Annotated in this window: 375 protein-coding genes, 21 pseudogenes and 1 riboswitch; of the genes and pseudogenes, 209 read left to right on the forward strand and 187 right to left on the reverse strand. The window is 61.4% G+C overall.

What is annotated here, in order from left to right; translation table 11 throughout:
* Positions 1-70 precede the first annotated feature (70 nt).
* The 6 genes from JHW44_RS14450 (at position 71) to JHW44_RS14475 (ending at position 7947) form a co-directional block, all read left to right on the forward strand.
* On the forward strand, positions 71-1324 hold the full coding sequence (locus JHW44_RS14450; protein WP_089345141.1) for a sarcosine oxidase subunit beta family protein: 1254 nt from the start codon (positions 71-73) through the stop codon (positions 1322-1324).
* Between the two features lie 13 nt (positions 1325-1337).
* Complete coding sequence (locus JHW44_RS14455; RefSeq protein WP_089345140.1) at positions 1338-1637, forward strand: sarcosine oxidase subunit delta; 300 nt, start codon at positions 1338-1340, stop codon at positions 1635-1637.
* Positions 1634-4636, forward strand: coding sequence for a sarcosine oxidase subunit alpha (locus tag JHW44_RS14460; RefSeq protein WP_089345139.1), 3003 nt, complete (start codon positions 1634-1636; stop codon positions 4634-4636). Before JHW44_RS14455 ends, JHW44_RS14460 begins: the two co-directional genes overlap by 4 nt.
* Positions 4637-4649: 13 nt before the next feature.
* Positions 4650-5180: a sarcosine oxidase subunit gamma gene (locus tag JHW44_RS14465; RefSeq protein WP_089345138.1), complete on the forward strand. Its 531-nt coding sequence runs from the start codon at positions 4650-4652 to the stop codon at positions 5178-5180.
* A 75-nt stretch (positions 5181-5255) separates the two neighbouring features.
* The gene (glyA, locus tag JHW44_RS14470) at positions 5256-6530 is read left to right on the forward strand and encodes a serine hydroxymethyltransferase (RefSeq protein WP_089345137.1); all 1275 of its coding nucleotides are present in this window, start codon (positions 5256-5258) and stop codon (positions 6528-6530) included.
* A 4-nt stretch (positions 6531-6534) separates the two neighbouring features.
* Positions 6535-7947 carry an L-serine ammonia-lyase gene (locus JHW44_RS14475; protein ID WP_089345206.1) on the forward strand — a complete coding sequence of 471 codons (1413 nt, stop codon included), beginning with the start codon at positions 6535-6537 and terminating at the stop codon, positions 7945-7947.
* Between the two features lie 129 nt (positions 7948-8076).
* On the opposite strand, the gene JHW44_RS14480 is transcribed toward JHW44_RS14475, so the two are convergent.
* A complete protein-coding gene (locus tag JHW44_RS14480) occupies positions 8077-9741 on the reverse strand; it encodes a GMC family oxidoreductase (RefSeq protein WP_089345205.1) in 1665 nt (554 codons plus the stop codon).
* 184 nt (positions 9742-9925) lie between these two features.
* On the opposite strand from JHW44_RS14480, the gene JHW44_RS14485 reads away from it, so the two are divergent.
* Entirely contained in the window at positions 9926-10831 is a 906-nt protein-coding gene (locus tag JHW44_RS14485; protein ID WP_089345136.1) for a LysR family transcriptional regulator, read from the forward strand.
* Between the two features lie 85 nt (positions 10832-10916).
* On the opposite strand, the gene JHW44_RS14490 is transcribed toward JHW44_RS14485, so the two are convergent.
* Complete coding sequence (locus tag JHW44_RS14490; RefSeq protein ID WP_089345135.1) at positions 10917-11507, reverse strand: exopolysaccharide biosynthesis protein; 591 nt, start codon at positions 11505-11507, stop codon at positions 10917-10919.
* Between the two features lie 284 nt (positions 11508-11791).
* On the opposite strand from JHW44_RS14490, the gene JHW44_RS14495 reads away from it, so the two are divergent.
* The 3 genes from JHW44_RS14495 (at position 11792) to JHW44_RS14505 (ending at position 13043) form a co-directional block, all read left to right on the forward strand.
* On the forward strand, positions 11792-12286 hold the full coding sequence (locus JHW44_RS14495) for a YciE/YciF ferroxidase family protein (protein ID WP_089345134.1): 495 nt from the start codon (positions 11792-11794) through the stop codon (positions 12284-12286).
* 200 nt (positions 12287-12486) lie between these two features.
* Positions 12487-12741 (forward strand): hypothetical protein, encoded by a 255-nt coding sequence (locus JHW44_RS14500; RefSeq protein ID WP_143811467.1) that lies wholly within the window; start codon positions 12487-12489, stop codon positions 12739-12741.
* Positions 12738-13043 carry a ChaN family lipoprotein gene (locus tag JHW44_RS14505; RefSeq protein ID WP_089345132.1) on the forward strand — a complete coding sequence of 102 codons (306 nt, stop codon included), beginning with the start codon at positions 12738-12740 and terminating at the stop codon, positions 13041-13043. The genes JHW44_RS14500 and JHW44_RS14505 overlap by 4 nt, the downstream gene beginning before the upstream one ends.
* A gap of 80 nt (positions 13044-13123) precedes the next feature.
* On the opposite strand, the gene JHW44_RS14510 is transcribed toward JHW44_RS14505, so the two are convergent.
* On the reverse strand, positions 13124-14167 hold the full coding sequence (locus JHW44_RS14510; protein WP_089345131.1) for a GlxA family transcriptional regulator: 1044 nt from the start codon (positions 14165-14167) through the stop codon (positions 13124-13126).
* Between the two features lie 161 nt (positions 14168-14328).
* On the opposite strand from JHW44_RS14510, the gene JHW44_RS14515 reads away from it, so the two are divergent.
* From JHW44_RS14515 to JHW44_RS14550, 8 genes are read left to right on the forward strand one after another with little or no spacing between them, the layout of a single operon-like run.
* The gene (locus tag JHW44_RS14515; protein WP_089345130.1) at positions 14329-15474 is read left to right on the forward strand and encodes a mandelate racemase/muconate lactonizing enzyme family protein; all 1146 of its coding nucleotides are present in this window, start codon (positions 14329-14331) and stop codon (positions 15472-15474) included.
* A complete protein-coding gene (locus JHW44_RS14520; protein ID WP_089345129.1) occupies positions 15475-16716 on the forward strand; it encodes a sarcosine oxidase subunit beta family protein in 1242 nt (413 codons plus the stop codon).
* An 11-nt stretch (positions 16717-16727) separates the two neighbouring features.
* Positions 16728-17003 carry a sarcosine oxidase subunit delta gene (locus JHW44_RS14525; RefSeq protein ID WP_089345128.1) on the forward strand — a complete coding sequence of 92 codons (276 nt, stop codon included), beginning with the start codon at positions 16728-16730 and terminating at the stop codon, positions 17001-17003.
* Positions 17000-19921, forward strand: coding sequence for a 2Fe-2S iron-sulfur cluster-binding protein (locus tag JHW44_RS14530; protein WP_179217753.1), 2922 nt, complete (start codon positions 17000-17002; stop codon positions 19919-19921). The genes JHW44_RS14525 and JHW44_RS14530 overlap by 4 nt, the downstream gene beginning before the upstream one ends.
* Positions 19918-20505, forward strand: coding sequence for a sarcosine oxidase subunit gamma (locus tag JHW44_RS14535; protein ID WP_089345126.1), 588 nt, complete (start codon positions 19918-19920; stop codon positions 20503-20505). Before JHW44_RS14530 ends, JHW44_RS14535 begins: the two co-directional genes overlap by 4 nt.
* Entirely contained in the window at positions 20502-21692 is a 1191-nt protein-coding gene (locus JHW44_RS14540) for a glycine C-acetyltransferase (protein WP_089345125.1), read from the forward strand. The genes JHW44_RS14535 and JHW44_RS14540 overlap by 4 nt, the downstream gene beginning before the upstream one ends.
* Entirely contained in the window at positions 21689-22726 is a 1038-nt protein-coding gene (gene tdh / locus JHW44_RS14545) for an L-threonine 3-dehydrogenase (RefSeq protein ID WP_089345124.1), read from the forward strand. Before JHW44_RS14540 ends, tdh begins: the two co-directional genes overlap by 4 nt.
* A gap of 27 nt (positions 22727-22753) precedes the next feature.
* On the forward strand, positions 22754-23842 hold the full coding sequence (locus JHW44_RS14550; protein ID WP_089345123.1) for a GlxA family transcriptional regulator: 1089 nt from the start codon (positions 22754-22756) through the stop codon (positions 23840-23842).
* Here JHW44_RS14550 and JHW44_RS14555 read toward each other — a convergent pair.
* Together JHW44_RS14555 and JHW44_RS14560 are read right to left on the reverse strand one after the other, a co-directional pair.
* The gene (locus JHW44_RS14555; protein WP_089345122.1) at positions 23794-24135 is read right to left on the reverse strand and encodes a hypothetical protein; all 342 of its coding nucleotides are present in this window, start codon (positions 24133-24135) and stop codon (positions 23794-23796) included. The genes JHW44_RS14550 and JHW44_RS14555 overlap by 49 nt on opposite strands.
* Before the next feature lie 96 nt (positions 24136-24231).
* A complete protein-coding gene (locus JHW44_RS14560; RefSeq protein ID WP_272850331.1) occupies positions 24232-24390 on the reverse strand; it encodes a hypothetical protein in 159 nt (52 codons plus the stop codon).
* Between the two features lie 139 nt (positions 24391-24529).
* On the opposite strand from JHW44_RS14560, the gene dctP reads away from it, so the two are divergent.
* From dctP to JHW44_RS14590, 6 genes are all read left to right on the forward strand, one after another.
* Positions 24530-25525, forward strand: coding sequence for a TRAP transporter substrate-binding protein DctP (gene dctP, locus JHW44_RS14565; RefSeq protein WP_089345120.1), 996 nt, complete (start codon positions 24530-24532; stop codon positions 25523-25525).
* 106 nt (positions 25526-25631) lie between these two features.
* Positions 25632-26111 (forward strand): TRAP transporter small permease, encoded by a 480-nt coding sequence (locus JHW44_RS14570; RefSeq protein ID WP_179217752.1) that lies wholly within the window; start codon positions 25632-25634, stop codon positions 26109-26111.
* A gap of 4 nt (positions 26112-26115) precedes the next feature.
* A complete protein-coding gene (locus JHW44_RS14575) occupies positions 26116-27417 on the forward strand; it encodes a TRAP transporter large permease (protein ID WP_089345118.1) in 1302 nt (433 codons plus the stop codon).
* A gap of 418 nt (positions 27418-27835) precedes the next feature.
* Positions 27836-28948: a Gfo/Idh/MocA family protein gene (locus JHW44_RS14580; protein WP_089345117.1), complete on the forward strand. Its 1113-nt coding sequence runs from the start codon at positions 27836-27838 to the stop codon at positions 28946-28948.
* A gap of 428 nt (positions 28949-29376) precedes the next feature.
* Positions 29377-29874, forward strand: a complete 498-nt coding sequence (locus JHW44_RS14585) for a VOC family protein (RefSeq protein ID WP_089345116.1) — start codon at positions 29377-29379, stop codon at positions 29872-29874.
* A 431-nt stretch (positions 29875-30305) separates the two neighbouring features.
* Positions 30306-31232, forward strand: a complete 927-nt coding sequence (locus tag JHW44_RS14590; RefSeq protein WP_089345115.1) for a substrate-binding domain-containing protein — start codon at positions 30306-30308, stop codon at positions 31230-31232.
* A 99-nt stretch (positions 31233-31331) separates the two neighbouring features.
* On the opposite strand, the gene JHW44_RS14595 is transcribed toward JHW44_RS14590, so the two are convergent.
* The 6 genes from JHW44_RS14595 to JHW44_RS14620 all read right to left on the reverse strand — a co-directional run bounded on the left by JHW44_RS14595 (position 31332) and on the right by JHW44_RS14620 (position 37608).
* Positions 31332-32063, reverse strand: a complete 732-nt coding sequence (locus JHW44_RS14595) for an SURF1 family protein (protein ID WP_089345114.1) — start codon at positions 32061-32063, stop codon at positions 31332-31334.
* Positions 32064-32120: 57 nt separating this feature from the next.
* Positions 32121-32522 (reverse strand): cytochrome o ubiquinol oxidase subunit IV, encoded by a 402-nt coding sequence (cyoD, locus tag JHW44_RS14600; protein WP_089345113.1) that lies wholly within the window; start codon positions 32520-32522, stop codon positions 32121-32123.
* The gene (gene cyoC / locus JHW44_RS14605; RefSeq protein WP_089345112.1) at positions 32522-33154 is read right to left on the reverse strand and encodes a cytochrome o ubiquinol oxidase subunit III; all 633 of its coding nucleotides are present in this window, start codon (positions 33152-33154) and stop codon (positions 32522-32524) included. The genes cyoD and cyoC overlap by 1 nt, the downstream gene beginning before the upstream one ends.
* Positions 33151-35145: a cytochrome o ubiquinol oxidase subunit I gene (gene cyoB, locus JHW44_RS14610; protein ID WP_089345111.1), complete on the reverse strand. Its 1995-nt coding sequence runs from the start codon at positions 35143-35145 to the stop codon at positions 33151-33153. Before cyoB ends, cyoC begins: the two co-directional genes overlap by 4 nt.
* Positions 35135-36220, reverse strand: a complete 1086-nt coding sequence (gene cyoA, locus JHW44_RS14615; protein ID WP_245847273.1) for a ubiquinol oxidase subunit II — start codon at positions 36218-36220, stop codon at positions 35135-35137. Before cyoA ends, cyoB begins: the two co-directional genes overlap by 11 nt.
* Before the next feature lie 506 nt (positions 36221-36726).
* Entirely contained in the window at positions 36727-37608 is an 882-nt protein-coding gene (locus JHW44_RS14620) for an NAD(P)-dependent oxidoreductase (RefSeq protein WP_089345110.1), read from the reverse strand.
* A 192-nt stretch (positions 37609-37800) separates the two neighbouring features.
* Here JHW44_RS14620 and JHW44_RS14625 point away from each other — a divergent pair, with 192 nt between their 5' ends.
* Positions 37801-37959 (forward strand): hypothetical protein, encoded by a 159-nt coding sequence (locus JHW44_RS14625; protein WP_272850339.1) that lies wholly within the window; start codon positions 37801-37803, stop codon positions 37957-37959.
* Positions 37960-38025: 66 nt separating this feature from the next.
* Positions 38026-38934 carry a LysR family transcriptional regulator gene (locus JHW44_RS14630; protein WP_272850332.1) on the forward strand — a complete coding sequence of 303 codons (909 nt, stop codon included), beginning with the start codon at positions 38026-38028 and terminating at the stop codon, positions 38932-38934.
* Positions 38935-38947: 13 nt separating this feature from the next.
* Here JHW44_RS14630 and JHW44_RS14635 read toward each other — a convergent pair whose 3' ends face one another.
* Positions 38948-40435, reverse strand: a complete 1488-nt coding sequence (locus JHW44_RS14635) for an aldehyde dehydrogenase family protein (RefSeq protein WP_272850333.1) — start codon at positions 40433-40435, stop codon at positions 38948-38950.
* Positions 40436-40859: 424 nt separating this feature from the next.
* Between JHW44_RS14635 and JHW44_RS14640 the strand changes: the two genes are divergently transcribed.
* A complete protein-coding gene (locus JHW44_RS14640; protein WP_089345546.1) occupies positions 40860-41948 on the forward strand; it encodes an isocitrate/isopropylmalate dehydrogenase family protein in 1089 nt (362 codons plus the stop codon).
* A 109-nt stretch (positions 41949-42057) separates the two neighbouring features.
* Here JHW44_RS14640 and JHW44_RS14645 read toward each other — a convergent pair whose 3' ends face one another.
* Positions 42058-42531 carry an Lrp/AsnC family transcriptional regulator gene (locus tag JHW44_RS14645; protein WP_089345538.1) on the reverse strand — a complete coding sequence of 158 codons (474 nt, stop codon included), beginning with the start codon at positions 42529-42531 and terminating at the stop codon, positions 42058-42060.
* A 127-nt stretch (positions 42532-42658) separates the two neighbouring features.
* Here JHW44_RS14645 and JHW44_RS14650 point away from each other — a divergent pair, with 127 nt between their 5' ends.
* From JHW44_RS14650 to lpdA, 5 genes are read left to right on the forward strand one after another with little or no spacing between them, the layout of a single operon-like run.
* Complete coding sequence (locus JHW44_RS14650) at positions 42659-42886, forward strand: hypothetical protein (protein ID WP_089345537.1); 228 nt, start codon at positions 42659-42661, stop codon at positions 42884-42886.
* Positions 42879-44111 carry a 3-methyl-2-oxobutanoate dehydrogenase (2-methylpropanoyl-transferring) subunit alpha gene (locus tag JHW44_RS14655; RefSeq protein ID WP_089345536.1) on the forward strand — a complete coding sequence of 411 codons (1233 nt, stop codon included), beginning with the start codon at positions 42879-42881 and terminating at the stop codon, positions 44109-44111. Before JHW44_RS14650 ends, JHW44_RS14655 begins: the two co-directional genes overlap by 8 nt.
* A gap of 1 nt (position 44112) precedes the next feature.
* Positions 44113-45126, forward strand: a complete 1014-nt coding sequence (locus JHW44_RS14660; RefSeq protein WP_089345535.1) for an alpha-ketoacid dehydrogenase subunit beta — start codon at positions 44113-44115, stop codon at positions 45124-45126.
* Positions 45127-45129: 3 nt separating this feature from the next.
* Positions 45130-46401: a dihydrolipoamide acetyltransferase family protein gene (locus JHW44_RS14665; protein WP_089345534.1), complete on the forward strand. Its 1272-nt coding sequence runs from the start codon at positions 45130-45132 to the stop codon at positions 46399-46401.
* Positions 46394-47782: a dihydrolipoyl dehydrogenase gene (gene lpdA, locus JHW44_RS14670; RefSeq protein WP_089345533.1), complete on the forward strand. Its 1389-nt coding sequence runs from the start codon at positions 46394-46396 to the stop codon at positions 47780-47782. The genes JHW44_RS14665 and lpdA overlap by 8 nt, the downstream gene beginning before the upstream one ends.
* A 127-nt stretch (positions 47783-47909) precedes the next feature.
* Here lpdA and JHW44_RS14675 read toward each other — a convergent pair.
* Positions 47910-48233, reverse strand: a pseudogene (locus tag JHW44_RS14675) (ATP-binding cassette domain-containing protein); the annotation flags it as partial.
* 115 nt (positions 48234-48348) lie between these two features.
* Between JHW44_RS14675 and JHW44_RS14680 the strand changes: the two are divergent.
* Positions 48349-48574 (forward strand): annotated as a pseudogene (locus tag JHW44_RS14680) (ABC transporter permease subunit); the annotation flags it as partial.
* A gap of 62 nt (positions 48575-48636) precedes the next feature.
* On the opposite strand, the gene JHW44_RS14685 reads toward JHW44_RS14680, so the two are convergent.
* Positions 48637-49371 carry a 16S rRNA pseudouridine(516) synthase gene (locus JHW44_RS14685; protein WP_089345532.1) on the reverse strand — a complete coding sequence of 245 codons (735 nt, stop codon included), beginning with the start codon at positions 49369-49371 and terminating at the stop codon, positions 48637-48639.
* Positions 49372-50104: 733 nt separating this feature from the next.
* Here JHW44_RS14685 and JHW44_RS14690 point away from each other — a divergent pair.
* Positions 50105-50245, forward strand: coding sequence for an AraC family transcriptional regulator (locus JHW44_RS14690; RefSeq protein WP_143811481.1), 141 nt, complete (start codon positions 50105-50107; stop codon positions 50243-50245).
* A gap of 7 nt (positions 50246-50252) precedes the next feature.
* Here JHW44_RS14690 and JHW44_RS14695 read toward each other — a convergent pair whose 3' ends face one another.
* The 3 genes from JHW44_RS14695 to JHW44_RS14705 form a co-directional block, all read right to left on the reverse strand.
* Complete coding sequence (locus JHW44_RS14695) at positions 50253-50402, reverse strand: hypothetical protein (protein ID WP_179217777.1); 150 nt, start codon at positions 50400-50402, stop codon at positions 50253-50255.
* Positions 50403-50514: 112 nt separating this feature from the next.
* Positions 50515-50679, reverse strand: coding sequence for a ferritin family protein (locus JHW44_RS14700; RefSeq protein WP_143811480.1), 165 nt, complete (start codon positions 50677-50679; stop codon positions 50515-50517).
* A 47-nt stretch (positions 50680-50726) separates the two neighbouring features.
* Positions 50727-51590, reverse strand: coding sequence for a universal stress protein (locus JHW44_RS14705; RefSeq protein ID WP_089345531.1), 864 nt, complete (start codon positions 51588-51590; stop codon positions 50727-50729).
* Positions 51591-51723: 133 nt separating this feature from the next.
* Between JHW44_RS14705 and JHW44_RS14710 the strand changes: the two genes are divergently transcribed.
* Together JHW44_RS14710 and JHW44_RS14715 are read left to right on the forward strand one after the other, a co-directional pair.
* Entirely contained in the window at positions 51724-51969 is a 246-nt protein-coding gene (locus JHW44_RS14710; protein WP_089345530.1) for a helix-turn-helix domain-containing protein, read from the forward strand.
* Between the two features lie 8 nt (positions 51970-51977).
* Complete coding sequence (locus JHW44_RS14715) at positions 51978-53708, forward strand: cation:proton antiporter (protein WP_218822606.1); 1731 nt, start codon at positions 51978-51980, stop codon at positions 53706-53708.
* Positions 53709-53781: 73 nt separating this feature from the next.
* Here the strand turns inward: JHW44_RS14715 and JHW44_RS14720 are convergent, their stop codons facing one another.
* The 3 genes from JHW44_RS14720 to gdhA form a co-directional block, all read right to left on the reverse strand.
* Positions 53782-54567 (reverse strand): SH3 domain-containing protein, encoded by a 786-nt coding sequence (locus JHW44_RS14720; protein WP_179217776.1) that lies wholly within the window; start codon positions 54565-54567, stop codon positions 53782-53784.
* A complete protein-coding gene (locus JHW44_RS14725) occupies positions 54564-56837 on the reverse strand; it encodes a VWA domain-containing protein (RefSeq protein ID WP_179217775.1) in 2274 nt (757 codons plus the stop codon). Before JHW44_RS14725 ends, JHW44_RS14720 begins: the two co-directional genes overlap by 4 nt.
* A 234-nt stretch (positions 56838-57071) precedes the next feature.
* Positions 57072-58421, reverse strand: coding sequence for an NADP-specific glutamate dehydrogenase (gene gdhA, locus JHW44_RS14730; RefSeq protein WP_089345527.1), 1350 nt, complete (start codon positions 58419-58421; stop codon positions 57072-57074).
* A gap of 292 nt (positions 58422-58713) precedes the next feature.
* Between gdhA and JHW44_RS14735 the strand changes: the two genes are divergently transcribed.
* A complete protein-coding gene (locus tag JHW44_RS14735; RefSeq protein ID WP_218822605.1) occupies positions 58714-58809 on the forward strand; it encodes a spore coat protein U domain-containing protein in 96 nt (31 codons plus the stop codon).
* A gap of 61 nt (positions 58810-58870) precedes the next feature.
* Here JHW44_RS14735 and JHW44_RS14740 read toward each other — a convergent pair whose 3' ends face one another.
* Complete coding sequence (locus JHW44_RS14740) at positions 58871-59845, reverse strand: TonB-dependent receptor domain-containing protein (RefSeq protein ID WP_089345526.1); 975 nt, start codon at positions 59843-59845, stop codon at positions 58871-58873.
* A 6-nt stretch (positions 59846-59851) separates the two neighbouring features.
* On the opposite strand from JHW44_RS14740, the gene JHW44_RS14745 reads away from it, so the two are divergent.
* The 6 genes and pseudogenes from JHW44_RS14745 (at position 59852) to JHW44_RS14770 (ending at position 63835) form a co-directional block, all read left to right on the forward strand.
* Positions 59852-60259, forward strand: a complete 408-nt coding sequence (locus JHW44_RS14745; protein WP_245847352.1) for a ChuX/HutX family heme-like substrate-binding protein — start codon at positions 59852-59854, stop codon at positions 60257-60259.
* Entirely contained in the window at positions 60256-60603 is a 348-nt protein-coding gene (locus JHW44_RS14750; protein WP_245847350.1) for a ChuX/HutX family heme-like substrate-binding protein, read from the forward strand. The genes JHW44_RS14745 and JHW44_RS14750 overlap by 4 nt, the downstream gene beginning before the upstream one ends.
* A complete protein-coding gene (locus JHW44_RS14755) occupies positions 60603-61463 on the forward strand; it encodes a heme/hemin ABC transporter substrate-binding protein (RefSeq protein ID WP_089345543.1) in 861 nt (286 codons plus the stop codon). The genes JHW44_RS14750 and JHW44_RS14755 overlap by 1 nt, the downstream gene beginning before the upstream one ends.
* On the forward strand, positions 61450-62520 hold the full coding sequence (locus JHW44_RS14760) for a FecCD family ABC transporter permease (RefSeq protein WP_089345542.1): 1071 nt from the start codon (positions 61450-61452) through the stop codon (positions 62518-62520). The genes JHW44_RS14755 and JHW44_RS14760 overlap by 14 nt, the downstream gene beginning before the upstream one ends.
* Positions 62517-63304, forward strand: a pseudogene (locus JHW44_RS14765) (heme ABC transporter ATP-binding protein). The gene JHW44_RS14760 and the pseudogene JHW44_RS14765 overlap by 4 nt, the downstream one beginning before the upstream one ends.
* A gap of 81 nt (positions 63305-63385) precedes the next feature.
* A complete protein-coding gene (locus tag JHW44_RS14770) occupies positions 63386-63835 on the forward strand; it encodes a hypothetical protein (protein WP_089345525.1) in 450 nt (149 codons plus the stop codon).
* A gap of 98 nt (positions 63836-63933) precedes the next feature.
* Here the strand turns inward: JHW44_RS14770 and JHW44_RS14775 are convergent, their stop codons facing one another.
* The 5 genes and pseudogenes from JHW44_RS14775 to JHW44_RS14795 form a co-directional block, all read right to left on the reverse strand.
* Positions 63934-64191 carry a DUF6525 family protein gene (locus JHW44_RS14775; protein ID WP_089345524.1) on the reverse strand — a complete coding sequence of 86 codons (258 nt, stop codon included), beginning with the start codon at positions 64189-64191 and terminating at the stop codon, positions 63934-63936.
* Positions 64188-65119, reverse strand: a pseudogene (locus JHW44_RS14780) (GTP-binding protein). The gene JHW44_RS14775 and the pseudogene JHW44_RS14780 overlap by 4 nt, the downstream one beginning before the upstream one ends.
* 58 nt (positions 65120-65177) lie before the next feature.
* Positions 65178-65849: a ZinT family metal-binding protein gene (locus JHW44_RS14785; protein WP_089345523.1), complete on the reverse strand. Its 672-nt coding sequence runs from the start codon at positions 65847-65849 to the stop codon at positions 65178-65180.
* A gap of 194 nt (positions 65850-66043) precedes the next feature.
* Positions 66044-67603 carry a serine hydrolase gene (locus tag JHW44_RS14790; RefSeq protein ID WP_089345522.1) on the reverse strand — a complete coding sequence of 520 codons (1560 nt, stop codon included), beginning with the start codon at positions 67601-67603 and terminating at the stop codon, positions 66044-66046.
* 94 nt (positions 67604-67697) lie between these two features.
* On the reverse strand, positions 67698-68042 hold the full coding sequence (locus tag JHW44_RS14795) for a hypothetical protein (protein ID WP_143811477.1): 345 nt from the start codon (positions 68040-68042) through the stop codon (positions 67698-67700).
* 743 nt (positions 68043-68785) lie between these two features.
* Between JHW44_RS14795 and JHW44_RS14800 the strand changes: the two genes are divergently transcribed.
* The gene (locus JHW44_RS14800) at positions 68786-71551 is read left to right on the forward strand and encodes an AAA family ATPase (protein WP_089345520.1); all 2766 of its coding nucleotides are present in this window, start codon (positions 68786-68788) and stop codon (positions 71549-71551) included.
* A gap of 60 nt (positions 71552-71611) precedes the next feature.
* On the opposite strand, the gene argE (JHW44_RS14805) is transcribed toward JHW44_RS14800, so the two are convergent.
* Both argE (JHW44_RS14805) and JHW44_RS14810 read right to left on the reverse strand, forming a co-directional pair.
* Entirely contained in the window at positions 71612-72781 is a 1170-nt protein-coding gene (gene argE, locus JHW44_RS14805) for an acetylornithine deacetylase (RefSeq protein WP_089345519.1), read from the reverse strand.
* Positions 72782-72789: 8 nt separating this feature from the next.
* Positions 72790-73428, reverse strand: a complete 639-nt coding sequence (locus JHW44_RS14810; RefSeq protein ID WP_089345518.1) for a LysR substrate-binding domain-containing protein — start codon at positions 73426-73428, stop codon at positions 72790-72792.
* Between JHW44_RS14810 and JHW44_RS14815 the strand changes: the two genes are divergently transcribed.
* A complete protein-coding gene (locus JHW44_RS14815; protein ID WP_143811476.1) occupies positions 73409-74392 on the forward strand; it encodes a peptidase dimerization domain-containing protein in 984 nt (327 codons plus the stop codon). The two genes, JHW44_RS14810 and JHW44_RS14815, sit on opposite strands and share 20 nt — an antisense overlap.
* A 119-nt stretch (positions 74393-74511) precedes the next feature.
* Here JHW44_RS14815 and JHW44_RS14820 read toward each other — a convergent pair whose 3' ends face one another.
* The 4 genes from JHW44_RS14820 to JHW44_RS14835 are packed head-to-tail and all read right to left on the reverse strand — an operon-like array spanning position 74512 to position 79239.
* A complete protein-coding gene (locus JHW44_RS14820; RefSeq protein ID WP_089345516.1) occupies positions 74512-76764 on the reverse strand; it encodes a hybrid sensor histidine kinase/response regulator in 2253 nt (750 codons plus the stop codon).
* Positions 76761-77918: an FIST N-terminal domain-containing protein gene (locus JHW44_RS14825; RefSeq protein ID WP_089345515.1), complete on the reverse strand. Its 1158-nt coding sequence runs from the start codon at positions 77916-77918 to the stop codon at positions 76761-76763. Before JHW44_RS14825 ends, JHW44_RS14820 begins: the two co-directional genes overlap by 4 nt.
* Entirely contained in the window at positions 77915-78622 is a 708-nt protein-coding gene (locus tag JHW44_RS14830) for a response regulator (RefSeq protein WP_245847348.1), read from the reverse strand. Before JHW44_RS14830 ends, JHW44_RS14825 begins: the two co-directional genes overlap by 4 nt.
* A gap of 53 nt (positions 78623-78675) precedes the next feature.
* Positions 78676-79239 carry a rhodanese-like domain-containing protein gene (locus tag JHW44_RS14835; RefSeq protein ID WP_179217774.1) on the reverse strand — a complete coding sequence of 188 codons (564 nt, stop codon included), beginning with the start codon at positions 79237-79239 and terminating at the stop codon, positions 78676-78678.
* Between the two features lie 143 nt (positions 79240-79382).
* Between JHW44_RS14835 and pedF the strand changes: the two genes are divergently transcribed.
* Genes pedF through JHW44_RS14865 form a run of 6 tightly spaced genes read left to right on the forward strand, consistent with a single transcriptional unit; the run spans position 79383 to position 84801 of the window.
* Complete coding sequence (gene pedF, locus JHW44_RS14840; RefSeq protein WP_089345512.1) at positions 79383-80054, forward strand: cytochrome c-550 PedF; 672 nt, start codon at positions 79383-79385, stop codon at positions 80052-80054.
* A 13-nt stretch (positions 80055-80067) separates the two neighbouring features.
* Positions 80068-80844 (forward strand): quinoprotein dehydrogenase-associated SoxYZ-like carrier, encoded by a 777-nt coding sequence (locus JHW44_RS14845; protein WP_089345511.1) that lies wholly within the window; start codon positions 80068-80070, stop codon positions 80842-80844.
* Positions 80841-81794: a quinoprotein relay system zinc metallohydrolase 1 gene (locus JHW44_RS14850; protein WP_089345510.1), complete on the forward strand. Its 954-nt coding sequence runs from the start codon at positions 80841-80843 to the stop codon at positions 81792-81794. The genes JHW44_RS14845 and JHW44_RS14850 overlap by 4 nt, the downstream gene beginning before the upstream one ends.
* A gap of 49 nt (positions 81795-81843) precedes the next feature.
* Positions 81844-83715: a PQQ-dependent methanol/ethanol family dehydrogenase gene (locus JHW44_RS14855; protein WP_089345509.1), complete on the forward strand. Its 1872-nt coding sequence runs from the start codon at positions 81844-81846 to the stop codon at positions 83713-83715.
* Positions 83716-83773: 58 nt separating this feature from the next.
* Positions 83774-84406: a pentapeptide repeat-containing protein gene (locus JHW44_RS14860; protein WP_245847347.1), complete on the forward strand. Its 633-nt coding sequence runs from the start codon at positions 83774-83776 to the stop codon at positions 84404-84406.
* Positions 84388-84801, forward strand: a complete 414-nt coding sequence (locus JHW44_RS14865) for a hypothetical protein (protein WP_089345507.1) — start codon at positions 84388-84390, stop codon at positions 84799-84801. The genes JHW44_RS14860 and JHW44_RS14865 overlap by 19 nt, the downstream gene beginning before the upstream one ends.
* A 60-nt stretch (positions 84802-84861) precedes the next feature.
* Here the strand turns inward: JHW44_RS14865 and JHW44_RS14870 are convergent, their stop codons facing one another.
* Positions 84862-85905: a helix-turn-helix transcriptional regulator gene (locus JHW44_RS14870; protein WP_179217773.1), complete on the reverse strand. Its 1044-nt coding sequence runs from the start codon at positions 85903-85905 to the stop codon at positions 84862-84864.
* A gap of 191 nt (positions 85906-86096) precedes the next feature.
* On the opposite strand from JHW44_RS14870, the gene JHW44_RS14875 reads away from it, so the two are divergent.
* From JHW44_RS14875 to speB, 8 genes are all read left to right on the forward strand, one after another.
* A complete protein-coding gene (locus tag JHW44_RS14875; RefSeq protein ID WP_179217772.1) occupies positions 86097-87497 on the forward strand; it encodes an amidase in 1401 nt (466 codons plus the stop codon).
* Between the two features lie 26 nt (positions 87498-87523).
* Positions 87524-88744 (forward strand): M24 family metallopeptidase, encoded by a 1221-nt coding sequence (locus tag JHW44_RS14880; RefSeq protein ID WP_089345504.1) that lies wholly within the window; start codon positions 87524-87526, stop codon positions 88742-88744.
* A gap of 116 nt (positions 88745-88860) precedes the next feature.
* Complete coding sequence (locus JHW44_RS14885; RefSeq protein WP_179217771.1) at positions 88861-90090, forward strand: ABC transporter substrate-binding protein; 1230 nt, start codon at positions 88861-88863, stop codon at positions 90088-90090.
* Between the two features lie 85 nt (positions 90091-90175).
* Positions 90176-90904, forward strand: a complete 729-nt coding sequence (locus JHW44_RS14890; protein WP_089345502.1) for an ABC transporter ATP-binding protein — start codon at positions 90176-90178, stop codon at positions 90902-90904.
* Entirely contained in the window at positions 90897-91571 is a 675-nt protein-coding gene (locus tag JHW44_RS14895; protein ID WP_089345501.1) for an ABC transporter ATP-binding protein, read from the forward strand. The genes JHW44_RS14890 and JHW44_RS14895 overlap by 8 nt, the downstream gene beginning before the upstream one ends.
* Positions 91568-92440 carry a branched-chain amino acid ABC transporter permease gene (locus JHW44_RS14900; protein ID WP_089345500.1) on the forward strand — a complete coding sequence of 291 codons (873 nt, stop codon included), beginning with the start codon at positions 91568-91570 and terminating at the stop codon, positions 92438-92440. Before JHW44_RS14895 ends, JHW44_RS14900 begins: the two co-directional genes overlap by 4 nt.
* Before the next feature lies 1 nt (position 92441).
* The gene (locus JHW44_RS14905; protein WP_089345499.1) at positions 92442-93455 is read left to right on the forward strand and encodes a branched-chain amino acid ABC transporter permease; all 1014 of its coding nucleotides are present in this window, start codon (positions 92442-92444) and stop codon (positions 93453-93455) included.
* 201 nt (positions 93456-93656) lie between these two features.
* Entirely contained in the window at positions 93657-94619 is a 963-nt protein-coding gene (speB, locus tag JHW44_RS14910; RefSeq protein ID WP_089345498.1) for an agmatinase, read from the forward strand.
* 46 nt (positions 94620-94665) lie between these two features.
* Here the strand turns inward: speB and JHW44_RS14915 are convergent, their stop codons facing one another.
* From JHW44_RS14915 to JHW44_RS14925, 3 genes are read right to left on the reverse strand one after another with little or no spacing between them, the layout of a single operon-like run.
* Positions 94666-95283: an HAD family hydrolase gene (locus tag JHW44_RS14915; RefSeq protein WP_179217770.1), complete on the reverse strand. Its 618-nt coding sequence runs from the start codon at positions 95281-95283 to the stop codon at positions 94666-94668.
* Positions 95283-97751 (reverse strand): ATP-binding protein, encoded by a 2469-nt coding sequence (locus JHW44_RS14920; protein WP_089345496.1) that lies wholly within the window; start codon positions 97749-97751, stop codon positions 95283-95285. Before JHW44_RS14920 ends, JHW44_RS14915 begins: the two co-directional genes overlap by 1 nt.
* Positions 97748-98476 (reverse strand): response regulator, encoded by a 729-nt coding sequence (locus tag JHW44_RS14925; protein ID WP_089345495.1) that lies wholly within the window; start codon positions 98474-98476, stop codon positions 97748-97750. The genes JHW44_RS14920 and JHW44_RS14925 overlap by 4 nt, the downstream gene beginning before the upstream one ends.
* Positions 98477-98729: 253 nt before the next feature.
* Between JHW44_RS14925 and JHW44_RS14930 the strand changes: the two genes are divergently transcribed.
* From JHW44_RS14930 to JHW44_RS14965, 8 genes are all read left to right on the forward strand, one after another.
* Positions 98730-99758 (forward strand): ABC transporter substrate-binding protein, encoded by a 1029-nt coding sequence (locus JHW44_RS14930; protein ID WP_089345494.1) that lies wholly within the window; start codon positions 98730-98732, stop codon positions 99756-99758.
* 69 nt (positions 99759-99827) lie between these two features.
* Positions 99828-101975, forward strand: coding sequence for an ABC transporter permease (locus JHW44_RS14935; RefSeq protein WP_089345493.1), 2148 nt, complete (start codon positions 99828-99830; stop codon positions 101973-101975).
* A gap of 17 nt (positions 101976-101992) precedes the next feature.
* Entirely contained in the window at positions 101993-103048 is a 1056-nt protein-coding gene (locus JHW44_RS14940; protein ID WP_089345492.1) for an ABC transporter ATP-binding protein, read from the forward strand.
* 521 nt (positions 103049-103569) lie between these two features.
* Positions 103570-104394 (forward strand): alpha/beta hydrolase fold domain-containing protein, encoded by an 825-nt coding sequence (locus JHW44_RS14945; protein ID WP_218822604.1) that lies wholly within the window; start codon positions 103570-103572, stop codon positions 104392-104394.
* Positions 104395-104463: 69 nt separating this feature from the next.
* Positions 104464-105837, forward strand: coding sequence for a BCCT family transporter (locus JHW44_RS14950; RefSeq protein ID WP_089345490.1), 1374 nt, complete (start codon positions 104464-104466; stop codon positions 105835-105837).
* 262 nt (positions 105838-106099) lie between these two features.
* Positions 106100-106471, forward strand: coding sequence for a DsrE family protein (locus JHW44_RS14955; protein WP_089345489.1), 372 nt, complete (start codon positions 106100-106102; stop codon positions 106469-106471).
* A gap of 369 nt (positions 106472-106840) precedes the next feature.
* Positions 106841-108583, forward strand: coding sequence for a calcium-binding protein (locus JHW44_RS14960; RefSeq protein WP_089345488.1), 1743 nt, complete (start codon positions 106841-106843; stop codon positions 108581-108583).
* A 559-nt stretch (positions 108584-109142) separates the two neighbouring features.
* Positions 109143-109973, forward strand: a complete 831-nt coding sequence (locus tag JHW44_RS14965; protein WP_089345487.1) for an aldo/keto reductase — start codon at positions 109143-109145, stop codon at positions 109971-109973.
* Between the two features lie 111 nt (positions 109974-110084).
* Here JHW44_RS14965 and JHW44_RS14970 read toward each other — a convergent pair whose 3' ends face one another.
* The 7 genes from JHW44_RS14970 to JHW44_RS15000 all read right to left on the reverse strand — a co-directional run bounded on the left by JHW44_RS14970 (position 110085) and on the right by JHW44_RS15000 (position 116639).
* Positions 110085-110855 (reverse strand): SDR family NAD(P)-dependent oxidoreductase, encoded by a 771-nt coding sequence (locus tag JHW44_RS14970; protein ID WP_089345486.1) that lies wholly within the window; start codon positions 110853-110855, stop codon positions 110085-110087.
* A gap of 3 nt (positions 110856-110858) precedes the next feature.
* Positions 110859-111425, reverse strand: a complete 567-nt coding sequence (locus JHW44_RS14975; RefSeq protein WP_089345485.1) for an SIS domain-containing protein — start codon at positions 111423-111425, stop codon at positions 110859-110861.
* A 3-nt stretch (positions 111426-111428) separates the two neighbouring features.
* Entirely contained in the window at positions 111429-112472 is a 1044-nt protein-coding gene (locus JHW44_RS14980; RefSeq protein WP_089345540.1) for an NAD(P)-dependent alcohol dehydrogenase, read from the reverse strand.
* A 39-nt stretch (positions 112473-112511) separates the two neighbouring features.
* Complete coding sequence (locus tag JHW44_RS14985; protein ID WP_089345484.1) at positions 112512-113483, reverse strand: sugar-binding transcriptional regulator; 972 nt, start codon at positions 113481-113483, stop codon at positions 112512-112514.
* A 58-nt stretch (positions 113484-113541) separates the two neighbouring features.
* Positions 113542-114360 (reverse strand): carbohydrate ABC transporter permease, encoded by an 819-nt coding sequence (locus JHW44_RS14990; protein WP_089345483.1) that lies wholly within the window; start codon positions 114358-114360, stop codon positions 113542-113544.
* Between the two features lie 3 nt (positions 114361-114363).
* Positions 114364-115230: a carbohydrate ABC transporter permease gene (locus JHW44_RS14995; protein ID WP_089345482.1), complete on the reverse strand. Its 867-nt coding sequence runs from the start codon at positions 115228-115230 to the stop codon at positions 114364-114366.
* Positions 115231-115298: 68 nt separating this feature from the next.
* A complete protein-coding gene (locus JHW44_RS15000; RefSeq protein ID WP_089345481.1) occupies positions 115299-116639 on the reverse strand; it encodes an ABC transporter substrate-binding protein in 1341 nt (446 codons plus the stop codon).
* A gap of 159 nt (positions 116640-116798) precedes the next feature.
* Between JHW44_RS15000 and JHW44_RS15005 the strand changes: the two genes are divergently transcribed.
* Positions 116799-117815 carry an ABC transporter ATP-binding protein gene (locus JHW44_RS15005; RefSeq protein ID WP_089345480.1) on the forward strand — a complete coding sequence of 339 codons (1017 nt, stop codon included), beginning with the start codon at positions 116799-116801 and terminating at the stop codon, positions 117813-117815.
* A gap of 36 nt (positions 117816-117851) precedes the next feature.
* Here the strand turns inward: JHW44_RS15005 and JHW44_RS15010 are convergent, their stop codons facing one another.
* Positions 117852-118787, reverse strand: coding sequence for a LysR family transcriptional regulator (locus JHW44_RS15010; RefSeq protein ID WP_089345479.1), 936 nt, complete (start codon positions 118785-118787; stop codon positions 117852-117854).
* Between JHW44_RS15010 and JHW44_RS15015 the strand changes: the two genes are divergently transcribed.
* The 4 genes from JHW44_RS15015 to nhaC all read left to right on the forward strand — a co-directional run bounded on the left by JHW44_RS15015 (position 118788) and on the right by nhaC (position 123469).
* Entirely contained in the window at positions 118788-119228 is a 441-nt protein-coding gene (locus JHW44_RS15015) for a hypothetical protein (RefSeq protein WP_143811472.1), read from the forward strand.
* Entirely contained in the window at positions 119218-120501 is a 1284-nt protein-coding gene (locus JHW44_RS15020; RefSeq protein ID WP_089345477.1) for an NAD(P)/FAD-dependent oxidoreductase, read from the forward strand. Before JHW44_RS15015 ends, JHW44_RS15020 begins: the two co-directional genes overlap by 11 nt.
* A gap of 107 nt (positions 120502-120608) precedes the next feature.
* Complete coding sequence (locus JHW44_RS15025) at positions 120609-121922, forward strand: FAD-dependent oxidoreductase (protein ID WP_089345476.1); 1314 nt, start codon at positions 120609-120611, stop codon at positions 121920-121922.
* A gap of 140 nt (positions 121923-122062) precedes the next feature.
* A complete protein-coding gene (nhaC, locus tag JHW44_RS15030) occupies positions 122063-123469 on the forward strand; it encodes a Na+/H+ antiporter NhaC (protein ID WP_089345475.1) in 1407 nt (468 codons plus the stop codon).
* Between the two features lie 95 nt (positions 123470-123564).
* On the opposite strand, the gene htpX is transcribed toward nhaC, so the two are convergent.
* Entirely contained in the window at positions 123565-124488 is a 924-nt protein-coding gene (htpX, locus tag JHW44_RS15035; RefSeq protein ID WP_089345474.1) for a zinc metalloprotease HtpX, read from the reverse strand.
* Between the two features lie 309 nt (positions 124489-124797).
* Between htpX and JHW44_RS15040 the strand changes: the two genes are divergently transcribed.
* From JHW44_RS15040 to JHW44_RS15055, 4 genes are read left to right on the forward strand one after another with little or no spacing between them, the layout of a single operon-like run.
* A complete protein-coding gene (locus tag JHW44_RS15040) occupies positions 124798-125277 on the forward strand; it encodes a Csu type fimbrial protein (RefSeq protein WP_089345473.1) in 480 nt (159 codons plus the stop codon).
* Between the two features lie 14 nt (positions 125278-125291).
* Entirely contained in the window at positions 125292-126005 is a 714-nt protein-coding gene (locus tag JHW44_RS15045) for a fimbrial biogenesis chaperone (RefSeq protein ID WP_089345472.1), read from the forward strand.
* Positions 125983-128373: a fimbria/pilus outer membrane usher protein gene (locus JHW44_RS15050; RefSeq protein WP_089345471.1), complete on the forward strand. Its 2391-nt coding sequence runs from the start codon at positions 125983-125985 to the stop codon at positions 128371-128373. Before JHW44_RS15045 ends, JHW44_RS15050 begins: the two co-directional genes overlap by 23 nt.
* Positions 128370-129353 carry a Csu type fimbrial protein gene (locus JHW44_RS15055; RefSeq protein WP_089345470.1) on the forward strand — a complete coding sequence of 328 codons (984 nt, stop codon included), beginning with the start codon at positions 128370-128372 and terminating at the stop codon, positions 129351-129353. The genes JHW44_RS15050 and JHW44_RS15055 overlap by 4 nt, the downstream gene beginning before the upstream one ends.
* 95 nt (positions 129354-129448) lie before the next feature.
* Here the strand turns inward: JHW44_RS15055 and JHW44_RS15060 are convergent, their stop codons facing one another.
* Positions 129449-130462 carry a LacI family DNA-binding transcriptional regulator gene (locus tag JHW44_RS15060; protein ID WP_272850314.1) on the reverse strand — a complete coding sequence of 338 codons (1014 nt, stop codon included), beginning with the start codon at positions 130460-130462 and terminating at the stop codon, positions 129449-129451.
* Positions 130463-130707: 245 nt separating this feature from the next.
* Between JHW44_RS15060 and JHW44_RS15065 the strand changes: the two genes are divergently transcribed.
* Genes JHW44_RS15065 through JHW44_RS15075 form a run of 3 tightly spaced genes read left to right on the forward strand, consistent with a single transcriptional unit; the run spans position 130708 to position 133575 of the window.
* Entirely contained in the window at positions 130708-131628 is a 921-nt protein-coding gene (locus JHW44_RS15065; RefSeq protein WP_089346205.1) for a sugar ABC transporter substrate-binding protein, read from the forward strand.
* 59 nt (positions 131629-131687) lie between these two features.
* Positions 131688-132794, forward strand: a complete 1107-nt coding sequence (locus JHW44_RS15070; RefSeq protein ID WP_089346204.1) for an ABC transporter permease — start codon at positions 131688-131690, stop codon at positions 132792-132794.
* Between the two features lies 1 nt (position 132795).
* Positions 132796-133575, forward strand: coding sequence for an ATP-binding cassette domain-containing protein (locus JHW44_RS15075; RefSeq protein ID WP_272850315.1), 780 nt, complete (start codon positions 132796-132798; stop codon positions 133573-133575).
* On the opposite strand, the pseudogene JHW44_RS15080 reads toward JHW44_RS15075, so the two are convergent.
* Positions 133530-133904 (reverse strand): annotated as a pseudogene (locus JHW44_RS15080) (integrase core domain-containing protein); the annotation flags it as partial. The gene JHW44_RS15075 and the pseudogene JHW44_RS15080 overlap by 46 nt on opposite strands.
* 537 nt (positions 133905-134441) lie before the next feature.
* On the opposite strand from JHW44_RS15080, the gene JHW44_RS15085 reads away from it, so the two are divergent.
* Entirely contained in the window at positions 134442-135446 is a 1005-nt protein-coding gene (locus tag JHW44_RS15085) for an IS30 family transposase (RefSeq protein ID WP_272850316.1), read from the forward strand.
* Between the two features lie 474 nt (positions 135447-135920).
* Here JHW44_RS15085 and JHW44_RS15090 read toward each other — a convergent pair.
* A pseudogene (locus JHW44_RS15090) lies at positions 135921-136249 on the reverse strand (transposase); the annotation flags it as partial.
* A 311-nt stretch (positions 136250-136560) separates the two neighbouring features.
* Between JHW44_RS15090 and JHW44_RS15095 the strand changes: the two are divergent.
* The 11 genes from JHW44_RS15095 (at position 136561) to JHW44_RS15145 (ending at position 150375) form a co-directional block, all read left to right on the forward strand.
* On the forward strand, positions 136561-136950 hold the full coding sequence (locus JHW44_RS15095) for a hypothetical protein (protein WP_143811520.1): 390 nt from the start codon (positions 136561-136563) through the stop codon (positions 136948-136950).
* A 101-nt stretch (positions 136951-137051) separates the two neighbouring features.
* A complete protein-coding gene (locus tag JHW44_RS15100; RefSeq protein ID WP_245847493.1) occupies positions 137052-137891 on the forward strand; it encodes an MbnP family copper-binding protein in 840 nt (279 codons plus the stop codon).
* A 2-nt stretch (positions 137892-137893) separates the two neighbouring features.
* Positions 137894-139063, forward strand: a complete 1170-nt coding sequence (locus tag JHW44_RS15105) for a methanobactin export MATE transporter MbnM (protein ID WP_089346182.1) — start codon at positions 137894-137896, stop codon at positions 139061-139063.
* Positions 139060-139902: a copper uptake system-associated protein gene (locus JHW44_RS15110; RefSeq protein WP_089346181.1), complete on the forward strand. Its 843-nt coding sequence runs from the start codon at positions 139060-139062 to the stop codon at positions 139900-139902. The genes JHW44_RS15105 and JHW44_RS15110 overlap by 4 nt, the downstream gene beginning before the upstream one ends.
* Positions 139903-139964: 62 nt before the next feature.
* On the forward strand, positions 139965-140498 hold the full coding sequence (locus tag JHW44_RS15115; RefSeq protein WP_245847491.1) for a copper chaperone PCu(A)C: 534 nt from the start codon (positions 139965-139967) through the stop codon (positions 140496-140498).
* A complete protein-coding gene (locus JHW44_RS15120) occupies positions 140495-141112 on the forward strand; it encodes an SCO family protein (protein ID WP_089346180.1) in 618 nt (205 codons plus the stop codon). Before JHW44_RS15115 ends, JHW44_RS15120 begins: the two co-directional genes overlap by 4 nt.
* On the forward strand, positions 141109-141696 hold the full coding sequence (locus tag JHW44_RS15125; protein WP_089346179.1) for an SCO family protein: 588 nt from the start codon (positions 141109-141111) through the stop codon (positions 141694-141696). Before JHW44_RS15120 ends, JHW44_RS15125 begins: the two co-directional genes overlap by 4 nt.
* Before the next feature lie 322 nt (positions 141697-142018).
* Entirely contained in the window at positions 142019-143149 is a 1131-nt protein-coding gene (wecB, locus tag JHW44_RS15130) for a non-hydrolyzing UDP-N-acetylglucosamine 2-epimerase (RefSeq protein WP_089346202.1), read from the forward strand.
* On the forward strand, positions 143149-144489 hold the full coding sequence (wecC, locus tag JHW44_RS15135) for a UDP-N-acetyl-D-mannosamine dehydrogenase (RefSeq protein ID WP_089346201.1): 1341 nt from the start codon (positions 143149-143151) through the stop codon (positions 144487-144489). Before wecB ends, wecC begins: the two co-directional genes overlap by 1 nt.
* 642 nt (positions 144490-145131) lie before the next feature.
* The gene (locus JHW44_RS15140; RefSeq protein WP_179217702.1) at positions 145132-148623 is read left to right on the forward strand and encodes a glycosyltransferase; all 3492 of its coding nucleotides are present in this window, start codon (positions 145132-145134) and stop codon (positions 148621-148623) included.
* Between the two features lie 570 nt (positions 148624-149193).
* Positions 149194-150375, forward strand: coding sequence for a Hint domain-containing protein (locus tag JHW44_RS15145; RefSeq protein ID WP_245847054.1), 1182 nt, complete (start codon positions 149194-149196; stop codon positions 150373-150375).
* Between the two features lie 108 nt (positions 150376-150483).
* On the opposite strand, the gene JHW44_RS15150 is transcribed toward JHW44_RS15145, so the two are convergent.
* Both JHW44_RS15150 and JHW44_RS15155 read right to left on the reverse strand, forming a co-directional pair.
* Positions 150484-151950 carry an acetyl-CoA hydrolase/transferase family protein gene (locus JHW44_RS15150; RefSeq protein ID WP_089344205.1) on the reverse strand — a complete coding sequence of 489 codons (1467 nt, stop codon included), beginning with the start codon at positions 151948-151950 and terminating at the stop codon, positions 150484-150486.
* A gap of 569 nt (positions 151951-152519) precedes the next feature.
* The gene (locus tag JHW44_RS15155) at positions 152520-153704 is read right to left on the reverse strand and encodes a cytochrome c3 family protein (RefSeq protein ID WP_218822567.1); all 1185 of its coding nucleotides are present in this window, start codon (positions 153702-153704) and stop codon (positions 152520-152522) included.
* Positions 153705-153828: 124 nt separating this feature from the next.
* Between JHW44_RS15155 and JHW44_RS15160 the strand changes: the two genes are divergently transcribed.
* The 8 genes from JHW44_RS15160 to JHW44_RS15195 all read left to right on the forward strand — a co-directional run bounded on the left by JHW44_RS15160 (position 153829) and on the right by JHW44_RS15195 (position 160712).
* Positions 153829-155091, forward strand: coding sequence for a Na(+)-translocating NADH-quinone reductase subunit A (locus JHW44_RS15160; RefSeq protein ID WP_089344206.1), 1263 nt, complete (start codon positions 153829-153831; stop codon positions 155089-155091).
* On the forward strand, positions 155088-155864 hold the full coding sequence (locus JHW44_RS15165; RefSeq protein WP_089344207.1) for an RnfABCDGE type electron transport complex subunit D: 777 nt from the start codon (positions 155088-155090) through the stop codon (positions 155862-155864). The genes JHW44_RS15160 and JHW44_RS15165 overlap by 4 nt, the downstream gene beginning before the upstream one ends.
* Positions 155857-156657 (forward strand): Na+-translocating NADH-quinone reductase subunit C, encoded by an 801-nt coding sequence (locus JHW44_RS15170; protein ID WP_089344208.1) that lies wholly within the window; start codon positions 155857-155859, stop codon positions 156655-156657. The genes JHW44_RS15165 and JHW44_RS15170 overlap by 8 nt, the downstream gene beginning before the upstream one ends.
* A gap of 3 nt (positions 156658-156660) precedes the next feature.
* On the forward strand, positions 156661-157326 hold the full coding sequence (locus JHW44_RS15175) for an NADH:ubiquinone reductase (Na(+)-transporting) subunit D (RefSeq protein WP_089344209.1): 666 nt from the start codon (positions 156661-156663) through the stop codon (positions 157324-157326).
* Entirely contained in the window at positions 157323-157934 is a 612-nt protein-coding gene (gene nqrE, locus JHW44_RS15180) for an NADH:ubiquinone reductase (Na(+)-transporting) subunit E (RefSeq protein ID WP_089344210.1), read from the forward strand. The genes JHW44_RS15175 and nqrE overlap by 4 nt, the downstream gene beginning before the upstream one ends.
* The gene (nqrF, locus tag JHW44_RS15185; protein ID WP_089344211.1) at positions 157931-159151 is read left to right on the forward strand and encodes an NADH:ubiquinone reductase (Na(+)-transporting) subunit F; all 1221 of its coding nucleotides are present in this window, start codon (positions 157931-157933) and stop codon (positions 159149-159151) included. The genes nqrE and nqrF overlap by 4 nt, the downstream gene beginning before the upstream one ends.
* 3 nt (positions 159152-159154) lie before the next feature.
* Positions 159155-160144: an FAD:protein FMN transferase gene (locus JHW44_RS15190; protein ID WP_089344212.1), complete on the forward strand. Its 990-nt coding sequence runs from the start codon at positions 159155-159157 to the stop codon at positions 160142-160144.
* A gap of 172 nt (positions 160145-160316) precedes the next feature.
* On the forward strand, positions 160317-160712 hold the full coding sequence (locus JHW44_RS15195; RefSeq protein WP_089344213.1) for a CBS domain-containing protein: 396 nt from the start codon (positions 160317-160319) through the stop codon (positions 160710-160712).
* A gap of 105 nt (positions 160713-160817) precedes the next feature.
* On the opposite strand, the gene JHW44_RS15200 is transcribed toward JHW44_RS15195, so the two are convergent.
* Positions 160818-163829: a hypothetical protein gene (locus tag JHW44_RS15200; protein WP_089344214.1), complete on the reverse strand. Its 3012-nt coding sequence runs from the start codon at positions 163827-163829 to the stop codon at positions 160818-160820.
* Positions 163830-164753: 924 nt separating this feature from the next.
* Between JHW44_RS15200 and JHW44_RS15205 the strand changes: the two genes are divergently transcribed.
* The 6 genes from JHW44_RS15205 (at position 164754) to JHW44_RS15230 (ending at position 170758) form a co-directional block, all read left to right on the forward strand.
* Positions 164754-165830: an ABC transporter ATP-binding protein gene (locus JHW44_RS15205; protein WP_089344217.1), complete on the forward strand. Its 1077-nt coding sequence runs from the start codon at positions 164754-164756 to the stop codon at positions 165828-165830.
* 1 nt (position 165831) lies between these two features.
* Positions 165832-166914 carry an ABC transporter ATP-binding protein gene (locus tag JHW44_RS15210; protein ID WP_089344412.1) on the forward strand — a complete coding sequence of 361 codons (1083 nt, stop codon included), beginning with the start codon at positions 165832-165834 and terminating at the stop codon, positions 166912-166914.
* Positions 166911-167783, forward strand: a complete 873-nt coding sequence (locus tag JHW44_RS15215; RefSeq protein WP_089344218.1) for a carbohydrate ABC transporter permease — start codon at positions 166911-166913, stop codon at positions 167781-167783. The genes JHW44_RS15210 and JHW44_RS15215 overlap by 4 nt, the downstream gene beginning before the upstream one ends.
* 36 nt (positions 167784-167819) lie before the next feature.
* Entirely contained in the window at positions 167820-168668 is an 849-nt protein-coding gene (locus JHW44_RS15220) for a carbohydrate ABC transporter permease (protein WP_089344413.1), read from the forward strand.
* Positions 168669-168692: 24 nt separating this feature from the next.
* Positions 168693-168968, forward strand: coding sequence for a DUF2160 domain-containing protein (locus tag JHW44_RS15225; protein WP_089344219.1), 276 nt, complete (start codon positions 168693-168695; stop codon positions 168966-168968).
* 71 nt (positions 168969-169039) lie between these two features.
* Positions 169040-170758, forward strand: a complete 1719-nt coding sequence (locus JHW44_RS15230; RefSeq protein ID WP_179217703.1) for an ABC transporter substrate-binding protein — start codon at positions 169040-169042, stop codon at positions 170756-170758.
* A gap of 190 nt (positions 170759-170948) precedes the next feature.
* On the opposite strand, the gene JHW44_RS15235 is transcribed toward JHW44_RS15230, so the two are convergent.
* From JHW44_RS15235 to bcoG, 3 genes are all read right to left on the reverse strand, one after another.
* Positions 170949-172916, reverse strand: coding sequence for a calcium-binding protein (locus JHW44_RS15235; RefSeq protein WP_089344220.1), 1968 nt, complete (start codon positions 172914-172916; stop codon positions 170949-170951).
* Between the two features lie 312 nt (positions 172917-173228).
* Entirely contained in the window at positions 173229-174671 is a 1443-nt protein-coding gene (locus JHW44_RS15240) for a carnitine 3-dehydrogenase (RefSeq protein WP_089344221.1), read from the reverse strand.
* Positions 174672-174750: 79 nt separating this feature from the next.
* Entirely contained in the window at positions 174751-175668 is a 918-nt protein-coding gene (gene bcoG, locus JHW44_RS15245; RefSeq protein ID WP_089344222.1) for a 3-dehydrocarnitine:acetyl-CoA trimethylamine transferase BcoG, read from the reverse strand.
* A gap of 205 nt (positions 175669-175873) precedes the next feature.
* On the opposite strand from bcoG, the gene JHW44_RS15250 reads away from it, so the two are divergent.
* On the forward strand, positions 175874-176824 hold the full coding sequence (locus tag JHW44_RS15250; RefSeq protein WP_089344223.1) for a GlxA family transcriptional regulator: 951 nt from the start codon (positions 175874-175876) through the stop codon (positions 176822-176824).
* Between the two features lie 52 nt (positions 176825-176876).
* On the opposite strand, the gene JHW44_RS15255 is transcribed toward JHW44_RS15250, so the two are convergent.
* On the reverse strand, positions 176877-177467 hold the full coding sequence (locus JHW44_RS15255; protein ID WP_089344224.1) for a TetR/AcrR family transcriptional regulator: 591 nt from the start codon (positions 177465-177467) through the stop codon (positions 176877-176879).
* 106 nt (positions 177468-177573) lie between these two features.
* Here JHW44_RS15255 and JHW44_RS15260 point away from each other — a divergent pair, with 106 nt between their 5' ends.
* Positions 177574-178794 (forward strand): multidrug effflux MFS transporter, encoded by a 1221-nt coding sequence (locus tag JHW44_RS15260; protein ID WP_089344225.1) that lies wholly within the window; start codon positions 177574-177576, stop codon positions 178792-178794.
* Between the two features lie 197 nt (positions 178795-178991).
* Here the strand turns inward: JHW44_RS15260 and acuI are convergent, their stop codons facing one another.
* From acuI to JHW44_RS15280, 4 genes are all read right to left on the reverse strand, one after another.
* Complete coding sequence (acuI, locus tag JHW44_RS15265; protein ID WP_089344226.1) at positions 178992-179984, reverse strand: acrylyl-CoA reductase (NADPH); 993 nt, start codon at positions 179982-179984, stop codon at positions 178992-178994.
* Complete coding sequence (locus JHW44_RS15270) at positions 179981-180643, reverse strand: TetR/AcrR family transcriptional regulator (RefSeq protein ID WP_089344227.1); 663 nt, start codon at positions 180641-180643, stop codon at positions 179981-179983. Before JHW44_RS15270 ends, acuI begins: the two co-directional genes overlap by 4 nt.
* A 77-nt stretch (positions 180644-180720) precedes the next feature.
* Positions 180721-182358 carry an FAD-binding oxidoreductase gene (locus JHW44_RS15275; RefSeq protein WP_089344228.1) on the reverse strand — a complete coding sequence of 546 codons (1638 nt, stop codon included), beginning with the start codon at positions 182356-182358 and terminating at the stop codon, positions 180721-180723.
* 61 nt (positions 182359-182419) lie between these two features.
* On the reverse strand, positions 182420-183061 hold the full coding sequence (locus tag JHW44_RS15280) for a glutathione S-transferase family protein (protein ID WP_089344229.1): 642 nt from the start codon (positions 183059-183061) through the stop codon (positions 182420-182422).
* 134 nt (positions 183062-183195) lie between these two features.
* On the opposite strand from JHW44_RS15280, the gene JHW44_RS15285 reads away from it, so the two are divergent.
* The gene (locus JHW44_RS15285) at positions 183196-184092 is read left to right on the forward strand and encodes a LysR substrate-binding domain-containing protein (protein ID WP_089344230.1); all 897 of its coding nucleotides are present in this window, start codon (positions 183196-183198) and stop codon (positions 184090-184092) included.
* 60 nt (positions 184093-184152) lie between these two features.
* Here the strand turns inward: JHW44_RS15285 and JHW44_RS15290 are convergent, their stop codons facing one another.
* The 3 genes from JHW44_RS15290 to JHW44_RS15300 are packed head-to-tail and all read right to left on the reverse strand — an operon-like array spanning position 184153 to position 187483.
* Positions 184153-185547 (reverse strand): FAD-binding oxidoreductase, encoded by a 1395-nt coding sequence (locus tag JHW44_RS15290; protein WP_272850317.1) that lies wholly within the window; start codon positions 185545-185547, stop codon positions 184153-184155.
* The gene (locus JHW44_RS15295; protein WP_089344231.1) at positions 185544-186986 is read right to left on the reverse strand and encodes a sulfatase family protein; all 1443 of its coding nucleotides are present in this window, start codon (positions 186984-186986) and stop codon (positions 185544-185546) included. Before JHW44_RS15295 ends, JHW44_RS15290 begins: the two co-directional genes overlap by 4 nt.
* Before the next feature lie 2 nt (positions 186987-186988).
* Entirely contained in the window at positions 186989-187483 is a 495-nt protein-coding gene (locus tag JHW44_RS15300; RefSeq protein WP_089344232.1) for a MarR family winged helix-turn-helix transcriptional regulator, read from the reverse strand.
* A 105-nt stretch (positions 187484-187588) separates the two neighbouring features.
* Between JHW44_RS15300 and JHW44_RS15305 the strand changes: the two genes are divergently transcribed.
* From JHW44_RS15305 to JHW44_RS15315, 3 genes are read left to right on the forward strand one after another with little or no spacing between them, the layout of a single operon-like run.
* Positions 187589-188539, forward strand: coding sequence for a tripartite tricarboxylate transporter substrate-binding protein (locus JHW44_RS15305; RefSeq protein ID WP_089344233.1), 951 nt, complete (start codon positions 187589-187591; stop codon positions 188537-188539).
* Between the two features lie 29 nt (positions 188540-188568).
* Positions 188569-189126 carry a hypothetical protein gene (locus JHW44_RS15310; protein WP_245847059.1) on the forward strand — a complete coding sequence of 186 codons (558 nt, stop codon included), beginning with the start codon at positions 188569-188571 and terminating at the stop codon, positions 189124-189126.
* Complete coding sequence (locus JHW44_RS15315; RefSeq protein ID WP_089344234.1) at positions 189123-190706, forward strand: tripartite tricarboxylate transporter permease; 1584 nt, start codon at positions 189123-189125, stop codon at positions 190704-190706. Before JHW44_RS15310 ends, JHW44_RS15315 begins: the two co-directional genes overlap by 4 nt.
* Before the next feature lie 155 nt (positions 190707-190861).
* Here the strand turns inward: JHW44_RS15315 and JHW44_RS15320 are convergent.
* The 12 genes and pseudogenes from JHW44_RS15320 to JHW44_RS15375 all read right to left on the reverse strand — a co-directional run bounded on the left by JHW44_RS15320 (position 190862) and on the right by JHW44_RS15375 (position 205302).
* Positions 190862-191701: pseudogene (locus tag JHW44_RS15320) on the reverse strand (NAD-dependent epimerase/dehydratase family protein).
* Positions 191698-192627 carry an aminotransferase class I/II-fold pyridoxal phosphate-dependent enzyme gene (locus tag JHW44_RS15325; protein ID WP_089344235.1) on the reverse strand — a complete coding sequence of 310 codons (930 nt, stop codon included), beginning with the start codon at positions 192625-192627 and terminating at the stop codon, positions 191698-191700. Before JHW44_RS15325 ends, JHW44_RS15320 begins: the two are co-directional and overlap by 4 nt.
* The gene (locus tag JHW44_RS15330) at positions 192624-193397 is read right to left on the reverse strand and encodes an HpcH/HpaI aldolase family protein (protein WP_089344236.1); all 774 of its coding nucleotides are present in this window, start codon (positions 193395-193397) and stop codon (positions 192624-192626) included. The genes JHW44_RS15325 and JHW44_RS15330 overlap by 4 nt, the downstream gene beginning before the upstream one ends.
* On the reverse strand, positions 193397-194614 hold the full coding sequence (locus JHW44_RS15335) for an NAD(P)/FAD-dependent oxidoreductase (RefSeq protein WP_089344237.1): 1218 nt from the start codon (positions 194612-194614) through the stop codon (positions 193397-193399). Before JHW44_RS15335 ends, JHW44_RS15330 begins: the two co-directional genes overlap by 1 nt.
* Complete coding sequence (locus tag JHW44_RS15340; protein ID WP_089344238.1) at positions 194614-196323, reverse strand: hydantoinase B/oxoprolinase family protein; 1710 nt, start codon at positions 196321-196323, stop codon at positions 194614-194616. Before JHW44_RS15340 ends, JHW44_RS15335 begins: the two co-directional genes overlap by 1 nt.
* 3 nt (positions 196324-196326) lie before the next feature.
* Positions 196327-198174, reverse strand: coding sequence for a hydantoinase/oxoprolinase family protein (locus tag JHW44_RS15345; protein WP_245847061.1), 1848 nt, complete (start codon positions 198172-198174; stop codon positions 196327-196329).
* A gap of 132 nt (positions 198175-198306) precedes the next feature.
* Positions 198307-199209, reverse strand: coding sequence for a LysR family transcriptional regulator (locus tag JHW44_RS15350; RefSeq protein ID WP_089344417.1), 903 nt, complete (start codon positions 199207-199209; stop codon positions 198307-198309).
* 203 nt (positions 199210-199412) lie between these two features.
* Positions 199413-200930, reverse strand: coding sequence for an ABC transporter permease (locus JHW44_RS15355; protein WP_089344239.1), 1518 nt, complete (start codon positions 200928-200930; stop codon positions 199413-199415).
* Between the two features lie 9 nt (positions 200931-200939).
* Positions 200940-201989 carry a quaternary amine ABC transporter ATP-binding protein gene (locus tag JHW44_RS15360; RefSeq protein WP_089344240.1) on the reverse strand — a complete coding sequence of 350 codons (1050 nt, stop codon included), beginning with the start codon at positions 201987-201989 and terminating at the stop codon, positions 200940-200942.
* Between the two features lie 69 nt (positions 201990-202058).
* Positions 202059-203021: an ABC transporter substrate-binding protein gene (locus JHW44_RS15365; protein ID WP_089344241.1), complete on the reverse strand. Its 963-nt coding sequence runs from the start codon at positions 203019-203021 to the stop codon at positions 202059-202061.
* 33 nt (positions 203022-203054) lie between these two features.
* Complete coding sequence (locus JHW44_RS15370; protein ID WP_218822568.1) at positions 203055-204980, reverse strand: DUF1989 domain-containing protein; 1926 nt, start codon at positions 204978-204980, stop codon at positions 203055-203057.
* A complete protein-coding gene (locus JHW44_RS15375; protein ID WP_218822569.1) occupies positions 204889-205302 on the reverse strand; it encodes a hypothetical protein in 414 nt (137 codons plus the stop codon). The genes JHW44_RS15370 and JHW44_RS15375 overlap by 92 nt, the downstream gene beginning before the upstream one ends.
* Positions 205303-205426: 124 nt before the next feature.
* Between JHW44_RS15375 and JHW44_RS15380 the strand changes: the two genes are divergently transcribed.
* The 4 genes from JHW44_RS15380 to JHW44_RS15395 all read left to right on the forward strand — a co-directional run bounded on the left by JHW44_RS15380 (position 205427) and on the right by JHW44_RS15395 (position 209536).
* Positions 205427-206449 (forward strand): LacI family DNA-binding transcriptional regulator, encoded by a 1023-nt coding sequence (locus JHW44_RS15380; protein WP_089344242.1) that lies wholly within the window; start codon positions 205427-205429, stop codon positions 206447-206449.
* A gap of 191 nt (positions 206450-206640) precedes the next feature.
* Entirely contained in the window at positions 206641-207612 is a 972-nt protein-coding gene (locus JHW44_RS15385; RefSeq protein WP_089344243.1) for an NAD(P)-dependent oxidoreductase, read from the forward strand.
* Between the two features lie 8 nt (positions 207613-207620).
* Positions 207621-208364, forward strand: coding sequence for a class II aldolase/adducin family protein (locus JHW44_RS15390; protein WP_245847065.1), 744 nt, complete (start codon positions 207621-207623; stop codon positions 208362-208364).
* 26 nt (positions 208365-208390) lie between these two features.
* Positions 208391-209536, forward strand: coding sequence for a TauD/TfdA family dioxygenase (locus JHW44_RS15395; protein ID WP_089344245.1), 1146 nt, complete (start codon positions 208391-208393; stop codon positions 209534-209536).
* A gap of 39 nt (positions 209537-209575) precedes the next feature.
* Here the strand turns inward: JHW44_RS15395 and JHW44_RS15400 are convergent, their stop codons facing one another.
* From JHW44_RS15400 to JHW44_RS15410, 3 genes are read right to left on the reverse strand one after another with little or no spacing between them, the layout of a single operon-like run.
* Complete coding sequence (locus tag JHW44_RS15400) at positions 209576-211018, reverse strand: aldehyde dehydrogenase family protein (protein WP_089344246.1); 1443 nt, start codon at positions 211016-211018, stop codon at positions 209576-209578.
* The gene (locus tag JHW44_RS15405; RefSeq protein ID WP_089344247.1) at positions 211015-212238 is read right to left on the reverse strand and encodes a mandelate racemase/muconate lactonizing enzyme family protein; all 1224 of its coding nucleotides are present in this window, start codon (positions 212236-212238) and stop codon (positions 211015-211017) included. The genes JHW44_RS15400 and JHW44_RS15405 overlap by 4 nt, the downstream gene beginning before the upstream one ends.
* Before the next feature lie 28 nt (positions 212239-212266).
* Complete coding sequence (locus JHW44_RS15410) at positions 212267-213883, reverse strand: GMC family oxidoreductase (protein ID WP_089344248.1); 1617 nt, start codon at positions 213881-213883, stop codon at positions 212267-212269.
* A gap of 166 nt (positions 213884-214049) precedes the next feature.
* On the opposite strand from JHW44_RS15410, the gene JHW44_RS15415 reads away from it, so the two are divergent.
* Positions 214050-214931, forward strand: coding sequence for a LysR substrate-binding domain-containing protein (locus JHW44_RS15415; protein WP_089344249.1), 882 nt, complete (start codon positions 214050-214052; stop codon positions 214929-214931).
* 36 nt (positions 214932-214967) lie between these two features.
* Here JHW44_RS15415 and JHW44_RS15420 read toward each other — a convergent pair whose 3' ends face one another.
* The 5 genes from JHW44_RS15420 to JHW44_RS15440 all read right to left on the reverse strand — a co-directional run bounded on the left by JHW44_RS15420 (position 214968) and on the right by JHW44_RS15440 (position 218409).
* Positions 214968-216185, reverse strand: a complete 1218-nt coding sequence (locus tag JHW44_RS15420; protein WP_143811453.1) for an MFS transporter — start codon at positions 216183-216185, stop codon at positions 214968-214970.
* A 174-nt stretch (positions 216186-216359) separates the two neighbouring features.
* Positions 216360-216764: an OsmC family protein gene (locus JHW44_RS15425; RefSeq protein ID WP_089344251.1), complete on the reverse strand. Its 405-nt coding sequence runs from the start codon at positions 216762-216764 to the stop codon at positions 216360-216362.
* 31 nt (positions 216765-216795) lie between these two features.
* A complete protein-coding gene (locus tag JHW44_RS15430) occupies positions 216796-217032 on the reverse strand; it encodes a thioredoxin family protein (RefSeq protein ID WP_089344252.1) in 237 nt (78 codons plus the stop codon).
* A 34-nt stretch (positions 217033-217066) separates the two neighbouring features.
* Complete coding sequence (locus JHW44_RS15435; RefSeq protein ID WP_089344253.1) at positions 217067-218125, reverse strand: permease; 1059 nt, start codon at positions 218123-218125, stop codon at positions 217067-217069.
* Complete coding sequence (locus JHW44_RS15440) at positions 218122-218409, reverse strand: ArsR/SmtB family transcription factor (protein WP_089344254.1); 288 nt, start codon at positions 218407-218409, stop codon at positions 218122-218124. The genes JHW44_RS15435 and JHW44_RS15440 overlap by 4 nt, the downstream gene beginning before the upstream one ends.
* Before the next feature lie 406 nt (positions 218410-218815).
* Here JHW44_RS15440 and JHW44_RS15445 point away from each other — a divergent pair, with 406 nt between their 5' ends.
* Entirely contained in the window at positions 218816-220300 is a 1485-nt protein-coding gene (locus JHW44_RS15445; protein WP_089344255.1) for an inorganic phosphate transporter, read from the forward strand.
* 46 nt (positions 220301-220346) lie between these two features.
* On the opposite strand, the gene JHW44_RS15450 is transcribed toward JHW44_RS15445, so the two are convergent.
* From JHW44_RS15450 to JHW44_RS15460, 3 genes and pseudogenes are all read right to left on the reverse strand, one after another.
* Positions 220347-220889 carry a TolC family protein gene (locus tag JHW44_RS15450; protein WP_089344256.1) on the reverse strand — a complete coding sequence of 181 codons (543 nt, stop codon included), beginning with the start codon at positions 220887-220889 and terminating at the stop codon, positions 220347-220349.
* Positions 220868-220987 (reverse strand): annotated as a pseudogene (locus tag JHW44_RS15455) (efflux RND transporter permease subunit); the annotation flags it as partial. The pseudogene JHW44_RS15455 and the gene JHW44_RS15450, both read right to left, overlap by 22 nt.
* A 6-nt stretch (positions 220988-220993) precedes the next feature.
* On the reverse strand, positions 220994-221635 hold the full coding sequence (locus JHW44_RS15460) for an efflux RND transporter periplasmic adaptor subunit (RefSeq protein ID WP_473093031.1): 642 nt from the start codon (positions 221633-221635) through the stop codon (positions 220994-220996).
* Positions 221636-221905: 270 nt separating this feature from the next.
* Between JHW44_RS15460 and JHW44_RS20485 the strand changes: the two genes are divergently transcribed.
* Together JHW44_RS20485 and JHW44_RS15470 are read left to right on the forward strand one after the other, a co-directional pair.
* Positions 221906-222490 carry a TetR/AcrR family transcriptional regulator gene (locus JHW44_RS20485; RefSeq protein ID WP_089344257.1) on the forward strand — a complete coding sequence of 195 codons (585 nt, stop codon included), beginning with the start codon at positions 221906-221908 and terminating at the stop codon, positions 222488-222490.
* A gap of 291 nt (positions 222491-222781) precedes the next feature.
* A complete protein-coding gene (locus JHW44_RS15470; protein WP_089344258.1) occupies positions 222782-223573 on the forward strand; it encodes a response regulator in 792 nt (263 codons plus the stop codon).
* Here the strand turns inward: JHW44_RS15470 and JHW44_RS15475 are convergent.
* Positions 223549-224661: a sensor histidine kinase gene (locus JHW44_RS15475; protein WP_272850318.1), complete on the reverse strand. Its 1113-nt coding sequence runs from the start codon at positions 224659-224661 to the stop codon at positions 223549-223551. The two genes, JHW44_RS15470 and JHW44_RS15475, sit on opposite strands and share 25 nt — an antisense overlap.
* Positions 224662-224663: 2 nt before the next feature.
* Positions 224664-227297, reverse strand: a complete 2634-nt coding sequence (locus JHW44_RS15480) for an ATP-binding protein (protein WP_089344260.1) — start codon at positions 227295-227297, stop codon at positions 224664-224666.
* 261 nt (positions 227298-227558) lie between these two features.
* Between JHW44_RS15480 and fmdA the strand changes: the two genes are divergently transcribed.
* The 3 genes from fmdA (at position 227559) to JHW44_RS15495 (ending at position 229719) form a co-directional block, all read left to right on the forward strand.
* Positions 227559-228785 (forward strand): formamidase, encoded by a 1227-nt coding sequence (fmdA, locus tag JHW44_RS15485; RefSeq protein ID WP_089344261.1) that lies wholly within the window; start codon positions 227559-227561, stop codon positions 228783-228785.
* A gap of 62 nt (positions 228786-228847) precedes the next feature.
* Positions 228848-229360: an AmiS/UreI family transporter gene (locus tag JHW44_RS15490; protein WP_089344262.1), complete on the forward strand. Its 513-nt coding sequence runs from the start codon at positions 228848-228850 to the stop codon at positions 229358-229360.
* 62 nt (positions 229361-229422) lie between these two features.
* A complete protein-coding gene (locus JHW44_RS15495) occupies positions 229423-229719 on the forward strand; it encodes a hypothetical protein (RefSeq protein ID WP_089344263.1) in 297 nt (98 codons plus the stop codon).
* A 9-nt stretch (positions 229720-229728) separates the two neighbouring features.
* Here the strand turns inward: JHW44_RS15495 and JHW44_RS15500 are convergent, their stop codons facing one another.
* Positions 229729-230001 (reverse strand): transposase, encoded by a 273-nt coding sequence (locus tag JHW44_RS15500; protein WP_218822570.1) that lies wholly within the window; start codon positions 229999-230001, stop codon positions 229729-229731.
* Between the two features lie 391 nt (positions 230002-230392).
* Between JHW44_RS15500 and JHW44_RS20490 the strand changes: the two are divergent.
* Positions 230393-230644 (forward strand): annotated as a pseudogene (locus tag JHW44_RS20490) (peptidase dimerization domain-containing protein); the annotation flags it as partial.
* A gap of 258 nt (positions 230645-230902) precedes the next feature.
* Here the strand turns inward: JHW44_RS20490 and argE (JHW44_RS15510) are convergent.
* Entirely contained in the window at positions 230903-232045 is a 1143-nt protein-coding gene (argE, locus tag JHW44_RS15510; RefSeq protein ID WP_089344264.1) for an acetylornithine deacetylase, read from the reverse strand.
* A 158-nt stretch (positions 232046-232203) separates the two neighbouring features.
* Between argE (JHW44_RS15510) and JHW44_RS15515 the strand changes: the two genes are divergently transcribed.
* Positions 232204-232866 (forward strand): GntR family transcriptional regulator, encoded by a 663-nt coding sequence (locus JHW44_RS15515; protein ID WP_089344265.1) that lies wholly within the window; start codon positions 232204-232206, stop codon positions 232864-232866.
* A gap of 179 nt (positions 232867-233045) precedes the next feature.
* A complete protein-coding gene (locus JHW44_RS15520; protein ID WP_089344266.1) occupies positions 233046-234203 on the forward strand; it encodes an aromatic ring-hydroxylating oxygenase subunit alpha in 1158 nt (385 codons plus the stop codon).
* A 51-nt stretch (positions 234204-234254) separates the two neighbouring features.
* Here the strand turns inward: JHW44_RS15520 and JHW44_RS15525 are convergent, their stop codons facing one another.
* Positions 234255-235463: an NAD(P)/FAD-dependent oxidoreductase gene (locus JHW44_RS15525; protein WP_089344267.1), complete on the reverse strand. Its 1209-nt coding sequence runs from the start codon at positions 235461-235463 to the stop codon at positions 234255-234257.
* Positions 235464-235497: 34 nt separating this feature from the next.
* Positions 235498-236628, reverse strand: coding sequence for an S-(hydroxymethyl)glutathione dehydrogenase/class III alcohol dehydrogenase (locus tag JHW44_RS15530; RefSeq protein WP_089344268.1), 1131 nt, complete (start codon positions 236626-236628; stop codon positions 235498-235500).
* Between the two features lie 112 nt (positions 236629-236740).
* On the opposite strand from JHW44_RS15530, the gene JHW44_RS15535 reads away from it, so the two are divergent.
* Positions 236741-237328 carry a HutD/Ves family protein gene (locus JHW44_RS15535; RefSeq protein WP_089344269.1) on the forward strand — a complete coding sequence of 196 codons (588 nt, stop codon included), beginning with the start codon at positions 236741-236743 and terminating at the stop codon, positions 237326-237328.
* On the opposite strand, the gene JHW44_RS15540 is transcribed toward JHW44_RS15535, so the two are convergent.
* On the reverse strand, positions 237289-238647 hold the full coding sequence (locus JHW44_RS15540; RefSeq protein WP_089344270.1) for a formimidoylglutamate deiminase: 1359 nt from the start codon (positions 238645-238647) through the stop codon (positions 237289-237291). The two genes, JHW44_RS15535 and JHW44_RS15540, sit on opposite strands and share 40 nt — an antisense overlap.
* Before the next feature lie 84 nt (positions 238648-238731).
* On the opposite strand from JHW44_RS15540, the gene hutI reads away from it, so the two are divergent.
* From hutI to hutU, 4 genes are read left to right on the forward strand one after another with little or no spacing between them, the layout of a single operon-like run.
* Positions 238732-239943 carry an imidazolonepropionase gene (gene hutI / locus JHW44_RS15545; RefSeq protein WP_089344271.1) on the forward strand — a complete coding sequence of 404 codons (1212 nt, stop codon included), beginning with the start codon at positions 238732-238734 and terminating at the stop codon, positions 239941-239943.
* Positions 239940-241478, forward strand: a complete 1539-nt coding sequence (gene hutH, locus JHW44_RS15550) for a histidine ammonia-lyase (RefSeq protein WP_089344272.1) — start codon at positions 239940-239942, stop codon at positions 241476-241478. The genes hutI and hutH overlap by 4 nt, the downstream gene beginning before the upstream one ends.
* The gene (gene hutG / locus JHW44_RS15555) at positions 241475-242275 is read left to right on the forward strand and encodes an N-formylglutamate deformylase (RefSeq protein WP_089344273.1); all 801 of its coding nucleotides are present in this window, start codon (positions 241475-241477) and stop codon (positions 242273-242275) included. The genes hutH and hutG overlap by 4 nt, the downstream gene beginning before the upstream one ends.
* Entirely contained in the window at positions 242272-243939 is a 1668-nt protein-coding gene (gene hutU / locus JHW44_RS15560) for a urocanate hydratase (RefSeq protein ID WP_089344274.1), read from the forward strand. Before hutG ends, hutU begins: the two co-directional genes overlap by 4 nt.
* 89 nt (positions 243940-244028) lie before the next feature.
* Here hutU and JHW44_RS15565 read toward each other — a convergent pair whose 3' ends face one another.
* A complete protein-coding gene (locus tag JHW44_RS15565; RefSeq protein ID WP_089344275.1) occupies positions 244029-244718 on the reverse strand; it encodes a UTRA domain-containing protein in 690 nt (229 codons plus the stop codon).
* 204 nt (positions 244719-244922) lie between these two features.
* Between JHW44_RS15565 and JHW44_RS15570 the strand changes: the two genes are divergently transcribed.
* The 7 genes and pseudogenes from JHW44_RS15570 (at position 244923) to JHW44_RS15600 (ending at position 251967) form a co-directional block, all read left to right on the forward strand.
* Positions 244923-245879, forward strand: coding sequence for an ABC transporter permease (locus JHW44_RS15570; protein ID WP_089344276.1), 957 nt, complete (start codon positions 244923-244925; stop codon positions 245877-245879).
* Positions 245880-245882: 3 nt separating this feature from the next.
* Positions 245883-246740 (forward strand): ABC transporter permease, encoded by an 858-nt coding sequence (locus JHW44_RS15575; protein WP_089344277.1) that lies wholly within the window; start codon positions 245883-245885, stop codon positions 246738-246740.
* A gap of 3 nt (positions 246741-246743) precedes the next feature.
* The gene (locus JHW44_RS15580; RefSeq protein ID WP_089344278.1) at positions 246744-248381 is read left to right on the forward strand and encodes an ABC transporter ATP-binding protein; all 1638 of its coding nucleotides are present in this window, start codon (positions 246744-246746) and stop codon (positions 248379-248381) included.
* Between the two features lie 183 nt (positions 248382-248564).
* Positions 248565-248741: pseudogene (locus JHW44_RS15585) on the forward strand (IS5/IS1182 family transposase); the annotation flags it as partial.
* Positions 248742-248859: 118 nt separating this feature from the next.
* A complete protein-coding gene (locus tag JHW44_RS15590; RefSeq protein WP_089344279.1) occupies positions 248860-249297 on the forward strand; it encodes a MarR family winged helix-turn-helix transcriptional regulator in 438 nt (145 codons plus the stop codon).
* Positions 249297-250913, forward strand: a complete 1617-nt coding sequence (locus tag JHW44_RS15595; protein ID WP_089344280.1) for an MFS transporter — start codon at positions 249297-249299, stop codon at positions 250911-250913. The genes JHW44_RS15590 and JHW44_RS15595 overlap by 1 nt, the downstream gene beginning before the upstream one ends.
* A 10-nt stretch (positions 250914-250923) precedes the next feature.
* A complete protein-coding gene (locus tag JHW44_RS15600) occupies positions 250924-251967 on the forward strand; it encodes an HlyD family secretion protein (protein ID WP_089344281.1) in 1044 nt (347 codons plus the stop codon).
* A 96-nt stretch (positions 251968-252063) separates the two neighbouring features.
* On the opposite strand, the gene JHW44_RS15605 is transcribed toward JHW44_RS15600, so the two are convergent.
* The 3 genes from JHW44_RS15605 to JHW44_RS15615 all read right to left on the reverse strand — a co-directional run bounded on the left by JHW44_RS15605 (position 252064) and on the right by JHW44_RS15615 (position 255276).
* Positions 252064-253215 carry a 2Fe-2S iron-sulfur cluster-binding protein gene (locus JHW44_RS15605; RefSeq protein ID WP_089344282.1) on the reverse strand — a complete coding sequence of 384 codons (1152 nt, stop codon included), beginning with the start codon at positions 253213-253215 and terminating at the stop codon, positions 252064-252066.
* 1 nt (position 253216) lies between these two features.
* Positions 253217-254257 carry an aromatic ring-hydroxylating dioxygenase subunit alpha gene (locus JHW44_RS15610; protein ID WP_089344283.1) on the reverse strand — a complete coding sequence of 347 codons (1041 nt, stop codon included), beginning with the start codon at positions 254255-254257 and terminating at the stop codon, positions 253217-253219.
* Between the two features lie 113 nt (positions 254258-254370).
* Positions 254371-255276: a LysR substrate-binding domain-containing protein gene (locus JHW44_RS15615; RefSeq protein ID WP_089344284.1), complete on the reverse strand. Its 906-nt coding sequence runs from the start codon at positions 255274-255276 to the stop codon at positions 254371-254373.
* Positions 255277-255478: 202 nt separating this feature from the next.
* Here JHW44_RS15615 and JHW44_RS15620 point away from each other — a divergent pair, with 202 nt between their 5' ends.
* The 3 genes from JHW44_RS15620 (at position 255479) to hisC (ending at position 259595) form a co-directional block, all read left to right on the forward strand.
* Positions 255479-257035 (forward strand): ABC transporter substrate-binding protein, encoded by a 1557-nt coding sequence (locus JHW44_RS15620; protein ID WP_179217706.1) that lies wholly within the window; start codon positions 255479-255481, stop codon positions 257033-257035.
* A 76-nt stretch (positions 257036-257111) separates the two neighbouring features.
* A complete protein-coding gene (locus tag JHW44_RS15625) occupies positions 257112-258482 on the forward strand; it encodes an FAD-binding oxidoreductase (protein ID WP_089344286.1) in 1371 nt (456 codons plus the stop codon).
* A gap of 15 nt (positions 258483-258497) precedes the next feature.
* Complete coding sequence (gene hisC / locus JHW44_RS15630) at positions 258498-259595, forward strand: histidinol-phosphate transaminase (protein ID WP_089344287.1); 1098 nt, start codon at positions 258498-258500, stop codon at positions 259593-259595.
* Positions 259596-259599: 4 nt separating this feature from the next.
* On the opposite strand, the gene JHW44_RS15635 is transcribed toward hisC, so the two are convergent.
* The 16 genes from JHW44_RS15635 to JHW44_RS15710 all read right to left on the reverse strand — a co-directional run bounded on the left by JHW44_RS15635 (position 259600) and on the right by JHW44_RS15710 (position 277628).
* A complete protein-coding gene (locus JHW44_RS15635; RefSeq protein ID WP_089344288.1) occupies positions 259600-260721 on the reverse strand; it encodes a Fic family protein in 1122 nt (373 codons plus the stop codon).
* Positions 260722-260830: 109 nt separating this feature from the next.
* Entirely contained in the window at positions 260831-261562 is a 732-nt protein-coding gene (locus JHW44_RS15640; RefSeq protein WP_089344289.1) for an aspartate/glutamate racemase family protein, read from the reverse strand.
* 80 nt (positions 261563-261642) lie between these two features.
* On the reverse strand, positions 261643-262467 hold the full coding sequence (locus JHW44_RS15645; protein WP_089344290.1) for a substrate-binding periplasmic protein: 825 nt from the start codon (positions 262465-262467) through the stop codon (positions 261643-261645).
* Between the two features lie 29 nt (positions 262468-262496).
* A complete protein-coding gene (locus JHW44_RS15650) occupies positions 262497-263147 on the reverse strand; it encodes an amino acid ABC transporter permease (RefSeq protein WP_179217720.1) in 651 nt (216 codons plus the stop codon).
* Positions 263147-263788 carry an amino acid ABC transporter permease gene (locus JHW44_RS15655; RefSeq protein ID WP_089344292.1) on the reverse strand — a complete coding sequence of 214 codons (642 nt, stop codon included), beginning with the start codon at positions 263786-263788 and terminating at the stop codon, positions 263147-263149. The genes JHW44_RS15650 and JHW44_RS15655 overlap by 1 nt, the downstream gene beginning before the upstream one ends.
* Positions 263788-264549, reverse strand: coding sequence for an amino acid ABC transporter ATP-binding protein (locus JHW44_RS15660; RefSeq protein WP_179217707.1), 762 nt, complete (start codon positions 264547-264549; stop codon positions 263788-263790). Before JHW44_RS15660 ends, JHW44_RS15655 begins: the two co-directional genes overlap by 1 nt.
* Positions 264550-264830: 281 nt before the next feature.
* Complete coding sequence (locus JHW44_RS15665; protein WP_089344294.1) at positions 264831-265580, reverse strand: SDR family NAD(P)-dependent oxidoreductase; 750 nt, start codon at positions 265578-265580, stop codon at positions 264831-264833.
* A gap of 12 nt (positions 265581-265592) precedes the next feature.
* Positions 265593-266306, reverse strand: coding sequence for an SDR family oxidoreductase (locus tag JHW44_RS15670; RefSeq protein WP_089344295.1), 714 nt, complete (start codon positions 266304-266306; stop codon positions 265593-265595).
* 108 nt (positions 266307-266414) lie between these two features.
* The gene (locus JHW44_RS15675) at positions 266415-267326 is read right to left on the reverse strand and encodes a LysR substrate-binding domain-containing protein (RefSeq protein WP_089344296.1); all 912 of its coding nucleotides are present in this window, start codon (positions 267324-267326) and stop codon (positions 266415-266417) included.
* A 63-nt stretch (positions 267327-267389) separates the two neighbouring features.
* Positions 267390-268598, reverse strand: coding sequence for an NAD(P)/FAD-dependent oxidoreductase (locus tag JHW44_RS15680; protein ID WP_089344297.1), 1209 nt, complete (start codon positions 268596-268598; stop codon positions 267390-267392).
* The gene (locus JHW44_RS15685; protein WP_089344298.1) at positions 268595-269416 is read right to left on the reverse strand and encodes an NAD-dependent epimerase/dehydratase family protein; all 822 of its coding nucleotides are present in this window, start codon (positions 269414-269416) and stop codon (positions 268595-268597) included. The genes JHW44_RS15680 and JHW44_RS15685 overlap by 4 nt, the downstream gene beginning before the upstream one ends.
* Positions 269413-270633, reverse strand: coding sequence for a pyridoxal phosphate-dependent aminotransferase (locus tag JHW44_RS15690; RefSeq protein WP_089344299.1), 1221 nt, complete (start codon positions 270631-270633; stop codon positions 269413-269415). The genes JHW44_RS15685 and JHW44_RS15690 overlap by 4 nt, the downstream gene beginning before the upstream one ends.
* A complete protein-coding gene (locus JHW44_RS15695) occupies positions 270630-272264 on the reverse strand; it encodes a hydantoinase B/oxoprolinase family protein (RefSeq protein WP_089344300.1) in 1635 nt (544 codons plus the stop codon). Before JHW44_RS15695 ends, JHW44_RS15690 begins: the two co-directional genes overlap by 4 nt.
* Positions 272261-274357: a hydantoinase/oxoprolinase family protein gene (locus JHW44_RS15700; RefSeq protein ID WP_089344301.1), complete on the reverse strand. Its 2097-nt coding sequence runs from the start codon at positions 274355-274357 to the stop codon at positions 272261-272263. The genes JHW44_RS15695 and JHW44_RS15700 overlap by 4 nt, the downstream gene beginning before the upstream one ends.
* Complete coding sequence (locus JHW44_RS15705) at positions 274354-276018, reverse strand: thiamine pyrophosphate-dependent enzyme (protein ID WP_089344302.1); 1665 nt, start codon at positions 276016-276018, stop codon at positions 274354-274356. The genes JHW44_RS15700 and JHW44_RS15705 overlap by 4 nt, the downstream gene beginning before the upstream one ends.
* Positions 276019-276194: 176 nt before the next feature.
* On the reverse strand, positions 276195-277628 hold the full coding sequence (locus tag JHW44_RS15710; RefSeq protein WP_089344303.1) for an aldehyde dehydrogenase family protein: 1434 nt from the start codon (positions 277626-277628) through the stop codon (positions 276195-276197).
* Positions 277629-277908: 280 nt separating this feature from the next.
* Here JHW44_RS15710 and JHW44_RS15715 point away from each other — a divergent pair, with 280 nt between their 5' ends.
* From JHW44_RS15715 to JHW44_RS15750, 8 genes and pseudogenes are all read left to right on the forward strand, one after another.
* The gene (locus JHW44_RS15715) at positions 277909-278487 is read left to right on the forward strand and encodes a VOC family protein (RefSeq protein ID WP_272850319.1); all 579 of its coding nucleotides are present in this window, start codon (positions 277909-277911) and stop codon (positions 278485-278487) included.
* Positions 278488-278607: 120 nt separating this feature from the next.
* Positions 278608-279564, forward strand: a complete 957-nt coding sequence (locus tag JHW44_RS15720) for a thiamine pyrophosphate-dependent dehydrogenase E1 component subunit alpha (RefSeq protein WP_089344305.1) — start codon at positions 278608-278610, stop codon at positions 279562-279564.
* Positions 279565-279580: 16 nt separating this feature from the next.
* On the forward strand, positions 279581-280600 hold the full coding sequence (locus JHW44_RS15725) for an alpha-ketoacid dehydrogenase subunit beta (RefSeq protein WP_089344306.1): 1020 nt from the start codon (positions 279581-279583) through the stop codon (positions 280598-280600).
* Between the two features lie 73 nt (positions 280601-280673).
* Positions 280674-280907: a biotin/lipoyl-containing protein gene (locus JHW44_RS15730; RefSeq protein ID WP_089344307.1), complete on the forward strand. Its 234-nt coding sequence runs from the start codon at positions 280674-280676 to the stop codon at positions 280905-280907.
* Positions 280904-281584 (forward strand): 2-oxo acid dehydrogenase subunit E2, encoded by a 681-nt coding sequence (locus tag JHW44_RS15735; protein WP_179217709.1) that lies wholly within the window; start codon positions 280904-280906, stop codon positions 281582-281584. Before JHW44_RS15730 ends, JHW44_RS15735 begins: the two co-directional genes overlap by 4 nt.
* Positions 281581-282285 carry a lipoate--protein ligase family protein gene (locus tag JHW44_RS15740; protein WP_089344308.1) on the forward strand — a complete coding sequence of 235 codons (705 nt, stop codon included), beginning with the start codon at positions 281581-281583 and terminating at the stop codon, positions 282283-282285. The genes JHW44_RS15735 and JHW44_RS15740 overlap by 4 nt, the downstream gene beginning before the upstream one ends.
* Before the next feature lie 81 nt (positions 282286-282366).
* Entirely contained in the window at positions 282367-282669 is a 303-nt protein-coding gene (locus JHW44_RS15745; protein WP_089344419.1) for a DUF1330 domain-containing protein, read from the forward strand.
* A gap of 120 nt (positions 282670-282789) precedes the next feature.
* Positions 282790-283312: pseudogene (locus tag JHW44_RS15750) on the forward strand (SDR family NAD(P)-dependent oxidoreductase); the annotation flags it as partial.
* 71 nt (positions 283313-283383) lie between these two features.
* Here JHW44_RS15750 and JHW44_RS15755 read toward each other — a convergent pair.
* Together JHW44_RS15755 and JHW44_RS15760 are read right to left on the reverse strand one after the other, a co-directional pair.
* Positions 283384-285033 (reverse strand): sigma-54-dependent Fis family transcriptional regulator, encoded by a 1650-nt coding sequence (locus JHW44_RS15755; RefSeq protein WP_089344309.1) that lies wholly within the window; start codon positions 285031-285033, stop codon positions 283384-283386.
* 157 nt (positions 285034-285190) lie between these two features.
* Positions 285191-286102, reverse strand: coding sequence for a LysR family transcriptional regulator (locus tag JHW44_RS15760; RefSeq protein WP_089344310.1), 912 nt, complete (start codon positions 286100-286102; stop codon positions 285191-285193).
* 140 nt (positions 286103-286242) lie between these two features.
* Here JHW44_RS15760 and JHW44_RS15765 point away from each other — a divergent pair, with 140 nt between their 5' ends.
* The 7 genes from JHW44_RS15765 (at position 286243) to JHW44_RS15795 (ending at position 294103) form a co-directional block, all read left to right on the forward strand.
* Positions 286243-287736, forward strand: a complete 1494-nt coding sequence (locus JHW44_RS15765) for an ABC transporter substrate-binding protein (RefSeq protein ID WP_218822571.1) — start codon at positions 286243-286245, stop codon at positions 287734-287736.
* A gap of 65 nt (positions 287737-287801) precedes the next feature.
* Positions 287802-288755 carry an ABC transporter permease gene (locus JHW44_RS15770; RefSeq protein WP_089344312.1) on the forward strand — a complete coding sequence of 318 codons (954 nt, stop codon included), beginning with the start codon at positions 287802-287804 and terminating at the stop codon, positions 288753-288755.
* Positions 288752-289570 carry an ABC transporter permease gene (locus JHW44_RS15775; RefSeq protein ID WP_089344313.1) on the forward strand — a complete coding sequence of 273 codons (819 nt, stop codon included), beginning with the start codon at positions 288752-288754 and terminating at the stop codon, positions 289568-289570. Before JHW44_RS15770 ends, JHW44_RS15775 begins: the two co-directional genes overlap by 4 nt.
* On the forward strand, positions 289567-290373 hold the full coding sequence (locus tag JHW44_RS15780) for an ATP-binding cassette domain-containing protein (RefSeq protein ID WP_089344314.1): 807 nt from the start codon (positions 289567-289569) through the stop codon (positions 290371-290373). Before JHW44_RS15775 ends, JHW44_RS15780 begins: the two co-directional genes overlap by 4 nt.
* Entirely contained in the window at positions 290370-291173 is an 804-nt protein-coding gene (locus JHW44_RS15785; RefSeq protein ID WP_089344315.1) for an ATP-binding cassette domain-containing protein, read from the forward strand. The genes JHW44_RS15780 and JHW44_RS15785 overlap by 4 nt, the downstream gene beginning before the upstream one ends.
* Positions 291174-291212: 39 nt before the next feature.
* Positions 291213-292634 (forward strand): amidase, encoded by a 1422-nt coding sequence (locus JHW44_RS15790; RefSeq protein ID WP_089344316.1) that lies wholly within the window; start codon positions 291213-291215, stop codon positions 292632-292634.
* Positions 292635-292687: 53 nt separating this feature from the next.
* Positions 292688-294103, forward strand: a complete 1416-nt coding sequence (locus tag JHW44_RS15795) for an amidase family protein (protein WP_089344317.1) — start codon at positions 292688-292690, stop codon at positions 294101-294103.
* A gap of 187 nt (positions 294104-294290) precedes the next feature.
* Here the strand turns inward: JHW44_RS15795 and JHW44_RS15800 are convergent, their stop codons facing one another.
* A complete protein-coding gene (locus tag JHW44_RS15800) occupies positions 294291-295796 on the reverse strand; it encodes an NCS1 family transporter (protein ID WP_089344318.1) in 1506 nt (501 codons plus the stop codon).
* Positions 295797-295969: 173 nt separating this feature from the next.
* On the opposite strand from JHW44_RS15800, the gene JHW44_RS15805 reads away from it, so the two are divergent.
* A complete protein-coding gene (locus tag JHW44_RS15805; RefSeq protein ID WP_089344319.1) occupies positions 295970-296368 on the forward strand; it encodes a DUF2177 family protein in 399 nt (132 codons plus the stop codon).
* Positions 296332-297027, forward strand: coding sequence for an SDR family NAD(P)-dependent oxidoreductase (locus JHW44_RS15810; RefSeq protein WP_245847081.1), 696 nt, complete (start codon positions 296332-296334; stop codon positions 297025-297027). Before JHW44_RS15805 ends, JHW44_RS15810 begins: the two co-directional genes overlap by 37 nt.
* A gap of 22 nt (positions 297028-297049) precedes the next feature.
* On the opposite strand, the gene JHW44_RS15815 is transcribed toward JHW44_RS15810, so the two are convergent.
* From JHW44_RS15815 to JHW44_RS15845, 7 genes are all read right to left on the reverse strand, one after another.
* Positions 297050-297778: an SDR family NAD(P)-dependent oxidoreductase gene (locus JHW44_RS15815; RefSeq protein WP_245847084.1), complete on the reverse strand. Its 729-nt coding sequence runs from the start codon at positions 297776-297778 to the stop codon at positions 297050-297052.
* Positions 297775-299019 carry an MFS transporter gene (locus JHW44_RS15820; protein WP_089344320.1) on the reverse strand — a complete coding sequence of 415 codons (1245 nt, stop codon included), beginning with the start codon at positions 299017-299019 and terminating at the stop codon, positions 297775-297777. Before JHW44_RS15820 ends, JHW44_RS15815 begins: the two co-directional genes overlap by 4 nt.
* A 95-nt stretch (positions 299020-299114) precedes the next feature.
* Entirely contained in the window at positions 299115-299906 is a 792-nt protein-coding gene (locus JHW44_RS15825; RefSeq protein WP_089344321.1) for a DUF1365 domain-containing protein, read from the reverse strand.
* Positions 299903-301189, reverse strand: coding sequence for an NAD(P)/FAD-dependent oxidoreductase (locus tag JHW44_RS15830; protein ID WP_089344322.1), 1287 nt, complete (start codon positions 301187-301189; stop codon positions 299903-299905). Before JHW44_RS15830 ends, JHW44_RS15825 begins: the two co-directional genes overlap by 4 nt.
* Positions 301190-301492: 303 nt before the next feature.
* The gene (locus tag JHW44_RS15835; protein ID WP_089344323.1) at positions 301493-303190 is read right to left on the reverse strand and encodes a BCCT family transporter; all 1698 of its coding nucleotides are present in this window, start codon (positions 303188-303190) and stop codon (positions 301493-301495) included.
* A gap of 118 nt (positions 303191-303308) precedes the next feature.
* Entirely contained in the window at positions 303309-304370 is a 1062-nt protein-coding gene (locus JHW44_RS15840; RefSeq protein ID WP_089344324.1) for an FAD-binding oxidoreductase, read from the reverse strand.
* Between the two features lie 69 nt (positions 304371-304439).
* Positions 304440-305315 carry a LysR family transcriptional regulator gene (locus JHW44_RS15845; protein ID WP_089344325.1) on the reverse strand — a complete coding sequence of 292 codons (876 nt, stop codon included), beginning with the start codon at positions 305313-305315 and terminating at the stop codon, positions 304440-304442.
* A 111-nt stretch (positions 305316-305426) separates the two neighbouring features.
* Here JHW44_RS15845 and JHW44_RS15850 point away from each other — a divergent pair, with 111 nt between their 5' ends.
* The 4 genes from JHW44_RS15850 to JHW44_RS15865 all read left to right on the forward strand — a co-directional run bounded on the left by JHW44_RS15850 (position 305427) and on the right by JHW44_RS15865 (position 307524).
* Positions 305427-306512, forward strand: coding sequence for an amidohydrolase family protein (locus JHW44_RS15850; protein WP_089344326.1), 1086 nt, complete (start codon positions 305427-305429; stop codon positions 306510-306512).
* Between the two features lie 18 nt (positions 306513-306530).
* Positions 306531-306884: a Rieske (2Fe-2S) protein gene (locus JHW44_RS15855; RefSeq protein WP_089344327.1), complete on the forward strand. Its 354-nt coding sequence runs from the start codon at positions 306531-306533 to the stop codon at positions 306882-306884.
* Between the two features lie 27 nt (positions 306885-306911).
* Complete coding sequence (locus JHW44_RS15860) at positions 306912-307103, forward strand: aldehyde dehydrogenase family protein (RefSeq protein ID WP_089344328.1); 192 nt, start codon at positions 306912-306914, stop codon at positions 307101-307103.
* 166 nt (positions 307104-307269) lie between these two features.
* Entirely contained in the window at positions 307270-307524 is a 255-nt protein-coding gene (locus JHW44_RS15865; protein WP_089344329.1) for a hypothetical protein, read from the forward strand.
* A gap of 85 nt (positions 307525-307609) precedes the next feature.
* Here JHW44_RS15865 and JHW44_RS15870 read toward each other — a convergent pair whose 3' ends face one another.
* Both JHW44_RS15870 and rocF read right to left on the reverse strand, forming a co-directional pair.
* Positions 307610-308656 (reverse strand): ornithine cyclodeaminase, encoded by a 1047-nt coding sequence (locus tag JHW44_RS15870; protein ID WP_179217710.1) that lies wholly within the window; start codon positions 308654-308656, stop codon positions 307610-307612.
* A 6-nt stretch (positions 308657-308662) separates the two neighbouring features.
* A complete protein-coding gene (gene rocF, locus JHW44_RS15875) occupies positions 308663-309589 on the reverse strand; it encodes an arginase (RefSeq protein WP_179217711.1) in 927 nt (308 codons plus the stop codon).
* Between the two features lie 129 nt (positions 309590-309718).
* Between rocF and JHW44_RS15880 the strand changes: the two genes are divergently transcribed.
* The 8 genes from JHW44_RS15880 (at position 309719) to JHW44_RS15915 (ending at position 316989) form a co-directional block, all read left to right on the forward strand.
* Positions 309719-310153: an Lrp/AsnC family transcriptional regulator gene (locus tag JHW44_RS15880; RefSeq protein WP_089344330.1), complete on the forward strand. Its 435-nt coding sequence runs from the start codon at positions 309719-309721 to the stop codon at positions 310151-310153.
* Positions 310154-310320: 167 nt separating this feature from the next.
* On the forward strand, positions 310321-311184 hold the full coding sequence (locus JHW44_RS15885; RefSeq protein WP_089344331.1) for an amino acid ABC transporter permease: 864 nt from the start codon (positions 310321-310323) through the stop codon (positions 311182-311184).
* Complete coding sequence (locus tag JHW44_RS15890) at positions 311181-311942, forward strand: amino acid ABC transporter ATP-binding protein (RefSeq protein WP_089344332.1); 762 nt, start codon at positions 311181-311183, stop codon at positions 311940-311942. The genes JHW44_RS15885 and JHW44_RS15890 overlap by 4 nt, the downstream gene beginning before the upstream one ends.
* Positions 311943-311978: 36 nt before the next feature.
* On the forward strand, positions 311979-312797 hold the full coding sequence (locus tag JHW44_RS15895) for an ABC transporter substrate-binding protein (RefSeq protein WP_218822572.1): 819 nt from the start codon (positions 311979-311981) through the stop codon (positions 312795-312797).
* Between the two features lie 56 nt (positions 312798-312853).
* On the forward strand, positions 312854-313741 hold the full coding sequence (locus tag JHW44_RS15900; protein WP_089344334.1) for a polysaccharide deacetylase family protein: 888 nt from the start codon (positions 312854-312856) through the stop codon (positions 313739-313741).
* Positions 313738-314613, forward strand: a complete 876-nt coding sequence (locus tag JHW44_RS15905) for a polysaccharide deacetylase family protein (protein ID WP_089344335.1) — start codon at positions 313738-313740, stop codon at positions 314611-314613. The genes JHW44_RS15900 and JHW44_RS15905 overlap by 4 nt, the downstream gene beginning before the upstream one ends.
* A gap of 4 nt (positions 314614-314617) precedes the next feature.
* Positions 314618-315973: an MmgE/PrpD family protein gene (locus JHW44_RS15910; protein ID WP_089344336.1), complete on the forward strand. Its 1356-nt coding sequence runs from the start codon at positions 314618-314620 to the stop codon at positions 315971-315973.
* A 71-nt stretch (positions 315974-316044) separates the two neighbouring features.
* Positions 316045-316989 (forward strand): LysR substrate-binding domain-containing protein, encoded by a 945-nt coding sequence (locus JHW44_RS15915; protein WP_089344337.1) that lies wholly within the window; start codon positions 316045-316047, stop codon positions 316987-316989.
* A 95-nt stretch (positions 316990-317084) separates the two neighbouring features.
* Here the strand turns inward: JHW44_RS15915 and JHW44_RS15920 are convergent, their stop codons facing one another.
* Both JHW44_RS15920 and JHW44_RS15925 read right to left on the reverse strand, forming a co-directional pair.
* The gene (locus tag JHW44_RS15920; protein WP_089344338.1) at positions 317085-317291 is read right to left on the reverse strand and encodes a cold-shock protein; all 207 of its coding nucleotides are present in this window, start codon (positions 317289-317291) and stop codon (positions 317085-317087) included.
* 243 nt (positions 317292-317534) lie between these two features.
* A complete protein-coding gene (locus JHW44_RS15925; protein ID WP_245847094.1) occupies positions 317535-318821 on the reverse strand; it encodes a Hint domain-containing protein in 1287 nt (428 codons plus the stop codon).
* 328 nt (positions 318822-319149) lie between these two features.
* Between JHW44_RS15925 and JHW44_RS15930 the strand changes: the two genes are divergently transcribed.
* The 3 genes from JHW44_RS15930 (at position 319150) to JHW44_RS15940 (ending at position 320916) form a co-directional block, all read left to right on the forward strand.
* Positions 319150-319728, forward strand: coding sequence for a hypothetical protein (locus JHW44_RS15930; RefSeq protein WP_089344339.1), 579 nt, complete (start codon positions 319150-319152; stop codon positions 319726-319728).
* Positions 319729-319949: 221 nt separating this feature from the next.
* Positions 319950-320306 (forward strand): hypothetical protein, encoded by a 357-nt coding sequence (locus JHW44_RS15935; RefSeq protein WP_089344340.1) that lies wholly within the window; start codon positions 319950-319952, stop codon positions 320304-320306.
* Positions 320299-320916 carry a DedA family protein gene (locus JHW44_RS15940; RefSeq protein WP_089344341.1) on the forward strand — a complete coding sequence of 206 codons (618 nt, stop codon included), beginning with the start codon at positions 320299-320301 and terminating at the stop codon, positions 320914-320916. The genes JHW44_RS15935 and JHW44_RS15940 overlap by 8 nt, the downstream gene beginning before the upstream one ends.
* Positions 320917-320993: 77 nt before the next feature.
* On the opposite strand, the gene JHW44_RS15945 is transcribed toward JHW44_RS15940, so the two are convergent.
* The 5 genes from JHW44_RS15945 to JHW44_RS15965 all read right to left on the reverse strand — a co-directional run bounded on the left by JHW44_RS15945 (position 320994) and on the right by JHW44_RS15965 (position 326286).
* Entirely contained in the window at positions 320994-322040 is a 1047-nt protein-coding gene (locus JHW44_RS15945; RefSeq protein ID WP_089344342.1) for a quaternary amine ABC transporter ATP-binding protein, read from the reverse strand.
* 7 nt (positions 322041-322047) lie between these two features.
* Positions 322048-323082: an ABC transporter permease gene (locus JHW44_RS15950; RefSeq protein WP_089344343.1), complete on the reverse strand. Its 1035-nt coding sequence runs from the start codon at positions 323080-323082 to the stop codon at positions 322048-322050.
* Positions 323083-323150: 68 nt separating this feature from the next.
* Positions 323151-324119, reverse strand: a complete 969-nt coding sequence (locus JHW44_RS15955; protein WP_089344423.1) for an ABC transporter substrate-binding protein — start codon at positions 324117-324119, stop codon at positions 323151-323153.
* A gap of 560 nt (positions 324120-324679) precedes the next feature.
* Complete coding sequence (locus JHW44_RS15960) at positions 324680-325546, reverse strand: MBL fold metallo-hydrolase (protein WP_089344344.1); 867 nt, start codon at positions 325544-325546, stop codon at positions 324680-324682.
* Complete coding sequence (locus JHW44_RS15965) at positions 325543-326286, reverse strand: oxygen-binding di-iron domain-containing protein (protein WP_089344345.1); 744 nt, start codon at positions 326284-326286, stop codon at positions 325543-325545. Before JHW44_RS15965 ends, JHW44_RS15960 begins: the two co-directional genes overlap by 4 nt.
* A 175-nt stretch (positions 326287-326461) precedes the next feature.
* On the opposite strand from JHW44_RS15965, the gene JHW44_RS15970 reads away from it, so the two are divergent.
* The 15 genes from JHW44_RS15970 to yghX all read left to right on the forward strand — a co-directional run bounded on the left by JHW44_RS15970 (position 326462) and on the right by yghX (position 342872).
* Positions 326462-327412, forward strand: coding sequence for a LysR family transcriptional regulator (locus JHW44_RS15970; RefSeq protein ID WP_089344346.1), 951 nt, complete (start codon positions 326462-326464; stop codon positions 327410-327412).
* Between the two features lie 419 nt (positions 327413-327831).
* Positions 327832-329568 carry a dihydroxyacetone kinase subunit DhaL gene (gene dhaL, locus JHW44_RS15975; RefSeq protein ID WP_089344347.1) on the forward strand — a complete coding sequence of 579 codons (1737 nt, stop codon included), beginning with the start codon at positions 327832-327834 and terminating at the stop codon, positions 329566-329568.
* Positions 329569-329581: 13 nt separating this feature from the next.
* Positions 329582-330244 carry a dihydroxyacetone kinase subunit DhaL gene (dhaL, locus tag JHW44_RS15980; protein WP_089344348.1) on the forward strand — a complete coding sequence of 221 codons (663 nt, stop codon included), beginning with the start codon at positions 329582-329584 and terminating at the stop codon, positions 330242-330244.
* Positions 330241-332310 (forward strand): bifunctional sugar-binding transcriptional regulator/dihydroxyacetone kinase subunit DhaK, encoded by a 2070-nt coding sequence (locus JHW44_RS15985; protein WP_089344349.1) that lies wholly within the window; start codon positions 330241-330243, stop codon positions 332308-332310. The genes dhaL (JHW44_RS15980) and JHW44_RS15985 overlap by 4 nt, the downstream gene beginning before the upstream one ends.
* 105 nt (positions 332311-332415) lie before the next feature.
* The gene (locus JHW44_RS15990; RefSeq protein WP_089344350.1) at positions 332416-333399 is read left to right on the forward strand and encodes an ABC transporter permease; all 984 of its coding nucleotides are present in this window, start codon (positions 332416-332418) and stop codon (positions 333397-333399) included.
* Between the two features lie 78 nt (positions 333400-333477).
* Positions 333478-334479, forward strand: a complete 1002-nt coding sequence (locus JHW44_RS15995; protein WP_089344351.1) for a substrate-binding domain-containing protein — start codon at positions 333478-333480, stop codon at positions 334477-334479.
* Positions 334480-334554: 75 nt separating this feature from the next.
* Positions 334555-336141: a sugar ABC transporter ATP-binding protein gene (locus JHW44_RS16000; RefSeq protein ID WP_089344352.1), complete on the forward strand. Its 1587-nt coding sequence runs from the start codon at positions 334555-334557 to the stop codon at positions 336139-336141.
* The gene (locus JHW44_RS16005; RefSeq protein ID WP_089344353.1) at positions 336138-337154 is read left to right on the forward strand and encodes an ABC transporter permease; all 1017 of its coding nucleotides are present in this window, start codon (positions 336138-336140) and stop codon (positions 337152-337154) included. The genes JHW44_RS16000 and JHW44_RS16005 overlap by 4 nt, the downstream gene beginning before the upstream one ends.
* Before the next feature lie 22 nt (positions 337155-337176).
* A complete protein-coding gene (locus JHW44_RS16010) occupies positions 337177-338130 on the forward strand; it encodes a carbohydrate kinase family protein (RefSeq protein WP_089344354.1) in 954 nt (317 codons plus the stop codon).
* 209 nt (positions 338131-338339) lie between these two features.
* A riboswitch (cobalamin riboswitch) is annotated at positions 338340-338516 on the forward strand.
* Positions 338517-338558: 42 nt separating this feature from the next.
* Entirely contained in the window at positions 338559-339251 is a 693-nt protein-coding gene (bluB, locus tag JHW44_RS16015; RefSeq protein ID WP_089344424.1) for a 5,6-dimethylbenzimidazole synthase, read from the forward strand.
* 126 nt (positions 339252-339377) lie between these two features.
* Complete coding sequence (gene queC / locus JHW44_RS16020; protein ID WP_089344355.1) at positions 339378-340079, forward strand: 7-cyano-7-deazaguanine synthase QueC; 702 nt, start codon at positions 339378-339380, stop codon at positions 340077-340079.
* The gene (gene queD / locus JHW44_RS16025) at positions 340079-340432 is read left to right on the forward strand and encodes a 6-carboxytetrahydropterin synthase QueD (protein WP_089344356.1); all 354 of its coding nucleotides are present in this window, start codon (positions 340079-340081) and stop codon (positions 340430-340432) included. Before queC ends, queD begins: the two co-directional genes overlap by 1 nt.
* Positions 340429-341136 (forward strand): 7-carboxy-7-deazaguanine synthase QueE, encoded by a 708-nt coding sequence (queE, locus tag JHW44_RS16030; RefSeq protein WP_089344357.1) that lies wholly within the window; start codon positions 340429-340431, stop codon positions 341134-341136. Before queD ends, queE begins: the two co-directional genes overlap by 4 nt.
* 15 nt (positions 341137-341151) lie before the next feature.
* Entirely contained in the window at positions 341152-341616 is a 465-nt protein-coding gene (gene queF, locus JHW44_RS16035) for a preQ(1) synthase (RefSeq protein ID WP_089344425.1), read from the forward strand.
* 380 nt (positions 341617-341996) lie between these two features.
* Complete coding sequence (gene yghX, locus JHW44_RS16040) at positions 341997-342872, forward strand: YghX family hydrolase (protein WP_272850320.1); 876 nt, start codon at positions 341997-341999, stop codon at positions 342870-342872.
* A 202-nt stretch (positions 342873-343074) separates the two neighbouring features.
* On the opposite strand, the gene JHW44_RS16045 is transcribed toward yghX, so the two are convergent.
* Positions 343075-343698 (reverse strand): SOS response-associated peptidase, encoded by a 624-nt coding sequence (locus tag JHW44_RS16045; protein WP_089344359.1) that lies wholly within the window; start codon positions 343696-343698, stop codon positions 343075-343077.
* A 161-nt stretch (positions 343699-343859) separates the two neighbouring features.
* Between JHW44_RS16045 and JHW44_RS16050 the strand changes: the two genes are divergently transcribed.
* From JHW44_RS16050 to arsJ, 3 genes are read left to right on the forward strand one after another with little or no spacing between them, the layout of a single operon-like run.
* On the forward strand, positions 343860-344693 hold the full coding sequence (locus tag JHW44_RS16050; RefSeq protein WP_089344360.1) for an arsenate reductase/protein-tyrosine-phosphatase family protein: 834 nt from the start codon (positions 343860-343862) through the stop codon (positions 344691-344693).
* Complete coding sequence (locus JHW44_RS16055) at positions 344690-345688, forward strand: ArsJ-associated glyceraldehyde-3-phosphate dehydrogenase (protein WP_089344361.1); 999 nt, start codon at positions 344690-344692, stop codon at positions 345686-345688. The genes JHW44_RS16050 and JHW44_RS16055 overlap by 4 nt, the downstream gene beginning before the upstream one ends.
* 8 nt (positions 345689-345696) lie before the next feature.
* Complete coding sequence (arsJ, locus tag JHW44_RS16060) at positions 345697-346962, forward strand: organoarsenical effux MFS transporter ArsJ (RefSeq protein ID WP_089344426.1); 1266 nt, start codon at positions 345697-345699, stop codon at positions 346960-346962.
* 101 nt (positions 346963-347063) lie between these two features.
* On the opposite strand, the gene JHW44_RS16065 is transcribed toward arsJ, so the two are convergent.
* The 12 genes from JHW44_RS16065 to JHW44_RS16120 all read right to left on the reverse strand — a co-directional run bounded on the left by JHW44_RS16065 (position 347064) and on the right by JHW44_RS16120 (position 361329).
* Positions 347064-349529, reverse strand: coding sequence for an arsenate reductase (azurin) large subunit (locus JHW44_RS16065; protein ID WP_089344362.1), 2466 nt, complete (start codon positions 349527-349529; stop codon positions 347064-347066).
* Between the two features lie 13 nt (positions 349530-349542).
* Positions 349543-350061, reverse strand: coding sequence for an arsenate reductase (azurin) small subunit (locus JHW44_RS16070; protein ID WP_089344363.1), 519 nt, complete (start codon positions 350059-350061; stop codon positions 349543-349545).
* Positions 350062-350227: 166 nt separating this feature from the next.
* Complete coding sequence (locus JHW44_RS16075; RefSeq protein WP_089344364.1) at positions 350228-351475, reverse strand: sigma-54-dependent transcriptional regulator; 1248 nt, start codon at positions 351473-351475, stop codon at positions 350228-350230.
* The gene (locus tag JHW44_RS16080) at positions 351462-352892 is read right to left on the reverse strand and encodes a sensor histidine kinase (RefSeq protein ID WP_089344365.1); all 1431 of its coding nucleotides are present in this window, start codon (positions 352890-352892) and stop codon (positions 351462-351464) included. The genes JHW44_RS16075 and JHW44_RS16080 overlap by 14 nt, the downstream gene beginning before the upstream one ends.
* Positions 352893-352895: 3 nt before the next feature.
* Positions 352896-353744, reverse strand: a complete 849-nt coding sequence (locus JHW44_RS16085; protein WP_143811456.1) for a substrate-binding domain-containing protein — start codon at positions 353742-353744, stop codon at positions 352896-352898.
* Positions 353745-353879: 135 nt separating this feature from the next.
* Entirely contained in the window at positions 353880-354005 is a 126-nt protein-coding gene (locus tag JHW44_RS16090) for a hypothetical protein (protein WP_272850322.1), read from the reverse strand.
* 178 nt (positions 354006-354183) lie between these two features.
* The gene (locus tag JHW44_RS16095) at positions 354184-355779 is read right to left on the reverse strand and encodes a GMC family oxidoreductase (RefSeq protein WP_089344366.1); all 1596 of its coding nucleotides are present in this window, start codon (positions 355777-355779) and stop codon (positions 354184-354186) included.
* Entirely contained in the window at positions 355776-357422 is a 1647-nt protein-coding gene (locus JHW44_RS16100; protein ID WP_089344367.1) for an amidohydrolase, read from the reverse strand. The genes JHW44_RS16095 and JHW44_RS16100 overlap by 4 nt, the downstream gene beginning before the upstream one ends.
* A gap of 48 nt (positions 357423-357470) precedes the next feature.
* Positions 357471-358487: an extracellular solute-binding protein gene (locus JHW44_RS16105; RefSeq protein ID WP_089344368.1), complete on the reverse strand. Its 1017-nt coding sequence runs from the start codon at positions 358485-358487 to the stop codon at positions 357471-357473.
* Between the two features lie 33 nt (positions 358488-358520).
* Positions 358521-359324, reverse strand: coding sequence for an ABC transporter permease (locus tag JHW44_RS16110; RefSeq protein ID WP_089344369.1), 804 nt, complete (start codon positions 359322-359324; stop codon positions 358521-358523).
* Positions 359321-360259, reverse strand: coding sequence for an ABC transporter permease (locus JHW44_RS16115; RefSeq protein ID WP_179217713.1), 939 nt, complete (start codon positions 360257-360259; stop codon positions 359321-359323). The genes JHW44_RS16110 and JHW44_RS16115 overlap by 4 nt, the downstream gene beginning before the upstream one ends.
* Entirely contained in the window at positions 360256-361329 is a 1074-nt protein-coding gene (locus tag JHW44_RS16120) for an ABC transporter ATP-binding protein (RefSeq protein ID WP_089344370.1), read from the reverse strand. Before JHW44_RS16120 ends, JHW44_RS16115 begins: the two co-directional genes overlap by 4 nt.
* Before the next feature lie 649 nt (positions 361330-361978).
* Here JHW44_RS16120 and JHW44_RS16125 point away from each other — a divergent pair.
* Positions 361979-362905: a LysR substrate-binding domain-containing protein gene (locus tag JHW44_RS16125; RefSeq protein ID WP_089344371.1), complete on the forward strand. Its 927-nt coding sequence runs from the start codon at positions 361979-361981 to the stop codon at positions 362903-362905.
* A 12-nt stretch (positions 362906-362917) separates the two neighbouring features.
* Here the strand turns inward: JHW44_RS16125 and argE (JHW44_RS16130) are convergent, their stop codons facing one another.
* Genes argE (JHW44_RS16130) through JHW44_RS16155 form a run of 6 tightly spaced genes read right to left on the reverse strand, consistent with a single transcriptional unit; the run spans position 362918 to position 370109 of the window.
* Entirely contained in the window at positions 362918-364075 is a 1158-nt protein-coding gene (gene argE, locus JHW44_RS16130; protein WP_089344372.1) for an acetylornithine deacetylase, read from the reverse strand.
* Between the two features lies 1 nt (position 364076).
* A complete protein-coding gene (locus tag JHW44_RS16135) occupies positions 364077-366146 on the reverse strand; it encodes an oxidoreductase (RefSeq protein ID WP_089344373.1) in 2070 nt (689 codons plus the stop codon).
* Between the two features lie 59 nt (positions 366147-366205).
* Positions 366206-367702, reverse strand: a complete 1497-nt coding sequence (locus tag JHW44_RS16140) for an aldehyde dehydrogenase (protein ID WP_089344374.1) — start codon at positions 367700-367702, stop codon at positions 366206-366208.
* 16 nt (positions 367703-367718) lie between these two features.
* Complete coding sequence (locus tag JHW44_RS16145) at positions 367719-368393, reverse strand: DUF1028 domain-containing protein (protein WP_089344375.1); 675 nt, start codon at positions 368391-368393, stop codon at positions 367719-367721.
* A gap of 4 nt (positions 368394-368397) precedes the next feature.
* Complete coding sequence (locus tag JHW44_RS16150) at positions 368398-368814, reverse strand: RidA family protein (RefSeq protein ID WP_089344376.1); 417 nt, start codon at positions 368812-368814, stop codon at positions 368398-368400.
* Between the two features lie 17 nt (positions 368815-368831).
* A complete protein-coding gene (locus JHW44_RS16155; RefSeq protein WP_089344377.1) occupies positions 368832-370109 on the reverse strand; it encodes a flavin-containing monooxygenase in 1278 nt (425 codons plus the stop codon).
* Between the two features lie 422 nt (positions 370110-370531).
* Here JHW44_RS16155 and JHW44_RS16160 point away from each other — a divergent pair.
* A pseudogene (locus JHW44_RS16160) lies at positions 370532-370860 on the forward strand (transposase); the annotation flags it as partial.
* Between the two features lie 309 nt (positions 370861-371169).
* On the opposite strand, the gene JHW44_RS16165 reads toward JHW44_RS16160, so the two are convergent.
* From JHW44_RS16165 to JHW44_RS16175, 3 genes are all read right to left on the reverse strand, one after another.
* Positions 371170-371580, reverse strand: a complete 411-nt coding sequence (locus JHW44_RS16165) for a VOC family protein (protein ID WP_245847097.1) — start codon at positions 371578-371580, stop codon at positions 371170-371172.
* Between the two features lie 39 nt (positions 371581-371619).
* On the reverse strand, positions 371620-372033 hold the full coding sequence (locus JHW44_RS16170; RefSeq protein WP_089344379.1) for a universal stress protein: 414 nt from the start codon (positions 372031-372033) through the stop codon (positions 371620-371622).
* Between the two features lie 161 nt (positions 372034-372194).
* The gene (locus JHW44_RS16175) at positions 372195-373808 is read right to left on the reverse strand and encodes a BCCT family transporter (RefSeq protein ID WP_089344380.1); all 1614 of its coding nucleotides are present in this window, start codon (positions 373806-373808) and stop codon (positions 372195-372197) included.
* Positions 373809-374115: 307 nt separating this feature from the next.
* Between JHW44_RS16175 and JHW44_RS16180 the strand changes: the two genes are divergently transcribed.
* Positions 374116-374397 (forward strand): hypothetical protein, encoded by a 282-nt coding sequence (locus tag JHW44_RS16180; RefSeq protein ID WP_089344381.1) that lies wholly within the window; start codon positions 374116-374118, stop codon positions 374395-374397.
* 42 nt (positions 374398-374439) lie between these two features.
* Here JHW44_RS16180 and JHW44_RS16185 read toward each other — a convergent pair whose 3' ends face one another.
* Both JHW44_RS16185 and JHW44_RS16190 read right to left on the reverse strand, forming a co-directional pair.
* Entirely contained in the window at positions 374440-375120 is a 681-nt protein-coding gene (locus tag JHW44_RS16185; protein WP_089344382.1) for a response regulator, read from the reverse strand.
* Positions 375117-376577 carry an ATP-binding protein gene (locus tag JHW44_RS16190; RefSeq protein ID WP_179217714.1) on the reverse strand — a complete coding sequence of 487 codons (1461 nt, stop codon included), beginning with the start codon at positions 376575-376577 and terminating at the stop codon, positions 375117-375119. Before JHW44_RS16190 ends, JHW44_RS16185 begins: the two co-directional genes overlap by 4 nt.
* 244 nt (positions 376578-376821) lie before the next feature.
* Between JHW44_RS16190 and JHW44_RS16195 the strand changes: the two genes are divergently transcribed.
* From JHW44_RS16195 to JHW44_RS16210, 4 genes are read left to right on the forward strand one after another with little or no spacing between them, the layout of a single operon-like run.
* Positions 376822-377031: an RNA polymerase alpha/RpoL/Rpb11 family protein gene (locus JHW44_RS16195; protein ID WP_089344384.1), complete on the forward strand. Its 210-nt coding sequence runs from the start codon at positions 376822-376824 to the stop codon at positions 377029-377031.
* A 4-nt stretch (positions 377032-377035) separates the two neighbouring features.
* Positions 377036-377713, forward strand: coding sequence for a ferric reductase-like transmembrane domain-containing protein (locus tag JHW44_RS16200; RefSeq protein WP_179217715.1), 678 nt, complete (start codon positions 377036-377038; stop codon positions 377711-377713).
* Positions 377710-379455, forward strand: a complete 1746-nt coding sequence (locus tag JHW44_RS16205) for an FAD-dependent oxidoreductase (protein WP_089344386.1) — start codon at positions 377710-377712, stop codon at positions 379453-379455. The genes JHW44_RS16200 and JHW44_RS16205 overlap by 4 nt, the downstream gene beginning before the upstream one ends.
* A 16-nt stretch (positions 379456-379471) precedes the next feature.
* Complete coding sequence (locus JHW44_RS16210) at positions 379472-380593, forward strand: patatin-like phospholipase family protein (RefSeq protein WP_179217716.1); 1122 nt, start codon at positions 379472-379474, stop codon at positions 380591-380593.
* A gap of 80 nt (positions 380594-380673) precedes the next feature.
* On the opposite strand, the gene JHW44_RS16215 is transcribed toward JHW44_RS16210, so the two are convergent.
* The 7 genes from JHW44_RS16215 to JHW44_RS16245 all read right to left on the reverse strand — a co-directional run bounded on the left by JHW44_RS16215 (position 380674) and on the right by JHW44_RS16245 (position 386736).
* The gene (locus tag JHW44_RS16215) at positions 380674-380880 is read right to left on the reverse strand and encodes a hypothetical protein (RefSeq protein WP_089344388.1); all 207 of its coding nucleotides are present in this window, start codon (positions 380878-380880) and stop codon (positions 380674-380676) included.
* Positions 380881-380947: 67 nt separating this feature from the next.
* Positions 380948-381154: a hypothetical protein gene (locus tag JHW44_RS16220; protein ID WP_143811457.1), complete on the reverse strand. Its 207-nt coding sequence runs from the start codon at positions 381152-381154 to the stop codon at positions 380948-380950.
* A 380-nt stretch (positions 381155-381534) separates the two neighbouring features.
* A complete protein-coding gene (locus tag JHW44_RS16225; protein WP_089344390.1) occupies positions 381535-382998 on the reverse strand; it encodes a sulfatase family protein in 1464 nt (487 codons plus the stop codon).
* Between the two features lie 12 nt (positions 382999-383010).
* A complete protein-coding gene (locus JHW44_RS16230; RefSeq protein WP_089344391.1) occupies positions 383011-383739 on the reverse strand; it encodes a FadR/GntR family transcriptional regulator in 729 nt (242 codons plus the stop codon).
* Positions 383736-385208 carry a tripartite tricarboxylate transporter permease gene (locus JHW44_RS16235; protein WP_089344392.1) on the reverse strand — a complete coding sequence of 491 codons (1473 nt, stop codon included), beginning with the start codon at positions 385206-385208 and terminating at the stop codon, positions 383736-383738. Before JHW44_RS16235 ends, JHW44_RS16230 begins: the two co-directional genes overlap by 4 nt.
* Before the next feature lie 2 nt (positions 385209-385210).
* Positions 385211-385696, reverse strand: coding sequence for a tripartite tricarboxylate transporter TctB family protein (locus JHW44_RS16240; RefSeq protein ID WP_089344393.1), 486 nt, complete (start codon positions 385694-385696; stop codon positions 385211-385213).
* A 62-nt stretch (positions 385697-385758) separates the two neighbouring features.
* Entirely contained in the window at positions 385759-386736 is a 978-nt protein-coding gene (locus JHW44_RS16245) for a Bug family tripartite tricarboxylate transporter substrate binding protein (protein WP_179217717.1), read from the reverse strand.
* A gap of 111 nt (positions 386737-386847) precedes the next feature.
* Here JHW44_RS16245 and JHW44_RS16250 point away from each other — a divergent pair, with 111 nt between their 5' ends.
* A complete protein-coding gene (locus tag JHW44_RS16250; RefSeq protein ID WP_089344395.1) occupies positions 386848-388287 on the forward strand; it encodes a sulfatase-like hydrolase/transferase in 1440 nt (479 codons plus the stop codon).
* A gap of 319 nt (positions 388288-388606) precedes the next feature.
* On the opposite strand, the gene JHW44_RS16255 is transcribed toward JHW44_RS16250, so the two are convergent.
* From JHW44_RS16255 to JHW44_RS16275, 5 genes are all read right to left on the reverse strand, one after another.
* Positions 388607-390052, reverse strand: a complete 1446-nt coding sequence (locus JHW44_RS16255; RefSeq protein WP_089344396.1) for a UdgX family uracil-DNA binding protein — start codon at positions 390050-390052, stop codon at positions 388607-388609.
* A complete protein-coding gene (locus tag JHW44_RS16260; RefSeq protein ID WP_089344397.1) occupies positions 390052-391287 on the reverse strand; it encodes a putative DNA modification/repair radical SAM protein in 1236 nt (411 codons plus the stop codon). Before JHW44_RS16260 ends, JHW44_RS16255 begins: the two co-directional genes overlap by 1 nt.
* A gap of 198 nt (positions 391288-391485) precedes the next feature.
* Positions 391486-392604 carry a C4-dicarboxylate TRAP transporter substrate-binding protein gene (locus JHW44_RS16265; RefSeq protein ID WP_089344398.1) on the reverse strand — a complete coding sequence of 373 codons (1119 nt, stop codon included), beginning with the start codon at positions 392602-392604 and terminating at the stop codon, positions 391486-391488.
* A gap of 44 nt (positions 392605-392648) precedes the next feature.
* Positions 392649-393959 carry a TRAP transporter large permease gene (locus JHW44_RS16270; protein WP_089344399.1) on the reverse strand — a complete coding sequence of 437 codons (1311 nt, stop codon included), beginning with the start codon at positions 393957-393959 and terminating at the stop codon, positions 392649-392651.
* Positions 393956-394468, reverse strand: a complete 513-nt coding sequence (locus JHW44_RS16275) for a TRAP transporter small permease subunit (RefSeq protein ID WP_089344400.1) — start codon at positions 394466-394468, stop codon at positions 393956-393958. The genes JHW44_RS16270 and JHW44_RS16275 overlap by 4 nt, the downstream gene beginning before the upstream one ends.
* A gap of 144 nt (positions 394469-394612) precedes the next feature.
* Here JHW44_RS16275 and JHW44_RS16280 point away from each other — a divergent pair, with 144 nt between their 5' ends.
* Both JHW44_RS16280 and JHW44_RS16285 read left to right on the forward strand, forming a co-directional pair.
* Positions 394613-395491 (forward strand): LysR family transcriptional regulator, encoded by an 879-nt coding sequence (locus JHW44_RS16280; RefSeq protein WP_089344401.1) that lies wholly within the window; start codon positions 394613-394615, stop codon positions 395489-395491.
* Between the two features lie 116 nt (positions 395492-395607).
* The gene (locus tag JHW44_RS16285) at positions 395608-396363 is read left to right on the forward strand and encodes an alpha/beta hydrolase (protein ID WP_089344402.1); all 756 of its coding nucleotides are present in this window, start codon (positions 395608-395610) and stop codon (positions 396361-396363) included.
* A 105-nt stretch (positions 396364-396468) separates the two neighbouring features.
* Here the strand turns inward: JHW44_RS16285 and JHW44_RS16290 are convergent, their stop codons facing one another.
* From JHW44_RS16290 to capB, 3 genes are all read right to left on the reverse strand, one after another.
* On the reverse strand, positions 396469-397815 hold the full coding sequence (locus tag JHW44_RS16290; protein ID WP_089344403.1) for a purine-cytosine permease family protein: 1347 nt from the start codon (positions 397813-397815) through the stop codon (positions 396469-396471).
* A gap of 87 nt (positions 397816-397902) precedes the next feature.
* A complete protein-coding gene (capA, locus tag JHW44_RS16295; protein WP_089344404.1) occupies positions 397903-400029 on the reverse strand; it encodes a caprolactamase subunit alpha in 2127 nt (708 codons plus the stop codon).
* A gap of 75 nt (positions 400030-400104) precedes the next feature.
* The gene (gene capB / locus JHW44_RS16300) at positions 400105-401853 is read right to left on the reverse strand and encodes a caprolactamase subunit beta (RefSeq protein ID WP_089344405.1); all 1749 of its coding nucleotides are present in this window, start codon (positions 401851-401853) and stop codon (positions 400105-400107) included.
* Positions 401854-402008: 155 nt separating this feature from the next.
* On the opposite strand from capB, the gene JHW44_RS16305 reads away from it, so the two are divergent.
* The gene (locus JHW44_RS16305; RefSeq protein ID WP_245847100.1) at positions 402009-403112 is read left to right on the forward strand and encodes an AraC-like ligand-binding domain-containing protein; all 1104 of its coding nucleotides are present in this window, start codon (positions 402009-402011) and stop codon (positions 403110-403112) included.
* Positions 403113-403211: 99 nt separating this feature from the next.
* Here the strand turns inward: JHW44_RS16305 and JHW44_RS16310 are convergent, their stop codons facing one another.
* Entirely contained in the window at positions 403212-403496 is a 285-nt protein-coding gene (locus tag JHW44_RS16310) for a hypothetical protein (RefSeq protein ID WP_179217718.1), read from the reverse strand.
* 1 nt (position 403497) lies between these two features.
* On the opposite strand from JHW44_RS16310, the gene JHW44_RS16315 reads away from it, so the two are divergent.
* On the forward strand, positions 403498-403881 hold the full coding sequence (locus tag JHW44_RS16315) for a hypothetical protein (protein WP_179217719.1): 384 nt from the start codon (positions 403498-403500) through the stop codon (positions 403879-403881).
* An 81-nt stretch (positions 403882-403962) separates the two neighbouring features.
* Here JHW44_RS16315 and hpbA read toward each other — a convergent pair whose 3' ends face one another.
* Positions 403963-405999: an N-methyl-L-proline N-demethylase HpbA gene (hpbA, locus tag JHW44_RS16320; protein ID WP_089344407.1), complete on the reverse strand. Its 2037-nt coding sequence runs from the start codon at positions 405997-405999 to the stop codon at positions 403963-403965.
* A 148-nt stretch (positions 406000-406147) separates the two neighbouring features.
* Between hpbA and JHW44_RS16325 the strand changes: the two genes are divergently transcribed.
* Positions 406148-406789, forward strand: coding sequence for a TetR/AcrR family transcriptional regulator (locus JHW44_RS16325; RefSeq protein WP_089344408.1), 642 nt, complete (start codon positions 406148-406150; stop codon positions 406787-406789).
* Between the two features lie 212 nt (positions 406790-407001).
* Complete coding sequence (locus tag JHW44_RS16330; protein WP_089344409.1) at positions 407002-407496, forward strand: hypothetical protein; 495 nt, start codon at positions 407002-407004, stop codon at positions 407494-407496.
* Between the two features lie 204 nt (positions 407497-407700).
* Here JHW44_RS16330 and JHW44_RS16335 read toward each other — a convergent pair.
* Positions 407701-407973: pseudogene (locus JHW44_RS16335) on the reverse strand (transposase); the annotation flags it as partial.
* A gap of 135 nt (positions 407974-408108) precedes the next feature.
* Between JHW44_RS16335 and JHW44_RS16340 the strand changes: the two are divergent.
* Entirely contained in the window at positions 408109-409365 is a 1257-nt protein-coding gene (locus JHW44_RS16340; RefSeq protein WP_089346217.1) for an IS110 family RNA-guided transposase, read from the forward strand.
* Positions 409366-409601: 236 nt separating this feature from the next.
* Here the strand turns inward: JHW44_RS16340 and JHW44_RS16345 are convergent.
* From JHW44_RS16345 to JHW44_RS16360, 6 genes and pseudogenes are all read right to left on the reverse strand, one after another.
* A pseudogene (locus JHW44_RS16345) lies at positions 409602-410410 on the reverse strand (IS3 family transposase); the annotation flags it as partial.
* A gap of 222 nt (positions 410411-410632) precedes the next feature.
* On the reverse strand, positions 410633-410848 hold the full coding sequence (locus JHW44_RS20495) for an IS4/Tn5 family transposase DNA-binding protein (RefSeq protein WP_143811519.1): 216 nt from the start codon (positions 410846-410848) through the stop codon (positions 410633-410635).
* A gap of 256 nt (positions 410849-411104) precedes the next feature.
* Positions 411105-411176: pseudogene (locus tag JHW44_RS20500) on the reverse strand (IS6 family transposase); the annotation flags it as partial.
* Positions 411177-411273: 97 nt separating this feature from the next.
* Positions 411274-411936 carry a hypothetical protein gene (locus tag JHW44_RS16350; protein ID WP_089346162.1) on the reverse strand — a complete coding sequence of 221 codons (663 nt, stop codon included), beginning with the start codon at positions 411934-411936 and terminating at the stop codon, positions 411274-411276.
* A gap of 338 nt (positions 411937-412274) precedes the next feature.
* The gene (locus JHW44_RS16355) at positions 412275-414458 is read right to left on the reverse strand and encodes a glycosyltransferase family protein (RefSeq protein ID WP_089346163.1); all 2184 of its coding nucleotides are present in this window, start codon (positions 414456-414458) and stop codon (positions 412275-412277) included.
* The gene (locus JHW44_RS16360; protein ID WP_089346164.1) at positions 414455-417256 is read right to left on the reverse strand and encodes a CgeB family protein; all 2802 of its coding nucleotides are present in this window, start codon (positions 417254-417256) and stop codon (positions 414455-414457) included. The genes JHW44_RS16355 and JHW44_RS16360 overlap by 4 nt, the downstream gene beginning before the upstream one ends.
* 367 nt (positions 417257-417623) lie before the next feature.
* Between JHW44_RS16360 and JHW44_RS16365 the strand changes: the two are divergent.
* Positions 417624-418339, forward strand: a pseudogene (locus JHW44_RS16365) (IS3 family transposase); the annotation flags it as partial.
* 122 nt (positions 418340-418461) lie between these two features.
* Here the strand turns inward: JHW44_RS16365 and istB are convergent.
* Entirely contained in the window at positions 418462-419190 is a 729-nt protein-coding gene (istB, locus tag JHW44_RS16370) for an IS21-like element ISPkr1 family helper ATPase IstB (protein WP_028031292.1), read from the reverse strand.
* Positions 419120-420688, reverse strand: coding sequence for an IS21 family transposase (gene istA, locus JHW44_RS16375; RefSeq protein ID WP_089346207.1), 1569 nt, complete (start codon positions 420686-420688; stop codon positions 419120-419122). The genes istB and istA overlap by 71 nt, the downstream gene beginning before the upstream one ends.
* 112 nt (positions 420689-420800) lie before the next feature.
* Between istA and JHW44_RS16380 the strand changes: the two are divergent.
* Positions 420801-421234: pseudogene (locus JHW44_RS16380) on the forward strand (IS3 family transposase); the annotation flags it as partial.
* Positions 421235-421242: 8 nt separating this feature from the next.
* On the opposite strand, the pseudogene JHW44_RS16385 reads toward JHW44_RS16380, so the two are convergent.
* From JHW44_RS16385 to JHW44_RS16400, 4 genes and pseudogenes are all read right to left on the reverse strand, one after another.
* Positions 421243-422046: pseudogene (locus JHW44_RS16385) on the reverse strand (ISL3 family transposase); the annotation flags it as partial.
* A 31-nt stretch (positions 422047-422077) separates the two neighbouring features.
* Positions 422078-423339: pseudogene (locus JHW44_RS16390) on the reverse strand (IS256 family transposase).
* Between the two features lie 412 nt (positions 423340-423751).
* Entirely contained in the window at positions 423752-424684 is a 933-nt protein-coding gene (locus JHW44_RS16395) for an IS5 family transposase (protein WP_272850323.1), read from the reverse strand.
* Between the two features lie 231 nt (positions 424685-424915).
* Positions 424916-425647 (reverse strand): sulfotransferase family 2 domain-containing protein, encoded by a 732-nt coding sequence (locus JHW44_RS16400; protein WP_179217822.1) that lies wholly within the window; start codon positions 425645-425647, stop codon positions 424916-424918.
* Between the two features lie 381 nt (positions 425648-426028).
* Between JHW44_RS16400 and JHW44_RS16405 the strand changes: the two are divergent.
* Positions 426029-426837, forward strand: a pseudogene (locus tag JHW44_RS16405) (IS3 family transposase); the annotation flags it as partial.
* A gap of 236 nt (positions 426838-427073) precedes the next feature.
* On the opposite strand, the gene JHW44_RS16410 reads toward JHW44_RS16405, so the two are convergent.
* Complete coding sequence (locus JHW44_RS16410; protein ID WP_089346217.1) at positions 427074-428330, reverse strand: IS110 family RNA-guided transposase; 1257 nt, start codon at positions 428328-428330, stop codon at positions 427074-427076.
* A 135-nt stretch (positions 428331-428465) separates the two neighbouring features.
* On the opposite strand from JHW44_RS16410, the pseudogene JHW44_RS16415 reads away from it, so the two are divergent.
* Positions 428466-428846, forward strand: a pseudogene (locus JHW44_RS16415) (integrase core domain-containing protein); the annotation flags it as partial.
* Positions 428847-429004: the final 158 nt, after the last annotated feature.

The following is a 429004-nucleotide window of genomic DNA, read 5'->3' on the forward strand; positions in this document are numbered from 1 at the left end:
TGCAATCCGTTTCAGGGCAGATACCGCAGCTTGGCTCCTGTTGCTTCCTTCCACATCCGAGGCCCGGCCCATGACGCATTTTTCCGCCTTTTCGCTGCTCAAGAACGCGTTGAGTGGTCACAAGAACTGGCCAGAGCAATGGCCTGACAAACAGCCCAGGGCCGAATATGACGTCATCATCGTCGGCGCAGGTGGTCACGGTCTGGGCGCGGCATATTACCTTGCCAAGGAACATGGCATCACCAATGTCGCGGTGATCGAGAAGGGCTGGCTTGGCGGCGGCAATACCGGGCGCAATACGACCATCATCCGGTCGAACTATCTTTACGATGAAAGCGCGCGTCTGTTCGACCACGCTCTGGATCTTTGGGAGGACCTGAGCACCGAACTGAACTACAACGTCATGTATTCCAAGCGCGGCGTGATGATGCTGGCCCATAACGTGCATGATGTTCAAAGCTTTCAGCGCCACATCCACGCCAATCGCCTGAACGGCGTCGACAACCGCTGGTTGACGGCGAAAGAGGCCAAGGCCTATTGCCCGCCGCTGAATATCTCGCCCGATGCGCGCTATCCGGTCCTGGGGGCGGCCCTTCAGCAGCGCGCCGGCACCGCTCGCCATGATGCCGTTGCCTGGGGCTATGCGCGGGCGGCGGCCAAACGCGGCGTGGACATCATCCAGAACTGTCCCGTCATCGCGATCCGGCGCGGGGTGGATGGCTCGGTCGAGGGCGTCGATACCGCCAAGGGCTTCATCAAGGCCAGAAAGGTCGCTGTTTCGGCCGCGGGTCACACCAGCGTCGTGATGGACAGCGCCGGCGTGCGGATGCCGCTGGAAAGCTATCCTCTTCAGGCGCTGGTCTCCGAGCCGGTCAAGCCGGTCTTTCCCTGTGTGGTGATGTCGAACACCGTGCATGCCTATATCAGCCAGTCCGACAAGGGAGAGTTGGTCATCGGGTCGGGCACCGACCAATATACCAGCTATTCCCAGCGGGGCGGCCTGCCCCTGATCGAACATACCGTCGCCGCGATCTGCGAAGTCTTTCCGATATTCAACCGCATGCGCATGCTGCGCAAATGGGGTGGCATCGTCGATGTGACGCCGGACCGCTCGGCCATTCTGGGCAAGACGCCGGTCAAAGGGCTCTACGTCAACTGTGGCTGGGGCACGGGCGGCTTCAAGGCGACGCCGGGTGCCGCCCATACGCTGGCCTGGACCGTGGCCAGGGATGAACCGCATCCGATCAATGCGCCCTTCACGCTGGAACGCTTTACCACTGGCCGCCTGATCGACGAAGCCGCCGCCGCCGCCGTGGCGCATTGAGGGAGAAACCGACATGCTATTGATCCATTGCCCCTATTGCGACGCCACGCTGCCCGAACTGGAGTTCGCCTATGCCGGCGAGGCGCATATCGCCCGCCCCGCCGATCCGTCGAAACTGAGCGACGAGGAATGGCGCGACTTCCTGTTCATCCGCAGCAACGTCAAGGGCGTTCACGCCGAACGCTGGCGCCATGTCCACGGCTGTGGACGCTTTTTCAACGCGCTGCGCGACACCGTGAGCGACCGTTTCCTGATCACCTACAGGGCAGGCGAGGCCCGCCCCGACATGACCGAACTGGAGGCCGCAGAGTGAACGATTTTCGCGTATCAGGCCGGGGCCGCGTCAATCGCGCCAAGCCGGTAAGCTTCAGCTTTGACGGCACGACCTATCAGGGCTTCGAAGGCGACACGGTTGCCTCGGCGCTGCTGGCCAACGGGGTGCATCTGATGGGCCGCAGCTTCAAATATCACCGTCCGCGCGGTGTGGTCACCGCAGGCTCCGAAGAGCCCAATGCGCTGCTGGGCACAACGCGGGGCAAGGGCCGGTTCGAACCCAACACCCGCGCCACCATGCAAGAGATCTATCCCGGGCTGATCACCGAGAGCCAGAACAAATGGCCCAGCCTGAAATTCGATCTGGGGGCGATCAACGACCGGCTCTACATGCTGTTTTCGGCAGGTTTCTACTACAAGACCTTCATGTGGCCGCGCAGCTTCTGGGACAGGGTCTATGAACCGATGATCCGCAAGGCCGCGGGATTGGGCAAGGCCCCGTCCGAGGCCGACCCGGACATCTATGCCAGCCGCTACATGCATTGCGACGTGCTGATTGTCGGCGCGGGTCCGTCGGGGATCGCCTCGGCGCTGACTGCGGGGCGCGCGGGGTCCAGGGTGGTCCTGGTGGACGAAAATCCCGAGATGGGCGGAACGCTTCTGTCAGAGCCTTCGGTTTCCATCGACGGTCAGACGGCCTGGGACTGGCTGGCCGGAGCCCTGGCCGAACTTGACGCCATGCCCAACGTGCGCCGCATGACGCGCACCACGGCAATGGGCTATTATCACCAGAACATGATCGGTCTGGTGCAGAAGCTGACCGACCATATGGCCGAGGTGACACCGGGTGCGCCGCGCGAAAGAATGTGGCGGTTGCGCGCCAGAGAGGTCGTGCTTGCCCAGGGGGCCATCGAAAGGCCCATGGTCTTTGACGGCAACGATTGTCCCGGCGTGATGATGGCCGGGGCCGCGCAGACCTTCCTCAACCGATTTGGCGTGCTGGTGGGCAAGAAGCCCGTCGTTCTGACCAGCCATGACAGCGCCTGGTACGCGGCATTCGACATGGCCGATGCCGGCGCGGATGTCGTGGCGATCGTGGACACCCGTTCCGAGGTCAGCGCAGAGCTGATGCAACAGGCGAGGTCCCGTGGAATCGAAACCCTGCCGGGACATAGCGCGACGGGCACGAAGGGGCGTCTGCGGGTCAAGGCCCTGCGGGTCAATCCGGTCAGGAACGGCAAGCCGGGCGCCGGTCGCCTGCTGTCCTGCGACGCGGTGCTGGTCTGCGGTGGCTGGACGCCTTCATTGCATCTGTTCTCGCATACCAAGGGCTCGCTTGATTGGGACGCCGAGGCCGGGGCCTATCTGCCCGGACGGAAAACCGAGGATGTGCATATCGCCGGTGCCGGACGCGGTCTGTGGGGCATTGCCGCCGCGCTTGAGGATGGCACCAGGGCCGGCGCCGAGGCGGTTCGATCTCTGGGCGGCAATATCGGCGCGGCGACCTATCAGGTCGGTGGCGACCGCATTGGCACCGGCATCACACAGAAAGAACTGCCCACCGACCGCAGCCCCGGAAAGGCCAAGGCCTTCGTCGATTTCCAGAACGACGTGACGGCCAAGGACATCCGGCTGGCCGTGCGCGAGGGCATGAAATCCATCGAACATGTCAAGCGCTATACCACCAACGGCATGGCGACCGACCAGGGCAAGCTGTCCAATATGAACGGGTTGACCATTGCCGCGGATGCGCTTGGCAAGGAGGCTCCGCAGGTCGGTCTGACGACATTTCGTCCGCCCTATACACCGACCACCTTTGGCGCCTTCGCGGGCTATCACAAGGGCGCGCATTTCGAGGTGACGCGCAAGACCCCGATCGACGCCTGGGCCGAGGAACATGGTGCCGAATTCGAGCCGGTCGCCCTGTGGCGACGGGCGTGGTATTTCCCCAAAGCTGGCGAGGACATGCATCAGGCCGTGGCGCGTGAATGCAGATCGACGCGCCAGAGCTTGGGCATTTTCGATGCCTCGACCCTGGGCAAGATCGAGGTTGCAGGTCCCGACGCGACCGAGTTCATGAACCGCATGTATACCAACCCCTGGACCAAGCTGGGCATCGGGCGGGCCCGCTATGGCCTGCTGCTGGGCGAGGATGGCTTCATCCGCGATGACGGCGTCATCGGCCGGATGCGCGACGACCTGTTCCATGTGACCACCACGACTGGCGGCGCGGCACGGGTGCTGAACATGATGGAGGACTATCTTCAGACCGAATGGCCCGATCTGAAGGTCTGGCTGACCTCGACCACCGAGGAATGGGCAACCATCGCGTTGAATGGTCCCAATGCGCGCAAGCTGCTGCAGCCCTTTGTCGAGGGCGCGGATATCTCGGCCGATGCCATGCCCCATATGTCGGTTGTGGAATGCAGGGTTGCGGGCTTTCCCTCGCGTCTCTTCAGGCTCAGCTTCACCGGCGAACTGGGGTTCGAGATCAACGTGCCTGCCCGTCACGGCAGGGAGCTTTGGGAAAAGCTGTGGCAGGCGGGGCAGCAATACGACATCTGCGCCTATGGCACCGAAACCATGCATGTTCTGCGGGCCGAAAAGGGCTTTATCATCGTCGGCCAGGATACTGACGGCACGGTCACGCCGCAGGATGCGGGAATGGACTGGGCCATTGGCAAGAAAAAGCCGGATTTCGTGGGCAAACGTTCGCTTGCCCGCCCCGATATCGTGGCACCGGGACGCAAGCAGCTTGTTGGTCTGCTGACCGAGGACCCGGGAACCGTGCTGACCGAGGGCGCGCAGATCGTGGATGATCCCCATCAGCCCAAGCCGATGAAGATGATCGGCCATGTCACCTCCTCTTATTGGTCTGAAACGCTGGGGCGTTCGATCGCCATGGCGGTGATCGAAGGCGGTTTCGACCGGATGGAGGAAACCCTGCATATTCCCACCGAGGACGGCGGCGTGGTGGCGGCAAAGGTCACCGGAACCCAGTTGTACGATCCCGCGGGCGAACGCCTGAAGGTCGAATGAAAAGGACGATCCCATGAATGCTCCTGTCACTTCCTTTGACACGGTGTCCGTTGCGGTCCTGCCACCGGTGGCGCGGTTCAATCTGCGCATTGCGCCGGCGGATATTGCGGAGGCCTCGCAGGCCTTCGGCGTCACGCTTCCCTCCCGGATCGGCGGGGGCGCCCGCCACGAGGATCGCGCGGCCTATTGCCTTGGGCCGGATGAATGGCTGCTGCATGCCGCCGAGACCGATCAGGCTCCGATCCAGTCGGCCTTCGACGGCTTGCGCGCCACGACAGCGCACAGCCTGACGGTCATTTCCGACCGCGAGATCACCATTGCCGTCGCCGGTCCAGCGGTGCTTGATCTGCTGGCCACCGGCTGTCCGCTCGATCTTTCCCTCATGCCGGTGGGTAGGGCCAAGCGGACGGTCTTCGACTATGCGCAGGTCGTGCTGATCCGCGATGGCGAAGACGCCTTCCGTCTGGAGGTCTGGCGGTCGTTCTTTCCCCATGTGCATGGCCTTCTGGAGATTGCCGCAAGGGAAATTGCCATCGGTCTCTGACCGCAGGTTCACCGCCTTGCCTGAACGCGCCTTCGCGGGCGCGACCCCACACTCATGTCTGAAAGGACGCTTTTCATGCTGAAGACCCTGAACTCCTCTCGCATTTCCGACACGGCGATTGCCGATGCCATCGAGCATGAGCTGACCCGCCAGCAGAGTCAGATCGAGCTGATCGCCTCTGAAAACATTGTCAGCGCAGATGTGATGCGGGCTCAGGGCTCGGTGCTGACCAACAAATATGCCGAAGGCTATCCGGGTCGTCGCTACTATGGCGGCTGCGAACATGTGGATACGGTCGAACAGATCGCCATTGATCGCGCGAAAGAGCTGTTCGGCGCCGAATTCGTCAACGTCCAGCCCCATTCCGGCGCCCAGGCCAATCAGGCGGTGTTCCTGGCGCTGCTGCAGCCCGGCGACCGGATCATGGGGCTTGATCTTGCGCATGGCGGGCATCTGACCCACGGTTCGCCCGTGACCATGTCGGGCAAGTGGTTCGATGTCGTCAGCTACGAGGTGTCGAGGGACGATCATCTGATCGACATGGAAAATGTGCGCAGGGTTGCGCTTGAGACCCGGCCCAAGCTGATCGTGGCCGGTGCCTCGGCCTATCCGCGGCATATTGATTTCGCGGCCTTCCGCGCGATTGCCGATGAGATCGGTGCATATCTGATGGTCGACATGGCGCATTACGCCGGCCTGATCGCGGCAGGGGAATATCCCGATCCGCTGCCCCATGCCCATGTGGTGACCACCACCACCCACAAGACCCTGCGCGGTCCGCGCGGCGGCATGATCCTGTGCAATGATCCGGCATTGGGCAAGAAGTTCAATTCCGCCGTCTTCCCGGGCAATCAGGGCGGCCCGCTGATGCATGTGATCGCGGCCAAGGCCGTGGCCTTTGGCGAGGCGCTTGATCCCTCTTTCACCCAATATGCCAAGGCTGTCATTGCCAATGCGCGCAAGCTGTCCGAGGTTCTGGTCGCTGGCGGATTGGGCGTCATCTCCGGCGGCACCGATTGCCACATGGTGCTGGTCGATCTGCGGCCCAAGGGGGTGACGGGCAAGGCTGCGGAAATTGCCCTCGAACGGGCGGGGCTGACCTGCAACAAGAATGCCATACCCTTCGATCCCGAGAAGCCCTTCGTCACCTCTGGCGTGCGTCTGGGCAGTTCGGCGGGGACGACGCGCGGTTTTGGCGAGGATGAATTCCGCCGTGTCGGCGAACTGATCCTGAAGGTGATCGACGCGCTGGCCGAGAATCCCGAAGGCAATCCCGAAGTCGAGGCGGCGGTGCTGAAAGAGGTTCAGGCCCTTTGCGCGGCGCATCCGATCTATGCCGACGGCGTATAGGCCCATGTTCCTGTCGGTCTTCGATATCTTCAAGGTCGGCGTCGGTCCGTCGTCCTCTCATACCATGGGGCCGATGACGGCCGCCGCGCGGTTTCTGGACGATCTGCGCGGCGCAGCCGAGATCATTCCCGGCGCGGGCAGGCTGACACGGCTGGGGGCTTCGCTGCATGGCTCTCTGGCCTTGACGGGAAAGGGCCATGCAACCGATCGCGCGGTGATCCTGGGGTTGCTTGGCTATCTGCCCGACACGCTGGACCCCGATGCGGCGGAACGGCTGGAGGCCGAGGTCCGCCAGACCCGGCGCATCAGCCCGCCCGGTCTTGGCACGCTGGATTTCGACCCCGAGGTTGATCTGCTGTTCGACTATGGCCCACCCCTGCCGGGGCACGCCAACGGATTGATCCTGCGTGCCTTCGACGAACGCGGCAATCCTTATATGACGCAGACCTATTATTCGATCGGTGGCGGTTTCGTCGTCACCAAGGCTGAACTTGAGCGCGGCCAGGCCGCCAGCGGCACCGGTCTGACCGCGGAAAAATCGGCGCGTGGGTATCCCTATCCCTTTGGATCCGCGGATGAGATGCTGAAGATGGGGCGCGCTTCGGGGCTGAGCATTGCCGCGATGAAGCGCGCCAATGAGAAAATCCACTTCGGGGCAACGCTTGACCAACGCCTTGATCGGATCTGCGAGGTGATGGATGCCTGCATCGATCGTGGCCTGCGGATGGATGGGGTTCTGCCCGGTGGATTGTCGGTGAAGCGCCGGGCGAAGGCGATCCATGAACAGCTGCTGGCCGAACGGGGCAGAAACCAGAGCCAACCGCATGTCGCCAATGACTGGTTGTCGGTCTATGCCATGGCCGTCAACGAGGAAAACGCCGCCGGCGGGCGGGTTGTCACCTCGCCTACCAATGGTGCGGCGGGCGTCGTTCCGGCGGTCATCCGCTATTACCGGGACCACTGCATCGGCGCGACGCATGAGGGGGTCAGGACGCTGTTGCTGACTGCGGCGGCCATCGGCGGGCTGATCAAACACAATGCGTCGATCTCGGGCGCCGAGGTCGGATGCCAGGGTGAGGTCGGCTCGGCCTCGGCAATGGCGGCGGCGGGGCTGTGTGCGGCGCTTGGCGGCAGCAATGAACAGGTCGAAAACGCGGCGGAAATCGCGCTGGAGCATCATCTGGGCATGACCTGCGATCCGGCCGCCGGCCTGGTGCAGGTGCCCTGCATCGAGCGAAACGGTCTTGGCGCGATCAAGGCGGTCTCGGCAGCCAGCATCGCCTTGCGCGGCGATGGCACGCATTTCATGCCGCTCGACAATTGTATCGAGACCATGCGCCAGACCGGCCATGACATGCTGACGAAATACAAGGAGACAAGCCTCGGAGGCCTTGCGGTCAACTTGCCCGAATGCTGAGCAACAGCCCCGTCACAACCGTCACGACAGGGCCTGCAAGTTTCGGTTCAAGATCGACCTTCCTGCCCCCGGGTCAGAGGCAGGTTCGAAGTCTGGATACGCATGATCCCTGCCGAAACGGACGCTGGGTTACTGTCCGGCAAGGATCCAGCGGGCTGCCTTTTCCGCGATCATCAGGGTCGGGGAATTGGTGTTGCCGCTGGTGATTTCGGGCATGATGCTGGCATCCACGACGCGCAGCCCGGCCACGCCCTTCAGGCGCAGATGCGGATCAAGAACGGCGGTCTGATCGTCTTCGCGCCCCATCTTCACGGTGCCGACGGGGTGAAAGATCGTATTGGCGATATCGCCGGCCAGACGGGCCAGTTCCGCGTCGCTTTGATATTGCGGGCCGGGCTTGAACTCCTCGGGCTGATAGGGCTGCATCGCGGGTTGGGCCATCAGCTTGCGCACCTGACGAAGGCTGTCGGCCGCGACCTTGCGGTCATCCTCGGTGTCCAGATAGTTGGGGGAAATCATCGGCGCATCGCGGAAATTGGCCGAGCGGATGCGCACGTTGCCCCGGCTTGTCGGGTTGAGGTTGCAGACGCTGACGGTCATCGCCGGGAAACGATGCAGGTCCTCGCCAAAGGCATCCAGGCTGAGCGGCTGGACGTGATATTCAAGATTGGCATAACGGCGCCCCGGGTCCGAGCGGGTAAAGGCACCCAACTGGCTGGGTGCCATGCTCATCGGACCGGAACGCCTCAGCAGATATTCCCCACCGATCATCGCCTTACCCCAAAGGCTTGCGGCCAGGGTGTTCAGTGTGCGCGTGCCCTTGACCTTGAACACCGCGCGGATCTGCAGATGGTCTTGCAGGTTTTCGCCCACAGGCGCATCGCGCAGAACCTCGATTCCATGCGCCTGCAACACCGCAGCCGGACCAATGCCCGACAGCTGCAATATCTGCGGAGAGTTGATCGCCCCCGCCGAGAGCACCGTCTCGCGCCGGGCCGAGACCGTCACGACCTGTCCCCTGCGGTTGACCCTTGCCCCCGCGCATCGCGGCTGGCCATCCGCGCCGATCGTGAAAACCAGCTTTTCGACCTGTGCTTCGGTCCAGACAGCCAGATTGGGCCGGGATCTGGCGGGTCTCAGAAAGGCTTTCGCGCTGCTCCATCGCCAACCCGAGCACTGGTTGACGTCGAAATAGCCGACGCCGGCATTGTCGCCACCGTTGAAATCCTCGGTTCTTTCGATCCCCGCCTGCTGGGCCGCTTTGGCGAAACTGTCCAGCACGTCCCAGCGCAGCCGCTGTTTCTCGACGCGCCATTCGCCGCCGTGACCGTGCATGTCGGAAAAGCGGCCATTGTCGCCGGTCGCCGGATCGGCCCCGCCATCCAGCGTGCAATGATCTTCATGCGCCATGAAATCGCGCAGTGAATGATCCCAGTCCCATTCCTGTTCGCCGCTGAGCCGCGCCCAGTTGTCGTAGTCACGCGATTGACCGCGCATGTAGATCATGCCGTTGATCGATGAACAGCCTCCCAGGGTCTTGCCGCGCGGATAGCGCAGGCGGCGCCCGTTCAGGCCCTTGTCGGCCTCGGTCTCATACATCCAGTCGGTGCGCGGATTGCCGATGCAATAGAGATATCCGACAGGAATATGAATCCAAGGATAGTTATCCTTCTTTCCGGCTTCCAGCAGCAGCACCCGGTTGGCCGGATCTGCGCTTAGCCGGTTGGCCATGAGGCAGCCTGCAGAACCGCCACCGATCACGATGAAGTCAAAATCCGTTTCGGTATTGCGCATCGTGATGCCCCCCCCCGGTCTGTCCCGCAGCACCACGAGAAGATCCAGCCCCAAAGACACCCCCATATCAGGGGCATCCTCGGCGGTGATAGCTCCTCCCGGCGCAGCTATTCTTACAGGCTTAGAAAGCCCGGACAGGTTTTGCCAATGACAAATTCCTCATTGCGATATTAAAGATCGTAATATGACAAGATTTTCGAACCTGAATGGTATCCTCGCCTTCGTGACGGTGGCGCGCGAGGGAAGCGTGTCGCGCGCGGCCGAGGTGCTGAACCTCACCCAACCCGCGATCAGCCACCAGATCAGGAAGTTGAGCGAAGAGACAGGGATCGTGCTGTTCAATCGCACGTCGCGCGGGTTGGTGCTGACCCCGGACGGTGTGACATTGCTGCCCCGGGCCCGGCAGGTGCTTGCCGCCATGACCGAGTTCCAGCGCAGCGCCAGCAAGCAATGTGGTCAGGTCTCGGGGATGCTGAAGATCGGCACCATCGTCGACCCCGAGTTCATCCGTCTTGGCCGCCTGCTCGGCCGACTGGGTGCGGCGCATCCCGGGATCACCACCGAATTGATCCATGGCGTCAGCGGCGAGATACTTGCAAAGCTCAAGCGGCAACAGATCGATGCCGGGTTCTACCTGACCGCCCCTGACGAGGTGGATCGTCTTGCCTCGGACCGGCCGCTTTACAGCAGGAAGCTGGCCGAGTTCACCTATCGCGTCATCGCTCCGGCGGGCTGGGAAAGGCATCTTTCCGGGGCCAACTGGGCGCAGGTGGCCGCACTGCCATGGATCGGCACATCTCCGCAATCGGTTCACAACCGCTTGCTGACCCGGATTTTTGCCGGTCATGGCTGCGTGCAGAATGCGGTGGCGCTTGTTGATCACGAGGCGTCGATGACGGAAATGGTGCTGTCCGGGGTGGGGCTGAGCCTGTGCCGAGAGTCCATCGCCCTGCATCACAGGCAGGCCTATGGGCTGGCCGTCAGCGAAGAGCTGCGCGTTCCGGCCTGCCTGGTCTTTCTGACCCTGCTGGAGCGGAAGGAGGACCCCGTCATCGCCGCGCTTCTCGACCAGATCGAAGACATATGGTGAGGCAAAGGTATCATCCTTGCACGCGCTTCGGGGAGTCATCGGTCCGAATGTGCGGCCGGCAGGCCCGGCGATGCCTTGCCCCGCTTCAAATCAGGAATGACAGCCCGCCCACCACGGCAATGGTCGCGCCGATGAACCCCAGCAGCATCAACAGACCATCGCTGAACAACATGCCCAGCCCGAAAATCGCGATCACGATCATCGGGGCGGAACTGGCCAGGGGAACGATTTCCAATGGGGGGACGGTCAGCAGCAGGCCCAGGATGACGCAACCGGCAGCGCGGCGACCGGCCGGGCCCGCAAAACGCGACAGACGCTCGTGCAGCTTGGCGTCGATGCGCTGCGACAACGGTCTGAGCCATTCGACGGATCTGATCACCCGATCTGACCTCAGTTCGCGCCTGCGCAACCAGTTCGGCGCCCAGAAACTTTTGTAACCCAGCAAGAGTCTGAGCGTCAGCACGGCCAGAACAACGGCCAGCATGGTCGGGAACCCGGGGATTCCTCCGATTGGAGACAATTCGATCAGGGGCAGGATTGCAAGCGCGGCTCCGTAACCGCGATGCCCCAATGTCGCCAGCAGATCGCCGGCACGAACCTTTGATCCCGGCGTGTCCCTGGCGCATTTCTGAAGGTCATTGACGACGCTTGTCAGGACGCTTTCGTGTTCAGGCAACTTTGATCTCCGAAGGGCTGTCGTGTCGGTCGGGGTGACAGAGTCGAAACGAATTCCGCGGACGGATGTTCCAGAGATTTGCTGGTTTCCCTGAAATGGGTCTTGTCAGGACGGGATCATCCGCCACCAGTGGCCTGACAATGTCCAATCCCGGCAAACCTGCTCCCCTCACGGCGGGTGCCCGGCGGTCATCGGCCGTAAGGGCTGATCCATCCGGGAAGGAACCAATCCTCCAGACCCGCCGTTGGTCACGAAATGGAACGCCGAACAGAAAGGCCGACATCATGACGATCAATACACTGGAAGATCTTTTCCACGACCAGTTGCAGGATCAATGGAGCGCCAACACTCAGGCGTTGAACGTTCTGACCCAACTCGGAGAGGCCGCGCAGGACTCCGATCTGTCCAGGGCGCTGATCGCCGGATCGAACGGCATTCAGCAGGGCATCCGGACCGTCGAGGAAATCTGCAACCGTCACGGCATTGCGCCCAATGGCGAAGATTGCAAGGGCATGGCTGGCCTGGTTGCCGAAGCCAGGGCGCATGCGCTGGAGGAAGATTTCGCAGATCCGGATGTTCGCGATGCCTGCATCATCACGCAATACCAGCGCATGGTGCATTATGCCTTGGCGGGCTATGGCAGTCTCGTGGCCTTTGCCAACCGGCTGGGGCACGATCAGGATGGCGCCAAGCTGCAGGATTGTCTGGACCATACCTATGACGGGGATCGCACCATGACCGCGATCGCTACCGGTGGCGTCAACGCCGCCGCCCTCTGATCCGATCTGCTCAGGCTGGAGCGTAACAGGCGGGACGGTCCCTGAACCGACCCCTCGGCCTGTTGCGCAGCCGAACCGGGGAATTTCACCGCAATTGGCATTGGCAAATCCCTCCTTTTCCTGGCGGGGATCCTGTCGGGTTGCGCGTGAAATGACCCATTTGTCCCCATCGGATCCGCATTTTGAACAGGGAGATCTTCATGTCTCACGATGACAACAATCTGGAACGCGCGGCCAGCCGGCACCGTCCCGCAATTTTCGCCATCGCGGCGGCCATAATCGTCGCGGTCCTGCTGTATTTCGTCTTTCCTTTCGGCATGGACGAACAGGATGAAGGAATCGCAACGACGGCCCCGCCCGAGGGAACGACGATCACCGATGCCGAGGGCCGCGACAACGAGTCCCCGATCCCGGTCGCCCCCGAGGGTTCGGCACCGGTTCAAGACACCGAATGACCGGGCCGACCATCACCGCTGACAGTTGCATATCGCGGCGGCTTTGGCTGGACCAGGACGGCGTCCCGGCCGGGCTGTATCTGCCGCTCTTCCGTTTCTGTCGCGACATGCGGTTCGCCATGGTCGGGCTGAACGTGTCGCGCGAGCTGGTGCGCGGTGTGCGTCAGTCTGGCTGGAACGGGGTGGCGACGGATCTGAAAGAGGATCTGACCCGCTCCTTGCCCTCTTCGGCCTCCTATCGACACTTCCTGTTCGATCTGACCGGCGGTGCAGGACCCGGGCGCGGCGCAATCACCCGATGATCCGGCCTTTGACGCCTTCATCGCAAGACTGACGGTTTCGCAGGCTCGGCAGGGCCGGTACACGCCTTGCCGCGCATCAATCACGTCGCCTTGGGGGAATCCTTGCGGACCATTCTGAAACGGGTCGGAGAGGTGCCGTATTTCTTCTGGAACCAGCGACTGAAATGCGCGCAATCCGAAAAGCCGCATTCATAGGCGATCTGGGTGATGGTGCGATTGGTGTTCAGCAACAGCCAGCGGCTGTGCGACAGACGCATGTTGCGCCAGACTTCCATCGGCCCGATCCCGGCGTGACGGTTGAAGGCGGCCAGCAGGCCACTGGGCGTGATGTTCACCTGCTCGGCAAGATCCTTGATGGTGAAAGGCGAGGACAGATGGCTTTCCATGATGCCAAGCGCGTTTTCGACCTTGGAGTTGCCGCAGGAAAACAGATGCGCATATTCGCGGTCGGGGGCCAGTTTCGCCGCCCGCTCTTTCCCCACCATCAGCGAGGTCAGGGCCTTGACCGCGCGGGCGCGCCCGCAACGTGACCGGATCAACGAGAATGCCAGATCCAGCGCCGTGCTGCCCCCCGGACAGGTGAAGATGCCGTTGTCCGAAACGATCAGCTGATCGGTCACCGGAATGGCGTCAGGGAACAGCGCGCGCAATTGCCGGCTGTGTTCGACATGGACGGCGCATCGGGTGTTTTCCATCACCCCGGCCTGCGCAAGGATGAAGCTGCCGGTGCAGATGCCCACCAGCGCGACATTGGCCGCCCGTGACCTGCGGATGTAATCCAATGTCTCTTCGGGCAGGGCAAGACATTCGGGAAGATGTCCACCGGCCACGACAAGATAGTCGAATTCGCATGGGTCGGGGAAGGCGCTGTCGACCCGCGAGGCAAGGCCACAGCTTGAAACCACATCCTCGCCTTCGGTTGGGCCGATGATCTTCCAGCTGCAATAGATCTGGCGACTGAAATCGGCCTCATCCGCCGCGTGGCGCAGGGCATCAAGAAAACTGGCGACGGGCAACAGCGAAAAGGTCGGGCTGAGGATGATGCCGACCCGCATTTCAGGCATAAGCTCGGGCGGTTCCGATGGCGCCGGAAACAGGCTTGAAGGAAACTCGAGGTCTGGCAAGGCATTGATCCTCTGGCTGGTCGTTTTGATCTGTACAACAGCATTGATGTTTCTTTCAAGAAAGCCAGAAATAATCGCTGTAGCTTACCAATCAGGACAAGCCTCGTCCCGGCGGTAAAGGACAAGTTCAATTTGATGACCGGGTAGGAGCCACGGAAACCATGAAAATCGCCAAGATCAAGATCACGCCGCTATTCGTGCCTTACAAGGCCCCGTTCTACTGGGCCCACGGGCAGATCGACGGAGCCGAGGTTCTGCTGGTCGAGATGCAAACCGACACGGGCATCACCGGCCATGGTGAATGTATTGCCGCGCCCAATGGGCGGGCCATCAAGGCGCTGGTCGAGGATGCCGCCGCCCTGATGATCGGGCGCGATCCCTATCAGGGACGGCTGCTGATGCGCGAGGCCTATACGGCGCTGTTCCGCGCCCAGGCAGTATGCAGTGCGCCACGGTTCGGCGGCCAGATACTGGCCGGGCTGGAAATGGCGCTTTGGGATGTGCTGGGGAAGGCCGTGAACAGGCCGGTTCATGCGCTGCTGGGCGGCGCCGCACATGAACATATCGGCTATTTCGGCTTTGCCATGGGCAAGACGCCTGAGGCGGTGGCACGTGAGGCCCGGGACTTCGTCGAACAGGGTTTTGAGGTCATCTATATCAAGGCCGGATTCGGCGCCGCGCGTGATCTGGCGACGGTCAAGGCCGTGCGCGAGGCCATCGGCCCCGCCGCTCGCCTGCGGATTGATCCGAATGAAAGCTGGTCGCCGCTGGAGGCCCGGCAGATGATCGCCCGTCTTGCGCCTTATGATCTGGAATTCGTCGAACAGCCGACCCCTGCGGAAAGCCTGTCGGGTCTGGCACAGGTGCGCGCGACCTCTCCGGTGGCGATTGCCGCCGACCAATCGGTGTTCACCCCGGACGAGGCCTATGAGGCCATCCGCCAGCAGGCCGCCGATCTGATCGTGATCGGCCCGCATGAATGTGGCGGTCTGGCGCGGATGACCGACATCGCCCGCGTCGCGCAGCTGGCCGGGGTGAATATCTGCATCCATGGACTCTATGAGACCGGCATTACCACCTGCGCGGCGCATATGGCCGCCGCCGCCTGCCCGAATATCGACGATGGCAACCAGCATATGCTGAAATTCCTTGAATGGGACATCGTGCAGACCCCCGATCTGATGCCTGTCGCCGGGCGGATGCCGGTTCTGACCGGTCCCGGACTGGGTTTCACCCTTGATGCCGAGAATGTCGCCCGCGCTGCCGAACTCTACAAGGCACGCTTGCCAGATGGAGCGAAGACCTGAATGAACTACAATGTTTTCAACTTGTTGTGGCAGGGGCTCTCCGGTCACAAGGGCTGGCAGCAGGCCTGGCGCTCGCCCGAACCCAAGCCGCGTTATGACGCCGTGATCATCGGCGGCGGCGGGCATGGGCTGGCAACGGCCTATTACCTCGCCCGTGAATACGGCATGACCAATATCGCCCTGCTGGAAAAGGGCTGGCTGGGCGGCGGCAATACGGGGCGCAACACCACCAATGTGCGTTCGGATTACATGTTTCCCGAAAGTGCCGCCATCTATGACATGGCGCTGCGCCTGTATGAGACTTTGGGCAAGGATCTGAACTACAACATCATGCTGTCCCAGCGCGGCTGGCTGACGCTGATCGAAGACCAGCACCAGATGGAAGGCGCGCGGCACAAGGCCAACTGGCTGCAGTGCAATGGTGTCGATGGCGAGATCATCGGCGCGGCGCAGGTGGCGCAGATGATGCCCGGACTGCAGATGAAGGGCCGCTATCCGGTGCGTGGCGCGTTCCTGCAAAAGCGCGGCGGCACGATCCGTCATGACGCGGTGGCCTGGGGCTATGCCCGTGCAGCCGACCGTCTTGGCGTCGATATCATTCAGAATTGCGAGGTGCAGGGGTTCGAGCAGGAGAATGGCCGGATCACCGCGATCAATACCTCGCGCGGGCGCATCGAGACCGACCGTGTGGGCGTGGCCGTGGCCGGGCATTCCGGCGTGATTGCCGAAAAGGCCGGATTCCGCCTGCCGATCACCAGCCATTGCCTGCAGGCGATGGTGTCGGAACCGGTCAGGCCGTTTCTGGACCATGTGGTGATCTCGCCGGGCACGGGTGTCTATATCAACCAGACCCAGAAGGGCGAAATGGTGATGGGCGGCGTGCTGGACCTGTATCATTCCTATGGGCAGCGCGGCAATTTCCCGACCATCGAAAAGGTCATCACCTCGGCGGTGGAAATGTTCCCCGCCTTCAGCCAGATGCGGCTGATGCGGCATTGGGCGGGGATCGTCGACATCTCACCCGACAGTTCGCCCATTCTCGGGCAGACGCCGGTCGAGAACATGTACATCAATTGCGGTTGGGGCACCGGCGGGTTCAAGGCCATTCCGGCGGGCGGCTATATGCTGGCGCATTCGATTGCCACGGGCCGCCCCCATGAACTGGCCGCGCCCTTTGGACTGAACCGTTTCCGGGACAACCGGCTGGTGGACGAAGGTGCCGCAGCAGGCATTGCACATTAAGAGGCCACAGAATGATCGTAATCAACTGCCCCTATTGTGGCCAGGATCGGCATGAAGAAGAGCTGACCTATGGCGGCGAGGCCGAAATCATCCGCCCCGTGGACCCGACCACGGTCAGTGACGAAACCTGGACGGACTATCTCTATTTCCGCAACAACCCCAAGGGCATTCACCATGAACAATGGTGCTGCTCGGCGGGCTGCGGGCAATGGTTCAAGGTGGCGCGGGATACGGTCAGCCACGCGGTTCTGGAAGTTGTGACCTTCGACAAGAGGCTGAGCGCATGAGCGGCTATCGTCTGACATCGGGCGGCCGGATCGACCGGTCCCGGCCCCTGAACTTCACCTTTGATGGCCGCGCGATGCAGGGCTTTGCGGGGGACACGCTGGCCTCGGCCATGCTGGCCAATGGCGTCGGCACGCTGGGGCGCAGCTTCAAATATCACCGCCCGCGCGGGATTTATGCCGCCGGGATCGAAGACCCCAACGCCATGCTGGAAGTCATCGACGGTCATGGGCGCGAACCGGCCTTGCGCGCCGGACAGGTGCAACTGGTCGAGGGGTTGCAGGCGCGCTCCGTCACCGGCTGGCCCTCGCCGCAATTCGATCTGGCGTCGCTGGCGACCCGTCTGGCTTCGCCCTTCATGACGGCGGGCTTCTATTACAAGACGCTGAAATGGCCCAACTGGAGCTGGTATGAAGAGGCTATCCGCAAGGCGGCAGGCTTCGGCGCGCCGGATGGTTCGGTCGATGCGCGTGGGCGCGAATACCGCCATGCAAGCTGCGACGTTCTGGTCATCGGGGCCGGTCCTGCCGGTCTGGCGGCCCTGCGCAGCCTGCAAGGCTCGGGTCGCGAGGTGGTTCTGGTCGATCATGCCCCCGTCGCGGGCGGCGCGCTGCGCTGGGAAGATGCCCGCATCGACGGTCAGGACGGCATGGCATGGGCCGACAAGGTCGTGGCGGATTGCAGGGCCGATGGCGGCAATGTGCTGCTGAATACCTTTGTCACCGGTGCCTATGAGGGCAATTTCTTCACCCTGATCGAGAGCTTCGTGGATGGCGCGGGCCTTCGGGCCGAGCGGATCTGGAAATTGCGGGCCCGTCAGGTGGTCATGGCCACGGGTTCCGTCGATCGGCCGCTGGTCTGTCAGAACAATGACCGGCCCGGCGTGCTGCTGTCTGCTTCGGTGCGCCAGTTCATCGGTGAATATGGCGTTGCGCCGGGCGAACGGCTTGCTGTCTTTACCAATAATGACAGCGGCTATCTGACCGCGCTCAGGGCCATCCAGGCCGGGATGGAGGCACCGGTGCTGATCGACACCCGCGCGCGCCCCTCGGCCGCGCATCTTGAGGCCGCACGGGCCGGGGGCGTGCAGATCCATCTTCAGGCGCAGATCGCCGATATTCAGGGCGGCAAGGCTGTCAGATCGCTGCGGGTCATCGATCACGCGGGCGCGGAACAGCGGATATCCTGCGATGCACTGGCGCTGGCCGGCGGGGCGACGCCGATGATCCATCTGGCCGCCCATCGCGGTGCCAGGCCGGTCTATGACGAAGAAAGCTCGTCCTTCATCTGCACCAGCCTGCCACAGGGCTGGCATGGGGCAGGGGCCGCGACCGGAGCGCGGGAGCTGTCGGATGTGCTGGTGCAGGGTCATGCTGCCGGGCAGGCGATTGCCGCGACCGGCCGCGATGCGCCGCTGGCCGATGTGCCTCTGGGCATGGGCGAGGTCGTGCCGATGTGGCAGGCCGCGACGGGCAGCACCAAGAAGATGTTCGTCGATCTGCAAAACGATGTGAAAGCCTCGGACGTGCAGCTTGCGGCGAGGGAAAACTATGTCTCGGTCGAACATCTCAAGCGCTATACCACGCTTGGCATGGGGACGGATCAGGGCCGCACCTCGAACATCAACGGTCTGGCGATCATGGCCGCTGCCACGGGACGCGAGGTCGCCAAGGTCGGCACGACCACCTTCCGCCCGCCCTATACGGCCACGAGGATGGGCGCGATTGCCCATCACCGGCAAGAGGATGGTTACGCGCCGCGCCGCCTGATGCCCGCCCATGGCGCCCATGTCGCACTGGCGGCGCAGTTCGAGGATTTCGGCTGGCAGCGCCCGGATTGGTATGAATGCAACGGCGCAGATCGCGAGGCAGCGGTCAGGACCGAGATGCTGGCCGTGCGCAATGCGGTCGGGGTCTTCGATGCCTCGCCCCTTGGCAAGGTCGAAGTGGTGGGACCGGATGCGCGGGAATTCATCAACAAGTTCTATGTCAGCAATCTGGCGACGCTGAAACCGGGCCGTATCCGCTATTCGGTGATGTGCCATGATGACGGGATCATCTTTGACGATGGCGTTGTCGCCTGCGTCGATGACAATTTCTTCCTGGCCGGTCCGACTTCGGGAAACGCCGAAACGGTGGCGGCCTGGTTCGAGCGCTGGCGTCAGACCGAATGGCCGGGCATGGCCGTGGCCATCGCACCGGTGACATCGAACTGGGCGGCGATTGCGCTGGCGGGCCCCAAGGCGCGCGACCTGCTGGCACGGCTTGGCCCCGATTTCGATATTTCGGGTGAAGCTTTTGCGCATATGCAGTTCCGCGAGGGCAGCATCGGCGGCGTGCCCGCCCGCGTGGCACGGGTCAGCTTTACAGGCGAATTGCAGTACGAGATCGCGGTTCCGGCCCGCTATGGACATGCGCTGATGCAGGCCGCTCTGCGCGAAGGCGCCGATATGGGCGCCACGGGCATCGGCATGGAGGCCTGGCTGCGTCTGCGTCTGGAAAAGGGCTATCTGCATCTGGGGGCCGATACCAATGGCCGCACCACGCCGCTGGATATCGGCATGGGCGGGGTGGTGAAAAAGAAAGCGGCCGATTTCATCGGCAAACGCGCTCTGTCGCTGCCTTTCAATGCCTTGGAGAACCGCGAAGAACTGGTCGGGCTGAAGCCGGTGGATGTGCCGATCAGGATCGGTGCACGTATTCTGGCCGAGGGGCATGACCAGATCCCCTGTCCGACGATCGGCAATGTCACCTCGGTATGCGACAGTCCGCTGGCGGGCAATATCGCCATGGCTTTGGTGGAGGGGGGCTCAAAACGCATGGGGCAGAGGGTGAAACTTTATGCCGAGGGCAGGGTGAGCGAGGCAGAAATCTGTTCGCCGGTCTTCGTCGATCCGAAAAACGAAAGGTTGCACGCATGATGCTGGACGCCATGTCGGCGCTGGGGAACAGCTTTGGCTCGCCCGCCGCGCTTGCCGATATCACCCATGCCAAGGCGCAGGAGCGCAGCGATATGGGCGCGGTCTTGATCACCGTCACCGGACCGGGCGCGGATTTCGCGGCTGATCTCGCGCAGGCGCTTGGTTGCGATCTGCCCCGGACCCATGGGGCGATGGCACACAGCGGGGATCTCTGCGCCATCTGGCTGACGCCGAGGTCATGGATTTTGCTGTGCCCGCCCGAGGCCGAAGCTGATCTGCTGGGCGCTGTCGCGACGGCCTTTCCCGATCGTACGGCCCATGCCAGCCGGTTCACGGATGCGCTTGGGTGGTTGACGCTGGAGGGGGCGGGGGTTGAAGATCTGTTGCATCAGGGTGGTTTCATCTCTTTGCAGGCCGAGGGGTTGCCGGTCGGACATGCCAAACGGACGTTGCTGGCAGGCATTCCGGCGGTGGTCCTGCACGAGGGGGAAACCCGCTGGACCATCGGCGTCGAACGCAGCCGCTGCCGGTATTTCACCGATTGGCTGGCCGGTTTGACCAATATTTTCGGAGAGCGCGAATGACCAAGCATTTCATCGACCACCTGAGGCGCGAACTGGACGATCTGCGTCAGGCCGGTCTGTACAAGACCGAACGGGTGATCACCTCGAAACAGGCGGGCACGGTGGCGCTGCAATCGGGCAAAGAGGTCGTCAACCTTTGCGCCAACAATTACCTTGGCCTGTCCGATCACCCCGATCTGATCGAAGCGGGGCGCGAGGCGCTGGCCCGCTATGGCTATGGCATGTCCTCGGTGCGTTTCATCTGCGGCACGCAGGAAGAACACAAGGAACTTGAGGCACGGATCTCGCGCTTTCTGGGGTTCGAGGACACGATCCTCTATTCCAGCTGTTTTGACGCCAATACGGGGCTGTTCGAAACCCTGCTGGGGCCGGAAGACGCGATCATCTCGGATGCGCTGAACCATGCCTCGATCATCGACGGGGTGCGGCTGTGCAAGGCAAAACGCTTTCGCTATGCCAATTCCGACATGGCCGATCTGGAGGCGCAGCTGCAGGCCGCCGCCGATTGCCGCTTCAAGCTGATCGCGACCGATGGCGTCTTTTCCATGGATGGCTATATCGCCCGCCTGTCCGAGATCTGCGATCTGGCGGAAAGATACGGCGCGATGGTGATGGTGGATGAAAGCCATGCGGTCGGTTTCGTCGGCAAGACCGGGCGCGGCTCGATCGAGCATTGCAATGTCATGGGCCGCGTCGACATCGTGACCGGCACTTTGGGCAAGGCGCTTGGCGGGGCCTCGGGCGGCTATACCTCGGGCAGGAAAGAGGTCATCGACTGGCTGCGCCAGCGTTCGCGCCCCTATCTGTTTTCCAACACGCTGGCACCGGTGATCGCCCAGACCTCGATCCGTGTGCTGGACATGCTGGAGGCCAGCACCGAACGGCGCGACCGGCTGATGCAGAATGCCGCGCATTTCCGTGCCCGCATGTCGGCCGCCGGATTCGACCTGTTGCCGGGCGAGCATCCGATCATTCCGGTGATGCTGCGCGATCCGAAACTGGCGCAGGACATGGCGCGGCGTCTGGATGAGAAGGGCGTCTATGTCGCCCCCTTCAGCTTTCCGGTGGTGCCGCGTGGTCAGGACCGGATCCGCACCCAGATGTCGGCGGCCCATAGCCTGGCGGAGCTGGATCGCGCCATAGACGCCTTTATCGAGGTGGGCCGCGAGATGGAGATCATCCAATGAGCAACGAAATGAAGGCGCTGGTCAAATCCAGACCCGAGGCGGGCTTGTGGATGGAGCATGTGCCGGTGCCCGAGCCAGGCCCGAATGACGTGCTGATCAAGGTGCGCAAATCCGCGATCTGCGGGACGGATGTGCATATCTGGAAATGGGACGAATGGTCGGCCAGAACCGTGCCCGTGCCGATGGTGGTCGGGCATGAGTTCTGTGGCGAAATCGTCGATTGCGGCTCGGCCGCGGTCAAGTTCTGCATCGGCCAGCGGGTGTCGGGCGAGGGGCATGTGGTTTGCGGAACCTGCCGCAACTGTCGCGCCGGGCGCGGGCATCTTTGCCGCAACACGCAGGGCGTCGGCGTCAATCGTCCCGGCAGCTTTGCCGAATATCTCTGCATCCCCGAGGATAATGTCGTGCCGATCCCGGATGACATTCCCGATGAAATCGCGGCAATCTTCGACCCGTTCGGCAATGCGGTTCACACCGCGCTGAGTTTTGATCTGGTGGGCGAAGACGTTCTGGTGACCGGCGCGGGGCCGATCGGCATCATGGGCGCGCTGGTGGCGCAAAAGGTCGGTGCGCGCAAGGTGGTGATCACCGATATCAGCCCCTATCGGATCGAACTGGCCAAACGCATGGGCGTTCAGCATGTCGTCAATGCCGGTGAAGAGTCGCTGAAGGATGTCATGGCCCGTCTTGGCATGACCGAGGGCTTTGATGTCGGACTGGAAATGTCTGGCGCAGCCCCGGCCATGCGCGACATGATCGACAAGATGAACAATGGCGGCAAGATTGCCCTGCTGGGCATCGCCCCGACGCAATTCGCCGTCGACTGGAACAAGATCATCTTCAAGATGCTGAACGTGAAAGGCATCTATGGGCGCGAGATCTTCGAGACCTGGTACAAGATGATCGCGCTGGTGCAATCGGGTCTGGATCTGACCGATCTGATCACCCACCGCATTTCCATTGATGATTTCGAAACCGGCTTTGCCGCCATGATCTCGGGCGAGGCGGGCAAGGTGGTGATGGACTGGACCTAGGCCGGTCGGGCGCGGAAAGGAAAGCGGATGAGCAATGTCAGCTCCGGGCCGGGCGAGGCAGGCGCGGATTCCTTGCAGGAGCGTGCCCGGCAATCCGGGCATGTGCATTTTCCGATTGTCCATGACGGTGCCGCGCGTGCCTTTGTCTTTGCGCTTGTTCCGAATTTCTCGATGCATTCCTTTTCGGCGGCGGTCGAGCCGCTGCGCATTGCCAACCAGTTGACGGGCAAGGCGCTGTATCACTGGCAGACGCGCTCGCTTGACGGGCAGCCGGTGATGGCCTCGAACGGGTTGAGCCTGTCCTCGGACGGAAGTTTCGGCGACCTGCCACGCGACGGGATCCTGCTTGCCTGTTCGGGAGACAATGCCGAGGCGCTGACGCCGCAGCCCCTGGCCGACTGGATGCGTGCGTCATGGCGGCGCGGCCATGTCGTGGGCGGGCTGTGCACCGGTGCCTATGCGCTGCAGAAGGCGGGCATTCTTCAGGGGCATGAGTTCACCCTGCACTGGGAATGTCAGGCGGTTTTCGAAGAGAAATATCCCGGCCTTGCCCTGCGCCCCTCGGCCTTTGTCGATGACGGGCGGATCATCACCAGCGCGGGGGGCGTGGCCTCGACCGATCTGATGCTGCATCTGATCGAACGCGATTTCGGTCGCGCATTGCGCGCAGCGGTGGCGGACATGTGCCTTCAACTGCATGTGCGCAGCCCGCAGGACATGCAGCGCAGCCTGACCTCGAAGGCATTCGGATTGCAGAACCCGAAACTGTCCCGCGCCATAGACTATCTGGAAGAAAATCTGGACGCCGAACTGGATATCGAGGAATGGGCGGACAGCCTGCAGATTTCCCGCCGACAGCTTGAGCGGATGTTCGTGCGCCATACCGGGCTGTCACCCAAGAAATTTGCCACCAATCTGCGACTTGAGCGCGCCTATTCCCTGTTGATCGGCACCGAGATGACGCTGGTTCAGGTCGCCGATGCGGCAGGGCTGGCACAGGGCAACTTCAATGCACTGTTCAAGCGCCGCTTCGGGGTCTCGCCCCGCGATCTGACCCGTCAGACGGGTCAGGCCGTGCCGCCCAGAACCGTGGTCCAGCGCGACACACAGACCTGAGAGCTGCTGTCAAACAGGTCTGCGAGTTCCTGCGGCGCAATGCTGCGATCATCCTGAAACTGCAGCAGGATGCGCCCCGGGTCGCGATAGACGATATTCCTGACCAACAGCCCCTTGCGGGTCAGTTGCGCGCAAAGTTCCAGCCCGTGCCAGGGCTCGTCGCTTTCCAGCAGGATATCAAAGGACAACTGCTGGCTGGGAAATGCCGCACGGCTGTCCAGAATTTGCGCGACGGGAACGCGGGATGCGTTTGCCCATTCATGGTTGTCCAGTTCAGCGACATTGTCTCGCATGACCTTCTCCTTTTGGCCCCGAGGGGCATGTATGGGGAGAAAGCCAGAGCCTTCTCCGCTTTAGCTGCATTTGTTCACGCGCCCGCAAGCTGAAGCTCAAATCGGCGCAACTGCTGCTGAAATATCCCATCGCAACAGCGATTTCCAGACGATATTTTTGATCGGATCCATAGTGAATTTGAACATGTCATGAATCGCCGGAAGCCCCGAGCCCTGACGCTGCATGACGATGCCAGCAGGACCCGCATCATCCATGATTGCGCCGGCAGATGGCATGGCCTAATCCGGGTGGCAGGACACGTTTTTTATTCAACGTCTGGCGTGATTCGTTCAATTCGAGGCGCTTGAAATCTGCGTAGTCTGTTCGATGACATGCATCTGAAGGACCCAACCCATGTTCCAGAAAACAGCCCGCAGCCTTGCGGCCGGGGCATTGCTGGCGGTTGCCGCCGCAACGCCCTCATTCGCGGATATCAAGCTCAAGATCTCCGGACAACATGCAACCGATCATCCCGCCACGCTGGCACTCAAAAAGGTCGAGAAGGCAATCGAGGAGGCGGATGTCGGGCTTGAGGCCAAGGTCTTTCCGTCGAACCAGTTGGGCGATTACACGTTGGTCTATGAAGATATCATCCGCGGCAATGTCGATATCGCCCATTTGTCGGTGCCCAGCCAGCTTGACCCCGATCTGGAAACCAATTTCTTCCCCTTCCTGGTGTCGGATTACGACGAGATGCGCCGGATCTATTCGCCCGGTTCCTGCTTTTACAAGGCCTATGGTGACATGCAGGAGAAACTGGGCGTGCGGCTGATGGGTATCGTGCCCGAAGGCTTCATCGGCGTAGCGCTGACGAAACCGGCGCAGCATCTGATGGAAGCTGGTGTGGACAAGGGCGTTCTGATCCGTGTTCCGCCGGTTGACACCTTCAGCGCCGGAGCCAGGGCCATGGGGTTTCGTGGCACCACGATTTCCTATGCCGATCTCTATCCCGCGTTGCAGACCGGCGTCGCTGATGGCTGGATCGGGGGCACTGCGGCGCTGAACTATACGGGGTTTCGTGACATCATCACCGATTTCATCCCCTATCGCGCCTATGTCGAAGCCACGGCCTATGTGATGAGCGAAAAGACATGGGAAAATCTGGACGAAGCGCAGCGCAAGACCGTAAGCGACGCGCTGGCTCAAGCCGCGCAAGAGGCCGTGAACCGCGCCGAAGCAGAGGACGAGGAATATCTGGCCAAGCTGACCGAAGCGGGGATCAATGTGCATGACTTCTCGGGCGAGGAGGCCAGCAAGTTCGTGGCCGATGTGCGCGCCACGGCCTGGCCGGCGCTGGAAGAGCGCTTTGGTGCCGAGCTGGTGAGCTGTCTGAAATCCGACATCGAATAGACATCACCCTCCGGTGACCCGTGCGGGCGTCTTTGTCCTGCGGCGGGTCACCAGCGGTATGTCCGATGCCCGGAGGCCTGCCCCGGAAGCTCTCAAGGTTTTACCCATGCTCTTGCGAAAACTCGAACTGGCGAAGCGCACGATCCTGATCCTGTGCAATCTTGCCATCATGCTGATTGTGGTCGCCTCGTTTCTGGCCAGATATCTGTTTGCCTATGACCTTTATGGCGCCGAGGAATTTCTGCTGATCGCCGCCTTCTGGCTGTATTTCATCGGCGCGGCCTTCGGGTCATACGAACAATCCCATATCGAAGCCGATTTCATCCAGTCGATGGTGGGCGACACGGTTGTGACGCGCGTGCTGGGCTATCTGCGTGATGTGATCGAACTGGGCGTGCTGATTGTCCTGACCTATTGGAGTTGGCTGTTGATCGCATTTTCTATCGAGCGATGGCCGGTCTCGCCGGGCTGGAAAATACCGCTGGTCGTGCCGCAATCCGGCATCCTGGTCGGCTTCATCCTGATGACGCTGCACGCATCCGTTCACTTCTGGCGTCGGATTACCGGCAGGCCAACCAAGGAATAATCCGATGGAAATTGTTGTAATCGCGGTCCTGATCCTGCTGTTCACGCTGGTGATCGGGGTGCCGGTGCCCTTCGCCTTTGGCGCAGCCACGATCTTTCTGGCCTATGTGGGCGGCTATAGTCCGGATTCGCTGATTCCGGTCGGATACAGCAAGATGAATACGGTGGTTCTGCTGGCGATCCCGCTATTCATCCTGTCGGGCGGGCTGATGGAAAAGGGCCGCATTGCCGACCCGCTGGTCAATATTGCCGAGATTGTCTTTGGTCGCCTGCGTGGTGGGCTTGGCGTCGCAGGTGTTCTGGCCAGCGCCATTTTCGGGGCAATCTCGGGCAGCGCGGCGGCAACGCTGTCCTGCATCGGAACCGTGTTGTTCCCCAAGCTTGAACAACGCGGCTATCCCAAGGGGCACAGTGCTGCCCTGCTGGCCTGTTCCGCGCCGCTGGGACTGCTGATCCCGCCAAGCGCGCTGATGATCCTTTATGCCTGGGTGGCGCAGCTTTCGGTGCTGAAATGCTTTCTGGCCACCGTCATCCCCGGCCTGATCGTGGTGGTCCTGTTGTCGATCACCAATCTGCTGATGCTGCGCCGCAATGACAGCATCATCATGAACCCTGCCGAACCGCCCGCCGAGGTGATCCGCAAGGCATCGGTGCAGACCGTCAAGGCGACGCCCGCGCTGCTGATGCCGATCATCATCCTGGGCGGCATCTATGGCGGGCTGATGACCCCGACCGAGGCCGCAGGTGTGGCTGCAATCTATGCCATTCCCGTCGGTTTCCTGATCTATCGCGGCCTGACCCTGAAGAATTTTGCCGATACGCTGGTAGAAACGGCGGTGACCACGGGCGTCGTCATGGTGATGCTCTTCGTGGTGATGATCCTCAGCCGGTTGTTCATCTTCGAAGAACTGCCAGAGGTCATCCTTGGAGGATTGCGCAGCATTTCTGACAACCCTCTGGTCATCATGCTGATGCTGAATGTCTTCATGATCATCGTCGGGATGCTGATGGATGATGTCAGCGGTGTCCTGCTGTCGACCCCGGTCCTGCTGCCCATCGCGGTCGAGATCGGCATCGACCCGATCCATTTCGCCGCCATTCTGGGCGTCAACCTGGGCATGGGGAACATCACGCCGCCGACCGCGCCCCTGCTGTATCTGTCCGCGCGCATCAATCGCTCGCAGATAAACGAGACGCTTGGCCCGACCATGATCCTGATCGCGGGGGCCTGGCTGCCCGCGCTGATGATTACCACCTATGTGCCGTCGGTGGCGCTGTGGCTGCCGAATTTCCTTCTGGGCAACTGAGGGTGCCGCGCGACAGGGAAAGGTCAACTCACGATACGATGACCGGCCGAGGGCCATGGCTCTGGTCGGTCATCTGTTCAGATCGTCGTGTTCGTGATGGTCGTGCTGCCGGTCGCGATTGCATGTTGTCGCGCAACCGCAATGACCGCCCATTTGATCGGAAAATCCGGTTTGGCTGTCAAAGGTCTGGTCGAATGAATTCCGCAGAAATTCGGCATGAACATGAGTGTCGAATTCCGAATGGAAATTCCCAGGTTTCCTGTTTCCCAATGCTGCCCGGAAGTCTGCCGGATGATGCAGTTTCGGTGACGGTTCATCTGAGGCTCACAGATGTCATCGGATTATCGCTTGTGCGGTGAGGCATTTGCCGCTACAAAATCTGCAACCGATTGCAAATGCTTTCTGAGGAGGGGCTGGCATGACCAAGGCAGAGATTGGGATTGGAATCGTTGGTGGCGGCTATATGGGCAAGGCGCATTCCGTCGCCATGGCCTCGGTGGCTGCTGTCTTTGATACGCCGCTGCGACCGCGTCTGGAAATGATTTGCGCGTCAAGCGATGAATCTGCCGAAGGCTATCGCCAGAGCTTTGGCTTTGCCCGTGCGACCTCGGACTGGCGTCAGCTTGTTGCGGATGAGCGTGTCGAGGCGATCATCATTGCAACCCCCCAGAAGTATCATCGCGAGATTGCCGAGGCCGCATTTGCCCTTGGCAAGCCGGTGATGTGCGAAAAGCCCATGGGTGTGTCGCTGGAAGACAGCGAGGCCATGGTCCGCGCCGCGCAGGGTCACACGAATATGGTCGGCTACAACTATGTGCGCACGCCGGCGACGCAGCATGTGCGCAACCTTGTCAAGGACGGTGTCATCGGCGATGTGACCTGGTTCCGTGCGGAAATGACCGAGGATTTCCTTTCGGACCCGAATTTGCCGATCCATTGGCGCACTGACGGCATGGCCAATGGCTGCATCGGCGATCTGGCCCCGCATATCTTCAACGCTGCACTGGCGCTGATGGGTCCGATTGATCGAGTCATTGCCGAAATGGAAACCGTCCACAAGGATCGTCCCGGTGGCGTCGTCACCAATGACGATCAGGTGCAGATGATGTGTCGCTTTGCCAGCGGTGCCATGGGGCATATCTTTGCATCGCGGGTCGCGACCGGGCGCAAGAACGGCTATGCCTATGAAATCTTCGGCACCAAGGGGTCGATCCGTTTCGATCAAGAGGATCAGAACGCGATCTGGCTGTATCGGATGGAAGGCCCCGAGGAAAATCGCGGGTTCACCAAGATCCTGACCGGACCGGCCCATCCCGACTACAAGCCGTTCTGCCTTGGGCCGGGTCACGGCACGGGATACCAGGATCAGATCATCATCGAGGCCAAGGATTTCCTGACCGCGATCCATACCAAGCAACCGGTTTGGCCGACCTTCGAGGACGGGCTGGCGGTCATGCAGGTGACCGATGCCGCGCTGCGTTCGGCGGAAAGTGGCACCTGGCAGGACGTCGTTCATTCCCAGGCCCGGTGACCCGGCATATCCTGATGGTGCGGCGTCCCGAGATCGGGATGCCGGCCACCGGGCAAAGGGTGTTCGGGCTTTGTCCGTCCATGGAGTCTTGCGTCAGTCAGATCCCGCACGCAGGCTGGGCGGCGGCAGGGTGATCCTTGCCGTGTTTCCGCCTGCGGCGGAATGCGCGGGCATATTGGCGGGGCTTTGGCGAAGTTCAAGTTTTTGACGCCTTGAGTGAAATAATTCTGGAAATAGTATGCAATCGGTTGCATCATATATCCGAGATATCAGCGTATCCTGTTTCAAACAGATCGGAATTGAATTTCGAAGCGGACCTGTTTTGGCATGGGGCAATATATCGTGATCCTTCGGTTCGATATTGGGAGGTATCGACCGATCGGAAAGGGTCATGAATATGGATATGCGACAAAAGGGAGAGAGAATATATGAGCCGTCCAGTAGCATTCAATCACGTGGGTATCGTGGTGCCCGATCTGGAAGCCGCAATCGCGTGGTATTCGGACGTCATGGGGTTTACTCTGGTTGCGGGCCCCTTTGATCTGCGTGACGACGGCCCCAATGGTGCCCAGGTCCTGAATGTTCTGGGAAAGAACCTCAAGCATCTGCGCCAGGCGCATATGAGCACCGCCAACAGCGTTGGTCTGGAACTGTTCCAGCCGGTCGATCCCGCCTATCAGAAGCCCGACCACGAAGTCGAATTCTGGCGCGGGGGGTTCTTTCACATCTGTGTCACGGATCCCGATGTGGCGAAACTGGTTGACAGGATCGTCGCGACTGGCGGGACGCAGATTTCCGATATCTGGCCCGAGCGCGGAGCCGGACAGCCCTATCTGATGTGTTACTGCACCGACCCCTTTGGCAATGTCATCGAGGTCTATTCGCATCAATATGAATATATGCAGGGGCATCGGGCAGCGATCTGACGGCTGTCGGCACGCATTGCTGACACCTCTGATCGGGCAACAGGATTGACTTCCGTAGCCCTGGCAGCGGAACGAAAAGCACTGAATATCCCGGCATGTCAATGTCGGTCGACTGCCGGCGCGGGCACGAGTGGCCGCGAATAATATTAATTTAAATCAACGGTATAAAAGGAATATTGCGGGAAAAATAGTTCGCAATATTCGTTGCGAAACCGGATTTCGCCCGCTACCGTGAACTGGAAGGTGCAGATTCGGACTGTGCCTTGGGGGGACGGACAGCCCGGACAGGGTGGTTCGCAGGACGCATCCGGACGGCAGGTGAGAAAGCTCACAGGGCAGACAGAACCAGAGGGAACCTGGCCGTTCCCTTGTTGGAACAGTCATGTCCGCAGCCGGAAGCGAGATGTATCAAGCCAACTGGAGGAAATCACATGAAGAAGATCCTGACCGCTTCGGCCATCTGTGCCTTGATGGCCGGTGCCGCGCATGCCGAAAGGATCGGCGTTGCAATGTCGCTGTTTGACGACAACTTTCTGACCGTGCTGCGTCACAATATCTCTGACCATGCAGAGGAATTGGGCGTCGAGGTCCAGATGGAGGATGCCCAGGGCGACATCGCGCGCCAGCAGTCGCAGATCCAGAGCTTCGCGGCCTCGGGGGTCGATGGCATCATCACCATGCTGGTGGATGCGGATTCGGGCCGGGCCATGTCCGAGATGGCCGCGCAATATGACGTGCCGCTGGTCTTCGTGAACATGTTGCCGGCCAATATGGAGGAATTTCCCGCCGATCAGGCATGGGTCGGATCGGACGAGGAACAGGCCGGGCGCCTTCAGACCCGCGAGGTCTGCAAGCTGATGGGGGGCAAGGGCGAAGCCGTCATCCTGATGGGGCAACTGGGCACCACCGGCCAGCGCGGCCGGACCAAGGCAACCGAAGAGGTGCTGGCGGGCGAGGATTGCAACGGGATCACGGTTCTTGATCAGCAGGCCGCGAACTGGATGCGGACTCCGGCGCTGGACCTGATGACAAACTGGATGACTTCGGGGCTGAAGCCGGATGCCATCATCGCGAATAACGATGAAATGGCGCTGGGGGCGATTCAGGCGCTGAAATCGGCCGGTATTCCCATGGACGAGGTGATCGTCGCCGGAGTCGATGCAACCCAGGATGCCCTGGTAGCCATGGATGCGGGCGAACTGGATGTGACCGTCTATCAGTCGGCCAAGGGACAGGCGCAGGGCGCATTGGACACGATCCTCAAGATCATTCGCGACGAAGACTATGATCAGCGCGTGACCGTGCCATTCGAGTTGGTCACCCCCGACAACCTGTCCGAATACAAGACCAGGAACTGATCGGCGCGGGCGGCCTGCATCTGGTTGTGCCGCCCGAAACCGATCCTGCCGGGAATATCGCATCCCGCCCGGCGGGGTCTTTGTCCAGCGGCTGTGGAATCACCGGCCCGGGTCGAGCGGGGTGACGCGATGGCTGGCAAGCACCAGACCATATCCCACCATGACCACGGCGGCGAGTGCGAACCACGTCAGCGCATAGCCGAGATGTGCATTGCGAAAACGGACCACGGTCTGACCGCCTCGGGGCCATGCCTGGGGGTCATTCAGCTTCTGGTCGACGAAATAGGGCGCCGCCATCTCATAGCCCCTGGCGGCGGTGATCGATCCGATGTCCCGGCGATACCATTTCTGCTGTTCGGGATTGTTTTCGCGCGAGAACAGCCAGCCGTGATCTTCCGACATCCGCAGCAGGCCGGTGACCGTGACGGGCCCCGTTTCACGGGCATAGTCACCTGCGCGGGCCAGTTCTTCAGGCACGAGGCCGCGATTGATCAACACGATGGTGCCGTCATCGCGTGCCAGCGGGGTCAGCACCCAATCGGCGGGACCATAGTCCGAAGGGGTGTAGATCAGCACGTCGTCGTCAACGAACCGCCCCGTCAGGCTGACGCGCCGGTATTCGTCCTTTTCCGCAGTGATCGCGGGCCATGCGCCCGGACCGGGCGCAGGCAGGGGATCGGCATGGATGCGGCTGTCGACCCGCGCGATGAGATCGCGTTTCCACTGCAGGCGCTGCAGCTGCCAGATGCCAAGCGCGCCGAATGCGCCGACCCCGATTGCCGCGATGAGGGTGATCAGCACAAGTCGCGGCCAGCGGATCGAAAGGGTCATTGGAATGCTCCATGAAGCCGGGGCCGCAGGACGGCCCCGGGGGATGGCTCTCGGTGATCAGCCCTGTTGGGACTGAAGGGACTTCATCTGTTCCATCTGCATGTGATGTTCCATGTCATGCATCGGCATCATGTTCTCGTTCATGTTCTTCATGACCCAAAGCGAGCCGGCCAGAACGATGACCAGGATCAGCACCGCGAAGATCGTGGCGGCAAGCGTCCAGCCCTCTTCTGCCGAGCGGTTGACATGAAGGAACCAGATCAGATGCACGAGGATCTGCAGCCCGCCCAGCCCCATGATGGTGGCGATCAATGCGGTGCGGTTGATCTCCACCTCGCCCATGACCAGGGCAAAGGGAACAATCGTCAACAACGCCGCCAGGGCAAAGCCGGCCATCAACTGGTTCAGGTTGCCGTGGCCACCCTGTGCCCCATGGGGCGTTTCGCCATGTGCGCTCATCAGACCAACCTCACCAGATAGACGAAGGAAAACACCCCGATCCAGATCAGATCCAGAAAGTGCCAGAACATCGACAGGGCCGTAAGGCGGCGCATGTTCGCGCCGATGAGGCCATGCATGCGGATCTGTGCCACAAGCGTCACCAGCCAGATGATCCCTGCGGTGACATGCAGCCCGTGGGTGCCGACCAGTGCAAAGAAGGACGACAGGAAGGCCGAACGGTCCGGCCCCGCGCCAAGGTGGATCAGGTGGCGGAACTCGTAAAGCTCCATGGCGATGAAACCGGCGCCGAAGAGTCCGGTCACCACCAGCCAGATGATCGTCTTGTCGCGTTGGGCCTTTTCCGCCTGCAGCATGGCCATGCCGAATGTCACCGATGAAAACAGCAGGAGCGCGGTCTCGATCGCGACGAAACCCGGCTCGAACAGATCCTTCGGCCCCGGCCCGCCGGCAAAGCTGCCGCCCAGCACGGCATAGGTCGCGAAGAGGGCCCCGAAGATGATGCAGTCGCTCATCAGGTAGATCCAGAAGCCGATGGGGGTCGGGCTGCTGTGATGTGCGACATGGGCGTGGTCTGACAGGCTGGCGCCCTCAAGCTCGCCCGCAAGCTGTGTTGAATCGAAAGGGCTCATGCTGCGGCTCCTTTTGCTTCGGTCGCGGCGACCACTTCGGCCGGGACGTAGTAATCACGGTTGTAGTTGAAGGTATGGCCGATCCCGATGGCGAGCATTGCCCCAAAGCTGACGATGGCAAGCCACCAGATGTACCAGACCATGGCAAAGCCGAAGACCAGCGCAAAGGCCGAGACCAGCACTCCTGTCGCCGTGCCCTTTGGCATATGGATCGGATGGTAGTTTTCCGACCACCGGAAGCCTTCCTGTTTCATCCGCCAGAACTCGTCGCGCCCGCGCACATGGATGTCTTGTGGAAAGTTGTAGGGCGCGGGCGGGGATTGCGTGGCCCATTCCAGCGTGCGGGCATCCCAGGGATCTCCGCCACAGGCCAGCCGCTTGCGATCGCGGATCGAGACATAGAAGCCGACAAAGGTCGAGACGATGCCCAGCAGGATCAGCACGGCCCCGAAGGCCGCGACGATGAAATAGGGCTGCCATGCCGGGTCGGGATATTGGTTGACGCGTCGCGTCGCCCCCATCAGCCCCAGCGCGTAAAGCGGCATGAAGGCGAAGTAAAAGCCCGAGAACCAGAACCAGAAGCTGCGCTTGCCCCATTTGTCGTCCAGCCTGAAGCCAAAGGCCTTGGGCCACCAATAGCTGACCGCCGCATAGACGCCAAAGACGACCCCGCCGATGATCACATTGTGGAAATGCGCGATCAGGAACAGCGTGTTGTGAAGCTGGAAGTCGACCGGCGGGACGGCCAGCATGACGCCGGTCATGCCGCCGATGGTGAAGGTGACCAGGAAACCCAGCGCCCAATACATCGGCAATTCCAGGCGCACCCGGCCCTTGTACATGGTGAACAGCCAGTTGAAGATCTTCACCCCGGTCGGGATCGAGATGATCATCGTCGAGATGCCGAAGAAGGTGTTGACGCTGGCACCCGAGCCCATCGTGAAGAAGTGGTGCAGCCAGACGATGAAGGACAGCACCATGATGCAGGCCGTGGCCCAGACCATGGTCTTGTAGCCAAACAGCGGCTTGCCCGAGAAGGTCGCGACGATCTCGGAGATCACGCCGAAGATCGGAATGATCAGGATATAGACCTCCGGGTGGCCCCAGATCCAGATCAGGTTGATATACATCATCGGGTTGCCACCAAAGTCATTGGTGAAGAAATGCATCCCGAAGTAGCGGTCCAGAGTCAGCAGCGCGAGCGTCGCGGTCAGAACCGGGAAGGACACCACGATCAGCACGTTGGTTGCCAGGGCGGTCCAGGTGAATACCGGCATGTCCATCATCTTCATGCCCGGCGCGCGCATCTTCAGGATGGTCGCGATCAGGTTGATGCCCGAAAGTGTCGTGCCGACCCCGGCGATCTGCAGCGACCAGAGATAGTAGTCCATCCCCGGCCCGGTGCTGAAGGCCGATCCCGACAGCGGCGGAAAGGCCAGCCAGCCGACACGTGCGAACTCACCGATGAACAGCGAGATGTTCACCAGCAGCGCGCCGGCCACCGTCATCCAGAAGGAAAAATTGTTCAGGAAGGGAAAGGCGACGTCGCGTGCACCGATCTGCGTCGGCATGACATAGTTCATGATGCCGGTGACAAAGGCCATCGCCACGAAGAAGATCATGATGACACCATGGGCGGTGAACACCTGGTCAAAGTGATGGGGCGGCAGATAGCCTTCGGCGCCGCCTGCGGCCATGGCCTGCTGCGCGCGCATCATCAGCGCATCGGCGAAGCCGCGCACCATCATGATGAACCCCAGCACCATATACATGATGCCGATCTTCTTGTGATCGACCGAGGTCACCCAGTCGCGCCACAGCGGCCCCCACAGCCGATAGCGGGTCATCAGCGCCAGCACCAGCAGACCACCCAGCGCCACCGCGATGAATGTGCCGACAAGAATGGGCTCGTGATAGGGAATCCAGTCAAGGGTGAGCCGACCGAAGATGGGCGACAGCACCTCTGGAGCGTTCAGCGGGTCAGTGGACATGGGTGACGGCCTCCATCTGCGTGGATCTGCGTGCGGAAGTGCTGAGGGGCTGGTCAGCCGCGCCGGGGGCGGCGGCGTGAATCGCCCTCGGTTCGGGGGCGGGCAGCGCGATCGGATTGCCCAACCCGTCAATGGCGCGTTCGCGGTCGTGGCTGTAGGCTGCCGCGTCAGGGATGCCGGCGATGCCGCCGCCGCCCATCTTGTCCTGCATCATCATGTGGCCCATGCAGACCTTGCCCTCTTCGACACACATCTCGACGATGCGATTGAACAACCCGTCCTCGACCGAGGCGTAATGGCTGACCGGGTCGGCGATGCTGGGCTTTTCCAGATCCAGATAGCTGATGCGGTCAAGGCTCTGGCCTTCGGCCCTGACCCCTTCGACCCATTTGCCGAAGTCCTGTTCGGACATGGCCAGCGTATCAAAGGTCATGCGCGAAAAGCCCGGACCGGAATAATGCGCGGCGCGGCCCGGGAATGTGCCGGTGGAATCCGCGATCAGGTGAAGCTGGGTTTCCATCCCGGCCATCGAATAGACCATGCCGCCAAGGGCCGGGATCGACAGGGTGTTCATCACCGTCGCCGAAGTAAGATGGAAATTCACCGGGTGACCGACGGGAATCGCCAGTTCGTTGACCGAGGCAATCCCCAGTTCGGGATAGATGAACAGCCATTTCCAGTCGAGCGAGACGGCCTGGACCTCGATGGGCGCACCTGCATCAAGGTGATCAAGCGGGCGATAGGGATCAAGGCGATGGGTATACACATAGGTGTAATAGCCAAGCGCGGCGATGATCAGGACCGGAACGCCCCAGATCACGACTTCGATCTTGTTGGAATGTTGAAAGGACGGGTCATAATCCGTCAGGTCCTGACGGTCGGCGCGGTATTTCAACGGGAAATACAGGATCATGACCAGAACGGGGATGATGATGATCAGCATGAGAAGGGTGGAAATGATCAGGAGATTGCGCTCCTGACCACCCACCCAGCCCTGCGGCGAGAGGATGTCATACTGACAGCCGGAAAGCACAAATGCGCCCGCCAATGCCAGCAGGAGTTTGGAATGTTTCAACAAATGCGTGCCTCTGTTTTTCTTTCCGTCACCTGCGGGACGGCGAGGTCACCGGCAGAGCGGAACACGGGTTACGAACCGGAACACGAGTTACAGGGGCGCCCTACGCCCATCGGCGGGGGAATTTCTCCGTGACGTTTTGACGCATAAGCCATTGATCTGCATCAATTCCCGGAAAGTTGAATCATCTTCACACTTCCGTGCGTCCTGATGCCCGGAATTTCGACAGCAGCGGATGGCCATGCCCGGCTGACCGGCAGAGGCCGTGTTGCATGGCGGTCGCGTGCCTTGTCGGGCCGTCGCGATCACGGGCGGTCATGGTTCGGGAAAGGTCGCTGGCCTGAAAGGGCATCTGCGGGCCGGAACGACGATGTGTGCCGGGCATTTCCTGGCCAGCCCCGGGTGTGGTGGTCGCAGGGCGCGGGCATCAGCGCATATCGCGGTTGTCATCCGCCCCGCAACGCCGGTGTCGACGCGGGGCGGGTGGTCAGCTTGGCAGGGGTGGTTCAGCCCCCGGGCCTTTGGCGAAAGATATGCGACAGTTCGGGCAGATAGGCCTGTCCGTATCCGCTCTGAACCGCCGAGGTGATCGCGTCATGCACGCCATCGGCAATGGTCTTTCGCGCCCCGGCCTGTTCGGACATCATGCGATAATAGTCGATGTCCTTCAGGGCGTTGCTGATGAAGAAGGGCAGTGCTTCGCTGTTGCCATCGGTGATGAAGGGGGCCATGCGGTCAAGCGCAACGCTGGCCCCGCCACCCTTGGCGAGAATCTCGACAAAGCGATTGGCATCGACGCCGGCATCAGCGGCCTGGGCGGCGGCCTCGGCCAGCAGGGTCATGAAGCCGACCGAGATATAATTGTGCAGCAGTTTCAGCCGGTGGCCGGTGCCAAGCGGGCCGACATGTTCGACAGTTTCGGTGAATGCGTCCAGAACCGGGCGCACCCTGTCCAGAACTGCGGGGTCGCCTCCGACCAACAGGTTCAGCGTGCCCTCATGGGCGTGTTGGGCCGTTCGTGTCATCGGTGCATCCAGGAACGCGCCCCCGACGGCCGTCACGGCGGCGCCCATGCGGATGGTCGATTCCGGCAGGGCGGTCGAACAGTCCACCACGACCGTTCCCGGCTGCAGCCCGGCAATGACCCCATCGGTGCCGGTCACGATCGCCTCGACCTGGGGCGATCCGGTCACGCAGAGGATGACAACCTCCGAGGCCGCGGCGACCTCGGCCGGGGTCGCGCGGGCCTTCCCGCCAAGAGACAGGATCTCGTCCACCGGCTGGTTCCCCGGATGGTCAAGGAAGGACAGCGCGAATCCTCCCCGTCCCAAGACGTTGCGCGCAATGCCATGGCCCATCAGCCCGACGCCGATCAATCCTACGTTCATGTCAGTCCTCCTCCAGAGCATATGGCCCGGCCATGCGCGGCCTGCATCGGTGACGCCGCGGCCGGAAGCTGCCGGTTCCTTGCAGAATTAGCCCAGCCCGGCAGGTCAGGAAAGCGCGGGCGGCGGTTGCGCCGGGGCATTTTCTGACACCCCGTTCGGATTTTCTGACCGGATCCGGCGGAAAGACGCTTCGTGCCCCAGAGCCTGGCGGTGGTGGTGATTTCGTCCTGGCTGCCTGAGATCATGGCGGTGTCGGATCGTATCCTTGTTGCGAAGCGTGGCAAGATCGTGGAAGAGATACTTGCCTCTCAGGCATCGGAAGAGAAGATCATGTTCGCGGCGGTGCATTGATGCCGTGACAGTCATGCAGCCCTGAAGGCGGTTCCGCGATTCATGCGGAAAGGAGAACCAAGGGCGATGAGTGCAAGCAATATCAATCTGAAACTTCTGCAGACCTTTCAGCTGGCGGCAGAACATGGCAGCTTTCGCCGCGCGGCCGAAGAGAGCAACCGCTCGCCCTCGGCCGTGTCGATGCAGATCAGGGATCTGGAGGAACAGATTGGTGTCAGCCTTTTCGTGCGCACGCCGCAATCGGCCAATCTGACCCCCTCGGGCGCGATCCTTTACGAGCAGGTGCGCATGGCGATGGCGGGCGTGCAGGCCGGGCTTGACCGGCTGTCGGATGTCGCGGCACAGCGGCGCAGCCATGTCAGCATCGGCTGCGCCCCGACCCTGGCCGCGACCCGCCTGGGCAATATCCTTGCCACCTTCAAGCTGCGCTATCCGCGCTCGGTCATCAATCTCAAGGAAACGCCGCCGATGGATGCGCTGACCTTCCTGCGCGAACAGCAGGTCGAGCTTTATGTCGGACCCGAAGTTCCCAACATGTCGGATTTCCATTTCGAACCGATCCTGAAAGACCGTTTCGCGGTATGCATTCCGGCGGAATTCGATGAAGGGGCCGCGTCGTTTTCCCTGGCCGATATCGCCTCTTTCCCGCTGATCGTGCTGGACCGGCAGACGGCGGCGCGGGGGCTGCTGGACCGGATCAGCGGCGATCTGGATCTGAATATCCAGTATGAGGTGCAATATGCCTATACGGCGATCACCCTGGCGGCGGCCGGGCTGGGGGTTGCTGTGGTCCCCTTTATCGCGGTGCCGATGCTGCCGACCAGCGCATTCCGGGTCCTGCCATTGACGGATGAGGGCGCCGAGCGCGCGGTGGGGATCATCACCGCGCGTGGCCATGTGCCTCACAATTACTCGCAACAGCTGATGGATCTGATCCGCACCGAGCTGGGCCGTAGCGGAGCTGTTGCCCCGTAAGGGCGGGCCGGGGCTAGTCGGTGTTGATCCAGATCGCCTTGGTGTCGAGATATTCTTCCATGTGCTCGGTCCCGCCTTCGCGGCCATAGCCCGACATCTTGACACCGCCGAAGGGCACGGCAGGGTCGATGGCGTGATACATGTTGACCCAGACCGATCCCGCCCTGAGCCGATGCGCCAGCTTGTGAGCGGTGCCAAGATGGGTCGTGAAGACCCCGGCGGCCAGACCATAGGGCGTGGCATTGGCGCGGGTCACCACCTCGTCAAGACTGTCAAAGGGAAGCGCAGAAATGACCGGGCCGAAAATCTCTTCCCGGGCGATCCGCATCTCGTCGGTGACGCCACCGAAGACGGTCGGCTGGATGTAATGGCCACCGCTCAGCTCGGGGCCGGTGGCGCGGCTGCCACCGGTCAGAAGCTTGGCGCCCTCGGATGCGCCGACCGAAAGATAGGTCTCGACGCGTTCGGCCTGACGGGCCGAGATGATCGGGCCGATATCGGTGTCGGTGTCGATCCCGTGACCGATCCTGAGATTGCTGGCATAATCAGCCACGCGGCGCAGGAACTCGTCATGGATCTCTCGCGCAACGAACAGCCGTGACCCGGCGATGCAGATCTGGCCGGAATTGGCAAAGACGGCCATGGCCGCGACCGGAACCGCCTTTTCGATATCGGCATCGCGACAGACGATGACCGGGGATTTCCCGCCCAGTTCCAGCGACACGCGTTTGAGATTTCCCGTGGCCGCCCGTGCGATGGCCTGACCCGTGGTGGTCGAGCCGGTGAACACGATCTTGTCCACGCCGGGATGTTCCGCCAGGGCCGCGCCGGCCTCGGCCCCCAGACCGGTCACGATGTTCAGGACGCCATCGGGCAGCCCGGCTTCTTGCATGATCCTTGCGATCATCAGCACTGTCAGCGAGGCCTCTTCCGAGGGTTTCAGAATGACGGTGCAGCCGGTCGCGATGGCGGGCGCGATTTTCCAGATCGATCCGGCGATTGGTGCATTCCAGGGGATGATCGCCCCGACCACGCCGATGGGCTCACGCACGGTCGAGGAATAGATTTCGCCCGGAAAGGAATTGGGAATGGTCTGGCCATGGATGCTGACAGCCTGCCCCGCATAAAACCGCAGCATGCCCAGCACACGGCGGCGATTGGCCAGGGTGCGCTGGATCGGCATGCCCATGTCCAGCGTGTCCGACAGGCACAGCCGGTCCCATTCGGCTTCGAACCGCTCGGCAATATCCAGCAGCAGGGCCTGGCGTTCAAAGGGAGTGAATTTCGACCAGGGGCCTTCGAATGCGGCGCGCGCGGCAGACACGGCGGCGTCGATATCGCGGGCATTGCCCCGTGGCACTGTCGCCAGCAAGGCGCCGTTGGCTGGATTGCGTGCCTCGATCACTGCGCCCGAGCCGGATTCACACCATTTCCCACCGATGAACATCGGGCGGAATTCGCCATTGTAAAGCGCGCTCGCGCGGTCTTGCCAGTCTTTCATAGGTTCCCCCTCATCGAGCCTCCGGTTCGGTGCCAGATCATGCGCCGGGCGCAGGGGGGGCACAAATCGGGAAAGCTGACACCCTGTTCAGATAATGCGACGTCCCGTGATCCGGGCGGTCGGCCTGCGCGCTGCCGATTCTGAATGACCGGCAATCGGTCGTCAACTGACCGGCCCCGGTGCAGCGGACATTCCGGTCTGCACGGGTCCCGACTGTTCCCCGTCACGGGCGACTGCGGCGTGGGGCATCGGCTTCCGCCCGGGTGGCGCAAGAAAACCTAATCCGGTGTTCAGATAATAGGACTGTGCAACGCCTTGGCCTTTTCCCATGGTCCGGGGCAGGAATCTTGCCATGTGTCGCAAGTCCGACAGACCGGCCCTGCGGCAGGGCCGCAACGGGCTGCGTCGGAAGGAAGGAGCAGGGATGAAAGACGGTTACGAGATTGCGGTTGTGCATGGTGATGGCATTGGCCCGGAAGTCTGTGGTGCGGCCATCGAGGTTCTGAACGCCGCGCTTGATCCCGGGGTTCTTCGCTTTGCCGAATATCCGGCGGGGGCCGGGCATTTCCTGGCCACCGGAGAGAGCCTGCCCGAGGCAACGGTGCAGGCCTGTGGCGCGGCGGATGCGATCCTGCATGGCGCGGCCGGGCTGCCCGGTGCGGTGCATCCTGACGGGACCGAGGCAGGGGTGGATTTTTCGCTGAAGCTGCGCTTTGGGCTGGATCTCTATGCCAATATCCGCCCCATCCGCCTTTATGAGGGTGTCGAGAGCGCGCTGGCCGGAATTGCCCCCGGCGGCATAGACTATGTCATTCTGCGCGAGAACAGCGAAGGTCTTTACGCCGCGCGGGGTGCCGGATCGTTGCTGCGGGGCGATGTGGCCGTCGATACGCTTGTGCAGACCCGCGAAGGGATCGAGCGTATCGTGCGCAAGGCGTTCGAACTGGCCCGGCTGTCGGATGGGGCCCCCGAAGATGGCGTGCGCCGCGTGACCTGTTGTGACAAGGCCAATGTCCTGCGCAGCTATGCCTTTTTCCGCGCGGTCTTTGACCGGATCGCCACGGAATTCCCCGATATCGAGGCCGAACATGCGATCGTCGATGCGATGAGCATGTATCTTGTCCAGCGCCCTGGCCATTACAATGTCATCGTGACCGAGAACATGTTTGGCGATATCCTGTCGGACCTGGCGGCGGCCACCATCGGCGGCCTTGGCATGGCGCCTTCGGCCGAAGTGGGCGAGAGCAACGGGCTGTTCCAGCCCTCGCATGGCTCGGCCCCCGATATCGCCGGGCAGGGGATCGCCAACCCCTATGGCATGGTGCTGTCCGCGGCCTCGATGCTGGACTGGTTGGGGCACAGGCATGACGATGCCCGCCTGCTGGATGCGGCTGCGCGTATACGCCGCGCGACCGAGGAAGCATTGGCCTCGGGCTGTCTAACGACCGATCTGAAGGGCAGCGCGACGACGCGCGCGGTGACGGATATCCTGTGTCGGGCGCTGGCTGCCTAGGAAATTCCCACCTTCGGCGCATCGTTAGCTGAACCGGGCCCGGGCATTGATGTGCGCCGGGCCTTTGCGTGCCGACCGATCCGCTGGGAAACCGCCCCCTGTGGCGGGATCAGTCTTCCGGAAGATAGGCCTGCACATCCTTCAGAGTCCGCAGCACGAAACTTGACCGGGAATGCCGGATGCCCGGCACGTGGTACAGTTTCCGGCGCAGGAATTCCTCGTATCCGCGGGTGCCGTCCACGGCCACCTTGATCAGATAATCATATTCACCCGTGGTCAGATGCACCTCAAGAACTTCGGGCATCTTCTGCATCCGATTGCCAAAGGTCTCCAGTGTTTCGTCATCATGGCGTTCGAGAACGATCTCGATCATCACGATTTCCGCCGCACCCAGTTTGACCTGGTCCAGAATGGCGCAGTAATTCGTGATCACGCCCTGTTGTTCAAGCCGCCGCACCCTTTGCCAGCACGGGCTGGGCGACAGGCCGATGCGTTGCGCAAGCTGGGCGTTGGATATCCGGCCATCCTTTCCAAGTTCGTGCAGAATCCGGCGATCGATCTGGTCAAGCCTGGGTTGCGACACCTGAATGATCCTTTTGTGATAAATAAATTTCAAAGAAGATTATTCTGAAAAAATTCTTCGAACAAGAATATACGAAAGAACTTTCCCGCGTAACCCGAGTAATCTGTATGTCGGGAGGAACAATAACATGCGTGGCAGTATCAGATGCTCGGACCCTTTGACGATGATGTGCCGCGTGGTGGATGTGGCCCGGCGCATGGATCTGGGGTTCACCCGGCTGGAGTTTCAGCAGCAGGGCAATCAGGGGTACGCCCTGGATTTCACACTCGATGACGACAACGCGCAGAGGGTGAACACCTTCGTGCAGCGCGTCGGATTGTATATCGACCTGGCAGAGGAGACTGTTGATGTCTGAGGAACGTGCCCCGCGTCTTCACGTGCCCGAACCCGAGCTGCGGCCCGGCGATGATCCCGATTTTTCTCATGTGGAGATCCCCCGCGCCGGTGCCGTGCGCCGTCCGGATCCCGGTGAAAACCCCGAGGAAATGCGCGATCTGGCCTTTTCGATCATCCGCGTGCTGAACCGGAATGGCGAGGCTGTCGGCCCCTGGGCGGGCAGCCTGAGCGACCAGGAAATGCTGGAGGGGCTGCGCCACATGATGACCCTGCGCGCCTATGATGCGCGGATGATGACGGCACAGCGTCAGGGCAAGACCTCATTCTACATGCAGCATCTGGGTGAAGAGGCGATTTCCTGTTCCTTCCAGAAAGCCCTGCGCAAGGGCGACATGAATTTCCCCACATATCGTCAGGCCGGATTGCTGATCGCCTCGGGCTATCCGCTGGTCAAGATGATGTGCCAGGTCTATTCGAATGAAGGCGACCCGGTGCGCGGCCGCCAGTTGCCGGTGTTCTACAGTTCCAGGGAACATGGCTTCTTTTCGATCTCGGGCAATCTGGCGACGCAATTCGTGCAGGCCGTCGGCTGGGCCATGGCCGCCGCCATCAAGGGCGAGCACAAGCTGTCGGCGGCGTGGATCGGTGACGGCTCGACTGCCGAAAGCGATTTCCACGGCGCATTGGTCTTTGCCTCGACCTACAAGCCGCCGGTGATCCTGAATATCGTCAACAACCAATGGGCGATTTCGACCTTTCAGGGCATCGCCCGTGGCGGGGCGGGCACCTTTGCCGCGAGGGGGCATGGTTTCGGCCTGCCGGCGCTGCGTGTTGACGGGAACGACTATCTGGCTGTGCATGCCGCCGCGCAATGGGCGGTCGAGCGGGCCCGCCGCGATCTGGGGCCGACCCTGATCGAATATGTCACCTATCGCGCCGCAGGGCATTCCACCTCGGACGATCCTGCCGCCTACCGCCCCAAGGAAGAGGGCAACGCATGGCCGCTGGGTGATCCGATCCTGAGGCTGAAAACGCATCTGATCGGCAAGGGGCTGTGGAGCGAAGAGCGTCATGTTCAGGCCGAGGCCGAGGTCATGGACATGGTGATCGCCGCCCAGAAAGAGGCCGAAGCCATCGGCACGCTGCATTCCGGCAAGCGCCCCAGTCCGCGCGACATGTTCGAGGATGTCTATGCCGAGATGCCGCCGCATCTGGTGCGTCAACGTCACGAAGTGGGATACTGACATGGCCCGGATGACAATGATCGAAGCGATCCGCGATGCCCATGCGGTCGCCATGGAAAGAGACCCGGATGTCGTGGTCATGGGCGAGGATGTCGGCTATTTCGGCGGGGTGTTCCGCTGCACCGCCGGATTGCAAAAGACCTTTGGCGTGGAACGCTGCTTTGACACCCCGATCAGCGAATTGGGCATTGTCGGCACCGCCGTGGGCATGGCCGCCTATGGGTTGAAGCCCTGTGTGGAAATCCAGTTTGCCGATTATATGTATCCCGCCTATGATCAGATCGTGTCCGAGGCGGCGCGGCTGCGCTATCGCTCGGCGGGAGAGTTTACCTGCCCGATGGTGGTGCGCATGCCGACTGGCGGGGGGATTTTCGGCGCCCAGACCCACAGCCAGAGCCCCGAGGCCCTGTTCACCCATGTGGCCGGTCTGAAAACCGTCGTGCCCTCGAACCCGCAGGATGCCAAGGGGCTGTTGCTGGCCGCGATCGCCGACCCGGACCCGGTGATCTTTCTTGAGCCGAAACGTCTGTATAACGGGCCGTTCGATGGCCATTTCGACCGACCATCGAAATCCTGGAGCAAGCATGAACTGGGCGAGGTCAATCCCGGCTATTACGAAGTGCCTCTTGGCAAGGCCAAGGTGTTGCGCGAAGGCGCGGCGGTCACTCTGATCACCTATGGCACCATGGTTCATGTTGCCCTGGCCGCGGTCGAGGAAAGCGGCGTCGATGTCGAAGTGATCGACCTGCGCACGCTGCTGCCGCTGGATCTGGAGACACTGGTGGCCTCGGTCAACAAGACCGGGCGCTGCATCATCCTGCATGAGGCGACGATGACCTCGGGTTACGGTGCCGAGATCACTTCGCTCATCCAGGCCGAGTGTTTCTATGCGCTCGAGGCGCCGCTGCTGCGTGTCGCAGGTTGGGATACGCCCTATCCGCATGCGCAGGAATGGGACTATTTCCCCGGTCCGGCCCGCGTCAAGCGTGCCATCGCAACCGTCATGGAGGCCTGAACCATGGTCGAGCATTCCTTCAAGCTTCCCGATATTGGCGAAGGCATCGCCGAGGCCGAACTGGCCTGCTGGATGGTCAAGCCGGGCGACATCATCCGCGAGGATGACGTCATCTGCGAGGTCACCACCGACAAGGCCTCGGTCGAAATTCCCGCAGCGGTCGGCGGCAGGGTCGTATGGCTGGGTGCGGAGCCGGGTGAGACGATCGCCATCGGCAGCGAATTGATCCGCATCGAGTCAGATGCAAATGCCCCCATCCCCGAGATCGTCGAAAATCCACCCGGGCCCGAACCCGCGCTGGTGAAGGAAGCTGCCAAAACAGCCACGATTGCGGACAAAGCCCCCCCGGCGCCGGCCCATCGCGACGGGCCGCATGTTCCGGCAAGAGGGGCGACAGGCCGGCCCTTGGCGGCGCCGTCGGTTCGCGGACGCGCGCGCGACATGGGTGTCGATCTGCGCCAGATCCGCGGCTCTGGCCCCGCTGGACGCATCCTGCATGAGGATCTTGACGCCTTTCTTGCCCGTGGCCCCGAAAGCCCCCCTCCCGGTGCCTTGCAGCCCCGCGACGCGACCGAGGAAATCCGCATTACCGGCGTTCGCCGCAAGATTTCCGAGCGCATGTCCTTGTCGAAATCGCGCATTCCGCATTTCTCGATCATCGAGGAGGTGGATGTCGAGGCATTGGAAGAACTTCGCGCCAAGCTCAATGCCCGTTTCGGGGAAACGCGCGGGCGGCTGACCGTGTTGCCCTTCCTGCTGCGCGCGCTGTCCGAAGCGGTGCTGGATCATCCCGAAGTCAATGCCCATTACGATGACGAGGCCGGGTTGGTCACCCGCTATCAGGCTCTGCATTGCGGTATCGCAACACAAACGGACAGCGGGTTGATGGTTCCGGTCCTGCGCCATGCCGAGCAACATAGCCTTTGGGACGTGGCTGCGGGCATCCGGCGCCTGTCCGACGCGGCCCGCACCCGTCGCTCTCTGCCCGAGGAACTGTCCGGCTCGACCCTGACCGTGACTTCGCTGGGTCCGCTTGGCGCGATTGCCACGACCCCGATCATCAACCACCCCGAGGTCGCCATTGTCGGTGTCAACAAGATCGCCATCCGCCCCATGTGGAACGGCACCGCCTTCGTGCCGCGCCGGATGATGAACCTGTCCTGCAGCTTTGACCATCGCGTCGTCGATGGCTGGGTCGCGGCGGAATTCGTCCAGAAACTGAAAAGCCTGCTGGAAACTCCGGCAATGATGTTCATGGAGTTGGGCAATGACTGATCTCAGATGCAAATTGCTGGTGATCGGCGGCGGGCCGGGTGGCTATGTCTGCGCCTCGCGCGCGGCGCGGATGGGTGTGGATACCATCCTGGTCGAGGGCAACCGCGTCGGGGGCACCTGCCTGAATGTCGGCTGCATTCCCTCCAAGGCGCTGATCCATACCGCGCAGTCTTATCATCATGCGCTGCAGCAGGCGGCAGGTGCGGCGCATGGCGTCCATGTTTCCGATCCCCGGCTGGACTGGAACGAAGCCGGCGAGTGGCGCAATGATGTCGTGTCCCGGCTATGCGCCGGCGTCACCGGCCTGCTGGAACGCAGCGGCGTCAAGAGCCTCAGCGGCTGGGCGACCTTCCGCGATGGCAAGACTGTCGAAGTTCGCGGCGAAACCGGGGTCACCGTGATCCGGGCCGAGCATGTGGTGATCGCCACCGGATCGCGACCGGTCGATCTGCCCGGATTGCCGATCGGGGGAAGGGTGCTGGATTCCACCGGCGCGCTGGCGCTGGATCACCTGCCCGAAAGCATCGCGGTCGTCGGTGCGGGCTATATCGGGCTGGAACTGGGCACGGCCTTTGCCAAGCTGGGCAGCAAGGTCACCATGATCGAGGTCGGTCCTCGTATTCTGCCGCTCTATGACGAAAAACTTACCCGGCCTGTCCGCCGCCGTCTGGATGATCTGGGGGTCGAACTGATGCTGGACACCAGGGTCACCGGTTGGGATGAGGGCAGTTCCACGCTGAATCTGCTTGGTGGCGACGCGGAATCTGCCCTGAATGTCCAGCATGTGCTGGTCACCATCGGCCGTGCGCCCAATACCGACGGGCTGGGGCTGGAAGAGCTGCACCTGCGACAGTCCGGCCCCTTCCTGGAGATCGATGATCGCTGTCAGACCTCGATGCGCGGTGTCTATGCCATTGGCGATGTCACGCCCGGCCCGATGCTGGCCCATCGCGCCATGGCCCAGGCAGAGGTCGTGGCGGATGTCGTGGCCGGCAAAGCCGCCGCATGGGATCGCATCTGCGTGCCCGCCGTCTGTTTCACCGACCCCGAGATCGTCAGTGTCGGGGCTTTGCCCGGTGAAGTGCCCGAGGATATCAAGGCGGTAGTCAAGGAATTTGCGTTCCGCGCCAATGGCCGGGCCTTGACGCTGGATGATGTCGAAGGCTTCGTGCGCATCGTTTATCGCGAAACCGATCACCTGATCCTTGGCGTGCAGGCCACCGGCCCCGGCGTCTCGGAACTGGTGTCAGGCTTTGCGCTTGTGATCGAGGCAGGTCTGCGTCTTGAAGATGTGGCTGCCACCATCCATGCGCATCCGACCATCAGCGAGGCCTTTCAGGAAGCCGCCCTGTTGGGGGCCAGCATGGCAAATCACGGCTGATGGGCTGAATGCCCAACAAGGCTGATCCGCCCGCCTGATGGCGGATCATGCCGTTTCAGTGCCCCAGAACCTGATCGAGAAACATCCTTGTGCGTTCATGCTGGGGGGCGCCAAAGAAGGCTTTGGGTGCAATTTTATCCGCCTCGCTGCGGGACAGGCCGCGCAAAGACATCGGGGCAAGGGTGCAGTTTTCCAAGATGGTCATATGCGGAAACAGGTTGAACTGCTGAAAGCACATGCCGACTTCAGCGCGGAGCTGACCGATATTCTTCATGCTCGAATTCAGTTCGATCCCGTCCACCTCGATCCGACCCTGCTGATGGGTTTCCAGCCGGTTGATGCAGCGGATCAGCGTGGATTTCCCCGAGCCGGAAGGTCCGGCGATGACGATGCGTTCGCCCCGTGCCACGGTAAGATCGATGCCGCGCAGTTCCTTGTTGCGCACCGCCATGATCCAGATGCGGTCGATGTCCTCGGCGGCCTGAAACAATGCGGCGCTGTCACCTGAACGCGGGGTCAGTGCCGAACGTGCCACCGCATGTGCCATGGCCTCAAGATCGTCATTGCTGAGCACCTGTCTTGTCCGGCTTTACGCGGTCAAGCCACTGCGGCTGCTGGCGATCCATTACATCGACATCATGCGGGCGATCCCGGTGCTGGTGGTTCTGATCCTGGTCAATTATGCGCTGCCCTTCGCCGGGATCGTCTTTTCCTCTTTTCACCGCGGCGACCATCGCGCTGTCGCTGGTGCTGGGCGCTTGCACGGCCGAGGTCGTGCGCGCGGGTGTCGAACGCATGCTTCAGGCTCTGGAAGACATATTGGGGCAGTGATGGCCCTGCATGGCTCCCGGTGATTATCGGAAGATCCGGGCGATCTCTCTTTCGCTCAGCAGCTTCCACTGACCGGGCGCCATGTCCTCGGGCAGGGACAGGCCGCCCACGCATTCGCGGTGCAGCTGTTCGACATGGTTGCCCGCGGCCGCGAACATGCGACGCACCTGATGATAGCGACCTTCGGTAATGCTCAGCCGCGCCTCCCGTTCCGAGATCATTTCCAGCTCGGCCGGGGCAAGCGGTCGATCCTCGCCCTTCAGCATCAGATCGCCAGAGGCAAATAACGAACCTTCCCGGCCCGTCAGCGGGCGGGCCAATCTGGCGCGATAGGTCTTTTTGACATTGCGCCGGGGGCTGGTGACACGGTGCAGCAACTCGCCATCATCGGTCAGCAGCAAAAGACCGGAGGTCTGCTTGTCCAGGCGACCGATGGTCGAGATTGGCGGTTCGCGCCGTTTCCAGCGTTCGGGCAGAAGATCATGGACCAATGCGCCATGTTCCTTGCGCGAACAGATCATGCCCGAAGGCTTGTTCAACAGGATGACCATGCCCGGAATCGGATCAAGCGGCGCGCCGTCGATCACCATGCGCCTGGACAGATCGGGGGTGACAGGGATGCGTTTGGTGGCGTCCGGCATGGCAGCACCATCCAGACTGATCCGGTGTGCCCGCGCCAAGCGAGCCATTTCCTTGCGCGTGCCATATCCCATCGAAGACAGCAGCTTGTCGATGCGCGAGGTGGGAGTTCTTGCCATTGCCTTTGGTTCCACAAATCATGCGAAGAGCCCGCAGGGCAGTCCGCCCACAGCCTGAATCGCAAGCGCAGGCAGGGCGCAGAATATGCTGAATGAACTGGGCAGAACCGTGATTGATTTCAAGGGCCTGCATCAGCCGATATTGGTTGCGCCATGATCGAGGGGTTTTCAATCCCTGGAAAGCGGCTGCGTGCAAGGTTTTCGACGCCGCACCCCATCAACAGCTCGACATCCGAGGAGGACAGCATGGGGGCAGGAACGCCGTCCTTGCTTGCATCGGCCTCAAAGCTCCAGGGTGGCTCGTCAGCCCAGCCAGCCGGATTTCCAGCCATCGGCAAGATAGGTCAGGGATGCATTCAACGGGATCGTGCTGCCGCCGCCGGACATGGCATCGAAGCTCAACAGCAGGCTGTCCTTGACATCATTGACTGTTTTGTCAGTCGACTGCCACGACAAGTGAAAACTTTATTCCGGCCTTGAAAGCGCGGCCAGCAAGACTTGGCGACAGATCTCCTGTTCATATCACCTCCAGCACGCGCCAACACAGGAAGTCCAGCGGGATCAGCACCAGCAAAGGGGCCCCGAGACCAATCCAGGCTGCGTTGATCCGATGCTGCTGATCGGTAGACCAAAACAGCAAGGTGCATAGCAGGATTGCCTTCAACATGGCCTGGTGCCGTGACGATCCCCGAGGCTTTGCGCTGGCGCTGACGATTGGCGCGGATGGTTCGTCATGGCGATCGAGGGGTTGCAGATCGGGCACAGCAGCTCCGAGCTGGCGATCTGGCTGGGCTATTCCGCTCCGTCGGCCTTTGTTGCGGCCTTTCGCCGTCGAAGCGGGATGGCGCCAGAAGAATGGCGCCACCGCTCGTGATCCGGCTTCAACGGCTCTGGAAATAGTTCATCGGCACCATCAGATAGGATCGTCCGTTGTCTTCGCTTTCTGGAATACGCCCGCCGCGAATATTCACCTCAAGCGCCGCCAACATGAGCTTGGGCAGTGGCAGGGTCGCATCCCGTGCATCGCGCAAGGCCCGATATGCGCTGCGCGATGGTGCGATTTTTCAGTGGATATTCTCTGCCCGGTGTCGGGCCACGGTGGACTCGCATTCTGCGGCCCGGTCCGGTGCCTGTTCGTCTGACTCAGATAATAGTGGCTTTCATCATCCAGAGTTCCTTTTCGTGCCATTCCAACCGGTCGGTCAGTATGCCGGCGCTGACCCCGTCACCGGCATACTCGGCGGTTTCGATGGCATTGTGCAACACCATAGTCAGGGCCTCTTGCCCGGCGATGAGCTTGGTCCGCATGTCATCGCCTGATTGCGCGGGTTTCGATCTGCTGCCGGTCCATTCTGCTATTTGCCGCGTCGGGGTGGGACTGCAAGGACATCAAGCTGCGATGTCCGCAGGATATGTTCGGTCACACTGCCGATCAACAGCTTTGCGAGACCGCTTCGCCCATGGGTCGACATCACGATGAGATCGGCCTTTTCCGTTTCTGCCACCTTCAGGATCTCATGATGCGCGGGGGCCGCATTCTGCCGGGCCAGAGGCACGATATTGCCCAGCTTTGCCTTGCTCATGAATTCGGTCAGATTTCGCAGCGCCGTCTTGTGTTCGCCGGCCAGATAATGTTGCCGGTCCTCCTTTGGCACCGTATGCGACATGACAAGGCGCAGCGCCGGGGCATCAAAGACATGAAGCAATGTGTTGCTTGCGTCGGTGACGATCCCAAGGCGTGCGACGCGTTGCAGCGCCTCGCCCGAACTGTCCGAAAGGTCGGTTGTCTGCAGGACATGGCGATAATTTCCGGCGGGATAGGCGTTCACCATCAGAACGGGGCAGCTGGCCAGCCGAATTGTCCGCTCGGCAGTGGTGCCGATGAAAACATCCTTCAGCATCTTGCGCCGATGCGGGCCGATCACCAGCAAATCGGGATCTGACTCTTCAATTGCCTGAAGTATCCCTGCGAAGGGCGAGGCCAGAATGACCCGCGTCTTACAGGTCACGCCATCGATTTTTCCCAGCGTGGCTGCCGTCTGCTGAAGCAATGCAACAGCCTCGCTGCTTCTGGCCTCGATAATCCGGCGCGGCTGGTCGTCATCGACGACATGGACAAGCGAGATTGCGGCCCCGAATTGCCGGGCAAGCAATGTTGCGCGCCTCAGCGCCCTGTCCGACCGTTCGGAGAAGTCCGTGGCAACCATGATTTCCTTCATTGCTTCCGATCCTTCAACGACGCGCGCAGCTGGGCAACAAAATCATCACCAGAACGCATCAAAACATGTCTGCGGCAGATAAATCGCATTATAATACGCTATAATATACCAAATGTGGTGAAAAGGCGTCAAAATGCCAAGCGATCAATATCACACCGTCAAGGAGGTCGCCGAGCTGCTGAAGGTCAGCGAGATGATGGTCCGGCGCTGGATCAAGGATGGCGAGCTGCGCGCGATCGATATCGGCAAGGGCTGGCGGATCGGCTCGGAGGATCTCGACATTTTTCTGGCACGTCACGCCACGCAGCCGGCTGACCAAACTCGTGCCACGACAGGCAAGCGGCCAGAGGCGTCCGACGGGCAGGAAAGTGGGGAATAGGAAGATCCATGGAAGTTTTCGTTCAATCCGCCTTTGGCGAAATCGCGGCTTTGCTGGTCATGGCTGCGGTGATCGGTTTCCTTGGGATCATCCTGCGCCAGCCACTGATCGTCAGTTTCATCGCGGTCGGTCTGATTGCGGGGCCGTCGGTGCTCAATGTGGTGCGCTCGACCGAAGAGATCAGCCTGCTGTCCGAGCTCGGCATCGCCGTGTTGCTTTTCCTTGTCGGGATCAAGCTGGATGTGAAGCTGATCCGCTCACTGGGGGCGGTGTCATTGCTGACCGGGTTGGGGCAGGTGGCCTTTACATCGATCTTTGGATATCTGATCGGCCTTGCGCTGGGTCTGGGCAGCACGACCAGCATTTATGTCGCAGTCGCGCTGACCTTTTCTTCGACGATCATTGTCGTGAAGCTTCTGTCCGACAAACGGGAAATCGACTCGTTGCATGGGCAGATCGCGCTGGGATTCCTGATCGTGCAGGATCTTGTCGTGGTTCTGGCGATGATCGTTCTGTCGGCCATTGGCATTGGCGCTGTCACCGAAAGCGGCGGGCATGGCAGTGGTTCCGTGCTGAGCGTTCTTGCCTCGGGCGTGGCCATGGTGGCGCTGGTGATCCTGTTCGTTCGCTATGTCGCCAATCCGTTGACCGAAAGACTGGCACGCGCGCCCGAGCTTCTGGTGATATTCGCCATCGCGCAGGCGGCGATATTCGCCGCGGTCGGGGATCTGGTCGGGCTTGGCAAAGAGGTGGGCGGCCTGCTTGCGGGCGTCTCGCTGGCCTCGACCCCCTATCGCGAAACGATCGCCGCGCGTCTTGCGCCGCTGCGCGATTTCCTGCTGCTGTTTTTCTTCATTGCGCTGGGTTCGGCGCTTGATCTGTCATTGCTGGGCGCGCATGTCACCGGGGCGATCATCTTTTCGCTCTTCGTGCTGATCGGAAACCCGTTGATCGTGCTGATGATCATGGGTTCGCTAGGCTATCGCAAACGCACCGGCTTTCTTGCCGGGCTGACCGTCGCGCAGATCAGCGAATTCTCTCTGATCTTCATTGCCATGGGCGTTTCACTTGGTCATGTGCAGGAGGACGCGCTTGGCCTTGTGACCATGGTCGGCCTGGTCACGATTGCCGCATCCACCTATATGATCACCTATTCACACCGGCTTTACGCCTTGTTCGAGCCGCTACTGTCCCTGTTCGAGCGAAAGGGCACCCCGCGCGAGCCTTCGGATGCGGGGGCGCATCATGATGACAGTTTCAAGGTGATCATCTTTGGTCTGGGCCGGTTCGGCACTGCCATTGGCATGCGGCTGAAAAAGCGGGGCGTCCGGGTGCTGGGGGTCGATTTCAACCCCCTGGCGATACGACGCTGGCGTGAACTGGGGCTTGAGACCGAATTCGGTGACGCCACCGACCCGGAATTTCTGGCAGAGCTGCCCATGGGGCGCGCGCAATGGATTGTCTCGACGGTGCCGATCCACCCCACCGGGCTGAGCTATGAAGACACACGCATGACATTGCTGCAACTGGCCCGCAATTCCACCGGCTTTTGCGGACGGATCGCCGTGGCATCGCATCATCCTCGGGACACCGAAGAATTGTTCGCGTCGGGCGCTGATCTGGTTCTGGAGCCGTTTCAGGACGCTGCCGATCGCGCCGTGGACATGCTTTGCGGTGGTGCCGAGGAAGAGCGCACCGAAATTCCGATAATCGGGACGGAAGAGCAGCAGGTTTCATAGCCGCGCATCGGGCAGGCGGCAGGGGCTGTTCGGTCCCGGCAATGCAGTGAAATGCCGGGACCGAGATCAATCATCACGGCAAGCCTTGACCGTTGATCTCGATGTCAAAGATGCGCAGCGGCGCGCCGGGCTGGGCGCTGTCGGCACGCAACCGAAAGATGGCGCGATTTGGCTGTCCGAAATTGGTGAAATCCGCATTGACGGTGATCATCCCCTGCAGCATGGGCTGATCAGGGTCGGGCGCGATACGGGTGATCTCGCCCTGAAAATCCTGTGCGCCGTAGAGGATATCCGCCCCGTGTCCTGCCAGTTCGGGAACCATCCCGGCAAAGAAATAATCCGGCGCAAGGGTCGGCCCGAACGGGTTTTCCTCCGCGCTGCGCTGTGTTTCAAACGCGGCATAAAGATCGCCCACCAGACGGGCCGCGTCATTGATCATGGCGTCGCCCGGCCCTGTCTCGACAGCCGCTCCATCCGCGTCGGGCTGAATCTCTTCAAGCCCGTCCTCCATCAGGAAACGTTGCGCGACCCAGCCTGCCTTGCTGAAATCAGAGCTGCGCATCAGGCACCATCGCGGCGGCAGGTTCTCGCGCTGCGGGTCGGTCAGGCGATGATAGATCGAGGGGATCAGCAGCGGCACGCAGGTGATCTGCTCCAGCCCGCGCGCATCGGGCGGCAGGCTGTCGATCACCAGATATTCGGTGCCCGGCCCCATGCGCATGTTCAGCACATCATCCCTGGCCACGCCGGTCACGCGCCATGCATCCGGCCCGTGACCATCGATCTCGGCCCTTGCCATCGGCGCGGCAAGAACAGCGGCGCCGGACAGCGCCAGACCGGTCATGAGACGGCGCATCATTTCACCTCGACCACAAAGCGGCCCAGAAGCTTGCGGCCCGAGATATCCAGAAAGCGGATCTCGTAGAGCCCGGCCTCATCAGGCATGTTCATCTCGATGCTCTTTGCCTCGCCGATCTTCTGTGTGGTGATCCAGCTGAAATCCGGCTGATCCTTGCGGGCAAGCGCGATCCGTTGGTCGGCACCGTCGCCTTTCCCGGTCCAGGTCACGGTGATCGTTTCTCCCGGAGCCGCAGTTTCAGGCGCCGACAACCCGGCACCCTCATCAAGCGGCGCATCCGCTTCCACAACCTCCAATGACGCGCTGGCCAAGGTTTTATTGCCCTCGTCCAGCACATAGCGGATCTCGTAAAGGCCTGTTTCCACAGGGGCGGTCAGCCGGCCCTCGGTCTTGTCGCGCACCCGCAGATGGGTGTGCCGCGTGCCTTCATCCGCCCCCGCCGGGACGATGGTTACAAAGTCGCTGGCGTTGATGATGGATGACCAGACGATATCGATCTGCGTTCCAGCCCGCGCCGTGCCTGGACCGGAAATGCCCATTTCGGGCTCGACGAGTTCGACCGATGCGGAGCCGATGGTCTTGTTGCCCTCATCCAGCACATAGCGGACTTCATAGAGGCCCGGCTCGGCCGGTGCGGTCAGTGCGCCTTCAAGGTCGTCGCGGGCGCGGATATGATTGTGTCGCGTGCCTTCATCGGCATCGGCGGGGACGATGGTGATGTAGTCCGCCGGGTTGACCGTGCGATCCCATGAGATGTCGAATTTGGCGCCGGTGGGGACCTCGGCGGGGGCGGTCACTGTCACGCCTGCCTCGACGAGTTCGACCGGTGCGGAGCCGATTGTCTTGTTGCCCTCATCCAGCACATAGCGGACTTCATAGAGGCCCGGCTCGGCCGGTGCGGTCAGTGCGCCTTCAAGGTCGTCGCGGGCGCGGATATGATTGTGTCGCGTGCCTTCATCGGCATCGGCGGGGACGATGGTGATGTAGTCCGCCGGGTTGACCGTGCGATCCCATGAGATGTCGAATTTGGCGCCGGTGGGGACCTCGGCGGGGGCGGTCACTGTCACGCCTGCCTCGACGAGTTCGACCGGTGCGGAGCCGATTGTCTTGTTGCCCTCATCCAGCACATAGCGGACTTCATAGAGGCCCGGCTCGGCCGGAGCAGTCAGTGCGCCTTCAAGGTCGTCGCGGGCGCGGATGTGATTGTGCCGGGTGCCTTCATCGGCACCGGCTGGGACGATGGTGATGTAATCCGCCGGGTTGACCGTGCGATCCCATGAGATGTCGAATTTGGAGCCGGTGGGGACCTCGGCGGGAGCGGTCACTGTCACGCCTGCCTCGACGAGTTCGACCGGTGCGGAGCCGATGGTCTTGTTGCCCTCATCCAGCACATAGCGGACTTCATAGAGGCCCGGCTCGGCCGGAGCAGTCAGTGCGCCTTCAAGGTCGTCGCGGGCGCGGATGTGATTGTGCCGGGTGCCTTCATCGGCATCGGCTGGGACGATGGTGATGTAATCCGCCGGGTTGACCGTGCGATCCCATGAGATGTCGAATCTGGCGCCGGTGGGGACCTCGGCGGGGGCGGTGACGATGACCTGCGGCATGGCTGGCTCGGGTTCGGGTGGGGCAGGGGGCGCGTCCATCGCAGTTTGGACCTGATCCAAAGCATCCTGGAGTTCATCCGCATTGCCTGCCGGAACAAACACCCCGCCGGTATTTTCGGCGATGCAGGCCAGGCTGGCTTGTGCGGCGTCGTCCAGATCAAAGCCGACAACATGCGCGGTAAATTTCACGCCCTGTTTGGCAAGCTGCGCCGACAATGCGCAGGGGTCGGCATTGCAGGTCTCGACCCCATCGGAAATCAGCACGACGGTCGCAGGATTGTCGCGATAGGACAGCAGATTGGCGGCATGTTCCACCGATGCGGAAATCGGCGTCTTGCCGACCGGTTTGATCGCGTTGACGGTGGCAATAAAGCTGTCCCGGTTTACCGGACCGGGCGGAATCAGGGTTTCGATATCGGTGCAATCGCCCTGGCTGCGGTGGCCATAGGCAACAAGGCCCAGATTGGTCCCGGCGTCCCAATCCTTGACCAGATCGGCCAGCACCTCGCGCGCAATTTCGACCTTGGACCTGCCATCGATCTGGCCCCACATGGAGCCCGAGCCATCATAGACTATCACCACGTCATCCGCAGCCTGCGCCGATGTCGCGCAAGCGATGGCGCCAAAAATTGCCATGGTTGCAAGTTTTGATGCGATCGGTTTCATGTTTCGTCCCTCCATGCGCCATCCTGTTGAAAGCGCTCCGATATGGTCCCGCAGGACAATATCTTATCATAGCAACAATGTGTGGCGCCCTGTCACCGGCAATCTGATCGTGGCACAGGTCGCATCCGCTGCTTTCGCGCGGTGCAAGGACAGATTCCACCGGCAGGACATGATCCCGCGCGCCGGCCGCCCTGCCACGCTGTGGCTTTGGCGGGCGCACGGGATATTCCCGGATCAGATCACTCCGAAGGAACGCATGGCCTCGGCAACCTTGACGAATCCGGCGATATTGGCACCCAGAACATAATTGCCGGGCGCACCGTATTCATCCGCGGTTTCTGCACAGGTGTCATGGATGCCCTGCATGATCGAGGCAAGCCGGGCCTCGGTCTGTGCAAATGTCCAGCTGTCACGCGACGCGTTCTGCTGCATTTCCAGCGCCGATGTTGCCACACCTCCCGCATTGGCCGCCTTGCCGGGCGCAAACATGACGCCTGCCTCCTGAAAGGCGCGGATGGCTTCGGGCGTGCATGGCATGTTTGCACCTTCGCCTACCGCAATGACTCCGTTCTTGATCAGTGTCGCGGCATCCTTGCCGGAAAGTTCGTTCTGGGTCGCCGAAGGCATGGCGATGTCACATGGCACATCCCAGACTGACCCCGTGGAAACGAAATGGACCCCGTTGCCTTTGGCGCGCGCATATTCGGAAACACGCAGCCGTTTGACTTCCTTGATCTCTCTCAGAAGGGCCCAGTCAATGCCATTGTCATCGACAATATATCCGCTGGAATCCGAACATGCGACGACCTTTGCACCGAACTCCTTGACCTTCTGGATGCTGTAAAGCGCCACATTCCCCGAACCCGAGACGACGACCCGCTTGTCTTCGAAATCCGTCGATTTGGTGGCCAGCATGGCCTGAATGAAATAGGCATTGCCATAGCCCGTGGCCTCGGTCCGGGCGCGGGATCCGCCATAGGTCAGGCCTTTCCCTGTCAGCACGCCAGCCTCATAGCGGTTGGTCAGGCGTTTGTACTGACCGAACATATAGCCGATTTCGCGCGCACCGACGCCGATATCTCCGGCGGGAACGTCGGTGTATTCACCGATATGGCGATGCAGTTCGGTCATAAGTGACTGGCAGAACCGCATGATCTCGGCGTCCGAGCGGCCCTTGGGGTCGAAATCCGATCCGCCTTTGCCGCCACCGATGGGCAGCCCGGTCAGGGCGTTCTTGAATATCTGTTCGAAACCCAGAAACTTGATGATCCCGATATTCACAGAGGGGTGAAAGCGGATACCGCCCTTGTACGGGCCTAGGGCCGAGTTGAACTGGACCCGAAATCCTCGGTTGATCTGGACCTGACCCCGGTCATCTACCCAGGGGATGCGAAAGATGATCTGGCGTTCCGGCTCACAAATCCTCTCGATCAGCGCATCGTCAAGATATTGCGGATGCTTGGCAACCACACGGCCAAGGCTCTCGAGAACCTCCTTGACCGCCTGATGGAACTCGGTTTCGCCGACATTACGTTGCAGAACCTGATCAAAAACGGGCTGCAACTTCTCATCTATGCTGCTCATACGGGCAATTTCCTTTCAAGACGGCCACGCTTTGTGCAAGGTGCGTAATTTATCAGCAAAATTGGCCGCCAGGCACAAGCCCTGCCTCGGGAAAAAGCATTATTAGTTGATAATTTGTGTCATGAATGGCGTTGCGGGTGCCGTCACATGACGGGAAGATTACCCGAGCTGCCCGAAAAAATTCGGGTTTGCCTTTCTGCTTGGCGGAGGCGGCGCTTTACCCGTCGCTGTCCCTGACCGGCACGGTTGGTCGCAGCGAGGGCGCGGCCTATACCTCGGCCGGGTGGGTTCTGTGCAGAGCTTTACTGTTCATGGTCACGTCCCCGCACAGACCACACCGCCGCCCGGCAACTATTTCGATACGGTGGTCGTTGCGATCACCTATTGAAGCGGCGCGATACCTGGTCTTGGTGACCGCCCGGCCACCATCGGGCCGCCGGGCGACAGATTCAGAAGTTGCGCCCCGGCGCGGGACCGCTGATATAAGTCGCCGGAACATAGTCGCGGTCGGTCACATTATCGATGCCCACCTGCAGCTCGACCCCTTCCAGCGCTCCTTGCTGCGGGCTGTAGGTCGCATGGATGTCGTGGACACCATAGCCTCCGCGATGTGTTCCATCGGGCTTGTCGCGGCCAGCGGCCAGAATGCTGGGCATGCCCAGTTTCCAGGCCGCGCTGGCCTGCCATGCCGCTGTCAGCACGACCCTGTCGTTTGGCCGGGTGTCCAGAATATCGCCATCCTGATCATCGCCATCAACCACCGATACGGCTGCCCCGAATTGCCAGTCGCCCGCCAGATAGCTGGCCTCCAGCTCGCCACCGCGCAGATAGGCCTTGTCGATATTGGTATAGCTGGGGCTGGGCGCGGGCAGGTTCGTGCGCACGATCATGTCGTTGATGTGGTTGCGAAACAGTGTCATCTTCACCGTCAGCTCGTCATCCGCGCGCAGCAAAGCTGTCGATTTATGGGACAGGCCGATCTCGACATTCTTGTCCTGTTCGTCCTTCAGGTCCAGCGATGCCGCGCCGCCCGCGAAACCGTCATACAACTCGTCCACAGCAGGCATGCGGTTGACGAATGCGACCGACCCAAAGGCCGACCAGCGCTCATTCAGTCGACAAAGAACCGAAATCTGCGGTTCGATGGACTCGGAATCGACGCGTTCATCGCTGATCGTGACGCTGTCCTTGGGCTCGGTCCGCTGGCGTTCGTAGCGCAGGCCCGAATTGATGGTCCAGCGGTTCCATTCAAGTTCGGACCACGGAAAGACAGCCGCCGAACGGGTATATCCCTCGGGGTGCGAGGTTGAAATGGCGGTGCTGCTGCGATCCTGCCTGAAGGTCTCGGCCCCCACGGACAGGAAAAGGCTATAGGCCGCACCCGACAGATCGGCCGCTACACCCGGTTTCAAGACGGTGAACATGCCGCGATGACCCTCGACCCCGAAATCGACATGCGGATGTTAACGCGCCATTGGGTCCATGCCTTTGCCGTCGATATCGACGGGCACCGCTCGATCCAGGTTTTCGACGCCGCGGGCGTGGCCGTTCACAAAGTTCATCTGCGCGAAAGCACTGACCTTGCCGCATTTGCCGCCGTGACCGCCGAGCTTGCGCTGCCCGACCAGCAGGGCCTGTCCGATTTCGCCCCTCGTCCCGCCCCCGAGGGCGCGCGCATCGTCGAAGACAACATTTCGACCCTGCGCCAGGAATGGGCGCGGATGACGGACACGCATCAATTCGACAGGCTGGTCCACCGGCTCAAGATGAACCGGCTGGGGCCAATCGTGCGGCGGGCGCGCCCCTGGTCCGCCTGCTGGCGGTGTCTTCGGTCATGATGATGTTCGAGGCCATCCGCGACCGCGACATGCAGGTGATGTTCTTCGTTGGCAACAGGAGCTGCATCGAGGTCCACTCAGGTCCGATGAAGGATCTGCGCCAGATGGGGCCGTGGCTCAATGTGCTGGATGAAGGTTTCAACCTCCATCTGTGCGGCGACCATCTGGCCGAGATCCGGGCGGTAGAGAAGCCCACCCGTCGCGGTCCGGCGCTGTCGGTCGAAGCGTTTGATTCCGATGGAGAACTGATTTTCCAATGCTTCGGGATGCGGCAGGAAAGGAACGGTGATCCCGAGGCATGGGCCTCACTTGTGGCGGAATTGCCCGGAGAAGAAGGCGCATGATGCTGCGTCTGATCTTTGGTCTGTCGGTGATCGCCGGGCCGGTGCTTGCCGATCAACATCCCGAGGCAGGGCGCGTTCTGTCCATCGGCGGCGCGGTCACAGAGATCGTTCATGTGCTTGGTCAGCAGGACCGCCTGGTTGCGCGCGACAGCACGTCAAGCTTTCCGCCCTCGGTCGAGGCGTTGCCCGATGTCGGCTATATCCGCGCGCTGTCTGCCGAAGGGGTGTTGTCTGTCGAGCCGGACCTGATCCTGGCCGAAGAAGGTGCCGGTCCCCCCGAGGTTGTCGCGTTGCTGCGTGACAGCGGGATTCCCTATGAGACCATTCCGGGCGGGACCGATGCCGATGGGCTGGCCGCCAAGATCGAGGCCGTGGCCGAGGCGCTTGGCGTCCCGGAAGCGGCTTCTGAGCCTGTGGCCAAGCTGCGCGCGGATCTGCAGGCCGCCGCCGAGGTCGCGCAGAGGCAGGATCCCGCACGCGTGATGTTCATTCTGTCGGTTCAGGGGGGCCGGATCATGGCCTCGGGCACCGGGACCGAGGCGGATGCAATGATCAACCTTGCCGGGGCGATCAATGCCATTGACGCATTCGAAGGTTATAAGCCCGTTACCGATGAGGCCATCCTCGCTGCGGCGCCCGATGTCATTCTGATGATGCTGCGTGGCGAGGCGAGCGCCAGCCATGGCGCACCCGATGACCAGCTGTTTTCCCTGCCGGCACTTGCCCCGACACCGGCGGCCCGGGACGGCCGCGTGATCCGGATGGATGGGCTTTATCTTCTGGGTTTCGGTCCGCGGACCGGCAAGGCTGCCCGCGATCTGCATGATGCCATCTATGGTGAAGCTCATGGTCGCGATTGACGTTCCGCACGCGCCAATTGCCGGAGACCGCAGTCGCAGGGGCAGGGGCGCAGCGATCGGACTGGCCGCGTTGCTGCTTGTCGTGGCTGCGCTGGCGCTGGACCATGGCGCTGCGGGAACCCCGGCATGGGAGGTCCTCGGCAAGATCATGACCGGGCATGAGGTCACGCAGGCCGACCGTATCGTGGTTCTGCAAATTCGCCTGCCGCGCCTGCTGACAGGTCTTCTGGTCGGCGCGTCCCTGGCCATGTCCGGCGCGATCATGCAGGGGCTGTTTCGCAATCCGCTGGCCGATCCCGGTCTGCTGGGCGTCAGCGCCGGAGCAGGGCTGGGTGCCATCGCGGCCATCGTGCTGGGCGGTATGCTGCCCGCAACCATGGCTGCGGCGATGGGCTGGCATATGGTTCCGATTGCCGCCTTTGCCGGGGGGTGGGTTTCGATGATCACGCTTTACGCCATCGCCACGCGCAGGGGGCGCACCTCGATTGCGACCATGCTGCTGGCCGGGATCGCTCTGGCGGCGATGATTGGCGCGCTCTCGGGGTTGATCGTGTTTCACGCCGATGACGACCAGTTGCGCGATCTGACCTTCTGGGGGCTGGGATCTCTGGCGGGCAGCAGCTGGCCGAAACTGGCTGCCGCCGCGCCGCTGATCATCGCCGGGCTGGCGGCCGCGCCCTTTCTTGCACGCGGTCTGAACGGGCTTGCCCTGGGCGAGGCTTCGGCGGCCCATGTCGGCATCAATGTCCAGCGCATCAAGGCTGTCGCCATTCTGTCCGCTGCGTGCGCGACCGGTGCTTCGGTCGCCATTTCCGGCGGGATAGGTTTTGTCGGTATCGTGGTGCCGCATCTGCTGCGGCTGATTTCCGGCCCTGATCACCGCTGGCTGCTGGTGAATGCGGCGCTGTTGGGCGCCACCGTTCTGATCGGGGCGGACATGATCAGCCGCAGCGTGGTTGCTCCGGCCGAATTGCCCATTGGCATCGTCACCGCAATGATCGGCGGGCCGTTCTTCATGTGGGTGCTGTTGTCAAATCGCAGGACGCTGGACGAATGAAGCTTGTAGCCGAGAATATCGACCTCTGGCTTGGACGCAGACAGATCCTGCATCAGGTCGGGCTGACCGCCGCGGCGGGGTGCTTCACCGTCATTATCGGCCCGAACGGGTCGGGCAAGACCACTCTGTTGCGCAGCCTGACCGGAGATGTCGCGCCGCGACGCGGGGGTGTCACGCTGAACCGCGTCGATATCGCATCCTGTCAGGCGCATGACTGGCCGCGATGCGTGCGGTCCTGCCACAGCACAGCACGCTGTCCTTCCCTTTCACGGCATCCGAGATCGTCAGCATCGGGTTCGCGACCCGTCCTGTGGGCAGGGCAGAGCGTGCCGCCCTGATCGCCGCCGCCCTTTCGAAGGTCGGTTTGCCGGGACGCGGAGGCGAGATGTATCAACAGATGTCGGGGGGCGAGCAGCAGCGCGTCCAGCTGGCGCGCGCTTTGGTGCAGGTCTGGCATCCAATGACGCAACAGGGGCCTTGCTGGCTGTTTCTGGACGAACCTGTCAGCAGCCTCGATATCGCGCATCAGATGACCGTCATGCGGATCGCCGCCAATTACGCGGCATCTGGTGGCGGGGTCGTCGCGGTCATGCATGATCTGAACCTGACGGCCATGTTTGCCGACCATGTCGTGCTGATGCATCAAGGCCGCGTGACCGCAGAAGGCAGGCCGGAACGGGTGATGACCAATGAACATCTGTCCCAGGCCTATGGCTGCAACCTGCGGATCAACCATGCCCCCGATGACGGGGTCTGGATGCTGCCTCAGGCTGTTGGCGCATAGGGATCGTCATTGCCAGGCTTTCACAAATTGAATTCCATGGCCAGCCGATGACAGCCCGCCGGATCTATCAAGAGGGCAACCATGTTGAACCGCATCATCCGCAATCGTCAAAGCCGGGGCCACAGGCTGGAAAACCTTGATCGGACCGAGGTCGAGATCTTGCGCATCGCGCGCCGCATCTTTCACGGCCTTGCGACCACCGCGCATGACCCGATGTCACTGGAACAGGCGCTGGAGGTCGATCCTGACAGATTGAATTCGGTGGTCCCGCTGCGCCTCATGCTGGTCATCAATGCCATGCGACGCGCTCGCAGCAGCTGTTTCATTTATGCCAACCCGTTCTGCCCGCGATGCCAGAGCCGGCTGACACCGGAAGAACGCCTGTTCGTCGCGGTGTTTCGGGCCGTGGTGCAGCAGCAGAAAACGATGGCTCATGCAAATGCGATGATCCTTTGCGAGGGCGGAGATACCCGCGCCTTCCTGAGCCAGATGCAAGAGCTGGCACGGCTTGTTCCCGCGCAGGCCGGTTGATCCATCTGCATCAGACCCGGCCCGTCGGCCAAGACGGGCCAGACTGCATGACAGTCGTCCGCGGGAAAGTCTGGTATTCGGGATTTCGCCATCCCCGTTCAGACATCCCGTTTCAGCGTCTCGCGCTCGACCCGTGTCAGGTGATGTCTGGCTTCCTCCAGATCTCCTCCGGTCATGCGCAGATATTTGCGCCACAGGCGCAGGGCGGATTGCGCAGACCACAGCAGGGCAGAATGCATCAGCCATGCGCGCAGATCCGGTGGCAGTCGGTCATAGGCTGTCATCGGGTCGACGGTTCTGCTGCGCCGCTTCAGGTTGCTGCGCGTGTTTCCTTGCTGATGGATACGCGCCATCATGCGGCCCGTGGATCGTCCTGCCATTCAGGGAAGGGATCAGCCATCCCGGCCCATTCCTCAGGCGCAAGTCGCTGCGTTGGCTTGATCAGTGCGCCATCCAGCGCAGAGATGATTGCCGATTTGTCCATCCCGGCGCCGATAAAGACCAGCTCTTGTCGGCGGTCGCCGAATGGTTCTTGCCAGTGGCGCGCCAGATAGGCCCTTGCCTCGGGATGATCGGGGCGCCTCTCTTCGGGCACGCTGGCCCACCAGCGCCCCAATGGGCGCACGCTGCTGATCGCACCGGCCAATGAGAATTCGGCCAGCCAGTCGGGGCGTGTCGCAATCCAGAAATGTCCCTTGGCGCGCAAAACGCCGGGCAGCGGGCCGTTCAGAATGACGACATCGGCAAATTCGATCTGATCCACCAGCAAATCCACCAAGGTCCGCTGGTCGTCGCTGCCGATTTCCTGACCGTGATCCTTCAGGAAATCATGGCTGGCGTAATCGCCCAGCAGGTTCACCGTATCCACGACCGTCACCATGGTGTCCAGCCGCGCGACATCTGACAGGCTGTCGCCATATTCATCGCGAAAATCGAAGGTTGCCGCGACCGGCAAGGGTTCCGATACGCCGGTTGATTCAATCAGCAGATAGTCAAACCGCTCCTCATTGGCCAGCCGCCGCACCTCTTGCAGCAGATCATCGCGCAGGGTGCAGCAGATACAGCCATTTGTCATTTCGACCAGCTTTTCTTCGCTGTGGCTCAGACCGGCACACCTTCCCGGATCAGGTCGGCATCGATATTCACTTCGGACATGTCATTCACGATGACCGCAACTCGACGGCCATCGCGATTGTTCAGGGTTTTGTTGAGAAGCGTGGTCTTGCCTGCACCGAGAAAACCCGAAAGGACGGTGACGCGCAGACGTGTATCTTTCTTATTCATTCCGGGTCTTTGCCTTGTGTTGTCGGAACGGATCATCTCGGACAGGCGCGCGACAGAGTCAATGCGCCATCATGTCCGCGGCGATTTCTTCACTGCCGAGGCTGGAGGGGAAATAGGTCGGCCAGTTGGTCACTTCCTCCAGCAGGGCTGCGCGGTCGTCGCCCCAATAGATGTGGTAGTGATCGGCCTTGGCTGGTGCGATCCGGTGGTCGCTGAACTGGATGAAGCCCGGCGCCGCCGCGTCGCCCTCGACCTTCTTGAAGATGAATCGCACGCCGCGATTGCCCGCCTTGTAGGTCAGCACTTCATGGCCGTCATCGGCATAGCTGGCCTGAACGGCACCACCATCGCGGAAGAAAGTGACCTTGTCGCCCTCGATAAGGATTCGGTCCACATCCGTGGCATAGCCGGTGGTGTAATAGGCGGTATATTCCTCGGCGGTCTTTTCGCCATGTTCCGCCTTGTGCTGCATCACGCCATCCAGACTGCCATCCAGCAAAAGCGGATAGACCGACTGCCAATCCCCTGCCCAGTCCGACAGCGGGCGGGCCTTGATCTGGTCGTCGTCGAAATAGCCTTTGTAGATCTCTTTCGCGCCATGATCATCTGTGTGGTCATGGGCCTTGTGCTGCCCGTCATGGGATGCGGTTTGGGCCAGGGCAGGGGCGGATAGGGCTAGCAATGCGCCAAAGGTGAGGGCGCTGATCTGCCTTGCGACGGGAAGTTGCATCTTGGGTCTCCATCTTTACCGGGTCGGCGGTTATCTAGGCGGTTATGATATAACATAACTGACAAGCCCGATAACGGATCGTCCCGGCCTCGACAACCGCCATTTTGCGCGGACAGCCTGATCGCGTCAGGCGACTTATGTTGATGGAGTTGCGTTCCGACAAGCTGACACTCTGTCGGAACGCTATCGACCGGTTATGCCCGCCGTTCGAAGCGGGCAGGTCCGTTCAGCGTGAACAGCTCGATTTCCAGTGCGTCGGCCCGATCTGAAGTCCCGGAGAATGTCGCGGTCGAGCGCGAGCCCTCGACCGCGTTTTCATTGGTGATATCAAAAACCATCGTGTTGCCGTCCCATGGCTGCAGCGGGAAAGCCAGAGCCTTGGGGCCGACATGCAGGACCAATCCGCCGTCCTCTTCGCGCAGTTCGATCGTGCCGAAATAGGGATGGCCATATTGGCCCAGGCAGTAACCGGGGGCCGGGGCAGGCGCGGCATCGGCAGGGGGCTGTTGCCCGACCGTGATGCCGACCGGCGTGTAGAAAGCCTGGAAACGGCTTTCATAGCCGGTGAACCAGTCGCGCGTGATGCGGCCATATTGCACCATGTCCGTGAACGAGGTGCCAATGGATTCGACCGCTCCGACGGGCGCGGCATTGGACAGCACCACGATCCCGATATCCAGCGAGGGGATCAGCGCAAAAGAGGTTCCGGCACCAAGAAGGAAGGCGCCCGAATGGCTGAGGATGACCCGGCCCGAAGGATCGGTGCCGACATTGAAACCATAGCCGTAGAAACCACCGCGCTCATCAGGGAGCTCGGGGCGTCTGGAGAAGCTTTGCGGGCTGATGGCCGGCTGCAATGCCTTGGGGGAAATGAGTTCGCCACCATCGGCCAGAACCATCTTCATCCAACGGGCCATGTCATTGACCGATGAACTGACTCCGCCGGCCGGAGACTGGGCGTCGGGCTGGCGCTGATAGCGTGGTTCGAAATGGTCTCCAAATCTGGCATGGGGCAGGGCGCGGTTGTCCCGTGCCATGTAATCATCGAAACGCGCGCTTGTGCTGGTCATGCCCAGAGGCTGGAACAGGGCTTCATCGGCCAGGCTTGCCCAATCGGTCCCCGAAGCGACGGAAACCGCTTCGGCGGCGGCTGTAAGGCCGAAATTCGTATAGGCATAGCTGCTGCGGAACGGGTTTAGTGGTTGCAGACGCAGGCGTTCGAGGATCGTCCGCCGGTCAAATCCCATATCCTCAAGATCGTCACCCGCGTGGCCCGGCAGCCCGGATCGGTGGCTGTAGAGGTCCCCCACTGTCAGCCGTTCGGTGATGGCCGGATCAGACAGGCTGAACCATGGCAGAAGGTCCTGCATTCGGCTGTCCCACGAGACGATGCCGCGCGAAACCTGCCTTGCCACGACAGTTGCGCCGACCGATTTGGACAGCGAGGCCAGCTGGAACACCGTATCGGTATCGACGGGCTGATTGCTCTTGTCACCGCGCGTGCCGAAGCCTTTTGCATAGACGGTCTCACCCCGATGAACGACGGCGACCGCAATGCCGGGAACGCCGCTGTGGGTCCTGATATCTTCCACGATCCCGTCAAGCGCCTGAATGGCATCGGTTATCTGATCAGGTGGAACCTCGATTCCCGGCGTTCTGGAGGGCGGCAATTCCTCGGCAAGGGCTGGCATGGCCAGCGCGGTCATCGAGGCGGAAGCCAGAAAGCGCCGACGGGTAAGATGGAAGAGAGACATGTGAAACCTTTCGATCATTCTCGGGACTTCGGGAGCGCCACACCAACAGCCGGACGCGGGCTATTCTGGTCAGGCACATCTTGATCCGCAGCCATCAGAAAGCCAGACCCGGCCTGAAAAACATCCGCGTGCCGGGATCTTCGGCATTCTCGGGTCGATGCCAGGGGGCGCCGCCCAGAGAAAGCTGGACCGAGCCCGGAAGCGGGGTCGAGGCATATTCGCCGGATGTGCGCCACAGATATCGCGCGGTGCCAATGGCAGCATGCGAAATGCCCGGACCGACACCGGCGCTGGAGCGGTCGAACTCGACCGATAACCGCAACCCGCCGCCACCTGTCGGCACCTCTGGTCGCAAAAGAGTGCCTTCGATCTGCAAACCGCCCAGATCGCTCATGAGCGGCAGGATTCGCTCAGCTTCCTTGATAGGGATCGGGCGCATGGCGGTCAGCCGGTTGATAGAGGGCGCAAGGCGTTGCCTGATCCGGGGGATGGAACTGGTGATCTCGACAGTGCCCGGTCTTGGTGACGGCCCGGATTTGCATCTGCATGCCCGGTCGCGCTTGGGTGCCGGTTGTGGGGATTGGCCAGGTCATCGCCGGGTTTTCCTTAACCGCCGCGCGGATGGACGCAAATTAAGACGTCCAGCGCGGCGGCCAGAGGGAGTGCGGCTTTGACCACTGAATCGAGCTTGGCGACGACAGCCGCAGAACGCGGCGCATCACGCAAGACACCCGATGCCGGCATGGCAAGGGTCCGATTCACATCTACGACAGAATTGACGGCAGATGCCGCGGGGGACGACAAGCGGGCCGACAGCGGCAGAAACCGAAATAACCTCAAGCTCCGCGCCATCAGCGGGCCACTCGTAAAAAACGCTGCCAATATAAGCCATTCCCCTTTTCGGTTGCAGATGCGGGAACAAACTCTCCCAAAACGGTCTTAGGGGGATCGAGGCACTAAACAAAGGCGGCAATGGTGCAAAAATGGTATAAGCCATCCCGAGGCCAGTGAAACACATGGATGGTATGATGATGAACATTTGTCCGAATATCGCAGCAGAAGGCGCTGTCGGGCCAAGTTTGCACGGGGTTGAGTTCCGCCATGGCCTCGAACAAATTGAAACCGCCGCCGGTCCACGCGCCACCAGTTCTGCGCATATAACATATTGGAACATGCGTTTTCGTGCCCAAGGTCGAACTTGATATTTCTCGCGGCGAATTGCTGCGCGATGGGGTGGCAATGCGTTTGCGCCCCAAGACCCTTGCGGTCCTTGTGGAACTGCACGCGCGCAGGAATGAAGTCGTCAGCCAGAACGACCTGAGAAACGCCGTCTGGGGACAGCAGCATGGGCGCGAAACCGGGCCAAAGCAGTGCATTCGCGAGCTGAGACGCCTTCTTGACGATACCCCCGGTTCCCCGCGGTTCATCGAGACCGTAGGCCGTCGGGGGTATCGACTGGTCGGCAGGATTGATCTGTTGAACTCCGGCAGGGATGACTCTGGCCCGGCTCCGCTCTGCGTCGGGCGAGCGGCCGAACTGGCCATGCTTGCCGATTCAGCCCTGATGGCCCGTTCCGGCAAGCGCGCCGTGACGCTTGTCTCGGGAGAGGCCGGATCAGGGAAATCAAGGCTGCTCGAGGCTTTCGCAGCCACATTGTCGCCGGGGGCGTCTTTCTGGACTGCCGGTGCGCATTGCATTCCCCATCCGGGCGCGCGCGAGCCATACGGTCCGTTGATCGCAATCCTGTCCCAGCTTGCCACCGGAGGATCCACCCGGAAACCGGTTCTGCGGCTGCTTGAAACTGTCGCGCCCTCATGGAAAGAATTGCTGCCGGAACTGCGTGCCGCGCCCGCCCTTGCAGCCCAACCCGTGACGCTGGTCGAGACAGCGCCGGATTCGATGCTGCGAGAGTTCACGGCATTTGCAGAGCGTCTTTCGCAACAGCAGCCCGGTGTGATCATTCTTGAGGATCTGCATTGGGCCGATCAGAGCACGCTGGCCTGGCTGTTGTTCTGGGCACAAAGCCGTGCGCCCGCCAGAATCCTTGTCATCGGAACCTACCGTTTTGATGAACTGGACAATGGCGGCGATCTGAAAACAACGATTCACCATCTCAAGCGCATGCCCGGCTTTTCCCTGCTGGCGCTGGACGGGCTTGACCATGGCGCCGTCACCGAACTTCTGAACCGGCGCTTTCCCGACAGCAATCTGCCACCGTCGCTTGCGCGCGAGCTGACACGCAGAACGGAAGGGCATGCAATTCTGGTGGATGCCGTCGTCGAACAATGGCATCGCGAGGGGGTGCTGAAGCCGGAGCGGGATCAATGGGCGCCGGAGGGCGATCTGGACAGATTGATGTCGTCAGTCACCCGCAGCGTTCAAAGCTTCATCGCCGACGAAATCGGCAGGCTGAATCCGGACGAAAGGCTGATACTCGAGATTGCAAGCGTCGCGAGCAACCGCTTTTCTGCGCCGATGCTGAATGATGGCCGGATCGGGGTCGAGGAAACCGAAAGGATGCTGGACCGGCTTGCAAGTTCCGGGCGCTTCCTTGAGCGGTCCGGAATCGTGGGATGGCCGGACGGTAGCGAGGCCACGGGTTACGTCTTTCGCCACGCGCTTTATCGCGAGGCCCTTTATGAGGGCATTCCTGCTGCCAATCGGCAGGGACTGCATGAACGGATCGGCAGCCGTCTGGAAACTGCGTTCAAGGCACAGGCAGCCGAAATGGCCCCTGTCCTTGCGAACCATTTCGAACGCGCCGCCGACCATCGCCGTGCGGCCATCTATCGCGGCCTTTCGGGGCTGACAGCCCTGAAACGCGGGGCGGCGAATGATGCGGCAGGGCAGTTCAGACGGGCCTTGAAGTCCTTTGCGGCCTGCGACCCCGACCCTGAAACGCGTGGGGCCGAGTGTCGGGCGCTTCTGGGGCTGGCTGCGGCACTGATCGTGGGCGACAGCTTTACCACGCTGGAGCTGAGAGAGGTGTGCGAGCGCGCCGCAACGCTGGCAGAACAGGCGAGTGAACCGGCGACCATCGTGCCCGCGCTGGCCGGGTTGTGGAATCACCACATCTCCAGGGCGGATCTGGCCGCGGCATGGAAACTGGCCAAGGTTCTTCATGAACTGACCGGAAATGCGCCTGCAAGCTATGCGATGGTGGCGCAAAATGCGGCGGGGCAGACAAGCTTCTTCGGCGGCGACCTCATGGCCTGTCTGCCCCATATTGCCGCAGTTTGCGATACATATGACGCCCGCAACCGCACAGATGCCGCAGTTCTTTTTGGCGAGGATCCGGGGATCGTGTGCCGTCAATATGCCGCCTGTGTCCTTCAACTGCTGGGGCAGGGTGAGGCTGCCGAACAGCATTTTGCAGAGGGCATGAAGCTGGCGCACAGGCTCGATCAGCCCTTCAGTCAGGCGCAGATGCTTTGGGCGGGTGCGCTGATCGCGCGGGAGCGTGGCGCGCCCGAGCTGGTGCTGGAACGGGCCAATTCCCTGATCTCGGTCTGTGAAACCGCCGAGATCCCGTATTGGCTTCCATATGGCCAAATGCTGGCAGGTTGGGCGAAGGTGGTCCTTGGGGACCATTCGGCTCTGCAGCAGATCTGCGAAGGTCTGGATGCCTATGAGGCGATGGATGTGCAACTGACGCGGCCTTATGGGCTGGCACTTTATGCGGAAGCTGCGGGACATTGCGGCCAGCCCGCCGAAGGGTTGAAGGCGCTATGGACGGCCTTGCAACTGGCCCGGCAAACCGGCGAGCGCTGGTACGAGCCGGAAATATACCTCCTCTGGGCCTCTCTTTCGATTCGGATCGGCCGAATGCGAAATATTTCCCTGCCCCTTGGACGCGCACTCGCGCTGGCCCGCCGCCAACGTGCGGGCCTTTGTGAGCGCCGCGCACGGGAGTTGCAGGACCGGATCAGGATGAACTCCGGGGGATAGGGTCGTGGGGTGCGCCATGATCCGCGGGGCATGGCAGTGATCCGAAACTGTCCCTGAATTTCACGATGCAGGCGGTGACGCGACCCATTCCGACCGCTGCGCCAGAAACTCATCGCAAAGATCCAGCTGAGACTGCGCGACAAACTCGTCGGGCTTATGTGCCTGAGAGATCGAGCCCGGCCCGCAGATCACCGTCGGCACGCCAAGCAATTCGCTGAAACGTCCGCCCTCGGTGCCGAAAGCCACCTTGGAATGGCCGTTATTGCCGGTCAGCCGCTTTGTCAGGGCCACCACATCAGCATCGGGCGCGGTATCCAGCCCCGGAAACTGGGCGAAAACCTCGATCTCGATGCCGGCTTCTGGTGCAATCCGCTGCATCTGCGGCACAAGTTCATCCGCGTAGTCGCGCAATTCCTGCACCAGCGTATCGGCGTCTTCGTTGGGCAAGACGCGGAACTCACAGTCAAATACACAGCTGTCCGGCACGATGTTCAGTGCCGTGCCACCTTTGACAACACCCGTATGCGCAGTGCTGTGGGGGATATCGTAATCAAGATCCTGCCCACCCGCCAAGGCCAGACGGCTGGCAATATCCTGCATCCGGACAATCAGCCGCGCGGCGTAATCGACAGCATTCACGCCCTGCGGAGCCAGCGAGGAATGGCATCCCCGTCCAGTGACCGTGACCCGCATCGAGCGTTTGGCCTTGTGCCCGGTCACGACCTTCATCAGCGTCGGCTCTCCGACAATGCACATCAACGGGTGGGTTTCCTCGGTCTGCAACATTTCAAGCAGGCCGATCACGCCGACACAGCCGACCTCTTCGTCATAGGAAAAGGCCAGATGCACCGGACGCGCCAGATCGCGCGAAACCAGCGCGGGAACAGCGGCAAGGCAGCAGGCAAGAAAGCCTTTCATGTCACAGGACCCGCGCCCGTAAAGACGGTCATCGCGGGCGGTCAGCGTGAAAGGATCCGTGCTCCAGTCCTGACCATCAACCGGCACCGTGTCGGTATGACCCGACAGGATCACACCCGGTTTGTCGGCAGGGCCGATTGTGGCCCACAGATTGGCCTTCTGCCCCATCGCATCCATCACCAGGCGGCTCTCCACGCCATATGAGGCCAGATAGGCACGAACATGTTCGACCAAACCCAGATTCGACTTGTAGCTGGTCGTATCAAAGGCGACCAACTGCGCTAAAATTTCTCGGCTCGACAGGTCCTGCATCGAATTTCCTATTTTGTATCGGGTGGCAGCGTGGAGGTCGGATAGGCGGTGCGGTCGAAACTGTTCCGCACGGCCTGCATGAAAGCCATCGTCGCAGCCGATGGGGCGCGACTGGAGGGCAGGACAAAATCGGTGCGATAGCCAAGCATGGGCAAAAAGGGCCGCATGACGATCTCGGGTCCGATCTGATGGATCAGCGGAAACGGGTTGAGCAATGCCAGACCCAGCCCCTCGCGCACGAATTCGATCACTGAAACATTGGTCGAGCTTTCCAGAACGCGATTGGGCAGGATACCCTCGCGGGCCAGCAAACGGTCAATTGCCGCGCGACTGGAATGGCGCCGCGACAGCGCGATGAAATCCTCGCCATGCAGGTCTTCAACCCGAATCTCATCGCGGGATGCAAGCCGATGTTGCCTGTGAAGGACGCAGATTGCCTGTGTTTCCAGCAATGCTTCGGTTCTTATGCCTTCATGGGAAACGCTGCTGTCGGTCATGCCCAGATCGAAACGACCTTCGGCAATTCCGGTCAGCAGACTGTCGCTGGCCAGCACGTCAAAGCTGATCCGCAGATCGGGATTCAGCTTTCTGAAGCTTGCGATCCGGCTTGGCAGAAAGCGATGCGCGATGGTCGGCGGCGCGGCCAAGACCTATATGGTGCGCGACGGTCAGTTCGATGACGTGGATATTGCGATCACCTGGCATCCGGCCAGCTTCAATGCCGTGGATGACATGCGCTCGCTGGCCAATACGCGGATCGATTTCACCTTTACCGGCAAGGCCTCTCATGCGGCGGGTGCGCCCGAACTGGGGCGGTCGGCACTGGATTCGGTCGAGCTGATGAATATCGGCGTCAACTATCTGCGCGAACATATGCCGGATGGGGCACGCGTGCATTACGCCTATCTGGATGCCGGTGGTATCGCGCCCAATGTGGTGCAGGCCAAGGCGACCGTGCGCCAGCTGATCCGCAGCCCAGACCTGCAAGGCCTGCAATCTCTGGTCGAACGCGTGCGCAAGATCGCTGATGGCGCGGCGCTGATGTCGGGAACCGCCGTGACCTCGAAGGTTTTTTCGGCTGTGTCGAATCTGATCGGGAACCGTCCGCTCTCGCTGGCCATGCAGGCCGAGTTCGATGCGCTTGGCCCGGTGCCCTTTGACGAGCAGGACGCGGAATTCGCCGATCAGATCCGTCAGACCCTGGCGCGTGAAGACATTGCCGACACGTTCCAGCGTCTGGCGATGAAGCCCGATTATGACCTGCCGCTGTGCAATTTTATTGCCCCGCTCGACCGGCCCTTCATGGGTGGGATGGGGTCAACCGATGTCGGAGACGTCAGCTGGGTGGTTCCTACTGTTCAAGCCCGTGTGGCAACCTGTGCCATCGGCACGGCGCTGCATACCTGGCAGCAAACGGCCCAGGGCATGGCACCCGCTGCGCATAAGGGTATGTTGCACGCAGCCAAGGTGATGGCGGCGACGGCGCGGGCTGCGCTGGTGGATCCCAATTTGATCGCCTCGGCCAAACAGGCCCTGGCCGAACATCTTGCCGACTATCCCTATAGCTGCCCGATCCCGCCAGAGACGACACCCCCAGTCGGCGATCTGTAACTGTCCGGACGGGCTGTTTCCATCGAAGCCACTTTCCGGCGGCCAAACCTCCGGGAAGTGCTCGCCTTCGACAGGACCAAGCTTGCAACCGGACGGATCGGGTCGCGCCCCCGTCCGGGTCAGTTTTGCGGCGAAATCGAGACGCAGGCCAGAAAATGGTGCAGCGTGCCGGTGTCGATCGGCTTGGACATGAGATGCAGACCCAGCCGCGCGCATCTTTCGCGCAGCTGTCGTGATCGGTCCGCCGATATGATCCGCGTGGGGCGCCAGCCAAAGCGACGGCGCAGAAGAACGACCAGATCCAGCCCGTCGGCACCGTCGTCAAGCTGATGGTCGATCAGCATCAGATCGGGCACGAAATCCAGATCATCAATCAAGGCCATGGCCTCCTCGGGGCCAGAGGCATCCAGAACCGTGACGCCCCAGCCTTCCAGCAGGGCGACCAAGGCGCGGCGCAATTGGGCGTCATTGTCGACCAGCAAGGCGACCAGTCCTTTTTGTTCCAGCGATTGCAAGCCGCGATGGCCGTCTTCGCTGGCGCTTTGGGGACCATGCTGCGAGTGCTGGCTTAGCGGCACCGTCACCGAGAAAACGCTGCCTTTGTCGGGGACCGAGCGCAGCTCAAGGGCATGTCCCAGACGCGCACAGGCGCGGTCGACGATGGCAAGGCCAAGTCCCATGCCTTCCGAAGCCGAGGCACGTCGATGCAGGCGGCGGAATTCCTCGAAGATCACCTTCTGATTTTCGGGGCGGATGCCGGGGCCGGTATCCCAGACTTCGATCCGCAGCTTGTCGCCGCGCGGCCGGACCCCGACAAGGACGCCGCCGGTCTGGCTATAGCGTATCGCGTTCGAGATCAGATTTTGCAGAATGCGCTGCAGATACAGCGCGTCGCTGCGAACATAGGCGAAACTGGGCCGTATGCGCAGTTTCAGGCCCTTGGACCGTGCGATCGGATGGAAGGATTGCGCCAGAGAGTTCAACAGATCGCCAAGCGGCAGATCCGCCAGCTCGACCCCTTGTTCCTCGGTATCCAGCCGCGAAATGTCCAGCAATGCCTCGATGATCTTCTCGACGCTGTTCAGTGCTTCGGAGGCTTTCTCGACATTGGAGACGCTGTATCTGTCAGCGTCGGGGGCCGACAGATACAGTTTGGCAGCCGAGAGGGGCTGCAACAGATCGTGACTGGCCGCGGCGACAAAGCGGATCTTCGATGCATTGGACCGTTCGGCGCGTTCAAGCGCGTCGCGCAATTCATCGGTGCGGGCGGCCACGCGGCTTTCCAGCTCTTCATTCGTGCGGGCCAGACGGCGCAGCGCGTCCCTTTCGGCAGTGACATCGGTCAGCGAGAGAACGAAACCGTCATCGGGCAGGCGTTGGGCAAACCCGTCCAGAATCAGCGCGTGGTCGCGATGGCTCAGCTCGAACCCGAAAGGGCGGGTTTCATGGGGCGATGGCCCGGTGCCGCCCAGCCAGTGGCGCAGGCGCATTTCGGCCTGCGCGTCACCTTTGGCGTCGCCACGTGACCCGGTGACACGAAAATTCAGAAGGATCTGATCCAGAAGCCGGTCGGCGCGACTGCCCAGATCGAATGTCGTTGCTGGCATATGGCTGAGATGGCGAAACCTGCGATTCCAGCCTGCCAGGGCACCTGCCGCGTCGAAAATCGCCACACCCTGCTGCAGATGGTCCAGCGTGGCGCGGATGATGCGACCCTGATTGTCCAGCAGACGCTCGCGCTGTTCGCGCTCAGAGCGCATCAGGTCGGTGACATCGGTCTGCACGATGGCGGTGCCCTGATTGGCTGTCCGGTGTTCCGATATCTGCAGCCAGCGGTCGCCTTTCAGCGACAGGTTGAAGATGACATGTTCGGCGCGGTGACGCTGTGTACGGGTCGTGGCCCAATCGCGGGGGGTGACCCCGGCAGGCAGTTCCAGCATGGCGCTGTGGCTGACAATGCGGATATATTCGTCGAAATGCAGGCCCGGCTTCAGAAGGTGCCGGACATCGGGCATCTGTGCGCAAAAGCGGGCATTGAACAGCAACAACACATCATCATCGCCGAAAATCGCAAAACCTTCCTGCACGGCCTCTATGGCGCTGGTCAGGTCGCGGCGGGCAGACTCGATCTGGCGATTGGCCTGCGACAGCGCGACATTGGATTCGCTGAGCATCTGCAGGGCGCGTTCCAGTTCCTGCGTGCGCAGCCGGACCTGATCCTCCAGCCGGACGGCGCGCTCGAACTGGGAATAGGCATCGGTCGAGACACCTGACTGGGTTTCGACCCGGCGCATCAGCACCTGGGTGATCTGCGTCAGGCGCGCGATCTGGACATCGGGGGGAAGGTCGGGATCAACCAGAGTTTCGCTCATGACGATTCACCATCGGGGGGCGGATAGATGGCGATGCCGGTCATCGTAAGATTGACATGCATTGCGCCAAACTGTTCCCCATAGGAAGAAAACCCCAGCACGCCATGTTGCTTCAAGACCTGCGAGACATCCCTTTCGCGTTGGCTTTGGCGGGCCTGAACGCGACGCAGGATACAATCGCAGGCCAGAATGGCCTGGGGCGGGACCGGATCGGCCAAGGCTGCCAGATCAGTGGCAAGCGCCGTCACCATGTCGCGCGGAATGGCGCGGGTCAGCACCACACCCTCGTCTATGGCGGAAAAGAAGATCAGATCGGTGCCGTTCTCGACCCTTTGGATCGAACGGACATGATGGCGCCCGCCAGCCTGCACCACCAGCGGATGGGCGGCAAAGATCATCGGATCGATCTGTTCCAGCGGCATGCCCAGAATCCGGGCATATTCCGTGGCGGCAGGGGCCGCGTTGATTTCAAAGACCTGTCGGCGGTCGGGATCGGCGCGGGTGACGACCATCTTTGTGTCTCCGACATCAAGATGATCCATGCTGAACACCCGCACGGGGCAATGGCTGCGCAGAAAGGTCAGCGCGGCAGCATTGCTGAGCACCTGACCGCCAAATGCCAGATAGGTCGTTCCAAAGTTCTGCCCATCCCCCGCACTGCCCCCGAACAGAGGTACAGGGCCAAGCCCATGGGCGACAATTTCCATCAGGGCATCTTCGCGAAAGGACCCGCCATCGATCATCAGATGCGCGAATTCATGCGCCATGTCAGGATGATCATCTGCCAGAGCATTGCGCGTGCCGATCATTGCGGTGACGATGTCGGGGGGCGAAAGATGGCTCAGATCCTTGATGGGGACCACCCGAGCGGCAAAGTCGCGTTCAGGAAAGCCGACAGCCAGAATATGTCCCTCGACATATTCGGCAAGAATCTCTCCGGCGGTTGTGCAGCCCAGCAGCGGTGTGTCGCCCAGTCGCGCGGCAAGCCGGGCCATCAGCGCGGGAAAATCCGCCTCGGGCGAAGCAAAGACCTGCACCAGCGCCAGATCCGGCCCCAGTTCGGCCACCAGATTTGCAGCGGCGTCCGAGGCATTTGCCAGACAATGTGCATGACGCAGAATCTGGCGACCCGCGCCAATCTGTGTTCCGATCATCGTGTTTCCAGATTGTCGAACCGCACCGATTGCGCCGCCAGGACCGCTTGGGTGCGGGACTGGACGCCCAGCTTGCGCATGATGACGGTGACATGGGCCTTTACCGTGGATTCCGTGATCTGGCATTCATGGGCAATCTGCTTGTTCATCATTCCTTCCGAGATCAGCGCCAGGATACGCGTCTGTTGCGGTGTCAGGGTGCCCAGCTTGTTGCAGGCCTGTGCATGGGTCTGGGCCGGGTTGTCGGGCATGACGAAGCCTTCCGGAAGATAGGGTTCACCCCGAGCGATGGCGGCCAGCGCGTCCTGGAATACCTGCCTTTTGCTGTGTTTGGGCACATAGCCCGCCGCGCCCATCGCCATCGCCGTCTGAATGGTCGAGGGTGAATGCAGCGAGCTGACGATCAGGATTGCCGCAGTCGGAACGGCCTTGCGGATCTGCATAAGCCCGTCCATGCCATCGGCATCGGGCAGGCTGAGATCCAGAAAAATCACATCCGGGGCCGGCTCGCGCGCCAGTATTGCCAGACAGTTTTCAATCGTATCGGTGGTGCGGACGCTGCTGATTCCGCCCACGATCTGCAGGATGATCGTCAGCGCGTCGCAGAACAGTGGATGATCCTCGACGATCAGAACAGACTCGACGCGGCGGGGAAGGGCCGACATCGGCAGGTCCTGCTTACCGTGGTTTGATGGCTGCGTCATGAAAGGTCCTTGAACTTCTCTTGGCTAGTCTAGGCAGTATTGGCCGCTGCCGTCTATCCCCGGCGCTCGTCGCAAAGGGTCCCGCTCAGGGGCAGGGGCTGAATGTCCTGCAAGGGCATCCCGAAATCGTGCCATTCATCGGTTCCGCCGGGATACCACGCGATATTGGTGAAACCCCGCCCGGCAATATGCTGCACGGCATTCCAGCTCATCCAGCAATCGCTGCGGCAGAAGACGACGATGGGCCGGTCGCGGTCACAATGCGCCAGCGCGTTTTCAAGATAGGCGGCGATACGGGCATCCAGTTTGCCGCGTCCGACCTCGGGCAGCCATACGGCGCCGGGAATGGTGTCATGTTTCGCGGCCAGCACCCATGTTCCGTCCTCGCGCAGCAAATGTTCGGGCGCGGCCATCACGTCAATCAACAGCGCATCGCCGGTCTGCCGGTCCTGTAACTCTGCCAGTCCGATTGTGCGCCCTCCCGGCACATCGCCGGGCACCGGTGCGCGATATGAGGCCAGCCGCAGGCCCGTATCGGGGTCGTGCAGTGGTTGGGGCTGGGCCGGTCCGGCCATCAACAGCGCCGTTGCCAGCGAAAGGGAAATGCAAGCGTTCATGACAGGCACGGTCCCACATCCTGTGCCCGGTCGGAATTCGACCTTTGGCCAATACCCTTGGACCGCCTTGTCGACCATTGGCGAATTGTCGGGGGCCAGTCCGACACGCAATCTTGCCGACAACCAAGACGAGAGGAGACGTCATGTTCCGTACGGCAACCACCCTGGCAGGTCTGGCATTGGTTCTGGGCACAGCCGCCGCATTGGGGCACGGCGACACCGCCCCGATGGCTGTCGATACCACCGGTCTGCCCGACCTGCCCGAAGAGATGGCCACCGAGAATCCCTGGCGCGAAGCCGATCCCGAAGTGATGTACAAAGCTGTCGAGATCGGCTCGAAGGGCTATAACAGCAACTGCGCACGCTGCCACGGGCTTGAGGCAATCTCGGGCGGGCTTGCACCGGATCTGCGCTTTCTGGAAGCGGATGATTTCGGCGACGAATGGTTTCTGGACCGCGTGCTGAACGGCTATCACCAGAATGGCGCGGTCAAGATGCCTCCGTTTGGCGACATCCTGTCACAAGAGGCGATCTGGGCAATCCGCACCTATATCGAGACCCGCCCCGATGATCAGGAACTGGCGGAAAAACAGCCCGATATCCAGTCCTATCACGCCCAGCTGAGCAATGCCGCCGATGACGCCGCCGTTGCGGCTCTGGCCGAGGCGCTGGCCAGCAGCGCGGCCGAGCTGGAAACCCTGTCCGGTGCCCCCAAGACCATCACCGCTTTGGATGCGGCGGCCTTTCTGCTGGCTCAGGACCCGCCGCAACGCAAAAAGGCGCTGGATGTTCTGACACAGGCGCTGCGGAACTAGGAGGGGCGCGGCGATGGGAAGCACGCTGACATATTTGCTGCCGGGGGGGCAGGTCGGGCTTGCCGAATTCAGGGGCAATGCAGCTGTTCCGGAATCGGCCCGGACCGATCCTTTTGACAGCGGCATGTGGCCGGACCATCGCCGCGATTTTCTGGATGATCCGCAGGACTGGCGTCATGATCCGGCGTTGCTGGTCCTGACCCCGCCCAATGCCGAGGACCCCGGCCATGTCCCGGTGCTGGTTGATGCCACCGCGCTGGATGGTCCTGTTGATCGCATTGTGGTCAGTATCGACTATAGCCCCTTGCCGAAGGTGCTGGTCTTTCATCCGCTGCGCGCGTTGCCGTTTCTGGGCTTTGGCGTCAAATATGAAATCGGCAGCCCCTTGCGTGCCAGCGTCCGCATGGCGGATGGCAGCTGGCGGATGGGAGCCTCGTTCGTGGATGCGGCGGGCGGAGGCTGCACCGCTCCGGCGGCGGCCCATTCCCGCCCGGATTGGCAACAGGACCTGGGTCAGATGCGCGGGCGGATCTGGCCCGCCTTTGGACGGTTGCGCCTGACGCTGCGCCACCCGATGGATACCGGACTGGCCGATGGCATCAGCGCCCATCACCTGACCGAGCTTACCCTGGCTGACGATGCTGGCCCGATCGCTCGGCTGGAGATTTTTGAACCCGTCGAAGAGGATCCCGGCCTGACCTTCCTGCTTCCCAAAGGCATGACCGGCCCGGTCCGAATCTCGGCGCGCGACAATCTGGGCTATCAGTTCAATGCCGAGGTGTCGGCATGATCCTGACCCGCCGACAGACCCTGCTGACCGGTGCCGCGGCCTTTGCGGCCGCCACCCTGCCAGCGCGCGCCGCCCGTCCCGAATACCGCCTGCATCCGCAGGAAATCGCCTCTGGCGTCTGGTTGTTCGAAGGCGCTACGGAAAGTTTCGACCCGAAAAATGGCGGCGCGATCTGCAATATCGTCATGCTGGCCTCGCATGAGGGCGCGATCGTCATTGATACCGGTGGCACGGCCCGGCAGGGTGCCGCGTTGCGTGCCTTTGCCGATCAGCGTCTGGGCGGGGTTGCGGCGTCGTTGAACACCCATCATCACCCTGACCACTGGTTCGGCAATCAGGCCTTTGCGGACCGGCCGATTCACGCCTTGCCCCGCACGCGCCGCGCCCAGAGCGAAGATGCGCAGGTGCTGGCAGATGGGCTGTATCGGATTCTGGGCTCATGGATGAATGGCACCACACCCAGGCCGGCATCGCAGGACGCGGTTGCGGGCGAGATGACCATTGGCGGACGTGAACTGGAGATTCTGGCGCTGTCGGGGCACAGTCAGGCCGATCTGGTGGTGCAGGATCGTCAGACCGGCACGCTGATTGCGGGCGATCTGCTGTTCCTGAACCGCGCGCCCAGTTTTCCCGATGCCGATATCCCGACCTGGGCCAGTGCGATCACCACGATCGCGCAGATCCCGGCCTCGGGCTATGTGCCGGGGCATGGTCCCTATCACCGCGACAGCCGAGCGATGGGCCAGACCCAGCATTACCTGTCCGCGATGGATGCCCGCCTGCGCGGCGCCGCCAATAACGGTCTGACCCGGATCGAGGCCATGGCCGCCGGACCGATGCCCGATTACGCGCATCTGGGAGCCAATCCACAGGAATACCAGCGCAGCGTGATCCAGCGCTGGCGCGAATACGAACTCCGCGCACTGCCCATCCTGGGGCAGGCCGGCTGAAAACGACCCGGCCGGAGGAGCCGGAAAAACATGCCAACAGGAGGATAGCATGTCGCTTAAGCAAATGATGATCCCGGCGGTCAGCGCTCTGGCGTTGATGGTGACCGGCACTCTGACCACCGCCATGGCCAAGGATGTCACTTGGGAGGACATTCTGAACGACCATGAAACCACCGATGACGTGCTGATGTATGGCATGGGAAACAACGCCCAACGCTATTCCTCGCTGGATCAGATCAACGTTGAAACGGTCAAGCATATGCGCCCCGCATGGGCCTTCAGCTTTGGCGATGAAAAGCAGCGCGGTCAGGAAGCACAGGCGCTGGTCCATGATGGCGTCATCTATATCACCGGAAGCTACAGCAGAATCTGGGCGCTGGATGCCAAGACCGGCAAACGCCTGTGGAAATTCGAGGCACGGCTGCCTGACGACATCCGCCCCTGCTGTGACGTCGTGAACCGCGGTGCCGCGATCTATGGCGACAAGATCTTTTTCGGTTCGCTGGATGCCAGCATCTATGCCCTGAACAAGGACACTGGCGAGGTCGTCTGGCGTAAGAAATTCGGCGATCACAAGGTCGGCTATACGATGACCGGCGCTCCGACGATCATCAAGGATGCCGAAACCGGCCGGATGATGCTGATCCACGGTTCGTCGGGGGATGAATTCGGCGTGGTGGGCCAGCTGTTCGCCCGTGATCCCGATACCGGCGAAGAAATCTGGATGCTGCCCTTTGTCGAGGGCCACACGGGCCGCTTCGAGGGTGAGGAAAGCCGCCCGACCGGCGATGCCAGTGCCCCGAGCTGGCCGATCAATGAAGACGGTAGCAAGGTCGAGGCCTGGTCTCATGGCGGCGGTGCGCCGTGGCAATCTGCCAGCTATGATCCCGAAACCAACACGTTGATCGTGGGTGCCGGCAACCCCGCGCCCTGGAATACATGGGAACGTTCGCAGGATGGCAATTACTGGGATTATGACAGTCTCTATACATCCGGTCAGGCCTATGTGAACCCGACCACGGGCGAGATGGTTGGCTTCTACCAGCATACCCCGAATGACGCATGGGACTTTTCCGGCAACAACGAGATCATTCTGTTCGACTATATCGACAAGGACGGCAAGACCCATCGCGCAGGTGCCCATGCCGACCGCAACGGGTTCTTCTATGTCACCGATATCGACGCATTGGCCGAACGTGGCACCGAAATCAACAAGCCCACGGCCCTGCTGAACGCATTTCCCTTTGTCGACAACATCACCTGGGCCAGCCATATCGATCTGGAGACCGGTCGTCCGGTCGAGAACGAGGGCCAGCGTCCGCCCTTGCCCGCCGAAGGGGAATCTCGCGGGGCGACGATTCAGGTTTCGCCGCCATTCCTGGGTGGCAAGAACTGGAACCCGATGTCCTATTCCAGGGATACCGGCCTGTTCTATGTGCCCGCCAATAACTGGACCGAGGATTACTGGACAGAGAATGTCACCTATCAGGCCGGTGCGGCCTATCTGGGTCAAGGTTTCCGCATCAAGCGGATGTATGACGATCATATCGGCACCCTGCGCGCATTCGATCCCGCAACGGGCGAGATGAAATGGGAGCACAAAGAGGAACTTCCTCTGTGGGCGGGCACGTTGGCGACGGCTGGCAACCTTGTGTTCACGGGAACCTCGGACGGTTTCGTCAAGGCGCTCAACTCGGAGACCGGGGAAGAGCTGTGGTCATTCCAGACCGGGTCGGGGATCATCTCGATGCCGATCACATGGGAAGATGACGGCAAGCAGTATCTGGGGATTGCCTCGGGCTATGGCGGCGCCGTGCCGCTGTGGGGGGGCGACATGGCGCAGCTGACCACGCAGGTCAGTCAGGGCGGATCCTTCTGGGTCTTTGAAATCCCCGACACCGTGCTGGCTGCATCGCAATAAGCCTGATCGGGCGGGGGCCAATGGTCCCCGTCCATTTTCATCAAACAGGATGACTCCCATGCCGAAATTTCTGCGTTGTCTGACCCTGGCCGCGATGCTTCTTGGTGGCCCGGCGCTTGCCGCGCCGGTCCAGCTGAGCGCCGGCCAAACCGATTATCCCGTGATCACCGATACCGATGATTCCCCGGCCGGTCCGCTGGTGATTGACGGCTGCACGCTGGCAGCAGGGGCCCAGTGTCCGGGCGTCGATCTGTCCCATGCCGATCTGTCGGGCATCAATCTGAACGGTGCCGATCTGAGCAACGCAACGATGACCCGCGTCAATCTGACCGGCGCGCAGTTGCGCGGTGCCGATCTGTCGGGTGCGGATCTGCGTGGTGCACGGTTCCCGATGGCGCAGATGCAGGGCCTGAAGGCTCTTGGTGCGGATCTGACCGGTGCCAATCTGGACGGCACAAGACTGGCCGGCGCGGATTTCACCGATGCCAACCTCACCGCGATCTCGATGGAGGCATCCTGGGCCCCCAAGGCACGTTTCGTACGCGCCCGTATCGTCGCCGCCAATCTGTCCGAGGCCAAGTTCTATAATGCCGATATGGCGCTGGCCCGGCTTGAGGCAAACAATATCCGCTTTACCATCTGGGAAGGTGTCCACATGGAGGATTGCAGCGGGTGTCCGGTCGACTGGTGATCCTTGCGCTGGCCGCAACAACAATCGGCGCGCAGGCCCAGACGCTGGCAAGCTGCCGCGATATCCCCGGCGACCGTCAGCGGCTTGCCTGTTATGACCGGCTGCCACTTGCCGCGCAGGGGTTCAGGGGGGCCGGCTCTGGCGCTGTCGGGCCTATCTCGGTCGCAGCCAATACATGGCTTTATTATGAAAGCGATGATGCGGTCATGGTGCTGTATCTGATGTCCGAGACCGGTGAGGTCGTCCAGAACCTGCACCGCGCGGGACCGGGGCGCAGCAGCCATCTGATCGCCGCGGCGGGCCGCTATCGGTTGCAGATCAATGCGACCGGTGGCTGGCGCGTCAGCTTGTCCGCCGCAGAGCCGACGCTCACCGGGCAGTCGGACCGGGAATGATGTGGTCCCGCTCGCGCGAGGAGCTGGACCGCGCCATATGTAAGGTTCGCCGCGAAGGGACTAGGCGACGAAAGAGTCAAACATCATGCTGAACAGTTCGCGTTCGGTGGTGATGTCCAGCTTGTAATACAGCCTGTGCTTGTGGTTGCGGATGGTGCCCACCCTGACCTCCAGAAAATCCGCGATCTTGCCCGGCGTATATCCCTGCAACGTATAGCTGACGATCTTTCGCTCTGTCGGCGTCAGCCCGTTCTGCGCAGCAAAACGGTTGATGAGTTCTTCCGATGTCAGATCCAGAAAGCCCGGCGAGACGGTTTCCAGCATCACCGCCTTGCCATTGGGGGCAATTGCATTGGTGGTGTCCAGTGTTTCCCAATGCAGAATGATCGTCTCACTGATCTTTTCCGATCCCGAGCGCAGCGATCCGACAATCTCGGGCAACGGCGTTTCCAGCAGGGCATCTGCTTTCTGTGTCCATTGGCGATTTCGAAACAGGATATTTCCTGACACATCCTGAACCATCGTCGCGATTTCGCCGTCATCCAGATCCAGACCGACCTGTCCGTAAAGGGTCTGATAGATATGCAGCGAGTGAATCCGGGCCAGCAGCGGATAGATCAGACGTGCGCGCAGCTGTTCGGCTTCGGAAAACAGGCGCCGGGCCCGGTCGATGCAAATCGCGATATAGACACCGCCGATCGAGGGCAGCATGAAAACCAGTTCGTCGCGGATCGCTGCGGATCGGTAGATCTCGTCATAGAACATCGTGTCCGAGCCGTTCCGCCGCTGTTCGTCAAAGGTCACGACAGGCCGGGTTGCCTCGTCCCGCACCATGCGCAGCAGCGGGTCGATCCGATAGTAGTTTTTCAGGTAGATCTGAACTGCCTCGGTGCTCATCGCGGCATTTACCAGAAATTCAGGCCGGGCATATTGCGCATAGCGGACAGTCAGATAACGGCCCGAATCCATATAGCAGGCCACTGCGGAAGCCAGTTTCACATAGAAATCATCCTTGCCCAGACTGTCGAGCACCGGCGCAAGATCTATGAGCAGTTCAAGGGCAGGATCGGGTGCGCCTCGTTTCATATTCTGTGTATCGGGCATATGTCCCTTTCCTTGGATGAACCTAAGCCTCTGCCTTGCACAAGGAAGGCCCGCCATGACATTGGGCGCGCGTCAATCCTGCACTGCCTGATTACAAGGCAGACTGCCTGCGCGCATGATGACAGTTGTCATTCTTGCCCGGAATGACCGTTTGCGATCTGCTGAAAGCCGACCCAAGCGAAAGAAACACAGTGGCCAGCCCCAGAGCAAAAGCACGCGAAATCGTCGAAGACCATATCTGCGGGCGCCGGACATGCGAGGAAACCGTGGCCGATGTCATGGCCCGCCTGCCGCATGTCCAAGAGCGCTGCAATGCCTTCACGGAATGGTTCCCGCAAGAAGCGCAGGAGGCGGCGCGCGACCTGGATCGCAAACTGGCACAGGGCGCGGTGCCGGGGCTTTTGCACGGGGTGCCGATCTGCATCAAGGACATGACCCCGAGCAAGGGTCATCACACCACGCTGGGGTCCTGGACAAGCGGCGAGGGCAAGACATCCCATGACGCGGTGATCGTGCAAAGGCTGAAGGCCGCCGGTGCAATCATTGTCGGCAAGACCACCACTGCCGAACTGGCCTTTTCAAGTTTCACCAATACCGCACGCTATGGCGTGACCCGCAACCCTTGGGACCTGTCACGGAGTTCGGGCGGCTCCTCGGGTGGCTCGGCAGCAGCGGTTGCCGCCGGTCTGGTGCCGCTTGCCGAAGGCACCGATATGGGCGGCTCGGTACGCATTCCTGCGGCGGCCTGCGGCGTGGTGGGGTTCAAGCCCAGCCTTGGGCGTATTCCCATGGACATCGTGCCAAGCGCGCTGGAAACCCTGTCGCATTTCGGGGCTCTGGCAGGATCGGTCGAAGACGCCGCCCGCTTTGTCGCGGTCAGTGCCGGGCATCACCCCTCGGATATGCTGTCGCGGCGCAGCAGCTTCGAGCATGCAGCGACTGGCCCCGGCAACCTGACAGGGCGGCGTTTCGCATTGTCGCGTGACCTTGGCTATTGCGCCGTCGATCCCGAAATAGACCGTGGCGTCATGGATATCGCGCAGCGTCTGCGCGATGCGGGCGCGATTGTCGAAGAGGTCGATCTGCCATGGACGCGGGACGTCTTCGATCAATGGGCGATCCGCTGGTTCTGCCTGCTGGCGACATTCCCCAATGCCCGGACAGCCGCGCAGCGGGCGCAGATGCATCCCGAATTGCAGGCAGGTCTGGAACAGGCACAACGCCATACCGCCATGGATCTGATGGGGGTCGAGGTTCTGCGCAGCAAGATGAACCACCAACTCAACACGATATTCGCGCGATATGAGTTTCTGCTGTGCCCGACAAACGCCGTTCCGGCACCGCTGGTGACACAGAGCGATGCGGATTTCGAAAGAACGCTGCCGAACGGCAAGCTTGCCGCCTTCGACATGACCCATCCCTTCAATATGGTTCCGACAAGCCCGGTTCTGTCGCTGCCTATCGGCCTGACCGGCGCGCGCCTTCCGATCGGAATGCAGATTGTCGGCCCTCCCTTGCAGGACGAGGCCACGCTGTCCGTCGCTGCCGCCATCGAAGCCCTGATCGGGCCATTGCCGGTCCCGGAAATCTGATCCCCCAGACACCACAGGAGAAATTCATGCCTGCCTTTCACATCCCCGATTCAGAATTCGCAGAACGCCGCGCGAAAGCGCAGGCCATGGCGAAGGATATGGGCCTGGATGCGCTGATCGTCTGGTCCCGCAGCGGGCATTCGGTCGAAGCCTATGGCGATCTTTACTATCTGACCAATTTCGTGTCGCTGTTTCCCTGCGTGCCCGACCGGCGCACCTGGTCCAGCCGCGGGCATGGCGCGTTGATCCTGCCCGTCGATGGCGATCCGATCCTTGTGACCGATTATCTCGACGACCCCGAGGATCGTATCAAGGTCAGTGATGTGCGCGCCGAGCCTGACCTTGCCGCAGGCGTGGTCGATGTCTTGAAGGAAACCGGATTGCTGGGCGGCAAGCTTGGCATGGTCGGGATGATGTCCTTTCTGGTCAGTGCGCTGCGTCGGATGGAGGACCACGCCGGCCAACGGCTGGACCTGACGGATGCCGACCACATCCTTGACCGCCTGCGCGTGATCAAGAGCCCCGCCGAGATCGCCCTGATGCGCCGCTCGGCTGCTGTCGGGGTCAAATGGATGGAGGCCACAATGGGCGCCGTCATCGAAGGCAATACCGAGGGTGACGCCGTCGGCGCGGGCCTTGCGGTTCTGGCCGCAAATGGCGGCACGCAACAGGATATCGCCATCTCAAGCGGTCCCAACGCGCAGCATTACATGGGCAGCTCGGGCGTGCCGCATTGGAATGTGACCCGACCGCTGCAGACAGGCGATCTGGTTCATATTGACCAATGGGGACCGGTCAACGGCTATTATACCGATTTCGCCCGCTCGACTGTCGTGGGCGGCAAGCCTTCGGACGGACAACGTGAATTGCTTGATGGGAATGTCGCGCTGATCCACCATATCATTGCCTCGATCACTCCGAACCGAACAACTTTCGGAGACCTTTACCGGACCGGGGCCAAATGGCTGGACGACAACGGTTTTGCCAACCATAAGAGCACCGGCGACGAAACCAATAATTTCAGCAGGCTTTTCCCTTGCTTTGGCCATGCGCTTGGCCTTGGGATCGACGGGCCGTGGATCGTCGACGACGAAGATACCGTGATTGCTCCGAATATGACGCTGGCCATCGAGGCTCTGGTCAGCAAACCCGGGGTCGGAGCCTCGAATTTCGAGGAAAACGTGCTTGTCACAGAAAAAGGCGCAGAGATCCTGACAGCCGACTGCAACAGCAGGTTCTGGGCATGAATGATTGCTGAAAAACCGTCTGCCCGACATTCGACATGTCAGGGCGGACGGACAAGAACAAGATGGCGCGACACGGAAAGCGCAGCCGTCTGGAATTCCAACAGGAGATAAACACGATGCGTTATCAATGCATAAATCTGTTCGGTCTGGCGCGCGGGAATACCGTTGTTGCCGCCGCGATCATGGCCGCGCTCAGCGCGCAGGCCGCCAGTTCCGACACCATTTCCCTTGGCGCGCCGATCCCGCTGACCGGCTATCTGGCAGCAGACGGGGCAACGATGGAACGGGCGATCCGTCTGGCCGTCGATGAACTGAACGCAAATGGCGGTGTTCTGGGTAACCAGGTCGATGTCGTGACCTTCGATATCGGCGATCTGACCCCTGACAAACTGTCAGCGGCGGCTGCCAATCTGATCGAGCGCGAAGGCGTCAGCGCCCTGATCAACGGCTATGGAGGAATGGGGCCGGATATCCCGGCCTTCTGTCCCTATGGCATTCCCTATATCCACAATGATGCGGTCTCCAGCGTCATTGATCTGGCCGAGCGGATGCATTGCGATGCTGTCTTCAATGCATCGGATGTCGATGTGAACTATGGCAAGGCCGTCTTCCAACAGATGCTGGCCACGGGATATGAATTCGAGTCCAAGCGGCTGGCCATCGTCCATGGTGACTATGAATGGGATGTCGAGGTCGCCAAGGGCATGACCGAGGCCGCGCAGGCTGCCGGTTGGGAAGTCGTGTTCTCCGAGGAAGTCCCCTATGACACCGTCGAATGGACCGGCATCCTGTCCAAGATCCGCGCAACAGAGCCTGCCCTTGTTCATCTGGAAGCGCTGGACCCGGCAGTTGCCACGACCTTCATCTCGCAATTCAACGACAACCCTGCGGGCAATGCTCTGGTCAGTGTCGGCTATATGGGGGCCACGCCCGGTCTTGATGATGTGATCGCGCAGGGCAATGCGCAGGGCGTTCTGGCCTTTACCCTGAATGCGCATCTTGAAGACGAGGAAGGCGGCGCGTTCGAAGCAAAATGGCAGGACGCCTATGGTGCCGAAGCCCCGATCAGTCTGGCGGCCGCAGTTTATGACATGGTCAATATGTGGGCAGCCGCCGTGGAACAGGCTGGCGATGCCTCGGATTACGCCGCCGTGGCCGATGCAATCCGTGGCATGGACTATGACGGAATTGCGGGAATCTATGCCTTCAACGACCGTAATTTCATCGACACCGGTTCCCAGACCCAACCCGCGCAGCTGATCCAGGTGCAGGACGGGAAACGCGTGCGCCTTGTCGTGGGTGACGAGAAGGTCGGCGAGATCGTTGCTCCAAGCTGGGGCAACTAATGCAGCAAGGCCACTCTGCGCCATCATCCCCGGATGATGGCGCGGCGGATCGCATCCGACTTGCCGGACCCAAGGGAGTCTTCGCATGAGCCACATGTCGCTGGAAAATGTCACCATGAAGTTCGGACCGTTCCGGGCCTTGACCGACCTTTCCTTCCACATTTCCCGAGGCGAGATCCTGGGCGTCGCCGGGCCAAATGGTGCCGGGAAAAGCACCCTGATGGATGTCTGCACCGGCGGGTTGAAAGCCTCGGCAGGCGAGGTCATCTTTGACGGCAGGACGATCACCTCCTGCCCGCGCCATGTCCGCTGCGGTCTGGGAATTGCACAGACATTCCAGATTCCGACCCTGCTGTCATCCTTGACCGTGGGCGAGAATCTTCTGGCCGGTCATCTGTTCGGGCATGAGGCCCGCGGCACGCCTTCGGGCATTGCGCTGGAGGAAATCCTGTCGCTGACCCGTCTGGGCGATCATCTGGATATGGACGCGGCGCGTGCCGATCTGCTGACGCGCAAACGGATCATGCTGGGGGCCGCATTGGCGACCGGGCCGGAAATCATCTTCATGGACGAGCCTCTTGGCGGTCTGAATAGCGAAGAAATCGCGGAATTCCTCGATGTGGTCCGCCATGTTCGCGACAGCCTTGGGGTCACGGTGGTCATGGTCGAACACAAGACGCGGGCGCTTGCCGAGATCGCCGATCGCATCCTGATCATCAATTTCGGGGAATTCGTCATGCTCGACACACCATCGATCGTCCTGAACGACGACCATGTGGTCGAGATCTATCTGGGCAAGAAACACGATGCTTGAAATCCGCAATATCAACGCCGGATATGGCGACTTCCATATCCTGCATGACGTGTCGCTGAACGTCACCAGAGGCGAGATGGTCGCCGTGGTGGGGGCAAACGGGCATGGGAAAAGCACGTTGCTCAAGGCCGTATGCGGCATCTTGCCGGTAAGCGATGGCTCGGTCCGGTTCAACGACGAAGAGATCGAGGGCCGCTCTGCACCGGATCTGGTCGGGCGCGGGCTGGTCTATGTGGCCGAGGACCGGCGCCTGTTTCCCGACATGACGGTTCTGGAAAATCTGGAACTGGGTGCGTTTCTTCCGCAGGCGCGCAAGATGGAAAAGCAAAATCTGGAACGGGTCTTCGATCTGTATCCCAGACTGGCCGAGCGGCGCGGCCAGCTGTGCCGGACGCTGAGCGGGGGCGAGGCGCAGATGGTTGCGCTGGGACGCGGGCTGATGTCCAACCCCACCTTGCTGGCCATTGACGAACCCTCCCTGGGCCTTGCCCCCAATCTGACGGAAACCATGCTGCAGACAGTGGCGACGCTCAACAAGGAAGGTCTGACCATCCTGATCGTCGAACAAAGCATGTCGCTGCTGCGCGGGATGATCGACCGCGTCTATTTCATCGAGGAGGGCGTCGTCTCGGCCGCCGTGCCGGAACAGGTTCAGGAATCGCTATGACCCAGATGATCGAAATTCTGCTGAGCGGCATCACACAGGGGGCGGTCTATTGTCTGATCGCCATCGGATTGTCGCTTGTCTACGGGGCGTCGCGCATCCTCAATTTCGCGCATGGCTCTCTCTATACACTGGGTGGATATATCGCCTGGTTTCTGGTGGTCGGTTATCTCGATCTGCCCCTCTGGCTGGGCATTCTGGTCGCGATTCCGGTTCTGGCGGCCAGCGGCCTTGTGATCGAGCGGGTGATCATCCGCCCGCTGCGCAGTTCGCCGAACTGGAAGGTCAACACCATCATGGTGACGCTTGGCCTTGCCTTCATCATCGAGAATGGGTTGCAGCTGGTCTTCGGGCCGGGCACCAAGACCATACCGGCCTTTGCCGAAGGTGTGGTGACCCTGGGCGGGATCACCCTGTCCTGGTACAAGATCTGGATCTTCGCAATTTCCCTGAGTCTTGTAGGCGCGCTCGAGTTCTTTCTGACCCATACACGCTATGGTCAGGCCGTGCGGGCCGTCTCGCAGGACATGCAGGGTGCCAGTCAGGTCGGCATCAATGTCAATCAGGTCTTTGCGCTGACCTTTGCCCTTTCGGTGGTTCTGACCGGGATTGCCGGGATATTGCTGGCGCCGGTCTTCCTGATCTCGCCGCTTGGTGGATGGGGGCCCTTCCTCAAGGCCTTTGTCATTGTGGTTCTGGGCGGATTGGGCAGCACCAAGGGGGCCTTTGTGGCAGCCTTCATCCTCGGCGTTCTGGAGGCCTATATCATCTTTTTTCTGGGGTCGAACTGGGCGATGCCCGCCTGGCTGGTCATGCTGATCGTCGTGCTGATGATCCGTCCGAAAGGCCTGTTCGGGGTTTGGGAGAGCTGAAATGAAAACATCAAGACAAGACGACCCCACACAGCTGATCTCTTCGGTTTTCACCGGACGGGGATTGCTGAGGGACAGCGTGATCTATTGGATTGTCGTGGCCGGTCTGGCCCTGTTGGGGGCGCTGATCGGCGACAACTATATCCGCCATGTGTTCATCCTGGTGTTCATCTGGTGCATCGTCATCGCATCATGGGATCTGATCCTGGGATATGCCGGAATCTTCAATTATGCCCAATTGGTGTTCTTTGCCGTCGGGGCCTATTCGTCGGCCATGTTGTCGATCTATGCGGGATTCACGCCCTTGCTGTCGATCGCCTGCGCCGCCATCTTCGGTGGCGCAGTCGGGGCGCTGATCGCCATTCCCAGCCTGCGCCTGAAGGGCGAATATGTGGCCCTGTTCACCTTTGCCGTTCATCTGGCACTGCCGCCGGTCATCCAGCAGGGCAAGGCCATCGGGATGGGGGGACATACCGGCCTTCTGGGCGTGCCCTGGCTGAACCTGTTCGGCTATCAGGTCTCGACAATCGACAAGCTGACATGGTTCTGGGTCTCGCTCGCTTTCGGCGCTGTCTGTGTCTATGTGATCTATTTCGTGGTGCTGCGCGGGCGTATGGGGCTGGCTTTCGTCGCGATGCGCGATGCCGGCACCTTTGCCCAGTCCATTGGCGTGAATGAGAACAAATACAAGTTTCTGGCCTTTGTCGTCTCGGCTGTCTTCACCGCCATCGCCGGTGGCATCTATGCCCATTATACCACCGTGGTCACACCCAAGATCCTGGGCACCGAGTTCTTTCTGATGGCCATGGTCATGATTGCGGTCGGCGGCATGGGCCGTTTTCCCGGTGCCATCCTTGGCGTCTTTGTCGTGGTGATCGGCAACGAGCTGCTGAGAAGCTTTGACGACTACCGGCTGCTGTTGCTGGGTGTCGCGGTCGTCGTGCTGGTGATCTTTTTCCCCAATGGCCTTGCCGGTCTGACCCGGCGGCGACGGGCTGACGGCGACAGGGCATGACCCTGTCCCGGTAAGAAATATGGCGATGGGGGCGCGCCGTTTCCATCGCCCGCGGCGGCAGGACAGACAAGACCGACGCTTTCAACGGTGACAGCTGTCACGATTGCCCATGCCCCGGAGTCCGGCAGAGACTGGGGGCAGGAACTCAACCAAATTGCCCGGCTGAATGCCTGCCGGCAGCATATCTGAAAGGCCATTGTCATGAGCAGCCCAATTCCGATGGATGAAACGATGTGGAATGGCCTGATCCATTCCGGCATCGCAGGAACCATGTTCGGTCTTCCCTACGTTCCGCCGAAGAAAGAGGCCATCAAGGCCTCGCAGGCAGATCTGGCCTTTATCGGCTTTCCCTTTGACTCGACGCAGATCAGCCGCACGGGCGCGAATTACGGGCCTCGTGGCATTCGCGAGCATTCCAGCCTGTTCCTGACCTATAACGCGACATCCGATATCGACCTGTCGCAGAAATTCAGGATGGTCGATTGCGGCGATATTCCGGTCATTCCCGGTGACGTCGAAAACACCATGAAGATCGCGACCGAGACGATCAGCAATATCATTGCCGGCGGCGCAAGGCCGGTGCTGATCGGCGGCGACCACTCGGTCACGATTGGTGGGGCGCGCGCCTTTGCACGGCATCACGAAAAACCGGGGCTGATCCTGTTCGACACCCATTACGACACCGCGGACGATATTGGCGGGGTCAAGGACAGTCATTGCTGCCCGATCAGCCGTGCTGTGGATGCCGGGTTCGATCCCAGACATATGGTCCTGATCGGCATAAGTGGCTGGCTCAATCCGCGCACCGAACTGGAGAATGCCAGAAAACATGGTCTGACGGTGATCACTCTGGATGAAATCATCCGCGACGGAGCGAAACCCGCGGGGCAGAAAGCCGCCAGGATCGCAGGCGGGGCCAGGGATGTCTATCTGACCATAGACATTGATGCGCTTGATGCGACGGTTGCGCCGGGCACTTGCGTGCCGACGGCGGGCGGGATGATGCTGCGCGAAATGTTCGAGATACTGGCCCAGTTCAAGGAATTGAATATCGGGGGCCTTGACATTGTCGAGGTCGCGCCATCGCTCGATCCGACCAAGGTGACACAGATTGCCGCGAACCGCATCATTCTGGAAACGCTGGCCATGCTGAAAGCCAGTTGAACCTATGCCGGGGGCGGCTTGGCCGTGTGGGCCGCCTCTTGTTGGTTCATTGAATGGCCGAGCATGCAAGCAGTGCCTCGATTCGGGACAGGGACTGTGGCGCGCGAATGTCGATCGCCGCCATGCCCGCCCGCTCTGCCGCTTCCAGCCCCTGAGCGCTGTCTTCCAGCACAAGGCAATCGACAGGACTGACCTCAAGTCGCGCCGCTGCCAGAAGAAACATGGCGGGGTCGGGCTTTGGCACCCCGACCTGATCAATCGTCACCACGGTATCGAAAAGACTGTCGATCCCGGCTGTTTTCAGCATGGCCAGCACCAGCCCGGCCTCACCATTGGATGCGACCGCCGAGGGGCGCGGCCCCCAGGCGCGAGCCAGATCGACGATATCGCTGTTGGTGCGGAACTGGCCCGCGAGAGCCAGGATTTTTGCCAACCGGACGCTGTCGTCGACAAGCTGATTGCTGTTTGGCGTTTTGCCGGTGAATTCGATCCATGATGCCAGCAAGGCGCGGCGCGACAATCCGGTGCGGGCGAAATAGAAATCGCGATCCAGTTGGTGGCCCTGGGCTGCAAAGGCGGCAGAAAATGCCTGATAGTGCAGTTCGGCGCTAAGGATCAGCGTCCCGTCGCAGTCGAAAATCAGGGCTTTGGGAGGATGGGGCATCAGTGCGGCGCTCCTTGCAAACATGCCGCAAGAGCTGCGGCCTTCATGGGTTTTGGCAAACCGAACACCCGGCCAGGGAAACGTGCATCCAGCGGGTTTCTGGCGGGCAGATGACCCGACACGACGATGGCGCGGGTATCGGGATCGGCCTGCAGAGCTGCTTCGGCCAGTCGCCATCCGGCCACGTCAGGCCCAAGATGCAGATCGGTGACCAGCAGGTCGAAAACTTGCGATTGCAAAAGCCGGAGCGCCTCGTCCGGATCGGCGGTTTCGGTGATATCCGAATGGGTCAGGACGGCGCGTGCATGGGCGGCATCGGCCGGGTCGTCCTCGACCAGCAGGACGCGCAGAGCGTCCGCGATATTCGTCGCGGCCTCGACGCAAAGCGGCAACATCAGGCGCACGCAGGTTCCCTTGCCCGGCTGCGACGTGATCTCGACGTCACCGCCGGACTGGCGAATGAAGCCCGAGACCATGGCCAGACCAAGCCCCGTTCCGGTGCCATCCGAACGCGCGGTGAAAAAGGGTTCCATCGCATGGGCCAGAACCTCGGGCGACATGCCCTGTCCGCTGTCACAGACTTCGACAAGCGCCATCTCCTGTTCGGTCAAATGGCGCAGCCTGATGTCGATGCGGCCTGAACCTTGAATGGCCTGCGCGGCGTTCAGGCACAGGTTGAGAAGCGCACTTTCCATCTGTCCGGGGTCGATACGGACCGTCAACGCGGTTTCTGCGGTCTCTATCGCAAGGGTGACCTGTTCATCCAGCGCAAGGGCGATCAGATCCTCGACACCGGCCACGAGGTCGTTCAGATCCATCACTTCGGGTTCAAGATTCAGCCGCCGGGCAAAGGCCAGCAGGCGCTGCGTCAGTGATGAACCGACATCCAGCGCGGCCCCCAGCGATTGACGCAGCGAGGCCATGCGTTCGGGGGGCGCATTCTCCATCAGGTGCAGGCTGGTGGAAATGGTGGACAGGATGTTGCCGAAATCATGCGCTACTTCGCCGGCGATCTTGCCAAGGGCTTCGGTGCGCTGCACCTGTCTCAGCCGCTCGGACAACTCGCGGCGTTCCGAGGCATCTGACAGCAGCATGACCGAGCCGCCGGTGGACAGGCGGCTTTCGCGCATTTCGATCACCCGGCCATCGGGGCGACGCAATTCGACAACGCCATCCGGCCCGGTGCATCGCTGCCAGCCACCAGAGTCCAGCAGTGCGGTCATTCGGGGACGGCGCTGCACCTCTTGCGGCGTGACCTGAAGCACCGAGGCAAGATGAGGGTTCCCCGCGATCACGGCTCCCTCTTCGGACAGGATCGCAAGGCCGTCGGACATGCTGTCATAGAGATTCTGGAACAGGGCATTGCGCTGCGCAAGTTGCCGGTTGGAGCGGTCCAGTTTCAGCGTATTGGCGCGAAATGCGCGAAACGCATAGAACAGCTTGCCGATCTCATCGCCGCCATGTTCGCCGCGCGGCAGGCGGCTGGAACGGTCGCCCACGGCAAGACGGGTCATCGCGTCCGAGATCGCACGCAGATTGGCCGTGACATGGCCCGAGACATACAGCGCCGTCCCCAACGCCACCACCGCGCTGAAAATGCCGATCAGAACGATCGTCTGACGCGCCACGAAGATGGCCGAGACCGTTTGCGCACGTTCCGCCGCGATCCGGGCTTCGGCAGCGGCCGTCACATTCGCCGCGTGCAGGCTGATGGCTTCGGCCCCCTTGCGGATGGTATTGAGCGCGGCCTGAGCGGCAATCTTCTGTCCGACCTCATGGCGGCGCAATTCGAACAGGCCATCGGGTCCTTCTGCAAGCTCGCGCAGTTGCGCCAGCCCCTGTTGCCAGAGCGGGTCGTCGCTTGCCGGCATGGCATGAACCAGATGGTGATAGGCGCGATGAAATTCGCCCACCGTGACAAGATTGTCGGCGTTGATCGCGCCCAGCAGGGCGCGGGCCAGGCCTTGCAGGTTCAGCCAGTTCCGTTCGTCTGCAGATGAGATATCCGGGCGCCTCGCAAGATCGGTGAACTGCTCCTCCAGCACGCTTGTCCTTGCATTGCGGCGCAGGATCCTGTCCGCCAGTTCCGACCGGACCGTAGCAGCCTGCACCAGGGTTTGAATCCCGCGATCCATGCGCTGCAGGGCGTCGGTTCCGGTTTCCGCCGGATGCAGATTCTCGGTGATCTCGATGATCAGGTCATGGGCGACATCGGCCTCTTGCCGAATGCGGAAGGGGCTTGCCAATGTCAGCAGATAGGGCGCCCGCGTCGCCAGATCCGAGGCCTGGCGCGATAGAAGCAGGGCCCGGTCAACCGAGGCGAGCGTCTCGTTATGCAGCCGGTCCAGCCGCGCGGTTGCCTTTTGCAGGGTGATCCAGCTGGTCGCCCCGACCGCCAATGTTGCGGCGGTCAGCACGACCAACGCCGCAAACAGCCGCGCGCGGACGCTGGGACGCCATGCCTTCATGGAGAGGTGACAAAGATATAGCCCTGGCCACGCCGGGTCTGCAGATGGATCGGCTTGGACGGCACGGGTTCGATCTTGCGCCGCAGCCGCAGGATCAGCACATCGACCGTGCGGTCGACATAGAGCGACAGGTCGCTGCCCAATTCGCGCAGCAGATCGGTGCGGGCGATGATGCGATCGGGATGGCGCAGGAAATACTCAAGCAGCCTGTATTCGGCATTCGTCAGGGGAATCTCATTGCCATCGGGGCCGATCAGCTCGCGCCGGGTCTGATCAAGACGCAGGCGGCCGAACCTGAGAAACTGGCTTTGGCTGCGGTCCGGCAGCGCGACTCCGCTGTGGCCGCTGCGGCGCAGGACCGCGCGAATGCGGGCCAGCAGTTCGCGCGGATTGAAGGGTTTCATCATGAAGTCATCGGCGCCAGTTTCCAGCCCGATGATCTTGTCTGTGTCATCGCCCCGTCCGGTCAGCATGACGATGGGCAGCCCCATGCGTTCGCGGATCTGGATGGCCAGCGCCAGTCCGCTTTCACCGTGAAGGCGCAGGTCGATCAGGGCCAGATCGATTGACTGGCTTGCGGCGGCGGCAAAGAAACCTGCGCTGTCAGCGACCGGGACCGGAGTGAAGCCGTTTTCAGCCAGAAGAGCGGCAACACTGCTGCGCAGATCGGGGTCGTCATCGACCACGGCAACCACCGGCCCGGCTGTGGGTTCATTCTCGGCCATTTCTCCTCCGTATTCCGACCTCCTCGCCCGGTCCCTGCATGATGCCTTGGCGTCAAGGACACGGGGAGGCCGTATAGTGTTTCATTTGTGACAGAATGCCGCCCCGCCTGTAACATTGTTCATCATTTTATGCCGGGATTGCAGTCCTGTTCATGAAAATAGGGTCGTTTGCGCGATCCGCTTCATGTCAGGCTTCTGCTAATCCGGATCGGGCCATGAGGGAAGGGGCCGGTCGGTTCAATGGGAGGACAGCATGAAGAGATTTGCGATCAGCGCCCTGGCGCTTGCTGCGGGATTGGCGGCCTCGGCTGCGGCGGCCGAAGAATTGAACGTTGTTTGCTCGAACGAGCAGACATGGTGCGATCTGATGGCGCAGAATTTCCAGATCGACACCGGCATCGATGTGGCGATGGTGCGCAAATCGACGGGCGAGGTGCTGGCCCAGCTGCGCGCCGAAAAGGGCAATCCCAAGGTCGATGTCTGGTGGGGTGGCACCGGCGATCCCCATATCATCGCGGCCAGCGAAGGGCTGACCACGGCATCTGATGTGGATGTCTCGGGCCTGCTGGGATGGGCGCAGAACATGACCGAAATGACCGAGGGCCGCGCCGTGGGTGTGCATGTCGGCCTGCTTGGCTTCATCTATAATACCGAGGTGCTGGCCGAGAAGGATCTGCCCGCCCCGGCCTGCTGGCGCGATCTGGCCAAGCCGGAATACAAGGGCGAGATTCAGGTGGCCAACCCGAATTCGTCCGGGACGGCCTATACCGAGCTGGCGACCCTGGTGCAGCTGTTCGGCGAGGATGAGGCCATCAAGTTGCTGGCCGATATCGGCGCCAATGTGAACCAATACACCAAATCCGGCTCGGCCCCCGTCAAGGCCACCGCGCGCGGCGAGACGACGATAGGCATCGGCTTCATGCATGACATGGTCAAGCTGAAGAAAGAGGGTTTCCCGGTCGAACTGGTCGCCCCCTGCGAAGGGACGGGCTACGAATTGGGCGCTGTTTCGATCGTTGCGGGCACGCCGCACTTCGAGTCGGCCAGGAAATGGGTCGAATATGTCACCTCGGCCAAGGGACAGTCGGCGGGGCTTGAAGTCGGGGTCTACAATATTCCGTCCAACCCCGGTGCCGAAACCGATCCCGATGCGCCCGACATGGCCTCGGTCAAGCTGATCGACTACGATTTCGCGACCTATGGTGCATCTGAAACCCGCGAACGCCTGCTGGAGCGCTGGGAGAAGGACGTCAAAGGCTCGGGCGGCGCGGTCGAGAACTGATCCCCGCGACCCTCGCCCACCAAGGTCCGCGCCACCGGCGCGGGCCGCCTCTTGATCCGGGACAGGTTTATGACGCGAACTGCAAGGCTGTGGAGCTTGCTGGGGCTGGCGGGATATGTCCTGCTGCCATGGTACATGATTTCGGGAGGGCTGCTGTCCTTCGAATGGTTCGGGCAGGCAGGCTCTGGTCCGGCCGTGGCGCAACTGGCGGCCGGGCGCTGGTGGCTGGCCGGTCCCGGCCTTGCGCTGCTGGTGGCCCTGCTGATTGCCTTTGTGCCGCTGCATCCCCTTGCCCGCGCCCGCGGCTGGGTCGTGACCGGTGCGGCGGGGTTGGCGCTTGTGGTCGCGCAGGGGCTGCTGATCCTGGGGAACGGGCCGCGCTTCGCGATCATGGGCGATGTCGCGCAACCCGGCATGGGGATCGGTGCCCTTGTCGTCTCGCTGTCGCTTCTGTTCGTCCTGACCACCGGGATTTCCGGCCTTGGACGCGGGCGCGGCGATGCCTTCGTGACCGGGCTGATCGGGTTGATCGTTGCCCTTGTCGGGGTCTTTGTCTTCTATCCGATGGCCTTCATCTTCGTGCAGGCCTTTGTCCTGAAGGATGGTGCGGGTCTTGGCATCACGCAGTTCCTTCCGCGTTTCTTCGCGCCCGAGACGTGGTCCCTGCAATGCTTGACCGGCGCAGGCTATTGCGGCCCGGCCTTCAATTCGCTGGCGCTGGGGGTCGCGACCGGACTGGGCACGACGCTGATGGGGCTGGCCTTCGCGCTGATCTTCACCCGGACCGAATTTCGGGCCAAGAAGCTGCTGCGGGTCCTGACGGTCCTGCCGATCATCACGCCGCCCTTCGTGATCGGCCTTGCCCTGATCCTGCTGTTCGGCCGTTCGGGAACCATTACCGAATTCCTGGACTGGGCATTCGGAATTGAAAAGAGCCGCTGGCTCTATGGCTTCTGGGGGGTGTGGCTGGCGCAGATGCTGTCATTCACGCCGATTGCCTTCCTGGTCCTGATCGGGGTGGTCGAGGGCATCTCTCCCTCGATGGAAGAGGCCAGCCAGACGCTGGATGCCGATCGCTGGCAGACCTTTCGCCATGTCTCGCTGCCGCTGATGCGACCGGGACTGGCCAATGCCTTTCTGCTGGGGTTCATTGAAAGCCTGGCCGATTTCGGCAATCCGCTGGTGCTGGGCGGAAACTTCAACGTCCTGTCGACCGAGATCTATTTCTCGATCGTCGGAACCGTGGCAGATCCGGCGAAAGCGGCGATCCTGTCGATGACGCTGCTGTCGATGACGCTTTGCGCTTTTATCGCGCAGCGCAAATGGCTGGGCAAAAAGAACTATGCCACCGTCACCGGCAAGGCCGACAATGGCCAGCACGCGCAGATGAATCCGGGGCTGAAATGGTCCTGCTATCTGACCGCGCTGCCATGGGCGGCCTTCACCCTGATGATCTATCTGCTGATCGTCTTTGGCAGTTTCGTCAAGCTGTGGGGCTATGATCACAGCTTCACGCTGGAACATTATCAAAGGGCCTTCAATGTCGTGGTCCGCAATGGCGTGCATTTCGTCGGCTCGGCCTGGGACAGCTATGTCACCACGCTGACGATCGCGGCGATTTCGGCGCCCCTGACCGCGGCGGTCGGGCTGACCACGGCCTATCTGCTGGTCCGCCAGCGTTTCGCGGCAAAGGATGTGTTCGAATTTTCGACCATGCTGTCCTTTGCCATCCCCGGCACGGTGATCGGGGTGGCCTATGTCATGGCCTTCAATTTTCCCCCCATCGAATTGACCGGGACGGCGATCATCCTGGTGCTGGTCTTCATCTTCCGCAACATGCCCGTCGGCGTGCGCGGGGGCATCGCTGCGATGAGCCAGCTGGACAGGTCGCTGGATGAGGCCTCGATCATGCTGGGTGCGAACAGCTTTGCAACGCTGCGTCGGGTGATCCTACCGCTGATGGGACCGGCGATCATGGCTGCCGTGACCTACAGTTTCGTGCGCGCTGTCACCTCGGTCTCGGCGGTCATCTTTCTGGTCTCGGCGCGGCACAATCTGGCCACCAATTTCATCGTTGGCCGGGTCGAGAACAACGAATATGGCATCGCCATTGCCTATTCCGTGGTGCTGATCGTCACGATGCTGGCGGCCATTCTTCTTTTGCAGGCTGTGATCGGCCGTCGTCGTCTGCGCCGGGCCGACCGGATTGCGGCGTAACAGGAAAGGTTCGCGATATGACCAAGGGCTCTGTTCGCTTTGAAAATGTGACCAAACGCTATGACGATGTGGTGGCGCTGAAGCCGCTGACACTGGACATCCAGCCCGGCACGCTGTGCACATTGCTGGGGCCGTCGGGATGCGGGAAAACCACCACGCTGCGGCTGATCGCCGGGCTGGAAGCGGCCAGCGCAGGCAAGATCTTCATCGGCGGCGAGGATGTGACACATCTCTCGGCCACCTATCGTCGGGTTTCGATGGTGTTTCAGTCCTATGCGCTGTTTCCCCATATGACCGTCGCCGAGAATGTCGCCTATGGTCTGAACGTCAAGCGCATGCCCAGGGCCGAGGCCGCGTCCCGCGCCGAGGCCGGGCTGGAACTGGTCGGCCTCAAGGGCTTTGGCGATCGTCTGCCGTCTGAACTGTCGGGCGGCCAGCAACAGCGCGTCGCCGTCGCGCGGGCCATCGTGCTGGAGCCGGAAGTCCTGTTGCTGGACGAGCCGCTGTCGAATCTGGACGCCAAGCTGCGTCGCCATGTGCGCGAGGAAATCCGCCAGATCCAGCAGCGTCTTGGCTTGACCGCCGTCTATGTGACCCATGATCAGGAAGAGGCCATGGCCGTGTCGGATCGTATCATCGTCATGAAGAACGCCGAGATCGCCCAGGCAGGGACGCCGCGCGATCTGTATGAACGGCCTGCATCGTCCTTCATCGCGGATTTCATCGGTGACGCCAACCTGCTGGATGTCGAGGTGACGCAGAGCGATGCCTCATCGGCCGCAATCCGCCTGCTGGGGCATGACTATGATCTGCCCCGCGCAACGGCCGCGCGTGGTGCCGCCAAGATGGTGCTGCGTCCCCATCACGTCAGGCTGAATGCCAGCCCCTTGTCCGGCAGCATCCCCGCCGAGGTCACCTATGCGGCCTATCTGGGCAATTCGATCCAGTTCACCCTCTCCAGCCCGGCTGGCGAGATCTTTGCCATCGCGGCACCCACCGACCGGCCATTTGCCGTCGGGGACACCGTGCATGTCACCTGGCAGCCCGAGGATATCCGGCTGGTCGCCAACTGAAGCCGGTTCCGCCGCGCAAATTGACGTGACGGCGGCTTTCAGGGCCGTTGCAGACTCGTGAAAAACAGGTCAGGACCGCCTTGGCGGATTGTTCCCCGGATCAGAGGGTCCGTCCCGCGGGGTCAAGCTTCCCTCGCGTGGAAGACGTCCCTCGAAGCGCGGCGACGAATGGCAGGATCTGTTCGTTCATTGGCAGAAATGGTCAATAAACTTCCGAAAATTTTTGGATAGATAGCGAGACCATGCCGCGTCTGGCTGTTCCGTCGTGACAGGCCGCAGATCCAGATGCTTGTCACCGCTGCAGGACTGGCTTGGCAGCCGGATTTTCTGCGCCCCGGATACCCATGGCCGGATCCCTGGCCGATGCTCTGCGAAAGCGGGTTTCCCACGCCGGTCGATTCTGCCGGCCTGTGAGGAACCCCTGAAATATCTGAACGCGAACAGCCTGACGGGCATGCAGGCTGTGATCATTGATCTGCCCTGCGCATCGGGCTGCGGGCGCAAGTGAAAGTGCGACAGGAATGATGACCATTGCTGAATTCGAACGGCGATTTCAAAGCGGGTTGACCGCCATGGCCGCCCTGTCGTTGCCCGAGGCGCGCCGCAGCTATGACAGGCTGTGCGCCGGTTTTGCGCCCGATCTGCCAAAGGGCATGGAACTGGGTGATACGCGTATCGCGGGGGTGGCGGTGCGTTGGCACCGTCCCGCACGATCTGCGCCTGGCAGGGTGGTCTATGTGCATGGCGGCAGCTTCAGCCTGGGGTCTCTGGACAGCCATCAGGGCATCGCGGCGGGTCTGGCCGAGGCGCTGGGGCACGAGGTTCTGAGCATCGACTATCGGTTGCTGCCCGAGGCGGGATATGCAGCGGCCCTTGATGATTGCCGTCGCGTGATTGCTGCCGTCGCGCCGCTGGCACTGGTCGGCGACAGCGCGGGCGCGCGGCTGCTGCTGGATGTGATCGACGATCCGGAGCATGCGCCCGTGCTTGGCCTGATCTATCCGCTGGTGGGCCAGCCGACGAGCGAGACGCTTGGCCCCGACGCGCCGCTGCTGAGCCGCGACGATGTGCTGGAGGCATGGGCCGCCATTGCACCCGATGCCCCCACCCGCGATGCGCTGTCCCCGCCTGCATCGCGGATCGAGGTTCTGGCGGTGTCGCGTGATCCGCTGACCGTGCCGCTGGAACGGGGGGTATCGGCATGGCGCAGCGGCGGTGCAGAGGTCGGCTATCACATTGCCGATGACATGCTGCATGGCTGCCTGCATGCGCGGGAATCCCTGCCAGAGATGGCCTCTGCCTGGATGACCTTCTGTCAGGCCCTGAAACGACGGCTTGACGGATGATCCCGCGCCACGATCCACAGTTCAAATACAGAAGAAACCCATAGAAAAACCCACGGAGGAGGTAACCGTTTGAAACAGAATCTTGGCACCAGCATTGCGACGGTCTTGACCGTTGCGGCGCTGATCGGCTTTGCCGCCATCGCGCCCGGCAGCTTTCAGGCATTGCTTGAGGTCATCAAGGTGTCCGTCATCGGCAATCTGGGCTTCATTTTCACCTATCCCGCCTTCATCGTTTCGGTCGTCTTTGTCGTCCTGATGTTCACCCCCTTGGGTGGCTTGCGCTTCGGGGAAGAACCCCCGGAATTCTCGACGCTGAGCTGGATCGGCATGCTGTTTGCCACCGGCATGGGCATCGGTCTGCTGACCTGGGGCGTGCTGGAGCCGCGCTATCACGTCGAGGCTGGCAACAGCACCGATCAGGCGCTGCTCTATGCCTTCAACCATTGGGGATTGCTGGCCTGGTCGGGCTATCTGACCATCGGGGTCATCTTTGCCCATGCGCTTTACAACATGAACATTCTGAAACCGGCCGAGAACCTGCTGGGAGGGGGCTTTCTCAGCAAGCTCAACCTGGTCAGCCTGGTGGTCTCGACCGTGATCGGCCTGTCGCTGACATTTTCCTATGCCGCCACACCGCTGCAGAAAAGCGTCAGCCAGTATCTCGGGCTGGATGTCAGCGTGACGCTGATCATCATCGTGCTGTCGGGGTTCGCCATTGCCTCCAGCACCTCGGGCCTGAACCGGGGCATCAAATGGCTGAGCAATTACAACACCGTTCTGGCCGTCATCCTGATGGCAAGTGTCTTCCTGCTGTCGAACCCGGGCGAGATTCTTTCGACCTTCGCCCGGTTGCTGCCCGAATATCTGGCGCGCTATCCTGCCATGGCCACCGAAGTCGGCCTGGGCGATCCCGAACGCAAGGCATGGCTGGCCGACTGGCTCTATGCCTTCGAGGCATCGTGGTATGGCTGGTTCGTCTTTACCGGGGTGTTCATCGCGCGGATTTCCAGGGGTCGGACGCTGCGGCAACTGGTGCTGGGCGTGATGCTGGTGCCCAGCCTGTTTTCCTGCCTGTGGTTCAGCGTCTTTGGCCTGGCCGGTCTGGAAACAGGATCCGAGGATGTCTTTACCCTGATGGCCACGCTGGACAGCAGCGGCATCCTCTCGGCCATTCTGGCCCTGAACATCCTGCTGTTCTTTGTCACCAGCGCGGATTCGGCCGGTCTGGTCTGTGAAATGCTGACGGTGCGGCGGTCCCGTGCCTTCTGGATTCTGGCAATGGCCGCGCTGGCTGTGGTGATCAACTGGTTGGACGGAGATGTCTTCAAGGTGATCCTGACGCTCATCTCGGTGGCTGCCATCCCGGTTGCGATCGGCATCTTTGCCCTTGGAACCGCCTTCTTGATGAAGGCGCGCCGCGGCAAGGCCGTGCCGCAGATGTAACCCTGTCGGTATCACATCACGGATTGAGGGCTGCCGGCTGATGCTGGCAGCCCTTTTGAATCCGCAGGATGCGCCATCCTGTCAGGCTGCGACACTTTGGCCGCAGGGACGCTCTGGAAATGACGATCCGCAAGCGTAAATATGGTGTACCCGGGCCGGAAACAGTGGTTCCCCGAAAGCGCCGTTGAATGCCAGGCTTTGCCAGGGACGCCCGGAAATCTGGCGCTGGCGGTCAGGCGCGGATCCACGACAGGAGAGCAAGATGCAAACCGCAGATTTCGTGACCACCCTTTTTGACGGAAAATCCAACCCGGCCAAGGTCACCGTGGCCTTCACCATGGCACTCAATGCCGTAAAGGCGGGGCACAGCGCCATGCTGCTCTTGATGGTCGAAGCGGTCGAGCTGGGTGTGCCCGGCGCCTGCGAAGGCATGGATATCGGCAAGCCCTTCGAACCGGTGGCAGATCTGCTTCGGGAATATCTTGCTGCAGGCGGTCGGGTCGGAATTTGCGGGGCCTGCATGATTCACAACGGCTTCACCGCAGAGCAGATGGCCCCGGAATACGAGATCATCACCGCGCCGGATGTGGTGACCTTGCTGATGGGATCGAAAGGCTCTCTGCAACTGACCTGATGACCGCCAAGGCAGGGATTGCGCCGCTTTCCACAGGATGAGGCTTGGCCGACCGGACATTGATCTGGCGGTCAGGCAGTCATTCTGGAAATCAGGCTTGAATCTGCGGCAGGCCGATATGCCGCGGACAGGTTTTCCTGATTGTTCTGGGTCGACAGAACCAACCAGGGGGCAGGCGGCGCCTTCACCGTTGCGGCCTCGGTCACAAAATAGCCGGAAGTATTCTCTGAAGTTGAAATAAATCTGTAAAAATCAACTTTTAGAAGAAGTCTGTCTTGACGAATTGCAAGTGTTCTTCATAGTTTTAACGGAATTGTGACCATCTTCGTCGAGTGATGGTCACGATCTAATTGTTGAAATGGCGGACATATGGCTACTTTTGATAATACCACACATTACAAGATTTCGGGCCTTTCCTTTGATTACAAGGATAACGAGGATTTCGATGATGTCGATCTTGTAGGGTTCCGCTCCAGCGCGACGCTGACCGTCTCGGGCAATCCGGACTCTGGCTTTTTCTATGATGTCGTCGGTTATGACGACGAACCCATTTTCGATGCGGACGTGTCCGAGGATACCTATATCATCGAACTTGGCGGAAGAGACGTGTTCGACATTGATGTCGATGTCTCGGTGCTCAGCATCGACTGGACCTGGGGAGGCAAGAGCTACAGCACCACGCTGGCTGACTTTGACTGGGACAAAGGCGACGACGATGAAGGCTATGACCACGGAACCAACTTCATCTTCGTGCTCGACGGCGACGACCTGCCCGAGTTCAAATCCTTGTCGGAATTCGACGACTTCGCCAATACCGAAAAATATATTACCCGCGATTACATCCCCTCTTCGGGTCCGTTCTCCGAGGGCAAGCTGATCAAATGGAGCAGTTTTGAAACCGCCACGGTGGTGGGTGTTGAGGATGATATTCTGGGAACACCCGACGATGATGTGCTGAATGGCCGCAATGGCGACAACTACTTCATCTCCAGCGAGGGCGATGACAGATATAACGGCGGCAATGAGAATTATGATCAGGTCAGCTATAAGGATGATCCAGCCGGCGTGACCGTCAATCTTGCCACCGGCAAGGCCACGGATGGCTGGGGTGATGCGGACAGGCTCAGCAGCATTGAAATGCTGCGCGGCAGCCTGTTCGATGACCAGCTCAAGGGCGACAGTGGTGCCAACCACATTCGCGGCCTTGCGGGTGATGACGTGCTGAACGGGGGCAGGGGAATCGATACCCTGCGCTATGACCGCGATGCCAATTATGGCGGCACGGATGGCGTCACGGTGAACCTCAAGAAAGGCTATGCCATCGACGGTTTCGGTGATCGCGATACCCTGTCGAACTTCGAAAACGTCCGGACCACCGAATTCAAGGATACGATCATCGGCACGAATGACGCCAATGACCTTCGGGGAAATGGCGGCAACGATCTGATCAAGAGCCTTGGTGGCAAGGACATCCTGGAAGGTGGTGCCGGGCATGATACGCTGATCAGCGGTCTGGGTCATGACAAGCTGTTCGGCGGCACCGGCAAGGACAGCCTTGACGGTGGAAAGGGTGAAGACACGCTCTATGGCGGCAATGGCGATGACCAGCTTGTCGGTGGCCGGGGGGCGGATGTTCTTTCGGGCGGCGACGGCGAGGATGAACTCGCCGGCGGCTATGGCGACGACAGGCTTGTTGGGGGCAAACATGCCGATCTGCTGCTGGGCAGCATCGGCAAGGACGAGCTTGAAGGCGGCAAGGGCAATGACACGCTGCTAGGCGGCAGTGGCAAGGACACACTCACGGGCGGCATGGGCAAGGACGCGCTTGACGGCGGCACGGGCGATGACCTGCTCATTGGCGGCGACAAGGGCGATGTCTTCATCTTCAGAAGCGGCTTCGGCGACGATGTGATCCAGGATTTTCAGACGTCGGGCACGGGGGAAAAGATCGACCTTTCGGAAATTTCGACGATCAAGCATTTCAAGGATCTGTCGAACAATCACCTGTCAGAGATCGACGGCAATGCGGTGATCGACGACCTCGATGGCAACACGATCACGCTTGTCGATGTGGCGGTCGCTGACCTTTCCGCCAATGATTTCCTGTTCTGAGCCGCTTCACCAGGCGGGACATGTTGCAGGAACTCTCTATCCGGCCCGCTGTCACAGCCCGGATAGAGAGCCGGTAAAGCACCCGTTCCTGAAGGGGTGAACAGGTCAAGCGTCGCAAATCACTCGCGACGCTTTGGGTCATGCGTCTGGGCGTGGCCCCGTCGCGGTGGATCTCCCTGCCGTGGTCGCGTTTCCCTTGGGTTTGCGCGGGAGGAAAATGCCGAAACCCGCGCCCGCCGATCACGCGGCCGATCGCCGGCGGTTGCGGACGCCCTGGGCAGGTATTTTGAAGTGATCCTGCCTTGTTTCTGTACCCGGCAAGACTGAAAAAGCGTGAGAGTTTTGCCATAACCCGTTGGATATTCGTGTCAAATTGCACGACCACAGGTCACGCAAAGCCGGTTGACACCCTGCAACCGATCCCCGAAGTTTCACTGGCAACCGGCCTCTGGTCATGTCCCCGACAGCAAGACTGGAAGGCGCAAGGCCCGCGATCCGGCAACAAGCCATTCAGCAAGTGCAGGGCAAGCCACGGGTTGCGAATAATTGGAGACGGCGAATGAACACTATTCCCAATCTGACGATGGCGGACGGGCGCAAACTGCCGCAGATCGGTTTTGGTCTGTGGCAGATCCAGGCCGGCGGCGAGGCAGATGTCGTGCGCCACGCCTTGCAGGCCGGATACCCCCTGCTGGACGGCGCCTACCGTTACATGAATGAAAAGGCCATGGGAGAGGGGCTGCGCGCATCCGGTGTGCCCCGCGAAGAGGTCTTCATCACCACGAAGATCTGGAACAACGAACAGGGCAGGGCTGCGGCCCGCCGCTCGGTAGAACGCAGCCTGCGCCATATCGGGGTCGAACAGCTTGACCTGTGCCTCATTCACTGGCCGGTCCCGACACAGGATCTCTATGTAGAAACCTGGGCCGAGTTGATCGCCATGCGCGACGAGGGTCTGACGGCGTCGATCGGGGTTTCCAATTTCAATGAGGACCATCTGGACCGGCTGATTGCCGAAACGGGAGAAGCGCCGGCGGTCAATCAGATCGAGATCCACCCCCAGCTGCAGCAGCCCGAGATGCGGGCGGTCAATGCGCAGCGCGGAATCGTGACGCAGGCCTGGACGCCGCTTGGCAACGGGATCTCGTTCAATGCGCCGCCGGTGGCGGATGTGGCGAAAAGAACCGGCAAGAGTCAGGCTCAGGTGATCCTGCGCTGGCATCTGCAGTTGGGACATGCCTTCCTGCCGCGCTCATCCAATCCCGAACGGCAGATGCAGAACCTCGATATCTTCGATTTTGAACTGACCGAGGCCGAAATGCAGGCAATGACGACCCTTGATGTCGGGCTGCGCACCGGGCCGGATCCCTCGGTGTTCAAGATGATGTAACCGGGCTGACAGGGCGGCGGTTGCGAAGCCTGAATCATCGGCGACCCCGTGCGAGGGAAAGCCCCCGGTTCTTCTGCTGTGGGCCATGGTCGTCGGACAGTGGCGATCCGGTCAGATGCTGGAATAGCCGCCCTCGATCATCATGATTGCCCCGTTCACCAGGTCCGAGGCGGGTGACGCCAGATAGAGCGCCATATCCGCGATCTCGACGGGTTCCCCGAAACGCCCGGCCGGGGTGCGCGCAAGGAAGGGGTCCTTCCTTTCCGGCGCAGACCAAAGCTGTTTGCCCATTTCGGTCAGGACAACCGTCGGGCAGATGGCGTTGACCTGGACGTTATGTTCCGCGACCTCGGCCATCAGCGATTTGGTCAGCGCGTTCAACCCGCCTTTCGAAGCCGCATAGGCGGCGTGATCCTTGAGTGCGATCACCCCTGTCTGCGACGAGATATTGATGATCTTGCCAGACCTGCGGGCGATCATGCCGGGCAACAGGGCGCGGGACAGGATGAAGGGTGCGGTCAGATTGACCGCCATGGTCTGCGACCAGTCCGACAGGTCATATTCGACCGTCGGACCGGTGATGGCGATTCCGGCAGAGTTCACCAGAATGTCGATCCCGCCCATGGCCTGTTGCGCCTGATCCGCGATTGCGGCGGTTTCTTCGGCACTGGCCAGATTGCCGGTGACGGCGGAAAATCTGCGCCCCCTGGCGCGCAGACTGTCACCCAGTCGCGCCAGACGTTCCTGCGAACGCCCCTGCGCCACGATATCGGCCCCCGCATCCGCGAAGACCTCGGCAATCGCTGTGCCGATGCCCGAGGAGGCACCGGTGATCAATGCCCTGCGGCCCTCAAGGGCGAAACGCTGCTGCCATGCTGTCATCGGTCATTCCAGATTGGTGTGATTGGCCCGCATCGCCTCGGCGGATACATCCAGCCGCTGTGCCAGATCCAGCACCAGAAGTTCGCAGAACAGGAACATCAGCGCCTCGTAGAGCGAGCCCATGGGCAGCACCGAGCTGGCCGCCTCGCCCTGATCCGAGGCCATGGTCTGAGCTGGCAGATGCACGGCAAGATCAGCGGCTCTGGGCACGCTGCCACCGGGTTCGGCGGTCAGGCAGGCGACTTTCGCGCCGGCGTCCTTGGCAATCCCGACCAGCGCGGCGATGGTGGCAAAATCGCCGGGACCGGCGCTGACCAGCAGCACATCGCCTTCGCCCAGGGGCGGGGTAGTCATGTCCCCGACGACATGGGCGTCACAACCCAGATGGAACAGGCGCATGGCCAGCGCGCGCATCATCAGCCCCTCGCGCCCGACGCCGTGACAGGCGATGCGCCCGGCCTGCGCCAGCATCTCCGACAGCGGCGGGATCTGTGCCAGCACCTTGGGGGACAGCCCCGGGCGCAGTTCGTTCAACAGCGTTTCGGCGATATCGGTCTGGAGGTCAGCCATGTTTCAGCCTTCCTTCAGCTTGATCTGGATCTTCACATCGCTCGGACGTGCCTCGACCGCGCGATCAAAGGCGGCGATGCTGTCCTCGAAGGCAAAGGTTTCCGAGATCAGCGGTTGCAGATTGACCTTGCCGGCCCCGATCAGGGCGATGGCGCGATCATACATGTTCGCATAGCGGAACACGGTTTCCATCCGCAATTCCTTGGACTGCGCCAGCACAAGATCGAAGGGCACAGGATCGACCGGCATGCCGACCCAGACGATGCAGCCCGCCGGGGCGGCGCTTTCCAGTGCCGTCTGGACGGATTTTGCGGCACCGGCACATTCAAAGACAACATCGGCACCCCAGCCACCGGTCGCGTCACGAAGCACCTTGGCCGGATCGTCGCGGGTGATGTTGATCGGCTCGATATTGTCATATTGCGCGGCCACGCCCAGCTTTTCATCCACCAGGTCGGAAATGAAGACCTTGGCACAGCCCCCGGCCAATGCGGCCAGCGCGACCATGATGCCGATCGGCCCGGCGCCGGTGACCAGTGCCACGTCGCCCGGCGTGATCCCGGCGCGGCTGGCCGCCTGCATGCCGATGGCAAAGGGTTCGACCATGGCACCTTCGGCAAAGCTGACGTGATCGGGCAGCTTGTAGGTGAAAGCGGCGGGGTGAATGACCGAGGGTGTCAGACAGCCATGCACCGGCGGCGTGGCCCAGAAGCGTACCGAGGGATCGACATTATAGACCCCCAGCTTGGCCGCCTTGGAACGCATGTCGGGAATGCCCGGCTCCATGCAGACCCGGTCGCCCACGGCCAGATTGGTGACATTCTCGCCGATGGCGCTGACGGTTCCGGCGGCCTCATGTCCCAGAACCATCGGTTCCTTCACCACGAAGGGGCCGATCTTGCCGTGGGTGTAATAGTGCACGTCGCTGCCGCAGACGCCCACGGTATCGATCTCGATGCGCACGTCATCGGGGCCAAGCGTATCGGGCAGAGCGATCTCACGCAGGGCGAGCCTGTTCTTTTCTTCAAGAACCAACGCTTTGGCCATCTTTTCCATCCTTGTCTGTCTTTTCATTCAAAAATTGCGTCAATCGCCCGCGGCCCCAAGCAGGGCCTGCGCGGTATTGGTGTCGGTGACCAGCGTGTCCACGATGCCACGTCGCAGGGCGGCCAGAATGATCGGCACCTTATGCGCCCCGCCCGCCGCCAGAATGACATTGGGAATCCGGGCCAGATCGTCCAGCGAAATGCCGATCACGCGCTGGTTGATGGGGTGGTCGATCATCTCGCCGTTCGCATCGAGCACATGCCCGGTGATGTCGCCGACGCCGCCAAGCGCGATCAGATCTTCGGGGTCGATGTCACGGGGCAGGGCATCGCGCACCAGCAACGAATGTCGCAGGTCACTGGTCGCCAGCGCGACCGCATCGCAAGAGCGGACCTTGTCCAGCATCTCGGCGATGACATCCTGTTCGACAAAGCGCCTCTGGCTTTCGGGGCTGCCCGCAAACAGCGGCGCGGTAAAGAAACTGTGCTCGGCATTGCACAGATCGGCCAGCCGGGTGGCGATTTCATAGCCGTTCACATCCGAGCCGCGCGACACGCCCCCCATGACCGATATGATCTCCAGATCGGGGCGGTTGATCGGCTGCATGTAGCGGGTGGCCAGATTCAGCGTGTTGCCCCAGGACATGCCGAAGGCCTTGATCTCGGGGGTTTCCAGCAATGTGCCAAGATGGGCACCCAACCCCGCACTGACCAGCCTGGACACGGAACCGGGGTCTTCGGGCGAGGGCACGACATTCACGGATGTCAGGCCAAAGCGGCGCTGCATCTGCCACTCCAGATCGGCGGCAGCGGTGTAGATGGAATCGACGCTGACGCGCAGGATGCCGCGCCGACGCGCCTCGCGCAGGCCCTTGTTGACGCGCAGCCGGGTGGTGCCAAATCGTTCGGCCGCTTCGGCCTGGGTCAGGCCTTCGATTTCACAGGCCCAGACCAGACGGACCAGCAGTTGTTCTTCCTTGTCGATCTGGTCGATCTTGATGGTTCGCGACATGGCTGTCTCCCTTCGGCGGGGCTTCCTGGGCCCGCGTGTTACGGCTGGGCCACAGGGATCACTTCACCGCACCCATGGTCAAGCCGCGCACCAGCTGTTTCGAGGCGATCAGCGCGAAGATCAGCACCGGAATGACGATCAGGGTCGAGGTGGCCATGATCTTGCCATAGGGCAGGTTGTAGCCCTCCATGAAGGACACGGCCATCGCCGGGGCGGTCTTGGCCTCGGAGCGGGTCAGGATCAGGCCGAACATCAGTTCGTTCCACGAGAAGATGAAGGAGAAGATCGCCGAGACAGCCACGCCGGGCATCGCCAGCGGCAGGCAGATCTTGCGCATGATGGTGAACTGCGAGGCACCCTCCAGCCGCGCGGCCTCATCCAGATCATAGGGGATGCCGCGAAACTGGTCGGTGACGATCCAGATCACGATGGGCAGGTTGAAGGTCAGATAGATCAGGATCAGGGTGATATGCTTGTCCAGCAGCCCCAGATTGCGCGCGATCAGAAAGAAGGGCAGCGCCAGCACGATGGGCGAGACCATGCGGTTGGTGATGAACCAGAACCACAGGTCCTTCTTGCCGCGAAATTCAAAGCGGGCCAGCGCGAAGGCGGCGGGCACCCCCAGAAGCAGCGCAAGCAGGGTCGTGCTGACCGCGATGACCAGCGAATTGATCAGGGTGCGCAGCACGCCGTCCTCGAACAGCGCCTCGCGATAGTTTTCCAGCGTCGGCTCGAAGATCCAGACCGGCGGTGCCTTCAGCGCGACGATCTGCGTCTTCAGCGAGGTGGTGACCATCCAGTAAAAGGGAAAGACGCAGAGCGTGATGACCAGCGCCAGAAGCAGGATCTGCCACAGGAGAGAGTTTCTCGTCTGCATGGCTCAGACTTCCTTGTAGAAGACGCGAATATAGATCCGCGCAAGAATGATGGTGATGATCAGCAGGATGACCGCCTGAGCCGAGGCCAGCCCCTGATCGAATCCGCGAAAGCCGACCCTCTGGATCATCAGAGAGATGAACTCGGTCGCCGCCCCCGGTCCGCCACGGGTCAGCGTGAAGACCATGTCGAACAGTTTCAGCGTATCGGCGGTGCGCAGGATCAGCACCGCAGTCAGTCCGGGCAGCAGGAAAGGCAGCTGGACATGGCGCAGAACGGTCCACCAGCTCTTGGTTTCCAGCCGCGCGGCCTCTTCGACCTCGCCGGGAACCATGGTCAGCCCGGCCAGCAGCACCAGCGTCACGAAGGGCGTCCATTGCCAGACATCCCAGAAGATGATCATGGCAAAGGCGTTTTGCGGATCGCCGATCCAGTTGATGTTGGCACCCCCCAGCAGGTGGTTCACCACGCCGAATTTCTGGTTGAACATGACCTGCCCCAGCAGGCCGACCACCGCATAGGTCGTGGCCATCGGCAGCACCAGGCTAAGCCGCGCCAGCGTTTTTAGCAGCGTCAGCCCCGGCTTGTGCAGGACCAGCGCGATCCCCAGCCCCAGAACCAGTTGCAGCGGCAGGGCCGTGGCCAGCAGGAAGAACGTGCGCCCCATCGCCTGCCAGAACACCCCGTCGGTCAGGACGTTCCAGTAATTCTCAAGCCCGATGAATTCGACCTGTTTCAGCTTGGTCAGGTTGAAAAAATGCAGTGAAGTCCAGATCGCGTAGATCAGAGGTGCGATCCCGACGATGGCAAGCCCGAAGACGGCTGGCCCGATAAAACCCAAAATGGTGCGCCGTGAGGTTTGGCCACGCATTCGACAACCTTCCTGTATCGAAAATCGGCAGGGCGGCGCCGGTCACGCCACCCTGCCTGTCCAGTAGTTTACTGTGCCAGAGGCTTGTCGCCCGAATAGTAGCCGGCCTTGTCCAGCACGGCTTCCATGCGATCGCCGATCTCCTTGGCACCTTCTTCGGTGCTGACTTCGCCCAGCATCATCTTGGTGCCCCATTCCTGCACGATCTCGGTGATCTCGGGCCATTCGGCAAAGCGCGGACGGTATTCCGGCACGCCGTTCTGCCAGCTTTCGACCAGCGCGGGCACGAATTTGAAGGTCTCGGCCAGTTCAGGATCCTCATAGACCGACTGACGGGCCGGGACGCCGCCGCGTTCCAGGTATTCGCGGGCATTCGCCTTGGAAGTGGCCCATTGGATGAACAGCCATGCAGCCGCCTTTTCCTTTTCGTCCGCCTGATCGGCGACGGCCAGCGAGAAACCACCCAGAGCAGGCTTGCGGCCCGCCGGGCCCTTGGGTTCGGGCGCGATCTCGACACATTCCGCAACGGTCGAGGTCTCGGGCGAAACCACCGTCGAATAGAAGGACGACCATTCGGTGATCATGGCCACATCGCCCTGTGCAAAGCCGTTGACCGTTTCCGCGTGGTCATAGGCGACGATGCCGTCGGGCATGTATTGCATCAGGTCCTGACGGAACTTCAGCCCGGCCTGGCTTTCCTCGGAGCTGAGGTTCGAGCGGAATTCCTCGTTCAGGAACGATCCTCCGAACGGCCAGAGCATCCGGGCGAAGCTGTCGGCCGATTGCGTCTCGTTGCGCTTGGATTGCAGCGCAAAGGCGTATTTCCCGTCCTTGGTCAGTGCCGGACCATAGGTGTCCTTCAACTCGGCCCAGGTTTCGGGCGGACCGTCAAAGCCGGCTTCCTCCAACATGCAGCGGTTGTAGAACAGCAGCCCCGAATAGTTGTCGAAGGGCAGCCCGTAGGTCACGCCGTTCCAGGTGCCGAACGCATTGAGCGGCAACGGGAAAAAGTCGTCCATGTCCAGATCCGGGTCGATGATCTCGGGGTATTGCGCCTTGATGTCATCGATGGGCACCATCCAGCCGTTCTCGGCAAAGCTGCCGATCCAGACCAGGTCGATCAGCGCAACGTCCAGATCGCCGCCGGCGACAAAATCCCGGACCTGCTCGCCAAGGGCGTTTTCATAGGGATGCTTGATCACATTGACCTTGATGCCGGTCTCTTCCTCGAAAGCCGGCAGCATCGCCTCGACGGCCTCATAGCCGGGGCGCAGCAGGAAGACGACATCGACCGTCGTTCCGCTGTAAGGCGCTGCAGCTTCCTTGAGGCTCCAGCCGTCATCGGCATAGGCGCCCGTCGCCAGCGCGACACTGACGGCAGCCGTACCAAGAAGTGTGTTCAGTCTCATTGGATGTCCTCCCCTCGAGCCCTTTGACCGGCTCGCCCACAGAATTGTGATGATTGCCTAACAAAACTATTGCTATTGCCCCGATGTCAATACAAAAGTGTAGCAACGGATACATTTGATCACATCACATTCAGATGTGACTGACGGGAGGACGCAGCGGTGGCGGCGATTGAGATCAAGGGCATCAACAAGTTTTACGCAGGCATGCAGGCCTTGTTTGATGTCAGCCTCGACATCAAGGACGGTGAGTTCGTGGTTTTCGTCGGCCCGTCCGGTTGCGGAAAATCCACCTTGCTGCGTTCGCTTGCGGGGCTGGAAGGAATCGATTCCGGCACGGTCAGCATTGACGGTCAGGATGTGACCCATGCGGAACCGGCGGACCGCGATATCGCGATGGTGTTCCAGTCCTACGCGCTTTACCCGCATATGAGCGTTCGCGAGAACATGGAATTCGGGATGAAGGTGAACGGCTTTGCGCCAAAGCTGCGCCAGGAACGGATTGCCGAGGCCGCGCGCATCCTGCAGCTTGAGGACTATCTGGATCGCAAGCCGGGTCAGCTGTCGGGGGGGCAGCGTCAGCGGGTCGCCATCGGTCGCGCCATTGTCAAGAATCCCAAGGTCTTCCTGTTCGATGAACCGCTGTCCAATCTGGACGCCAAGCTGCGCGTGCAGATGCGCGTCGAACTGGAAAGCCTGCACAAGCAGCTGAAGGCCACGATGATCTATGTGACCCATGACCAGGTCGAGGCCATGACCATGGCCGACAAGATCGTGGTGCTGAACGCCGGTCGGGTCGAGCAGGTCGGCTCTCCGATGGAGGTTTATCACAAGCCGGTATCGCGCTTTGTCGCCGAATTCATCGGATCTCCGGCCATGAATGTCTTTGATGCCTCGGCCCTGCGCGGGGTTGATCTTGACGGTCAGGCGAAATTCGCCGGTTGCCGCCCCGAGCATTTCGAGATGGCTGCGCCGGGTCGGGGGAATCTCGAGGCAACGGTGACGGTCAAGGAACGTCTTGGCGGTGAAACGCTGCTGTATCTGGCGGTCGCGGATGGTCCGAATCTGGTTGCCCGCGTTGACGGCGATGACGAAACCCGGATCGGGGCGACGATCAGCCTGAACATTCCGCCCCATCGCCTGCATCAATTCGATGTCAATGGTCGCGCCATTCGCTAGGAGATGTCGCGGCCCTGCCTGCTGCCGTGATCCGGGCTATGGCCCGGGCGCCGCTTCTGCGGTGTTCAGGCGGGGGCGGGCCGCAATTGCCTGGCGCTGATCGGTCAGAAAATCGGCCAGAAGGTCCAGTTGCGGATTTTCGGGCCGGTTCTCGGGCATGACCAGATAATAGGCCGTGTCCAGTTTCATGTAATCTGCTGCAGCCGGGACCAGTTTCCCGCTGGAAAAGCTGGCTTCGGCCAGGAATTCGGGCAGCAATGCGGTGCCAAATCCCTGCGCGGCGGCTTCGGCCATGGTCGTGAACTGATCGAACAGCATTCCGCGCAGCCCCTCGACCTGCAGGCCGTGATGGGCAAACCATTCCTCCCATGCGCCGGGACGGCTGTCGAGATGCAGCAGCGGCTTGTCCAGCAGATCGGCCGGGGGCAGTCGCTGTCCGGCAAATGTTTCGGGCGCGGTGGCGGGGATCACCCGGTCGCCGGCCAGATGCAGATGGGTCATGCCCGGCCAGTCCGGGGCGCCATAGTGGATCGCGGCGTCAAAGGATTCGGCAGCGAAATCGATACGCCCGGGCCGGGCGTGCAGATTGATCAGGATATCGGGATAGGCGCGGTTGAATGCCCGCAGGCGCGGCAGCAGCCAATAGGTCCCGAAGCTGGGCAGCATGGCCAGCGTCAGCGTATCGCGCGAGCCGCCGGCCCGGACCCGCAGGCTTGCCCGCGCCAGATCTCCCAGAACAACGCGCACGGATTGGGCATATGTGGTGCCAGCGGGGGTCAGGCTCAGCCCCTTGCCGTCGCGTTGCAGCAATCGCACGCCGATCTGTCCCTCAAGAACCTTCAACTGCCGACTGACCGCGGAATGGGTCAGCGAAAGCTCTTCGGCCACGGCGCTGGCCGTGCCAAGGCGCTCGACCGCCTCAAGCGCGAGCAGGGATGAAATCGAGGGCAGGAAGCGGCGTGGTGCTATCATGTGAGTTTTTCTCCAGTCATTGGGAGAAATTGTCAATTTTTTATTTCAAAATATCCGAATAGTCTTGCGGTTAACGACAGGGATGGAAAGAAGTCATTGGCCTATGATGGGGTGTTTCAAGATGCGCCGTGCATGACCGGGATCGCAAGATCCGGAATCATGCCGGGTGGCGGAAATTGCGCAAATCCGCCGGGGGCTACGGCCTTTGGCGTGGGATCTGCACCGGCAGAGACCGGGCTGCCGGCCTGCTCTGTCAGGGTGATGGCCCCGCTTTTCGGCCCCATTCCTGATGTCACGTCCCGTTTCTCCCGCAAGGCCGATTGCGGCGGCGGGCGCCTGATTGGCGCGCCCGCAGGGACCAATCATATGTGCCGTCCAGATGCGACGGTGAACAATCCGACCAAGATGCCGCTGGCACAGGGGGTGAAATTTGACAACTGATCCGGGGAACAGCCTTTGGCGCGCCAGTTCGGTCGAGCGCCTGGAAACACCGCCGCTCGCCTGCGACCGGCAGGTTGACCTTGCCATTGTCGGGGGCGGCTTCACCGGCTGTTCGGCAGCCTTGGAGGCGGCGCGCATGGGGGCCTCGGTCGCGTTGTTCGAGGCCAACAGCTTTGCCCATGGCGGCTCGGGGCGCAATGTCGGGCTGGTGAATGCGGGGTTGTGGCTTCCCCCCGATACCGTCCTGGCCCAATTGGGCGAAACGGCCGGGCGGCGGCTGATGGACGTTCTGGGACAAGGGCCGCAACGGGTCTTTGACCTGATCGCCCGCGAAGGCATCGAATGCGAGGCCACCCATGCCGGCACCCTGCATCTGGCCCATTCTGCTGCAGGGATGAAGGATCTGGCCCGCCGCCATCGGCAAGGCAATCGCGTCGGGGCGCCGGTGCAATTGCTGGATGCGGATGAAACCGCCCGCCGCACTGGCTCGCAGGCCTTTCACGGTGCGCTGCTGGACCCGCGCGCGGGCACGGTGCAGCCGCTGGCCTATTGCAATGGTCTGGCCCGAGCCGCCCAGAGAGCCGGGGCCGAACTGCATGAACACAGCCCGGTTCGCGCATTGCGCCGCGATGGCAGCGACTGGTTGCTTGAGGTGAATGGCCATCGCGTTCGTGCCGGGGCGCTGTTGCTGGCCACCAATGCCTATCACATGGGGCTGGATGCGCCCGCCCGCCCGATCAGTTCGATCGTGCATTACAGCCAGTTCGCGACCGCTCCCTTGCCGGATGACATGCGCGCGCGCATTCTTGCCGGCGGTGAAGGCTGTTGGGATACGGCGCTGGTCATGTCCTCGTTCCGCATGGATGCGGCGGGGCGGCTGATCGTTGGCGGCATGGGCAAGGCCAGTGGTCCGGGCAGCCGGATTCATGCCGGTTGGGCCCGCCGCAAGCTGCGCCAGATCTATCCGGAACTGGCGAAGATGCCCTTTGAATATCAATGGTATGGACGTATCGCCATGACCAGTGACCATGTCCCGAAGGTGCTGCGTTTCGGCCCGCGGGCCTGCACCATATTCGGATATTCCGGGCGCGGGATCGTGCCGGGCACGATCTTCGGAACCGCCGCCGCACAGGCGCTGTTGCAGGATGCGCCCGAGGCCTTTCCGCTGGCGGTTCAGGACAGCTATCACGAGCGTTTCACCGGGTTGCGAACGGCCTGGTTTGAACTGGGCGCGACGCTGTTTCACGCGGTTCGCCCGCTTCCCTTCACCTGAACAGGGATCTTGTCGATGATCAATTCCCGTCATCTGGATGAAATCCGTTTCCGCGATTTGCGAACCGCCTTTGGTTGCCGCATGGTGGCGCCGGTCAGGTGGCGTGAATGACCGCGCAATCGGATGGCAGCATCGCCAGGACTGAAATTCAGGGCGAGGGGCAAGAGATCGCCGTGGTGGGCGCCGGTATCATTGGCGTCACCACGGCCTATCATCTTGCCCGCGCCGGACATCGGGTCACCGTGATCGACCGCGCCGCCGGTCCCGCCGAAACCTGCAGCTTTGCCAATGCCGGAATCATCGCCGTGGGTCATGCTGAAAGCTGGGCTGGACCGGATGCGCCGCGCCAGATGCTGCGCGCGCTGGCCGGGCGAGATCCCAGCGTCCGCGTCAGCCGGTTGCTGGATCCGGCGCTGTGGCGCTGGGGGCTGGGATTTCTGCGCAACTGTTCAACAGCCGCCCACAAGCGCAATTCAGACGCCATGCTGCGTCTGGCGCGGCTGGGTCGCAGCACGTTGCAGCAGATGGAGGCCGAACTGGGCTTTCCCTTTGCCCAGGGTCACGATGGGGTCGTCTATCTTTATACATCGGCAAGGCAATTTGCCGCGCGGTTGCAAGGCCCGATCGGTGGCGAGACCGGCTTTGCCGCCTGCAGTGCCGATCAGCTGACCGAACTGGAACCGGCCCTGAGCGCCTTTGCGGGGCAATTGCAGGGCGGGCTGGTCTCGAATGTCGATTCCAAGGGTGATTGTCGATCCTTTGCCCGGCAACTGGCCGATTGGCTGGCGCGCGAGAAGGGCGTTCGTTTCCGCTTTGGCTGCGAGGTTGCGGGGATCGAGCGTGACGCAAACCGCGCCAATGCGCTGCTGACCGATCAGGGCCGCATCGACTGTGCGCAGATCGTGCTGGCCACAGGTGTGGCGACACCGCGGCTGCTGCGCCCGCTGGGGCTGCGCGCGTCGATCTATCCGGTCAAGGGCTACTCGGCCACATATCCGATCCTTGACCCCTCGCGCATCCCCGCACGGCCCTTTGTTGACGAGACCAGCCTGCTGGCCGTCACCCGGCTGGACGACAGGCTGCGCGTTACCGCCATTGCCGAATTTGCCGGCCATGACAACCGGGTGCGCCCCGACCGGCTGGCCTATCTGGACGACTATGTCCGCCGCCATTTCAAGGGTGCGGTCGATCTGGACGGTGCCAGCCATTGGGCGGGATTGCGCCCGACCACGCCCAGTGGGCGCCCCTATCTGGGACAGCTGAAGCCGGTCCCCAATATCTGGATCAATGCCGGTCACGGCCAGCTTGGCTGGACCATGTCGGCCGGGGCCGGGCTGGTGCTGGCCAATCAGATCGCGGGGCAGGCGTCCGGTCTTGGCGCGATCTCGGAGCAGGCCGGATGGCTGAATGCTCCGCAATGATTTCAACGCGAACAGGAAGGGCAGACATGTACCCCTGACCTGCGCCCCTGACTTCTTCCACTGCGGGGTGAAGTCACAACCCAGAAGAGCCCGGCAAACGGGCCGCGCCGATCTACACAGAACAACAGAGAGAATAACCCATGGAACTACAGACGACAGACGTGCGTCCTTCGGTCTGGATGGCCCTTGTGCCCATCGTCCTGACGCTTGCGCTTCTTGGCGTGCAGATCTTCTATTACGGGGATTTCACCCCGCATATCCCGCTGGCCATCGGTATTGCGCTGACCGCGCTGGTCGGGCTGGCCGAGGGGCTGAAATGGGATCAGGTCGAAAAGGGGGTCTTCCACGTCATCGCGGTGTCCTTTCCTGCTGTCTCGGTCTTGCTGCTGGTCGGCATGATCGTGGGCACCTGGATCGCCTCGGGCACCGTGCCGACGCTGATCTATTACGGGCTGTCGCTGTTGTCGCCGCAGATCTTTCTTGCCGCGGGCATGGTGCTGTGTTCGATCGTGTCGCTGTCGCTCGGCACCTCATGGGGAACCGTGGGCACCGTCGGTCTGGCACTGATGGGCATTGGGGAAGGGTTCGGCATCCCCGCCTATTGGACCGCCGGGGCGGTGGTTTCGGGTGCCTTCTTCGGGGACAAGATCTCGCCGCTGTCGGACACCACGAATCTGGCACCCGCAGTCACCGAGACGAATGTGTTTGACCATATCCGCAACATGATCCCGACCACGATCCCGGCCATGCTGATCGCGCTGGCGATCTATACCGTCGTCGGCTTCACCATGATCGGCGATGCGCCCTCCTTCGAGCGGATCGAAAGCTTCAAATCGGCCCTGTCAGGGGCATTTGTCATCTCTCCATGGCTGCTCTTGCCGGCGGTGCTGGTCATCACTCTGGCCGTGCTGAAGATGCCCGCAATTCCGACGCTGTTCATCGGGGTCGTGCTGGCCTCGATCATGGCGGCGGTCGTGCAGGGCGCACAGCTTCACGACATCTTCACCTATGCCAACTACGGCTACAAGGTCGAGACCGGCGTCGAGGCGATGGACAAGCTGATGAACCGTGGCGGCATTCAGTCGATGATGTGGACCATCTCGCTGATCCTGATTGCGCTGGGTTTCGGTGGCGCGCTGGAGCGCACGGGCTGTCTGGCGACACTGATCGAGGTGCTGACCACGCGGGTCAAGAGCTTTGCCGGAATCCAGACCTCGGCGATCATGGCTTCGGTCGCGACCAATACCGTCGCCGGGGATCCCTATCTGTCGATCGCGCTGCCGGGGCGCATGTTCTATCCGGTCTATGACCGCATCGGCTATTCGCGTCTGAACCTGGCACGGGCCACGGAAGAGGGTGGCACGCTGATCTCGCCGCTGATCCCGTGGAATGCGGGCGGAGCCTTCGTCATCACCGCGCTGGGGCTGGGCCTGTCCGAAGGCAACTTCGAGAACCTTCTCTACATCCCGCTGTCATTTGCCTGCTGGCTGTCGCCATTGATCGGCATCTTTTATGCCTGGACGGGCCTGTTCTCGCCCAAGGCGTGATCCTGCGGACAGCGCAACGACTTGCCCGCCCTGGTGACAGGGCGGGCCTTTTGTTGTCGGAATGGGATCGGGCCTGCGGGTATCGATCGGGGCGATCACGACCAGGGGCCGGACTTTCTGCGGTTTCGGATCCTGGGCACGCGGCTGGCTGCAACGGGACGGGCAGCATCAAGAGTGGTCTGAGCAGGCCGCGCCGTCATGGCGCGCAGGGCGGCGATGCGGTTTTCGGTCGCCGGATGCGTGGCGAAAAGGCTGTCGCGCTTGTTGGCGTGCAGCGGGTTGATGATGAACATATGCGCCGTTGCCGGATTGCGTTCGGCGGCGTCATTGTCGATCCGGGCCGCCCCCATGGCGATCTTTTCAAGGGCCGAGGCCAGCCAGATCGGCTGACCACAGATTTCGGCCCCGGCCTTGTCGGCGGCATATTCGCGCGTTCGGCTGATGGCCATTTGCACCAGCCCCGCCGCCATCGGCGCAAGGAACATCATCATCAACGTGCCGACCAGCCCCAGCCTCTCGCGCGAGCCACCGAAGAAAAGCGCGAAATTGGCCAGCATGGAAATCGCACCGGCAAAGGTCGCCGTGACGGTCATGATGGCGGTGTCGTGGTTGCGGATATGAGCCAGCTCATGGGCGATCACGCCGGCCAGTTCCTCGCGCGTCAGGCTGCGCAGCAGGCCCGAGGTCACGGCCACGGCGGCATTGGCTGGGTTGCGACCGGTCGCAAAGGCATTGGGCTGGGGCGTGTCGATCAGGTAGAGCCGGGGCATCGGCAGGCCCGCATTGCGCGCCAGTTCGCTCGTCAGGGCGTGCAGGCCCATCCGGTCGCCCTCTGGCACCGGCTGGGCGTTATGCATGCGCAGGACCATGCGGTCCGAATTCCACCAGGTGAATGCGTTCATGGCCGCCGCGACCAAAAGCGCGATCACCGCGCCGCCAGATCCGCCGATCAGATAGCCGACGCCCATGAAAAGCGCCGTCATCGCGGCCATCAACATCGCTGTCTTCACATAGCCCATCTTGGTCCTTCCGAACTGAAAACCGAGGGATCAGGCCCAATATGGGAAGCGCATCACCCTGTGCAAGCCTGCCACCCGGGAACTGCGGCGATGCGGGTGCTTGTCAAAATCGCCGGAAAAAGTGGCATGGGGACGATATCAGCGGGTTGGCCCGGGTGATGCAAGAAGTCTTTGCTTGATAAACATCAATCGCGCAAAGGTTGTGCCTTGATGCATTAACGCAATTGTGAGAACTGTCGCGCTCTTGTATTGGCCGACCGCCCCAGCCTTGACGACAGTCGGACCCAGCTAACCATGATTGGATCGAATATGCGCTTTGCACTGGCAGGATGCCTTGCCCTATTGCCCTTGGCTGCGTTGTCACAGACGGCCACCGACAGTTTCGATGTCCGCATCACCATCGCCGAAGAGTGCGAGATCACCTCGACCCAGACGCTGGATTTCGGCAACGCCGGCGTTCTCAGCACCAATGTGGATGCGACAGCGGTGCTGCAGGTGACCTGCACCAATTCGACCCCCTATGATATCGCGCTGGATGCGGGTGATGGCTCGGGGGCCACGGTCAGCGACCGGCTGATGACCTCGGCGGCATCGGATACGATCACTTACCGGCTGTATTCCGACAGTGGCCGGACGTCGATCTGGGGAGAGACCTCGGGCACCGACACCCAGGGGGCAACCGGCAACGGATCGGCGCAATCCTACACCATCTATGGCCGCGTGCCCGTGCAGACGACACCGGCCGCTGGTGATTTCACCGACACGGTTGGCGTTACCGTCACCTATTGAGGGACAGGCTGATCATGATGAACCTGCTGTGTCGCGGCCTTCTGGCCCTTATGCTTTGTCTGTCGTTCTCGACATTTGCGGGGGCCGATGGGCTGCGCGTGTCGCCCGTCATGCTGGATGTCCCCGCACCGGGGGCGACCACGACGCTGACCCTGCGCAATGAAGGCCGCCAGCCGATCACCGTGCAGGCGCGCAGCTTCCGCTGGGAGCAAGGCAAGGGACAGGAAAGACTGCGCCGCACCAAGGATGTCGTGGTCAGCCCCCCGGCAACCCGGCTGGCGCCCGGCGCCAGCCAGACCATTCGCGTGGTGCGCACCTCCAAGCGTCCGGTGCGCAGCGAGGAAGCCTATCGCGTCTTCATCAACGAAGTGCCCGATCAGGGCCGCAGCCGCAGCGGTGCCGTGGCCTTTGCGACCGAGTTGCGCATCCCGGTGTTCTTTACGCCCGCCGGGGCCCGCAACCCCGATGTGGTCTGGTCGCTGCGCAACAGCCGTGGGGCGACCTTTCTGGTGGGTCAGAACCGTGGCGACACGCGGCTGCGGCTGGCGGATCTGCGCATGACCGGTGCCAGCGGTGCCAGGGTCGCGCGGCGCGGTCTGGTCGGCTATGTTCTGGGCGGGGCAACCATGCAATGGCCGGTCGCCGCTGCCGGTCGGCTGGGTGCCGGTGCAAGGCTGAAGGCGGCCACCAATCTGGGAACGCTGGATGCCCAGGTCCCAGCAAGGTAGTCCCGGCCCAGGATATCTTCCGACCTGCTGGCTTCTTGCCTTCGCGCTCTTCACCGCTCTTGCCGGGCCGACTGCGGCCCAGGATGCCGGGGAAGGGCGCGATCTTTATCTGGAGGTCTTCGTCAACGGACAGCCCAAGAACCTTGTCGCCCGGATTACCGATCTTGGCGACGGGGTCTTGTCGGCGGATGCGGAAGAACTGCGCAACAGCGGGATTCTGCCCGACAGCGTGACGACGCGGGGCGAGTTGCGCCTGGGTGACATTCCCGGTCTTGGCTGGCGTCTGATCGAATCCGAACAGGTCATCCGCTTCATCGTTCCCGAGGGATTGCTGGCCCCCAAGGTGATCAGCGCCGGACCAGCCGAGCGCGACCCCTTCGCCGCCGAAGAAGACGCAGCCCCCGTGATTGATCATGGCTATGGGCTGGTCCTGAACTACGGGCTGAATCTGGACAGCTGGCGCACCGCAGCCGGTGAGACCGGGCAGAGCGCCTCGGGCAGTTTCGACAGCCGCCTGTTCATGCCGATGGGAACCTTCAGTCACGGTTTCGTGCTGGTCGATGACGACGCGGGCAAACTGAGCTATCGTCGGCTGGACAGCTATTGGCGCAGCGCCTTTCCGGGCCGCGCGGTGCAGGTGCAACTGGGTGATATTGCCACGCGCGGGCCGGGCTGGTCGCGGCCGGTGCGGCTGGGCGGCCTGATGGTCGAACGCAATTTCGGGCTGCGGCCCGATCTTCTGACCCTGCCTCTGCCCGGTTTCGAGGGCAATGCCGCGCTGCCTTCGACGGTCGAGGTCTTTACCAATTCCATTCGCAACTACAGCGGTGATGTGCCTGCCGGTCCGTTTCGCATCGACGATCTGCCGATTGCCAGCGGCTCGGGCATGGCGCGGGTGGTGGTGCGCGATGTGACCGGGCGCGAAACGCAGATCGACATGCCCTTTCTGGTGTCCGACGCCCTGTTGCGCCCCGGCATGGCCGATTTCGCATTGTCGGCGGGGCGGCCCCGGCTGAGCTTCGGGCTGGAAGGCGACGGCTATGGCGATGACATCTATGGCGTCGCGACGCTGCGCTATGGGCTGAGCCAGGGGTTGACCGTGACGGCCCATGCCGAGGGCGGCCCGGGGCTGACCATGGGCGGTCTGGGCGTCACCTCGCGCGTGGCGCATCTGGGCACGGCCAGCCTCAGCTTTGCCCATAGCCGCGCGGATCGCGGCGAGGGCTGGCTGCTGGACCTGTCGACCGAGCTTGAATTCGGGCGGACACGTATGTCCGGGCGGATCCTGCGCAGCGGCGGGCAGTTTTCCGATATTGCCGCGGTCACCGCCGATGCGGATCTGACCAGTTCGGAATTTCCCAACCGCATCGCGCAGCTGTCGATTTCCCGTTCACTGGGAAACGCGCGTGACGGTTCCGCCAGCCTGTTCCTGTCGGATCTGCGGCAGGCCGATATGACATCTGAAACCAGCCTTGGCATTACCTACACCCGGCAGGTTCTTGGCGATGCCAGCCTGGCCCTGACCGCTGTGGCGCAACGCGGGGCCGAGGATGATCAGCTTGTCGGCCTGCAACTGCATATGCCCCTTGGTGGGCGCCGCAGCGCGAGCGTATATGCCGAACATCGTCGCGAAGGCTGGCGGCAATCGATGAACATCAGCGGGCGCAGCAAGAGCGGCGTGCCGGGCTGGGATTGGCGTCTGCAGGCCACACGCAATGACTCGCTGTCGGTGTTGGGCCGGGCCGCCTATGAGAACCGACTGGGCCGGGCCGAGGTTGGGGCCAGCACCTCGAATGGGCATCGCAGCCTCGGGCTGCGTCTGGATGGCGCTGTCGTGGTGGCCGGCGGCGGTCTTTTCCTGTCGCGCAGCATCGACGATTCATTTGCCGTGGTGGATGCCGGGGCACCGGGCGTCGAGGTCAGCGCCGAGAACCGCCCCGTCGGACGCACCGGTCGATCGGGAAAGATCCTTGTCCCCGATCTGCGCGCCTATGAGCCCAACAACCTGTCCATCAACCCCGAGGGTCTGCCCCTCGATGCCGCCGTTGGCGCGACGCGGAAATCGGTCCGCCCCGCCCATCGCGCCGGCGCGCTGGTGAGTTTCGGTGTCGAGGCCAGCGCGCATGAGGCGCTGATCGCGCTGGTCGATGCCGATGGGCAGCCGCTGCAGGTCGGCGGCAAGGTGGTGCTGAACGGCCTTGATCAGGAATTGCTGGTCGGCTTTGACGGCGAGGTCTTCGCGCTGGGTCTGCAGGCGCGAAACGAGATCGTGGTGTCCTATGGTGGCGGGCGTGGCTGCAGCGCGCAGTTTCCCTATACCGATGAACCCGGCATCCTGACTGAAATCCGAGGAGTACCCTGCCTGTGACCGCAAGCCGTTCCCGGCCTCTGGCCGCCCTGTTGCTGTTCCTGCTGGCGGCATTTCCATCTGCTGTCCGGGCGCAAAGCTGCAGCTTCTCGGCCAGCGATATCGTTCTGGGTCAGATCGACGTGCTGGGCGGTGGCGCGACGGATGCCGTCGGCAATATCGACGTCGACTGTTCGACCTTTCTGGGACTGCTGTCCTCGATCGAGATGGAGATCCATCTGGGCGAGGGGCAGGGCGGGCTGAGCGGCGGCCTGAGGCGGATGACCAGCGCCACCACATCAACCGGACTGAGCTATGAACTGTATCAGGATGCGGCGCATAGCACCGTCTTTGGCGGCAGCTATGGCTCTCATGGTGGTCAGTCGGTCTATCTGAGCGGATCCAGCCTGCTGACCGTGCTGACCACATCGGGGGTGAATGTGCCGGTCTATGCCCGTGTGCCAGCCGGACAATCAGCCGTCACGCCGGGCAGCTATAGATCCAGCTTCAGCCGCAATCCGCTGGACGTGCGGGTTGAGTATCGCACCTGCGCGCTGCTTGGGTTGCTGGGGTGCAGCAACCGCACGGCAAGCTTCAGCTTTGACGTTCGCGGCGAGATATCGCCCGATTGCCGGGTCGAGGCCGATGATCTGGATTTCGGTTCGGTCGGCTTGTTGAATCAGGCCGTCGATGCCGCCAGCCAGATTCGTGTCACCTGCACCGCGGGGTCCAGCTTCGATGTCGGGCTGGGTTATGGTCTGCATGGCAGTGACATGAACGACCGCCACATGCAGGATCTGGCAGGAAATCAGGTCAGCTATCAGGTCTATCGCGACAATGGCCACAGCCTGGGTTGGGGGCTGCCTGCGGATGGAGCCGCATCGACCTCGGCGGGATCGGGGGCGGTGGAGAGCTTTACCGTCTATGGGCGGGTTCCGGTCCAGACCACTCCGCCGCCGGGAAATTATTCCGACACGCTGGTGGTGACGGTGACCTATTGAAGCCCTGCGCGCGCGGCCTGCCGCCAGGCCTGTCCTGCCGTGGGAAAGCCGGGACGGGATCGGGATGAGGCTGACTGTCGTTTCTGCAAGCCTGTTCAGGCGCTGTTGCGTATGATCAGCTGGCCCTGGAATTGTCGGTCAAGGCAGGTTCCATCCGCATTTTCCAGAACATCGACAAGATAGTTTGACATGTCGGTCAGCGGCTGGCGATAGGTGGTCAGGCAATAGTTGGGGCTGGCCGCCTGAGGAATGTCGTCGAAACCGATGACGGCGACATCCTCGGGGACGCGCAGCCCCAGGCAATGGCGCAGGGTGTCGATGACACCCAGAGCAAGCGCATCATTCTCGCAGACGATGATATCGGGAAGATCGTCGCGCCGACGCGCCTTCAATGTGTCCAGCGCGATATTCGCTGCAAGGGTGGCATCATAGCGGGGCACCGTGACGCTGTCGGGCGTCTGGGCGAAGCGGTCCTGCCAGATCGCTGCAAAGGTCTCTTTGCGCAGAAGATGCGCCGAAATCGTCGGGGGGCCGGCGATATACAGCGGATTGCGATAGCCCCTTTCGATCACATAGGCGGTGATTTCGCGCGTGGCGGCCTCGTCATCGACGGCAATCGAGATGGTATCGGGATTCTGCGATTGCCGGGCAAAGATGATAAGCTTCTTGAAGCGGCGCGCGCGATGTGCCGTGGCAAGAACCTCGTCATCGAACTGGATGCCGATCAGGATCGTCGCATCGACCCGGCGCTGGCTGGCATTCAGCAAGGCCGGCTGCGTGTCATCGCGATCAAGGGTGTTCACCAGCAGCGTGTCCCAGCCGCGCCGACGCAGGGCGCGGGTCAGGCGTTCAAGCATTACCAGCTTGTGTGGATTGGTGAAATCATCGACGAGCAATGCCACCAGGTTGGACCGCGTCGAGGCCAGCGCCGCCGCGCCCAGATCCGGGACATAGCCAAGCGATTGCGCCGCCGACATCACCTTGGCGCGGGTCCTGGGCGAAATCGAGGCATCCTTCTTGAAGGCCCGGTTGACGGTCCATCTGGAAACCCCGGCCGAGGCGGCGACATCATCGGCGGTGACGTTGGTAATTCTGTCGGTCTTGGGCACTTGCGCGCTTTCCATCTCTGTGGCGGGCCGATTGGCACGGCGATGTAAGGATAACGGTTGCAAAAGGGAAATCCACCCGAAATGCACGCGCGTGCAGGAATCTGTTGCACGCGCGTGCAAGAAATGTATTCCTGTTGTCTCGATGGCAGGCATCCACCTGCGATTCGAGTGTCGAACATGCCGAAGCCGGGCCCGGTTCGGGCCAGAAGGGGCGCGGCATGGGAAACGATAGGGGAGGAATACAGATGAAGAAATTTCTTGCTTCGGTCGCTGCGGCCGCGGCCTTGACCGCGATGCCGGTCGCCGCAGCCGATATCATTGTCGTCGCCCATGGTCAGGCCAATGATCCGTTCTGGTCGGTGGTCAAGAACGGCGTCCAGCAGGCGGGCGAGGATTCCGGCGCCAATGTCGAATTCCGGTCGCCCGAAACCTTCGACATGGTTCAGATGAGCCAGTTGATCGATGCCGCCGTGAATCAGGAGCCTGACGGGCTGGTCGTGTCGATCCCCGATGTCGATGCGCTTGGTCCGTCAATCCGGCGCGCGGTCGAGGCCGGGATTCCGGTGATCTCGATGAACTCCGGTTCGGATGTTGCGCGCGAACTGGGCGCATTGCTGCATGTCGGCCAGTCGGAATATGACGCAGGCAAGGCCGCAGGCGAGAAGCTGGCAGAAATGGGCGGCACCAAGGGCATCTGTGTCAACCACGAGGTGGGCAATGTCTCGCTGGACCTGCGTTGTGACGGCTTTGCCGAGGGGTTCGGCCAGGAAGTGAACGTCATTCCGACGCAGAACGACCCGACCGAGGTTCAGTCCAAGGTCCGCGCGGCGCTGGAGTCCGATCCTGATGTGGATACGGTTCTGGGGCTGGGTGCCTCTCTGGTCGGTGAACCCGCCGTTGCCGCCGTCAAGGCGCTGGGTCGCGACGATGTTCTGGTCGCCAGCTTCGATTTGTCGGCGGGCTTTCTGCAATCGGTCGCCGATGGCGATGCGGCCTTCGCCATCGACCAGCAGCAGTTCCTGCAAGGTTATCTGCCGGTCATGTTCCTTGCGCTGAATGCCGAATACGGCCTGGTGCCGGGCGGTGATGTCGCCTCGGGGCCCAACCTGGTGACCAAGGAGGCCGCGGAGCAGGTCATCGAGCTGTCGGCTCAGGGCATCCGCTGATGTGAAACCCGAGGGGGCGCGCCTTTCTGCGCGACCTCTCATCCGAACCGGAGGTGACCATGTCTGCAGAAAATCTTTCGCAACCGGATGAGCGTATGCGCGCGGAATCCCTGGCGACCAAACTGATGAAAAAGCCGGAACTGGGGGCAATCGGCGGCGTGGTGCTGGTGACGCTGTTCTTCCTGTTCACCGCTGACAGCACGATGTTCACGCTGTCGGGCATCATGAACTTCATGACCCCCGCCGCACAGCTGGGCATTCTGGGCATCGCGGCGGCCATGCTGATGATCGGCGGTGAATTCGATCTGTCGATCGGCTCGATGGTGGCATTTGCCGGGATGGTCTTTGGCGTGCTGACGGTCAACATGGGCTTGCCACTGATTTTCGCGATCCCGCTGACCATGGCATTTGCCGCCGGCATCGGCGCGGTGAATGGGACCATCGTGCTGCGCACGGGGCTGCCATCCTTCATCGTGACGCTGGCGGGGCTGTTCATTCTGCGTGGCGCGGCGCTGGTCGGGCTGAAGCTGTTCACCGGCGGATCGACCCAGCTGCGCGGCGTGCGTGATGCGGTCGAGGGCGACTGGCTGGCTCCGCTGTTTTCGGGCGATGCCTTTCCGGGGCTGTTTGCCTGGCTGTCCGGCCTTGGCCTGATTGACAGCTTCAAGTCCGGCATGCCGAAGGTGCCGGGCATTCCGGTCGAGATCATCTGGTGCCTGCTGATCGCCCTGGTGGCGACCTATGTTCTGGTGCGCACCCCGGTCGGGAACTGGATCTTTGCCACTGGCGGCGACAGCAATGCCGCCAAGAACTCGGGCGTGCCGGTGCGCGGCGTCAAGATCTCGTTGTTCATGCTGACGGCCTGCGCGGCCAGCCTGGTTGCCATCATCACCGTGATGGATGCCGGATCGACCGATGCGCGCCGTGGCTTCATGAAGGAATTCGAGGCCATCATCACGGCGGTGATCGGGGGCTGCCTGCTGACCGGGGGCTATGGTTCGGCCATCGGGGCGTTCTTCGGGGCCATCATCTTCGGCATGGTGACGATCGGCCTGACCTATACCAGTTTCGACCAGGACTGGTTCCAGATCTTCCTTGGCGGAATGCTGTTGCTGGCGGTGGTGTTCAACAATGTGATCCGCAAGCGCGTGACGGGAGAGCGGTAAGATGACCCAGCCGATCATCCATATGGAAAACATCAAGAAGCATTTCGGCAATGTGATTGCGCTGAACGGTGTGACCTTCGATGTCACCCCGGGTGAATGCCACTGCCTTCTGGGCGACAACGGCGCCGGAAAATCCACCTTCATCAAGACCATGTCAGGGGTGCACAAGCCGACCTCGGGAGAGATCTTCTTCGAGGGCAGGCCGATGTCCTTCGACAGCCCGCGCGAGGCGATGGAGGCCGGGATCGCCACGGTCTTTCAGGATCTGGCCATGATCCCGCTGATGTCGGTCACGCGCAATTTCTTCATGGGGCGCGAACCCACCAAGGGCCGCGGGTTGACCAAGCGGCTGGATATCGAACGTGCCAATGAGATCACCATGGAGGAGATGCGCAAGATGGGCATCAGCCTTCGCGCCCCCGATCAGGCGGTCGGCACGCTGTCGGGGGGCGAGCGCCAGACGGTGGCCATCGCCCGCGCGGTCTATTTCGGCGCCAAGGTGCTGATCCTTGACGAGCCGACCTCGGCCCTTGGCGTGCGCCAGACCTCGAATGTGCTGTCCACCATCGCACGGGTCCGCCAACAGGGGGTGGGCGTCGTGTTCATCAGCCACAATGTCCGTCACGCACTGGCCGTCGGCGACCGCTTCACGGTGCTGAACCGGGGCCAGACCCTCGGCACAGCCGTTCGGGGCGAGATCACGGCATCCGAGCTGCAGGACCTGATGGCCGGTGGTCAGGAAATGGCCGAGCTGGAAGGATCACTTGGCGGAACGATCTGAATGTTTAGTCCCGGCATTTGGTGGATTGGATTTAGGGTAAAACGATCAGGCTCTGAGGTCCAGATCTTACAGATGTATTCGTAGGGCGTAAGGCCGCTGAGGGTCTTGAGTCTGCGGCCAAGATTGTAGGCTGCCGGGAAGTCCGCAAGATGGGTGCGGAGTTGGTCGTGGTTGTCGTAATGGAACCGCTTGACGGTCGCCTCCTTGATCGTGCGGTTCATCCGCTCGACCTGGCCATTCGTCCACGGGTGCTTCACCGTGGTCAGTCTGTGCTCGTTCTCATGCTCCCGGCAGACGCGGTCAAAGATGTGTTCGAAAGCATTCGTATCGCGGCTTCGATTTGCGAGTTGCACGCCGTAACACCTTCGGAATGACGCTGTTTCAGAGGCTATGATTGCCTGCGCAGCCCTCACAAAGCGCAGCAGGTGATCATAGCCGTGTCTCAGGCCTCTACAGTGGTTTTTGCAACAAGCCACACCGCAAGGGAGACCGACTATGACCGATATGGCGTCCTTCCATTCTCGAGAAAGGATCGCACCATTAAATCGTGGAATCAAACAGCTGAGGATCAAGTTTATCAAGGTCTCGAAGCATCGTGATGCCATCCTGACCAGCACATCCTGGGAAATTGCCGCTCCGCTACGTTGGGTAACGAGATCCTTGCGGCGGCGATAGGCATTCCCCGCGGCTCTGTTCTGCCTTCCGTATGCGATAACCTGTCGGCTCGCCAAGAAAGAACATCTTGAAGGGCCATAACCCCATAAATTCCATAATCTTCATTATTCATCATACTGATGTAGCCGGGCCCATTCTAGATTGGGTTGCGACAATTCCCCTATCTTGCTGGAAAGCAAGGAGAATGGAAGATGGCCCACATAGAGCTGGATTTGCGAGAACGGCGCACAATTGAGGATATGCTGAACGCAAAGACGCCCGTGAGCAAGATCGCGGCTTCGCTCGGCAGGCATCGCTCTACTGTCTACCGGGAAATCAAGCGCAACCGCTTTGAAGACAATGAACTGCCATATCTGAACGGCTACTACGGTGTGAACGCGCAGCGAGCCGCGGCCGCCAGACGCATGCGCCGGCGCAAGCTCGTGCGATTGAAAGAACTGCGCAAAGCAGTGATCACCCAATTGAAGGAAGGCTGGTCACCAGAGCAGATTGCCGGCCGTCTTTGGTTTGAAGGCCAACCGGTGCGCGTGAGCCACGAGACCATTTACGCTTACGTCTATGGCCCCGATGGCCAATCCGAAGAACTGGCGCGCCACCTGCCGAGCCGGCGCAAGAAACGGCAGCCGCGCTATGCGCGCAGGCCGCGCGGCCTTGTTTTCCCGCCGGAGCGCTCCATTCATCAGCGCCCGGAGCACGTGAAGTCCCGCGAGACATTCGGTGAATGGGAAGGCGATCTGATGATTTTCGAACGCGCTCAGGGCAATGCCAACGTGGCCACGCTTGTAGAGCGAAAGACGCGGTTTGCCGTCTTGCTCAGAAACCAGGACCGGAGCACCACACACCTGATGAACCGGCTGATGGACGTCATGGAACCCCTGCCCCAGCCGGCGCGGAGCTCCATCACTTTCGACAGAGGGATCGAGTTCCGGAACTGGCGCAAGCCCAAGCCTGGGATCGGAACGGAAGCGTGGTTCTGCGATCCCCAAGCGCCCTGGCAGAAAGGCACGGTCGAGAACACCAACAACAGGCAGCGAAGGTACCTGCCCTGCTCGACCGAACCGACGGCGCTGACAAATCGATATTTGAGGTCGATTTGCCACCGCCTCAATTCAACGCCGCGCAAATGCCTGGGCTACAGAACCCCTGCGGAAGTCTTTGAAAGCGAGCTTATGGCCATTCGGAATGGGGTAGAATAAAAACGATATCAGACAGTTGCACTTCGCCGTGAGTTCACACCGCAAAGCTAAAATGTCATCCATGAGCAATTCAGAAGTGTCACTCTCGCCTGCGATGTTAGCAGGCAGAGAGATCGGGCATGGGATGGGTGATGATGAGCAAGCGCGAGCTGAATCGTGTGGAAGTTCTGGCGTAGTTCGCTGATGGCCGGGTGACGGTAAATGACGCGGCGCCTCTGTTGGATGTGACGCGGCGCCAGGTATTCAGGCTGCTGAAGCGATATCGATTATGGTGCGGCGGCGGTCCGGCACAACGCGCGTGGCAAGCCTGCGAACAACCGGATTCACAAGGCGAAGCGCGACTGTGCCGGGGGTGTCCTGAACTTTGTGTATCTGGCCCGGCCCATGCGGTTTCAGATGTTCAAGCGTCGAAGCGCTCGCCGAACATTATGGCGAACTGGTTGCGGGCTGAAAACCATTCCCGGCCCATTTCTCCTCGAAGGCATTGAGCTCGGCCGTGGCCAGATCGGCACTCGGGGCGCTGTAGATCCGGTCCAGATCGACGCCACGGTCTTGCGGTCATTCCATGCGCAGAAGTTCAGGGAATGACGGACCAGGTGAACGATGCAGCTTTGCACTGCGGCATCGGGAAAGTCTGCCGTGATCGCCTCCGGGAAGCCCTTCAGCCGGTCCAAGACGGCAATCAGAACATCCTGAACACCCCGGTTCTTCATCTCGTTCATCACCGAGAGCCGGAATTTGGCACCTTCGTTCTCGGCGATCCAGAGACCCAGAACCTCGCGCTGGCAATCGCGGGCGCAGCCGGACACATATCCCCGATGTACAAAGCCCGTCATAGAGGTCTGAATGTATTGCGGATCGGTCTGGGTTTGACCGCCGGGATCGCGATCTGACGTTCCTGCTCTTTGCGAACAGGAGGATCGCCTGCCGGTCACCACATGCTGCGACGATTTGTCCGGGCCGTGCGGCGCTGCCGAAAGACCCTGCAATCCGTCGCAATTAGCCGTTCTTGCCGGACATGGAGCTGTCGGGCTGGGCGGATCCGGTGAAGACCTCTGTCGTTGCGGATTGCCAGCCCGCCACGGCTTCACGTAAGATCGTCGGCGGAGGATTTATGGCACAACCGCGCGTCATCCGCATTGTTTTCCGAGAGACCGGCATGGCCCTGGCCATGCTGGCTGTCTGGATGCTGTGCCTGTTCGCGCCGCTGCACCAATCTGCCGGGGCCCTGCGCGACATGGCCAAGGCAGGGGTGGATATTTCCGGCGCCTGGTCGATCTGTGTCAGCATCGCCCAGGGCGAGACGGACCCGGACAAGGCGGTGCCCGATTGCCCCGCGCAAGGGATTGCAAAAACCGGCCTTTCGCTGCCCGTGCCAGCCGATGTCGTGGCAATCGACCGGGATGTGGTGGATGTCATTGACCGCGCCCTGCAATACCGCCTGCCGATACCTCCCCCCCGTCTTGGGCGTATCCAGCCCCGCGCACCTCCTTCCATGGTCTGAAACCACGGGTTCCGGCGCTTTTGCGCATCGGAACGTGATCCTCCGCAAGAACGCGGGGCGGATTTGCCGCCCTGTTTCAGACCATCAAGGAGTTCCATGCCATGAAGCATGTCTTGACCAGTTTCGCCCTTCTGGCGCTGGCGTCACCGGCCCATGCCGATCAGCCTGTCACCATCAATTTCGCAGCCGAGATCGGGGGCCAGCCTTTTGCCTGCGGCACCAGCTATGCGGGGCTGGGCGCGACCGATGCCGCAGTCGAGGTCACCGATTACCGGATGTTCGTCTCTGCCCCGGCGCTGCTGCGCACTGACGGTTCCTTGCAACCCATCGCGCTGGATCAGGATGGCAAATGGCAGATGGGGGATGTCGCGCTGCTGGATTTCGAGGATGGCTCGGCGAGCTGTAATGGCACCGGCAACGCGGATATGAATACCAGCCTGCGCGGCACGGTGCCCGATGGCGACTATCAGGGGCTGGCCTTCACCATCGCAGTGCCCTTTGACAAGAACCACGTTGACCCAACGACGGCGCCTGCGCCCTTTAATGCCACCTCGATGTTCTGGAACTGGCGCGGCGGCTATCGGTTCCTGCGTATCGACATGGTGCCGACCGACAAGGCCGAGGATGGGCCGAAGGGCTGGTTCCTGCATCTGGGTTCAACCATGTGCAAATCGGCCTCGAAAACCGAGTCGCCAAGCGAATGCGCCAATCCCAACCACATGCGGTTGATGTTCACCGGGTTTGATCCGGAAAGCAATCTGGTGGTGATCGACCCCGCGCCGGTCGTCGCCGAGGCCGATCTGCGCATCAATGCCCCCGAAACCTCGCCCGGCTGCATGTCATTTCCCGAGGACAGCGACTGCCTGACCGTGATGGGAAAGCTGGGCCTGCCCTATGGCGATGTCCCGGCAGGACCGCAACAGCTGGTATCGGTGCGCTAGGCATGCGACGGCAATTGACGGCGCTTCTGGCTCTGGCGGTTTCATCCGCCGGGGCCGCAGGGACGGAGGCAGCGGAAACCGCACCCTATGTCTGGCCGATGCCGGCCTGGATGGCCCCGCCCCCCGTGCCCGAAGACAATCCGATGAGCGCGGCCAAGGTCGAACTGGGCCGCCACCTGTTTTATGATTCACGCCTGTCCCGCGACGGCACGATTGCCTGTGCATCCTGTCACGATCAGGCACGTGGCTTTACCGATGGACGGGCGCTTGCCGTGGGGATCGATGACACAGCGGGCATTCGCAATGTGCCGGGGTTGGCCAATGTCGGCTATTTCCCGGTTCTGACCTGGGGCAATCCGCATATGACCAGCCTGGAGTTCCAGTCGCTGATCCCGTTGTTTGGCGACAATCCTGACGAGATGGGCAGCAATGGCCGCGAAGACGACATTTTCGCCCGGCTTGCCGGAGATCCCTATTACGCCAAGGCCTTCCCCGAAGTATTCCCCGAGCGCCCGGCCATCGATCTGTTCACCGTGACGCGCGCGTTGGGGGCCTTTGAGCGCAGCCTGATCTCTCTGGACAGCCCCTATGACCGGTTCAAGTATTGGGGCGAGGAGGATGCCCTTTCCGAGGCCGCCAAACGGGGCGAACAGCTGTTCTTCGATCACCGGTTCGAGTGCTATCATTGTCATGTCGGCGTGCTGTTTACCGACAACCTGCAGACCACGCGCAGCGCTCTGCGCGAGACCGGCAATCACAACACCGGCCTGTATAACATCGATGGCGATGGGGCCTATCCGCCCCGGGCGACAGGATTTTACGAGTTCACCGGCGATCCTTCGGACATGGGGCGCTTTCGCACGCCATCCCTGCGCAATGTCGGGGTGACAGCCCCCTATTTCCATGACGGATCGGCGGAAACGCTGGAGGAGGTGCTGGCCCATTACGCCCGCGCGGGGCGCGAGATCACCGATGGCCCCTATGCCGGTGACGGGGCCAGAAACCCTCACAAGGACGGAATGATCGTCGGATTTGCCGCCAGCGAGTCCGAAATCTCCGATATCATCGCCTTTCTGAAGAGCCTGACCGATGAGCGCTTTCTGACCAATCCGGCCTATGGGGATCCCTGGCCGCAGGGGCATCCGGCCACAGCCGACAGGGTGATGCCATGAGGGTGCTTGCCGTGTTGTTCACGCTGCTGACCGCCCTGCCCGCCCCGGCGCATGAATTCCTGCTGGGGGATATGCAGATCATCCATCCCTCACTGCCTGCCACGCCGGTCAATGCACGCTCGGCTGCGGTCTATATGGCGCTGTCCAATGACGGCCCCGAGGACGAACGGCTGCTGGGCATCGAAACGCCCTTCGGCATGGTGCGCTTTCTGGAGCCGGTCACCGATGCGCGGGGCAACACCCGGATGCGCGAACGCGCCTGGGTGGATATTCCGGCCGGAGAGATTGTCATGCTTGCCCGCGGAGAGATGCGTGGCAGCCTGGCCAATGTGAACCGCCCGCTGGTCGAAGGTGACGAATTGACGGGAACGATGATCTTTGAAAAGCGCGGGCGCTTTGACATGTTTTTTCTGATCGACCCGGTCGAAGCCGAGGCCGAATTCGATCCGGTCAGTCTTGCCTCCCCGGCCGTATCCGAAACGGATCGCGCCGCAGATATTGCCGCCATCGCCGGCGCGCTGCGCGATGTGCTGGCCGCGCCGCAGGCCATGATTGCTCCCGTGGTGCTGGCCGGCGATGTCGCGATTGCTGGCTGGACCGATGGTCGCGTAGGCGCAAGGGCCTTTTTGCGGCGCAAGGGCACGCAATGGCAGGTCGAACTGTGGTCCAATGACAGTCTGCTTTTGCTCGCGACATTGACCAGCCTGGGCGTGTCGCGCGTTCAGGCCGCCGCCCTGCGTGCCGAGATGCGCGCCGCCGAAGCTGCTCTTGGTCCCGGTTTCACGTCTCGTTTCGATGCCTTTCCCGGCACCGCCCATGCGCCACGGGACAAGCCATGACCCCCTTGCCGACAATTTGCCACGACCCGCGTCACGCGGAAACACTGCTGAAGGAGACTTCGATGAAACCCCTGCTTTGCGCCATTCTTCTGGGTACAACATTGCTCTCGTCGCCGGTTCGGGCGGAAATGCCGATGCCTGACACGACCGAGGTTCAGATTGAGGATCTGACGATTTCCGGGGCCTTCATGCGCGCCACCCTGCCCCGTGCGCCGGTGGGCGGTGGCTATCTGACCATCGCCAATCACGGCAGCACGGATGACCGTCTGCTGTCCGTGCAGGCCCCGATCGGAAGCGATGTCCAGATCCATGAAATGGCCCATGAGGATGGCGTGATGACGATGCGTCCCCTGCCCGAAGGTTTGCCGATACCCGCAGGTCAGACCGTGGTGCTGGAACCCAGCGGCACCCATCTGATGATCATGGGGTTGCAGGATCGGCTGCAGGAAGGCGAAAGCTATGAGCTGACGCTGCATTTCGAACATGCTGGCGATGTGACCCTGCCCTTTGACGTGCTGGCACTGAATGCGCGCAGTCATTCGGGCAAGATGGCCCCTCATATGCACGAACATATGACCGCCAAGGTGCAGGAATGACCGGAAAGTCCCTGCGCTATCTGCGCTTGCTGCTGTGGGGGGGCGTTCTGGCCGCCGGTCTGGGTGCAAGCTGGTTCTTTCTGCTGGGCGGTGGTGCCGGGCCTGATCGTAGCGAACTGGTCACCGACGAACTGGGGCGCGGAGACTATCGCCTGATCACCACCGAAGGCAGAGAGTTCACACAGGACAGCCTGGCTGGCCAACCCGCGCTGGTGTTCTTTGGTTTCACCCATTGTCCAGATGTCTGCCCGACCACGCTTGCCGACATCGCGGCCTGGAAAGAGGAACTGGGTGACAGGGGGGATGCGCTGCGCGTCTTCTTTGTCACGGTCGATCCCCAGCGCGATACGCTTGAGGTGCTGCACGCATATACCTCGTGGCTGCCGGGGGTGATCGGGGTCACCGGCTCGGCAAGGGAGATCGCGCGGGCGCTGGAGGCCTTTCATATCTATGCAAGGAAGGTTCCGCTGGAGGACGGGGAGTATTCCATGGATCACAGCGCTTACGTCATGTTGTTCGATCGGGATGGCCGGTTCGATCAGGTGATAGCCTATCAGGAAGACCCCGAGCGGGTTTTGTCCAAGCTGCGCCATGCGCTGGAGGCCGCGCGATGAGGCGCTGGGTTCTGGTTATATGGCTGGCGGCCGTCCTGGCGCTTGGTTCTGCAACCGCAACGCTTTGGCTGTCTCATCGAGGTCAGGTGTCACTGGCACCATCTGATCTTGGGCAGGGCAATTATCAACTGGTGCAGATGGGTGGCGCGCCCTTTACGCGCGATACGCTGCGCGGATCGCCGTCACTGGTGTTTTTCGGCTTCACCCATTGCCCCGATGTCTGCCCGACGACCCTGGGAGATCTGGCGATCTGGAAAGAGGAGCTGGGCGAGGAAGGCCGGAAACTGCGGGTGTTCTTTGTCTCGGTTGATCCCGAACGCGACAGCGCATCGATTCTCGAGGAGTATCTCGGTTGGCTGCCCGGCGCATTTGGCATCACCGGCTCGCGCGAGGAAACCGACAGGGCGCTGCGCTCATTTCGTGTCTTTGCCAGAAAGATTCCGCTGGAGGGTGGCAACTATACCATGGATCACAGTTCTTCGGTGCTGATGTTTGACGCGCAGGGACGATTCTCGGGCACCATCGCCTATCAGGCCCCGCCCGACGAGGCGCTTGGAAAAATCCGCGATCTGTTGAACGGATAGGCGGTTTGAAACAACTGCAAGATTATCAGGCAAGCATTTGACAATGATTAATTAATGAGCAAGTATGAATCGGTGTTTTCGCCGGATTCCTGAAGGCCGCAGACTGTGGCTTTTGGGGGATGACAACTGTGACTGATGTCGATAACAACGCAGCTCCTCGGACATTGATTTCGTCGCCTGTCCCGCGCCACAAGCCCTGCATTTACAGGTTTTGACGGTTCTGTGAAAAATTCGCTGTGATTGCATTATTGTCTGGTCATACCACCACAGGATGAATAGAAGCCTCCTCCATAAATCTAAGCTGAATAGTTAGGGACAGAATTTGCGCGTTCTTACAATCTTCGGGACCCGCCCCGAGGCCATCAAGATGGCACCTGTGGTCACGGGTCTTGCATCCGATGAGCGTTTTGAAAGCCAAGTCTGCATCACCGCCCAGCACCGCGAGATGCTGGATCAGGTGACCAGTCTTTTCGGCATTCGCCCCGAATATGATCTGGACGTGATGAAGCCGGGTCAGGACCTGACGGGCGTCACCTCGGACATCCTGCTGGGACTGCGCGATGTCCTGGCCGAGGCACGCCCGGACATGGTGCTCGTGCATGGCGATACGGCAACCACATTGTCGGCCACGCTTGCCGCCTATTATGCCCGCATTCCGATTGGTCATGTCGAGGCCGGGCTGCGGACCGGTGACCTGTATTCGCCCTGGCCTGAAGAGGGCAACCGGCGCGTGACGGGTGCACTGGCGGATCTGCATTTCGCCCCGACCGAGACTTCGCGGGCCAGTCTGCGCCGCGAGAATACGCCCGATGACCAGATCATCGTCACCGGAAACACCGTCATTGATGCCCTGCTGCAGGTTGTCGAGCGGATCCGCAACGATGCTGCGCTGAGCGCAGAACTGGCCGAGCGTTTCAGCTTTATCGAACCCGGCCGTCGCGTTGTGCTGGTCACCGGCCACCGCAGGGAAAGCTTTGGCGGCGGGTTCGAGCGGATCTGTCAGGCGTTGCGCCAGATCGCGGACCGTTTCCCCGATGTGGATCTGGTCTATCCGATGCATATGAACCCCAATGTGCGTGAACCCGTGCAGCGCATTCTGGGCGGGGCGGACAATATCCACCTGATCGAACCGCTGGACTATCTGCCCTTCGTCTGGCTGATGAGCCGGTCCGATATCATCGTCACCGACTCGGGCGGCATCCAGGAAGAGGCCCCCTCGCTTGGCAAGCCGGTTCTGGTCATGCGCGACACGACCGAACGTCCCGAAGCCGTCGATGCCGGCACGGTCAGGCTGGTGGGCACGGATACCGATCTGATCGTGCAGCAGGTCTCGCTGCTGCTGAGCGATCAGTCCGCCTATGACCAGATGAGCTTTGCACATAATCCCTATGGCGACGGCAAGGCCGTCGCCCGGATTCTTGATGCACTCGCGCAATTCAAGGACAAGAAATAATGAACGACTTCAAGAATATCTGCATGGTTGGCCTGGGCTATATCGGACTGCCGACGGCTGTTGTCTTTGCACTGCGCGGCGTCGATGTGATCGGCCTGGATGTCAACGCCAGGGCGGTCGAGACGATCAACCAGGGCAAGACCCATATCGTCGAGCCGGGACTGGATGACGCGCTGCGCCGCACCGTTCAGGCGGGGCGCCTGCGTGCCACCACCACGCCCGAGCCCGCCGACGCCTTTCTGATCGCGGTGCCGACACCCTTCCTGTCAGAGGGCGAGGGCCATGACCCGGACCTGTCCTATGTCAAATCGGCAGCGCTTGCGATTGCGCCGGTGCTGAAAAAGGGCGATCTGGTCATTCTGGAATCGACCAGCCCCGTCGGCGCGACCGAGCAAATGGCCGCCTGGTTGTCCGCAGCGCGCCCCGATCTGACCTTCCCGCAGGACGCTGGCGAAGACTCGGATATCCGCGTGGCCCATTGCCCCGAACGGATCCTGCCCGGCCATGCATTGACCGAGCTGGTCACCAATGACCGCATCATCGGCGGCATGACCGAGGCTTGCTCGACCCGCGCGCGCAAGCTTTACAAGCTGGCCGTTGAAGGCGATTGCATTGAAACCGATTGCCGCACCGCCGAAATGGCGAAGCTGACGGAAAACAGCTTCCGCGACGTGAATATCGCCTTTGCCAATGAGCTGTCGCTGATCTGTGACCGCCAGAACATCAATGTGTGGGAGCTGATCCGCCTGGCCAACCGCCATCCGCGCGTGAACATCCTGCAGCCCGGCCCCGGCGTCGGCGGACATTGCATCGCGGTCGATCCCTGGTTCATTGTCAGCCAATCCCCTGAAGAGGCCCGGATCATCCGCGCCGCGCGCGAGATCAATGACAACAAGCCCGAATGGGTTCTGGCCAAGGTTCATCAGGCCGTCGCCGAACATGCCGCCAAGGGCGGCGCGCCCGCGCGGATTGCCTGCTTCGGTCTGGCCTTCAAACCCAATATCGACGACCTGCGCGAAAGCCCTGCCCTGTCCATCGCGACGCGGTTGGTGCAGACCTATCCCGGGCAGGTCGACATTGTCGAACCCTATATCGAAAGCCTGCCGGCGCAGCTGGAAGGCAAGACGCAACTGCTGCGCCCGAGTGTGGCGGCCGAGACCTGCGACATCATCGTCCTGCTGGTCGACCACGATGATTTCAAATCCATGCCTGCGCCTCGCAACAGCACCGTCATCGACACTCGCGGTGTCTGGGTCGGTCATGATGCGGTGACCCCGGCTGCGGCCCCGGCCAAGGCAGAGCCCGTCGAAGCGGCTGTCAAAGAGCTGCAGCCCGCCTGACCACAGCGCGGCAGAATCGACCCGCGCTGCGCGCGGGTTGGTCAGCCCAACACCAACAGCAAGGGGCGTCCGGCAGAAACTGTCCGGGCGCCCTTTTTGTTCAGGCGAATGCCATGCGAAATCGCAGCATCGCCCGAAGCCCCCGAATTCCCGAAATCTTTGGTCACGGAAGTTCCGTTTGCGGGTTCCCGTGGTGCTTGCCATCGTGAAACCCACCCCGGAAATGCCGCCTGGCGCAAGCGGATTGCCGTGGTCGGAACCGCCTCGTTGCAGGTTGAGACATGTCGTCGCGGGGTCGGACTTCTCCAAACGCGCAACTACTCCTTTGACTCGAACAGTTGCAAATTCAGAATTATTTTTGTTAGTTTTCAAGGAATAGGTAGTATTGCCTATACTTATTGCAACCTCGTTCCGGCTGCGTTACCAGCGTTGGAACGGTCTCGCAGGGGTTTAGCTTAAATGTGGCAGGCAGCATCCCTTTTGGCGGCTGTAGACCGACTCAGAAGTATGGGCAGAAACAAACCAGCAAACGATTTGCTCGAACACGCTTTTCTCGTATCGCAAGATAATATTTTCCTTGAACAGAATCCGGCCGCAGAGCTTTTTGAAGACAGCGGTGCCAATCTGGATTCCGGTACTCATTTGGTAGCCAGATCCGATGCTTATGGTCGCGTCAGGATCGCGGGAATCCTCGATGAATTCTCGGAGGCCTGCTTCGCACCCGAGTGCGATTATCTTGCCTTGGACCCGATGCAGTTCGAAAGCCAGATCGCCGATTTCGCCCCCGATCTGCTGCTGGTCGAATCCGCCTGGAACGGCAGCGGCGGAGCATGGGCAAGGCTGACCGACAAGGCCAGGCCCGAACTTTCCGCATTGGTCGCGCTTTGTCAGGCGCAAAGGATACCGACGGTCTTCTGGAACAAGGAAGATCCGGTCCATTTTTCGCGCTTTCTCGGCATCGCGCAGATGTTCGATCATGTTTTTACCACGGATGCCGATTGCATCCCGGCCTACAAGGCAGCAATCGGCCATGACCGTGTGCATCTGCTGCCATTTGCGGCGCAGCCCAGGCTTCACAATCCTTTCATGCCTGGCCGCCGCAAGGACAAATTCGTTTTTGCCGGCTCATATTACCAGCGCTTCCCCCAGCGTCGCCGCGATTTCGGCCGCATGGTGGATGCGGTATCCTCATGGAAGGATGTCGAGATCTATGACCGGCATCAGGGCAAGAACCGGGCCATGAACCGTTTTCCCCGTCGATTTGAGGGGATGATTGTCGGTCAGGTGCCCTATGCCCAGATCCCGCAGGTCTACAAGGGCTACAAATTCGCCCTGAACATGAATTCAGCCAAACAGTCCCAGACCATGGTCGCGCGACGCGTGTTCGAGCTGTTGGCGTCAAATACCGTGGTTGTCAGCAACTACTCTCGCGCCACGCGAAACATTTTCGGCGATACCGTCATCTGCACCGACAACCGCGCCTATCTGCTGCAACGCCTGAAAAGCTGCTGTCAGGACGATCTGACCTATCGCAAGTTCCGCCTGCAGGGTCTGCGGCAGGTCATGTCCCGACATTGCTATGCGCATCGCGTCGCAACACTGCTGGCGCTGACGCTTGGGCGCGATGCGAGTCCGGCTGAGGCCCGTATCCTGCTGGTTGCCCATGCGCGCAATCAGGTCGAGGCTGATCGTGTCATCTGGTCCTTCTCGAGGCAGGTTCATGACAATCGCGAACTGTTGCTGCTGACCGCGTTCCCTTGCAGAGATGTCGAGGACCCGCGGATCCGGATCTGTTCCGATGAGGCGCGCATGATCGATCATGTGCTGCGTGAACGGCAGAACGTGGATTTCATCGGCATGCTGCATCCCGATGATCACTATGGACCCCATTACCTGACCGATCTGGCCCTGTCGCGCGCTTACACCAATGCCGATGCGGTCGGGAAATTCTGCCGGTTCGAGGCCGATGCTGACGGGCATCCGCGCTATCTTCACCCAGACCGGGCCTATCGGGGCGTGCGCGGTCTGCCACTGCGGGCCTCCTTGATTTCGGGACAGCATATCAGCCGCGATCTCATCCGCAGATTGCTGAATCTGTATGAGGACGATCAGCTTGTCGAGGCGGGCTGGAAAATGCTGGCGCTGGATGAGTTCAATTATTGCAAGAACGGTTTCGGCCTGCCGCAGGTGGCACAGCAGGTGGACGATCTGCAAATTTCCTTCACCGGCCTTGCCACCAAGGCCATGTCGTCATTTGTCGCAGATGCGCCCCCGGCACCGCGGATTCCCTGCTCCCATCGTCGCGAACTGGTTGGAACAGCCGAGATGGCGGCCGACATGGCCGACACCGCCCATCTGTCCGCGCGGCAATCCGATCAGCACCTTGTCATTCACTCGACCTTGTCCCAGGACCGCAAGGAGGTGATCTGGATGTCGCGGCATTATCGTCGCCGGGAGTTGAACCTCCTGAACCAGAATGGCGTGGAAATCCGGCTGCAGCATGACGTGCGGGCGGCCTCGGTCCTGTGTGAAATGACGACTTCGGCAGGAACGCCGATTTCCACTTTTGGCCTGCGCAGCTCGGGCAAGCATTTCCTTCCCATACCCGAGGAGTGCGAGAATATCCGTTTCGGCGTCAAGGTCGCCGGTCCAGGCCAGGTGACTCTGGGGGATATCGTGATGTCCGAGGACGAATATGAACCCGCCGAAATCCTGTTGCAGAGCGACAGGTTGGTCGTGGCCGAAAGCTTTTCCGCCTATGGCAATCGCAAAAGCGGAAGAAGCCTGAGCCTGATCGTCGAAGAGGCTCATCGGCAGGGGCAGAAATTCGATATATTCCTGCATGGTAACAAGGTTATTTTCAGTGAATTCGAGGGCATCGACATCATTCACGGGGATGATCGCCTGCTGGAATCGGCGCTGCGCAACATTGGTCCGCAGGGCCATGTCATCTCATATGCGCCGGACTGCCATGACGCGCTGAAAAACCTTGGGGATGATGATGTCAGCGTCATATTGGCCGAGGACGAAACCCGGCTTCTGGAGGCCTTGAAGATCGCAAGAACGCCTGCGGTTCCCACGCCTCGTGTCTCTGTCGTCATTCCGGTTTTCGGGGTCGAGAAATTCATCGCCGATGCAATCAACTCGGTCCGGACTCAGACACTTCACGAACTGGAGATCATTGCGGTGATCGATGGCCCAAGCGATGCTTCACCCGAAATCGTCGCGACATTGGCGCAAATCGATGCAAGGATCGTCAGCATCACCCTGCCCCAGAATGTCGGACAGGGATTTGCCAGGAATGCCGGGCTCGAGGCTGCGCGCGGCGATTACATCTGGTTCCTGGATGGCGATGATCTGATGCCGGATCCGGGTTTCCTTGCCGCAGCGGTGGAACACGCCGACGCCCATGAGCTTGACATGGTCAGGGGGCGCAAGGAGTTGTTCCGGGGCAAACATGTCGCTGAAGCGCCTGTCCTCGATCGGCTGGAAGACCTGTTCCCACCCGATCAGCATCAGTGCATCATGGGCCAAAAGCAGGCCCTGCAAAGCTGGAATTGCTGGCTGTGGCTGTACCGGCGGGACTATCTGAACCGTCGGCACATCCGCTTTGCCCTGCCGAAAATGGAAGAACGCCCCTTCGTCATCGAGGCGGTCTCGGGCACCATGGCCATCTCCGGGCTGGATCGCGTTGCCGTCGCCTATCGCCGCCATAACACCTCGACCATGCGCGGCGGCAAGAGCCTGGCGGATGTCGAGATGTTCCTGACCAATATCCGGCTTTGCCTTGCCACGCTTGAAAAGAACATCTCGGAAACAGGTTCGAAGAGCCTGACCGATCTGCTGATGACGCAGGTGCTGCATGCCTTTTTTCTTGGCTGGCCATGGCCTGTTCTGCTGGCGCTGCCTGCCGAGCGGCGCAGGGACATTCTTGGACGCTTTGCACGGATACTGGAAGCCACGGGATTCGATGAAGACGCTCTTTCCCCGTCCTGGCCGCTGATCAAAGCCGAGGACAGGGAAAACCGTATCCACCAAAGGATCGTCACCAGCCTGCGCAGCCGCCAATTCGATGAGGTCGAGGGCCTGTTGAAGATGCGGCAGACAGGCCAAGGATCGATGTCAGCTCAGTAACGCGGGCGATCTGGCTGCCCTTCAGTGGAAACAAGTCTGAATTTCCCTTACATGCCGCCGTTGCTATCGCTGCGTCAGGCGCGTGGCTGTCGGTCCGCGTCTGGGCCTGACTGGATTGGCGGCATCAGCGCGGATCGCCGGCTTGCCCGCTTCGGGATCCAACCGGGTCCCGGTCCCAGGCAGTGATGGATGGCCCGGCATTTGACCGGGCAGTCAGCGCAGCCCTGTCCGGACCAGCCGCGAGGAACCCATGGGCTTCCGGCACAAAATGCTTGTGACAGTCAGTTTACCGATCATGAAGGCTGGCCTTTCCTGAGAGGGTCGACTATCTCGCGTTAAGAAATGTTAACGGGACATACAACTATCGGTTGTATTCACACCCGGAAACCTGTAGCCCGACAGAGTGGATCGGGCGGCCTCTTATCTCAAGGCAGTGGTCTGGTTTCACGTCGATGGGAATTCGCCGTCTGGATAGCCTCGCAGATTCACTGCGCAACCACTCTCCATATGAGCGTTCCTGCCTTTTTGCGCGGCTGTGCGGCTGCGTTCTTGAAAATGGAGAGATGATACGTGCCATATATTGCTGAAATCCCCGGAGATTTCATCACGCTAGGTGTGGATGGCTATGTCCTTAACACTGGTGAAATGCATCTGCTGAGCGGCTTCTTTTCAAATGTTCAGGAAACCACCGACGACATTTCTGCGACCAATGAAGGCGGAACCGGAAGTATCGCCGAAGAGGGAGAAACGGTCACCGTTCCCACTGGGTCGGGGGACATCGAGGGCGAGTATCTCGGCCCGGTTACCTTGTCGAGCGCCGCTGTCGGAATAAGTGTCGGAACAGGCTTCAATCTCGCGTCTCTGAGCGTCACGCTGAATGACGTTCAGGGACATGTGATCTATGATCAAAGCAGCAATACAGCATATATTATCTCGGATCAGGATCTGGCCGACGATCGCTTGGGCGCAACGGTTACGGGTTCCGTGTTGGGTATCCCCCTTGTATCAGTGGATCTTCCGCTTTCCGAAGTTATTGATGGCTTGGGGTTGGCTCCTGCAGGTGACTTCGTCCAAGACGTCTTGGATACCGCTGTTTTTACCTTGTCCGAAGGCCCCGGCGATCTTGAACTTGGCGTCACCTGCTTCACGCGCGGCACCCTGATCCGCACCCAGCGTGGAGACGTTCCTGTCGAGGCCTTGCAGGTTGGCGATCTTGTCGTCACCCGCGACAATGGCCTGCAAGAGTTGCGCTGGATCGGTTCGGTCAAGCTGGGTCGGCGCAGGCTTGATGACAATCCGAACCTGCGGCCTGTCCGGATCAAGGCGGGCGCATTGGGTACGTCTGTCCCCAGTTCTGATCTGGTCGTCTCGCCCCAGCACCGTGTCCTCGTTCGCTCGAAAGTCGCGCAACGGATGTTCGGAACCGACGAGGTTCTGGCGGCGGCCAAGCAATTGCTGCATGCGGATGGCATCGACATCGCCACCGACATGGAGGAGGTCGAATATTTCCACATGCTCTTCGATCGGCATGAAGTCGTGGTTTCCAACGGTGCCGAGACCGAATCCCTCTACACCGGCTCCGAAGCCCTGAAGAGTGTCGGCAAAGCCGCCCGCGCCGAAATCTTTGCGCTCTTCCCCGAACTCAAGGAAGCCGATTACGCTCCGGCAGGCGCGCGTGAGCTTCTGTCCGGGCGGCAGGCGCGCAAGCTTGCCATGCGGCACGTCCAGAACAACAAGCCCTTCGTTCACTGAACGGTGGCAACAGGCCAGGAACAAGGTGACGCCGGGGGTGGTTCGTTCCGCCCCCGGCGTTTGCCTGAAGTCGTGGCCACCAGTTGATGACCGCGACATGACGGGTTTCTATTTCATCGAGCCGGTCTCGACAAAGCGCTGATGCCAGCTCAGCGCCTCGGACAGGACATTGGGCGCATGCTGTCCGAAAGAGCTGCGTCGCGCGCGGTCGTAATAGTCGCGCAGCGCGTCGCGATAGTCGGGATGGGCGCATTTCGCGATGATCAGTTCCGCCTTCTGCTTCGGCGCAAGACCCCGCAGATCGGCAAGCCCCTGTTCGGTCACGATCACCTGCACGTCCTGCGAGATGTGGTCGACATGGCTGGCCATGGGCACGATGGCCGAGATCTTGCCGCCCTTCGCCGTCGATGGCGTCATGAAGATCGAGATGAAGGCATTGCGCGCGAAATCTCCTGACCCGCCGATGCCGTTCTGGATGCGTGACCCCATGACATGGGTCGAGTTCACGTTGCCGTAGATATCGGCCTCGATCAGCCCGTTCATCGCCACACAGCCCAGCCGCCGCACCAACTCGGGGTGGTTCGAGATCTCCTGCGGTCGCAGGATCAGCTTGTCGCGATAGCGCGCCGCGTCATTGTTGAACCGTTCGGCGGCCTCGGGGCTGAGCGAGAAGGCCGTCGCCGAGGCCATGCGCAGCTTGCCCGCGTCCAGCAGGTCCAGCATCCCGTCCTGAATCACCTCGGTAAAGGCGGTCATGTTGTCGAAGGGGCTGTCCATCAGCCCCGACAACACCGCGTTGGTCACATTGCCCACCCCCGATTGCAGCGGCAGCAACGAGGCCGGCATGCGGCCCAGCTTTACCTCGTGGCGCAGGAACTCCAGCAGGTGCCCGGCGATGGCATTGGCCGTGGCGTCCGGGGCGGCAAAGGGCGCGTTGCGGTCGGGGGTGTCGGTCTCGACGATGGCGACGATCTTGTCCGGATCCACCCTGAAATGCGGCTGGCCGATGCGGTCGTCGGGATTGACCAACGGGATCGGCAGGCGGTTCGGCGGCAGGGCCGTGCCGTAATAGATGTCGTGCATCCCGTTCAAGGCGTCACTTTGCCAGCTGTTGACCTCGAGGATGACCTTCTGGGCCCGGTCCAGCCATGTCTTGTTGTTGCCGACCGAGGATGAAGGGATCAGATCGCCCTCTGCGGTGATGCCCGAAATCTCGATCACTGCCGTGTCCAGCTCGCCCAGGAAGCCCTGCCAGGCCATCGGGGCGACCTGGCTGAGGTGCATGTCGAAATAGTTCATCTCTCCCGCGTTGATCTTCTCGCGCGCGATGGGGTCCGAGTTGTAGGGCAGCCGGAAATCGATCCCGTCGGCCTTGGCCAGCGCCCCGTCCAGTTCCGGTCCGGTCGATGCCCCCGACCAGATCTTGACCCGGAAGGGATTGCCCGCGCCATGCTGCGCCTCGATCCGTGCGGCCAGCGCAAGGGGCACAGCCTTGGGATAGCCCGAGCCGGTGAATCCACTCATCCCGACGACCGCGCCGTCATGGATAAGCGAGGCAGCGTCATCCGCGCTCATGATCCTTGATCTGAGCGAGGTCGGGGAAATGCGGTTGGATCTGGTCACGAATAGCTCCCTCTGCAGTGCGACAGGAAATTCGTGCCGCCTGGCGGCACGATTGTTCCTGCCTGGAATTACATGTGGATTACAACTTCTCTGATCGGGCCAAAAGACCCCAAGATGCCGCAGCGCGGTGCCTGGCCCGTCCAACGCTCGACCATGCCTGACATTTTCGCGATCCGGTGCTTGCGCGTCCTGCATCCATTGGCGCAAGCACGCGCCCGGCTCCGGCTGCATGACAGGCCAGCGTTTCAAAAGTGATGACCTGTTCTTCGTGGAATCCGCGTTCTTTAGTTCGCTCTGTTCAGGCTATTGGCACTCGACCTTGCCTGTCCCGGTCGGGTCGAGGCGCATAATCATGTCGCCGATGTGCCGAGAGGACGAAGGAACAGCGCCATGGCAATCGCGCGGCTGCGCGCAGCCCTGACCACGGTACCGCGTCGGTCTCGCTGCGTGCTCCCGGGAGAGAATTTTCCCCATCTGTCGCGCCATACTCGCAGTTTCTGCTACAACCTGCGACGAACTGCCTAGCGCCGGATATTCCATGCCGCGATGTCATGTCCCAGCGGCTGTGCGATATCTTCAAGGGAATCATACAGCAATTCCAACGCATAATGCGGATTGTGAACAAAGGCCCCCGCGTCGGAGGTGACGAATTTCCAGTTGTAGGCGGCCTTCAGCAGCCGAGGGGTCCAGGCGTTATAGGGCACGGCGCTTCCATCGACCTCGTCAATGCGGCCGTCTCCATTCGCATCGGCGAAGAAATAGGGATGGCGGTGGCCGTCATAGACCATCGGGGTGCCCGCGATATCCTGCGCATATTCGATCAGCAGGGCATGCAGCCGCTTGGCATTGGCGGCGATATCCGCGCGGATGCCCTTGTCCAGATCGCCGCTGCCATCGAAACTGATCCGCGACAGGCGGATATTGTCGGGCGTGCCGTCCTGATGGCAGGTCATGCAGCTTTCCTGTGCCACCTCGAGACTATGCGGATCATGGCAGGACACGCAGGTCGCCAGCGGGCGCGCATGGAAGAACCGTCCCGAGTATTCCTTGCCCGGATATTGATAACCGCCGCCGCCATAGCCGCCCAGCCATGAGGCCGCAGCCACCGCGTAATGCGGGTTGATGAAGGAAAGGTCGGGATCAACCCTGTCTTCATCCTGCGTTCCGACCGCGCGCGTGATCATGCTCCCCGCGGCGCGGCCCTGATGGCAGGTCATGCAGGACACCTCGGCGGTTGAACTGACAGGATGCACCAGGCCACTGGGGAAGGTGATTTCGTTGATCTTGCCCAATCCGGGGTTGTGGCAGGTATCACAATCGACCACGCCGCCCGTCGGAACCGGGGCCTCGGGCAGGCCCGGGGCGCTGCCATCCAGCCCGTGGAAGGCCCGAAACCCCGCCCCCGCGTGGCAGGTCGCGCATGCCGGGGGGATTTCGCCCTCTTCGTTCCAATGCGCGAAGGCCTCGGAAGAGGCATCCGAATGGCCCGAACGCGCCCAATCCGCGATGGCGGCCTGATTGGCAATGGTGATCTGATCGGGCCGGAACGGTCCCGATTGCGGCATGACGTAGAACTCCATCTCCTTGGCGATGCTTTCTATTTCCGAAGAGGTCGTCTCTTGCGCGAATCCGGTCATCGGCGTGACGGAAAGCATCAGGCCCAAAATGACATATATCCCGGACAAACGTCTGTTTTTCAGCGACATATTGCGTGCTCCGACAAGGAAGTGGCTACATTCGCGCTGACAAACATGCTATCAACTTGCTGCTATTCTCACAATGATTTCCTGATACACTCGGCCCGTCAGGATCGTGATTGACGGAGAAACGATGCTCGCTTCGCTTCTTTCTTCTGGGCTTGCGTTGCCGGATTCCGCGCCGCCTCTTGCAGCGACCGGGACCGAAACCCGCCTGACCGTCAAGGCCGCCGTCACGCCAGCACATGGTGAAGAGCTGCGCGTCGATCTGTTGGTGGACGAGGACGCCGTGGTCGCGCAGGGCCAACCGCTGCTGCGTCTGCGCGCCGCCCCCGGGATTTCCCTTGTGGCCCCCATGGCGGCACGCGTGGCGCGGATCGAGCTGAACCCGGGTCACAAGCTGTCCCAGATCGTGCTGTTTCACGAATCCGGCGGCGACCGGCATGAGTTCCACCCTGCCGATGGCCGTGAAGGGCTGCGCACGCTGTTGCAGGGCTCGGGGCTGTGGCGGGCGTTTCGCAGCCGGCCATTCGGACGGATGCCTCGGGCCGAGGAGACCCCCGCAGCGATCTTCGTGATGCTGGCCGACAGCCGTCCCGGGGCCCCGGCACCACTTCAGGCCATCGCCGGGCGGGAAGAGGATTTCCTGCGCGGTCTCGATGCCCTGGCGCGTCTGACGGATGCGCCCTGTTTCCTGTGCGCGCCGAAGGACCGCCCCTGCCCGACCGGTATACCCGCGCATGTCAAGCGTCTCTATATTGCCAGAACCCATCCTCAGGGTCTTGCCGGTCTGGCCATTCACCGCCATTTCCCGGCCCGGATCGAGGCCCCGGTCTGGGACATCCATGCCGAGGATATCACCGATCTGGGGGGGCTGCTGGCGACCGGCCACCTGCCGGAAACCCGGCTTGTCGCCATCACCGGCAATGCGCTGCGCGAGCAGCGGCTGGTCAGATGCCAGCAAGGCGCCGATCTGCGCGGTCTCAGCCAGCCCTTGCTGCGGCCCGGCCCGCATGACCTGCTGTCGGGGTCCATGCTTGACGGGCGCGCTGCCCATTGGCTGGCCCCGCGTGACCGGCAGATGACCGTGCTGACACGCGAGGACACACCCAAAAGGCAGCATTGGTTTGGTGCCGCGCTGGAACGTGCGGCGCGCCATGCCCCGATCATTCCGACCATGGCCCTGGATCAGGCGCTTGGCGGCGCCCTGCCGCCGGCGGCATTGGTCCGCTGCCTGGCCTGTGCGGACAGCGAAAGCTTTGTCCGTCTGGGCGGTTTGTCCCTTGTCGAAGAGGATCTGGCACTGGCAGATTATGTCACCGGCGCGCGGCCACGTCTGGCCAATCAGCTGCGCGCCATGCTGAACCGGATAGCGGATGAGGAGGATGCCCGATGAGGCGCGGACTCTGGGATCGCGAAATGGTGGCGCTGCTCCTGCTGCTGGCAATCATGCCGATGGTGCTGGCATGGCTGGCATTTGGCGGCCTGGATGCGCTGTGGCGGCTGGTCTTTGCCTTGGTGGTTTCGGGCATCTGGCATCTGGTCTTCATGCTGGCGCGCGCGCAGCCGCCCTCTTTTGCGGGGGCGTTGAGCAGCGTGGCCATTGCCATGCTGGCCCCGCAGGATCTGGGCGTGGGGCAAATGGTCATGGGAATCAGCTTCGGCACGGTGATGGCCGAACTGGTCTTTGGCGGATGGGGGCGCAATGTGCTGCATCCGGCCACGGTCACGCTGGCTTTCCTGGGTTTCGGCTTTCCGGCGGCGCCATGGCATGATTTTGCCGCGCCGGTGTCATGGGCGGCCATCGCCGCGTTGCTGATGGGCACGCTGTTCGGCGTCATGTCACTGCGGATGATCCTTGGGGCGCTGGCGGTTGCCGGAGCGGGCCTGGCGGCAGGATTTCCCGTGACCGAAGTTCTGCCCCTGGCGGGCATCGTCTTTGCATTGCTGGTCACGGACCCGGTGGCCAGCGCCTCTACCCGCCTGGGTGGATGGCTGAACGGGGCGCTTTACGCCGCGCTTTGCCTGTTGTTTGCCAGTGGATGGCAAGGCGCGGCCCCGGCCCAGATCGCCATATCCGCAGCGCTTCTGACTTCGCTGTCGGCGCCGCTTCTGGACGAGATCGCGATTGCGCTGTGGCTGGCGCGCAGGAGAAGACGTCATGGCTGAGATGAATCCGATCACCGCGTGGCGCAGGCTGTTGGCGCTGCCCAATGAAAGCAGAACCAAGACATTGGTCATTGCCTTTCTGGTCTCGGCCGTCTGTGCGCTGTTCGTCAGCGGCGCCACCGTCATCCTGCGCCCGATCCAGACGGCCAACCGCGCCGCCGAGCAACAGGCACGGCTTGAAACGCTGATCGCGGGAATCCCCGGCATGTCCGATCTGCTGGCGCAACAGGGCGGGCAGTTGTCAACCGTGGTGATCGATCTGGACAGCGGCACCGTGGCGGGGGATGTGACGCCCGCGACCCTGTCCGCCGCGCTGCAGGACAGCAGCAACTGGACCGGACTGGCCGCGGCGCAGGATCTGGCCGGTCTGGGTCAGCGCCCGGATTATGCCCAGGTCTATTTCCTGCGCGACAGCGATGGCGCGCTGTCCCTTGCGCTACTGCCCATCAGCGGCAGCGGCTATAACGGACCGATCGACGCCATTCTGGCGCTGCGGGCCGATATGAACACCATCGCCGGGCTGGCAATCACCGGTCAGTCCGAAACACCGGGCCTTGGCGGGCGGATCGAGGAACCCGCATGGCTGGGCCAGTTCCGTGGAAAATCCATTGCCGATGCCTCGGGAGAGGTCCGCTTTGCCGTCGCCAAGGGTGTGGCGGGCAGCGAGTTCGAGGTGGACGGGATCACCGGTGCAACGCGCACCTCGAATGCCATGACCCGCATCATCCGCTTCTGGCTGGGCCCGGACGGCTATGGCCCGCTGCTGGATGCGATCAAGCGCGGGGAGTTCTAGGTCATGTCCGCGCGCCCCGAGCTTTGGCAGATCCTGACCCAGCCGCTTGTGCGGCAGAACCCGGTGACGCTGCAGATCCTGGGCATCTGCTCGGCGCTGGCGGTGACGACCTCGGTGGCCACGGCGCTGACCATGTCGGCCGCGCTGACGGTGGTGCTGGTCATTTCGGCAGGTGTGATCAGCCTGATCCGGCGCCATATTCCCGATTCCATCCGCCTGATCGTGCAGATCGTCATTGTCGCCTCGCTGGTCATTGTCATCGACCAGCTCTTGCAGGCCTATCTGTTCGAGATCAGCCAGAGCCTGTCGGTCTTTGTCAGCCTGATCACCACGAACTGTCTGGTCATGGGCCGCACCGAATCCTTTTCGCGCCACAATCCGCCGCTGCGCGCCATGGTGGATGCGCTCGGCAACGGGCTGGGCTATTCGCTGGTGCTGACGGTCATCGGATCGCTGCGCGAGCTGTTCGGGGCCGGATCGCTGCTTGGCTGGCAGGTCCTGCCGACCGTCGATCAGGGGGGCTGGTATACGCCGCTGAACCTGATGTTGCTGGCACCTTCTGCGTTTTTCCTGCTGGGCGGTCTGGTCTGGGCGATCCGCAGCATCCTGCCCGAACAAGCCGAAACGCCCGAGTTCCAGCCCCCCGATGATCCCGAGGAGGCCGCATGACCGATCTGTTCTCGCTGTTCCTGCGCGCGGCCTTCGTCGAGAACATGCCGCTGACCTTCTTTCTGGGGCTATGCACCTTTATCGCGCTGTCGCGCAAGACAGGCTCGGCTCTGGGGCTGGGTATCGCGATGATCGGGGTGATGGGGGTGACGGTGCCGCTGAACCACCTGATCTATAACAGCCTTCTGGCGCCCGGGGCATGGGCCTGGGCGGGGTTGCCCGAAACCGATCTGTCCTATCTGAAGCTGATCGCCTTCATCGGGGTGATTGCCGCCACGGTGCAATTGCTTGAAATGGTGCTGGACCGGTTCTTTCCGGCCATCCATGCTTCTTTCGGGGTCTTTCTGCCCCTGCTGACCGTGCAATGCGCGATCCTTGGCGGCAGCCTGTTCATGGTCGAACGCAGCTATGACCTTGCTCAATCGGCGGTCTTCGGGCTTGGCGCGGGCTTTGGCTTTGCGGTGGCGGTGGTGATGCTGGGGGCGATCCGCGCGCGGCTGGCCTATGCCGATCTGCCCAGAGGGCTTTCCGGGCTGGGCATCACCTTCATCCTGGCCGGCATGATGTCACTTGGCTTTTCCGCCTTTGCGCAAATGGTGGCACCATGACCGAGATCGTTCTGGGCGCCGGCATCGTCATCTTGTTGATCGTCTTGCTGACGCTGGCGCTGCTGGCGACACGACAACGCCTGATCCCGCCCGAGGCCGTTCGCGTCACCGTCAATGGCCGTCAACAGATCGCGGCCTCGCGTGGCGACCGGCTGCTGGGGGTGCTGCATGGGGCCGATATCGGCATCCCGGCGGCCTGCGGTGGCTCGGGCACCTGCGGCCTGTGCCGCGTCGAGGTTCGGGGCGAAGGTGCTGGCGTTGCCCAGGCCACTGAAAAGGGCATCCTCTCTGCGGCCGAACGCAAGGCGCATATCCGACTGGCCTGTCAGACGACGCTGCGCGGCTCCTGCGAGGTCACGGTGCCCGATGCCTTGCTGGGGGCGACGGGTTTCACCTGCCGGGTGATCTCGAACCGTCAGCTTGCGCCCCTGATCCGGGAACTGGTGCTGGAGCTTCCGGCGGAGCAGCCCTTTGACTTTCGCGCCGGCAGCTTTCTGCAACTGACCGCCCCGCCCTATGAACTGGATTTCAGCCATATCCGCGTCGAGGACCGTTTTCGCGACATCTGGGAACTGGCCGACTGGCCGCAGATGCGTTCGGTCTCGGCCGAGCCGGTCACCCGCGCCTATTCCATTGCCAACCGGCCCGAGGATGTCGGTCGCGTGGTCTTCAACATCCGCCTTGCCGTGCCCCCCGCCGGACAGGAGCATGACCTGCCGCCCGGGGTGGTGTCCTCATGGCTGTTTTCGCGTCAGCCCGGCGACAGGATCGAGGCCTCGGGGCCATTCGGGGATTTTCACGTCCAATCCACCGAGCGCGAGATGATCTTTATCGGCGGTGGTGTCGGCATGGCCCCGCTGCGGGCGATGATCCACGAACAGATCGGGGCGGGAACCAACCGCAGGATGCGCTTCTTTTACGGGGCCCGCGCGGCGGCTGATCTGTTCTATGTCGATGAATTCGACGCCATCATGAAGGCCCATCCCAATTTCACCTGGACGCCCGCCCTTTCTGATCCCGCGCCCGGGGATCGCTGGAAGGGGGCGACGGGCTTCATCCATGATACCGTCCGCGCGGCGCTGTCTTCGCATCCCGCGCCCGAGGATTGCGAATATTATCTGTGCGGGCCGCCGGTGATGATCTCCGCCGTGCTGCACACATTGGCGCAATTGGGCGTCGAGCCGCATTCCATCTATAATGACGATTTCGGAGGTTGAGCGATGCCGATCCACCCCACCCGCCGTCAGATGATCGCCCTGGGCTGTGCCACGCTGGGGGTTCACACCGTGCAGGCCGCCCCCGCCATCATCGTGCCTGACCGTGCCGCCACCCACAGCATCGGAGGGCGCGCCTTTGCCAGCCATTGGCGCATCACCGCCCCTGTCAGCGTCGACCTGGAGGCCAGGCGCAAAGCCATCACGGCATTGCTGGACAGGATCGACCGGCAGATGTCGCCATGGCGTCGCGACAGCGATCTGACCCGTTTCAACATCGGCTCCGGTGAACGCCCGGTCGCGCCCGAGGCCGCCTTCGTGGCCCGCGCGGCGCTGGAGATGGCGCGCGACAGCAACGGTTGGTTCGATCCGACCGTCGGGCCGCTGGTGGCGCAATGGGGCTTTGGCACCATCACCGGATCACAGGCGGGCCACTGGCAGGCCCTGTCGGTTGAGGGGAACAGTCTGCGCAAGGAGTTGCCGGGCCTGACCATGGATCTTTGCGGCATCGCCAAGGGCCACGCGCTGGACCTGATGCTGGCACATCTTCGGGATGCGGGTCTGGAAGATGTGCTGGTCGATCTTGGCGGAGAGTTGAAAAGCGCCGGGCAGCATCCTTCGGGGCGTGACTGGCAGGTGGCCATCGAGGATCCGCGCCGCGAGCGTCAGGGTTTCGCGGCTGGTCTGCATCTGCCCGCTGACATGGCGGTGGCGACATCCGGGCTGCGCGCGCAGGGCTATGACCTGGGGCAGCGCCACTATGGCCATATCATCGACCCGCGTCTCGCGCGTCCTGCCCAGGGCGATCTGGCCTCGGTTTCCGTGCTTGGTTCCAAGGCCATGCAGGCTGATGGCTGGGCCACCGCGCTGTTCGCCGCAGGTGCGCAGGGGCCGGAAATCGCGCGGGACAGAGGCATTGCGGCGCTGTTCCTGTTTCGGAACGGTTCGGACCTGCGGGCCGAGAGCACCGGCGGTTTCGACCGCCATATGATATAGGGCGGGGCATGGAAATTCTGTTGGGATTTGGAATCATTCTGCTGGCAGTCCTTGGGCTTGGGTTGGGTTCGCTGCTGGGACGCGGGGCTGTCAAGGGCTCTTGCGGCGGAATGAGCTGTCTGAAGGATGTCGCATGCGAGGGCTGCCCGCATCGCCACGGGAAGGATCACCCATGAGCCAGGATGACACCCTGCAGGCACTGGTGCGCCGGGACATGCCGAGGCTGACCCCTGACATGCCGATCCGGCGTGCGGTGGCCATCCTGCTGGAACAGCGCAGCGCGGCGGCCCCGGTCGTGGATGACAGCGGGGCCCTGCGGGGCATCCTCAGCCAGAAGGATTGCTTTCGCCCCTCGCTGAATGCCAGCTATTATCAGGAATGGAAGGGCACGGTGGCGGATTTCATGAGCGCAGATGTCGCCACCCTGCCTGCCAGCCTTGACGTCATTGCCGCCGCCGAGGCCTTTCTGTCCCAGCCCTATCGCAGCTTTCCGGTATTGGACGGAGAGCAGTTGATCGGCATGGTAAGACGTTCGGACGTTCTGAAACGTCTTGTCGAACTGGGGTAGCGCCCCGACAATATCAGCACGCCACATCTGAACGTCCGGCCCAGAGCAGATGCGCCTCAATGGAGGGGCCGTCGACATGATCCGGCAGACCGGCGAGGAATGCCGTCAGGGAAGTCGTGCGCTGTCACCCTGAAGCTTCAGCTTCCAGTCTTCGATCAGCGTGCCCTTGGTTCTGAGACGGCTTGCCAGATAATACAGCCGTTGCGTCGCCGGACCCGCGGGCGCGGTTTCAAAGCGTTGCTTCAGATAGTAGGGCGGGATCGCCTGAAAGTAGAGCGTCGTCGAAACCGTGACCTCCCTGGGGTCGATGCTTTCGGGCAGGGTTATCCTGTATGTCAGTTCATCCCGGCCCGCCTTGACGCCGGCGTCAGCTGCGGCGCGGCCTTCCGGCATGGTCGCCTTCATGAAGGCTGCCGTGACCTCGGATGTGCCGAACCGTTTCTCGAATGCCTCCGTGCCCGGCTCTGCCGCGCCCCATGGCAACAGGCGGTTGTCCTTGGGATGATAGACCCGATGAACGAAACTGGTGGTGAACTGCTTCTCGGCGTTCTGGGTCAATTCCTCATAGATCTGGACCTGTGCCTGATCCTCGATCAGGTCGTGATGGGGCTGATACAGCGCCTCGGTCGCACCGGGGGGCACGACATCCAGGAATTCCGTGGCCAGCGGCGTGCCATCCGGCCCCAGGATCACACCAGCCTCATTGGTGCATCCCGAACACCAGACCGTCCGGCCACTGGCATCGGTGACGCGCAGTTCCAGAAAGGCGCGGCGGAATCCGACACCCGAAGGCAGGCGATGCCCGGTCTTGTTGTCGACACTGACGACCGCCTCGACCACATTGTCAGTCGCGCTCAGGCTCTCGATGCTGACATCTGCCGTCTCGTCACGTGCCTGCAGCGCCATTGTGTCGATCGAAAGCTGCGCGCCATTGGTGGCATAGGTCATCGGGTCCCGCGATCCCAATCCCATCTCTTCATCGAATTGCGACAGCATCTCGATCAGAAAGGCGTTCTGGCCAACGAAATTGTGTCGCTTGTAGCCATCGCGGAAGGGCACCTCGATCTCGTCATGGGGCAAGGAATTGGGCACTTCGGGCAGATTGCTGTCCTGGATCGAGGCGATCTGAGTGGTCAGGCCGTCGATGCTGATCTTGCCATCCAGAGTTTCGAAATTGTCCTTCATATGACAGTCCTGACAGGACTGCAGCGTGTCCTTGTCGGCATATTCGCTGTTCTGCCATTCAAGATATGTGGCCTGCTCGACCGAATGCTGGAAGCCGACCAGCGGCTCGCGATAGCTGGCATCATATTCGGAGCCGAGGAACGCCACCGCGTTCCGTGCCGCATCGTTCAGGATCTTCTGTTCTGCCGCCGTGAAGCCGGGCAGAGGCTTGTCCGTTGCAGCATCGACATTGGGCAGATTGATCGTGTGGCAGGCGCCGCACATCTCGCTGTCCTTGATGTATTCGTCGTGAACCGGCTTGATGCCCATGGCATTCTGCATCGGGCGTTCGCGGATATCGGCATAGGGGCCGATCAACTCATCCGCAGATGTCATGCGGAACACCCCCGTCGTCCCGTTCATCAGATAGGTGTCCAGCTTGTTGTAAGCGGGTTGGTCCCCGGCCTGTTGCGGCGGCGCAATGTGGTGGCAGACCGTGCACGAGATGCCCTCTCGCGCAAGATTGCCATATTCATGGTAAGGATAGCTGCCATCCGCGATCTGCTGTTCCAGTTGCTGCGTGGTCAGCGGAGCATGAAGCAGGGCATATTCCGGTTTGAAGACATTGGCATTCAGACCCTTGTCGGGATCGTTTTTCGCGTCGATCAACAACTGGCGTTGCCCCATCGCGCCGTGACAGGACAGGCAGGTCGTTCCAAGATTGCCCGACAGATCGCCCGCACCAGCCTGTTCCAGCAAGGCATACTCGGATTCCAGCTGCGCGTAGAAGATCGGGTCACGCCCGGCAAGCCCCATCGGCGACCAGCGCCATTCCCCGTATTCCGAGATATTGTAGCCATCGCCATAGTCGGGACCGTCCTTGACGAACATGGTCACGCCCGAGGGCGCGCCGCCCAGCCCTCCATGGCAGCCAAGGCAATTGTCCGAAGTCAGGAAATGCTGGGTGTCATCCGGGCGCGCGGGCACATGGTCCAGCCATTCGCTCGGCAAGGTCTGAAGATCGGTATGGCTGACATCGATCCCCTTTGCGGGCGGGAACATCTGGAGGAAGGCGCTGTTCACCTTGTCCGGCGAGGTCTTGACCGCTGCAAGATGGGCGGCGCGCATGGCCGCCGGATCATGGGCATCGCTGAAGTAGAGGTCGATGAATTCGGTCAGATCGGCGCCAAAGCCCGGTTTCTGCGGCTTGGGCAGATCACGCCAGCTTTCGTCGACGCGGAAGATCACCGGCTCACCCGGATATCCTTCGATGTTTTCAAGGGCCGAGAAAATCAGCTCTTCGGCGGCCGAGGCATGACAACGCATGCACATCCCGTCCCCGCTGGCTGCCAGAGGCGGACTGAAGGGCGGCGCAAAAGCATCAATGACCGGCTTGCGCGCGGCCATGTCGTCTGGATTGGCAAAATAGACCGAGGCAAAGAACCAGCCACCATGGGACAGCTTGCTGTCCTTGACCATCACGGTCCAGTTCAGGCCACCCGTCTCATAGGCATAATCGGCCATCTCATCGACGACCTTTTCAGGATCATCCGGGTATTGCTGCTGCAACTGTGCAAGATGCTCGTTGTATTTCGCCGAAGGTGGCGTCACCATTTCCTTGATCACGATGGCACCATCGGGGATCGCGCCATCGCGGCCCGCTTCAAGCCATGAGATGATCTCGGGCGAATAATACATGCGAACAGCCGGGTGGATGCCAAAGCTCATGTTGAAGACAAAGGGACCGGTATCGCGCCAGCTCTTGTCCCGTTTCCAGCCCAGTTCGACATATTCGCGCCGGGCGACCCAGGGGAACAGGCGTTTCTCGTAATCGATCAGTGGCAATGTGCTGGGCAGGGGCAGATCAGCGGCCTGACCAGATCCGACCGGAGCCGTGCTTTCCAAGGCGGCCAGCGGTCCTGTCATGGACAACAGGAAAGAGAGAGCGACCATCGGAATCCTGCTGCGCACCATGATCTACCCCCGATTGCAAAATGAGAAATATAAACGCCTATTAATGGAATCTGATAACCCAACAGGTGATTCGGATAAACCTTTTGCTTTGAACAGATTGATCGATTGCGGATTGCGGCAAATCCGCATGTGACGCATGATGTACGACCGATAAGCGATGCGCTCATTCTCTCTGGTTGCGCGGCATTGTCATGCCCAGCCGGTTCCAAACGTCCTTTTTGCCCTGCATTTCCTGGGTAAAGCGCGTGGATTCCCGGTGGCCCTGAGGGCAAGCTTTGCCCTTGAATACGGACTCACCGGATCTGGAGGCCGGAAATCATGCGCCGCGGCCATATTTCGCTGCCATGTTCGAAAATGTGCGCGGCTTTCATGGCAGAAGATACTGTTTCGACAGGCGCAAGGGGCATGGTTCTGCGCACCAGGCAGACGCGGAAATCAACAGATTTTCCAAAAACGAATAAAAACGAAAATACAGCTTTTCTTTTTAAACCAACTTTGGAAAGGTAGGTAACAGGAGGATTTGGGAGGATCCAACGTGAGTGAACGCTCGGACGTCTCCAGCCTTTCGGTTTATGGCGGAGGCAGGAATGGCTTCGCTGTCGCATGGGATGCGGTCGGGCCCGGCCTGTCCGCCATCCAGGCCGCGATTGTCCGGCCCGTCATCGGATTCTTTTTTGCCGCAAGCCGGTTTTCCCGCCACAGGCAGCGCCGTGATCACCCCCGCAGTCACCACTGTCCTGGATCAACGCGTATGCCGGCAGACCGGCCATGGCATGACGAACCCGGCAAGGGGCCTGGCCCGAATGCGCGACCGGGTCCGGGGGATGCGGGGGCCGTTGTCGGTCCGGGCCGAAATCTTGACGCACGGCTGGCCGCAAGGTGCATTGGAAGAAAGGACATCGCATGACCCTTGAGCTCAGAGACGTCAGCCATGTCGTGGGGGCGCAGACATTCATCCACCCGACGACCTTGACCCTGAAGAAAGGCACGATGAACGTGCTGCTGGGGCCGACATCTTCGGGCAAGACCACGCTGATGCGCCTGATGGCGGGCCTTGATACGCCGACAAGGGGCCGCATCTTCTGGAACGGCGAGGATGTGACCGGCCAGCGGGTGCAGGACCGCAAGATCGCAATGGTCTACCAGCAGTTCATCAACTACCCGGCAATGACGGTTTACGAGAATATCGCATCCCCGATGAAGCTGATGGGGCTGGACAGGGCCGAGATCGATCGCCGCGTGCGCAAGACGGCCGAGCTCATGCAGTTGACGCCGATGCTGCAGCGCAAGCCGCTGGAGCTTTCCGGGGGCCAGCAGCAGCGCTGTGCCCTTGCCCGGGCGCTGGTCAAGAACGCGGGTCTTGTCCTGCTGGACGAGCCCTTGGCAAATCTTGACTACAAGCTGCGCGAAGAACTGCGCGCGGAAATCCCCCGTATCTTCGCGGAATCCGGGGCGATTTTCGTCTATGCCACGACAGAACCGGAAGAGGCCCTGCTTCTGGGCGGAAATTGCGCCACCCTTTGGGAAGGCCGCGTCACCCAGTTCGGCCCCACTGCCGAGGTCTATCGCAAGCCGGCAGATGCCACCACGGCGCGGGTCTTCTCGGATCCGCCGATGAACTTCCTCGTGGTGGAAAAGCGCGGAGACGTCATGCATTTCGGTCAGGGAGAGCGTATTCCTTCGGTGGTCCAGGCCCCCGACGGCCAATATACCCTTGGCTTTCGGCCCAATCACCTGACGCTGGAACCCAGCCCCGGCGCGATCGGCTTCGAGACCACGCTTGGCGTGGTCGAGATCACCGGATCGGAAACCTTTGTTCATCTGGGTCATGGCGATGCGCGCTGGGTCGGGCTGATCCCCGGCGTGCGCGACCTCAAGCCGGGACAGGCGCTCAGGGTCTATCTTGATCCGTCACGGGTTTACCTTTTTGCGCAGGATGGCAGCCTTGTGGCCACTGCCCCCTATGCGGAGGCTGCGTGACATGGCCAGTATCACCCTCGACAATCTGGCGCATTCCTATCTGCCCGATCCGCGGTCGGAATCCGATTTTGCCCTGAAAGAGCTGAACCATGAATGGGTTGACGGCGAAGCCTATGCCCTGCTTGGCGCCTCGGGTTGCGGCAAATCCACGCTGTTGAACATCATCTCGGGTCTGTTGATCCCGTCGCAGGGCCGGGTGCTATTCGACGGAAAGGATGTGACCACCGCCCCCACTGCCGATCGCAATATTGCGCAAGTCTTTCAGTTTCCCGTCGTCTACGACACCATGACGGTCTATGAAAACCTTGCCTTTCCGCTGAAAAATCGCCGCATGGAGCCCGCCGAGATCCAGCGCCGCGTCCAGAAGATCGCCGCCATGATCGGCATGGAGGCACAGCTGAGCCACAAGGCCCGGGGGCTGACCGCCGACGCCAAGCAAAAGATCTCCCTTGGGCGCGGCATGGTCCGCGAGGATGTGAACGCCCTGCTGTTTGACGAGCCGCTGACGGTGATCGATCCCCACATGAAGTGGGAGCTGCGCACCCAGCTGAAAAAGCTGCATCAGGATTTCGGCCACACGATGATCTATGTGACTCACGACCAGACCGAGGCGCTGACCTTTGCCGACAAGGTTGTCGTCATGCATGACGGCCGCGTGGTGCAGATCGGCACGCCGCAAGAACTGTTCGAGCGCCCCGCGCATACCTTTGTCGGCTATTTCATCGGCTCGCCCGGCATGAATCTCTTCGACGCAGAGATCGAGGGCAACACCGCCCGCGTATGCGATGCCATCGTGCCGCTGGACGGTTTCTACACGGCGGCGGGCAAGATGCAGATCGGGGTGCGCCCCGAATTCGTCCGCCTTTCCACTGGTGACGAGGGCATTCCCGCCCGGATCCGCCGGATCGAGGACGTGGGCCGCCACAAGATCCTGCGCCTTGACGTCGCCGGACGCGAGATCAACGCCCTCGCGGCCGAGGGCGAGAACATATCGGCTGACAGCAACCGGATCACCTTCGCGCCGGGACGGATCAACGTCTATGCCGATGACTGGCGCATCTCACCGCAGGAGGGCACAGCATGAACAAGACCGTCAATCAAAAGGCGTGGTTTCTGGTCCTGCCGGTGCTCTTGCTGGTCGCCTTCTCGGCCGTCATCCCGCTGATGACCGTGGTGAACTATTCGGTTCAGGATACCTTCGGAAACAACCAGTTCTTCTGGGCGGGCCTCGACTGGTTCGATGACATGCTGCATTCCGACCGCATGTGGAACGCGCTGGGACGGCAGCTGATGTTCTCGGCGATCATTCTGGCGATCGAGGTGCCACTGGGCATCTTCGTTGCCCTGAACATGCCGAAAAGAGGCTTCTGGGCCTCGTTCTGCCTGGTCGTCATGTCCCTGCCCCTGCTGATCCCGTGGAACGTCGTCGGCACGATCTGGCAGATCTTTGGCCGCGTCGACATCGGCCTGCTGGGCTATGCGCTGGATCGGCTGGGCATCGACTACAATTACACCCAGAACAGCCTTGACGCATGGATCACGGTCATCGTCATGGACGTCTGGCACTGGACCTCGTTGATCGCGCTGCTGGCCTATGCCGGTTTGCGGTCAATCCCTGACGCCTATTATCAGGCCGCCAAGATCGATCAGGCCAGCCGCTGGTCGGTGTTTCGCTACATCGAACTGCCCAAGATGGCCGGCGTGTTGATGATCGCGATCCTGTTGCGCTTCATGGACAGTTTCATGATCTACACCGAACCTTTCGTCGTGACCGGTGGAGGCCCCGGAAATGCGACGACCTTCCTGTCGATCGACCTTGTGAAGATGGCGCTGGGTCAGTTCGACCTTGGCCCGGCTGCAGCATTCAGCCTGATGTATTTCCTTGTGATCATGGCGATCAGCTGGGTGTTCTACACGGTCATGACGACCCTTGATAACCGGGATGGCAAGTAGATGACCGATACCGCAATGCCGAAAGCCGCCCGGAAGATGCAAGAGATCGCAGGCGAAACCCCACCCAGGCAGCAGCGCAGGCGGCGGCTCTCGGGACGGGCCGTGGTGATGGCGCTTTATCTGCTGTTTCTGATGCTGCCGATCTATTGGCTGTTGAACATGAGCCTGAAGACCAATTCCGAGATTCTCGGAACCTTCAGCCTCTGGCCGCGCAATCTGACCTTTGCGAATTACCAGACGATCCTGACCGACCCAAGCTGGTATATGGGATATGTCAATTCGCTGATCTACGTGGTGATGAACACGGTCATCAGCCTTGCCGTGGCCTTGCCGGCCGCCTATGCCTTCAGCCGCTACAGCTTCATGGGCGACAAGCATCTGTTCTTCTGGCTGCTGACCAATCGCATGGCCCCGCCCGCCGTCTTTGCCCTGCCCTTCTTCCAGCTGTATTCCTCGATCGGTCTCTTTGATACCCATGTCGCCGTCGCCCTGGCCCATTGCCTGTTCAACGTCCCCCTGGCCGTCTGGATTCTCGAAGGATTCATGCGCGGTGTGCCCAGGGAAATCGACGAGACAGCCTATATCGACGGCTATTCCTTTCCGGCCTTCTTCATCAAGATATTCACTCCGCTGATCGCCAGCGGCATCGGCGTCGCGGCGTTCTTCTGCTTCATGTTCTCATGGGTCGAACTGTTGCTCAGCCGAACGCTGACCTCGGTGGATGCCAAACCGATTGCCGCCACCATGACCCGCACAGTCGGAGCCGCCGGCGTCGACTGGGGCGTGCTGGCCGCGGCGGGTGTCCTGACGATCCTGCCGGGGGCCTTGGTCATCTATTTCGTGCGCAACTACATCGCCAAGGGCTTTGCCCTGGGACGGGTGTGATGGCGGGACTGAAAGGAGCTTGCAATGCTTGACTGGATGGCATGGACATGGCCGACAGCGGTGTTTTTCCTGATCATTGCGGTGCTTCTGATCACCTTTACCGCGCTGGCGATCAAGTTCCCCGAGGTGCCGCGCAAGGGGATCCTGAGGATCGAGACCACGCGTGGGGATCGCCTGTTCATCACGCTGCTGGGCTCTGCCTTCATCAATCTGCTGTGGCTGGCCGCGGGTCCTGGCCCGCAGCCCTATGCGCTGATCCTTTGCCTGGTCTATGCCGCTGCGGTCTTCCGCTGGGTCTAGATGATGGCAATCCCCGGCGCAGGTCACCGCGCCGGACCGCCAACGTTCAACCGAAAGGGAGGAAAACTATAATGAACGTTCTTCTGAAATCTTCCACCGCGCTGGGGCTGGCACTTGCCCTGACCCAGCCGGCCTGGGCCGATATGGAGGCCGCCAGATCATTCCTGGACGCCGAGATCGGAGATATTTCCACCCTGTCCCGCGAGGAACAGGAAGCCGAGATGCAGTGGTTCATTGACGCCGCCCAGCCATTCCAGGGCATGGAAATCAACGTCGTCTCGGAAACGATCACGACGCATGAATATGAAGCCCAGGTTCTGGCCCCGGCGTTCACCGCGATCACGGGCATCAAGGTCAACCATGACCTGATCGGTGAAGGCGATGTCGTCGAGAAGCTGCAGACGCAGATGCAGTCGGGCGAGAATATCTATGATGCCTATGTCAATGACTCGGACCTGATCGGCACCCATTGGCGCTATCAGCAGGTCCGCAACCTGACCGACTGGATGGCCAACGAGGGCGCGGATGTCACCTCTCCGACGCTGGACCTTGACGATTTCATCGGACTGGACTTCACGACGGCACCCGATGGCAAGCTGTATCAGCTGCCCGATCAGCAGTTCGCGAACCTTTACTGGTTCCGCTATGACTGGTTCAACGACGAGAAGAACAAGGCCGATTTCAAGGAAAAATACGGCTACGATCTGGGCGTTCCGGTGAACTGGTCCGCCTATGAGGATATCGCCGAGTTTTTCACCGGCCGCGATCTGTCGCATATGGGCATTGAAGATGATGTCTATGGCAACATGGACTATGGCAAGAAAGACCCCAGCCTGGGCTGGCGCTATACCGATGCCTGGATGTCCATGGCCGGCATGGGCGACAAGGGTGAGCCCAACGGCCTGCCGGTCGATGAATGGGGTATCCGCGTCAACGAGAATTCGCAGCCCGTCGGTGCCTGCGTCGAACGTGGCGGTGCGACCAACTCTCCTGCTGCGGTCTATGCCGTGGACAAGGCGATCAAATGGCTGCAGGAATACTCTCCGCCCGCTGCTGCCGGCATGACCTTCTCGGAAGCCGGTCCGGTTCCCGCGCAGGGCAATATCGCCCAGCAGATGTTCATGTATACGACCTTCGTGGCCCCGCTGGTCGCATCCGATGCCGTCATGAACGAAGACGGCACGCCCAAATGGCGTCTGGCACCCAGCCCGCACGGCGTTTACTGGGAGGATGGCATGAAGGTCGGCTATCAGGACGTCGGGTCCTGGACGCTGATGAAATCCACCCCGGTAGACCGCGCGCAGGCGGCATGGCTTTACGCGCAATTCGTCACCTCGAAGACGGTCGATGTGAAGAAATCCGATGTCGGGCTGACCTTTGTTCGCGAATCCACCATCAACTCGGATCATTTCACCCAGCGGGCCGACAAGCTGGGCGGTCTGGTGGAATTCTATCGCTCGCCCGACCGCGTGCGCTGGTCGCCCACCGGCACCAATGTGCCTGACTATCCCAAGCTGGCACAGCTGTGGTGGCAGAACATCGGCGATGCGATGTCCGGGGCAAAGTCCTCGCAGGAAGCGCTGGACCAGCTGTGTGCCGACATGGAAAGCGTGATGGAGCGGATCGAACGTTCCGGCATCCAGGGAGATCTGGGTCCGGTCATGAACGAGCCGCAGGAGGCATCCTATTGGCTGGACGAACAGCCGGGCGCTCCCAAGCCCAGGCTGGAAAACGAGGATGAAGAGCCGATGACCATCGGTTACGACGAACTCGTCGCGTCCTGGAACTGATCAGCATTCAAACACAGGCCGGGGCGCAGAAATCCGCCCCGGCCTTTTGCGTCTGGCGGGACGTTCAAGGCAAGAACCCCATTCCGGCGGCCAAACGGGACGGGATCGGCGGCCCTGCCCTGTCCGATCAAGGACAGCAACTCATCGGGGGCAGCGAACATGGCTGCGTGCCCATGATTTCATGACCGCGCTAGAAAAGAAAATCCGCATCCACAAGATCATGCTTCCCTTCCAGCATGATCCTGAAGTCCGCGACCCCGTCACCGTCGGTATCGCCGGCGATGTAGGTATTTCCCTTCTTGATCCAGCTGCGCAATTCCTGCGCGGTCTCCGAGAAGCCTGCCGAATCTATCAGATTGAAAGCCTGATCGCCGCCAAGCCCGGTGTTGGCGTCGATTTTCCTGAGATTGATCCGATCGCCATCGGCATGCTCGAAATCGATGATGACATCGCCATCGGCCTGCCCGGTCGTGGCAAAGGCGAATGTATCGGCCCCGGCGGCCCCTTTCAGCATGTCCTCGCCAATGCCGCCGTCCAGCGTGTCCTTGCCGGTTCCGCCAAACAGCTCGTCATCGCCACGGCCACCCTCCAGGCGGTCATGGCCCGAGGCGCCATACAGCCTGTCGCTGCCGCTGCCCCCCCGAAGCGCATCATTCCCGTCGTCGCCCTTGAGCAGGTCAGCGCCCGTGCCGCCTTCGAGCTTGTCCTTTCCATCGCCTCCATACAGCCTGTCGTTGCCGCTGCCGCCATGGATCGTGTCCTTGCCATCCTCACCCTCGAGCTGGTCCTTGCCCGCGCCGCCTTCGACGAAATCGTCATCCGCGCCGCCATACAGGCTGTCATTTCCAGCGCCACCGCTGACCCAGTCGCTGCCCTTGTTCCCTTCGACCCAGTCATCTCCGTCTTCGCCGAACAGCTTGTCGGCATCGCGGCGGCCGAACAGGAAATCGTCACCCTTTCCGCCGCGCACGAAATCCTGTTGCGCGCTGCCAATCACGGTGTCAGAGCCCTGGCCCGCATTGAAGTTGTTTGTCTCCCCCGAGGTCATCGAGAGCCCGTCCAGCCCCAGGTGATAGTCATCCGGCAGCCTGACATGATCCTTGCCGCCCCGCCCGTGGTCGACCGGGTAACCGATGCCGACGCGTTCCAGAAGTTCATCGAAATCAAGCTTGTTGAAATCGACCACATCTGCACCATTGGTGAACACAGGTGTCACATTGACACGGACCGAACCGGTGTTCGTCCCGGCCACGGCAAACTCCAGTTCCTCGACGCCGATGACCGTATCGGTCCAGCCGAGCCTGGTGTTGGTCACCGTGATCTTGTGATTGGCCGGGTCGCCCTTGACGGAAATCTCGAAATCGTCGCGAAGAAACTTCTGGGCATTGGAACGCGGCACTGAAAGGCCCGAGTTGTAATAGCCCCCGTCGTCATAGACGAGCCGGTCAAATCCCTTGCCGCCGTCAATGACGGAGCCACCCTTGTACATGCCGGTCGGAGAACGGTCGATCTCATCGGGGTGATAGCCGTTGTTGCTGCGATAGTGGCTTGGGTAGAAGGTGCGAATGGTGTCGTCCTGATCACCCAGCGTTACGGTCTTGTCGCCCGACAGAAGATAGACAGAGAAAGCCCAGTCCTCATCGCCAAGGCCCGACTCGAGAAGCGGCAACAGATCCATTTCCGTCGGCTCGAAGAATGCGCCATTCTCGGACGTCCATAGCCAATCCTGCGAGGTGGTATAGCTGTTGTAGGGACCGTATCTGCGAAGTCCCAGCGATCCGACACTGCTTTCGTCCTCCTGCAACTCCCATTTGAAATAGTTCAAACCGTTGCTTTCGGTTGCAACCAGTCTTGCCACATTGCTGAGGGTGCTGGTCTCGTTCACGGCACCTTCGGCTGATGTGCCAAGCCCGTAGAGTGTCAATTCATCATGTTCGATGTCTTCACCGGCTCTGAAGCTGCGAAACCGCTCAAGGGTCTCCCAGGCCTCTCGCCAAGCAAGCTTGGTGTCACCCTCTTCGGTGCGGTAGTTCCAGTCCGGATGGCTGGTAGAATAGAACCCCAGGGTGTCATAAGCACTGGACATGCGCGCCATGAGGTTGTCGATCGAATTGCTGGCGTCGAGCACCATCCCGACCACTGGAAGATTATTGGCCATACCGCGTGAATCCCTGAAGAATTTATTCCGGGTTCAACCTTGCAAGACAGGCGGCCACAGGACCAGTTTTCACGGTCCAGCACCCAATCTGCCGACAATCTGTTGCGCGAAGGCCACAGGCTCGTGCATCCCCGTGCCGGGGTGATCATCGAACCCGACGGCACGGGCAGCCAGTCGCGCAGCCGGGGGTTTTGATCCTGGAGGTCCAACGCGCTCATGCGCAGCCCGGCGACCGTCCAAGAGGACGGCCACCGGAAGAGGGTGAAACCAGCGCAGGGTCGCGCGGATCGTTGCCGGGCCTTGGCCCGCTGGTCAGACCTTCTGTCCGACGTGGCGTCCGGCACCTTCGGGCAAGGGCATGCCGGCATGCGCCGTGGCATAGGCCGTCAGCCTTGCGGCAACCTCATCAGAGGGAAGCGCGCTGACCCGGGCCTTCATGTCCATATGCAGCAGCAGCGTCTCGACCGTCGCGGCCAGCTTGCCATCGGAGCCAAGCAGCCGGTGGAAGAGATGCATTTTCTTGCCCTCTCCCTTCAGCACCTGGGTGGTGATGGTCAGCGCATCGCCCTCATGCATCTCGTTCAGGAAACGGACATGGCTTTCGACGGTGAAATAGCTGCCGCCCGATGCGATGTATTCCGCGTCGCAGCCGATCATCTCCATGAAGCGATCGGTCGCCTGAGCCGCGGCCTCGAGATATTTCGCCTCGTTCATGTGGCCATTGTAATCGGTCCAGCTTTGCGGGATCCGGCGGCTGACGGTGACGGGCAGATCCGCGGGTTCCGGGTCGGGCAGCATGGCCTCGTGGCTGTTGATGGTGCCACCTGCGCCGCTGCCGGATTTCTTCAGCGCCCGCATCATGCCGACCAGGTTGTCGTCGCGCAAACGTTCCAGATCGCGGATCGACATATGGCCCGACTGTGCGTCGGACTGGCTGGCGATCAGATCCACCAGTTCATCGGTGAATTCGGGCACATCCATCAGCTTGGTCCAGGGCCATTCCAGCGCCGGACCGAATTGCGCCATGAAGTGCTTCATTCCCGCTTCGCCGCCGGCAATGCGATAGGTTTCGAACAGGCCCATCTGCGCCCACCGCAGGCCAAATCCAAAGCGGATCGCATCATCCAGTTCCTCGGTCGTGCAGATCCCATCCTTGATCAGCCACAGCCCTTCGCGCCAGACCGCCTCCAGCAGCCGGTCCGCGATATGGGCGTCGATCTCCTTGCGCACGACCAGCGGCTTCATCCCGACCGAGGTCAGCAGGGCGCTGGCGCGTTGTGTCACCGCGTCGGGCGTCGCCGCCGAGGGAACCAATTCGACCAGTGGCAGCAGATAGACCGGGTTGAAGGGATGCGCGACAATGATCTGACCGGGATTCAGGGCACCTTCCTGCAATTCCGAGGGCTTGAACCCCGACGTCGAAGAGCCAAGTATCGCGTCCCTGGGCGCATGTTGCTGGATCAGCTTGTGGATCTTGTGCTTCAGATCCAGCCGCTCGGGCACGCTTTCCTGAATCCAGACCGCATCCGATACGGCCTCGGCCATGTCGGCGTGAAAGCTCAGCTTGCCTTCCGGTGGCAGCGCCTTGTCATAGAGCGAGGGCAACGCGCGGCGGGCATTGGCCAGAACCTCGCCGATCTTGCGTTCGGCCTGGGGGTCGGGATCGAACACCCGAACATCCCAGCCATTCAGCAGAAACCGCGCGGCCCAGCCACCCCCGATCACCCCGCCGCCAATGATTGCTGCTGTCGTCATCTCTGCATTTCCCTCTGAGATTGGTTCGCTTGCAGGCGAGAGGGCCGCCCGATTTCCGGGACCGCCCTTTGCCGGTCAGTTACTTTGCTACCGGCGCGCGCTTGGTCAGGCCCAGCTTTTCACGCACGGCTTCGGGGCCGATGATTTTTGCGCCCATGCCTTCGATGACACCGACGGCCTTTTCGACCAGTTGCGCATTGGTGGCCAGAACGCCCTTTTCAAGGAACAGGTTGTCTTCCAGACCGACCCGGACGTTGCCTCCTGCCAGAACGGCGGCCGCGGCATAGGGCATCTGGTCGCGTCCCAGCGAGAAGGCCGACCAGTTCCAGTCAGCAGGAATATTGTTGACCATCGCCATGAAGGTATTGAGGTCATTGGGCGCGCCCCATGGCACCCCCATGCACAGTTGCACCAGCGCCGGAGAGGTCAGGATGCCTTCCTTGACCAGCTGTGTGGCAAACCACAGATGGCCGGTGTCAAAGGCCTCGATCTCGGGCTTCACGCCCAGATCGGTCATCATCTGGCCCATGGCGCGCAGCATGCCGGGCGTGTTGGTCATCACGTAATCGGCTTCGGCAAAATTCATGGTGCCGCAGTCCAGCGTGCAGATTTCGGGCAGGCATTCGGCGATATGCGCCATCCGCTCGCTTGCCCCGATCATGTCGGTGGCGGCAGCGTTCACCGGAAAGGGTGCCTCGGTCGAGCCGAAGACGATGTCGCCGCCCATGCCCGCGGTCAGGTTCAGCACCACATCCACCTCGGCCGCGCGAATGCGGTCGGTCACTTCGCGATACAGGTCAAGGCGACGCGAGGGCGCACCGGTCTCGGGGTCGCGCACATGGCAATGCACGACGGCTGCCCCGGCTTTGGCCGCATCGATCGCGCTGTCGGCGATCTGCTGGGGCGAACGCGGGACATGCGGGCTCTTGTCCTGGGTGCCGCCCGATCCGGTGATGGCAGCGGTGATGAAGACCTCGCGGTTCATGGTAAGGGGCATGTCCTGACTCCTGTGGTTAGCCGTCAAATCCGGGATGGCCTGCGCGCCAACGCCAAGAGCTGCCATGGTGGGCCTCCAGCGGTCACAACCGTCTGGTTCCCTGGCAGGTTGCGTGGATGAGCGAGATCCGCACCAGTGAATACCATTTCCTTGTAGCCGGGATTCAGCAGTCGCATCTTAACTATTTCTGCCATATACTGAATGAATGTCGCCACACCCGCCCCATGATTTTGAATTCCTGCTGTTCGATGGCTTTTCGAACATGGTTCTGGCCAATGCCATGGAACCGCTGCGCGACGTCAAGCTGCGCGGAATTTCAGGCAGTGTCGACTGGAGGGTGTCCACGATGGACGGCAGGGCCGTCCGAAGTTCCAGCGGCTTGCAGATTTCGCCCGATGGCGTCTTTGATCCCGACCGACCGGGACGACGGCTGTTTCTGGTCGCGGGCTATCATGTCCGAAGTCTGGCCACCCCGGCCTTGATCACGGCTCTGCGCAGGGCCGCGCGCGGCGCACAGCAGATCATTGCTGTCGATACCGCCGCCTGGCTGTTGGCTGCGGCCGGGCTGCTGGACGGGCAAAGCGCGACCATTCACTGGCAAGAACTGGATGATTTCGAAGAGACGTTTTCGCGTGTCGATGTCTCGATCAGCCGCTATGTCCGCGCGGGGTCCTTCATCACATGTGGCGGTGCCAGCACCACGCTTGACCTCATGCTGGACCTGATCAAGGAGTTGTTCGGCGCTGCCGTCGCTTTCGAGGCTTCGACGATGTTCCTCTATGATGCGGAACGCCAGGCTTCGCTGCGTCGCGGGGCCAGCCGGCTGGAAGGCAATGCGCCGCGGGCGCTGCTGGCCGCGCTGGACGTGATGTCAGCCAATATCGAATCCCCCCTGTCGACGGGCGAGATTGCATCGCGCAGCCTGATTTCGGAACGGACCTTGCACCGCGTTTTCCAGCAGGAACTGATGATGAGCCCGGGCAAATACTACCAGATGCTGCGCTTGCAGCGTGCCCGGCATCTGGCCCTGGAAACACGACTGCCGCTGGAGCAGATCGCCCTGCGTTGCGGGTTTTCCTCGGCACCTTCCCTCTCGCGCGCCATACGCAAGGAATTCGGCGTGCCGATCAGGCATCTTTCTTCACGGAAAGCATAGGACGACACGGGAAACGGGAATCCGACATGGCCGGCAGAGGCGAATTTCCCCGTCATCTGACCGGCGCGCGACAATCCAGGATTTCCGACACGATGGCCCTTGCGTAATCGGCATCCAGCGGTTTCCGATTGAGCAGGCGATACCAGAAAGCGCCGTGTACCATGGCCGAAATCACCTCGGGGTCGCGGTTGGGGGAAAGCTCTCCGTGCTCTTGCGCATGATGCAGCAGGGCGGTCATCATCCTTTCGCGGGGCTGAACGAAATCGGCAAGAAAGGCGTCTTGAAATGCGCGGTCCTGCTGCGCGGCTGCGATGAGTGCGCGCAGGATATCCCCATCGACATTCAGATGCTGAAAGACCTTGATCAGAAAATTCTCAAGCAAGGCCCGGCAATCCCCTGCCGTTTCCAGCATGGGGTCGGCGGCATAGTTGTGCGTTTCCTCGAACACCGCCTCAAGGACAAGTTCGGCCTTGGTGTTCCAGCGGTTGTAAAGCGTCTGACGCGCCACACCGGCCTCTTTGGCAATGGCGGCAATGGTGACCTTGTCATAGCCGTTTTCACGGATGAGCCGCAGCGCGGCCGCCTTCAGCGCGGCGCTGGCTTTGGCGTTTACCGGGCGCCCGCTTGCAACCTCTCTAGTCATGCAGATCTCCTGTTCAGCAGCGCCGGGCATGACGCGCCTTGATTATTAGACATGCGTCCATTAATTGCAAATAGACTGAAGTCCATTAATCCTGACAGGAACCCAGATGTCCCGAATAACCCTTTCTCCGAAACGCGCGGCGGCCGTCACGGCGGTTCTTGGCCTGCTGTCCCTGTTCCCACCGCTGGCGACCGACATGTATCTTGCCTCGCTTGGTGATCTGGCCGATGCGATGGGCGCCAGCCACACAGCGGCTGAATTCTCTCTTTCGATCTTCTTTCTTGGACTGTGCGTCGGACAGTTGCTGGTTGGCCTGCTGTCTGACGGCCATGGGCGCAAGGTGCCGCTTCTGGTCGGAACCGCGCTTTTCGTCGTCACCTCGGTGGCCCTGCCATTGATGAACGACATTCGGTGGTTCAACGCGCTACGCTTCGTTCAGGCCATCGGTGCCAGCGCGGGCATGGTCGTGGGGCGCGCCATCGTCAAGGATCTGTATGACGGACGGCGCGCGGCGCAGGTCATGACGGTTCTGGTGATGTTGCTGACGATCGGGCCGATCATGTCGCCAACGCTGGGAAGCCTGCTTCTCGAGATGTTCGGATGGCGCTCGATCTTTGCCGTCATGGCCATGATCAGCGCCGTGGCCTTTGTCCTGTCGCTGATCGTTCTGCCTGAGACCCTGCATGTCACAAAACGCAAGGCGCGGCCCTTCCTGAACGGCACGCGCACGGCGATCGAGTTGCTGACTCAGCGCAGCTTTGTCACCATGGCCCTTGTGGCGGGCTGCGTGCAGGGGGGCATGTTTGCCTTCATCACCGGATCATCGGGTGTGTTTCAGGGAATCTTCGGCCTGAGCGCGCTTGGCTTTGGCCTCATCTTTGCTCTCGTTGCGGCTGCGCTGATCGTTTTCGGCAAGGTGAACGGTCTGCTGTTGCGTCACCATGGCCCCGAGCAGATCCTCCGCGTCGGATTGCCCTGTTTCGTTGTCTCGGCCATGCTTCTGACGCTGGTCTCGGGAACGCAGTCGCTGTGGATCTTCATCCTGCCGCTCTGGGTTTCCATTGGCATGGTCGGGCTGCTTTCGGCAAATGCCATGTCGATCACGATGGAACAGGCCCATGCGGGTGCAGGCATGGGCTCGGCACTGCTTGGCGCCATGCAATTTGCCATCGCCTTTCTGGTGTCATCCTGCGTCGCCATTGGCGCAACGGGTTCGGCACTGCCCATGTCCCTGGGCATTCTGCTGCCTGCCTGTCTGGCGACAGTTCTGTTCCTTGTCTCTGGGCAGCGCGCCGAACAGCCGCAATCGGGCAGCGCGGCCATCTAGAAGGCTGCCCCTGTCACATTTCCCCACGTCCGGCCGGGACTGGACAGGGGCGGTGACGGCATGAGACAGGCAAGCCGAAGGGGGCTTCGTGGCCCTCTTCGGCTTTACCGGTTCTGCAACTTGTCAGGCAGCCGCTCCTCGGATGGCTGCCCTGTCTGTCCGTGGCGGGTGATGTTGCACCCGATTGCCCAGAGGCGTCAGCCCAGTTCGGGGGCGACAGGCACGACGATCCTGCCGCGCACCTGCCCTTCAAGGAACTTCGGGGCCGTGGCGATCACGTCATCCAGTGCAAGTTCGACCACCATCGATTCCAGCTTGTCCATGTCCAGCTCGCGCGCCAGCCGCTGCCAGGCCTCGATCCGGTCGGGGCGCGGGCACATGACGCTGTCGACGCCGGCCAGGGTGACGCCCCGCAGGATGAAGGGGGCGACCGACGCCGGAAGATCCATGCCGCCCGCCAAGCCGCAGGCCGCGACCGTGCCGCGATATTTCATCATCGAAAGCAGATTGGCCAGAACCGTGCTGCCGACGACATCGACGGCACCCGCCCAACGTTCCTTGTTCAGCGCCCGCGGCTTTCCGGTCAGTTCCTCACGCGCCACGATCGAGGAGGCCCCAAGCGATTTCAGGTAATCCGTCTCGCTTTCGCGCCCGGTCACGGCGGCGACATCATAGCCCCTGGCCGCCAGCAGCGCGATGGCGACGCTGCCGACCCCGCCCGAGGCACCGGTGACGACCACTTCACCGCTGTCTGGGGTCACGCCATGGGCCTCGAGCGCCATGACGCAAAGCATGGCCGTATAGCCCGCCGTGCCGATCGCCATTGCCTGACGCAGCGAAATTCCTTCGGGCAGCGGCACCAGCCATTCACCCTTGAGATGCGCGCGACCGGCCAGACCGCCCCAGTATTTCTCGCCCACGCTCCAGCCATTCAGCACCACGCGGTCGCCCGGTGCGTAATCGGGATGCAGGCTTTCGCGCACGATGCCCGACAGATCGATCCCCGGCACCATCGGAAAGCTGCGCACGACCGGCGCCGCCCCGGTCAACGCCAGTGCGTCCTTGTAGTTCAGCGTCGAATAGGCAACGTCTACCGCCACCTCGCCCTCGGCCAGGGGCGGCAGATCGATATCGCGCAATGCGGCGGATTGGGTGTCGTCGGTCTTTTCGATGACAATCGCGTGGGTCATGAGGGACTCCGTTCTGAAGAAATAAGCCGCAGGAAGCTGTCAGCGAACTGCCGCAGCGGCGCGGGGTTGCGTTCAAGCTTGGCGCGCAGGACAGCGCCTTCCCAGCCGGTCCAGAAGAATGCGGCCAGGCTGTCGGGGTCATGCGTGGCGTCGATTTCACCGACGCTCTGGGCGTCACGCAGGCAATCGGCGGTCATCCTCTGCCAGCCCTCAAGCACCGCGATCAGCATGTCGCGATAGTCCTCGGGCAGCGAGGCCATCTCTTGCCCGAGATTGCCGATCAGGCAGCCACGGGAAAAACTGAAACGTGCCATTCCGGCCTCGGCGTTCCGGGCGAAATCGCGGATGCGGGCAAGGGGCGAAAGATCGGCCCGCCCAAGGCTTTGGGCAATGCGCGCGCGAAAAAATGCGTCATATTCCGCGATCACCACGGCCCCGTAATCGGCCTTGGAGCGAAAATGGTGATAGAATGCGCCCTTCGTCACACCCGCGGCGGAGACGATGTCCTCCAGACGCACGGCCACATAGCCACGTTCGGTCAGTTGGGCCAGTCCGGCACGCAACAACGCCCTGCGCGAGGCTTGTGCGTCCGGCGCAAGGCGCGGGCGACCACGTGGGCGGGGCGCGGCGGGCATGGGGGAAGAATCGCTCATGGATATTTAATATACCATCCGGTATGTAAAATAAAGCGCCATGACTCCTTCTGCCCTGCGGCCGGATCTGTTGCGTGCGGCCGTCAGCCCGCCGGGCCAAAGCTTTCGTGGTGGATCTGCCCGGCCGGCACGCCAAGTCGCGTCAGTCCCGCGATCAGATCGGCGGTGAAACGCACTGGCCCGCAGATCATGTAATGCGCCGATGCCCCCGCCCCCAGCGCGACCAGATCGCGGGCGGTCACGCGGCCCTCGCGGTCGTGATGCGCCAGCCGCCGATCTTCGGGATCGGGCCGGGAATAATGGGTGCATTTTTGCGCATGGGGCGCGCGGGCAATCAGATCGGCAATCTCTTCGCGGAAGGCATGTGTGCCCCTGTTTTGCGTGCCATGAACGAACCAGAGCGGTCGCATGTCCGCCCCTGCGACATGAGCGTGCAGCATGGCCAGAACGGGTGTCACGCCAACACCCGCGCTGACCAGCACCAGCGGCGTATCACCATCGGGCATGAGGAAATCACCCGAGGGATTGCTGGCCGTGATGACATCTCCGGGCTGCAGGTGATCGTGCAGATATCCCGAAACCATGCCCCTGCCCTTGTGCTTGACACTGATGCGATAGTGCTTGCCCTGCGCTGGCCCCGAAAGGGAATAGCTGCGGCGCAACGGCCCCGGATGACCGGGGATCTCCAGCGCGATCGGCAGATGCTGGCCGGGCCTGAAATCGGCAAGCGGACCAGCCGCCACGGGGGCCAGATGAAACGAGGTGACCTCGCGGCTTTCCTGCACCCTGTCCAGAACCCGCAACTTCATGCCGTCTGCCCCGGGCATGCGCCATCGCAGCGCCAGTGCCGCCGGGCGTTCCACAACGCGGTCGATGGTCACAATGATCATGCGGCGCGCATTGGGATCATGGCTCTGCCTGCCATTCCAGATGATTTCGGCCCGTCCCGTCAGCTGCAGCAATCCGCCACTGTCAAAATCGACGAACAGCAGCCCGACGCGGGGATCCCGCAGCAGATTGCCGATGGTGTTGAAGAAGTCGTTTCCCGCGTAATCGGGAATGCACAGCCTGCCCTCGGCGTCGATATGGACGAATCCCGGCTCTCCACCCCGATGAGAGGCGTCATGGCCATCGCTGCCCTCTTCGCGCCCCGAAGACTGCCCCGATCCGATGAAAAACGTGTCGGCAGAGCGGATCCATTGTTTCTGGGCGTCGCTCGGCCGATCCGAGACGCGCGCGGTCCTGGCCGGTTCCGCGAACTTCGCAACGCGATGCCAATGCCGTGGTCGAATATGCTGGGCGCAATTGCCAAAGCTCTGCCGGACATCCAGCACCAGCGCATTGCCGTCCTGACGCAGGCGACCGTTGACCCGGTTGCGCCGCCGCGTCGCCGGATCGATGCCCAGAACGCCAAGCGACGCCCCCGGCATGAATCCCGACAGCAGCGGATCATCTGCCGCCAAGTGGCCCGCCAGCGTCAAGCTGTGCGGATCATGCGCACCGACCACACTGTCCCGGCCTTCAAGGATCGACACCCAGGGCAAACCGCCGCTGTCCACGCCAGCCACGACAAGGAACGGCAGCGAGGCAAAGAAGTCCCTGTGCTGCCGTGGCATGAAATCGCGAATGAAGCGTCCGGTTTCCGCGGCGCGCTCGGCGCGTCCGGCACGGGATTGCGCCTCGATCTCGCCGGAATGAAACGGGCTGATCGGCTGGTTCATGGAAATCTCCGGCGGAATCTGCCCGGTGCCCGATCTGATCGTGCACCGGGACTGGTCATGGTCAGGCCAGCGCCGGAGAGCTGGCCATCGCGACAAAGCGGGGCGAGGCTTCGATTCGGGTCAGCCATGCCTGCACATTGGGATAAGGCGCCAGCGCGACACCGCCCTCGGGGGCATGGGCGATATAGCTATAGCCCGCGACATCGGCCAATGTGGGTCGCCCCGCCGCCAGCCAGTCATGCCTGCCCAGATGCGCCTCCATCATGGCAAGCAACTGGTCGGCCTTGGCCTTGGCGGCTTCATGGTCCAGCGGCGCGCCGAATACCGTGACCAGCCGCGCGCAGCAGGGGCCCTGAAATATCTCGCCGGCCGCAATCGACAGCCAGCGCTGCACCTCGGCCCGCTCGATGGGGGTGTAACCTGCCCAATCCCCCAGATCGCCATATCGGTCCGCAAGATAGGTCGCGATGGAATTGGAATCGCACAGCATGACCCCATTGTCGTCAATCGCGGGCACCTGCCCAAGGGGACTGATGCGCAGATACTCCGGCGCCTTGTGCGCGCCATTGGCCATGTCCAGATCGACGGTCTCATAGGGAACATCGAGCAGGGCAAGCATCAGCTCGACCCGATGGCAATGCCCCGATTTCGGATGTCGATACAGCTTCACCGGGGCGCCATCGCGCGCATTTGCCTCTGTCATCACATTCGTCCCTTCATTGTGCGGTTCCCACGACGCCTGACGTCATGGCATCAGGATAAAAGCTGTCAGATCAGATAATAATACTCTAGATGTGAACTTCATTATTACTGATATTGAACCAATCACAGGGCCAGATGGATCGATTGCAGGCACTCAAGGTCTTCATGGCCGTGGCAGAGGCCGAGAGTTTCACCGCCGGGGCACGTGCACTGGGGCTCAGCGCCCCTTCTGCCACCCGCGCCGTCAACGAGTTGGAAAGATCGCTTGGCTCGCGCCTGTTCACGCGGACGACGCGGCGCGTTCGACTGACCGATCTCGGGCGTGGCTTCGCGGAAGAGCTGCGCGATATCCTTGCCCAGCTTCAGGCCGCCGAGGACGCGGTATCCGGGGCGGCCGAAACCCCAAGGGGCCAGCTGCGCATTACCAGCCCGCAGGAGTTCGGTCGCATCTATATCGCACCGCTGGTTGCCGAGTTTCTGGACGCCTACCCCGATGTCAGCGCCGAATTGCTGCTGATCGACCGGACCGTGAATCTGGTCGAGGAAGGATATGATGTGGCGCTGCGGATCGGTGAATTGCCCTCTTCGGGGTTGTCGGCGATCCGTGTCGGGGCCGTGCGTCAGGTGGTCTGCGGCGCACCGGGTTATTTCGCCAGATTCGGGCGACCGCAGGTTCCCGCCGACCTTGCCCGCGACCATCGTCTTGTCGTGACCGGCACCGCCCAGCATGAATGGCGATTTCGGCCCGACCGGCAAACCGTGGTCCGCTTTCAGCCAAGGCTGACGGTGAACAGCGTCGCCGCCTCGATCGAGATTGCGCGGCAGGGATGGGGACTGTGCCGCGTGCTGTCATATCAGGTCGCCGAGGATCTGCGTGACGGCAGGCTTGAGCCGGTGCTTGAAGGCGATGAACCCGGTCCCCTTCCGGTTCATCTGGTCCACCCCCAGGGACGAAGGGCACCGGCCAAGCTGCGCGTCCTGCTTGATTTCGCGGTCGAGCGGCTCCGTCAGCTTCCGGCGCTGCGCCAATAGATCCATTCGCCTTCGCCACGCCCGGCTTTCGCAATGCGGCGCAAGCCGGGCACGGCATTGTCAAGCTTCGACGATCTTGCCGGGGTTCATGATGTTGGCGGGATCGATGGCGCGTTTGATCTGGGCCATCAGATCCCAGCCTTCGCCATGTTCGGCGCGCATATAGCGCATCTTTCCGGTTCCGACGCCATGTTCGCCGGTGACGGTTCCGCCCAGATCCAGCGCGGCGGCATTGATCCTTGTTGCAAGATCCTTGGCGCGGGCGAAATCATCGGGATTTTCAGGATCGATCAGGATCGACAGGTGAAAGTTTCCATCCCCGACATGGCCCACGATCGGCGCGATCAATCCTGAAGAGGCGATTTCGCTCTTGGCGCGGGCGATACATTCCGCCAGCGCCGAGATGGGCACGCAGCAATCCGTCAGCACGGCCGAGCAACCCGGCATCAGCGCCTTGGCAGCGAAATAGGCGTTGTGGCGCGCCTCCCACAGCCGGTTCCGATCCTCGGTCCGTGTCGCGGTTCGGAAATCGGACACGCCATGGGCTTCGGCAATATCCCTGAAGGTTTCGACCTGTTCGCCGACACCTGCCTCGGTTCCATGGAACTCCAGAAACAGATGCGGTTTTTCGGGCAGGTCCAACTCGGGGCTGAGAAGGTTCATGCCCTTCATCTGGAAATCGTCCAGCAGCTCGATCCGCGCCATCGGCAAACCGCTCTGGATTGCAAGGATCACCGTATCGACGGCGCTCTCGACGTCTTCAAAGGCGCAGGTCGCGGCATGAATCCGTTCCGGCACCCCGAACAGGCGCACCGTCAGTTCGGTGATGATGCCAAGCGTCCCTTCCGCGCCGACGAACAGATGCGTCAGGTCATAGCCCGCCGATGATTTGCGCGCCCGGCTGCCGGTCCGGATGATCCGCCCGTCGGGAAGCACGACGGTCAGGGCCAGGACATTCTCGCGCATCGTGCCATAGCGCACCGCGTTGGTTCCCGATGCGCGGGTCGAGGCCATGCCTCCCAATGTGGCATCAGCCCCCGGATCGACGGTGAACATCAGCCCGGTCGCGCGCAATTCCCGGTTCAACTGCGTTCGCGTCACACCGGGCTGCACCACGGCGTCCAGATCGCGCTCGTTCACCTTCAGAACCCTGTTCATCCGGCTCATGTCGAGGCTGATGCCACCCTGCACCGGGATGACATGCCCTTCCAGCGAAGAACCGATCCCGAATGGCACGACCGGACAGCCGTGACGGGCACAGATCCGCACGATTTCCGAGACTTCTTCGGTGCTGTCGGGAAAGGCCACCGCGTCGGGTGCCCTTGGCGTGGAATAGGCAGCATCGCGACCATGCAGGTCCAGAATGGAAGGGCCGGTGGAAAGCCGATCGCCCAACAGATCGCGCAACGCATCGACAGCCTGCTGATGAGACGTCATCTTGATTTCATCCTTCATGCTTCAATCATCTCGGGCGGAGGGGTGGCAGCAGGGGCACCGATATTCATGGCCGCTTCGCGCCCGCCATAGCTTGCAATCAGCCGGTCCTGATCGGCGAATGCCTGATCGCTGGTCCGGGCAGGGTCGCAGATGCTGTTGAGGTCTTCGTAGAGCGCTGCAAGAACCCCGGCACTGGCCGGATCCTGCGCCAGATTGACCGTTTCCTCGGGGTCGTCCTTCAGATTGAACAGTTCTGCCGGGAACCCTTCGTAATGGATCAGCTTCCATGGCCCCTTGCGCAGCATGAAGCAGCCCGACACCGCGCCAACGGCATGATATTCGCTGAACACAAGCCGTTCCTCGTCTTCTGGCTCTGCGGCGATGTCATAGAGCGAACGACCGGGGCGTTCGCCTTCCAGCGTGGCCCCGAAATGCTGGATGATGGTTTCCGACACATCCAGCAGGCTGACCGGCGTGGCACATGTCGAGGCGCTGGCTCCCGGTTCGGCCACGATCAGCGGAACCGCTGCCGATTCCTCGTACATATTGGATTTGCCCCACAGACCGCGGGCGCCCACATTGTCGCCATGATCCGAGGTGTAGATGATCGTCGTGTCCTCGGCCAGGCCGTTTGCCTCCAGCGCGGCGACGATCCTGCCGACATTGTGGTCCATCCAGCTGCACAGCGCGTAATAGCACGCCCGCGCCATCTGCCGTTCGTCTTCGTCCTTCATCGCGACATCGCCGGTCAGGGCCGCGGCCTGTCGGGCGACCCAGGGATGCTGGACATAGCCGTCGCGCGGATGAAGCTTCAGTGGCGGCAGGCAGCCCCTGGGGTAGAGGTCGAGGAATTCCTGCGCGACGACCAGCGGGAAATGCGGCGCGACAAGGCCGACATACAGACACCACGGCTGATCCGGGCGGGCCGCGGCATCGGCCAGCCAGCGTTCGGTCCGCTCGGTCACGGCCGCGTCATAGCGGGTATAATTGCTTTCGCCGGGGCCGATATATTCCCCCAGCATCCGGCTGTCCTTCTGGACGCGTTCGCCTTCGCGGCGCAATGAACCCCAGACCATGCCGTGACCGCCGACGACCTGCATCGGGATATGTTCGACATCAAAGCCGGCGGGATCGGCGGCATCGCGATAATGCAGCTTGCCGATGGATTCGACCCTTGTGCCCTGATCCTGCAGCGCATGGCCCCATCCCCGGGGATTGCCGATATAGGGCATCGCATTGTCCCACAAACGGATGTCATGCACATAGCGCCCGGTTGCAAAGGCCGCCCGCGCGGGAACACAGATGGGCGAAGGCGTATAGGCATTCGTAAAGCGCACCCCCCGCGCCGCAAGGCGATCGAGATTGGGTGTCTTGACGAAACTTTGCCCGGCGCATCCCATGGCGCGGGCCTGATGCTCGTCAGACATGATGACGAGAAGGTTTTTCGATTTGGCCATTTTCAATCCGTATCGTCAGGGTTGTCTAGAAATTCGATGCTCTGCGCGGCCTGTGCCAGCGCGTGGATGGTGGGGAATATCATCTTGCGCTGTTGTGGCGTCAGCGCCGCGAAGAGATGGCGTTGCCTCTGGTCAAGGTCCGGCGCGATCCGGGCGTGATGCTCCTTGCCCTTGTCGGTCAGTTCGATCCGGAACTGACGCTGATCATCGGGCCATTGCGAGATGCGGATGTAACCCTGAGAAACAAGCGCATTTACCGTCTTGCTGAACTGCCCCTTGTCGATGCCCGCGCTTTTGCGCACCGCAGTCGAGTTGCAGGCGATGCCCATCGCGACGATCCGCAGGATGCGCCACTGGGGAAGGGACAGATTGCCATGGCGCGCCATGATCATCCGTGCCTGCGCGTCCAGCTTGGAACTCAGTTGAGAAATCTGGAAAGGCAGGAAGAGTTCCAGGTCAATCCCGCCCGCCTCATCGTGATGCTGATCGTTTGTCATGCCTCCTCCTGGGGCTGACCTTTGCGCAGCTTGGTGGACAAGTCAACCTTTTTTGGTTGACAAGTCTACCTTTATCTTTCAAGCCTTCGAGTGAGGGAGGACCAAATGATGTTCGCATTCAAACTTCTTGCCGTTTCCGTGGCCTGTGTCGCGCCTGCCGCGCTGCATGCGCAGGACTGGACCCCGCCGGGACCGATCAAGCTGATGATCGGCTTTTCGGCTGGCGGCGGTGCCGACAGTCAGGCGCGACTGGTGGCCCAGGCCATCGAAGAAAAATACGGCTGGACGATCCTTCCCGAACAGGTGCTGGGCAACAGCGGAATGACGCTGACCAAGGAACTGGCATCCCAGCCCAATGACGGGACGGCGATCGGCATGATCGTCACCGAAACGCTGACCTACAGTCCGCTGGCCATGGGCGAGCCCTCGCTTGCGGCAGATCATTTCACGCCTCTGGCGACCACGGGCGCCTTTCAGACCGGTCTGGTCGCCATGAAGGACGGAAAGTTCGACTCATGGGAAAAGGTCACCGAGGCCGCCGCCGCCGGAGAGCCGATCCGCTTCGGCGTCGCGACGGAACGTTGGGCGGATGTCGCCTATCTGCTGGGCAAGAACAACGGCATTGACTTCAATCTGGTTCAGGTTGCAGGCGGTGCCGACATCATGAGCGGTCTGCGCGGACATGACATCGATATCGGATGGGTTGCGGGCAATCAGGTCAAACCCGTGATACAGGGTGAAATGGTCGATATCGCGAATGCCTCGGGTCATGTAATGGCGCAATCGCCCGATGCGCCTGAAATCACTGATCTGGGCAGCAAATACGACCTTGACGGATATTTCATGTTCGTCGCCCCGCCCGATCTGGACCCGGCGGCGCGCAAGGCGCTTGGTAATGCCATTGCCGATGTCATGACAGATCCTTCCACTCAGGCCCATGCGCTGGCGGTCAAGAGCTTTGGCGGCCCCGATGTCATCACCGGCAGCGAGTTGGAAGCCGTATTGGCCCGGCTTTACGAAGAGGCCGAGGCCCTGCTGACGGATGCTTCGAACTGATCACTTAGCTTTGCCGCAGGAGAGTTAAGTTGAAACCCATCAAAGCACATGTCGTCCTTGGGCTGGGCGCAGTGATACTGGCGGCGCTGGCGATTTCACTGTGGCTGCCCAATGACAGCGCCACCGGGCTGATGGTCCGGCTGCGCGGCCGCACGCAGATCGGGGATGCCCTGGCCCCGACGGCAGCCTTCGTCATCATGGCAGTATCGGGCCTCATGCTGCTGTTCGAACGTAGCGACCAGACCCTTGAGGGCATGGGCCGCAGCACAGGCTTTCTTGCGGTGCTGGTGATCCTCTTCGCGGTCTCGCTGCTGCTGATGCGCTGGACGGGACCACTGGCGGTGACGATTGCCGGCTTTCTCGGCGATGTCGGCCACAGCTATCGTGAATTGCGCGCAACCTTCCCATGGAAACACCTGGGGTTCGCAACGGGCGGGACGTTCATGGTAGCCTCGTTGATTTCGCTGGTCGAGGGACGGTTCACGGCAAAGGCTGTTCTGGTCGGCGCGCTGACCGTTCTGGGCCTGATCCTTGTCTTCGACCTGCCTTTCTCGGACCTGCTTCTTCCCCCGAATGGTGATGTATGACCGATATCCTCCAATATGTTTGGCTTGGCATACTGGCCGTTTTCACCGGAACACCGCTGTTTACCGTCATGGGCATGGGCATTCCTGCCGCGCCGGTGATGGTCGCCGCCGGGCTGTTCACGGGGATCGCGGTCGGCGCGACGCCGGGGCTGGCAGGACCGATGGCCATGGCGATTTCGCTGCCGATCCTTTTGTCCTTCTTTGGCTTCACCCCGGACGCCCTGCTGCCGGTCTTTGGCTTTCTGATCGGCATCATGAAGGGTTCGACCGTCGGCGGGGCGGTTCCGGCGATCCTGTTCAACATGCCCGGAACGCCGGATTCGCTGATGACCACCTTTGACGGCCATCCGATGGCGCGGGCAGGACAGCCACGCCGCGCCCTGCGTATCGCCCAGTTGTCCTCGGTGTCGGGCGATACGTTTTCGGACATCGTGCTGTTTGTCTGCGCGCCCTTTCTGGCCGTCGTGGTCGAGGCCTACCTGGACCTTCCCGAAAAGGCCGCGCTGCTGATCCTGTCGATCTCTTTCATTGCGGCGGTGATCGGCGGCTCGGTCGGCAAGGGGTTGCTGTCGGTCAGCCTTGGGCTGATCGCCGCCTTCGTCGGCACCGGACAGGCGCTGTCGCCCCGGATGACATTCGGCATTGACGAGCTGTCGCGGGGATTTTCCGTCGTGGGTGCAATTCTCGGCGTTCTCATCATCGGAGAGACCCTGACCTCGCTTGAGGATCTGTGGATCCACAGAAAGAAGGCCCGGATCGATGAGAGCCTGCCGGATTCTGTCGTGGACGGGCTGGAAAAGGGCGACGTGAGGCGCATCCTGCCCCATGTCCTGCGCTCTTCGGTCGTGGGTTCGGTCATTGGCGCCTTGCCGGGCGTGGGCTCCGCCCTTGCGGCAACCCTGGGCTATACGATCGGCAAGAATTACCATGCGAAACGCATGAAGCCGGGGGATGCCGTCTTCGGAGCGGGCGCCCCCGAGGGCATTGCCGCGACCGAGGCCGCCAATTCAGCCGTATCAGGTGCCAATCTGATCCCGGTGCTTTCCCTTGGCATTCCGGGCAATGCCGCCGCGGTCTTTCTGATCCTTGCCGCAGACAGCATTGGCGGTTTCAATCCGGGACCGCAGGTCTTCCGCTTTGACACGGCCCAGATCAACCCCGAGCTGGTGATCGCTTTCGGCATCTTCACCCTGATGTCCATCGGCAATATCCTGAACTGGGTCATTGGCGGCAGGTTCATGCGCGCTATGGGAATACTGGCCAGAATACCCTTGCAGTATCTCTTGCCGGTCGTGCTGCTTGTCACCATGACGGCGATCTATGTGCAGGATACCAGTCTGTTCGCGCTCTGGGTCGCCTTTGCCTTCGGGATCGTCGGCTATGTGTTCCGACGCTGCAATATTCCCGTCCTGCCCTTCGTCATCGCGCTTGTTCTGGCCAGCCCTCTTGAACAAACCGCGCGCGAGGCCTTTGCCGCCACCGGTGGAGATCCGTTCTTCCTGTTCAACAGCCCGACCTCGACGATATTCATCCTGGCCGCCGTGGCCTCGGTCATCTTCTTCGCGCGGGCGGCGAAATGATCAGGGAACCGCAATCCGTCGGTATCCGGTGACGGCGTCACCCTGCGGGCGCAAATGCCCACCGCGTCAAGCGTTGCCGGAACATGCCCGGTTGTCTGGTGGTCGACAGTGTTTTCAGGGCGGGCCATTCTGCTCCGCCCTGCTTATGTCCGGCGCTACTTCTTTCCGGTATCGTCGGCTTTCAGGTTCAGCTTTGCCAGGCCGCTGTTGCCAAGGGGAACCGCCGCGAAAGGCCCGCCATGGTGCAGATTGCCGGGATCATTCAGGTCAAGCGGTCCTGCCTCGGCAAAGATTTCCTTGGCGAATTCTTCGGCGTTATCCTTGGGGCGATAGCCCAGATGGCTTGCCTTGGCGTTGTCGACCGGCGCCCGATCGTTGTTCGAAACGCCATAGACCACGGAAAACCCGGTAACCGGCGTATCGATCGCGCGGGTCACAAGCTGGATCAGGTCATCATAGCTGAGCCATGTACCCACTGCCCGCGGGTTCGACACCTGCGCACAGGACAGGATCCGCATGCAGACCGATTCCAGCCCGCGCTTGTCCCAATAGAGGCTGGCCAGATCTTCGGCAAAGCATTTGGCCAGCCCATAGAAGGTGTCCGGCCTGTGGGGCGCATCGATGCCGATGAAGTCGGTCTTCTTGTGCATGCCGACCGCATGGATCGACGAGGCATAGACGACCCGGCGCAGCCCGTTGCGATAAGCCGCCTCCCAGATGTTGTAGGCACCGATGAAATTCGGACCCAAAAGCGTTTCAAAAGGTGCCTCATCTCCGATGGCGCCGAAATGAACCACCATATCCGCGCCGGCGAGCAGATCCACCATGGCATCCAGATCCTGAAGATCCGCCTACACATAGCGTTCGCCGGGATAGGTCTTGCCGATGTCCCCGGCCAAATCCGTCGACACAAGCTCGTCACACAGCTTGGTCAATGGCTCGCGCAGGTAGGATCCAAGGCGGCCCGCGGCGCCCGTCAAAACAAGTTTCTTCATTCCTGGTCTCCTGTTTCTTCGGTCCGCACAAGCTGGGCAACCGCCGCCTCGATCCGGTCCATTGCCGTGGCCAGAACCGCTTCGGATGCGGCTGTGGAAATGCGGAAAAACGGTGACAGCTCATAGGCGCTGCCGGGTACGGCGGCGATGCCCCCGGCCTTCAGCAGCCATGCCGTCACATCTGCGTCACTCTCGATGCGCCTGCCATCCGGCGTGCTTGCACCGATCAACCCGGCGCAGCCGATAAAGGCATAAAAGGCGCCGCCGGGCGGATCCAGCGTCAGGCCGGGAATATCCGCGACCCTGGCCACGACCAGATCACGACGCGCCTCGAACGCCTTGCAGAATCGGCGCACCTCATCCTGAGGACCTTCCAGCGCAGCCGCAGCAGCCGCCTGAGCAATCGCGCAGGCCCCCGAGCTGATCTGGCTTTGCACCTTGGTCATCGCGGCCTCGAGCCGCGCGGCTGTCAGGCGAAAGCCATCCGCCGCCGGACAGGGCACCGCCACCGGCACGCCACCAAGGATCAGGACGATATCCTTGTACTGCCCGAAATAAGGCGCAGGCAGGATTACCTCGTCCCCCGGCTCCAGAGTGGCCATAATCGCATTGAAAATGACCTGCTTGGCACCGTTGGAGACAATGACCTGATCGGGCGTATAGGTCAGCGCGTTCTCATGCGCGAATTTGGCGATGATCGCGGCCTTCAGGCGCGCGGTCCCATCCGTCGGAGGGTATCGCGTCTCTCCTGCCCTGGCAGCGGCATGGGCGGCCTCGATGATATGCTCCGGCGTGTCGAAATCAGGTTCGCCCAGACCCAGATCGATCACGTCCTCGCCGCGCGCTCTGGCTGCCCTGGCCGCCTGACTGATCCATGCCGAGGCCGAAGGCTTGACCGCGGCCAGCCGTGTTGCTGCATGGGTCATGCCAGCGCCTCTTGCACCTGCGACAGCAACTGGTCAGAGCCCCTGGACAGGATCGCCGTATCGGTGCCGCAGGCGACGAAGGTGAAACCCTCGTTCAAAAGCCGGGCGGCAAATGCCGGGTCCAGAACCAATGTTCCGACCGGAACGCCCCTTTCGATCAAGCGCTTGGCCACGGGCATGATCAGGTCCCAGACCTCGGGTGCCATGGCCTGACCCAATCTGCCCATGTCCGCGGCAATATCGGCGGGGCCGAAGAAAATCCCCGAAACACCTTCGACATCGGCAATCGCCTCGGCCTGTTCGACCGCGTCGCGGGTTTCGACCTGCAGCAGGACGGCCGTTTCCTCGTGTATCCGGGCAGCATAGTCCGTGACGCGGCCGAATTTTGTCGCACGGGTCGACCCCGACACCCCGCGCAGGCCATGGGGCGGATAGCGGGTGGCGGCCACGGCGCGCCGTGCCTCTTCGACCGACTGGATCATTGGAAACAACAGGCCGGGTGCGCCAAGATCCAGCAGACGTTTGACCGCCACCGCATCATTCCATTCGACCCGCACGATCGGCACCGTCGAATAGCTCGAGAACGCCTGCAACTGGCCCAGAACGCTGAAATAGTCGTTCGGGCTGTGCTCCATGTCGATCAGCGCCCAGTCATATCCGGCCGGCGCGACCACCTCGGCGGCAAAGTTGTTGGCAAGGCTGATCCACAGGCCAATCTGCTTGTCGCCTTTGCGCAACGCCCTGACGAAACCGTTTTCTGCCAGCAGCATCAGATCACGGCCTTCTCGATGATGGGCCGGTTTGCCGGAATGCGGTCATAGGCAAAGGGCGACAGGTCAAGCGAGCGATATTCGCCATAGGTCAACCATTCCGCCACACCGCGCCCCATGGCCGGGGATTGCTGCAGCCCGTGTCCCGAAAAACCGTTCAGGAAAACAAAGTTCGGCAGTTCGGGATGCGGGCCAAGGATCGCGTTGTGATCAAAGGTGTTATAGGCGTAATGCCCTGCCCATTCCGATTGCACCTTGACCGCTTCGAACTGGGGAATGCGCGTGGCCAGAATGGGCCAGACGTGGTTTTCCCAAAGCGAAAAGTCCATGGCATAGTCATCGTAATCCACCGCCGGATCGATGTCGGAATGCCCCCCGCATTGATATGTGCCACCACCGTTTTCGCGCACATGCACGCCCGAAGGATCAATGGTCAGCGGCAGATCACGATCCAGCGGCTTGTCGGCCTTGAAGATCCAAGGATAGCGTTTGCGCGGTTCGACCGGAACATCGATTCCCGCCATGCGCGCCGTAGCCGCGGCACGCGGCCCCGAGGCATTGACCAACTGCCCGCAGGTGATGACCTCGCCAGATTTCAGCGTCACGCTTTCGACACGGTCGCCTGCGGCATTGCGGTTGATGCCGACGACCTCGTTCTGGACGTATTCAACCCCGCGCTCGCGCGACTGGCGACGCCACCAGTCAAAGACCGCGCCACCGTCCCAATAACCCTCGTCCACAAGATTGATCGAGCCAAGCACGATGTCATCGACATTGTAGAAGGGATAGGCGGCCGCGATCTCGGCTGCGGTCATCAGTTGGGTCGCCGCACCGGCGGCCAGCTGAACCTTCTGGCTGGCGCGCAGGACATCGGCAAAGCCTTCATTGTCGGCAAGATACATATAGCCGAAGGAACGGATCGACAGTTCGGGCACCCGTTCATCGCCCCCCATGTAGCTGCGGATATTCTTGACGAAATCCGCGGCAAACTGGCTGATCCTGACGTTCAGTTCGGTCGAGAATTGCTGCCGCATGCAGCTGTTGGTATGCGCCGTCGAGCAGTTTTCATATGAAGGATCGCGTTCGACCACCAGCACGCGGCCATCGAAATCCTTGTTGTCGCTGAGGAACCATGCCGCCGAAGCGCCCATGATCGCTCCGCCGACGATGATGACATCATAGGATGTCCGCTCGGGCGCCATTGTCTTCAGGTCCATTATACGTCCTCCCCGTTCTGGATCGCCGCTTCGACGGCGTTGATGTCGTCTGCCGACAACCCATAGATCTGTCGTGCGGTTTCAGCGGAAATATATCCGCGGGCAAGGTCGCGACGCACCGCAGCCTTGTCGCGCAGGGCCGGATCGCCGTAGCCGGCCCCGCCCGGGAAAGCCATGACCACGCGGCGACCATGCGGGACGAACTGCTTGCCCTTGACGCGCATCGGCGTGCCGTCGTCCTGGGCGATTGTCGTCGGGGCGCCATCCATTCCGCCACGGCTGCCCCGCGCCGGATGTTCACTGCGATCGAACATGGCCTGAATGTCGAATTCATGCCCTTCCATGGCGCCGACCTCCATGAACTGTCCCAGACCGCCGCGTGTCTTGCCGGCACCGCCTGAATCGGGGCGCAATTCCTTGCGCCAGATGATCACCGGACCGGCATGTTCGGTGGCCTCGATGGGCATGGTCATCACGCCCGAGGGGAATGCCGTCGCGTTCAACCCGTCAAACTGGGGCCGCGCACCTGAACCACCCGAATTGAAGGTCAGCACCTCGGAACGGCGCGCATGGGCCGGGGCCGGCGCATCGGTCCGGGGCCGCAGCGAGACCTGGAAATTGCACAGGCAGCCTGCCCCCTCGGCCGGCACAAGTCCGGGAACGATCTTGTCAAAGGCATTGTAAACCGTGTCCGGTACGAAATGCCCGACGATATGACGCAATGCGACGGGTGCCGGATGCAATGCATTCACGATGGTATTTTCGGGCGCCTCTATCTCGAAGGGCAGCAGCGAGGCGTGGTTGTTCGGAATTTCCGGCGCAATGGCGACCTTGAGCGCATAGCAGGCATAGGCCTTGGCATAGACCAGCGGGCAGTTGATGCCTTTCTTGTCCAGCCCGGATGACCCCGTGAAGTCCGAGACGATGCGGTCTTCGTGCACCGTGACCTTGACCTTCAGCGTGATCGGCACATCGAACCCGTCCACGGTCATTTCGCCGGTGGCCGATTCTTGCGGCAGCGCCGCGATACGTTCCAGGGTCGCCCGGCGGGAATTGTCCAGAATGAACCGCGCAATCCCGTCCAGATCGTCCAGCTGGAATTCCTGCATCATCTCGATCAGGCGACGGTGGCCGATCTCGTTGCAGGTGGCCAGGGCATACATGTCCCCGATCAGCTGGTCGGGTTCGCGCACATTGCCCCGCACGATACGCACCAGGGTTTCATCCACCTCGCCGCGTTCTGCGAATTTCATGATCGGCAGATACAGACCCTCTTCATAGACGCTTGCGGCATCGGCACCAAAGCCGCGACCGCCGATATCGACGATATGCGCGGTACAGGCAAAGAATCCGACCAGCGCGCCGTTATGGAACGAGGGGCTGACCATGGTGATGTCGTGCAGATGGCCGGTCCCTTCCCAGGGATCATTGGTGATATAGACATCACCCTCGAACATGTTGTCGCGGCCGATCCGGCGGATGAAATGGGCCACCGCATCAGCCATGGCGTTCACATGTCCGGGCGTGCCGGTGACGGCCTGCGCCAGCATCCGGCCATGCATGTCATAGACACCCGCGGAAAGATCGCCCGCCTCGCGGACCGAGGTCGAAAATGCCGTGCGGACCAGCGCCTGCGCCTGTTCCTCGACAACCGAGATCAGCCGATTCCACATCACCTGATAAGAGACTTTCGAATGTTCCTTGGCCATGGTTCAGGCTCCCTTCGTGATGATGTCGATGCAGCCATCAGGCTGGCGGATTGCATCACGGCTTGCTGGAATGATGATGGTGGTTTCGTCCTCGGTCATGGCCGCAGGTCCGGGCACGCGCTGCCCCTCGCCCACGCCGGCGCGCGCCACCACATTTGCATCGACAAAGCCCCCCGAGGCCGGATCGAACAGCTGACGCGTTTGGTCCAGACGGGCGGATGCCGCGCCATCCGTGGTGACCGAGCGGGCGACCTCTTCGGGCGGAGTGGTTGCATTCACCGACCAGACGGTGATTTCGACATCCATGCCGGCGACGGTGCGGCCGAACAGCTTTGCATAGTCCTCCTCGAAACGGGCCAGGAAGGTCGCGGCATCAGGTGCCATGGCCTGTTCTTCGGTCAGGGAAATGGGAATTTCCCAGCCCTGTCCCGAATAGCGCATGTAGACCTTGAACTCGGCAAGGATCGGGCTGACCTCGTCGCAGGTGCGCACAAAGCCGGTGGCCTCGTCTTTCAGCTCGCGCAGCAGTTTGCTGATGCGATCGACATCAAAGTCGCTGAGTTTCATGTAGACAGAACGGTTTGCCTCGAAGCTGAAGGGCGCGCGCAGGAAGCCGATGGCCGAACCGACCCCGGCACCGGGCGGCACGATCAGCCGTTCGACACCCAGCTTTTCGCACAGGCGTCCGGCATGCAGCGGTGCGGCGCCGCCGAATGCGATCATCGTGTATTCCGACAGATCCTCGCCGTTTTCGACGGCATGGACACGCGCGGCATTGGCCATGTTCTCATCGACGACCTCGGCCACGCCAAAGGCTGCCTCGACGGGTTCCATCTCCAGCGTGCCTCCGACATGGGCGGTCAGGGCAGTTCTGGATTTCTCGGGCGACAGCGGGATGGAACCGCCGGCGAAATTGCCGGGATCCAGCTTGCCCAGAACCAGGTCGGCATCGGTCACCGCGGGACGTTCACCGCCGCGTCCGTAACAGGCCGGGCCGGGTTCCGAACCCGCGCTTTCGGGGCCAACCCGGATCTGTCGCATGGCGTCCACATGGGCCAGACTGCCGCCACCCGCGCCGATTTCGACCATGTCGATCACCGGGATCGAGATGGGCATCCCCGAACCTTTCTTGAAGCGATAGGTCCGCGCGACCTCGAACACGCGAGAGGTCTTGGGCGTCTGGTTCTTGATCAGACAGATCTTGGCCGTCGTCCCCCCCATGTCGAAGGACAGCACCTTGTCCAATCCGTAGCGTGCGGCGATATGGGCCGCAAAGACCGCGCCGCCCGCCGGGCCGCTTTCCACCAGCCGCACCGGGAAATCGGCGGCATTGGCAATAGAGATGATGCCGCCGCCGGAATGCATCAGGAAGATGCGACAACCCACCCCTTCGCCACGCAGTCGCTCTTCCAGCCTGCCCAGGTATGAGGCCATGAGGGGTTTGATATAGGCATTGGCCACGACGGTGTTGAACCGCTCGTATTCGCGCATCTGGGGGCTGACTTCCGAGGAAATCGAGACCGAAACATCAGGCAGCCTTTCCGCCAGAACATCGCGGATCATCTGTTCATGCACAGGGTTCAGATACGAATGGATCAGCCCCACGGCCACGCTTTCAAAGCCGGCCTTGCCGATGCGGTCAACCACGGCTTCGACCTCTGCGCGGTCCAGTTCGACCATCACCTCACCGCGCGCGTTGATCCGCTCGGACACGGTAAAACGCATTTGCCGTGCCAGCAGCGGTTCGGGCAATGTCAGGTTCAGGTCATATTGTTCGAACCGGCTTTCAGTGCGCATCTCGATCACGTCACGGAAACCCTCGGTCGTGACCCCGCTTCCCCTGCCGCGCATTTTTGCATGATCGCACTGCCAGGGGCGCAAACGCGCAAGAAGGTAGGATCAAATTACATCACCGGTAATCTGACTGTGAAAATCCATCACTACAAATTTTAATATTTTCTATAGGTGATAGATTTTTGTGATCTATCTGCGAGCCTTCGCCACGTCGACGGCAAGTTCGGCGGCCATCGCGACAAAGCGGGGGGCCTTGGCCTTGTCGAACCGGGCAAAGAACTTCAGAGGTTCGGGATACCAATCGCTTCCAATCTCGACCAGCGATCCTGCGTCAAGCTGATCCCTGACAAGCACGGCCGGCAACAGTGCCGCCCCCATGCCGTCAACCGCCATCTGGACGCAGGATGCCAGGCTGCTTGAGTAGACGATCTGGTCCAGGGGCAGTTTTCGGCTTGCCGCCCGCTTGACCAGGCCATCCGACGCCAGCGTATGCCTGGCATGGGTAAGAACGGGCGAGCGCAAGATCTCGGCCAAACCGTTCTGTTCACCCCATTCGCGGACGTGATCCGGTGCCGCCACCCATACATAGCGACAGGTTTCAAGGGGAATCGAACCGCTTGACGCAATTGCAAAAGGTTCGGGCTGCAGGGCCAGATCGATCTCTCCTGACGCCAGTTTCTTCGAAATTTCCGTCGACAGCCCGACTTCCAGTTCAACGGAGACCGAAGGATAGGCTTCGCGGAACCGCCGCAGGAAGGGATGCAGCCAAGAGCAGGCAATCAGTTCCGTCACGCCCAGCCGCATCCTGTCCGCGATCAGATCCTGCCGTGCCGCGACCTCCAGAAAGGCCTCTGCGCTCCACAGAACCTGCCGTGCTGCGGCCACCAGCGTCTTGCCCCGCTCTGTCAGCCGGACCGCACCCGCGTCACGATGCATCAGGATGCCGCCAAGATCAGCTTCCAGCTTTGATATCCGGTTCGATATGTTGGGCTGGGTTGTCCCAAGGACGGCGGCCGCCTTGCGAAACGACCCCATATCGACGACGCAAACAAGCGCCTCCAGCTGCTTCAGGGTAAGATGACTGCTTATCATGATCCGGCATTGAATAACCTTTCTTGATAGGCTGTCAATCGCCACCCCCGGTTCCGAGCCAAAGCGCGTGGCGGGGCGGAACGGATTCTCCGACAGGGCATGGCGCGATCTGATGGTCGCGCAGCGGATGCAGGTTTCGCGACCTGCCAACCGCCCTGGATTGGAAACAGGCAACCATCACGCCGGCGCCTGTTTCCGAGTTGTCACTTTCGTCCGGCGACAATCCGATCAAGGATCAGCGCACAGAATAGGATGGCCAGTCCGGCAAGGATGCCCTGCCCCGCGGCGGCATATTGCAGCGCCTCTAGAACGTCCTCGCCCAGCCCCTTGGCGCCGATCAGCGAGGCCACCACGACCATGGCCAGCGAAAGCAGGATCGTCTGGTTCACCCCCGCCATGATGGTCTTGCGCGCCAGCGGAAGATCGACCTTCCACAGCAGGTATCGTGGCGATGCGCCAAAGGCCAGGGCGGCCTCTCGCACCGCCGAGGGCACCTGCTGCAACCCCAGAACCGTGAAGCGGATGACCGGAGGGCTGCCGAAGATCATCGTGGCAACGACGCCCGCAGGCTTGCCCGAGCCGATAAAGGCAACCACCGGGATCAGATAGACGAAAGAGGGCATCGACTGCATGAAATCCAGAACCGGCCGCACGATCGCAAAGGCGGTCGGACGACGGGCGCAAAAGATTCCCAGCGGAATCCCGACCGTGATCGAGATCAGCGCCGCCGCCCCCAGCAGGGCGATGGTGGTCATCGCCTTTTCCCAGAAGTCCAGCAGGCCGAGATAGGCCAGAGCAGCCCCCGTGAAGATCGCCACCCGTGCCCCGCCCGACAGATAGGCCAGCATCACGAAGACCAGCGCGACGACAGGCCATGGCGTGCCCACAAGCACGACCTCGATCCAGTCCAGCAGGCTGCGCATGCCCAGGGTCAGCCCGTCAAAGAAGCCGCGTCCGGCAGTCTTGGTCCAGTCAAAGCCGTTCTGCACCGCGTCACCGACATTCAGTCGCCAGTCGCGATTGGTCGGAAAGGAGTTGAGCAAGGAGAAGGCATCGGGTCGCGCGAATTTCATCACCGACAGGATGATGACCGCCGCAGCCAGCCCCAGCGACACCAGCAGGCGTGTGCCAGACCAGCCGCTTGCAACGCGGCGATCTGACCGCCAGCGCACGAATTGCGCCTCGAGCGTCCAATTCGCCAGGGAAGCAGCCCCGAAACGGATGACCAGCAGCAGCGCAAGACCCACTGCCAGATAGAACATGCCGTCCGCCGTGGCTGCGGCGGCCGCCTCATTGGCAGAGGCAAGGGCATCCTGCAGCGAACCCGCTGCGCGTTGCAGCGATTCCAGCGATGCCGCGCCCGAGGCCTTGGCGGCCTCGATCTGCTGCATGCGAAGGTCCAGCGTCTGGGCGATCTGCTCCGCGCGGATACGGGCATCGCGGCCAAGATCTCCGAACAGCCCCAACCCGATCTGGATGAAGGCGAATGTGTCCAGCAGCAGGAAGACAAGGAACCATGACCACAGGCCCCGCGCGCCGAACCAGACCGGCCCCAGCAAACCCGCGGCCCGGTTCAGCATGAAACGATAGCCCGGTGCCTGAAGCATGTAGCGGAAGGCCCGTTGATAATAGGGCACCGAGCGGCCGGTGAAAGTCGCCACGAGTTCATCAAGGCCTGCGGCGGTTTCCGGACGGATTTGCGTCGGATCGTTCTGTGTCATGACCTCACCTCATGCCTGGCTGCTTTGGATGGCGCGAAGCAGGCTCGCGCGGTTGATGACGCCGACGGTCGCGTGATCATCCCTGACCGCGACGATCCCATGTCCCTCGATGGCAAGATTCATCAGATCGCCAAGGTCCATGTCCGGACGGGCGGCATTCGCATCTGCCGGGACCGCGCCATGAAGGGCCTCGAACTCGGCGACGGGCTGCATGACCGAATGCGCCAGGATCAGGTTCAGCTTGGAAATTCCGGCCACGAAATCGGCAACATAGTCATCTGCCGGATTCAGGATGATCTCTTCGGGCGTGCCGATCTGGACGATCCGGCCATCCTTCATGATCGCGATGCGATGCCCGATGCGAATGGCCTCGTCCAGATCATGGGTGATGAACATGGTCGTCTTGCCCAGCTTGCGCGACAGATCCATGAACTGATCCTGCAACTGCTTGCGGATCAGGGGATCCAGCGCCGAGAAGGGTTCATCCATCAACAGGATCTCGGGGTCCGAAGCGATCGCGCGGGCAAGGCCGACGCGCTGCTGCATGCCGCCCGACAATTCGTGGGCGTATTTGTCCTCCCAGCCGCAAAGATCCACCATCTCCAGAACGCGATCGGCCTCTTCCCAACGTCGGGCCTTGCCGGTGCCGCGTATCTCCAGCGGCATGGCCACATTGTCGCGCACCGTGCGATGCGGCATCAGGCCGAAATTCTGAAAGACCATCGCGACGCGACGATTGCGCAGGTCGCGCAGTTCGGCATCGTTCAACCCCATCACATCGTCGCCATCGATGAAGATATGGCCGTCGGTGGGCTCCAGTAGGCGGTTCACATGACGCACCAGCGTCGATTTTCCCGACCCCGACAGACCCATGACGCAGAACAGCTCGCCCTGACGGATCTGGAAATTCGCATCCGCCACGCCCACCACGCAGTCAAACCTGTCCCGTACCTCGGCCTTGCTCAGACCTTCGTTCCGGATCGCCTGCAGGGCCTCCTTGGCGCGGGCGCCGAATACCTTCCAGACGCCGCGCGCATCAATTGCGATTTCGCCAGCCATGGCAGCTCCTTTTTCTGGATAGTTGGCCATCCGCAGCCCCAGGGGGCCGCGGCACCAGGGCAGCGGTGGTCAGTTCAAACCCAGCCAGCCGTCGACGACATCGCTGTTTTCTTCCAGCCAGACCGCGACGGCTTCATCGACTTCCTGCCCCTTGATCACGGTCTGATAGGTCAGCTGTGACAGGTCGTCGGCATCCATGTCGATCTTGCCCAGAAAGGCCGCGGCCGCCGGATTGCGCTGTTCCAGGGACTTCGAATAGGCCACGGTCACCGTCTTGACCTGATCGCCGGTGCTGATCGAGGATTTCGCGAACCAGTCGGCATCCTCGTCGGGCTGAACCATGTGATAGGCCGCCGGATCGTATTCCGGTTCTTCGATGAAGGTCACGTCGTAAAGCGCATGCACGAAATGGGGCGCATAGCAGTAGAAGACCACACCTTCCCTGTTGTCGATGGCATCCTTCAGCCGCGCGTAGAAGACAGCCTCATCCTCGGTCGAAGGTTCCAGGAAGGTCTCGATCCCATAGTCGCGCACCTTCACGCGGTTCAGATTGGTCGAGGCCCAGCCCGAAGCACCGACCCAGATCTCTCCCTTGCCATCGCCATCGCCGTCAAACAGTTCCTGTGCCATGGGTGTCGCAAGGTCATAGACGGATTTCATGCCATGCTCTTCGGCCATATAGGTCGGCACGCAAAAGCCCGAGCGCCCCTGGTAACTGCCTTCTGACAGGGCCACTGTGTCCTTCTGATCGACATATTCTTCGGTGAAGGAGGCCTGATTTGGCAACCAGACATCCGGATGCACGTCGATATCGCCGCGCCCGCCATCCATTGCGGCAAATATCACCGCATTGGCACCGGGGGCATATTCGGTCACGCCGCCCAGGCGGGTCTGGATGACCTGCGCGATGACGCGGCTCATGATCTTGGCACCGGGCCAACTTGGCTCGCCGACCTTGACGGTGTCCTGCGCGGATGCGGCCGTGGCCAGCGACAGTGCCGCCAGTGCCGTGAAAGCCTTGAGATATGTCATTCCAAGTCCTCTCTCTGTTGGGTGAATACGCCTTCAGGCGCGTGCCCGCTTGCGCTGCGGGTCTATGAAGGGAATATCGGTGACGGTTGCGCCAAGCCGCTTCATGCGACCATCAAGCTGGCCGATTTCCAGCCGTGCCCCGTTCTGGGCGTGTTCGACGCCAATCCGGGCAATGGCGATCGCATGACCCAGCATGGGTGAGCGCGTGGCCGAAGTCACGACCCCGACCTGACGTTCTCCGTCATGGACAGGGCTGGCGTGATGCGGGACATCATTGCAGTCCAGCAACAGACCTTTCAGCAGGCGACGCGGTGCAGCGGCATTGCGCTGCAGCGCCGCCTTGCCGGTGAAATCGGGCTTGGACATGTCCACGGCAAAGCCGAGCCCTGCCTCGAAGGCGTCAATGCCGGGTGCAAATTCCGCACCGGCGGCGGCCAGCCCCGCCTCGATCCTGATGATCGACAGCGCGTCGCTGCCCATCGGGGCTATGTCGAATTCCTCTCCGGCCTCGATCACCGCATCCCAGATCTTCAGCGCGTCCGCCCTGGCACAAAAGATTTCATAACCCAGTTCCCCCGTATAGCCCGAACGCGACAGCATGAAGGGGGCGCCATCGCGATCATGCAGGCGTGCGACCGTCACGCCAAACCATTTCAGGTGGTCCAACGCCGGGACGGTGGGCTGGGTAAAGACGATCTTGCGCAGCAAATCGCGCGAATGTGGGCCTTGCACGGCCAGATTGGGCATCGCGCCGCCCAGATGATGAATGCGGACCTGCAGACCCATCTGCTGCGCCAAGGCTTCCAGCAACCGTCCGCTTTCCTCCGATCCGCAGCACCAGCGGAACAGATCGGGACCAAGCCGGAACAGCGTGCCATCATCGACGACGGTGCCCGCGGCATCGCACATCAAGGTATAAGAACCGCGCCAGACGGCCAGCTTCGCGACATTGCGCGTCGTCGCCTGCTGCAACAGCGTTTCGGCATCGGGGCCGATGATGTCATATTTGCGCAGTCCGCTCATGTCCTGAACGGTCACGGCATTGCGGCAGGCCCAATATTCGCCGATCGTTCCCTGCGCGGCAAAGCTGACCGGAACCCAGAGATCGCGCGCCGGCGCAAAATGCTGTGTCAGCGGCGCCAGCCGGTCGTGAAAGGCCGAATTCTGGCTGATGGACATGGGGGCGTCTTCCTTTTCGCGATAGGCCACGGCACGGCGGATCGGAGTTTCGGGCCGATAGATGCGCACATGCACGTCGGTGGGGTTCCAGCCATTGATCGGATCGATGTCATCCGGGCAGGCAGTCGAAACACAGACCAGATCTTCCATCGCCTGCATGGCAACGTAATCGCCGGGGCGGGAATGGGATTCCTCGGTCATGATGTGATGCGTGCCGGGATCGATCCAGGTGTTCCAGAAGAAGTTGATCGCCGGCCAGGCCGCGCGACGGGCAACGCCATAGGGTGCCAGAACTTCGGATATGTTGTCCGAGCAGTTGACGTGCCCCGGGAAGCCGCGCTCCTCATAGCCGCGCGCCGTGCAGGCCAGCCCGAAGGTGTCATGACGTCCGCAGGTGTCCTGAACGACCTTCAGCAGCGGGGTCATGTCGCGGTCATAGAACTTGTCCAGCAATCCCGGCCCCGGATAGGCTCGCCGCACCATCGAGCGCGTCACGGTGCCGTCGATCATCAGTTCCTCGCCGCGATGCAGGCCATCGGCGCGAAATGCCGTGAAATCCGAACATTGCTGCCCCTCGACATCGATGATCTGCAGGAATTCGCCCTTTTTCAGCTCATAGGCCATGGCGGTGGCGCGCGGCAAGGTGAACTCATCACGGGTATCGCCCAGCAGGGGGGGCAGAAGCGGATCATTTCCGGATGCGGGTTGCAATGTCAGGTGGACCTGTCCCGTCAGATCGCCCGTGACCAGCGCAGCAGGCGTGACAGGCCGGAAGATCACCGGGGGTGCCGCCCTGCCCCGCGATCCAGCCGATCAGCGCATCGGCATCGCAATCGGCAATCTGCAGCGTGCCATGGGCGGCAAGGCCAAGGCTGTCCAACGCGGGCTGCCCGCCGGGACCAAAGGCGACGATCTGGGCCGTCACTCCGGCCGTCAAGGACAGGGAAAGCAGATCGCCGGGGCGCATGTCATGCATCAGGCCCTGCCGTGGAGCGATCCGGTGCAAGAGGGCTTCGCCGCGCTTGGCAAAGCCCGGAAAGGCCCGGCCAGCGGATCTGAAACCCATGTTGTCGAATTCGCGCAGCACTTCGTAACGAGACATCAACCGATCCGATCTTGCCAATGTAACTAGTTACATGATTGTTGAAACCAGTTACATCTGTCAATATATTTAGAGCGGACTGGCGCAACAAGACTGGCATCAGGCGATTGACAGGCAGGAAACAATGGGAAAATCGGGGCATCGGAAACGCGCGAACCTACGTGATGTCGCGACCGCTGCCGGTGTTTCGGTTGCCACGGTATCACGCGTTCTGAACAGCCCCCATACCGTCGCCGAGCAAACCCGCGAGCGTGTTGACGAGGCGATTCGCAGCCTGCAATGGGTGCCCAGTGCCGCAGCCCGGGCGATCAATTCCGGGCGGACACGCTTCGTCGGGGCCCTGGTCCCGACGTTGGATCACGACATCTTCGCCCGCGTCCTTGCCGGTCTGGAGCGGCAACTGGCCTGCCGCAGGCTTTCGCTGGTCGTCGCGACGACCGATGGCGACCCGCAGATCGAAACCAGCAAGGCCAAGGGGCTGATCGACATTGGTGCAGAAGGGTTGATCATCTCGGGCAAATCCCATGCTGCCGACCTTTACAGCCTGATCGAGAGAACGCGCCTGCCGACGGTGGCGACCTCTTGCTATGATCCGGATTATGCCCTGCCGACCATCGGCTATGACAACGCCAGGGCCGCCTGCGCGGCATTGGCCCATCTGGCGGAACTCGGGCATCGGCGCATCGCGGTTCTGCATGGACCCAAGGCCAACAATGACCGCACGCGCGCGCGGATCGCGGGGCTGACCGCGCAGCGTGGCGAATGCGATTTGACGTTTCTCGAGGTGCCGCTGTCAACGGCCGGCGGCTGCGAGGCGGTTCGCCATGTCCTGAAATCCGCGCGGCAGGCCACTGCCCTTCTTTGCCTGTCCGATGTTCTGGCCGCAGGGGCGATGTTCGAACTGCAGCGTCAGGGCATCACCATGCCAGAGCGAATGTCCGTCATGGGCATTGACGACCTGCCCGATTCAGCCTGCCTCTATCCCGCCCTGACGACCATTCACCTGCCCGTGTCCCGCATGGGTCGACATGCTGCGGATGCAATTGCATCCTGGGTGGAAACCGAGGAAGAGCCCGCCAGCCTGCTGCTGGATTTCAACCTTGTCGTCAGGGGATCGACGACAAGGCCCCGTGAACCTGAAACCTGAGCCGTCGCGGCATCTTTCCCGTGGCTCGGCAACGACAACTGGCACGGCAAGGCGGGTCTGTCGCAAAGATGCTGCAACCGCCTGTCAGCAAAACCGCCCCATTGGGTAAAATGCCGTTGTTTTACTGATCTCATGATCAGCCCCATTCTGTTGCGAATATCGAATTCGCGAAGAAAAGGGCGGCGTGGCAGATGAAGATCGGATTTATCGGACTTGGCAATGTCGGCGGCAAGCTTGCCGGCAGTTTGCTGCGCAATGGCTTCGACCTGACGGTCCATGATCTGGACGCGGATCTCGTGGCGACATTCGTGCAGCGCGGGGCGAAATCGACGACCGGCCCCCTTGCGATGATGCAGGATTGCGATGCGGTCATCACCTGCCTGCCCTCGCCCGCGGCCTCGGCCGAGGTGGTCGAGGGCATGCTGCCTGCCGTTGATGGTTCGAAGATCTGGATGGAAATGTCCACCACGGATGAGTCCGAGGTCAAGCGGCTGGCCGAGCTGATCAAGGCGCGGGGCGGCGCTGCGATGGAATGTCCCGTCTCGGGCGGCTGTCATCGTGCGGATACAGGCAATATCTCGATCTTCGCCGGCTGTGACCGGGCCACCTTCGAACGGATGCTGCCGACATTGACGACGCTTGGCCGCCGGGTGCTGCATACCGGCGAGATCGGCACGGCCTCGGTCCTGAAGGTGATGACCAATTACCTGGCAACGGCCAATCTGCTGACCTGCTGCGAAGCACTGGTGACCATGAAGGCCGCGGGCGTCGACATGAACACCACCTATGAAGCGATGAAGATTTCCTCGGGCACGTCATTCGTGCATGAAACCGAAAGCCAGCTGATCCTGAACGGTTCGCGTGATGTCTCATTCACCATGGATCTGGTGAAGAAGGACATAGGATTGTTTCAGAAGATCGCCGATCAGACAGGCGTCCCGCTGGAGATCAGCCCGCTGATGGTGCAGATCCTTGACGACGGCATCGCCCGTTTCGGGGAACGCGAGCTTTCCCCCAACATCATCCGGCGGCTGGAGGAAGCAACCGGGCTGGACATCCGGGCCCCCGGATTCCCCGCAGAACTGACCGATGATGAGCCCGAGGAACCGGGATATGAGGTCATCCCGACCGGGCTTTCCGCACCCATGATGGCAGCAGGATGAGCGGGGCAATGACAAGCGGGAACCTGACCCATTGGGCCGAACGCGCCGATCTGGCGGCGACCTTTCGTTGGGCCGCGCGCCTTGGCATGCATGAGGCGGTGGCCAACCATTTCAGCCTGGCGGTGAATGACCGTGGTACCGAATTCCTGATCAACCCGAACCAGATGCATTTTTCGCGCATCAAGGCTTCGGACCTGCTGCTGCTGGACGCCGATGACCCGGCGGCGCTGCAGGCGCCCAACGCCCCCGATCCCACCGCATGGGGCCTGCATGCCGCCGTGCATCGCAACTGTCCCCATGCGCGTTGTGTCATGCATACCCATTCGATCTGGTCCACGGTCCTGGCCTGCCTGGCCGACAGCAGGCTGCCACCGATCGACCAGAACACGGCAACCTTCTATGACCGCTATGTCATCGACGATGCCTTCGGCGGCCTGGCATTCGAAGAAGAAGGGTTGCGATGCGCCGACTTGCTGTCCGACCCCGCGAAGAAGGTGATGATCATGGGCAACCATGGCGTGCTGGTCATCGGCGATAGCGTCGCGGACAGCTGGAACCGTCTGTTCTATTTCGAACGCGCCGCCGAGACCTATATCCGTGCGCTGCAGACCGGACAGAAACTGCGGATCATTCCTCACGACATTGCCGAGAAGACCGCGCAGGAACTGGAAGAATACCCCGGTCAGGCCGAGGCCCATCTGGCCGAACTGCGCGCAATTCTGGACGAGGAAAACGACAATTACGCCTGCTAGGCCCCTTTGCACGGGATGATATCGCCATGAGCAACATAACCTTTGACCTTCGCGACAACGGCATGATCGTCGGCCTGCCCGAGGGAGAGACCTATTTCAACTATTACTGGCTGCGCGATGCTTGCCAGAGCAGCATCGACCCCCAGACCCGCGAAAGGGTGTTCGATGTCACCCAGATGAAATCTCCGCCGCGCGCCATTTCGGCGATGGTCCGGGATGATGTTCTGGTGATCGACTGGCGTGACGAGGCGCAACCCTCGCATGTGCCCATGTCCCTGCTGACCGAAGTGGCCGCCAATGGTCGCGCCGCCGATCCGGCCGCCCTGCCGCGCAAACTGTGGTACAGCGACCATCTGCCCCGCATCACCCGCGTCGAACAGAACGCCGTCCTGAACAGCGACGAAGGTCGCGCCCGGTTGACGCGCGCCCTGATCGAGGATGGCATCGCCATCGTGACCGGCATGGACAAGACGACCGAGGCCCTGCCGCGTCTGGTCAATTCCATCGGCCCGGTTACCCCATCGGCCGAAGGCCTGTTTTTCGACGTCCGGGTCGAGATCGCGCCCACGAATCTGGCCTTCACCGCTGGCCCGCTGGAGATGCATACCGACCTGCCGGGCGAGGAAAACGCGCCCGGCGTGCAGTTCCTGCACTGCCTGGAGAATACGGTCGAAGGCGGACTGTCGCTGTTCCTTGACGGTGCCGCCGTGGCCGAGGCCCTGCGCGCCGAGGATCCCGAGGCGTTTGCCCTGCTGGCCAGTCACGAGATCCCCTTCTTCTATCGTCATGACAATTGGGACTATCGCGCCCATCAGCGCGTGATCGAGACCGATCCGGATGGCGAGGTGACCGGCGTCACCATTTCCCAGCATCTGCAGGACAATATGGACCTGCCCCAGGATTTGCTGGACGTCTATTACCCGGCTTTCGTCAAGTTCATCCGCATGATGCAGGAAGACCGTTTCACCCTGCGCTTCCGGTCTCAGGCGGGCAACTGCGTGGTGTTTGACAACCATCGCATCGTTCATGGCCGCGAAGGCTATGTCGCCGACAGCGGCAGCCGCCATCTGCGCGGATGTTATACGGATCGTGGCGCGCTGCGATCCACCTATCGCGTCCTGATGCAGAAGGGTGTGGCCGATATCAGCCCACCCGCCAGTGCTCTGGCGTGATCAGGTGGCGCGGGGCCGCCCCGCGCCTTTCCTGCAGGGTCAGTTCGCGAATGGCGGGCAGACTTTCATCTCCAGATAGTCTTCCAGCCCGGCACGTCCTCCCTCGCGGCCATTGCCCGACTGTTTGAACCCGCCAAAGGGCGAACCATAGCCCGCATCGCGGCCGTTGACATGAATGCCCCCGGCGCGCAGGCGCCGCGCAACGCGGCGGGCACGGATTTCATCGCCGGTTTGCACATAGGCGGCCAGCCCATAGTCGGTGTCATTGGCCAGGGCGATGGCCTCCTCCTCGGTATCAAAAGGGGTGATGACAAGGACCGGGCCAAAGATCTCCTCGCGCCAGATCGCCATTTCCGGGGTGACATCGCAAAAGATCGTCGGACGTACGAACCAGCCGCTTTGCAGATGTGGCGGCAGATCGCCGGGCCGCCCCGGCCCGCCTGCCAACAGGCGCGCGCCGCCGTCGATTCCCTTGCGGATCATCTTCTGCACGCGCTCATACTGGATTCCATCGAACAGCGGCCCGATATGGTCGCCCTCTTCGGCCGGATCTCCCACCTCTTGCGCCTCGGCTGCCTGACGGGCGATCTGCAGCGCCCGGTCATAGACGCTGCGTTCGACCAGCATTCGCGTGGGGGCATCGCAGCTTTGCCCGGTGTTGTAGAAGCAGCCCGCCACGCCTTCGCGAATGCGGGTCTCGAGATCACAATCGGCAAAGATCAGATTGGGCGATTTCCCCCCAAGTTCCAGCGTGACGCGCTTGACGGTATCAGCGGCGTCCCGCGACACGGCGCTGCCCGCCCTGGTCGAGCCGGTAAAGGACATCATCGCCACATCCGGATGGCGCGACAGGGCGGCACCCACGGTCGGCCCGTCGCCATGGACAAGGTTGAACACTCCTGCGGGAAAACCGGCCTGATCGATCATCTCGGCATAGATCTGCGCCGACAGCGGCGTATGCTCCGAAGGTTTCAGCACGCAGGTCGCCCCCGTCGCAAGGGCCGGAATGACCTTCAGCGCGATCTGGTTGACGGGCCAGTTCCACGGCGTGATCAGCCCGCAGACGCCAATCGGCTCGCGCGACAGCAGGTCGCCATTGGACAGGGTTTCCTCTTCCTCCAGTTCCTCCAGCGCCTCGATGAATGCCAGCAGATGGCCAAGCCCCGCATCGGCCTGAACATCGCGCGACATCGTGGCGGGCGCGCCCATTTCCATGGTGATTGCCCGCGCCAGGTCATCCAGACGCTCGCGCGTCACCTCGGCCAGACGGCGCAGCAACGCCAGACGTTCGGCCTTGGATGTCATGCCATAGCTGTCAAAGGCGACCCTGGCCGCCGCCACCGCGCGATCGACATCGGCGCCATTGCCTAGCGTCAGCACCCCGATCTGCGCATTGGTTGCAGGCGTCAGGATCGGCATGGTCGTGGCGGACCGGGGCGTGACCCATTGTCCGTCGATATAGAATTTGTCGATGGTGATCATCTCGATATCCTTCCGGGGGTCACATGGGTCTGGGCCATGTCCAGATGCAATTCGTCGCTGTCATAGGTCATCGAGGCAATGGCCTCATCGTCCAGTTCCAGCCCCAGACCGGGCTGGGTCGAGGGAATGATATAGCCATCCTCCCACTCGATCCCGCCCTTGACGCCCTGCATGCAGGGGCCGTCGAATGTGCCGATGCTTTCAAGGATCAGGAAATTCGGCGAGCAGGCCGCAATCTGGATATTCGCCGCCGCCACGATGGGCCCGCAATACAGATGCGGCGCAATCTGGGCCTGACGGGTTTCGGCCATTCCGGCGATCTTCTTGGCCTCCAGCAGGCCACCGACCCGGCCGAGGTTCATCTGCAGGATCGAGGCCGCGCCATATTCCAGAAGCCGTGCGAATTCATGTTTCGTGCAAAGCCGCTCGCCCGCCGCCACGGGGACCGAGGTGAAAGCCGCGACCTGCGCCATATCTGCAGGGTTTTCCGGCGGCACGGGTTCCTCGAACCACAGCGGGTCATAGGGTTCGATCGCGCGGGCCAGCCGCTTGGCACCCGAGACGGTGAACTGGCCATGGGTGCCGAACAGCAGATCGGCGCGATCCCCGACGGCATCGCGGATCTGGCGGCAGAATTCGACGCTGCGGGTGATATCCTCGCGCCGGGGCTGATGGCCGTCAAAGATGGTGAAGGGCCCGGCCGGATCGAATTTCAGCGCCGTGAACCCCTGATCAACCATGCTGACGGCGATTTCGGCAGCGATGGAGGCATCATTATAGGCATTCGGCCGGTCGGGGTCGGGATAGACGTCGCCCTGCGCCGGATAAATATAGGAATAGCTGCGCAGCCGGTCATGGACGCGCCCGCCCAGAAGCTCATGCACCGGCCGGTCGGCGGCCTTGCCGATGATGTCCCAGCAGGCCATCTCCAGTCCGCTGAAGGTTCCCATCACGCTGACATCGGGGCGCTGGGTAAAGCCCGCGCCATAGACCTTGCGGAACAGCAGTTCGATGCGGGCGGGGTCAGCCCCCTCGAAATGCCGGGCAAACATGTCGCGGGCCATGGCGCAGCAGGTCTGGGGACCGAAGGTGGCATTATAGATCTCGCCCACGCCGGTGATGCCGCAGGCGGTGGTCAGGCGGACAAAGATGAAATAGCGCCCCCCGTGACGCGGCGGTGGATTGGCAACGATGAAGGTTTCAAGTTTTTCAAGGCGCATGAATGTTCTTTCCTGGCTTGGAATGTGATCAGCCTGCGTCCTGCAGGATCATCTCGGCGGCCCGCATCGCCAACATCATGGTCGGGGCATTGGTATTGCCCGAGGTGATATTGGGAAAGGCCGAGGCATCAACCACCCGCAACCCCGGCACGCCATGCACCTGCAGCCGCGCGTTCACGACGGAATCTCCGGCATCATTTCCCATGCGGCAGGTGCAGCTTGGATGATAGACGGTGGCGGCGCGATCGCGAAAGTCCTGCAACAGTGCCGCGTCATCCATGGCCGCGAATGAGGCTCGTTTCGGGGCGCGCGTCACGGATTTCATCTCGGGCGTTTGCGCCAGCGCGCGGATGACGCGACCGGCCCGGATGGCGGCCTTGCGATCCTGTTCGGTCGCCAGCGAATTGGGCCTGATTGCCGGAGCATCGCGATGATCGGGCGAGCGAATGCAGACCGATCCGCGACTGCTGGGGCGACAGACCTGTGCCGAGATCAGATAGCCGCCGTTCCGGTCCATCTCGATTCCGCCTTCGGATGTGATCCGGTAGGAGGCCGGGTTGCAGAACAGCTGCAAATCCGGCGCCGCCACATCCGGCCCCGAGCGGACAAAGCCGCCAACCTGATTGACCGGCACCGACAGCGGGCCGCGCCGGGTCAGGACATAGCGCAGCCCGGCCCGCAACCGTCCCAGCCGATTGCCCAGGATGTTGTTCAGGGTTTCCCTGTTCGCGGTGAACTGATGGGTGATCGCCAGATGGTCCTGCAGCCCCTGCCCGACCTGGGGCAAATCATGACGCAGCGGAATGCCCCGCGATTTCAGCAAGCGTGCCGGACCTATGCCCGACAGTTGCAGGATCTGCGGCGAATTGATCGCACCCGCGCTGAGGATGACCTCCCTGCGGGCGGTGACCCGCCGGCTTCTGCCGTGTTGTTCAAAGCTCAGCCCGACGACCTTCGGGCCATTGAACTCCAGCCGGGAGACATGGGCATGGGTGATTACCCGCAGGGTCGACCGCTTCATTGCGGGGCGCAGAAAGGCATCCGCTGCCGACCAGCGCCGCCCGCGGCGCACATTGCTGCGGTAATAGCCCAGGCCCTCGCCGCCCTCGCGGTTCATGTCATCCATCACGTCAAATCCGGCCTGCCGGGCTGCCGTCAGGAAGCGGGCACTGAAAGGGTGCATCTGGTCTGACAGATCCTGCACCCAGACAGGGCCTCCCGCTGTCGCGCGACCCGCTGCCTCATGACCCGAGGGCGTCTCCATCGCGTCATAGATCCGCTGCACGGCGGGCCAGCCCCAGCCATCTGCGCCGGCCGCCACCCAATCCTCGAAATCGCGGGCCTGTCCGCGCACATAGGCCATGGCATTGATCGAACTGGACCCGCCGATCACCCGCCCGCGCGGCCAATAGCTGCTGCGCCCCGACAGGCCCTCATCGGCCTCGGTGTGATAGCCCCAGTTCAGAGCAGGATTGGCATAGTTGATCGCATAGCCGATGGGAATCTTGATCCAGAAACGGGCATCGCTGCCCCCGGCCTCCAGCAGCAGAACGCTGAAACGGCCATTGCGCGTCAGCCGGTCGGCCAGAACACAGCCTGCGGAACCCGCCCCGACGAGGATAAAGTCATAGTCATCTTCCGGCATCTTTGCGGCCCGCCCGGCTGTTGTCCTGTGCTGAACAATCAGTCAGCCCGCGTTCCGAATGACAAGCAATGGCTTTGACCGCTTTGACCCCATCTGAATTTGTGCAAAGCGATTTGCCTTGGCGGCCGATAGCCGTCACCATGGGACGAAAGACAGATGGATCCTCATGCGTCGTTTGCCCCATGTCACCTGGCTGCGTTCATTCGAAGCCGCCGCCCGCCACAGCTCTTTCAGCGCGGCTGCGGATGAGTTGAACCTGACCCCCGCTGCAGTCAGCCAGCAAATCCGCCTGCTGGAACAACATCTGGACATGCAGTTGTTCAAACGGCTGGCCAAGGGCGTCGAACTGACCGACATGGGGCAGGCCTATGCCCTGCCGATCCGCAAATCCTTCCTGACCATGCAGACCGCCACCGACGGGCTGTTTGGCAAGAAGCGCAAATCGATCATCCGGGTGCGGGCCTCGATCTCTTTTGCCGCGCTGCTGCTGGCCCCGCGCCTGAATGCCTTTCGCCAGCAGCATCCCGACATCGAGATCGAACTTTCGACCACCGTCTGGGCAGACCGAATGAGCGACGCCAGCATCGATCTGGACATTCGTTATGGGGATGGCGACTGGCCGGAGCACAATATCCATCGCCTGCAGGTCGCTGCGGCCACGATCATCTGCCATCCTGACTATGCCGCGACACTGGGCGACATGCCCTCGGCCGCGATCCTGACGGCGGCCGACATCGTGCAGGTCGTCGGCTCGGAAACGGACTGGGACCGCCTGTTCGAACATTGTGGCTTTGACCAGCCGCGTCCCGATCACTGGATGAAGGCGGATTCATCGCTGATCGCCCTGCAGATCCTGCGGGCCGGCCATGGCTGTTCCATCATCAGCCGCAGCTTCGCCCGACAGGATCTGCAGAGCGGCACATTGGTCGCACCCTATCCGGTCGAGATCCCGATGGGTGAAAGCTTTTTTCTGGTCGAACGCAACGATATGGGCCCGCGCGGCGATATCGAGGTCTTCATCGAATGGCTTTGTGGTCAACATCTGTAGATGTCGTTTTCGGATCGCAACGCCGGTGCGGGCCCATCAATGGCTGCCCTGGCCCCAGGCCGCGTGGCGCGCCCGGCGCAGCAATCCTGCCAGCAGCGCCAATCCGGCCAGATCGACCAGCAGCACCAGTCCCAGCAGACCCGGAAGCCCCAGGCCCGATGTGACCCAGGCCGCCACGGTCGGGGCCGCGCCCATCATCAGCAGCCCGATCATCGCGATCATGCCAAGGCGCCGGGCAAAGCCTGCGCCGGGCAGCCAATGTGCCGCAAGCAGCGGGCGCAGAATCGTATGCATCCCGTAACAGCCGCCCTGAACGATCAGCGCCAGAAGCGCGATCTTCAGCCCGCCTCCCGCAAACAGCAGCAGGGGCGGCACAAGCATGACCGAAAACAGCCATAGCGCGGCCCGTTCCGGGGACAGCCAGCCCTGCACCCTTTCCCACAACAACCGTCCGGCGATCTGCGCCGGGCCCAGCACCATCGGCAGCAACAGCGCCCCCGACAAACCGCGCGCATCTGCCAGTTGCGCGGGCAGTTGGAACAGCAGTGCCGCATGGCCCAGCATCAACAGCGCAAATGCCGTCCCAAGGGCGAATGTCCGCGCAGCCGGCACCCTGACGGGAACCGCGGCGGGCGCACTGTGCTGCGCGCCCTCGCCTCGTGGATCAGAGGGCAGGATCGCCGTTGCGAACAGCGCCATGACGGCAAGAACCATCATGATCCAACGCCACCCCAACCCGGTCGAGGCCAGAACACCGACCAGCGGAAAGGTCAGCAATGTGGCAAATCCGGCAATCAGCGTGATCAGCGTGATCGGGCGGCGTGCTTCGGCTCCGAAACGACGGATCATCAGGCTGAAGCAGGGATCATAGAGCGTCATCGCCATGGGTGCGCCCAGCAGGACCAGCGCCATGGTGAACAGCCAGACATTTGCCGCCCAGGCCGCAAGCATCAACAGCCCGGCCCCGCAAAATCCGGCAAGGCGCATGGCCGGTCCCGCAGCGCCCCGGTCCACGACCATTCCGGCAAGCGGAGACAGCAGCGCCCAAGCCAGGACACCTGCACTCATTGCCCCCGAGACGGCGACGGACGACCATCCGCTTTGGGCCAGAAGATGCGGCAAGAGCGCCGGCATCAGGTAGTAGAAGGCCGACCAGAACAGCAGTTGCGCCACCGCGTGACGCAGCACGAAGACACGATCCGCGCGCAAGTGATCCATGCAGTCCCCGGAAACGGGGTCGTCGCCAACAGCCACCAGATTCCTCCCTCTGCGTGTTAGCTGTCACGATCTGTCGTTGCCTGTCAAAGCATCTTTTGCCGGGTCCGGATGACTTGCGGCTTCCCTGCCCGCCTGCCACAGGCATTTGTGCGCGGCCTCCGGCAGGCAGACCGGAATCCTGCCTCTGCGTCCCATCGGGTGGCAGCGCGATCACTCCTTGCGCCGGATGGTTCCGACCAGTTCGGTCGCGGCTGTCAGCGTGTTGTAGATGGTCCCGTATTTCTGCAGGTTCCGGTGCAACAGATCCAGCCTCTGATCGCTTTCATCCGTATCGACGGTGATTTCATAGTCGATACGGATGATCTTGGGCGGGCTGTCCTGACGCCGCGCATGCAGGCTGATATCCATGCCGCGCAGATTGAAATCCAGCATCGGCAGGACCCGCTCGGTGCCCTTCAACATGCAGGCAGCAAGGCTTGCCAGCAACAGTTCCGCCGGGTTGAACGCGTCATCGCGCCCCTGCATGTCCGTATCCAGCACGATCCGCGCGCCCTTGGTGCCGGCCTCGGAGCCGTGATGGTCGATCCGCCGTGCGGTGACATTGTATTCCAGCATCTCGCCGCCTTTCCGTTATGATTCCGGCAGCCTAGGCGCCCAGCCATTGTTCCAGCCTGGCCGCATCGGGCAGACCGCCCGCGTGGACAAGCTTGCCATCGACGGCAATGCCGGGGGTCGACATGACACCCGCCATGGCGATGGACTTGGCGTCCGCGACCTTTTCGATCGCGACCTCGACGCCCAGTTTCGCGGCCGCCTCCTGCACCATCCTTTCGGTCGCCTCGCAGCGCTTGCAGCCGGGGCCATAGATCTTGACCGTTTTCATGGTCTTTCCTTTCATGTGGCAGAATGCTTGGAAATCAGAGCAGGAAGTTGAACAGATAGCCCGTCGCCAGGATCCCGACCGACACAACGGCGATGAAGATCGCGATCAGCCGCAGCGTCAGGACCTGCTTGAGGATGATCATCTCGGGCAGGGACAAGGCGATCACCGACATCATGAAGGCAAGCGTCGTTCCAAGGGCCGCACCCTTGCCCAGCAATGCCTCGACGATGGGAATGACCCCGGCGGCATTGGTATACATCGGCACGCCCACGACCACCGCCGCCGGAACCGACCACCAGGCCTCGCCGCCCATGATCTTCAGCATCATTGCCTCGGGGACATAGCCATGGATCGCCGCGCCGATGCCGATGCCCACCAGAACCCAGATCCAGACCTTGCCGACGATCTCGCGCACCTGCTCGGCACCGGTTTTCAGCCGGTCGACGAAGGTGATCTGTTCTTCCGGCAGGTCACCGACGGGGGCGGCGGTCATCTCGCGCACCCAGTCCTGCAAGAAGCGCTCCAGCCCCATCTTGCCCAGCACAAAACCCGAGACGGTGGCGATGGTAAAGCCGAAGACAAGGTAGATCGTGGCGATCTTCCAGCCGACAAGGCCATAAAGCAGCCCCAACCCCACCGGCCCCACCATCGGCCCCGCGATCAGGAACGAGAATGTCACACCCAGCGGAATCCCCGCCGAGACAAAGCCGATGAAAAGCGGCACTGACGAGCAGGAACAGAAGGGCGTAAAGACGCCCAGCAGCGCGGCCAGCGGATAGCCCCAGATCTCGCGCTTGCCGGCAAGAATGCTGCGGGTCTTTTCGGGGCTGAACCAGCTGCGCAGCACGCCGGTGACAAAGACGATACCCGTCAGCAGCAAAAGCACCTTGGGCACGTCATAAGCAAAGAAGGCAATCGCCTCGCCGGTATGGCTGTGGCGTTCGACGGGAAATTGCGCCGTGATCCATTCGGAAAAGGGGACAAGCTGGCCATAGGCCAGCCAACCCAGAACGGCAAGGCCGGCAATTCCGGCATACCATGTCCGGTCCGACAAGGGCTGTTTCAGATGACCTTCATGGGGTTCCGAACTCATGTCATTTCCCTTTCAAGGATTTTCTCTGCCGTCAGGACGGCAGAGATGACGGCCATGATTTCCCGAGGCAGATCGGGATTGCGCCGATAGCGAACCCATTGCGCATCCCGCCGGTCGACGACCAGTCCGGCCTCGCGCAGCACTTTCATGTGGCGTGACATGCGGCTCTGGCTGGCATTCAGCCGGTCCATCAGTTCGCAGACGCAATGCTCTCCACCGTCCCAGAGGATGGCCAGCGCGGCGCGGCGGGTCGAATCACATAGGGCGTTCAATATCTCTTGCATGTGTTCATTCATATGCGCCCACCCGCATATGCGCTTTGATCCATGTCAAACCTTTTGACAGAATCTCTCTTGCCTGGCCGGGAATCGCAGGCCCGGGAAACCCGAACCCCAGCTTGCGTGACCTTGCCACACACCTCGGCGCTTCCCGACCGTTCGGGGTGCCAGAGCCAAGGGCAATACTGCCGTTTGAGACGGGTAGAAACTTTCGATGAAATCTTCGTATGACAATGTCTTGACAGCAAAGATCAGATACATGACGTAGCGCGCGACGGCGGCGGCAGAAGATTGACTGCCGCGGCCTCTGTCGGCGGAACACCGACCGGGGCTCAGCTCGTCGTCATAAATCTGTTTCACACAACGCGCGGTGCCTGTATGGAGGCCCCCGAAATCAAGCCGGAGGGGGCTCGTGCCCGACAAGAACTTCGAACCGAGGCATCTCGAGACCCTCGATCGCGACCTGGATCGCCTGTCCCGTCTTGAGACGGCCAGTTCCTTTATCACCCGCCCCCTGGCCGCCCCGGCCGTGGCAGCGGTGTTCATCCTGCTGACCGGGCTTCTGGCGGCGGTGCTGGTCGAAGGCACCAGCAGCACGCTGGTCATCGTTCTGGCGGCCACGATCGGCGCCTATATGGCCGTGAACATCGGGGCCAATGACGTGGCCAACAACATGGGACCGGCAGTCGGTGCGAATGTGCTGACCATGGGCGGGGCCATCACCATTGCCATCATCTTCGAAAGCGCCGGGGCTTTGATCGCCGGCGGTGACGTGGTGTCAACCGTGGCCAAGGGGATCGTGTCCCCGGCCTCGGCGGAATCGCCGGAAGTCTTCGTAAAGGTGATGATGGCCGCGCTGTTCTCGGCCGCGCTCTGGGTCAATATCGCCACATGGATCGGAGCGCCCGTCTCGACGACCCATTCCGTCGTGGGCGGCGTCATGGGGGCGGGGATCGCTGCAGCCGGGTTCGGCGCTGTCAATTGGCCGACCATTTCGGCGATTGCGGCAAGCTGGGTCATCTCGCCCGTGCTGGGAGGACTGATCGCGGCGGCCTTCCTGTGGCTGATCAAGGCGCGCATCATCTATCAGGCTGACAAGATCGCCGCGGCGCGGGTCTGGGTGCCCGTGCTGGTGGGGATCATGGCCGGGGCCTTCACCGCCTATCTGGCCCTCAAGGGGCTGAAAAAGCTGATCCGGATCGATTTTCTCTCGGCGCTTGGTGTCGGTCTGGTGGTCGGCATTGCCGTCTGGCTGATCCTGATCCCGGTGATCCGCAGGCGCGCGCGGGGGCTGGAAAACCGCAATAAATCGCTGAAAACCCTGTTCGCGATTCCGCTGATCGTCTCGGCGGCCTTTCTCAGCTTTGCCCATGGTGCCAATGACGTGGCAAATGCGGTCGGCCCGCTGGCAGCCATCGTCAGCGCCAGCACGACCGGAGAATTCACCTCGAGCATCGCTATCCCGCTGTGGGTCATGCTGATCGGGGCCTTCGGGATTTCCTTCGGGCTGTTCCTCTTCGGGCCGAAACTGATCCGCATGGTCGGCAATGAGATCACCAAGCTGAACCCGATGCGGGCCTTCTGCGTGGCCCTTTCGGCGGCCGTCACCGTCATCGTGGCCAGTGGCCTTGGCCTGCCGGTCAGTTCGACCCATATCGCGGTGGGCGGTATCTTTGGTGTCGGCTTCTTCCGCGAATGGTATGCCGAACGGCGGCTGCGCCTTGCCCGTCAGGACATCCCTGACCTGCCCGCGTACAGCCCGAACGAACGTCGCCAGCGCAAGCTGGTCCGCAGGGCCCATGCCATGACCATCGCCGCGGCATGGGTCGTGACCGTGCCTGCCGCGGCCATCCTGTCGGGCTTGCTGTTCTTGGCTATTCGGCTGGCAACCGGCTGAGCCCGCTCCTGCGTTCCGCGCCGGCTGCCGGCCAAAGCTGCCGGCCTCAACCGGCCTCTTGCGCGGTTTCCTCTGCGGCTTTCTCTACGGTGGCCGCAGCACCGGCCCCGGTTGCCAGCTTCAGCTGTGCCCAGGCCTGCGCCGCATCATTGGCCGCCGAGGCTGCCGCGATCCGGGCCGAAGCCGTGTTGCGGTCGGTTTCCAGCAGGTCGAGCAGCGTGATCGCTCCATTGCGATAGTTTTCCTGCGCAAGGGACAGCGCATGGCCGTAATCGGCAGCAGCCTTGTTCAACAATGACGCACGCTGGCGATAGCGGGTCAGGTTGGACTGTGCGACCTCGACCTCTTCTACGGCATCCATGACGGCGGCCCGCCAGGCGATCTCGGCCTGTTTCGCGGCCGAGATCTTCGCATCGCGACTGGCGCGCAGGCGCCCTTGGCTGAGGACCGGCAGCGACAATTGCGGCCCGAAATCCCAGGCATCCGCCCCGTCGCTTTCCGCGCTGCCACCCAGAAAGCGGGTCTCCAGCGAGATGTCAGGGCGCTGATAGTCCGGACCGACAGCATCACCGCGAAAGGCACCGTCCAGCTTTCATAGAGAACCGCAAGACAAAGGACCACCACCAGCGCCGACAGCGTATAGAGCATGACCTCCTGACTGCCCGCCAGCCTTTCCTGATAGCTCAGCCCCGTTCAGGCCGGTGCATAGGATCCGTCCAGCCCCGCGGTCAGTTCCTCCATCACGGCCATCGCCTCGCCCGAGCTCAGCCCGGCAGATGCCTCGCCGGAAATCTTTAACGCGCGGGTGCCGCCATATCGCGCCAGTTTCGGCGTGATCGTTTCCCATTCACGCGTCATGAAGGCCGAAAGCGAAACGCCAAGGGCCTCGGCCATATCGACATAGATCAGATCGGCGCGCACGATGGTCGTCAGCTCATCGCTTTGCCCCGCTGTGACCAGATCCCCGACCGAAACTGTCGACACATCCGCGCGACCGGCAATCGGACTGGTGATGGTTGTCCAGGACAGCTCGGTCTGCGCCAGTTTCAGCGCCGCCTTGGCAGCCTCAAGCGTCGCCTTGGCCTCGGCCAGACTGGCGCGGGCGGCCTCGACTTCCGCCTCGGTATAGCCGCGCCCCGACAGTTGCTGGGCACGATCATAGGCCGATTGCGCCACCGGCAGATTGGCCTCCGCCGTTGCCAGATCGGCCCGGGCCGGGGTCTCGGCGGCGATATAGATTGAATCATCGCCCCGGAACAGCGGCCCCCCCACCTCCAGCATCTCGGCGGGAATATAGAGAATTTCCTCGATCCCCCCTCCGACGCGGGGGCGCAGTTCGACCTCCTGCTAGGCGACTGCACGACCCGGCAAGGTGGTGACACGCGGCACGTCCTGCAGGCTGAGTTCGACAACCCCCACTTCAAGCGGTCCCGACGCCCCCATGGGGGCACCCTACGCCAGCGCAGAACATGCGCAGGCGACCAGCGCAGCAGCGGCAGCTGCAATTTTCCAGATTGCGGGTTTCATCGAATTTGGAATCCTTGACTATGCCATCCGTTTGGTTCCTGCTATGCAAACCCTGCGCAGTTGGCACGAATTTATCGCATGACGCTTTCGTTACGACAGAAACGCCGGCAGGAAACCGCCCGGGACATTCAACGAGCTACGCTGGAACTGGCACTGGCCCGCGGGCTGGAACATGTCACGACCGAGGAAATCGCTCAGGTCGCGGGTGTCAGCACGCGAACTTTCTTCAATTATTTCAACAATAAAGAAGCAGCTGCAATCGGGATCCCCCCAGGCTTTCGCGATGAAGACACGACCGCCCTGCGAAACGGTAAAGGCTCTCTGGCGGCGGATCTGAAACGTTTTCTTGACCGGCATATTCAGTTGCTGGCAGCGGATATGGACGTCTTGCGCATGGTGCGGCAGGTCGTTCATGCGAATCTGAAGGCCCGACTGGCCCTCGATAGGATTCTGGAGACGGAATATGACGAGTTGGCCGATTGCCTGCACGCCCGTCTGGGCGACCGGGATATTGCCCTTGCGCTTGCCGATCATGCCGTGTCCTGCACCAAACGGGCGATAACGCTGTGGGAAGGCCAGCAGGATATGACTCTTGCGGCCGCGCTGGACAGGGCATGGGCCAGCCATATTGCGGCCGCAGGGATCTTGCATTCCTCCGGCTGACCCATTCATTGCTGTCCCCCGACATCTCACGGGGCGGTCATCGCATTGACACCTGATTGATTTACATTTCATATCAAGACGTTATCCACATAAATCAGCGCAGCCCGCCTGCGTCACCCTTTTCGAACGCAATCAAGACTTCGGAATTCACAAGTGTGAACTCAACCTCTGATTGTATAGTCGGACACCCTCAGCCTTCCTGCATGACCATCAATCCAAAGTCGTTTTTCTCGTGGCCATGGAATGATACAATCCAGGCGAATGTCCCGAAGTTCAGCACGCGGCAGGCCAATGCAGACATACCCCCAGTCCACTGCGACCACGCGCGCCCACGACAGGGAAGAATGCCCTTACCGGATTCTTTTCGTCGAGGATGACCGGAAACTGGCTTCTTTTCTGGCTCGCTATTTCGGTGAAGAGGGGTTTCAGGTCCAGATAGCCGGTGACGGGCCAACGATGCGCGAGGCATTGGCGGCAGAAGATTTCGAAATCGTCGTTCTCGATATCGGCCTGCCGGGCCGGGACGATGGCTACGCCCTGGCCCGTGAACTCAAGAAGGAGCATGACCTGGGCGTGATGTTCCTGTCTGCGCGCCATGAAGCCTTGGACCGGATCGTCGGACTGGAAATTGGGGCCGATGACTATCTTGTCAAACCGTTCGAACCCCGCGAATTGCTGGCACGCGTGCGGGCGATCCTGCGCCGCATGCCCGGTGACCGCTCTGGCCCTGCCGGGACCGCGACGCAGGCACCGGCGGGGCCGAATGGCAAAGGCACCACTTTGACATTCGACGGCTGGCGGCTCGATCTGGAGGCCCGCTCTCTATATGATTCAGAGGGTCGCGAACAGGTTCTGACCACGCAGGAATTCAACCTGCTCAGCGTGCTGGCGCAAAGGCCGGGGCGGGTTCTGAGCCGGGACCAGCTGCTGGACCTGACCGCCAGCCGCCACTGGGCACCCAATGATCGTTCGATAGATGTGATGATCGGCAAGATCCGACGAAAGATCGGTGATTCCGGTCCGGATTATCGCCGTATCCGCACCATCAGGGGGGTCGGTTACATGTTTTCTTCCTGCCCCTGAACCTCGCAGCGACATGGCAGATCAAGCACCGCGCGCGCACCGCCCGAAGCGGCATTCTCGATGCGAAAGCTGCCACTATAGACCAGCGCCAGTTGCCGGATCATCGGCAGACCCAACCCCATTCCGTCAGGCTTGGTGGTGAAACGTGGCTCAAGCGCATGTCCCAGTTCCTCGGGCGAAAGCCCGGGCCCATCATCTTCGACGGTCAGGCGCGCATAAAGTCCGCCTTGCCAGACAGATTGCAACCGGATCCAGACCGTGCCGCGTCCGGATGTGGCATCACGCGCATTGATCAGAAGATTGGCGATTGCCGATTCCAGTTGCCCGGAATCGATCGGCGAAATCAAAGCCTGTTCGGGCAGATGCAGCGTCAACTGCATGTCCCGACACAGGCTGCGTGACAACATCGCAACCGAGGCGGCAATCGTCTGGCCCAGGTCGGTGCGTGTGTCGCGCCTCAGGCCGCTGCGGGCAAAATCCATGAGTTGTGCGACCAGGTCGGTGGCCGTGGCCGTGGCCTCCAATGCATCGCTGGCATAGGGCTTCAGCCGGTCGTCTTGCTGCAAGCGGTCATTTATCACCGCAAGATTGGCCCTGATTACGGCCAGCATGTTCTTGAAGTCATGGGACAGCCCGGTGGCCAGTTGCGATACGGCTTCCAGCTTGCGGTGCAAGGCCAGTTCCTGTTCGATGCGCAGCTTGTCCTGTCTTATCTGTGCCAGTTCAAAACAGCGCTTCAGAACCTGCATCAACTCATCCAGAAAGAAGGGTTTGCGCAGATAATCATAGGCCCCGGCTTGCAAGGCAGCCACCGCGCTGTCGACCGAGGCGTAGGCAGTCATGATCACAAGGATCAGATCAGGCTGCGACTGCTTCAGCTGCAGAGCCAGTTCGGTGCCGTCTTCCTGTCCAAGCCGCACATCCAGAAGCACGACGTCGATGGAGTTGGTGGCCAACGCCGCCCTTGCCGCCGCGCCGTCACCCGCCAGAAGGCAATCCACCCCTTCCAGTGCCAGCGCACGCGAGGTCGCAATGGCGAAATCCTGATCGTCATCGACCAGCAAGAGACGGCGGCTGGGGGCGGACATGGTCATCCCTCGGCCTCGGGAATGCTGACGCGCATGATCGTGCCACCGGGGCCGGTGCGCTGAATCCAGGCGTCACCGCCATGCATCTGCGCAACCCGCCGCACCAGGGGCAGCCCCAGTCCGACGCCCGAGGGTTTGGTAGTGACCAACGGATCGAAGGCACGCGCGCGGATCTCGGCAGGCAGACCAGGGCCGTTGTCCTCGACCTCGATGATGCAGTGGTCCCCTTGACGCATGGCCCGCAATTGAAGCCGGGGAACATGATCCGCCACCACGACGGATTCGGCTGCCTGCCAGCCGTTTTCAAGCAGGTTGCAGATGGCAAACTGTAGTCTTGCCGGATCGCAGCGCAGATGCATGCCTTCCGGCACCGTCAGGGAAATCGAGCCATGAGCCGGATGTTCCGAGATCAACGCGCGCAGCCATGCCTTCAGGTCAACCGGCATGGTTTCATGGGCCCCCTCGCGCGCGAAGTCCAGCAACATGTCGATGATCCGGCTGCACCGGGTGATATTGCGGCGGATGCGCTGCACATCCTCATCCGCCTCGGGCCCCAAACCGGGATGTCGCGACAGAACCTCGACCGAACTGCTAATCGTTCCAAGGGGATTGCGCAACTCGTGACTGACAATGGCCGAGACCTCGCCAATGGCGGCCAGTCGCTGGCGAATGGCCAGTTCATGCTGGGTGGCGCCCAACCGTTGCAACGCGCCCAGCAGGTTTTCTTCGGTCAGGCGACGGCGTTCATGTGCCATGACGATCCAGAAGGCGACCAACCCTATCAAGGGGGCCGCGCCAAGAAGGAAATTGGTCGCAAGTTGAGGTTCATGCAAGCGATCAGACAGCAGACGCGCGGCCAAGAACAGGCAGCCCAGCATGGCCATGAGAGTGATGAAGACCGCGACGATCTGCCAGATGCGCTGGCCCATCCGGGGCGGCACACGGTGCAACCGCACGGAAGGGGCCTGCGCGTCAACGACCTCTGGCCGAGGAATGGGAGGTCTCTTGCAAAAGTCACGACAGTGAGGTTCCAGACTGCAACACAACGAGCAGATCGGTCGTTCATAGAACGTGCAATAGACCATGTCGCGCGGTTCATAACCATGGCTGCAAATGGCGCAATCACAGGACTTGGCATGACCAAAGTCATGTGGTGTGCGGGCCGAATATCCGTGTCCCTTCCGGAACATGCCCAACAGGGTGGCGACCAGCAGCGACACTGCAAAGGCAATCGGCGCGGACCATGCCTGTGCCAACGGTCCCGTGACCCCGAGAAACAGAGCAAGCCCTACAAGACCGCCGATCGCCATGCCGCAACAGCCCACTGGGTTGAAATCGGGTAGATAGGCCCGTCTGAATTCGATCCGGCGCGGACTGAGGTGCAGGGGTTTCAGGATTGCCAGGTCGGCAAAAATCGCCCCAAGCGACGCCAGCGCCAGATTGGCATAGATCGCAAGGACCGCCTCCAGCGTGGAAAACACGCCCATCATCATCAGCGCACAACTGACCGAGACATGGAACAACAACCAGACCAGCCGTCCGGGGTGATAGCGGGCAAGGCGCAGAAACAGGTTCGACTGGGCCAGAGACCCCGCATAGGCATTGGTCACGTTAATCTTGATCTGGGCAATCAGCACATAGACCGTGGCAAGGATCAGCGCTGTCACCGGCTGGAACATATATTCATAGGCATGGCGGAACATACCGATCGGTTCGGCGGCGATGGCCGGGGTGACGCCGTCATTGATTGCCAGCCAGGCCAGAAAGCTGCCCATGATGATCTTGGTGCCACCAATCAGAATCCAGCCGGGGCCGGCAAGGATCAGCGCGCCCCACCAGCGCAGCTTCGTGGTTGCCTGCGGCGGGGGGAGAAAGCGCAGGTAGTCGACCTGTTCACCGATCTGCAGGGTCAACGCACAGAGCACACCAATCGCCGCGCCAAGGGACAGCATGCTCATTTCCGGTCCCGGCGATGCCAGCCATTGTCCCACGACGGCGGGTTCCGTCGCCCATGCGATGGCCAGAAACGGCAGGATGGCCAGCCCGATCCACGCCGCCTGCGTAATCAGTTGAAATCTTGAAATAGCCGTCATTCCCCTCGATGCCACAGGCAGGATGACAAGGGCCGACAACAGGTATCCCAGCGGCAGTGGCAGTCCAAATGCCATATTCAGGGCCTGCCCGATGATCACGCCTTCAAGCGCGAAGAAAATGATCGTGTAGCTGGCATAGATCAGCGAGGTGATGGCCGAGCCGATATAACCAAATCCCGCGCCACGAGTCAGAAGGTCCATATCCACATTCGCCCGCGCGGCGTGATAGGCGATGGGCAGGCTGACAATGAAGATGAAAACTGACGCCAGAAGCACCGCGATCACGGTGGTCTGCACCCCCCATGACAGCGTCAACGCCGCGCCAATCGCTTCCAGTGCCAGAAAGGAAATACCCCCCAGTGCCGTATGCGTGATGGTTGCCGGGCTCCAGCGACGGTGGCTGGCAGGTGCATAGCGTAGCGCGTAATCCTCGATTGTCTCATCTGCGACCCAGGACTGATAGCTGCGCGGTGCGGGGTCCAGCCCCGGAAAGCTGTGTGCTGTTGCCTGCGCGGCCTCGGTCCCTTCTGCCAATGTCGTCATTCATTCCCCCGCCCATTGGCGGTACGGCCCGCAATCACATGCGCGAACGGGCCATTCCCCCCTCTTGTCGGCAAAGCCTAGCTGGCTTGAGGGCATCTGTGAATTGCTACGTTTCGGGCCGCGGCGCACGATGCGCAGGCGATTACAAAAAATTACAATAATTGCATCTTCACCGGTATTTGCGATTACGTGGCGCGGTCAATCTGATCCAGGATCCGCCTGCCTAAAGAGGCAGCGCGCGACGACGATGGGAGGAATGACATGCCGAGAACAGTCTTTGAAGTCGATCTGAACAAGGCCCCTGAAGACGCAGCGATGAAACCGCACAACCGCTGGCATCCCGATATCCCGATGGTGGAAACCTTCAAGCCCGGCGAAGTGATGCGCGTGGAATGCTATGACTGGACGGGGGGGCAGGTCGGAAATAATGACAGCGCCAATGACATCCGCGATGTCGATCTGACCCGCGTCCACTATCTGTCGGGACCTTTCGGCTTTGAAGGGGCCGAGCCGGGTGACCTGCTGGTTGTCGATATTTTGGATATTGGTGCAAAAGATGAGTCCCGCTGGGGGTTCAACGGTCTGTTTGCCAAGGAAAATGGCGGCGGCTTCCTGACCGAACATTACCCCAAGGCCACCAAGTCCATCTGGGATTTCGAAGGCATCTATACCACGTCCCGCCATATCCCCGGGGTGCGCTATCCCGGCCTGATCCATCCCGGCCTGATCGGCTGTCTGCCCGATCACAAGCTGCTGGCCGAGGCAAACCGCCGCGAGGCCGAACTGATTGCCACCGATCCCGACCGGGTTCCGCCGCTGGCCTGCCCGCCCGATCCTTCGACAGCTCTGATGGGGCAGATGTCGGGTTCGGCCGCCCAGAACGCCGCCAAGGAGGCATGGCGCACCGTGCCGCCGCGAGAACATGGCGGAAATTGCGACATCAAGAACCTGTCGCGCGGCTCGAAGGTCTATTTCCCCGTCTATGTGAAGGGCGGCGGTCTCTCGATGGGCGATATCCATTTCAGCCAGGGTGACGGCGAAATCACCTTCTGCGGAGCCATCGAGATGGCAGGATGGATCGACATCAAGGTCGACATCATCAAGGACGGCATGTCGAAATACGGCGTGATCAACCCGATCTTCAAACCCTCGCCTATTGATCCGCATTTCGACGACTATCTGATCTTCGAAGGCATCTCGGTCGACGAACATACCGGCGAACAATATTATCTGGACGCTCATGTCGCCTATCGACGGGCCTGTCTGAACGCGATCGAATATCTGAAGAAATTCGGCTATTCGGGCGAACAGGCCTACATGATCCTGGGCACTGCACCGGTCGAGGGACGTATCGCCGGGATCGTGGACATCCCCAATGTCTGCGCGACATTGGCCATTCCCACGGCCATCTTCGATTTCGACATCAGACCCAATGGCGATGGCCCGAAACGCGCGGTCCCCGAGGTCAAGGTCGCCGAGTCGACCTGATTTCAAGGATCAGGCCCTTTCCGCCCCGTCTTCGCGGGGCGGGTCAACCGGAGGCAAGCTTCATGTTACTTGGATTTTTGCTGTTCTACGTCGGTGCGGTGCTGTTCCTCAACGGCCTTTGGCTGCTGGGCAAGATCGAGGATCGCGAGATCGTCGCGGTCAATGTGCTCTCTGGCCTTGCTGCCGCCGGCGTGGTCATTGACGGTGCCTTTGGCTCCGAGGCCGATGCAGACAGTATTCGAGGGGCGGCGCTGACCCTGATGTTCAGCGGCACCTACCTTTGGGTTGCCTATAACCGTCTGGCCAATGTCGATGGGCGCGGCCTCGGATGGTTCAGCCTCTTCGTATCGCTGACCACGGTGCCCGTCTTCTTGCGCGCCATCGCATCTGCGGGATCGGCAAGCGAGGTCTGGCTGGCGACGAACTGGCTGATCTGGGGAATCCTGTGGTTCATGTATTTCCTGCTGTTGGCCCTGCAGCGCCCGATCCTGCGCCAGACGGCATGGGTGACCCTGCTGGCCGGGATCGTGACCGGCTGGTTGCCGGGCTTTCTGCTACTTGACGGCCTGATGTGAACATCCGCGCGGCCGGATCCATGGCGCCGGGCTGCCCCGAACAGGAGAAGAGGAGGAACAACGTGCCAGTCTATGATTTCACCTGCCCCGAACACGGCATTTTCACCGGGATCACAAGCTATCAAGACAGCCTGGCGGGGCTGTCTTGCCCGCATTGCGGCGCACGCAGCAAGGCTCTGCCCGCGTTGCCACAAATCAGCACGGTCTCAAGCGCGTTGCGCAACGCCTCGGCACGGGCCGAAGCAAGCTCATCGGAACCGCGGGTGATGAAACGCAAGCATCTGCCCAGTTGCGGCTGTGTCATGTGCAAGCAGAAACGCCCGCCCACCTCGCGGCGCTGGATGCTGGGCCAGTGCTAGCAACTGTGTCTATTCTTGGATCTTAACCTGCCAAGGGATGCCGGTTTTGATGATCGCGTTGGCGATTGTGACCAGCCTTCGTGCGATTGCGATGATGATGAGTTTGTGTGGCTTTCCGCGCTCTTTGAGACGCTTGGCGACTGGCTTGAGAACTCGATTGTGGCAGGCGGCGACGAGTGCAGCCTGAAACAGAACATGTAGCAGAGACCGTCGTCCGCCCGCAGTCGTTCTTCTGCCTTGCATCGCCCCGCTGTCGTGCGGGACTGGCGTCAAGCCCGCCATGGTAGCTCACGCCCGCTCTCAGGTCAGAATGCCATGAACCGTGCGATGAGTTCCGCATCGATCCGGTCGCTCTTCGCCCGCGTGCCCCGAGACAACGCGAAGGCCTTGGTCTGCACCGGAGGCAACTGAACGGCGGCGATTTCTACGGTAACCGCGCCATTGGCACCGCAGCTTATGCGGCTTGACTGTCGGGGACGGAGGTCATCGGCACCCAGTTCCAGGGCTGCAACTCATCGATCCTGCTAATCCTGTGATCGTGGATGCGGCCGAGAATGTCGGCGTGATCGGTCTGTTGGAAATGCTGCAGGACGAAAGCCTTCGCCCACTGATGTGCATCGTCGGCGAGCCGACGCTGATGAATGTCGTCATAGGCCACAAGGCCAAACGCTCGATGCGAGTCACCATCACCGGGCGGGGATGCCATTCCTCGCCGGCTCCGCAGGGCGTGAATGCTGTGGAATACGCCGCGCGGCTGATTGTCCGGATGCAGGATATTGCCAGCCGTCTGGCCTCGGCGGGTGGGCAGGATCTTGATTACGATATCCCCCACAGCACTGCGCATACGGGTGTTGTCAAAGGTGGCACGGCACTGAACATCGTGCCGGACAGCTGTGTATTTGACTGTGAGTTCCGCGTCTTGCCCAACGAAAATGCCGATGCGCTGGTGCAGGAACTGCGCGACGGCGCAGATGAGCTTGTGCCACAGATGCAGCGGATTGCACCGAAAGCCGGCATCGAAATCGAAGTCTTTGCCCAGTTCCCGGGGCTGGACACCCCGCTCGATGCTGATGTGGCGGCCCTGACAGAGCGGCTGACCGGATTGGGTTGCGCAACCGGGCTGCCCCGCCAGCGCAGCATGTTCGGAGCGCGCGGTTCGGGGCGTGCGGATCGGGATTTGCCGTCAGACCATCCGCCCCAGCAGGTCCAGACATTGCTTCAACTGGGCCATCTCGACGAATTCATCGGCAATATGGGCGCAATTTGCATTGCCCGGTCCGCAGACGATCACCTCGAAACCGGCCTGCTGGATAATGCCTGCCTCTGTGCCATAAGGGACGGTCGAGGGGGCATTCGCGCCGCAGGCCGACAGGATCTCGGCCAGAAATGCGCTGTCCGCAACCGGCAGCAAGGCGGGGAAGAACGCCTCGCGCGTCAGTTTGACGATGATTTCATCCGCGACATTGCGCCCGCAACAGGTCAGACTGGCAAGGCGCGCATCGAATGCGGCAACCAGATCGTCAGCCTCATCGCCGGGCATCAGCCGCGCATCCCATTGAAAGCGGCAGCTTTCAGCCACCGTGTTGTTGGAAGTGCCGCCCGAAATCGTGCCGACAGTATGGGTGCTGAAATTCGGCACATAGGGACCGGTCGCATCTGCTGCGGCGGCATTGGCCTGCATCACTTCGTCCAGCCAGTTGACCAGCTGCGCGGCAACCGTGATCGCGCTGATGCCCTGATCGGCCATGCTGGCATGGATGGGGCGACCCGTCACCTCGACCAGAAAGGTCACTGCACCCTTGTGCTGATTGGCCACCTGCATCTGCGTCGGTTCGCCCACGATCACCCTGCGCACCGGTGGAAGATGAGCGGTCGCATGCTGCACAAGACTTTCAACCGATCGGCAGGTGCTTTCCTCATCCGCTGACAGGAACAGATGAATGGGTCGGTCCAGCCGCGCGCCTGCCCGCGCGGTCATCAATGTCAGGGCGCAGGCGACAAAGCCCTTCATATCGGTTGTGCCGCGACCAAACAGCCGCTCGCCCTCACGCCGCAGCGTGAAGGGATCGCCAGTCCAGATCTGGCCCTCGGTGCTGACCACATCCAGATGACCCGAAAGCACCAGCCCCCCCGCGACATCCGGCCCAACCGAGGCGACGATTCCATTTTCCCCATTGATCGGCGAGGGCACGATCTGCACCCGCGCACCATGTTTCTTCAGCAGTTCACTGACATGGGCGACGATCTGGGCATTGCGCTGTCCCGGCACACTGGGGATGGCGACCAGATTCGCTAGCTTGGCGATCGCTTGCGTCAACATGTCCATGGCGGTTCTTTCGTGTCTCTGTCGAATGCGCAACTGCGATCACAGATTTTCACGCCGTGCAAGAGGATTTTCGACACCCGGCGCGCTTGATCTTCGCCGTCCTTCTGGCACAAGCTTTCGCGCAGACCTACGGTTGCTGCGGATGAGAAGGAGGCCCCATGACTGCCACGGCACCCAAAGCCGAAACGGATCCCGAAAGCCTGAGCGCCTCCATCTATGCCGAACTACGTGTCAGGTTGATCACCGGCGCATTGAAACCCGCCGAGGCCGTGTCGATCCGCAAGCTTGCCGACAGTTTCGGCGTCTCGGCCATGCCGGTGCGAGAGGCGCTGCGGCAACTGGCCTCGGAAGGGGCACTGAACTCCGCAGCGCGCAAGGCCTATCGCGTGCCGGACCTGACCGCGCAACAGGCGTCGGACCTGTTTTTCGTTCGCGGCGTTCTGGAAGGCGCTGCTGCCGAGATCGCCGCCACGCGGATCACAGCCAATACACTGACAAGGCTGGAAAAATATGTCGTCAAAATGGAAAATCTGTGGAAGGCGCGCGATGCCACGGGATTTTTGCTGGCCAACTACAAATTCCACAGCACCATCTATCAATGCAGCGGCAACAGCGCACTGGCACTGAGCATTGACCGTCTTTACGTGCAAACCGGCCCCTGGCTGGCACATGGCATAATCAATCTGGTGAATCCCGACAATTGGCTGGGAGAGCATACACCGATCATCGAAGCCCTGCGCAAGGGTGACGCCAAAACGGCCCGCCAACTGATGGAAGAGGACGCTTTCTGGGGCGTCGAACTGTATCGCCACACGGCCTGACGCAACCCGCGCCAACTCGGCCAGGCCATGCGCAAAATCCGGGCAGGGAAACCCTGTCCGGCAGCAAGGCTGTTTTCGCGCAGCAAAAATCATCGCCTTCATCCAAAAATCCTTTTGCCCCCAGCGAAATCACATGCTAGCAAAACTGTGATCACAGTTATACGAACCCGGAGCAAGCAATGAACGCCTTTTCCAGACAGGACGCCCAGGGGCTGCGCCAGCATCTGACCGAGTTGACATCCCGCGAGACGGACGAAGCCTTTGGCATGCCGCCGAATTTCTACACCTCAGAAGAATTTCATGAGCTTGAGAAGGAACAGATCTTCCGCAAGGAATGGGTCTGCATCGGCCATGTCGGGGAAATCCCCAATCCCGGCGATTTCATCACCACCGAACTGATCGGCGAACAGCTTCTGGTCGCGCGTGACGACGAGGGCGAGATCAATGTTCTGTCCAATGTCTGCCGCCATCGCGGCAATCTGGTCGCCAATGAAGCCAGTGGCAACCGCCGCAGCTTTGTCTGCCCCTATCACGCCTGGACCTACAAGCGCGACGGCACACTGAAGACCGCACCGCTGATGAAAAAGGCCAAGGCATTCGATGCCGCCAAATGCAGCCTGCCCAAGCTGAAAACCGAAATCTGGAACAATTTCATCTTCGTCAATCTGGACGGATCGGCCGAACCTCTGGCCCCGCAACTGGCGACGCTGGATGGCATCCTGCACAATTATCACCATGAATTGCGCAATCTGCTGTTCAAGGATGAGGCCGTCTGGGGAACGAACTGGAAGAACCTCACCGAGAACTTCATGGAAGGCTATCACCTGTTCGCCACCCATCCCAAGACCCTGCAGCCGATGACCCCGACCCAGCTGTGCCGCAAGGTTCCGGGCGAAGGGCGCTGGACGGCCTATCGCTCCTATTATGACCCCGAGTTCCCGCCGCGCGGCCCCTTCCATGAGGACATGACCGAGGATGAACAACGCAACAGTGTGCTGTTCAATATCTTCCCCAGCTTCGTGGTTGCCGTTGCGGCCAATTACACGCTGTTCCTGTGCCTGCGCCCCAATGGAGCCGGTCAGGTCGCGATCCGCTGGGGTGTCTGCGGGCTGAAGACGGATCCGCTTGATCCCGAGGTCGTCGCCTATGTCGATCTTTGCAAGGCTTTCAACGCCGAGGACCGCGAAAAGCTGGAAACCCTGCAAGCGGCACAGAATACCCGCTATTTCTCGGGCGGCCCGCTGGCACCGGACGATCTGGAAGGCACGATCTGGGATTTCCTGAAATATATGGAGAGCCGTCTGGGCGTTAAGCGCGAAGCCATCGCCGCCGAATAGGAACCGAACAGCACGGCATCCCGCGCGCCCGATCTCCCGGGCGCGCGGCTTTTATTTCAATAGCGATTTCAGAACCGTTTCGGGCGCAGCAATGACCTCGGGCGCCGGAGATTTCCCCGCCTCGATCAGCCGTTTTCCGATCATGTAGTCGCGCGGGGCATTCATTGCATCCACCGCCAGCAGATGTGCGCCATTGTAATACCAATGCGAGACCGATCCCGGCCTGTCACCGGCCCGGACGATGACATTGTCATAGCCTGAATTCAGACCGGCGATCTGCAATTTGACATCATATTGATCCGACCAGAACCATGGCTTCGCGACATAGGGCGCATCAGCCCCCATGATATTCGCCGCCACCGCTTCGGCCTGATCGATCGCATTGGGCACGCTTTCCAGTCGCACCCGCGTCTTACCCATCGGGAATGACGCGCAATCGCCAGCCGCCCAGACATGGGGCGCCGAACACCGCCCGAAGGCATCGGTGCTGATGCCATTCTCCAGCGCCACACCGGCCTGATCAGCCAGCGCGGTATTGGGGCGGATGCCGATACCGGTAATGACGAAATCGACATCAAGGGTCTGACCATCACTCAGTTCGGCCTGCCTCACATGGCCTTCTCCGGTCAGCCTGGACAGGCCGATGCCTTCAAGGATGCGCACACCATGGCCTTCATGCAGCGCCCGGAAGAAGTCCGAGGTCTGCGGGGCCGCAACCCGCTGCAGGATCCGATCCGCCATCTCGACGACAGTGACATCCAATCCCAGCTTCGCAGCAACCGCTGCCGCCTCCAGCCCGATATAGCCGCCCCCGACGATCAGCACGCGCTGCCCCTGACGGAAATTCGGGGCCATGGAGTCAATATCGGCAAGCGTGCGCACGCAGAAAACCCCGGCCAGATCGCCGCCAATGGCCGCCGGCAGGCGGATGGGGGACGAGCCGGTGGTCAAAACCAGCTCGTCAAAAGACATGTCTTCACCGCCGATCGACAGACGGCGCGCCGCGGGGTCGATCGCTGTCACCTTCTCGCCAAGGCGCAAAGTGACATTGGCCTCGTCATAGCTGGCCTGCGGCTTCAGAAACAGGCGTTCGCGCTCCATCTCGCCCAGCAGATAGGCCTTGGACAGCGGCGGTCGTTGATAAGGCAAGGCGGGCTCGTCGCCGATCACTGTGATCGGCCCTGAATGCCCAAGCGCGCGCAGCTTGAAGACCAGCGCGCTTGCGGCCTGCCCCGCCCCGACAACAGCGATATGCGTCATGCCGGTTCTCCTTCGTACAGAAATACCCAGGCGATCAATATTCGATCACGGCGCGGATCGACTTGCCTTCATGCATCAACTCGAAGCCGTGGTTGATCTCTTCCAGCTTCAGCTTGTGCGTGATCATCGGGTCGATCTCGATCTTGCCGTTCATGTACCAATCAACGAATTTCGGAACATCCGTGCGCCCTTTCGCGCCACCGAATGCCGTGCCTTTCCAGACGCGACCGGTGACAAGCTGGAACGGACGGGTCGAAATCTCGGCGCCCGCAGCGGCCACGCCGATGATGACCGACACGCCCCAGCCACGGTGCGAACATTCCAGCGCATCGCGCATCACATTGACGTTGCCGGTCGCGTCAAAGGAATAATCCACGCCGCCGATCTGGTCCGCACCCTTCCTGGTGAGGTTGACGATCTCTTCGACCACCGTGCCGTCGATCTTCGACGGATTCACGAAATGGGTCATGCCGAACTTGCGGGCCATCTCGGCCTTGTCGTCATTCAGGTCCACACCGATGATCATATCGGCACCGGCCATGCGCAGACCCTGAATGACATTGAGACCAATGCCGCCCAGACCGAACACCGCCGCAGTCGAACCGATCTCGACGCCCGCCGTGTTGATCACCGCACCAATGCCCGTGGTCACACCGCAGCCGATGTAGCAGATCTTGTCAAAGGGCGCATCCTCGCGCACCTTCGCCAGCGCGATCTCCGGCATCACCGTGTGGTTCGCAAAGGTGGAACAGCCCATGTAGTGATAGATCGGCGTGCCATCGAGCATCTTGAACCGCGTGGTGCCATCGGGCATCAGGCCCTGACCCTGCGTGTTGCGAATGGCGGTGCACAGGTTGGTCTTGCCCGACAGGCAAGAGGGACATTCGCGACATTCCGGCGTATACAGCGGAATGACATGATCTCCGGGTTTCAGCGTGGTGACGCCTTCGCCCACTTCCAGCACGACACCCGCGCCCTCATGGCCGAGGATACAGGGGAAAATCCCTTCGGGATCGGCGCCCGAGCGGGTGAATTCATCCGTGTGGCACAGGCCGGTGGCCTTCACTTCAATCAGAACTTCACCCTTTTTCGGGGCTTCCAGTTCCACTTCCATGATTTCAAGCGGCTTTCCTGCCTCTAGGGCGACGGCGGCGCGGGTTCTCATTCCGGATCTCCTTGGGATTTTTTGTATAGACTTATTTGGTATTTGTGTGGAAAATAATCGCCGGGGCAACCGTGGTCAAGCGCGCCGCAACAAAAACCGGGGGAATTGAGCCATGCAAATTCTGAAACACAGCGAACTTGTCGAAACGCCATGGAAGAACGGCGGCGGCATCACCCGTCATATCGCCAGGGGCATGGGCGCGACCAAGGCGGCCTGGACGATCAGCCGCGCCGATGTGGCGGGTGACGGACCATTTTCCGATTTCAGCGGCATGATGCGGGTGCTGACCGTGGTGTCGGACGGAGTGATGGCCCTGGAAAGTCCGGTCGGAACGCTGCGCGCCGAGCCATGGAAGCCCCTGCATTTCGATGGTGGCTGGCAGATCCACTCTCGTCTGCTCGATGGACCGCTGACCGATCTCAACCTGATGTTTGATCCCCAGTTCTGCGAGGGTGAGGTTCTGACCCGGCAAGGCCCGCTGGCGCGGCAGATCAGCCGCCCCGCCCCTGGCATCCTTGCCTTTCACATCCTTTCGGGCGCGCCGCGGATCAATGGCAAGGAACTGATCAGGGGCGACAGCGCAATCTTCGGCGATGCCGACGCAGAGATCCGGCTGGACCGGGACGACGCCCTGCTGGAACTCCGCGTCAGCTATCTGGATCACAGCGAAGCCATCAGGCTCTGCATCGCGGAGCGATAGGCGGCCACGATCTCGTCGCGACGGATGTGGCGGCCCGATTGCACGGCGTGCCGCCCGGCTGACCACAGGTCGGTGACCACGTCATCCTTGGCGGCAAAGACCAGCCCGTCCAGAATCTGATCCTGACGCAGGGCGCAAAGGGCAGGCGCATTGCTGTCTATGGCGACCAGATCGGCCAGTTCGCCAACCGCGATTTCACCCGCGCCACGTCCCAGCGCCTGCGCGCCACCGCGCGCCGCGCCGCTATACAGCGTGTCCCCGACCGAGCCTTCCTCGACCACCATCACGTTGCGGGCGATGTCGCGCAAACGCTGCGAATATTCCAGGGTGCGCAATTCTTCGGTCATCGAGATCAGCACATTTGAATCCGAACCGACACCAAAGGCCCCGCCGGCAGCCAGATAGGCGGGACCATTGAACGGCCCGTCGCCCAGATTGGCCTCGGTCACCGGGCACAGACCAGCCACTGCGCCCGATTGTGCCATGGCCCGCGTTTCCTCGGGCGTCATATGGGTCGCATGGATCAGGCACCAGTCGCGCGTCACATCGACATTCTCCAGCAGCCATTCAACCGGCCGCGCCCCCAGCCATGCCGAGATATCGGCGACTTCCCTGGGCTGTTCGGCAATATGGATATGCACCGGACCACCCTGATGCGCAGCCAGCACCGCAGCCAGATCCTCGGGCGATGTGGCGCGCAGCGAATGCGGTGCGATGCCGACGCGGCAATCTTCGGGCAGTTCGCCAACGACCTGCCTTGCCCGTGCCACCAGTTCATTGAAGCGCCCGACCGAATTGCCGAACCGCGCCTGACCGGCCTGCAGATCCTGCCGACCCGCGCCGCCATAGCTGTAAAGCACCGGCAGATGCGTCAGCCCGATCCCGGTCTGACCCGCAGCCGAGGCGATCCGGGCCGAGAGTTCGCCCAGATCATCATAGGGCGCGCCGCCGGGCTGATGGTGCAGATAGTGGAACTCTCCGACGCTGGCATAGCCCGCCTCCTGCATCTCCAGAAAGACCAATGCGGCAATCGCCTCGACATGTTCGGGCGTCAGATTGGCGGTAAAGCGATACATCAGATCGCGCCACGTCCAGAAGCTGTCCTTGCCCGCCATGCGGTATTCGGTCATCCCGGCCATCGCCCGCTGAAAGCTGTGGCTGTGCAGATTGGACAGCGCCGGCAACAGGGTATCCACGACAGTGTCCGATGGCTGATGCGGCTGGTCCGTTTCGATCTTTCGGACCCGGCCATCGGCAAGCTCCAGGCGGACATTTCTGGCCCAGCCGGTCGAAAGTCTGGCTTGTTTTGCAAAAATCATTTGGCACCCTCGCAATTTTATGTGTAGACATAAATCACATTATCACATACTAGAAAAGTGAAATCTGGCGACTGGTGAGCAGAAATGACCGAAAACAGCACGCTTCTTTTGGATTTGACCGCCGCGACCATGGTCGAATCACCCAATCCCTACGGCCTGATCGAAGATGCGGCGATTGCGGTCGTGGATGGCATGATTGCCTGGGTCGGCCCGCGCGTCGATCTGCCGGCAAGCTTCGAATCACTGCCGCGCAACAGCCTGGGCGGACGGCTTGTGACCCCCGGCCTGATCGACTGCCACACCCATATCGTTCATGGCGGCGACCGCGCCGTCGAATTCGAGATGCGGCTGAACGGAGCCAGCTATGAAGAGGTCGCGCGCGCCGGAGGCGGAATCGTCTCGACCGTCAAGGCCACCCGCGCCGCCACCGAGGACGAACTGCTGACACAGGCCCTGCGCCGGGTCGATGTGCTGATCGCCGAGGGCGTGACCAGCATCGAGGTCAAATCCGGCTATGGGCTGGATATCGAGACCGAGTTGCGCATGCTGCGTGTCGCCCGCGCCATCATGGCCAACCGCCCGATCCGCGTCATGACCACCTTCCTTGGCGCCCATGCCACCCCGGCGGAATACGCCGGGCGCAACGACGCCTATATCGACGAGGTCTGCATTCCGGCCCTGCGCGCCGCCCATGCCGAGGGTCTGGTCGATGCCGTGGACGGTTTCTGCGAGGGCATCGCCTTCCAACCCGACCAGATCGCCCGTGTCTTCGACGTGGCGCGGGAACTGGGACTGCCGGTCAAGCTGCATGCCGAACAGCTGTCCAATCTTGGCGGAGCCAGACTGGCGGCCAGCTATGGTGCACTGTCGGCGGACCACATCGAATATCTGGACGAAGATGGCGTCAAGGCGATGGCCGAGTCTGGCACCGTGGCCGTCATTCTGCCCGGCGCCTTCTATACGCTGCGCGAGACGCAGGCCCCGCCGATCGATCTGCTGCGCAAGCATGGCGTGCCGATGGCGCTGGCGACGGACCTCAACCCCGGCACATCGCCGCTGAACTCGCTGCTGCTGACGCTGAACATGGGCTGCACCCTGTTCCGCATGACGCCCGAAGAGGCCCTGCGCGGCGCCACCCAGCATGCTGCCCGCGCCCTTGGCCTGACGGATACCGGCACCATCGCCGCAGGCCAGCGGGCCGAACTGGCGGTCTGGGACATCCGGCACCCTGCCGAACTGGCCTATCGCATCGGCTTCAACCCCCTTCATTCCCGTATTTTCGGAGGCAAATCGTGACCACTCTTACCCTGACCCCCGGCGCAGTCACCCTGGATGCTCTGGCCGAAATTTACTGGAATGAGGCCTCGGTGCGGCTTGATCCCGCCTGCCATGCCGATATCGAGCTGGCCCATTCGCGCATTGCCAAGGCTGTTGCCGGAACCGATGCCGTCTATGGCGTCAATACCGGCTTTGGCAAGCTGGCCTCGGTCAAGATCGAATCCGGGGATACGGCCACGCTGCAGCGCAACCTGATCCTGTCGCATTGCTGCGGCGTCGGACCGGCGATCTCGCGCCGCCATGCGCGGCTGGTCATGGCGCTGAAACTGCTCAGCCTGGGGCGCGGCGCATCAGGCGTGCGTCTTGAGGTCGTGCAGTTGATCGAAGCCATGCTGGACAAGGGCGTGACCCCGGTCATCCCGGCGCAGGGCTCGGTCGGGGCCTCGGGCGACCTCGCGCCGCTGGCGCATATGGCTGCAGTGATGATGGGCCATGGCGAGGCAGAATTCGGCGGCAAGGTCATGCCCGGAGGCAAGGCCCTGGCCGCTGCCGGCCTGACCCCCGTCGAACTGGGGCCCAAAGAGGGTCTGGCGCTGATCAATGGCACCCAGTTCTCGACTGCCTTCGCGCTGGCCGGGCTGTTCGGTGCATGGCGCGCGGCGCATTCCTCGCTGGTCACATCGGCCCTGTCCACGGATGCCATCATGGGCTCGACCGCACCCCTGCAGCCCGAGATCCACAGCCTGCGCGGGCACGCCGGGCAGATCGAGGCAGGCGCAACGATGCGCGCGCTGCTGTCGGGATCGCAGATTCGCGAAAGCCATATCGTCGACGACGCCCGCGTTCAGGACCCCTATTGCATCCGTTGCCAGCCGCAGGTGACCGGGGCGGCCATGGATGTGCTGCGCATGGCCGCACGCACGCTGGAGACAGAGGCCAATGCCGCCACAGACAACCCGCTGGTGCTGATCGATGCCGATGTCATCGTTTCGGGCGGGAATTTCCACGCCGAACCGGTCGGATTTGCCGCCGACATGATCGCGCTGGCCATCGCCGAGATCGGCGCCATCGCGCAGCGCCGTGTGGCCCTGATCGTCGATCCCGTGCTCAGCTTCAACCTGCCGCCCTTCCTGACGCCCAATCCGGGTCTGAACAGCGGCTATATGATCGCCGAGGTCACGACCGCCGCACTGATGAGCGAGAACAAGCATCTGGCCAATCCCTGCGTCACCGACAGCACGCCGACCTCGGCCAATCAGGAAGATCATGTGTCCATGGCCGCCCATGGCGCGCGTCGTCTGGGGCAGATGGTCGGCAATCTCAACCGCATCCTGGGCGTCGAATTGCTCTGCGCGGCGCAGGGGATCGATTTCCGCGCGCCGCTGGCGACCAGCGAGACCCTGCAACGCGTCGTGACGCGGGTGCGTCAGGATGTGGCGACCATGGGCGAGGACCGTTATCTGGCACCCGATCTGGAGTGTGCCGCCAGCATGATTGCCTCGGGCGATATCGTCACCGCAGCGGGCATCGACATGCCGGAGTTGGCGGCATGAACCCGGTCGAGATCAATCGGGGCGACAGCCCCATCGTGCTGGGCCTGCCCCATACCGGAACCCATGTCCCCGACGATGTCATGGCCAATCTGAACCCGCGCGGGCGTGGGCTGGATGACACAGACTGGCATATCCATCAGCTGTATGACGGTCTGTTGCCCGGCGTCACCACGGTGCGGGCGACCTTTCACCGCTATGTGGTGGATGCCAATCGCGATCCCTCGGGTGCTTCGCTCTATCCGGGGCAGAACACCACGGGGCTGGTGCCACTGACCGATTTCGACGGTCAGGACATCTGGACCACCCCGCCCACCGAGGCCGAGATCGAGGCACGCCGTCAGGCGTTCCACGCGCCCTATCACGCCGCCCTTCAGGCGGAACTGGAACGCGTGCGCGACCTGCATGGCATTGCGATCCTGTATGACTGCCACTCGATCCGCTCGAAGATTCCCTTCCTCTTCGAGGGCACCCTGCCCGATTTCAACATCGGCACCAATCTGGGCACCACCTGCGCGCCCGAAATCGAGGCCGCCACGCAAGAGATCTGCGCCGCCGCCAGCGGCTACAGCACGATCACCAACGGGCGCTTCAAGGGTGGCTGGACCACCCGCCATTACGGCCGCCCCGCCGAGGGCCTGCATGCCATCCAGATGGAACTGGCCCAAAGCACCTATCTGACCGATGAAGCCGCGCCCTGGGACTATGATCAGGCCAAGGCCGCGCGTCTTCGCCCCCATCTGACAACCATCCTGACGAAACTGGCCGAACTGGCCCCGACATTGAAAGGCAAATCATGAGCGATCCGCGCAAGAACACCCGTGACGTTTTTCCCGCAACCGGCACCGAACTGACGGCAAAAAGCTGGCTGACCGAAGCGCCGCTGCGGATGCTGATGAACAACCTGCATCCCGATGTGGCCGAGAACCCGCATGAGTTGGTGGTCTATGGCGGCATCGGACGCGCCGCGCGCACCTGGAAGGATTTCGATACCATCGTCGACTCGCTGCGGGCGCTGGAAGAGGATCAGACCCTGCTGGTGCAATCGGGCAAACCGGTCGGTGTCTTCCAGACCCACAAGGACGCCCCGCGCGTGCTGATCGCCAATTCGAACCTCGTGCCGCATTGGGCCACCTGGGACCATTTCAACGAACTCGACAAGAAAGGTCTGGCGATGTACGGCCAGATGACGGCGGGTTCGTGGATCTATATCGGCAGCCAGGGCATCGTTCAGGGCACCTATGAAACCTTTGTCGAGGCTGGCCGCCAGCATTACAATGGCGACCTGAAGGGCAAATGGATCCTGACCGGCGGCCTTGGCGGCATGGGCGGCGCCCAGCCTCTGGCGGCGGTGATGGCCGGGGCCTGCTGCCTGGCCGTGGAATGCAATCCCGACAGCATCGATTTCCGTCTGCGCACCAAATATGTGGACGAAAAGGCCGAAACGCTTGATGAAGCGCTGGAGATGATCAACCGCTGGACCGCCGCCGGAGAGGCAAAATCGGTCGCCCTGCTGGGCAATGCGGCAGATGTCTTTCCCGAGCTGGTGAAACGCGGCATCCACCCCGATATCGTCACCGACCAGACCTCTGCCCATGACCCGATCAACGGCTATCTGCCGCAGGGCTGGACCATGGCGCAGTGGAAGGAAAAACGCGAAACCGCGCCGAAAGAGGTCGAAAAGGCCGCCCGCGCCAGCATGAAGGTGCAGGTCAAGGCGATGGTCGATTTCCATGCCGCTGGTATCCCCACGGTCGATTACGGCAACAATATCCGCCAGATGGCGCTGGAAGAAGGGCTGGAGAACGCCTTTGACTTCCCCGGTTTCGTGCCCGCCTATATCCGCCCGCTGTTCTGCCGCGGCATCGGCCCCTTCCGTTGGGCGGCGCTGTCGGGCGACCCCGAGGATATCTACAAGACCGATGCCAAGGTGAAAGAGATCCTGTCCGAGGACAAGCATCTGCACAACTGGCTGGACATGGCGCGCGAGCGGATTTCCTTCCAGGGCCTGCCGGCGCGGATCTGCTGGGTCGGACTGGGCGTGCGCCACAAGCTGGGCCTTGCCTTCAACGAAATGGTCCGCAATGGCGAGCTGAGCGCCCCCATCGTGATCGGCCGCGACCATCTGGACTCCGGTTCGGTGGCCTCGCCCAACCGCGAGACTGAATCCATGAAGGACGGGTCCGATGCCGTGTCCGACTGGCCGCTGCTGAACGCGCTGCTGAACACCGCTTCGGGTGCGACCTGGGTATCGCTGCATCATGGCGGCGGTGTCGGCATGGGCTTTTCTCAGCATTCCGGCATGGTCATCTGCTGCGATGGCTCCGAGGACGCCGACCGGCGCATCGCGCGGGTGCTGTGGAACGATCCGGCCACCGGCGTCATGCGTCATGCGGATGCAGGCTATGAAATCGCGCAGGACTGCGCGCGCGAAAACGGGCTGAACCTGCCCGGCATCCTGTAAGAGACAGAGCCGGCCGCCGGAATTGCCGGCGGCCCGCTTTCATCCATCAACGCCGCATCAAGACCTGACCGCATCAAGGCCGGGCCGGATCAATACTGGGTCGTCAGCCGATGCCCGGGGCGATAGGTCAGCCGCACATAGGTGACGGCCTTGCCTTCCCACCAGGTCGAGCGCTCGATGGTAAAGACCGGATCCCCGATCGCGCAGGCCAGATAATCAGTCAACCGCTGATCCGCCAGCTCGGCAGACAGGCTGATCTCGACCTTGGAAAAGGGCACCGTCGCCAGCAGCCATTCGCTAGGCCGGTCCTGAGTGAAGTCGATCTCTTCCGCCTGTGGCAGCGCGTCCAGATTGATCCAGCGATCTTCATGTTCATAGGGCACGCTGTCAGCGTAATGCATGCAGACCAGATGCAGTGCCATGCCCTCGGGCCGCAGGTTCAGACGCGCGCGCAGCCAGTCTGGCGCAGGTTCGACCGAACGCTTGACCAGCGAATAGCGATAGGCCGCGCCCCTTTCCTCGATTTCGTCCCGAACGACCGGAATGTCGAAACGCGCCTGGCGGATCGGGGTCATGCGCACGCGCGTCCCCGCCTTGCGGCGACGTTCGATAATGCCGTCGTCGGCAAGCTCTCGCATGGCGCGGTTCACCGTCGCGCGCGCACAGCCATAGGTCGCCGCCAGATCCACCTCATTGGGGACAAGATCACCCGGCCCCCATTCGCCCTTGGTGATCTTTGACAGCAGATCGGCCTTCACGTCTTTATAGGTGGCTTTCATAAACTGACCCGTCATTAGGCGTTAAGACTATTTTATCGTCATATACAGCAGATGTAATCGCGCCCCAAGCCGACGAAGCCCGTCTTTGCAAAAGCCAGACTAAACAATCGCACAGCGGGGCTGCACTTGACCTGATGCGCTTCTTCCACGCATCCTTGTATAAATCTAGACATAATGCAATCTGCGAAGACAAAAGTGGCGACCATGAATCCCATACTGACTATCGTGCTCAAACGTTTGCTGATTGGCCTGCTGACTTTGTGGCTTGTCACGATCATCATCTTCGGTGCAATCGAACTGTTACCCGGAGATATCGCCACGGAAAAACTGGGTCAGGCGGCGACCGAGGAAAGCCTTGCCGCCTTTCGCGAACAGTTCAATCTGAACGGCCCCGTCTATCAGCGCTATCTGTCATGGCTGGCGGGCGCGGTAACCGGCGATTTCGGCGTGTCACTGGCCAACCAGCGCCCGATTTCCGAGGTCATCGGCCAACGCACCGCCAATACCTTCTTCCTTGCGGGCTATGCGGCGGCCATCTCGGTTCCGATCTCGATCATCGCCGGGATGATGGCGGCACTTTACAACGGATCCTGGTTTGATCGCCTGCTGTCCAGCACGACGCTGGCGGCAATTTCCTTCCCGGAGTTCTTCGTCGCCTATATCCTGATCCTGATCTTCGCGGTCGGCCTCGGCTGGTTTCCCAGCCTTGCCAATATAGATGCCAACGCCAGCCTGGGCGAGCGATTGTACAGCACCTTCCTGCCGGCAATGACGCTGACGCTGATTGTTCTGGCCTACATGATGCGCATGACGCGGGCCGCGATCCTGAACCTGCTGGCCCTGCCCTATATCGAGATGGCCCACCTCAAGGGCATCAAACGCTGGCGCGTCATCGCCGTTCACGCCCTGCCCAACGCGCTGGCCCCGATCATCAATGTGATCGCATTGAATCTGGCCTATCTGATCGTCGGGGTGGTGCTGGTCGAGGTGGTCTTCGTCTATCCCGGCCTGGGTCAGGTGCTGGTCGATGCGGTCTCCAACCGCGATGTGACGGTCGTGCAGGCTGCCTGCCTGATCTTTGCCGCGACCTATATCCTGCTGAACCTGCTGGCGGATATCCTGTCCATCGTTGTCAATCCCCGCCTTCTGCACCCGAGATAACCCATGCACAAACTGTCTCTTCAACTTCGCGACGCCCCCGTCTCTGCATGGATCGGCATGTTCATCGTCGCCTTCTACGCGGTGCTGGCCATTGGCGCGCCCCTCTTTGCGCCCTTTCCCGAAAGCGCTTCGGTGGGCGCACAGTATCAGCCCTGGGTCGCGCCCCATTACCTGGGCACCGATGCCCTGGGTCGTGATGTGCTGTCCCGCCTGATCTATGGCGCGCGCAACACGGTCGGCATCGCGCTGGTCACGACCGCGCTGGCCTTTGCGCTTGGCGCCAGTTTCGGGCTGCTGGCCGCCACGATCGGCGGCTGGTTCGACGCCATCAGTTCGCGCGTCGTGGATATCCTGATGGCAATCCCGCCGCTGATCTTTGCGCTGCTGATCCTGACCATCACGGGAACCTCGGTCACGGCGCTGATCCTTGTGATCGCCGTGCTGGACAGCACGCGGGTCTTCCGCCTGGCGCGGGCCGTGGCGCAGGGCGTGCTGACAATGGATTACATCGAGGTCGCCCGGATGCGTGGCGAAGGCCTGTTCTGGCTGATCCGCAAGGAGGTGCTGCCCAATACCGCCGCGCCGCTGATCGCGGAATTCGGCCTGCGCTTCTGCTTTGTCTTCCTGTTCATCTCGGCGCTGTCTTTCCTCGGGCTGGGTATCCAGCCCCCGACCGCGGATTGGGGCGGCATGGTGCGCGAAAGCGCCAAGCTGATCGCCTTCGCGAATTTCTCGACGTGGCAAACCGCGACCTTCGGCCTTGCGCCGCTGTTGCCCGCCGGTGCCATCGCATTGCTGACAATCGGTGTGAACCTTGTGGTTGACTGGGTTCTGCACATGTCCTCTGGCCTGAAGGAATAGCCCATGTCCGATCTTTTGCTGGATATGAAGAACATCGCGATCGAGGGTCGCTCGGACAGGCAATGGAAACCCATCATCAAAGGCGTCGACCTGGGCCTGAAACGGGGCGAGATCCTGGGCCTGATCGGCGAAAGCGGCGCGGGCAAATCCACGCTGGGACTGGCCGCCATGGGCTATACCAAGGGCGGATGCCGGATCAGCGGCGGCAGCATTTCCTTTGACGGGCAAGAGCTTGTCGGCGCCTCTGAAGAAGCCCTGCGCCAGCTGCGCGGCAAGCGCATCGCCTATGTCGCGCAATCGGCGGCAGCGGCCTTCAACCCGGCCTTCAAGCTGATCAATCAATATTGCGAAGGGCCTGTCCAGCACGGCGTCATGTCACGCGCCGAGGCCCAGTCCGACGCGATCGAGCTGTATCGCAAGATCCGCCTGCCCAATCCCGACAGCATCGGCTTCCGCTATCCCCATCAGGTTTCTGGCGGACAGTTGCAGCGGGCGATGACGGCGATGGCCATGGCCTGCCGTCCCGATCTGATCATCTTTGACGAACCCACCACCGCGCTGGACGTGACCACCCAGATCGAGGTTCTTGCCGCGATCCGCGACATCGTGCGCGAATACAACACCGCCGCCATCTATATCACCCACGATCTGGCGGTTGTCGCGCAGATGGCCGATCGCATCAAGGTGCTGCTGTGCGGCCAAGAGGTCGAGGATGCCCCGGCGCGCGAAATGCTGGCCAATCCGCAGCAGGAATACACCAAATCGCTTTGGGCCGTGCGCGATTTCCGTCGCGAACCCCGCCCCCCGCGCGAGGGCGGCGAGTGCACGCTGCTGTCAGTGCGCAATGTTCACGCCTCTTATGGCATCGTGAAAGTGCTCAACAATATCAACCTGGATATCAAGCGCGGCAGCACCGTGGCCGTGGTCGGCGAAAGCGGGTCGGGAAAATCGACGCTGGCGCGGGCGATCATGGGGCTGCTGCCGCCCACCGATGGCGAAATCCTCTATGACGGGACGCCCCTGAACAAAGTCGGGCGAAAACGCTCGCGCGGGTTGCAGCGTCATTTGCAAATGATCCACCAGATGGCCGATACGGCCCTGAACCCCAAGCAGCGCATCCGCGAAATCATCGGCCGTCCACTGACCTTTTTCCTTGGCCTGAAAGGCGCAGAGAAAGAGGCCCGCATCCGCGAATTGCTGACGCTGATTGAATTGGATCCTGATGAATTCATGGACCGTTTGCCCTCGGAACTGTCAGGGGGGCAGAAACAGCGCATCTGCATTGCCCGAGCCCTTGCGGCCGAGCCCGATTTCATCATCTGTGATGAGGTCACATCGGCGCTGGACCAACTGGTGGCCGAGGGCATCCTGCGGCTGCTGGACCGGCTGCAAAAGGAACTGGATCTGACCTATCTGTTCATCACCCATGACATCGCCACCGTGCGCTCGATCGCCGATGATGTGGTGGTCATGCAGAATGGCGTCATCGTCGAACAGGGCACGAAGGACGCGATCTTCACGCCGCCGCATGCGCCCTACACCGAGTTGCTGCTGTCCTCGGTCCCGGAAATGGACCCGGACTGGCTGACGCAGCTCTTGCAGGAACGCGCAAATCCGGCGGCGAAGCAGCAGACCGCCTGAGACGCCGCCGGCCCGACATGGCAAGGCCCGCCCGTTTCAGGGGCGGACCTTCATGGCCCTTTCATGGCGACAGCAGGAAATCATCTTCGACAAACGACATGTTGTCCGCAACCTTGATGGAGAAATCCACCCCTCCATCCGCCGCAACGGGCGCGCCGCCCAACGGCCGGGGCAGCTCTTTGAAAGAAATGGACAAGATCGCACGTCCGATGCAGGGTCGAGGTCAGGATGAATTGCCCGAAGCTTTTCGGCGAAAGTCTCATCTCCCGAGACCCTGCCCACCAGACCGCCGAAATCCACGCCAGCATCGCCATCATGAACCGCTGCACGGCCTTCGGAAGGGCCGGGGCCGTCGCCTGAACTCGGGTGGAAGCGGTCGCAGCCGGGTCAAGGCCTGATTTGCGCACCATCGTCACTTGCAGAGCAGCGCCCATCTCATTACCTAGCGAATAGTTACCTAGGTAATGAAAGTATCATCATGTCCCTTTCTTTGCGCAAACAGTTCCTGCCAGCCGTCATCGGACTGCATCGCGAAATCCGCAAACGGTTCAACCTGCGCGCAGCCGCGCTGGACATGACCTATGCGCGGGCCGAAGCGCTGGTCGCGATCTCGGCAAATGAGGGGATCACGCAGGCCGAGTTGGCCGAGCGCCTTGATATCCGCACGCCCTCCATGACCAGAACGCTGGATCACCTGGAGAAACAGGGGCTGATCGAGCGGCGCGCCGTTTCCGGCGACAAGCGCATGCGATCCCTGTTCCTGACCGACAAGGCCCATTCGCAGGCCAGCCGTGTCGTGGGCTTCATCGAGGAACTGCGGCGCGAACTCTATCGCGATATCGACCCCGAGGATCTTCAGAAGGCCCTGAATGTCATCAGGCACCTGCAGCGAAATCTGGACCGGATGAACGGCTGATGTCCGCCAATGGCACGCAGACGGCCGGGGCCATGCCACCGGCAGACAACCGGGTGCAGACCACCGCGGTCTATATGTTCGCCGCCGCCTTCATTGCCCTGTCGCAATCGCTGGGACAGGGGTTCCTGTCCGCGAATATCTCGACCCTGGCCGGAGAACTTGGCGCCTCGGTCAGCGACACCACATGGTTGATGGTGGCCTTCATGGCACCTCGGGCCGCGCTTCCGCTGATGCTGACCAAGGTGCGCATGCAATATGGTCTGCGCCGCTTTGCCGAGGTCTCTATCGTGGTCTATGCGGCGGTGGCAGGCATAAGCCTGTTCGCCACCGATCTGCGCTCGGCCCTGTTGGTGGAACTGTTGTCGGGAATCTCCGCTGCGCCGCTGTCCACTCTGGCCTTCATGTATATGCTGGAGCCCCTGTCGCAGCAGAACAAGCTGCGCGTCGGCCTGCCGCTTGCGATGACCTTTATTTCGCTGGGGACGCCGCTCGGGCGGGCGCTATCACCCTATCTGCTGGAAAATGGCAGCTGGAACAACCTGCTGGTCATCAAGCTGGGCATGTCGATGACCTGCCTGGCACTTGTCTTCCGCCTGCCCCTGGCCTCGGCCGAAAGGATGAAGGTGATCGGTGGGCTGGATCTGATCAGCTTTTCGCTGATTGCCGCGTCATTTTTCGGATTTGTCGCCTGTTTCACCACGGGGGCGATCTATTGGTGGACCGATGCGCCATGGATGGGCGTCGTCCTGGCGGCAGCGATCGCCGCACTGGTGACGGCCTTCGTGATCGAATTGCAGCGCAAGGCCCCGCTGGTCGATGTGCGCTGGCTGATGACCCCGGCCATGCTGCAGTTCACCGCCGCGCTTTTCGTGTTCAGGATCATTCTCAGCGAACAGGCCAGTGGTGCGCCGGGGCTGTTTCAGGCCCTGGGCTATTCCCCGATCCAGATGGCCCCGCTGTTCTGGATCATCTCGGCCGCGACGCTGGCGGGGGGACTTGTCTGCTGCCTTGTGCTGAGCCCGCCGCATGTGCCCCTGGTCCATCTGCTTGCCCTGGGTCTGATTGCTTTTGGCGCCAATCTGGATGCCGGCGCAAACCCGCAGATTGCCCCATCGAGCATGTATCTGAGCCAGGCAATCATCGGCTTTGCGGGCATGCTGTATCTGCCCTCGGCCATGGCGGTCGGACTGATGTCTGCGCTGCAGCGCGGCCCGCAATACATCCTCAGCTTCATCATCATCTTCCTGTCCAGCCAGATCCTTGGCGCGACGATCGGCAGCGGATTGTTCCGAACGCTGATTTCGATGCGCACCACGGCCCATGCCCAATGGCTGAAGGAACAACTGGCCACCGGTGACGCAATGGTTACACAACAGCTGCAACAGATCGCCGCGACCCTGTCGCACAGCATGACGGATGCCACGCTGCTGCAAAGCCGGGCTGCCGCGCAGCTTGGAAGCACCGTGGCACAACAGGCAACCATTGCCGCTTACAACGATGTGTTTCACCTGATCTCGCTGCTGGCGCTTGGCGCGGCGGCGGTTCTGATGGGGCATATCCTGCTTGTCACAATGCGCAAACGGATGGCCCGGGCGCCATCGGTTCCCGCGCAATGAGAGGTCCGAGATGACGTCGTTCAAACACCATTTCCCGACAGCCGCCATCCTTCTGACCGGCATCGCAGGGGTTCTGGCCGTTCTCTTTGCATGGCAATTGCCGCCATTCGGCAGCACGGAAATCCGCACCGACAATGCCTATTTGCGCGGCAATGTCACCACATTGTCGCCGCAGGTGTCGGGCTATGTGACCAGGGTGCGGGTGCAGGATTTCCAGCAGGTCGAGGAAGGTGACATCCTCGTAGAACTGGATGACAGGACCGCACGGCAGTCGCTCGCCCAGGCGCAGTCTTCCCTTGCAGCGGCCAAGGCCAGGCTGGCCTCGAACGCGCAAAGCATACGCTCGGCCGAGGCTGTCCTGCAGTCACGCAAGGCAGCGCTGGGATCGGCAGAGGCCACGCTGGACAAGGCCCGTGCCAATGCACAACGTCAGGCGAAGCTGAAGGAAAAGGGGTTCATCTCGACCTCGGAAAGCGAGGACAGCACATTGTCGCTGCGCCAGGCAGAAACTGCATTGATCGCAGCCCAGAGCAATGTCGCCGTCGCCCGAGAGGATGTCGAAGCCCTGAAGATCAATATCGACTTGCTGAACGCGCAACTGGCCAGCGCCAAGGCCTCGGTAGAGCTTGCCCGGATCAATCTTGAACATTGCATTGTCCGTGCCCCCCACAAGGGCAGGTTGGGCCAGATCGGAGTGAAACCGGGTCAATATGTGTCGGCGGGAACCTCTCTGATGTCCCTTGTCGCGCCCGAAACCTGGGTCATCGCCAATATCAACGAGGGCGAACTGGCGGATCTGAGGGTGGATCAACCGGTCAGCTTCACGGTCGACGCCCTGCACCACCAGCGCTTTCACGGCCATGTCGCGCAGATCTCTCCGGCCACGGCTTCGGAATACAGCGTTCTGGGCAATTCGACCGCGACGGGGAATTTCACCAAGATTGCGCAACGCCTGCCGGTGAAGATCGAAATCGACCCCGATCAGCCCGACCGCGACCGCCTGGCGCCGGGAATGTCGGTGGTTCTGCATGCGCCGCGCCTTGCATCGCGCTGATGGACGCCCCCCGGTCGTGTTGACCGGGAGCCGTCAGGGCTGTTCTGCCGCACCGGGCAAGAGGCCCTCTGGCAGCAGGCAGATCGGTTGGTCCGGTCAGAGGTCCAGCACGACCGGTCCCTTGGGGCGCGAGCAGCAGATCAGCACCTGACCGGCCTCGGGCTCCATCAACGGGTCTTCGAAATATTCGACCTCCCCCGAGATCAACCCGCATTTGCAAGAATTGCAGATGCCGGCACGACAGACGAATTCCGGCTCCAACCCGGCATTTTCAGCCAGTTCCAGCAGCGATTCCGCCGAGTCATCCCAGGCCGCAGTGACATTTGACCTGCGAAAGGTCACCTCGCCCGCCGCGGTAGCAGCGACCGCCGCGGGCGGTTCCGAGGGCTCATCGGCCGAGGCCCAGGCGTCCGGATTGGTCAGGAAGGTCAGCGCCTGAATGGTCGGTGCCGCACGTGAGGCCGCACGAGAGGTCACCGGCTGCGCGGCCAATGTCTCCAGTGAAGCCGATTTCCCGAAGAACTCATAGGAAATCCGTGCCTTGGGCACCCCCAGTTCCTGCAAGAGCTGATACATCGCGACCATGAAGGGCGTCGGGCCGCAGATATAGGCCTCGTAATCGCCAATGGGCAGATGCTTGCGCAGGAATTCCCTGTCGATCACCCCCTCGGCGTCAAACGACCCCTTCTTGCGGTCCGCCTCGCTGGGGTTGTGATAGACGAAAAGCGGCGTGATCCGCGCGTTCGCACAGGCCATCACCTCGTCGCGCAGGGCATGGACATTGCCGTTCTCGCAGGCATGCAGGAAATGGACCTCGCGATCCGTTTCCCGCAGACGGTGCAGCATCGAGACCATGGGCGTCAGCCCTACCCCGCCCGACAACAGCAGAACCGGCCGCGTGCTGTTCTCGTCCAGAACAAAGCTGCCGCGTGGCGCGGCAAGCTGGATCGTATCGCCCTTGTTCACCTGGTCATGCAACCAGCACGACCCGACCCCATCCGGCGCGCCATTCACACCTGCCTCGCGCTTGACGGTGATGCGGTAGTGGCGCGTTTCCGATGGATCGGAAGAGACCGAATAGGTCTTGAGAACCGGCCCGTCACGGCCCGGCACCTGCAGGGTGACATATTGACCCGGCTTTACCGGCCAGAGCGGCGCATCATCGGTGGGCTCCAGGCAGAACGAGGTGATGATCTCGCTCTCGGTGACCTTCTCGGCGACGCGAAATTCACGAAACCCCTGCGCCATGTCACTGACTCATCTTGGCATCGACCATCGCCTCTTCGGCGATCATGGCCTCCAGTTGCCGCCGGAAACGCAACTGGCCCGCATCAATCGCCAGATCGATATGGGGCGACGTCTTCTCGGTCATGCCGATCTGCACCTCGTTCAGCACCGCCCGGTCTTCCTCGAAGGCATGACGAACGTCTTCGCTCATCATCCTGGACAGTTCTTCGTCATCGGGCCGGATGTTGCGCAGCTGGAACCAGTAGTAGCGCGTCTCGTTCTCGGTCGTCGGAGTCATGAAGTTATAGCTGTCCATGACAAAGGTCTTTTCATGCAGCGTGCCATCGACGCCGCCGGTCCCTGCCGGGGTGAACACGGCGCGGATCAGCGCATGGCTGGGATAGCGGACCTCGTAATGCTGAAGACGGTCGCAGTTGCCTTCGAATTCGACAATCTTCTTGTAGAAGGGTGCAGGCTCGTGATCCATCATCCAGCGATGCACGATCACCCCGGTATCTGTCTTGGTCACGCGCAGCGGCGTGTCCTTGGTGGCATCGGCAGCGAAAGAGCTTTCATGCACCCATGCGACATGAGTGGGATCCAGAAGGTTGTCACACATCAACAGATAGTTGCATTTCAACTCCATCGCGGCACCGCGATTGATGCCCCATTCCGGGCTGTCGAAATTCGGAATATCGATGATGTCCTCGGGGTCGGCGATGGCGGCATTGCCCATCCAGATCCAGACCAGACCATATTTCTCGTGCACCGGATAGGGGCGCACGCGGGCCGCCGAAGGAATCCGGCCGCCGCCGGGTGCCCAGACGCATTGCCCCGCACAATCGAAGGTCAGCCCGTGATAGCCGCATTCGACATTGTTGTCCTTGATCCGACCCTTGGACAGGGGCAGCTTGCGATGCGGACAGGCATCCTCCATCGCGATCACTTCGCCTTCATCATTGCGGAACATGCAGATCTTTTCGCCCAGCACCTTGACCTGCTGCAGCGTGTTGACGATCTCGTCGCTCCAGGCGGCGACATACCATGCATTTTTCAGAAACATATGACTTCCTAGCTGACGTGATATCTTGGGCTGAGATGACCCAAGGTTACGTCAGCAGGATTGCCAAAAAAAACCGACCTTCTGGCCGCTTATCGTTTAGCCATGCTATACGGTCAGACTGATGTCTCGGCCAGAATCCAGTTCAGGAAATGGCGCGATTTTTCGTTTTCCAGCATCATCGGCCCCCAACAGATATAGTAGTGCTCGGGCATACTGACGGATTCTTGCGAAATGCGGATCAGCCTGCCCAGACCCAGATCAACCGAGGCAAAGGACAGTTGTGCCAAGGCGATTCCCTGCCCGCTGGCAGCGGCTTCCAGCGCCGAACTGGACAGGGAATGGACCGAAACCGGCTTGTTTTTCGGCCCTGGCAGCCCCTGCGCCTCAAGCCATGTTCCCAGCCGCGGCACGGTGGTGGAATAGGCCGGACCCCAGTCGATATCCACCCAGGGCAGATCAGGCAGGCTGGCGGGGTCCAGCGCCTCGGGGTGCGCCTTGAGGAATTCGGGCGAACAGACCGGAAAGCAGACATCCTGAAACAGCGCGCGCGCATGGGGAAACATATCTGAAACAGTGCCATAGGTCAGACGGAACATATGGTCCAGAAATTCCGGCTCGGGTTCGCCATGGGTGGCATCAAGGCGAATCGACGTCTCTCCATAACGTGCCTCGAAACTGTGCAGACGGGGCTGCAGCCATTTGGACAGCAGGGTCGGCAGGCCGGACACGTGAATGTCCAGCTCGGACGCTTGCTGGGCCAGCAGCACCTGCGCCTGTTTCAGCTTGTCAAAGCCCGCCGTCAGAACGGCATGATAGGATTTCGCCTTGGGCGCCAACGCCGCGCGGCGACCGTCCTTCATGATCAGCGGCATCTGCAGCTGGTCTTCCAGCAGCTTGATCTGCTGACTGATGGCGCCGGGGGTCACGCCCAGCTCGCGCGCGGCGGCATTGACCGAGCCAAGTCTGCCAAAGCTTTCGAATGCCTGCATGGCGCGTAGCGGAGGAAGGATGGATCGCATAGTTTGCCTAAAGTATCTGGGTTGCGAACATCACATCTCAGGAATGCTGAACGGTACCGCTGCAAAACTGGTTTGTCACGTCCCAGTCAGTCACTTAGCGTAATTTCAGCGCATTTTAGCGCAATAAGAACAGACATAAACCCAGCCGACAACGCGACTTCCTTGTCGCATGCCAACAGGGCAGATCCGCCAGGAGAGATTCATGACATTTTCGACCAACCGCCGCAGTCTTATGTTGGGGGCCACCGCGCTGGGGGCCGCCACCGTTCTGGGTCTTTCCGGCAAACCCCTGCGTGCCCAGACACCGTCTTCGGGCGGAACGCTGCGCCTCGGCATCGGCGGCTTTGATTCCGGCGAGACGTTGAACCCGCAGGCGACGGAAACGAAATACATGCAGCACCTGCAATGGCAGCTGCGCAACAACCTGGTCGAGGTCGGCGCCGGTGGCGTTCTGGTCCCCGAACTGGCCACCAGTTGGGAGGCCAATGACGATCTGACCATCTGGACCTTCAAGCTGCGTCAGGGGATCGAATTTCACAATGGCAAGACCATGGATGCCGATGACGTCGTCTTCTCGGTCAATCTGCACCGCGGCGAGGACAGCTTCTCGCAGGTCAAGGCCCTGGCGGCCGTCATCGCAGATGTTCAGGCCAGCGCGCCAGACGAGGTGACCTTTACGCTGAATGCGCCCAACGCGGGCTTTCCCGCGGTTCTGTCGCTGACCTGCATGTATATTGTCCCGGCCGATGACATGAATTTCGACGCGGGCATCGGTACCGGTCCCTATATCCTGGAATCCTACGAGCCCGGCGTGAAATCCGTCGTGCGCAAGAACCCCAACTACTGGAAGGAAGGGCGCGGGCATTTCGACTCGGTCGAAATGCTGGCCATCCGCGACGTGAATGCCCGGACCACGGCGCTGCAAACCGGCCAGATCGATGCCATGAATGCCGTGGACACCACCACCGCCCCGTTGCTGGCGGCCATGCCGGGGATCGACCTGATCCAGACGCAGGGCAAGGTGCATTATGCCTTCAGCATGCTGACCACCGATCCGCTGTTTTCCGATCCGCGCGTGCGCAAGGCGATGAAACTGTCGATCAATCGCCAGGATATCGTCGACAAGGTTCTGAACGGCTTTGGTTCGATCGCCAATGACCAGCCGATTTCCAGCGCCTATCAGTATTACGATCCCTCGCTGGCGCAGCATGAATATGACCCCGAACAGGCCAGATCGCTGCTGAAGGCCGCAGGGGCCGAGGGGCTGACCACCACGCTTCACGCCTCGGACACGCCCTTCACGGGGGCCGTCGACGCCGCGCAATTGTTCAGCGGCCATGCCGCCGCCGCCGGCGTCAATATCACCGTCGCACGCGAGCCCGAGGATGGCTATTGGACCAATATCTGGGGCAAGAAACCGTTCTTCGCCACCCGCTGGTCCGGTCGCGCGAATGAAGACCTGATGCTGTCGCTGGCCTATTCCCGCGAATCTCTTGGCGATTACAATGAAACCAACTGGGACAATGAGGCCTTCAATCTGGCGCTGAATGCCGCGCGCTCGGAAAAGGATGATGCGAAACGTCGCGCCCTTTACGCCGAATGTCAGGCCATCATCGCCGAAGAAGGCGGCATGATCGCGCCGGTCTGGGCCGATCTTCTGGATGCCAAATCCAGCAAGCTGTCCACCGGAGAGAAAATCTCGGGCGACTGGGATCTGGATGGCAACCGCTGCGCGGAACGCTGGTGGTTCAACGCCTGATCCGTCACGAACGGCCGCCGCGCCCCCTGTCCGGCAGGGCGCGCGGCGGCTTCTGCAACACTGAAAAGTCACAAGAATGAATGAAAAACTGAATGCGCTTCTGGCGCAGTTGCAGCCGCAATTTGCCGAGCGGCTGGTGACCTCTGAGGCCATGCGCGAACATCACGGCAGCGGCGAAAGCCATCTTCCCCCCGCATGGCCTGACGCGGTGATCATGGTGCGCTCGACGCAAGAGGTCTCGGATGTGCTGGCCGCCTGCAACGAACACGAGGTGCCGGTGATCCCCTTTGGCGCGGGCTCATCCATCGAAGGGCAGATCCATGCGCCTCATGGCGGCATCAGCCTGGACATGTCGGCCATGGATGCAATCCTGTCGGTTGAAGAGGCCGATATGGATTGCACCGTGCAATGCGGTGTCACCCGCCAGGCCCTGAACGAGCATCTTCGCGCAACGGGGTTGTTCTTTCCGGTCGATCTGGGTGCCCATGCGACCCTGGGCGGCATGGCGGCCACGCGGGCCTCGGGCACGACAACGGTGCGCTATGGCTCGATGCGCGATCTGGTGCTTGGACTGACGGTCGTCATGCCCGATGGAGAGATCATCAGGACCGGGGGGCGGGCCCGCAAATCATCCGCAGGCTATGACCTGACCCGCCTGATGGTCGGCTCGGAAGGGACGCTTGGCGTCATTACCGAACTGACCCTGCGCCTGTTCGGCATCCCCGAGGCCTCGCAAACCGCCATGTGCAGCTTTGACAGCATTCAAGAGGCCACGGAAACCGTGGTCATGGCCTTGCAATGCGGGCTGGCGCTGAACCGGATCGAGCTGGCCGACACCCTGCAGATGCAGGCGATCAACCGCTACTCCAGGGCCGATCTGCCGGAATCTCCGACGTTGTGGGTCGAAATGACCGGCGCGGCCCCCACGGTCGAAAACGACATGGATACATTCGAAGGGCTGGCCGAAAGCGCCCGCAAGTTCGAACGCGCCACATCTGCCGAAGACGCCAGCCGCATCTGGCGTATCCGTCATGACGCGCTTTATGCCTCGCGCGCACTGCGTCCCGGCATCAAGGGGATTTCCACCGATGTCTGTGTGCCGATCTCGGCCCTGCCCTCATGTATCGGCGCGATACAGGAGGTGATCGCAACGACCTCTATCCAGGCACCTTTGGTCGGTCATGTCGGAGACGGGAATTTCCATCTGGTCCTGCTGTACGATCCCGCAGATGAGGATGAAATCCGCGAAGCCCGCCATATCAACGGCAGCCTGATCAAGATGGCGATCGAAATGGGTGGCACCTGCACCGGCGAACATGGCGTCGGGCTGGGCAAGAAAGCCTATCTGCCCGCCGAACATGGCCCCGCCCTTGGTGTCATGCGCCGCATAAAGCGCGCGCTGGACCCCCAGAACATCATGAACCCCGGCAAGATCTTCGATCTTTAGTGCACAGGACATCGCATGACCGCATCCTTTCCCCGTGACCTGATCCGTCAGGAAGTCGCCAATCTGCCCACCTACAATGCCGGGCTTGCCATGGACCGCTTCAAGGCCACCTATGGCATCGACTGCCTTGCCAAGCTGGACAGCAACGAAAGCCCGCTTGGCCCCTCGCCCCGTGCCATCGAGGCCATGCAACAGGCGGCTGCCGGAGTGGCGCGCTATCCCGATGCCGCGAATATGTCCCTGCGCGCGCTGGTTGGGGAACTGACCGGCACACAGCCGGAAAACGTCATCTTCGGCAATGGTTCGGAAGACCTGATCGGCGCGCTGTTTCGTGCCGTGATCCGTCCACAGGATCACGTGGTGACGATCTGCCCCAGCTTTGGCCTGCATGAATTCGGCGCGCTGACATTCGGCGCAAGGGTCACCAAGGTGCCCTTCAACGACGATTGGTCCTTCCCGGTCGAGGCCCTTTGTCAGCAGCTGCAGCGGAAACCGCGTGTGCTGATCTTTTCCTCTCCCAGCAATCCCGCCGGACCTGCCATCTCGGAACAGCAGTTCCGCCGGATCCTGACCGCAGCCGACCCCGAGACATTGATCTGTTTCGACGAAGCCTATGTCGAGTTCGTCGCGCCCGGCCAACGCTTTGACGCCTTGGCCGTGCTGGCGGAAAGCCGCAATCCCGCCATCGTCCTGCGCACGTTTTCCAAGGCCTATGGTCTTGCAGGGGCGCGGGTCGGCTATGGCATCGCCAGCGATCCGCAGTTGATTCAGGCGATGATGAAGACCCGCAATCCCTTTGGCGTGAACGCGCTGGCCGCCAGTGCCGCTGCCGAGGCATTGAAGGACAGCGCCCATCTGGCCCGCGTGGTCGCGCAGGCAACGCAGGAACGCGAACGCATCGCCGCCGCACTTTCTGCCAAGGGCTTTGCCTGCGCGCCATCGCAGGCGAATTTCCTGTTTTTCGATACGGGTGCCCCGGCCCATATCCTTGCCGAAAAGCTGCGCGGCAAGGGCGTGCTGATCAAGGCATGGCAGGAAGCGCCCTATGAAAACTGGGCCCGCGTCACCATGGGATCACCTGCCGAGAACGATATCTTCCTCGGCGCGCTATGACCGATCACCGGGCGTCGGCACCCTCGTCCAGCTTCAGCCAATACCGCGTGTGCCGACGCTCACCCGTTCTGCGAAGCGCCCCTTTCTGAACAAGATCATGCAGATCGCGCGTCGCCGTGGCGCGCGAGGTGCCGGTGATCTTCAGATAGTTCTCGGCACTCAGCCCTCCCGTGAATCCGGCAGGCCCCTCGCGAAAGATCCGCGCGATGGCCTTGGCCTGCCGGTCATTCAGATGATCGCGATGGCGGTCGTAAAAGCGCGCCTTGGCGATGAAGAAGCCAACCCGATCCAGCGTGACCTGCTGCGCGGTCAGGACCGTCCGGGCAAACCAGACAAGCCAGCCGGTCACATCCAGAGATTTCTGGTGCTGTTCCAGCTGCGCGTAATAGCTCTTGCGTTCCTGCTCGATGGTAAAGGCCAGCGAGATCAGGCTGGGCTGGCCGATGTTCTGGGCCAGGGACTTCTCGGCCAGGGCCCGTCCCAGACGCCCGTTGCCGTCCTCGAAAGGGTGGATGCTTTCAAAATAGAGATGCCCCAGCCCGGCCCGTGTCAATGCGGGCAAGGGCTGCGCGGCACCGGGGGCCGAGGCATTGAACCAGGCCAGATAGCGGTCCATTTCACCCGGAACCTGCGCCGATGGCGGTGCCTCGAAATGCACGGTCGGCCGATCCAGCCGCCCCGAGACAATCTGCATTGCATCGGCATGCTGGCGGTATTCGCCGATGGTTTCCAGCCTGCGATCATGGGACAGCAGCATCCGGTGCCAGCGAAACAATGTCTGATGGGTCAGCTTGGCGGCAAAGCCCGAATAGACATCGACCATCATTTCCGCCACGCCCTGTTCGCGCGGCTTGGCCGGATAGCTGTCGGGGTCCAGGCCCAGTTGTCGCCGCAATGAGGACTGTACGCTCAGCCGGTCAAGGAATTCGCCCTCGATGGCGCTGGTCTGCATTGCCTCGTCGCTCAACAGTTCGATGCGCAGTTGCTCGCGCTCGGACGGGGTGACATGATGCACCGCGCCAAGGATTTCGCCCGATGACAGCAGGAATTTCTGCTCATGAACGTCCAGCGCCGCCGGGTCATAGCGAAAATTCGGCCAATCGGGATCGGTCCAATTCCAGGGCATGAGCGATAGAAGTCCTTTCTATAACTCATGCATCGGATAATATTGAGCGATAGAAGTCAATCCTATCGCTCATTCCCCTTTGGTGCGCGGCGGCATCCCTGTTCCGGCGTCACAGATACCCGCGATAGGGCCGGCGCGTGAAACCCTGATGGACGTTGTTGATCATGGTCACGAAATCGAAGACCGGCAGATCGGTCGCGGCCTGAATGTCATGGGCATAGGGCGGCAGGTCCGAACATTCCAGCAGGATGGCCCCCAGGTCGGGATTGTCCTCTTGCAGCCTCAGCGCCCGCGCGACCGCCCCTGCCCGGATCGCATCATCGTCCAGCGTGCCGTCAGGATAGAAGATCGCCTGACGGAAGGGGGCGCAATCTTCCATGCCACCAATCGCCAGCGGAATATCGGCGGTGATGCCGGACCGTTCCAGATGCTCGCTCGACAGTTGCGACTGATCGGCGGTGATGATCCCCACGCGCCGTCCGGTGATCCTGTGCATGAAGGGCACCTGCAGCAGGCTGGACATGAAGACCGGGATATCCACCGACGCCGCGATTTCCTGCTGGAACAGCGCCATGAAGCCACAGGCCCCGGTAATGGCGCGAACGCCTTCGGCTTCCAGCTTGCGGGCGGCCTCTTTGAAAGGCTCCAGCAGGGACAGGTCGCGGTCAAAGATCAGCCGGTGATTGTCGGCGCCCTCGGCCACCGCATATCGCACCGGGAAATCATAGGTCGTCGCATTGGCGACATTGCCCGGAACATAGGGATATTCGCAATCAAGGACGATGATCCCGATTGTCTCGCCTGCCCAGTTCTGGCTCTTCTTCCGCGTCTTGTAGATCATGGGATGTTCTTTGCCCTGCCTTGCTTTGGGGGGTGTTCCGGGGCGGAAACGGGGGCCCGGTCGGGGCCCCCGCATCTGGATTACTGGACCAGCCGTGGTTCGCCGACATCCGTGGCGGTGCCCGGCATGCCGAATTCGACCATGATTTCCGTCAAACGGCCCGAGTCATGCAGATCGGTGACAATCTCGTTGATCGCACCCAGCAGATCGTCATTGCCCTTGGCCATCGGCAGCCCTGCCTGCGGCGGCGCGACCGAGGCCGCCACGCGTTCGTCGGGTTCGGTGACCACAAGCTTGATGTCCGTCAGCGCACCGCCCTGCTGGGCCGCCGTGCCGATGGCCATGCCGTCGATGGCGACCTCGATGCGGCTGGATTCAAGATCCTGATACAGCGCGACATAGTTGTTATACAGGCGCAGATCATCGCCAAGGATCTTCTTGAGCTCATTCACCCAGAGATAACCCTGAACGGTGCCGACCGGACGGCCCTCGAGCCCGGAAACCGTCGCCACGCCATCACGTGAAAACAGCCCCATCTGGTCGATATACAGCGGCAGGGACATGTCGACGACCTTGCCCCTTTCCGCCGTGCGGTAGAAATTGCCGATGGCAAGATCGGCGCGCCCGGATACGACATAGGGAATGGCGGTGGCATATTCGACCTGTTCGACCTTGATCTTCAGGCATTCGCGCGCGGCGATTTCCTTGACGATCTCGCCGTCGATCCCGGTCACGTCATCTTCGCTCAGCGGCGTCGAAAAGGGCGGGAACGTCGGCGCGGCGATGGTCAGAAAGCCCTCATCGACGGTCGTGACCTGATGCTGCGGCGTGCAATCCTGGGCGACGGCCTGCGTTGCCGCCAGAAGCGAGATCGCGGCAAGACCGGTTGAAACGACATTTTTCATATCGGCACCTTCCTGTTGAGTGATTGGTTTTAGTATTTCCTGCGGTTTTCAATCCAATGAACGATCATCGTCATCGGAATGCAGACCATCAGATACAGCAGCCCGGCAAGAACCAGGGCCGGCAGGTATTGGAACGTATTGGCCCCAATTTCATAGGCCTTGCTGGTCAGTTCCGGCAAAGCAATGGCAAAGCACAGCGAGGTGGTCTGAAAGATCAGGATGGCAAAGCCCAGCAGCGCGGGAATGGCAATCTTCAGCCCCTGCGGCATGATCACGAAACGCATCATGTCCATGCGGTTAAGTCCCACGGCCATCGCGGCCTCGCGCTGGCCCGCCGGCACCGATTGCAGCCCGGCACGGATGATCTCGCTGGTATAGGCCGCCGTTGTCCAGCTGAGCGCGACAACGCTGGCCCCAAAGGAACTGAGCGTCAGCCCGGCCGAGGGCAGGCCGAAATAGGCGAATTGCAACAGCACCAGCGAGGGTGCCCCGCGACCGATTTCAACCACCACCAGCGCCAGCGCATTGGACATGCGTGATTTCGACATCACGCCCAGGGACAGCAGAAAGCCGAAGGGCAGGCCGATCAGCAGGCTGACCATGGTGACCATCACGCTCACCTTCAGACCGGAAACCAGGTCGGGCAGCCAGTCTCCGCCTTGTGACAGAATCGTCGAGATCATCTGGACACCTTTTTCTGCATGCGGCTGCTGAGTTCGCGGGTGGCCCAGGCGACCGGCAGGCTGATCACGATATAGGCCAGCGCAACCATGCTGAAGACTTCCAGACCGCGATAGGTGGCCATGGCCTGCTGGTTGGCGACAAAGGTCATCTCTTTCACTCCGATGGTCGATGCGATGGCTGAATCCTTCAGCAGGCCGATCGCAAAGGTCGCAATGGCAGGCAGCGCCACGCGGAACAGCTGCGGCAGGATGATCTGGGTCCAGATGCGCGTGCGGCTGACCCCCAGCGCGGCAGCGCCTTCCCATTGCCCTGCATGGATCGACAGCAGGGCACCGCGATATATCTCGGCCATATAGGCGGATGAAATCAGCCCCATCCCGATGACCGCGGCCGGAAAGGGATCGATGCGCAGATAGCCGCTGCCCACCCCGAAGAAGATGACGAACAGCCAGACGATGGGCGGGATCGAGCGGATGAAGGTGATCACCGATGCGCTGAGAAAGCGCAGCCAGGCCATGCGCGATACCCGCGCCATCATCATCGGCACGCCCAGCAACATGCCCGCCAGCAGCGACAGCAGCGTCAGGGCAATGGTCCAGGGCAGCCCGCTGAGGATTTTTCCAAGAATCTCTGCCATCACCGGTCCCTGACCGCATGAAGGAAGCGCTGCGCACGTTCGGTCTGCGGGTTGCGCATGATTTCGGCACTGGGGCCATATTCGATGATCTTGCCATCCGCCATGATCATCACATGATCCGATACGCTTTCGGCGAAATGCATCTCGTGGGTCACGACGATCATGGTCATGCCCTCATCGGCCAGTTCGCGCATCACCGACAGCACCTCCAGCCCCAGTTCGGGGTCCAGCGCCGAGGTCGGCTCGTCAAACAGCATGACCTTGGGGTTCAGCGCCAGGGCGCGGGCAATGGCGATGCGCTGTTGCTGACCGCCCGAGCAGCGATGGGGATATTCTGCGGCCTTCGCCTCCAGCCCGACGCGGCGCAGCAATTCGATCGAGCGCGCATCCGCCTCGGCCTGCGATTTCCCCGCCACGCGCTTTTGCGCAAAGCTGACGTTTTCAAGAACCGTCATATGTGGAAACAGGTTGAAGGACTGAAACACCATGCCCGCCATGCGCCGCAACTGCAGGATCTCGCGCTGGCTGGGGTGGTTCTGGGCGTCGATGCGGACATCGGCCACTTCGATGGCGCCGCTGTCCGGGGTTTCAAGAAAGTTCAGGCAGCGCAGCAACGTGCTCTTGCCCGAGCCACTGGGTCCGATGATGGCCAGGACCTCGCCGGATTTCACGTCCAGATCGATTCCGCTAAGAACCTCAAGGGTGCCAAAGCTCTTGCTTAGCGAATCCACCCGAACAAGCGATTTTTCGTTTTTCGACAACAGTTTCTTCGCCCTTTCAATAATGCTCCGGGCGCGGCAATGCGCGACCGCCAGATTGACAATTCGACGGTGAGGGTTTCGGACGGATTCCCGGCCCGGGCCATCAGACCTGTCGATTGCGCCGATGTTTCGGTTCGCCAGGCTTCAGGAAAAATGTGCCGCGACATGTCCCTTTCAGAAATCAAGAAAAACTGGAGATCGGAAAGATTTTCTGTCGCGGAGCGGTTTTCCCTGCGGTGACGGCATGTGGCCGGCCAGATGAACCCGACCCGAAACCCGCCTCAGGCGTAGATATAGCCGCCAGAGACGATGATGTTTTCGCCGGTCATATAGGTGTTCTTGGGGCCACCAGCCATCAGAACCCATTCGGCCATTTCCTGAGGCTCTCCGCCCCGGCCAAGCGGGCTGGCCTTGGCCAGTTCGCCCAGAAAGCCCAGTTCGCGGGCCTTTTGCGTGGCCATGCCGGCGGGGGCCACGGAATTCACCAGAATGCCATCGGGGGCGACCTCTTGCGCCATGCTGCGCGTCAGGCTGACCACGGCGGCCTTGGTGGCGGCGTAATGGGCGTTTTGCGGATGCGCCTTGAAGGCATCGACCGAGGTGATGTTGACGATCCGCCCGCGGACATGCCCCTTGGGGTCCTGGCCCTGCATGCGCCGGATCGCGGCCACCATCATGTGATAGCTGCCCTTGACGTTGATCGCGTTCGAGGCATCCCAATCCGCATCGGTGATTTCAAGGATCGGCTTGCGCGGATAGATCGCCGCCGAATTGACCAGCGTGTCGATCCCACCCAGTTCATCCGCGACCTTGTTCAGCGCGGCATGGGCCGCATCCGCCGTGCGGATGTCGCAGGCCGCGAAGGCCGCCGGAATGCCTGCCTCGCGCGCGGGGGCCAGCGCCTCTTGCGCGGCCTCGGCGTTGATGTCGATGATGCCAAGCGCCGCTGCGCCATTTTCGACCGCCATGCGCGCGATCAGGGCACCCAAACCGGCGCCGCCGCCAACGATTACGACTGAAAGTCCCTGCATCTCTGTCCGTCCTTACTTCTTGTCCTGAGCGCCCGTCGAGGTCGCCTGATACGTGGGAAGAATATCGAACCGCGCGACATCCACGGCGCGCGGCAAATTCCAGATCGACAACACCATCTCGGCCACATCCTGCGGCTGCACGGCGGTATTGCCCGCATACATCTTTGCGCGGGCTTCCTCGGACAGCAGATCGCGATACAGGCCGCTTTCGACGCGCCCGGCAACAATCTCGGTCACGCGGACATCATGCGGGGCCAGATCCAGCCGCAGGGCCTGGGCAAAGCCGCCAATGGCCGCCTTGGTGGCGCAATAGACCGCCAGATTGGCAAAGGGCGCATGACCTGCGGTCGATCCGGTAAAGAAGATATGCCCCCTGCCCCGCTGGCGCATGCCCGGCGCAATGGCCCGCGTCACCTGCATGGCCGAGGTCAGATTGACGGTGATGGCGCGGGTGATCTCTTCCTCCGGAAGATCGCAGAAATTCACCATCGGCGGCATCATGCCCGCGTTGTTGATCAGGATGTCGGGGGTCAGCCCGGCCAGCGCGTCCATGGCCGCCGGATCGGCCAGGTCAAGCTGCAAGCCCTTGATGCCCTGTGCCTCCAGTTCGGCCAGTGCTTCGGCGCGCCGTCCCACGGCAATCACCTCATGCCCCGCCTGATGCAGCGTCAATGCAATCGCCCGACCAATTCCGCTGGTGGCGCCTGTTACCAATGCCTGAGTCATGTGAGGTTCCTTTCACTGGGCAACCTGCCGCAATCGGCGCCGCATCCAAATCAAGAAAAGCGCCAGATCGACAAGTTTTGGTTGTTGATCGAGGTTCGGGATCCGCCGTCAGCCCTTTGCCCAGTCTTCCGCAGCGATCCATTTGCAGAAGGCGGCAATCGAGCTGACCCGGCGATGTGCCCGTGGCAGGACCAGATAGAAACCCGGCACATGTTCGCGTGCCATGTCCCGCATGATCCCGCGACCGAATGGGGCGACCAGCTTGCCCAGCTTCAAATCCTCATCGGCATCTATGGTCGAGATCAGCCCGACGCCCAGCCCGGCCACCGTGGCCCGGCGCATGGTTGCGGCATCCTGAAAGCGGATCGCCGCCTGCGAGACCTCGGCCGACAGTCCCAGATGGGACAGCACATCCGGCCAGAGCCGATCCGACAGGACCGGATGCAACAGCGCCTGGCTTGCCAGGTCTTCGGGAGAGGCCATCTTGCGGGCAATGTCGGGCGTGCAGCAGATTTCCTTGTAGTCATACATCAGCAGCGTGGATTCATAGGGCTTCCAGCTGCCATAGCCCCATTGAATCGCGACATCGACATCATCGGCCACGAAATCCGGCAGTTCGACCATGGTCGTCAGCCGCAGGTCGGAATCGGTCAGGGTTTCGCGAAATTTCGCAATCCGATCAAGCAGGTATCGCGTCGCGAAATAGGGGCTGGCATTCACATTGATGCGGTTGCGCCGCCCGACCTTGGTGACCCGGCGCACGCCTTCTTCCATTTCCTCGAAGGCAGACTGGACATAATGTGCCAGCAGGATCGCCTGCTCATTCGGTTCGATGACGCGGCCCTTGCGTTCGAACAGCTCCAGCCCGAGGGTTTCCTCCAGCAGCTTGATCTGCTGGCTGACGGCCTGCGGTGTCACCAGCAGATCGTCGGCCGCACTGCGAAAGCTGCGATGACGCACGGCGGTGTGAAACACCCGCAACGCATTCAGCGGCGGCAGGCGAAAGGGGCGGTCGCTCATGCCCGCCCCTTTGCGATGTCTCTCCTGCGTATCACAGGCATCTTTTCCGTCCTTGTCTGTCGATCAGATGACCGCCTTTTCCAGGAAAGGCCGATTTTCGACAATACGTTCATAGCCGACCTCGGACAGATCCAGCGTCCGGAAGCCACCATAGATGATCAGTTCGGACACGGCGCGACCTGCCGCCGGTCCCTGCTGAAGGCCATGCCCCGAATATCCATTGGCGTAAATAAAATTTTTCACTTCGGGATGCGGACCGACGATCAGATTGTGATCCAGGGTGTTGAAGTCATAGTGGCCTGCCCATTGATTGACCACCTTGATGGCTTCGAAGGCCGTTGCCCGTTCGGCCAGCGCCGGCCAGATGATTTCCTCGAATTCATCGTAGCGCGGCTCGAAGTCATCCCAATCCACGGCCGGATCCTCGACCGGGGGACAGCCCGACAGGAAATAGCGTCCTTCGGGGCGGCAGAAGACGCCAGAGGGATCGATCATCAGCGGAAGGCGGCCTTCATTGACCGTGGCCGAGCCTTCTGGCGTCTGCGCGCAGTCAAAGACGAACAGGCTGCGCTTGCGCGGCTCGACCGGAACATCCAGCCCGGCCATCCGCGCCGCCAGCGCCGCACGGGGACCGGCGGCATTCACGATGTTGCCCGCCTTGATCACCGCACCCGACTTCAGCGTCACCGTGGTCACGCTGTCCCCGTCGCGCCCGATGGCCACGACCTCATCGGTGACATATTCTGCGCCCTGTTCGCGCGCCTTGGCCTTGAAGCCATACATCAGCCCGGTGTTGTTGAACCAGCCTTCGCCGGAATTCCCGTATGAGGCCAGCAGGATGTCATCGACATTCAGATGGGGAAAGGCGCGCGCCAGTTCCTCCTGGTTCCACAGCACCACATCCGCCCCGCAAGCACGCTGAACCTCGTGGTTCTCGCGCAGGGTGCGGGCCTGTTCCTCGGTATTGGCCAGGAACAGATAGCCGCCGGGATGGAAATTCAGGTCCGGCTCGGGTTCCGAGGCCACCTGCATGGTCTGGGCAAAATTGCGGATGAACTCGCTGCCATATTGGCTGATGCGGACATTGATCGGATTCGAGAACTGCACCCGGATCGACGAGGAGGACAGCGATGTCGCCGCCTTCTGATAGCTGGGGTCGCGTTCCACGACCAGGACCGAGCCGTTGAAATCGGGATTGGCGGTCAGGAAATAGGCCACCGCCGAACCGATCACCGCCCCGCCAATGATCACCACGTCATAGCTGTCGTTCATTTCGATGCCTCGTCATCAGGATGGCCCAGTTTCACGAACCAGCCGCCCAGGCATTGCACGGTCGGATCATGGGGATCGGGCGGCGCGGTGCTGGCCTCGACGGCCGCGCGATAGCCCTCGGTGTTGTCCTCGGGATGGAAACCCAGATGCGCCGCCAGCCGGTTGTCCACGGGTTTCACCGTGTTGTCCGACAGGCCGAAGGAGATGGTGCAGCCCACGCTTGGCGCGGTCAGCGCGGCAATGACCAGCCGGACACAATCGTCAAAGCTGAGCCATGACCACAGCATCCGCCGGTCGGCCGGTTGCGGGAAAGAGGAAAAGATGCGCAGCGCCACGCTTTCGATGCCGAACTTGTCCCAGTAAAGCTGGCCGAGGTTTTCGACAAAGCATTTGGACAGCCCGTAAAAGCTGTCCGGGCGCTGGCGGGCATTGGCGTCGATATGATCCTGCAGCTTGTGATAGCCGATGGCATGGACCGAAGAGGCATAGATCACCCGCGTGACGCCATGTTTGCGCGCGCCTTCATAGATGTGATAGCTGCCCCGGATATTCGAGTTCAGGATATCTTCCCAGGGCCGTTCCAGCGGTGCGCCACCGAAATGGACGATCACATCGACGCCCTCGATGGCAGCGTGGACGGCCGCTTCATCGGACAGATCAAAGGTCAGCGCCTCTTCATTGGGCTGGATATCCTGAATTTCGGCCATATCGGCAAGGCGCAGCCTGCGCGCCAGCGGGGCAAGACCACGGCGCAACTCGGTGCCCAGCCGCCCTGCGGCACCGGTGATCAGGATGGTATCGAAACGCGGCGCGGTCATGCGGTCACCTCTGCGGTTTCAAGCGCGCCCACGGCGCGGGCAATGCGGTCAAGGGCCTCGGTCAGAACCTCGTCCGACGTGGCAGTGGAAATGCGGAAGAAGGGCGACAGCCCATATGCCGCGCCGGGCACCGAGCCGACATGACCTTCCTTCAGCAGATAATTCGAAACAGCGGTGTCATCGGCCAGAATCTCGCCCGCAGGCGTGCGCCGTCCGATCAGATCAGCGCAACCGATATAGGCATAGAAGGCACCCTCCGGGGCCGACAGGGTCAGCCCGTCGATCTGCCCGACGCGATCCACGACCAGATCGCGGCGGCGCTGAAAGGCCTCGCGGAACCGGGCGATGCAATCCTGCGGCCCACTGAGGGCGGCCAGCGCGGCGGCCTGCATCGGCGCAGCGACCGAGGTCACGCTTTGGCTTTGCACGGTATTCATCGCCTTGATCAGCGGTGCCGGACCCATGGCATAGCCCACCCGCCAGCCGGTCATGGCATAGGCCTTGGCCACGCCGTTCACGATCAGGCTGCGCTCTTTCAGTTCCGGGCAGGCCCGACCCCAGCTGATGAACTCGCGTCCGTCAAAGATGATATGTTCGTAGATCTCGTCCGACAGCACCAGAACCTGCGGATGCCTGGCCAGAACCGCACCCAATGCGCGCAGCTCCTCTTGCGAATAGACCGCGCCCGAGGGGTTGCCCGGCATGTTCAGGAACAGCCATTTCGTGCGCGGCGTGATCGCGGCATCCAGCACCTCGGGCGTCAGGCGAAAGCCGTTTTCCGCCCGACAAGGCGCGACAACCGGAACGCCGCCCAGCAGCTTGACCATCTCGGGGTAGCTGACGAAATAGGGCGCGGGCAGGATCGCCTCGTCACCCTCGTCCAGCGTCGCCATCAGCGCATTGAAGATGATCTGCTTGGCCCCATTGGCCACCACGACATCCTCGGGGGCACAGTCCAGCCCGTTCTCGCGCTGGAATTTCAGCGCGATCTGCTGGCGCAGCGCAGGGGTGCCCGCGGCGGCTGTATAAAGCGTCTCGCCCGCCAGCGCGGCCTCATGCGCGGCCTGCGCGATATGGGCAGGGGTCGGGAAATCCGGCTCTCCCAGCCCCAGGTCGATCACATCGACACCGGTTGCCCGCAGCGCCTTGGCGGCCTGCGAGGCGGCCATTGAAGCCGAGGGTTTCACCACCGCAAGGCGTTTTGCCACATAGCTCATTCGGACTTCTCCGTCACATAGCCCTTGGAAATGTCTTCGGCCCGCGCGCTTTCGCTGCGCCGCGCCGGATCGCCCAGACCGCCGCCACCGGGCAGATGCAGGATCAGCTTGCGCCCGGCGGGGACATGCTGCCAGCCCTTGGGCTTGAGCTGCGTGCCATCGTCCAGCTCGACACGGCCCGCAGCGCCATCCTGCCCGCCATCGCGGCCACGGGCGGCATGGCCCACACGGTCAAACATCGCCGAGAAATCGAACTCATGCCCCGGCGCGGCCTCGATCTCGATGATCTGGCCAAGGCCGCCACGATATTCGCCCGCGCCGCCGGAATCGGGACGCAGTTCCTTGCGCCAGACGGTGATCGGGCCGGTCTGCTCGGTCGCCTCGATGGGCATTGTATGCACGCCCGAGGGGAATGCCGTCGCCGACAGACCGTCCAGCGTGGGACGTGCGCCCATCCCGCCCGAGTTGAACATCAGCATCTCGGCGCGCCGCCCATCCTGACCGGCCACGGGGCGGGCCGAGATATGGATGTTCCACAGCGCTGCCGCGCCTTCGGCCAGGATCTGCCCCGGCATTGCCTTGGCCACGGCCCCCAGCACGAGGTCGGGCACCATATGGCCCAGCACATGGCGCAGGCTGACCGGTGCCGGACGCTGCGCATTCAGGATATTGGGCGGAGAGGCGACCGTGAACAGTTCCAGCGAGGCCCAGTTGTTGGGAATATCGGGTGCCACCACGCATTTCAGCGCATAGCAGGCATAGGCCTTGGTATAGATCAGCGGCACATTGATGCCCCAGCGGCTTTGGCCGTCAGTGCCGGTGAAATCGACATGCACAAGATCATCGCCAAAGCTGACCGTCGCCGCCAGATTGACCGGCTGGTCATAGCCATCGGTGGCCAGCTCGTTCGACCAGCTTCCCTGCGGCAGCGCGCGGATGCGCTCAAGCATGGCGGTGCGGGTGCGCGAAAAGATGAATTCGCCCAGATCGTCCAGATTGCTCAGGCCGATCTCTTCCATCATGGCGATCAGCCGGCGATGGCCCACGTCATTGCAGGCCGCCAGCGAGAAGAAATCGCCCACCACCTGATTGGGTTCGCGCACATTGCTGCGCAGCAGGCGGATCAGATCCTCGTTCACCGCGCCCCGCTCGGCAAATTTCATGATCGGGATCTGGATGCCCTCTTCATAGACGGATTTCCCGTCGGCACCGAAACCGCGCCCGCCGACATCGACGACATGGGCGGTGCAGGCAAAGAAACCGACCAGCTCATCGCCCTTGAACGAGGGCGAAACCATGGTGATGTCATGCAGATGGCCCGTGCCCTTCCAGGGATCATTGGTGACATAGGTATCGCCCGGATACATGCGGTCGCGTCCGATTTCCGCGATGAAATGCAGCACCGCCTCGGCCATGGTGTTCACATGGCCCGGCGTTCCGGTGACCGCCTGCGCCAGCATCCGCCCCTGCGGGTCAAAGACGCCGGCCGACAGGTCCCCGGCCTCGCGGACCGAGGTCGAAAAGGCCGTGCGCAACAGCGTCATGGCCTGTTCCTCGACGACCGAGATCAGCCGGTTCCACATCACCTGCATGTGGATTTCACGGGTCGCATCCTGAGTTCTGGCGTTCATGCCGCGATCTCCTTGCGGGTCAGAAGAAGGGTGCCGTCCGCCTGCATCACCACATCGAAGGGCGAGGTCACGACGGTCGAGGTTTCGCGCTCGACGATCACTGCCGGGCCGCTGACACGGGTGCCGGGGGTCAGGCTGTCGCGCGCAACAATCGAGGTTTCCAGCATCTTGCTGGCGCTGGGATCAAAGACCGCCCGCGTCGAGGGCTGATCGGATCTGTCCGAGCCGCGGGTGATCCGCATCCGCTCGGGCACGGGTTGCTGGTCCTGGGCCTTGACCGAGAAGGTGACGATCTCGATTTCCAGCCCCTCCAGCCCGTCAATCGCGCGGCCGAAGAACTGCGCATATCTTTCACGAAAGCTTTCGCGCAGCGCGGCCACATCGCTGGCGTCAAACTCACGATCCGGCAAGGGAACGGGAATTTCCCAGCCCTGCCCGACATAGCGCATGAAAGCGGTGATCTCGCGCTGGATCGCCCCATCCGTGCCCGCGCGGACGAAGCCCTCGGCGGTGGCCTTCAGATCGGCCAGCAGGGCGTTGACCAGGGCCGGGTCGAATTCCGACAGGCGCACGATCTGCGAAGCCAGCGCCTCGTAGCCGAAGGGAGCCTTGAGAAAGCCGATGGCCGAACCGACCCCCGCGCCCGGCGGGATCAGGCATTCATCGATTCCCAGCTTCTCGCACAGCCGCGCGGCGTGCAGCGGCGCGGCCCCGCCAAAGGCGATCATGATATTGTCCGAGATGTTCTTGCCGTTCTCGACCGCATGGACGCGGGCGGCATTGGCCATGTTCTCGTCCACGACCTCGACAATGCCGAAGGCGGCCGCCTCGGCTGGCAGATTCAGCCTGTCGCCCACATCGCGGCTGATGGCCGCCTGCGCATCCTCGGTGGACAGGCGAATGGCACCGCCGGCGAAATTGTCGGGGTCCAGCTTGCCCAGAACCAGATCGGCGTCGGTGATGGCGGGGCGTTGACCGCCGCGCTGGTAACAGGCCGGACCGGGTTCCGAAGCGGCCGATTCCGGGCCAGTCTGGATGCGCCCCATGGCATCGACCCAGGCGATTGAACCACCCCCGGCGCCGATCTCGATCATCTCGATCACCGGAATGGAAATCGGCATGCCCGATCCCTTGCAGAACCGATAGGTGCGGGCGACCTCGAAGGTGCGGGCGGTCTTGGGCTGGGAATCCTCGATCAGGCAGATCTTGGCGGTGGTGCCGCCCATGTCGTAGCTGACCACATTGTCCAGACCAAAGCGCTGCGCCACATCGGCGGCAAAGATCGCGCCGCCCGCCGGGCCGGATTCGACCAGCCGCACGGGAAATTCCGCGGCGGTTTCCACCGAGATCAGCCCGCCGCCGGAATGGATCATGAAGACCGGACAGGTCGCGCCCATCTCGGCCAGGCGAACCTGAAGCCGGGCAAGATAGTCGGCCATCTGCGGGCGCACATAGGCATTGGCGCAGACCGTGTTGAACCGCTCGAACTCGCGCATCTGCGGCGAGACTTCGGCCGAAATCGAGATCGGCACATCCACGCGGGCGGCGATGATCTCGCGCGCACGGCGTTCATGTTCGGGGTTCATGTAGGAATGGATGAAACCGATGGCGACGGCCCCGAAACCCTCGGCGGCGATCCGGTCGGCAATCTGTTCCAGCGCGGCCTCGTCCAGCGGCGCCAGCTCCTGCCCCTGCGCGCCGATCCGCCCCCTGACCACGAAACGGTCTTCGCGCGGGATCAGCGGCGTCGGCAGTTTCAGGTTGAGGTCATACTGCTCGAACCGGTTTTCGGTGCGCATCTCGATGACATCCCGAAACCCTTCGGTGGTGATCAGCGCGGTGCGCGCGCCACGGCGTTCGATCAGCGCATTGGTGGCCAGGGTGGTGCCATGGATCACGATATCCAGATCGGACATCGAAATGCCGGCATCCCGCGTCACGATCTCGATCCCGTCCAGAATGGCCTGTTCGGGGGCGCTGTAATTGGTCAGCACCTTGGTCGAGAACATCTCTCCCCGGCATTCAAGGGCGATATCGGTGAATGTGCCGCCGATATCCGCACCCAAACGTATCTGTTGTCGGGTGGCGCTCATGACGTTTCCTTCGATTTCTGTGCGGCTTGCCGCATCTGTGTCAGGGTCTGGCGAGGGGTCAGGGCCTCGGGTGAAATCTGCAGTTCCAGCAACGCACCGGTGCGCGAGGCGCGGGCACGGGCAAAGGCGGCGGGGAAATCCTCGGTCGCCTCGACCCGTTCGGCGTGATAGCCATAGGACTGCGCCAGCATCACGAAATCGGGGTTTTCCAGTTCGGTTCCCGAAACGCGCGCGGGATAGTTGCGTTCCTGATGGGCGCGGATCGTGCCATAGATGCCATTGTTCAGCACCAGAATGATGGGCTGCGCGCCTGCCTGCATGGCCGTGCCAAGCTCTTGACAATTCATCTGGAAATCGCCGTCACCAGCAAAGCAGACCACCATGCGTTCGGGACAGGCCACCTTGGCGGCCACAGCAGCGGGCACGCCATAGCCCATCGCCCCCGATTGCGGGGCCAGCAGCCGCGCTTGCGGTCCGAACTTGTAGAATTTGTTGGGCCAGACGGTGAAATTCCCCGCGCCATTGGTCAGGATGGCATCCTCGGGCAGCACTTCGCGCAGATGGGCCGTGACCAGACCCATATCGACGGGCGAGGGCTGGGCGGGCAGTTCGAAACCCTCCAGATAGGCCTTGCGTCCCTGCGCGCACCAGTCCTGCCAATCGCCGCTGACCGGGCGCAGCGCCCCGGAAAAGGCATTCGGTCCGGCCTGAATTCCCAGGGTCGGCTGATAGATCTTGCCGATCTCGCGGTCCGAGGCATGGACATGGATCAATGTCTGACTGGGGACCGGCACGTTCAGCAGGCTGTAGCCATCGGTGGTCATCTCGCCAAAGCGGACATTGATGGCCAGGATGACATCGGCATCGCGGATCAGCGCCTTGACATGGCCGGGCATGCCGACACCGGCCTCGCCTGCGTAAACCGGCGAGAAATTGTCGAACTGATCCTGATAGCGAAAGGCCGCCACGACCGGAATATGGCTGGCCTCGGCAAATTCCTGCAGCGCCGCCTGCCCCGCGCCGGTCCAGTTGCAGCCACCCATCAGCACCAGCGGCCGCTGCGCGGTTTGCAGCAGCTTCAGCGTCTCGGAAACAGCTTCGACCGTGGGGGCCGGTTCGGCGACACGGGCCGGGCCGCGCAGCGGCGCGACATCGGTCAGGCTGGTCAGCATGTCCTCGGGCAGCGCGATGACCACCGGTCCGGGACGGCCCGTGGTGGCTGTCGTCCAGGCGCGGGCAAGGATTTCGGGAATCCGCGCGACATCATCGATCTCGACCGCCCATTTCGCCATGGTGCCATAAACGGCGCGATAGTCGATTTCCTGAAACGCCTCGCGGCCCTTCATGTCGGTGCCGACCTGTCCGACGAAAAGGATCATCGGCGCCGAATCCTGCATCGCGGTATGCACCCCGATCGAGGCATTGGTGACGCCCGGCCCACGGGTGACAAAGCACAATCCCGGCTGCGCCATCAGCTTGCCCCAGGCTGCCGCCATGAAGGCCGCGCCGCCTTCGTTGCGGCACAGGACGAAATCAAGCTCTCCCTTGCTGTCATGCAGCGCATCCAGCACCGCAAGATAGCTTTCGCCGGGCACACCGAACCCCTTTGTCGCGCCCAGGGCGACAAGGCTCTCCACCAGAAGCTGGCCTCCGTTGCGCATTTCAATATCCTTTCTGCCCCCGCGTCCTGACGTTGCCCGGGGCGTAAATGAACCTGCGTGTCGAGATGATCTTGCCCCGAAGCCGGGTCCGGCAAAATCAAGATCTGCGGCCGATCGACAAGTTTTACTTGTCAGTGACCGGCCGCAATTGCCTGCCTGACAGGGCAGTTCCCGGCCTATCCGGCCTGAACATAGGCCGTCTTGACCGCAGTATAGAAATCCATCGCCATGCGGCCCTGTTCGCGCCCGCCAAGGCTGGAGGCGCCACGCCCGCCAAAGGGAACATGGTAATCGACACCGGCAGTCGGCAGGTTGACCATCACCATCCCCGACTTCGAAGCCCGCCGGAATGCCGTCGCATGTTTCAGCGATGTCGTGCAGATCCCCGAGGACAGCCCGTAGGCGGTGTCATTGGCAACGGCCAGCGCCTCGTCGAAATCGGCGACCCGAATGACCGAGGCACAGGGCCCGAAAATCTCTTCGCGCGAAGAACGCATCTGGTTGTTCGCATTCAGGAACAACGCCGGAGCCTGGAAATGGCCGGGGCGGTCCAGAGCCTCTCCGCCGATCACCTCGCATCCCTCCTCTCCTGCCAGCCGGACATAGTCCAGATTGCCCGCAAGCTGTGCCTCGGACACGACCGGCCCGATCTGCACACCGTCCAGCAGCGGATCGCCGATCTTCAGCGTCGCCATGGCCTGCTGCATCCGCGCGACAAAGGCATCATGGATACCCGCGGTGACGATCAGGCGCGAAGAGGCCGTGCAGCGCTGACCCGTCGAAAAGAACGCGCCGTTCAGGCAGGCATCCACCGCGACATCCAGATCGGCGTCATCCAGCACCACCATCGGGTTCTTGCCGCCCATCTCAAGCTGGACTTTCTTCAGCCCCTGCGCGCAGCCGACAGCAATGCCGCGCCCCACACGCTCGGACCCGGTGAAAGAGATTGCCGCGACATCGGGATGATCGACCAGCGCCTGCCCGATGACCGAGCCGCTGCCCATGACCAGATTGAACACGCCGGCAGGGCAACCTGCCTCGACAAGAATTTCTGCCAGAAGATGTGCACATCCGGGTGTCAGATCGGCCGGTTTCAGGATGACCGCATTCCCCGCCGCAAGGGCCGGGGCGGCCTTCCATGCCGGAATGGCAATCGGAAAATTCCACGGCGTGATCAGCCCGACCACGCCCAGAGGCTCGCGCGTGACCTCGACTTCGACACCGTCGCGGATCGAGTTCAGCTTTTCGCCGGGATTGCGCAGGGCCTCTCCCGAGAAGAAATGGAACAGTTGCGCGGCGCGCAGCGCCTCTCCCCTGGCCTCGGGCAGCGTCTTGCCCTCTTCACGCGCCAGCAACCTCCCGATTTCGTCATTGCGTGCCAGCAGCAGATCGCCCGCGCGGCGCAGCACATCCGATCGCAGCTGCGGCGAGGCTGCCGCCCAGCCCGGTTGGGCGGCACGGGCTGCGGCGACGGCTCGGGAAAGGTCATCGGCCCCGGCACGGGCATACAGCCCGATCACCTCGTCGGGATTGGCGGGATTGCGGTTTTCGCTGAAAGCCCCCGTCTCGACCCATTCTCCGCCTATCAAGTTGCGCTTGCAATCGGGCATGGCTGCCTCCTGTCATCCAGAATCTGGCGCAACTATTCACGATCTGCGACGGGTCGACCGCCAAGAAGAACTGAAGTTCGACAAGTTTCCCTTGAAGACATGCCGGCAAGCTTCCCGACAGCCGCAGGATCGGAAGATCCCCGGATACGAAAAACTGTCTCACCGAGACACCCGCGCCACACCATCGGCGCAAATCCCCGCCGGGCTGATATTCCGGATGCATGAAAACGGCCCGCCCAAGGCTGGATTCACACAAGAAACAGGCATCCCAGAGGAGGAGATGGATATGCCCGGACAATGGACATCGAACTGGCAGGAAGTCGAAAACTGGCACGAGTTCCGTCCCGAAATGATCTGCGATGACTTCGATCCGATCATGAAGGACTGGAAACTGGTCCACCTCGGAATCGTCGTGAAGAAGATGGATCCCGTGGTCAACTTCTGGAAGAAGACCGGCATTGCCCAATTCGACAACAAGAGCTTTATCTTCGACGCCTCCGGCCCGGTTCCCGGATTGAAATACTATGGCGAACCCTGCGACCCCGAATTCAAGGCGCGCTGGCGCGTCGGGCAGATCGGCGCGATCCCGGTGGAAATCGGGGAAATGCTGGGCGGACGCTCTCCTTACAAGGATCATCTCGACAAATTTGGCGAAGGCATCCACCATGTCGCCTTCTCGACGCCGAACTGGCAGGAATCCTATGACTATCTGGTCTCGAAAGGGATGCCCTGCATGATGGAAGGCTCGCTTGGCGGCTGGGCCTATTTCGACGCCCATGCCCTGGGCGGTGGCGTCAATATCGAGCTGATCGACTTCAACACCAAGGGCTACGACTGGTTCGCGCGGCTGGTGGACTGATCGCTGCGGCCAATGGTGTCGGCCTTCGAAGGGCCGCCACCTGCGGCGCGGACAATCGTTTCACGGACAGCCCATGAAGAGGAGGTTTTGATGTCACCGTCACATGAGACACAGCATTGGATGTATCGGAACATGGTGCTCAGTCGCCGGTTCGAGGAGAGGATTGCGAAGATTTATTTCGAGGGGAAGACACCGGTTTTCAACATGGCGAACGGCCCGATTCCCGGTGAGATGCACCTGTCGGACGGGCAGGAGCCGGTCGCGGTCGGGGTCTGCGCGCATCTGACACCCGAGGATATCGTGACGGCGACGCATCGCCCGCATCATCAGGCCATCGCCAAGGGGGTGGACCTGGATCGGATGGCGGCCGAGATTTTCGGCAAGGCCACGGGTCTGTCGGGCGGTCGCGGCGGGCATATGCACATTTTTGACCCGGAGGTGAACTTTGCCTGCTCCGGCATCATCGCCCAGGGGATGGGGCCGGCCGTGGGGGCCGCGCTCAGCCGCAAGATGCAGGGCAAGCCCGGCGTCGCGGTGGCCTTTGTCGGCGAAGGGGCCGTGAACCAGGGCGGCTGGCACGAGGCGATGAATCTTGCCGCAGTGTGGAAGCTGCCCTTCGTCTGCGTCATCGAGGACAACGGCTGGGGCATTTCGGTCGCCAAACAGACCGCCAGCGCCGTGGCCAGCAACGCCGATCGCGCCGCGGCCTATGGCATCCCGGGCAAGCGCGTCGAGGGCAATGACCCCTATGCGATCCATGAGGTCGCCGGCGAGGCCATTGCCCGGGCGCGTGCGGGTGACGGCCCGACGCTGATCGAGGTCGAGACCTATCGTCTTGCCGGGCATTTCATGGGCGATGCCGAAGGCTATCGGCCCAAGGGCGAGAAGGAGGCCCTGTTCGAAAAGGACCCCATTCCCAGAATGCGCGCAAGGCTGATCGCGGATGGCATCGCCAGCGCGGCCGAGCTGGATGACATCGAAGCCGCGGCCGCCGCGCGTGTCGAAACGGCGATCACCTTTGCCCGCGACAGCGCGGACCCCGCCCCCGAAGACGCGCTGACGGCCGTTTTCGCATGATCTCTGGGAGGAAGACATGACCAAACCGAATGAAAGAAAGCTGACCATTGCCCGCGCCATGGCCGAAGCCGTGGCCCAGGAAATGCGCGTCGATCCTTCAGTCTTCGTCATGGGCGAGGACATCGGCACGCTGGGGGGCGTTTACGGCAACACGCGCGGGCTGCTCGACGAATTCGGCAGCGAACGCATCCGCGACACGCCGATCTCGGAAACCGCCTTCATCGGGGCGGCCGTCGGTGCCGCCCAGGACGGGATGCGACCCGTGGTCGAACTGATGTTTGTGGACTTCTTCGGCGTCTGCTTTGACGCGATCTACAATCTGATGGCCAAGAACATCTATTTCTCGGGCGGGAACCTGAAGGTGCCGATGGTGCTGATGACCTCGACCGGCGGGGGCTATTCCGACGGCGGACAGCATTCGCAATGCGTCTATGGCACATTCGCGCATCTGCCGGGAATGAAGGTGGTGGCGCCGTCGAACGCCTATGACGCCAAGGGTCTGATGACCGCCGCCATGCGCGACGACAGCCCGGTCGTCTACATGTATCACAAGGGCCTGCAGGGCATGGGCTGGCTGGGCACCGAAGCCGGTGCGACGGTACATGTCCCCGAGGAAAGCTACACGGTCGAGATCGGCAAGGCCAGGGTGGCCCGCGCGGGCAAGGATGTGACCATCGTCAGCCTTGGCATGGGCGTGCATCATGCGCTCAGGGCCGCCGACAAACTGGAAGCCCAGGGCGTCAGCGCCGAGGTGGTGGATCTGGTCAGCCTTGTCCCGCTGGATCGTGACACGATCCGCGCCAGCGTGGCCAGGACCGGGCGGCTGATCGTGGTGGACGAGGATTACATGTCCTATGGCGTCTCGGGCGAGATCATCGCCAGCGTGACCGAACATGACATCTCGGTCCTGAAAGCCGCGCCCAGGCGCGTGGCCTTCCCCGATGTGCCGATCCCCTTTGCCCGGGTGATGGAACAATATTGCCTGCCCGATGCCGACAAGATCGTCGCCGCATGGGCCGGAATGCAGGCCGCCTGAACAGGCCCGATCACACAGCAACAGGAATTGCCGGGGTCGCGCATGGCGTCCCCGAAAGAAGAAGGACAATGACATGGCCACAGATATCGTTATCCCCTCGGATCTCTGGGAAGAGGATGAGGAATGCGTCATCACCTCCTGGCTGGTGGATGATGGCGCCAGCGTCGCGGAAGGCGCGCTGATCGCCGAAATCATGACCGCCAAGGTCCAATACGAGATCCTGGCTCCGGCCTCGGGAACGGTGACGATCACCGAAGGGGTCGATGCCGTCGTCGCCAAGGGCGCGGTCATCGGGTCGGTCGCATGACATTGGTGGACAGGACCCTGCGACTTGGCGGTGTCCGCGGGATGATCGCCGACAAGATGGTTGAAAGCCTGCACACCGCCGCACAGCTGACCCATCACGCCAGCGCCGAGGCCAGCGCCCTGCTGGCCGAAAAGGCAAGGCTGGCCGAAGCCGGAGAAAAGGTTTCTGTCGAGGATCTGCTGATGCTGGCCGTCATCCGGGCGCTGAAGCGCAACCCGGATGCCAATGGCCGGGTCGAAGGACGCGAGATCCGACTGTCTGCGGCCATCGACCTCTGCGTCGCCATCGCCCTGCCGGGGAACCTGCTGGTCGCGCCCGCGATCTTTGGCGCGCAGGACATGGAACTCGCACAGCTGCGTGCCGCGCGCCAGGATCTTGCCGCACGGGCAAAGACCAACAAGCTGTCCGTCGCCGAGATGACGCGCGGCACCTTTACCATCTCCAACCTGGGCCTGACCCGCGTCGAGCAGTTCACCCCGATCATCAATGCCCCGCAGATCGCCATTCTCGGCGTCGGGCGCAGCATCGACCGCGCGGTCCGCGCCGAGGACGGCTCCATCGAGATGCGACCCTTCATCGGCCTGTCCCTGACTTTCGACCACCGCGCCATCGACGGCGCACCAGCCGCCGACACCCTCACCGCGATCTGCAACGAGATCGAGGGGATGGGAAAGTGAACGAGGCCCTGACCCATGTCACCGATGTGCGGCAGGGACTGGCGCTGGAGGCCGCGCTGTTTGACAGGCCGGACAACTGCCGTGGGCTTTGGCAGAGCGCAACGCCGGCGCTGGTCTGCCCGGCGGCCTACCAGCGGCAGGCCGGGTTCGGGCGGGCGGCAGAGCGCTCGGCAGCCCGTGGCTGGCCGGTCAGTTGCCGCCCATCAGGCGGCGGCGCGGTCCCCCAGGGTATCGGCGTGGTCAATCTGGCCATGGCGGTGACGGTTCGGCGTGGCTTTCTGATCGAGGACGGCTATCGTCTGATCACCGATCCGATCCGGGCCGTGCTGCGCGACCTTGGGCTTGCGGCCACCACCGGCGCCACGCCCTGCAGCTTCTGCGACGGCAGTTGGAACCTGTCGATCGACGGGCGCAAGCTGGTCGGCACGGCGCAACGCTGGCGTCCCCTGCCACGGGGACAGATGCGCATTCTGACTCATGCGCTGGTGCTGTATGATCTGGCGATACCGGCCCGGGCCGTTGATGCCTTTCATCGCGACCTTGGCCTTGGGCCCATCCGTGCCGAGGCCCATATCACTCTTGGCGACATATTTGGTGATCGCCTGTCGGGCGCCGATGATTTCGCCGCCGCCCTGCAAACCGCCGCCGACGACGCGCTTGCCCGGATCGACAGGCCACCAAACGCCGCTCGGGCAAGCTGAACGACAAGATACCCGACAATCCCGTTGCCTGCGGAACATCATCCGCCGGTTTCTTTCCGATCATCCCAGAGGAGCATGACCATGACTGCCTATTCCGTTCTGTTCGTTACCCCGACCGAAGATTCATGGGTTCCCGCCTATCTTGCCGAAACCGGCGCCGTCATGAAGAAACATGGCGGCAGATATCTGGCCCGCACCGGCAACCACCAGCAGATCGAAGGAGCCGATATCCCCGCCGGACTGCGGATTCTGATCGAATGGCCTTCGCAGCAGGATGCGCTGAACTTCGAGAATGATCCCGAATACAAACCTCATCTCGAAGCACGCCTGAAGGGATCGACCAGTTATCACTTCGTCTTCGAGGGGCAGGACGACCTCGCCTGAAGCCGCCCTTGGTTCGCGGCTGATCGACATCCGCCCCGGCAGGCAGCCTTTCCGGCAGACGGGCTGCCTGCAACTGACTGCCCAAACAGCAAAAATCACAACAGGAAGAAAGAGACGAGCTTGTCTCTTGATGGAAAGATCGCCCTGATCACCGGTGCCGCTCAGCGCATCGGACTCCAGATCGCCAAACGCCTCATCTCCCAAGACGCGGCGGTCGCGCTGGTCGATCTGAACGGCGAGGCTCTTGACCGCATTGCCAGTGAACTGATGGGTGCGGGTGCGAAGGTTTCCACCTTTGTTGCCGATGTCAGCAAACGCGATCAGGTTCTTTGCCGCCGTATCCGACACCGTGGCAAAGCTTGGTGCGCTGGACATCATGATCAACAATGCCGGTATCGCGACGGTCAATGCCATCACCGCCATCACCTAAGAAGAGATCGACAAGCTTCATGCCGCAAATACCAAGGGCGTGCTTTGGAGAATCCAGGCTGCGGCCGAGAAGGGCGAGACCTTCGACGCATTTGTCGGCACCATGGCCCTTGGTCGGGCGCAGACAGCCGGGGATGTCGCTGGATTGCTGGCCTTCCTGTCCGCTCCCGACAGCGACTACATGACCGGTCAGTCGATCATCATGGATGGCGGCTGGTCTATCGCTGATCCGACCAGCACCGTTTCGCGGCTCCTGCGATGCAGGTCGCGGGGGCCGCAGCACGATCAATCCACAAGATCCTCGGGCCGAACCAGGCCCGCGGCCTTGATCCGACGGTTGATGGTCGCCCGGCTCAGCCCCAGCAGCCTCGCGGCGCGCGAGACATTCCAATGCGTCTCGGCCAGGGCGGATTCCAGCGTATGAACAAATCCCGCGCCCGAGGTTTCAGGGCAGGAAATATGACCCGGCAGATGCGCCACGCCCAGGGCCCCGCGCCCGAAAACCGTCACCATCTCGGTCAGCACATCCTCTAGCTCGCGCAGGTTTCCCGGCCATCCATAGGCCGTCAGACGCTGCATCGCCTCGGCCGAAATGCTGGAGCCGAACCCCGCAAGCCTGCGATGTGCGCGCTGGATCAGCGAGGCAAGATCGCGCCGTTCGGCGAGGGCCGGCAGGCGCACGACATGCGAGGGGAAGAACACGTCAAACCCTTCGGGCGGCCTGTTCCCCGCCGCCGTTGCAACCAGCGTGAAATCCCTGCCGTCGCGCTCATGCCTGGCCAGCCATGCCGCCAACCGCCTTGCCGCGCGTGAAGGCAGCGCTTCCAACTGGCTGAGCAGAACCGACAGCTCGGCTCCCTTGGCAAGAAAACGGTCGGTTTCGACCAGCCATGCACTGACGGCCCTTGCGGGATCCTCTCCTGCCGCCAGCACCAGACCGTCAAGATATCGCACCGAGGTTTCACAGCCGCGCAGCAGCGCCTCGGCCAGACGCTTCTTGCCTGTTCCCTGCTGTCCCAGAAGCAGCAGCGGCTGTTTCAAGGCCAGCAGGCGCTCGGCCTTTTCAACCGCCCGACCGACGGCAGGATCCTTGATCGCAATCTCCTCAAGTTCTGCGTTGGCCCGGAACATCGGGCGCGCCGCGCTGGTCGCAGCGCATGATGACGCCCCCTGCGGCAGCCGGGTTTCAAAGGCGTCCTCATAGCTTTGACCGACGACGGGGCGACCGTCAGGCAGGCCCGAAAGCGAGGCGCTATGCGTCGCCGCGACGATCATGGCCTTGTCATCCAGCGCCAGCAAGGCGCCGCGCCTTGCACCGGGCAAGGGCAGCATCAGATGATCCGCCGAATAGGTCCGCGCAAAAAGCCGTGCCTCGATCCGGTCAGCGGTCTGGGACAACAGGGACTGGGCCAGAATGTAATCGACCGGCGTTTCCCGGTCCACGCAGATGATCGCCAGGGCGCCCATGATCCTGCCATCCGCCGCGCGCAGCGGCACCGCCGAGCAGGCCACGTCGCGCAGGTTGCGAAAGTAATGATCCTTTCCACAGACAGTAAAGATGGTCTGCTCCTTGAGCGCCAGGGAAACGCCATTCGTTCCCGCCAGCTTCTCGCTCCAGCAGCTTCCGGGAACGATCCCGGCCTTCCTCAGCAGATCGTTTTCGGCCCGGCCGGTATGGGTTTCGATGGCAATGCCCTCCGGATCGGTGATCACAAGGCAATGACCGGCCTTCAACGTGATCTCGGCCAGCCGGTCAGTGTCGGCGCGGATATCCCCCAACGCCTCCAGCAAGGCCTGCCGACGCGACCGAACCTCGGTCTGCTGCAGCCGCAGGATGGGGTTCCGTGCATCCGATGGCAAATGCCATTCGAGACAGCGCCGCCAGGACCGCTCGACGGCGATTCGATATTCCTCCCTTGGCAACAATCCGACCATGCGCTTCCTCCCAAGCGATGTGGAGCCACAGTATCCGCCCTCGCATGGCCGGGGATCAAGCAGGAAATGCAGGACACTTCCGGCAACATTTTTCCCGACCTGCTCCGCAAGACAACCCCAGCCCCGCGCCGGGGCATGATCGCCCGCTGCCCGGCTGCTACTCGGCGACCGACAGGCGCCGCCCCAGAAAGCCCATCAGGAAATCCCTGAACCTGCGCGCGGCAATGCTTTGCGTCCTGCTGTTTGCGTGGCTCAACTCCAGCCAGGATATGATCTTTTCCGATTTCACGAAGGGACGGCAGACGAACTGCCCCATGTCCAGCCACCGCGCCACCGTCATCCGTGGCAGGATCAGGATGGCGCTGCATCTGAGGGCAAGCTCGATCTGCATTTCAAGGGATGGCGTGGTGAAGGTGTAATCCTCGGTCGGCAAGCCGAGATCGTGCAATCGCGCGTCGAAGGCGCGTCTCATGCCGAAAGAGCGATTGGGCAAGGCAAGCCTGTGCCGGATCAGGTCGGCCATGGACAGTTCGACCCTGGCCGCAAGCGGGTGATCGGGGGACATGATCGGCTCATGATAGACGGGCGCGCGGAACAGGACCTCGACGCGGGGGTCTTTTGGCGCGAACATCGTCACGGAAAACTGCGATCGCCCTTCGGCCACCGCATCAAGCGCCCCCTGCGCCGAACTGACGTTCACCTCCATCGAGATCTCGGGGTGACTGCGGGAAAATTCGGACAAGGCCGGGGCAAGGATGGCACTCGCAGCAGCCCCATTGGTATGGATGGCCACGCGACCGCGCCGCAAGCCCTTGTAATCATCGATCAACTGATGCGCCGTCTTCAGTTCCTGCGCGACCCTGGATGTGCTTGCCGCGAGCACTTCGCCCGCGGCGGTCAGACGAATTCCGCGCGGCGTGCGTTCGACAAGCGGCGTGCCGAAGCTGTGCTCCAGCTTGTCCAGCTGGCGCACCACAGCCGTCGGCGAGGTGTTCAGACCTTCGGCAGCCTGGCGGATCGAGCCGGATCGGACCAGCTCGTTAAAGATGTCGATCGCTTCAATTTTCATGGATTCATTCTCCCGGTGTCACGGAATCCGTAGCACTCTGAACTCAAATTATCCACTTCCGCTGCAGGTTGTCCCCGTGATTAGCTCGATCCCAGATGGACAGAGATCCACTTTCAACAAAGATCATGACAGGGCACCCGATGACCAAATCCCTCGCCGTTCTCAAAGGCACATGTCTTGCCATTCTTCTTGCCGGCACGGCGCCGGTCTGGGCACAGGACACTCATGCAGTGACATTTGTTCAGCCCGTCGAACCGCAGGGCCTTGATCCGACCGTGTCCTCGCCCGTCGCGGCAGGTCAGGTGACATGGCAGAACGTCTTCGAAGGGCTTGTGGCCATTGATCGCGATGGCCGCGTGGTGCCGCAACTGGCGAGGGATTGGACAATCTCGGAAGATGGTCTGACCTACAGCTTCCACCTGCGCGATGACGTCACATTCCAGAATGGCGTGCCTTTTGACGCCACGACGGCCAAATTCACGCTCGAACGTATTCTGGGCGAGAATTCGACCAACGGACAAAAGGCGAATTACACGGCGATTTCCGGGGTCGAAGCCGTTGATGCGACCACCCTGGTGCTGACACTGTCCAGACGCGACGCCGACCTGCTGTATTGGCTGGGCTATCCCGCCGCCGTCATGGTCGAACCCGGATCTGCCGACAGCAATGGCACCACCCCTGTCGGCACCGGCCCGTTCAAGGTGGACGAATGGCGCAAGGGCGATCGTGTCCTCATGAGCGCATGGGACGGATATTGGGGCGAGGCCCCCGCACTGGAAACCGTCACCGCGCGCTTCATCAATGATCCGCAGGCGCAGGCGGCGGCCCTGCAGGCCGGACAGGTGGACATCGTCGGCAATCTCAACGCGCCAGAGCTGTTCGCCCAGTTCACCGATGATCCGGATTTCCATGCCGTCGCCGGAGCGGGCGAGATGGAAATCGTGGCCGGGATGAACAACGCCAAGCCACCCTTCGATGACCTGCGGGTGCGCCAGGCGCTGATGATGGCGGTGGATCGTCCCAGCCTTGTCGCGGCAGTCAGCTCGGGCCATGGCACCGAAATCGGATCGCATTTCTCGCCCGCGAACCCGTTTTACGAAGATCTCACCGGCGAATTTCCCTATGATCCCCAGCGCGCCAAGGCGCTTTTGACCGAGGCCGGCTATCCCGACGGCTTCTCGTTCGAGTTCAAGGTGCCGACCCGCCCCTATGCGCAACGCTCGGCGGAAATCCTGCAGGCATTCTTTTCGCAGATCGGCGTGAACGCGAATATTCAGAGTTCCGATTTCCCGGCCACATGGATTCAGGATGTCTTCAAGGACACCAATTACGACATGACCATCGTCGGTCATGCCGAGCCCTTGGATATCGGCATCTATGCCCGCGACAACTACTACTTCAACTACGACAATGCCGAGTTCCGCCAGCAGATGGATCAGATCGCGGCGGCAACGGATGAAACAGCGCGCGAGACCGGCTATCGCAAGGCCCAGGAAATCCTGGCTCATGATCTGCCCGCGCTGTTCCTGTTCTCTTATCCGAAACTGGGCGTGTGGAAGGCCGGTCTGGATGGCGTGTGGGAAAACGGTCCGGTTCCGGCCAATGACATGACCGACGTGCATTGGGTCGACTGACCCTCTTTTGAATTCCTGTCCCGTCCGGCCGCATCTGCGCCGCCAGGCCCATTCGAAAGCCTTTCATGACACGACCTCTGACATTTCTGCGCAGCCTGCTGGGGACTGCGGCGGTCTTGCTGATTGCCTCGCTGGTGATCTTCCTGCTGATCGACGCCGCCCCCGGCGATCCCGCCGAGATCATGCTGGGCACCTCGGCGCAGCCTGACACCCTGGCCGCCCTGCGCGCCGAGCTTGGCCTTGATCGCCCGTTGATGGTGCGCTATCTCGGCTGGCTCGCCGGCGTGTTCACCGGCGATCTCGGTCAATCCTACACCTATGGCGTGGCGGTGCGGGAACTCATCGCGGAACGCCTGACAGTGACCCTGCCGCTGACCCTGATGGCAACGGTTCTGGCAGTGGTCATCTCCCTGCCTCTGGGTGTCATCGCCGCCGCACGGCCCGGAAAGCCAGAGGACGGTCTGGCCTCGCTGTTTTCCCAGATCGGCATTGCCGTGCCGAATTTCTGGATCGGGCTTTTGCTCATTCTGGCCTTTGCCCTGAAGTTCAAATGGTTTCCACCGGGCGGTTTCCCCGGATGGGATGCGGGGTTCGGCCCGGCCTTCAGTGCGCTTGTCCTGCCATCGATCGCCCTGGCCATTCCGCAGGCGGCGGTTCTGACCCGCGTCACCCGTGCTGCGGTCATCGAGGTCGCAAACGAGGATTTCGTGCGCACCGCCCGCGCCAAAGGGCTGTCGCGCAACCGTGCCCTGTGGCGCCATACCGTGCCCAACTCGCTGCTGCCGGTCGTCACCATGCTGGGCCTGCAAATACCGTTTCTCATCTCGGGGGCGGTGCTGGTCGAAAATGTCTTCAGCCTGCCCGGCATCGGAACGCTGGCATATCAGGCGCTGTCACAACGCGATCTGATCGTCGTGCAGAATGTCGTCCTGCTGTTCGCGGTGATCGTTCTGGTCGTCAATGCGGGAACGGACGCGCTTTACGCCCGTCTTGACCCCCGGCTGAGGGCGCGCAAATGACCCGGCTGCCGAAATCCCTGATCCTGGGTGGCCTGATCACCGCCATCATGGTCGGCGCGGCCGTCCTGAGCCGGTTCTGGACCCCGGCGGACCCCGTCGGGATGAACATCATCGCCCGCCTCAAGGCACCGGGAGAGATGGGGCTTCTGGGCACGGATCAGATCGGCCGCGACGTGCTGTCCATCATCATGGCTGGCGCATGGACGTCACTGGGAATTGCCAGCGTCGCCACTTTCATCGGTGGCGGTCTCGGGACCCTGATCGGCGTGATCGCGGCCGCGCGGGGCGGCTGGGTCGAGCGGCTGGTGATGGCCTTCAACGGTGTGCTCTTCGCCTTTCCCCCGATCCTCTCGGCAATCCTGCTTGGCGCGCTGCTGGGGCCGGGCGCGATCACCTCGATGGTGGCCATCGGCATCTTCATGGTGCCGGTTTTCGCCCGCGTGACCCGTGCCGCCGCAATCCAGATCTGGGCGCGCGACTATGTCAAGGCCGCGCGCATGGCCGGCAAGAATGACGCCCTGATCACCCTGGAGCATGTGCTGCCCAACATCTCGGCGCAGATCATCGTGCAGCTTGCCATCCAGACGGGCCTGGGCATCCTGTCCGAGGCCGGGCTGTCCTTTCTGGGCATGGGTGTCTCGCCGCCCACGCCAAGCTGGGGCCGGATGCTCTCGGAAAGCCAGACCTATCTTTCCAGCGCGCCGCATCTGGTGCTGGCGCCCGGCCTTGCCATCGCCGTCGCCGTGCTGGGGCTGAATCTCCTGGGGGACGGGTTGCGTGATCTGACCGACCCCAGACGGAGGCAAAACGCATGATACTGGATGTGCGCGACCTGCGCGTCTCTTTCACCCGTGAAAAGCTGCCGCCGGTCGAGGTCGTGCATGGGGTCAGCTTTTCCCTCGAACGCGGCAAGACCCTTGGAATCGTGGGCGAAAGCGGTTCCGGGAAATCGGTCATCTCCCTGACCACGATCGGCCTGTTGCCGGGCACGGCCCGTGCCTCGGGGCAGGTCCTGTTCGACGGGCGCGATATCCTGACCCTGCCCGAGCGCGAACTTTGCAAGCTGCGCGGCAACCGGATCGGAATGATTTTCCAGGAACCGATGACGGCCCTCAATCCCGCCATGCGCGTGGGCGCACAGATTGCGGAAGGTCTGGTGCTGAACAACGGAATGTCCAAGAGAGCCGCCCGCGCCGAGGCCCTGCGCCTTCTGGACATGGTGCAGATCCCGCGCGCGGCCGAAAGGATAGACAGCTTTCCCCATGAAATGTCGGGCGGACAACGCCAGAGGGTCGGCATCGCCATCGCCCTTGCCCTGAAACCGGACCTGCTGATCGCCGATGAGCCGACCACGGCGCTGGATGTGACCGTGCAGGCCGAGATCCTTGATATTCTTGACGATCTGGTCAGCGATCTGGGGATATCCCTTATCCTGATCTCGCATGATCTCGGGGTGATCGCGCGGATCGCGGACCGCACTCTGGTGATGTATCGCGGTGATGAAATGGAACAGGGCCCGACCGAGGATATCCTGCGCCGCCCCGGCCACGCCTATACGCGCAAACTTCTGGATGCGATGCCCGGACGGGTGCGGGCATCGATGAAGGAGAACGGATGACTCCTCTGTTGGAAATCAGGAATCTGACCCGCCATTTCGATCTGGGCTCGGGCATTGTCAAAGCCCTGGATGACATATCCCTGACCCTGAACACGGGCGAGATCATGGGAATCGTCGGGGAATCCGGCTCGGGCAAATCGACGCTTGCCCGGATTGTCATGGGGCTTGACCATCCTACAGCGGGCACTGTGGTGCTGGATCAGCGCGACATTTTCAGTCTTGTCCCGCGTGAGCTGCGCAGGGCGCGGCGCGATTTCCAGATGGTGTTTCAGGATCCCTATGGCTCGCTCAACCCGCGCCATCGCGTGGGCCGGATCATCGCCGAGCCCCTTCATCTTATCCCTTCGGCGCCCAGGGGCGCGGCGCGGCGCCAGATGGTCGGCGAGCTGCTGGAAGAAGTCGGATTGGATGCCGGCGATCAGGACCGCTTTCCCCATGAGTTTTCCGGCGGCCAGCGCCAAAGGATCGCCATTGCCCGGGCGCTGATCACGAAACCGCGCCTGCTTGTGGCGGATGAGGCCACCTCGGCCCTTGATCTGACCGTCCAGAAGCAGATCCTGGACCTGATCCTGAAACTGCGCAGCAAGCATGCGGTCTCGGTCCTGTTCATCACCCATAATATCGGCGTGGTCGAAGAGATCTGCGATACGGTGGCGGTGATGCAGAATGGCAAGCTGGTCGAGTTTGGCCGGGCGAAGGCCGTGCTCGACGCACCGCAGCAGGCCTATACCCGGCGACTTCTGGCCGCCGAGCCGCGCCTTGACGTGATCGGTCGCAAATCCCGAACTGCCGTCCGCTAGCGCCAGTTCCCAATCTATCTGCCAAAGAGGGTCATTCACATGTCCGAACTTTCCAAGACGACAGATGCCGGACGCGAAATTCTGGATCTTCCTGCACGCGAAATCCTGACAGCGTTTCGCAATCGCAACCTGTCCCCGGTCGAATACATGACGGCGCTGATCGCGCGTGTCGAAGCCAGTGAACCCAAGGTGAAGGCGCTCTACCTGTTCCGCCCCGAAGAAGCGCTGGAAGAGGCCCGCGCCGCCGAGGCCCGCTATGCCAAGGGCGCACCGGCGGGCTGCCTTGACGGCATGCCCGTCACCATCAAGGAACTTATCGCGACCAAGGGCGATCCGGTGCCCGTGGGAACGGCCGCAACCGAACTGGTGCCCGCGCCCGCCGATGCCCCCACCGCGGCACGGTTGCGGGAAGAGGGTGCCATCCTCTATGCCAAGACGACCTGCCCCGATTACGGAATGCTGACATCGGGCCTGTCCAGCTTTCACCCCCTGTCGCGCAACCCCTGGGATCTGACGCAGAACCCCGGAGGATCCAGCGCGGGCGCAGCGGCGGCGGCGGCGGCAGGCTATGGTCCGCTGCATATCGGCACGGATATCGGTGGCTCGATCCGCCTGCCTGCCGGCTGGACGGGGCTGTTCGGTCTGAAGCCGTCATTGGGCCGGGTGCCGATTGACCCCTATTATACCGGCCGCGTTGCGGGCCCGATGACCCCCACCGTGGATGATTCCGCCCTGTTGATGGACGTCATCACCCGCCCGGACTGGCGCGATGCGACATCTCTTCCCTATGAAAAGCTGAACTGGGACGCCCCTGCCGCGGATGTCAGGGGGCTGAAGATCGGCCTGATGCTTGATGCCGGTTGCGGCAATGAGACCGCCCCCGAAATCCTTGACGCGGTCAGCCAGGCGGCGGACCTCTTTGCATCCCATGGCGCCGAGGTCGTTCCGATCGCCCCGGTCCTGACCCGCGAGATGCTGGACGGGCTGGACTATGCATGGCGCGCACGGTTCTGGGGCATCATGAATGACCTCAGCGAAGCGCAGCGGGCCAAGATCCTTCCCTATATCCATGACTGGGCCGAGGCGGGCGCACATGTTTCGCCGCAAGACGTTGCCACAGGGTTTGACCAGACCTTCGCCATGAGACGTTCTACCTCCGAGGCCTTCCAGAAGGTGGACGTGATCCTCTCGCCGGTGAACCCCAATGTGTCCTATCCGGCGGACTGGGCTTCACCCACCAATGATCCCGCGCGGCCCTTTGAACATATCTGTTTCACGGTGCCCTGGAACATGGGTGAACAGCCCGCCTGCTCGATCAATTGCGGCTTTACGCAATCGGGCATGCCCATCGGGTTGCAGATCATCGCCCCCCGCTTTCAGGACCAGATGGTGTTCTCGCTTGCCCGCGCTTATGAAAACTGGCGCGGCCCCATCACGAACTGGCCCCGCATCGACGCATGAGGCGCCTGCCCGGCCCGGGCTGGCTGGCTGGCGAAAGAAATGGAGTGGCGTGAATGACAGATACAGCGACGGGACCGATCTGGGCGCTGACCGCAGCGCAGATCGCGCAGGCAATTCGCAGCAGCGAGCTTTCGGCTGTCGAGGTGGCCCAGGCGACTCTGGATCGGCTCGACGCGGTGAATCCGTCCCTCAACGCCATCGTCGATCATCGCCCCGAAGAGGTTCTGGAACAGGCCCGGGCGGTGGACGCCAGCCGCACGGCGGGCGAAACCCTCGGGCCGCTTGCCGGGGTGCCGGTCACCATCAAGATCAATATCGACCAGAAGGGCTTTGCCACCAGCAACGGGCTGCGCTCGCGCGCGGATCTGATCGCGACAGAGAACAACCCGGTCGTCGACGGCTTGCTGCGCGCGGGGGCCGTGCTTCTGGGCCGGACGAATACGCCAGCCTTTTCGGCCCGGTATTTCACCGACAATCAGCTGTTTGGCGCGACGCATAATCCGCGCCACCCCAGCCTTGGCCCCGGCGGGTCCTCGGGCGGGGCCGCCGCGGCGATTGCCTCGGGCATGGGGGCCATCGCCCATGGCAACGATATTGGCGGTTCGATCCGTTATCCGGCCTATGCCTGCGGTGTGCACGGGTTGCGGCCGGGACTTGGCCGTGTCGCCACCCATAACGCCACCAGCCCGCATCGCCCCATCGGTGCACAGCTGATGGCGGTTCAGGGGCCTCTGGCGCGCACAGTGGGTGACCTGCGCATGGGCTTTGCCGCGATGAGCGGGCGCGACATCCGTGACCCGTGGTGGTTCGGCGGTGAGGACATGACGCGGGACATTCCCAAACGCGCCGCCTTCTGCGCACATCCCGAGGGGATCGAAACGGCGAGCGAGGTCGAGGCCGCCCTGCGTGATGCGGCCGGGCGATTGCGCGATGCGGGCTGGCAGGTCACCGAGCTTGAGCGCATTCCGCCGCTGAAGGAATCCAGCCGCATCATGCATATGCTTTGGGTTGCCGACAATCAGAAGCAGACCCTGCAAGCCGCCCTTGATGAAGGCGATCCCGGGGCCATCTTCACGCTGAAGGGAGCGATAGACTGGATCGGTGAACTGGGCGATGACGAACTGGGCGCGGCACTGACCCGGCGTGCGGCGCTGGTTCGCGACTGGCTGGCCTTTCTGGACCAATGGCCGGTCCTGCTGCTGCCGCCCTCGTCGCGACTTCCCTTCGGTCCGGACGAGGATCTGAAGAAGGGTTTCGAATATGTCACCGAAAACCAGTATTTCATGACCGGCCTTCCGGCGATCGGCATGCCGGCGCTGATGGTCTCGACCGGGCTGACCGGTGACCATGTCCCGGTGGGCGTTCAGGTTCTTGCCGGTCGCGGCAGGGAGGAACTGTGCCTGCAGGCAGGAGAGGCGATCGAGGCCGCAGGCACTGCGCCGTCACCGATCGACCCGGTATCGGTCTGAACCCGGCAGCGCGTTTCTTCCCGGTCTCGCCAGGAATGACATCTCTGCCCGGCTGGCAAATGTCAGACCGGGTATTTTCACGAAGGAGAAACCCGCAAGACGTCGGAACAAACGGTCAGGCGGCCCGCCCTTGTCCGGCATGACCGCCTGTTTCCGTGTTTTGCTGTCGGCTCCGCCGCTATGGCGGTCAGATGTCCTCGCGCCCCTTGCGGGCCTGATCGAGATGCCCCGCATCGACGCGCGTGAAACCGCCGTCATGGCGATAGGCCCAGCTGACCCCGACCGAGGTCGCCAGATAGGCGTCATCCCCGGGGGTATCGATTTCCGGCTGCGGGTGGCGCGGCAGAACCCAGATCTTCATCAACAGGACATAGAGCATCAACCCCAGCGGAAAGCCGATCAGGATGGCATATTGCGCATACCATGCCGCCAGTGCCCCGGCGACGAGCCATGCGATCACCCCTGCCGGATTGAACCCGTTGGCATAGCTGAACTGACCGTCCACCTGATAGAGCGCGGGCACATTCAGGCATCGGCGGCGCAACAGGTAGTAATCGCCGATCATGATCCCGCCGATGGCCGAGAGGAACGCACCGCAATAGCCCAGGAACACGAAGAGATTGTCCAGCAGCATCCAGGGCATGCACAGGGTGCCGACGATCCCGGCGATCACCACCGCCATCTTGTAGTTGATGACCCGGGGCGCGAAGTTGATGAAGGTCAGCGCCGAGGGGATCAGGTTCGCCGAATTGTTGGTTGACCATTGGGCCAGAACGACCAGGGCCAGCAGCAAGACCAGAGAGACGCCCTGCCCCTGGCCCTGAATGACCTCGACCGGGTTCCAGTTGCCGGTGGCGATGAAGCTGACGGCGCCGATCCCGGCGATCAACCCCTGCGTGACAGGCAGTGCCACCAGCTGCGCCAGAAAGACATTGCGGTTGCGGCGCATGAAGCTGCGGGTTCCGGGTTCGACCTGAAGAAAACGGGTCAGGTTGGGAATGTCGATGGCCAGCGTGGACCAGAAGGCCATGTTCGACACGAACAATACGGCGATGCTCATCTGATCGACGCCCTGCCATGTCCAGATGTTGATGCCCTCGGTCTGCGCGACGCCTTCAAGGGTGAAATACATCCAGACCGAGATGGCGATGATTGCCGGTGCGGCCAAGGTCGCAAGCCGTTCGACGGATTTGATTCCCATGGCGGTATTGGCAACCTGAAGGGCTGCGAAAACCACATACCAGAGGATCCACGACTCGAAGCCAAGAAAATACTGGCCGATCCCGTTCAGGGCCAGCGCGCCCAGATAGGTCTGGATTCCGAACCACATCGCCGCCACAACCCCGCGCGACAATGCGGGCAGATGGGTGCCACGCACGCCGAAAGGGGCGCGCAGGTAGACGGCGAAGGACAGCCCATGCTCGGTCCCGATATCGGCAGTCAGCAGCATGAATGCGCCGATCACCAGATTGGCCATGGCGATGACGGCAATGACCTTGGCAAGGGGGATGCCACCCGCGACGCCGCCCGCGCCAAGAGAATAGGTCGCGATGATGACGGCAATGCCGACCCAGATCCAGGCATAGCCCAGCATGCCGATCGGTCTCTGGTTCAGGCTGGTCGGCAGGATCGATTCCTCGATCAGTGCCTCTGACCGCCCCATGTCCGGTGTTATCGGCTCGGATGGATTCATGATGCATGTCCCTGTTCTGTTTCGAAGGTTTTCATGAACATGTCGTGATTTCCCGTGCAAGCACTGATCATGCCCCGGCGGCTGTCCCCGCCTTTGCACGGCATATATTTCAGCCATGATTGCAACCATTGCCCGGGTCGCGCGTAGAGCTGTGGTCACCGGACGAGGAAAACATGCAAATCGCGATTCTTTATGCCAGCACTCTGGTGATATTTCTGCTGATCGACATCATCGGCATTTCCCAGATCATCCGCCCGGTCTTTGAACGCCATGTCGGCGATCTGCTGGCCGAGCCCTTTCGTCTGCTGCCCGCAGCGGGTTTCTATGCCGCCTACATCGGCGGGGTGCTGTATTTCGTTTCTGTGCCGGCCCTTGCCGAAGCACGCCCCGCGAAGGCGCTGATCGAGGGTGCGCTGATCGGCCTGATGTGTTACGGCACCTATGAATTCACCAATTACGCCACGTTGCGCGACTGGTCGTTGCAGCAGGTGGTGACCGACGGCCTGTGGGGCGGGTTCCTGACCGGATTTTCGGCATGGGCTGGCGTTTCGGTCACGCGCTGGCTGACATGAAGACGCTGATCCTTGGGCATACAGGCGGGATCGGCGCGGCCCTGTTGCGCCATCTGCAGGATGCAGGGCATGAGGTGACGGGATTGTCGCGTGCCGACGGCCTGGAGCTTGGTGACCAGAACAGTATCGCGGATGCAGCGGAGGCGCTGCGGGGGCAGCGCTTTGACCTGATTTTCAATGCAACCGGCGGTCTGGTGATTGACGGGCATCCGCCCGAGAAATCCATTGCCCAGATCGACGCCAAGGCCATGGCGGCGCAATTCGCATTGAACGCGATCGGGGTTGCGCTGCTCCTGCGTCATTTCAGCCCCTTGATGCGGCCCGACAGCCGCGCGGTCTTTGCCTCGCTTTCGGCGCGGATCGGTTCGATCACCGACAACCGGCTGGGGGGCTGGATCAGCTATCGCGCGGCCAAGGCGGCGCAGAACCAGATCGTGAAGACTGCGGCCATCGAGATCGCCAGGAAACAGAAGCAACATATCGTCGTGGCGCTGCATCCGGGGACCGTGCAGACCGCATTGACCCGCGACTATGCCGACCGCTACCCGACCATCACGCCCGAACGCGCGGCCGGGGCATTGCTGGGCGTGATCGAGGGGCTGAGCCCGCAAGACAGCGGCAGCTTCCGCGACTGGAAGGGCAAGGAAATTCCGTGGTAGCCTGGTGCGACAGGCTGGCGCGCTAGGTCACGAGGCGTTTCGTCAGCCGCAGTGACAGCGCATAGGGCAGCGCGGCAAGCAGCTTCAGCGGCAGCGTCAGGCGGCGGGGGAAATGCACCTCGAACCCGTTGCGATCGAGCCCACGAATGATGGCCGCGGCGGCGTCTTCCGGCTGCATCAGGGCCGGCATGTCGAAATCATTGCGCTTGGTCAGGCGCGTATCGACAAAGCCGGGGCTGATCAGCCGGACATCGACCTGCGGTGACAGTTCGGCGCGCATGGATTGTGCAAGATTGGTCACGCCCGCCTTGGTCGCCGAATAGATCTGTCCCTGTGGCAGCCCGATATAGCCGGCAACAGATCCGGTCAGCGCCAGTTGCCCGCCCGGACGCAACAGCGGGCAGGCGGCACGCGCGAAATTGAAACTGCCCGTCAGGTTCACCGTCACGATCCGGGCGGCGCGAACGGGATCGATACCCATCACCTTGCCGGGATCATAGAGCGCCGCCAGCGTCACCGCGCGGTCAAGCACGCCTCTTGCGCCGATACGTTTGGCCGCCCGTCCAAGGCTGTCGGCGTCCGCGACATCACAGACCTCGACCTCGGCCCCGTCGATCTGCCGCGCCAGTTCGGTCAGCCTGTCCCCCGAGCGCGCCGACAGGATCAGTCTTGCACCGCGCTGCGCCCATGCCCGGGCCAGGGCAGCGCCGATCCCTTCGGATGCGCCCATGATCCAGATTCTCTCATTCATATCGTGCCCCTTCGATGGCAATGGATCAGCAGGCCCAGAGCACCGCTCCGCAGAACAAGCGGCAGACCCGCATAGAGGTAAAGCAGCGCCTGCAGCGCGGCGGGACCATTCTGCCCGCCCGGTGCAAACCCCGCCATTTGCAGCAAGGGCAGCGCCACCACGCCCGCCAGCGCCAGCGCCGCCTTGGTCAGAAATCCAAGTGCCGCATAGGCGCGCGTGGCGGCCTCGGCCGTCCGGGTCTTGTCGATCCGGTCCGACAGAATGACCGGGGGCAGCACCAGATCCGCCCCGAAACAAAAGCCGGTGGTCATGCAGATCGCAAGAAAGGCCCGAGAGTCACCCGGTTGCAGCCGCAATGCAAAGGCGAAACAGACCAGCGACAGAAGCAAGGCTGCAGACCAGACATGCACCGGGGCAAAGCGCCCCGCCAAGCGTCCGGCAACAAAGGCTCCGGGCAGGGCCGCGGCAAAATAGGCCAGAAGGAATGCCCCCGTCAGGCCTTCGACCCCCAGCATGTCGCGCACCAGCATCAGGATCAGCACCGCCGGAAAACCCGCCGACAGCAGCACCAACAGCGCGATCAGGTAGAATGGCAACAGCCCGCGCCATCGCGGGCTGACCTCCGGCGCGCCCACCATTTGCAACCTTGTCACGGCCAGCCAGCGGCGGAAGACCGGCAATGCCAGCAGCAGCACGACGGCCAGGACAAGCGCCAGCAGCAAAAGCGCCGCCCCCCGCCCCATCACCGGCGCAAGTGCCGAGGGCAAGACAACCGCAAGGATCAAGCCGATCAGGCCGAACAGCTCGCGCGCGGCGCTGATGCGGGACTTCTGGTGCTTGTCCTGTCGCCACAGCCCGCCAATCGTCAACAGATTGACCGAGATCAGGCTGTGCCCGAGGCTTGCGATCACCATGCTCAGCACGAACCACTGCAATACAGGAACCGCAACGGGCGCGAAGATGGCCAGGACTCCCAGCGCCAGAAGAACCGCGCCGAGGGTGATGAATTGTGCCCGTGCATGGGGCCATCTGTCCCCTGCCCAACCCGCAAGCGGATCAAGCGCCGCGTCAAGCAGGCGCAGCCAGAACAGCGCCAGCCCAAGCGCAGCCAGAGGAACGCCCCGTTCGGTTGCCATGAAATCCGGAGCGTGGATGTAAAGCGGCAACCCGCCAAAGGCCAATGGCAGGGCCAACAGGCCATAGGCGCCCAGATCGCCCAGGCCGGGATCGCGATCAGCCATCCGACAACCTGCATCGCCGCCGAACCGTCGCGGATATGGCCCAGATATGACCGCATGGGCGCGGAGGGGCGCAGGCAGCGGGGCTGAAACGCCGATCAGGCATCACGCTCGCCTTCATCCCGGGTTTGGGACCGGGTCCTGTCCAGTTGTTCCGGCTTGCTGCGATAGCGGGCACCACGCAGGGCCAGCTTCAGGGCCTGCCAATGGATCAGGCCGCTGGCGACCAGCGACTGAACGGGTCTGCGCAATGCGGCCCGCCACAGCGCCGGCCCCGTCAACGCCCTTGCCCGACCCGTCATCGAGGTTTGCAGCCCGGTTTCGCCATTCTCCCCGATCCAGTCGATCCAGGCCCCGAACCGCCCCGGTCCGGCATCGAAGCGAAACAGATAGTGTCCATCTCGCGGCAGAAAGGGAGACACATGGAACAGTTTTTGCGCCACCATGCGGTCCGTCGGCACGATGATCCGACCGTCGGCATGATGGCACAGATAGCAATGACGCTCGCCAAACGTATTGGAGACCTCGGCCAGCACCGCGCGCAGCCCGGCATCGTCGCGGGCCAGCCAGAAACTGACCGGATTGAATCCATGCAACAGGCCGCGCGGCATGGTGACCAGCGTGATTGCGCAATGCTCCAGCCCGGCCGATCTCAGCTGGTCCGCGATGAAATTGCTGGGCAACCTGCCGTCGCGCCAACCGTAATCGGAGCGTCGCAGCCGCCAAAGCCCCGGCCGATCAAGACGCAGCGGCAGCTTTCCCGCCTCCAGCGCCGCAAGCGGCAGGGCGACATGGACGGCACGATAGCGAAACTCTCGCGCGATGTCGCCGCTGCGGGCATGCCAGATCGCCGTATCGATCAGTGCCCCGCTCCAGAGATCCACCTTCATGAGGCCTCCTGACGGGGCGCAACGGTCGGATCCGGCCCCAGGGGCCATTGCACGCCCATGGCCTGCGCCACGCGCAGGGCCGACAACAGGCCGTCTTCGTGAAACCCATGGCGCGTCCATGCACCGGCGTAAAAGACCCCGCCCCTGCCCTGGATTTCGTGAAGCCGCCCCTGAGCGCTGATGGCGGCGGCATCGAATTGCGGATGGGCAAAGCTGGCCTCGTCGTGAATGTGGCGGGGTTCAGTTTCCGGGTTCAGGGTCACGATCAGCGGGCGCGGCGTGGTCAGATTTTGCAGGCGGTTCATCCAGTAGGACAGGCTGATCGGGCGGTCCGTCGAGGGAATCCCGCCTTTTGTCACATAGTTCCACGACGCCCAGGCCGAGCGCCGCCGGGGCATCAGCTGCGGATCGGAATGCAGCACCACGCGATTGGCCTGTGTCCGCATGGCGCCAAGGATCGCCACCTCATCGGGATCGGCCTGTTCCAGCGCCGCCAGAGCCTGCGGGGCATGGGTCGCGAAGACGACCCTGTCGAAACGCTCTTCTCCCTGCGCGGTGGACAGGATGACCCCATCGGCCTGACGACGCACGGAACGCACCGGACTGGACAGGCGCAGCCCGCCGCGCAACCCGGCAAGGATCGCATCGACATATCGCCGTGATCCGCCTTTCACGGTCAGCCATTGCGGCTGCCCGCCCACTGACAGCAGGCCGTGATTGTGAAAGAAGCGCACAAAGGTTCCCGCCGGAAACTGCATCATGTCCGCCGTCGGCGAAGACCAGATCGCCCCCGAGATCGGCAGCAGGAAACGGTCGCGGAATTCATCGCCCAGACCAAGGGTCCCGATCAGTTCTCCGATGCTGCCTTCATGGCCCGCGTGGTTGTTTGCATGGCGAAAGAACCTGAGAATATCGCGGATCAACCGCCAATGCCCGGCATCCATCAGGCACAGGGGCTGGGCGAACATCGCGCGGGCGGAAAACGTCCCGTATTCATAGCGTCCGCCGTCAAAGCTGGCGGAAAAGGACATGTCGCTGGCTTCCAGGGCAATCCCCAGCCTTTCCAGCATGGGAATGAACAGGGGATAGGTGCGCCGGTTGCAGACAATGAACCCCGTATCGACATCGACGCCCTCGGCGTGAACGGTCCGGGCATGGCCGCCCGCGCGCGCTTCTGCCTCGAACAAGGTGATGTCGTGATGCGGGTCCAGTAGCCAGGCCGTGCCCAGCCCTGAAATCCCGCTGCCAATTACCGCTATTCGCGTCCTGCCTGCCTCGCCCAACCCTTACCTCTTTACGCCATGCATGCCGCCACCTCGAAGCATGCATGATTGCCCGCCCTGTCAGGTTCCGCATGTCACCCATTGCGACATCAACGCCGCAAGGCGCGATTTGGATCCCCCCTTGTCACCAGTTTGCACCCCGGGGTCGGAAGGAGGTGTCGAAACGGCCCCAGTCAAACCGGAGCCGCCTGGTGACGCGGTAAGGAATCTGGGGCAGGCCGCAGCCTGCCCGCGCTCCGGGGCGTCAACTGTCCAGCAGGCTTGTCGCCCCCAGAGGATTCCGCCGGAATCCGCGCGCCGCCGTCACTCTGGCAACGTGGCGGACAAGGCGGCACCGTCGTTGTCGGCATAGGTCGTGGGCAACCCGCGCGAGGCGCGAAGGCTGTCGCGCAGGATCGCCTTGACCAAAGCCGCGCAGATCAGGACCATGACCACCGAGAACGGCAGCGCGCCAATGACGATGGCGGTCTGGATCGCCTGCAAGCCGCCGACAAGCAGCAGCGCGCCGACCACCAGCCCCAGTGCCACGCCCCAGAACAGGATATGCCTGCGCGCCTTGGGGCCTTCGTTCCCGGCGGCATTGATGGTGTTCACGATCAGCACGGCCGAATCCGCCGTGGTCACAAGAAAGGTCATCAGCAGCACGACGATCAGCACCGCCATCAGCCAGCCCATGACATCGCCCAGCAGGAAATTCGTGATGGCAAAGATCTTGTCACCATCCGAGGCCCCGAAGATCAGCCCCGCCGCGCCGCCATTCAATTCCAGGTCGATGGCTGTGCCACCGGCGAAGGCAAACCAGACAAAGCACATCAGCGCCGGCACCAGCACCGCGCCCAGCATGAACTCGCGGATCGTGCGCCCGCGCGAGATGCGCGCCAGAAACAGGCCCACAAAAGGCGCAAATGAGATCCACCATGCCCAGTAGAATACCGGCCATGCATCCTGCCATTTGGTCAGTTGATCCGCCACGCCGCCCGCCCCATCGGCCCGATAGACCGTGAACAGCATCTCGGGCAGTGCGCGAACGTAGTCCCACATGCCAAGAAACAGCGCATGCAGCCCCATGGCGGTCGAGCCGAAGACCAGAAAGAAGCTCAGCAAGACGATGGACAATGCCATGTTCAGGTTGGACAGCCATTTGATCCCGCGCCCCACGCCCGACAGCGCCGACATGGTCGAGGCCGTCATGATGATGACCAGACCCAGAACCACACCCGCGACCGAGGCCGTGCCCCCGCTGTTCAGCAACCAGTCACCCATGCCGATCCGCGACATGCCCGCCACGAATTGTTCAACGCCAAGCCCGATGGTCTGCGCCACGCCAAGAACGGTGGCGATCACCGCGAAGACATTGATCGCATGTCCCGGCCATCCCGACAGGCGACTGCCGAACAAGGGGGTCAGCGCGGATCTGACCGTCAGCGGCAGCCCGCGGCGATAGGCAAAGAATCCGATGCCCAGCCCCGCAACGGCATAGGTTGCCCATGCCGAAAACCCCCAGTCCACATAGGACCACTTGAAGGCATTGAGCAGGTTGTCTCGCCCGCCCGAGTTGGCCAGATTCTGAATGACTTCGGGATTGTTGTTGAAATGATAGACCGGCTCGGCCACGGCCCAGGTCAACATGCCCACGCCGATTCCGGCGCCAAACATCATCGAGAACCATGAAAAGCGCGAGAATTCCGGCTCGTCCTCGTCGCGCCCGATCTTCAGCCTGCCCGATGCCGGCAGGATCGCCAGTCCGATGCAGAAGATCACGAAGAAGGTCATGATATAGATATACCAGGCCGCGAAATTGGTCAGGATCACCTCCTTGATCGCATTCAGCATGGTTCCGGCATGTTCCGGGAATGCGATGGCCCAGATGATCAGCGCGCCGACAAGTATCTTGGCGGTGACGGTCACATCGGGGCTGAAACCGTCATAAAAGCCGCGATCGGCCGTCCTGATGGGCAACTCGGTCAATGGCGGGCTGATATCCCGTCTGGCTGATGACATCCCTGTTCTCCCTGTTGGCTGGTTCCATTGGTGTATTCCGGTTCGTCATGGCCCCGCTTTCGGCAGGCGGGCCCTGTTTCGTTCCAATGTCGGCAAAGGGCCGCGCGGGGCCATCGGGTCAGGCGTCCAGCGCCACCGCACCCTTGGGCCAGCTGCAGCAGGTCAGGACATAGCCCTGTTCGACCTCGTCAGGTTGCAGCCCGCCCATGTTGCGGGTTTCGACCTCTCCCTGAGTCATCAGCACCTTGCAACTGCCGCAGACTCCTTGCTGGCACGAGGATTCGATCCAGATCCCGGAGTTCAGCGCCGCCTGCAGCAGGGTCTCGCCCTCGCCGCAATGACCATTGACGCCGCTGAGCGAAAAGAACACCTCGCCACCGGTGCTGCCGGATTCCTCCAGCGTGATCCTTTCGCCAAAGCTTTCCTCATGCAGGGCGGCAAATGTGACATCGGCGGCAACGGCGCGGGCCGCGGCCATGAAACCTTCGGGACCACAGACGAAAAGCTCTCGCGAGGCATGATCCGGCACCAGGCGGCGGATCAGATCGGCCGAGATGCGCCCGGTCTCGCCGTCAAAACCGTCATCATTGCCGGTCTCGACGATCAGATGCACCGTCACATTGGCAAAACGCTTGGCCAGGAATTCAAGCTGATCGCGGAAGATGATATCCTTGGGTGAGCGCGCGAAATGCAGGAAGACGGCCTCGGTCGGCAGCGTCATGTCGGTGATATATTGCAGCATGGACATGACCGGCGTGATCCCGGACCCGCCAGACAGGAACAGCGGTCGGTCGCAGGGAATGTCCAGCCAGTTGAAACCGCCCGAAATATCCGCGACCTCGACCCGGTCGCCGGGCTTCAGATTGTCATTGAGATGGTTCGACACCAGCCCGTCGGGACAGCGTTTGATCGTGACCTGAATGTTATGTGGCCGGGTCGGCGTCGAGGAAATGGAATAGGCCCTGACATGGGTCTGGTCACCGATCTGAAAGCGGAAGGTCACATATTGACCGGGCTTGAAATCGAAGCTGCGGTTCTTTTCGTCCTCGAAGACAAAGGTCTTGCTGTCATGGGTTTCGTCTATCACCGCCTTGCAGATCAAGGTCGTCGGCCCGCCGGAATAGCAGGGCTGCGTGTTCGCTTTCGACAGCGAGAAGGGGGATTGGCTGGCCAGATACATGTCGCGATTTCCATTTTTCGTCAGGCTATGACGAAGAACGGACGGGAATAACGGCGCAGCTCTGCGTGTTTAATCGAATTTGTCGATTGAAGCATCGGCCAACAGGTCGCGGAACACCGTCACTGCGCTGGTGATCAGCGGATCGGATTTCTTGCGGACATGGCAGATCGAATAGACCGGCAGCGCGATCACCGGCGCATCCGGCACCACATGCAGCGCCGGCATTTCCTGTGTCAGGGCGTTCACAGCCAGACGCGGCAGATAGGCGCTGCCGCCCTGCGCCTTCAGCACCTGGATCGCCAGGTTGTCACTGCCGACGGCGGTGATGACACCGCTTGACGCGGGCAGCAGATCATCGTGCTGACGCTCGAAATAAGAGGTATAGGCAACCCGGACATAACGGTTCCAGTCCATCTGTGCCAATGTATCCGCATCGGTCGAGGCCAGAACGAAATCCGTTCTGCCCAACTCGCGGACCTGGACATCGGGGAACAGCTGCGGCGCAAAGACAATGCCGGCATCCGTTTCCCCCGACAGGACATCACGCTGGATCTGTTGCGAGAAATTCGCCTCGAGATAAAGGTCCAGCTTCGGATACATCTCGCGCATCCGCAGCATCCACGGCAGCAGGATGCTGCGCGACAACGTGAACTGGACCGAAACGCGCAGCTTGCGGCTGTTGGGCGTGCCGCCGGCCGACATCTCGCGCCGGGCCAGGCTCCATGCGGCCAGCAGCGACCTGCAATGGGTCTCGAAATGGCGGCCGGCGGCGGTCGGTTCGGCCCCGCCACGGCCCCGTTCGAACAGCCGCGCGCCCAGATTGTTCTCCAGCTGACGGATACGGGCGCTGACCGTGGATTGCGTGACATTCATCCGGTCCGCGCTGCGGTTGAAGTTCCGGGTCTCCAGAACATCCAGATAGGTCAGCAGCAGGTCCCGGTCCATTCAATCGCCATTCCCGATTAAAGAGTGCGTTTCAACAGCGTTTAATCGCATGATCCATAGCCCTAGTCTTGCCCCGATATCACGCATCAAGACCCGGAGAAGGAACCGATCATGTTCATTGTCGACTGTGACTGCCACAACTACTGGTGCAGCGCAACTGTGCTGGAACCATATATGCCCGAGGGGCTGTTCAAGGACATGTTCATGCGCGGGGAACGAACCGGCCCGCGCGGCGCCTTTCCCCATGGCCACCGTCCCTGGTTCCACCCCGAGGGATTTGCGCGCCACGACATCAATCCGGTCGAGGAAGACGACAACTACCTGATCATGAAGGCCAAGCATCTGGACAAATACAAGATCGGCGCGGCGATCCTGACCGGGGATGAGCCGATCGAGGCCTCGACCCTGGCTAATGGCTATTACGCAGACGCGCTGTGCCGGGCCTATAATGACTACATGATTGACTATTGGCTGCCCAAGGATTACCGGTTCTGGGGATCGATCGTCGTGGCGCCGCAGGATCCGCAACTGGCCGCTGCCGAAATCCGCCGCCTGGGCAGCCATCCCCGTGTCGTGCAGGTTCTGGTCAGCCACGGGGCCTCGCGCCCCTATGGCGATCCCTTCTATTTCCCCATCTACGAGGCCTGCGCGGAAATGGGCCTGCCCTTTGCCATGCATCTGGGCGGTCAGGGCGGCGTCAATTCAAATCCCATCGGCGCGGGCCCGACGACCTTTTTCTGGGAAACCCATGCGCTGCTGCCGCAATCGGCGATGACCCATATGGCCAGCCTGATTGCCAATGGCGTCTTCGAGAAATGGCCCTCGCTGAAGGTCGTGATCATCGAATGCGGCATTGCCTGGGTGCCTTCGGTGCTGTGGCGGCTGGACGCGAACTACAAGGCGCTGCGCAAGGAGACCCCCTGGCTGAAACGCCTGCCTTCGGAATATTTCAAGGACCATATCCGCCTGTCCACGCAACCGCTGGAGCAGCCCGCAAACATCCAGCATCTCTGGGCGACACTTGAGGCCATGGATGGCGAGCACACGCTGATGTTTGCCTCGGACTATCCGCATTGGGACTATGACGATGTGAACAAGCTGCATGTCCCGCCCGCATGGCGCGAACGCATCTTCGGTCTGAACGCATTGGAAACCTATACCCGCCTGCCGCGCCCCGCCGTTCAGGCCGCAGAATAGTCGAAAGGAAGATCAGCCATGGCAAGCAAGCATTTTCTCTGCAAGGCGACCGAGGTCGAGGATGGCAAGGCCAAGATCCTGACGGTCTCGAACATGCCCATCGGGGTGTTCCGGCTGGATGACGGCTTTTATGCGTTGCTCAACATCTGTCCGCACAAGGGTGCCGCATTATGCGAGGGCCCGGTCTGCGGAACCACGAAACAGACCGACCAGACAGAGTTCGTCTATGACCGTGCCGGGGAAATCGTCCGCTGCGCATGGCATGGATGGGAATTCGACATCCGCACCGGCGAATTCCTGGTCGATCCCAAGGTCAAGACCCGCGCTTTCGATGTCAGCGTCGAGGGCGAGGACCTGTTCATCAGCATCTGACAGCCGATCAATCGAAGGACCGCATGGATGACCCCCGAATCCTGCCAGCCCGCCGCGACCGGACGCGCGGTGGCCGCCATCACCATCGGCGATCCGCTGGACCCGGCGACCGAGATGGGGCCGTTGGTCAGTGCGGCGCAATGCAGCCATGTCATGGCCCATATCGCCCGTGCCGAGGCCGAGGGTGCGCGGCACGGGACTTTCATTCCGCGGCCTTGACCACCCGCAGCGGATCGGAATCACTCCCCAAAGAAAACGGATATATCGGGGCAAAAAGAAAACTTGTCTTCGGGCTGTAACAAAGGATGGGCGCGCGCCGTATCGCCTTGCAGAGACGCAATAACGGGCAAGACGCCCACAACCTGAACATACCGGAGAGCCTATCATGAAAACCCTGATCATCACCGCACTGACCGCCCTGACCCTGACCGCTGGCATTGCCGGCGCCGCCACCAACGCCAAGAACGAGCGCCCCGACGGCATCATGACCGTCGTTGCCGACAAGACGGTTCAGCTTCGCGCCAAGGCCGTTCTGACCTCGGTCGAGTTGAGCCGCGCTGATCTGGATGCCGATGCCATCGTCACCATCTCCGCATTCCCGACCATCTCCGAAGTTGCCCGCGCCAACGAGATCCGCTGATCCGCAGCCTTCAGACATGGCGCATCGCGTCACATTCACGGGCAGCCCCTGACCGGGCTGCCCGATTTCGTTTCTGATGCGCTTTCTACTTGCTGCGCATCAGCATGCCGAACAGATCGCGCGGATTGTCGGGATCGGCGATCATGTCCAGATTCTGGCAGAATTTGCCATCCTGCACATAGTCATGGATCTTGCGCAAAGCCGAGAAATCCTCGATGGCAAAGCCGACCCCGTCGAAAAGGGTGATCTGGCGCGCGTCCCTGCGGCCCTGTGCCTTGCCCGCGATCACCTGACACAGTTCGGTCACCGGATGGTCCGGCGCGACCTGCTGGATTTCGCCCTCGATCCGGGTCTGGGGCGTATATTCGACAAAGATTTCCGCGCGGTGCAGAATGTCGCGATGCAGTTCGGTCTTGCCGGGGCAGTCGCCGCCGATGGCGTTGATATGGACACCTGCGCCGACCATGTTGTCGGTCAGGATCGTCGCATATTGCTTGTCCGCCGTGCAGGTGGTGATGACCTGCGCGCCCTCGATGGCCTCTTGCGGGCTGGAACAGGGCACGACCTTCAGCCCGCTGCCGGCCAGATTGGCCGCACATTTGCGCGTGGCCTCGGGGTCGATATCGTAAAGCCGGACCTCGCGGATGCCATTGACGGCCTTCAGCGCCAGTGCCTGGAATTCGGATTGCGCGCCATTGCCGATCATCGCCATGACCGTGGCATCGCCGGGGGCAAGATGGCGCGTCGCCATCGCCGATGTTGCCGCCGTGCGCAGCGCGGTCAGCAGGGTCATTTCCGACAACAGCAGCGGATAGCCGGTCGCGACCTCGGCCAGCATGCCAAAGGCGGTGACGGTCTGAAGCCCTTCGCGCGTGTTCTTGGGGTGGCCATTCACATATTTGAAGCCATAGCGCAGCCCGTCCGATGTCGGCATCAGTTCGATGACGCCGATATCGGAATGGCTGGCGACGCGGGGCGTCTTGTCAAAACAGTCCCAGCGCAGGAAATCCTCTTCAATGGCATCGGTCAGGTCGATCAAAATCCGTTCAAGTCCGATCTGATGGACCAGCCGCATCATGTTTTCGACAGAGACGAAAGGCACTAGGGCCTGTGCAGAAGGTTGTTGAGTCATCTTGGCTTATCCTGCGCTGCGTGTGGGACGGTCAAAGACCTTGCGGCCGAAAAGGCTGGCAACCAGATCGACCATCAGATTTGTCGTGCGCCCGCGCTCGTCCAGAAACGGGTTCAGCTCGACAAGATCCAGCGAGCTTACCAGCCCGGATTCATGCAAGAGTTCCATCACCAGATGGGCCTCGCGGAAGGTTGCGCCGCCGGGAACCGTGGTTCCCACCGCAGGCGCAATCGCCGGATCAAGAAAATCGACATCCAGCGAGACATGCAGCAGGCCATTGGCCTGTTTCACGCGCTTGAGAAAGGCCGACAGCGGCGCGGCAATACCCTTTTCGTCAAGCACGCGCATGTCGTTGATCTGAATGTCATGTTCCAGCAGGGCGGCATGTTCCGCCGGATCGATCGAACGGATTCCGTAAAGACAGATCTGTTCGGCCGGGACAGGTGCGGGAAAGGGCGGCAGGGGATCAAAGCCCGGCTTTCCGGCCAGATAGGCCACGGGCGTTCCGTGCAGATTGCCCGATTGCGTGGTTTCGAGCGTGTGGAAATCGGTATGCGCGTCCAGCCACAGAACAAACAGTGGGCGCCCCTGTTCCTGCGCATATCGCGCCACACCGGCAACCGAGCCGAGCGCCAGCGAATGATCGCCGCCCATCACGATGGGAAAACCATCAGCCATGGCCCGTTCCGTAGCCCTGCCAAGCGCCTCGGTCCAGGCGATGGTCTCGGGCAGGGAATGAACGGCGGTATTGGCTATCTGCGCAGGTCGTGCCGGGGCCGGGATCACATCGCCGCGGTCCTCGACCTCACGGCCCAGAGAGATCAGGGTTTCCGGCAGTTTTCCGGCGCGATAGGCCGCCGGCCCCATCAGGCATCCGGCATAGCGCTGTCCGCTTTCGACGGGGGCGCCGATCAATATGCAACGATCATTCATGTTTCGCTCTATTTTATGTCAGTGCCCCATGATTGCGCGAAACGACGGCAGATTAAGCAGGTTTTATGATCAAATTTCATATGCTATTTGCCATTTTGATAATTATTTCTGCCGAATCGGTAATTTCCCATGGATGACATCGACCAACAAATCCTTGCCGCATTGCGACGCGATGGCCGGGCAACGCATTCGGATATCGCCGATCATCTGAAACTGTCGCGGGCGACGGTGCGCACCCGGATCGAACGCATGATCGCGCGTGGTGACATCGCCGGGTTCACGGTGCTGAGCCGCGCGGATGTCACGCGCGCACCAGTGCGCGGTCTGATGATGATCGGGATCGAGGGCCGCGGCGCAGACCGGATTACCGCTAGACTTCTGGGTCTGCCCGCCGTGCAGGCGGTGCATTCGACCAATGGAAAATGGGATCTGATGGCCGAGATCGGCACCCAGACGCTGGAGGAACTGGACGAGGTGATCGCCCATATCCGCCGCTTTGACGGTGTGCTGATCAGCGAGACGAACCTGCTGCTTTCGACCCGCAAACCAGCAAAGCGGCTGTAGACCCGCCCAGGCAGGGCGAGCCCTTCATCACGCCGCGCGAAGGCGGCGAAACCGGCTGTCCGGGCAATTTATGCAAAACACGCATGAATACCATGCGAAATTGCCATTTTTGTGCCGGGCCCGCCCTCTGTACCCATGTCAATTCAAGCTCACTGAAAGGAGGCTCCATGTCCCAAGCTTCTTCCTCTGCAATGCGACTGGAGGTCGTTCCACCCAAGAAGATCGGCTCGAACATCCTGGCCGCTGTCTGCGTGCTTCTGGTGCTGCTCATCGTGCGATCCTTCTGGCTTGGACAGATCGAATGGTCGGTCGTTGGGGAAAACCTGTTCGCACGCCCCATTCTGGTCGGACTGGTCAGCACCATCGTCATGACCTTTGCCGCCATGGGACTGGGCATCTTTCTGGGCGTCTGCGCCGCGATCATGCGGATGTCGAACAATTGGGTCATCCGCTCGATCGCCATCGGATACATCTGGCTGTTCCGGGGGGTTCCCGCCCTGCTGCAGCTGTTGCTGTGGTTCAACCTTGCGCTGATCTTTCCGACCATCGGCTTTGGCGACACCTTTTCGGTCCGCACCGTGGACGTGATGACACCCTTTGCGGCGGCACTTCTGGGGCTCGGCATCCAGCAGGGCGCCTATACGGCCGAGGTGGTGCGCGCGGGCATCCTGTCGATCGACAAGGGACAGATGGAAGCCGCCGCCGCCATCGGCATGACCCGGCTGCGCGCCTTGTGGCGTATTGTCCTGCCACAGGCGATGCGTGTCATCGTGCCGCCAATCGGCAATGAAACCATCGGCATGATCAAGCTGACCTCGCTGGCCAGTGTGATCCAGTATTCCGAGGTCCTGCGCAAGGTGCAGGAGGTCTATTACGTCAATTCCCGCGTGATCGAACTGCTGATCGTGGCGGCCTTCTGGTACATGGTGCTGGTGACGATCTTCTCGGTCGTGCAGATCTATATCGAACGCTATTTCTCTCAGGGCTGGGGCTCGGCAAGCCGGACCGAGCAGGTGGAGGCGATCGCATGAACCCGATCATCCAGGCCCATCAGCTGCAAAAGCATTTCGGCAACAATCACGTCCTGAAGGACATCGACTTCTCGATCCAGAAGGGCGAGGTCGTCTCGGTCATCGGCCCGTCGGGTTCGGGCAAAAGCACCTTCCTGCGCTGCATCAATCAGCTGGAAACGATCGATGGCGGCTATATCACCGTCAATGGCGAGATCGTGGGCTATCGCCGTCAGGGCAACAAGCTGTATCACCTGTCGGACCGTGAAATCGCCGTGCAGCGGCAAGCGGTCGGCATGGTCTTTCAGCGCTTCAACCTGTTTCCACACAAGACCGTGCTGGCCAATGTGATCGAAGGTCCGGTCGTCGTGCAGCGCCGCCCCGTGGCGGAATGCAAGGCCGAGGCCATGGCGCTGCTGGAAACGGTCGGGCTGGCGGAAAAGGCATCCGCCTATCCTGCGCAGCTTTCGGGCGGTCAGCAACAACGTGTCGCCATCGCCCGAAGTCTGGCCATGAAACCCGACGCGATGCTGTTTGACGAACCGACCTCGGCCCTTGATCCCGAACTGGTGGGCGAGGTTCTGGGTGTCATGAAGACCCTTGCCAGCATGGGCACGACCATGATCGTGGTCACCCATGAAATCGGCTTCTGCCGCGAGGTCGCCAATCGCGTGGTCTTCATGGATCAGGGCCGTATCGTCGAAGAGGGCAGCCCCGACGACATCCTGAAATTCCCGAAGAATCCAAGGGTCAAGGCCTTTGTATCCGCCGTTCTGTAAAGAACAGACCAAATCCCGAAAAGGACTGAAATGGACATGAAGAAACTTCTCACTTCGGCAGCGGTGCTGACCACGCTGGCAAACGCTGCCTTGGCAGATCCGACCCTTCTGAACGAAGGTGAACTGCGCATCCTGACCAATCCGATCTATCCGCCCATCGAATTCGTCAACCCCAGCGAAGGCACGCTGGACGGGCTGGATATCGATCTGGCCAATGCGATTGCCGGAAAGCTTGGGCTGGAAACCGTCTTTGTCACCTCCAGCTTCGAAAGCCTGCTCAGCGGGTTGGCTACGGGCCGCGGCGACATGATCATGTCCGGAATGAGCGACAACCCGAAACGTCAGGAAAGCGTTGATTTCGTGGATTACCTGACCACGGGTCCGATGCTGTTCACGGTCAAGGAAAATGCCGACAGCTTCAAGAGCACCAAGGATTTCTGCGGCAAGACCATTGCCGGCAGCCGTTCGACAACCTTTGGCGACAATGTCACCTCTTGGTCGGAAGCCAACTGCGTCACTGCCGGTTTGCCCGCGATCACCTTTGAAGGCACCGAAGATTCCAACGCCGCGCGGCTGGGCTTGCGCCAGGGGCGCTATGACGGAGTTGTTCAGGGCATCGAAACCATCGCATGGCAGATGCGCGTGGAACCGGACACCTATGTCATGGTCGGCGAACCGCTGCTGAGCAATGACGTCTTTGGCATGGCCTTCAGCAAGGACAACCCCGAGCTGCGCGACGATGTCGCCAGGGCGCTGGATGAACTGATCGGCTCGGGCGAATATGCCGAGATCCTGGCCAAATGGGGCCTTGACCATAACGCGGTTGAAAAGGCCGTCGTGAACGGCGTCAACTGAGCCCGCCCTGCGCCGGGCTGGTCCCGGCGCATCTTTTCCCTGCGATTGGTGCCCTGATGCAGTCCTCTACAACACACCCGCATTCGCGGGACGGCCTGTCATGGCCAAACGGATACCGGTCCGCTGTCGGTCTGGCCTTTGATCTGGACGGGCCTACAGGGGATGCCATGCTTGACGGCGCACTGCGCCACAACCCGCGCTATTTCACCGAGGGGGCCTATGGCCCGTTTCGCGCCCTGCCCCGGTTGCTTGACCTGCTTGCCCGTCATGAAATGCCCGCGACCTTCTTCATCCCGACCTGGGTTGTGGAACAATGGACCGAAAGCTGCGCGGCCATCCTGCGCGCCGGTCACGAGGTTGCCTATCACGGGCATCATCACGAATTCTTCCGCGACCTGACGCCCGAGCGGCAACTGGAGGTGATGCAACGCTCGCGCGAGGTGTTCAGATCGCGCCTTGGCGTTGTGCCAAGCGGTTTTCGCACGCCCTCGGGGGACTGGACCGCCCAGACACCGTCCCTGCTGCGCGAATTCGGTATCCGCTATTCCAGCTCGATGCGGGGCGAGGACCGCCCCTATTTCCATCCCGCACCAGAGGGTGCCGTCCCGCTGGTCGAACTGGCCGGGCGCTGGGACATGGACGACTATACATCGCTGGCCTATTTCGAGGATCCCGCATTCCCGACCGGCCATGACCGCATCAGCGACTATCGCGCGGTGCTGGCCAATTGGTGTGCCGAATTCGAGGGCTATCACGCCGAGGGTCTGTTCTGGACGACCATCCTGCATCCCAAGGTCAGCGCAAAACCGGCACGGCTGGCGATTCTGGACGGGCTTTTCTCGACGATCCGAAAACATGACGATGTCTGGCTGACGACGCTGGACCAGATCGCGCGCTGGTCATTGCAACAGGCCGGTTATCCCGCCGGACAGGAGCCATCATGACGCAGAGATTTTGCTGGCCCGAGGGCAAGAGCTGTGCCGTGATGCTGGGCATCGGTTTTGATGACGGGATCGACGCCACCGCCCGCGCGCCCGAACTGCCCGCGCGGGAAAAAAGCCATTCGGTCTGGCAATATGGGGCTGCGCGGGGCGTCGATAGAATGATCGCATGTCTGCAGGACGCGGCGCTGCCGGCGACCTGGTTCCTGCCGGGCACCCTGGGCGTGACCAGAGGAGAGCAGGTCACCCGGATCGCGCAATCAGGACATGAAATCGCCTGCCATGGCTGGGGAACGGAACGTCTGGACCAGATGTCGATCGCTGAAAGAGCCGCGCTTCTGGCGCGCGCCCGCGCGACACTGCAGGATGCTTCCGGGCAAGAGGTTCAGGGCTTTCGGCTGTCCCATGGCCATTGGCCGCCGGGATTCGCGACGCAGCTGCGCGAGACAGGTTTCCAATGGTCGCATACGCTGCAAGGGGACGACTGGCCCTATATCCATCCCGAAGGGCTGGTGGAAATTCCCTTTCACAGCGAAACCGAAGACCGGCCCTATTTCCAGTTCAATTTCGCACCGGCATTTCCCGCCGGGCTGGCCCGCATCCCCTCGTATGACGGAGTCCTGGCGAACTGGATGGCGGAATTTGACGCCTGCCGGAAATACGGGCTTTGTCTGTCCCTGCTGTTGCGGCCTGAATGGACCGGCACCCCCGGCCGGATCGGACTGATGCGCAAGCTGATTGCACATATGCAGGCCCATGATGACGTGTGGTTCGCGACCGGCTCGGAAATCGCCGCATGGACGCGACAGCAGGGATTGCCACTCGAAACGGACCATCCGCTGAATGTCTATGCGCGCTATCTGCGGGAAGGCTGAATCAATGTCACAATCCACCCTTCCAAAGCTGGCCAATCTGGTCAGCGGGACCCGATTTTCCGATTTCGACGCGGCGACGCGTCACAAGGCCAAGCTGCATGTGCTCGACACGCTTGGCGTCGCGCTGGCCGGGGCCGCATCCGTGGAAACGACCACGGCCATGGCAGCCTTCGCCCCCATCTCGGGGGGACCAAGCAAGATATGGGCATTGGGCATGTCCAGCGATCCGCGCTCGGCAGCATTGCTGAACGGAATTTCCGCCCATGCCTTCGAACTGGATGATTCAGGCGGCTGTGACCACTCGGGCGCGGTTGTCCTGCCTGCCGTTCTGGCCAGCGCACCCACCGTCCGGCATCCTGTCAGCGGGGCGGACCTGTTGCATTCGGTCCTGATCGGCTATGAGGTCGCGCGCCGGGTTCTGGAGGCCAGCGGAGGCTATGAAACCCATAACGGGCTGGGCTGGCATTCCACCGGCACCTGCGGACCATTCGGCGCGGCAGCGGCGGTGGCTGTCCTGAAAGGGCTGGACGAGCCCGCACTGGCGATGGCTCTGGCGATTGCGGGGTCCACGGCCGGGGGCACCTGGGCCTTTATCCATGACGGCAGCCAGAACAAGAAGCTGCATTCCGGTCGCGCCGCAGAGGGCGGCCTCATGGCGGCACAACTGGCAGCGGCGGGATTTACCGGCCCGGTTTCCCTGTTCGAGGATGTCTGGGGAGGATTCTTCCCGACCTTCACGCGCGATGCGGGCCAACCCGATAAACTTGTGTCGGATTGGGGCGGATTCTGGCGGCTGAACCGTTGCTCGATCAAGCCACATGCCACCTGTCGGGGAACACATTCCGCAATCGACGCGCTGGATCTGATTCTGTCGCGCGAAAAGCTGCGCCCCGAAGATGTGGCCCGGATCGAGGTGCGGATCAGCGGTTTCCAGCATGGGATGTGCGGGGGCACGCGCCTTGGCAGCCGGGCAGAGGCGCAGATGAGCCTGCCCTATGCGATGGCCGCGCGGCTGGAATATGGCACGGTGGGGCTGGATCAGTTGGAAACACCGGCATGGTCCTCACCCCGGATTGCGCAATGGCTCGCCCGTTTCGACATGCAGATCGACGCCGAGATGGCCGATGAGGACGAACCGGCCATCACGGTCGTCACCACCGGCAATGTGCGACATCATGCAACCGTGCCCTTTCCGCTGGGTGCGCCGCAGAATCCGCTTGGCGATGATCGGATCATCGCGAAATTCGAGGCCCTGTGTCAGCGGGTCATGTCGCGCGACCGAACCGAAGCGCTGCGGGATTTCGTTCTTGAACTCGATGACGCAGCGGACATTGCACCTCTGCTGGAACTGTTGGGCTGATCCGCCCGAAATCGGCTTGTATCTCTTGCACCCGTGACGATTATGGCGACATTCCCGGGTAACGGTTGGATATGTCTGCTGTGAAGAGTCCTGAGCCTCGATTCGACCTCACCCGCCTGCCCTCGCTGCAGACGCTGCACAGTTTCTATGTCGTGTCACAGACCAACAGCTTCACGCAGGCGGCCAGCGAATTGCACCTGAGCCAAAGCGCCATCAGCCGTCAGATCCGGCAACTTGAGGATCATCTCAGTTGCACGCTGTTCGAAAGACATACCCGCAAGGTCATCCTGTCCGAACAGGGCATGGCGCTTGTTCCCGTGGTCGAGGGGCTGCTCAGTTCCCTTCGATCGACCTTCGACGCCACCCGGCGCGGGGTTCAATCCATCACCGTCCGGATGCCGCCGACCTTCGCCCGGCGCTGGTTCCTTCCGCGCCTTGCGAATTTCAAGAAATCGCTGCCCGATCTTGACGTGGTCATCGACACGGCTTGGTTTGCGCGCCCGTCATTTTCGACCGGGGATATCGATGTGCTGATCACCTATGGCACGGAACCATGGCCGGGAATGGAGACCGTGCACCTGCTGACCGAGCGACTGACCCCCATGTGCGCGCCCAGCCATCTGCCCCTGCTGGGTGAGCCGCCGCTTCTGGAAAATCTGGTGAATTCCGTGTTGCTGCATTCCAACATCCGTCACAGCGACTGGACCCTGTGGTTGAACGCGGAAGGCGAATATGACCTGCGCCGTTTTTCCAATCAGGTCTTTGACACGCAGGATTTCGCCTTCACCGCCGCCGCAAATGGCTATGGCGTGACCATGGGCGACCTCAGTCTTGTCGCCGATGATCTGTCACGCGGCGTGCTGATGGCGCCGTTTTCGCGGGTGGTCGAAACCGGGCACGGCTATTTTGCGCTTTATCCTGCCCGGCGGTCCGTGCCGGAAAAGGTTCAGGCATTCGCGTCCTGGCTGCAATCCGAATCCGCTGCCGAAGATCAATCCCGGCATCCCGGAGCATAGCGTTTCATGAACCACCATGCCCAAACGGTCATGGCCCTGTCCCATGACGAAAAAGGGCGCCCGAAGGCGCCCCGTTCCAAGTCAGTATCAATCGTTCAGGCGAGCTGAAGATTGGAAGCCGACTCGCGGCCATCGCGGCCGGATTCGATATCGAAGGTGACGGCCTGGTTATCGCTCAGACCGGTCAGACCAGCGCGTTCGACGGCAGAAATATGGACGAACACGTCTTTTCCGCCCGAAGCGGGTGCGATGAAGCCGAAGCCTTTAGTAGAATTGAACCATTTCACGGTGCCATTGGCCATCGTGAGATCTCCTGTAATTTTCAACCTGTTCGCGGAAGTGCAACAGCGTGGCGCAGTCGGCCAGTATCGAGTTCGCTGAGGTCCGGAAGGGAAAGCAGGGATCGACTTAGGTAACGTAGCAAGGACCTTGTGTCACAGCGCTTTGCATATGACCAGAGGAAATCGAAACTGACGCTACGTCACCATACCTGCGCGATCCCGGCTGGCCATATTCGGCCAGGACCGGGGTCGCGCCCGGTTCAATCACATGACAAGCGGTTTTCCATTCTGCCGGTGCCGCGCGACAAGCTTGCGCGCCAGGCGGCCCGAGGGAAAATTGCGGGCGGATTCCGGAGCCTGCTCGCGGTCGCGCAGTTCGGGAAACAGCGACAGGATTTCGGCGCGCGCCGCCGGCCCGACGGATTTCATCGCCTGCGCTCCGGTATAAAGCGATTCCGTCTCTGCCCCGTTCGAGAACACCACTTCATGGCGGTCAAAGAGGAAATGGACATATTCGACCTCGGCCAGATCCTCTGCAACACCGACACCATCCAGCTTCAGCAACTGCCTGGCTGCGACAAGAACCTCGTCGGTGCCGAACATTCTTTGTGCGATCCTTGACCGCACCAGCACACGATGCTGGGGCGAGACCAGCAGATCGTTCGCGGGTGTGCCATTGCCCAGGGCACCCGCGTCGATCCGGATCGGGCGCAGGTTCGGGTTGTCCTGCAGGGTCGCGGCGTCCAGCATGACCGAGCCGATCCAGCGGATCGGTTGCGCACCACGGTCGCGGGTCATGACCAGATCACCGGGCTGCAATGTCTCGACCGCTTGCTGCGCATTGTCGGTCAGGATCATCGTGCCAGAGGCAAAGCAGACCACCGAGGCCTCCAGATCAATGCCGTCGATATAGGCTTCGCCGCCATTGCCGCCCGAACGGCCGGCAATGATGAAATCCCAGTTGCTCTGATCCGCCGTCGCCCATTCATCGTCGGGTATGCTGGCGCTGACAGCAAGATCGTCACCCCAGCTGACAGTCACATTGCCTGCGCTGTCAACGCCGATGGAAAATGTCTCGGGGCCCTGTGCCTCACCCTCGGTCCCCAGCGAGGTCGAGGCCAGAACCTCTCCATCCCACAGGATCTGCATCTCGTTGCCGGAGAGTCCGTCCCATGTATAGGGCAGGATGACAACCGACAGACCTTCGGTCGCACCACTTTCATAGTTCCCGGTGCTCGATACCGGCAGGGCCGACTGATCTGTCAGGTTGAATGACAGCCCGTCGGGCTGGCCATTGCCGAAAGCCCCGCTGGTTCCGTTGATGTCCAGTTCCATCGTGACATTGAAGGAGGTGACGCGTTCATCAGCAGCAAGATTCGCATTCAGGTCCAGCCGTGCGCGTTCACCGCCACCCGAGTAGAACACATATTCATTGTCGGCATCGGTGCCCGGCATATCCGTCGCTCCGACAGAAGTTCCGGACGTGTCGCTTGTTGCGCCAGACAGGCTGGTTTCGAAATCATTCGCATAGTCAAAAATACGTGGCGCCATGGGAGCCTTCCATACTGAAGAAGTTCAGGTGGGATTTCACCGATCGTCGTGACGCCGATGAAAGCGACCGAATGCCTTTGACAAATACGGCCGCAAGACACAACTCATGATTGTATTTATCCCAACTTTCCCGTGCCTGCTACCATTTTGGGCCGATCATCAATGTCTTGCCCCTCAGCGCGTCAGGATCTGGATTACAGCCGTGACCCCTGGTGCGTGGGATCAGCCCCAGTCGGGCGCGGAATCATCCTTGATGCAGGTCAACACCGAAACAACGCATTGGGGATAAGATGGCCGTCAGGCGACATTTGCAAAGGCGGACCATATCATGACCGGCACCGAGGACACGCAACACAGGACGACTGTCATCAACCTTCCCGAGGCCGTCGGGGTCTTCGACAGTTTCGAGGCGCTTCAGCAGGCCTTTTACGACCTGCGGATGGTCGGCTTCAGCCGCTATGACATCAGTCTTCTTGGGTCAGAGCAGGCACTGAAGGAAAAGCTGGGCGACAGGTTCTGGCAGGCCTCGGAACTGGAAGATGATCCTGAAGCCCCCCGCGCCGCCTTCGTTTCGGAAGAAGCCATCGGCGAGCTGGAGGGCAGCATCGCGGGCGGATTCTTCTTCGTGGGATCATATGTCGCCATGGCCGCGATGATGACCGCGGCAAGCACGGTTGCGGCCTCCATCGCGGCCATCGCCATCGGTGGCCTTCCGGCGCTGGTGATCGGAACGCTGCTGGCGCGTCGCGCTGGCCAGCACCACAAGGACTATTACGCCAACCAGATCGAACATGGCGGTATCCTTCTGTGGGTGCGGGTCAGCGACAAGGAAAAGGAAGACCTGGCCGTGAAGATCATGAAGGAGCACTCGGGCCGCGACGTGCATGTCCATTCCTGGAGCGAATGAGCCGCGCAAGACCTTCGGTGCTGGACGCAGGAAGGACCGAGACGCGGGACATTTCGCGCCTCTACTGCTGCTGCGTCAACCGCAGCATTGCCGAAATTCTGACGGCTGATGGAGAGAGCCATTCTTCAACCCGGACGCATTTGTCGGCATTCGGCTGATGCTTCATCAGTTCAGAAGCGGTATAGCATCATTGAAACATCGGCTCAGAAGGCCTGCAGGAAATGCTACTCCGTCTCAAATCGCTCTGGGCACATCACCGCATGGCGCTTCTGGCGTTTCTCGCCCTGTTCTGCGTCGCGGGATATTTCGGGTTCAATGCGATTGCCGCTGCGATCTACTGGAATGACCCTCGCCATCAGGATCAATCGCTCGCCCCATGGATGACGCCGCGCTATGTTGCGCAATCCTATGACATTCCGCCCGATGTCCTTGGTCCGGCGCTCTTCTTTGAGCCGGGCGATCCGCCACGCCGCCGCAGGCTTGAGGATATCGCCGCCGCACATGGTGTAACACTCGAGGAACTGCAGCAGCGTGTCACCCAGGCCACGGCAGCATATCGGGCCAGTCGCGATGACTGAGACAATCCTTGATCTTTTGGCGAACTATGGCGAGGTGATCCTCTTTACGGTCACCTTCCTCTCGTGCCTTTGCGTCCCGATTCCATCTTCGCTGATGATGCTGGCCGGCGGCAGCTTTGCCTCGACAGGCGATCTTGACACGACCATGACCGTGGCCGCCGCCTATCTGGGCGCGATAACGGGCGACAACCTGGGCTACCTTCTGGCCCGCGCTTTTGGCGACCGCATCTCGGGCTGGCTTGATGCTCATCCCAAGCGCGCGAAAATGCGTGACAGCGCCAAATCCTACATGGATCGAAAAGGTCCGATCAGCGTATTCCTCTCTTGCTGGCTCGTCGCGCCGCTCGGCCCTTATGTAAATCTGGTCAGCGGCATCACCCGCTACAACTGGCTCAAGTTCGCCCTGTGGGGTGCGATGGGAGAAGTCTTCTGGGTCGGCATCTACATCGGTCTGGGCTACAGCTTTTCGGATCAGATCACCACGCTCGGCACCATGCTTGGCAACGCCAGCGGCTTCATGGTGGCCTTGCTGGCCGTCGTCCTCCTGGGACGCTGGCTGTGGAAAGTCAGCAAGGCCGATGCCTCGAACTCACATGCTGACATGCCTTGACCGCGTCGCTGCCAAATCTGTCCGTGATTTGCCGCTGATGAACAGGCATGGAGCCGCATCATCTCCTTGCCTGGGCCTCACGCGGCGACCAGCGAGGAAGCCCTTGGCACCAATGCCTTGACCAGATCCCGCATATCCAGCTCGCCGACCGGGGCACCATGGTGCAGCACCCGATACAGCCTTGTCGTGTCGCCTTCGGACAGGGCAATGAGCTTTTCCAGAGTGTCCTCGGCATCCACATCGGCCTGAAAGTTTCCAGCCGCATTGATCGGTTTCATCACCGATCTCACCTTCAGAACCCGTGCGCGATTGATGTCGCTGACGAAATCCTCGACATAGGGGTCGGCGGGGTTCAGCAGGATTTCCTGCGGTTCGCCCTGCTGCACGACGGCACCGTCTTTCAGGATCACAAGGTGATCTGCCAGTTTCACGGCCTCATCAAGGTCATGGGTGATGAAGACGATGGTCTTGTGCAGTTCGTCCTGCAATTCCAGCAACAGATTCTGCATGTCGGTCCGGATCAGCGGATCCAGCGCCGAGAAGGCCTCGTCCATCAGCATGATATCGGAATTCGAGGTCAGGGCGCGCGCGATTCCCACCCGCTGCTGCATCCCGCCCGAAAGCTGCGCCGGATAGCGCGCCTCGTATCCTGCAAGGCCGACACGGGCCAGCCATTTGCGGGCAGCCTCTTCGGATTCGGCCTTGCCCACTCCCTGAACCTGCAGGGCCATTGCCGCATTCTGCAAGACCGTTCGATGCGGCAACAGGGCAAAGTTCTGGAACACCATCGACATGCAGTGCTGACGCAGCTGGCGCAACCCCGCCCGCGACAGCTTGGTCACATCCTGCCCGTCGATCAGTATCTCGCCCGCAGTGGGCTCGATCAACAGGTTCAGATGCCGGATGAGAGTCGACTTGCCCGAGCCGGACAAGCCCATGACCACAGTCGTCTCGCTCTTCTGCATGTCGATATTGATATTCTCCAGGCCCAGCACATGCTTGTAGCGTTTCAACAATTCCGCCTTGCCGACCCCATCGTGGACATGACGCATCATCTCGCGCGGATGCGCGCCAAAGATCTTGTAGAGCCCGCGCAGGCGGATTTTAGGAGGTATGTCGCTCATCCTGACCTCATTTTCCTTCATGGGTGACGTTGATACGCTGCAAGGCCGCCTTGGAACTGCGGTCCAGAACCACCGCCAGCAAGACGATGCCCAGACCGGCAACCATGCCCACCCCGATTTCCAGATTGCGAATGCCGCGCAGAACCAGCACCCCCAGCCCCGGAGCCGAGACCAGCGAGGCGATCACCACCATGGCCAGGCTCATCATGATCGTCTGGTTGATCCCTGCCATGATGTTGGGCAGCGCAAGGGGCAGTTCCACGCCCAGCAGCTTTTGCGTCCTGCTCATGCCAAAGGCATCCGCGGCCTCGATCACGTCCTTGTCCACAAGCCGGATGCCCAGATCGGTCAGACGGATCACCGGCACGATCGCGTAGAGGATGATGGCGATGCCGTAAAGTTTTGATTCCGTCACCGAAAACAGGAATATCAACGGGATCAGATAGACAAAGCTGGGCAGGGTCTGCAGCAGGTCCAGAATGGGAATGGCGACGCGCTGCATCAGATTTGACTTGGACATCAGAATGCCGATAGGCACCCCCAGCAGCACGCACAGCCCGGTGCAGACGAAGATGATCGACAGGGTCTGCAGCGCCAGGTCGAGGTGATCGATGACGCCCAGGAACAGGAAGGATGTGGCGACAGTCAGCGTGACGGCAATCGAACGCGTGACCAGCCAGGCCAGCGCGATCAGCAGCGGCACCAGCACCCACCATGGTGTGTTCGTGAACAGATTCAGCATGTTGTCCAGCGCCCAGCTGAGCGGCTGGGTCAGCGGATCAAGAACGGACTTGAGTTCATCCCGGACGGAAAGAAACAGGTTTTCGACCGCCGAGGTCATATCGCGGGTCTGGATGATCCGGGAACAGCTGTCGTGGAGCGCGTCCAGCGACGGAAAGGGAAACCCCTCGGTCGGCGCGCCCCCACCGTCGGTGCCAAGCTTGCCCAACAGCTGGTCCATCGACATCGGGCCGTCACCTGCGTTCTTGTCACACCACCCACGCAAGCCAAGCGAGTCAAAAATACCGTCATAGAAACCCATGCCGCTCTCCATCATTCTGAAAGCGCCCCGCCGGAATCCGCGACGGGGCAGGAGTGAACCGATTTTTCCTATTGCAGCAAGGCGCCCAGCTTCTTGCGGGCGTCATCGCTCAGCCAGGCTGACCAGGTCTCGGGGTAAGTGGTCAGGAAATGGACGGCGGCATCCTCATATGAAGCTTTATTGTCGTCCTGCCATGCCAGAATCGCGCCCATCTGCTCATTGGTAAAGGACATATGTCTGAGGAACTCGGCCACCTCGGGCTCGCGGTCCGGCAGGTCCGGTGCGACAGCCGTGACCACCTTGGCCACGGGAAAGGCGGACAGCTTGGGATCCGGGCAGTCGGGATCGGCATTGCAATGATGCGCCTCGGGATCAAAGGGCGCGGTTTCGACCTGCACCATCGGGTATTTTCCAAGGACCGAGGACGGGGCCCAGTAATAGCCGAACCATGGTTCCTTGGCGGCATAGGCCGCGGCGATGGCGGTGGCGAGGGTTTCCCCCGAACCATGCTGGAACCGTTCTATGCCATGACCGGCCATATCCACCGCACGGGCATTGTTCAGATCCACCACATCACAGGCCCAGCCCGCCGGACAATCGTGAAAGCGTCCGCCTACCAGTTCCGGATTGGCAAGAATGCCGTCCAGCGTCTTCAGCTCGGGATGGGCTTCGGCAAGATAGGCCGGAATCCACCAGGCCTCGATCCCGCCATCGGAAAGAACATGGCCCAGCTCGACCAGTTTTCCTTCGGCGCGCAGTTCCTCGTAGATCGGTGAGGAATTCGTCCAGAGTTCGGTCAGGATGTCCGGCTCACCGGTTTCCGCGATTGATGCCATGGCCGGCGTGGTCGAAGAAGGCACGGTCTTCACCGTGCAACCATAGCCATTTTCCAGCAGGAACTTCGCGACCGATGTCACCACAGCGGATGAGGCCCAGTCCATTTCGGTAATGGATACCTCGCCGCAATCCGCCATCGCCCCCGATGCCCCCAATCCGGTCATGATAGCTGCGGCAGATAGCATTCTTTTGAAGGTCATCTTGGTCTCCCTGTCAGGTTCTGTCATTTTCAGCGCCGGGATTCTTGCCCTTCATGCGCCAGAGTGGCCTTGAGAATTGCATCAATTCGGACAGGGAACTGCTCGATCTAGACATTCATTGAACTTTATTGGCCATTTTTTTCCAAAAAAATTCGGGGCAACCCGACACATGAAAACCCCCGCAGCAGAGTCACGCTGCGGGGGTATGGACCAGATTGTTTGCTGTTGCTGCGCCAGCTCATGAGCCGGAGGGCCATCTGGAGCAAGGTCGCCCCGGGCCGCGTCATCAAACCGCCTGCCCGCTTCTGACGCATCTCGCGACGGCAAAGCCTTGATGCCTTCATGTGCCTTCGCCGCCCCGCCAAAAGGAAATTCTGGCGGACGATCCCAGCTTACCTGCAGCCTATCCCGAAGCCTTTGGCAAGGATGCAACCGTGCCAGGGATCAATCCGATATCGCATGGTCAAGCTCATCTCTCTGCATCGGCGCAATCACCGCAGCAGATGAACAAAGGGGGATTTCGCGCCGTTCAGGACGAAATCCCCCTTTGTCGACGGCGGCTAGAACACCAGTTCATAGTTCCCGATGATCGCCATGCGCATGGCCTCGCGAAGTGCGCTCATATATTTGGGGATGTCCTTGCGGATGACATTGGTATGGCTTGGGGCGAAAATGCGGATGTCATAATCTGTCAGGAATTTGTCGATGGCCGCCTCTGTCTTGTCGGGGTCAGCCCATCGCAGCCATGAGAATACGACACGATTGGTTGTTGCCACCTCATGCATGAAGCGTTCGGCGGAATATCCGACCTCTTCCATTTCATCCATGAACCGGAAACATTGGTGGTGATTGTGGACGTTCAAGGCCCAATCGACGGGGCACATGAAGCCGGTCTTGTGTTCGTAAACCCATTGCGTCAGGGCATGATCGACGAACAAGGGTTTGATGATTTCCAGCGTATGCTCGCCAAGCTCGAACTTGTCGCCATAGTTCAGCTGCTTGGCATCGGCCAGGCCATGCACCTCGTAGTGATCATGGCCGCCGACCGTCAGAACCTGCAGCTCCGGATGCGCGCGCCGGATTGCCTCGATATTGCCGGCGTGGGGCAGTTCGGTATGGCTGATCCAGACGTAATCCAGCTTTCGCCCTGCAAGAATATCGTCGATGGCCTGAATCACGGTATCATGCTGGGCCGGTGACAATGTGTCGATCAGAAAGGTCTTCTCGTCCAGAAAGAGGAACGAGTTATAGATGATATCGTTCGCATCCGGGTCCAGCATCGGGTTCACCCGCGCGAATTCTGCCGCAAAGCCACCATTATGCTGCGCGGCATGTTCCCCGATGCAGTGACAGATCCAGTAGATCTTCGGTGTGATCTGGCGAACGCCGACGCGGCTTGTGCCATGGCCATAGATTTTCACATTCATTGGCGAATACCCAAAATTGCCTCGTTGAATCGCGTGACGCATTGCGGCACGTTTCCACGGATTGCGTTTCCATGCGTGGGGGCGACGACCTGAACGTCCCTTTTGGCAAAGACCCTTGCGATGTCCGAAACGACCTTGGCACCATCGACCAGGGGCAAAAAGCGGAAGGCATTCAGGTGATAGCGCTGCAGCCAGTCCGCAGGAACGCCGTCCTCAAGTTCGTCATCGAAACTGGTCGCGGCCGACTGCGGGAAGAAATATCCAAAGGCATCCGCCGTGAACAATGCGCCGGTCTGGGCATCGAACATCCAATGGGTGCCCGGCTGGTCCTTCAGGATACCGTCCGAGAAGGAAATCCGGCGTCCGGCATAGACACTCTCGGTTCCGGCCTGGCTATATTGCACCTGTTCCTCCTTGACCCACCAGGGCAGTTCGCAATGGGGCAGGATCGCGCTGGAAACCACCAGTTTCGCCTCGGGCCATTCCTGCAGGATCGCGCTGATATTTCCGGTGTGAGGCAATTCGGTATGTGTCAGGAACACGTAACCCACTGGCGCATCCCCCAGCAGTTCCTTCAGTTCGGCCATGATCTGGCCGCGATGAACATGTGACCCCGAATCGAAGACCAGAGGACAGCCGTCGTTCAGCAGGACATAGACCCGCACGGCCTCGTACCAGCCGTCCTCGCCCTGAACGCTTTCGCCAATCTGATATAAGTCACCAACAACCTGTCGCAGCACCGCAGCCTCCTTGTCCTGATCGTGTCCGATTGTGCATTGCGCGGAAAGCAGCAGGAGTCCCCTGTCATTTCTCGCGTCTGCCAAGCGTCACATATGTCGTTCAACGGTTTGATCTTCAGCCTGGGATGCCACGGGGTCCATTGCTTTTTGTGATTATATTGATATCAATTCTGATATGAGTTCAGCCCCTGGAAGACTGCCATCAATTCGGTCCCTGATCGCCTTCGACAACATCGCCAGATTGGGAAGCGTGACCCGGGCCGCGGATGCGATGAACACCTCGCAAGCCGCCGTCAGCCGCCATCTTCATCAGCTTGAAGAGGAACTGGGCGCGGCACTGACCGCGCGCAGCGGGCGCGGCATCATTCTGACCGCGACTGGCGAGGCCTATGCCCGCGAAGTCTCCGAGGCGCTGTCACGGCTGCGCCATGCCGGTGAACGCGTTCGCGCCAGCAAAACCGAACTGACGATCGCCTGCACGCATGAGGTTTCCCATCTTCTGCTCTTGCCGCGCTACGGCGCGATGAAGGCAGCGCTGGGGCGCGATACGCATATTCGCATCCTGACCTGCGAATATACCGCCATCCCGGCCATGATCGATGCGGGCGCAGATATCGTGTTCGAATACCGGAAATCCCGTCCAAGGCAGCCAGCAGCGGCGATCATCACCGAAGAGATCATGCCGGTTGCAGCCCCGTCCTTCCTTCATGCACAGCAACATGTCCTGCGCCAGTCGCCTGACCAATGGCGGGACATCCCCCGCCTGTCTCTTACCAAGGCGAATTCGGGGTGGGCTGCCTGGAACGATTGGTTTGCTGCCGAAGGCATTGCCATGCCCGACAGTCCGGAAGTGACCTTTGACAACTATATCTACGCGTTGGAGGCGGCGACACATGGCGAGGGGATCCTGCTGGCCTGGCGCGGTTTCGCCGACCGCTACATTGAGAGCGGGCTGCTGGTTCCCCTGCGCACTGAATGGCGCAAGAGCGACGCCAGACTCTATGCCGTCCTGACACCGAATGGCATTTCCAAACAGGCCGCCAAGAAGTGCATTCGTGTCTTCTCGGGCCGGCCCCATGAGCGACGGCTGAACAAGCCGGACCAGGGAAGCCCTGCCCCCGCCTGACGGCCGGGAAACACAGCCCCTTGCTTCCCTTGGGCGCGCTCGGTCGGACGCTGCAACCCCGAAGCCCCTGCTGCCGGTCCGGACACGACACGCCATGTCCAGGGTCATTGCCCAGTTTCATGTCGCGGCATCGCGCATCTTTGACAACCGGCGCATGACGACCTGAATTCAAGGCCCGAAGCCAGGCCTTATCGCGACAGCTTTCGTGGAAAATGTCCTGTTTTTGACATAATTCATTTCATGATTGACAATCGTCGAAATACTGGCAGTCTCTGGTTCAAGGCAGGCGGCCCCGATCGGGTCGCCTTGCGGGAGGAGACAGGTCATGAGGGACAACCGGCGCCAGATCGCTCGGCTGTTCCGGCGCGCATTACGCCATGGGTCGCTCTGCCTTTCGCATGGACAACGGAGCGACTGGAATGCAGCGATTCTTCAATGACGCCGACGACATCGTGGATGAAACGGTCGCCGGTTTCGCACGGGCCCACAGCGATCTGGTTCGGATCGATCCCGGCAATCCGCGCGTCATTGTCTCGAAAGCAGCAGGACAGGCGGGCCGGGTCGGCATCGTCACCGGGGGCGGCTCGGGCCATGAACCGGCCTTTATCGGCTATGCCGGTCGCAATCTGGTCGATGCGGTGGCCGTGGGAGAGTTGTTCTCATCCCCGACAGCGGCCAGCTTTGCCGATGCCATCCGGGCGGCCGATGGCGGCGCGGGCGTGGCGGTGCTTTATGGCAACTATGCCGGGGACAACATGAATGTCCTGCTGGCGCGGGGAACGGTGGAGGCCGAAGGCATCGAGGTCGCCACGGTGGTCGCCAATGACGATGTCTGCTCCGCCGGACCCGACGAACGCGCCAAGCGACGCGGCGTTGCTGGCGAGATCTTCATGTGGAAAATCGGCGGCGCGCGTGCGGCCAAAGGTGGAACGCTGGAGGAGGTCAGGGCCTCGGCCCAGAAGGCGATCGACGCCTGTCGCTCGGTCGGGGTCGGCCTTGGCCCCTGCACCCTGCCTGCCGTCGGTCACCCGAATTTCCTGATCGGGCCGGGCGACATGGAGATCGGCATCGGACATCACGGTGAACCGGGGACCCGCGTCGAGCCGCTGAAACCCGCCAATGCCGTGGCGCTGGACATGCTGGATATCGTACTGGGGGATCAAGACCTGCAACAGGGAAGCGAGGTCGCGGTTCTGGTGTCGGGACTGGGGGCCACACCGCTCAACGAACTGTATGTCCTTTATGCGAAGATCGAATCCACTCTTACGGAAAGGGGCATCAAGGTCCACAAGGCACTGGTCGGCAATTACTTCACCTCGCTGGAAATGGTCGGCGCGACGCTGACGATCATGGCGCTGGACGAAGAGCTGAAAGAGCTGCTGGATCTGGAAGCCCAGGCTCCGGGCCTGACCTGCGGACAGACCCCGAGCCCCGCCATGGAGGCCACGACCCGCTTTGTGCGCAAGCCCGCGAAACAGACTGCGACGACCAGCGTCACTGCCAAGACCGGCCCCATCCATGGGCCTTCGGTGCCCGTGGCCGGCAATGCTGTCATCGTGGAACAGCTGGCGCAGGCCATTGTCGCCAACAAGGCCTATCTGTCCGAAATCGACGGGCTGATCGGCGATGGCGATCACGGTGTCAACATGGCCAAGGGCTTTGGCCGCGCCGCGGAACGTCTGGCCGGGCAGGATCTGCCGCTGGATGAGGCGCTTTCGGTTCTGTCGAATGTCCTGATGACCGAGATCGGCGGCTCGATGGGTCCGCTCTACGGGTTCATGTTCCAGGGAATGGCCGAAGCCACCGCCGGCCGAAAGGCGATTGATGCCGAAGGTTTTTCGGAACTGCTGAATGCCGCCCTGGCAGGCGTGCGCCGCACAAGCTCGGCCCAGCCGGGTGACAAGACATTGATGGATACCTTGCTGCCGGCGGTCGAGGCATATGATTCCGCCAAGTCCATGGGGTTCCGCCCTGCCCTTGTCGCCATGCGACAGGCCGCGGAAACGGGCCGCGACAGCACGATGGATCTGGTCGCAAGGATCGGCCGCGCAAGCCGTCTGGGAGAACGCTCGCGCGGTGTGCTGGATGCGGGGGCGACCTCTTGCTGCCTGATCCTGACGACATTCGCTACAGCACTGGAAACCCAAATTGCCTGACAAGGTTCCCCCCATGCGTCCGCTTGCGGCCGCAGATCTGACCGATCTGTTCCGCCTGATGGCGGCACGCATTGACGCCGAACGTCTGGCGCTGGGGGCGCTGGATGGCGCCATCGGGGATGCCGATCATGGCAACTCGATGGCCGAGGGGTTCAGTGCCCTTGCACATGCCTGCGCCGAGGCCGAAAGCCGGGGCGTCGCGACGGGCGATCTGTTTGCAATTGCCGCACATGCCTTTCTGGGCGCGGTCGGCGCGACCACAGGGCCGCTTTACGCAAGTGCCTTTCTTCAGGCCGGGCAACGATTTGCCGGACAGGTGACCATCGATCCGGTGGATCTGACCGAGATCCTGGGTGATTTCTCGGAGGCAATCGCACAGCGCGGCAAGGCCAGCCCGGGCGACAAGACCATGCTGGATGTCTGGACCCCCGCGGCCCGTGCCGTCGCCGAGGCGCGCAGCAAGGGCTCGGGCGCGATTGCCCGTCTGGACGCTGCGGTTGCCGCCGCCATCGAAGGGCGCGAGGCCACGCGCGCCATGGTCGCCGCCGCTGGCCGCGCCGCAAGGCTTGGACCGCGCACATTGGGCCATGTCGATCCCGGCGCGGCCTCGGCCGCGATCATCATCGTTGCCCTGCGCGATGGCATGACCGCCTTTTTTGCAAGAGGGTCAAAATGACGCCCCGCCGCGAGACAGCCAAGGCCCAGGACGGCGTTCTGACCGAAATGCCGATGCGCTTCGGGGAAGACCCGCTGCTCTGGGCGGCATGGCTTTACTATGAAGACGGCATGACCCAGGGCGATATCGCCAAGAAGATGGGCCTGTCGCGCGCTTCGGTGAACGCCTATCTGGCCGACGCCCGCACCCGTGGCCTGGTGAATATCGAGATCGAGCCCGACAGGTTCCGCGCCGTCTCTATCGCGGTCGCGCTGAAAGAGCGTTTTGATCTGCAGGACTGTCTTGTCATTCCCAGCGAGGGCGGCGAGCGCAGCCTGACCGAACGACTGGGGGCAGCCGGGGCTCAGGCCCTGCGTCGCGTCATGCGGCCCGGCGACACGCTGGCGGTGACATGGGGGCGCACGGTGCTTGCGGTCGCGGATGCGCTGAGCCATCCGGGGCTGGACGATCTGCGCGTCGTTCAGGCGACCGGTTCCACCACCGCGCGGATTCCCTGGACGCCCGAAACCTGCGCCTCGCGCATTGCCCAGGCACTTCATGCAAGCTGGGTGCCCATTTCGGCCCCGGCCATCGTCTCGGATCCGGCGTTGCGCCGGGATCTGTTGAATCAGCCGCTGCTTGCGGAACAGGTCGCGGTTCTGGCCGAGGCCAACCGCATCCTGATGGGCGTGTCCTCGATGCGGCCCGAAAGCACCATCCACACCAGCGGCTTCCTGGACAGCGCCGACCACCATCGCGACTATCCCGATGCCGTGGCAAGCATCGTCGGGCGCCTTGTCTCGGCACGCGGCGCCGCCGTCACCGGGCCGGTGAACGACCGCACCATCGGCATCGACCTTGAAGCCCTGCGACGCATCCCCCAGCGCATCGCCGTCGCGGGGGGCATCGACAAGATCGCGGCCATTCTTGCCGTTCTGCGCGGGCGCTTTGCCAATGTTCTGGTCACCGACGCCGCCACGGCACGCGGCATCCTCAAGGCCGATGGCTGGCAGGAAAGCCCGCGCCGTCCGGCCCTGGCCAGCGCAACGCCGGGCAGCGCACAGATCCGCAGCCATGCCAAGAAACTGTTCAATGCGCCCCAGGATGCGGTCGACGAAAGCCTGGCCGGGGCGCTGACTGCGCATGGCGCGATCATTGGCCCGGTGCCGGAAACCTCACGCGCTGTCATGGCGCTGGACGGCCCGCGCGAGGGCAAGGTCGGCATCGTCATCGGCGGCGGTTCCGGGCATGAGCCGGGCTTCTGGGGCTATGTCGGCAAGGGCTGCGCGGATGCGGCAGTCATCGGCAATATCTTTGCCGCCCCGCCCCCCGGCCCGATCCTTGCCGCCAGCCGCGCCGTGAATCGCGGCGCGGGCCTGCTGTATATCTACGGCAATTTCTCGGGCGATGTGATGAATTTCGACATGGCGGCCGAGATGGCCGGCGCCGAGGGGGTCGAGGTGCGCTCGGTCGTCACCACGGATGACATCGCCTCGTCCCCGCCCGATGCACGCGGGTCGCGGCGCGGCGTTGCGGGCAATGTCTTTGTCTTCAAGATCGCCGGAGCCGCCGCCGATATGGGTGCCTCGCTGTCCGAATGCGAGGCGATTACCCGTCGCGCGGCGGCGCGCGTCTATACCATGGGGCTGGCGCTTGAACCCGCGCGCCTGCCCGATACCCGCCAGCCCAGTTTCGAACTGGGGCCGGAAGATATGGAACTGGGCGTGGGCGTGCATGGCGAGCCGGGCATGGTGCGTCACAAACTGGTGCCCGCCGATGACGCAGCAGACATGCTGTTGGATCGCATCCTGCAAGAGATGAATCCCGCGCGCGGCGACAAGGTGGCGGTGCTGGTCAATTCCCTGGGCGGAACACCGGCGATGGAGCTCTACATCCTGACCCGCCGTATTGGCCAGCGGCTGCGCGCCAAGGGCATCATCCTGCACCGCACCTTGGTCGGACCCTATTACACCTCGCTGGACATGGAGGGCGTGTCCCTGACGCTGCTGCATCTGGACGACGAACTGGTGACCTATCTGGATCATCCCTGCCAAAGCGCGGCGCTGACAATCACGGCCCGGCCATGACCCCGAACCGCGTGAAGGCAACACTCTTCCAGAAAGGCGAATGTGCCTCTTTGGGCATCGTCACAGGCCACCGAGCCGCCAGAAGGACCGCAAGAAAGGCGCGACATGCGTAACGGAACGGAAAGACAGGCAGTTTTCCTTGCCCTGATCAATGTCGTCGTGCTGGCAACCGGCGCGGTGCTGGCCGGTGCGAATTTTGTCGACAGCTATAACCTGCAGATCATGGCCGCGCAGGTGCCGGAACTGGGCCTTCTGGCCCTGGGCGTGGCGCTGGCGATGATATCGGGCAATGGCGGGATCGACCTGTCGGGGATCGCCCTGGCCAATCTGGCCAGTATCCTGGCCTATCTGGCGATCAGCCGAATGATCGACCCCGCCGCGGCACCGCTGGCATTCACCTGGGTCTTTGCCGTCACCGCCATCGCCGTGGGCGTGGCAGGCGGATTGCTGAACGGGCTGGTGATCGCCTATGCCGGGCTGACGCCGCTGATCGCCACTCTGGGCAGCCAGCTGGTATTCACCGGCATTGCGGTCTGGCTGACCGGCGGCTCGGCCGTTGGCCTGGGTTATATCCCGCCGCTGGACAATCTGGGCAACCTGCCGGTTCTGGGCGTGCCACTGTGCTTTGCGCTGTTCATTCTTGTCGCGGCACTGCTTGGCTTTGTGCTGCGCGTGACACCCTTCGGGATCAAGCTGACGCTGATGGGCTCGAATGACAAGGCGGCGCGCTATGGCGGCATTCCGACCCGGAAAATGATCGTGCTGACCTATACGATCGCCGGGGTTCTGGCCTCGATTGCCGGAGTCATCATCGCAGCGCGCAACTCTTCAGTGAAATGGGATTATGGCAGCTCTTACGTGCTGATCGCCATCCTGATCGCGGTTCTGGCTGGTGTGCGCCCCGAGGGCGGCCATGGGCGCGTGCTGTCCGTCGTGCTGGCGGCAACCGCCCTGCAAATGCTGTCCAGCCTGTTCAATTTCATGGGCATCTCGAATTTCTTTCGCGACCTCGCATGGGGCGTGTTGCTGCTGGCGCTGCTGGCATCGGCACGCATCCAGATCTCGCCCTGGTTGCGAATGCGACGGTAACGGCCGGTGCGGGCAGGCCCTGGGCAGGGGCAGCCGGCGCAAGACATCTCTGCCCGGATTTCTGGAGGAGGAAGACACATGAAGAAAATTACTCAACTGGCTGGAAGTGCAGCATTCTGTGCATCATTGGTCGCAGGTGCCGCCATGGCACAGGACGCGCAAAGCATCAGCACCGTGGTGAAGGTCACCGGCGAAAACTGGTTCATCCGCATGAATGAAGGCGTGGACCAGTTCAACGCCGACAATGAGGCCATCGAGGCCGCTCAGGTCGGGCCCGCCCAGGCCGACGCCGCCCAGCAGGCGCGCATCATCGAGGATCTGGTTGCCCGTGGCGTCTCGGCGATTGCCGTGGTGCCGATGGACCCCTCGGCGCTGGAAGGTGTGCTGCGGCGCGCCAAGCAACGCGGGATCAAGGTCATCGCCCATGAAGGCGACAGCATCGTCAATGCCGATGCCGATATCGAAGCCTTCGACAATGCCGCCTTCGGCACGAAGATCAACGAAGGGCTGGCCGATTGCATGGGCGGCGAAGGCAAATGGACCAGCTTCGTCGGATCTCTGGGCAGCCTGACCCATAACCAATGGGTCGAAGCGGGCGCGGAAAATGCCGGCAGCAAATATCCCGGCATGGAACTGGTCGCTGAAAAGAACGAATCCTTCAACGACGCCAACCGGGCCTATGAGCGCGCCAAGGAAATCCTGCGCGCCCATCCCGACATCAAGGGCTTTCAGGGCTCGTCGGCGATCGACGTGATCGGCATCGGCCGCGCAGTCGAGGAAGCCGGACTGGAAGACAAGACATGCGTCTTCGGACTGGGTCTGCCGAAGGACACCGGACCCTATCTGGAAACCGGCGCCGTGGACCGGATCTATTTCTGGGATCCCAAGGATGCGGGCTATGTCATGAATGTCGTGTCGAAGATGATCCTTGACGGCACCGAGATCACCAATGGCATGGATCTGGGCGTGCCCGGCTATAACGAAGTCACAGTCAGCGACGGGCCGGGCAAGGGCATTATCATTCAGGGTCAGGCCTGGGTGGATGTCGGCAAGGACGATTACGCCGAATATCCGTTCTGATCCGCGTCTTGACTGATGGAAGGCGCGGGCAGACCCCGCGCCTTTCAGGAACCACCCGGTTCAAGGAACCCTGCCATGACCACCCCATCGACTCCCCCCGCCCACGGGCAGGACACAGCGCCCTTTCTCGAGGTTCTGAACATCCGCAAGTCCTTTGGCGGGGTGCAGGCGCTCAGGGATGTCAGCCTGCAACTGCGGGCGGGCCAGATTTCCCATCTGATGGGCGAAAACGGCTGCGGCAAGTCAACGCTGATCAAGATCATTTCCGGGGCACAACCCGCGACCGAGGGCAAGATGCTGATCGACGGACAGCCTGTGGGCAGCCTTGCGGGTGATCTGGGGCCGATTGGCGCATTGAGGGCGGGGATCGAGACCGTCTATCAGGATCTGTCGCTGCTGCCCAATCTGACCGTTGCCGAAAATGTCGCGCTGACGGGCCAGCTTGTGGCGGCAAACGGTCGCCTTGCGCGGCCCCTGCGACTGGCCGCGCTGCATGCCAAGGCGGCGCAGGCGCTGGCCCATGTGCATCTGCCGACAGATCGCGGCTTTCTTGACCAGCGCACCGACACGCTTCCCCTTGCCAGCCGTCAGCTTGTGGCCATCGCCCGCGCCATCGCCGCCGAGGCGCGTCTGGTGATCATGGACGAGCCGACAACCTCGCTGACACGGCATGAGGTGGAAAACCTGCTGGGCGTGGTGCGCGGCCTGCTGGATCGCAATGTCAGCATCCTGTTCGTCACCCACAAGCTGGACGAGATCAAATCCCTGGGCGGGCGGGCGATCATCATGCGCGATGGCGCCATCGTGGCCGAGCGTGACGTGCGCAGCACCAGCAAATCCGAGATCGGCGAATTGATGACCGGGCGCAAGATATCGGAAGAACGCTATCGCAATCACCCCAGGATCGGTGATGTCCGGCTGGAGGTGTCCGACCTGTCGGCGGCGGCGTTCCATGATGTTTCGCTTCAGCTTCGCAAGGGCGAGATCCTTGGCATTACCGGCCTGCTGGACTCGGGGCGAAACGAACTGGCGCTGGCGCTGTCCGGCGTGCAGCCTGCCGCCTCGGGCCGCATCTCTCTGGACGGAGATCCCGTCGCCCTGCCGACGCCTGCCGCCGCCATCGCCGAGGGCATCGGCTATGTGCCCGAAGACCGTTTGACGGAAGGGCTGTTTCTGGAGAAATCCATTCAGGACAATGTCACCCTGCCGGTGCTGGACAGGCTGCGCAACGCATTGGGCATGATCAGCCGCGGCAGCGCAAAGCAGCTTGCCGAAGAGCAGATCGCCGATCTTCAGGTGGTTGCGCCCGATGTCTCGGTTCCGGTGCAATCACTGTCGGGGGGCAACCAGCAACGCGTTCTGATCGGGCGCTGGTTGACGATCAACCCCCGGCTTCTGATCCTGCATGGCCCGACCGTCGGGGTCGATGTCGGCTCGAAGGACACCATCTTTCGCATCATCCAGCGGCTGGCGGACAACGGCATGGCCGTCATCATCATCTCGGACGATCACCCGGAATTGCTGCAGAATTGCGACCGGATTCTGGTCATGCGGCAGGGCCGGGTCGTGGCTGAATGCAGCGCCGGGGAAGTCAGCGAAGACGATCTTTACCGCATCATGTCCAGCGATCAGGACGCCACCCTGCAGGAGAACGCGAAATGAGCGATGTCGCCACTTTGAACAAGCGCGGTCTGGCGGCGCGTTTCTGGGACTTGCTTGGCAAACGCCCCGAGCTGTTCACCCTGACGCTGGTTCTGCTGACCATCATGGTTGTCGCAATCGCCAATCCGGCCTTCCTGTCGATGAACAACCTGTTCGACATCCTGCGGGCCTCGGTCGTGCCGGGGATATTCGCCATGGGCGTGCTGGTGGTTCTGGCCGCAGGTGGCATTGATGTCAGCTTCACGGCCATTGCCGCCCTTGTCATGTATTCGCTGACCATGCTGGCCACGAACAGCTTTCCCGGCATGCCTCTTTGGGTGATGCTGCCCGCAGCTGCCATCGGTGGCGCGGTGCTGGGGCTGGGCAATGGCCTGCTGGTGCATGTCCTGCGCGCGCCCTCGCTGATCGTGACCATCGGCACGCAATATATCATCCGTAGCTTTCTGCTGACCTTCGTGGGCACGGCGCTGTTCATGAATATCCCTGCCGCCCTGGACGGGTTCGGCAGGGCATCGCTGATCACGCATCACGGCGCGACCGGCATGACCTCCAGCCTGCCTGCTACGGTTCTGGTCCTGCTGGCCGTGGCGCTTGCGACCTGGCTCATCCTGCAGCGGACCCTGATGGGGCGCGCCGTGTTTGCAGCAGGCGGCAATCCCGACATCGCGGCAAGGCTGGGCTTCAACCTGTTTCATGTCCGGCTGTTCGTCTTTGCCTGGGCCGGGATGCTGGCCGGGATCGCGGGCATCGTGCATGTCTCATCGAACCGGCTGGCAAACCCCTTCGACCTTGCGGGGATGGAGCTTGAAATCATCGCAGCCGTCGTATTGGGGGGCGCACGGATCACCGGTGGCTCGGGCACCGTGATCGGAACCCTGCTTGGCGTGCTGCTGATCACGCTGGTCAGCAATGTGCTGGTCTTCGTGGGTATTCCCAGCACCCTTCAGCGCACCATCATCGGAGCATTCATCCTGTTGGCGGGCACGGCCTTCGCCCTGCGCAACCGCAGCTGACACCATATCCCCGGAGGAACCCATGCAACACGACGTCTCTGTCATCGGCCTGTATATTCTTGATATCCTTGGGCATCCGGTCGATCATATTCCGCCCGGAGGCGAGGTGGATTTCATCGATCAGATCCGTCTGACCGTCGCGGGCACCGCAGGCGGCACCGTGGTCGACCTGGCGAAACTGGGCCTGCATTGCATGGCCGTCGGCGCGGTGGGGGACGACGAAAAGGCCGATTTCGTTCTGGATTCACTGAACCGCCATGGCGTCGATACCCAGCAGATGCAAAGACTGACGGGCGTGCCGACATCAGCGTCGATCCTGAACATCCGCCGCAATGGCGACCGCCCCGCCCTGCATCAGCGCGGCGCATCCGATCATTTCGATCTGGCCGACGACGCGCTGGAAGCGGTTCTGGCAGCGCCGATCATCCATCTTGGCGGCACCGGGTTGCTGGCGAAACTTGACGGAGCGCCAAGCGCGCGGCTGCTGGCCGAGGCCAAAAGACGCGGTCGGACCGTGACCTTCGATCTGTTGGGGGCCAATGACGGAACAATCGACCTGCTGACCGACCTTTTTCCTCATATCGATTATTTCATGCCCTCCATCGAGGAAGCGCGGTTGATCTCGGGCGCCAGCAGCATCGATGCCACAGCGGCCTTCTTTATCGACAAGGGCGTGCGCCAATGTGTTTTCACGCTTGGCGGCGAGGGTGCCTGCTTCATCGACCACAAGGGGGAAAAGCTGCTCCAACCCGCCTTTGACATTCAGGTCGTCGACACGACCGGTTGCGGCGACGCATTCGACGCGGGCTTCATCACGGCACTTCATCACAAGATGGACCTGACCACGGCGCTCGGTTTCGCGCAGGCCTCGGCGGCACTGGTGGCTACCGGCCTGGGATCGGATGCGGGCATCACCTCGTTCAAGGATACACTGGCCTTCATGAACACGACCAACCGGCTGCCGGCTGCTGGCTGAATGAATGCCGAAAGGCGGGCGCCGGAATTCGAACCATTGATCCTGAGCATGACTTCGCCGACATCCTCTTGAAACAGTCAAGGCATGGCATTGACTTCGATTGGGAGGATCGCTGGCCAGCATGGGCCCGCCGCAGGGGCTTTCCATCTGTTCAGGTGCCGAGACCGCCCGGTGCATGGAAACTCTGTTTGCGTGGCGCAGCCGGTCGCGGGATAAGGGCATGGTCAGGTGCCCCTTCGGGGGAGAATCGGGAAGCCGGTGAGAATCCGGCGCGGGCCCGCCGCTGTATCGGGGATCGTCTGGCAGATGCCACTGGGCCATGCCCGGGAAGGCGCCAGGACGAGATGATCCGAAGCCAGAAGACCGGCCTGATGTTCATCGCGCTTCGGGGTGGAACCCGCGGCGCATTGAAATATGCGAGGTTTCAGATGCCCCCAGAGATTTCTGCAGAACAGGTCGTTCCCCAGCCCGCCCGTTCCTTTGACGAACGGGAACGCCAGGCCCTTTACGATATCATCAACGCCCGCCGCGACGTTCGCAACGAGTTCCGGCCCGATCCGATCGATCCCGCCGCCCTTCGGCGCATTCTTGCGGCCGCGCATGCCGCGCCATCTGTCGGTTTCATGCAGCCATGGGATTTCCTGCTGATTCGCGACCCGAAACGGCGCGCCGATATCCATGCAGCCTTCCTTCGCGCCAATGCCGAAGCCGAAGACATGTTCGAAGGAGACCGCAAGGCGCTTTACCGGTCCCTGAAGCTCGAAGGAATCCTGACTTCGCCGTTGAACATCTGTGTGACCTGCGACCGGACCCGTGGCGGAAAGGTGGTTCTGGGGCGCACCCATAACAGCAACATGGATCTCTATTCGACGGTCTGCGCTGTCCAGAACCTCTGGCTGGCCGCCCGCGCGGAAGGAATCGGAATTGGCTGGGTTTCGATCTTTCGACCCCAGGACCTTCGCGACCTGCTTGGCATTCCCGACCATGTGGAAATCGTGGCCTATCTTTGCGCGGGCCATGTCGACGAACTCTACCCCAGGCCCGAGTTGGAAGCCCGGGGCTGGCGCCAGAGGCTGGATCTTGACAGCGTGATCCACGAGGATTGCTGGCCGGGGCAATAGGCCCGAACCGCCCCGTGATCCGCCCCCATGCGCGGGGGCGATGCCACTTGCAATCCGCGCGGTTTCTGAAATAAGGCCCGCCATCCGGTCGCAGCCTACCCGGACATCAAAACAAGGGCCTCAAAAATGAAAACACTTGTCATCTGCTCGGGCGGACTCGATTCCGTGTCGCTTGCGCATATTACCGCCAATGAGCATCAACTCACACGGCTTGTCTCGTTCGATTATGGTCAGCGCCACCGCAAGGAGCTTGGCTTCGCCCAGGCGGCGGCCGCGCGGTTGGGCGTGCCCTTTCACCTGATCGACATGCGCGGCATCGGTGCGGCGCTGTCGGGTTCGGCCCTGACCGACGAAATCGACGTTCCTGATGGGCATTATGCCGAGGAAACGATGCGCATTACCGTCGTGCCCAACCGCAATGCCATCATGCTGTCGATCGGCTTTGGCATCGCGGCGGCGCAGGGTGACGAGGCCGTGGCGACGGCGGTGCATGGCGGCGATCACTTCATCTATCCCGATTGCCGCCCCGGCTTCACCCGCGCCTTCGAGGCGATGCAGCAGGCCGCCCTGCAAGGCTATGCCGATGTGCGGCTGCACACGCCTTTCGTCAGGGAAAGCAAGGCCGAAATCGTCCGCCAGGGCGCGGCGCATGGCACGCCATTTGCCGAGACATGGTCCTGCTACAAGGGCGGCGAAATCCACTGCGGCCGCTGCGGCACCTGTGTCGAGCGACGCGAGGCCTTCCATCTGGCCGGGGTCAGCGACCCGACGCCCTATGCCGATCCCGACTACTGGATCACGGCGCTTACCACGCGGGAGAACGGCTGATGTTCCGTATTCGCAAGGAGTTCCATTTCTCGGCCAGCCATCGCCTGAGCCATCTGCCCGACGACCATCAATGCGCGCGGCTGCATGGACACAATTACATCGTCGTGGTCGAACTGGCCGCAAAGGCGCTGAACCCGGATGGCTTCGTGCGCGATTATCACGACCTCAAGCCGCTCAAGACCCATATCGATGATCATTTCGATCACCGGCATCTGAACGATGTGCTTGAAGGCCCCTCGACCGCCGAGAACCTGGCGAGACACTTCTTTGACTGGTGCGCCGCGCGCTGGCCTGAGACCAGCGCCGTATTGGTCAGCGAGACCCCCAAGACATGGGCGGAATACCGGCCATGACCCTGCGCATCGCCGAGATTTTCGGCCCCACCATCCAAGGCGAAGGCGCGCTGATCGGGGAACCCACCGTCTTTGTCCGCGCGGGGGGCTGTGACTATCGCTGCAGTTGGTGCGACAGCCTTCATGCGGTAGAAAGCAAATACCGCCATGACTGGGCGAAGATGACGACCGAGACCGTCTGGAAGAAGGTGCGCGAACTTTCGCGCGACCGGCCGCTGACGGTTTCGCTGTCCGGGGGCAACCCGGCCATACAGGACTTTGGCCCGTTGATCAGCATGGGCAAGGCGGCAAACTATCGTTTCGCCTGCGAGACTCAGGGTTCTATCGCGCGCCAATGGTTTGCCCAGCTTGATACGCTGGTGCTGTCTCCGAAACCGCCATCGAGCGGTGAGCGGGTGGATTGGGACGCCTTTGACGCCTGCCGTGACATTGGCCGCAAGGCGCGTCAGCAGGTGTTGAAGATCGTGATCTTTGACGAGGTCGATTACCAATGGGCGCGAGAGGTTCACGCCAGGCACAGCGATCTTGCCCTGTTTCTGCAGCCCGGCAACCCCGTGGTCGACCCCGATATCGCTGTCGACCCGCAATCGCTGGCCGATCGCCTTGGCTGGCTGACCGAAATGGCGATGACCGATGGATGGTTCGCCCCGCGTATTCTGCCGCAACTGCATGTCCTGATCTGGGGCAACAAGCGCGGCGTCTGACCGATGGAGAAACCCATGACCAAAGACATCTATCGCAATCTCAGGCAACTTGGCGGCGAAACCCGCATCCCCGCCAGCCCCGCCGAGGCGGAACTGGAGCGCGTTCCCAACCCGCAGGCGGATGTGGCCTATAACGTGCGCTTCACCGCGCCCGAGTTCACCTCGCTCTGCCCGATGACCGGCCAGCCGGATTTTGCCCATCTGGTGATCGACTATGTGCCCGGTCCGTGGCTGGTCGAATCGAAATCGCTCAAGCTTTTCCTGACATCCTTTCGCAATCACGGTGCCTTTCACGAGGATTGCACGATATCGATTGCGCGGCGGCTGGCCGATTTCCTTGAGCCACAATGGTTGCGCATCGGCGGCTATTGGTATCCGCGCGGCGGCATTCCCATCGACGTCTTCTGGCAGACCGGCCCCATGCCCGAAGCCGTCTGGATACCCGACCAGGGCGTTCCGCCATATCGGGGGCGCGGCTGAAGGCGGCCATGCGACCAACCGAGAGCGGGATCACTTGCAAGAGAGTAGCTCGTTGAAGGGTTCTGCTTTCGACCGGTTCCATCGCCTCGGCGGATCTGGCCGACAAGGGAAATGGTCGATCCGACCTGTCAAGATTGCAGGCCGGGTCGCGGCCCGCGCTTCCTTTCCTTCAAGGGGCATTGTCACCATTCGTGCAACTTTTTGCGAGTGTCCCGCCGCACCCCGAGTTTCCAGCACCCTTTGCAAAGCGATCTGCTAAGCTGATTGAACCGCCCGGGCATGTAGCCCGGGGCACCAATGCGCAATGTGCGAAACATCTCGCCCAATGCTTTCGCCTGCAACAGTGGAGATTCCTGATGAAAGACGACTCGCAAGATCGGATGACAGCGAAGGATTTCGCACCGGAACTGCTGGAACTTTACGATTTCTACGCCCATGGCATGATCACCAAGCGGGAATTTCTTGACCGCGCGGGGAAATTCGCGATCGGCGGGCTGACGGCGGCGACGATCCTGTCGATGATGAGCCCCAATTACGCCATGGCCGAGCAGGTCAGTTTCAACGATCCCGACATCAAGGCCGAATGGATCAGCTATCCCTCGCCCAATGGTCACGGCGAGATGCGCGCCTATCTGGTGCGCCCGACGAATGCGCCACAGGCCCCTGCGGTGGTTGTCGTGCACGAAAACCGCGGTCTCAACCCCTATATCCAGGATGTGGCGCGGCGGGTGGCGAAGGCCGGTTTCATCGCCATGGCGCCCGACGGGCTGACGCCGATGGGGGGCTATCCCGGCAATGACGAAGAGGGCCGCGCGCTGCAGCAGCAGGTCGATCCCACCAAGCTGATGAATGATTTCTTTGCCGCCGTCGAGTTCATGATGGCCCATCCCGACCTGTCGGGCAAAGTCGGAATTACCGGCTTCTGCTATGGTGGTGGCGTCGCCAATGCCGCAGCCGTGGCCTATCCCGAACTGGGTGCGGCCGTGCCCTTCTATGGTCGCCAACCCGATGCCAAGGACGTGGCCCGCATACAGGCCCCGTTGCTGATACATTATGCCGGGCTGGACGAGCGTGTGAATGCGGGCTGGCCCGCCTATCAGGAAGCCCTGGATGCAAACGGCAAAACCTACGAGGCCTATATCTATGAAGGCGTCAATCACGGTTTCCACAATGATTCCACGCCGCGCTATGACGAGGCGGCCGCCGAACTTGCCTGGTCGCGCACCATCGACTGGTTCAAGCGCCATCTTGCCTAGGCACGCTTGATCATATCGCCTTTGGTGGCCTGCGGGCCGGGGCCCGGATCGGCGTCACGCGGCTATCCTGCGTGGCGTCTGCAATCCGCCTGTTCCCCCGCATCTGCAACAGCGCATCGGGATGGCTGGGCCGGAACCCCACATCCGCCTGCTGCGCCCTCCTGAACGGCCGCGCCACATCCCTGCGCAGAAGACCGGTCTTTCAGGCCTCGTCGGTCTCGATCAACTCGGGGCCGTCATCCTTGATGCCGAAACGGGCAACCGGATGATAGGTCAACCGCGCCCCTGCTCCAATATCCGGATCGGGGATTCCGGCCAGCCATGCCTCGCGCTCGGAGGCATTCAGGACAACTGGCATCCGGCCGTGCAGCTCGGCCACGCAGTCATTTGCCGCGCGGGTGACAATCGTGCAGGTCAGCAGATCGTGCCAGAGAGATTTCAACCCGGCAAACCACAGGTTCTCCTCGTTGCCCGCTGACCGGATGAAATGAGGCTGCTTGTTGCCCTTGCCGCCGGTCCATTCGTAATAGCCCGCCGCCGGGATCAGGCATCGGCCGTATTTCCAGGCGCCGCGAAAGCTGGGCTTGCTGGCGGCATCCTCGATCCGGGCGTTGAAGGTTGTCGCCTTCCATTCCCTGGGATCGTTTCCCTTGAACCAGGACGGTATCAACCACCAGCGGGCATACTCGGCGATCCCATCTGCGCCCATGGTCAGGACGGGCTGCGTCGGCTTGACGTTGAAGCGTCGCGCAATGGGGTCGATCTTCAGCTCGGAGTGCTCAAGCTCGGTGCCGCGAAGGTTTGGGTCTACGAATCGTCCACACATGCCAGCAGGTTAACAGCGACAATCGGCTTGACCCAGACGAGAATGTGCCGCCCGACAGGGCCATGTGCTGCCGCAATGCTCTGCGCAATGCAGCGGCGCATCACGGGCATTCATGAAATATTCACTTGGCGGCATCGGGTTATTTTAATATTTCATGAAATATGGAAAACAAGATTCCCGACCAGCTGTCCTCCCTTGGCCATCCGCAGCGATTGGCTGTCTTTCGCCTGCTGATGCGCCGTTACCCCGACCGCGTTCCCGCGGGGGAAATCGCCATCGCGCTTGGTGTCAAGGCAAGCACCATGTCCAGCTATCTGTCCGTGCTGATGCGGGACAACCTGGTGCAACAACAACGGTCAGGCACGTCGATCCTGTATTGGATCAACATGACCACGGTTCAACGATTGTTCGGCTATCTGTTCAACGATTGCTGTCGTGGCCGGCCCGACCTCTGCATGCCCTCCGGCACGTCAGCCGCTCACATGCCTGGTCGCAGGTATGACGTTCTCTTCATCTGCGTCGGCAATTCCGCGCGGTCGATCTTTGCCGAGTCGATCCTGCGCAAGACTGCGGGCGAGCGATTCAACGCCTATTCCGCCGGAACCCGACCCGCGTCGCGGCTCAACCCCTTTGCCATGCAGATCCTGCAAGACAAGGGCCACGACATTTCGGTCCTGCGTTCCAAGAACATCTCTGAGTTCTCTGGCCCTGATGCCCCGCATTTCGATTTCGTCTTCACGGTGTGCGATCAGGCCGCCAATGAAGAATGCCCTGCCTGGGAAGGCCAGCCCGTCTCGGGTCATTGGGGAATCCCCGATCCGGCCAGGGCAACCGGGAATGATGCCCAGAAGGCGCTGGCCTTTCACCGGGCCTACCGTGCGCTTGAACATCGCATCGGTCTTTTCACCGCACTCAACCTGGAAAGGTTGAACCGCATCGCCATACAGAATTCGGTCGACGATATCGGCCGCACCAACCCCGAGGGACAAATATGACCACATACGCATTGAACGGCCTTGGCCGTATGGGAAAGCTGGCCCTGAAGCCACTTCTGGAACGCGGGGCCAGGATCGCCTGGATCAACGATGCGGTCGGTGATCCGGAAATGCATGCCCATTTGCTGGAGTTCGACACGGTGCACGGGCGCTGGAACGCCGCCTTTTCGCATGATGACGAAAGCGTCACCATCGACGGCACGCGCCTGCCCTTCATCGGCTCCAGGGCGATTGCCGATCTGCCACTTGATGGTGTCGATGTGGTCATCGACTGCACCGGCGTCTTCAAGACCGAAGCCCGGATCGCGCCCTATTTCGAAGCGGGCGTGAAGAAGGTCGTGGTGTCCGCCCCGGTCAAGGACGGCAACGCGGTCAACATTGTCTACGGCGTCAACAACGAAACCTATGATCCCGCCAGTCATCGTATCGTGACCGCGGCCTCATGCACCACCAACTGCCTTGCCCCTGTGGTAAAGGTCATCCACGAGACTTTCGGCATCAAGCACGGCTCGATCACCACGATTCATGACGTTACCAACACCCAGACCATCGTCGACCGTCCCGCCAAGGACCTGCGGCGTGCCCGCTCGGCCCTGAATTCACTGATCCCGACGACGACCGGATCGGCCAGCGCGATCACGCTGATCTATCCCGAACTGAAGGGGCGATTGAACGGCCATGCCGTCCGGGTTCCGCTGTTGAACGCTTCGCTGACCGACTGCGTCTTCGAACTGCGGCGTGAAACCACGGCAGAGGAGGTCAATGCCGCTTTCGAGGCGGCTGCCAACGGGGCGCTGAAAGGCATCCTTGGCTATGAGACACGCCCGCTGGTCTCGACCGATTATACCAATGATCCGCGCTCTTCGATCATCGACGCGCCTTCGACGATGGTGGTCAATGGCACGCAACTGAAGGTCTATGCCTGGTACGACAATGAATGGGGCTATGCCAACCGGCTGGTCGATGTGGCGCTGATGGTCGGGGCCTCGCTGTGAGCAAGACCGTGCGGGAACGACCCGAGGGAACCTCGGCCTATATCGCGGTGACCGCGGCCTATTGGGCCTTCATGCTGACCGATGGCGCGCTGCGGATGCTGGTGCTGCTGCATTTCCACACATTGGGCTTCAGCCCCGTGCAACTGGCCTATCTTTTCATTCTCTACGAATTGGCGGGGATGATCACAAATCTGGCCGCCGGCTGGATCGCGGTTCGCTTCGGTCTGACCTCGACGCTTTACGCCGGGCTGGGATTGCAGGTATTGGCCTTGCTGGCCCTGAGCCAGCTTGATCCCGGCTGGAGCATCGCGGCCTCGGTCGCCTTCGTCATGTCTGTGCAGGGCCTCTCGGGCGTCGCCAAGGATCTTGCCAAGATGTCCGCGAAATCTGCGGTAAAGCTGCTTGCGCCGTCAGGCGACGGGGGGCTGTTTCGCTGGGTGGCCGTCCTGACCGGATCAAAGAACGCGGTGAAGGGCATCGGCTTCCTGCTGGGCGCGGTCCTGCTGGGGGCGCTTGGCTTCGATTGGGCCGTTCTGGCAATGGCCCTTGTTCTGGGGGTGATCCTTGTCGCCGTGGTGCTGTTCATGCCCGCGGGCCTGCCCAGGGGCCGGAAAGGCACCAAGTTTTCCGAAGTGTTCTCGAAATCGGCCAATGTCAACTGGCTGTCCGCGGCGCGGGTTTTCCTGTTCGGCGCGCGCGACGTCTGGTTCGTGGTCGGCATCCCGATCTACTTCTACGCAGTGCTTTCGGACGGCACTGACCAAGGCAACCGCACGGCCTTCTTCATGATCGGCACCTTCATGGCGGTCTGGATCATGCTTTACGGCGTGGTGCAGGCCAGCGCCCCAAGGATCCTGCGCGCCGCTGTCCGGCCCGAGGCAGAGTTGATCCGCGCAGCGCGCAACTGGGCCTTTGCACTGTTCGCCGTGCCTGCCGCGCTGACGTTGGCCGTTTCCCTGTCGTCAACACCCCAGACCTGGCTGACCGTGACGCTGGTTCTGGGCCTGTTGGTTTTCGGCGCGCTCTTTGCGGTGAATTCCTCGCTCCATTCCTATCTGATCCTCGCTTTCTCGCAGACTGAACGGGTCACGATGGATGTGGGCTTTTACTACATGGCCAACGCCGGGGGTCGCCTGATCGGCACGCTTCTGTCCGGTCTGACCTATCAGATCGGCGGTTTGACCCTTGTCATGGGCACGGCCGCGATCATGGTCTTGCTGGCGGCCATGACCTCGGGTCGTCTGAGCGATCCGGCGAAAGAAGCGACGGCATGATCATCCCCGGACGCCGGCCGACCGTCAGGGCCGGGTCTGGATTTCCGCCCGGAGAAGAATGCCCGCCCCCTCTTTCGGGGACGGGCATCCGATGTCCGAGGTCAGAGCGAGACTTCCTTGGCCTTGAAGGAGATCGATGCCGTCTCGGATGTCGCATGCGAGACCTTGCGGATATCGCCCCAGCAGTGCTTGTAATCGGGCAGCACCAACTCGTTCACACCCGGGTTGACCACATTGCCCTGGCTGCCGGCGGGTGACCCGAAGACCATCGCGACCTGACCGCGCCTTGCGGTGGCGATGGGATAGGCCATGCCCTGCGTCACGCCGTTGTCATTGATGATCTCGACCAGATCGCCGGGGTTCAGGCCTTCCGCGACCATGTCATCGGGGTTCATCTCGATGAACGGGTATGGGAAACGGTCCTGAACAAACTCGTTCTTCTGGTCAAGGAACTGGTTCTGCCAGAAGATATTGGCCCGGACGTTGTTGATCCAGTATTTGTGCGCGGCCTTTTCCCGGGCCTTGCCCGCTGCCTGCCAGCCCCGCCAGCCTGCCGCACAGAACAGCGCCTTCCTGTCGTCGCGGCCATGGCGGTCGAAGGTGCCGTCGGCATACAGCCGCTTGGTCCCGACAAGTTCGCCATTCTCGTAGCCGACGACCGGCTCCTGCACTCCGTTGTTGCCCATGGCGCGCAGACGATCATAGGTCACCTCGGGATTGCCGGCATGATAGCCGTCCATGAAGGCATCCTCCTCGGTCTGCCAGTCATAACCCTTGAACTGGTCGGCATAGGCGTCCTTGCCCATCTCGCGCAGCACCCGCTCCATGTTCCGGGCCATTTCCGCCGCGATCAGGCAGTCAGGCTTGGAATTGCCATAGGGGTCCATGTATCTTTCCGACAGGCGAAGGCGCCGCTCGCCGTTCATCGAGGTGAGGTTCATCTCGTTGGATTCGCAGGCCGGCAGGATCACATGCGCGTTCTGGCCGATCTGGCTGTGGATGATGTCCACATCCACCACGAACAGGCCCCCGGCATTGATCGCCGAGACGATCGCATCGACCAGCTGTTCGCGGGTTCCGCCGGCCACGGCGTCGATCGCGTCCTTGACCATGTCCGACCGGCGCTTGTGAACGCGTTTGAACTCGGCGGCATTCAGCGTGGTCTTGTAATGGTCGCAGGCCCAGATGTGATGCACGCCGCCCAGGCCCCGGATCAGGAACTGGTCGATATATTCTGCCGGACGACCGACATGGGCGTCGGAGGGACGATAATAGCCCTCTTGATGGCCACCCAGACGACAGCACCCGCCGCCCTCGCGCCCGATATTGCCGGTGGCCAGCGCGATATTCACCAATGCGCCGATGGTGCGATAGTTGTCATTGCCCCAGATGATGCCCTTTTCGTAGCAGGTCACGCATTTGCGGCGGCTGCCATCCTCATGCGGCATGGCGATCCATTCCGCGGCCTTGCGGATGTCGTCCGCCGAGACGCCACAGATCTCTGCCGCCTCGTCAAGCGACGTCCGGCAGGTCTGCATGGCATAGTCCAGACTGCCAAGACCCGCGGGATGCGCGCTATCCTCGGCAACGGCCTCCCCACCCTGGAAGGTCGAATTCGCAATGAACTCGGAATCCGTCCAGCCCTGATCGACGATATGCGTCAGGATGGCGTTGAACAGCGCCATATCCGTGCCTTCGTTGATCGCCAGATGCAGGACGTTCTCGGGCCCGGCATATTGCTCGGAGGAATGAACGGTCAGGGTGCGGCGCGGATCGACGACCACCATTCGCGCCCCGCCCTGCAGACCCGGCACCATGTGGTTGAGGTAGAGGTTCGTCTGGGTCTCCATGGAATTTGCGCCAACCATGAAGATCGTGTCGGTCAGCTCATAGTCCTCATAGGCATAGTTCAACTCTCCAATGCCCATGTCGCGGGTCGCATGGACCTCGGAGTTATAGGCCGGACGGTTGTGAATGCGGCAGTTCTTGATCTTCATGCTCTCGAAATAGAGCTTGCCGGTGCCCCAGGTGTTCTCATAGCCACCGGCGGACCCGCCGTGGTCGAACATGGACACGACCAGGTCATCCTCGGAACCGTCGGTAATGACGCGCGCCGTGACACGGGCCACAAGGTCCATCGCATCGTCCCATGACGTGGGCTGCCAGACGCCGTTGCGCCAGACCAGCGGGTCCGACAGACGTTGCTGCTGCGTGCCCGTCACCTTCGAGGGGCGGTTCTCGGCCATGCGCGCCCCACGGATCGAGCCGAGCCCCGAGTTCACGACGCAATCCACATCCGGCTTGACGACAAGGTGAACATCCTTCCCGTCTTGCCGGACGATGTTGTACATCGAAGGCGCATACCAGGCTTCGGTGTCCTGATATTGCTGTTCGCTCAGGTCAACGCCGAACTTGTTCTGCTCCGGTGCCGTTCCACCCTGCCTGTTCAGCGGCCAAGTATAGGCCTTGTAGCCGCAACCGACGATACAATAGTGGCAGGTGACATTATGCTCTCTGGCGTCTGCGGGAATGATGGGCAGACGGTCGATCTGTCTCTTGTAGGCCATGTGTCTCTCTCCCTTACAGCACGTTCGACAGGCGGCCATAGATCAACTCGTCGACCCCGTTCGCGTAGATGTCGCCCTTGTCATCCACGCTCAGCAGGAACTGGGCAAGGTTGTTGGTGGCATGGCCCCAGATCTGCTGGCCGCCGGCCTCGCAGTCAAAGCGGGAATGGTGGCCGGGGCAGTTCAGGCTCTTGTCCTCGGCCGAGTAGCTCAACATCCAACCCTTGTGCGGGCAGAGCACCGAGAAGGCGACAATATCACCATCCGGGCCGACACCGCCCTCGACAGGCTCGCCCAGCTTGAGCAGAACCCCCGGACTTTCATCGTCGGGATAGGAAATATCCATCGGCTCGTTGACCGTCAGATCGGCCAGATTGGCCAAGCGGTTCACCGGCATGTCCACGCGGGCCAGCGCGCGCGCCTTGGCCTGTTCCGGTGTCATGACCGTTGTCGCGACGGCCCCCGCCGTGGCCATCATGCTGCCCCTCAGAAACTGTCGACGTCCCGTGTCGACCAATTTTTTGCACTTCATTGGCTGGACTCCTCCCTCGCTCACAAAGTGATCTATGTCTGCGCTCAGCCTAGCCTGTGCATTCAACGCCCGCGACGGCATGAAAGCGCATGCCGCATTGCGGCTATCATTTGTTTTGAAACGAAAAAAATAAATGTTCGGATTTCCGAACATGCAAAGATATCCGTCAGGGACCCGAAAGGCCGAGTCTCTGCATCTTTTCCCAAAGCGTCGTGCGCGCAATACGCAGCAATCGGGCCGCCTCGCCGATCTGCCCGTTCGTCCTGTCGAGCGCCGCGATGATCTGCGCCCGTTCCGCGGCCTCCCGGGCTTCGGCCAGCGACAACATGTCATCAGGCCCTGCAAGTCGTTCGGGAAACATATCGGAGGGCTGCAGCAACGGCCCTGTTGCCAACCCCAGGCCACGCAGCAATCTTGACCGCAACTCCCGACCGCCACCGGGCCAGTCATGGTTGCGCACGGCTTCCTCGCACAAAGCACTGATCCCTTCGACCTCCGGCGCATGGCGCACTGCCAGCTTGTGGAAAAGCTGCTGCAGCAGCCAGACGGCATCCTCGGGCCGGGTGTTCAACGGAGGAATCGGGATTTCGATCCGCGCCAGCCTGTAGAAAACTTCGGGGTTGAAGCTGCCTTGCGCGATCAAAGCCTCGAGATCATTGCCACAGGCCGCGATCAGCCGCCCGTCGAAGCCCTGACCAAGTCGATCCAGAAGTTGCCGTTGCGCCGGCTCTGTCATCTTCCCAAGCGTGTTGATGAAAAGGGTTCCTTCGCCCACCACGTCAAAGCCGCTGCCGGGGCCGAACAGGGCAGCCTCCATGTCGGATTCACCTGCAAGATTGACCGAAACGAAAGGCGCGGCCGAGCGGTCCGACAGGTCGTGGATACGCCGGGCGACAAGGTCCTTGCCAGTGCCCGGACCGCCCCGGATGAGCGCGTGATGACTGTCCCGAGCGGCCTTGGCGATCAGCGTTTCCAGGCGTCGCGCGGCCGCCGAAACCCCCATCAGGGGCGGAAAGTCATCATCCTGCAACGGCTTGTCGTGATTTCCGACCAGAAGACTGAGACGTTCGAGGAAGACAGACATTTCGAACGGCTTGGTGACGTAATCCGCAGCCCCTGACTTGATCAGCCGGACCGCCTGACCGATGCCACCCTTGCCGGTGATGAAGAGGAAGGGCGGCGGGGTTCCGCTGCCAAGAAGCTTCGAGAACAGTTCCTCACCCGATCCGTCCGGCAAGCCGATATCGCAGATCACCGCGTCAATCGGCTTCGTGGGGGTGCGGATCGCGCCAAGGGCTCGCACCATTTGCTTCAGCCAGAGAACCCGGGCACCTTCCAGTTCAAGCCTCTGCAGCAGCGAACTGCCCATGATCTCGTCATCTTCCACAAGAACGATGTATCTATTCCTGAGCATCCCTTGCCTCCGATGGAATCGGCAAGCTGACAGTGATGCGCGTCACCTCGGTTTCACGCTCATGACGGATGGTGCCCCCAAGGTTCCGTGCAAGTTCGCGCACCAGGCGTAGCCCGACACCACCGCCGGGCATAAGCGGACCATCACCAAGCAGACGAACCAATGCAGCCTCGGGCATGGCCGGGCCGGAGTTCGTGATCCGAATGTCAAGACATCCCCTGCCTGAACCGACAGTCAGACCGACATGCCCCTTGGGGCCGGCCGCCGCGCAGGCATTCAGCAACAGGTTCAGCGCGATCTGCCGCACCGGTCCGGCCGGGATGATGTGATTGGCAAGCGCCACGCAATCGACGCACCACTCCAGATCCAGATCAAGTCGAGAGATTTCGGGTTGGATCAAGAGCTTGACGTCCTCGAGATCCTCGGCGGTCAGCAGGCGGGTCTCGGGATCGATGCGGTTCTGGTCAAGGGTGGCCCGTGTCACGTCACGCATGTGGCGCAGCCCCCGGTCCAGAAGCTCGGCCGATTGCCGCACGACTTCGGGACGATCGGCGAAACTGCGGATCGTGTCCGTCGCGTTCAGCAGGCCACCAAGCGGATTGTTGATCTCATGCGCCAACGACGACGACAGACGGCCAAGAGCCACGAAGCGTTCCCTTTCCGCCAGTCGTCTCTCGGCTTCGGCCTTGGCCGTCACGGCACCCACCATCGAGTTGTAGATGCGTGCCAGGCGCGCAAGTTCCCCGTCGCCCCGCGGGATCTCGGAGGCCGGAATGGGATGAGGTTCACCCTGCGTTTCGGTCATATGGCGCGTCAGCGTCGTGACCGGCTGCAGCATCCTTCGTATCGCGAGAAATCCGACCGACGACAGAAGCCCTATGGCAATCGCATTGCCCATGATCAGCATGAACAGGGCTCGCCTGCGCTCGGATAGCAGGTCGGCGACGTCCAGCACGGTCGCGATCTGCCCGACGGTGCGCCCCTGATAGATCAGGGGCGCAAGCAGGCTAAGGGATGGCGATGCCTCATTCACCCGCAGGTCATCCAGCGCCACCACATCATCGGCCAGTGCAGCGATATCGCTGTCCATGGGAACCCGCTTGGGGTCGGTCGCGGCAAGCACCCTTCCGCGCTCATCCGCCACGGCGGTCAGAACCATCCTGCGCCCCTCACCACCTTGGGTCGCCCGGTCCAGCGTGTCATAGACCTCCCAATGATCATGGCGCAGGACAAGAGGTCCAAGAGCCACCGACAATCCCTCGACATGCATCCGCGCCAATTCCTGGATTCTTGCGTCCTGAACCTGCGCGAGGGATCGCAACACCTGCTGGGATGCCACCATGCCGACAAGAACCATCATCGCGGCGGCAAGAAGCGGCAGCTTGACAGACAGAGGTATGGGGGAAAACCACCTCATGTGTCAGGGATCCAGATCGCGCATCCGCGCCGCGATGCCGTCGAACAGGGCTGAGCTGGCCAGCTGGAACCCGTCAAGCTGGAGCGACATGAGCGCCCCCTGGCCCTCGTCTGTCTCCGCAAGACCCAACAAGGCGGTTTGCAGGGCCTGAACCGGCTCGGAGTCAAGGTTGTCACGTCGTGCGCAGACCGGCGGAAACCCCAGCCATTCCGACCGGGCGATGACCTTTGTGCGCGAGGTCAGTTCCGGCTCGATCATGGCGAGGGCTTCCCAGACATAGCCATCGACGCTGCCCGACCGCACCAGGCCATCCGCCACGGCGCGCACCACATTGCGATGTCCAAAGGTGAAAATGGACCTGCTGAAGAAGTGCTCGGCCTGCTCGCCCATGCGACGCAGATCGGTCGCGGTCACAAGATAGCCCGAGTTCGAATCGGGGTCGGAAAATGCGTGGGTTGCACCACGCAGGTCGCTCAGCCTTGCCGCGCTGTCGCCAGCCCCGACGATCAGATAGGACTGATATCGCGGACCACCGCGCCAGACGGGCACCGCGACAAGATCAAGCAAATCGGCGTGCTGCAGATAGGGATATCCGCAAAGCCAAGCGGCATCGACGCTGCGCTCCAGCAGCAGACCGGTGATTTCCTGGTAGGTGCGGCGTTGCACCAATTCGATCTCGCGCCCCATGCCGCGCGACAGCGCGCGGCGCAGACCGTCAATGATGCTTGCGTCATTGTCGAGAAACACCGGCGTCAACCCAAGACGAAAGACAGCTTGCGCCGGTGCCCGGCCTGCCATCAATGTCGATAACGCCGCGCCCAAAAGCATGCGTCGGCTGATCGATTGCTCCATGATCTCAGGCCCCTCCCCTGGCCGACTTCAGACCTGTGCCCCCAATCACACGGCGGATCGCGCACCTCCGCCAACAGCTATGCCACGCTTTCACCCCGTTCGAAATAGCGCCAGCAAGAGAGGCCGCAGGATTTCCTACTGGACGCGAGCGATCCTTGGACCGGAATGCCCTGTGGCCTGACCGCCGGGCTGCGCCGCAAGATCGGGAACGGTGCGGTCGTCCTGCAGGCTGGCGAAGGAGGCGTCATTCATGGCGATCATGATCGCGCCACCTCAGTGTGGCACGCGCATCCGTGTCGTCACATCGGGCCGCGATTTTCGCCAGAGCCTGATCGGAGGTGGCGCAGGGGAACTCAATGGAAATCGCATGAAATCCTGTTCCTGCCCTCTGCCGCACTCATATGCATATTGCACGACAAAGCCGATGGTCGCACCGTTGTCAGCGCAATATGGCGCGGGCGCAGCGCTCGCCAATCATCATGCTGGGGGCATTGGTATTTCCCCCGATCAGCGTTGGCATGACAGAGGCATCGGCAACCCGCAGGTTCGCCAGCCCATGCAGCTTCATGCTGACCGGGTCAACGACCGCCATCGGGTCGCGGCCCATCCGGGCCGTGCCCACCGGATGATAAACCGTCAGGGCTTCGGCGCGCAGATAGTCAAGAATTTCCGCATCGGTCCGAACCTGCGGTCCAGGCAGGATTTCGCGCCCGTGAAGGCCGGACATGGCATCCGAGCCGAAGATACGCCGCGCCAGCTTGATCCCTTCGACCAGCACCTCTGCATCGAAAGGATCAGAAAAGAACTGATGGTCGATCCGTGGCAGGATGTGCGCGCCCTCGCGGTCGATGCCTATATATCCGACCGAGCGTGGCCGCAGCACACAGGTATGGATGGCAAAGCCATGACCCCATTCCACCAACCGCCCGCGATGGCTGCGATAGCCGGGCACGAAATGGAACTGCACGTCCGGCAGATCACCGGCCAATGGCGTTCGGGCAAATCCTCCGGCAACGACATAATTGGTCGACAGCTCTCCCTTGCGACCCATCGCAAAGCTGAAGGGCGATGCCAGCAGGCGCCGCCAGTTGCGAAGCGACAGCCCCAAAGTACGCGAGGAATTGCTGCGAACGGTAATCATCCCGTCGACGTGATCGCGCAGATTGCGGCCCACACCCGGCAGATCGATTACAGGTTCGACCCCGCTGGCGCGCAGTTCCGCCCCCGGACCGACCCCCGAGGCCATAAGCGCCACAGGGGTCCCGATCGCGCCCGCCGACAACACCACTTCACCATTGCAAATGATGTGCTGCGACTGACCCTGTCGGGTGATCTCGATACCCGAAACGCGGCCTTCTTCGATCAGCAGCCGGTTCAGTTGGGCATCCGTCCAGATCGTCAGGTTGGCACGGTCACGAACGGGTTCCAGATAGGCGTTATAGGCCGACCAGCGAATGCCATTGCGTTGCGTGACATCATAGACACCCAGCCCCAACTGAGAGGGGCCGTTGAAATCATCATTGACAGGCAGTTGCAGCTCTGCCCCGCCGGCAATGAAGTCCTTGCAGACAGCATTGGGATCCGTCGGCCGGCTGACATAGAGCTCTCCGTCCTTGCCGTGATAGGCTGGGTCCTGATCGTTCACATTGCACTCAAGGTCCTTGAACACGGGCAGAACGTCGTCCCAACCCCAGCCTTCGCAGCCCAGATCGCGCCATTCGTCATAATCCTGCGCCGCGCCGCGAATATAGAGCATCGAATTCATCGACGACGATCCGCCCAGCATCCGCCCCCGGTTGACCGGAATGCGCCGCCCGTTCAGCCCCGGCTGGGGCACGCCGACATAACCATAGTCAAAGCGCGGGCGACCATACATGGCCAGGATCCCTGCCGGAACCTTGACACGCGGGTCACGCTCGTGTCCGCCGGCCTCGATGACCAGCACGCGGCGTTCAGGGTTTGCCGACAAACGGTTGGCAACCACGCAGCCCGCCGACCCTGCCCCGATGACGATATAGTCGAAACTGTCGCTCATTTTGCCTCGTAGGTAACTTGGCCGGCACAAATCGTCAGCACCACGCGCGCGGCCGTTGCGTCGTCGGCAAGGTTTTCAAGCGATCCATCGATCAGAACCAGATCCGCGTCGTAGCCCGGCTTCAGGGCACCGCGCCGGTCGTCGCAAAAATCGGCCACGGCCCCACCAAGGGTATAGGCCAGCAGGCATTCCTCCAGCGTCAGCCGCTGATCGGGCATATCCTCGGCCCAGGGCTGACGGCTGAGCGCGCAATGGATTACATGAAGCGGCGACAGCGGTGACACCGGCCAATCTGTTCCGAATGCCAGCGGCACATCACGGTCCCGGATCATCCGCCAGGGAAAGGCCGTCGCCCAACGATCGCGCCCCATGATGGTCGTCGTCGGTTCCAATGGCAGACCTGCCGAACCCGGCGGATGCACCGGCTGCATGGATGCGACGATCCCCAGAGGTTTCAGCCGGTCCAGATCCTGCCGAGTGATCGTGTCGATATGCTCGATGCGATGACGTGAATCGCGCGGACCATTGGCCTGCCGTGCAGCCTCGTAGCCGTCAATCGTGGCGCGCACCGCCCCATCGCCCACCGCATGGGTGGCGATCTGCAGACCGCGGCGGTCGGCCTCGATACACATCTGTGCAAAGACCGGCGCAGCAATCAGCGGCTCGGATCGAAAGCCCGGACGGTCGGGATAGTCGCTGACGGTCAAGGCCGTCCAGGTGTCATACACACCATCCATGAAGAATTTGACACGCCCGAATTGCAGCCTTCCCGGCACCTCGGGTCCGAAATCCTCGATCCGGGCAATGCCTTCGGGGCCATCAGATTCCTCCAGCCGCAATGGCAGGCTGACCCGCACCGGCATGGCGTCCGACAGCGCCAGTTCACGCAACAGCCCAGCCTGATATGCGTTGCCATCCATATTGACCGCGGTGGTAATGCCATGTTGCGCGCAATATTCACCGGCCTGACGGATAATGCCGCGATCATAGGCACGGTCCTCTTCCGGCACGAGCTTGTCGCCGACATAATCCAGCCCATCTCGCCCCTGAAGCCGAGAAATCATCTTCACCCGCTGCATGGCGGCGAATTCGCGCAGTTCGCCCGTGGCCAGCCCGTCTTCCCCCATCACCACTTCCGCGCCCGGCCCCAGATCGCAACCATGCAGGACCCCGGCCAGTTCAAGCGCGCGCGTATTGGCCCAGGCGCAATGCAGGTCGGTGGCAAGGATACAGATGGGACGGCTCGGACTGATCCGGTCGAGGATATGGCGATCGGGCCGCTGGTCTTCGCCAAAGATCGTGTAATTTGCCGCAAATCCGGTCAACAGATCATCGCCAGGATGATCCGCTGCATATCGGCGAAATGCCGCACAAACATTGTCGAAACCGAAGAGCGGACCCAGGTTCAGCATCGAGAGCGAAGCACCACCCATGAACAGATGCAGATGGCTTTCAAAGAAGCCCGGCACCAGCTCGCGCCCTTCGGCATCAATTGTCCGGCAATGCGCTGGCGCCATGCCACGGATGGTTGCGTCATCGCCAACAGCCTGGATGATCCCGGCACCCACGGCTATGGCAGTGCTTCCCTCGGGCGCAAACAACGGACGGATACGGGCGTTCACGATGACAAGATCGACGCTCATTCTGCGTTCCCCTTCCAGCTGGGCCGGGGGCTGCCCCCCGGCCTGATTTTATTGCAGAAGCTGAGTCCAAACGCGGGTCACCAGATCCTGCGCCTTGGGCGAACAGGTGCGGGACATCTCGACAGGAACCTCGGGATACAGCGCCGGCGCCACATCCTTGGTATATTTCTTGTCCTCTTCGACGACGGTCATTGGCGATGAATGCGCATAGTGGTTCATTTCGACGGTGGCGTTTTCCGGGGTCGAGATGAACTCGATGAACTTGATCGCATTTTCACGGTTGGGCGCGCCCTTGGGGATCACCATGCTGTCCAGCCAGCCGACCAGACCCTCCTTGGGCATGGCATAGGTCAGCGGTGCGCCTTCGGACTGGGCGCGGACGGTTTCGCCATCCCACCAGAAATGCGTGGCGACCTCGCCCGAAATCAACCGGCTTTCGATATTGTCCGAGGAATAGACGGCCACCGCCTCTTTCTGCGCCATCAGCAGATCGAGCACCTTCTTCATTTCGTCCGGGTCTTCCGAACAGAAAGGCACACCCAGATAAAGCTGCGCGGTGCCGATGATCTCATCGGGATAGGACAGCATCGCGATGCGCCCGGCCAGATCACCGTCGGGCTCCAGAAAATACTTCAGGCTGTCGGTGGGGCCATCATATTCCTCGGTGTTCACGACGAAACCGGCGGTGCCATAGGCCAGGGGAATGGAATATTCCTGTGTTTCGTCCCACCACTGGTTGCGCCAGCGTTCGTCGATATTGTTATAGGCCTCCAGCTTGTTCGCGCCGTAATTCTCGACCAGACCCTCGTCGATCATGATGCGCAGGAAATGCTGGGACGGCACCGCAATGTCATAGCCCGAAGCGCCGGCCTGCAGTTTGGTCAGCAGATCTTCATTCGAGGTATAGCCATCGACGCTGACTTCAACGTCGTATTCCCTGGAAAATGTCTCGATCAGCTCAGGGGCGATGGATTCCGACCAGACGTAAAGATTCAGTTTGCCTTCGGCGAGCGCAGGCGAGGCGAGGCACAGGGCGATCGCCGTCGCGGACATATATTTCTGCATGATTTTCTCCTGTTGGAACGTTTCTTATGAAGGTCAGATGTCCTTGCCGGTGCCGCGTGCCGACATGGTCAGGGCAACGGTGGCAAGGATCAGCGACGCAAGGATCAGCAGGCTTGCGACCGCATTGAGTTCGGGAGAGGTGCCGGCGCGGATCAGCGAGAAGATATAGACCGGCAAGGTCGTGGTGCCCCCCGAACTGAGCATGTTCGAAGTGATGAAATCATCCATCGAGATCAGGAAAGCCAGCATCGCCCCTGAAAACAGACCGGGAAAGATCAGCGGCAGGGTCACACGACGAAAGACCGTCCAGCGTCTTGCATAGAGATCCGAGGCGGCCTCTTCGAAATCCAGCGACATTCCCTGCAACCGCGCCCGGATCGGCAAAAAGGCAAAGGGCGTGCAAAAGGCCGAATGGGCAATCACCAGCTTCAGCAGGCCGTTCTGCAATCCGATCAGCGAAAACAGGATCAGGGTGGCGACGGCCAGAACAATCTCGGGCAGCAGCAGGGGCAGGTTGACCACGGTTTCCGACAGCTTGCGCGCGCGCATCCTTTTGCCACGGATGATCGCCATGGCCGCCATCAGCGCAATGGTGGTCGCCACGACTGTGGCAATGACCGCAACCAGCAACGAGGTCTTCAGCGCGTCGACAAGGGCCGCGTTGTTCAGGGCCGAGCCATACCATTTGAGCGAGAATTTCGTCCAGACGCCAGTAATGCGGTTCTCGTTGAAGGAATAAAGGATCACGATGGCAAGGGGCGCATAGAGATAGACGAAGAAGGCAAAGCTCAGCACACCAAGGCCGGGATAACGTTTGACATCATGCCGCTTTTTCATGCTGCGACCTCCTTCCTGCGGGCGCGCAGCGCGATCAGCACCAGAACGATCATCACGAAGATCATCAGCATGACCGCAATGGCCGAGCCAAAGGGCCAGTTGCGCCCGCCACCGAATTGCAGTTGAATCAGCGACCCCATCATCATCTGCTTGCCGCCACCCATCAGAATGGGTTCCAGAACCGCCCCCAGCGAGGGCACGAAGACCAGGATCGCCCCCGAGGCAATGCCCGGCGCGGTCAAAGGCAAGATCACCCGGCGCAACGCGGTCCAGCGGCTGCCATATAGGTCATGGGCTGCTTCGATCAGCGTGCCGTCCAGCTTCTCGATCGAGGCAAAGACCGGCAGCACCATCAGCGGGATATAGGTGTAGACCATCGCCGCCAGTGTCGCGCCGTCATTATACATCAGTGTCAGGCCCGAAGGTGCGCCAAAGAACTGCAGGAACTGCGGCAGGGGGCCGTCGCGCCCCAGAATGATCATCCACGCATAGACACGCAGGATCATCGACATCCAGAATGGCAGAGTCACCAGATAGACCAGCAGTGCCTTGCGGAACGGCGGCTGGCTGGCAATGTAATAGGCGACCGGCACTGCTAGCGTCAGGCACAGAAGGGTCGTGACTCCGGCCAGCAACAGTGTGCGAAGGATGATGACAAGATATTGCGGCGTGAACTCGATCTCGCCCGACCAGCCCTCATTGAACAGGATCTGCTTGTATCCGGCCAGATCAAAGCCCCAGTCGAACCCGCCATAGGCTCCTCTGACCGAGAAGGACACGGCGACAATGATCAGGATCGGGATGATCAGTGCAAAACCCATCAGCAACCACGAAGGCAGCACTCCCAGAACGGCAAGGTTCCAGCCGCGCGCATGGGGTTTTCCCTGCACAAGCTTTTCCGGCACGACGGCCTGATGATGGCTGATATCGCTCATGACGCCAGCAACCGCGCTGCGTTCTCATGAAAGCCCACGGAAACCGTGCTGCCCAGAGAAATAGTATCGCCATCGCGCGATGCATTGCGTCGCGATGCGCGGAATTCAACCCCGCCAGCCGAAAGCAGATAATGGGTATAGCCGCCCATATAGTTCTTGTTGACGACCTTGGCGTCAAAGGCCGATTGCGGCGCCTGGTCGCCCAGATTGATTTTCTCGGGCCGAACCGACAGGGTCGCCGGACCCGCAGGCATGTTCACCGGTGAAGGCACCTGAATGACCTGATCAAAGGGCGTGCGAATCGTGGCCCGGCCCGAGGCGGACTCCAGCACCTGAACCTCGAGGAAATTCGTCTCGCCCACGAAATCGGCGACAAAGCGGTTCACAGGCTCTTCATAGATTTCCGTCGGCGTGCCCAGTTGCTGCACCTCACCCGATCCCAGAACGGCGATCCGGTCGGACATGTCCAATGCTTCTTCCTGGTCATGGGTCACGAACACGAAGGTGATCCCGGTGTCGCGCTGCAGGGCGCGCAACTCGTCCCGCATGGCCTGACGCAGCTTCAGATCCAGCGCGGAAAGCGGCTCATCCAGCAACAGAACCTCGGGTTCCGGAGCCAGCGCGCGGGCCAGAGCAACCCGTTGACGCTGACCGCCGGAAAGTTGCGCAGGCTTGCGATTGGCAAAGGCGGACATATGGACGCGCTCCAGCATTTCGCCCACACGCGCCTGCCGCCTCGCCTTGTCCCAGCCCAGGTTTTCCAGCCCGAAGGCAACATTCTGTTCCAGCGTCATATGCGGAAACAGCGCATAGCTTTGAAACACCGTGTTCACATGCCGCTTGTGGGGCGGGATATCCACGATGTCGCGCTGGTTCAGCAGGATCTGCCCGGTATCGGGTGTCTCGAAGCCCGCAATCATCCGCAAGAGCGTGGTCTTGCCACAGCCCGAGGGGCCAAGCATCGTAAAGAATTCATTGCTGCGAATGTTGAAGCTGACCGAATGCAGGGCCTGATAACTGCCGAAGCGTTTCGACACCTTCTGGACCTCGATCGCGTTTTGCTGGCTCACCTGGCTATCCTCTTGCTGTGGTCACGCCCAGTTCTTTGCACCGGCGGCGAAACTATGACCCGGTGACCAAAGTTCATCCGAACGGCGCCAAGGAAGTCACGTTGCCAAGTCCTGTCGCCGGGTCATGCCGACCACGCCATAAGGCGCGATTTATGGCGTTCGATAAATGAGAACTTGCGAAACAGGTGATTAGGCTAAAACTTTGCGAAGTGTTTTCACGTCACAACAATGCCGGGAAAAGCAGCAAACAGGCCTGCTTATCCCTTGGCCCGCAAGCCGCCGGAGGCCCTGTCACCCGGATGCAAGCGCGATCTGACTGGATCCGGTTTTGCCTGACAGAGCATGTCACATGGGTTGAATTGCCACGTCAGGAAGGTCCGCCCCCAGCTGGCAGAGAGCTTCCCAAGGCGCATTGCGCCCCGATCCGGCGGATGAATTGGGACATGCTGCAGTGAGGTTCGCACCCATGCACCGCTGCCCGAATTCAGGGCAGATTGAAAAATCCGGAGAATGGCGCGCTTTGCGGGGCAGTGATAATTTCTTCGACCGGCGCGCGCCTTGCGCTATCACGGGTTGCACCATATGCGATTGACTGCGCGCTACAGCCATCGTCCGGTCACACGAACGCACAGATTCACACGGAGAAACGATGCCTCTTCGCTATACTTTACGGCAGCTGGAATATTTCGTCGCGGTGGGTGAGGCGGGCAGTATTGCCGGTGCTTCGCATCAGGTGAATGTGTCGTCGCCCTCGATTTCCTCCGGCGTTTCGCAGCTGGAGGAAGAGCTGGGCGTCAAGCTGTTCGTGCGCCATCACGCACAGGGGCTGACGCCGACCTTGGCCGGTCGCAAATTGCTGGATCACGCGCAGATGGTCTTGCGCCAGGCCGCCGCGCTGCGTGATCTGGCCGGCGATCTGTCGGGATCTGTGCGCGGACCCCTGTCGGTCGGCTGTCTCAGCACATTCGCGCAAGTGGTCCTTCCCGGCCTTCGCCGCAGCTTCATGGATCAGCACAGCGACGTCCGCATCAGCCAGGTCGAGGCCGATCAATCCGAACTGTTCAGCCTGTTGCGGCAGGCAAAGATCGATCTTGCCCTGACCTATGATCTGGATTTGCCACGCGACCTGCAGTTCATCCCCATCCTGACCTTGCCGCCGGTGGTCGCCCTGGGCGAAACGCATCCCCTGGCCCATCTTTCCGCTGTGTCCATCCAGGAACTTGCGCCCCATCCCATGATCCTGCTGGATCTGCCCCATAGCGCGGACTATTTCCTGTCATTCTTCGTCAACGCCAATCTGAAGGCCAATATTGCCGAACGCACCCGCGACATGGCGGTGATGCGGGGGCTGGTCGCCAATGGGTTCGGCTATTCGATCGTCAATGTCCGCCCGCTGAACGATCTGGCACCGGACGGCAAGCCGCTGCGTTTCATTCCGCTGACCGGAGACCAGCGCGCGATGAAAATGGGACTGTTGATGGGCGCAGGGACGGATCGGACACAACTGCACAAGGCCTTCATCACCCATACGCAGAACTGGATCGGCGAACAGACCAACCGTCTGTTCGGCATCTGACCGTCCCGCCGGTCAGACAGGGGTCAACTGGGTCAGGATCCGGTCCATCATCCGGTCACATTCGCCCAGTTGCGCCACCGACAGATATTCGTCGGGCTTGTGCCCCTGCCCTTCCATATCGCCCGGTCCGCAGACCACCGTCGGAATGCCAAGCTGCGCGAAATAGCCGGCCTCGGTGCCATAGGCGACCTTGGTGATCTGCCGCGAGCCGCTCAGCGCCACCACGCGCGCGACTGCCGGGTGATCGGCAGCCATGGCAAGGCCCGGGTAGCTGTTGCTCACCTCGATTTCGATTCCGGCCTCGGGATGGCTGGCGGTGAAGGGCGCAATGATGCCATCGGCGCTTTGGCGCAGCCGGGCAAGAAAGGCGTCCGGGTCGTCCTGTGGCAAATGCCGCAACTCGAATTCCAGACTGGCATGATCCGGCACGATATTCAGCGCCACCCCGCCTTGCATCCGCCCGGCATGGACGGTGGAACAGGGCACATCATATGCCTCGTCCAAGACGCCGCCAGTGGCGAAAGCCTGTTGTTCCTGACGCAATGCAGCCAGGAAATCAGCGGCCAGATGCAATGCATTGACATAGCGCGGGGCCATCGAGGAATGCCCGGCAACGCCCCGACATCTTGCCATATAGGCCGCCTTGCCCTTGTGACCTATGGCCGGTTGCATCGAGGTCGGCTCTCCGACGATGCACAAATCGGGCTGCCAGCCAAGCGCGGCGAATTCCGGCATCATCTGCCGGATGCCGCGACAGCCGACCTCCTCATCATAGGAGATCGCCAGCATCAGCGGCTGCGAGATATTTCCCGCGCGCCCCGCCGCCGACAACATCGCGGCCAGAAAGCCCTTCATATCGGTCGTGCCGCGCCCGAACAGCCGATCCCCTTCGCGCGTCAGACGGAACGGAGGGCGGGTCCATGTCTGCCCCTCGACCGGCACCACATCGCTGTGGGCGGACAACAGCACGCCCCCCGGGCCATCCGCACCAAGACGCGCGACCAGACCGGCCTTGCCGCCTTCGGTGTTCGGCATGCGCTGCGTGTGGAAGCCCGCGTCTTGCAGCAAGCCTTCCGCATAGCCAATCAGCCCCAGATTGCTGTCGGCGCTGACGGTCGGGAATCCGATCAGACGGTCGAGGATCTTCAACGTGGCGGCATGCGGCTCCATCCTATTCAGCCGCAAGTTCGGTGATCTCGCGACGGAAGGGCAGACCGTCGCCAATATCCGCGCCATCCAGCTCACGGGCAAAGCGGTGACCGGCATAGGTGGCCCAGGCAATCGGCCCCGGCGCCTCGGCATCGCCAAACAGCTTGACGCTGCGAATGCCGGCATCGGCCCAATCACCCTGCCGCGCGACCAGATCCTGATAAAGCTGATCATTGCCGCTGCGCGATGCCACCATCACCACCGCATCCGCGGCGTAATTGCGGGTCTTGCCAGTATAGACGCAATTGCTGACCACATGGTCGGCCTCGATCCGGGTCACGCCACGGTTCAGCACGATATCGACACCCATTTCGTCCAGACGCGCATGGATCGTGGCCTGTTCCAGCGTGTTGTTCGTCCAGTCCGACACGAAGGCAGATGGGGTGATGAGAGTCACTTTTGCGCCTTGCTGTATCAGCAATTCGGCCAGAACACCGCCCATGTAATAGTGATCGTCATCATAGATCACCACATTGCCGCCAGGCACCCTGCCATCCATCAGATCATCGGGCGTGAAGACCTTAGCCCCGTCAGCCATCGGCATCGGCACGACATGCTGACGCGACACGCCATCTCGGCGCCAGGTCGCGCCGGTGGCGATGGCGACATTCTGAAAGCCGAATTCCATGATGTCCTCGGCAGTCAGACGGCTGTCGAAATAGGTTTCGACATTGGCGCGCTGGCTGAGCTGATATTCGCGGTATTCCACAACCCTGCCCCACGCCGACAGCCCCGGCAGTTTACGTTCGCGCGCCACGCGTCCCCCCAGCGCCGTGCCGGCCTCGGCAATGGCTACATCATAGCCGCGCAACGCCAGCGCGCGAGCGGCCTCAAGCCCTGCGGGACCAGAGCCAACGATCAGCACATTCTCGCTGTCGCCCTTGGCGTTCATCTTTTCAGGATGCCAGCCCTTGCGCCATTCTTCCATGAAGGTCGGGTTCTGGGTGCAACGGCTGATCGACATGGTCATGTCGCCGGTAATGCAGATATTGCAGCCGATACATTCGCGGATATCCTCGATCCGCCCTTCTTCGATCTTCCTCGGCAGGAAGGGGTCTGCAATCGACGGCCGCGCACAGCCGATAAAATCCAGCGTCCCCGATTTGATCATCCGCGCCATCGTATCGGCCGAGGTAAAACGCCCGACCCCGACAACGGGCTTGTCGGTCAGGTCACGGATTCCGCGCACCAACTGTTCCTGCGCGGCCTCTTCCTTGAAGCGCGAAGGCCCCGAGCAGTCCTCCCATGTGCCCTGCGCCAGATCCCAGAGATCGGGCAGATCGCGGTTCATCTCGATGAAATCGCGCAACTCGCTGTTGGAAAAGCCCAGCTCGCCGATCGTCTCGTCCAGACTGACGCGCAGCGTGATCCCCATGCTGTCTCCGACCGCATCGCGCATATCCGCAATGACCTCATTCACAAACCGCGAACGGTTCTCCAGCGAGCCGCCATATTCATCGCTGCGCTGATTGGTGGCGCGTGACAGAAAATGCTGGAAGATGCCGAAACCATGGGCACCATAGAGGCAGATCAGGTCAAACCCCGCCAGTTTCGACCGCTTGGCCGCATTCACGAACCAGCGGCGCAGATCGCGGATCTCGGTCTTGGAAAGACCACGGGCCTGCACCGGATCATTGGTAAAGGTGCGGATCGGCAGCGGCGAAGGTGCCAGAGGCACCTCTTTGCTGTAAAGATTGGGTCCGTTGATCCCCGAATAGGCCAGCTGGATCCCGGCCAACCCACCATGCGTCTTCATCTTTTCCGACATCTGGCGCAATTGCGGGATATCCTTGTCCTCCCACAGGCGCAATTCGATGAAGGGGGTGATTTCCGACGTGTGATGCATCTCGCATTGTTCGGTGAAGATCACGCCCCAGCCGCCCTCGGCCTTGATGCCACGCATTTCCGCGGCGGCAGAGGGATCGCGATACCCGCCACCATTGCAATGCGGCACCTGATAGAAACGGTTCTTTGCCGTGACAGGACCGATCTGCATGGGCTGGAAAAGAATGTCGTAACGGGAATCGCGCAAGGTCGTCTCCTTCAAAAGCGTGGCTGCGCGCGCAGTCGGGCATTGCGCCCGTCGCGCGATCAACTGCGATATTTGATCCAGGTGGTTTTCAGGGCGGTGTATTTGTCCAATGCATGCAACGACAGATCGCGTCCGAAACCGGATTGTTTCATGCCGCCAAACGGGGTCTGGGCCGACAGCGCATCGACCGTATTGACCGAAACCGTGCCGACGTTCAGCCGGTCCGCGACGCGACAGGCGCGCGACAGATTATCCGTCCAGACCGAGGCCGCCAGCCCGTAGATCGAGTCATTGGCCATCGCCACCGCGTCATCCTCGCTGTCAAAGGGAATGACGGACAGGACGGGACCAAAGATCTCGTCGCGTGCCAGGGGATCGTCATGGCTGACATCGGAAAAGATCGTCGGCTGCACGAAACAGCCCCGGCCATCAACCTGAACGCGCTGGCCGCCCGTCACCAGATCGGCGCTTTTGCGTCCGGCCTCGACAAAGCGCATGATGCCCTGCGTCTGCCTTTCATCCACGATCGCGCCCATTTTCGAGGCCGGATCAAGCGGATCGCCCGGCTGCATCGCCTCGGCGCGGGCGATCAGTTTTTCCACAAGCGCATCCTTGATCGAACGTTCGACATAAAGCCGCGAATTGGCCGAGCAGACCTCGCCCTGATTGAAGAAAATGCCGAAAGCGGCCATATCGGCGGCCGCATCCAGATCCTCGCAATCGGCAAAGACCAGATTGGGGCTCTTGCCGCCGGTTTCGGGCCAGACCTGCTTCAGGTTCGACTGGCCGGAATATTGCATGAACAGCTTGCCGGTGGCGGTCGATCCGGTAAAGGCCAGGCAATCCACATCCATATGCAGACCCAGCGCCTTGCCCGCCGTCGCGCCAAAGCCGGGCACCACATTGAACACCCCGTCGGGCACGCCTGCCTCGGCTGCCAGTTCTGCCAGGCGCAGCGCCGACAACGGTGATTGCTCGGCGGGTTTCAGCACCACGGAATTGCCCGCCGCAAGCGCGGCAGCCGATTTCCAGGTCGCCATGTCCAGCGGGAAATTCCACGGCACCACCGCGCCGACGACGCCCAGTGGAACCCTGCGCACCAGCGCCAGATCACCTGGTCCGGTCGGGGCAACCTCATCATAGATCTTGTCGATTGCCTCGGCATACCACTGGAAGAAATGCGCCGAACCGGGTGCATCGACAGTCGCTGCATCGGTAACCAGCTTGCCCATGTCCAGGCTGTCCAGAAGCGCCATTTCGTGCAGGTTGGCGCGGATAAGATCGGCCAGTTTCAGCAGCACGGCCTTGCGGTCCCCCGGTGCCATGCGCGACCAGCGCCCGTCCTCAAAGGCCCGACGTCCCGCAGCGACGGCCAGATCCACATCGGCGCTGTCGCATTCAGCCACACGGGCCAGAACCTCCCCCGTCGCGGGGTTGATGCTGTCAAAGGTCTTGCCCGACAGGGCATCGGTAAAGCGACCGTCGATGAAGGCCCCGGTGCGAAAATCCATCGCGGCGGCACGGGCCTTCCAATCCTGATGAGTCAGATCCAGCATGGCAGTCCTTCCTGTCTTACTCGTCGCCGGGCACGCCGTATGACGGTGCCTCGCGCGGATCGATGGCACGCTGAACATAGGCGTCCAGCTGCGGTTTATAGATGTCCCATGCTGTCGCGACGGCCTCGATCGGGCAATCCTCGGTCCAGTCACAGCGCAGATCGGCCGCCGGCCAGCTGACCTTGTCGACAATCTTCATCCCGGCCGAATGCACCGGACCGGCCTCGCCTCCTGCCGCCAGACCCGCGCGCATGGCGGCGATCAGACGGTCACCGATGTGACCGGTGGCATCCAGATAGGCGTCTACAATCGCCCGGGGCACATTCTGATTGGCCAGCATATTGCCGCCCGAGGCAACATTTTGCGCCTGTGCCTGCGTCCAGATCCCCAGGGAATTCGGGCCGGAATGGATGGCCGTCGCACCGTTCCGGTCCACGGCCAGAACCTGCCTGTATTCGATAAAGCGGCCCTGCCTGCGGATTTCGGCAATCGCATCCGCGGCCCCCGCACCCTGTTCCATCACATCCAGCGCCAGCGGACCCAGCGTCGGATCGGTAACATTTTGCGAGGCCACCGCCCCCACTCCGGCGCGCGCATAGGCACAGCGCGCCGCGACAGCCGGGGATGAGGATGAAATCGCAACTCCGAACATACCGGTGTCAGGACAGCGCGCCACAAGGGAAAACGTCATGCGATCACTCCGGGATGACGGCGGTGCCGTCGATTTCGACCAGCCATTCCGGCCTTGCCAGTGCCTGCACGACCAGCCCGGTCGAGACAGGATGCACGCCGGTCAGATATTCACCCATGGTCCGATAGATGGCCTCGCGGTGGCGGACATCGGTGATATAGACCACCACCTTGACCAGATGCTCCATCTTGCCGCCGGCCTCTTCGATCAGTTGCCGGATATTCTGCATCACCTTGTGGGTCTGTTCGACAGGATCATGGCTGTCGATATTCCTTGCGTCGTCCAGCTCTTGCGGGCACTGGCCGCGCAGCCAGACGGTCTTGCCGCCCTGGGTGACCACGGCCTGACACAGATCATTGTCCAGATTCTGTTCGGGATAGGTGTCCTTGGTGTTGAACTTGCGAATGCGGGTATGCGCCATTTGTCCTGATCCTCGGGTTATTCTGCAGCGGCGGAAACGACGGCGGCCTGACCGTCATATTGCAAATAGGAACGCTGGATCGCGATCTGGTCGGCGATATGTTTCGCATCATGCCAGACGCCCCATAGGAAGGAGGAGCCGCGCCGCGACTGCCAGGGCAGACCGAGGAAATAGACGTCCGGCTCGATCGACAGTCCACGATGATGGATCGGAGATCCCTTGGCATCGAAGGCATCCACCTTGAGCCAACTGAAATCCTGCCGAAAGCCTGTCGCCCAGATGATCGAGGCCACACCCTCTTTTGCCAGGTCGATATGGTCGATCGGATTGATCAAACAGTCGGGGTCGGGCAGGATCCGGCGCGCCTCGGGTTCTTCGGGCAGATCCAGTCCCATTCTCGCGACATAGGCATCTGCCTTGTCCAGCAGGTCATGATAATTCGCATCACCCGCTGCGACATTGGCTTGCAGATCATTGGCAAAGCCGAGAATGCCGTTGTCATAGCCCTTGGTCAGCCCGGTCAGGGTCACGCCCTCGCTGGCCAGGCGGCGGAAATCCATGGTGCGCCCGCCATAGGCGCCACTGACGGCAATGGTGACATGTTCGGTTCCCGGCGCGGGTGCGGCCATGTCCCACAGACCCAACACGCCCAGCCACCAGACGAAATCGCGGCCCCGATAGCGCCGCGGCGGGCGATCATGCGGCCCGACCGACAGGAACACCTTGCGCCCTGCGCGGTTCAGCTCATCAGCAATCTGCGCGCCCGAAGAACCGGCACCGACCACCATCACAGCACCGTCAGGAAGCTGCCGGGGGTTCTTGTAGTGAAACGAGTGGATCTGCTCGACCCCTGCCGATGCCGGCACGATGGGCGGGATCACCGGATGTTGAAAGGCACCCGTCGCGGCAACGATGCGGCGGGCCTCGATATCGCCCTGACTGGTGCGCACCAGAAACCCGCCCTGGCCCTGCAGACGCGAGGCCTCGATGACCTCGACCCCCTCGCGGATAGGGGCGTTGATCATGGCGGCATAGTCGACCAGATATTGCGCAAAGCGATCCTTGGATACGAATTCGTCCGGTGCGGCGCCCTCGAATTCCAGATTGGGAAAGCGATCATGCCAGGCAGGCCCGTTCGCGACGAGCGTATCCCAACGCGCGGTGCGCCATGCTTCAGCCGTTCGGTTCTTTTCCAGCACCAGATGCGGCACACCCGCAGCGCCAAGATGTTCGCTCATGGCGATGCCCGCCTGTCCGCCCCCGACGACAAGAGTATCCGTCTTTTCTGCAGCCATCGCAGCGTCCTTTCTGATCCAGAGCAATTGTCACGGAACCTTCTTCATCCGGTTTAGATGAGGGAGGGGATCACGAAAATTATGATTTGACGCAGCATTGCTTAGGCAGACCCTAGGGTCCCTCTTCGGCATCCGGTCGCTCTGGATCAAGAATTTGGCCACAGGATTTGACCACGCCCACGGGATCTCCTGCCTTGGTCGATCCGATTGCTGTCTTGCGGCTCTGTTGAAAAACCCCTTGCGGCCATGCTTCGCTCCGAGGACAGCACAAGGGCTGCCTGGCCGATGGGATCGCGATCGCGGCCCGGCAGCCGAAATGCGTCTTGTGGAGATCAATACGGTTGAGCAGCAGTCCCGCGCGGCCGTGTTCCGCGGCCGGGAGCGACTGACCCATCAGTGCACCGCCGACGTAAACTCGTTGCGGGCGCTGCCGCCATGGCCGGGCCAGCGCCATGAAGAAGGGCGACCGCCACGGGCATCGCGAGCGCCAGCTTGTCGGGACCTTCGGCACGGAAACGGTGAGCGTGCCGCAGGTGCGAGTTGAAGACGACGCCGGCAAGACCACGGAATGGCGTCCGAAGGCGCTGCCAGATTATCAGGAAGCGTCGCAACGACCCTTGAGCCTCCAGCCGAGGTCCCGATTGCCTCGACCTATCTGTCCGGGACCGACAGACGGCGGGTGAAACGGGCATTCTGCGGTCTGTTTGAAGGGGCGGTCGGCAAGGATGTGCTAAGCCGGACCTGGCGCAAGACGTTCCTGCGCAAATGGCGGCTCAAGCGCAAAGCTGTCGCGGACAGTCAGGAGGAGGCTGGGAATCGGCTTGTCTGACGTCAGCGGATTTGGGACAGATTTGAGGATCTGAGCACCCAAGGATTTCTGTGTATCTGGTCCGACCCATGCGGTTTCAGATACTCAAGGTTCAGGCCCCGCTCCTCGGCAGATGCAGTTCGATCGCGGCCTGTCGATCATCTGACGGCCCAAACAACGGTCCCGCCGGATCAAGGCGCTTCGCGCTCGGTTTCCAGCCATGTAGTGGAAGAATGATCCATCGACATCCGTTCACGGCTGGGCGAAGGCCCGGCTTGATATCTGGATGGGGTTTCGCGAAGGATCCCTGGCATTTGCAAACACATAGCCGTCGGCCTGATGAATCTTTCCGAATGTCAGCCCGTTGGCTCTGGATCTGGCGCAGAAAGACCCGACATCCTCAATGTCGAAAACCAGCTTGATCAGGGACTGACCTTCTGCCTGCGGGGCCGCTGCGGGGTGCAGAAGAATGGTCAGGCCGAAGTCCCGGGGCCTCAGTTCGACAAGGCGATCACCATCCGGGCGGTGCACAGAAAAACCGAAGTGGCGCGAGTAGAACTCTGCCATCTGATCAATCTTCTTCGTGTAGATCACGATCCGCCCAAGCGCAGCCGTCATCATCGCCTCCGAGGTCAATCCCGACCGTGCCTGTTCCAGGACCATCGTGCAGCCGCGCCCGAACGATCCGCAGGACCGGGGCCGTCAGCGCACCACCAGCACCGAGCGTTTCGCATGTGACGCCAGATAGCCCGCATTTGATGAAAGGAAATGTTCGGCGAAACCGGGAACATGGCTGGCCATCACGATGAGGTCGGCATCCAGTTTGTCCGCCGTGCGCAGCAAGACGTCATCAAGATCAACCGCCGGATCATGGCTGACTTCGGCATGGGCGTTGAACGCGATCCCCAGCGCCGCCGAACACTCGTCCGCGAAAGCGGCAAGCTTCCGGGAGTATTCGGCCGGCGTATGCGCGATTGCCGTCGGCACAGTCTGGCCCACGCCGACAAGATGCACGGTGGCACCATAGAGCCTGGCCATATCCGCCGCCACTTTCACGGCCTTGGTCATCTTTTCAGCGTGCCCAAGATCAACCGGAATCATGATGTTTGAAAACATGTCGGTCTCCTTTTCCTTGTTCCTCTCAACGAACCGTTGCCCCTGGCGGCATGGTCGGCCTTCGCACCATGGTGGGCCGTGACCGACCGATGACGGCTGTCCCGACTGCGAACCCGCATTGGTGCCCCCGTCATGGCGCACCGTGCTGTCTCATCTCGGTCCTAACGCAGTTCCGTGCGCAGACCCTGAAAGATCGTATAGCACATGGCCAGCATCAGGATCGAAAACGGCACCCCGGTCGCCGTCACGCCCGCCTGCAGCGCAGACAGACCGCCGCCGATCAACAGCACGATCGCGATCAGCCCTTCGACGACGCACCAGAAGATCCGCTGCGGCACCGGCGCGTCGATCTTGCCCCCCGCCGTGATCGTATCCACCACCAGTGACCCGGAATCCGAGGATGTCACGAAGAACACCAGCGCAAGGAATATCGCGATTGTCGATGCGATCTTGGTGAAGGGCAGCTCGTTCAGCATTCCGAACAACGAGAGCTCGGGCGAATAGCTGTCGATCACATTTGCCTTGACCAATGATGTCTCGGGGCTTGCAAGGATCTGTTCGATCGCAATGCCGCCAAAGACCCCCATCCAGATGAAGATGATCATCGAGGGGATGATAAGCACGCAGATCAGGAATTCGCGCACCGTGCGCCCCCGTGACACGCGGGCAATGAACATGCCGACAAAGGGCGCCCAGGAGACCCACCATGCCCAATAGAAGGCGGTCCAGCCTTCGCGATAGGCGTCATCCGAGCGTCCGAACGGATTCGAAAGCGGAACGACATCCTGCGCATAGGCGATCAGACCCGTCCAGAACCCGTCCAGCCCCGCCAGGGTCGGCCCGACCAAAAGCACGAACAGGAAGAAAAGCAGGGCAAGGACCATGTTGATTTCCGAGAGCACCTTCACCCCGCCATCAAGGCCGCGATAGACCGATACCAGCGCTACGGCCGTCACCAGGATGATGATGATGACCTGGGCATTGGTCGAAATTCCCAGCCCGAATGCAAAGTTGAAACCGGCATTGGCCTGTTGCGCGCCCAGCCCCAATGAGGTTGCAAGCCCGAACAGCGTTGCAAAGACCGCCAGAATATCAATGCAATGGCCCCACCAACCCCAGACGCGATCCCCCAGCAACGGGTAGAAACAGGACCGAATCGAAAACGGCAAACCCTTGTTGTAGGTGAAAAATGCCAGCGCCAGCGCCATGATCGCATAGACCGCCCATCCGTGCAGACCCCAATGATAGAAGGTTGCGGCCAGCCCCATTCGGCGGGCGGCCTCGACATTCTCGGCGATGATGGATCCATCCGCCGCGATGGGCGATGGCGTGCCCAGGGGGCCCGAGACATTCATGTGGTAGACGGGTTCCAGAACCCCGAAGAACAACAGCCCAATGCCCATGCCTGCGGCAAACAGCATGGCAAACCACTCGATATAGGAATACTCGGGCTCGGCATCCGCGCCACCCAGCCGAACGTTCGACATCGGCAGGAAAATCAGGGCGATGCAGAATATCACGAAGAAATTGACGATGATCATGAAGAACCAGTCAAGCTGCGTGGTCGCAAAGTTGCGCACAGCCAGAAAGACGGCCCCGGCCTGATCAGGAAACAGAAGCGTTATCAGAACGAATGCAACGGCAAAAAGCCCGGAAATCACAAATACGGGATTATGTATGTCAAATCCGAATGGCCCCAGTTGGCCGTCGATATTGTCTTGCCCGACCTCGAAGTCGGTCTCGAACTCATCATTTGCAGGGATCGGATCTGTCATAGCTCTTCCTGTTTTTGGATCTCACCTATGCATTCGCACTTCAGATCAATTTCACGTTGAGAATACTTCAGCTTTGCACGCCCCCTTTGATCAAGCAAGTCAAGTTACCAACGCCTCAAGCCCGCGCGCCTGTGCCCTGCCGGGCGTCAATCATGGAGAAACCATGATGTCCCACACCGCGACCCAGGTTATAAATTACTGAAAATACGTCGTTTTTGTCTTTTCTGGGCGATTTCCCGGAACTCCATCCCCGTTGCGCATTTGCTCTGCATCTTCGGGTTGGAACAACGTCAAACTGGAGAATGACATGACGCCGATATCGTCAAGACTGGGCGCCGCGACGCGCATCCTGTTCTTGCGGGCCGGGCTGGGCCTGGGGCTTGCAGCGGCGGCCAGCACGATGGCCCTGGCACAGGACAAGGGTGGGCGCAGCGGCCCGCCGAAAGAGGCATTCACCGCCTGCGAAAGCCGGGCCCAGAATGATTCCTGCCCGATCACCACGCCCGAGGGCAAATCGATCAAGGGAACCTGCATGGCCACCCCCGACAAGAAGCTGGCCTGCGTGCCCAAGGACGCGCCGCGCCGCTGACACGACAGCATCGGCCTGCCCGCTTCGGTTGGCGGGCCGACCCTACGGCCCGAAAGCGTATCCGACCCCATAGACCGAGCGGATCAGTTCCAGTCCCGGCACAAGCGCCTTCACCTTCACGCGGATATTCTTGATATGGCTGTCGATGGTGCGATCGAAGACATCGGCATCATCGGGAAAGGCCATCTCCAGAAGCTGCGCGCGCGAAAAGACGCGCCCCGGACGCCTGTGCAGCGTGTGCAGGATCTGAAATTCGCGCTTGGTCAGATCAAGCGATTTTCCCGCCAGCGTCGCACGCCAGCTTTCCGGGTCCATGACAAGACTGTTTTCCGGGCTCTCGACCCCTTGCGCAGGTGCGGTGCGTCGCAGGATTGCCTTGATGCGCGCGACCAGTTCACGGGGGCTGAAGGGCTTGCACAGATAATCATCCGCGCCCAGTTCCAAGCCCAGAAGACGGTCGATTTCCTCGACCCGCGCGGTTTCCATGATGATCGGCACGTCGCTTCTCGCGCGCAGTTCACGACAGATCGTCAGCCCGTCCTTGCCCGGCAGCATGATATCCAGCACCACCAGAGCGGGTTGCGCCGCCAGCACCCTCTCAACGGCATGGGTGCCATCCCACAGGATTTCCGCCTCCATTCCGGCCTGCGCCAGATAATCGCGAAGCACCTCGGCAAGATCAGGTTCATCCTCGATGATCATGATACGTTTGGGCGCGCTCATGCTTTCTCTCCATATGGCAGCGTCATGCAGATATGCAGCCCGCCCAGACGCGAGGGTGCGGCGGAAATCTGCCCGCCGTGGGCCTCAACAATGGCCTTGCAGATCGACAGTCCCAGCCCCGAGCCTCCCTTGGCGCGCGAACGCGAGGCCTCGCCGCGATGAAAGCGGTCGAACAGCCGCGACATCGAGGCCTCGGGCGGGGCCGGTGCGCTGTCGTCCACCGTCAGATAGGCCACATCCCTGCCTGCCCAGACCCGCATCCGGACCGTTCCCGGCGCATCGGTATAGCGCAGCGCATTGGACAGCAGATTGTCGATCACCTGCCCGATCCGGCCTGCATCGCAGGACAGGTGGATGGGCGAGGCGATCTCGGTGACCAGTTCCAGCCCGGCGGCGGCAAAACCCTCGCAGAACCCCTCGGCGGCGGTACGTGCGATCCGTGACAGATCGGCAGGGCCGCGATCAGCGATCAGGCTTTCCTCGCGCCAGGCGCTGAGCAGGCGCAGATCCGCGGTCAGCCGGGTCAGCCGCGCCACCGCATCCTCCATCGCGCCAAGGGTTTGCGGGTCGGCGCGCCGCACCCCGTCCTGCAGCGCCTCGATATGGGCGCGCAACACGGCCAGAGGGGTTTGCAGCTCATGGCTGGTATCCGAGACCCATTGCCGTTGCGCGCGCTCGGCCGCCTCAAGGCTTTCGGCCAGCGCATTATAGTGATCGATCAGCTGGCCCAGCTCATCATTGCCGCGGCGCGGAATGCGCGAGGCATATTCGCCCCCGGCCAGTCGCTTGGCGCCGCGTTCCAGCGCCCGGATCGGCACAAGGAAACCGCGCGACAGCAGCGCCGCCCCGATCCCGGACAGCAGCAATGCCAGCGCCGCCGTGTAAAGCAGCGCCCGGAACTGCGAGCGCAGGAAGAAAGTGTCAGTGCTGCTTTGAATCGCGCCCGGCGCAACAATGCCCAGCCATCCCAGCGGCGCGGCGTCCTTGTCCGCATCGTGGGCGGTGATCGCCAGTTTCTCGATATCCTGCCCCCTGGCCTGATCATCTCCGGCGATGACATTCCCCTTGGCGTCCAGCAGGACAAGTCGTCGGTCGATGGGCAATGGCGGTGCTGGATGACCCGGCGGCCCCGGCGGCTTCGCGGCCCCCTCTGGGGCTGGCGGCATGGCGGGCCCCGACGGGCCTCTTGCATCGGGGTTGTTGTCCCTCACGAAACGGTGCCAGGCTTCGGGATCATCGCGAAACTGCGGCCAGCCGCCCGCCTGCGCGTCATGGATTTGCGCCAGCGCCACAGCCAGCGGCGCATGCAGGTCAAGTTCCTCGCGCAGCAGATAGCGGGAAAACCCATCACGCATGCTGACGGCCACCAGCGTCGCCATGATCACGACGACCAGCAGGGCGGTCAGCGCAATGGCCCCGAACAAACGGTAGGCCAAGGGAAGATAGGGTGTTTTCATGGCGCGAATTGGCCCCGCGAATGTGAAGAAAGGATGGAGAAACATCCCGTCCCGGTCAATGCAAGGCGAATTTCACGCGCGCAAAGCCTGCAGGAAATGCGGGCGGGCAAGGCATTGTCGCGCAAACAGCCCAAATCGTGGCCACAACCGCAAAATTTCTGCCCGGCTACCCAATCGCTCCACATTCATCCGCCAGATTGCCACCCACAAGCGACATTCGGACCGAAGAAGGCGGATCACACCCATGACCATCAAGAGCATCAATGGCTGCATCGGCTGCGAGGAATGCGTGAAGTCATGCCCCTGCGACGTGCTGCGCATGGAAAATGGCCGGGCGGTGATCACCTATCCCGCCGATTGCCAGATCTGCCACCTCTGCCGGATGTATTGCCCCGTCGATGCCATCGAAATGGCCCCCGAGAAATCCATCCCCGTCATCACGCCCTGGGGGTAATGCCATGAAACCCGCTGCCCGTTTCCTTGCCATTCTTGCCGGTCTGGCCATTCTTGTCGGCCTGCCGATGCTGTTTTATGCGCTGGGTGGTGCGCCGCGCCGGTCGCTGTTGAAGGAATGCCTGTCCATCGCGACCTTCCTGTCCTTCGGCTTCATGATCGGCCAGTTCTTCCTGGCGCGGACAAACACCATGCTGATGGGGCTGTTCAAACCGATCACCGTGCAGAGGGTGCATAAGTCCATCGCCTATGGGGCCATCACCGTCATCGCGCTGCATCCCTTTCTGATTGTCCTGCCCCGCTATTTCGAAGGCGGGGTGAAGCCGCTGGATGCGTTCTGGACGATGATCACCAGTTTCGACAATCTGGGTATCCTGCTGGGGCTGGCCGCCTGGATCCTGATGATCGTCCTTGGCGTGACCGCCTATTTCCGCATGCGGATGCTTGGGCGATTTGCCACACGCTACCGGGGCTGGCGCTATTTTCATGGCGGACTGGCAGTCGTCTTCACGGCCGTGGCCGTCTGGCATGCGATTGATCTGGGCCGCCACATCCACAGCGCGATGACCGCATATTTCCTGACCCTGATCGTCATCGGCTTTGGCCTGCTTGCACGACTTTACTGGTCCGCACTGCCCAGGGCCCCGCTTGCGCAAACCCTTTCGGACGGAGTGCAATCATGACCGACACCCCAAATCGTCGTCAGTTTCTTGCCCTTGGCGGGGCCGGTATCGCCGCACTTGGCGCCGCCGTGGCATGGGCACAGAACAAGGTCGAATTCGATCCCGGCACGGTCACCAACAGCGATTACACCACCGATGTGCTGGTGATCGGCGGCGGCATGGCGGGGCTGTTCGCGGCCGTCAAGGCCCATGACGCCGGGGCGCGCACGATGATCGTTTCGAAGGGGCGGCTTGGTTCATCGGGGCTGACGCCCTTCGCCAAGGGTTTCTTCACCTTCGATCCCGCAACCGAAGAGCTGACCATCGACGAATTCGTCGCCAAGGTGCAGCGGTCGGCCCTTGGCACCGCGAACACGGTCTTCACGCGGCAACTGGCGGAAAACTCGGCTCAGCGCGCGGCGGAACTGAAGCAATGGGGTTTCTTCGATCAGGTGCTGGCCAACCGCCCCTTCATGAAGCCCATCGAGGAACGCGACATTCCCTTGCTTGAACGGGTGATGATCACCCATCTTGTCAAGGAGGACGGGCGCGTCGCCGGGGCTGCGGGCTTTCGCCTCGATCGCGAGGAAACGGTGACGCTTCGCGCCAGAACGGTGGTGCTGTGCACCGGCGCAGGCGGCTTCAAGCCCAGTGGCTTCCCGGTCTGTGACCTGACCCACGACGGCACGATCATGGGTTACGAGATCGGCGCCAAGGTCACGGGCAAGGAATGGAACGACGGCCATGGCACGCGCTCGGTGAACCCGGCGGCCTGTTTTGACAACTGGGGCGACATGTTCGAACGGGTGCCCGGAACCAATGGTGTCGAGGTGCATCACGACCTGGGTGTCGATATCAACTATCAGGCCTATATGGGCGGCAACCCCGTTCAGGGCGGCCCCGGCTCTCCTCCCGTGGAAGACGCGACATTGATTGCCGGTGGCCCGCAAATCCCGGAAGAATTCCAGCACCGGGAGGGCGGTCCGCCGCCCGGCGCGGATGGTGACGGCCCTCCGGGGGCACCTCCGGGTCGCGGCGGCGGGCCGGGTGGCCCCCCGCCGCCGGGATTTCACGTCGGCTCGACCATGGGCGGGGCCTCGGCGGGAATGGCCATCCACAAATCCGAAGGGCTGGTGCCGGTGAACGAAACCGGTCTCAGCACCGTGCCCGGCCTTTACGCGGCTGGCGATGCGCTTGGCAGCCATATGGCGGGCGGGATCTACACCCAGATCGGCTCATCCCTCGCGGGCTCGGCCGTGCAGGGCGCGATTGCGGGGGCGGCAGCGGCGGCCGAGGCAGCCACCCTGCCCGATCCGGTGGTTTCGAAGGCACGGATGGAGGCGATCAAGACCGATGTGCTTGCGCCACTCAGACGCGAGGCGGGCTATGGCCCGGCCTGGGTCACCCAGACCCTGCAAGGCATCATGATCCCGAATTTCGTCCTGTATATCAAGAAGGCCACGATGATGCAGGCGGCCCTGGCCTATATCGAGGAACTGCGAGATCACCACGCCCCGATGCTGCGCGCGGCAAACATGCATGAATTGCGTCTGGCGCATGAGACCCGCAACATGATCCTGAGCGCGGAAATGAAACTGCGCGCCTCGATGATGCGGACGGAAAGCCGGTGCAGCCATTACCGGCTGGATTACCCCGAGCCCGATGACAGGAACTGGCGCGCCTGGATCAATATTTATCGCGGTGCCGATGGCAGCATGCAGCTTGAGAAACAGCCGTTTGAAACCTGGGCCACACAGTCATGACATGCAGGTGCCGCGCATGACCGCTGTCCCGGGCAAACCGATCAGGCGTCGCGCCATGCTGGCAGGGCTGGCGGTGGCCTCATTTGCCGCCTGTGCCCAACCCGCCACGACCCCGGCATTCGCCGTCCAGCCCGGCGCGGCGGATCCGCTTGTCCGCTTCAGGCTGACCTCGGATGCCGATGCCGCGCAATGGGCCCGGCATCTGGATCTGGCGGTTCTGCAGCATGATCCGCAACTTCTGGCGCTGTCCGGCGGGGCCGAGGACGGAGCCTTCGGGGCCGGCGCGCTATGTGGCTGGTCGGAACATGGCGACCGGCCCCGCTTCGATATCGTCACCGGCGTGTCCAGCGGTGCCCTCATCGCGCCCTTCGCCTTTCTGGGGGCAAGCCATGACCCGGTCCTGTCGGCCATGTTCAACACCATCGATGCGCGCGACATCATGCGCTTCAACGGCACGACCCTGCTGAAGAATGGCGCGCTTTACGATACGACGCCGCTGGTCAGGATGATCAAGGCCTATACGCCCCCCGCGCTGATCGAACGGATCGCCGCAAGACATCGGGCTGGCGCGCGGCTGTTCGTTGTCACCTCGCATCTGGAAACCTCGCAGGCGGTGATCTGGAACATGGGCGAAATCGCGCAGGCGGGATGGCACAACCTGTTTCGCGCCGTCATCCGCGCCTCCAGCGCATTGCCGGGGATGTTTCCCGCCGTGACGCTGAAGGTCGGGCGCGGCAAGGCCGCACAAGAGGAAACCCATGTCGATGGTGGCGTGCATATGCAGTTTCTGGCCGCGCCCGATGCTGCCTTCGATCTGCCCCCGCGCAAGGGCAGCGGCGGTCATGCCTATCTGCTGATCAACAACACTCTGCAGCCCGCGCGGCAGAGGGCGGCGCATTCGGCGCTTGGCATCGCCCAGCAGGCCTTGACGACGATGGTGCGCGCCAGCGCCGCCAGCTCGGTCAATGCGGCGCGGATGCTGGCCAGGCGGCAGCGGCTGGGCTTTTCGGTCGCCAGCGTCGCGCCCGATCCCGACATCGTCTATGACCCCGATGACCGCTTTTCCAGCAGCTACATGCGGGCGCTGTTCAAACAGGGGCACGACAGGGCGCTGCAAGACAGGCTGTGGGCGGCATGAGATAGCCCTGAAGCCCGGCCGCGCACGCAAGAGACCCCGCATGAAGCAAACCATGCGGGGTCGTTTCGGATCAGGTCAGGTCAGCGACGATGGGCCAGTGCACCGGCAACCAGCACGACCAGCGCAATCGGCACCAGGATCTCGATCCCGATCCCGCGGGGATGCGGCGTGGCCACCGGCGCGGGTTGCAGTGCCGGCACAGGTGCCGGAACTTGCTGCGCATGAGATGACAGCGGGCCAAGCAGCGTTGCCGCGGCGACCATGATCGCCAGATATTTGCGACACATGTTGTTAATCCTCTTGATGTGATCATGACCCGCAGCCGGGGCCGCGGGTCATCTGCCAGATGCCGGTTCACCCCTTGGGGGGCGGCCCCTTGCGCATCTGCCCCATGGCCGCATCGATCTGATCGGCCGTCAGCTCGGGATTCTGATGCTGCAGACAGTCAATCAATGCGGCATGTTCTGCCTCGGACGGTTTTTCACCGGGGGCAGGCGGCTCGCCCAGACAGGCTTGCAATTGTGACGGGTCCAGATCCAATGCCTGGGCCACCGAATCCATCGGATGTGCCCCCTGCGCGTGAACGCATGAGGTCGCCACAGAGGAAAACTCCAATGCCGTCAACACGGCAAGGAACTTCAGGGACCAACGGGTCTTGCCTGCGCGAGCGCGCCTCGAACCGCTGTTCGATGTCGAAGGAATTCTGCCTGTCTGCTTCTTGATTTCGGGAAACACTGCTTTCTCCTCTTCTGGCCTTGAACAGCCTTGAGACCAGTATTCTGGCGCAGCTTTGAGGAGCAAATTTGCAGCAAATATGCATGGAGCATGCAGCGGATGGTTCCGTCCTGCCCTGTTGCGTGACAACGCAAGAACGGCTGCCCCGACTGCAATGACCCGGCGATTGCGGGGCGGGCCGCAGCCTTTCGCCCGCCCCGCTGCCCTTACTGCAGACTTTCGGCGTCGGAAGGCGACACGATCAGCCGGCGGGCGTCTCGCGTCTTCCATGCACTGTCAATATGCCAATCAAGCATTCGTTCCCTGAGCCGGGATTTCATCTGCTGACAGGCATCGTCCGCCCAGAGATTCCTGGTCTCGCCCGGGTCCGCCTCCAGATCGAACAACTGGCCTTCGGCCTGCCCCTGAAAAAGAACCAGCTTATGTGTCCGGGTCCGGATCATGGTCAGCAACTCGGCCCCGGTCATATTGACGTCGCCGCCCTGTTCGCAAAAGACCGCATCTCGGCCCGCAAAGGGTTTGTCTTCCAGCGCCGGATTCAGCGTTTCAGCCTCTAGCGTCGCATCGGGCGTGATCCCCGCCCATTCAAGGATCGTCGGCCCAAGGTCGAACAGTTGCACCAGCTCATCAACCTGCCGCCCGCCCGCAAAGCGTTCCGGCGCAGAGATGATCAGGGGAACGCGCGTGATCTGATCATAGGGCGCCCATTTCTGGCTGAGCCCGTGATCGCCCAGATTGTCTCCGTGGTCCGAAGTGAAGACGATAATGGTATTGTCCAGCCGTCCGCGTTCTTCCAATGTATCCAGAATCCGGCCAACCTGTGTGTCGATCATTTCGACATTCGCATAGTAATAGGCGCGCTGGCGATGCATTTCGTCCCGGGTCGGGTCCAGCTTCCATGAGACAGAGTCGTGATCGACCTCGACATCATGGTGACGCTTTTCCTTCCAGACCGGATGCAACCCGTCGAGTTCCGCCGCCGTCGGATCGGGCAGAGGCAGGTCGCGCCCCATGTATTTCTCGGCGATGTCCGGGGTCGGGTCATAGGGCGGATGCGGGCCGGGGAAGCCGACGACCAGAAACAGCGGCTCGACCACCGGTTTGCTCTCCAGCCACCATTTGGTGACGCCGCCAACGAAATTGTCTGAATGCAGCGCGGCGGGCAGATCCCATGTGAAGGCACCAAGACGGTCGCGGTAATCGTCCAGCAGGCGATAGGTTTCGCGCTGCTGCTTCTTCAGCCCATGGGTGCCAAGCGCCTTGTCCCATTCATCGAAGAACCAGCGCCCCTCCATATAGCGGTCCTTGTTTTCAACCACATAGCGTTCGTCAAAACCCGCCTTCGCGTCATAGGGGATCGTGTGCATCTTGCCGATACTGACGGTCCGATAGCCCGAGCGACGCAGATCATCGACCCATGTCCGGCTCCACGGCTGCCCATTGGCATAAACGCCATTGGTATGCGGATAATAGCCCGTGAACAGGCTGGCCCGGCAGGGCACGCAAGACGGGGCGGTGACATGGCATTGGGTAAAGGTCACGCCCCGATCAACCAGCCGATCAAGGTTTGGCGTGTCCATATGGTCAGACCCCAGGGCACGGATGGTGTCATAGCGCTGCTGGTCGGTGATGATGACAACGATATCCGGCCGGTTGTCGGGCGTGTTCATGGGTATAGTCCTTCAGATTTGCTTGGCATCGGGCGGAGAAAGCTGCAGTTCCATCAACCGGTCGGTCAGAACGTCGATATGCAACTGCATCGCGGTTCTGGCGGCTTCGGGCCTGCGGTTCTGCAAAGCGCGGAAAATGCGCTGGTGGTCATCGATCGTCCGGCGACGGTTTTCCGGGTTGCGGGTCTGGTCGTACCAGCGCGACCACAGGGCCGAATTGCGCATCCACCACAGATGAACCGCATAGGCCTCGATCACGCTATTGCCCGAGGCTGCCGCGATCAGCGCGTGAAATTCGGCATCCGCGGCGTCGAAGGCCGGAACATTGTGGATCGCCCCTTCCATCCGCTTGACGATGGCCGCCATCTCTTCGATCTGGGCTTCGGTGGCGCGGGTTGCGGCCAGATAGGCGGATTGCCCTTCGATCAGGCGGCGGGCCTCTAGCACCTCATAGGGCCCGGTTTCGCCCTTGACGGCAAGCTGACCGCCATCGGTATCCCGCAGGTGTTCACCCAGGACAAAGACCCCTGCGCCAACGCGAATTTCGATGAAGCGCATGATCTCCAGCGCCAGCAGGGCCTCGCGTATGGTGGTGCGGCTGACATCAAGCTGCTGGGACAGCTCGCGCTCGGGGGGCAGACGCTCACCCGCCTTGTAGGTGCCTTGGGTGATCTGATCGGCCAGATGCTGCGCGACCTGCAGGTAACGGCGGCCACCGCCGGGAAGGTCCAGAATGCTCATATTTGTCTCCTTCTTGCGGACAGACGTGCAGCCATAGGCGGCCAGGCCAGAGTGGCAAGGGACAGGATCAGAAACAGGATCGCCCAGGGACGGTCGAACAAGGCCAGCCAGTCCCCATCGGACAGCATCAGCGAGGCGCGAAGCTGCTCTTCGGCGATGGGCGACAGGACAAAGCCGATCACGAAAGGCCCAAGCGGCACACGAACCGCCTCGAGTCCCAGTCCGACAAGGCCAAAGCCGATCATCACCCAGACATCGTTGAAGCTGGAATTCGCGGCATAGGAGCCCAGCACGCAAAACATCAGGATCACACCCAGCAACCCGGCCTTGGGGATGCGGACCAGTTGCGCGATCCAGCGCACCGCGCCCCACATCAGGACCAGCATGACGATATTGGCCAGGAAATAGGCCGCAATGATGCCATAGGCGATCTCGGGCGAGTTCTGGAACAGCAATGGGCCAGGTTGCAGCTGATGGATGGTCAGCGCCCCGATCAGGATCGCCTCGGTCACGGAGCCGGGAATGCCCATGGTGATCAGCGGGATCAGGGCACCCCCGATGGCCGCATTATTGGCCGTTTCCCCCGCCACGATCCCGGGTTCATGGCCGGTGCCGAATTTCGCGGGGTCACGCGACAATTGCTTGCTGGTGGTATAGCTGACAAGCGCCGCGATATTGCCGCCAATGCCCGGCAGCAGCCCGACCCATGTTCCGATCAGCGATGACCGCAGCATGTTCGGCCCATGGGTGCGAAGGTCACGCATGTGGATCGGCAGACGCCCCTTTGGCACCTCGATCTTCTTCAATGGTGGCGCCGCCGCGTCCCGCAGGATCTGAGAGATCGCGAAGGCCCCGATCAGCACCGGCAACAGGCCAAAGCCGGACAGCAGAAAGTCGGTATCGAATGTCAGCCGGGCGCGGCCCACCGAATTGTCGATTCCGGGCAGCGCGAAGGCCATGCCCAGCACCGCCGCCAGAAGCCCCTTGACCAAAGACCCCTGCGTCAAGGCCGCCAGCATCACCAGAGCCATCAGCACAAGCGTGAAATATTCCCACGGCCCGAACTGTAACGCGAAACGCGCCAGGGCAGGCGACATTCCGGCCAGGAACATCCAGGACACCAGTCCACCCGCCACCGAGGCCATGATCCCCAGGGCAATCGCACGTTCGGCGCGCCCCGACCGGGCCATGGGATAGCCGTCAAAAGTCGTGACAATCGAGGCTGGCGTGCCGGGCATGCGCAGCAGGATCGCCGTGATCAACCCGCCCGAAATGCCGCCGACATATTCTCCGATCAGCAAGGTGATCGCGGCGACAGGCTCCATGTGAAAGGTCAGCGGCAGGGTCAGCGCGATCAGCATGGTTGCGGTCAGCCCCGGAATGGCACCGATGACAATGCCAAGCCCGGTGCCCAGCACCAGAAGCATCAGCAGATGCCAGTCGAAAAGAACGTGGAAAGCGTCAATCATTTTCAGCCGATCGCGATATAGAGAAAGTTCTGGAAAACCCAGGCCAGCACTGCCCCAAGCCCCGCGCCCAGCAATGCATAGAACAGGCCTGCGCGCAGATTGAGGCCGGTCAGGATCAGCCCGATCGCGCCAAGAAAGGCGCTGCTGGCGATCCAGAATGGCAGCCGCAGCAGATCAAGCGCGGCCACATAGAGAACCAGCGCCACAAAGGTCAGCACCGACCGGCTGCGACGGGTGTCGCTGACCGGTTTTGCCATCGCGGAGGCCTCGGCAGGCCGATGGCGCAGGGACAGCAGCGCCTTTGCCGCGATGATCAGCGCACAAATGGTCAGACCCGATCCCAGGATGCGCGGCATGGCTGCCGATCCCAGCGGCTCGAACCGGGGGGGCGGCAGATCCGCCGCGCCAATGAATAAAAGCAACGCGCCGATCAGGCAGACCACGGCCAGCGCCATGTCTCCGGTGATGCGCCAGTTGTCAGGCGTCATATCCGCCCCTCCCCATAGGTGATCCGGGTCCGGCGGCCTGCCCGCCCGGAATGTGCCAGCATTCAGCCGATGGTGGCTGCGATCGACTTCAGTTGCTCCAGCGTCTGACGGGCATCGGCCATGGAATCCTCGCCATTCACCCAATAGGCTTCCAGCGTGTTTTCCTCGAAATACTGGACGATTTCGGGGTCAGCGATTGCCTTTTCCAGCGCCGCGCCGATCGCCGCGACATGTTCGTCAGGCGTGTCGGCGGGGGCCAGCCACCAGTTCGGATTGGCCCATGTCACGTCATAGCCAAGCTCGGTCGCCGTGGGGACATCGGGCATCTGCGCCAGGCGCTCGGTCCCGAAATAGACCAGCGGACGCAGGTTTTCGCCCTGTGACAGATATTCCGACGCGGCGAACAGCGCGATATCGGCATTGCCGCCAAGGATCAGGCGCAGCCGGTCAGACCCGGAATTGGCGGTGACATAGCGCGTTTCAAAACCCGCCGACTGTGCCAGCATCGCACCGACGAAATGGGGAATGGTTCCGATGCCTACGGCCTCGACCAGGCCGCGCGGATTGTCCTTGAGATAGGCAATCAGCTCGTCCAGCGTCTGATAGGGGCTGTCCTCATGCACCGCCCAGATCGGGCTGCCGCCGCCGGTGTAGCCAATCGATTTGAACTGGTCGAGCGAGAAATTCCCCAGTTCCATCGCGATGGCGATCAGCAACTGGTGCTGCCAATGCAGGATGGTGTGGCCATCGGCGGGGTCGCGTTTCATCATGTTGACGGCATTGGCACCTGCCCCGCCATCCGCATTCACGATGGCGATCGGCTGTGGCAGCCAGTCGTTTTCCTTGATCTTCTCGGCCAGCATCCGCGCCACCAGATCGGTCCGACCACCCGGCTTGAAAGGCACGCAGATCTTGATCGGGCGCGACGGGAATGTCTGCGCCATCGCCTGACCGCCGGAAAGCACTCCTCCCGCCAGGGCGACGCCTGCACCGATGGTAAAGACCCGGCGGCTGACGCCGGGCATTGCAATCTTGGACATTTCTTTCCCTCCCATTGCGATTGAACGCTCTTGCGAAAAATCGGTCCAACCAATATGGATTAATTAAATACTTTGTACAGTCCAATTTTCAAAGGCCATGAAAAAAACTCGATGACAGCAGAAAACAGCACCCGCCCCGATATCGTCATGATCATGACCGACCAGCATGCGGCACGCATTCTTGGCTGCGCGGGCGATCCCTTCGCGCACACGCCTTCGCTGGACGCCCTGGCCGGTGAGGGCACGCGGTTTGACAACTGCTACTGCCCCTCTCCGCTTTGCGTGCCGTCGCGGATGGCGTTCCTGTCCGGGCTGGAGCCGCATGTCTCGGGCGTGCTTGGCAATGACGACTATCTGCCATCGGACATCCCGACGCTTGCCCATGCGCTCGGGGCGGCGGGATATGACTGCCAGCTTGTCGGACGGATGCATTTCTATGGTCCCGATCAGACCCATGGCTTCAACCGCCCCATTGGTGATATCGGTGCCAGCTGGCCCGGCGCAGCTCCGCCCGATATCGGCCCATTGACCAGAGGCCGGGGCAATCGCGGACCAGAGCTGGAACATTCAGGGCCGGGAGAGACCTCTTATCAAGCCTATGATCAGGCGGTGATCGAACAGGCGATCAAGACATTGGACCAGTTGATCCGCCAGCGCGAACAGACGGGACGCCCCTATTTCTGCCTGATCTCGCTGTTTTGTCCGCATCCGCCCTATATCGCGCGGCGCGAGGATTTCGATCAATTTGCGGATCGCCTTCCCCCGCCCCGCTTGGCTGCACCACGGGTCGAACACCCGGCCATTGCCGCATGGCGCAGCGCAGGCAAGACCGACGAGGTCAGCGCCACAGCGGTCGCGGCCAGCCGCGCGGCCTATTACGGGCTGGTCCGGATGGTCGACCGGCTGTCGGGAAAAGTCCTTGATCGGGTGGCCGGGCGCAACAACACGCTGTCCATCTATGCTTCCGATCACGGAGAGGCGCTGGGGGAACGCGGGCTTTGGTGGAAAAGCACGATGTATGATGAAAGCGCCAAGGTGCCGCTGATCATGCGCGGCCCCGGCTTTGAACCCGGCGTGACCGATCGGCGCGTTGCAAATCTCATGGATCTTTCGGCAACCATTCTTGCGATGGCAGGCGCGGCATTGCCGGGACATTGCGGGCATGATCTGCGCTCAGACGGATCGCCCCAGATTTCTTTCAGCAGCTATTATGGCGGGCTGATGAACATTGCCTTGCCGCCGCAACGTCACCGCATGCTGCGCAAGGGCCGCTGGAAGATCACCTGGTTCGACGGGCAGGCCCCGATGCTGTTCGACATGCAGGCCGACCCCGACGAAACCGGCGATCTTGCCGACAGTCCCGACCATTGTGACACCCTGCTGGAACTGTCCCGTGACCTATTGGCAGGCTGGGATCCGGCTCGGTTGGCGCGGGTGCAAAGGTGCAAGGCCGAACGCATCGCCGTGATCCGCGACTGGGTGAAGGTCACGCATCCGGCGGAACCATATCGCTGGATCGACCCCGACAAGGCGCGTAACCGCTATGAGTGAAACCTTCCTGTGAAAGGGCAGCAACTGATCGCAGGATTGCCCTATCGCCTCGGCGCGCGGTCACACAGGTCACGACCGCCCTGCCATCGCAATAGCCATGCCCCGCCGCCGGGGTTCCCGCTGACGCAATTGCCGACCGCTTTTCAGCAGCTTGGCAATTTCGGGCGCCTGCTGAACGGTCCGTCGCTCTGGATGAAACGGGACGATCTGTCCGGGCTTGAAGGCGGCGGAACCGCACCTTTCGCGCACCACGACAGCGACGGGACCCGGATCTTCATTTCTATGGAGAGGATTTGGTGGTTTGGAAGGAAAGACCCGTTCAGTGCTCACCTTGGTCCCGTGCATCCGACATCAGCGCGACCGCCTTTTCCAGATCACCCTGAAACAATGCCCGCCCCTGCGCCGCGGCCTGCGGATCGCGCAGACGCAGCAGATAGGCCGGGTGCAGGGTGATCAGGACTGGCAAACCGGATATCGTGCGCTCTATCCCACCTCGTCGTGACAGGATGCCATCGCGCTTGCCGGTCAGGGATTCTGCCGCCGTGGCACCCATGGCAAGGATCAGCTTCGGTTTGACCCGAGCGATCTCTGCGTCCAGCCACCAGCGGCAATGGTGGATCTCTGACATATCGGGGCGCTGATGCAGACGCCGCTTGCCGCGCGGGACAAATTTGAAATGCTTGACCGCATTGGTGACATAGGCCTGCTGCCGGTCAAGCCCGGCAATGGCCGCGATCTCGTCAAATATCTGCCCCGCCGGTCCGACAAGGGGCTTGCCGCCGAGATCCTCCAGATCGCCGGGCTGTTCGCCGACGATCATCAGGTCGGCATCACCCGGCCCTTCGCCAGGAACCGCCTGAGTCGCATTCCGGTGCAGCGGGCAGCGGGTGCAGGCGGCAATCGCGGCGGGCAAGGCATCGCCAGAGCCATCCCATGCAGACCGCCATTCGGCCAATCCGGCCTGAACCTGCCCCATACGCGCGGGCGGCAGTGACGGTGCCGCCTCTGCCATCTCGCGCGCCCGCGCGGGCGCCTGGGCGATCAGATCAGGGATGGATGCGGCCTCGGGCAGGTTCTTCCAGTATTTCCTTGGCATCTCCGATTGCATTGCCTTCACCTTCAGGCGGGCCGGATTGAAGATGTTGCGGAAATAGGTAACCCAAAGCTGCTCGCCTGCGTCATCTGGCAGATCCGGTTTCTTGTGACCTTCCTGAAACGTCAGCTGACCGTTTTCAAATATCGCCGACACATCGGGTGTCAGGATGCGCCAATCCATGTCTGCGAACCGACGCACAAAGAAATCCGCCGTGGGTTCGACGCTGTGATGTGTCGGCTCGAACCACGCGGCAAAGGAACGACGGGCGTCATCGGCCGCGCCGATGTCGCGGAATCTGACAAAGGCTTTCATCTTGTGCTGGCAGCGCCGCACGTTTTTTTCCATTGCACGCAATCGGGACAGGTCAGCATCGGCGCGATCCGCCATCAACTGTGGCGCGTCCTTCAGCCGCCACAAGAACCCATACAACCGCGCGAAACGTTCAGGATCCTTATGCCAGACCACCGTCTGCGCCATCGAGACAAAGCTGCGCGGAACCGATGGCCTGCCCTGTGCAGATGCCGTGACGTCGGTGCCGAAAAGATCGGGTGCCAAGGCCACATCGCCCCAGATGATCTGATCTGGCGGCACGCCCGCCGCCAGAAACCGGCGCGCGGCATTGCGCCAATGGGTTGCGGCGCCGATGGCAGGAATGACCGCCCGCTGCATCAGAACAGCGTCAATTGCCGCGGCGGCGGGGTGAACCGCGCCCGCAGATTGGCGCTGTCGGTCAGACTGCCGGGGGACCATCCGCCCGCCGTTATGAATGCGCGGGACTTTTTCATCGAAGCCCCCATGCGCAACAGATCCTCATAGCGCAGCGCCCGATAGCGCCGGGTCGACAGGATGCGATTGACGGTCCTGACCCCGAACCCCGGCACCCGCAGCAACATTTCTCGGCTGGCCCGGTTCACATCCATCGGGAAAACCTCTCGATGGGCCAACGCCCATGCAAGCTTGGGATCGATCTCAAGATCAAGATTGCCGTCCAAGGTCACCGAGGTGATCTCATCCAGCTGAAAGTCGTAAAAGCGCAGCAGCCAGTCGGCCTGATAAAGCCTGTGTTCACGTTGCAGCGGCGGCCGGATCAGAGGCAGCTTGGAGGAACTGTCGGGAATGGGCGAAAAGGCCGAATAATACACCCGTTTCAGTTTGTAGCTGGAATAGAGCCGCGTCGATTGCCCCAGGACCGTGGCATCATTTGAGCCATCCGCGCCAATGATCATCTGCGTGGATTGGCCTGCCGGAGCAAACCGAGGGAGCCGCTTTCCGGTAAAGGATTTCTCTTTGCCCGCGTCCTTTCGCAACCGGAAATCCGCCATTGCCTTGCGGATCTGTTCGGGCTTTTTCTCGGGCGCAAATCTCTGCACGGCCGCATCGGTGGGCAGTTCGACATTGATCGACAGACGGTCGGCCAGCAGCCCGGCTTCGGCGATCAGCTCGGGGGCGGCATCGGGGATGGTTTTCAGGTGGATATAGCCACGAAAATTCTCTTCATGGCGCAGTTTTCGGGCGATCCGCACCATATCGGACATGGTTGCGTCGGGGGACCGGATCACGCCAGAGGACAGGAACAACCCTTCGATATAGTTGCGACGATAGAATTCGACGGTCAGGCTGACCACCTCATCCACGCTGAAACGCGCGCGGGACACGTTCGATGACACCCGGTTGATGCAATAGCTGCAATCATAGATGCAGAAATTCGTCATCAGGATTTTCAGCAGACTGATACAGCGGCCATCCGGCGCGTAGGCATGACAAATGCCGCTGCCCGCGTTCGATCCCAGACCCTTGCCGTCCCGAGAGTCCCGCCTGGTCGACCCCGAGGATGCGCAGGACGCATCATATTTCGCCGCATCACTGAGAATCGCCAGTTTCTGATCAAGAGTTTGCTTTGCCATATGTTCTACATATGTTCTAAATTCACCCTTGTCATCAATCTGGTTTGATCAAGTTCCGATAAAGTGATCCATCTGCCCATCGCCCGAACGGACCGGCACCACGAATAAAGGCTGGATGAACGCCAGACCGAGAGGGCAGAATGCAAGAAGGCGGCCCGAAGGCCGCCTCCATCTGGCATTTCAAGACCCGATCCGGGTTCAGTATACGCCGTATGTGGTCTCATCCAGCCGGTCATAGATTTCCGAGCGTGCAAGCTGCGCAAGCGCATCGACATCGGTCGTGTCCACATCGGCAAGCAGGCCGTCCCATTTATCAACCAGCGCCTTGAAAGAGGTGAGGATCGCTTCCGGATCTTCAATCCCGCGCTCTTTCGCATTGGCGATCAGCGTGGCTTCATCGGCAATCACAAACTCGGCCAGCGCTTCTTGCAGAGAGGCGTCCGGGTCTACGACGGTCATCCCGTTCTCTTGCGCAGATTGGACGGCCTTGGTGACATCCTTGTCGAACTCGACGCGGTGCTCGGCCAGGTAATAGGCCATTTGATTGAACAGCACGCGGCGGTTTTCGGGCGAGATCGACTGCCAGAAGGCGACGTTATAACCCCATTCGAAGCCTGCGTAATAATTGCCAATCTCAAGGGTGTTCATGTCGGTGACGACATCCTTGAGGCTGAAGCTGTCCAGCGCGTCTGCCGCTGCCACGGCACAATCCAGCGAGCCCGCGTCCAGCCCCGTATACATCTCGCTTGATGGCATCGAAACCGGAACCGCGCCGACATGTTCTGCAAAGCGCGACCAGGCACCGCCCGCCATGCGCAGGCGTTTGCCCTTGATGTCTTCCAGCGTGCGGATCGGTGTGTTGCACTGCATGAAATATTGCGAGGTCGAATAGCCGCCGCCATAGACCACGCCATTGGCCTTCCACTCGGCCTGTTGGGCAGGATTGGTCAGTCCGAATTCGGTCGAGGCAAAGGCCATGACCAGCGGATCGGTGTTGTAAAAGGCCATGTTGCCGATGAGATTGTCGATCGGCAGCTCGGACGGGGTATAGGTTCCGGCATGATAGGTGACCTGGGCAACCCCGTCGCGCACCCCTTGCAGGGAAGATGCGGGCGGCAGCAGCGATCCGGCCGAGAAAACCGTGAACTCGATTTCCCCATTCGTCTCTTCTGCGACCTTCTTCGCAAATTCGACATAGGGGCCGCGGACCATTGAATGGCGTTCGGCAAAGAAATGGTTTGCATTATAACTGTCGGCAGTCGCGGCGGTGGTCATCATTGCCATCGCAAGCGCCGCAGATCCAAGTATCGACGTCATGTTCACAGGTTTCCTCCCATCGGAATGTCAATTGGTGGTTTGCGTCATCCGGCCATCAGGGCCGGCAGAAAGAGGCTGAGCGCGGGAAATGCGATCAGCAGAACAAGGGTCAGCAGGTCCATCGCGATGAACCAGGTCGTGCCCGAAATGATGTCTTTCAGCTTGACCTTGCCTGACAGCGCACTGTGCAGGACATAGAGGTTGAGACCGACAGGCGGCGTCACCAGCCCGATTTCAAGCAGCTTGATGGTGATGATGCCGAACCAGATCAGGTTGATATCCGCGGCTTCCAGAACCGGCAGCAGAATGGGCAAAGTCAGCAGCATCAGGCCGATGGAATCGATCACCATGCCAAGGATGACGAACAGGCCTGCCACCATCAGTATGATCACGATCTTGTTGTCAGAGACCGACAGCATCGCATCGGTCAGCGAACGAGGCACACCCGACAAGCCCATGAAACGGGTGAACATGATCGCCCCGATCGACAGGAAAAAGATCGACGATGTGGCGACAACCGTCTGCCGAATTGCCGAACGCGTCGCATCCCATGTCAGCTTGCGGCGCATGATCGCGATCAGGAAGGCAAGGGTTGCGCCCATTCCGCCCGCCTCGGTCGGCGTGAAATAGCCCCCGAAGATACCGCCCAGGACGCCCATGATCAGAACCGGAAACGGCCAGACCGACCACAGCAGGCTGATGAAACGCTGCCGGTCGAAAACCTCGGTGCTGCGCGGCGCGAGTTCGGGCTTTATGGTGCAGCGGACGGTGATCATTGCCATGTAGATCAGCGCGGAAATCACGCCGGGCACGAAGCCCGCGATAAAGAGCTGACCGATGGATTGCTCGGTGAAGATCCCGTAAAGCACCATCAGGATCGAAGGCGGGATCAACGAGCCAAGCGTCCCCGATGCGGCCACGACGCCCGTCGCCAGCGAGGGATGATATCTGGCGCGCAGCATCTCGGGCACGGCGATACGTGACATGGCGGCGGTCGTCGCAATGCTGGACCCCGAGGCCGCCGCGAACAGCCCGCAAGCCCCGACACTGGCCGAGGCCAAGCCGCCGGGAACCCGCGCCAGCAGCATCTTCAACAGATCGAAGGCTCCGGTGGTCAGCCCGGTATTCGCGGCGATGAACCCCATCAGCAGAAACATCGGGATCGCGGTCAGGGACCAATCGCCGATAAAGCTGAACGGAAGCGCGCTGACAATGCCGAATGCCGCGGTCGTGTTCAGCATGGCCGAGATACCGACGAAAGAGACGATCATCAGGGCGATGCCGATGGACATGCGCAGGGCAAGAAGTGCGAATAGGCCGCCAACGCCAATCCAACCGATGGTCAACATGCTCATGCTGCGGAATCCGTTTCATGTATTTTCGTGACAGGTTTGCCTTGCAGCAGCATGACCGCGCGCAGCACAGCCGCGACAGCCGCCAGCCCGAAGCCAAGCGGAAGCATGCAGCGCGCCGGCCAGACGATGATTTCCCGGCTGCCCATGACAACCTCGCCGACCTTGAAGGCCCGCACGGCATCAAGACCGGTGCGCCAGGTCATCACCGACAATATCCCTGCGGTCGCCATGAAGGTCAGCAGCAAGCTGATGCGCTTGAGCCATTCGGGAAAATGGTTGAACAGAAGATCCACACTGATCTGTTCGTCGTCATACTCGACCATGGCCATTGGCAGCATGACGATCGCGACCATGTAATAATATGACGAGATTTCAACCGTGCCCTGAATCGGAGCATTCCAGAACACCTTCAGGACAACGTCCAACGTAATGTTGACCATCATCACGATAATTCCCAAGCCACCCACAAGCATGAGTCCATGGGTCAGTTTGCGAAATGCTCTATCCATAAATCCTCCTTGCGCCGGTCACTCTGCCGCGATCATCTGCGCATCGGCACAGCATTCCTTACCGGCTTGCCCTATTGCAAATAGCAAAGCTTGATCGGGTGATCGCAGATCGTTATCGGCCTGACAGACAAGAAGGAGAGTCTCATGGGGCCAACACGCATCGGCATTCGCCATCTGCGTTACACCATCGCCGTCGCGGATGCAGGCGGTTTCCGCGCCGCTGCAGAGGCATTGAACATCGCGCAACCTGCGATCAGCAAGACGGTTCAGGATACGGAAACGGATCTTGGATTCGCGATCTTCCTGCGCAAGGCAGGCATGTTCGAAATTACCGCCGAGGGGCGCGTTTTCCTTGACGATGCCCGCCTGACCCTTGCCACATTCGAACGCACCATCCGCGCGTCTCGCCAAAACGCCCTTGGCGCGCGGGGGCATATCATTGTGGGCTATTCCGCCCTGGCCTCGTCATCGCAGATTTCCGCCGGGCTGGACAGCTTTCACCAGCGGCATCCGGGATGTCAGGTCGAAATGCATGTCATGTCGACGGATGCCATGATGCGCAATCTGAAGACGGGCGAAATCGATATCGGATTTCTCTTGTCCCACAACAGCGTGGATGACCCCGAGGTCGCGCAGCAGCCGATCTGGTCCACGCAGATCGGCGTCGTCGTTCCCCGTACCATCGACAGCATGTCGCTCGACATCCTGCGCGAGGGGGCCTTTGTCATGGGGGTCCGGGAAAACTGGCGTTCGTATCGCGCCCTGCTTGATGCCGCCTTCGATCATGCGAATCTCGATCCGGTGATCGTCGATGAAGCCTGGGACGTTCAGGTGATCTTTCAACGCGTCGCGGAAGGTCGTGGATTTACATTCTACCCGATCAGCGCCGCAGACAGCCTTCCCGCCGCCCTCAAGATCCTGCCGGTGCCGGGCTGGAGTCCCACGCTGACCATCGCGATGGCATGGAGCAAAGTCGTCGATACCAAGTTGCTTCAGGCCTTCCGGGAAAGCTTTCCGACATAGGGGGAAACGGCGGTGATCCAATTTTGCGATCACCCGATCACACAAGCCTATTTGAGCGTGGCCGCATTCATGGCGTCTTATGGCGGGGTCAAAGCCAGATGCCAGAGTGAGACACGATGGATTACGATTCCGATCCCACCCCCTTTTACCTGAAGGGGTCCCGCACGGGCGTGCTGCTGCTTCACGGGTTCACAAGCACCCCGCAAAGCGTCGCCCATGTCGGTCGTGCCCTGCATGAAGCCACGGGGGCGACCCTCAGTGTTCCCCTGCTTGCCGGGCATGGCAAAACCCCCGAAGCATTGGCACAGACGGGTTATCGGGCCTGGCTGGCCTCGGCAGAATCCGCGCTTGCCCGGTTGCGCGGGGATTGTGACAGGATCGTTGTCGGAGGTTTGTCGCTTGGCGGAACGATTGCGCTCAATCTGGCAATTCGCTTTGCCGATCAGGTGGATCGGGTCGTGACCATCAATGGCTCGACGGGTCTCTATCGGCCGGATCAGGTCGACAATCTGTTCTGCGACCAGCCCGACAGGTTCCAACGCGGGATCGGGTCCGATATCTGCCATCCTGACCGGCGCGAGATCTGCTATGACGAAATCCCTTTTGCCACCATGCACGAACGGTTCGTTCTGACCTGTGCGACGGGCGCGATGCTGCCTAGGCTGACACAGCCTGTATTGATCTTTCAGTCACGGACCGATCATGTCGTTGCGCCCGAAAACGGGCTGCGCATCATGCGTGACGTCGGGTCCGCCGAGGTCTCGCTGCACTGGCTGGAGAGGTCGTTTCACGTCGCAACGCTGGATCATGACCGCGATCTTATCGTGCAGAAGACCGCTGCGTTCATCGACGCTAAACCCTGCGCGGTTTGAGGCTCAGCGCCTGAACCGCCACAACGGCCTGCGAAACATGAACTCGATCCGGTTGCCGCGCCCATGGCAGAGAAGACCGCGGCCTTTTGGGCCGCGGCGCAACTGTCATGTATTGCTCACCGGGCTGTTCACCCTCATCCGTGCACGCAGGACATGGTAGGCGAAAGCGGCGACGATGAATGTCGCAGGCGCAGAAAAGGATGCCAAACTGCCCCCGAAGACATGCAGAACAAGGCCGGTCCCGGCAGCCAGGAACCACGCTCCCATGCCAGCACTGTTGACATTCGGCGTCCGGGACAGGCTTGAACAGGCTTCATCATAGCTGCTGCCATTGCTGGACTCTGTCAGGATATGGGTCAGTGCCAACGATACCCAGGCGACGACAAAAATGCCCTGCCACGCCAGCGCCTGAAGGATATAGGCAAAGACATCGGCCAGCATCAGCAGATAAACAACCACACCGACCACGCAAGCCCAGAGGAAGCGCGGCAGGCGCAGCCGGAAGGCGGTCTCGGCAAAGCTCTCCATGTTCACCGCGGCGAGGTAATAGTTCGCCGTGTTGATCCGGGTCTGCGAAATCCAGACGAAAATCAGGCCCGCCAGCCCCATCAGCTTGATCAGCGCGAAGACCACCGACACTTCGGTCACGCCGCCCTCGGTCGGCAGGCTGGCGGCAAGGAAGATGCCCGCAAGCCCGTTCAGCAGGAAGGCGACCGCATAGAAAGGTGCGCCGAAATTGAATCTGGAGTGATAGCTGATGTCTTCCACGCGGCCAAAGCGCGCGTAATCATAGGTATACATCATCAGCACCCAGATTCCCATATAGGCGACGAAACAGTCCCACCAGCCGGTGGCGGTTGGGCCGCCTTCGGGGCCAAGCTCAAGCCAGGCGCCGGAATAGCCGTATTCGGCCACCGCAAGTCCGATCGCCGCGAAAAGCCCGATAAGGTAAAAAGGCAGCAGCACGCCGTTGAACTTGTCGAGCCAGTTCTGGATCGAGCCGAAGATCAGCGCGACCGAATAGACCACCACGATCGCCGCCGCGATGGGGTAAGAGAGCCCGGCATATTCCTGAAGTGCCAGCGCGATCACCGAACCCTCGAAGACGGCGTAATAGATCGCCGTGGCAAAGAAGATCAGCGTGGCGACCGCCGCCCCCGCGCGCCCCAGAAGAATGCGCGAGAAGAGCGACACGCTCAGCCCGCTGCGGATCGAGTGGCGCGACAGCACTGCGTTGACCGCGCCATATGCGATGACCGACAGCAAAAGCCCGATGATCGCATTGCGCGAGCCATAGGCCAGCGCCAGCGAGGCCGCAACGACGAGATAGAACATCGCCGAGCAGACCGACCACCACGCCATCGTCAGCGGCAGGCGCCCCATGCGCTGATCATGCGGGACGGGGCGGTCGGAGAATTCCAGATTCTCCGTGGCTTCCATGTTTCCAGCCATTCTTGTCTCCCTGTTGATTCTGGATCTTGTTTTCTGATCTGGAAGTCGTTTGGGCGGGGATCGCAGGCCCCGCCCCCTTGATGCAGTTCAGGCGTCCACTGTATCCGCGACCGCGCGGGCCGCAGTTGCACTGACCGCGGGTTGCTGGGTCAGGACATAGACACCTGTCGCATCAAGCTCGGCATGCCAGCCGGGTTCGATCACGATTGTCGTCGTGACCTCCTGGATCACCGCCGGCCCCGAGATCCGGTCCCCCGCGCCCAGAGCCGCGCCATCATAGACCGGCGCGTCTTGTCGCGTGCCATCGGCGCTGAAGATCATCTCGCGCGTGCCACTGAGGGCTGCATGCGCGCCCTTGCCCGGCGCGATCTGCATCCTTGCAGGCTTGTCCAGCGCACCAGTCAGCGCGCTTTCGACATTCACCACCTCGACCGAGCTGTTCGGCTCGGAATAGGTATAAAGCTCCTCATGGCGGGCGTGGAAGGCGGCCTTGAGCTGTTCAAGCGCGGCCTCGGTAACGGTGAAAGGATCGACATCAACGGTGCATTCATGCACCTGCCCGACATAGCGCATGTCCAGCGCGCGCCGCACGCCGATCCGCTCGGGGGTGAAACCGTCCTCCGCCAGATCCGCGCGGCCGCGTTCCTCCAGCCCCTCGAAGAGCGTATTCAGACGCGCCGCTGCCTCGGCCCCCTCAAGGCGTACCGGCGCCGGAGCCATGTAATTGTATTTCACGTCCGAGATGATCTGCCCGAAGGCGCAAAGCCCCGAGGCAAGCTTGGAGATCAGGATCTTGCGGATCCCCATCTCGCGCGCCAGCGCCGTGATATGTGCCGACGTCGCCCCGCCCGCGCAGTTCAGCACGAAGTCGCGCGGATCATAGCCGCGTTCAACCGAGACACGCCGGATCGCATTGACCATGTTGTTGTTGACGATCGTAAACATGCCATAGGCGGCCTTCTCGACACTGATGCCAAGGGGTTTGGCCAGATGCGTCTCGATCGCGGTGCGGGCCTTCTCGACATTCAGGGGCAGACGCCCGCCGACCAGCCCGGCGGGATTGAGATAGCCCAGCACAAGGTTCGCGTCTGTCGTGGTCGGCTGTTGCCCCCCCAGATCATAGCAGGCCGGGCCGGGCTGCGAACCTGCAGATTGCGGCCCCATCTGCATCAGCCCCATGGAATCGATCCAGCCGATCGAACCGCCGCCCGCGCCCAATGTCTCGACCTGGATCATCGGAATCCCGATCCGGTAGCGCAGGAAGTCGATATTCTTCGACACATTTGCCCGTCCGTCATGGGTCAGGGTGATATCGAAGGAGGTGCCGCCCATATCGACGGTGATGATGTCCTTCATGTCCCATGGCGAACCCAGATACAGCGCGGCTTGCGGAGCCGAAGCCGGCCCCGAATTGATCGCATAGACCGACTGGTCCGAGACCACGCGGCCAAGCGCCAATCCGCCATTCGACTGGAAATAGCGCACCGGCGCGCGAGCACCCAGCGACTGGAAATAGCCATCGACCTTCTCGACATAGCTCGACAGGATCGGCGACAGATAGGCATTGACGATGGCGGTAGAGGTTCGCGTGTATTCACGCACCTGCGGATATATCTGGCTGCCGATGGTCAGCCGGATACCGGGCATCATCTCGCGCACGATTTCCGCGGCGCGCTCCTCATGTTCGGGATGCAGCACCGACCAGACGAAGGAGATCGCGACCGACTCGACGCCTTCGGCAATGAAATGACGGCAGGCCTCGCGCACATCCTCCTCGTTCAACGGCGTGTGGACAGCACCCGTTGACAGGACGCGCTCTCTCACACCGTGGCGCAAGTAGCGCGGCACCAGCATTGTCGCGGGCGGGTAGTCGGGATCGTAACGGTAGCCGTCTTCCTTGTGTCCAAGGCGGATCTCGATGCTGTCTTCGTGGCCCCTTGTGGCGATAAGGCCGGTGCGCGCGCCCTTGTGCTGGATCAGGGCGTTGAGGCCGACAGTGGTCCCGTTGATGCACAGATCAGCGTTCGAGACGATCTCGTGCGGAGGGATTGCGGTTTCCTCCTCGATCAGCGCAAGGCCGTTGCGGATGGCAAGCGTCGGGTCCTGCGGCGTCGAAAGTGTCTTGAAGATGCGCACGCCGCCATTGCGGTCGGCAAGGATGAAATCGGTAAACGTGCCGCCGGCATCGATGCCAAGACGATATTGATTTTGCATGAGTCAGTCCTGCGAATAGAGGGTTTCCAGGCCCGGCCTGCGGGCCGGGCGGTTGGTGGCCAATGCCACCGGCGGTCAGGCCGAACGCAACACGCGCGTTGCCTCGTCATCGACGGCCAGTGTCTCGCGGTCCGAAATGACGACGCCGTAATCCTGACGGGCGCCCTCAAGGCTGACGAGACCGTTCTTCACGTCCTGAACGACACATCCGACATCGCGCTCGAACGGGTTGCCATAGCCGCCGCCGCCGGGGTTGATATTGGCAGCGCGTTCACCGGGATTGATCGTTTCGATGACATTGTCGGTGATGACCTGGGTTGCACCGTCCCGCGTCACTTCAAGCCGACCGACCTTGGGCTGGACAAGCGCCGAGCGCGCGCCCGCCGCCCCCATCGCCGGTATCCGCCGTCCTTCCCCGAAGGTGATCAGCGTCATCGGCGAATCCAGCGGTTCCACCTCCCAACGGGTGCCCGATCCTCCGCGGTGTCGTCCCGCGCCGCCGGAATCTTCCATCAGCCCGTATTCGTGAATAATGATCGGATAGCTGTGTTCGAGCATCTCGATATCGCCTGAATGCAGCGCGCCGAAACAGCATTCCGGCCCGCAGGCATGCCAGCCATCCTGCGTCGCCGTGGCCCCCGCCCCCGAGATGATCGAAGCAAGAACCATCGTGACATATTCCTCGTTGTGACGTTTGTCCCAACCGGCGATGTTGCAGCCATTCGCGTGGCCCCAACTGGCCGAAACCTTGGCCGGTGCCGCTTGCTCGAAGGCCAGCCGCACCGCATCGGTCAGCGTTTCCATCGGCGTCGTCGTACAGTTCATATGCGGTGCCGGCGACTGCGCGTTGCACAGCGTGCCCTTGGGCCCCATATCGGTCTGCACACAGCGATAAAGCCCTTCATTATAGGGCGGCGGAAGCTGGGCGAACATCATCAGGCCCAGATAGACGCCCGAATAGCTGTTGCCCTCGTAGGAATTGATGAAATAGGGCACCTGAGGCGGGGACGAGATCGCGATATGGCAGCCGTCACCGGCGACGGTCAGGGTCGCGGTGATCTCGAAATCGCCCAGTCCGTGACCGGCATCCTCAAGGATCGCCGTGCCCGAATAGGTGCCGTCGGGCACTTCCGAGATCAGCTTGCGCATATGGGCCTCGGCCATGTCCAGCAGCTCGGCAACACAGTCCTGCACGACATCCTTGCCATATTTGTCCATCAGATTCTTCAGATTGCGCGCGCCAACCTGGCAGGCTCCGATCAGGGCGTTGAAATCGCCTTCCTGATCGCGACGGGCGCGCATGTTGGTCAGCAGCAGGTTCATCACGTCATGGCGCGGAACGCCGCGATCCCACAGCTTTACCGGGGGAATGCGCAGCCCTTCGGCATAGATCTCGGTGGCGTTGGGGTTATAGCCTGCGGGCACCGGGCCGCCGATGTCGGTCAGATGACCCTTGCAGACCGTCCAGAACACCAGCTCGCCCTGATAGAACACCGGATAATACATGCAGGTATCGATGATATGCGACCCGCCGTATGCCGGATCGTTATGCAGGATCAGATCGCCCTCGTGAATATCGCCTTCGAAGAACTGCGCCACCGATTTCATTGCCGGGATCAGGCTGCCCAGATGGATCGGGATATCCTGCCCCTGCAAGATCATCTCGGGTGTATGGTTGAAAAGCGCGGTCGAGTAGTCATGCGCCAGATTGAAGACAGAACTGCGCGCCGTTTGTTCAAGCGCCAGCGTCATCTCGCGCTGCGTGGTTTCAAGAACACCTCGCACCACCGATAGCGTGATCGGGTCCACCTTGCGTTTGTTCATTCCCTGTCAGTCCTCTGTCTGGGAACAGCCGGCCGCAACGACAGGGCCGCCAAAGCGGTGAAACGAGATCTCCCTGTGTTGCAGGCCGCTGTCCGGCTTTACGTTATATGTCGCAAGGGGAAAGACTGATCCGAATCAGGCCGGGAGGTCTTGTATTGCTGCGCGGAAAGATTTGTCGCGCAGCGCGGAATTTCCGGGAATTTGTCATTTTGCGCGGCAGGATTTGCGTTTGCGCGCACAGGCCGGGGGCCACCCTCAAAAATGTCTTGCTCGGTGGGGCCACCGGCATTTACCGATTCCGAAGGGAGACCGTCATGAAAAGCACGATCCACAGCACAAAGAGAATTGCGCCAGAGGCCCGTGCCGCCTATTGGGACCGGGTGATCGCCGACACTTATTTTCCGCTGCGCCTGACATTTCGCGACCCTGCCACATTTGACGGGCGGCTCACGCGGCGCGACATCGGCGCGATCTCGCTGTCCCGACTGAACACCAAGGCACTGCTCTATGAGCGCTTGCGCCAGCATCTGCGGACAGCGGTTGAAGAGGAATATCTCATCGCGATTCCGCGCCTCAGCCCCGTCGAGTTCTATCAAGTGGGCCGCGAGGTGCGCTGCGATCCGGGGGGATTCATACTCGAGCGCGGCGACGAGCCCTATCGCTTCTCATATGGAGCAACCAACGAACTCTATGTGCTCAAGCTGCCTAAGCGCGTGCTGTCCGAGAAGCTGCGCAACCCGGACCGGTTCTGTGCTCAGGTCATCGATGCCAGCACCGGGATCGCGCATCTGTTTTCCGAAACGGTTCGTCAATTGCAGGGGCTGCCATTGGATGCGGGGCATGCCGCGGTAGTCCTTGGGCGACAATTGGTCGAACTACTGGCGCTGGCCCTTGATCAGGAAACAGAACAGGATAACCAGATGCGCAGCGCCGTTCAGGCCGCCCACCTGCGCCGCGCAGAGAAGGTGATCAGGGACAATCTTGCGAACCCGGCACTCAACCCCGAGATGGTGGCCAAGGCCTGCGGTATCTCGAAGCGATATCTGCATGAACTGTTCAACGGATGGAACACCAGCGTCTCGCGCTTCATTCGCGAGGAAAGGCTGATCGCGGCACGCGATATGCTGCAAGCCTCGCCATATCTTCCGATTGCCGACGTGGCCTATCGCTTTGGCTTCTCGGATCAGGCACAGTTCTCGCGCCGCTTCCGTGACCGTTTCGACCAAACCCCGTCGGCCTTCCGAGCCGCGCAACGGTAAACAGGGCGACCGGATCGCGAACTATGCTTGTCGCGATCGGCAAATCCTTACCGGACCAACTGGCCTGCGGGGTGTTGCCCAGGTTGCCGATCCGCATTGTCACCACAACCGGCTGCCGTGAACGGCCACTGACCATTCCAGGTCAGGCAGAAATACGGTCAGGAACCCCAGGCAGAGAAGCATGGCCAGATGGCGAAAGACCTCCTGCATCCCGATCTGGTCTGCCAGCGCCCCAAGTGCAGCCGCACCAAGCGCCCCGATCCCGAAAGCAAAGCCGAAAACAAACCCTGCAACCTTGCCGACCTTCTGTGGCAGCACTTCCTGCGCAAAGACCACGATCGCGGAAAACGCCGAAGAACGTGCAATAGCTCTTGAATATTTCAATATGGACGAATTTGCTCAGCAGCAGCGCCCCCAGAACTGCAAAGGCGATGACAAGACGTCTGGTCGGCAAGGCAGGCCCAAAAACCGGGCGAGAGCCGGCGGCCCGTGTCATGCGCTGATGATGCGCAAACCATCGCGCAATCCACAGAAGAACCACGACCCCGCAAATGGCAAGCAGGCCGAACCACACGGTGCTGGCCTGACCAAGCGGCAACACGATCAGCGCCGCGGCCAGAGGCCCAAGGGCCGTGCCCGTGTTGCCGCCCACCTGAAAACTGGATTGAGCAAAACCAAGCCTGCCACCAGAAGCGCCGCGAAAGACCCGGCTGTCGCCGGCAGTTCCACTCCGATCGCAACAATCATCATCGAGACCGCCAGAGAATAGGGCTTGGGCCGCAGATCGCCGTAAATCCGGACCAAAAACCTGCCGCAGATCGCATGAACAGCCCCGCAAGGGTGACTGCACCTACAGGTCTTTCACGAGTCTGAGCGCGTCATATATTGCGGCATGGGTATTTCGGGCTGCGACGGCATCGCCGATGCGGAACAGGCGGAACTTTCCGGCCGGATTTTTCAGAACGCCTTGCAAGCCTCCGGTAGCCAGCGCTTCGTAATCGACCTCGCCCATATTCGAGGATTGCGGCTTCAGGTCGAAATACAATTCATCGAGCGGGCGGGTGCCGTGGTTGACGATGACCTGATCCACAATCCGGTCGCGCGTCACCCCGCCGTAATCGCTGCCGAGCGTCGCACGCAATTGCCCGCCTTCCCGCGCAACGCAGAGCAGCCGCCAGGTCACCGTGAAGGTCGTGTCCAGCTTTTGCAGGCTGCGCATATAGGGAACCAGGTTCATCGCCATGACTTCGGGCGAGAACGCCCGGTCCGGGGTCACGATCTCGACCTTGGCGCCGGTTGCCGCGATCAGCTCGGCGGCCTGAAGGGCGGCGTGATCGCCGGCATCGTCGAAGATCAGCACATTCCGGCCGGGCCGAACATCGCCCGACAGGATATCCCAGGCCGAGCTGACCAGATCATTGCCCTCGGACAGGATTTCGACATGGGGCAGGCCGCCAGTTGCGACGATGACCTCGTCAGGATCCGTGGCCAGCACGTCCTCGGCCTCGGCCAGGGTGTTGAAGTTGAAGGTGACGCCATGTTTTTCGCACATGGCCTGACGCCACGCGATGATCGAGATCATCTCGCGCCTCCGCTCTTGCAGGGCGGTCAGGCGGATCTGGCCGCCGGGCTGGTCGGCCGCCTCGAAGACGGTAACCTCGTGGCCGCGCTCGGCGGCGACACGGGCGGCCTCCATGCCTGCGGGGCCCGCACCGACAATGGTAATGCGCTTTCGGGTCTGTGCCGCCGGGATCGTCTGCGGCATGGTTTCCTCGCGCCCCGTGGCGGCGTTGTGCAGGCAGAAGGCCATGCCCCCCTGATAGATCCGGTCCAGACAGTAATTCGCGCCGACGCAGGGGCGAATGTCATCCTCGCGCCTTTCGATGATCTTGCGCACCAGATGCGGGTCGGCCATATGCGCCCGGGTCATGCCGACCATATCGATCAGGCCACTGGCGATGGCGTGACGGGCGGTCGCCACATCGGGGATCTTGGCGGCATGAAAGGTCGGGAAATCGGTCGCCTTCTTGATCTGCCCCGCGAATTCCAGATGCGGTGCATTGCGCATGCCCTGCACGGGGATCACGTCGGTCAGCCCCGCATCGGTGTCGATATGCCCGCGCACGACATTCAGGAAATCGACCAGCCCGCTGTCTTTCAGCTTCCTTGAGATCGCAATGCCGTCATCCGCGCCAAAGCCGCCGGGCAGGCATTCATCGCCAGTATAGCGCACGCCCAGCAGGAAATCCTCGCCACAGCGTTCACGGATGCCGCGCAGGACCTCCATGGTAAAGCGCAGCCGGTTGTCCAGGCTGCCGCCATATTCGTTGTCCAGATCATTGGTCATGGGCGACCAGAACTGGTCCATCAGATGTCCGTAGGCCTGCAATTCCAGACCGTCCAGACCCGCGACCTTCATCCGTTCGGCCGCATCGACATAGTCGCCGATAATGCGCTGGATGTCCCAGTCTTCCATCTTCTTTGGGAATGACCGATGCGCGGCCTCGCGTTCATGGCTGGGCGAAACCACCGGCAGCCAATCCGCCTTGTCCCAGCGGGTGCGGCGACCCAGATGGGTCAGCTGGATCATCACCGCCGTCCCGTGATCGTGGCATTCGTCGGTCAGCTTCTTCATCCAGCCGACGACCTCATCCTTCCATGCCAGGATATTGTTGAAGACCGGCGGGCTGTCGCGGGACACCGAAGCAGACCCCGCCGTCATCGTCAGCGCCACACCCGCCCGGGCACGCTCGACGTGATAGGCGCGATAACGCTCCTTGGGCATCCCGTCTTCAGGATAGGCCGGCTCGTGGCTGGTGATCATGATCCGGTTGCGAAGCGTCAGATGCTTCAACTGATAAGGCTGCAAAAGTGGATCCTGCGACATCGCATCTGCCCTTGATGAGAGGAATGACGGGATTCAACATCAACAAACTGTTCATTAGTGTCAATCCATAATTCATTGATGAACATTTTTTAACTCATGCGAGAACATTCGCCTTGAGGTGAACCCGAGCGACGAATAGTAAATGAGTATGAAAAAACGTTCTGAATCTGCCGAAACCGGATGGCGCGGGTCGCGCGAGGGCTGGCTTCAAACCGCCTGCCAGGCATTGATGGAAGGCGGTATTGATGCCGTGAAGATCCAGCCGCTTGCCCGACAACTCAAATTGTCGCGCACCAGCTTTTACTGGTTCTTCGCGGACCGCGAAGCCCTTCTGGGCGCTCTCATCGACAGCTGGGAACAGCGGACGACCGACCCGCTGATCAAGGCGACGCAAGACTATGCGGATTCCGCCGCCGAAGCGATGCTGAACGTTCTGGCGTGCTTTCTGTCAGACATGTTCGACAGCAAGCTGGAATTTGCGGTCCGCAGCTGGGCGCTGCAAGACGACAAGGTCACCGAACGCGTCAAGGATGCAGATGAACGACGGCTTTCCGCACTGCGCGAGATGCTGATACGGTGGGGACAGCGGGAACAGGACGCCGATATTCGCGCCCGGACCATCTATCTGACGCAGATCGGCTATATCTCGATGCGTGCGCAGGAAGATATGGAGACCCGGCTGCAGCGCATCCCCACATATGTCGAGATTTACACCGGTCACACTGCCGAGCCCCGCGAATTGGCGCGTTTTCGAGCCCGCGTCGAAAGCCTGACCAGTCAGAACCCCTGAGAGGGTTCTGCGGGCGGGTCTTCAGGCAAGTCCTGCGACAGTCATTCGAGTGCTGCGATGCCCCATTAACAGGTCACGCGCGTCTGGCACCTTGGGTGCGCATCGGCATGCGAGATTGCCCCACTTGGGTGGGTTATGAGCGAGTAAAATTGCTCCACCTGCCACGTTCGCATCCGCGCCGGCCAGCGCGGAGGAATGAGCAGGTGATATTGATGGAAAGTGTATCGAAGATCCGTCGTTGGATATTGGTCGAGGGTCGCAGCATCCGATCTGTGGCGCGGGCCACCGGTTTGTCGCGGAACACGGTGAAGAAGTATCTGAAGGACGACAGTTCGCCGAGCTATCAGCGGCAAGCGCCGCCGGTCCGGCATAATCTCTGCGATGGATTTGACGCGCGACTTCAGGAACTGTTCGGGCAGGATCAAAAGCGGCCGCGCCGGGAGCGGCGGACGGCCACGAAGCTTTGCGAACAGCTCGTCTCGGAGGGGTATACTGGATCCTATTCGCCGGTTCAGCGATTTAACCGAGACCTCAAACGTGCCGACGCCGGATCGGGAGCGGCGTTTATCCCCCTGCATTTTGCTGCGGGTGATGCGCTCCAGTTTGACTGGAGCGAAGAGCGCGTTGTTCTCGATGGTGTCGAGCAGAAGGTGAAGGTTGCCCACTTCCGCCTGTGCCATAGTCGCAAGCCTTTTGTCATCGCCTAACCCGGCGAGAGCCAGGTGATGGTGTTGGATGCCTTTGTGCGGGCGCTGCCCTTCTATGGCGGGGTTCCGCGACGAGTGATCATCGACAATCCCAAAACGATGGTGACCTATGTCTCTCGCTCGAAGGTCCGGGTGTTCTATCCGCGATTTCTGGCGTTGATGAACGGTAATCCCCCCGTTTTTACGGGGGCTTGGTCGTAGAATTTACGCGGCCATTCTCAGTTTCTGTGCGGGTGTCATCCCGCCGTTGCCCATGTTCGGGCGTTCATTGTTGTAGGACCAGAGCCATTCGGTGGCAATCTGCTGCACCTCGTCGATGCTTTCGAAGATGTGGAGGTCCAGCCATTCGTGCCGGACCGTCCGGTTGTAGCGCTCGACATAAGCGTTCTGCTGCGGTTTCCCCGGCTGTATGTGGGCCAAGGAGATGCCCTTGTTTTCGGCCCATTCCATGAGGGTGCCGCTGATGTATTCTGGGCCGTAGCACGTCGGGAAGAAGCGCTGTTTTAAGGTTATGGCCACGCGCGTAGCCCCCAAATAGCGCAGCGTGTGGCCATAACCGGTCTCAGGTCTCAACAGTGGTTTTGCAGAACCACACCGCTGAGGAGACCGGCTATGCCCGCCAACCATTCTACTGCTGCGACTGTGCTTGTCGCCATCGACATTTCCAAGCACCGCCACGAGGTCTTGATCGAGGTACCGGGCAAGAAGCGCCGTCGTCGCATGACGATCATGAACACGTTGGAAGACTTCCAGCGCTTGTCCGCGAGCCTGGCCAGCTACGGCCTGCCTGTGCGGGTCGGGTTCGAGGCGACCGGCAACTATCACAGGCCACTGGCACATCATCTCGGGCAGGCCGGGTTTGACTTGAAGCTCATCCCTTCTGTCGGGCTCGCCCGGACGCGCGAGGCCCTGCACAACAGTTGGGACAAGAACGACCCGAAGGATGCCCAGGTCATCCTGCACATGCTGGAGATTGGCGCCGTGCAGTTCTTTCATGATCCGCTGGTCGTCGGGACCGCCGACATCCAGGAATTGTCAAAGACGCACGAGATCGTTTCACGCTCGAAGACCGAGCTCTGGCACCGCATCCTGACCCATTACCTGCCGCTCTATTTCCCAGAGGCCGAACGGTTTCACCGAAGCTCACGAACCGATTGGTTCCTGGCCTTCCTCGAGAAGTATCCGACACCGACGATGATCACGGCCATGAGCCAGGAAACCTTCATCGCAGACGCTTGGCAGGTGGTGGGCAGGAAGGTCGCCAAGGAGCGCCTGCTTTCAGATATTTACGCTACGGCGGTCAACTCTGTTGGATTGCCCGTGGAACCGGATTCCGACGCCGTTCGCATGTTCCGCCTGGTCCTTTCCGAAGGTAGAAGCCTCGTCCGCCAGCGCAACGAGATCGAGGCCCGGGCGGTCGCGCTGCTCTCCGATCTGCCGGATTATCAGCTACTGACAACCATCCCCGGCATTGGTCCGATCAATGCCATGACCATCTTGGCCGAGGCCGGTGACCTACGCCGATTTCGGCATCATCGGCAGTTCCTGAAGTTCTGCGGCATGGATCTTGCCACCGTGCAGTCCGGCATGTTTCGCGGGCAGAGCCGGATCTCGAAGTACGGCAATGCCCGGCTGCGCCGCACGCTATGGATGGCCGGCCAGACGGCGGTCCAGACAAAGACCAACAGCTTTCGGGACAAGTTCGAACGCTACATCTCGAAAGACCGACACAACGCTCATCTGCGCCGCAAGGCCTACACCGCGATCGCGGCCAAGATGGCGCGCACCGTACACGCTGTGGTCAATCACGGCGAACCCTATCGCCCCTTCTTCGAGGGGGTGAGCCCAGGCGGAAGGACCTCTCTCTGACTGAGCCGTGGAGGCAGTCAATCTGACCTCGTAGATAATGTTCGGGCCTTCTGCTTGGGATTTGGGATCTCGTATTAAGGACGGTGAGGGCCGCCAGCGCGCGTACCCTGTGTTTGCTATGGATGAGATCATTTCTTGACGGCAGAGCCCGTCTGGGCAACCTTATCAGGGTATCCGGACAGCCGGATGCCACACGACCTGCTGACCTAAGCAGCCAGATTTTCCTGACATAGGACGTTGTCGCTGACAATCATTCCGGGTTTGCCGCGGCGTTCGATCAGTGCCGTCAGTTCGCGCGCGACCCGGCGCCCCGAAATCGAAGTGTCCGGGATGGCGGCGAGACACTCTCGGGTCACATCGTCGACCACGTTGAGCACCCGGAAGCGCTGGCCGCTGGCGAACTGGTCGTGGACGAAATCCAATGACCAACGGGCGTTCGGTCGCGCCTCGACCAGAATGGGAGCCCGTGTCCCGACGGCCTTGCGTCGGGCCTTTCGCTTGCGCACCGTCAGCCCTTCCTCGCGGTAAAGCCGATAGATCCGGTTGATCCCCGAGGGCTCGCCCTCGCGTCGCAGCAGGACGAAGAGCCGCCGATAGCCGAACCGCCGGCGCTCGTTGGCCAGATCCCGCAACCGACCGCGCAGAACCATGTCCGGCGCGCGCCGAGATTGATAGCGGATCATCGTTCGATCCGCGCCGACGATGTGGCAGGCCCGCTGTTCCGACAGGCCATGTTCGGCCTGAAGATACGCGACGGCTTCACGCTTCACGGCGGGCCCTACCACTTTTTTGAAACCAGATCCTTCATCGCAGCCAGATCCAGCATCTGCTCGGCCAGCAGCTTCTTCAGCTTCGCATTCTCATCCTCGAGCCTCTTCAGCCGCTTCGCTTCCGATACCGTCATGCCGCCGAACTTCGCCTTCCAGTTATAGAAAGTGCCTTCTGACATGCCGTGCTTGCGGCACAGGTCCGCGCACTTCGCGCCTGCCTCGTGCTCGGCCAGGATGCCGATGATCTGTTCGTCCGTGAATCGCGTTCGCTTCATTGTCCGTCCTCAAGTTGGGCCGGACTCTAATCAACGGTGGAGGAAAAATCCCATGGCAGGTCAGCCGCCCCTCAGGGCATCGCCAACTTTCGCGCGTTTCTCCAACTCCTTTGACAAACATCGATATCTTCGTGAATCCAACCTTTTCCGGAGCGGAACGATTCAAGGAGAATTCCGTGGTGTACCGCAGGATCAGGATGGGACCGTAAGTTGCCCGGATACTCAGGCCGGAGGCAACGAAATGGCCCTCAAGGATCTTGTCTTCGCTGACGTTCCCGTTGGAAAAAAACGGTAGGCAGCCTTGGTGTTCGACCAGTCCTGGAATGCCGTGGCTAGCGACTTTCCTGGCCGTTCCCCGAGAGCCTCAAGCATGGCCCCGAGCCGACTGTCACCGACATCACACCCAGCGGTTTCCGTTTCCACCCAATTCAGCTCCATGCTCGCACCTCAATCATTAGATGCTACATGACGAATCATGACCAGTTGCTCTCGAGCAAGACCAAGTCTGTGGGGTGAAACAATTCGCCACAACACACTTGTGGCGAATTGCAAGCTCAACCGGGCCGTTACCAATCAGGGAACCGGCCCGCGGCATGTCATGGCCGCACCTGAGAAGCCTGAAACATCACCGCACACGCTCAGACAGTCAGAAAATTCTTGCATCGACGGGGGCATCCAAGCAAGAAAGCCTCTTAACAGCGTAGGAAATGAGGGAGCGCGGAAAGCGGTGGCCTTTCAGGCGCGGTGCGGAAAGCTGACTGATCATCGCCCGGAGCTACCCAACTGCCCTGGAAGGGTAATAACTTGACGATCCCAGTGGGGGCCATATACGTCCACACATGACAATGCCAGAAAATCACTTCCTATAAAATAATGTCAGCCTCATAGAATTCATCCCCTTGACCATGAAAAGAGCCCAAGAAAAACCGGGATATGGCGAATCCCAGATCCTTTTTGGGGATGCTATCAGGGACCAATTCAAAATGAGCCATGGTATTAATTATACGGACCGGTTTGATAATTCGCTCTACTTGACTGTATAGCGTGCGCGCACCATAGTCATCAAATAGCACCGTAACCGGCTTTTCGATCCGCATCATCGCATACATCAGGCATGCGCTACGCATTCGCCCATCGATCAGGATAAGGTCGGGATGAAGGAAGTTTGGCTGGTCCCATATTGCAAGAGGATAGCGCTGATACTTACGCCAATCCGCTTCATGCAAAGGACGACCCCATGCACCAACCTCCCCGATATCGCTGTGGTAAACGGTCACTGGTGAGACAGGATTGCTAGCGTCGATTTCGGCCTGCAACGCCTTTGCCCATTCAAGATCACTTTCCACACTGAAAACGTGTTTGCCCAGCATTTTCGATGCAATCCGCGTCGACCCGCCCGAACCATATTCCAGAATAACTTCCGCCTTTTCGTATTCCACGTTCAGGTAAGCTACCTCATCAGGCGACATGTATGGTGCGATGGGGTCGTCGATCTTACCATAGCGGTTAAGGGAGGTGCGGGACATGCAGATTTTCTTTCGTCATAGACATACTCGTGGATTTAATATCAAACATAACGCAAATCCTCACAAGCACAGCTGATCCAGTTATTCCTAGATTGATTCACGAAATGATACGCTTAGTCATTTGAAATAAAAGTCAAACCAACCCAAATTGGAGAATAAATTAACCAGTCAACTTACTTAGCCTCCTTCATCAATCGGGGAACGCTGTTTGGAATAGTGATCTCCACCCCGCCAAAATAAACCTTGAAATTCTGTATTTATACTCTTTTACAAACCATGCACATGAAGCGAATATTCAACACCAACGCTTCGAATGAAGGCTTATGAACGTACACGCCCTATTGCGCATCTATTATATCCAAAATAATTTTAGTTTGGGCCTTCTTGCAAAAAACTTCTGCCACATTCTTCACGTCGATTTCATCCCCGCCCGACAAAATCGTATTTACGGCACCATCGATAGTTTCTTCAATGACCATCGGAGGATATATGGTTTCGGCTCCGGGCCAATTCAAAATAACAGGATAAGCTCCGCTCGCCATACCTTCCGCCACGGATAGATGAAAGCTCTCATGATCACTAACCGAAAGTATCCAACCAACTTTTTGAAACCACTCATCAATAGGGCCATACCCGTCAAAGATGACACAATCTTGCCAACCACTATCTACAATGCGCTGATATTGAGCTCGGTAAAACTGCATTTCCTCGGCCTTTGCTTTAGAATGCATCCAAGGGTAGTCTTCCGGACGCTTTCCTTTTACAAAAAGCCTGTACCGCTTATCACTAAGATAAAGTTTTTCAAATATATCTAGTGCGCGATCCAAGCGCTTGGACTGAGGCACATCGCCGATCATACCCAAATGAAACCTAGCGTTCGGGAGCTTAGGCTTGTCAAGAAGACTAGTATCTACCATATTAAAGACCATCTTGCATTTCTCTCTACATAGAGAGAATTCAGAGATCATCAGTTCAAAATAATAGGGCGATACAAAAATGTAGTTGTCAATATTTTCATGCAAACACTGATCAAGATGACGCGTACGTAGTTCTTGGGCATGGACCCTGACAACGAGCTTTTGTCCGGCCTTTTTGTGCCGCGAATACCATACCGCATTCCCCAGCCCCCACTCGCAGAACACAGTGTCGGCCTGATTTAAAAGACGCAGGCTCTGTTCTTGATCGTGATTATTGTGACCCCGCCATTGGTCCACCAAGAGTTCCAGATCATCACGCTGTTCGATTGCGGACATGATGAACTTTGCGAACTTCAGGTCGTGACCGGCGATGAGAATCTTCTTCTTATCTTTAGAAAATTTCATCGCTCGACGCGCCTGACTCCGAATCTGACGGTAAGAGTAGTGCTCGGCTTCTGTGGCATTCGTCACGAGGCGCCCTTGAATAGCCGACCACATCCCGTCAGCGATACCATCAATGTCATTCTCAGTAAAATAGGCGCCGCCAACCTCTTCCATCATATCCGGCACACAACCCCGAGCCATAGTTATAGCCAGAATGGGCTTTTTTGCACCAAGGTAATCAGCCAGTTTTCCTGGATAGAATGGAGTTTCTTTCAGCCCTTGGTCACTGAAATCTGCGTCACGCAGCAGCAGGCAATCTGCTCGATCCATAACTGTGAGGCTTTCAAGATAGCTGACTGTACCTTGGAAGCGGACGATGCCTTCTAAACCATAGTCAGAGGCTGCTTGAATATAACGATCATTGGCACCATAGAACTCCAGCGTAAAGCGCCCCTTGAGCTCTGGGTGCTTCTCCAGAAGGCGTCGGGCACCCAACATGAAGGGCTCTGAAGTGCGCTTAAACTTGTAAAGCATGCCAACGTGCATAAACCTGAAGACAGAGTCCTGTTCTCTTTCTTGTCGGTTAGACTGCACCGATGAGCTTTCACGATGAAACATGCGCTCATCGAAGCAATGTGGGAGTATAAAAAACTTTTCGCTATCTACAGGAAGCGACTGACTGTTTTGTACGATCTTTTGATGATAGGGGTTGGTAACAATGATACGATCTGCCATCTGGAGCACCTCGGCTTCAGTGCGACAATCATCCTCCAGCATTGCAAATTTATAGCTTTCGTTATACGGATTTGCCGCAATCGGATCTCCAAATGAGGCCAGCCACCGTATTTCGGGATTAGCCCTCTTTATCGCCATCGCCGCGAGATGCGAGGCTATCTCATGAGAATGGGACAACACTACCCGATAATGGTTGCGGTCCTTTAGCCGCTGGTAGAAATCCAACACCTTTGCAACGTAGTGTGCGCGAGCCTCCGAGTTTCGGGCATCTTCTGTCGGAACCTCAATTTCATAGCGATTAAATCGGCTGCTAGCAAACCGGAACATTCCTTCATTATCCGGCTTTTCCCCCCGCTTAATCTGAAGGACGTCGTACTCATACCCCGTGTCCTTCAGGCGTTTAAACAGGTTAAATGCCGACGAGCTTTTGTAAGGAGGAAAATGCCATGAGACGAGTAAAATTTTTCGGGCGCTGGAGTGGCTCATAGCGCTACCTCAATCTGTTCGGAGACCTGCAGTTGATATGATCCATGCTCCATCGGCCCCCAATAAAGATAGTCTTCCAGTGCTTCGGCGTGCAGAGGCTGGTTGATATCATGTTTAAGAACATGATCGGAGCCGTAGTACCGTTTCTCATCAGCATAAAAGTTGCGCGCAATCTTCATGGAATAGGTCACGGTTTGATTTGAATCGTTGAGAAGCTGATGAGCCATATCGAAATTTTCCAACTCGATAAAGAGCCGTTTGCGCTGAGCTGTCTGTGCTTCGAATAATCGCCTCGCGCGTTGTATATCTTCCAGGCATCTTGCACTAACCGCCAGCGTAACTTTAGGAAGCGCAACCGCTACATCAATTCCTATCAAACGACATAGTGTTTGTATTCGGTGACCATAAGTGTGTTCACGCATCACAGCGCGTACGCCACGGAGCGCCAGCGACTGGTAAGCGTGCGGCGAGGCCTCCAATTCCTGCAACTGGTCAGCAATGCTTCGCTCACAGGACATGATTACAACATCTCCAAAGAGTTCGCGCACTCCAAGGGAATCATTGCTGATCACCGGCGTACCAGAGGCTAGAGATTCGTAAACTCGGCGAGCAAACATCGTAGCGGAATCTTGTACCGAGTTCATATTCACTTGGTACTTATATCCTTTGTGGGCCCTCCAGACTTCATCCGGCGGCAGGTTTCCCATAATACTGCTTTGGTAGCGTCCGGGAAATGAAAATTTCTCATTTCCCTTATTAAAATTTCTATCAAAGATATCGCAGCTCACCCCGGCGGACTTTAGCTGCCCCATGACCTGATCAAAATCTTCACACCGTTTAGGTTTATCGCGATAATAAGATCCAGCAAACACCGCCTTTTTCAAGCGAGGAATAATTGGCTTCGGGTTGTGTACCTTGGGCTGAGCACCAAACGAAAGTGGATGCACATTGATTCCAAAATCTTTCTTGTAACGAGGCACCATATTCACATCAGTGGTGATTGCAAGATCAAAGAGTGCCGCGATAGCCCCAAACTTCTCATAGTGAGGAGGATCTTCCTTGTTCCAGAACACAGTGGGAATGCCGCTCTTTTTACAATATCTTAGTAGACCGCCAAGTTTCTTGGCACCCCCGCTCCCTTTAGTAAGCGTACCCCAATTTCCGTCGTTGCCCCGCCAACAGCTTTCAACTAACAGAAAATCCGGTCGAGTTCTCTCCAACTCCGCCTGCCAACCTTCTCGAGTCACCTTCATCAGCGTGACCTCGTGAGAGAGACATTCAGCTGTGAACTCATCCAACACGCAGGCGACTTTCAGGTCCGAGGTAAGACGTTTGCAATGAGGGTCATGGATGATTGCATCGGGCAAAGGTTGATGAAGGGAGATCCCCTCTTTCCTTTCTTCGCGGCATTGTTCGGCAACTTCGCCATGACAACGGCCTTGAATACAGACTTCAATCTGCTCATCGTCCTTCACGCCTACAGTGCCAATAGAAACCGCTACGCGGCTCACGTCCTCGGGGAGCTTCACATTAAAGACTTCGCGAACGGGCTCCATGGCGCTCTTGCTATTTGCGTTGAGGTAGCGAAAGTGCTGCTTCCAGACAGCCGACACTCCAATTTCTGGAAATGTGGCTTTCTTTCTCCCTTCTTTATCCCAAAAGTCGAACAACAGCACCGCCTTCCGAGAGGTTTCCTCGCGTTGTAGTCGATATACGACGGACGCCGACAGTTTCAATATAGCGCCAGGTACAGGAACCCTAATATCATCGGCAACTATTTGCTTGCTGATACCATTAAGTACGAATTTCCTTTGCGCAATTTCAACCGCTGTGTCGAAGATCGCTTTTGACCACTTCGGCCCACCTTTCATCTGGGACGCGGAGTTCAGCGAATGTGCGCTTACATTTCCTTTCACCTGCAATGACCAAGTCTCCGGCTCCATAACAATGGAAGACAGGAGGTTTGCAGTCGACTCAGGCGGCGGCAGCTGCATCGTATCCTGGATGGCGCGGATTATACTCGCCAGATCACTGGCATCAAACGACGTAGCAATTCCGCTCAAGGGAAAAACGTTCGAAACGAGCAAACGTTTGCCATAGATTTGGGCCTCAGCAGCTCTCATTAAGGGTAGTAACTTTTTATCCGCTGAAGGTTTGTGTGAGACAACAACCGCGTCTAAGAGCCGATAATAATCACCAATCTTGTCGAAGGGCACATGATCCACCCGAATGATCCACGAGATCTCTTCCGTCAATCTCGGCTGAATATTGACAGAAGATCGAGATTCAATTCCGGACCTTTCATCCCCAATAAGAACCAATTTTATCCGGAAGCCATTTCGAATCAAGTGAGCACAGGCCTCATTAAGATAACCCATAGCTTCAATATTATCATCGAAGGCATCAAAGACGCCGATCAAAAAATCATCAGCCTCCGCGCCAATGTTTTTTCGAAAGTCACCCTCACCCGGTTCAGGATAATCCCGATAATTTCTGTATGTATTGGAAATTAAATTCAAAGAATTTACAGCAAAATTAAAGTCAAAAACTGACGTATCTTGGCACTTCGAATACCTCGTGATCGCATGTAACGCATCAGCATACCTCTGCATTCCAAACGCGACCTCAAAAAACTTCCCAAAAAAATCGGAAGAAGACCCCTCCTTGATTGCGATTTTAGTGAGTTCTTCTGAAGACCTCGACCTACCAATTTGGAACAACTTTTCAGCTGCCGATAGCAAGTAAATGCCCTTAGAGTTTTCGTCCTTCGCGGTATAGACTTTTCTATTTTGTCTCATCGAGAGTCTACATCATTTCTTTGCTGAAATTAAAAAGCGTAGGACGCTGCCTAGGATAGTCAATTTATCTTACTGTCGAGCTTCGCGCCGTTACGGAATTGATCCTTATGCGGTCTGACCCATGAGGTCAACACAACCAGCGGCACTCGCGGAAATCCAGCGACAAATCCTGACCTGCCCCGCCCCGATGGTGCCTCACCCGGTCACAGCCGGCTCCCGTCAGGGACGGGGATGAGGCGAAGGCCGCACGAGTGTCTGAGCTGGGGATCGTCAAGTTATTGCCCTTTTCAGGACAGGTGGGTAGTGGCCTGCTGCCGGTTTCGTGGACACGAAGATAAGATCGTGACCATGGAACTGGAGATTGGATATGACGAGACGGAAGTTCAGCCGCGAGTTCAAAATCGAGGCGGTGAAGTTGGTGACCGAGCGGGGCGTGACGCTGGCCCAGGCGTGCCGAGATCTGGACCTGGCGGAGAGTGTTCTGCGGCGGTGGATGCGTGAAGCGACGGTGGCGCCTGCCTTCCCCGGCAATGGCCAGCAGCGCGCCAAGCTGGCTGAGATCTCGGCCCTGAAGAAAGAGGTCGCCAAGCTCAAGGTGGAGCGTGACATCCAGAAAAAGGCCGCGGCCTTCTTCGCGCGGGAAGCGACATGACGTTCGCGTTCGTTGCGAAGCACCGGCATATCTGGCCCGTCAGCTGGATGTGCGCGGTACTGGGCGTCTCTCGGTCTGGCTTCCACGCCTGGCTCAAGCGACAGATCAGCGCCCGGGCGAGCTAGGATGCGAAGCTCGTCCTGGAGATCGACAAGAGCTTCAAGGCCAGCGACCGCACCTATGGCACACGTCGGGTCTGGCGCGGCGTGCTCGAGGAAGGGTTGGCCTGCGGGCTGCACCGGATCGAGCGCCTCATGCGGCAGAACGCTATGAGAGCGCGACCAAAGCGGCGCGGGAATCCGAAGGATGATGGCGAACGCTCGGTCATCGCCGGCAACATCCTCGACCGCGACTTTCAGGCCGACCGGCCGAACCAGAAATGGCTGGCCGACTTCACCTACATCCGGACCGCAGAGGGCTGGCTGTCAATCGGCAGGCAATCTTGACCCCCTATCGGCGTTCAAAAATGACCCCCATGGAGCGCACGGGTAGCTGGCCCGATGCGGTGTAGCCCCCATACAGCGCAGCCGTATCGGGCCAGCGTGGCCGTCGGTCATTCTCGGGTCTTGAAGCGCCAGCTCTCGTTGCCGGTTTCGACGATGTCGCAGTGATGGGTCAGCCGGTCGAGCAGCGCCGTGGTCATCTTCGCGTCGCCAAAGACCGAAGGCCATTCCCCGAAGTCGAGATTGGTCGTCACGATGATCGAGGTGCGTTCGTAGAGGCGGCTGATGAGATGGAACAGTAGCTGGCCGCCGGTCTGCGCGAAGGGGAGATAGCCGAGCTCATCGAGGATCAGGAAGTCGAGGCGGCAGAGCAGGTCTGCCGTGCGCCCCTGTCGATCGGCACGGGCTTCGGCATCGAGCTTGTTTACCAGGTCTACGACATTGAAGAAGCGCCCCCGCTTGCCGCGCCGGATGCAGGCCCGGGCGATGCTGACGGCCAGGTGCGATTTACCAGTCCCGGTGCCGCCGATGAGGACGACATTGCGCTGCTGTTCGAGGAACTCTCCGGCGGCCAGATCGCGTACCAGCGTCTCGTTGACCGGCGTTTCCTCGAAGCTGAACTCGTCGACCTCTTTCGCCAGCGGCAACTTGGCGATCGTCATCTGATATTTGATCGAGCGCGCCTGCTTCTCGCTGATCTCGGCATTCAGCAGGTCGCCGACGATCTGTTGCGGCTCGTGCTGGCGCTTCACCGCCGTGGTGATGATCTCATCGTAGGCGGCCTTCATGCCGTAAAGCTTCAGCTGGCTCATCGCGTCCAGCACTTGTGATCTTTCCATGGTTGGGTCTCCTGAGACTGTCGTAGCGTTTGCAATCGGCGACGGGCTCGCAGGTCAGTCGCAACGCGGCCGGCGTATCGATGGTCAGTGGCGGTGGCGGCTCCCGATGCCGTGCAAGGATGTTGATGACGACCGAGGCCGCAGGGACCCCTTCGCTCAGGGCCTCGGCACAGGCAGCATCCACCGCATCCAGCCCATCGATCGGGATCATGCTCAGGATCTGGACCATCTGCCGGTCGCCGTTCGGCACCTTGCCAAGCTTGCGCTGCACGCGCCTGATCGCCGGCGGCAGGTCCCAGCCCTTGAAGGGGGCCCCATTCCGGAGGGCGCCGGGCTTGCGAGCCAGAACCGGAATGTAGTGCAACGGGTCGTAGATGGCCTTGTCGCGCCCGAAGGCTCGGGCGTGCTGCCCCACGATCTTGCCGTCCTGCCAGAACTCGACCCGCTCGGCATAGGCACGGATCTCGACAGGTCGGCCAACGGCCCGGCCGTTCACGGAGTAGCGGTTCTTGTCGAACCGGACGAGACAGGTCTTCGAGACCGAGGCTGGCACGGCATGGAAGCCGTCGAACGGACCGACGTAGGGGACAAGACTCGTGCGCTCGTCCTGGAATACCTCCCAGATCGTTCGATCCCGAAGCTCCTGGTGCGGGTTGGCTTTGGCCCAGGCAACACAGCGATCCTCGAGCCAGGCGTTGAGTTCGGCGTAGCTCTTGAACTTCGGCCGAGGCACGAAGAACCGCCGCCGGACAACGCCGACCTGGTTCTCGACCTGTCCCTTCTCCCAGCCGGATGCCGGGGTGCAAGCGACGGGATCGACGAGGTAATGGCTGCACATCTGCTGGAACCGGCGGTTGTAGGCGCGGTCGCGGCCGACGAAGATCGTGTCGACCGCGGTCTTCATGTTGTCGTAGATGCCCCGTGTGCAGGTGCCCCCGAAGAAGGCGAACGCCTTGTCATGGGCGTCGAAGACCATCTCCTGCGTCTCGCGGGGATAGGCACGCACGAACAGCATCCGGCTGTGACACAGGCGGACATGTGCCACCTTCACTGTGGTCGTCGCGCCATCGATCACTACGATCTCATGGCTCCAGTCGAACTGGTAGGCTTCCCCCGGATCGAAGCTCAGCGGCACATAGGCCGCGGCGGATGCCACCACCTCCTCCTTGGACCAGGTTGCCGCGTATCGCCGGACCGCATCATAGCCGCCATCATATCCTCGGGCCCGGAGTTCCTCGAAGATGCGGATGCGGGTCAGTCGCTCGCGCTTGGGCTTCCGCGCGTTCACCGACAGCATCTCGTCGAGCAAGTCTTTCCAAGGTCCGATCTTCGGCAACGGCTGAATGGTTCGCTCGTAGGTGAGCTCCGTTGCACCTGATCGGATCACCTTGCGCACCGTGTTCCGCGACACCCGCAGTTCACGGCAGATCTGCTTGATCGACTTCTTGTCCTGAAAATACGCCCGCCGGATCTTCGCTATCGTCTCCACGACCAACATCCCACACTGTGCTCCCCGATGACCTCGGGGGCATCATCCACATCAGTGTAAGGGGGTCATTTTTGGACGCCGATCACCCCTCTACGGGGTCAAAATTGCACGCCGGTTCACAGGCTGGCTCTATGTCTCGGTCGTGCCGGACCTCTTCTCTCGGCGCGTCGTCGGCTGGTCCATGAAGGCGGACCGGGATGCCTCACTGGTCATGGATGCCCTGATGATGGCGGTTTGGCGGCGCGGCAAGGCCGACGCTCTGCTCCACCATTCCGACCAGGGATCGCAATATACCAGCGAGCAGTTCCAACGCCTGCTGCTCGACAACGGCATCACCTGCTCCATGAGCCGGGCGGGCAATGTCTGGGACAACTCCGCGATGGAGAGCTTCTTCTCGTCGCTGAAGACCGAGCGCACGGCCCGCAAGGTCTACCGGACCCGCGACGCGCCGACGTGTTCGACTACATTGAGCGCTTCTACAATCCGAGACGACGTCATTCCAAGCTGGGCTATCTCAGCCCCATGGCGTTCGAGGACCGCGCTATGCAAACCTAACCCGGTGTCCACGAAACAGGCAGCAGGCCATTCCGCGCATTGCGGACCATGTCAGTGAAGCGGCCGGTCAATATTTGCGCCCGGGTGAAGGCTGGCAATGCGGCCTCGATCCGAGCCACCCGGCTCGCGTCGGTTTTGCTTGAGCGATCCCGACCTGTGGTCAGGAGACGTGCAATCTTGCGCGCGGGCGGCGACTCTTAAGTACCCGCCGAAACGGCCTGCTTGGCCCGGCGCTGGCGCGCTGCCCATTCCTTTTCCAGCCGCGGCAGCCAAGGGCTCAAGCTGCTCTCACGGATGCGGAAAACGTCCTCACGTTCGCCGCGAACGATTTGGCGGACCAGACCGCGGCTTAGCCCGGTCAGCCGCAGGATGCGCCTGATGGGAGTGCCGTCATGGGCCATCCGGAGCACCAGTCGATTGGTCTGCTGGCGGCGCTGGAAACCCTGATATTGCAGTTTTTCCGCCGCTGTCAGGAACTTGGGGTCGAGTGTTTGCGCGCCGATCGCCATGCGGATGGCTGGCATATTCCGCTGCACGGCAGCCAGGAAGGCCGCGCTCACGTTTTCCAACGGGTGCCAGAGATCTGCCACCTGACGCGCCTGCGGCAAGGCGCGCGCGACGGCACCGCGATAACCGCCGTTGCGGTCACGAGCCACGACCTTGATCCCGGGGTGGTCACGCAGCCAGGCCTCGACCGTGGCGGGTTCCCGGTCCGGCCGCAGGCCGACAACCCGATGCCGCTCCAGATCGCAGATCAACGCGCCGTATCGCTGCCCCTTGCGCCATGCTCAGTCGTCTATGCCGATGACGCGGGAGATATGCGCAGAAGTTGGTGACGCTTGATCAGGCGGCGGTTTGAAGTTGGCGGATCCCGTCGCGGAACTCAATCCCCTGGATGATCTCGGGCAGGCGGTTTTGGCCATCGAGCTTTCGCCATTTCCTCTGCGCTGACATCATCAGTTTGAAGGCCATGGCCAGCCCGGTCTTTCGGGAGAGACATCCCTTGGTTCGTTTGGTGCGATGCCGGACGGTGGCGAAGGTGCTTTCGATCGGATTTGACGTCCGGACGTGTTTGCCAGCGCTTGCGCGCGTTCGCCCGGATAGTCGTAGAAGGTCAGCAGCGCATCCCGGTCCTTGACCAGCTTGGCGACCGCCTTGTCCCATTTTACGCCGTAGGTTTCGACGAAGAACTCGAAGGCTGCGTTCGCTTCGGCTTTGGTCTCAGCCTGCCAGATGTCGTGCAGATGCCCCTTGGCCTTGGCTTGCACGGATTTCGGCATCGCGTTCAGCACGTTCATGGTCTTGTGAACCCGGCAGCGTTGCTCTCGCGTTGTGGCGAACACCTCGCGCAGGGCCGTCCAGAACCCCATGGCGCCGTCGCCGATGGCCAGTTTCGGGTCCTGCTTCAGGCCGCGACGCTTGAGATCAAGCAGCAGCTCGCGCCAGCTTTGCGTGCTTTCACGGAAGCCGTCGGTCATCGCCAGCAGCTCCTTGCGGCCATATTCATCCGCGCCCACAACCACCAGAACGCATTGCTTTTCCTCAGCCATGCGCGGTTTGAAGTAGACCCCGTCGGCCCAGATGTAGAGAAAGTGACGGTTGCCAAGATCGCGCTTCTGCCACGACTCATAGTCTGTCCACCAGTCGGCCTTCAGCCGCGTGATGGTCTTGGCAGACAGGCCCTTGGCGTTCGGGCCCAGCAGCGCCTGCAGGGCCTCGGTGAAATCGCCCGTGGACACGCCCTTGAGGTAAAGCCACGGCAGCAGTTCTTCGACCGATTTCGCTTTGCGAAGATAGCGTGGCAGGATGCTGGGTGTGAAGCTGATCTTGTCTTCGCCAGCGCCCCGATCCCGTACACGCGGCACTTTCACCGGCACCGGCCCAATGCCGGTCATCACCTCGCGTTCGGGTAAGTGACCATGGCGCACCAGGCGGGCCCGCCCGTCCTCCAGCCTTTCCCCGGAAAAGCTGTTCAGCAACGCGGCCAGTTCGGCATGGATCGCCTGTTCGATCAGCTTGCGCGCTCCTTCGCGCAGGATGTCCGTGAAGGGGTCGGATGTAAAACCCGATGGATCGGGCAGTTGAGTGATGGTAGTCTTTGACACGTGGCATATCCTTTTCTCAGCAGAGAACTGAAGGCGACTCGACACCGCCATGATATGCCGCCCCTCAGGGCATCACCAACCTTCGCGCGCTTTTCGACCTTTTTCGAATGGAGCCTGAAGCACAAGCTCGGGCTTCGTGTCCTCCCCCTAATCCCTGCCATCATGCGGGACCGGGGCTGCTTGTCCACGATATCTGTCACATGCATCCTGGCTTTCGTCTCCGAACCTAGTATACACCGGCTGGATGAAATACGTCAGGAGCCTGATTTGCCTTCGACTTTCGGTATTGTTGATCTTTTCGCCGGGTCCGGTGGACTGGGTGAGGGGTTTGGCACCCAGGCCGATGCGCAGTCCTAGGGGCTTTGTTGCACAAATCGGATTGCGACCTGACTTTCCCTTTCCCCGGACAGACCTATCCTACGGGCACCGTGACGGGTATGCCGAGAGCGGTGTAGCGGTTGAGCACCGCGACGCGGATCTGGATTTCGGCGACCTGCCGGTTGAAGTCTCTCGACATCAGGGATTGGCCGAGAAGCTTGATGCAGTTCATCTTGCTCTCGACGCGGCTTCGGCGGTGGTATCCGCTCCATTTTCGCCAGATGGCGCGGCCGAGGTATCGCGATGCATTGACTGCCTCGTTGCGGGCGACAGCTCCGGCGCTTGTGGGTTTCCATGGTTTGGCGTTCTTGCGCGGCGGGATGACGGCGTGGGCATAGCGGGTGGCAATCGCGTCGTGGCAATTTCGAGTGTCGTAGGCCCCGTCAGCCGTGACGCTACCGATGGCTTGGTTTGGCGGGATTTGCTCGAGTAACTCCGGCAACATGGGCGCGTCGCCGACATTGCTGGTGGTGATTTCGACCGCCCGCACTTCCATCGTTTCTTCGTCGATCCCTATGTGTATCTTGCGCCAGATGCGTCGTTTTGAGCCGCCATGCTTGCGGGCGTTCCATTCCCCTTCGCCTTCCGACTTGATGCCGGTGCTATCGATCAGCAGGTTCAGCGGGCCGGTGCCGCCACGAAAGGGCAGGCTCACGTTCAATGTCTTCTGGCGGCGGCACAAGGTGCTGAAGTCCGGCACCGCCCAGTTCAACCCGACCAACCGCAGCAAGCTCTCGACGAAACCCGTGGTCTGCCGGAGCGGCATGCCGAAAAGCACCTTCAGGGTCAGGCAGGTCTGGATCGCGGCATCGCTGAATTGTTGCTGCCGCCCACGTTTGCCTGTTGGCGGTGGCGTCCAGCCCATCTCCGGATCAAACCAGATCGAAAGCGATCCGCGTTGCTTCAGTGCTGTGTTGTACGAAGGCCAGTTCCTGGTCTTGTACTTCGTAGGGGCCCAACTGCTCATGCCTCCCAGCTATCACGCTGGATTCATGCAGTGAATCCCCCGCCTATTTGTGCAACAAAGCCAGGCAAAACACTCAATCGGCAACCCGCAGGGCCCGTATGGCTGACCCCGAAACGCGAACACAGCGCCCCGGAAATCAGAGGCGCCGCACAACATCTTTGACAAACACCGATACCGCAGCGGCCCGGTCAGAGCAATTTTTCGAGGTGCCCTAGTGTTAGGTGGGGAACACTAGGGGATGGGCGTTGCTATTCTTGCAGTCTCGCTTGAGTTGTTATTCGAAATTTCTTTTAACATTTCAATGTCTTGAATGTACCTGCGCTCTATGGGACCTCTCATTGCTTCAAAAGAAACAGTCGAATAATGATCAATTTCACTAGCCGGAACATCCGTCAAATCCTTCGCATCAACCAAATCTGATCGATACATAGATTTATTGACCTTATTGTTAAAGTATCTTGACAATGACGGGAATTCTTTCGACATTACTTCACTTAATTTATCAATATTGATAGCATGCGTGTACTCAATGTCGAGAAGGTGAGATTTTTGCGGCCATACATGAGCGTCAATATCCTTAAATGGCAGTTCGGCGTAATCAACAAAATCTCGGAATGTGGCTGTACTGGGGTCTTTTCCAGTTAGCTTCGCAAAATTTTCAAAAATATCCCTGTTACCGCTTCTTTGAATAAATTTGTTTGAAAATGCAGATACGAATCTTTCAAAGGGTTTGCGATACACAAAAATTGCGCAATCAAAATTTATAGATTTTCGATCCCACCTGAAGTCTTTCATTCCACTTATCCCGCTCCCTCCTGTTTTGTCATTTATAATCCTCTTAAAGGCGGAGCAGGCATTTTTTCTAATGTATGTATATAGAATAGTTTTCCCTTCACTATTGGGAATAAAATACTGAAGGTCAGGCCGCCTAAATTCGCCGTTATGGAATTTTGGTTTATACATGATGTAGCAAATCTTCCTCAGATATCTTTGACTGGTAGTTTGAACCATGATGCCTGGTTTTCTTGAAGAAAGCCAAGCCAAAAAGTCGCGCTTGGACAGCTATGCTGCCCTCTCGTGCTGATCGGTCAGCACGCCAATGCCTGCCTGTGGCCGACACTCTGGGCTCGATCTGATCCATCAAAGTTTGCCGTTCCCGCTTATTCATAGACCACATTCCGGCCATTTTCTCTCACAGCATTTTAACTTCGACTTCGAGACAACTGTTTCTATTAGCATTGTTCGGGATTTTCAAGGGTGTTGGATCTTCGCAACTGGTTGTGACCTGCCATGGGATTTTTCCTCCACCGTTGATTAGAGTCCGGCCCAACTTGAGGACGGACAATGAAGCGAACGCGATTCACGGACGAACAGATCATCGGCATCCTGGCCGAGCACGAGGCAGGCGCGAAGTGCGCGGACCTGTGCCGCAAGCACGGCATGTCAGAAGGCACTTTCTATAACTGGAAGGCGAAGTTCGGCGGCATGACGGTATCGGAAGCGAAGCGGCTGAAGAGGCTCGAGGATGAGAATGCGAAGCTGAAGAAGCTGCTGGCCGAGCAGATGCTGGATCTGGCTGCGATGAAGGATCTGGTTTCAAAAAAGTGGTAGGGCCCGCCGTGAAGCGTGAAGCCGTCGCGTATCTTCAGGCCGAACATGGCCTGTCGGAACAGCGGGCCTGCCACATCGTCGGCGCGGATCGAACGATGATCCGCTATCAATCTCGGCGCGCGCCGGACATGGTTCTGCGCGGTCGGTTGCGGGATCTGGCCAACGAGCGCCGGCGGTTCGGCTATCGGCGGCTCTTCGTCCTGCTGCGACGCGAGGGCGAGCCCTCGGGGATCAACCGGATCTATCGGCTTTACCGCGAGGAAGGGCTGACGGTGCGCAAGCGAAAGGCCCGACGCAAGGCCGTCGGGACACGGGCTCCCATTCTGGTCGAGGCGCGACCGAACGCCCGTTGGTCATTGGATTTCGTCCACGACCAGTTCGCCAGCGGCCAGCGCTTCCGGGTGCTCAACGTGGTCGACGATGTGACCCGAGAGTGTCTCGCCGCCATCCCGGACACTTCGATTTCGGGGCGCCGGGTCGCGCGCGAACTGACGGCACTGATCGAACGCCGCGGCAAACCCGGAATGATTGTCAGCGACAACGTCCTATGTCAGGAAAATCTGGCTGCTTAGGTCAGCAGGTCGTGTGGCATCCGGCTGTCCGGATACCCTGATAAGGTTGCCCAGACGGGCTCTGCCGTCAAGAAATGATCTCATCCATAGCAAACACAGGGTACGCGCGCTGGCGGCCCTCACCGTCCTTAATACGAGATCCCAAATCCCAAGCAGAAGGCCCGAACATTATCTACGAGGTCAGATTGACTGCCTCCACGGCTCAGTCAGAGAGAGGTCCTTCCGCCTGGGCTCACCCCCTCGAAGAAGGGGCGATAGGGTTCGCCGTGATTGACCACAGCGTGTACGGTGCGCGCCATCTTGGCCGCGATCGCGGTGTAGGCCTTGCGGCGCAGATGAGCGTTGTGTCGGTCTTTCGAGATGTAGCGTTCGAACTTGTCCCGAAAGCTGTTGGTCTTTGTCTGGACCGCCGTCTGGCCGGCCATCCATAGCGTGCGGCGCAGCCGGGCATTGCCGTACTTCGAGATCCGGCTCTGCCCGCGAAACATGCCGGACTGCACGGTGGCAAGATCCATGCCGCAGAACTTCAGGAACTGCCGATGATGCCGAAATCGGCGTAGGTCACCGGCCTCGGCCAAGATGGTCATGGCATTGATCGGACCAATGCCGGGGATGGTTGTCAGTAGCTGATAATCCGGCAGATCGGAGAGCAGCGCGACCGCCCGGGCCTCGATCTCGTTGCGCTGGCGGACGAGGCTTCTACCTTCGGAAAGGACCAGGCGGAACATGCGAACGGCGTCGGAATCCGGTTCCACGGGCAATCCAACAGAGTTGACCGCCGTAGCGTAAATATCTGAAAGCAGGCGCTCCTTGGCGACCTTCCTGCCCACCACCTGCCAAGCGTCTGCGATGAAGGTTTCCTGGCTCATGGCCGTGATCATCGTCGGTGTCGGATACTTCTCGAGGAAGGCCAGGAACCAATCGGTTCGTGAGCTTCGGTGAAACCGTTCGGCCTCTGGGAAATAGAGCGGCAGGTAATGGGTCAGGATGCGGTGCCAGAGCTCGGTCTTCGAGCGTGAAACGATCTCGTGCGTCTTTGACAATTCCTGGATGTCGGCGGTCCCGACGACCAGCGGATCATGAAAGAACTGCACGGCGCCAATCTCCAGCATGTGCAGGATGACCTGGGCATCCTTCGGGTCGTTCTTGTCCCAACTGTTGTGCAGGGCCTCGCGCGTCCGGGCGAGCCCGACAGAAGGGATGAGCTTCAAGTCAAACCCGGCCTGCCCGAGATGATGTGCCAGTGGCCTGTGATAGTTGCCGGTCGCCTCGAACCCGACCCGCACAGGCAGGCCGTAGCTGGCCAGGCTCGCGGACAAGCGCTGGAAGTCTTCCAACGTGTTCATGATCGTCATGCGACGACGGCGCTTCTTGCCCGGTACCTCGATCAAGACCTCGTGGCGGTGCTTGGAAATGTCGATGGCGACAAGCACAGTCGCAGCAGTAGAATGGTTGGCGGGCATAGCCGGTCTCCTCAGCGGTGTGGTTCTGCAAAACCACTGTTGAGACCTGAGACCGGTTATGGCCACACGCTGCGCTATTTGGGGGCTACGCGCGTGGCCATAACCTTAAAACAGCGCTTCTTCCCGACGTGCTACGGCACGGAACTGACCTCCAACGCCATCCTGCGGTGGTGTTCCGAGCACCGGATCGAATGGCACTACATCGCGCCGGGCAAGCCGATGCAGAACGGTTTCGTGGAGAGTTTTAACGGCCGGATGCGCGATGAGCTGCTCAACGAGACCATGTTCCGTAACCTGGCTCATGCCCGCGTTGTGATCGCGGCTTGGGCCGCAGACTACAACACCGAGCGTCCCCATTCGGCCTTGGACTACCAAACCCCGGCTGACTACGCGCGGGCCCTGACCACCGCAATCGCCCGCCCCGCTGCGCAAGATGAAAGCTCCGCGCGTCGGGCGATTGCTCAACCTGCGTCGATCGGCGTAAACACCAACCGGGCTCAAGTCGCGGCTGGATGAAAGTTCAGTGGCAGGTCAGGGGCAGAGCAGAATTAATGCAGTCCTTCACCCGGAATTGTAAAAATATCTTGCGCCAGCGCGCGATTCGCGGCCATATTCACGAAAAAGCGCGACTAGACGGCAATTTCCGTGAACACGTCGCTAAGGTGAGGCAGAGA

Source organism: Paracoccus seriniphilus, assembly GCF_028553745.1.
Lineage (GTDB): Bacteria > Pseudomonadota > Alphaproteobacteria > Rhodobacterales > Rhodobacteraceae > Paracoccus > Paracoccus seriniphilus.

Coding starts and splice junctions, on each gene's coding strand:
- argE (WP_089345519.1), bottom strand. CDS start 72,781: ATGCAGGACCTGTCGAGCCGAGAAATTTTAGCGCAGTTGGTCGCCTTT.
- JHW44_RS15515 (WP_089344265.1), top strand. CDS start 232,204: ATGACTGCCACGGCACCCAAAGCCGAAACGGATCCCGAAAGCCTGAGC.
- JHW44_RS14630 (WP_272850332.1), top strand. CDS start 38,026: ATGAGTGCAAGCAATATCAATCTGAAACTTCTGCAGACCTTTCAGCTG.
- JHW44_RS15655 (WP_089344292.1), bottom strand. CDS start 263,788: ATGGCAGAGATTCTTGGAAAAATCCTCAGCGGGCTGCCCTGGACCATT.
- JHW44_RS14820 (WP_089345516.1), bottom strand. CDS start 76,764: ATGAGCGAAACTCTGGTTGATCCCGACCTTCCCCCCGATGTCCAGATC.
- JHW44_RS14465 (WP_089345138.1), top strand. CDS start 4,650: ATGAATGCTCCTGTCACTTCCTTTGACACGGTGTCCGTTGCGGTCCTG.
- JHW44_RS15070 (WP_089346204.1), top strand. CDS start 131,688: ATGTCTGCAGAAAATCTTTCGCAACCGGATGAGCGTATGCGCGCGGAA.
- dhaL (WP_089344348.1), top strand. CDS start 329,582: ATGCGTCCGCTTGCGGCCGCAGATCTGACCGATCTGTTCCGCCTGATG.
- JHW44_RS16085 (WP_143811456.1), bottom strand. CDS start 353,744: ATGGAGCAATCGATCAGCCGACGCATGCTTTTGGGCGCGGCGTTATCG.
- fmdA (WP_089344261.1), top strand. CDS start 227,559: ATGCCGAGAACAGTCTTTGAAGTCGATCTGAACAAGGCCCCTGAAGAC.
- JHW44_RS16095 (WP_089344366.1), bottom strand. CDS start 355,779: ATGAGCGACAGTTTCGACTATATCGTCATCGGGGCAGGGTCGGCGGGC.
- JHW44_RS15790 (WP_089344316.1), top strand. CDS start 291,213: ATGTCCGAACTTTCCAAGACGACAGATGCCGGACGCGAAATTCTGGAT.
- JHW44_RS15340 (WP_089344238.1), bottom strand. CDS start 196,323: ATGGCCAAGGAACATTCGAAAGTCTCTTATCAGGTGATGTGGAATCGG.
- JHW44_RS14745 (WP_245847352.1), top strand. CDS start 59,852: ATGACCCTCGACCCCGAAATCGACATGCGGATGTTAACGCGCCATTGG.
- JHW44_RS15855 (WP_089344327.1), top strand. CDS start 306,531: ATGGCAAGCAAGCATTTTCTCTGCAAGGCGACCGAGGTCGAGGATGGC.
- JHW44_RS15410 (WP_089344248.1), bottom strand. CDS start 213,883: ATGCCGGAAGATGACTATGACTTTATCCTCGTCGGGGCGGGTTCCGCA.
- JHW44_RS15685 (WP_089344298.1), bottom strand. CDS start 269,416: ATGACCGCGCCGCGTTTCGATACCATCCTGATCACCGGTGCCGCAGGG.
- JHW44_RS15715 (WP_272850319.1), top strand. CDS start 277,909: ATGGATATGCCCGGACAATGGACATCGAACTGGCAGGAAGTCGAAAAC.
- JHW44_RS14855 (WP_089345509.1), top strand. CDS start 81,844: ATGTCGCTTAAGCAAATGATGATCCCGGCGGTCAGCGCTCTGGCGTTG.
- JHW44_RS15095 (WP_143811520.1), top strand. CDS start 136,561: ATGGCACAACCGCGCGTCATCCGCATTGTTTTCCGAGAGACCGGCATG.
- JHW44_RS15110 (WP_089346181.1), top strand. CDS start 139,060: ATGAGGGTGCTTGCCGTGTTGTTCACGCTGCTGACCGCCCTGCCCGCC.
- bluB (WP_089344424.1), top strand. CDS start 338,559: ATGCCCCCAGAGATTTCTGCAGAACAGGTCGTTCCCCAGCCCGCCCGT.
- JHW44_RS14835 (WP_179217774.1), bottom strand. CDS start 79,239: ATGAACGCTTGCATTTCCCTTTCGCTGGCAACGGCGCTGTTGATGGCC.
- yghX (WP_272850320.1), top strand. CDS start 341,997: ATGACAGCGAAGGATTTCGCACCGGAACTGCTGGAACTTTACGATTTC.
- JHW44_RS15325 (WP_089344235.1), bottom strand. CDS start 192,627: ATGACCCATGCAGCAACACGGCTGGCCGCGGTCAAGCCTTCGGCCTCG.
- cyoC (WP_089345112.1), bottom strand. CDS start 33,154: ATGAGCCCTTTCGATTCAACACAGCTTGCGGGCGAGCTTGAGGGCGCC.
- JHW44_RS15610 (WP_089344283.1), bottom strand. CDS start 254,257: ATGTTTCTGAAAAATGCATGGTATGTCGCCGCCTGGAGCGACGAGATC.
- JHW44_RS15880 (WP_089344330.1), top strand. CDS start 309,719: ATGGATGACATCGACCAACAAATCCTTGCCGCATTGCGACGCGATGGC.
- JHW44_RS15945 (WP_089344342.1), bottom strand. CDS start 322,040: ATGAGCGACATACCTCCTAAAATCCGCCTGCGCGGGCTCTACAAGATC.
- JHW44_RS15720 (WP_089344305.1), top strand. CDS start 278,608: ATGTATCGGAACATGGTGCTCAGTCGCCGGTTCGAGGAGAGGATTGCG.
- JHW44_RS15200 (WP_089344214.1), bottom strand. CDS start 163,829: ATGGTCGCTCTCTCTTTCCTGTTGTCCATGACAGGACCGCTGGCCGCC.
- JHW44_RS16220 (WP_143811457.1), bottom strand. CDS start 381,154: ATGGATTCGGTGGCCCAGGCATTGGATCTGGACCCGTCACAATTGCAA.
- capB (WP_089344405.1), bottom strand. CDS start 401,853: ATGAACAAACGCAAGGTGGACCCGATCACGCTATCGGTGGTGCGAGGT.
- JHW44_RS15700 (WP_089344301.1), bottom strand. CDS start 274,357: ATGAGCGCCACCCGACAACAGATACGTTTGGGTGCGGATATCGGCGGC.
- JHW44_RS15375 (WP_218822569.1), bottom strand. CDS start 205,302: ATGTCTCGTTACGAAGTGCTGCGCGAATTCGACAACATGGGTTTCAGA.
- JHW44_RS15535 (WP_089344269.1), top strand. CDS start 236,741: ATGCAAATTCTGAAACACAGCGAACTTGTCGAAACGCCATGGAAGAAC.
- JHW44_RS15470 (WP_089344258.1), top strand. CDS start 222,782: ATGCAGACATACCCCCAGTCCACTGCGACCACGCGCGCCCACGACAGG.
- JHW44_RS15970 (WP_089344346.1), top strand. CDS start 326,462: ATGAGTTCAGCCCCTGGAAGACTGCCATCAATTCGGTCCCTGATCGCC.
- bcoG (WP_089344222.1), bottom strand. CDS start 175,668: ATGCCCCTTACCATGAACCGCGAGGTCTTCATCACCGCTGCCATCACC.
- JHW44_RS14535 (WP_089345126.1), top strand. CDS start 19,918: ATGATGCTGGACGCCATGTCGGCGCTGGGGAACAGCTTTGGCTCGCCC.
- JHW44_RS16265 (WP_089344398.1), bottom strand. CDS start 392,604: ATGACGTCGATACTTGGATCTGCGGCGCTTGCGATGGCAATGATGACC.
- JHW44_RS16190 (WP_179217714.1), bottom strand. CDS start 376,577: ATGAAAACACCCTATCTTCCCTTGGCCTACCGTTTGTTCGGGGCCATT.
- istB (WP_028031292.1), bottom strand. CDS start 419,190: ATGGAAAGATCACAAGTGCTGGACGCGATGAGCCAGCTGAAGCTTTAC.
- JHW44_RS16360 (WP_089346164.1), bottom strand. CDS start 417,256: ATGAGACAAAATAGAAAAGTCTATACCGCGAAGGACGAAAACTCTAAG.
- JHW44_RS14700 (WP_143811480.1), bottom strand. CDS start 50,679: ATGCGGACCAAGCTCATCGCCGGGCAAGAGGCCCTGACTATGGTGTTG.
- JHW44_RS15215 (WP_089344218.1), top strand. CDS start 166,911: ATGAACAAGACCGTCAATCAAAAGGCGTGGTTTCTGGTCCTGCCGGTG.
- JHW44_RS16065 (WP_089344362.1), bottom strand. CDS start 349,529: ATGGCCTACAAGAGACAGATCGACCGTCTGCCCATCATTCCCGCAGAC.
- JHW44_RS15260 (WP_089344225.1), top strand. CDS start 177,574: ATGTCCCGAATAACCCTTTCTCCGAAACGCGCGGCGGCCGTCACGGCG.
- queE (WP_089344357.1), top strand. CDS start 340,429: ATGACCCTGCGCATCGCCGAGATTTTCGGCCCCACCATCCAAGGCGAA.
- JHW44_RS16100 (WP_089344367.1), bottom strand. CDS start 357,422: ATGAGCGTCGATCTTGTCATCGTGAACGCCCGTATCCGTCCGTTGTTT.
- JHW44_RS15285 (WP_089344230.1), top strand. CDS start 183,196: ATGGATCGATTGCAGGCACTCAAGGTCTTCATGGCCGTGGCAGAGGCC.
- JHW44_RS14920 (WP_089345496.1), bottom strand. CDS start 97,751: ATGAAGGCATGGCGTCCCAGCGTCCGCGCGCGGCTGTTTGCGGCGTTG.
- JHW44_RS14830 (WP_245847348.1), bottom strand. CDS start 78,622: ATGACGCAGCCATCAAACCACGGTAAGCAGGACCTGCCGATGTCGGCC.
- JHW44_RS15595 (WP_089344280.1), top strand. CDS start 249,297: ATGTCCGCCAATGGCACGCAGACGGCCGGGGCCATGCCACCGGCAGAC.
- JHW44_RS15705 (WP_089344302.1), bottom strand. CDS start 276,018: ATGCGCAACGGAGGCCAGCTTCTGGTGGAGAGCCTTGTCGCCCTGGGC.
- JHW44_RS16105 (WP_089344368.1), bottom strand. CDS start 358,487: ATGCAGAAATATATGTCCGCGACGGCGATCGCCCTGTGCCTCGCCTCG.
- JHW44_RS15580 (WP_089344278.1), top strand. CDS start 246,744: ATGTCCGATCTTTTGCTGGATATGAAGAACATCGCGATCGAGGGTCGC.
- JHW44_RS15620 (WP_179217706.1), top strand. CDS start 255,479: ATGACATTTTCGACCAACCGCCGCAGTCTTATGTTGGGGGCCACCGCG.
- JHW44_RS16355 (WP_089346163.1), bottom strand. CDS start 414,458: ATGAGCCACTCCAGCGCCCGAAAAATTTTACTCGTCTCATGGCATTTT.
- JHW44_RS16400 (WP_179217822.1), bottom strand. CDS start 425,647: ATGTATAAACCAAAATTCCATAACGGCGAATTTAGGCGGCCTGACCTT.
- JHW44_RS15100 (WP_245847493.1), top strand. CDS start 137,052: ATGAAGCATGTCTTGACCAGTTTCGCCCTTCTGGCGCTGGCGTCACCG.
- capA (WP_089344404.1), bottom strand. CDS start 400,029: ATGCAAAATCAATATCGTCTTGGCATCGATGCCGGCGGCACGTTTACC.
- JHW44_RS16010 (WP_089344354.1), top strand. CDS start 337,177: ATGCAACACGACGTCTCTGTCATCGGCCTGTATATTCTTGATATCCTT.
- JHW44_RS14555 (WP_089345122.1), bottom strand. CDS start 24,135: ATGCGAGACAATGTCGCTGAACTGGACAACCATGAATGGGCAAACGCA.
- JHW44_RS14485 (WP_089345136.1), top strand. CDS start 9,926: ATGACAAGATTTTCGAACCTGAATGGTATCCTCGCCTTCGTGACGGTG.
- cyoB (WP_089345111.1), bottom strand. CDS start 35,145: ATGTCCACTGACCCGCTGAACGCTCCAGAGGTGCTGTCGCCCATCTTC.
- JHW44_RS14575 (WP_089345118.1), top strand. CDS start 26,116: ATGGAAATTGTTGTAATCGCGGTCCTGATCCTGCTGTTCACGCTGGTG.
- JHW44_RS15835 (WP_089344323.1), bottom strand. CDS start 303,190: ATGTCATCAGCCAGACGGGATATCAGCCCGCCATTGACCGAGTTGCCC.
- JHW44_RS15170 (WP_089344208.1), top strand. CDS start 155,857: ATGGCTGAGATGAATCCGATCACCGCGTGGCGCAGGCTGTTGGCGCTG.
- JHW44_RS14860 (WP_245847347.1), top strand. CDS start 83,774: ATGCCGAAATTTCTGCGTTGTCTGACCCTGGCCGCGATGCTTCTTGGT.
- queD (WP_089344356.1), top strand. CDS start 340,079: ATGTTCCGTATTCGCAAGGAGTTCCATTTCTCGGCCAGCCATCGCCTG.
- JHW44_RS15125 (WP_089346179.1), top strand. CDS start 141,109: ATGAGGCGCTGGGTTCTGGTTATATGGCTGGCGGCCGTCCTGGCGCTT.
- JHW44_RS15745 (WP_089344419.1), top strand. CDS start 282,367: ATGACTGCCTATTCCGTTCTGTTCGTTACCCCGACCGAAGATTCATGG.
- dctP (WP_089345120.1), top strand. CDS start 24,530: ATGTTCCAGAAAACAGCCCGCAGCCTTGCGGCCGGGGCATTGCTGGCG.
- JHW44_RS15435 (WP_089344253.1), bottom strand. CDS start 218,125: ATGAGTTCGGAACCCCATGAAGGTCATCTGAAACAGCCCTTGTCGGAC.
- JHW44_RS14925 (WP_089345495.1), bottom strand. CDS start 98,476: ATGGCCGAGAATGAACCCACAGCCGGGCCGGTGGTTGCCGTGGTCGAT.
- JHW44_RS16115 (WP_179217713.1), bottom strand. CDS start 360,259: ATGAGCGATATCAGCCATCATCAGGCCGTCGTGCCGGAAAAGCTTGTG.
- JHW44_RS14500 (WP_143811467.1), top strand. CDS start 12,487: ATGTCTCACGATGACAACAATCTGGAACGCGCGGCCAGCCGGCACCGT.
- JHW44_RS16045 (WP_089344359.1), bottom strand. CDS start 343,698: ATGTGTGGACGATTCGTAGACCCAAACCTTCGCGGCACCGAGCTTGAG.
- JHW44_RS15710 (WP_089344303.1), bottom strand. CDS start 277,628: ATGCCCGATTGCAAGCGCAACTTGATAGGCGGAGAATGGGTCGAGACG.
- JHW44_RS14590 (WP_089345115.1), top strand. CDS start 30,306: ATGAAGAAGATCCTGACCGCTTCGGCCATCTGTGCCTTGATGGCCGGT.
- JHW44_RS16005 (WP_089344353.1), top strand. CDS start 336,138: ATGAGCGATGTCGCCACTTTGAACAAGCGCGGTCTGGCGGCGCGTTTC.
- JHW44_RS15895 (WP_218822572.1), top strand. CDS start 311,979: ATGAAGAAACTTCTCACTTCGGCAGCGGTGCTGACCACGCTGGCAAAC.
- JHW44_RS14505 (WP_089345132.1), top strand. CDS start 12,738: ATGACCGGGCCGACCATCACCGCTGACAGTTGCATATCGCGGCGGCTT.
- JHW44_RS15250 (WP_089344223.1), top strand. CDS start 175,874: ATGTCGCCACACCCGCCCCATGATTTTGAATTCCTGCTGTTCGATGGC.
- JHW44_RS15780 (WP_089344314.1), top strand. CDS start 289,567: ATGATACTGGATGTGCGCGACCTGCGCGTCTCTTTCACCCGTGAAAAG.
- JHW44_RS15645 (WP_089344290.1), bottom strand. CDS start 262,467: ATGAAAAATGTCGTTTCAACCGGTCTTGCCGCGATCTCGCTTCTGGCG.
- JHW44_RS14880 (WP_089345504.1), top strand. CDS start 87,524: ATGCCTGCCTTTCACATCCCCGATTCAGAATTCGCAGAACGCCGCGCG.
- JHW44_RS16195 (WP_089344384.1), top strand. CDS start 376,822: ATGACCATCAAGAGCATCAATGGCTGCATCGGCTGCGAGGAATGCGTG.
- JHW44_RS14980 (WP_089345540.1), bottom strand. CDS start 112,472: ATGGCCAAAGCGTTGGTTCTTGAAGAAAAGAACAGGCTCGCCCTGCGT.
- JHW44_RS15010 (WP_089345479.1), bottom strand. CDS start 118,787: ATGATAGCACCACGCCGCTTCCTGCCCTCGATTTCATCCCTGCTCGCG.
- JHW44_RS16235 (WP_089344392.1), bottom strand. CDS start 385,208: ATGATTGACGCTTTCCACGTTCTTTTCGACTGGCATCTGCTGATGCTT.
- JHW44_RS15680 (WP_089344297.1), bottom strand. CDS start 268,598: ATGAACGACAGCTATGACGTGGTGATCATTGGCGGGGCGGTGATCGGT.
- JHW44_RS15935 (WP_089344340.1), top strand. CDS start 319,950: ATGCTACTCCGTCTCAAATCGCTCTGGGCACATCACCGCATGGCGCTT.
- JHW44_RS14790 (WP_089345522.1), bottom strand. CDS start 67,603: ATGTCTCTCTTCCATCTTACCCGTCGGCGCTTTCTGGCTTCCGCCTCG.
- JHW44_RS15360 (WP_089344240.1), bottom strand. CDS start 201,989: ATGGCTGGCGAAATCGCAATTGATGCGCGCGGCGTCTGGAAGGTATTC.
- JHW44_RS15735 (WP_179217709.1), top strand. CDS start 280,904: ATGACATTGGTGGACAGGACCCTGCGACTTGGCGGTGTCCGCGGGATG.
- JHW44_RS15500 (WP_218822570.1), bottom strand. CDS start 230,001: ATGGCGGGCTTGACGCCAGTCCCGCACGACAGCGGGGCGATGCAAGGC.
- JHW44_RS15220 (WP_089344413.1), top strand. CDS start 167,820: ATGCAAGAGATCGCAGGCGAAACCCCACCCAGGCAGCAGCGCAGGCGG.
- JHW44_RS15990 (WP_089344350.1), top strand. CDS start 332,416: ATGCGTAACGGAACGGAAAGACAGGCAGTTTTCCTTGCCCTGATCAAT.
- JHW44_RS14750 (WP_245847350.1), top strand. CDS start 60,256: ATGATGATGTTCGAGGCCATCCGCGACCGCGACATGCAGGTGATGTTC.
- JHW44_RS14845 (WP_089345511.1), top strand. CDS start 80,068: ATGGGAAGCACGCTGACATATTTGCTGCCGGGGGGGCAGGTCGGGCTT.
- JHW44_RS15605 (WP_089344282.1), bottom strand. CDS start 253,215: ATGGCGCAGGGGTTTCGTGAATTTCGCGTCGCCGAGAAGGTCACCGAG.
- JHW44_RS16325 (WP_089344408.1), top strand. CDS start 406,148: ATGAAAAAACGTTCTGAATCTGCCGAAACCGGATGGCGCGGGTCGCGC.
- JHW44_RS15230 (WP_179217703.1), top strand. CDS start 169,040: ATGAACGTTCTTCTGAAATCTTCCACCGCGCTGGGGCTGGCACTTGCC.
- JHW44_RS15350 (WP_089344417.1), bottom strand. CDS start 199,209: ATGATAAGCAGTCATCTTACCCTGAAGCAGCTGGAGGCGCTTGTTTGC.
- JHW44_RS16340 (WP_089346217.1), top strand. CDS start 408,109: ATGCCCGCCAACCATTCTACTGCTGCGACTGTGCTTGTCGCCATCGAC.
- JHW44_RS15840 (WP_089344324.1), bottom strand. CDS start 304,370: ATGTATCTGGCCAGCCAATCCCCCTTCTCGCTGTCGAAAGCGAACACG.
- htpX (WP_089345474.1), bottom strand. CDS start 124,488: ATGGGCTATGTGAAGACAGCGATGTTGATGGCCGCGATGACGGCGCTT.
- queC (WP_089344355.1), top strand. CDS start 339,378: ATGAAAACACTTGTCATCTGCTCGGGCGGACTCGATTCCGTGTCGCTT.
- JHW44_RS15115 (WP_245847491.1), top strand. CDS start 139,965: ATGAAACCCCTGCTTTGCGCCATTCTTCTGGGTACAACATTGCTCTCG.
- JHW44_RS14815 (WP_143811476.1), top strand. CDS start 73,409: ATGGTCGGCGGCGCGGCCAAGACCTATATGGTGCGCGACGGTCAGTTC.
- argE (WP_089344264.1), bottom strand. CDS start 232,045: ATGGACATGTTGACGCAAGCGATCGCCAAGCTAGCGAATCTGGTCGCC.
- JHW44_RS15085 (WP_272850316.1), top strand. CDS start 134,442: ATGGCCCACATAGAGCTGGATTTGCGAGAACGGCGCACAATTGAGGAT.
- hpbA (WP_089344407.1), bottom strand. CDS start 405,999: ATGTCGCAGGATCCACTTTTGCAGCCTTATCAGTTGAAGCATCTGACG.
- JHW44_RS15755 (WP_089344309.1), bottom strand. CDS start 285,033: ATGGTCGGATTGTTGCCAAGGGAGGAATATCGAATCGCCGTCGAGCGG.
- JHW44_RS15625 (WP_089344286.1), top strand. CDS start 257,112: ATGAATGAAAAACTGAATGCGCTTCTGGCGCAGTTGCAGCCGCAATTT.
- JHW44_RS14785 (WP_089345523.1), bottom strand. CDS start 65,849: ATGCAACTTCCCGTCGCAAGGCAGATCAGCGCCCTCACCTTTGGCGCA.
- JHW44_RS15690 (WP_089344299.1), bottom strand. CDS start 270,633: ATGAGCTATGTGGCAAAACGCCTTGCGGTGGTGAAACCCTCGGCTTCA.
- JHW44_RS15600 (WP_089344281.1), top strand. CDS start 250,924: ATGACGTCGTTCAAACACCATTTCCCGACAGCCGCCATCCTTCTGACC.
- JHW44_RS14660 (WP_089345535.1), top strand. CDS start 44,113: ATGGCCCGGATGACAATGATCGAAGCGATCCGCGATGCCCATGCGGTC.
- JHW44_RS16155 (WP_089344377.1), bottom strand. CDS start 370,109: ATGGCTGCAGAAAAGACGGATACTCTTGTCGTCGGGGGCGGACAGGCG.
- JHW44_RS15675 (WP_089344296.1), bottom strand. CDS start 267,326: ATGAGCGACCGCCCCTTTCGCCTGCCGCCGCTGAATGCGTTGCGGGTG.
- JHW44_RS15910 (WP_089344336.1), top strand. CDS start 314,618: ATGTCACAATCCACCCTTCCAAAGCTGGCCAATCTGGTCAGCGGGACC.
- JHW44_RS14685 (WP_089345532.1), bottom strand. CDS start 49,371: ATGGCAAGAACTCCCACCTCGCGCATCGACAAGCTGCTGTCTTCGATG.
- JHW44_RS14450 (WP_089345141.1), top strand. CDS start 71: ATGACGCATTTTTCCGCCTTTTCGCTGCTCAAGAACGCGTTGAGTGGT.
- JHW44_RS16225 (WP_089344390.1), bottom strand. CDS start 382,998: ATGAACACGCCCGACAACCGGCCGGATATCGTTGTCATCATCACCGAC.
- JHW44_RS15430 (WP_089344252.1), bottom strand. CDS start 217,032: ATGAAAACGGTCAAGATCTATGGCCCCGGCTGCAAGCGCTGCGAGGCG.
- JHW44_RS15950 (WP_089344343.1), bottom strand. CDS start 323,082: ATGGGTTTCTATGACGGTATTTTTGACTCGCTTGGCTTGCGTGGGTGG.
- JHW44_RS16275 (WP_089344400.1), bottom strand. CDS start 394,468: ATGGATAGAGCATTTCGCAAACTGACCCATGGACTCATGCTTGTGGGT.
- JHW44_RS15290 (WP_272850317.1), bottom strand. CDS start 185,547: ATGAAGGATGAAATCAAGATGACGTCTCATCAGCAGGCTGTCGATGCG.
- JHW44_RS15820 (WP_089344320.1), bottom strand. CDS start 299,019: ATGGCTGATCGCGATCCCGGCCTGGGCGATCTGGGCGCCTATGGCCTG.
- JHW44_RS15400 (WP_089344246.1), bottom strand. CDS start 211,018: ATGATCACCATCGACAAATTCTATATCGACGGACAATGGGTCACGCCC.
- JHW44_RS15845 (WP_089344325.1), bottom strand. CDS start 305,315: ATGGACCGGGACCTGCTGCTGACCTATCTGGATGTTCTGGAGACCCGG.
- JHW44_RS16180 (WP_089344381.1), top strand. CDS start 374,116: ATGACGCCGATATCGTCAAGACTGGGCGCCGCGACGCGCATCCTGTTC.
- JHW44_RS15390 (WP_245847065.1), top strand. CDS start 207,621: ATGACAAGCGGGAACCTGACCCATTGGGCCGAACGCGCCGATCTGGCG.
- JHW44_RS14580 (WP_089345117.1), top strand. CDS start 27,836: ATGACCAAGGCAGAGATTGGGATTGGAATCGTTGGTGGCGGCTATATG.
- JHW44_RS15570 (WP_089344276.1), top strand. CDS start 244,923: ATGAATCCCATACTGACTATCGTGCTCAAACGTTTGCTGATTGGCCTG.
- JHW44_RS14585 (WP_089345116.1), top strand. CDS start 29,377: ATGAGCCGTCCAGTAGCATTCAATCACGTGGGTATCGTGGTGCCCGAT.
- JHW44_RS14520 (WP_089345129.1), top strand. CDS start 15,475: ATGAACTACAATGTTTTCAACTTGTTGTGGCAGGGGCTCTCCGGTCAC.
- hisC (WP_089344287.1), top strand. CDS start 258,498: ATGACCGCATCCTTTCCCCGTGACCTGATCCGTCAGGAAGTCGCCAAT.
- JHW44_RS16175 (WP_089344380.1), bottom strand. CDS start 373,808: ATGACAGATCCGATCCCTGCAAATGATGAGTTCGAGACCGACTTCGAG.
- JHW44_RS15785 (WP_089344315.1), top strand. CDS start 290,370: ATGACTCCTCTGTTGGAAATCAGGAATCTGACCCGCCATTTCGATCTG.
- nqrE (WP_089344210.1), top strand. CDS start 157,323: ATGACCGATCTGTTCTCGCTGTTCCTGCGCGCGGCCTTCGTCGAGAAC.
- JHW44_RS15995 (WP_089344351.1), top strand. CDS start 333,478: ATGAAGAAAATTACTCAACTGGCTGGAAGTGCAGCATTCTGTGCATCA.
- JHW44_RS15940 (WP_089344341.1), top strand. CDS start 320,299: ATGACTGAGACAATCCTTGATCTTTTGGCGAACTATGGCGAGGTGATC.
- JHW44_RS14525 (WP_089345128.1), top strand. CDS start 16,728: ATGATCGTAATCAACTGCCCCTATTGTGGCCAGGATCGGCATGAAGAA.
- JHW44_RS14650 (WP_089345537.1), top strand. CDS start 42,659: ATGCGTGGCAGTATCAGATGCTCGGACCCTTTGACGATGATGTGCCGC.
- JHW44_RS16330 (WP_089344409.1), top strand. CDS start 407,002: ATGGAAAGTGTATCGAAGATCCGTCGTTGGATATTGGTCGAGGGTCGC.
- JHW44_RS15120 (WP_089346180.1), top strand. CDS start 140,495: ATGACCGGAAAGTCCCTGCGCTATCTGCGCTTGCTGCTGTGGGGGGGC.
- JHW44_RS15105 (WP_089346182.1), top strand. CDS start 137,894: ATGCGACGGCAATTGACGGCGCTTCTGGCTCTGGCGGTTTCATCCGCC.
- JHW44_RS15615 (WP_089344284.1), bottom strand. CDS start 255,276: ATGCGATCCATCCTTCCTCCGCTACGCGCCATGCAGGCATTCGAAAGC.
- JHW44_RS16075 (WP_089344364.1), bottom strand. CDS start 351,475: ATGCTCAGGAATAGATACATCGTTCTTGTGGAAGATGACGAGATCATG.
- istA (WP_089346207.1), bottom strand. CDS start 420,688: ATGTTGGTCGTGGAGACGATAGCGAAGATCCGGCGGGCGTATTTTCAG.
- JHW44_RS15915 (WP_089344337.1), top strand. CDS start 316,045: ATGTCTGCTGTGAAGAGTCCTGAGCCTCGATTCGACCTCACCCGCCTG.
- JHW44_RS14570 (WP_179217752.1), top strand. CDS start 25,632: ATGCTCTTGCGAAAACTCGAACTGGCGAAGCGCACGATCCTGATCCTG.
- JHW44_RS14940 (WP_089345492.1), top strand. CDS start 101,993: ATGACCAAGGGCTCTGTTCGCTTTGAAAATGTGACCAAACGCTATGAC.
- JHW44_RS15960 (WP_089344344.1), bottom strand. CDS start 325,546: ATGAATGTGAAAATCTATGGCCATGGCACAAGCCGCGTCGGCGTTCGC.
- JHW44_RS16290 (WP_089344403.1), bottom strand. CDS start 397,815: ATGGCTGGAAACATGGAAGCCACGGAGAATCTGGAATTCTCCGACCGC.
- JHW44_RS15530 (WP_089344268.1), bottom strand. CDS start 236,628: ATGAGAACCCGCGCCGCCGTCGCCCTAGAGGCAGGAAAGCCGCTTGAA.
- JHW44_RS14705 (WP_089345531.1), bottom strand. CDS start 51,590: ATGAAGGAAATCATGGTTGCCACGGACTTCTCCGAACGGTCGGACAGG.
- JHW44_RS15885 (WP_089344331.1), top strand. CDS start 310,321: ATGTCCCAAGCTTCTTCCTCTGCAATGCGACTGGAGGTCGTTCCACCC.
- JHW44_RS15575 (WP_089344277.1), top strand. CDS start 245,883: ATGCACAAACTGTCTCTTCAACTTCGCGACGCCCCCGTCTCTGCATGG.
- wecC (WP_089346201.1), top strand. CDS start 143,149: ATGAACGACTTCAAGAATATCTGCATGGTTGGCCTGGGCTATATCGGA.
- dhaL (WP_089344347.1), top strand. CDS start 327,832: ATGCAGCGATTCTTCAATGACGCCGACGACATCGTGGATGAAACGGTC.
- JHW44_RS14715 (WP_218822606.1), top strand. CDS start 51,978: ATGGAAGTTTTCGTTCAATCCGCCTTTGGCGAAATCGCGGCTTTGCTG.
- JHW44_RS15920 (WP_089344338.1), bottom strand. CDS start 317,291: ATGGCCAATGGCACCGTGAAATGGTTCAATTCTACTAAAGGCTTCGGC.
- JHW44_RS20495 (WP_143811519.1), bottom strand. CDS start 410,848: ATGGAGCTGAATTGGGTGGAAACGGAAACCGCTGGGTGTGATGTCGGT.
- JHW44_RS15850 (WP_089344326.1), top strand. CDS start 305,427: ATGTTCATTGTCGACTGTGACTGCCACAACTACTGGTGCAGCGCAACT.
- JHW44_RS14495 (WP_089345134.1), top strand. CDS start 11,792: ATGACGATCAATACACTGGAAGATCTTTTCCACGACCAGTTGCAGGAT.
- JHW44_RS15865 (WP_089344329.1), top strand. CDS start 307,270: ATGAAAACCCTGATCATCACCGCACTGACCGCCCTGACCCTGACCGCT.
- JHW44_RS15365 (WP_089344241.1), bottom strand. CDS start 203,021: ATGACATATCTCAAGGCTTTCACGGCACTGGCGGCACTGTCGCTGGCC.
- JHW44_RS15635 (WP_089344288.1), bottom strand. CDS start 260,721: ATGCCCTGGAATTGGACCGATCCCGATTGGCCGAATTTTCGCTATGAC.
- JHW44_RS15490 (WP_089344262.1), top strand. CDS start 228,848: ATGTTACTTGGATTTTTGCTGTTCTACGTCGGTGCGGTGCTGTTCCTC.
- JHW44_RS16140 (WP_089344374.1), bottom strand. CDS start 367,702: ATGCTGGATCTGACTCATCAGGATTGGAAGGCCCGTGCCGCCGCGATG.
- JHW44_RS16050 (WP_089344360.1), top strand. CDS start 343,860: ATGGAAAACAAGATTCCCGACCAGCTGTCCTCCCTTGGCCATCCGCAG.
- JHW44_RS16315 (WP_179217719.1), top strand. CDS start 403,498: ATGGACGAATTTGCTCAGCAGCAGCGCCCCCAGAACTGCAAAGGCGAT.
- JHW44_RS14690 (WP_143811481.1), top strand. CDS start 50,105: ATGGCGATCGAGGGGTTGCAGATCGGGCACAGCAGCTCCGAGCTGGCG.
- JHW44_RS15695 (WP_089344300.1), bottom strand. CDS start 272,264: ATGAACGCCAGAACTCAGGATGCGACCCGTGAAATCCACATGCAGGTG.
- hutG (WP_089344273.1), top strand. CDS start 241,475: ATGAACCCGGTCGAGATCAATCGGGGCGACAGCCCCATCGTGCTGGGC.
- JHW44_RS14900 (WP_089345500.1), top strand. CDS start 91,568: ATGACCCAGATGATCGAAATTCTGCTGAGCGGCATCACACAGGGGGCG.
- argE (WP_089344372.1), bottom strand. CDS start 364,075: ATGGAGCCGCATGCCGCCACGTTGAAGATCCTCGACCGTCTGATCGGA.
- JHW44_RS14955 (WP_089345489.1), top strand. CDS start 106,100: ATGCAAACCGCAGATTTCGTGACCACCCTTTTTGACGGAAAATCCAAC.
- JHW44_RS14975 (WP_089345485.1), bottom strand. CDS start 111,425: ATGGCTGACCTCCAGACCGATATCGCCGAAACGCTGTTGAACGAACTG.
- JHW44_RS15815 (WP_245847084.1), bottom strand. CDS start 297,778: ATGAATGAGAGAATCTGGATCATGGGCGCATCCGAAGGGATCGGCGCT.
- JHW44_RS15900 (WP_089344334.1), top strand. CDS start 312,854: ATGCAGTCCTCTACAACACACCCGCATTCGCGGGACGGCCTGTCATGG.
- JHW44_RS15765 (WP_218822571.1), top strand. CDS start 286,243: ATGACCAAATCCCTCGCCGTTCTCAAAGGCACATGTCTTGCCATTCTT.
- JHW44_RS14970 (WP_089345486.1), bottom strand. CDS start 110,855: ATGACAGCATGGCAGCAGCGTTTCGCCCTTGAGGGCCGCAGGGCATTG.
- JHW44_RS15475 (WP_272850318.1), bottom strand. CDS start 224,661: ATGTCCGCCCCCAGCCGCCGTCTCTTGCTGGTCGATGACGATCAGGAT.
- JHW44_RS16145 (WP_089344375.1), bottom strand. CDS start 368,393: ATGACGTTTTCCCTTGTGGCGCGCTGTCCTGACACCGGTATGTTCGGA.
- JHW44_RS15280 (WP_089344229.1), bottom strand. CDS start 183,061: ATGACAGAGGCAAATGCGCGCGATGGCGCCCCGGTGAAGCTGTATCGA.
- JHW44_RS14915 (WP_179217770.1), bottom strand. CDS start 95,283: ATGCCCCATCCTCCCAAAGCCCTGATTTTCGACTGCGACGGGACGCTG.
- JHW44_RS15890 (WP_089344332.1), top strand. CDS start 311,181: ATGAACCCGATCATCCAGGCCCATCAGCTGCAAAAGCATTTCGGCAAC.
- JHW44_RS16260 (WP_089344397.1), bottom strand. CDS start 391,287: ATGGCAAAGCAAACTCTTGATCAGAAACTGGCGATTCTCAGTGATGCG.
- JHW44_RS15065 (WP_089346205.1), top strand. CDS start 130,708: ATGAAGAAATTTCTTGCTTCGGTCGCTGCGGCCGCGGCCTTGACCGCG.
- JHW44_RS14665 (WP_089345534.1), top strand. CDS start 45,130: ATGGTCGAGCATTCCTTCAAGCTTCCCGATATTGGCGAAGGCATCGCC.
- JHW44_RS16000 (WP_089344352.1), top strand. CDS start 334,555: ATGACCACCCCATCGACTCCCCCCGCCCACGGGCAGGACACAGCGCCC.
- JHW44_RS15870 (WP_179217710.1), bottom strand. CDS start 308,656: ATGACTCAACAACCTTCTGCACAGGCCCTAGTGCCTTTCGTCTCTGTC.
- JHW44_RS16250 (WP_089344395.1), top strand. CDS start 386,848: ATGACAGCAGAAAACAGCACCCGCCCCGATATCGTCATGATCATGACC.
- cyoD (WP_089345113.1), bottom strand. CDS start 32,522: ATGAGCGCACATGGCGAAACGCCCCATGGGGCACAGGGTGGCCACGGC.
- JHW44_RS15355 (WP_089344239.1), bottom strand. CDS start 200,930: ATGACACAGAACGATCCGACGCAAATCCGTCCGGAAACCGCCGCAGGC.
- JHW44_RS16170 (WP_089344379.1), bottom strand. CDS start 372,033: ATGTTTTCAAACATCATGATTCCGGTTGATCTTGGGCACGCTGAAAAG.
- JHW44_RS15415 (WP_089344249.1), top strand. CDS start 214,050: ATGCGTCGTTTGCCCCATGTCACCTGGCTGCGTTCATTCGAAGCCGCC.
- JHW44_RS15670 (WP_089344295.1), bottom strand. CDS start 266,306: ATGACTCAGGCATTGGTAACAGGCGCCACCAGCGGAATTGGTCGGGCG.
- JHW44_RS15330 (WP_089344236.1), bottom strand. CDS start 193,397: ATGCTGCTGGCAGAAAACGGTTTCGTCAGGGCGTTGCGCAAAGGCGAC.
- gdhA (WP_089345527.1), bottom strand. CDS start 58,421: ATGAGCAGCATAGATGAGAAGTTGCAGCCCGTTTTTGATCAGGTTCTG.
- JHW44_RS14935 (WP_089345493.1), top strand. CDS start 99,828: ATGACGCGAACTGCAAGGCTGTGGAGCTTGCTGGGGCTGGCGGGATAT.
- JHW44_RS16270 (WP_089344399.1), bottom strand. CDS start 393,959: ATGAGCATGTTGACCATCGGTTGGATTGGCGTTGGCGGCCTATTCGCA.
- pedF (WP_089345512.1), top strand. CDS start 79,383: ATGTTCCGTACGGCAACCACCCTGGCAGGTCTGGCATTGGTTCTGGGC.
- JHW44_RS16285 (WP_089344402.1), top strand. CDS start 395,608: ATGGATTACGATTCCGATCCCACCCCCTTTTACCTGAAGGGGTCCCGC.
- JHW44_RS14870 (WP_179217773.1), bottom strand. CDS start 85,905: ATGCCCGATACACAGAATATGAAACGAGGCGCACCCGATCCTGCCCTT.
- lpdA (WP_089345533.1), top strand. CDS start 46,394: ATGACTGATCTCAGATGCAAATTGCTGGTGATCGGCGGCGGGCCGGGT.
- JHW44_RS14930 (WP_089345494.1), top strand. CDS start 98,730: ATGAAGAGATTTGCGATCAGCGCCCTGGCGCTTGCTGCGGGATTGGCG.
- queF (WP_089344425.1), top strand. CDS start 341,152: ATGACCAAAGACATCTATCGCAATCTCAGGCAACTTGGCGGCGAAACC.
- JHW44_RS15440 (WP_089344254.1), bottom strand. CDS start 218,409: ATGCAAGAGATATTGAACGCCCTATGTGATTCGACCCGCCGCGCCGCG.
- JHW44_RS15385 (WP_089344243.1), top strand. CDS start 206,641: ATGAAGATCGGATTTATCGGACTTGGCAATGTCGGCGGCAAGCTTGCC.
- JHW44_RS15050 (WP_089345471.1), top strand. CDS start 125,983: ATGCCCAGGTCCCAGCAAGGTAGTCCCGGCCCAGGATATCTTCCGACC.
- JHW44_RS15150 (WP_089344205.1), bottom strand. CDS start 151,950: ATGAGCGCGGATGACGCTGCCTCGCTTATCCATGACGGCGCGGTCGTC.
- JHW44_RS15825 (WP_089344321.1), bottom strand. CDS start 299,906: ATGAAGGTGGATCTCTGGAGCGGGGCACTGATCGATACGGCGATCTGG.
- JHW44_RS14515 (WP_089345130.1), top strand. CDS start 14,329: ATGAAAATCGCCAAGATCAAGATCACGCCGCTATTCGTGCCTTACAAG.
- JHW44_RS15205 (WP_089344217.1), top strand. CDS start 164,754: ATGACCCTTGAGCTCAGAGACGTCAGCCATGTCGTGGGGGCGCAGACA.
- JHW44_RS15380 (WP_089344242.1), top strand. CDS start 205,427: ATGGGAAAATCGGGGCATCGGAAACGCGCGAACCTACGTGATGTCGCG.
- JHW44_RS14770 (WP_089345525.1), top strand. CDS start 63,386: ATGTTGAACCGCATCATCCGCAATCGTCAAAGCCGGGGCCACAGGCTG.
- JHW44_RS20485 (WP_089344257.1), top strand. CDS start 221,906: ATGACGCTTTCGTTACGACAGAAACGCCGGCAGGAAACCGCCCGGGAC.
- JHW44_RS15305 (WP_089344233.1), top strand. CDS start 187,589: ATGATGTTCGCATTCAAACTTCTTGCCGTTTCCGTGGCCTGTGTCGCG.
- JHW44_RS14760 (WP_089345542.1), top strand. CDS start 61,450: ATGGTCGCGATTGACGTTCCGCACGCGCCAATTGCCGGAGACCGCAGT.
- JHW44_RS16165 (WP_245847097.1), bottom strand. CDS start 371,580: ATGGTCCTGGAACAGGCACGGTCGGGATTGACCTCGGAGGCGATGATG.
- JHW44_RS15075 (WP_272850315.1), top strand. CDS start 132,796: ATGACCCAGCCGATCATCCATATGGAAAACATCAAGAAGCATTTCGGC.
- JHW44_RS15760 (WP_089344310.1), bottom strand. CDS start 286,102: ATGAAAATTGAAGCGATCGACATCTTTAACGAGCTGGTCCGATCCGGC.
- JHW44_RS16215 (WP_089344388.1), bottom strand. CDS start 380,880: ATGTGTCGCAAATATCTGGCGATCATGGTCGCCGCGGCAACGCTGCTT.
- JHW44_RS16125 (WP_089344371.1), top strand. CDS start 361,979: ATGCCTCTTCGCTATACTTTACGGCAGCTGGAATATTTCGTCGCGGTG.
- JHW44_RS14475 (WP_089345206.1), top strand. CDS start 6,535: ATGTTCCTGTCGGTCTTCGATATCTTCAAGGTCGGCGTCGGTCCGTCG.
- JHW44_RS15155 (WP_218822567.1), bottom strand. CDS start 153,704: ATGTCGCTGAAAAACAGACGTTTGTCCGGGATATATGTCATTTTGGGC.
- JHW44_RS15190 (WP_089344212.1), top strand. CDS start 159,155: ATGCCGATCCACCCCACCCGCCGTCAGATGATCGCCCTGGGCTGTGCC.
- JHW44_RS14895 (WP_089345501.1), top strand. CDS start 90,897: ATGCTTGAAATCCGCAATATCAACGCCGGATATGGCGACTTCCATATC.
- JHW44_RS16245 (WP_179217717.1), bottom strand. CDS start 386,736: ATGTCCAAGATTGCAATGCCCGGCGTCAGCCGCCGGGTCTTTACCATC.
- JHW44_RS14990 (WP_089345483.1), bottom strand. CDS start 114,360: ATGCAGACGAGAAACTCTCTCCTGTGGCAGATCCTGCTTCTGGCGCTG.
- tdh (WP_089345124.1), top strand. CDS start 21,689: ATGAGCAACGAAATGAAGGCGCTGGTCAAATCCAGACCCGAGGCGGGC.
- glyA (WP_089345137.1), top strand. CDS start 5,256: ATGCTGAAGACCCTGAACTCCTCTCGCATTTCCGACACGGCGATTGCC.
- JHW44_RS15520 (WP_089344266.1), top strand. CDS start 233,046: ATGAACGCCTTTTCCAGACAGGACGCCCAGGGGCTGCGCCAGCATCTG.
- JHW44_RS15045 (WP_089345472.1), top strand. CDS start 125,292: ATGATGAACCTGCTGTGTCGCGGCCTTCTGGCCCTTATGCTTTGTCTG.
- JHW44_RS14530 (WP_179217753.1), top strand. CDS start 17,000: ATGAGCGGCTATCGTCTGACATCGGGCGGCCGGATCGACCGGTCCCGG.
- JHW44_RS15525 (WP_089344267.1), bottom strand. CDS start 235,463: ATGACGCATATCGCTGTTGTCGGGGCGGGGCAGGCCGCAAGCGCGCTG.
- JHW44_RS14890 (WP_089345502.1), top strand. CDS start 90,176: ATGAGCCACATGTCGCTGGAAAATGTCACCATGAAGTTCGGACCGTTC.
- JHW44_RS14540 (WP_089345125.1), top strand. CDS start 20,502: ATGACCAAGCATTTCATCGACCACCTGAGGCGCGAACTGGACGATCTG.
- rocF (WP_179217711.1), bottom strand. CDS start 309,589: ATGAATGATCGTTGCATATTGATCGGCGCCCCCGTCGAAAGCGGACAG.
- JHW44_RS15480 (WP_089344260.1), bottom strand. CDS start 227,297: ATGACGACATTGGCAGAAGGGACCGAGGCCGCGCAGGCAACAGCACAC.
- JHW44_RS16255 (WP_089344396.1), bottom strand. CDS start 390,052: ATGCAGCGGGCGGTCATTCCTGCCATCGGCGCCGCAACCCATTGGCGC.
- nhaC (WP_089345475.1), top strand. CDS start 122,063: ATGGAACTACAGACGACAGACGTGCGTCCTTCGGTCTGGATGGCCCTT.
- JHW44_RS15210 (WP_089344412.1), top strand. CDS start 165,832: ATGGCCAGTATCACCCTCGACAATCTGGCGCATTCCTATCTGCCCGAT.
- JHW44_RS14995 (WP_089345482.1), bottom strand. CDS start 115,230: ATGCGTGGCCAAACCTCACGGCGCACCATTTTGGGTTTTATCGGGCCA.
- JHW44_RS16070 (WP_089344363.1), bottom strand. CDS start 350,061: ATGAAGTGCAAAAAATTGGTCGACACGGGACGTCGACAGTTTCTGAGG.
- JHW44_RS14985 (WP_089345484.1), bottom strand. CDS start 113,483: ATGTCGCGAACCATCAAGATCGACCAGATCGACAAGGAAGAACAACTG.
- JHW44_RS15590 (WP_089344279.1), top strand. CDS start 248,860: ATGTCCCTTTCTTTGCGCAAACAGTTCCTGCCAGCCGTCATCGGACTG.
- acuI (WP_089344226.1), bottom strand. CDS start 179,984: ATGACCCACGCGATTGTCATCGAAAAGACCGACGACACCCAATCCGCC.
- JHW44_RS15225 (WP_089344219.1), top strand. CDS start 168,693: ATGCTTGACTGGATGGCATGGACATGGCCGACAGCGGTGTTTTTCCTG.
- JHW44_RS15235 (WP_089344220.1), bottom strand. CDS start 172,916: ATGGCCAATAATCTTCCAGTGGTCGGGATGGTGCTCGACGCCAGCAAT.
- JHW44_RS16055 (WP_089344361.1), top strand. CDS start 344,690: ATGACCACATACGCATTGAACGGCCTTGGCCGTATGGGAAAGCTGGCC.
- JHW44_RS14560 (WP_272850331.1), bottom strand. CDS start 24,390: ATGGATGATGCGGGTCCTGCTGGCATCGTCATGCAGCGTCAGGGCTCG.
- JHW44_RS16205 (WP_089344386.1), top strand. CDS start 377,710: ATGACCGACACCCCAAATCGTCGTCAGTTTCTTGCCCTTGGCGGGGCC.
- JHW44_RS14725 (WP_179217775.1), bottom strand. CDS start 56,837: ATGAAACCGATCGCATCAAAACTTGCAACCATGGCAATTTTTGGCGCC.
- JHW44_RS15405 (WP_089344247.1), bottom strand. CDS start 212,238: ATGCGCCTTGAAAAACTTGAAACCTTCATCGTTGCCAATCCACCGCCG.
- JHW44_RS14775 (WP_089345524.1), bottom strand. CDS start 64,191: ATGATGGCGCGTATCCATCAGCAAGGAAACACGCGCAGCAACCTGAAG.
- hutI (WP_089344271.1), top strand. CDS start 238,732: ATGACCGAAAACAGCACGCTTCTTTTGGATTTGACCGCCGCGACCATG.
- JHW44_RS14960 (WP_089345488.1), top strand. CDS start 106,841: ATGGCTACTTTTGATAATACCACACATTACAAGATTTCGGGCCTTTCC.
- JHW44_RS15925 (WP_245847094.1), bottom strand. CDS start 318,821: ATGGCGCCACGTATTTTTGACTATGCGAATGATTTCGAAACCAGCCTG.
- JHW44_RS15860 (WP_089344328.1), top strand. CDS start 306,912: ATGACCCCCGAATCCTGCCAGCCCGCCGCGACCGGACGCGCGGTGGCC.
- JHW44_RS15955 (WP_089344423.1), bottom strand. CDS start 324,119: ATGACCTTCAAAAGAATGCTATCTGCCGCAGCTATCATGACCGGATTG.
- JHW44_RS16410 (WP_089346217.1), bottom strand. CDS start 428,330: ATGCCCGCCAACCATTCTACTGCTGCGACTGTGCTTGTCGCCATCGAC.
- JHW44_RS14945 (WP_218822604.1), top strand. CDS start 103,570: ATGATGACCATTGCTGAATTCGAACGGCGATTTCAAAGCGGGTTGACC.
- JHW44_RS16350 (WP_089346162.1), bottom strand. CDS start 411,936: ATGTCCCGCACCTCCCTTAACCGCTATGGTAAGATCGACGACCCCATC.
- JHW44_RS14455 (WP_089345140.1), top strand. CDS start 1,338: ATGCTATTGATCCATTGCCCCTATTGCGACGCCACGCTGCCCGAACTG.
- JHW44_RS16395 (WP_272850323.1), bottom strand. CDS start 424,684: ATGAGCAGTTGGGCCCCTACGAAGTACAAGACCAGGAACTGGCCTTCG.
- JHW44_RS15315 (WP_089344234.1), top strand. CDS start 189,123: ATGACCGATATCCTCCAATATGTTTGGCTTGGCATACTGGCCGTTTTC.
- JHW44_RS14620 (WP_089345110.1), bottom strand. CDS start 37,608: ATGAACGTAGGATTGATCGGCGTCGGGCTGATGGGCCATGGCATTGCG.
- JHW44_RS14635 (WP_272850333.1), bottom strand. CDS start 40,435: ATGAAAGACTGGCAAGACCGCGCGAGCGCGCTTTACAATGGCGAATTC.
- JHW44_RS15000 (WP_089345481.1), bottom strand. CDS start 116,639: ATGAGACTGAACACACTTCTTGGTACGGCTGCCGTCAGTGTCGCGCTG.
- JHW44_RS15300 (WP_089344232.1), bottom strand. CDS start 187,483: ATGACAAACGATCAGCATCACGATGAGGCGGGCGGGATTGACCTGGAA.
- JHW44_RS16110 (WP_089344369.1), bottom strand. CDS start 359,324: ATGAAAAAGCGGCATGATGTCAAACGTTATCCCGGCCTTGGTGTGCTG.
- JHW44_RS15795 (WP_089344317.1), top strand. CDS start 292,688: ATGACAGATACAGCGACGGGACCGATCTGGGCGCTGACCGCAGCGCAG.
- JHW44_RS14710 (WP_089345530.1), top strand. CDS start 51,724: ATGCCAAGCGATCAATATCACACCGTCAAGGAGGTCGCCGAGCTGCTG.
- JHW44_RS16210 (WP_179217716.1), top strand. CDS start 379,472: ATGACCGCTGTCCCGGGCAAACCGATCAGGCGTCGCGCCATGCTGGCA.
- speB (WP_089345498.1), top strand. CDS start 93,657: ATGAGCAGCCCAATTCCGATGGATGAAACGATGTGGAATGGCCTGATC.
- JHW44_RS14850 (WP_089345510.1), top strand. CDS start 80,841: ATGATCCTGACCCGCCGACAGACCCTGCTGACCGGTGCCGCGGCCTTT.
- JHW44_RS15730 (WP_089344307.1), top strand. CDS start 280,674: ATGGCCACAGATATCGTTATCCCCTCGGATCTCTGGGAAGAGGATGAG.
- nqrF (WP_089344211.1), top strand. CDS start 157,931: ATGACCGAGATCGTTCTGGGCGCCGGCATCGTCATCTTGTTGATCGTC.
- JHW44_RS15175 (WP_089344209.1), top strand. CDS start 156,661: ATGTCCGCGCGCCCCGAGCTTTGGCAGATCCTGACCCAGCCGCTTGTG.
- JHW44_RS14885 (WP_179217771.1), top strand. CDS start 88,861: ATGCGTTATCAATGCATAAATCTGTTCGGTCTGGCGCGCGGGAATACC.
- JHW44_RS15040 (WP_089345473.1), top strand. CDS start 124,798: ATGCGCTTTGCACTGGCAGGATGCCTTGCCCTATTGCCCTTGGCTGCG.
- JHW44_RS14480 (WP_089345205.1), bottom strand. CDS start 9,741: ATGCGCAATACCGAAACGGATTTTGACTTCATCGTGATCGGTGGCGGT.
- JHW44_RS16090 (WP_272850322.1), bottom strand. CDS start 354,005: ATGATCGCCATGAATGACGCCTCCTTCGCCAGCCTGCAGGACGACCGC.
- JHW44_RS16080 (WP_089344365.1), bottom strand. CDS start 352,892: ATGAGGTGGTTTTCCCCCATACCTCTGTCTGTCAAGCTGCCGCTTCTT.
- JHW44_RS15165 (WP_089344207.1), top strand. CDS start 155,088: ATGAGGCGCGGACTCTGGGATCGCGAAATGGTGGCGCTGCTCCTGCTG.
- JHW44_RS14755 (WP_089345543.1), top strand. CDS start 60,603: ATGCTGCGTCTGATCTTTGGTCTGTCGGTGATCGCCGGGCCGGTGCTT.
- JHW44_RS14795 (WP_143811477.1), bottom strand. CDS start 68,042: ATGCGCCCGATCCCTATCAAGGAAGCTGAGCGAATCCTGCCGCTCATG.
- JHW44_RS15800 (WP_089344318.1), bottom strand. CDS start 295,796: ATGAATCCATCCGAGCCGATAACACCGGACATGGGGCGGTCAGAGGCA.
- JHW44_RS16230 (WP_089344391.1), bottom strand. CDS start 383,739: ATGAGCATTCTGGACCTTCCCGGCGGTGGCCGCCGTTACCTGCAGGTC.
- JHW44_RS15240 (WP_089344221.1), bottom strand. CDS start 174,671: ATGACGACAGCAGCAATCATTGGCGGCGGGGTGATCGGGGGTGGCTGG.
- JHW44_RS16200 (WP_179217715.1), top strand. CDS start 377,036: ATGAAACCCGCTGCCCGTTTCCTTGCCATTCTTGCCGGTCTGGCCATT.
- JHW44_RS14740 (WP_089345526.1), bottom strand. CDS start 59,845: ATGTTCACCGTCTTGAAACCGGGTGTAGCGGCCGATCTGTCGGGTGCG.
- JHW44_RS15665 (WP_089344294.1), bottom strand. CDS start 265,580: ATGCAGGGACTTTCAGTCGTAATCGTTGGCGGCGGCGCCGGTTTGGGT.
- JHW44_RS15810 (WP_245847081.1), top strand. CDS start 296,332: ATGGGCTGGCGTTTCGGTCACGCGCTGGCTGACATGAAGACGCTGATC.
- JHW44_RS15275 (WP_089344228.1), bottom strand. CDS start 182,358: ATGAACCAGCCGATCAGCCCGTTTCATTCCGGCGAGATCGAGGCGCAA.
- JHW44_RS15025 (WP_089345476.1), top strand. CDS start 120,609: ATGACCGCGCAATCGGATGGCAGCATCGCCAGGACTGAAATTCAGGGC.
- JHW44_RS14550 (WP_089345123.1), top strand. CDS start 22,754: ATGAGCAATGTCAGCTCCGGGCCGGGCGAGGCAGGCGCGGATTCCTTG.
- JHW44_RS14905 (WP_089345499.1), top strand. CDS start 92,442: ATGAAAACATCAAGACAAGACGACCCCACACAGCTGATCTCTTCGGTT.
- JHW44_RS15640 (WP_089344289.1), bottom strand. CDS start 261,562: ATGATCTACAAGACGCGGAAGAAGAGCCAGAACTGGGCAGGCGAGACA.
- JHW44_RS15905 (WP_089344335.1), top strand. CDS start 313,738: ATGACGCAGAGATTTTGCTGGCCCGAGGGCAAGAGCTGTGCCGTGATG.
- hutU (WP_089344274.1), top strand. CDS start 242,272: ATGAGCGATCCGCGCAAGAACACCCGTGACGTTTTTCCCGCAACCGGC.
- JHW44_RS15345 (WP_245847061.1), bottom strand. CDS start 198,174: ATGCGCGGCAGGGGAAGCGGGGTCACGACCGAGGGTTTCCGTGACGTG.
- JHW44_RS15540 (WP_089344270.1), bottom strand. CDS start 238,647: ATGATTTTTGCAAAACAAGCCAGACTTTCGACCGGCTGGGCCAGAAAT.
- JHW44_RS14640 (WP_089345546.1), top strand. CDS start 40,860: ATGAAAGACGGTTACGAGATTGCGGTTGTGCATGGTGATGGCATTGGC.
- JHW44_RS15295 (WP_089344231.1), bottom strand. CDS start 186,986: ATGGCCAAATCGAAAAACCTTCTCGTCATCATGTCTGACGAGCATCAG.
- JHW44_RS16150 (WP_089344376.1), bottom strand. CDS start 368,814: ATGGCGCATACCCGCATTCGCAAGTTCAACACCAAGGACACCTATCCC.
- JHW44_RS15425 (WP_089344251.1), bottom strand. CDS start 216,764: ATGCTGGAATACAATGTCACCGCACGGCGGATCGACCATCACGGCTCC.
- JHW44_RS16240 (WP_089344393.1), bottom strand. CDS start 385,696: ATGACGCCTGACAACTGGCGCATCACCGGAGACATGGCGCTGGCCGTG.
- JHW44_RS14965 (WP_089345487.1), top strand. CDS start 109,143: ATGAACACTATTCCCAATCTGACGATGGCGGACGGGCGCAAACTGCCG.
- JHW44_RS15930 (WP_089344339.1), top strand. CDS start 319,150: ATGACCGGCACCGAGGACACGCAACACAGGACGACTGTCATCAACCTT.
- JHW44_RS14720 (WP_179217776.1), bottom strand. CDS start 54,567: ATGATGCGCCGTCTCATGACCGGTCTGGCGCTGTCCGGCGCCGCTGTT.
- JHW44_RS15335 (WP_089344237.1), bottom strand. CDS start 194,614: ATGGACCTGAAGACAATGGCGCCCGAGCGGACATCCTATGATGTCATC.
- JHW44_RS15565 (WP_089344275.1), bottom strand. CDS start 244,718: ATGAAAGCCACCTATAAAGACGTGAAGGCCGATCTGCTGTCAAAGATC.
- JHW44_RS16185 (WP_089344382.1), bottom strand. CDS start 375,120: ATGAGCGCGCCCAAACGTATCATGATCATCGAGGATGAACCTGATCTT.
- JHW44_RS15805 (WP_089344319.1), top strand. CDS start 295,970: ATGCAAATCGCGATTCTTTATGCCAGCACTCTGGTGATATTTCTGCTG.
- JHW44_RS15775 (WP_089344313.1), top strand. CDS start 288,752: ATGACCCGGCTGCCGAAATCCCTGATCCTGGGTGGCCTGATCACCGCC.
- JHW44_RS15160 (WP_089344206.1), top strand. CDS start 153,829: ATGCTCGCTTCGCTTCTTTCTTCTGGGCTTGCGTTGCCGGATTCCGCG.
- JHW44_RS15985 (WP_089344349.1), top strand. CDS start 330,241: ATGACGCCCCGCCGCGAGACAGCCAAGGCCCAGGACGGCGTTCTGACC.
- JHW44_RS15255 (WP_089344224.1), bottom strand. CDS start 177,467: ATGACTAGAGAGGTTGCAAGCGGGCGCCCGGTAAACGCCAAAGCCAGC.
- JHW44_RS14825 (WP_089345515.1), bottom strand. CDS start 77,918: ATGATCGGAACACAGATTGGCGCGGGTCGCCAGATTCTGCGTCATGCA.
- JHW44_RS16280 (WP_089344401.1), top strand. CDS start 394,613: ATGGGGCCAACACGCATCGGCATTCGCCATCTGCGTTACACCATCGCC.
- JHW44_RS15395 (WP_089344245.1), top strand. CDS start 208,391: ATGAGCAACATAACCTTTGACCTTCGCGACAACGGCATGATCGTCGGC.
- JHW44_RS15770 (WP_089344312.1), top strand. CDS start 287,802: ATGACACGACCTCTGACATTTCTGCGCAGCCTGCTGGGGACTGCGGCG.
- JHW44_RS14595 (WP_089345114.1), bottom strand. CDS start 32,063: ATGACCCTTTCGATCCGCTGGCCGCGACTTGTGCTGATCACCCTCATC.
- JHW44_RS15195 (WP_089344213.1), top strand. CDS start 160,317: ATGAGCCAGGATGACACCCTGCAGGCACTGGTGCGCCGGGACATGCCG.
- JHW44_RS14655 (WP_089345536.1), top strand. CDS start 42,879: ATGTCTGAGGAACGTGCCCCGCGTCTTCACGTGCCCGAACCCGAGCTG.
- JHW44_RS15725 (WP_089344306.1), top strand. CDS start 279,581: ATGACCAAACCGAATGAAAGAAAGCTGACCATTGCCCGCGCCATGGCC.